Origin of the sequence: Streptomyces sp. NBC_00203 (assembly GCF_045206325.1) — a bacterium.
Lineage (GTDB): Bacteria > Actinomycetota > Actinomycetes > Streptomycetales > Streptomycetaceae > Streptomyces > Streptomyces lutosisoli.
In genome coordinates, this window is the sequence record NZ_CP108126.1 from 7,321,233 (window position 1) to 7,782,605 (window position 461,373).

A 461,373-nucleotide genomic window follows, 5' to 3' on the forward strand; every position below is an offset into this window, starting at 1 on the left:
GGGTGCGGGCGACGGTCGCGGGCGCCGGGGTGGTCGGCACCGTCTGCTGTCTGATCCTGGCGGTGGAGGCGCGGCGTACGGAAGGGGCTGAAGCCCCGGTCCCGCAGGGGTCCGCGACCGAAACGCGAGACGGGGCTGACCGCGATATGACCGGCCGGTAAGGTCTTTCGCGTGCCGAAGCCGCTCAGTCTTGCCTTCGATCCCATCGCCCGCGCCGACGAACACTGGAAGCAGCGCTGGGGATCCGTGCCGTCCATGGCCGCGATCACCTCGATCATGCGCGCGCACCAGATCCTGCTCGCCGAGGTGGACGCGGTCGTCAAGCCGTACGGACTGACCTTCGCGCGGTACGAGGCGCTGGTGCTGCTCACCTTCTCCAAGGCGGGCGAGCTGCCGATGTCCAAGATCGGGGAGCGGCTCATGGTGCACCCGACGTCCGTCACGAACACCGTCGACCGGCTGGTGACGTCCGGGCTCGTCGACAAGCGGCCCAACCCCAACGACGGGCGCGGCACGCTCGCCTCCATCACCGAGAAGGGCCGCGAGGTCTGCGACGCGGCCACCCGTGACCTGATGGCGATGGACTTCGGGCTCGGGGCGTACGACGCCGAGGAGTGCGCGGAGATCTTCGCGATGCTGCGGCCGCTGCGGGTCGCCGCGCGGGACTTCGAGGGCGAGTAGAGCCCCACTGACGGGACGAGCGGCGCCGCACTTCGAGGGCTTGTGGGGGCGGCCGAAGATCGTGCAAAAGGGGCCGTTACGCTCGTACGCATGAAGAAGAGCGTGCTGACCCGCTACCGCGTGATGGCCTACGTCACCGGTGTGCTGCTGGTCCTGCTGACCCTCGGCGTGATCGCCAAGTACCTGCTCGACATGGACGGTGCCGTGGACTTCACCCGCATCGTCGCCATCGCGCACGGCTGGCTGTACGTCGTGTACCTGATCTTCGCCTTCGACCTGGGCTCCAAGGCGAAGTGGCCGGTCGGCAAGCAGCTGTGGGTGCTGCTGGCCGGGACGATCCCCACGGCCGCCTTCTTCGTGGAGCGCAAGATCTCCCGCGAGCTGGAGTCCAAGGTCACGGACGGCTCTCCCGCGGTCGCCAAGGCGTAAACCTCACCGCCGTACGGCAACGTACGGCGGTTTGCCATCGACATTTACTAGGACGTCCTAGTAAATTCGAGGGTATGGACGCTGACGCCATCGAGGAGGGCCGCCGACGCTGGCAGGCCCGCTATGACGCTTCGCGCAAGCGCGAGGCCGACTTCACCACGCTCTCCGGTGACCCCGTGGAGCCCGTGTACGGGCCGCGGCCCGGGGACGAGTACGAGGGCTTCGAGCGGATCGGCTGGCCGGGCGAGTACCCCTTCACCCGCGGCCTCTATCCGACCGGCTACCGAGGGCGTACGTGGACCATCCGGCAGTTCGCCGGGTTCGGCAACGCCGAGCAGACCAACGAGCGCTACAAGATGATCCTCGCCAACGGCGGCGGCGGCCTCTCCGTGGCCTTCGACATGCCCACGCTCATGGGGCGCGACTCCGACGACCCGCGCTCGCTCGGCGAGGTCGGGCACTGCGGGGTCGCGATCGACTCGGCGGCCGACATGGAGGTCCTGTTCAAGGACATCCCGCTGGGTGACGTCACGACCTCGATGACCATCAGTGGTCCGGCCGTTCCCGTCTTCTGCATGTACCTGGTCGCGGCCGAGCGGCAGGGCGTCGACCCCGCCGTGCTGAACGGCACGCTCCAGACCGACATCTTCAAGGAGTACATCGCGCAGAAGGAGTGGCTCTTCCAGCCCGAGCCGCACCTTCGCCTCATCGGGGACCTGATGGAGCACTGCGCCGAGAAGATCCCCGCGTACAAGCCGCTGTCCGTCTCCGGGTACCACATCCGGGAGGCGGGCTCCACGGCCGCGCAGGAGCTGGCGTACACGCTGGCGGACGGTTTCGGGTACGTGGAGCTCGGGCTGTCGCGCGGACTCGACGTGGACGTCTTCGCGCCCGGTCTCTCCTTCTTCTTCGACGCGCACCTCGACTTCTTCGAGGAGATCGCCAAGTTCCGGGCGGCGCGGCGGATCTGGGCCCGCTGGATGCGGGACGTGTACGGCGCCCGGTCCGAGAAGGCGCAGTGGCTCCGCTTCCACACGCAGACGGCCGGTGTCTCACTGACCGCCCAGCAGCCGTACAACAACGTCGTCCGTACGGCGGTGGAGGCGCTCGCGGCGGTGCTGGGCGGCACGAACTCCCTCCACACCAACGCCCTGGACGAGACGCTCGCGCTGCCGTCCGAACAGGCCGCGGAGATCGCCCTGCGTACGCAGCAGGTGCTGATGGAGGAGACCGGCGTCGCCAACGTGGCCGACCCGCTGGGTGGTTCCTGGTACGTGGAGCAGCTCACCGACCGGATCGAGGCCGACGCGGAGAAGATCTTCGAGCAGATCAGGGAGCGGGGGCTGCGGGCGCATCCCGACGGACAGCACCCGATCGGGCCGGTCACCTCCGGGATTCTTCGGGGGATCGAGGACGGGTGGTTCACCGGGGAGATCGCGGAGTCGGCGTTCCAGTACCAGCGGGCGCTCGAGAAGGGCGACAAGCGGGTGGTGGGTGTCAATGTCCACCATGGGTCCGTGACCGGGGATCTGGAGATTCTTCGGGTCAGTCATGAGGTGGAGCGGGAGCAGGTGCGGGTGCTGGGGGGTCGTAAGGCGGGGCGGGACGAGGGGGATGTGCGGGGGGCTCTCGATGCGATGCTCGCTGCCGCGCGGGACGGGTCGAACATGATTGGGCCCATGCTGGACGCGGTGCGGGCCGAGGCGACGCTGGGTGAGATCTGTGACGTCCTGCGGGACGAGTGGGGCATCTACACGGAGCCGGCGGGCTTCTGAGCGCCTTTCCTCGCCCCCGCCGCCCCTACCCGTCCCATCCGTTCCTGGGGGCTGCGCCCCCAGACCCCCCTAAAAGATTGCGCAGTTCCCCGCGCCCCTGAAAAGACTGGGGTTGTTCGTCGGGTGCGGGGCTGTGGGGGTTGCTCGCGCAGTTCCCCGCGCCCCTAAAGACAAAAGACCCGGGGCGGGCGTGGGATCGCGGGGCGCAGCCCCGCGCCTTCAGGGGCGCGGGGAACTGCGCGACCAGCCCCCACCCACCCGCAGTCAAAGAACCGGCCTACGGGGTCTGGGGCGGAGCCCCAGGAACGGGATGGGACGGGTAGGGGCGGCGGGGGCGAAGAGACCCGGTCAGGGCTGGGCTGTTGCGCCCGTCAGGCCCAGGAGCAGTACTCGGGTGAGGCTGCGGACCCACTCCTCGTCCGCCGGCTCCGCGCTGACGAGGGTGCGATGGACCACGGCGCCGGCGACCATGTCGAAGATGAGGTCGGCGGTGCGGGCGGCGGTGGCCGGGTCGGACTCCGAGGGGAGTTCGCCGCGGGCGGTGGCGCGGGCGCGGCCCTCCACGACGAGGCGTTTCTGACGGTCGACGATCGACGTACGGATGCGTTCGCGGAGAGGTTCGTCGCGGGTGGACTCCGCCACCACCGCCATCAGCGCCGTCTTCGCCTCCGGACGGCCCAGAATCGCCGCGAACTGCAGCACCACGCCCTCGATGTCGGCGGCCAGACTGCCCCGGTCGGGGAGCTCCAGCTCGTCGAAGAGCACGGCCACCGCGTCGACCACGAGTTCGTTCTTGCCCGCCCAGCGGCGGTAGAGGGTCGTCTTGGCGACCCCGGCGCGGGTCGCCACGTCTCCCAACGTCAGCTTGGACCAGCCCAGTTCGACCAGTGCCGCGCGCGTCGCCTCCAGGATCGCGGCGTCCGCGGCGGCACTGCGCGGGCGCCCCGTACGGGGGGCTGAAGTGCGGCTCTGCATGTCAGTGACCATATCCGGCGACGGCGGGGGTCATGGGGAGGCCGTGGCGAGGCCGTTCAGAGGTCATTCGGCGGCCAGGGCGGCCAAGGTGTGACGATAACCGGCCTTTCTGTGAAGCCGTGAGGGAGATCACCGGGGAAGGGGCGTCAGCGGTGCCCGGAGACAGTTACGCTACAGGTCGTAGCGAAAGCTGGTGCACAGGAATGTGCGCCAGTCACAGTCGCAGCGACAACCACTGGCGCCAGGTGGGGACCCGGCGCCCAGCGAGACCGATCAAGACGTAACTGGCCTGGCTTTCACCACGCTTTTCACACGTGCGCGCGGAAGGGGGAGGATGTACTCATGCAGCCACGGAACATGTCCATGAGCGGAGTCGTCGACCTCGCCGCGGTGAAGGCGGCCCAGGAGGCCAAGGCGAAGGCGGAGCAGGCGCGCGCCGAAGCGGCCAGGCAGGGCGGCGGAGGCGGGGCCGTATCCCCCGCCAGCCTCGTCATCGACGTCGACGAGGCGGGTTTCGAGAACGAGGTCCTGCAGCGCTCCACCGAGGTCCCGGTAGTCATCGACTTCTGGGCCGAGTGGTGTGAGCCCTGCAAGCAGCTGAGCCCGGTGCTCGAGCGGCTGGCCGTCGAGTACAACGGACGCTTCGTCCTCGCCAAGATCGACGTCGACGCCAACCAGATGCTGATGCAGCAGTTCGGGGTCCAGGGGATTCCGGCGGTGTTCGCCGTCGTCGCCGGACAGGCGCTGCCGCTCTTCCAGGGAGCGGCCGGCGAGGCGCAGATCCGGGGGACCCTCGACCAGCTCGTGCAGGTCGCCGAACAGCGCTTCGGCCTCACCGGCCTGACCGTCGACCCCGATGCCGAGCCCGGCAGCGCCCCGGTGGCGCCCGAGATTCCGGCGGGACCGTACGACGCGCTCCTCGAAGCCGCCGTGCAGGCCCTGGACGCGGGTGACTTGGGCGGTGCCGTCCAGGCGTACAAGAACGTACTGAGCGACGACCCGGGCAACATGGAGGCCAAACTGGGCCTCGCCCAGGCCGAGTTGCTCCAGCGGGTGCAGAGCGCCGATCCGCAGCAGGTGCGCAAGGACGCCGCCGAGAAGCCCGGCGACGTACAGGCGCAGATCGCCGCGGCCGACCTGGACCTCGTGGGCGGGCATGTCGAAGACGCGTTCGGGCGGCTCATCGACGCGGTGGGGCGTACGGCGGGCGACGACCGTGATGCCGTACGACTGCGGCTGCTCGAACTGTTCGAGGTGGTCGGGGCCGATGATCCGCGGGTGACCGCGGCGCGCCGGGCGTTGGCCAGGGCGCTCTTCTGACCTGTTCTTAAACGTCGGGGCTTGTGATGCCCAGGTGAAAGATTGGCCGCCAGAGCGACATGTGGCCGCGCTTTACCAAATCTTGGTAAACGCGGCCGCTGTTACTTGGAGTAAGTCTGGGGCCTTGATCTGTCGGATTCCGTCCAGGGATCGGCCGTTTTGCCCCCCGGGGTCACGCCACCCTGCGTCGCCGACCGATACCGACGGGTCGTTGTTCGGTTATCCCCCCGTTACTAGCGAGTAACGAACCCCCTTGTGCGGGCGGCGAGAATGCACCACGATCGGCGACGCTCGGTCCATTACCCCTACTCCGACAGCCAATCGGGTCAAGGGGTTTTCTGGGTCCCCACCGAGTAGAGCCGATGGTTGTGTCGCCGGCTCTTGGGCAGGGGGGTCTTTGCCAAACGGCAGAGCCTGCCCAGCAGGTTGTGCGTGATGTGTGTCAGGCGCGACCAGTGGTTGTCGCTCGGGGGTGATCGCCAGTGAATCGGGTGTTGTTCGCACCTCCGAGGACAGGCGCTCTCCTTCCCGAGGACGTAGCACTTCTCCCATCCCTGCCCGGCTGAGCCGCCGACATGGGGCAGTCAGGGCCAGGAGATGTACGTCCGAGAAGGAGGAAATATGGAGTCCCAGGTGCGTGGCGGGACCAGATGGAAGCGGTTCGCGGTCGTGATGGTGCCCAGCGTGGCCGCCACGGCAGCGATAGGTGTCGCCCTCGCGCAGGGCGCTCTGGCCGCGTCGTTCAGCGTTTCGGGTCAGTCGTTCAAGGTGACGGCGGACAAGCTCGACGGTACGGGCTTCGTCCAGTACGGGGCCATTGACTCGGGTTACAACCTCGACGGCACCAAGACGGCTCACCCCGTCGCCGTCTCGGGTTTCAAGACCGCGTCGCTGACCAACATGTGCCAGTCGGTGGTCACCCCGAACATCCCGCTGCTCGGCTCTGTCAGCCTGACGCTGAAGGCGGGCGGCGACGGTACGCCGGTCGAGGCCGAGAACCTTTACGTCGACATCGAGGACCTGCAGGCCAACGCAGTGTTCCGCGGCATCGACATCGGTGTTGCGGCCAAGGACGCCAGCAAGGGTCCGGGCATTTCCAAGGGCGACACGGCCAACCCCTACGGGTTCGCCCAGCAGGCCGACTCGGCCACGCTGACCGATGTCAAGCAGACGGCGTGGGCGACCACTGCCGGCACGTTCAAGCTCAGCGGCCTGAAGATGTCGCTGTCCAAGGGCGTCAAGGAGTGCTACTAGGCACTCCAGGGGCGGGCGGGGGAGCCTAGGCTGCCTCGCCCGCCCCGCTCCTTCCCGCCGTACGCGTCCTTCTCCTACGCGTACTTCTCACAGCAAAGCCGTTCCAGGGAGCTGTTTTCCATGAGCGCCGAGACTCCTGCCGCGCCCGGCCAGAACGAGCACTACCTCACCGTGTTCCGGCGGAACTTCCGCGCCTGGAGGGGCAACCGTCCGTTCTGGGCCGGACTGTTCATCCTGCTCGGCGGTTTCCCCATCGCCTACTTTCCGTACGCGCACCTCCAGGTCGGCCATCTGACGCTGGCGATGGCCACCACAGCCGGCGCGGGCTCCCTGATCATCGGCGTGCTGCTGGGCGTGCTGGGCGTCAGTCTCTGGTTCCAGAAGCACGTACGGACCTTCGCGGGTGTCGCGGCGATCCTCCTCGCGCTGGTGTCCATTCCGGTGGCCAACCTCGGCGGCTTCCTGATGGGCTTCCTGCTCGCCATGATCGGCGGCGCGATGGCGGTTGCCTGGGTGCCGGGCGAGCCCGACACGGATCCGTCCGCGTCGGGATACAAGAACGCGGGCGCCGCCTCGAAGACGCTGGACGCCCCGAACACCCCGAACACCCCGAACACCCCGGACATCGCGAACACCCCGGACAGCCCGGCCGCCGAGGCCGCTCAGCCCGAGGCCGTGTACGGCGTGGACGAGCCGAACGACCTGTACGGAACGAGCCCGGCGAACGGGGCGAACGGGAGGCACAGTGCCGGCTGACGAGGCGATCCATGGGACTGATGTGGACGAGTCCCGTGTGAGAACCGGGCCGCGGCACGCGGCCCCGAGGAAGCCGCTGTTCACCAGGTTCCACATGCCGGCCGGCAAGGCGATCGCACTGGCCGCGATGCCCACCGCGGTCCTCATGGGGATGGGGCTCACCCCGACCCTCGCCAACGCCGAGGACCACCCGACGTCCAAGAGTCTGACGGCCGACGAGTACCAGGCGTGCGTCGAGGCCGTGGACGGCACGGACGCGTCGGACTCGGCGTCGCCCTCTGCCTCCGCCTCTGCTTCCGACTCCGCCTCGCCGAGCGCGAGCGAGTCCACCGACAAGGCCACGCCGACACCCTCGGCGTCCTCGGGCACGTCCTCTTCGTCGGATTCAGGTTCCGACGACACGGCCGAGCCCACACCGTCGGCGTCCTCGTCCTCCGCGAGTACGTCGAGCAAGTCGTCGGACAGCGGTACGTCCACGGCGACCCCCTCGGCGTCCGCGAGCAGCGGCAACGTGCTGGACACCATCGGCGACGCGATCACCGACGTCCTCACGGGCGGCGACGACTCCTCGACGAGCTCCAGCCCCACGCCGTCCGCCACGGCCAGCGCGAGTGCGAGCGCGAGCGAGGACACGTCCGACAGCACCTCCGACACCGTCAAGGACACGACCGACAAGGTCACCGAGACGGTCAAGGACACCGTGAAGGACACCACCGACACGGCGTCCAAGGCGGCCTCGGACACCACGGACACGGTGACGAAGGCGGCCGACGCGGCCACCGCGTCCCCGAGCCCCTCCGCGAGCTCCACGACGGACGCGTCGGACTGCCCGGTCGCGACCGACGACGAGGGCGGCGTCGACAACCCGGTCACCCTGCCCGACGACCCCTGGTACCTGAACGCCAGCTCCCTGCTGCTCAAGGGCGCCGACTACCAGGGCATAGTCAAGGTGAAGACGGCCAACGGATCGACCAAGAAGGTCCTGAAGTACGTCATCTCCGACGGCACGGACATCGGCGATCTGCACCAGACGGTGAACGACAAGCAGTCCGGCAAGACCTACCACGTGCAGGCGGCCAGCGGCTCGACGTCCACCATCCGTGACGGCGAAACGATCATGTACACGGAGAGCATCTCCGGCAACCTGTTCGGTCTGATCCCGATCACGTTCAGCCCGGACAACCCTCCGCCGCTGAACATCCCGCTGATCTACTTCACCAAGGTGAAGGTCGTCCAGGCCGGTCAGTTCGGCGGCACGCTGACCATCCCCGGGCTGCACTCCTACCAGGACTGAGCGCCCCCCAGACCCGTCCGGGAGCCGCAAATACACTGAGGGCGCCCCCTGTTCGCAGGGGGCGCCCTCAGTGGCGTACGGGGACCGGGGGTCAGGCGTGGTCGCTCTCGCCCAGGTGGTGCACCCGGACCATGTTGGTGGTGCCGGGGACGCCGGGGGGCGAACCCGCGGTCATCACGACGACATCGCCGTCGTTGAAGCGCTTGAGCTTCTGGAGCTCCTGGTCGACCAGGTCGACCATCTCGTCGGTGCTGTTCACGAACGGCACGACGTGGGACTCGACGCCCCAGCTGAGCGTCAGCTGGTTGCGGGTGCCCTCGTCCGTGGTGAAGGCCAGGATCGGCTGGAGCGCGCGATAGCGGGACAGCCGGCGGGCGGTGTCACCGGACTTGGTGAAGGCCACCAGACCCTTGCCGCCGAGGAAGTCGGCGATCTCGCAGGCGGCGCGGGCGACCGAACCGCCCTGCGTGCGCGGCTTCTTGCCCGGAACCAGCGGCTGCAGGCCCTTGGAGAGCAGCTCCTCCTCGGCCGCGACGACGATCTTCGACATCGTCTTCACGGTCTCGATCGGGTACGCGCCCACGCTCGACTCGGCCGACAGCATGACCGCGTCCGCGCCGTCCAGGATCGCGTTGGCGACGTCGGAGGCCTCGGCGCGCGTCGGACGGGAGTTGGTGATCATCGACTCCATCATCTGGGTCGCGACGATCACCGGCTTGGCGTTGCGGCGGCACAGCTCCACGAGGCGCTTCTGCACCATCGGGACCTTCTCCAGCGGGTACTCGACGGCCAGGTCGCCACGGGCCACCATCACCGCGTCGAACGCCGCGACGACGCCCTCCATGTGCTCGACCGCCTGCGGCTTCTCCACCTTGGCGATGACGGGGACCCGGCGGCCCTCCTCGTCCATCACCTTGTGGACGTCGTTCACGTCGTTGGCGTCGCGCACGAAGGACAGGGCGACCATGTCGCAGCCCATCCTCAGGGCGAAGCGCAGGTCCTCGACGTCCTTCTCCGACAGCGCGGGCACGTTCACGGCCGCGCCGGGCAGGTTGATGCCCTTGTGGTCGGAGATCACGCCGCCCTCGATGACGACCGTCTTGACCTGCGTACCGTCGACCTCGACGACCTTCAGCTCGACGTTGCCGTCGTTGATGAGGATCGGGTCGCCCTTGGAGACATCGCCGGGCAGACCCTTGTAGGTCGTGCCGCAGATGGTCTTGTCGCCGGGCACGTCCTCGACGGTGATGGTGAACTCGTCACCACGCTCCAGCTCGACGGGACCCTCGGCGAAGGTCTCCAGGCGGATCTTCGGGCCCTGGAGGTCGGCGAGCACACCGATGGCCTTGCCGGTCTCGGCCGAGGCGGCCCGGACGCGGTCGTACCGCCCCTGGTGCTCTTCGTGCGTGCCGTGGCTGAAGTTGAAGCGGGCCACATTCATGCCGGCTTCGATCAGCGCGACGAGCTTCTCGTGGGAGTCGACCGCGGGGCCGAGAGTACAGACGATTTTCGAACGGCGCATGGGGCGATCCTATCGGTTTGTTTCGCTACGGAATATTCCGTCTGGTGGAAGATACAAATGGGCGGGCAGGTGCTCAGGCGTTGCCCTTCCGGGCTCAGTCATCGCGTCCTCCGGGATCCGGCATTGCCCTCTCCGACCAGCGCATACGTCTGTGTGGCGATCTCCAGTTCCTCGTCCGTCGGCACCACGGCGACCGCGACGCGCGCGGACCGCGGCGAGATGAGCCGCGGCTCGTCGCTGCGTACGGCGTTCAGGTCGCTGTCGACCGTGAGACCCAGTTCCTCCAGGCCGGCGATCGCGGCCTCGCGCACCGGGGCGGCGTTCTCGCCCACTCCGGCGGTGAAGGCGATGGCGTCCACCCGGCCGAGGACCGCGTAGTAGGCGCCGATGTACTTCTTCAGGCGGTGGATGTAGATGTCGAAGGCGAGCCGCGCCCGCTCGTCACCCTCGTCGACACGACGGCGGATCTCCCGCATGTCGTTGTCGCCGCACAGACCGATCAGGCCGCTCTTCTTGTTGAGCAAAGTGTCGATCTCGTCTGTGGACATCCCGCCAACACGCATCAAATGGAAGATGACCGCGGGATCCATGTCACCGGAGCGGGTCCCCATCACGAGCCCCTCCAGCGGTGTGAGCCCCATGGAGGTGTCCACGCACCGGCCGCCGCGCACGGCCGACGCCGAAGCCCCGTTGCCCAGGTGCAGCACGATGACGTTCACGTCCTGTGGCGCCTTGCCCAGGAGCTCAGCCGTCGCCCGGGACACATAGGCGTGCGAGGTGCCGTGGAAGCCGTACCGGCGGATGCGGTGCTCGTCGGCGGTCTTCACGTCGATCGCGTAGCGCGCCGCCGACTCCGGCATCGTCGTGTGGAAGGCGGTGTCGAAGACGGCGACCTGGGGGAGGTCGGGGCGCAGCGCCATGGCGGTACGGATGCCCGTGAGGTTCGCCGGGTTGTGCAGCGGAGCCACCGGGATCAGCCGCTCGATCTCGGCGAGCACGGAGTCGTCGATGACGGTCGGGTCGGTGAAGGTCTTCCCGCCGTGCACGACCCGGTGGCCGATCGCCGCCAGCTCGGGGGAGTCCAGACCGAGCCCGTCCTTGGCCAGCTCCGCCGCGACGGCCTTGAGGGCGGCCTCGTGGTCGGCGATGGGGGCGATCTGCTCGCGGGACTCCCCGCCGGTCAGCGGGGTGTGCTTCAGCCGGGAGGTCTCCTCGCCGATCCGCTCGACGAGGCCCGCGGCCAGCCGGCTGCCGTCACGCATGTCGAGCAGCTGGTACTTCACCGACGACGAGCCGGAGTTGAGTACGAGGACGCGGGTGGCGCGGGTGGCGGTCACTGCTGGAAAGCCTTCTGGTCGGAGGTCTGGGCCTGGATCGCCGTGATGGCGACGGTGTTGACGATGTCCTGGACGAGCGCGCCCCGGGACAGGTCGTTGACGGGCTTGCGCAGACCCTGCAGAACCGGACCGACCGCGATCGCGCCGGCCGAGCGCTGCACGGCCTTGTAGGTGTTGTTGCCGGTGTTGAGGTCCGGGAAGATCAGCACGGACGCCTGCCCTGCGACCTCCGAGTCCGGCAGCTTGGTCGCCGCGACCGACGGCTCGACGGCCGCGTCGTACTGGATCGGCCCCTCGATCCGCCGATCGCCGCGGCGCAGCCGCACCAGCTCGGTCGCCTCGCGCACCTTGTCGACGTCGGCGCCGGAACCGGACGTACCCGTCGAGTACGACAGCATCGCGATCCGCGGTTCGACGCCGAACTGCTCGGCCGTGGTGGCCGACTGGATGGCGATGTCGCAGAGCTGCTCGGCGTTCGGGTCCGGGTTCACGGCGCAGTCGCCGTAGACGAGGACCTTGTCGGCGAGGCACATGAAGAAGACGGACGAGACGATCTTCGAGTCCGGCCGGGTCTTGATGATCTCGAAGGCGGGCCGGATGGTGGCGGCCGTGGAGTGCACCGAACCCGACACCATGCCGTCGGCGAGGCCCTCCTGCACCATCAGCGTGCCGAAGTAGTTCACGTCGGCGACGACGTCGTACGCCAGCTCCACGGTGACGCCCTTGTGGGCGCGCAGCTTGGAGTACTTCTCGGCGAAGGAATCCCGCAGCGGCGAGGTCTGCGGGTCGATGAGCTGGGTGGCGCCGAGGTCGATGCCCAGGTCGGCGGCCTTCTTGCGGATCTGGTCGACCGGGCCGAGCAGCGTCAGGTCGCAGACCCCCCGGCGCAGCAGCACCTCGGCGGCGTGCAGGACACGCTCCTCGGTGCCCTCGGGGAGGACGACACGGCGCTTGTCGGAGCGGGCCTGCTCCAGCAGCTTGTGCTCGAACATCATCGGCGTGACCCGGTCACTGCTCGGCGCGGACACCCGCTTCAGCAGGTCACTGGTGTCCACATACCGCTCGAACAGGCCGAGCGCCGTCTCCGCCTTGCGGGGCGTGGCCGCGTTCAGCTTCCCCTCCAGGCCGAAGAGTTCGGTCGCGGTCGGGAAGGAGTTACCGGCCACGGAGACGACGGGAGTGCCCGGCGCGAGGCGGGCCGCGAGGGTGAGGATCTCGTCGCTGGGCCGCTCGTTCAGGGTGAGCAGCACACCGGCGATCGGGGGAGTGCCGGCGCTGTGCGCGGCGAGCGAGCCGACGACGAGGTCGGCGCGGTCGCCCGGGGTGACCACGAGACACCCGGGGGTCAGCGCGTTCAGGAAGTTCGGCAGCATCGCGCCACCGAAGACGAAGTCCAGCGCGTCACGGGCCAGCCCCGCGTCGTCGCCGAGGAGCACCTTGCCGCCGAGGGCCTGGGTGATCTGCGAGACGGTGGGCGCGGACAGCGCGGGCTCGTCCGGGAGGACGTAACAGGGCACGGGAAGACGGCTGTCGAGCCGCTCAAGTATTACGGCGCGGTCGGCGGCGGCCACCCGGTTCACGATCATGGCGAGAACGTCGCAGCCGAGACCGTCGTAGGCGCGGTAGGCGTTGCGCGTCTCGGCGCGTACGGACTCGGCGGTCTGGCCCCGGCCGCCGACGACCGGGATGACCGAGGCGCCGAACTCGTTCGCCAGCCGTGCGTTGAGCGCCAGCTCGTCGGGGAACTGGGTGTCGGCGTAGTCGGTGCCGAGGACGAGGACGACGTCGTAGTCCCGCGCGACCGCGTGGAAGCGGTTCACCAGCGAGGAGACCAGCTCGTCCGCGCCCTGCTCGGCCTGGAGCGCGGACGCCTCGTGGTAGTCCATGCCGTACACCGTCGACGGGTCCTGCGCCAGCCGGTAGCGGGAGCGCAGCAGCTCGAAGAGGCGGTCCGGGCCGTCGTGCACGAGCGGACGGAACACCCCCACCCGGTCGACCTGGCGGGTCAGGAGCTCCATGACCCCCAGCTCGACGACCTGGCGGCCGTCGCCGCGGTCGATCCCGGTCACGTACACGCTGCGCGTCACGCGTGCTCCATCCGTTTCGTTTCGTCTCGTCTTTGTCTGCGTCGGTCTTCGTCGCGAGGTGGTGATTTGCGGCTCGGAAAAATGGCCCGCTGACGTGAGCAGAACCCTCTTGACAATACCTCTGCGGGTAGCTACGGCGCCCGCCAGGGAGAACGTCCTGGTGGAGTGGGTGGGAGCGGCGGTGCCCTGTGGGCCGTGAAACAATCGGATTGGCTCACCGGTACCAACAGCGAGCAGGAGACACAGCACGATGCGCATCGGAGTTCTCACCGCAGGCGGCGACTGCCCGGGCCTGAACGCAGTGATCCGATCGGTCGTGCACCGAGCGGTCACCAACTTCGGGGACGAGGTCGTCGGCTTCGAGGACGGCTACGCCGGCCTGCTCGAAGGCCACTACCGCACCCTCGACCTGGACGCGGTCAGCGGCATCCTCGCCCGTGGCGGCACCATTCTCGGCTCTTCCCGCCTCCAGCGCGACCGGCTCCGCGAGGCCTGCGAGAACGCGCAGGACATGGCCCGCGAATTCGGCATCGACGTGCTCATCCCGATCGGCGGCGAGGGCACGCTGACCGCCGCGCGCATGCTGTCGGACGCGGGCCTGCCGGTCGTCGGCGTCCCCAAGACGATCGACAACGACATCTCCTCGACGGACCGCACCTTCGGCTTCGACACGGCGGTGGGCGTGGCCACGGAGGCCATGGACCGCCTCAAGACGACGGCCGAATCCCACCAGCGCGTGATGGTCGTCGAGGTCATGGGCCGGCACGCCGGCTGGATCGCCCTGGAGTCCGGCATGGCCGCCGGCGCCCACGGCATCTGCCTGCCCGAGCGCGCCTTCGACCCGGCCGACCTGGTCAAGATGGTCGAGGAGCGCTTCGCCCGTGGCAAGAGGTTCGCGGTCGTCTGCGTCGCCGAGGGCGCCCACCCCGCCGAGGGCACCATGGACTACGGCCACGGCGAGATCGACCAGTTCGGCCACGAGCGCTTCCAGGGCATCGGCGCGGCCCTCGCGTACGAGCTGGAGCGCCGCCTCGGCAAGGAGGCCAAGCCGGTCATCCTCGGCCACATCCAGCGCGGCGGCACGCCGACCGCGTACGACCGCGTACTCGCCACCCGCTTCGGCTGGCACGCGGTCGAGGCCGCGCACCGGGGCGAGTTCGGCAAGATGACGGCGCTGCGGGGCACGGACGTCATGATGGTGCCGCTGCACGAGGCGGTCACTGAGCTGAAGACGGTGCCAAAGGATCGGATGGACGAGGCGGAGTCGGTTTTCTAGTAGGCGGCTACTAGTGCGTATCTAGCGCGTACTAGGGTCTGTTGCGAAAGTGGATCATGAGTCGTGGTCGGCTCGGGCGGCTGTCTGGTCTGACCAGCCCCGCGACAGGGGGAGACGGCCGGATCGGAGCGTGTCGCGCTGTTCGGTCACCCATTGCTCAACCTGATCTACGGATTCCGCGACAGGCTGGTCCGTAGTGTCGAGCAGGTGGGTGCACCATCGCTGATCGTCGGCGGTCCACCCGGTCCAGCGGTGCCAGGCCATACGGGGCCAGCTGTCGTCGATGATGGCGTCGGGTCGGTATCGGGGATCCTCAGCGTGCTTGCGATGCCAGGCGGCCCAGCCGAGGAAGGCGTCAACCGCCGGAGCGTCCCACCGGTCCGAGTCGCGCTTGGTGAGCCTGCCGCGCCGGAGCTCGTCGGACACGTCGACCAGACAGACCGCGATGCCATCTAGCAACGGGGCGGAGGGGCTGGCCAGGACCTCTCCCAGCGGGGACTGCCCGGTCAGCAGGAGGTCGACTCCACGGGCCTGGTACTCCAGCGCACGCCGCACCCACATCTCGGTCATGCGGTTTCGCCACTGGCGATCGGCGCCTTCCGGTACGCCGAGCTCGTCGAAGTCGTGCACGGCGAGCCGCCCCAGCCGCTCGCTCACGGGGTAAGCGAGCGTGGTCTTGCCCGAACAGCTGGAACCGGTCAGTTTGAGCAGCATCTCACCAGGGTGGCAGGTCAGTGGTGGTGTCCTCGAAAGGTTTTCCCAGGAACTTTCTGCCCCCGCTCCGGCTTGTCACAGCCACTCGTTGATGGCAGCGACCTGTACGGTCGCTTCGTAGCGGACGGCCAGCTTGTCGTATCTCGTCGCCACCGCACGGTGCCTCTTCAGCCGATTGATCCCGCACTCCACCGCGTGTCGCTCGCGATAGTCGACCTTGTCGAACTTCGGCGGTCGGCCGCCTCGGGAGCCGAGCTTCTTGCGATTGCGGACCTGGTCAGCTTTCTCCGGGATCGTGCAGCCGATGCCACGTCTGCGCAGGTAAGCGCGGTTCGCTCGGGAGCCGTAAGCCTTATCGGCCCGCACCTTGTCCGGCCGGGTGCGCGGCCGGCCCCGACCCATCCGGGGCACCCGTATGGCCTCCAGTACCGGCTGGAACTGCGGGCTGTCATGCCGATGCCCGGCGGTGACGATGAGTGAGAGGGGCTTTTGACCCTGCTCGACCGCCAGGTGCAACTTGGTGGTCAATCCGCCGCGCGAACGCCCGAGGCCGTGGTCGTCGGGCTCGGTGTCGACCCCGCCGGGAGACTCCTTCTGCGCTGCCCCTTTTTACGCGCCCCGGCGGCGTGCTGGTGCGCCCGGGCGATGGTGGAGTCCACGCTGACGTCCCATGTGATGAGGCCCTTCGCGTCGGCTTCGGCCTGGAGCTGCTCGAAGATCCGCTTCCAGGTGCCGTTGCGCTGCCAACGACGGAACAGGTCGTAGGCCCGGTCCCACGGCCCGTACCGGTCCGGAACGTCCCGCCACGGCGCACCGGTCCTGGTCCGCCAGCGTATGCCGTCAATCAACTGCCGACGCGTCCACGTCGGCGGCCGCCCCGGCTTCTTGCCCAGCGGCAGCAACGGCTCCAGCCGAGCCCACTGGCCATTCGTCAGATCTCCACGCCCCACGGCGCTTGATCATCCACGACCTTGATCCACTTTCGCAACAGACCCTAGTACGTGCTTCTTTGGACCATCGACCAAAAGTGATCGACGATCCGGTCGAGGAAGTCCCGGCCGGACTCGCTGGAGTCGGCGGCTGCCGAGCCGCCGCCCCAGCTCAGGGTGGCGACCATCTGCCCCTGGTAGTCCGTGTGCATCTCCTCCAGGACGTTCTCCAGGAGGTGCCGGTCCAGGGGCACCATCTTGGCGATCGGCCGCACGTACGCCTGCCAGCGCGTCGTCATCGCGCTGCGCAGCAGCTCCGCGAGCTTGTCGTCGCGCCCTGTCACCGTGATGAAGTCGGGCAGCGAGAGGTCGAGGACGTCGGCGAGCGTGGCCGACTGCCGTTCGTTGCCACGCCACTCGTCGGACTCTTCCATTCGCTGGTACGCGAGGAGTTCGAGGCCTACGGTGCGGGCGACGTCCTCCGGGGCGAGGCCGCGGGAGACGCGGTGCTCGCGCAGGGTGCGGGGGGCGCCGATGAGTTCGCCCGGGGAGCACCACAGGACGCCGGCGAGGGCCGTGAGTTCCGGGCCGCTCGGGGCGGTGATGCCGCGTTCCCAGGCGGCGACGAGGTCGGGTGTGACGTACGGCAGGCCGTATGAGGCTCTCATTCCGTACGCGACGTGCTCGGGCCCCATTCCGAGCGCCGCGCGCAGTTTGCGGGCGGCGGGGGCGTTGAAGGGCGGGGTGGGCTGATGGGCTTGCGGTCGCTGCACGCGCACAAAGTATGGGTCCGGGGCAGCGGTGACTACGGTCTGTTCGGCCACAATTACAGATTGTAGGAACATACGGTTCCGGCCGCGGGCCGGGTTCGGGCGTGGTTTTTCGCCCCCGCCGCCCCTACCCGTCCCATCCCCAGGGGCTCTGCCCCTTCGACCCCGTTGCGTTGTGTGTCGGGTGCGGGTGGGTGGGGGCTGGGCTAAAAGATCGCGCAGTTCCCCGCGCCCCTTAAGGGGCGGGGGGATCGCGGGGCGAAGCCCCGCGCCTTCAGGGGCGCGGGGAACTGCGCGAGCAACCCCCACCGCCCCGCAGCCGACGAACCACCCTTTTAAGGGGCGCGGGGAACCGCGCAATCTTTTAGGGGGGTCTGGGGGCGCAGCCCCCAGGTACGGATGGGACGGGTAGGGGCGGCGGGGGCGAGGAAACCGGGCGGGGTGTCAGCCGGTGTAGGTGGCCAGGGTTTTTGTGAAGGCGTACTTCGACTGGTTGATGCCGCTGCACTCGTCGGCCTCGCTGCCGGCGGCACACGACCGGTCGCGGTTCACGGACCAGAGGGACACGCGCGCGAGGTGGTGCTTCTTCGCGTACGTCACCATCGCCTTGAAGCCGGCGACCGTGACGGTTTCCCCGTCCGAGTCGGTCACACCGTTCATCGTGGAGAACCCGACCTCGCGATACGCGGCCCCCGAAGAGATCCCGTACGCATCGGCGACCACATCCTTCAGCCCCGTCACCGCGGACTTGGTCGCCGCCACCATGTCGGTCGCCCCCTGCTCGAAGTCGAACGGCATCACGGCCCAGCCATCGACCTGCAGCCCCTTGGCGGCAGCACGCCGAACCAGGTCCGTGCCGACCGTGCCCGGCCCCTCGGGCCCACTGCCGAAGGTGACGTACACCTTCAGATCGGGATTCTTCGCCTTGACGGTCTTGAGCGCGCCGACGACCCGCTTGCGCACGGAGGACTTCGTGAACTCGGTCCCCTCGATGTCGATGTCGATCGAGCCGAGGTCGTAGGCGTCGACGACCTTCTGATATGAGGCGGCGAGCGCGGCGGCCGACCCGCACTTCTCCCCGAGCTTGGCGCCGCCGGCCCCGCCGAACGACACGGTGACGTCGCCGCCGGCCTTCCGGATGGCCTTGATGGCGGCCGCGTCGGTCCCGCCCTTCAGTCCGCGCTCACCGTCCCACTTCGGCGTGCAGGTCCCGTCCGAGAGCATGAAGGCGAGGGTGAACTGGGTGATGCCGGTGGCCGACATGACCTTGGTGGGGGAGGGTGCGTCGCCCCAACCGAGGTACAGGTAGGGGCCGTTGAGCCCGTCGGCGAGGGTCGTGGATGTTGCCGCCTCGCCTTCCGGGGCCGTGGCGAACCAGAGGCAGCCGGCAGCGAGTGCGGTGGCCGCCAGGGTGGCGAGGGGTCTGTGGCTCATGCGGGTAAAAGCTAGTTAAGCGGCATGGTCACACCAAGGTGTGGATCATGAGTTCCTTCTCAGGCGGGTGAGAAGTGAATGAGCGGTGAGCGGCAGGGCGTCGAGAGGTAGGGCGTCGAGTGGCGCCGCGGTCAGAGCCCGCCGAGCGTCAAGGTCTCGGCCACGGGCGCCCGTCCAGGCGCTCCACATCCACGTTGAACCGCTTGAGATACGCGGCCAACGCGGCGACCTCCTCCGGCTCCCAGCCCGCCATCACCTTCTCCAGGCCGCCGACGTTCTCGGCCCGCGCCGCCGCGAGGCTGCGCTCGCCCTCACTCGTGACACGGAACCTGCGGGCGATGCCGCCGTCGGGGTCCGGAATGCGTTCGACCAGGCCGGAACGGAGCATGGCCGCGGTCTGGCGGTTGAGCGTGGACGTGTCCAGGCTGAAGGCCTCGCTGAGCTCGCCGATGGACATCGGGCCTTCCACGCTGAGCCGGCTGAGCAGGGTGTACGCGCTGCGGTCCAGCAGACCGCCGCCGCGCCGGGGCCGCGGGCCGGTCAGGCTGAGATGCCGCCCGAGCACCATCGTCTCGAACTCGATCAGGTGCGTGGGCTTGTCCATACAGGTCCCCCTTTTTTCGCAGTAGTCACCCCTTGACCGCGCCGCCCAGCGCGAATCCGCCCCCCAACCGCCGGGCGATCAGCACGTACAGCAGCAGTACCGGCGTCGAGTAGATGACCGAGAACGCCGCCAGTTGCCCGTACACCACCATTCCCCGATTCCCGAAGAACTCATTGATGCTCACGGACGCCGGCATCTGGTCCGGTGTCAGCAGCAGCATGAACGGGACGAAGAAGTTCCCCCACATCATCACGAACGAGAAGACCGTCACCACGGCCACGCCCGGCCCCATCAGCGGCAGCACGATCCGTACCAGTGACTGGAAGGACGACGCCCCGTCCGTCCAGGCCGCCTCCTCCAGTTCCTTCGGCACACCGTCCATGAAGTTCTTCATCAGCCAGATGGCGAAGGGAAGTTGAGAGGCCGCGAAGAAGAAGATCGTGCCCTGCATGGTGTCGATCAGATTGACCCGCACGAACAGCGCGTACACCGGCACCATGATCGCCGTGATCGGCAGGCTCGTCGCGAAGAGGATCGTCAGGAGGAAAGGGCGGTTCAGGCGCGAGCGGAATCGCGACAGGGGATACGCCGCCAGTGCCGCGCACACCACCGTCAGCAGTGTTCCGCCCCCGCACAGGATCAGGCTGTTGAGCATCGGGGTGAAGGTGATGTCCGGCTTCAGTACGGCGTCGAAGTTGGAGAGGGTGACACCGTCAGGCACCTTCACCGTCAGGTCGGCGTGCGCGTCCAGGGCCGACAGGATCACCCAGGCGAGGGGCAGCGCGAACGCGGCCGCCAGGACCAGGAGTCCGGCATCCGCCGCCAGGCGCCGCCCTGTACGGCGGGACGTGAATGTCGTGCCACGCGTCAACAGGGCCATCTCACACCTCCGTTCGCAGCAGTCGCATATAGACCACCGAGAACAGCGAGCCGACCACCAGGAGGAGCAGCGCCACCGCCGTTCCGTACCCGATCATGCTTTTCTGGAAGGCCTGTTCGTACATGAAGAGGGGGAGGGTCTGGCTGCGATTTCCCGGGCCGCCGCGCGTCATCACCCAGATCAGACCGAAGACGGACAGCGTCTGCAGCGTGTTGAGCATGAGATTCGTGCCGATGGAACGCCTGATCATCGGCAGCGTGATGTGCCACAGGCGCCGCCAGCCGCCCGCGCCGTCGACCTCCGCCGCCTCCGTGATCTCCTTCGGGATCTCGTTCAGGGCCGCCGAGTAGACCAGCATCGAGAACGCCGTGCCCCGCCAGACATTCGCGAACGACACCGCCAGGATCGGCAGCGTGAACATCCAGTTCTGGGAGGGGAGATGGAGCCAGTCCAGGATGGCGTTCAGTGTCCCCTCGCGGCGGAAGAAGGCGTACAGCAGGAAGCCCGCGACCACCTCCGGCAGGACCCACGCCGTGATCACGATCCCGCCGACCAGCGTGCGGACCGGCTTCGAAGCGCGCTGCATCAGCGAGGCCAGCGCCAGTCCCAGCGTGTTCTGGCCGACCAGCGATGACAACACCGTGAAGACGAGGGTCAGCCAGACGGCGTTGCGGAACGCGTCGTCCCTGAACGCCGTACGGAAGTTGTCGAGGCCGACGAAGGACGAGTGGGCCTGGCCCGTCAACTGGAGGTCGGTGAAGGCGATGTACGCGCAGTAGGCGATCGGGCCCGCGAGGAAGAGGAGCAGCAGGACGACGGCCGGGGCGAGCGGAAGCGTGCGGGTGAGGGAGCGCAGGAGGCCTCCCCGGCGGGGTGGGGCGATCTTCGTGCCCACCGGGCGGACCGGGGGAACCGGGGAGGACGCCGTCCGCGTGCCGACGCTCACTTCTTGATCACTTGGTTGTCGGTGGCCGTCTTCAGCTCCTCGTCGTAGCCGCTCGCCGCCTTGCCGACCGAGCTGTCGCCCGTCGTCACGCCCTCCATGGCCTCTTGGATGGCGGTCGAGACCTTCGGGTACGCCGGGTACGCGGGCCGGTAGTGCGTGCTCGCGACCAGATCCGTGAAGAACTTGATGCCGGGCTGCGCCTTCACATACGCGGGGTCGGCGGCGACGTCTTCGCGGACCGCGATGCCGGAGTTGGCGACGTACCACTTCTGGGCGTTGGCCTTGGTCTGCATCGTCTCGATGAACTTGAAGGCCAGGTCGGGGTTGTGGGCCTTGGCCGGGATCGACCAGGTCCAGCCGCCGGACATGCTCACCTTGCCGGGGGCCTGGCCGTGCTGGGTGGGCATGTAGGCGAGGCCCAGCTTCTGCGACCACTCGGGCCATTCATGCCCCGCGCCCTTCAGCCAGTCCTGCGGGAGCCAGCTGCCGTCGAGGTTGATTCCGAGCTTGCCCTTGGGCAGCAGCTCACCGCGGATCCTCGTCTGGATGTTGGGGTCGAGGGCGTCGGCGACGTCGAGGCCGAGCTTCTCCTTGTAGACGGTCTCCACGAAGGTGAGGGCGTCCTTGAAGCCCTGGCTCCCGGCGATCCACTTCTTGGTGGCGGTGTCGTACAGGGGGTCCGTGGTCCCGTCGCCCGTCCCGTACAGCAGCATCTCGAAGCCCTGCATGGTGGCGGCCTCGCCGGCGGGCTTGCCCGTGTAGACGTTCAGTGGAGTGACGCCTGGGACCTTCTCCTTGATGGTGCGGGCGGCGGCGAGGACGTCGTCCCACGTCTTCGGCTGCCAGTCACCGGGCAGGCCCGCCTTCTTGAAAATGTCCTTGTCGAACCAGAGCCCCCGGGTGTCCGTCCCGTCCGGGACGCCGTACGTCTTCCCGTCCTGGGCCTTGGCCGCCGCCTTGGCGGTGTCGATGAACCGGCCCCAGTCCTGCCACTTGTCGAGGTACGGGTCGAGGGGCTTCAAGTACCCGCTGGTGATGTCCGAGTTGATGAGGAACGTGTCCTCGTAGACCAGGTCGGGGGCCGTCTTGGGCGACCTCAGCATCTGCTGGAGTTTGACGTAGTACTCGGAATCCGGGGCCTTGATCGGCACCAGCTCGACCTTCTTGCCGGGGTTCGCCTTCTCGAACTGTTTCTTGATGTCGGCCAGGTAGGTGTCCATGACCTTGATCGAGTTGTCCGTCGACTGCTTGAAAGAGATCTTCACGGTGTCCGGATCACTTCCGGAACCCGATCCGCACGCGGTGAGCGCGGTGGCGGTGAGCAGCGTTGCGAGGAGAAGTGGGGCGGCGGTGGGGCGCACGGGCACGACCTCCTACTGGCCTACGTCGTTGTGGCCGAGTCGAGTTGTCTGCCCGGTGAACGTAAGAGGAGTGGTCTAGTCAGGTCAATGACCTTGCAGCGACCGGGAGTTGGCCGGGCTTGGTCGGTCCGGGGCGAAGGCGGCGCGCGCAACCATCGACCACTGCCGCGAGTCCATCTCATGCGGGTCGAGTAGTACGTCATCACGGTCGAGTGCATCACGGCAGGGGGCGGCGACATGACGTCGGACGACAAGGCACGTGGTTTTGCTGGGTTTGCTGAGCGTGTGCGCCGGTTCTTCTGGCTTCCGCGGGGGGCTTCGCGAGGCGTCGCGCCGATCATGCCGCTGGCGCGGGTCTGGGTTGCGTGTGTCGCCGTCGCGGCGGGGGCCGCCGCCGTCGGCTGGGGGGACATGGTGGTGGTGCTGATCTTTGTGGGCACGGTGTCGGCATTGACGGACGACGTGACCGACGGGGTGCGGTATCGGTGGCCGGCCTTCGTTGTGGGGCTGCTGGCCGGGTGGGGTACCGCGCGGCTCGTATGGGCCGGGACCCCCGCCCCGGCTGATCCGGACTGGGCCGACTATCCCGCTCTCGCCGTCGGGAGTCTGGTGGCGTTCGTGATCTTTGTGGGGATCACTCGCCTGCCGGTCGCACGCCGCGGGGGTTAGCCGCTCGCGTTAGGCGCGTGTGTCCCTCCGGGGCTACAGGAGGTGGTCGGCCCTTCCTGCCTTGATGTCGCGGATGAGGGTGCGGAGGGCTTCGCGGGTGTCGGTGAGGTAGTGGTCTTCCTGTCCGGCGAGGGCGATGTAGGCGTTGCCTTCGAGGTCGGTGCCTATGCGGAAGCAGTTGTTTCCTTCGCCGCAGAAGGGCTCTTCCCAGGTGATCTCGGCCATGGGGTGTCCTTACAGTTCGTGGGCGATGCCGTGGATGAGGTCGCGTGACTCCTGCGGTCCCAGTGTGTGGGCACGCCACCATTCCATGTGGGTCCGGTACTTGGCGAGCTGCGCCTCGGCGTGGGTGAACTCACCGCCATGCGCGGAGTCCAACTGCACGGTGTCCAGTTGGGGTACGGCGCCGTCGGCGTACAGGACCGCGTGTCCGGCGCCGGGGAACGCCCCGGCGTCGACGGTGAGGACGCGCACCTCGATGTTGTCGCGCTCGGACGACTCGCACAGGTGCAGGAGCTGCTCCCGGGTCGCGCGGCGTCCGCCGAACCGCATGTGCAGAGCCCACTCGTGGATGTACGCGATGTAGTCGACGGGGTTGTCACGGTCCAGGACCTGTTGCCGCTGCATCCGTTGTAGTACGCGTACCTCCACCTCCGACTGGGGTAGCGCGGGGAGCACGGCGCCGAAGACGGCGCGGGCGTACTCGCCGAGTTGAAGTAGTCCGGGGATGTGTACGGTCTGGTAACTGCGCAGTCGAGAGGCGAACCACTCCAACTCGGCTACATCCAGGAGACCTTGGGGGAGAACTCCCTTGAAGTGGGCCCACCAGCCCCGCTTGCGCAGATCGGCCATGGCGACCAGGGCCTCGATGTACGCCTCGTCCGCGCAGTCGTAGTTGCCGGCGAGTATCCGAATCCGTTCGGGAGTGGTTGCCCGGATGCCCGACTCCATGTTGGACACCTTCGTACGGTCCAGCCCGAGCAGTCCGGCGGCGTACTCCGTGGTCTGGCCGGCGGCGAGCCGCATCTTGCGCAGCTCTGCGCCCAGGCGCTTCTGACGCTCCGTCGGCGCTGGCCGTGTCGGCATTGACACCTTCCTCCCCGCTTGGTCGCGGCCAGTTTGCACCGTGAGTGACGTACCGGTCCAGTTCGTGGAGGCAATGCACGCAAGCATGTGGCACACGTGCTACTTCAAGCTCTACAGTCGGTGACGAGTCGCTTACGGTCCGACGTGGCCGGAAGTGCATCGCGCGAGCCTGCCCGCGTTCTCACCCAAGGGAGTTGCTCATGTCCACAACCGTTGCCGTATCGGCCTGCCCTCTCTCCGCCGACGTGCAGAAGACACCGCCGCCGTCCCCCGACACCCTCGCGTACAGCTTCACGCTCCCTGCCGGACCGGCGAGTTCCCGCGTCGCACGCGCGGCGACCCGTGTCGTCCTCCAGACGCACGGGCTGGACGACATGACGGATGCGGCCGTGCAGGTGGTGGCCGAACTGGCCGCGTGCGCCTGCCGGTTCACGCCTGACGTCGAGGTGTATATGTCGCTGCGGTACCGGGAGGGCGCGTTGCGCGTGATCCTTTACGACGGACACCCCCGGCACGTCCATCCCCGCCTCGTCGCCGCCTGCGATGCGCGGCGGCGGGCGGCGCTGCGGGTGCTGGGGTGTGTGGTGCGGGCGTGTGAGGGGGAGTGGGGGTTCGGGGAGGCTCGGGAGCCTGGGGGCGGGACGCGGATGTGGGCGGTGCTGCCGGGGTGGGGGGCTCGGGGATATGTGGGGGTGGGGTGAGGGCGGGGCTATTTCAGGCGCTCTGCCTGGGTGCCGGCGTGGGTGGCTCGGTCGGGGGCGTCGGCGCGGGTGTAGGCGTCGGCGGCCTGGAGCCAGTGGGTGCGGGCCTCGACAGCGTGGTGGGCGTCCTCGTGGGCGATGGCCAGGTTTTCGAGGACCTGGGCCTCGTTGTACCAGTCCTCAAACTCCTCGTAGGTCTCCAGGGCCTTGCCGTACGCCTCGATTGACTCCCCTGTCCGGCCCGCCTTCTCCAGGGCGTTGCCGAGGTTGTTCCACGCGCCGGCCTCGCGGTGGCGGTCCTCGGCGGCCTGGTACAGGTCGCGGGCGCGGGTGTGGGCCTCGATGGCCTCCTCCGTCCGGCCCACCTCCCACAGGGTGATGCCGAGGTTGTTCCACGCGCCGGCCTCGCGGTGGCGGTCCTCGGCGGCCTGGTACAGGTCGCGGGCGCGGGTGTGGGCCTCGATCGCCTCCTCCGTCCGGCCCACCTCCCGCAGGTCTAGGCCGAGACCGGTCCACGCGATGGCCTCCCGCTGGCGGTCCTCGACGGCCTGGGACAGGTCGCGGGCGCGGGTGTGGGCCTCGATGGCCTCCTCCGTCCGGCCCACCTCCCGCTGAGCGTTGCCGAGGCTGATCCACGCACCGGCCTCGCCGAGCCCGTCCCCGGCACGGTGAGCGGCCTGCTGGGCGACACCGGAGATCGTGATCTTGTCGTCGAAGTACCGCCGCCAGTTCAGGTACTCCGCCAGGCACGCGGACAGCCGCACCGTCACCTCCGCGTACCGCTCCTCCCGCGCCCACTGCGCCACCGCCACCAGCCCCGCCCGCTCCCCGTCCAGCCACGCCAATGCCTGCCCCCGGTCCCCGAACCGCTCCGGCTCCGGCATCCCCGGCAGCCACCGCAACCGGACATCGGCCGCCGCCGCCCACCGGTAGTAGTACTCCAGCACCCGCTCCCGCGCCGCCTCCCCTTCCCCCGTCAACTCCTCATCCCCCGCCACCACACCCGCCCCATACGCCCGCACCAGGTCATGCAACCGCCACCGCACAGCGGAATCCGGCCCCTCGCCACCGCATACCGGTGTGACCAAGTGGGTCGCCGCAAGATCCTCCAGCAGGGACCGGGCGGCCCGCACGTCGAGGTCGGCCAAGGCCGCGATGGCCTCCGTTCCCGTCTCTGTGCCGGGGGCCAGGGCAAGCAGCCGCAGCAACCGTGCCTGGTCCGGGGGCAGTCGGCGATACGAAGTCTCCAGTACAGGCCGCAGGACCAGTGAGCGGCCGTACAGGTCCGTGCCCGGGCTGCCGTTGTCGAGGACGGTCGTGGCGTCCCCGGTCTCCGCGATCTCGCTCACCAGCGAGGCGATGTCACGGTGGCGGCGGAGACGCAGCATCGAGGCGGCGATCTGGAGGGCGAGGGGCAAGTGGCCGCACAGGTCGGTCAGTTCGCGGAGGGCGGCCGGTTCACGGGACGGGCGGTCGTCGCGCTCGTCGGCGTCGTGCAGGGCACGGGTCACGAGAGCGGCGGACTCGTCCGGAGTGAGGGCTTCGAGGTCGATGAGGCGTACCGGGAGGGCGTACGGGCGGTCCCGGGAGGTGATCAGTACGCGGTGGTGGTCCGTGCCGGGCAGGAGGGGGAGGAACTGGGACGCCGCCGAGGCGTTGTCCAGGATCAGCAGCATCCGGTCCCGCCGCTCGGCGAGGAGGGCGCGGTAGGAGTCGTACTGTCGTGCCGTCGTCGGCGGGAGATCCGGACCCCGTACGCCGAGCGCGTCGAGGAGGGCCAGGACCGCCTGGTCCGCCGTGACCGGGTTGTCGTCGTAGCCACGCAGGTCCACGAACAGCGTCCCGCCGGGGAACCAGCCCTGTGTGCGAGCCTGGTGGCCCGCCTCGACCGCGAGTGCCGTCTTGCCGATGCCGCCCATGCCGGTGACGGCGAAGATGAGGACGGGGAGCGCGGTCTCCTCGATCCCGGCGGGTGCGAGATGGGGGAGCAGGCGGCCCAACTCGGCCGATCGGCCGGTGAATCCGAGAGGCCGGGGCGGGAGTGTGGACGTCGCGACCGGTACCGGGCCGTGGACGGTGCCCTTAGTCCCGAGGGTGGTCGTCCCGCCGTCTCCCGACCGACTTTCCGGTGACGGGCCCGTGGAAGGTGCCGCCGCTGAAGTCGATGTGGTCGCCGCCGTAGGTGGCCCCGCCGTTACCGCCTCGTAGGGGACCCTCCTGGGGGTCACGGGGCTCGGGGACGCCGGCGGAGTCGCGGCGCGGGAGGTGCTTGCGTAGCACGGCGACGGCCACCGCCGCGGCCTGCTTGGCGGCCAGTTCCTGCGAGCCGGAGACGTCGGCCGCGTGCTTGTCGGCGTTGGCGCGGTCGCTGATGCCCCGGATCACGAGGGTGTCCAACTGGCCCTTCAGGTAGGCGGCATGGGCCGCGCCGGAGCCCTCCATCTCGATGGCGCAGGCGTCGTTGTAGTGGTGCCGGATGTGCGCGGCGAGCGCCGACTTGTCGTCGGCCAGGACGACATCTCCCACCGCGATCGGCTTGCGGTGCGCTCGTACGTCAGGCATGTCCCGCAGCGCAGAACGGGCAGCCTGCACCAGCCGGTGCGAGCCGTGCCAGACCTCGGGCCGCGCCTGGAAGCCTTCCGGGGTCTGCTTGCCGCCGTGGATGGCGTACACCTTCGTACCGACCACGACGTCACCGATCTCGATGTCGTCCTTGAGCCCGCCCGCCACCCCGACGAAGAACAACGCCTCCGGGGCGAGCCAGCCCACGATCTGCGTCGTGAGCGCGGCGGTGTTCAGGGCCCCTTCGCCCAGCTCGGCGATCGCGACATTCCAGGACGTGCCGTCGAGCCTGCCCCGCTCCACCCGGGTTCCGTCGGGGTGGACGAGCTCCTCGGTATCCGTCAGGTGGGCGCGTACGGCGTCGTACTCCACCGGGAGCGCCGTGAGGATGACGGCGATGGCTGCGGTGGGCTGTGGCACGGTCACCTGTTTAAGGTACTGCCAAGTCACCGCCATAAGCGGGGTGTTGGGGACGGGGAGGCGGGACTCGCGTGCCGGAGCCGGAACAGGGCGTCACCGTCGGGCAGTTGTTGCTCGCCGAGTACCAGAGCGTCAAGGACGAGCAGAAGGCGCGGATCGGGTTTCGCGACAACCTGCTGTACGTCACGCTCGGGGTCGTGGCCGCCGTCATCGCCGCCGCTGCCCAGGCCGGGCAGGCGTCCATGCTGCTCGCTCTGCCGCCCGTGTGCGTGGTCCTCGGGTGGACCTACCTCGTCAACGACGAGAAGATCTCCGCGATCGGGGCGTATGTGCGTGGCGAGTTGGGGCCGAAGCTGGCCGCGCTGGCCGATCCCGGCGGTGGGTTCGCCGCCTTCGGCTGGGAGGCCACCCACCGTGGCGACGCGCGGCGCGGGTCCAGGAAGGTCATTCAGTGCCTTGTGGACCTGACAGCGTTCTGTGCCGTCCCGCTGGCCGCGCTGGTGGTGTTCTGGGTGAGCGGGGACGGCGGCGGGCTGCTCGTCGGGCTGTCGGTGGTGGAGGCGTTGGCGGTGGCGGGGCTCGGGGTGCAGGTCGTGGTGTACGCGAGGTAGGTCCGAACTCCCGGCTGACGCCGTACCGTTGACGCACTATCGGCCCCGAGCGGGTCGGCAGTGCGGACCGGTACGGGCGGTACGGGTGGGACGGGCGGGACGGGCGGGACGAGCACATGAACGTGGCGTTGCTGGCGGCCTTGGCCGAGGGCGCGGGCGGGGAGGCCGGGCGCCGGGCGGTCGAGGACCTGGCGGTGGCTGTGGCGCAGGGCGCGGGCGCGTCCGCGGAGGCGCTCGCCGCAGCGGTGGGCCATCCCTCGCGGCGGGACGCGGTGCGGGCCTGGGGCGACAAGGTGGCGGAGCTGCTCGCCGCCGATCCGACGGTGGCCCGTGCCGTCGTGGCGGCGATGGAGCGGCACACGCCGGGCAGCGGCACCTGGTACCGCGGCGATCACACCGACTTCCGGGGCGGGTTGTTCCTGCGTGAGGTGATCGGCTTACAGATCAATGTCCAGGTGACCGGTGCCGCCGCGCCCGAGGCCATGGCCTCCCTTCCACCCCGGCCCGGCGGCTTCACAGGCCGGGACGATGAGACGGCTGCGCTGCTGCGCGCACTGGACCCGGCCGTACCCCGGTCGCCGGACTGCACGACGGTCCTCGTCGCCGCCGTGTCCGGACTCGGCGGCATCGGGAAGACCGCGCTCGCCGTCCAAAGCGCGTACCTGGCTTGCGAGAGGGACTGGTTCCCGGGCGGGACGCTCTTCGTGGACCTGCACGGCTATGACGAGGACCCCGTCACCGCCGACCAAGCCCTCCAGTCCCTGCTCCGGGCCCTTGGGGTCCCGCCGGAACACATCCCCGCCATGATGGACGACCGTGTGGCTCTCTACCGCTCGGTACTCGCCGAGCGCGCGAGGAAGGACGGAGCGGTGCTGGTCCTGGCCGACAACGCTTCGTCGCCGGACCAGGTGCGCCCTCTGCTACCGGGTGACGCCCGGCACCGCGTCCTGGTCACGTCCCGCGACCGATTGCCCCAACTGGGCGCCCGGCTAGTCCCCTTGGACCAGCTCACGCCCAAGGCCGCGTATGAACTCCTCGACCTCGCCCTGCGGATCGCCGACCCCGACGACAGTCGTGTCACGGATGACGCCACAGCGGCCGAGCGACTCGCGGCCCTCTGCGGGCACTTGCCGTTGGCCTTGCAGATCGCGGCCGCGCTGCTGGCGGAGGACCCGGAGAAGCCGGTCACGGAACTCGTCGACGAACTCGCCGTGTCCCACGACCGTCTCGCCCACCTCGACGACGGCGACCGCAGCGTCCGCGCCGCCTTCGACCTCTCCTACCGCCGTCTGCCACCCGGCCGGGCCCGTCTGCTGCGCCTGCTCGCCCTCGCTCCGGGGCCGGAGGCCAGCGACGAGGTCGTCGCCGCGCTGATCGGGGCCGATGCCCCTCCGGCACGAGACCTGAAGGCACTGGCCCGGGCCCACCTCGTCGAGCGGGGGAGCGGGCGAGGACGGTGGCGGTTGCATGACCTGGTGCGGGCGTATGGGGCGGGTGTGGTGGCGGGGGATGTGAGGTTGAGTGGGGAGGGGGAGGCGGCGCGGGAGCGGGTGCTGGAGTACTACTTCCGGTGGGCGGTTGCGGCTGATGACCGGTTGCGGTGGCTGCCGGGGATGCCGGAGCCGGAGCGGTTCCACGATCGGGGGCGGGCGCTGGCGTGGCTTGACGGGGAGCGGGCGGGGCTGGTTGCGGCGGCGCAGTGGGCGCGGGAGGAGCGGCACGCGGAGGTGGCGGTGGGACTGTCCGCGTGCCTGGCGCAGTACCTGGACTGGCGGCGGTACTTCGACGACTTGATCACCATCTCCCGTATCGCCCAGCAGGCCACCCACCGCGCCGGGAACAGGCTCGGCGAGGCTGGCGCGTGGAGCTACCTCGGCAGCGCCCTGCGTGAGGTGGGCCGGGCGGGGGAGGCGATCGAGGCCCACACCCGCGCCCGTGACCTGTACCAGGCCGTCGAGGACCGCCGCCTGGAGGCCATGGCGTGGAACAACCTCGGCGGCGCCCTGCGGGGGGCGGGCCGCACGGGGGAGGCGATCGAGGCCCACACCCGCGCCCGCGACCTGCACCAGGCCGCCGAGGACCGCCACGGGGAGGCCAGTGCTTGGAACAACCTCGGCCTCGCCCTGCGGGAGGTGGGCCGGGTGGGGGAGGCGATCGAGGCCCACACCCACTCCCGCGCCCTCTACCAGGCCGCGGAGGACCGCCACCGGGAGGCCGTTGCTTGGATCAACCTCGGCAACGCCCTGTATGAGGTGGGCTGGACAGGGGAGGCAATCGAGGCGTTCGGCAAGGCCCGGGAGACCTTGGAGGATTTTGAGGACTGGTACAACGCGGGCCGGGTCCTCGTAAACCTGGCGCTCGCGCACGAGGACACCCGCCGCCCGGCCGAGGCCCGCGCCCACTGGCTCCGGGCCGCCGACGCCTTCACCCGCGCCGACGCCCCCGACCGAGCCACCGAAGCCCGCGCCCGGGCCGCCGAACTCAACGACCCCCCACCAGACACCCCCACGCCCACCTAACACCCGCGCTCAAACCCCCCGAACCCACCGATACTGCAACTCGGGCCTCCCTACCTGCCCATACTGCGGAGCCCGAGCCGCCCGCCCCGACTCCACCAGATGCTCCAGATACCGCCGCGCCGTGATCCGCGAGATGCCGACCGCCTCGGCGACCCCCGCCGCCGTGAGGCCCTCCGCACAGTCCCGCAGGGCGACGGTGACCCGTTCCAGGGTCGGCGCGCTCAGGCCCTTCGGCAGGGCGGCCGGTCCCGGAGCGCGCAAGGTCGCCAGCGCCCGATCCACCTCGTCCTGCCCGCTCGCCTCGCCCACCGAGGCGTGGAACTCGGCGTACCGCACCAGCCGGTCCCGCAACGTGGCGAAGGTGAACGGCTTCAGCACGTACTGGACGACCCCGAGCGAGACCCCCTCCCGTACGACCGCCAGGTCCCGCGCGGACGTCACCGCGATCACGTCCGCGTGATACCCGGCGGCGCGCAGGGAGCGGGCGAGCTGGAGCCCGTGCACGTCGGGCAGGTGCAGGTCGAGCAGCAGCAGGTCCACGGGCGTACGGTCCAGGGCGCGGCGCGCCTCCGCTCCCGTGTGGGCCTTGCCGACCGCCGTGAAGCCGGGCACCCGGCCGACGTACATGACGTGCGCGTCGGCGGCGACCGGGTCGTCCTCGACGACGAGTACGCGGATGGGATCGGTCATACGTCGCCTCCAGGCAAGGCGTGCTGGGCAGGCTTGGGCGGGGCCGGCTCGGTCGGGGTGGGCTCGGGCTCGGCGACAGCGTCCCCCGCCGCGCCCGACGCGGAGGTCGACGCGGAGGCCGGTGTCGTGGCCGGTGCCGAGGACACCGTAGGCAACGGCAGCCGTACCTCGAACTCCGCCCCGCCGCCGGTCGCCTCCCGTACGGTCAGCGTGCCCTCGTGGCGCCTCACCGCCTGCCGGGCGAGGGCGAGGCCCAGGCCGCGACCGCCGGGTCCCGCCGGTTTTGTGGACCAGCCGCGCTGGAAGACCTGCTCGGCGTGGGCCGGGTCCACCCCGGCGCCGGTGTCGGCGACCCGCAGTACCAGGACGGACTCGTCGGTGAACGCCGTCACCGTGACCCGCGCGCGCACCGTGCCCTGCGCCGCGTCCACCGCGTTGTCGATCAGGTTGCCGAGGACGGTGACCAGGTCGCGGGCCGGAAGGCTCTCGGGGAGGAGCCCGTCGTCGATGGCGCTGTCGTCGGACACCACCAGCTCCACGCCCCGCTCGTTCGCCTGCGCGGCCTTGCCGAGCAGCAGCGCCGCGAGGACCGGTTCGCTGACCGCCGAGATCACCTGGTCGGTGAGGGTCTGCGCCAGCTCCAGCTCCGCCGTGGCGAAGTCGACGGCTTCCTCGGCGCGGCCCAGCTCGATGAGGGACACCACCGTGTGCAGGCGGTTCGCGGCCTCGTGGGCCTGCGAGCGCAGCGCCTGGGTGAAGCCTCGTTCCGAGTCCAACTCGCCCATCAGGGACTGGAGTTCGGTGACGTCGCGCAGGGTCACCACCGTGCCTCTGCGTTCGCCGCCGGTCACCGGTGAGGTGTTGACGACCAGGACGCGCGACGCGGTGAGGTGCACCTCGTCGACCCGGGGCTCCGCCGACAGCAGCGCGCCCGTCAGCGGTGCGGGCAGCCCGAGTTCGGCCACCGAGCGGCCGACCACGTCGTCCGTCACGCCGAGCAGTTCCCGCCCGCCGTCGTTCATCAGCGCCACCCGGAACTGCCCGTCCAGCATCAGCAGCCCCTCGCGCACGGCGTGCAGCGCGGCCTGGTGGTAGTCGTGCATACGGCTGAGCTCGGCCGCGTTCAGGCCGTGCGTGGAGCGGCGCAGCCGGGCGTTGATGACGTAGGTGCCGATGCCGCCCAGCGCCAGGGCGCCCGCCGCGACCCCGACGAGGGCCGACACCTGCTCCTGGACGCGTTTGGTGATCGCCTCGACCTTGATGCCCGCGCTGACCAGGCCGACGATGTGGCCGTTGTCGTAGACCGGGGTGACGGCGCGTACGGACGCGCCGAGGGAGCCCGTGTACGTCTCCGTGAAGGTCTTGCCCTCCAGGGCCGGGCCGATGTGGCCGAGGAAGTGCTTGCCTATCAGCGTCTTGTCGGGGTGGGTCCAGCGGATGCCCTGCGGGTTCATGATCGTCACGAAGTCCACGCCGGTGTCCTTCTGCACCTGGAGGGCGTACGGCTGGAGGGTCTTCGTGGGCTTCGCGGTGCGGATCGCGTCGTGCACCGAGGGGGCGTCCGCGACCGAACGGGCGACGGCTGTGGCCTGCCGGCCCGCCGCGTCCTCGGCCTGGCCGCGGTCGCTGACGTAGGTGAAGAGCGCGTACCCGGCGACGAGCACCGCGATCAGCACGGCCTGCATGCCGAAGAGCTGGCCGGCCAGGCTGCGGGGTCGCGGGACGCGGGGAAGGCGCATGTCGTTCAGTCTGCCTCTCCATATAAGTGTGAACTAAATGAACGGAAGGGTGACCGCCCTCACAGGCCGGGAGATAGTCACCGCATCCCCCGGGAGTCCACGCCTCCCGGATCCCCCCGGACGTGAGCCGCACTCCGGGTTTCCGCCGGTCGTGAGCCGCACGCCGGATGATGCCGACGACGTCGTCAAGGAGGGCAGCCGTGGCCAGTACAACGGCACCTGCCGCGCCCGCTGTGAAGCGGGACCGCACCCACTACCTGTACATCGCCGTGATCGGCGCCGTGATCCTCGGCATCGCCGTGGGCCTGATCGCCCCCGACTTCGCGGTCGAGCTCAAGCCGCTCGGTACGGGCTTCGTGAACCTGATCAAGATGATGATCTCGCCGATCATCTTCTGCACGATCGTGCTGGGCATCGGCTCGGTACGGAAGGCCACCAAGGTCGGTGCAGTCGGCGGTCTGGCGCTCGGCTACTTCCTGGCGATGTCCCTGGTCGCGCTCACCATCGGTCTGGTGGTCGGCAACATCCTGCACCCGGGCGAGGGCCTCGCGCTGACGGACGCGATCAAGCAGACGGGCCACGACCAGGTGTCGCCCGAGGCGCTGCCGCCGGTCGACTTCGTGCTCTCGATCATCCCCACCACCTTCGTCTCCGCCTTCACCCAGGGCCAGGTCCTGCAGACCCTCCTCGTCGCCCTCCTCGCCGGATTCGCCCTTCAGGCGATGGGCTCGGCCGGCCAGCCGGTCCTGCGCGGTGTCGAGCACATCCAGCGGCTCGTCTTCCGCATCCTCGGCATGGTGATGTGGGCGGCCCCCATCGGTGCCTTCGGCGCCATCGCGGCCGTCACCGGCTCCGCGGGTCTGGACGCGCTCAAGAGCCTCGCCGTGCTGATGCTGGGCTTCTACGTCACCTGCTTCCTCTTCGTCTTCATCGTCCTCGGCACGCTGCTGCGCGTGGTCACGGGCCTGAACATCCTCACGTTCTTCAAGTACCTGGGCCGTGAGTTCCTGCTGATCCTGTCCACCTCCTCCTCCGAGTCCGCCCTTCCGCGGCTCATCGCGAAGATGGAGCACCTGGGCGTGAGCAAGCCGGTGGTCGGCATCACCGTCCCGACCGGCTACTCCTTCAACCTCGACGGCACCATGATCTACATGACCATGGCGTCGCTCTACATCGCCGACGCGATGGGCACCCCGATGTCGGTCGGGGAGCAGATCCCGCTCCTCCTCTTCCTCCTCCTCGCCTCGAAGGGCGCGGCGGGTGTCAGCGGCGCGGGTCTCGCGACCCTGGCCGGTGGCCTCCAGTCGCACAAGCCCGCCCTGGTGGACGGCGTCGGCCTCATCGTCGGCATCGACCGCTTCATGAGCGAGGCGCGCGCCCTGACGAACTTCGCGGGCAACGCGGTGGCGACGGTCCTGATCGGCACGTGGACGAAGGAGATCGACAAGGACCGGGTGAACCGGGTTCTCGCCGGTGAGCTGCCCTTCGACGAGAAGACGCTGCTGGACGACCATGACGAGGACGTCGTCGCGGAAGTTCCTGAGCAGGGTGGCGAGAAGGAACTCGCCAAGGCCTAAGCGCGTCGCCCTCCCTTCGAAGCCCCGCGCCCCTTACGGGGCACCCCCCCCTTGACCGGGCGCGCCTCCCTGAACGGGGCGCGCCCCCCAAGACGCCGAGCGGCCGGGTCACTCCCCCGTAGGCCTGGCCGCTCGGTGCATCACTGAAGAAGCAGCTGAAGAAGCGGCTGAAGAAGCAGCTCAAGAACTAGCTCAAGAACCAGCTGAGGAAGCTCAATCGCTCAGCTTCGCCACCAACTCGGTGGCACGAGAGGCGGGTACGCCCGCCGTGGTCAGCATGGTGACCGCGGCGGAGCGGCCCGCCTCTTCCGCTGCCAGCAGGCCGTCGTTCACCGCGTCCATGAGGGCGAACAGCGACTGCTCGTGTACGTACGCCAGGGCGCGCGGCGGCAGCGGGGACTCGAACACGCCCTGCTCCAGGCCGCGCCGGAGGATCTCCGCGCAGGCCTCGCGGACCGGCGCGAGGCGGTCGCGGATGCCCTGCATGGTGACACTGCGCTGCGCGAGCGCGACCAGCAGCCGGTAGCGGTCGGCGATCTCCCAGATGGCCAGGGTCGAGCGGGCGAGTGACTCCGCCGGGTCCTCGACGCCCTCGCGGCCCGCCGCGTGCGCCGCAGCCACCGTTTCGACCGCCTCGTCGGTCAGGGCGCCGACCAGGGCCTCGCGGTTCTGGAAGTGCCCGTACACCGTGCGCCGTACGACGCCCGCGGCCCGTGCGATCTGGTCCATGGACGCGTCGGGGTCGCGCAGCAGCTCGGCGAGTGCGACATCGAGGATGCGGCGGCGGTTCACATCCGCGCGGCTGGCGTTACCCGTGGTCATGGCTGCCATTCTGCCCGCCTTTCGCCGACGGACGGTCGACCGTCCACATGGCCTCCACCCTCTCCATTTGCACAGCACTGTGCAACGACGTACATTGCACAGGGTTGAGCAATTGCACGCCACTGTGCAAGTCCTTGTGTGGGCCGCCGACCGCCGTACACGTCGAATGAAGAAGGGCGACCGTAGCCATGCGTCTCGTCATGAACGAACCGGTCGAGAGGATGGACCGGCCCTATGCCCGGCGCTGGTGGGCGCTGCTGGTCCTCTGTCTGAGCCTGCTGATCATCGTGATGGCGAACACCGCCCTCACGGTCGCGGCCCCGGACATGACCCAGGACCTGGGCCTGTCCAGCGCCGACCTCCAGTGGGTCATCGACGGCTACACCGTCCCGTACGCCGCGCTGATGCTGCTGCTCGGCGCCATCGGCGACAAGTACAGCCGGCGCGGGGCGCTCATTCTGGGACTCGTGGTCTTCGGGGGAGGCGCCGTCGCGGGCTCGCTCGTCGGCAGTTCCACGGGGGTGATCGCGGCCCGTGCCGTCATGGGCGTCGGCGCCGCGCTGATCATGCCCGCCACGCTCTCCCTGCTCGCCGCGACCTTCCCGCGCGCGGAGCGGGCCAAGGCGATCGTGCTGTGGACCGCCACCGCCGGACTCGCCATCGCCGCCGGTCCGCTGGTCGCGGGCCTGCTCCTGGAGCACCACGGCTGGTCTTCCACGTTCCTGATCAACGTGCCCATCGCCGCGCTCGCGATCATCGGCGCCCTCGTGCTCGTACCGCCGTCCAAGGCCGGGCACCAGCACCGCATCGATTACGTGGGCGGTCTGCTGTCCGTGGTCTGGATCGGCTCGCTGGTCTACATGATCATCGAAGGGCCGCACTTCGGCTGGGGCGTCAAGGCCGTGACCGCCGCGGTCGTCGCGGGAGTCGGCCTCGCGCTCTTCGTGGTGTGGGAGCTGCGCCACCCCCGCCCGGTCATCGACGTACGCCGTTTCGCGAACCGCCGCTTCGCCGGCTCCAACCTCGCCGTCGCGCTGTTCTTCCTGGCTGTCTTCGGCGCCTTCTACTACCTCACCCAGCACCTCCAATTCGTCCTTGGATACGACGCGTTGGACACCGGAGTGCGCATGCTGCCGCTCGCCGGGGCCGTCTTCGTCGGCTCGGCGCTCACCGGCTACCTCACCCCGCGCATCGGCATGAAGATCACGGTCACCGCGGGCATGGTCGGCGGCACGGCGGCGCTCGCACTGCTCACCCAGGTGGACGCTTCATCGTCGTACGGCGATTTCGTCCTGCCCCTGGCCATCCTGGGCCTCGCGATCGGGCTCGCGCTGTCGCCCTGCACGGACGCCATCATGGGCGCGTTCCCCGAGTCCGAGCTGGGCGTCGGCGGCGCGGTGAACGACACCTCCCTGGAGCTCGGCGGCTCGCTCGGCATCGCCATCCTCGGTTCGGTGCTGGCGAGTTCGTACTCCTCGCACCTCTCGGACGCGACCGCGGGCAGCAAGCTTCCGGCGGGTGCCCTGTCCACGGCGCAGGACTCGGTGGGCGCGGGGTACGCGGTCGCCCAGGGCATCGGCGACAAGGCCCAGCAGCTCGCCGGGCAGGCCGCGCAGACGGGGGATGTGGAGAAGGCCGCGCAGTTGAAGGCGCAGGCCGACCAACTCGCCCACGGCGCCCACCAGATGGCCGACGCGGTCGGCTCGTCCTTCGCGGACGCGGTCGCGCACACCAGCCTCATCGGTGCGGTGATCCTCGGGGTGGGGACGGTGCTGGTGGCTGTGCTGCTGCCGCGGAACGGCCGTACGGCGGAGGCGGAGGCGGAGCCGGAAGCCGAAGCGGAGGCCGAGGCGGAGGTGCTGGTCGAGGTTGAGGCCGAGGTTGAGGTCAAGACCGTGCCCGAGGCCGACGCGCCGGACGCCCCGGTAGCCCCGGTAGCCGAAGAGTCCGAACCCGCGGGCAGCGCCACGCGCTGACCGACCCCGGAACCGCGACCCTCGGCCCACCGTCTCGTAGAACATGCACTACCGTGCCGTGCCGGACTGACCGGCACGGCACGGCACGTTCTGCGGAGGACACGGGAGCATGAAGATCGACTGGGACCGGCGCACGTGTGCGCGGCGCGGGCATGTGACGTACGCGCCGAACGAGTCGGAGCTGCGGGCGCGGCTGCGTGCCGGGACGAGCCTGGGCGAGGCGTGGCGCTGTCTGCGCTGCGGTGACTTCGTGCTGGGCGACCCGCATGGTTCCGGCCCGGCGGACGAGGCTCCGCTGGTGCCGCGCGGCAAGGTGCTGCGCGATCTGTTCATCCTGCGCTTCCTGGCGATCGAGCGGGCCGTGCGCGGCGTGTTCATCGTGCTGGTGGCGGCCGCCGTGTGGAAGTTCAGCAATAGCCAGGACTCGGTGCGCCGGCTCTTCGACGAGTATCTCGACGTCTTCCGCCCGGTCTTCAGGCACTTCCATTACGACCTCGACCACTCGCCCGTGGTCGGCACCATCCAGAAGACCTTCGGCTACAAGCACAACACCCTGATGCTGGTGGCCGTGCTGCTGCTGGCGTACGCCCTGATCGAACTCGTCGAGGCGGGCGGCCTCTGGTACGCCAAGCGCTGGGCGGAGTACCTCACGGTCGTCGCCACCGCCGCGTTCCTGCCCCTGGAGATCTACGAACTCACCGAGCACGTCAGCTACTTGAAGATCGCCACCCTGGTCCTCAACATCCTGGCCGTGCTCTACATCGCCCTCGCCAAGCGGCTGTTCGGCCTGCGCGGCGGACGCAAGGCGTTCGAGGAGGAGCGGCAGAGCGCGTCGCTGCTGGAGGTGGAGGAGTCGGCGGGGGTCGCGGCCCACGCGTAGGCCGACGGTCCGCCCACACGTTCGGGGACATCCGTCCCAAATACTTTGACCGGCCTACGTGTTCGGTCCCAGGCTGGGGAACCAGAGTGGTCGGCCGGACAGCGCGGAGGCGGGCATGGGCGAGACCGAGATCATCAGCAACGCGGAGTACAAGGCCCGGATCGCCGCCGAGGGGCAGGGCTCACCGCTGTCCCTTGAGGAGGTCGGCGAGTTGTTCAGCCAGTTCCTCGACGCGGTCGCGCGGCCCAAGCCCCAGGTCGCGGACGGCCGGAATCTCGCCGAGCGGATGCGCGCGCACCTGGGCACGGCGCCCGGGGACCAGCCGGTGGTCAAGGCCGCGTACCCCTCGTACGACCTGCCCAATGTGCATCTGGCGGTGGAGCGCTGGTTCGCGGCCGAGGGGCGTTCCCACGAACTGATCGGCATGCGCGGCTCCTCCCATCACGGGGACCTGACGCTGGGCGACATCCTCGAATCGGCCGACCGCTACAACCGGTTCGTGATCGGCGCGGTCGACTACGCGCATCTGCCGATCTCCCCCGACCAGGAACTCGCCTGTGTCTCCTTCGGGTTCTACCTCGGCCAGGAGGGCGACGAGCGGTTCGCGGTGCTGCTGCGCGGCCCGGCGGACGAGTACGGGCGCAACAAGGTGGAGATCGAAGTCCTCGCCCGGGAGAAGGAGTTCGCGGACCGGCTGCTGGCGGAGATCGACGCGCTGGTCCGCGCGCACAACATCTTCCGCGGCCAGGTCCTCTCCTTCGAGGGCTCCGACTTCGGCCACGGCCTGGGCCCGTTCCGCTTCCACCGCCGCCCCGGTCTCTCCCGCGAGGAGATCGTGCTGCCGGACGGTCTCCTGGAACGCGTGGAGCGCCAGGTGGTCGGAGTGGCGCGCCGCCGCGAACGCCTGCGCGCCGCGGGCCAGCACCTGCGCCGCGGCCTTCTCCTCTACGGCCCGCCCGGCACCGGCAAGACCCACACGATCCGCTATCTCCTCTCCCACCTCCCGGAGTTCACGGTCGTGGTGCTGGCCGGGACGAGCATCGACGCCATCGGCCCCGCCTGCGCCCTGGCACGTATGCTCCAGCCCGCCCTCGTCGTCCTGGAGGACTGCGATCTGATCGCCGAGGCCCGCGACTACGGCGGCGGCGAACAGCCCCTGCTCTTCCAGGTGCTCAACGAGATGGACGGCCTCGGCGACGACGCCGACGTCGCCTTCCTGCTCACCACCAACCGCGCGGACCTGCTGGAGCCCGCCCTCGTCCAACGCCCCGGCCGCGTCGACCTCGCCGTCGAGATCCCCGTCCCCGACGCCGAGGGCCGCGCCCGTCTCCTCGCCCTGTACGGCGCCTCCCTCGACCTCGGCAAGGACCTCACCGACGAGATCGTCGCCCGCACGACGGGCACGACGGCGTCCTTCACCAAGGAGCTCGTACGACGGGCCGTGCTGATCGCGGCCGAACGGGAGGCCGAGCGGACGGAGCCGGACGACCTCCGGGCCGCGGTGGATGAGCTGCTGTCCGACCGGGACCGGTTGACGCGCCGGCTGCTGGGCGTGCGGGACCCCGACGGGGACGCCGAGGACTCTCCCACCACACGGGACGGGGTCGACGACTAGACCCGGGGCCCGGCCCCCGCGTCCAGCCGTGCCAGCTCCTCCGCGTCCAGGACCAGGTCCGCGGCGCCCGCCGAGTCCCGGATGGTCTCCGGGCGGCTGGCGCCCGGGATCGGGATGACGTTCGGCGACCGGGCCAACAGCCAGGCCAGGCAGATCTGTTGGGGGCTGACGCCACGCTCGTGGGCCACCTCGTGGAAGGCGCCGAAGCGGTCGCCAGGCCGCACGCCCGACGGACCGTCCAGGGAGCTGCGGGAGATGCCGCCCAGCGGGCTCCACGGGAGGAAGGCGATGCCCAGTTCGGCGCAGAGCCGTAGCTCCGGCTCGCTGTCCCGTACCTCGGGGGAGTACTGGTTCTGGACGGAGACCAGACGGTCGCCGAGGATCGCGTGGGCCTGGCGGATCTGGTCGGTGGTGGTGTTGGAGATGCCGGCCAGGCGGATCTTGCCCGCGTCGAGGAGTTCGCGCAGGGCGCCGACCGAGTCCTCGAAGGGGACGGCGGGGTCGGGCTTGTGCAGCTGGTAGAGGCCGATCGCCTCCACGCCGAGCCGCTTCAAGGAAGCCTCCGCCGCCGACCTCAGATGGGCCGGGGTACCCGTCACCGTCCAGCTGCCGTCGGCAGGTCTGCCGCGCCCGCCCTTCGTGGCGACCAGCACCTCGCTGGTATCACCGCCGTACGTGGCCAGGGCGCGGGCCACGAGCTGTTCGTTGTGGCCGGGCTCGGCGCCGGGCAGGTGGTACGAGTCCGCCGTGTCCAGGAGGGTCACGCCCGCGTCGAGGGCGGCGTGCACCGTGGCCAGGGCACGCGCCTCGTCCGGGTGGCCCTCGATCGACAGCGGCATCGCGCCGAGGCCGATCGCGCCGACGCGGAGATCTCCAAGAAGCCTGTACCGCACGTCAGTTGTCCTTTCCGAGCGTCTCGGCCACGGCCTGGGGGAGCCATTGGCCGGCCTCGCCGAAAGCGAAACCGAGCTTGGTGGCCCGGGTGTTGTCCATCCCGTACGAACGGGCGAAGGAGAACGGCGAGGCCTCCCCGACCTCGACGCTCTGGAAGACCGTCTTGCCTTCCGGCACGTGCACGGCAACGGCCTCGCACAACGCCTCGGTGGTGAGCACCCCGTGGGAGGCGGCGTTCACCGGCCCGGTGAAGTCGGCACCCGCCGTCCAGGCGAGGAAGTCCGCGATCTCCTCGACATGGATGTACGTGGCCGGGTGGTTCACGGCGGGGACGGCGATCGGTTCGCCGGTGCGGATGCGGTCGGTGTAGTGGTCGAGGCGGCCGGTGAAGTCGTCGGCCCCGCCCAGGACGTGGGCGACGCGGACGGCCACGTACGGGAACGCGGGGTCGGCCGTGAAGACCGCCTCGGCCTGCCGCTTGCCCTCGCCGTAGTGCGCGTCGAGGAAGTCCGGGTCGTCCCAGGGGAGTTCGAGGTCGACGGCGACGGTACGGGGGTCCACGGCGTCCTCGCGCACGAGGGCCGCCGAGTCCTCGTACTCGTACACCTCGACGGTGGACGTCATGACGTACCGCCGTGTGCGTCCCGCGAATACCCGTCGCGCGATCTCCGCCTGCCTCGGCGTATAGCAGACCTGGTCGATGACCACATCGAAAGTCCGCGAACCCAGGGCCTTCTCCAGGGAATTCTCATCATTGCGGTCGGCGATGAGGTGAATTGCTCCCGCGGGCGGTGCCGACGAGCCGCGATTGATGACGGTGACCCGGTCTCCCGCGGCCATCAGCCGGTCTATCAGGCGTTTTCCGAAATACCGGCTTCCGCCGATGACAGCTACCTCAGGCATGGCGCCCTCCCCCGATCCCATTCAATGAGCTGCGGCCTTGTGGTCATAATTCTCCCGACGTACGCGGGAGTTCTGAAGGGGGAGTCATGGGAGATCCGGCCGAGGCACCGAAGGAACCACGGCATCTGCGCGCCGCCGCCAACGAAACGTCGGTGGCCTTCGACGCGCTGGACCGGCAGATCCTGGAGCAGCTGCAGAGCGACGGCCGGATCAAGCTCAGCGAGCTGGGCCGCCGCGTCCGGCTGAGCCCGGCGGCCGTCGCCGAACGCGTCCGCCGCCTGGAGTCCGCAGGCGCCATCACCGGCTACGGCGCCCACGTCTCCGCGCCCCGCCTCGGCTACGGCCTCCAGGCCTTCATCCGTGTCAACCCGCACGGCGGCTACACCCTGAAGCACCCCAGGACCCTGGAGCTGCTGGCCCGCCCCGAGATCATCGAGGTCCACCACGTCGTCGGCGAGGACTGCTGGATCCTCAAGGTCGCCGTCCAGGACACCATCCACCTGGAGGACGTCCTGGAGCAGACGTCCGCGCTGGGCCGTACGACGACCTCGATCGTCCTGTCGTCACCGGTGGAGCGGAAGCCGCTGCTGCCGCCGGCCTGACCGGAAAGGGACAGGCCTTGGTGGTCCGGCCCCCGGGCTTGCCTTGACGTCGGCGTCAAGGATTACCGTCAGGGCATGCGAATCGGCGAGCTGGCGGCGCAGGCGGGGACGACCACGCGGACTCTGCGCTACTACGAGTCGCGGGGGCTGCTTCCCGTGCGGCGGGGCGAGAACGGGTACCGGACGTACGACGAGGACGACCTGCGGCTGTTGCGGCAGATCAGGACGTTGCAGGACTTCGGGTTCGACCTGGAGGAGACGCGGCCCTTCGTGGAGTGTCTGCGGGCCGGGCACCCGGAGGGCGACTCGTGCCCCGCGTCGCTCGCGGTCTACCGCCGCAAGCTCGGCGAGCTCGACGCGCTGATCGACGAGTTGGTGTCGGTGCGCGCGATGGTCGGCGAGCAGCTGGCGCGGGCGGAGCGGGCGCGGGACGAGCTGGCGGCCGACGCGGAGGTTCCGGGCGGCCCGGAACCCGTATGCGAACTGGGAGGGCAGACGCGGTGATCAAGGCAGCAGGTGTGGCCGAGGTGACGGACGCGGACTTCGCGACGGAGGTGATCGGGGCGGATCTGCCCGTGCTGGTGGAGTTCACCGCCGACTGGTGCCCGCCGTGCCGGCAGATGGGGCCGGTGCTCAGCGCTCTGGCCGCCGAGGAGGGCGACCGGCTGAAGGTGGTCCAGCTGGACGTGGACACCAACCCGGAGACGACGAACGCGTACAAGGTGCTGTCGATGCCCACGTTCATGGTGTTCCAGGGCGGTGAGCCCGTGAAGGCGATGGTGGGGGCCCGGCCCAAGCGGCGGCTGCTGGAGGAGCTGTCCGACGTGCTCTGACCTCACCGATACCCAACCCATTGGTTCCATCGGTATACAAAAAATCCCCTGAGCGATTGCGCTCGGGGGATTTCTTTGCGTATATTCAATGGTTCGCGACTTCAAGGGGATTGAGTCGCAAAGAAGTTCACTGGCCACAGTATATCCGGGCGGGAGCGGAATTGTCAAACAGGGGCTCACACACAGAATTTCCCGACGATGAATTGCGCCATGAGCAGGAATTCATCGACGGGTTGTACGCGCGCGTGGACGCCCTGCGCGGTGTCACGGAGGCATCCGTCGGGAACGCGCTCGCGCAGGGCAGCACGCCCATGCAGGCACGCCTCGAACGGGACATCCTGGTCGCCGAGCGCTCGGGCCTGCTCGCCGCGCTGAACGCCGTGGACGGTTCGCTCTGCTTCGGCCGCATCGACCTCACCACAGGCGTCAAACACCACATCGGCCGGATCGGCATCCGCGCCGACGACACCGAGCACACCCCGATCCTCATCGACTGGCGGGCCCCGGTCGCCCGCCCCTTCTACCTGGCCACCGGCCACACCCCCATGGGCCTGCGCCGCCGCCGGCACATCACCACCGACGGCCGGCACGTCACCGATCTGCACGACGAGATCCTCGACCTCGGCGACCGCGAACGCACCGGTCACGAGGACCCGACCGGAGACGCCGTGCTGCTCGCCGCGCTCAACTCCGCGCGCACCGGCCGCATGAGCGACATCGTGCAGACCATCCAGGCCGAGCAGGACCGGATCATCCGCGCCCCGCACCGGGGTGTCATGGTGGTGGAGGGCGGCCCCGGCACCGGCAAGACGGCCGTCGCCCTGCACCGGGCCGCGTACCTCCTCTACGAGTACCGGGAACTGCTGGCCAAGCGCGCCGTCCTCATCGTCGGCCCCAACCCGGCCTTCCTCGGCTACATCGGCGAGGTGCTGCCCTCGCTCGGCGAGACGGGCGTCCTGCTCGCGACGGTCGGTGAGCTGTTCCCCGGTGTGAAGGCGACGGCGGCCGACACCCCCGAGGCAGCCGCCGTGAAGGGCCGCGCGGACATGGCCGAGGTACTGGCCTCGGTGGTCCGTGACCGCCAGGAGCTTCCCGACCCCGTGATCGCGATCGAGCACGACCGGGACATACTGATGCTCGACGCCGGGCTCGTCCAAGTCGCCCGCGAACGCACCCGCGAGGCCCAGCTGCCGCACAACGTGGCGCGCGAGTACTTCGAGGGTCACATCCTCAACACCCTCACCGACATGCTCGCCGAACGCATCGGCACCGACCCCTTCGACGGCTCCAACCTCCTCGACGCCAGCGACATCACACAGATGCGTGACGAGCTGGCCGAGAACCCCGAAGTCTGGGGCGCGATCGACCAGTTGTGGCCGAGGCTGACACCGCAGCGGCTGGTCGCCGACTTCCTGGCCGGCCCGGAGGGCTATGTCGCGGACCAGGACGCGGCGGCGATCCGCCGTCCGGTCACCGTCGAGTGGACCACCGCGGACGTGCCGCTCCTCGACGAGGCCGCCGAGCTGCTCGGCGAGGACGACCGGGTGGCCAGGGCGCTGGCGGACCAGGAGCGCCGCACCCAGGTCGCCTACGCACAGGGCGTCCTGGACGTCTCCTACGCCTCTCGTACCTACGAGTTCGAGGACAAGGACGAGGAGGACTCCGAGGTCCTCTCCGCACACAACATCATCGACGCCGAACGGATGGCCGAGCGGCACGAGGAGGACGACCACCGCAGCGCCGCCGAGCGTGCCGCCGCCGACCGGACCTGGGCCTTCGGCCACATCATCGTCGACGAGGCGCAGGAACTGTCGCCCATGGCCTGGCGGCTGCTGATGCGCCGGAGTCCCACGCGTTCCATGACCCTCGTGGGTGATCCCGCGCAGACCGCGGAGGCGGCGGGGGTGGGATCGTGGGAGGAGATCCTCTCCCCGTACGTGGAGGACCGCTGGGATCACACGCGTCTCGCCGTCAACTACCGGACTCCGTCCGAGATCATGGATGTCGCGGCGGGGGTGGTGCGGGCGGAGCGGCCAGGGTTTGAGCCGCCTCGGTCCGTGCGGTCTACGGGGGTACGGCCGTGGGTGCGGGCCGCGGGTGACGACTTGCCCGGCGCCGTCGCCAAGGCCGTCGCCGAACTGGCTCCCGCCGAGGGGCGGCTTGCGGTGATCGCGCCTCGTGCGCTGCACGCTGCGCTGGCCGTGCGGCTGGAGGGGGTTACGGCGGGATCGGAGCCCGATCTGACCCGCGCCGTCGTCCTTCTCGACCCTCGGCAGGCCAAGGGGCTGGAGTTCGACTCCGTGCTGGTGGTCGAGCCGGCGCTGTACGGGACGAGTGACCTGTATGTCGCTCTGACTCGGGCTACGCAGGCGCTTGGTGTGCTCTATACCGGTGAGCTGCCGGATTCGCTTCGGGAGTCCGGTCCGGCGTAGGAGTTTTCGCCCCCGCCGCCCCTACCCGTCCCATCCTCCAGGGGCTCCGCCCCTTCGACCCCGGGGGTTGTTCGTCGGCTGCGGGCCGGTGGGGGCTTGTCGCGCAGTTCCCCGCGCCCCTAAAAGACAAAAGCAACTCCCACCGCCCGCCCCCGACGAACCGGGGCGGGCGGGGGATCGGGGCGAAGCCCCGCGCCTTCAGGGGCGCGGGGACCTGCGCGCCCAGCCCCCACCCACCCGCACTCGACGCACAGCCCTCACCCCCACCCACCCCAGGGGCGCGGGGAACTGCGCGAGCAACCCCCACCCACCTGTACCCGACACACAACCCCGGGGTCGAAGGGGCGGAGCCCCTGGGGATGGGACGGGTAGGGGCGGCGGGGGCGAAGGACGATCAGGCGGGCCGCAGCCAGACGGTGGACAGCGGTGGCAAGGTCAGTTGGATGCTGGTGGGGCGGCCGTGGGTGGGGTGGGGTTCGGGTTTGACCGGGTCCTGGTTCAGGACGTTGCTGCCGCCGTAGCGGGCGGCGTCGGTGTTCAGGACTTCGTGCCAGGCGGGGATGTCCTCCGGGACGCCTAGGCGGTAGCCGTGGCGGACCGCGGGGGAGAAGTTGGACACCGCCAGGAGCGGGGTGCCGTCGGCGTCGTGGCGGAGGAAGGCGAAGACGTTGTCCTGGGCGGCGTCGCCGGCGATCCAGGTGAAGCCGGTGGGGTCGGTGTCACGTTGCCAGAGGGCGGGTTCGCGGGCGTAGAGGGTGTTGAGGTCGCGGACGAGGTCGCGTATGCCTCGGTGGTCCGGTTCTGCTGCGTAGGCGGGGTCGAGGAGCCACCAGTCGGGGCCGTGTGCTTCGGACCATTCGGCGCCCTGGGCGAATTCCTGTCCCATGAAGAGGAGTTGTTTGCCGGGGTGGGCCCACATGAAGCCCAGGTAGGCGCGGGTGTTGGCGCGTTGTTGCCACCAGTCGCCGGGCATCTTCGACACGAGTGAGCGTTTGCCGTGGACGACCTCGTCGTGGGAGATGGGCAGGACGTAGTTCTCGCTGTAGGCGTACACCATCGAGAACGTCATCTCGTTGTGGTGGTACTGGCGATGGATGGGGTCATGGGCCACGTAGTCCAGCGAGTCGTGCATCCACCCCATGTTCCATTTCAGCCCGAAGCCCAGACCCCCGAAGCCGCCCGGGCCGATGTGGTGCGTGGCCCGGGTGACGCCGTCCCAGGCCGTGGATTCCTCCGCGATCGTGACTACGCCGGGGTTGCGGCGGTACACGGTGGCGTTCATCTCCTGGAGGAAGGCGACCGCGTCGAGGTTCTCGCGGCCGCCGTGTTCGTTGGGCACCCATTGGCCCGGCTCGCGGGAGTAGTCGAGGTAGAGCATGGAGGCGACGGCGTCGACGCGCAGGCCGTCGATGTGGAACTCCTCGCACCAGTACACGGCGTTGGCGACGAGGAAGTTGCGGACCTCGCGGCGTCCGTAGTCGAACTCCAAGGTGCCCCAGTCGGGGTGCGCGGCCCGCAGCGGGTCCTCGTGCTCGTAGAGCGGTCGGCCGTCGAACTCGGCCAGCGCCCAGTCGTCGCGCGGGAAGTGGGCCGGAACCCAGTCCATCAGGACGCCGATGCCCGCCCGATGCAGCGCGTCCACCAGGTACTTGAAGTCGTCCGGGGTGCCCAGCCTCGCCGTCGGGGCGTAGAAGCCCGTCACCTGGTAGCCCCACGACCCGCCGAACGGATGCTCGGCCACCGGCATCAGCTCCACATGGGTGAAGCCCAAGTCACCTACGTACACCGGTAGTTGTTCCGCCAGTTGGCGATACGTCAGCCCGGGGCGCCAGGACGCCAGATGCACCTCGTAGACCGAGAACGGAGCCTCGTGCGCCGCCCGCACCCCCCTCCCGGTCATCCAGTCCTCGTCCCGCCACTCGTGGTGCGACGCGTGGACGATCGACGACGTCGCCGGAGGCACCTCGGTGCGCCGGGCCATTGGATCGGCCCGCAGCGTGTGCGTGCCGTCCGGGCGGGTGATGTCGAACTTGTAGAGCTCCCCCTCGCCGATCGCGGGCACGAACAGCTCCCACACCCCGGAGGAGCCCAGCGACCGCATCGGATATCCCGTGCCGTCCCAGAAGTTGAAGCTGCCGGCGAGGCGCACGCCGCGTGCGTTCGGGGCCCACACCGCGAAGCGGGTTCCGGGCACACCCTGGTGCACCATCGGCTCCGCGCCGAGCGCACGCCACAACTGCTCGTGGCGGCCCTCGCCGAGCAGATGCAGATCGAACTCGCCCAGCGCGGGCAGGAAACGGTACGCGTCCTCGGTCTCCTGCTCCGTGTCCTCGTACGCCACGACCAGCCGGTACGACTCCGGCACCGCGCGCAGCGGCAGCAGCCCCGAGAAGAAACCGTCCCCGTCGTCGTGCAACTCGGCGCGCAGGTCGTCCGTCACGACAGTCACCCCGAGCGCGTACGGGCGGAAGGCACGGAAGGCCACACCGCCCGGCACCGGATGGGCTCCCAGCACCCCGTGCGGATTGTGATGCGTGCCGTTGAGCAGCCGCTCCCGGTCACCGGGGTCGACACCGGCGAAAACAGGGGCCGGAACAGGAGCCAGAACAGGGGTTAGAACAGGGTTACTCGCCGTGGTCTTGCTCCCCGGAGCCTTCTTACCCACGGCCTTCTTCCCCGTGGCAGCCTTCTTCCCTGCGGCAGCCTTCTTCCCGGCAGCAGCCTTCTTGGCCGTCGTCTTCCCCTCGGCGGCCTTCTTCACCGCCGTCTTCTTCACTGCGGCCGACTTCTTCGCACCAGACTCACCAGGCTCACCAGTCGCACCGTTCTTCTTCGGACTGTCGTCGGACGGGGGGCGGGGCGTCACGGGCAGGGCCTCCTCGGCAGGGTGAGGTCGGGAACGGCAAGGGCGTTCAGGGGGACGCGGCGAGCCGGCGTACGGCCGCGAGCGGCACCGGCAGCCAGTCGGGGCGGTGCCGGGCCTCGTACAGGACTTCGTAGACCGCCTTGTCCGTCTCGTAGGCGTGCAGCAGTACGGGGTCGGTGCGCGGGTCGACGCCGGCGACCTCGGCGTACCCGGTGCAGAACGCGGCCCGGCACGCATCCGCCCAGTCGGGTACCGGGGGGCGCTGCGAGTGGGCCGCGTAGTCGAAGGAGCGGAGCATGCCCGCGATGTCCCGTGCCGGAGGCTGTGCCATGCGGCGTTCGGCGAGCGATTTCGAGGGCTCGCCCTCGAAATCGATGAGCGACCACTCCCCGGAGGGGGAGCGCAGGCACTGGCCGAGGTGCAGGTCGCCGTGGATGCGCTGTGCGGTCCAGGCGTGGCCCTCGGCGGCCAGGTCGGCCAGCGCCTCGAAGGCGGTGCGCAGGCCGGGAGCGTAGGGACGGAGCGCGGGCACCGCCTGTGCGGCCGCCTCCAGGCGCTCGGTCATGCCGTCGACGAGCTGCCCCATCTGCGCGCGGCCGAGCGTGGCCGTGGGCAGCGCACCGGCCAGCGCCGTGTGCACCTCGGCCGTGGCACGGCCCAGTTCCCGCGCCTCGCCGGTGAAGTCCTCACCCTTGGCCAGTTGGCGCAGCGCCAGCTCCCAGCCGTCCGACGCGCCCTGCACGAAGGGCTGGAGCACACCGAGTATGTACGTCTTCTCCTCGCCCAGGTCCGCGACCATCCAGGCCACCGGGGCGGGCACCCGTATACAGCCCTCCCGGGACAGCACCAGCGGAAGCTCCAGATCCGGATTGGTCCCCGGCACGATCCTGCGCAACAGCTTCAGGATGAACGTATCTCCGTAGACGATGGACGAGTTGGACTGCTCCGACGTCACCACCCGTGGCACCAGATCGCCCCGGATCTCCTGGATCTCCCGGTTCTCCCGGATCTCCTGGAGTTCCCCGGCCTCCCGGCGCCGCTCACGCTCGAAGCGCAGCTCGCCGACGCGGGCCCGGGTGCGCAGGGCTTCCAGGAGTACGCCGGCGGGGCGCGGGTCGTACAGCGCCTCGTACACCGTGCGGCCGGCCAGCGGTCCCTCCTCCAGATGCCCGATCAGCGCGGGTGCGAGCCGTGGCGGCAGCACCTCGCGTACGCCGATCAGCAGCTGGTAGCAGTCCCCGGGGTGCGGGGTGGCTCCCCGGGCGGGGGTGAGCGGCTGGTGTACGCGTACGAGCAGATGGAGCAGGCCCAACTTGGCTGTGGGCGGCAGTAGTTCCACCGCCGCCACCAGGGAGAATCCGGTCACCGGACGCCCTTTGCCCGCGAACCAGCGCTGTCGGGGCAGCCACTCCCGCAGCAGTGGATCGAGGGACGCGAGCAGTTCGGGGCGTGCGACGGGGGCCGTGGCAGAGGGGGTTGCGGCTTCCGACATGGCGTCGCGTCCTTTCCCCAGGGGCCCGGAGACCGGGCGAGTCGGGGTGTGAGTGATGCGTGCCCAGGGCGGGGCGGGAGAAACCGCCCCGCCGTCCGGGTTCTAGACGGCGTCCTTGCGGAGCCGGAACCAGTAGAAGCCGTGACCCGCGAGCGTGAGCAAGTACGGAAGCTCACCGATGGCCGGGAATCGCACCCCGCCGATCAGCTCCACCGGATGTCTTCCGCTGAACGCCCGCAGGTCCAGTTCGGTGGGCTGGGCGAAGCGGGAGAAGTTGTGGACGCACAGGACGAGGTCGTCCCCCTCGTCCTTTGTCGAGGGGGCTTCGCGCAGGAAGGCGATGACGGCCGGGTTGGAGGACTGGAGTTCCGTGTAGGAGCCGAGGCCGAAGGCCTTGTTCTGTTTGCGGATCTCGATCATGCGGCGGGTCCAGTGCAGGAGCGACGACGGTGACGACATCGACGCCTCGACGTTGGTGACCTGGTAGCCGTAGACGGGGTCCATGATCGTGGGGAGGAAGAGGCGGCCGGGGTCGCAGGAGGAGAACCCGGCGTTGCGGTCGGGGGTCCACTGCATGGGGGTGCGGACGGCGTCGCGGTCGCCGAGCCAGATGTTGTCGCCCATGCCGATCTCGTCGCCGTAGTAGAGGATCGGCGAGCCGGGCAGGGACAGCAGCAGGGCGGTGAAGAGTTCGATCTGGTTGCGGTCGTTGTCGAGGAGTGGGGCCAGGCGGCGGCGGATGCCGATGTTGGCGCGCATCCGCGGGTCCTTGGCGTATTCCGCGTACATGTAGTCGCGTTCCTCGTCGGTGACCATTTCCAGGGTCAGCTCGTCGTGGTTGCGCAGGAACACGCCCCACTGGCAGCCGGACGGGATCGCCGGGGTCTTCGCGAGGATTTCCGACACCGGGTAGCGCGACTCACGCCGCACGGCCATGAAGATGCGCGGCATGACCGGGAAGTGGAACGCCATGTGGCACTCGTCGCCGCCCGAGGGGAAGTCGCCGAAGTAGTCGACCACGTCCTCCGGCCACTGGTTCGCCTCCGCCAGCAGCACCGTGTCGGGGTAGTGCGTGTCGATCTCCTTGCGCACCCGCTTGAGGAACTCGTGCGTTGCCGGAAGGTTTTCGCAGTTGGTTCCCTCGACCTGGTAGAGGTACGGCACCGCGTCCAGGCGGAAGCCGTCGATGCCCAGGTCCAGCCAGAACCGCAGCGCGGAGATGATCTCCTCCTGCACGGAGGGGTTCTCGTAGTTGAGGTCGGGCTGGTGCGAGAAGAACCGGTGCCAGAAGTACTGCTTGCGGACCGGGTCGAAGGTCCAGTTGGAGGCCTCGGTGTCGACGAAGATGATGCGGGCGTCCTGGTACTGCTTGTCGTCGTCGGCCCAGACGTAGTAGTCGCCGTACGGGCCGTCGGGATTGGACCGGGACTCCTGGAACCACGGGTGCTGGTCGCTGGTGTGGTTCATCACGAAGTCGATGATCACCCGCATGCCGCGCTGATGGGCGGCGTCCACGAACTCGACGAAGTCCGCCAGGTCACCGAACTCGGGCAGCACCGCGGTGTAGTCGGAGACGTCGTACCCGCCGTCCCGCAGGGGCGATTTGAAGAAGGGGGGCAGCCACAGGCAGTCGATGCCCAGCCACTGCAGATAGTCCAGCTTCGCGGTGAGGCCCTTGAGGTCGCCGACACCGTCCCCGTTGCTGTCCTGGAAGGAGCGGACCAGGACCTCGTAGAAGACAGCGCGTTTGAACCATTCGGGATCGCGGTCCTTGGCCGGTGTGTCCTCGAACGTGTCCGGGACGGGCTCGTTGACGATCATGTTGTGGGTGACCCTCCGATCTGCGGTGAGGACGGTCGCAGGACGGTGAGGATGTGCGCGGGCCTATGCCCAGGCTCCAGACGCACATAGTTGGCCCTGCCCCAGTGGTAGGTCTCGCCGGAGAGCTCGTCGCGCACCGGCACGGACTCGTGCCAGTCCAGGCCGAGTTGCGGCATGTCCAACGAGACCGTGGCCTCCTGGGTGTGGTGGGGGTCGAGGTTGGCCACCACCACAACCGTGTTCGAACCGCGTGCGTTCCGATCAGACTTCGAGTAGGCGATCACCGCCTCCTTGTCCGTGTGATGGAAATGGAGGTCGCGCAACTGACGCAGCGCCGGGCTGCGCCGCCTGATCGCGTTGAGCGCGCCCACCAATGGCGCGATGCTACGTCCGTCACGCTCCGCCGACTCCCAGTCCCGCGGCCGCAGTTGGTACTTCTCGGAGTTCAGATACTCCTCGCTCCCGGCGCGCAGGGGGGCGTTCTCGCAGAGTTCATACCCGCTGTAGATCCCCCAGGTCGGCGACAGCGTCGCGGCCAGAATCGCCCGCAGTTCGAAGGCCGGCCGGCCACCCTGCTGGAGGAACTCATGAAGGATGTCAGGGGTGTTGACGAAGAAGTTCGGCCGCATGTACGCGGCCGTCTCACCCGACAGCTCTGTCAGGTAGTCGGTCAGCTCCTCCTTGGTGTTGCGCCAGGTGAAGTAGGTGTACGACTGCTGGAAGCCGACCGCCGCGAGCGTGCGCATCATCGCCGGGCGGGTGAACGCCTCCGCCAGGAAGATCACGTCCGGGTCGGTGCGGCTGATGTCCGCCAGCACCTGCTCCCAGAACACCACCGGCTTGGTGTGTGGATTGTCGACGCGGAAGATCCGTACGCCGTGATCCATCCAGTACCGCAGCACGCGCAGCGTCTCCCGGACCAGGCCCGGCATGTCCTTGTCGAAGGCGATCGGGTAGATGTCCTGGTACTTCTTCGGCGGGTTCTCGGCGTACGCGATCGTGCCGTCCGGGCGGTGGTGGAACCACTCGGGGTGCTTCTCCACCCAGGGGTGGTCGGGGGAGCACTGGAGCGCGAAGTCGAGGGCGACTTCCAGGCCTTCGCGCGCTGCCCGGCGTACGAACGCGTCGAAGTCGTCGATCGTGCCCAGGTCCGGGTGGACGGCGTCGTGCCCGCCCTCCGGGGAGCCGATCGCCCAGGGCACGCCGACGTCGTACGGGCCCGCGGACAGGGTGTTGTCGGGGCCCTTGCGGAAGGTCCTGCCGATGGGGTGGATCGGGGGCAGGTAGACGACGTCGAAGCCCATCTCCGCGATGGCGGGCAGGCGTTCGGCGGCCGTACGGAACGTGCCGTGCACCGGCGGGACCGGCCGCCCGCTCTCCGACAGCCCGTTCTCCGACAGCCCGCTCTCGGGCTGCCCGTTCTCCGAGCGCGGGAAGAACTCGTACCACGCGCCGTACAGCGCCCGCTCACGCTCCACCAGCAGCGTCAACGGCTCTGAGGACGTGACGAGTTCGCGCAGCGGATGGCGGGCGAGGATCTTGTCCACCTCGGGCGTGAGCGCGGCGGCGAGACGGGCCGCGGCGGGGCGGTCGAGGTCGCGCAGTGCGTCGGCGGCCTTGAGGATCGTGTCCCGGCGGCCCTTGCCCTTCGGCACCCCGGTGGCCGCCCGCTCGTGCAGCCGTGCGCCCTCCTCCAGGACCAGCTCCGTGTCGATGCCCGCCGGGATCTTGATCCCCGCGTGGTGCCGCCAGGTGGAGATCGGATCCCCCCACGCCTCCACCCGGTACGTCCAGCGGCCCTCCTTCCCCGCGGACACCGTGGCGCCCCAGCGGTCGGTGCCGGGGGCCAGTTCGCGCATCGGGGTCCAGGGGCCGGCGCGGCCGTCCGGATCGTGCAGGACGACGTTCGCGGCGACCGCGTCATGGCCCTCGCGGAAGACCGTGGCCGAAACCTCGAAGCACTCGCCGGCCACCGCCTTCGCGGGCCGTCGCCCGTGCTCGACGACCGGGCGGACGTCCAGGACGGGGATGCGCCCGATGGACGCCGTATACGCCGTGGACGCAGTGGATGACGCGTACGCCGTGGTGGACGACGTGGTTGCCGTGGTGGTGACGGTGGCGGTGGTGGTGACGGCCGTGCTGGTGGCGCCGGTCGCGGCGGAGGGTTTCTCCGGGGTGCGGGAACCGGCGTCGGCCCTGCGTATGGGGGGTGTGTCGGGGGTGGTCGTCGGGGGTGGCGACGTGGGGGACGAGTGGTGCGTTGCGGGCATGACCGCTCCTGTCCGCGTCAACGTGGGTGGGCGGATGAGGGTGTCGGGAGATGGGGCCGGCGGGGCGTACCGGAGGAGCCTTCCCACCCTATGCGGGTGGGCATTCCGGCACTTTGTTAACTACTCACGCGTATGTCTACACACAAGACCGGCCTCGTCCTGTGAGGTCGAGGCCGGTTGGTGTCCCCGGGACCCGCTAGGGGTTCTCGACGTGCAGGAGCTTGTTCGGCGAAAGGAGTCCCGCGCCTGAAATCCTGCCCGAAACCGCCTGTTTCACCAGTGCTTTGGCCACCTGGGCCGGTGTCGCCTTGGGGTGGTCGGCCAGATAGAGCGCGGCCGCGCCCGCGACGTGCGGGCTCGCCATCGACGTACCGGAATAGGTCGCCTTCCCCGTGTCACTCGCGTACGACGCCGAGGTGATCGCCACGCCGGGCGCGAACAGGTCGACCGAGGAACCGGTGTTCGAGAAGCTCGCCCGTGCGTCCGTCTTGTCGCTCGCGCCGACCGTGAGGGCCTGCGTGACCCGGGCCGGGGAGTACAGACCGGCGGGAAGTCCGTCGTTGCCCGCCGCCACCGCGTAGGTCACGCCGGAGGCGATGGAGTTGCGTACGGCGGTGTCCAGTTGTGTGTTCGCGTACCCGCCGAGGCTCATGTTCGCCACGGCCGGTTTCTTCGCGTGTTTGGTCACCCAGTCGATGCCTGCGATGACCTGCGCGGTGGTGCCGGAGCCGTCGTTGTCGAGGACGCGGACGGCGACGACCTTGGCCTTCTTGGCCACGCCGTACTTGGTGCCGACGATGGTTCCGGCGACGTGTGTGCCGTGTCCGTTGCCGTCCTTGGCCGTCTTGTCGTTGTCGACGAAGTCCCAGCCGTAACTCGCCCGGCCGCCGAAGTCCTTGTGCGTGATGCGGATACCGGTGTCGATGACGTACGTGGTCACGCCGGCGCCCGCCGATTCGGGCCAGGTGTAGCCCTTGTCGAGCGGCAGGTCGGGCTGGTCGATCCGGTCCAGGCCCCACGAGGGCGGGTTCTTCTCGAAGTGGTCGAGCGCCACCCGGGTGTCCTGCACGACCGAGGCCACGCGGGAGTCCGCCGCGAGCCGCCGGGCCTGCTTCTCGTTGACCTTCACGGCGAAGCCGTTGAGGGCCGTTCCGTAGGTGTGGCTGATTCTCGCCCCGTACTTCTCGGCGATGCTCTTTCCCGCCGACGACGGAGCCTGTGTCCCCCCTTTGAGCGTCACGATGTAACTCCCGCTGACGGAACCGGGATCGCCGGCCCCGAGTATCTGCCCCTCCGGGGCGGCGTGCGCGGGCAGGGTGATGGCCGAAAGCACCGCGGCCGTCGCGACCGCGGTGACGCCCCCCGCCCAGCGCAGACGCCTCTCTCTCGTCTGTGCCATGACTTGAGTTCCCCTCCTCGAGTCGGCGTACGGAGGCCGGAGCCGGCCGGTGTCGGCCTGGGCCCTGTCGTGCCGGCCGTACGCCACCCGGCGAGCCTCTCGTGTGGGGTGAAGCACCACAAGGCCGCCCAGGAGGGCGGAATCGGCCATATCGGCCGTGACGTGCAGGTGAAGGTTGCGGCGAATTCCCGCCGAAGTCACATAGTCGGCCCGATCGGCTGCCCGGGCCCAGGGAGCTTCCGATGCGCCGTGTTGCGAGGGCACCCGCGCCGCTACCGTCGTGGGTGACGCAGGGCGCACACGGACGTGCGTCCCTCTGCCGCGTACGTCCTCCGTGAAGGTGGAAGCCCGTGAAGGCCATCCGCAGATTCACCGTACGACCCGTACTCCCCGAAGCCCTTCACCCGCTCAGTGACCTGGCGCGCAACCTCCGCTGGTCCTGGCATGCCGAGACCCGTGACCTCTTCCAGTCCGTCGACCCGGAGCGCTGGGCCGCGTCGGACGGCGACCCCGTACGGCTGCTCGGCAGCGTGTCGACCGGGCGCCTCGCGGAGCTCGGCGAGGACGGCGGCTTCCTGCGCCGTCTCGCCCTGGTCGCCGACGATCTGCGCGACTATGTGACCGGCGACCGCTGGTACCAGTCCCAGACCTCCGAACTCCCCGCCGCCATCGCCTACTTCTCACCCGAGTTCGGCATCACGGCCGCGCTGCCGCAGTACTCCGGGGGCCTCGGCATCCTCGCGGGCGACCATCTGAAGGCCGCCAGCGACCTGGGCGTCCCGCTGATCGGCGTGGGGCTGCTCTACCGGCACGGCTACTTCCGCCAGTCCCTCTCCCGCGACGGCTGGCAGCAGGAGCACTATCCGGTCCTGGACCCGAACGAACTCCCGCTGGTTCCCCTGCGCGAGAGCGACGGCACCCTGGCCCAGGTCTCGCTGGCGCTCCCCGGCGGGCGGGCGCTGCGGGCCCGGATCTGGCTGGCCCAGGTCGGCCGGGTCCCGCTGCTCATGCTCGACTCCGACGTCGAGGAGAACGACCTCGGCGAACGCGGGGTGACCGACCGGCTGTACGGCGGCGGCAGCGAGCACCGCCTGTCGCAGGAGATGCTCCTCGGCATCGGAGGCGTGCGCGCGGTGCGGACGTACTGCCGTCTCACCGGCCACGCACAGCCCGAGGTGTTCCACACGAACGAAGGGCACGCGGGCTTCCTGGGCCTGGAGCGCATCGCCGAACTCGCCGACCAGGGGCTGGACTTCGAGGCCGCGCTGGAGGCGGTCAGGGCCGGCACGGTCTTCACCACGCACACCCCTGTCCCGGCCGGAATCGACCGCTTCGACCGGGAGCTGGTCGCCCGCCACTTCGGACCGGACGCCGAACTCCCGCGCATCGACGTGGAACGCATCCTGGGCCTCGGCATGGAGACCTACCCCGGCGGCGAGCCGAACCTCTTCAATATGGCAGTGATGGGGCTCCGGCTGGGCCAGCGGGCGAACGGGGTCTCGCTGCTGCACGGCCAGGTCAGCCGGGAGATGTTCTCGGGCCTGTGGCCGGGCTTCGACCCGGAAGAGGTCCCGATCACCTCGGTGACCAACGGTGTGCACGCACCGACCTGGGTCGCGCCGGAGGTGTTCCGCCTGGGCGCACGGCAGATCGGCGCGCCGCGCACCGAGGACGCGCTGACGGTCGGCGGCTCGGACCGCTGGGATGCGGTGGCCGCCATCGCGGACCAGGAGATCTGGGACCTGCGGCGCGTGCTGCGGGAGCAGCTGGTGGTGGAGGTACGGGAGAGGCTGACCGCGTCCTGGCGCCAGCGCGGCGCCGGCACGGCCGAACTCGGCTGGATCGACGGGGTGCTGGACCCCGACGTCCTGACCATCGGCTTCGCGCGCCGCGTCCCCTCGTACAAGCGGCTGACCCTGATGCTGCGCGACCGTGACCGCCTCATGGACCTCCTCCTGCACGCCGAACGCCCGGTCCAGATCGTGGTCGCGGGCAAGGCCCACCCCGCGGACGACGGCGGAAAGCGCCTGGTCCAGGAGCTGGTCCGGTTCGCGGACGACCCGCGGGTCCGCCACCGGATCGTGTTCCTGCCGGACTACGGGATGGCGATGGCGCAGAAGCTGTACCCCGGCTGCGACATCTGGCTCAACAACCCGCTGCGGCCCCTGGAGGCCTGCGGTACGTCCGGCATGAAGGCGGCGCTCAACGGCTGTCTGAATCTGTCGGTCCTGGACGGCTGGTGGGACGAATGGTTCCAGCCCGACTTCGGCTGGGCGATCCCGACGGCGGACGGCACGGCGACCGACGACGACCGCCGCGACGACCTGGAGGCCACGGCCCTCTACGAGCTCCTCGAACAGCGTGTGGCCCCCCGTTTCTACGAGCGGGGTCAGGGCGGTCTGCCCGACCGCTGGATCGAGATGGTCCGCCAGACGCTGACCCACCTCGGGCCGAAGGTGCTGGCGGGCCGGATGGTCCGCGAGTACGTGGAGCGGCTCTACGCCCCGGCGGCCCAGGCCCACCGCTCGCTCACCGCGGACACGGCCCGCGAACTCGCCTTCTGGAAGTCCCGGGTCCGCGCCGCCTGGCCCCAGGTCACCGTCGACCACGTCGAGGCCTCCTCCGCCACGACGTCCGCCGAACTCGGCACGACCCTGTCGCTGCACGTCCGCGTCGGCCTCGGTGACCTCGCCCCCGACGATGTCGAGGTCCAGGCCGTCGCAGGGCGCGTCGACGCGGACGACCGGATCGCGGACGCGATGTGCGTGGCGCTGAAACCGGCGGGCGGCCCTGACCTGGAGGGCCGCTGGGTCTACGAGGGCCCGCTCTCCCTGGACCGCACGGGCCCCTTCGGCTACACGGTCCGGATCCTGCCGACGCACCGTCTGCTGGCGTCCGGCGCGGAGCTGGGGCTGGTGGCGGTGCCGGCGGAGGAGAAGGGGGAGGAGGCGGGGGTTCTGATGCGGTGAGGGGGGCGAGGCTCTAGTCGTCCAGGCCCGCGCACAGCCGGCGCAGTACCTTCCCGCACCTCTGGGCGTAGGCGTGCTGGAGTCCTCGGGTCGCCGGTCCGGCCGCGCGGGAGTACCACTTCGCCGCGCGGCTGAAGGCGGTGATCGTCAGCCAGACGGTGCCGTCGCCGGTGCGGTCGACGACGAAGGCTTCCTCGCCGCACTCCGGATGGCCGGAAAGCGTCCCGTAGGCCCAGGCCGTGCGGCGGGGTTCCTCGGCCGTCCAGACCACGCGGCAGGGCGCCTTGATCGGACCGAGGCCGACCGTGACGTCGACGCCGGGGGCCGCCTTGTCCGCGTCGCAGGTGATGCCGACGCCCATGGCACGGTGCAGCTCCCAGGTCATCAGGGCGTCGGAGGCGCGCCGGAAGACGGCCTCGCCCTCGCCGATCCGGGCGCGCACATGCAGTCGATGGAAGCCCGGGGGGCAGCGGTCCTCGCGGGTCGCGCCCACGTCCTCGTACGTGTAGGGCATGGGGGCAAGGGTAAGGCGGTACCCGGAGCTGCCCTCTCTCCGGGTACCGCCTCGGGCCAATTGCGCGAGAACTAGCTCACGTTGACCGCGGTCCAGGCGGCCTTGACCGCCGCGTACTCCGTGCTGGTCGAGCCGTACAGCGACGACGCCGCGCTCAGGGTCGCCGTGCGGGCGCCCGAGTAGGTGGTCGTCGACGTCATGTACGTCGTCAGCGCCTTGTACCAGATCTGGATGGCCTTGGCGCGGCCGATGCCGGTGAGGGTGGAGCTGTTGTACGTCGGGGAGTTGTAGGTGACCCCGTTGATCGTCTTCGAACCGCTGCCCTCCGAGAGGAGGTAGAAGAAGTGGTTCGCGGGACCGGACGAGTAGTGGACGTCCAGGTTCTTGACCGTCGACGACCAGTAGTTGGCCGAGCCGCCGTCCTTGCTCGGCTGGTCCATGTAGCGCAGCGGGGAGCCGTCGCCGTTGATGTCGATCTTCTCGCCGATGAGGTAGTCGCCGACGTCGGAGGAGTTCGCGGCGTAGAACTCGACCGCGGTGCCCATGATGTCGGAGGTCGCCTCGTTCAGGCCGCCGGACTCACCGCTGTAGTCGAGGCCCGCGGTGTTGGAGGTGACGCCGTGCGTCATCTCGTGACCGGCCACGTCCAGCGAGGTGAGCGGCTTGACGTTGCCGTCGCCGTCGCCGTACGTCATGCAGAAGCAGCTGTCGTCCCAGAACGCGTTGACGTACGCGTTGCCGTAGTGGACGCGGGAGTAGGCGGCGACACCGTCGTTCTTGATGCCGCTGCGGCCGAAGGTGTTCTTGTAGAAGTCCCAGGTCTCCTGCGCGCCGTAGGCGGCGTCGACGGCCGCGGTCTGGTCGGTGGTGGAGCTGGAGGCCGCGCCGGTGCCCCACGTGTCGTCCGCGTCGGTGAACAGCGTGCCCGCGGACGAGGTGGTGGTGTGCTTCTTGTTGTACGTCTTGTGGCTGCCGCGCGAGGTGTCGGTCAGCTGGTAGGTCGAACCCGACAGCGTGGTGCCGAGGGTGACCGTGCCCGAGTACAGGCTCTTGCCGGTGCCGGTCTCGATGCCCTCGTACTCGTGCAGCTTCTTGCCGGTGGCGGCGTCGGTGATGACGTGCAGCTGGCTCGGGGTGCCGTCGTCCTGGAGACCGCCGACGACGGTCTCGTAGGCGAGGACCGGCTTGCCGTCCGCGGCCCAGATGACCTTGCGGGAGCTGTCCGCGGCGGTCTTCTCGGAGCCGGCGGCCTTGGCGGCCGTCAGAGCCTGCTTCTCCGCCTTGTTGGCGGCGATGGCGGGCTTCAGGGACGCGACCTTGATGGTGGCCTTCGTCGCCTTTGTGACACCGGCGGTCTTGCCGGCCTTGGTCTCGTGGACGACGAGGTCGCCGCCGAGGACCGGGAGGCCGTTGTACGTGCGCTCGTAACGCGTGTGGACCGTGCCGTCGGCGTCCTTGATGACGTCCTTGACGACCAGCTTCTCCTTGGCGCCGAGGCCTATCTCGCCGGCGGTGTCCGTGGCGGCGGCCTGGGCCTTCTGGATGAGGGTGGTGCGTGCGGCGGGGGACAGCAGCACCTGTGCGCCGGCGAGCGTGGTCTTGCCCTCCGGGGTTGCTTCGGTCTGGGCGGAAGCACCGGTGGTCATACCGGTGGCGAGCAGGGCTCCGGCCGCGACAGCGGTGGCGATGGCCAGAGAGGTGCGCTTGTGACGCGCGTAGAGGGGGGTCACGCAAGCTCCTTATGTGGGGGCGACCGGACGGCGTGGGGTAGCCGAACGGAAGGGTTGTGAAGTTGCGGTGCGGGTGAGCCGTGCGGTGTGAAGAGTGCCATCAGGGGCGCGTACATGTCAGGAGCCCATAAAGACCTTGGCTGAAAATCGACCATCGGGTGAACAGTGGGGGGCGCGCGAACGGAGTCGATCTTCGTCAAGGGGAAGTCAAAGCAAACCCCTGACCAGGCAAAGAGGGCGCCGCCCCGGGGAGTTGAACCTCCGGGACGGCGCCCTGTCTTCGTGCGACCTTCCGATGCGGTTTACGGGAAGGTCAGTTTCCAGCTGTTGATGTAGCCGGTGTCCTGCGCCGCCTTGTCCTGGACCCTCAACTTCCAGGCACCGTTGGCGACTTCGGAGGACGCGTTGACCGTGTAGGTCGTCTGGACATTGTCCGCCGAGTCGGAGGAGCTGAAGGCCTTCAGGTTGTACACCGAGCCGTCCGGGGCCACCAGATCGACGACGAGGTCACCGCGCCAGGTGTGGATGATGTCCACGGCGACCGCGAGGTTCGACGGCGCGTTGCCGGTGCGGCCGCTGACCGTGATCGACGACGTGACGGCCGCTCCGTTGTCCGGAATTGATACGTCGGTCGTGTTCTCGAACGACGTACCGCCACCGCCGCCGCCGGGGCGCGAACCGACGTTCACGGCGGCCCACGCGTTCTGCACGGCCGTGTACTCGGCGCTCGTGGTGCCGTACAGCTCACCCGCCGCCGCGAGCGTGCCGGTGCGGGCCGCCGCGTAGTTGGTGGTCGAGGTGAACTTGGTGGTGAGCGCCCGGTACCAGATCTGCAGCGCCTTGTCCCGGCCGATGCCGGTGACCGGAAGGCCGTCCGACGTCGGCGAGTTGTAGCTGACGCCGTTGATGACCTTGGCGCCGCTGCCCTCGCTCAGCAGGTAGAAGAAGTGGTTGGCGACACCCGACGAGTAGTGCACGTCGAGGTTGCCGACACCCGAGTACCAGGAGTCGGCGGAGCCGCCGTCCTTGCTGGGCTTGTCCATGTAGCGCAGCGGGGTGCCGTCGCCGTTGATGTCGATCTTCTCGCCGATGAGGTAGTCGCCCACGTCGGTCGAGTTGTTGGCGTAGAACTCGACGCCGGTGCCGAAGATGTCGGACGTCGCCTCGTTCAGACCGCCGGACTCACCCGAGTAGTTGAGGCCCGCGGTGTTCGCCGTGACACCGTGGCTCATCTCGTGGCCCGCGACGTCCAGCGAGGTCAGCGGGTCGGCGTTGCCGGACCCGTCGCCGTACGTCATGCAGAAGCAGGTGTCGTCCCAGAACGCGTTGACGTACGCGTTTCCGTAGTGGACGCGCGAGTACGCTCCCACGCCGTTGTTCTTGATGCCGCTGCGGCCGAAGGTGTTCTTGTAGAAGTCCCAGGTCTCGGCGGCGCCGTAGTGCGCGTCGGCGCCGGCGGTCGCGGCGTTCGACGTGGTGCTGTTGCCCCAGGTGTCGTTCGTCTGGGAGAACAGCGTGCCGGTGCCGGACGTCCCGTGGTTCAGGTTGTACGTCTTGTGGGCGCCGCGCGCGCTGTCGTTCAGCGTGAAGTTGGAGCCCGACTGGGTGGTCGTCAGGGTCACCTGGCCGCTGTACTGGGTGTTGCCGATACCGGTCTTGATGCCCTGCCACTCGAAGAGCTTCTTGCCGGTGGCCGCGTCGGTGATGACGTGCAGCTGGTTCGGGGTGCCGTCGTCCTGGAGACCGCCGACGACCGTCTCGTACGCCAGCACCGGCGTGCCGCTGCCCGCCCAGATCACCTTGCGGGGCGCGCGGTCCGCGTCGGTCTGCTTCGAACCGGCGGCCTTGGCGGCGGACAGGGCCTGCTTCTCCGCCTTGGCGGCGGCGATGGAAGGCTTGAGCGAGGTGACCTTGATGGTGGCCTTCGTCGCCTTGTAGACGTGCCCGGTCTTGCCGGACTTGGCGGTGTCGACCACCAAGTCGCCGCCGAGGACCGGGAGTCCGTCGTACGTCCGCTCGTAGCGGGTGTGGACGGTACCGTCGTGGTCCTTGATGACATCGCGGGCCACCAGGCTCTCCTTGGCCCCGAGGCCCAGGTCCTTGGCGGTGGTCGCCTTGGCGGCGTTGGCGTCGCGTATCAGCTCGGCGCGCTGCGAGGGCGTGAGCTTCAGGGCGACCGCGCCCGGGTTGACCTTGCCCGCCCGAGGTGCCTTCTCCGGGGCGGCGCTCGCGGCGCCCGACTGGACGGCCGCGGTCAACAGGGCGGCGACGCCGACGAGGGCGACGCCCGAGATACGGCGCTTGGTGATGTGGGAGGTGCGTCTGTGGGGAGAACTGCTACTCAACACTGACTCCTTCTGCGTGGCCGCGGGTCGCGCGGCCAGGGGAGACCGGACGATGGGTGACCCGTCCGGGCAGAACAGGCGGTACGCGGAACCAGGTGCATGGGGTCGTACGGCATGGCACAGCGGTAAGGCTGTGGGGTTGCTGTGAACTTGCCGTGGGAAGAGTGGCAGCAGATTGCGCTGTCTGTCAGGAGCGCATCAAGAAGTTGGCCGGAAACAGTCCGTTGTCCGGTTGGTCATGTTCGTTATACGAACTCTTCAACTACCGGCCAGAAAAAGGCCGTTGAGGGTGAGGGCAAATTTGCTCGGGCGACATGCCCCCGGAACCGACCCGCAATAGATCCGGCACGATCCTGCCGTGCACACCGGCGGTCCGCCGGACTGCCGCTCCCACGAGGGGAGTTGACGGCGCAGTGATCCCCTATCCCAACTGGCTGGATGCCGGCGACAACGCCTGGCAGCTCGTCGCGGCCACCCTGGTCGGCCTGATGAGCATCCCCGGTATCGCGATCCTCTACGGCGGTCTGGTCCAGCGCAAGTGGGTCGTGAACACCATGTTCATGGCCTTCACCGGCTTCTCGCTGGTGCTCGTCGGCTGGGTGCTCTGGGAGTTCAAGATGGGGTTCGGTGAACCCCTGAACTCCGACTGGCCCGGCATCCTCGGCGCGTTCGTGGGCCGCCCGGGCACCATCGTCGGCTCGGCGAGCGAACAGGCACAGGCGTACATCCCGCTCGTCAACGGCAATGACCTGATGCCGAGCTTCCACTTCCCGCAGTCCACGCTCGCCTACTTCCACTTTGCCTTCGCGGCCATCACACCGCTGCTCTTCATGGGCAGCGTGGTCGGCCGGATGAACATCCGCGCGTGGCTGCTCTTCGTCCCCCTCTGGTCGACCCTGGTCTACACGGTCAACGCCTTCCTCCTTTGGGGCGGCGGCTGGTGGGCGGCCACGGGCGCGCTCGACTACTCCGGCGGGTACGTCATCCATCTCGCCGCCGGCACCTCGGGGTTCGTGGCGGCCGCGGTCATCGGCCCCCGGCTGGCCCGCGACCGCGCGCACGGCGTCCCCAACAACCTCCCCATGGTCGCCGTCGGCGCGGGCATCCTGTGGCTCGGCTGGAACGGGTTCAACGGCGGCGACATGTACTTCGGCGGACACAACGCCGCGGCCGCCGTCCTCAACACCAACCTCTGTACCGCGGTCGCGCTGCTGACCTGGGTGGTGTGGGACATGTTCGCGGGCCCGCAGCGCAAGCCGACCTTCCTGGGCTCGATCAACGGCATGATCGTGGGCCTGGTGGCGATCACCCCGGCGGCCGGATTCGTCACCGGCATCGGCGCGATCTACATCGGCATCATCGCGTCGTCGCTTGTGTGGCTGGCCTGGAACTACCTGTCCAAGGTGCCGCCGTTCAACAAGGTCGACGACGCGCTCGGCGTCGTCTACACCCACGGCATCGCGGGCCTCGCGGGCGGCATGCTCGTCGGGATCTTCGCCGACCCGGCGATGGCGGTCTACCTCAACAAGGACGGCTCCACCGCCTGGTCCACCAGCGGCTGGCTGTACGGCAACCTCGACCAGCTGTGGAAGCAGGCCGGCGCCGCGGGCACGGTCATCGTCTACGACGCCGTGATGACCTTCCTCATCCTGCGCGCGATTGGCCTGTTCGTGAAGTTGCGCGCCCCCGACGATGTCCTGGAGAGCGGGGATCTCGCGGTGCACGACGAGGAGGCGTACCCGGCGGAGACAGCGGTGACGGGGCTGGCTCCGGAGCCGGTCGCCGCCGCGGCGGTGGCGCAGAAGGCCGCGGAGAAGGAACCGGCGGGCGATACGGACTCCGGCTGACGGACGGGGAGTTGAGGGCCCGTGAAGCTTGTCACCGCGGTCCTCCCTCCGCATCGGGTGCCTGACGTGATGCGGGCGCTCCAGTCCTTCGGGGTGCGCGGGGTGACCGTGACCGAAGTCCAGGGGTACACGCCGAAGAGGGTCCGCGTGGAGATCTATCGCGGCGCCGAGTACCGCGTGGACCTCAGCCCTCGGCTCCGGCTCGATGTCCTCACGCTGGACTTCGATGCCGCGGATCTTGTCCGTGTCATCCGTGCGGCGGGGGCCCGCGGTACGGGCGGAGGGGTTGTGTGGGTGACGCCGGTGGAGGAGGTGGTGCGCATCCGGACGCGGGAGCGGGGACCGGACGCGGTGTGAGGGGGAGCGGACGGTCACACGGTGATGACGACCTTCGCCCGGGTGTGCTCGTCCTCCATGTACCGGATGGCGTCGGGTATCTCGCTCAGTGAGCCGTACGTCCGGTCGATGACCGGGGCGAGTTTGCCGGACTCGGCGAGTTCCCGCAGGGCCGCCAGGTTCTCCCCGGTCGGCTGGGCGAAGAACGTGAGGACCCGTTGGTCGACGAAGCGGGACAGCGCCTGGCCCCTGAGGGTGAGGCTCATCGGGCCGAAGAGGCTGCCGCCCTCGGACACGCCGCCGCCGGACAGCACGAGCGTGCCCGTGGGCGTCAGCGCGCGGCGCAGGTCGCTCAGCGAGCGATTGGCCACCAGGTCGAACACGACGTCGTACCGCGGGCCTTCGCGCGTGAAGTCCTCCTCGGCGTAGTCGATGACCCGGTCCGCGCCGAGCGAGCGGACCAGCTCCGCGTTCCTCGCGCTGCACACCGCGGTCACCTCCGCGCCGTACGACTTCGCGATCTGCACGGTGAGGGTGCCGACTCCTCCGGACGCGCCGTTGACCAGGAGGCGCTGCCCCGACGCCAGCCGCCCCACGTCGCGCAGCCCGATCAGGGCCGTGTTCCCGGCCAGCGGCAGCGCGGCCGCCTGCTCGAACGTCAGGCCGGCCGGCTTCGCCGACACCGCCGTGTCGGGCGCGCACACGTACTCGGCGAACGCCCCGTCGGCCTCGCCGAACACCTCGTCCCCGGGCCGCAGTCGCCGCACGTCCGCGCCGACCGCTTCCACCCGCCCCGCGAAGTCCCGGCCCCGGATCCGCACCTTCGGCCGGACCGCGCCGAACGACAGACGCGCCAGATACGGATCGCCCCGCATGAGGTGCCAGTCGTACGCGTTGACCGACACCGCGTGCACCCGCACCAGCACCTCGCTGCCGACGGGCTCCGGCTTGTCGAACTCCCGCACCTCCAGCACGTCCGGAGAGCCGTACCGGTCCTGGGCGATCGCCTTCATCGGTCCTCCGTGACGCATGCCTTCGGGGCGGAAGCGGCGGGAGAGACCGACCGGTCCCAGCGGCGCCGCCACTGCTCACGACGGTAGCCGCGAGACCCGGCCACGGGAATCGGGGACAGACCCTAGGGGCACCGCACGGGACTCTCCCCACACCCCTAGGGGGCGCCGAAAGCGCTCAGCCCAGCCCCAGTTCGTGGCGCCAGCGCCACGCCAGCGTCAGACACGCCCGGCCCGCCGGCAGGGTTCCGGCGTGGTCGGCGTAACCGAGCACGTTGTCGGCGGTGAAGGGGATGCCCCGGTAGCCCTCCTGGGCCCGGGTGCCGACCACGAGGACGCCCTCCTCGTTGCGCTCGCCCATGCTCGCGAAGATCTCGTCGAAGGCCTGGGCGTCCCACACGCAGACCAGGCAGATCTCCGGTTTCCAGGTCAGCGGATCAAGGCCGAGCCCGAGGAACCGCACGCGGGCACGGCCCTCCCGTACCGCCCGTTGGAAGTCCGCGTAGGGCGCGTCGCGCGCGTAGTCGATGGTCACCCCGCCGCTTCCGGTGGCGTCGGCGGCGCCCAGGAACTCCTCGGCGTACTCGCGCATCGTGTTGTGCCACAGGTCGAGGTCGGACCGCCACACGGGCAGTACGTCGGCGTGCGGCTGGAACTCCCCGGCGGGAGCGACGTGTGTGGTGCCCATGGCCACGGCGACCTTGCCGGCCTCGCGCCGGTGCATGAAGAAGTACGCGTCGTCGTCCTCGGCCCGGACCGTCAGCGTGCTCACCCCCGGGAGCGCGGCTCTCCTGTCCAGCGCGAAAGGACTGCCGAGGCCCCGTCGGATCGGGCCCTGCAACGGCCTCGCCCCGCCCTTCAGCTGGCGCAGCGCCTCCTCGTAGGCAAGCGGCTCGGTGGTGTCCAGGCCGTCGAAGTAGCGGCCGAGCGCGAAGGTGAGACCGAGTCCGCCCTCGGGGTGGTCGGCCGGTGCGGACGCGACGTCGAGCAGGCGGTAGGACGGGCCGTTGAACCAGACCCCAGGCCGGTCGAAGGCCTCGATCGCGGCCGAGTAGGTCTCCGTGCGCCGTGCTCCGGGACCGTGCGGCCAGTACCGGCGCAAGTCCTCCCGGCAGCCGTCCAGTTGCTCATCGGGCCGGAGTTCGCGCAGCGTCATGCGGACAGCGTCCAGGGTGAGTGGGCGCGTCGGGATCCAGCCGGGCCGGGTCAGCAGCACCAGCTCGCCGTCGGCGCGATGCGCCCTCTGGCCCTCGGCGCACGCCGTGCTCAACTCTGCCCGGCTGCCCCGCAGATGGCTCCGCGTCCGGACGAACAGGGCGACGCTCCTTTCCCGGCTCGCCAGCCGCTGGGGCGCCCAGGCGAGCGCCGCCGCCGCGATCCCCACCAGTAACCCCGCCACGGCGATGGTCGTCTCAAGGCCCATGTCTCCCCTTCGTCGGACGGGCTGGCCATTCAACCAGGGAGGCGGCCGACGCGGTGCGGGTCAGCCGCCCGAAGGCCCGCGCTCCCCGTGCCACGAATGCCACAACGCCGCATAGGCCCCCTCCTCCGCCACCAGCTGCTCATGCGTGCCGAGTTCGGTCAGCCGGCCGTCCTCCATCACGGCCACCCGGTCGGCGTCGTGCGCGGTGTGCAGCCGGTGGGCGATGGCGATGACGGTGCGGCCTTCGAGTACGGCGGCCAGCGCGCGCTCCGTATGGCGGGCGGTCGTCGGATCCAGGAGTGCGGTGGCCTCGTCGAGGATCAGGGTGTGCGGGTCCGCCAGGACCACCCGGGCCAGGGCGAGTTGCTGGGCGCGGGAACCGTCCACGGGGAAGCCTTCGGGGCCCAGTCCGGTGTCCAGGCCGTCCGGCAGCTCCTCGGCCAGGTCGTCGGCGCCGACCGCCGCGAGCGCCGCCCACAACTGGGCGTCCGTGGCCGCCGGTTCGGCGATCAGCAGGTTGTCGCGGACCGTGCCCAGGAACACATGGTGCTCCTGGGTGACCAGGACGACCTGCCGGCGCAGCTGCTCGGGGTCGAGCGCGACGATCGGCACCCGCCCGACCGTCACCGAGCCGGCGCCCGGTGCGTCGACGCCCGCCAGCAGCCTGCTCAGGGTGGTCTTCCCGGCGCCGGACGGGCCGACCACGGCCAGCCGCTCCCCGGGCCGCACGGTCAGGTCGACCCCGCGCAGCACCTCGCCCCCGCGGTCGTAGGAGTAGCGCACACCGGTTACGTCGATGCGGTCGTCCACCGGGGTGGCGGAGCCGGACACAACCGCCTTCGGTGCCCGGCCGAGGCCCTCCACCCGGGCGAAGGAGGCGCTGCTGCTCTGGAGTTGCTCGACCTGGTTCAGGATCTGGTCGAGCGGCTCACCGAGCTGGCGCATATACAGGGCCGCGGAGACCTCGGCACCCAGACTCATCGCACCCCGGGCGTGCAGCGCGCCGCCCACCAGGAGCACGCCGACCACGGGAAGGACGTACGAGATCTCCACGGCCGGGAAGAACACACTGCGCAGGAACAGGGTCCACATCCGCTTCTGGCGGGAGGTCTCCAGGGCGTCCCGGCTCGCGGCGGTCCTCCGCTCCCGCAGCCCGAACGCCTCGATCGTGCGGGCGCCGGACGCGGTGGCCGCGAGGATCTCGGCGACCTCCGACGTGGCGGCGCCCTCGGCGAGATAGCCGGTGCGGGCCCGGCGCAGATACCAGCGCAGGGCGAACCGGATGCCGACCAGGCCGAGCACTCCGCAGCCGCCGAGCAGCGGGTCGATGACGAAGACCGCGCCGAGGATGAACAGCGCTTGGGCCGAGGAGATGAGCAGCTCGGGTCCCGCGTCGCGCAGGGTGTTGCCCACGACGGTGACGTCGGCGGTGCCGCGCGCGGTCAGATCGCCCGTGCCCGCCCGCTCCACGACCGAGGCCGGCAGCGTCAGCGCCCGCTCCACGAACTCCTCACGCACCCGCGCCAGCGTCCGCTCCCCGAAGCGGTGCCCCACATAACGGGCCCAGCGCGCCAGCAGCAGCTGCGCCAGCGAGCACACCAGGATGACCAGCGCCAGCCGGTCCACGACGTCCACACCACCCCCGGCCCGTACGTCGTCGATGATCCGCCCGAGCAGCCAGGGGCCGACCAGACCGGCCACGGCGGCCAGCGCGTTGAGGCCGAGCACGGCGGCGAAGGCCCGCCCGTCCGCCCGGATCAGCCGCACCGCCGCCCGGCGCACCTCGGCGGGCTCGGCGACCGGCAGCTGCGCGCTCATCGCACGACCTCCTCGGAGTCCACGTCGCGGGCCACCAGCGCCCGGTATCCCGGCTCCCCGTCGAGGAGTTCGCGATGGCTGCCGCTCGCCGCGACCTTGCCGTCGACGAGGAAGTACACGGTGTCCGCCCGGTCCAGGAGGAGCGGCGAGGTGCTGGTGACAAGGGTCGTGCGGCCGGAGCGCGCCGCGCGCAGCCGGGTCGCCACGGCGGCCTCGGTGTGTGCGTCGAGCGCCGAGGTGGGCTCGACCGCGAGCAGCACCTCGGGGTCGGCGAGGAGCGCCCGCACCAGCCGTACCCGCTGCCGCTGACCGCCGGAGAGACTGCGGCCCTGCGCGTCGACGGCCGAGTCGAGCCCGTCCGGCAGGCCGAGGACGATGTCGTCCGCCACGGCCGCGTGCACCGCCCGGGTGATGGCTTCGTCGTCGTGGTCCCGGCGTCCCGAGACCAGGTCGCGCAGGGAGCCCGCGAACAGGTCGGCCTCGTTGTCCGCGACCAGGATCCGCTCGCGCACCCGCGGCAGGGAGATCTCGTCGAGCCGTACGCCGCCCCAGGTCACCGCCGACTCCGCGTACCTGCCGAGGCGGTCGACCACGGCCTCGGACTCCGCGGGACGGCCACCGGCCAGCGCGGTCAGCCGCCCCGGCACCACCCGGACACCCGACTCCGGATCGTGCAGCACCGCCGGGGACGAGGGCGCGTCCAGCGCGTCGGCGCGATCGGCGGCGGGCTCCAGGGACAGGAACCGTGCGACACGCCGGGCGGAGACCACGCCCCGGTTGAGCTGGTAGCCGCATTCGATGAAGAAGGCCACCGGCAGCACGAGGGCCGCGACATACCCGTACACGGACACCAACTCGCCGACGGTGATGTCCCCCTGGGCGGCCAGCCGGGCCGCGAGCCAGGTCACGACGGCGAGGAACAGGCTCGGCAGCCCCATGCCCAGCGCCTGGACCCAGCTGGTCACCGCCCCGACCCGGTACCCCTGTTCCCGCAGCTCCTGCGAGTCGCGCCGGAAGCTGTCGGCGAACAGCCCCTTGCCGCCCAGCCCGTTGAGGACACGCAGGCCGCCCGCGAGGTCGGCGATCCGGGCCGTCAGCACTCCCTGCCGCTCGCGGTAACCCGTCTCGGTGCCCTGCAACCGCCCCATCAGGGGGCCGACCAGTACGGCGATCAGCGGCACTCCGAGCAGGATCACCACGGACAGCTGGAGCGAGACCGACAGCAGCAGCGCGGCCACCACGGCGTAGGTGAAGATCGCGGCGACGCCGGGGCCGACGGCGGTCAGCGACGTACTGATCGTCTGCACGTCACCGACCCCGATCGTGACGACCTCCCCGGCCCCGGCCTGCCGCGACAGCGCGGCACCCAGCCGGACCGACTGCTCGACCACGACCTTGACCGTACGGAAGTTGGCGTCCATCCGGAGCTTGGTCATGGTCCGGTGCCGCACCACGCCCAGCCAGGCGTTGAACACCCCGATGCCCAGCACGGCGGCGGTCCAGCCGGCCAGCGCGGCCTGGTCGCCCGGCTCCAGCCCGTCGTCGATCGCACGGGACAGCAGATACGGCGGCAGCGCCAGAAGCGCCATCCAGACACTGGCGATCAGCGCCCCGGCGACGGACCGGCCCGCCTGCCGGGTGACCAGCCACCACAGATACCGCCAGCCGCCACGACAGTCCGGCGTCCCCGGATCCTCGTACGCGTCGATCATCGATCTTCAGCCCCCCTCGCCCGTGTCCGCCGCTATACGAGGCTGTCGCGCCATGCCCGGTGCAGATCCGCGAACCTGCCGGTGCCCGCGACGAGTTCGTCGGGTGTGCCGTCCTCGACGATCCGGCCGTGCTCCATCACCAGCACCCGGTCGGCGATCTCCACCGTCGACAGCCGGTGCGCGATGACCACCGCCGTACGGCCGCGCAGAACCGTCGACATCGCCCGCTGGACGGCCCGTTCGCCGGGGATGTCCAGGGAACTGGTCGCCTCGTCGAGGATGAGGACCGCCGGGTCGGCGAGCAACGCCCGTGCGAACGCGACCAGTTGGCGCTGGCCCGCCGAGATACGGCCACCCCGTTTGCGTACGTCCGTGTCGTAGCCGTCGGGCAGGGCGCTGATGAAGTCATGGGCGCCGATCGCCTTCGCCGCCTGCTGGATCTCCTCGCGGGACGCGTCCGGGCGGCCGATCGCGATGTTCTCGGCGACCGTGCCGGAGAACAGGAACGCCTCCTGGGTCACCATCACCACACCGCGCCGCAGTTCCGGCACGGAGAGATCGCGCAGATTCACACCGTCGAGGAGGACACGGCCGTCCGAGGGGTCGTAGAAGCGGGCCAGCAGCTTGGCCAGCGTCGACTTGCCCGCGCCCGTCGAGCCGACGACGGCCACCGTCTGCCCGGCGGGGAGCGTGAGCGAGAAGGAGGGGAGGATCTCGCCGCCGGTGCGGTACGCGAAGCGGACGTCGTCGAAGACGACCTCGCGGCCGGGGTGCTCCGACGCGAGAGCGGGCAGCTGCTTCGGCGCGGACGGCTCCGGCACGGACGGCGTCTGGGCCAGCAGGCCCGCGATCTTCTCCAGCGAAGCCGCCGCGGACTGGTACGAGTTGAGGAACATGCCGAGCCGGTCGATCGGGTCGTACAGGCGGCGCAGATAGAGCACCGCGGCGGCAAGCACACCCAGCGCCAGCGACCCCGAGGCCACCCGGTACGCGCCCCACAGCACGATCCCCGCGACCGCCGTGTTGGCGACCAGACGGGAGCCGACGACATAGCGGGCCATCTCCAGCAGCGAGTCGCCGTTCGTCTTCTCGTGGCGCTGGTTGAGCACCCGGAAGTCCGCGTCGTTGGCGGCCTCGCGGCGGAACGCGCGCACCGGGCGGATGCCGTTCATCGTCTCCGCGAACTTCACGATCACGGCGGCGATCGCGGTCGACCGCCGGGCGAAGATACGGCCCGCGCGGTGCTGGTAGAGGCGGATGAGCAGATACAGCGGCACGAAGGACACCACCGCCACCGCACCGAGGCCCAGGTCCAGCCAGAGCAGCATCGCCGAGATGTAGACGAACGACAGGATGACCGTGACGAGCTCCTGCAGACCCTCGCTGAGCAGCTCGCGCAACGACTCGACATCCGTCGTGGAGCGGGAGATCAGCCGGCCCGAGGTGTACCGCTCATGGAAGTCGATGCTCAGCGCCTGCGCATGGCGGAAGATCCGGCCGCGCAGATCGAGCAGCACGTCCTGGTTGACGCGGGCCGAGGCGATGATGAAGGCGTACTGGAGTCCGCCGGAGGCCAGCGAACACAGCAGATACCCGACGCCCACCACGATGAGCGGGCCGTGGTCGTCGTGCCGGAACGCCGGTACGGCGCGGTCGAGGGCGTACGCCACGAGCAACGGGCCCGCCTGCACCGCGGCCTGCTGGAGCAGCAGCAGGACGGTGGTCACGACCACACGGGCCCTGAGCGGGGCGAGCAGGGAGCGCAGCAGCGCGGCGGTCGCGCCCGGGGGAGTGGGCAGCGTGTCGCGGTCGAAGGGGTCCGTGTACCGCTCGGGTTCCCGGCCCGTCCGGTCCTTGCCCGGTTCCTTGTCCGGTTCCTTGTTCGGCGCGGTGGTCGTGGGCGCCGCCGTCATCGGTCGTCCTCCTCTGCACCCGACATCAGATGGGCGTACTCGGCGTTCGTGCGCAGCAGTTCGTGGTGGGTGCCGACCGCGGCGATGCGGCCGCCGGAGAGCAGGGCCACGCGGTCGGCGAGCAGGACCGTGGACGGGCGGTGCGCCACGATCAGGGCGGACGTCTCCGCGAGCACCCGGCGCAGGGCGGCCTCGACCGCGGCCTCCGTGTGCACGTCCAGGGCCGACAACGGGTCGTCGAGCACGAGGAAGCGGGGGCGGCCGACCACCGCCCTCGCCAGGGCCAGACGCTGGCGCTGCCCGCCCGACAGGCTGAGGCCCTGCTCCCCGACCTGTGTCGCGGTGCCCTGCGGCAGCGCGTGCGCGAAGTCCGCCTGCGCGACGGCGAGGGCGCGGTCCAACTCGGGCTCGCCCGCGGTGTCTTCGGCGCCCATGAGGACGTTCTCGCCGACCGTCGCCGAGAAGAGGGTGGGCTCCTCGAAGGCCACGGCGACGAGTTCGCGCAGCGTGTCTCTGGACATCTGGGTGATGTCCTCGCCGTCCAGGGTGATGCGGCCGGATGTCACCTCGTGGAGGCGGGGGACGAGCGCGGTGAGAGTGGTCTTCCCGGTGCCGGTCGCACCGACCAGGGCCATCGATTCACCGGGGTGGATGTGGAGGTCTATGCGTTCCAGCACAGGGGTCGCGTCCGCGGGGGCGTCGGGGTAGCGGAACTGGACGGAGTGGAACTGGAGTCCGCCGGCCGCCCCGGCCGCGGGCAATCGTGCCGCTGGGGCGGCACCCGTCCCAAAGAGAGCGGCACCTCGAACCGCCGAGCTGCGGAACCTCCCCCCGGCCGACACCTCCGCCGGGTCACTGGAACCTGCCGGTTCCTCAGGAGCCGCGTCCATCACCTCGAAATACCGTTCCGTCGCCGTCCCCGCCTCCTGGCTCATCGCGAGAAGGAAGCCGATGGAGTCGACGGGCCAGCGCAGCGCGAGGGCCGTCGAGAGGAAGGCCACCAGCGTGCCGGCGGAGAGGTGGCCGTCGGCGACCTGGACCGTGCCGAGGACGAGGGCGGCGCCGATGGCGAGTTCGGGCAGGGTGACGATGACGGCCCAGATGGAGGCGAGGAGACGGGCCTTGACGAGTTCCGTGCCGCGCAGCTTCCCGGACAGCTCGCGGAAGGCGCGGGCCTGGCTGCGATGGCGGCCGAAGCCCTTGATGATGCGGATGCCGAGCACGCTCTCCTCGACGACCGTCGTCAGATCGCCGACCTGGTCCTGCGAGCGCCGGGCCACCTCCGAGTAGCGCCGCTCGAAGAGCCAGCAGACGATCACGACGGGGACGGCGGGAGCGAGCAGCACCAGCCCGAGCGTCCACTCCTGGGCCAGCATGATGGCCACGCCCACCAGGATCGTCACAGAGTTGACCAGCAGGAAGGTCAGCGGGAACGCCAGGAACATGCGCACCAGCATCAGGTCCGTGGTGCCCCGGGACAGCAGCTGACCGGAGGCCCAGCGGTCGTGGAAGGCGACCGGGAGGCGCTGCAGATGCCGGTACAGATCCGCCCGCATCGCCGCCTCGACCCCCGCCAGCGGCCGCGCCACCAGCCACCGCCGCAGCCCGAACAGCCCGGCCTCGGCCAGCCCGAGCAGTAGCAGATACAACGCCCCGAGCCAGACGCCCGCCGGATCGTGGCCGGCCACCGGACCGTCCACCATCCACTTCAGGACGAGCGGGAACACCAGGCCCGTACAGGAGGCGACCACCGCGACCAAGGCCGCGCCGAACAGCCGCACCCGCACCGGCCGCACATACGGCCACAGGCGCAACAGGCTGCGTACGGTCGAACGGCCCGCACGCTGGTGGCTGTCGGCTCGGTCCTCGGTTCCGGCTCGATCCTTGGTCACTGCATCTGTTGTGGGCATCATCGGCGAGCCTACGGTTCACCACTGACAGTGCCCACCGAGTTTTGGCCGGTCCTGAATCGTTCAACGATCCCATCACAGGTCGATCGGCAGGTCGTACCGCCGCATCAACCGATCGGCTGATGCCGCTTCGAGCGCGATGGCCGATGTGCCGCCCGCCGTCTCCCCGGGACCCTCGGAACATGTCAGTCATCGAAGTCAGCGGACTACGCAAGTCCTACGGCGGCCGGGCCGTCGTCGACGATGTCTCCTTCGCCGTCGAGGAGGGCGAGATTTTCGGGATCCTCGGCCCGAACGGCGCCGGCAAGACCACCATCGTCGAATGCGTCGAGGGCCTGCGCGTCCCCGACGCGGGCCGCGTCCGGGTCACCGGCCTCGACCCCGTCGCCGACCACGAGCAGGTCGCCCGCGTCCTCGGCGCCCAGCTCCAGGAGAGCGAGCTCCAGGCCAAACTCACCGTCCGCGAGGCTCTGGAGCTGTACGCCGCCTTCTATCCGAACCCCGCCGACTGGCAGCCCCTCGCCGAACGCCTCGGCCTGACCGCGGGGTTCACCACGCGCTTCGCGAAGCTCTCCGGCGGCCAGAAACAGCGCCTGTTCATCGCGCTCGCCCTCATCGGCAACCCCCGCGTCGTCGTCCTCGACGAACTGACCACCGGACTCGACCCGCGCTCCCGCCGCGACACCTGGCAGCTCATCGAGGACGTCCGGGCGAGCGGGGTCACCGTCCTGCTCGTCACGCACTTCATGGAGGAGGCGCAGCGCCTGTGCGACCGGATCGCCGTGATCGACCAGGGCCGGGTGGCCGCCCTGGACACCCCGTCAGGGCTGATCCGCCGTTCAGCGGGCTCCACCGTCATCAGCTTCACGCCATCCGCCCCGCTGGACGAGGGTGACCTGAACGCGCTGCCCGCACTCGCGGCGGTCGAGCACAAGGACGGCCGGATCACACTCTCCGGCACCGACGAGACCGTCAACGCGGTCATCACGCTGCTCGCCCGGGGCCACATCACGGCCCACCAACTCCGCGTGTCCGACGCCACGTTGGACGACGCGTTCCTGGACCTGACGGAGGTCACCGCATGAACACCGCCGTCCTGCGCACCGAAGTGCGCCTCTTCCGCCGTGAACCGGGCGCCCTCTTCTGGATCCTGCTGTTCCCCACCCTGCTGCTGGTGATCCTGGGATCGATCCCGTCCTTCCGCCACCACCAGGCCGATCTGGGCGGCCTGCGCACGATCGACGTGTACGTCCCGGTGGCCGTGCTGCTCGGCATGATCGTCGGCGGGCTGCAGTCGATGCCGCAGACCCTCACCGGCTACCGCGAGCGCGGCATCCTGCGCCGCATGTCCACCACTCCGGTACGCCCGTCCGCCCTGCTGTCCGCGCAGATGCTGGTCTACGGCGCGGCGGCCCTGGCCTCCGCCCTGTGCGCCCTCGCCGTGGGCCGCCTCGCCTTCGGCGTACGACTGCCCGAGCAGCCGTACGGCTATCTCCTCGCCCTGCTCCTGGCGATCCTGGCCGCGCTCGCGCTGGGCGCTGTGGTCTCCGCGCTGTCCCGTACGACGAAGATCGCGGGCGCGATCGGATCGGCGGTGTTCTTCCCGATGATGTTCTGCGCGGGCGTGTGGATCCCGGTGCAGGCCATGCCGGACCTGCTCGCCCGGATCGTCGGCTACACCCCGTTCGGCGCCGCCGCCGAGGCCCTGAACCGGGCGGCGGCGGGGGACTGGCCGGGCTGGGCGCACCTGGGCGTGCTGGTGGCCTGGACGGTGCTCCTGACGGCCGGCGCCTCGCGCTGGTTCCGCTGGGAGTAGGCGAGGCGCTGTGCAGACTGGGGGGATGGAGGGGCTGTGCAGACTGGAGACATGGACGCGGCGGATCGTCAGATCGAACGGCGGTGGGACCAGTTCCACACCTGGGGCCCCTACGGTCTGCTCGTCGTGGGCACCTTCCTCGCGCTCGCGACCAGTGACCTGCCGTCGGTTTCCGCCGCCGACTGGTCAGAGTTCGGGGCGCTGTTCATTGCCGCGGTGGTGCTCCAGCTGTGGCACGGGCCCCGCCGGGGCCGCGGTACCCCGTCCCGCCGCGGGACCGTCTACTACGCCCTGCGCTGGGCGATCGCCTTTGCCCTCACCTGGCTGAACCCGTTCTTCGCGTTCTACGCGGCCAGCGGCTACATGGACGCCGACGAACTGATCCCGGGCAAGTGGCGGCGGCTCGGGCTGTTCGCCAGCGCGATCCCCGTGGCCGGCGCGCAGTCCGGCGGGCTGCCGCCGAACAGCGGGCCCCAGTGGATCGCGTTCGCCGCGCTCCTGGTCGCCAACTCCGGCTTGCAGACGACGGTCGCCCACCTCACCGAGCAGGAGGAACGGCGCTACCGCGAGCGGGCCGAGACCATCTCGGAACTCGAACACGCCAACACGGCGCTCCAGCAGGCCCTCGACGAGAACGCCGCCCTCCACGCCCAACTCCTCGTCCAGGCACGGGAAGCAGGCGTGGCCGACGAACGCCGTCGCCTGGCCGCCGAGATCCACGACACGATCGCCCAGGGCCTGACCGGAATCATCGCCCAGCTCCAAGTCGTCGCCAACGCCCCCGACCTGACCATCGCCCGCACCCACCTCGAACGCGCCTCCGCCCTCGCCCGCCACAGCCTCGGCGAGGCCCGCCGCTCGGTGCACAACCTCGCCCCCGTCGCGCTGGCCGACGACGGTCTGCCGGAGGCGCTGAAGAAGACGGTCGCCGAATGGGCCGAACGGACCGGCATACGCGCCGAGTTCACCGTCACCGGCACCGCAGAACAGCTCCACGAGGAGCTCGCGGCGACCCTCCTCAGGATCGTCCAGGAGGCCCTGTCGAACGCCGCCCGGCACGCCCGGGCCACCCGCCTCGGTGTCACCCTCTCCTTCCTGGGCGACGAGGTCATCCTCGACATCCGCGACGACGGCCGAGGCTTCGACCCGGACGCCCTCCCCGAACGCACCCGCACCGGCGGCTTCGGCCTCGACGGCATGCGCGCCCGCGCCGAACGCATCGCCGGCACCCTCACGATCGAGGCCGAACCGGGGCACGGCACGGCGGTCTCGGCTCGCGTACCGTTGGTCCGCGATGACCGATGACGCGACCGCACGGAAGGCGATCACCCTGCTGATCGTCGACGACCACCCCGTCGTACGGGACGGCCTGCGCGGCATGTTCGAGTCCGCGCCCGGATTCCGGGTCCTGGGCGAGGCCTCCAACGGCGTCGAGGCCGTGGAACGGGCCGCCGCCCTCGACCCGGACGTGATCCTGATGGACCTGCGCATGCCCGGCGGCGGCGGGGTCGACGCCATCGCGCAGCTGACCCGCCGCTCGGCCCGCGCGAAGGTGCTGGTCCTGACGACGTACGACACCGACTCGGACACCCTCCCCGCGATCGAGGCAGGCGCGACCGGCTACCTCCTCAAGGACGCCCCGCGCGACGAACTCTTCACCGCCGTCCGCGCGGCGGCGGAAGGCCGTACGGTGCTGTCGCCCGCCGTCGCCTCCCGCCTCGTCTCCGCGGTCCGCAGTCCCCAGGCTCCCGGCAACGAGCCGCTCTCCGCGCGCGAGCGCGAAGTGCTGGCCCTGGTCGCCAAGGGGACGTCGAACCGCGAGATCGCCCGCGTCCTGTTCATCAGCGAGGCCACGGTGAAGACCCACCTCACGCACCTGTACGCCAAGTTGGGCGTGAGGGACCGCGCGGCGGCGGTGGCGGTGGCGTACGACCGGGGGATCCTCGGCTGACCGCGCGACCGGCCGGTTACGCGGCCGGGTAGGGCAGCAGCCCGCCCGCGGTCCTCTCCCAGGCCGCCTTCAGCTCGGCGAGCAACTCCGGCCGGTCCGGCGCGAGATCGGCCTGTTCACGGGCGTCGCGGGCGAGGTCGTAGAGATGGTCCTTGCCGTTCGCGTCCTGGTAGTACTTCCAGTCCCCGCGCCGCAGCGCCCGGTTGGCCCGCACCCGCCAGAACAGCTCCCGCTCCGGCAGCTCCTCGCCCCGCAGCAGATAGCCCGCGAGGCTGGTGCCGTCCAGCGGATACGCCGGGTCGGGCCGGGCGCCGCCCAGCTCCAGCAAGGTCGCGGTCCAGTCGGGCGAGAAGTTGGGCTCGTGACTGACCTGGTGACCGTCGATCCGCTCCGGCCAGCGCACGATGGCCGGCACCCGGATGCCGCCCTCCAGCAGCGAGGCCTTCTCGCCGCTGAGCGGCCACAGATAGGAGAAGCGCTCACCGCCGTTGTCGCTGGCGAAGAACACCACGGTGTTCTCCTCCTGCCCGGAGCGGCGCAGGGCGGTGAGCACCTCACCGACGGCGGCGTCCAGGCTCTCCACCATCTGCGTGTACTTCTCCACCGAGCCGCCGTCGTTGTGCAGGAGCGCGGCGGTGACCTCGGCCTGACTCCCGGCGGCCCGGATCTTCGCGGCGATCCCGGCACCGGTCTCGGCGTCCTCCTCGCTGAGCCAAGGCCAGTGCGGGGTGGTGAAGTTGAGGTTGAGCAGCCACGGCTTGTCGTGCTTCCGGCCGACGTACTCCACGGCACGCTCGGTCAGGACCTCGGTGTAGTAACGCAGGTCCTTGTAGGTCGCGTCCCCCTCGTAGAGGTCGTAGTCGCCGAGCTGGCCGAGCTTGGAGAAGTACTCCAGCACGCCCCCGTGGTTGCCGAAGAACTCGTCCCAACCCGACTTCGTGGGGCTGTAGTCCGGCAGCCAGCCGCAGTGCCACTTGCCGATCAGCGCGGTCGAGTAGCCCGCCTTCTTCAGCAGTGAGGCGAGCGTGGGGTGGTTCGGGTCCAGACCCTGGGTCTTGTTCGCGATGGGCTCGGCGAGCCCGCCCTTCGTACGGCCCGGATAGCGGCCGGTGTACAGGCTGAACCGGGTCGGCGAGCAGGTGGCGGACCCGGAGTACGCGTCGGTGAACCGCACCCCCTGGCGCGCCAGCCGGTCCAGGTTCGGCGTCCTGATGTGCGGTGCGCCGTACGAGGAGAGGTCGGCCCAGCCGAGGTCGTCACCCAGGATGACCAGGAGGTTGGGGCGCCGGGCGGATGTGGAAGAGGCGGTACGGGCCTGGAACGGGCGCTCGGTGGGGGCGGCTTCGGCGGTGGTGGCCTCGGCGGTGGTGGCCGTGCCGGCGACGGCGGTCACGGCACCGCCACCGACCAGTCCACCGAAAGCCCGACGGGATATTTCGGACATGGGGGATCCTCGGAGAAGGAAGAAGGAGTGAGAGGGGGCGCGAGGAGCCTGCGGGCTCGGTCAGCGACAGATGGCGCTGGACTGCCGGCACAGGTCGACGTGGCGCCGCTCCACGAGCGCGACGAGCGCGCGCGGGTGATCAGCGGAGGGCCTCATGACCATGGACGCTCCCAGCGAGAAGCCCCGCAGGTCAAGCCACCGTCCATGGTGTGGACGCCGGGTTCCTCGCCCCCGCCGCCCCTACCCGTCCCATCCGTACCTGGGGGCTCCGCCCCCAGACCCCCCTAAAAGACTGCGCAGTTCCCCGCGCCCCTTAAGAGAGTTCGGCTGCGGGCCGGTGGGGGCCGTTCGCGCAGTTCCCCGCGCCCCTTTTAGGGGCGCGGGGAACTGCGCAATCTTTTGGACCAGCCCCCACCCGCCCGCAGCCGGCTCACAACCCCCCGGGGTCGAAGGGGCGGAGCCCCTGGGGGATGGGACGGGTAGGGGCGGCGGGGGCGAGGAATCCCCTTACCCCACCACCCGGAGCAGCAGTACAGCCCGCGCCGGCACCGTAACCGCCGCCCCCGCCCGGTGCACCACCCCCGGAGCCTCCCCCTGCTCCTCCCGAGACGTATCGACAACCACCTCGTACCGCGCGGCCCAAGGCATCCCCGGAAGAAGGAAACTCACCGGCCGATCCCCGCCGTGCAGCACGGCGAGGAAGCTGTCGTCCACGACGGGCACTCCACGGGCGTCCCGCCCAGGGATGTCCCGCCCGGACAGATACATGCCCAGCGTCGCGGCGGGCGCGTACCAGTCCCGCTCCGTCATCTCCGTGCCCCGAGCGGTGAACCACGCCAAGTCCCGCAAACCGTCCGCCGAATGGGCCCGCCCGGAGAAGAAGGCACGGCGCCGCAGCACGGGATGCTCATGCCGCAGGGCGATCAGCCGGGACGTCAGCTCGAACAGCGCCCGCCACCCGGGATCGTCGAGATACGACCAGTCGACCCAGCTGATCTCGTTGTCCTGGCAGTACGCGTTGTTGTTGCCGCGCTGAGTCCGCCCGAACTCGTCCCCGGCCACCAGCATCGGCACCCCGGTGGAGAGCAGCAGCGTCGTCAGCAGATTCCTCAACTGCCGGCGCCGCAGCCCCCGTACGCGCTCGTCGCCCGTCTCCCCCTCCGCCCCGCAGTTCCACGCCCGGTTGTCGTCGGAACCGTCGCGATTCCCCTCCCCGTTCGCCTCGTTGTGCTTGCGCTCGTACGACACGAGATCCCGAAGCGTGAACCCGTCATGAGCGGTCACGAAATTCACCGAGGCGTACGGCCGGCGACCGCCCCAGGCGTAGAGGTCGCTCGACCCGGACAGCCGGTACCCCAGATCCCGAACGTCCGGCAGCGCGCCCCGCCAGAAATCCCGCACGGCGTTCCGGTACCGGTCGTTCCACTCCGTCCACAGCGGGGGGAAGGATCCCACCTGATATCCGCCGGATCCCACGTCCCAGGGCTCCGCGATCAGCTTCACCCGGCGCAGCACCGGATCCTGGGCGATGACGGCGAGGAACGGCGACAGCATGTCGACGTCGTGCATGGAGCGGGCGAGCGCCGCGGCGAGATCGAAGCGGAAACCGTCCACCCCCATCTCCGTCACCCAGTACCGCAGCGAGTCCGTGATCAGCCGCAGCACATGCGGCTGCACCACGTGCAAGGTGTTGCCGCACCCCGTGTAGTCCGCGTACCGGCGGGCATCGGACTGCAGCCGGTAGTAGCCCCGGTTGTCGATGCCGCGCAGCGACAGCATCGGTCCCAACTCGCCCGCCTCCGCGGTGTGGTTGTAGACCACGTCGAGGATGACCTCGATCCCCGCGGCGTGCAGCGCGCGCACCATCCGCTTGAACTCGCCGACCTGCTGGCCGGTCGTGCCGGAGGCGGCGTATCCGGCGTGCGGCGCGAAGTAGCCGATCGAGTTATAGCCCCAGTAGTTCTTCAGGCCCCGTCGCAGCAGATGGTCCTCGTGCGCGAACTGGTGCACCGGCAGCAGCTCCACGGCGGTCACGCCGAGCTTCACTAGGTGCTCGATCGCGGCCGGATGCGCCAGCCCGGCGTACGTACCCCGCAACTCCTCCGGAATGCCGGGATGCAGGCGCGTGAAACCACGCACGTGCAGCTCGTAGATCACCGAGTCCGCCCACGGGGTCTTCGGGCGGTGGTCGTCCGACCAGTCGTCGTCATCGTGGACGACGACACCCTTGGGGACGTACGGCGCCGAGTCCCGGTCGTCGCGCACGGTGTCGGCGACCTGCTGCTGGGGCCAGTCCCGGACGTGCCCGTACACCTCGGGCGGCAGGCTGAAGTCACCGTCGACGGCACGGGCGTACGGGTCGAGGAGCAGCTTCGCCGGGTTCCAGCGGGCGCCGGTCCACGGGTCCCAGCGGCCGTGCACGCGGTAGCCGTAGCGGCGGCCGGGCAGGACGTCGGGGACGAAGCCGTGCCAGATCTCATGGGTGAGTTCGGTGAGCGGTACGCGGGTCTCGTGGATCTCACCGTCCCGCTCGTCGAAGAGACACAGGTCCACGGCTTCCGCGCCGCCCGCCCAGAGGGCGAAGTTGGTGCCCGCGACGCCGTCGGGGCCGACGCGGAAGCGCGATCCGAGCGGGGTCGGGGCGCCCGGCCACACGGACACGGCGGGCGCTGCCGGCCGCCGGGCTCCGGTGTCGTCGTGCGGCGCCCGGGCGCCGTTCAGCGCGGGAGCGGCCGACTGCGCGGGCAGCCCGCCGCCCGCGGCACGCCCCTCCTGGACTGCCTCCTGCTCGGGTGCGCTAGACACCGGTTCAGCCTCCCGCGGCTCATGGAACGACCCGAAAAAGGGGCATGCGGCGTCCCGGCCGCGGCTCCCCATCGCGTCGTCCTCCCCACTGTTCTGCCCAGAGCGTGCCTCGCACTCACGTTTCCCCAGAGGGGCACAGTCGTTGGGCCCCACGTGAAGCACGTACAGACGCGCGCGCGGCGCGCAGGGGCCGCGCTGGCCGCCGTACTGACCTGGGCCGGCCTGCTGGCCGGAGCCTCCGGCTGCACCTCGAACCCGATCGACGAGGTGCTCGGTAAACCACAGTCGCCCGAGGACGTCATCCGCGTCTCGCCGGGCGACGCCAGCAAGGGCGTACGCCCCGACGAGCCGCTCAAGGTGCGGGTGCCCAATGGGCGGCTGGAATCCGTAAAGGTCGTCAAGTCCCAGGACGCGCAGGAGTCCCGGGTGCCCGGGCACATCACCGACGACGGCCTGACCTGGAAACCCGACGAACCGCGGCTCGCCCTGGCCGCCAAGTACACCGTCGACGTGGTGGCTCTCGACGAGCACGGGCGGCGCTCGGCACGGCACACGACGTTCACGACGGCCGTCCCCGGTGAGCGGTTCATCGGATATGTCACTCCGGAGAACCGGTCCACTGTCGGCACCGGAATGATCGTCTCGCTCGAATTCAACCGGGAGATCGAGAATCGGGCCGCCGTCGAACGCGCCATCCAGGTGACAGCGAAGCCCGCCGTCGAGATCCGCCCGCACTGGTTCGGCAACGACCGTCTCGACTTCCGCCCGCGGAAGTACTGGAAGCCGGGGACGAAGGTCACGGTCGCGCTGCGGCTGCGGGACGTCGAGGCGGCACCGGGGGTGTACGGACTCCAGTCCAAGACCTTCTCGTTCACCGTCGGACGCAGCCAGGTCTCGCTCGTCGACGCCGCCGCGCACACCATGGAGGTACGCCGCGACGGTGACCTCCTCGCCACGGTGCCGATCACGGCGGGCGCTGCCAAGAGGACGACGTACAACGGGAAAATGGTCGTCATGGAGATGCTGGAGATGACGCGGATGAACAGCCGCACGGTCGGCTTCGGCGGCGAGTACAACATCCCGGACGTCCCCCACGCGATGCGGCTCACCGACTCCGGGACCTTCCTGCACGGCAACTACTGGGCGCCGGACGCCTTCGGTAATACCAACGTCAGCCACGGCTGTGTGGGCCTGAGGGACGTGAAGGGCGGCAGTTCGGACACCCCGGCGGGCTGGTTCTTTGACCGCAGCCTCATCGGGGACGTCATCGAGGTCGTCAACAGCAAGGACAAAGAGGTCGCTCCCGACAACGGGCTCGGCGGGTGGAACATGCGCTGGAAGGAGTGGAAAGCGGGTGGCGCGGTGAAGTAGCCCGATATAGGGGTACGCGCACGACGCACTCCAGTGGCACCCCGTACGGCCGAAGTTGGGACTGAACAGTGACATTCCCGGGGAGCCATCGCTCCAGGTCGTGTGATTAATTAGCGCGATACGCGCGTGGGACGCGCTGGAGTGCGGGCCTGATCAGGCCGTGCGAGGGGAGAACCATTTTGAACGGGCGACCGATATCGGGGGCGTCGGTTGGCGCGCGGACACACAAGGGCAAGGGAATCCTGGCACTCCTGCTGGGCGTCCTGCTGCTCGCCGTGACCGCCTGCGGCGGGGGAGGGGACTCGGACACCGGGTCCGGGGACGGCAAGGGCAAGAGTGCCGGCAGTTCCAGTACGGCGGACACCAAGGCCTCGCAGGCCGTGGTGACCATCGCCCCCAAGGACGGCGCCGCCGATGTGAAGACCAGCGGCGCCCTCAAGGTGTCCGCCGCCAAGGGCAAGCTGACCGAGGTCAAGGTCGAGGACACCAAGGGCAACGCGGTCGAGGGCAAGATCACGGACGGGGGCGCCAGCTGGACGCCCTCGACCCACCTCGCCTCGGCCACCAAGTACAAGGTCCACGCGGTGGCCAAGGACTCCGGCGGCCGTGAGGCGGCCGAGGACTCCGCCTTCACCACGCTCACTCCGAAGAACACCTTCGTCGGCCTCTACACGCCTGACGACGGCTCCAAGGTCGGCGTAGGGATGCCCTTCTCAATCCACTTCACGCGGGGCATCACGCACCCCGACGCTGTCGAGAAGGCCATCAAGTTCAAGACCGAGCCCGCGGTCGACGTCCAGGGCCACTGGTTCGGCAACGACCGCCTCGACTTCCGTCCCGAGCAGTACTGGGCGGCCGGTACGAAGGTCACTGTCACCTTCAACCTCGACGGCGTCGAGGGCCGGCCCGGCGTCTACGGCAAGCAGGCCAAGACCGTGAGCTTCACGATCGGCCGCAGCCAGGTCACCACCGTCGACGCCAAGAAGCACACGATGGTCGTCAAGCGGGACGGCAAGGTCCTCAAGACCATCCCGATCACCACGGGCAAGCCGGGCTACGACACCTGGAACGGCCAGATGGTCATCAGCGAGCGCCTCAAGGTGACCCGCATGAACGGCGAGACGGTCGGCTACGGCGGCGAGTACGACATCAAGGACGTGCCGCACGCCCAGCGCCTGACCAACTCGGGCACCTTCATCCACGGCAACTACTGGGGCGGCGGCGCCTTCGGCAACTACAACGCCAGTCACGGCTGCATCGGCGTACGCGATGTGCGCGGCGGCTACGACAGCGATGTGCCGGCGGCCTGGTTCTACGACAACTCGATCATCGGTGACGTGGTGATCGTGAAGAACTCCAACGACAAGACGGTCGCCCCGGACAACGGCCTCAACGGCTGGAACATGTCCTGGGACAAGTGGATCGCTTAGATCCCCCGCTTGCCCGATAAGGATTCGGATTCGGATACGGATACGGGCCCGGTGTGCTGCTGTGACTGAGCACACCGGGCCCGTTCCCGTTAACGCGCACTAACCTGCTGTCATGACTGTGCATCTCGAAGTGGCCGAAGGCGTGGGCACCATCCGTCTGGACCGCCCGCCCATGAACGCGCTGGACGTCGCCACCCAGGACCGGCTCAAGGAGCTCGCCGAGGAGGCCACCGGCCGGGCGGACGTCCGCGCGGTGGTGCTGTACGGCGGGGAGAAGGTGTTCGCGGCGGGCGCGGACATCAAGGAGATGCAGGCGATGGACCACGCCGCGATGGTCGTACGGTCCCGGGCCCTGCAGGACTCCTTCACCGCCGTAGCCCGTATCCCCAAGCCGGTCGTCGCCGCCGTCACCGGCTACGCGCTCGGCGGAGGCTGCGAGTTGGCATTGTGCGCCGACTTCCGCATCGCCGCGGACAACGCCAAGCTGGGCCAGCCGGAGATCCTGCTCGGCGTGATCCCCGGCGCCGGCGGCACCCAGCGCCTGTCCCGTCTGATCGGCCCCTCCAAGGCCAAGGACCTCATCTTCACCGGCCGCATGGTCAAGGCCGACGAGGCCCTGTCGCTCGGCCTGGTGGACCGGGTCGTCCCGGCCGACGAGGTGTACACCGCCGCACACGCCTGGGCCGCGAAGCTCGCGCAGGGCCCGGCGATCGCGTTGCGCGCGGCGAAGGAGTCGATCGACGCGGGCCTGGAGACGGACCTCGAGACCGGACTCGCCATTGAACGCAACTGGTTCGCGGGCCTGTTCGCGACGGAGGACCGTGAGCGGGGGATGCGGAGCTTCGTGGAGGAGGGCCCGGGAAAGGCGAAGTTCCTCTGAGCCGCGAGCGGTTCCTCTGAGCTGAAAGTCACTCTCCAAGTTCCGCTGATCCACTTGTAGTTGACGCGATGTCTTACCCGGCGTCCCCCGAAGGGGCGGTTTATGGGAGCCTTAAGGCAACCTTAAGCCTGCCCTGTGGGGGACGTCCGGTGATTGCCGTCAACTGAGCAATACGGCCAGGTCAGATGGGCTGTCCAAGCCGCCGAACTGCCTTTGGCATATGTCAACTGGATGGTGCGGAATGGGGCGTTCCGGGGGGCGTATTCCTTCGGAACGGCCCCGCGGAGCGTTCTGGGCGGCCATGATGGGGGCATGGCGGGGCTGGAGGGTATCGAACAGCCGCGGCGGCACGGGAGTGCGACCGCGGCGCGCTGGACGCCTGCGGTCGAGGACGAACGGGCGCTCCAGGCGCTGGAGTTGTTCGGCAATCCGACAGAGGCGGAGGTGCCGTTGCCGTCCCGCCCGGAGTCCGCGGCCACCGCGCGGCGGCTCACGCAGGTCGTGGTCCTGCGTCACTGGGGTCTGTCGCCGAAGATGACGGAGGACGCGGTCTTACTCGTCTCGGAGCTCGTCGGCAACGCCGTACGCCACACCGGCGCGCGCGTCTTCGGACTCCGGATGCGCCGCCGCCGGGGCTGGATCCGTATCGAGGTCCGCGACCCCTCGCGGGGTCTCCCCTGTCTGATGCCGGTCCAGGAACTCGACCTGAGCGGCCGAGGCCTCTTCCTCGTGGACAAACTCTCCGACCGCTGGGGTGTGGATCTCCTGCCCCGAGGCAAGACCACCTGGTTCGAAATGAGAGTGGCCGACCGCTGACTTCGCCCTCTCCACCCCTCTCCATCCCCCCCCGTACACGCGGAAACCCCGGCCGCTGAGCAGCCGGGGCTCCTGGGGGCACCGTGGAACGAATTGGGGTGTGAACCACGGCACCGGCGACAACCATGGCCCGGGTCAATGGGTGGAGGTCGCACCGCTGACTATCGCAGACGCGGTTGATTGATCCAAAAGTGGCCCTCTGGGTGCGACCAGGATGTTCCTCGCCCCCGCCGCCCCTACCCGTCCCATCCCGTTCCTGGGGGCTGCGCCCCCAGACCCCCCTAAAAGATTGCGCAGTTCCCCGCGCCCCTGAAAGGACTGAGGTTGTTCGTCGTCTGCGGGGCGGTGGGGGCTGGTCGCGCAGTTCCCCGCGCCCCTAAAAACACGACCCCAGGAACCGTTCGACGCACGGCACCGCCCACCCCCAGCCGACACGCGCCCGCATCCGGCGACGCACAGGGGCCCCACCCACCCTCACCCGGTACGACGGCGCACCCGCAGTCGGCGACGCACCCAAGGGGCCGTGTCGGTACGTCCAACCCGTCGCATACGTGGTTATGGGCAAGTTCATGCTGTGGCAGCAGGCAGCAATGCCCACCGGCGACGGGCTGGACGTACCGGCACGGCCCCGACCCACAACGACGAACCGACCCACCCCCCGTTCGGCCCAATCGCCACTTTTAGGGTCAACTCGCCCTTAAATAGTGCGGGTGACCACGTCTGAAGAACGCGTCGCACGCCCGGCACCAGACCGCCGCGCGGCGCTGCGCTCGGGGATCGCGCTCGCCGCGGGGACGCTCGCCGCCGGCTGCTCCGCGGCAGGCGCCGTCGCGCACCCGGCACCCCCCAGCGCCCCCGCACCCCCCGCCACAGGCACCACGTCCACATCCACGCCCACGTCCCCCCGCACCACACCCCCCGCTCCCACCCCCCGCCGCTTCCCGGCCCAGCCCGCCGTGATCGCCCACGGCCCCCGCACCCGCCCCCAAGCAGCCCTCACCTTCCACGGCCAGGGCGACCCCGCCATCGCCAAGGCACTCCTCGGCGAGGCCGAGAAGAACGGTGCCCGAGTCACCGTGCTCGCCGTCGGCACCTGGCTCGACGAGCACCCCGACATCGCCCGCCGCATCCTCGACGGCGGCCACGACCTCGGCAACCACACCCTGCGCCACCTCGACATCAACGCGATGTCCGAGGCGGACGCGGTCGCGGAGATCCAGGGCTGCGCGGACCGCCTCAAGCGGCTCACCGGCTCGATCGGCACCTGGTTCCGGCCGTCCCGCACGCCCCGCGCCTCACCCCTGGTCGAACGGCTCGCCCGCGACGCGGGCTACCCGCACACGCTCTCCTACGACGTCGACTCGCTCGACTTCACCTCGCCGGGAGCCGCCGCCGTCACCCGCAACATCATGGGCGAAATCCGCGCCGGATCGATCGTGAGCCTGCACTTCGGGTACGCGGACACGGTCGCCGCACTGCCCGCCGTCCTGGAAGAACTCGACCGCCGCGGCCTGCGCGCGGTCACCACCACGGAGCTGCTGAGCTGATGCAGATGCACCACACCCCCCTCAGGCGCGCACTGATCGCCGGCGCCGCCCTCGCCGCCCTCGCCGCGCTCCCGGGCTGCGGCGGTGGGACCGAGGACCACGCGAACGAGGCCCTCGGCACCAAGCCCGCCGCCGTCCAGCCCGCCCCGCCGAAGACGAAGACGACGAGGAAGCCGGTCCAGGGCCTGCCCGGCATGCCCGCCGTGCTCGACCCGACGGACGTCTACGCCGCCGACCGCCCGAACAGGCTCTCCCCGGTGGTCAAGGACTTCCCCTCCCGCGTCTACGTCCCCAACACCAACTCCAACACCGTCTCGGTCATCGACCCGAAGACGTACGAGGTCATCGAGACGATCCCGGTCGGCGCCCAGCCCCAACACGTCGTCCCCTCCTGGGACATGAAGACGCTGTGGGTCAACAACGACAAGGGCAACACCCTCACCCCCATCGACCCGAAGACCGGCAGGGCGGGCCGAACGGTCGAGGTGCACGACCCGTACAACCTCTATTTCACGCCCAACGGCAAGTACGCCATCGTGATGGCCTCCCTCGACCGCGAACTGGTCTTCCGTGACGCGCACACGATGAAGCGCGTCAAGACGGAACCGGTCAGCTGCTACGGCGTCAACCACGCCGACTTCTCCCTCGACGGCCGCTACTTCATCGTCTCCTGCGAGTTCAGCGGCGAACTGCTGAAGGTCGACACCGAGAAGATGAAGGTGATCGGCCAGGAGAAGCTCCCCTTCGACGGCGCGATGCCGCAGGACGTGAAGATCTCCCCGGACGGCAAGAAGTTCTACATCGCCGACATGATGGCCAACGGCATGTGGGTCCTGGACGGCGACAAGTTCACCACGCCGACCCTGCTCCCCACCGGCAAGGGCTGCCACGGCCTGTACGTCAGCCGCGACTCGCGCGAGATGTACATCTCCAACCGCGGCGAAGGCACGATCTCCATCTTCGACTTCACCCAGAACAGGCTCACCAAGAAGTGGCATCTGCCCGACGGCGGCAGCCCCGACATGGGCGGCGTCTCCGCCGACGGCAAGGTGCTGTGGCTCTCCGGCCGCTACGACGCCGAGGTGTACGCCATCGACACCCGCACCGGCGTCGAGCTCGCCCGCATCCCGGTCGGCGACGGCCCGCACGGCCTCGCGGTGTACCCGCAGCCGGGCCGCTACTCGCTCGGCCACACGGGCATCTTCCGCTAGAAGCCCTGTCGGACAACCCCGGTTGACGGACACGCCGCCGTACGGGTGATGATCCACGACCCGCCGCCGCGGAACCGAGATTGTGCTCCCCATGATCACAACTCGCCTGCGGCGGCGGGCCGCTGCCGCCGTCATCTCCCTCGCGGCCGTCTTCGCGACGTCCGCCGCGACCCCCGCCTCTCCCGCCACGGGGACGGCCACCAAGGCCGTCAAGGGCATCAAGGCCGCCGCCGCGCCCGCCTGTCCCCAGTTCGCCGACCCGGTCCAGGCCGCCGCCGACCGCCGCGTGGACGTCGACCGCATCACCCCCGACCCGGTCTGGCGCAAGACCTGCGGCACGCTCTACCGCAGCGACAGCCGTGGCCCGGCGACCGTCTTCGAGCAGGGCTTCTACCCGAAGGACGTCGTCAACGGGCAGTACGACATCGAGCAGTACGTCCTGGTCAACCAGGCCTCGCCGTACGTGTCGACGACGTACGACCACGACCTGTACAAGACCTGGTACAAGTCCGGCTTCAACTACTACATCGACGCGCCCGGCGGCGTGGACGTCAACCAGACCATCGGCAACACCCACAAGTGGGCCGACCAGGTCGAGGTCGCCTTCCCCGGCGGCATCGCGCGCCAGTACATCATCGGCGTCTGCCCGGTCGACAAGAAGACCAAGACCGAGATCATGAGCGACTGCGAGAGCAACCCGAACTACGAGCCCTGGCACTGATCCCGGTCACCGGGCGATGAGCAGCGCCTCCGCTCCGACGGGACGGTAACCGGCCGCCTGGAACGCCCGCAGACTGCGGGCGTTCCCGGGCGCCACCTGCGCCCAGACGGGCTCGTCGGCCAGCTGCCGTGCCGCCGACGCGAGTGCCCGCCCCAGCCCCCGGTGCCGTACGCCTTCCTCCACCTCGACCGCGGCCTCCAGACGCCCCGCGATCCCGCGCCCCAGGACGAGGACCCCGCCGTCCGCGGCCCACACCCGTACGTCGTCGCGCCGCTTGCGGGAACTGGCTACCCGGGGATGGTCGGGGTCGCCGATCTCGCTCAGGGCCAACGGGGGTTCGCCCGGGAGCGGCGCGGCGACGCTCATCAGGTCGATGGTGTCGTTCGACCGCCCGGTGCGTTCCATGAGCGCGGCGAGGAACCGTGGGTTCATGGTCGCCGCGAGCGCGTCGCAGTCCATGGCGGCCAGCGTCTCGCGCACCCACCCCTCGTCCTCGTCGGTGAAGACGACGGAGTGCGCCGTGAAGGACAGGACACCGGCGTCGCGGGGGGAGTGCTGGCGTACGACGGTGGTGCGGCCGTCGGGCGGAGGAAAGACTCCACGGGCCGCCGCGTCCACAATGTCCCGCAGGGTGTCAGCCATGACCGTCACCGTTTCCCGCCGCTTGAGTCTCCACCCACTGGAAGGCCCAGACTCGCAGACATGATCGAAGACGGCACCGGACTTTTCACCATCGGCGAGCTGTCCCGCAGCACCGGCCTGTCCGTCCGTACCATCCGGTACTGGTCGGACGAGGGGGCCCTGCCCCCGGTGACCCGCTCCTCGGGCGGCTACCGCCTGTACGACGCCGCGTCCGTCGCCCGCCTGGAGCTGATCCGCACCCTGCGCGAACTGGGCCTGGGCCTGGACGACGTACGCAAGGTGCTGGCGGGCGAGACGACGGTCGCGGAGGTCGCGGCGACGCATGTGGCGGCGCTGGACGCGCAGATCCGCTCCTTGCAGGTGACCCGTGCGGTGCTGTCGACCGTGGCGCGACGCGGCTCGACCGCGGAGGAGATGACCCTGATGAACAAACTGGCGCGGCTGTCGGCGGCGGAGCGGAAGCAGATCGCCGACGACTTCATGGAGGAGACCTTCGCGGGACTCGGCACCGCGGACCCCGACATCCGCACCCGGCTGCGGTTCGGCCTCGCCGAGCTGCCCGAGGACCCCGCACCCCAGCAGGTGGACGCCTGGGTGGAGCTGGCGGAGCTCTTGCAGGACCGGGGCTTTCGCGCGCGGATGCGCAAGATGATCGAGTTCAACGCGGCCGACCGGGGGCCCGAGGTGCCGGCCGGTACCTCCCTGTGGTTCATGAGCCGTCTCGTGCAGCTCGCCGGCGAGGCGCTGGAGCGGGGCGTCGCCCCCGAGTCGCCCGAGGCCGAGGAGGTGCTGGCCGGAATCCTCGGCAACGCCGACCGGGCCGCCGTGCTGGAACGCATCGAGTCCGCGGCACACAGCGAAATGGCCCGCTTCCGGGAGCTGAACGCCCTGGTCCGCGGCGTGGAACCGCTGTCGGCGCACCGTGCGGAGTTCGCCTGGGTGGTCGCCGCACTGCGGGCGCGGTCGGCCAGTTAATCTGACCCCCGTACACAAGGCAGCAACGCACGCAGTGATGCACGACGAAGGGGCGGACCGGTGGCGGACATCGAGGAAGCACGTAAGCAGTTCGAGCGGATCGACACGGACGGTGACGGTTCGATCACCGCGGCCGAGTTCAAGACCGCCCTCGCCCAGGGTGGCGACTGGAACGTCACCGAGTCGGTGGCGGAGGCGATCATCGCCAGCCGTGACCTGAACGGCGACAAGGTCCTCTCGTTCGACGAGTTCTGGGCCCACCTGAACAAGTAGCACCTACGAAGGGGCGCCCACCGGTGATCCGGCGGGCGCCCCTTCGCATCTGCGGACACTAAGCCGCCTGCTTGCGGTACTGCCCCGGCGCCACCCCGTACTCCCGCTTGAACGCCTTGGCGAAGGCGAACTCCGAGGTGTAGCCGGTGCGTTGGGCGATCAGGCGGAGGGGGACGGAGTCCTCGCGCAGGAGCCGGCCCGCGGTGACCATGCGCCACCAGGTCAGATACGTCAGTGGGGGCTCGCCCACCAGGGTGGCGAAGCGGCGGGCGAAAGCCGCGCGGGAGAGGCCGCCGTGGACGCCGAGCTCCTCGACCGTCCACGGGTGCGCCGGATCGCCGTGGATGGCGCGCAGCGCGGCCCCGACGGCCGGGTCGGCGAGCGCCGCGGCCCAGCCCGTCGGGTGCCCGGAGCCATGGCGCTCGGTCTGCCACCAGGCGCGCAGGATGTAGAGCAGCAGGGTGTCGAGCAGGGACGTGACGATCGTGTCCGAGCCGGGCTGCCGCTCCTCCAGCTCCATGCCGAGCAGTTCGACCGCCGCCCGCAGCGAGCGGTGGGCGCCGATGCGCGAAGGCAGGTGCACGACCTCCGGCAGCTCCGAGAGCAGCGGGTGGGCGCGGCCCCGGTCCAGGTGGTACGCGCCGCACAGCATCACCGTGACCGGGCCCGACTCCCGTACCGGGGGCGGCAGTTCGGGCCACGAGCCGTCCGGCAGCTGTCGTATCTCCTCCAGGGGTACGTCGAGACCGCTGGCCAGCGCGTAGCCGCGGCCCCGGGACAGGAACGCCACATCACCGGGCCCCAGCGCCACCGGCTCGCCCTCCGCCGGGATCAGCAACGCCGAACCCTGCAACACCACATGGAACCCGGTGCTGTCCGAGTCCGGGAAGCTCATGCCCCAAGGCGCGTACTTGTCATGGCGCTTGGAGTGCGGCAGCCCGGTGCGCATCGCCGCGATGGCGTCGCTGAGTACGTCCATGCCCGTACGGTAGCCGCCGCTCGCCACCGCGAGACGTACGGACAGGAAATCGAGATCGGCAGACATGGATCGTCTCGCACGGCCCTCGTAGCGTCGACGGCATGTCAACCACCGCACGTACAGTGCTCTTTCACGAACTCGGCGGCCCCGACGTCCTGACGGTCGAGGAGGTCGAACTGCCCGCGCCGGGACCGGGCGAGGTGCTCGTCAAGGTCGCGGCGCTGGCGCTCAACCGCGCCGAGGCGCTCTTCCGCAAGGGCGCGTACTTCTACCAGCCGACGCTGCCGGGCTCCCGCAACGGCTACGAGGCGGCGGGCGAGGTCGAGGCGGTCGGCGCGGGCGTGACGGACTTCGCGCCGGGCGACCTCGTGATGTCGGCGGCCAACTTCAAGCTCAGCGAACACGGCGTGTACGGCGACCGGATCCTGCTGCCCGAGAGCGCCCTCGTCCCGCGGCCCGCCGGGGTCGACGCGGTCACCGCGGCCGCCGTCTGGCTCACGTACACGACGGCGTACGGCGCCCTGACCGTGACCGCGGGCATGGCTCCCGGGGACCAGGTGCTGATCACCGGGGCGTCCAGCGGTGTCGGCACCGCCGCGATCCAGGTCGCCCGCCGCAGTGGCGCCGTCCCGATCGTCACCACCCGCAGCGATGCCAAGCGGCAGCAGCTGCTCGACCTGGGGGCGGAGCACGTCATCGTCAGCGAGCACGAGGACGTGATCAAGGAGACCAGGCGGCTGACCGGCGGGCAGGGCGCCGACATCGTCTTCGACGCGATCGGCGGCCCCGGCTTCCGTGCCCTGGGCGAGGCCGCCGTCCCGAACGGAACCCTGGTCAGCTACGGCTGGCTGGACCCGCGCCCGATCGAACTGCCGATGAACTGGCCCCTCACCGTCCACGGTTACAGCGACTTCGAGGTCACCGGGCCCGCGGACGCCCGTCGCCGCGCCGCGCACTACGTCAACGCGGGCCTCGCCGACGGCACCCTGCGCCCCGTCGTCGCCGAGGTCTTCGACGGCCTCGACCGCATCGGGGACGCCCACCGCCTGATGGAGTCCAACACGCACACCGGCAAGATCGTGGTGAAACCTTGAGGCCTTGAGGCCTTGAGGCCTTGAGGCCCTGAAACCCTGAGGCCCCCACGGCGGTGCCCCGATTGCCGTACGCCTCGGAATAGCGAGCGCGGGCCCGGGGTTGGTGATCTCCATCAGGAGCATCAACCCTGGAAGGGCCTGTCCATCATGAAGATCGGCATCATCGGCGCGGGCAACATCGGCGGCAACCTCACCCGGCGGCTCACCGCCCTCGGGCACGACGTCTCCGTCGCCAACTCCCGCGGTCCCCACACGCTCACCGCGCTCGCCGAGGAGACCGGGGCGACAGCCGTCAAGGTCGAGGACGCGGCGCGCGGCGCCGAGGTCGTGGTCGTCACGATCCCCCTGAAGGCGGTCCCGGACCTGCCGGACGGGTTCCTGGACGGAGCCGCCGAGGGCGTCGCCGTCATCGACACCGGCAACTACTACCCCCAGCAGCGCGACGGCAGGATCGCCGGGATCGAGGACGGGGGCCTCACCGAGAGCCGCTGGACGGCCCAGCAGATCGGTCACACGGTCATCAAGGCCTTCAACGGCACGTACGCCCAGGACATCCTGGACCGCCACCGTCCGGCCGGTGCCCCCGACCGCATGGCCGTCCCGGTCGCCGGGGACGACGAGGCCGCCAAGCGCGTCGTCCGCGCCCTCATCGACGACCTCGGCTTCGACACCGTCGACGCCGGCGGCCTCGACGACTCCTGGCGCCAGCAGCCCGACAGCCCCGTGTACGGCCTCCAGGAAGGCCTCGACGCGGTGACGAAGGCCCTGGCCGAGGCCTCCCCGGAGCGCCCGGCGGGCTTCCGCGGCTGAGGATCTAGACGATCTCCAGGGGCTGGTGCGGCCCAGCGGGCAACTCGACCTTGACCGAGTCGCCGGGCCGCACCAGCCCGCCTTCGCGCACGACACTCATGACCCCGGACTTGTAGACGACGCCGCTCTCGCCCCTTCCCACCACCTGCTTGAGCAGCCCCTTCTGGAAGTCGTCGATCTGCGCGCACGGATTCCGCAACCCGGTGACCTCGACGACGGCCTGGTCCCCGATGTGCAGCAGCGCCCCGACCGGCAGCCCCAGCAGATCGACCCCACGGGTGGTGACGTTCTCCCCGAGCTCCCCGGGAGCGACGGCGAACCCGGACTCCCGGAGCTCGTCGAAGAGTTCCTCATGTATGAGATGCACCTGCCGCAGGTTCACCTGCGACGGATCCTTCTCCATCCGGAACCGGTGTTTGACCGTCGTCCCGGCGTGCACATCCCCCTCCACCCCGAGCCCGGCGAGCAGCGTGATGCTCTCCCGGTTCGGCTTGGTGAACGAGTACGTCCCGTTGCTGCTGACCGCCGTGACTGTCCCACCCATGTGCTGCTCCCCGCTCCGCTGATGGCGTCATCGCGCCAGTGACCAGCGAAATCGTAAGGCCCGCCCCGGAAAAGTCCCAGGGATCCTGACCTTCGCGACCGGGGAGCGGTCAGCCGTTGTCGGCCCACTCGACCAGCTTCGCCTTGCTCGTGAAGTCGGCGACGTCCTTGTCCAGCGGGTCGTCGGTGTACTGGTGGAAGCGCCACTTGGCCTTGATGCGCGGCTTGCCCGCCGTGACGTAGTCGGCGATCCACAGGCCGTCCCCGGCATACGAGGTGGTGTCGACGTTCAGCCAGTAGTTCCGGTTCGTGTAGAGGACGACCCGGTGGTCCGGCCGGAGTTCCTTCACCGTCCGGATGAAGTGGTCCTTCTCCGCGTTGCTCGCGTGGGTGCCGTCGCCGGTCGTCTCCCAGTCGACGGCGAGCAGGTCGCCCGCCTGTTCCGGGGTCTTGCCGAGGAAGTACTCGGCCTGCGCGGTGATGTTGCCGGGCCAGAGGAAGTGGTAGAAGCCGACGACGCATTCGGCGTCGCGGGCGGTCTTCACCTGGGCCGTGAGCTTGGGGTTCACATACGAACGCCCCTCCGTCGCCTTGATGAAGACGAAGGAGAGGCCGTCCGTGTCGTACGCCGACGACTGGTACGCGCTGACGTCGATGCCTCGCAACATGGGGGGCTCCCTGGTGTCGTGGGGGCAGGGGTACGCGGAGGTGCGATAGCTTCCGCTTTCCCTCGGCCGGACCGTCCCACCCTCGGGCGGGCGTTCGACACCGGACGCGCCCGCGACGAGGAGCGACAGCCGGGCCGGGCTGCGCGGCGGAGATGTTCCCGGCCGCGTACACGTCCCGCAGGTGATCCCCGTACTCCTCGTCCGTCCAGTACGTGTCGAGCGGGTTGGACTGCTCGACCGTGCCCCGCCTACGGCGTCAGCACTCGATGATGTTGACCGCCAGTCCGCCCCGGGCCGTCTCCTTGTACTTGACGCTCATGTCGGCGCCCGTCTCCTTCATGGTCTTGATGACCTTGTCGAGGGAGACCTTGTGGGAGCCGTCGCCGCGCATGGCCATCTTGGCCGCCGTGACGGCCTTGACCGCGGCCATGCCGTTGCGTTCGATGCAGGGGATCTGGACGAGGCCGCCGACCGGGTCGCAGGTCAGGCCGAGGTTGTGTTCCATGCCGATCTCGGCGGCGTTCTCGACCTGTTCGGGGCTGCCGCCGAGGACCTCGGCGAGGGCGCCGGCGGCCATCGAGCAGGCGGAGCCGACCTCGCCCTGGCAGCCGACCTCGGCGCCGGAGATGGAGGCGTTCTCCTTGAAGAGCATGCCGATCGCGCCCGCGGCGAGCAGGAAGCGGACCACGCCGTCCTCGTCGGCGCCCGGCACGAAGTTGATGTAGTAGTGCAGGACCGCCGGGATGATTCCGGCCGCGCCGTTCGTGGGGGCCGTCACCACACGGCCGCCCGCCGCGTTCTCCTCGTTCACCGCCATCGCGTAGAGCGTGATCCACTCCATCGCGTGGGCCAGCGGGTCGCCCTCGGCGCGCAGCTGGCGGGCGGAGACCGCGGCGCGGCGGCGGACCTTGAGGCCGCCGGGCAGGATGCCCTCGCGGGACATGCCGCGCGAGACGCACGCCTGCATCACGTGCCAGATCGCGAGGAGGCCCTCGCGGATCTCCTCCTCGGTGCGCCAGGCGCGCTCGTTCTCCAGCATCAGGGCGGAGATCGAGAGACCGGTCTCCTTCGTCAGCCGCAGCAGCTCGTCGCCCGAGCGGAAGGGGTACTTCAGGATCGTGTCGTCCAGCTTGATGCGGTCCTCGCCGACCGCGTCCTCGTCGACGACGAAGCCGCCGCCGACCGAGTAGTACGTCTTCTCCAGGAGCAGGGCGCCCTCGGCGTCGTACGCGAAGATCGTCATGCCGTTCGCGTGGTACGGGAGCGCCTTGCGGCGGTGCAGGACCAGGTCGTCGTCGAAGGAGAAGTCGATCTCGTGCTCGCCGAGCACCCTCAGGCGTCCTGACGACTTGATCTCCTCGACCCGGCCGTCGGCCCCTTCCACGTCCACCGTCCGCGGCGAGGCGCCCTCCAGGCCGAGCAGCACCGCCTTCGGGGTGCCGTGGCCGTGGCCGGTTGCGCCCAGGGAGCCGTACAGCTCGGCGCGTACCGAGGCCACCGGGGCCAGCAGCTCCTCGTTGCGCAGCCGCCGGGCGAACATACGTGCCGCACGCATCGGGCCCACCGTGTGGGAGCTGGACGGGCCTATACCGATCGAGAACAGGTCGAAGACCGAGATGGCCACGGGGACTCCTTGGGGGTTTCGGCGGACGCCGTTGTCTGCCGGGTGGTGCGGAGGGCGATGCATGTGGCGGGGCACCGCGCTCACCTCACCAGTGTGCGCGGTGCCCGGACGTTCGTGCGAAGTAATGATGCTCGCACGAAACGGTCGTACCTCAAAAAGCGTACGGAACTACTTCAGGCCGGGGTACAGCGGGTGCTTGTCGGCCAGAGCGGACACCCGGGCCTTGAGGGACTCCGCGTCGTAGGACGGCTTCAGCGTCTCGGCGATGACGTCCGCGACCTCGGTGAAGTCCTCGGCCGTGAAGCCGCGGGTGGCGAGGGCGGGCGTGCCGATGCGCAGGCCGGAGGTGACCATCGGCGGGCGCGGGTCGTTCGGGACGGCGTTGCGGTTGACCGTGATGCCGACCTCGTGGAGGCGGTCCTCGGCCTGCTGCCCGTCCAGCTCGGAGTTGCGCAGGTCGACCAGGACCAGGTGCACGTCGGTGCCACCGGACAGGACGTCCACGCCCACGGTCTTCACGTCGTCCTGGACCAGGCGCTCGGCCAGGATCCGCGCGCCGTCCAGCGTGCGCTGCTGGCGCTCCTTGAAGTCGTCCGAGGCGGCGACCTTGAAGGAGACGGCCTTGGCGGCGATCACGTGCTCCAGCGGACCACCCTGGAAGCCGGGGAAGACCGAGGAGTTCAGCTTCTTGGCGAACTCCTTCTTCGCCAGGATGATGCCGCCGCGCGGGCCGCCCAGCGTCTTGTGGGTGGTGGAGGTGACCACGTCCGCGTACTCCACCGGGTTCGGGTGGAGACCGGCCGCGACCAGGCCCGCGAAGTGCGCCATGTCGACCCACAGGAACGCGCCGACCTCGTCGGCGATCCTGCGGAACTCCGCGAAGTCGAGCTGCCGCGGGTACGCCGACCAGCCGGCGATGATCACCTTGGGCCGGTGCTCCTTGGCGAGCCGCTCGACCTCGGCCATGTCGACCAGGCCGGCCCCGTCCACGTGGTACGCGACCACGTTGAACTGCTTGCCGGAGAAGTTCAGCCGCATCCCGTGGGTCAGGTGGCCGCCGTGGGCCAGGTCCAGACCGAGGATGGTGTCGCCGGGCTGCGCCATCGCGAACAGCGCGGCCTGGTTGGCGGAGGCGCCCGAGTGCGGCTGCACGTTGGCGTACTCGGCGCCGAACAGGTCCTTGACCCGGTCGATCGCGATCTGCTCGGCGACGTCGACGTGCTCGCAGCCGCCGTAGTAGCGGCGGCCGGGGTAGCCCTCGGCGTACTTGTTGGTGAGGACCGAGCCCTGGGCCTCCATGACCGCGACCGGAGCGAAGTTCTCCGAGGCGATCATCTCCAGGGTGGACTGCTGGCGGTGCAGTTCGGCGTCGACGGCGGCGGCGACGTCCGGGTCCAGTTCATGAAGGGGCGTGTTCAGAAGCGACATGCGGTAACTCCTCAGCCGGCGGTGAAGGCGGTGTACTCGTCGGCGGACATCAGGTCTTCCGGCTCGTCCGCGATGCGTACCTTGAACAGCCAGCCGCCCTCGAAGGGCGCGGAGTTCACCAGCGACGGGTCGTCGACCACGTCCTGGTTGGCGTCGACGACCTCGCCGTTGACCGGGGAGTACAGGTCGCTGACCGACTTGGTCGACTCCAGCTCACCGCAGGACTCGCCCGCGGTCACCGTGGAGCCGACCTCCGGAAGCTGGGCATAGACGACATCGCCGAGCGCGTTGGCCGCGAACTCGGTGATGCCGACCGTCGAGACGCCGTCCTCGGCGACCGACAGCCACTCGTGCTCCTTGCTGAAGCGCAGCTGCTGGGGGTTGCTCATGGCCTGAATTCTCCTGTACGCGGGGGAGTGCTGATGAAGGGGGGAGGGTTGGTGAGCTGGGCGGACGCGCCCAGTGTCACTTCTGACGCTTGTAGAACGGCAGAGCCACGACCTCGTACGGCTCGTGGCTGCCTCGGATGTCCACACCGACGCCGGCCGTGCCGGGCGCGCTGTGCGCGGCGTCGACGTACGCCATCGCGATCGGCTTGCCCAGCGTCGGGGAGGGCGCGCCGGAGGTGACCTCGCCGATCACCGTGCCGCCGGCGACGACCTGGTACCCGGCGCGCGGGACGCGGCGGCCCTCGGCGATCAGGCCGACGAGCACCCGGGGAGGGTTCTCGGCAGCGCGCTCGGAGGCGGCCTCCAGGGCCGTACGCCCCACGAAGTCGCCGTCCTTCTCGAACTTCACGACCCGCCCGAGCCCCGCGTCGAAGGGGGTGAGCGAGGTGCTCAGCTCGTGCCCGTACAGCGGCATGCCCGCCTCGAGGCGCAGCGTGTCGCGGCAGGACAGACCGCAGGGGGCGAGCCCGACGGGGGCGCCCGCGTCGGTCAGCGCCTGCCACAGCTTCTCGGCGTCGGCGGGCGCGACGAACAGCTCGAAGCCGTCCTCGCCGGTGTAGCCGGTGCGCGCGATGAGGGCCGGGACGCCCGCGACGGTGCCGGGCAGGCCCGCGTAGTACTTCAGGCCGTCGAGGTCGGCGTCGGTGAGCGACTTCAGGATGCCGGGGGACTCGGGGCCCTGCACGGCGATCAGCGCGTACGCGTCACGGTCGTCGCGGACGAGGGCGTCGAAGCCCTCGGCTCGCTCGGTCAGCGCGTCCAGCACCACCTGGGCGTTGGAGGCGTTGGCGACGACCATGTACTCGTGCTCCTGGAGCCGGTACACGATCAGGTCGTCGAGGATGCCGCCGTCAGCCCGGCAGATCATGGTGTAGCGGGCGCGGCCCACCCCGACGGAGGCGATGTTGCCGACCAGCGCGTAGTTCAGGAGCGCGGCCGCCTCTGGGCCGGTGACGGTGATCTCGCCCATGTGCGAGAGGTCGAACAGACCGGCCTTCGTACGGACGGCGAGGTGCTCGTCGCGCTCGGAGCCGTAGCGCAGGGGCATGTCCCAGCCTGCGAAGTCGGTCATCGTCGCGCCGAGCGAACGATGCAAGGCATCGAGCGCGGTATGACGGGGTGCGTTGCTGCTCATCGGTGGGGCTCCCAAGGCATGACGGCGAGGTCGTTCCTCCCCATCTGTCATCGGAACCTGAGAGGTTCATCACGACCCCGCGAAACGGTGGTCCTGACTTGCACCTTGGGTGGAGCCACTGGTCAGCGGCCCGCTTTTCAGATGTGCCTCGCCCGCGCGGTAACGGTGCCTGAGAGATTCAAGGGAGGGACTTGCTCCTTCGGCGTCCCAGCAGGACGTACGCAGTACGTCACTGGGAACTCTCCCGCGCGGATTCAAGCGGCCGGTATGCAGTTGGCGGGCACATCATTGCACGCGCCGTCGGATCACGGCAGTCCGCATCTGTAACCGGCCTGTGGCAGTCCGATCACCGAAACAAGAAGCGCCGCGCATTACCTTCTCTTTACACTCGACGGGGATGGGACTCCAGACCCAAGGGGAGGACGATCACGGTGAACAGGACCACGGCGTACGCGACGACCTCGGGCATCGCGCTGCCCAAGCAGCCCGGTGCCCCGGCCCAGGAGGCCTGCGGGCCGCTTCCGACGGCCGTCGTCCGCGACCTCAGGGATCGCGCGGGACACAGCCCGCACGGACTGCGCTTCGGGGCGTCCGACCTCGTCGTGGTCACCGGGCTGCCCGGCAGCGGCAAGTCGACCCTGATGCGCCGGGCCGTCACGGGCGCACGGATCGACTCCCAGGACACCCGCGACCGCTGGGACGGCCGGATGGCGGCCTGGCTGCCGTACGCGGTCTACCGCCCCCTGGTCCGCCTCGCGCACTACGCGGGACTGCGCCGCGCCCTGCGCTCCGGCACCGGAGTCGTCGTACACGACTGCGGTACGCAGGCCTGGGTGCGCCGCTGGCTCGCCCGCGAGGCCCGGCGCCGGGGCGGCGCACTGCATCTGCTGCTGCTCGACGTCACCCCGGGCACGGCGCTGGACGGTCAGCGCGAGCGCGGCCGCGGCGTCTCGCGGTACGCGTTCGCACGCCACCGCGGCGCGGCCGTCCGGTTGCTGCGCTCCGTGGAGAAGGGTGACCTGCCCGACGGCTGCGGCTCGGCGGTCCTCATCGACCGGGAGGCGGCGGACGTGCTGCGCCGGATCGACTTCGGCGGCTGAGCGGGCGTACGAAGCCCACTAACCTTGCCAGCCGGAGCACAGGTTCACAGGTTCACAGCAGGCGGTAGACAACAGATGGACTTCCCCGAATTCCCCGACTTCCCGGCGCCGGAGCACCCGCACCCCCATCCGCACGGCGGATGGCCCGGCAACGAACTGGAGGAGGTGCTGTCGGCCTCCCTCGGCGTGCCCTCGGCAGGGGCCCGCATCGTCGAGGTCCTCGGCCGCAGCTTCGTCTGGGTGCCCCTGCCCAGCGGCGGCGGTCCCCAGAGCGGCCCGCTCGACCTGCCCACGCTGGAGATCGAGGGCCAGGCGTTCGTCCCTGTCTTCAGCTCCGAGGAGCAGTTCCGCCAGGTGACCGGCGGGCACATGTCGTACACGATCGCGCCCGCCGTGGAGTTCGCCCGCGGGCTGCCCCCGCAGGTCGGCATCGCGGTCAATCCGGACGGCGTCGTCGGCGTACCGCTGCCGCCGCTCGCCGTCGCCGAGCTGTGCCGGGGCGGGCGGACCCCGCTGGACGGGCCCGCGAGCGGCGGCCGGGTGCGGCTGTTCGAGCCCGACTGGCAGGAGGACCCGGTGGACTTCCTGTCCGCGGCCTCCGCCGAGTTCGCCGAGACCGGCGTCGTCCTGACCGCCCGCCGCTGCCTGGCCGCCATCGAGACCGCCGACCCGGTCATGTTCATCGGCGTCGAGTTGTCCCAGTGGGAGGGCGACCTCAGGACACTTCCCATGGAGGCGCTCGGCCGCGCGCTCGGCCGCGTCGCCGTGAAGTGGCCGGTGAACCTCGTCCTCCTGGACGTGGCCCAGGACCCGGTGGGCGAGTGGCTGAGGACGAACGTACGGCCCTTCTACCAACACGGCCACTAAGCGCCCCGACCAGGGGCGCGAGGAACGGCGCGAGCAACCACGACAGCCCGCAGCCGCCCAAGACACAACAAGCCCCGAGCTCTTAGGCATCTCCTGTCGGCGGAGCAACCTAAGCTGGTTTCATATCCGGGGCCAGGACTTTCGTGAAGGGGCGGTAAAAAGTGAGCGCTGGCACGGCGGCGGCCGGACAGGTCGAGCACATGCTGCGCCAAGTGACGCCCGGGCGTTACGACGCCTACGAGGCGCTCCTTCGCGCGCTCGCGACCCCGTCGTCCGGCCAGGTCTGGATGCTGCTCTGGCACGGCCAGGCCGGCTCCCCGGACGCGCAGTACGGGAACATGGAGGTCGACGGCTTCGGGTACGCGCCCTGTGTCACCTCCGCCCAGGAGCTCTCGGCCAGCGGCTGGAACCGTTCGTACGAGGTCGTCGACGGCCTCGACGTCGCCCGCACCCTCTACCCCGACCACTTCGGCCTCTGGCTCAACCCGCACGCCGCTGGCGGCGGCGTCGGCATCCCCTGGCTGGATCTGCGCCGCATCGCCACGGGCCTGGAGCGCCAGCCCGCGGGCCCGCTCCGGCTCTCCGAACCCGGCATCGAGATCCCGCAGTTCTACGCGCTGATCACGCAGAACGCGCACCGCACCCCCGCCGTGCGCTCGCTGCGCCGCGCCTGGGTGCAGCCCGCGCTCGGGGCGCCGTACCTGGCCATCGGCCTGGACGTGTACGACACTTCGCCGCCTGCCGTCGACTCGGTGCGCGCGATGATGCAGCAGTCCATCGGCGCGGTCCCGGACGGCCTGCCCGTCTCGACCGTCGCGATGTCCGACGAGTACGACCCGGTGGCGATCTGGCTGCGCGCCAACGCCCGGCCGTTCTACGACCGCGAAGCGCACGCGGCCCCGGCACAGGCACCGATGGCGGGCGGCTACGGTTACCCGCAGCCCCGCTCGTACTGATCCGGCGCGGCCCGGTCGACCGTCTGACCTGCGGGCGAGAAGACGTAAGGGCTTGTTGTCCCGTTTGAGGGCGACAAGGACGGAAAGGGTGCCTCATGGCCCCTTCCGACCCAACTGCCCCCCGTCCGTCTCGCGTTACCCACTGTTCGGATAACGGAATCCCCCTACAAGCATCACGGTTGCGCATACTTTCTCCATCAGGCCTGGCACGTGATCGTGGCGGCACTGAAGACTCGCCCATCAGACATGGGGTCATCGATCCTGTGAGCGAGTGCAAGTCGAACGATCAAGCCGGGTCACCAGGCCGCACCATCTGCGGCCACCTCCCGGCATGCAAGTGAACCAAGCCGCAGACAGCGGCAGGCGTAGGCCGGTCACCACCGGCGAGAGGGGTCGGGTCACTGTGACCGCACCGATCGAGACCACCGGGGCGGCATCGGAAGTACAGCCAGAGGCCGTGCTTGCCGGAGTCGACAAGGGGCAGATCGAGGGCCGTTCCCTGGGACAGATCGCCTGGACGCGCTTCAAGCGCGACAAGGTGGCGGTCGCCGGCGGTGTCATCGTCGTGCTGCTCGTCCTGCTGGCCGTGCTCGCCCGGCCCGTCCAGGCGATGTTCGGCCTTGACCCGAACGCCTTCCACCAGGATCTGATCGACCCCAACACCTCGCTGCCCAAGGGCAGCTTCGGCGGCATGAGCTGGGACCACCCGCTCGGTGTGGACCCGAAGTTCGGGCGTGACATCGCCACCCGCGTCCTCGAGGGCTCCTGGGTGTCCCTGGTGGTCGCCTTCGGGGCCACGATCCTGTCCAACGTGATCGGCGCGATCCTGGGCATCGTCGCGGGCTACTACGGCGGACGGGTCGACTCGATCATCAGCCGGCTGATGGACACCTTCCTCGCCTTCCCCCTCCTGCTCTTCGCGATCGCCATCTCCGCCACCCTGCAGGGCGGCGCGTTCGGCCTCGAAGGGCTTCCGCTCCACCTGAGCGTGCTGATCTTCGTCATCGGCTTCTTCAACTGGCCCTACCTGGGCCGGATCGTCCGAGGCCAGACCCTCGCCCTGCGCGAGCGGGAATTCGTGGACGCCTCCCGGGGCATGGGCGCCAAGGGCCCGTACATCATCTTCCGGGAACTGCTGCCCAACCTGGTCGGCCCGATCATCGTCTACTCGACGCTGCTCATCCCGACCAACATCCTCTTCGAGGCATCCCTCAGCTTCCTCGGGGTCGGTATCCAGCCCCCGCAGGCGTCGTGGGGCGGCATGCTCAGGGATGCGGTCACCTATTACGAGGTGGACCCCCAGTACATGATCGTGCCTGGTCTCGCCATCTTCGTGACCGTGCTGGCGTTCAATCTGCTCGGCGACGGTCTCCGCGACGCTCTCGACCCGCGCAGCCGCTGAGGCCGGCCGCATTCCGAGAGCCCATCAAGTTTCCGACAATGGAGGGGAACCCGCCCATCATGCGAAGGTCAGCGCTGGCCGCAGTTGCGGCCATCGGCTCCGCGAGCCTGCTTCTTGCAGGCTGCAGCAAGGCCGATGACAACACGAACAAGAATGACAACACCAAATCAGCTGGGGCCAACGCAGCGACCAAGGATGTCGTCAACGCCTCCACGAAGAAGGGCGGGACGGTCACCTACGAACTGTCCGACGTCCCGGACTCGTTCGACCCCGGCAACACGTACTACGCGTACATGTACAACCTCAGCCGGCTGTACGCCCGTCCGCTGATGACGTTCCAGCCGGGCGCCGGCGAGAAGGGCAACACCCTTGTCCCGGACCTCGCCGCGAGCAAGGGCGTCCCGAGCGACGGCGGCAAGACCTGGACGTACAAGCTGCGTTCGGGCCTGAAGTACCAGGACGGTTCGGCGATCACGTCGAAGGACGTCAAGTACGCGGTCGAGCGCTCCAACTTCGCGCGTGACGTGCTCTCCCTCGGCCCGAACTACTTCCAGCAGTTCATGGCGGGCGGCGACAAGTACAAGGGCCCCTACAAGGACAAGAGCGCCAAGGGCCTGTCGTCGATCGAGACCCCCGACGACACCACGGTCGTGTTCCACCTGAAGACGGCCTTCCAGGAGTTCGACTACCTGGTCGCGGCGCCGCAGACGGCTCCGGTGCCCCAGGCGAAGGACACGGGCGTCGACTACGTCAAGAACATCGTGTCCTCGGGCTCGTACAAGTTCCAGAGCTACTCCGAGGGCAAGCAGGCCGTCCTCGTGCGCAACGAGAACTGGGACGCGTCGACCGACCCGCTGCGCAAGCAGTACCCGAACAAGATCGTCGTCAACCTGAAGGTCAACCCCGACACGATCGACAAGGACGTCCAGGCGGGCGACGCGATCGACCTCGGTGGTACGGGTGTCCAGGCCGCGACGCAGGCTGAGGTGCTCACCTCCGCCGCGAAGAAGGCCAACACGGACAACACCTACGGTGGCCGTCTCGTCTACATGGCGATCAACACCAAGGTCGCGCCGTTCAACAAGGTCGAGTGCCGCAAGGCCGTGCAGTTCGCGATCGACAAGGTCTCGGTGCAGACCGCCGAGGGCGGCCCGATCCGTGGTGACGTCGCCTCCACCGTTCTCCCGCCGGACATCCCCGGTTACGCGAAGTCGGACGTCTACGCGTCCGCCGGCAACAAGGGTGACGCGGCCAAGGCCAAGGAGCAGCTGAAGGCCTGCGGCAAGTCGTCGATCAGCACGAACATCTCCGCGCGCAGCGACCGTCCGCAGGAGATCGCCGCCGCGACCGCGATCATCAACTCGCTGAAGAGCGCGGGCATCAACGCCAGCCTGAAGCAGTACCCGTCGGGCAAGTACTTCACCGACTACGCGGGCGTCCCGAAGTTCACCGAGAAGAACAACATCGGTCTGATCATGATGCAGTGGGGTGCCGACTGGCCGTCCGGCTACGGCTTCCTGCAGCAGATCCTGAACGGCAGCGCGATCGGCGACTCGGGTAACACCAACCTGTCGCAGTACGACAACAAGGATGTCAACGCCCTCCTGGAGAAGGCGATCGGCACCGAGGACACCGCCGCGCGCAACAGCCTGTACACCCAGATCGACAAGCAGACCATGGACGACGCCGTCCTCGTCCCGCTGACCTACTTCAAGGTGCTGCTGGCCCGTCCGACGACCTACACCAACCTGGTGTCGACGGCGGCCTTCAGCGGTCAGTACGACTACCTCAACATCGGCACCACGAAGAAGTAGCAGCCCCGGAAGGCAGGTGAAGGCATTGGTGCCCGCGGGCTTCGCGGCCCGCGGGCACCAGCGCCGATCCCCGTGATCTCGTACATCCTCCGTCGGACGGTAGCGGCAGTGATCCTGCTGCTGGTCGTCTCCGCGGTCACCTTCGCCATCTTCTTCCTGCTCCCACGGATGGCCGGCCAGACCGCCGACCAGTTGGCGCAGCAGTACATCGGTAAGAGCCCGACGAAGGCCGACATCCTCGCGGTCAAGCACAACCTCGGTCTGGACCAGCCCGTTTACGTCCAGTACTGGCACTTCATCAAGGGGATCGTGGTCGGCGCCACCTACGACCTCGGCCCGACCACGGTGCACTGTGACGCGCCGTGCTTCGGGTACTCCTTCAAGACCCACCAGGCGGTCTGGCCGGAGCTCACCGACCGTCTTCCGGTGACCGCTTCGCTGGCCGCCGGTGCCGCCGTACTGTGGCTGGTCTCGGGTGTGGCGGTCGGTGTCGTCTCCGCGCTGAAGCCGCGTTCGTTCTTCGACCGCACCTTCATGGGCGTCGCGCTCGCCGGTGTCTCGCTGCCCATGTTCTTCACGGGCAACCTGGCGATCCTGCTCTTCACCTACCAGTGGCCGATCTTCGGGCGCACCTACGTTCCGTTCACCGAGAACCCCGCGCAATGGGCCAACACGCTCTTCCCGGCGTGGTGTTCTCTCGCACTTCTGTACTCCGCCATCTACGCGCGGCTCACCCGCTCGGGCATGCTGGAGACGATGAACGAGGACTTCATCCGCACGGCCCGCGCCAAGGGCCTGCGCGAGCGCAACGTGGTGGTCCGGCACGGACTGCGCGCTGCCCTCACCCCGATCATCACCGTCTTCGGCATGGACCTCGGTCTGCTGCTCGGCGGTGCCGTGATCACCGAGACCGTGTTCTCACTGCACGGCGTCGGCGAGTACGCGGTGGCCGGCATCACCGACAACGACCTGCCCAAGATTCTCGGCGTGACCCTGCTGGCCGCCTTCTTCGTCGTGATCGCAAATCTTTTGGTGGACGTGCTGTACGCCGCCGCCGACCCGCGGGTGAGGCTCTCGTGACCGAACTGTCCAAGACTGGCGCCGCGGTCGGCGAGCCCGTTTCCTCGCCCTCGGACGCCCCGAGCGCCTTCCTCGAAGTGCGCGACCTCAAGGTGCACTTCCCGACCGACGACGGCCTGGTCAAGTCCGTCGACGGGCTCAGCTTCTCGCTGGAGAAGGGCAAGACCCTCTCCATCGTGGGTGAGTCGGGCTCCGGCAAGTCCGTCACCTCGCTGGCGATCATGGGCCTGCACCGGCTCGGCGCGCGCGGCAAGAACGTCCAGATGTCCGGCGAGATCTGGCTGGACGGCAAGGAACTGGTGGGCGCCGACCCGGACGAGGTGCGCAAGCTCCGCGGCCGCGAGATGGCGATGATCTTCCAGGACCCGCTCTCGGCGATGCACCCGTACTACACGATCGGCAACCAGATCGTGGAGGCGTACCGCGTCCACCACAAGGTCGACAAGAAGACCGCGCGCAAGCGGGCCATCGAGATGCTCGACCGGGTCGGCATCCCCGAACCGGCCAAGCGCGCCGACAGCTACCCGCACGAGTTCTCCGGCGGTATGCGCCAGCGCGCGATGATCGCCATGGCGCTCGTCAACAACCCCGAGCTGCTCATCGCGGACGAGCCGACGACCGCCCTCGACGTCACCGTCCAGGCGCAGATCCTCGACCTCATCCGGGATCTGCAGAAGGAGTTCGGCTCCGCCGTCGTCCTCATCACCCACGACCTGGGTGTGGTCGCCGAGATCGCCGACGAGGTCCTGGTGATGTACGGCGGCCGGTGCGTGGAGCGCGGCACCGTCGACGCGATCTTCGAGCAGCCGCAGCACCCGTACACCTGGGGTCTGCTCGGTTCGATGCCGCGTATCGACCGGGAGACCTCCGACCGGCTCATCCCGGTCAAGGGCCAGCCGCCGAGCCTCATCAACGTCCCCTCGGGCTGCGCCTTCCACCCGCGCTGCCCGTACGCGGACCTGCCCAAGGGCGATGTCACCCGTACCGTGCGCCCCGAACTGCAGCTGGTCGGCAGCGGGCACTACACTGCCTGCCACCTCTCGCAGGAGGACCGTACGCGGATCTGGACCGAAGAGATTGCGCCGAAGCTGTGAGTGAGACGAAGAAGACGGACGCCGCCGACGCGGTGATCCCGCAGCAGGCAGCGGCACCCGAGGACCGCGCGGACTCCGCGAAGGGCTCGGACGAGCGCGAGGTCCTGCTCAGGGTCCAGGGGCTGAAGAAGCACTTCCCCATCCGGAAGGGCATCCTTCAGCGCCAGGTCGCCGCCGTGAAGGCGGTCGACGGCATCGACTTCGAGGTCCGCAAGGGCGAGACGCTCGGCGTCGTCGGCGAGTCCGGCTGCGGCAAGTCGACCATGGGCCGGGTCATCACCCGGCTCCAGGACCCGACCGGCGGCACCATCGAGTTCGAGGGCAAGGACATCACCTCGCTCAGCGCGGGAGGGATGCGCCCGCTCCGCCGGGACATCCAGATGATCTTCCAGGACCCGTACGGTTCGCTGAACCCGCGGCACACCATCGGCTCGATCGTCTCGGCGCCGTTCCGGCTCCAGGGCGTGGAGCCCGAGGGCGGGGTGAAGAAGGAGGTCCAGCGGCTCCTGGAGCTGGTGGGCCTGAGCCCCGAGCACTACAACCGCTACCCGCACGAGTTCTCCGGCGGCCAGCGCCAGCGCATCGGCATCGCCCGCGCGCTCGCCCTGAAGCCGAAGCTGGTCGTGGCGGACGAGCCGGTCTCGGCCCTCGACGTCTCGATCCAGGCGCAGGTCGTGAACCTGATGGACGACCTCCAGTCCGAGCTGGGCCTGACGTACGTGATCATCGCGCACGACCTCTCCGTCGTACGCCATGTCTCGGACCGCATCGCGGTGATGTACCTCGGCAAGATCGTCGAACTCGCCGACCGCAACTCGCTGTACGAGGCGCCGATGCACCCGTACACCAAGGCCCTGATGTCGGCCGTGCCGGTGCCGGACCCCAAGCGCCGGGGCGCCAAGAGCGAGCGCATCCTGCTCCGCGGCGACGTGCCCTCGCCGATCTCGCCGCCGAGCGGCTGCCGCTTCCACACGCGCTGCTGGAAGGCCACGCAGATCTGCAAGACCACCGAGCCCCCGCTCATCGAGCTGAAGCCCGGTCAGCAGGTCGCCTGCCACCACCCCGAGAACTTCGAGGACCAGGCTCCGCAGGACACCGTGCTGCTGTCGGCGGCGAAGGAGGCGGTGGCGCTGGTGGCCGCCGTGGACGCCACCGAGGTGTCGGGGGAGGCTCCGGCCGAGGTCTCGCAGACGCCCGCCGAAGAGGAAGCCTCCACCGAGCCGGAAGCCGAGACGGCGGCCGAAGCAGAGGCGGAAGCCGAGCCCGAGACGGCGGCGGACGCCGAAGCGGAGCCCGAGGCGGATGCCGATCGTCAGGAGTCAACCGGCAAGTAGGCCATGACGACTTGGCAAAGTCATGAACATGCCCGAGCGGGAGAGTGCAGAGTCCTGCGTGTCCGTCTGATCGGAATTGTCTGATCGGAACTGATCGGAACACGCTCGAAAGGGACGCTCATGGCACTCTCCCGTTCGGCACGTTTAGGGGCCCTCGCGACCGCGGCGGCCTCTTTCCTCGTCATCGCCGCCTCCTCCGCCCCCACCCCGGGCGCCGACGGCGTCGCAGACCCGTACTTCCCGCAGCTCGGCAACGGCGGCTTCGACGCCCGCCACTACGACCTCGACGTGGCGTACAACCCGGACACCGACCGCCTCGACGGCCGTACGACGATCACGGCCCGCGCCACCCAGAACCTCTCCGCCTTCGACCTGGACCTCCAGAAGCTGGATGTCACGAAGGTCGAAGTGAACGGCAGACGCGCCGAGTTCACACGGGACGGCGACGAGATCCACATCACCCCGCGCGGCACGCTGTCGAAGGGCCGGACCTTCACGGTGACCGTCACCTACGGCGGTGTTCCCGAACCCCTCGGCGGCCCCATCATCTTCGGCTCCGACTACGGCTGGATGAAGACCCCCGACGGCGTCTTCGTCGCCTGCGAGCCCAACGCCGCCTCCACCTGGTTCCCGTCCAGCGACCACCCGTCCGACAAGGCCACGTACGACATCCGGATCAAGGCGCCGAAGGGCCTGACCGGCGTCTCCAACGGCCGCCTGATATCGACGTACGACAAGGACGGCCAGACCGTCGCGCACTGGCGCGAGAACAAGCCCATGGCGACCTATCTCGCGACCGCGACCATCGGCACGTTCGACGTGAAGACCGGGACGACGCCCGCCGGGACGCCCATCTATGTCGCCATCGACCCGGTGCTCGCGAACAGCAACAGCGTCGACGTGTACGCCGTCACGGCCGAGGCCACCGACTACTGGTCGCAGGTCTTCGGCCCGTACCCCTTCGAGGAGACCGGCGCGATCGTCGACGACATGCCGCAGGCCGGTTTCTCGCTGGAGGTCCAGTCGAAGCCCGCGTACTCCGCCGTGCGCTCGGAGTCGACCATCGTGCACGAACTGGCCCACCAGTGGTTCGGCGACTCCGTCTCCGTGGACCGCTGGAAGGACATCTGGCTCAACGAGGGCTTCGCGACCTACGCCCAGTGGCTCTGGTCCGAGCACAAGGGCATCCGCTCGGCGCACGACTCCTTCGTCGCCGGCTACAACGCGCGGCCCGCGGACGCCGCCTTCTGGCAGATCACCGTCGCCGACCCGCAGCGCGACACGATGTTCGCCTCGGCTGTCTACCAGCGCGGCGCGATGACGCTCCAGATGCTGCGCGAACGCATCGGCGACACCGCCTTCTTCAAGCTGCTGCCCGCCTGGACGAAGCTGCACAAGTACGGCAACGCCAACACGGCCGAGTTCATCGAACTCGCCGAGAAGATCTCCGGCCAGCAGCTCGACGACCTGTTCCAGACCTGGATCTACACGACCGGCAAGCCGACGCTGTAGCCCGCCCGGCAGTCCCGAAAGCCCACCGTGTAGGTCGTACCGCCTGCCGTAGGCCTTGCTTTGTAAGGCTCACGCCCGTCGGCGGGTGAGAATGTACGGGTGCTTCAGGAACTGTTCAGCCCCTCCGTCCAGCATGTGCTCGACCTCGTGGGGATCTTCGTCTTCGCGATCTCCGGCGCGCTGCTGGCCGTCCGCAAGAACTTCGACGTCTTCGGCATCGCCGTACTCGCCGAGGTCACGGCGCTGGGCGGAGGGCTGTTCCGGGACCTGATGATCGGCGCCGTGCCCCCGGCCGCCTTCACCGACCTCGGCTACTTCACCACCCCGCTGCTCGCCGCCCTGCTGGTCTTCTTCCTCCACCCCCACGTGGAGCGGATCCAGGCGGGCGTCAACGTCTTCGACGCGGCCGGGCTCGGCCTCTTCTCTGTCGCGGGCACCATGAAGGCGTACGAGTACGGGCTCGGCCTGCCCCAGTCGGCCGCCCTCGGTCTCGTCACGGCGGTCGGCGGAGGTGTGCTGCGCGACGTCCTCGCCAATGAGGTGCCCTCGCTGCTGCGCTGGGACCGTGATCTGTACGCGGTGCCCGCGATGGTGGGCGCCGCGATGGTCGTGCTGTGCATCCGCTACGACGCGCTGTCCCCGTTCACCAGCGGGCTCGCGGTCGTCACCGCTTTCGTCCTGAGGCTGCTCGCGATGCGGTACCACTGGCGAGCGCCGCGTGCGTGGAACCGCCGTTCGACGGTCACTGAGGAAGAGACCCCGTAGACCCCGTAGAACCCGCAGACCCCCTGGAACCCGCAGACCCCGTAGTGCGGGTGAATCCCGTAGTGCTCGTGGATTCCGTAGTGCTGGTGGATTCCGTGGATCCGGTGGAGCCCGCGGCTCCCTTGGTGGCGCTGCCGCCGATCTGCCGGGTCAGCCAGCGGAACACCTCCGGGATCTGCGGCCGCCACAGCCCCATGTCATGGCCGCCCGCGCTGCGCGGCAGCAGCAGCACGTCCACGGTCGTCGGCGGCCTGGCGATCTGCTGGAGCGCCGCGCCCGCCTGGTAGCCGTCGCCGGACTCGCCGGAGAGGTAGAGCGCGACGCGGGGCGGGGTGCGGTAGCCGCGCAGCAGCAGATAGGGGTTGTTCTGCCGGCGCAAGTCCGGGCTCCGCGCGGCGAGCGACTTCCGTTCGCCGATCGGGTCGTTGTAGCCGGACAGGCTCACCGCCGCCCGGTAGCGGTCGGGGTGCGCGACGGCGAGCTTCGTCGCGCAGTGCGCCCCCGCCGAGTAGCCGGCGGTCGCCCAGCCGTCCGGAGCGGCCTCGGCGCGGAAGTTGTCCGTCACCATCCTGGGCACGTCGACGCTGAGCCAGCTGTCGGCGTTCACCGTGCCCGGGACGTTCGCGCAGCCCGTGTCCACACGGGCCAGCAGCGTGGTGCGCGGCGCGACCAGGATGAACGGCGCGACCTCGCCGTCGCGCATCATCGGCAGCAGCTGTTCGTGCACCTTCAGCGAACCGAACCACGCCTTCGCCGAGCCGGGATAGCCCGGCAGCAGCTCCACGACGGGGAACTTCCGGTGGCGGTAGGCGGCTTCGTGGTACTGCGGCGGCAGCCAGACATAGACCTCCGCGTTCACCCCCGACACCCGGCCCTTGAGCTGGGTGACGCGCACCCCGCCCGCCTGGTGCATACCGGGACCGTCTGCCTGGGTGAACGTCTGCCGGACCTTCGGCAGCTGTTTGAGCGCGATCCCGCCGGTGCCGTCCTTGCCGAGGTCGGCGGCCCGCTGGACATGGTCGCCCGTGCCGAGGAGGTCCGCCCAGTTGTCGTACAGGCTGTTGGCGTTGTTGACGAGGACGAAGACGAGGGTGATCGCGGTGCCCTGGGCGAACAGCAGCATCAGCAGCCGGGCGGCACTGCGCACGGGCGCGGGCCCGCGGACTCGGGACCAGAGGGCCAGGGGCAGGACGAGGGCGAGGGCGAACACCGCGATCGCGGTGAAGAGGAACGGCGTCCCGGTGAGGCTCATGTCAGTTCAGAGGCGAGACGAGGGCGATTGGTCACGGGTCATAACGGACACTTACCAGGAAATTGCCGAGTCCTCACCTGGGCTACTGGGAGATGTCATCTGGCCGAAACAGTCAAAGCTACCGCTTAGTAATCTCCTGTTGTACCGTTCACGTATGCCAGAAGCAGCTTCGGTACAGGCCGTACGGGCCACGATCGGCGACAGCGAGTTCGACCGGGACACCGCGGTCACCCTGCGCGAACCCGGTGTCTATGACATCGACCTCTCAGCCGGGTGGACGATCATCAACGCCGTCAACGGCGGCTATCTGCTGGCCGTCCTGGGCCGCGCCCTCGCGGACGCCCTGCCGCACAGCGATCCGTTCACGATCTCCGCGCACTACCTGACCGCGTCCCAGCCGGGCCCGGCGGTCGTCCGCACGGACGTCGTCCGCACCGGCCGGACCCTGTCGACCGGCCAGGCCTCCCTCTTCCAGTACGACGCCGAGGGCCGCGAGGTCGAGCGGATCCGCGTCCTCGCCTCGTACGGCGATCTCGACACCCTGCCCGACGACGTCCGTACGACGGCGAAACCGCCGGCGATCCCGCCGATGGACCAGTGCTTCGGCCCGCAGGACGCTCCCGCTCCCGTTCCTGGCAGCTCAGCGATCGCCGACCGGCTGTTCCTCAAGCTCGACCCGGCGACGCTGGGCTGGGCGCTCGGCGCGCCGTCCGGGAAGGGCGAGATGCGGTCCTGGTTCGGACTCGCCGACGGCCGCGACGCCGACCCCCTCTCGCTGCTCCTCGCGGTCGACGCGCTGCCGCCGACCGCCTTCGAGATCGGCCTGTCCGGCTGGGTGCCGACCGTCGAACTGACGGTGCATGTGCGCTCCCGTCCGGCGCCCGGCCCGCTGCGGGTGTCGATCACCACCCGCAACCTCGCCGGCGGCTTCCTGGAGGAGGACGCCGAGGTGTGGGACAGCGAGGACCGGCTGGTCGCGCAGTCCCGGCAGCTCGCGCGCGCCCGCCTCGGCTGAGCGGCCGCCGGCCGAGGTAGGCCGCCAGCTGTCCGTAGGTGTCGGCTCCTTCGGGGGCCGGTACCACCGAGCCGAACGGCAGGTCCGCGTCGTCCTCGCGCTCCTCTTCGGGCAGTACGCGCTGGGCGATGGCGAGCGCGAATCCGGCGAGTTCCGGGTCGAGTTCGAGCGGCCGGCCGAGCGCCTCGGACAGGTCCCAGGTGTGGGTGACGTGCTCCATCACGCTGTATCCGATATGCGGCTACCGCCGCGTGGCGGCGAGAGCGTTGCGGCCGGGCGCCTCGCCCTACGGCACCTCACCGGTGCGTCCAGCCGGGTGTCGTCGTGCGCGGGTCAGGCTCGGCTGAGCGGCCGCCGGCCGAGGTAGGCCGCCAGCTGTCCGTAGGCGTCGGCTCCTTCGGGGGCCGGTACCACCGAGCCGAACGGCAGGTCCGCGTCGTCCTCGCGCTCCCCTTCGGGCAGTACGCGCTGGGCGATGGCGAGCGCGAATCCGGCGAGTTCCGGGTCGAGTTCGAGCGGCCGGCCGAGCGCCTCGGACAGGTCCCAGGTGTGGGTGACGTGCTCCATCACATACCCGGCGAGAGCGTTGCGGCCGGGCGCCTCGCCCCACGGCACCATCACCAGGGCGTCCAGCCGGGCGTCGTCCGCCCAGGCCTTCAGCACCCGGGTCCGGACGCCGTCGTACGCGGCCGGCCAGCCGTCGTCCCCGACGCCCTCCGCGAAGGGGTGCACGGCGAGTCCGTCGCCGCCCTCACCGGTCACGGCGATCCGCAGGGTGCCGCCGACCATGTGCGACAGCAGGGTCCGTACGTCGAACTCGGCGCAGGGAGTCGGGCCGGCGAGCTGCTCCGGCCGTACGGTCTCGACCAGCGCGGCGATCTGCTCGGTGGCGCGGGCGTACAGGGGGCGGGGGTCCATGGCGTTCATGGCTGACCTCTTCCGTGTGTCGGTGTGCCCCTAGATTCGCCGCATAACCTGACAGTTTCCGTCAACATTTGCGCGGGACTTCCGGCGGGCGCGATCCTGGGGTCGTGAAGTCCGACCGCCTGCTCTCGATCCTGCTGCTCCTGCAAACCCGTGGCCGCGTCCCCGCCCACGAACTCGCCGACCGCCTGGAGGTGTCGGTGCGCACCATCTACCGCGACGTCGAGGCCCTGTCCGCCTCCGGCGTCCCGGTCTACGCCGAGCGCGGGCGGCACGGCGGCATCGAGCTGCTCGCCGGATTCCGTACGGACGTCACGGGGCTGACGGCCGACGAGTCCCGCGCGCTGTTCATCCTGGCCGCACAGGGCGCGCACGCCGCGCTCGGCCTGGACGCGGCCCTCGGCTCGGCCCTGCGCAAGGTGATGGCCGCGCTGCCCGCGCCGCACCGGCCGGCCGCCGAGGTCACCAGCCGCCGCGTCCTGGTCGACGCGACGCGCTGGAAGGGCGGGCCACAACGTGCCGTCGACCTGGACGTGTTGCAGGACGCCGTCTTCACCGACCGCCGACTGCGTCTGCGCTACCGGCACAGCGGGGACGCCGAGCCGCGCACGTACACCGTCGACCCGTACGGGCTCGTCTCCAAGGCCGGTGTCTGGTACCTGGTCGCCGACCGGCGCGGCAAGCCACAGCTCTTCCGCGCCGACCGGGTGCGCACGGCCACCCTGCTGCCGGACCCGGTGCGGCGGCGTCCGGGCGTCGAACTCGGCGACGCCTGGGAGGTGTTGCGGCGCCAGGTGGAGGAGCGCCCGGGCGGCCTCGATGTCACAGTTCGGGTACAGCGCTCCCGCCTCGACATGTTCCTGCGCCTCAACGCCGCCGCCCTCTCGGAGTTGCCCGAGGACGACGGCACGAGCGAGTGGGTCGTCGCCCGGCTGTCGCTCGGCTCCATCCGCGAGGCCCGCACCCTGCTGGCCTTCGGGGACACGGTGGAGGTCCTCGCGCCGGCGGAGGTACGGGAGGAGCTGGCGGGGACGGCCGCCGCCATCAGCGCTTTGTACGGGGGCGGTTGAGGCCGGGCGGGGGCCGTTGATCCACAGCTAGCCACAGCTTCGGCACAGCGTGGCCCTACGTGGATCTGGTCCTCTGGCCCCCCGCTCATCCGGTCTTCATAAACCGGCTCCGTGACTTGACTGGGAGTTACCCTCATGAACCGTCGTGCACGACTTGTCCCCGTCGTCGCCCTGCTGGCGCTGTCGCCCCTGCTGGCGGCCTGCGGCTCGGACGACTCGTCGTCGTCCTCGAACAGCGGCAACTCCAGCCAGAACTGTCAGCAGCCGTCCGGAATGCCGAGCGGGGGCCCGTCCGGGCGCCCCAGCGGTGCGCCGTCCGGGATGCCGTCGCAGTCCGGCACCCCGTCGAACATGCCCACCGGGAAGGCCCCTTCCGGCAACCCCTCGGGCATGCCGAGCGGCGGTCCCGGCGGTGGCATGGGCGGCGGCCAGGGCGGCTGTGGCGGCGGCCCCGGCGGCGGCCAGCAGAGCGGTCAGCCGCAGCAGCAGGGCTGATCCAGGACGTCGTACGCGGACGTTGGTCGTGCGCGGACGATGGTCGTACGCGGGTGGGCGGCGCGCTCGGTGAACGGGCGCGCCGCCCACGTGTGTCATCCCGGCGGGTTGAGTCATCCCAGCCAGTTGAGCCATCCCAGCCAGGTGAGTCATCCCAGCCAGTTGTGGCGGCCGATGCTGATCAGCCGCATCTGGCGGCTCGCCACGCAGGCCACCCGCTCCCGCTCCTGATCGGACCCCTCCAGCGCTTCCAGGAACGCCGAGGCCGCCATCAGCATGTGGTCGACGTACAGACCCGCGAGCATCAGCAGATCGTCGTCGCTCCACCCCGCCGACTCGGGGTGTTGGGCCAGCGCGACCTTCACCTCCTCGGCGAACCGTGCCAGTTGCTCCCTGATCGCCGCCCGCACCGGCTGGACACCGCCGTGCCGCTCGCGCGCGATGAAGCGGACGTGCGCCGGGTACGTCGCGACATGGCGGGCGATCAGGTCGACGGCGCGCGCGATGCGTTCGTCGCTGTCCCCGGCCGCGGACACCGTGTCCTCGATCATCGGGTGCAGGCTGCCGAGCGCCTCCTCGACGAGCGCCACGCCGAGATCCGCCGTCGAGCGGAAGTGCCGGTAGAAGGCGGTCGGGGCGACACCGACGGCGCGGGTGACCTCGCGCAGACCCAGGCTGCTCAGGCTCTGCTCCTCCAGGAGTCCCAACGCCGCGTCCAGGAGCGCCTGTCGGGTCTTCTGCTTCTGGGCCTGTCGGATGCCGAGAGTGTGACTCATGCCATGCAGTTAACAACTGTTCTCTGTAATTGGAAAGCCGGGGGACGCGCTAGACTCAAGAGTCAGTGAACAACTGTTACTACAACCGTTCACTGAGTCGTCAAGTCCCCGAAACAATCGGGCCTCACTGTCGAGGTCATGGATCCCGGGGACGGGACTTCGAGACTTCTTCGAGAGGCATCTCATGCTGTTCCTCGTCGCCGCCCTCCTGCTGCTGGGTGTCGTCATGGGCTCCGTGGCCCACGCGCCGCTGCCCGTCACCCTCGTCGCCGCCGCCGTCATCGGCATCTGGCTCGCCGTCTTCGCGGTCCGCGAGCGCAACGCCCGCCGGCGCCACACCTCCGCCAACTGACCGCTCGTGCCCCACGTCCACCAACCGACCGTTGGGAGCTGACCCACCTCATGGAACTCACCGCCACCACCCCCGCCCCCGCCGCCCCCGCCGCCCCCGCCACCCCCGCTCGCCGGGCCGCCGTGCGGGACGCCGACGGCATGGCCGTCGCCGCCTTCATCCTCGGCCTCGTCGGCCTGCTCGTCCTCAACGTCTTCCTGGGCCCCATCGCCATCGCCCTGGCCTCCGTCGCCCTCTGGCGCGGCACCGCCCGCCGCGGCCGTGCCTTCCTGGGCCTCGGCCTGGGCATCGCCGACCTGCTGGTGCTGGTCGCTTTCATGCAGTTCGACTCGACGATGTCCTGGAACTTCTAGGACTTTCGGCAGCGTGATGTCCTGGAACGTACGGGGCTGAGGACCGGAACCAAGGCCGCGGAGCGGGGGCCCGTAGAATCGGGCCCACCATGGCTTACCTCGACCACGCCGCGACCACCCCCATGCTCCCCGAGGCGGTAGAGGCACTGACCGCCCAGCTGAGCATCACGGGCAACGCCTCCTCCCTCCACGCCGCCGGCCGCCGGGCCAGGCGGACGGTCGAGGAGGCCCGCGAAACCCTCGCGGACGCCCTCGGCGCACGCCCCAGCGAGGTGGTCTTCACCTCCGGCGGCACCGAGGCCGACAACCTCGCGGTGAAGGGCCTGTACTGGTCCCGCAGAGACGCCGACCCGGCCCGCACCCGCGTCCTCGCGAGCCCCGTCGAGCACCACGCCGTCCTCGACGCCGTGCACTGGCTCGGTGAACACGAGGGCGCCACCGTCGAGTACCTGCCCGTCGACTCCTGCGGCCGCGTCCACCCGGACGCCCTGCGCGAGGCCATCGCCCGCAACCCCGACGACGTCGCCCTCGCCACGGTCATGTGGGCCAACAACGAGATCGGCACACTCATGCCGGTCCGTGAACTGGCCGACGTCGCCGCCGAGTCCGGCATCCCGCTGCACGCCGACGCCGTCCAGGCCTTCGGCCAGGTCCCCGTCGACTTCGCCGCCTCGGGTCTCGCCGCGATGACCGTCTCGGGCCACAAGATCGGCGGCCCGTACGGCATCGGCGCGCTGTTGCTGGGCCGCGAGTACAGCCCCGTACCCGTCCTGCACGGCGGCGGCCAGGAGCGCCATGTCCGCTCCGGCACGCTCGACGTCCCGGCCATCGCCTCCTTCGCGGTCGCGGGTCGTCTCGCCGCCGAGCAGCGCGAGTGGTTCGCCCGTGAGATCGGCGCCCTGCGCGACGACCTGGTCGCGGCCGTGCGCAAGGCCGTGCCCGACGCGATCCTCGGCGGCGACCCGGCCGGCGCGGGCCGCCTGCCCGCCAACGCCCACTTCACGTTCCCGGGCTGCGAGGGCGACTCCCTGCTGCTCCTGCTGGACGCCCAGGGCATCGAGTGCTCCACGGGCTCCGCGTGCACGGCGGGCGTGGCCCAGCCCAGCCACGTCCTCCTCGCCACCGGCACCGACCCCGACCTCGCCCGCGGCACCCTCCGCTTCTCCCTCGGCCACACCTCCACGGAGGCGGACGTCGAGGCGGTGGCGAAGGCGATCGGCCCGGCGGTGGAGCGGGCGCGCACGGCGGGACTGACGTAGCGCCGCAGTCGGGGCTCTAGTGTCGACACTCTGCCCTTATCTAGGGGTCCCCTTTGAATAGGGAGGCCAACTGTCGACAGTGGATGTCCGTTGGTGCACACTGCGGGCTGTGCGGGAAATCCGTACAGCACCGTTCCTGCCGACGGAGGGCCGCCGCATGACCGTCGCGCCACCGCGCGAACGCCTGCTCACCCGGCGGAAGTTGTCCGAGCGGACCCCCAGCGTCATCGCGGCCGACCACCGGCGCCGCCCTCGACGCGGCTGCCGCCGGCACTTCCACTGCCGGCGGCAGCCGTCCCGTGAGGCCGGGCCGTCCGTCCGTGACCCTCTAGTCGTCCGCCACCAGCTAGCTGTCCGTCACCATGAGGGCGGCCATCATGCCCTCGTCCTCGTGCTGGAGCAGATGGCAGTGGAGCATGTACATGTACGTGTCGTCGGTGAAGTCGGTGAACTTCATCGCGATCTTGATGGAGCCGCCGCCGACCACCTCGAAGGTGTCGAACCAGCCGAGGTCGACGCCGGTGGGTTCCTCACCGTTGATCGCGATCAGCTGGAACGGCACGTCGTGCAGATGGAAGGAGTGTTCCAGCTGCGTGCTGTTGGTGATCGTCCAGACCTCCTCGGCGTCCAGCGTGGTGCTGATCATCGCCATCGAGGACATGCTGGTGCCCACGGAGCCGTTGATCGTCATGGCGCCGCCCGTGCCCTGGCCGAGGGTGATCGTCCGCGCGGTGAAGTCGCTCGTGTCGTACCGGGTGATGGTGTTGAGCGTGCTCGGCAGGTCGTCGGGTGTGTCGGAGGCCTCCGGGGTCACGGTCAGGAAGTCGTATGTGCCGCTTCCGCCGCGGATCCAGCCGGTGGTGACGACGGCCTGAAGCGTGACCGCGTCCTCGAGGTCGAGGACGAACTCGGCGCGGGCGCCCGCCACCAGCCGGATGGTGGTCACCTCGGTGGCCTCGGCGAGGTAGCCCTGGTCGGTGGCGATCTGGGTCAGCGTGCCGCCGTCGCCGCGCTGGACGGTCATGATGTCGGCCGGCGAGGCGTTGAGGACACGGAACCGGGTGCGGGTCTTGGTGGCGGTGAAACCGAGGGTGGTCGAGTCGACGTTGGTGCCGTTGCACAGCACCGGATAACTGAGGCCGGAGCTGAGATAGCCCGTGACGTCGTACTTGATGTCGCCGCTGCTGTCGGACGCCAGACACTGCAGGATGATCGGGATGTCGTCGATGCCGTACTCGCTCGGCAGCGCGGCCGAGGTGTCCGAGTCGTCCTCGACGATGATCATCCCGGCCAGTCCGTGCACGACCTGCTCGGCCGTGGTGCCCAGGGCGTGCGGGTGGTACCAGAGGGTCTTGGCCTCGTCCTTGACCTCGAAGGTGGGGGACCAGGTCACGCCGTCGGCGAAGGCGTTCTGCGGGCCGCCGTCCATCTCGGCCGGGATATGGGCGCCGTGGAAGTGGACGGTGGTGTCGTCGCCCAGGGAGTTGGTGATGTTCAGCAGGACCGTGTCGCCGCTGGTCCACTTCATGGTCGGGCCGAGGAACGACTGGTTGTAGCCGGCCGTCGTACTGGTGACGCCGCTGATCACCTCGCTCGTGCCGGTCTGCGCCGTGAGGGTGTAGGTGGTGGTGCTGTCGGACGTGGTGCCCTCCAGCAGGTCCGGGATGGTCAGGGTGCCGTCCGCGGCGGCGGCCTTGTTGCTGTTGCCGCCGGTCAGCAGGGAGAACGCCGCTCCCGCCGCGCCGACGGCCCCCAGTCCGACCCCGGCCATCCCGCCGAGGAACTTCCGCCGGTGCAGGCCTTTGCCGCCCCGGCCCTTGGTCCCCTTGGTGTGCTCGCCCTTGTCGCCCCGGCCGCTTCTCGCGTGGGGGCCCTTGCTCTGCTGTCCCGCGTCGGAAGCGGGATCTGTGGTGTGGGTCATGGCCGTGGAGCCTTGGCCTAAGGGCTATGTAAAGACTGAGGCGAAGTTAGGAGCGAGCCGGGGAGGCTATGGAGGGGCCATGGATGGCCTCAGCCGCCAACTCCCTTGAATAAAAGCCAAGTTGGCGTGCCGCAGGTCACGTGTGGGGTGAGGGGCGGATCGGGTGGGAGGTCCTCATCAATTGTTCACGATATTGAGAACATGTGATCTACGTCACAGGGTCTTTTGCTGACGCGATGGGCCCGACCTCGTCGTATCGCTAGGCGGAAGCGGTGCCCGCCTTCCGCACGAGCCGCATGTACCGGTCCCAGTCCCAGTACCGCCCGGGATCAGTGTGGTCCGTGCCCGGCACCTCCACGTGCCCGATGATGTGATCGCGGTCGACGGGGATGTCGTACCGCCCGCATATCCCGGCCGTCAGCCGCGCCGAGGCCTCGTACATCGCGTCCGTGAACGACGAGGCGCGCTCCACGAAGCCCTCGTGCTCGATGCCGACGCTCCGTTCGTTGTACTCCCGGTTCCCCGCGTGGAACGCCACGTCCAGCTCGCGGATCATCTGCGTGATGTGCCCGTCCTTGCGGACGACGTAGTGGGCGGCGGCGCCGTGCCCCGGGTCCTGGAAGACCTTCACCGCGCTCCTGAAGCTGCCCTGGGTGACATGGATGATCACTCGGTCTATGCCGTAGTCGTCGGGCCGGTCCGCGCGCCGCCAGTTCGCCGCGGACGCCGCCACCCACTGGGCGCCCCGGAAGTCGACCGCACCCGCCACCCGGGGCTTCTCCACGCCCGGCAGCCTCCACCACAGGTGGCCCAGCTTGTCCCGTGCCAGGGCGGCCGTGCCCAGGGCCGCCGCCGCACCGCCGATGAGCAGCGTCCGGCGCCCCACCCGCCGGTCCGCGTCCTTGGCGCCGGCCTTGCCCTTGCGGCTCTGCGGCTTCCCCTGCTTCCCCTTTTTCTCCCCCATGCGATCTTCAACGGATACTCGCGGGCTCCGGTTCCCGCCGCCCCGTACCCTGGAGGGGTTATGACTGACACCTCGCAGCGCCCCCTCCGCGTCCTTGCCGCCATGTCGGGCGGAGTCGACTCCGCCGTAGCCGCCGCCCGCGCGGCGGAAGCAGGCCACGACGTGACCGGCGTACACCTCGCCCTCTCGGCGAACCCGCAGTCGTTCCGGACCGGCGCGCGCGGCTGTTGCACCATCGAGGACTCGCGCGATGCCCGCCGCGCGGCGGACGTCATCGGCATCCCCTTCTACGTGTGGGACCTCGCCGAGCGCTTCCGCGAGGACGTGGTCGAGGACTTCATCGCCGAGTACGAGGCCGGGCGCACCCCGAATCCGTGCCTGCGCTGCAACGAGAAGATCAAGTTCGCGGCCCTGCTCGACAAGGCGCTCGCGCTCGGCTTCGACGCGGTCTGCACGGGCCACTACGCCAAGGTGATCGTGAACGACGCCGGCACGCGCGAACTGCACCGCGCGTCCGACATGGCCAAGGACCAGTCGTACGTCCTCGGGGTCCTCGACGACCGCCAGCTCGCCCACGCGCTGTTCCCGCTCGGCGACACGGTCACCACGAAGGACGAGATCCGCGCCGAGGCCGAGCGCCGGGGCCTGGCCGTCGCCAAGAAGCCCGACTCGCACGACATCTGCTTCATCGCGGACGGCGACACCCAGGGCTTCCTCGCGAACCGCCTCGGCAAGTCCGAGGGCGACATCGTCGACGAGTCCGGCGCGAAGCTGGGCACCCACGAGGGCGCGTTCGGCTTCACCATCGGCCAGCGCAAGGGTCTGCGCATCGGCACCCCGGCCGACGACGGCAAGCCGCGCTACGTCCTGGACATCTCGCCGGTGAACAACACGGTGACGGTGGGCCCGGCGGCGTCCCTCGACGTGAACGGACTGAGGGCCATCAAGCCCCGCTGGTGCGGCGCCGCCCCGACCGGTCCGGGCACGTACACCGCCCAGCTCCGCGCCCACGGCGGCGAGACGACGGTCACCGCCGAACTCGTCGACGGCGGGCTGGAGGTCGCGTTCACCGAGCCGGTCCGCGGGGTCGCGCCCGGCCAGGCGATCGTCCTGTACGACGGCACGCGCGTGGTGGGCTCGGCGACGATCGCGACGACCACGCGCGCGACGGCCACCGTCTGACCGGCCCCGCCGCCGGCCGGTCGGCAGGCGGAGACCGGCGCAGCTCCCTCTAGCCGCCCAGAGTGGTCCCCGAGAAGAACTCCGTCAGGAGAGGGGCCAGTACCTGGGGGTCCACCATGTGGGTCTGGCCGTCCAGCGTGCGATACGTCCCGTCGGGCGCCGTGTCCGCGACGGTCCGGGCAGCCTCACGCATCCACTCGGGGCTCGCCCCGCCGGCGACGGCCAGTACGGGCACGGTGAGCGAGGCCAGACGGTCGCGGGGCACCAGGCCGTCGCCCATCGCCGCGTTGTCGTACGCCAGCGTGGGCGCGATCGCCTCCATACCCGGCCACGCGGGGGACCGGCGGGCGCCCGCGATCATCTCCGGGGGAGTGCCGGCGAGCGCCATGAACAGCTCGACGGCGTCCCCGTGCCGGTCCTGGCCCAGGAGCTCGGTCAGCCGCTCCGTGTACTCCCGGCGCTCCTTGCCGCCGCCCTCGTACACGGCGAACGGCGTCTCGTAGACGGCGACCCTGCCGACCGGCAGCCCACTGGCCGCCGCCTCCAGGACCAGCGCGCCGCCCGACGAGATGCCGTAGAGCGCCGCGCTGCCCCCGGACGCCTCGATCAGGGCGGCGATGTCCTCGACCTCGCGGGCCACCGCGAAGGGCGCGGTGTCGCCGCTGCCGCCGCGGCCCCGGCGGTCGTACGTGAGGGCGCCGAAGCGGTCGGAGAGGGCCGACGCCAGGGGCGCCAGTGTGGCGCCCGTGCACATGGCGCCACCGACCAGGACGACCGCCGGGCCGTCACCGTAGCGTTCGTACGCGATGGGGGTGCCGTCGCGCGAGATGGTCTTCTTGTCCATGCCAGTGGAGACCGCCGGCGGACCCGGAACTCATCGGGTCACCCCACTTCTACTTCGTAGAAGCAGAGGTGGTCCTTGATCGGGGAGACGTCGGGTTTGGGGTCGGGGTACGACCAGACCAGGTCGGCCGCGTCCGGGAGCGACCAGTAGGACGCGGTGCCCTTGAAGGGGCAGTGGGTGTGGGTGTCGGAGGGCGTCAGCAGGTCCAGACGGACGTCCTCGGCCGGGAGGTAGTAGCGCACGGGACAGCCGGTCTCGCGCAGCACCAGGGGGCGGTCGCTCTCCGCCAGCACCTGGCCGCCGTGCACTACGCGTATGTGCTCAGTGCCCTGCTCGATGGTGATCGTGTGTCCTTCAGCCATACCTGAAAAAGCGCTCGCGGGGCCCTGGTTCTTCCCGCGTACGGTGGCGGCATGAATATCTGCGTCTTCCTCTCTGCCGCCGACCTCGACGACCGCTACACGCGCCCCGCGCGGGAGTTCGCGAAGCTGATCGGGAAGGGCGGCCACACGCTCGTATGGGGCGGTTCGGACGTCGGTCTGATGAAGGTGGTCGCCGATGGTGTGCAAGAGGCCGGCGGGCGTCTCCTGGGCGTCTCCGTGGACTTCCTGGCGGCCAAGGCCCGCGCGGGCGCCGACGAGATGGTGATCGCCCGGGACCTCGCCGAGCGCAAGGCGCTGCTCCTGGAGAAGGCCGACGCGGTGGTGGTCATGGTCGGTGGAACGGGGACGCTCGACGAGGCGACCGAGATCCTGGAGCTGAAGAAGCACGGGAAGACGGACAAGCCGGTGGTGCTGCTCAACACGGCAGGCTTCTACGACGGCCTGAAGGAGCAGTTCCGGCGTATGGAGGACGAGGGTTTCCTGCCGCGCCCGCTCGCCGACCTGGTGTTCTTCGCGGAGGAGCCGGTGGGCGCGCTGGCCTACCTGGAGGAGAGCCACGGCACCCGGTGATGCGAGCATGGCGGGCATGGCTACACATGTGATCACCGGGGCGGGCTCCGGCATCGGCGCGGCCGTCGCCCGCCGCCTCCACGCGCGCGGGGACGAACTCGTGCTGCACGCGCGCGACGCCGGCCGCGCCAAGGAACTGGCGGCCGAGTTCCCCGGAGCGAGGACCCTGGTCGGCGACCTGGCGGACCCCGACAAGCTCTCCTGGGCGTTCTCGCACCAGTCGCTGCCCGACCGGGTCGACTCCCTCCTGCACATCGCGGGCGTGGTCGACCTGGGCCCGGTCGGCGAGCTGACCCCCAAGGCCTGGCGCCACCAGCTCAACGTCAACCTGATCGCCCCCGCCGAGCTGACCCGCCACTTCCTGCCCCAACTCCGCCTCTCCCAGGGCCACGTGCTCTTCGTCAACTCCGGCGCCGGCCTCAACGCCCACGCCGACTGGTCCGCGTACGCGGCTTCCAAGCACGGCCTGAAGGCCCTCGCGGACTCCCTGCGCCACGAGGAACACACGAACGGCGTCCGCGTCACCTCCGTCTACCCCGGCCGCACCGCCAGCCCCATGCAGGCCAAGGTCCATCAGCAGGAGGGCAAGCAGTACGACGCCTCGAAGTGGATCGACCCGGAGTCGGTGGCGACCACGATCCTGATGGCCCTCGATCTGCCGCGTGACGCGGAGGTCAACGATCTGACGGTGCGACCGGGGCGCTGAGGTGCACCCCGGAGCGTTACGTACGCTTCCGGGGTGAGCGAAAACAGCGAGTTCAGGTTCGGTTCCGCCACCGGTGTCGGATCCATGCCCGGCGGTGACGCGCGGGAGGCCGCCAAGACGGTCGTGGGGTCCTGCGAGGACTTCCCGTTCCTCGCGGAGCTGCCCGCGCGGGGGCCCGGCGCCGACATGATCGGGCGGACCGCCGGGATGCTGGTCGAGCTGTACGCGCGCGTGGAGCCCAGCGGCTGGCGGCTCGGGGACCGGCCGGGGCGGGACACCAGGCGGGCCAGGTCGTGGCTCGGCGAAGACCTCGACGCGCTGGAGGAGTTCACGCAGGGGTACGAGGGTCCGCTCAAGGTGCAGGCCGTCGGTCCGTGGACCCTCGCCGCCGCGCTGGAGTTGAGGAACGGCGAGGTGGCCCTGGCCGACGCGGGCGCGTGCAGGGATCTCGCCGGATCGCTCGCAGAGGGACTGCGCCTGCATCTCGACGAGGTTCAGCGGCGCGTTCCCGGTGCGCAGGTCGTCCTCCAGCTCGACGAGCCCTCCCTCATCGCTGTGCTGCGCGGGCAGGTCAAGTCCGCCAGCGGCTACCGGACTCACCGCGCCGTGGACCGGCAGGTCGTCGAAGCCACGCTCCGCGAGGTCATCGGGGTTCACGACGGCGGCCCGGTCGTGGTCCACTCGTGCGCACCGGACGTACCGTTCGCCCTCCTGCGCCGGGCGGGCGCCGCGGCGATCTCGTTCGACTTCTCACTCCTCACCGAGCGTGACGACGACGCGATCGGGGAAGCCGTGGAAGGCGGTACGCGGCTCTTCGCCGGTGTCGTCCCCGGCGTGGACGGCCCGTTGTCAGACCCTGCCGGTAGCGTCATGGGTGTCAGGACGCTGTGGCGCAGGCTGGGGCTGCAACCGGGCCTTCTCGCGGAGGCCGTCACGGTCACTCCGTCGTGCGGACTCGCGGGGGCTTCCCCCGACTTCGCGCGCAAGGCACTCGCCCACTGCGTCCGGGCGGCGAGATCCCTCGCGGACAACCCTGAGTAACGGGAGGACAACACGGTGGCCGGCGAAAAGCACGCAGAGACCGCCTCAGCTTCGCAATCCGTACCCGCCGAGGCACGGGAGAAGCACGCGCAGCTCGCTGAGCAGATCGAGGAGCACCGCTTCCGGTACTACGTGAACGACGCTCCCGTCGTCAGCGACGCGGAGTTCGACAAGCTGCTGCGTTCCCTCGAAGCGCTCGAGGAGGAGCACCCCGAGCTGCGCACCCCCGACTCGCCGACCCAGAAGGTGGCGGGGGCGTACGAGACGGAGTTCACCTCCGTCCAGCACCGCGAGCGCATGCTCTCCCTCGACAACGCGTTCACCGACGAGCAGCTCGCCACCTGGGCCGAGCGCGTCGCCAAGGACGTGGGCACCTCCGACTACCACTTCCTGTGCGAGCTGAAGGTCGACGGCCTCGCGGTCAACCTCACCTACGAGCACGGCCGCCTCACCCGCGCGGCGACCCGCGGTGATGGCCGCACGGGTGAGGACATCACCCCCAATGTCCGTACGATCGCGGAGATTCCGGACCGCCTGAAGGGCGACCGTATCCCGGACCTCGTGGAGATCCGCGGCGAGGTCTACTTCCCGATGGAGAAGTTCGAGGAGCTCAACGCCCGCCTCGTGGCGGCCGGCGACAAGCCCTTCTCCAACCCGCGCAACGCGGCGGCGGGTTCGCTGCGCCAGAAGAACCCGCGCGTCACCGCGACCCGCCCGCTGCACATGGTCGTGCACGGCATCGGCGCCCGCGAGGGCTTCGACATCGACCGCCTCTCCCAGGCATACGACCTGCTGAGCGAGTGGGGCCTGCCGACCACGCAGTACGCCAAGGTGGTCGACGACCTCGACGGCGTACGGGAGTTCATCGCGTACTACGGGGAGAACCGGCACTCCGTGGAGCACGAGATCGACGGCGTGGTCGTCAAGCTCGACGAGATCCCTCTCCAGGGACGGCTCGGCTCCACCTCGCGCGCGCCGCGCTGGGCGATCGCCTGGAAGTACGCGCCCGAGGAGGTCAACACCAAGCTGATCAACATCCGCGTCGGCGTGGGACGCACGGGCCGCGTCACGCCGTACGCACAGGTCGAACCGGTCACGGTCGCCGGCTCGGAGGTCGAGTTCGCCACCCTGCACAACCAGGACGTGGTGAAGGCCAAGGGCGTCTTCATCGGTGACACGGTCGTGCTGCGCAAGGCTGGTGACGTCATCCCGGAGATCCTCGGCCCGGTCGTCGACCTGCGCGACGGCACCGAGCGGGAGTTCGTGATGCCCGCCGAGTGCCCCGAGTGCGGTACGGCGCTGCGGCCGATGAAGGAGGGCGACATCGACCTGCGCTGCCCGAACGCACGGACGTGCCCGGCCCAGTTGCGCGAGCGGCTCTTCTACCTCGCGGGCCGCAAGGCGCTGGACATCGACCACTTCGGGTACGTGGCGGCCGCGGCCCTCACCAAGCCGCTGGAGCCGGCCGAGCCACCGCTGGTGGACGAGGGTGATCTCTTCGACCTCACCATCGAGCGGCTGCTGCCCATCAAGGCGTACGTCCTCGATCAGGACAGCGGCCTGCCCAAGCGCGACCCGAAGACCGGCGAGGAGAAGATCGCCACGGTTTTCGCCAACCAGCAGGGCGAGCCGAAGAAGAACGCGCTTGCGATGCTGGACACCATCGCGGCCGCCAAGGACCGCCCGCTCGCCCGCATCCTGACGGGTCTGTCGATCCGTCATGTCGGGCCGGTCGCGGCGGAGGCGCTGGCGCGCGAGTTCCGCTCCATCGACCGGATCGAGCAGGCCACGGAGGAGGAGCTGACCGCGGTCGACGGTGTGGGCGGGATTGTCGCGAAAGCCCTGAAGGAATGGTTCGCCGAGGACTGGCACGGCGAGATCATCCGTAAGTGGCGGGCCGCCGGCGTTCGTATGCAGGACGAGGGCTCCGGCGAGGACGAGGGGCCGCGTCCGCTCGAAGGGCTCACGGTCGTCGTCACTGGCACGCTCGAACACCACACGCGGGATGGCGCGAAAGAGGCCCTGCAGAGCCGGGGAGCGAAAGTGACCGGTTCTGTTTCGAAGAAGACAGCTTTCGTTGTGGTGGGCGACAATCCTGGTTCGAAGTACGACAAGGCAATGCAGTTGAAGGTGCCGGTTCTGAACGAGGAGGGCTTCGCCGTCCTGCTCGAACAAGGGCCGGACGCGGCAGCGGAAGTCGCGCTTCCGATCGAGGAGTAGCGGTTGAAGGCCACCCGTTCGGCGCATATCAGATGCATACGGGTGGCCGGGTCGCATTCGGGCAACCGTCGACGACCGCTGCCCGTGGAAGCCTTCTGCGGCCTACTGTTGAGGTGTGCGCCTGCCGTGCCCAGCTGCGGCTGGGGCATCCCCTGCTCTTGAAGAGTCTGGGGAAAGGGTTTTCAGACGCGGCGCCGTTGGCAGTTGTCGCCGGCAACGGACCGCGTGGCGTGGGCACCGCCGGCTGTGAGAGGGACGGGAATGGAACCGACCGAGAGCGCCGCCCCTGACTCACGCCTGCGCCTGCGCCGGATGACCGGCACCTGGCTGGCCGGCCTGCGGACGGTGCGGACTTCGGAACACCCCGGCACGGGCGGACCGGGCTCCGCACCCCTCACGGCACCCACCGCTCCCGGCGTCGGCAGGCTCACCGCGGAGCGTGCCACCGGACCGACCGGCCACGACGCCGAACGGCACATGTCCTGGCCCGCGCTGCCCGCGGCGGTCGTCGCGGTCGCCGGGTTCGTCCTGGGCGCCGGCTTCTACCGGGCGTTCAGCGGCGACCACGCGCTCTTCCCGTCCGGCACCGTCGGCTGGTCGCTGGCCGTACTGACCGGCATCATCGTCGGCCACCTGGTCGCCCTCGGCCGGGCCCGCTGGTGGGGCGGCACCGGCTCCGGTGCGGCGCTCACCCTCTCGGTCCTGCTGCTGTACGGCTGGGTGCCCGCCGGCATGGTCAGCCTGACCGTCGTCGTCCTGGTCGGCATCGCGCGCCGCAACCGCTGGCGCCAAGGCCTGCTGCACGGCGCGGCCGACATCCTCGGCATCGGCGCCGGAGCGCTGGTCCTCGCCGTGTTCGGGCGGTTCCCCACCGTCGAGACGCCCTGGAACCCGGAGAGCTGGACGCTCTACGCCGCGCCCGAGGTGGCACTGGTCGCCGCCGCGTATCTCGCGGTCACCCGCGCCCTGCTCTGGTACCTGCACGCGCCACGCACCGGCGGCCTGCCCACCGTCGCCCGTACGGCGCTGGTCAGGCAGGGGCTCGTCGCGGTCGCACTGCTCGGTATCGCGCCACTGATCTGTGTGGTCGCCATCGCGCAGCCCATACTGCTGCCGCTGTTCTCCATCCCGCTGATCGCCCTCGACTCCACGCTGTGGATCGCCCGCGCACGGGCGGAGGAGCAGCTGCGCGATCCGCTGACCGGGCTGCCCAACCGGCAGTGGCTGCTGGAACGTACATGGACAGCTCTGGACGATGCCGAGCGCATCGGTGCGCGTTCTGCCCTGATATTGATAGATATGGACCGTTTCCGTTCCGTGAATGACACGTTGGGGCATCTCGCCGGGGACCGGCTGCTCCTTCAGATAGCCGACCGGCTGCGGCTGGCGCTGCCGCGCGGGGCGGAGGCCGCGCGGCTCGGCGGCGACGAGTTCGCCGTGTTACTGCCGGTCGCCGACTCCACGACGTCGGCCACGCGGGTCGCCCGCAATCTCGTCGCCGCGCTCGGCTCGCCGCTCGACCTCGACGGGCTCTCCCTCGTCCTGGAGGCCAGCGCCGGGCTCGCCGTCTTCCCCGACCACGCGCTGGACGCGGAGGGGCTGCTGCGGCGGGCGGACGTGGCGATGTACCAGGCGAAGCGGGACCGTACGGGGGTGGAGGTGTACGAGTCCAAGCGGGACTCCAACACCCCGGACCGGCTCGGTCTGCTCGGCGACCTGCGCCGGGCCCTCGACGCCGGCGACGTCGAACTGCACTACCAGCCGAAGGTCCGCTTCGACGGACAGGTGGCCGGACTCGAGGCACTGGTCCGCTGGGTGCATCCCGAGCGCGGGAAGGTACCGCCGGACGAGTTCATCGCCATCGCCGAGTCGTCCGGGCTGATGCCGCACCTCACCGAGTACGTGCTGGAGACGGCGCTCGGACAGGTCGCGCGCTGGCGGGCGCAGGGCCTGCACGTGCCGGTGGCCGTCAATGTCTCGCCGCGGGACGTCCACACGCCCGGGTTCGCCGGAGCGGTCGCGGCCCGTCTCGCCCGGCACGGGGTCCCTGCGGGGTCGTTGCAGCTGGAGATAACGGAACACGTACTCCTGGAGGACCCGCAGCGGGCCGCGGACACCCTGGCCGGGCTGACCGGGCACGGGGTGAAGATGTCGCTGGACGACTTCGGTACGGGGTACTCGTCGCTGGTGCACCTGCGCCGGTTGCCGGTGAGCGAGCTGAAGATCGACCGGTCGTTCGTCGCGCGGCTCGCCGTGGACAACGAGGACGCGGAGATCGTGCGCTGCACGGTCGATCTCGCGCACTCGCTGGGGCTGCTGGTCGTCGCGGAGGGTGTCGAGGACGACGAGACGTGGGAGCGGTTGCGGGACCTGGGGTGTGACGCTGTGCAGGGGTGGCTGGTGGCCGCCGCGATGCCGCCCGAGGAGGCCACGGCGTGGCTGCTGGCCCGTGGGTCCCGGGGGTGGCAGCGGCCGCGGGCCGCCTTGCCCGCCGCGGAGTAACTCTCGACGGTTCGCTGTCGGCCGCGGGTGCGTGGGGGTTCTGGCCTGTTCTCCCACCCGCGCACCGCCCATGACGGTCACCGGACAAGTCGAGCTCTCCCGCGGGGGTTCCTCACCGCGGGCGTCCGCACCTCGTTGGCTTCCTGCCCTCGTCAAGCGGTAGTGCCCCGTAGACGTTCGCGCCCGTGAGGGGCGGCGCCCCTTCAGGGGCGCGGGGAACTGCGCGGCCAGCCCCCACCGGCCCGCAGGTCCGGACGGTGGTGCAGACCCCCTGGGTTCGGAGGGTTCGGACGGTGGTGTGACCCCCTACGGAGAGCCGCCGACGGTGATGAACCCCCGCGGGAGACCCGCACCTTGGCAGCGAAGTGTCACGGGCGGTGCGCGGGTGGGAGACCCCCCGGATGAAACCCGGGCGCAGGCACCACCCCCGGCGCCATAGGATTGGGCCCAAACCACACACACTCACCCCAGAGGATCGCTGCATGCCTGGCATCACGCGCGAGGAGGTCGCCCACCTCGCACGGCTGGCGCGTCTGGAGCTGAAGGGCGAAGAGCTCGACCACTTCGCAGGCCAGCTCGACGACATCATCGGCGCGGTCGCCCGCGTCAGCGAGGTCGCCGACCAAGACGTACCGCCGACCTCTCATCCGCTGCCGCTGACGAACGTCATGCGCGCGGACGAGGTCCGTCCGTCGCTCACCCCCGAGCAGGCGCTCTCCGGCGCCCCGGCCCAGGAGCAGCAGCGTTTCAAGGTGCCGCAGATCCTGGGGGAGGACTAATCACCATGACGGACACCAACGTCAACATCATCAAGCTCACCGCGGCCGAGATCGCCGGCAAGATCGCCGCCGGCGAGCTCACCGCCGTCGAGGTCACCGAGGCCCACCTCGCCCGGATCGAGGCCGTCGACGAGAAGGTGCACGCCTTCCTGCACGTCGACCGTGAGGGCGCCCTCGCCCAGGCCCGCGCCGTCGACGCGAAGCGCGCCAAGGGCGAGAAGCTCGGCCCGCTCGCCGGTGTGCCTCTCGCGCTCAAGGACATCTTCACCACCGAGGGGATCCCGACCACCGTCGGTTCGAAGATCCTCGAAGGCTGGATCCCGCCGTACGACGCGACCCTCACCAAGAAGCTGAAGGCCGCCGACGTCGTCATCCTCGGCAAGACCAACATGGACGAGTTCGCCATGGGGTCCTCCACCGAGAACAGCGCGTACGGCCCGACCGGCAACCCCTGGGACCTGACGAAGATCCCCGGCGGCTCCGGTGGCGGATCGAGCGCGGCCCTCGCCTCCTTCCAGGCACCCCTCGCGATCGGCACCGACACGGGCGGCTCCATCCGCCAGCCCGCGTCCGTCACCGGCACGGTCGGCGTCAAGCCGACGTACGGCGCGGTCTCCCGTTTCGGCATGGTGGCGTTCTCGTCCTCCCTCGACCAGGGCGGCCCCTGCGCCCGTACGGTCCTGGACGCGGCCCTCCTGCACGAGGTCATCGCCGGGCACGACCCGCTCGACTCGACCTCCATCGACGCCCCGGTCCCGCCGGTCGTCGAGGCCGCCCGCAACGGCAGCGTGGCGGGCATGCGCGTCGGCGTCGTCAAGCAGTTCCGCGGCGAGGGCTACCAGGCCGGTGTGCTCCAGCGCTTCGACGAGTCGGTCGCGCTGCTCAAGGACCTCGGTGCCGAGATCGTCGAGCTGGACTGCCCGTCCTTCGACCTGGCGCTCTCCGCGTACTACCTGATCGCCCCGTCCGAGTGTTCGAGCAACCTCGCCCGCTTCGACGGCCTGCGCTACGGCCTGCGTACCGGCGACGACGGCACCCGCTCCGCCGAGGACGTCACCGCCCTCACCCGTGAGGAGGGCTTCGGCCCCGAGGTCAAGCGCCGCATCATGCTCGGCACGTACGCGCTCAGCTCCGGCTACTACGACGCGTACTACGGCTCGGCGCAGAAGGTCCGTACGCTCATCACGCGCGACTTCGAGAAGTCGTTCGAGAAGGTCGACGTCATCGTCTCGCCGACCACGCCGACCACCGCCTTCCCGATCGGCGAGCGCGCCGACGACCCGATGGCGATGTACCTCGCGGACCTGTGCACCATCCCCACCAACCTGGCCGGCAACTCCGCCATGTCGCTGCCCTGCGGTCTCGCGCCGGAGGACAACCTCCCGGTCGGTCTGCAGATCATCGCCCCGGCGCTGAAGGACGACCGGCTGTACAAGGTCGGCGCCGCCGTCGAGGCCGCCTTCGTGGAAAAGTGGGGGCACCCGCTGCTCGAGGAGGCTCCGTCGTTGTGAGTAAGGCACTGTCCAAGGCCAAGGGCTTCAAGAAGTCCAAGTCCGGTACGTACCTGTCCATCGCGACCACCGCGTTCGGGGCCGTCAGCGTCGCCAAGCAGGTCAAGAAGGCCCGCTTCGAACACGACACGCTGCGCCTCATCGACGCGGCCGTGTCCGCCGCCGCCATCGTCACCGGCCTCGCCATCCTCTACCGCGAGCTGAAGCGGTTGGGCGACGACGACGTCCTGCTGGGCTGAGAGGGAAGTTTTCACCGTGACCACCACGACCGACCTGGTGTCGTACGAGGACGCGCTGGCGTCGTACGACCCCGTCATGGGCCTCGAAGTCCACGTCGAACTCGGCACCAGGACCAAGATGTTCTGCGGGTGTTCGACCGAGCTGGGCGCCGAGCCCAACTCGCAGACCTGCCCGACCTGCCTCGGCATGCCCGGCGCACTCCCCGTCGTCAACGCGATCGGCATCGAGTCCGCCATCAAGATCGGTCTCGCGCTGCACTGCGAGATCGCCGAGTGGTGCCGCTTCGCCCGGAAGAACTACTTCTATCCGGACATGCCGAAGAACTTCCAGACCTCCCAGTACGACGAGCCGATCGCCTTCAACGGCTACCTCGACGTCCAGCTGGAGGACGGCGAGGTCTTCCGTGTGGAGATCGAGCGCGCCCACATGGAGGAGGACACCGGTAAGTCGCTGCACGTCGGCGGCGCCACCGGCCGTATCCACGGCGCGTCCCACTCGCTGCTCGACTACAACCGCGCGGGCATCCCGCTCATCGAGATCGTCACCAAGCCGATCGAGGGCGCGGGCGAGCGTGCTCCCGAGGTCGCCAAGGCGTACGTCGCCGAGCTGCGCGAGCTCATCAAGGCGCTCGGTGTCTCCGAGGCCCGCATGGAGCAGGGCCAGATGCGCTGCGACGTGAACCTGTCGCTGCGTCCGCACGGCCGCGAGAAGTTCGGCACGCGCTCCGAGACGAAGAACGTCAACTCGCTGCGTTCCGTGGAGCGTGCGGCCCGCTACGAGATCCAGCGCCACGCCGCGGTGCTGAACTCCGGCGGCACGATCATCCAGGAGACCCGCCACTTCCACGAGGACACCGGGTCCACGACCTCGGGCCGAGTGAAGGAGGAGGCCGAGGACTACCGGTACTTCCCGGAGCCCGACCTGGTCCCCGTCGCCCCGTCCCGTGAGTGGGTCGAGGAGCTGCGCGCCGGTCTGCCCGAGCAGCCGCTGGCCCGCCGCAACCGGCTGCGCGAGGAGTGGGGCGTCAATGCCCACGACATGCAGTCGATCCTCAACGCCGGTGCCATCGACCCGATCGTCGCCACGATCGAGGCCGGCGCGGACGCCGCGTCCGCCCGCAAGTGGTGGATGGGCGAACTGGCCCGTAGCGCCAACGAGTCGGGCAAGGCCCTGGAGGACCTGCCGATCACCGCGGCGCAGGTCGCCCGGGTCGCCGAGCTCGTCACCTCCGGCGATCTGAACGACAAGCTGGCCCGCCAGGTCATCGAAGGCGTTCTCGCGGGAGAAGGCACCCCGGACGAGGTCGTCGAGAAGCGCGGTCTGAAGGTCGTCTCGGACGAGGGCGCGCTGACCGCCGCCGTCGACGAGGCCATCGCCGGGAACCCGGGCATTGCCGACAAGATCCGCGGCGGCAAGGTCCAGGCCGTCGGCGCGCTCGTCGGTGCGGTCATGAAGGCCACCCGTGGCCAGGCCGACGCGGCCCGCGTCAAGGAGCTCATCCTGGAGAAGCTGGGCGTCAGCGAGGGCTGAGGTCACGGTTTTCCTACTCCCTAGGGGGATACATCGGTTGCGATGTATCCCCCTAGGTGCGTCAACAGCCGCACAGGAGTGCGCGATACGCTCCCGCGCCATGGGTGGAAGCACAGACTCCGAGACGCGCGACGCCGCAACGCAGGACTTTCAGACGCATGACGTGGAGGATCCGGCGCAGGAGGCGCGGCGGGCCCGCTGGACGGCGGTCGGGACGGGAGCGCTGCTGGCCGTCGTCGGCCTCGCGGCGTCGGCGCTGCGCTCCACCGGTTCCCTGACCGCGCTCATACCCGTCTCCTACGCCTCGGGGGCCGCCCTGTGCGCCGGAGCGTCGGTGCTCGGGTCCCGGGGGCGCACCAGGCGGGCCCTGTGGCTGATGGTCGCCGGAGTGATGGTCATGGCGATGGGCGACCAGTTCGACTGAGCGATACCGCGCGGGGCGACAGAGTTCACGGGAATGTCCTGTGAGTTGGGTCGCACGCATGTGAATAAGCCCATGAATGAGGCAAACGATCACTTCCGGCTGTAAGAGTGATGGCGCATAAGTCATGCGTTCTTTGCGGGCGGTTCCCGATAAAGATCCACAAAACACCCAGGGAGCTCGTCCGTGGCAGCCCTCGCACGTTGGTGTGTGCAGCACCGCCTGGTCGTCGTTCTGCTCTGGCTTCTCGCCCTCGGCGGTGTCACCTCCGCCGCTGCCGTCACGGGCTCCGCGTACTCGAACGACTACGAAGCCCCCGGCACCGAGTCGGGCCGCGCCACCCAACTCCTGCGGGACGGCTTCCCGGGCCTCGGCGGCGACAGCGACACCGTCGTCTGGCACACCAGCCCCGGCACCGTGCGCTCCTCGGACGTCGAACAGACCATGACCCGGGCCCTGGACAAGATCTCGACCCTGCCCGGCGTGGCCTCCGTCGTCAGCCCCTACGAGGGCCAGGGCTCGGGCCGGATCAGCGCCGACGGACGTACGGCCTACGCCACCATCACCTTCCACGACCAGGCCGAGAACATCGACAAGGGCGACGCGCAGGCCGTCGTGGACACCGCGAAGGCCGCCGAGACCAAAGGGCTCCAAGTGGAGCTGGGCGGCAGCGCGATAGGGCTCACCGGGCCGTCGGGCGGGCACCTCTCCGAGATCGTCGGCGTGGTCGTCGCCGCCGTCGTCCTCTTCCTCGCCTTCGGCTCGCTCGCCGCCTCCCTGCTGCCCATCGCCACCGCCCTGGTCGGCGTCGGCACGGCGTACGCCGGAATCGTGCTCCTCGGACACGCCATGACCGTCGCCGACTTCGCGCCCATGCTCGGCATGCTGATCGGACTCGGCGTCGGCATCGACTACGCGCTGTTCATCGTGACCCGGCACCGGCGCGGGCTGAAACGCGGTCTCCCGGTGGCCGAGGCCGCGCGGAACGCCGTCGCCACCACAGGGCGCGCGGTCGTCTTCGCGGGCGCCACCGTCTGCATCGCCCTGCTCGGCATGCTCATCCTGCGGCTCGGCTTCCTGAACGGCGTGGCGATCGCCGCCTCCTTGACCGTCGTCCTCACCGTCGCGGCCTCCGTGACCCTGCTGCCCGCGCTGCTCTCCTTCATCGGTCCCCGCGCGTTGAGCCGCCGCGAGCGGCGCAGACTCCACGAGCACGGACCCGAACCGGAGCTCCCGACCGGGTTCGCCGCCCGCTGGTCCGTCTTCGTGGAACGGCACCCCAAGCTGCTGGGCGCGGTCGCCGTCGTCGTCATGGCGCTGCTCGCGCTGCCCACGCTCTCGCTCCACCTCGGCACCTCCGACCAGGGCAACGACCCCAAGTCGGCGACCACGCGACAGGCGTACGACCTGATCGGGGACGGCTTCGGGCCGGGCGTGAACGGCCCCCTCACCCTCGTCACCAAGGTCGACGGCGCCGAGGACAAGCTCGCGCTCGACAACCTGGACGCCACGCTCCGGGCGACCAAGGGCGTCGCGTCGGTGACCCCGGTGACGTACAACACCGGCGGCGACACCGCATACCTCACTATCGTCCCGGAGTCCGCGCCGCAGTCCCAGAAGACCAGTGACCTCGTCAACAGGCTGCGTACCGACGTCCTGCCGCGTGCCGAGGCGGACACCGCGCTCGATGTGCACGTCGGCGGTGTGACGGCCAGCTACGACGACTTCGCGGACGTCATCGTCGGCAAACTCCCGCTCTTCGTGGGCGTCGTGATCGGCCTCGGCTGCATCCTGCTGCTGCTCGCCTTCCGTTCGATCGGCATCCCCCTGAAGGCCGCGGTGATGAACATCGCCGCCGTGGCCGCCGCCTTCGGAGTCGTCGTCGCGATCTTCCAGTGGGGCTGGGGCAGCGAACTGCTCGGCCTCGGCCGCGCGGGCCCGATCGAGCCCTTCCTGCCCGTCATCATGGTGTCGGTCCTCTTCGGGCTCTCCATGGATTACCAGGTCTTCCTGGTCAGCCGGATGTACGAGGAGTGGCTGGAAACCGGCGACAACCGGCGCGCCGTCCGGGTCGGCCTCGCCGAGACCAGCCGCGTGATCAACTCCGCCGCCGTCATCATGATCTCGGTCTTCCTCGCCTTCGTGCTCAGCGGCGACCGCGTCATCGCGATGTTCGGCATCGCCCTCGCCTCCGCCGTCGCCCTCGACGCCTTCGTCCTGCGTACGCTCCTGGTGCCCGCCCTCATGCACCTGCTGGGCGGCGCCAACTGGTGGCTGCCCCGCTGGCTCGACCAGCGGCTGCCGCGCATCAGCATCGAGCCGCCCGAATGCCGCGCCGCCCATGAGAGGCTGGCCGCGGTGACGGACTCCGAGATGGCGGACGTACTGGCGAGGGAGCGGCAGTGGGATGTACGCGATATCTCTGGGTGACGACGGAGCGGAACTGCGGCCCCTGGAGCCGTGGCACGCCGAGGAGTTCCTCGCGCACCTGGACCGGGGCAGGGAGTTCATCGGCCAGTTCATCCCCTTCGGGGCGAAGGCGACGGACGTCGCGTCCACGCGGGTCCTGCTCCAGAGGTACGCCGACATGCGCGCCGCCGACACCGGATCCCTGCACGGTCTGTGGCTGGACGGGAAGCTCGTGGGCGGGGTGCTCTTCCTGAACTTCGACGCGGAGCGCGGCAACTGCGAGGTCGGGTGCTGGCTGGAACCCGACGGCACCGGGCACGGGCTCGTCACCCGCGCGATGCGGGTGCTCCTCGACTGGGCCTTCGAGGAGCGCGGGATCCACCGGATCGAGTGGATCGCCGCCTCCGGGAACGAGCCGAGCCTGAACGTGGCCCGCCGGCTGGGCATGAGCCGCGACGGGGTGCGCCGGGAAAGCCACCCCTACCGGGGCGTACGGCACGATCTCGAGGTGTGGTCCCTCCTCGCCCCCGAATGGCGTGAGGCACGCGCGCGTGCCGCTCACAACGATCATTAAGGGACTTCTCAGAGAGCGTCCGTACCGTGCGGGGTATGGGAACCAAGACTGTTGACGAGGCCGGGGTCGAGACCGGCACCGAGGCGAAGAGCGACCAGGAGACGGTGGATGTCACCAAGACCGTTGTCACCAAGGCCGACGAGGCGACGGAGACCGAAGCGGACGCCTCGGCCGACGCTCCGGACGACGACGAGTACGACGACGAGGACGGGGACGACCAGCCCGAGGCGACCGCCGACAAGACCTCCGCGGGAGTCGGCCAGGGTGCCGCCGCGGTCGTCTCGGCCGCCCTGGGCCTGGTCTCGCTGACCGGCAGCTGGCTCGGCACCGTCGGGCAGGCCCGCGACTCGCTGTACGGGCAGCTGGAGACCGCGTCGACCGCCTCCGTCTCCACGCAGATCAAGCAGGTCTACGCCGACTCGTGGAACGTCAACGCGTTCGTCGCCGGCCTCTTCGCGCTGACGGCCCTGATCGTCGCTGTCGTCGTGCTGGCCCGGCCGGCGTTCGGGAACCCCGACCGCGTGCAGGCCCCGTGGATCAAGTCCGTCGCCTGGGCGGGTGTCTCGCTCGCGATCATCGGTCTGCTGCTGGCCGTCCTCAAGTACACCGACGTCCTTATGTCCATGCCGTCCACCTGAGCACCTGCCGCCCGGGTTTCTGAGGGGCCTTAGGGCCGGCGTAAGACACTTGCGCCGGACCTAAGGCCCTTCGCATGCGCAAGATGCGGAACTCTCCCGATGTGGCGCACCCCCCTGGGAGAAGAGAGTTGAGGCATCGCAAACGAGCGAGGCCGAAACCGACTCATCACGAGGGGCACGAGATGTTCGAGTACGAGCTTCACCAGATCCGATCCGCCGAGCTGATCCGCGAGGCCCAGAACCACCGACTGGCGCAGGAGGCCCTCCGCGGCCGCCGTGCCGCCCGCCGCGCCGCCGCGCGTGAGTCCGGGCAGAACGACACGGAGGGGCAGTCGCATAGCGGCCGTCCCCGCCGGCACCGGTTCGCCCGCGCCGCATGAGCGGCGGGGCACGGGAGGACAGCCGCGCCACCGGCGGCCGTCCTCCCGTGGCGGTGGAGCGCGGCCGTACGGGGGTCGGCCGCCTCCTGGAACACGAAGGCCGCCAGGCCGGAACAACGGCCGCCCTCCCGATAACCGGTGCCGCACTGTCGGACCCCTGTGCGATGCTCGGGCCTGTGGAGACCAGGTCCGTCAGCCCGGTGTTCGTCGGACGCACCGACGAATTGGGGGTGTTGAACGAAGCGCTCGCGCGCGCCGCCGGTGGGGGTACCCCGCCGGCGTCGAGCGCTGCGGGAGAGCCCCAGGCATTGCTGCTCGGCGGCGAGGCCGGGGTCGGAAAGACCCGCCTGCTGGAGGAGTTCGCCACCGCGGCCGCCCGCGAGGGCGCCGTCGTCGTGTCCGGCGGCTGCGTCGAGATCGGCGCCGACGGGCTCCCCTTCGCACCGTTCTCCACCGCCCTGCGCGCCCTGCGCCGCATCCTCCCCGACGAACTCGCCGCCGCGGCCGCCGGCCAGGAGGAGGAACTGGCCCGGCTGCTGCCCGAGCTGGGCGAAGCACCCCGGGGACAGCGGTACGACGAGGAGGGCATGGCCCGCCTCTTCGAACTCACCGCCCGTCTCCTGGAGCGCGTCGCCGCGGACCGCACGGTCGTCGTCGCCCTCGAAGACCTGCACTGGGCCGACGCCTCCACCCGCCACCTGCTCGCCTACCTCTTCCGCACGCTGCGCACCGGCCGCCTGGTCGTCGTCGCCAGTTACCGCGCCGACGACATCCACCGCCGCCACCCGCTGCGGCCCCTGCTCGCCGAGCTCGACCGCCTCCGCACGGTCCGCCGCATCGAACTCGGCCGCTTCAGCCGCGCCGAGGTCGGCCGCCAGATCGCCGGAATCCTCGCCCACGAACCCGACCCGGCCCAGGTCGACGAGATCTTCGCCCGCTCCGACGGCAACGCCTTCTTCGTCGAGGAACTCGCCGTCGCCGCCCACGAGGGCTGTCGTACGGGACTCACGGACACCCTGCGCGACCTGCTCCTCGTACGCGTCGAAGGCCTGCCCGAGAGCGCCCAGCGCGTCGCCCGGATCGTCGCCGAGGGCGGCTCCACCGTCGAGTACCGGCTGCTGGCCGCCGTGGCCCGGCTTGCCGAGGACGATCTGATCGAGGCGCTGCGGGCCGCCGTCGGCGCCAACATCCTGCTCGCCTCGCCCGGCGGCGACGGCTACCGCTTCCGCCACTCCCTGGTCCGCGAGGCCGTCAGCGACGATCTGCTGCCCGGCGAGCGCTCCCGCTTCAACCGCCGCTACGCCGAGGCCCTGGAGGCCGACCCGACGCTCGTACCGGCCGACGAGCGGACCACCCGCCTCGCCAGCTACTGGTACCACGCCCACGACGCCGCCAAGGCCCTCCCCGCCGTCCTCGACGCCTCCGTCGAGGCCCGCCGCCGTCACGCCCACTCCGAGCAACTGCGGCTCCTGGAGCGGGCGATGGAGCTGTGGGACATCGCCCCCGACGCCGTACGGGCCGAACTGCGCCCCATCGACTACGTGGAGGTCTATCCGCCCTGCGGCTGCGACCCCGCCACCACACCCCTGCGCTATGTCGACCTGATGGCCGAGGCCGCCGTCGCCGGCCGCCTGTGCGGGGAGCGCGAGCGCGCCCTGAAGATCACCAAGAAGGCGGGGCGCCTCCTGGAGGACGAGGGCGACCCGCTGCGCGCCGCCTGGTTCTGGCTCCAGCGTTCCCGGCTGACCCAGTCGCTGGTGCGCGGCGACGGCTGGAAGGAGCTCGCCACCGCCCAGGACCTGGTGCGCGGCCTCCCGCCGTCCGAGGTGCACGCCGAGGTGCTGTCCATGGTCGCCGCCTGGTGCATGCTGCATGAACCAGGCCCCGGCGCCCTCTCCGCCGCCGAGCGCGCCGTGGAGTACGCGCGCATGGTGGGCGCCCGCGACACCGAGCTGAACGCCCGGCTCACGCTCGGCGGCCTCATGGTCGACGCGGGGGACATCGAGACGGGACTCGCGGAGATGTACGAGGTCAAGGAGCAGGTGAACCGGTCCGGCGCCTCCTATGTCGTCGGCCGGCTGCACATCAACCTCCCGTCCAACCTGGAATCGGTCGGCCGCTCCCGCGAGGCCGTCACGGTCCTGCGGGAGGGCGTCGAACTCTCCCGCAGGAACGGCCTGCTGGACACCCAGGCCTGGGTCTGGGGCAACCTCTCCGAGTCGCTCTACACACTCGGCCAGTGGGACGAGGCCCTTGCGGCCGCACGGAACACGCTGGCCATCGGACTCAGCGGCAAGGCGTCCGGCCTCGGCGCCTCCCGGCTGGCGCGCCTCGCCCTCGCCCTCGGTGACCTCCCCGAGGCCGGACGCCAACTGGCCGCCGCCCGCGGCCACTTCGGCACCCACGACCCCATGCCCCAGCACTCCCTGCCGCTGATGTGCACAGCGATCGGCCTGGCCGCCGGCGAGGGCCGCCTCCTCGACGCCCGCGCCGAGCTGCGGCAGGCCCTGGACATGGGCTTCGCGCCCGGCACCCAGCGCTACGCCTGGCCCCTGCTGCGCGCCGCCGCCACCGCCGAGGCCGACGCCCGCGGGCTGCCCGTCGCCGAAGCGGCCCGCGCCGAGACCGTCGAACACATCCGCACCGCCGCCAAGTCACTGGCCACCGGCGCGCCCGTCTGGCTCGCGTACGAGCAGTGGGTGCGCGCCGAACTCCGGCGCGCCGAGGGCGTGACCACGCCGCACGACTGGTCCGAGGCGGTCACCGCGTTCGAACCTCTGGAGCGCCCCTACGACCTCGCCCGCGTCCGTCACCGTCTCGCCGAGGCTCTGCTGACCTCGGGCACGGACGACGACGACCGCGACCGCGCCACGGAACTCCTCCGACTGGCCCGGGCGACCGCCGACCACCTCGGCGCGCGCCCGCTCGCCGACGCCGTCGCCCTGCTCGCCCAGCGGGCCCGCCTGACCCTGACCCACACCCGCGAAGCGTCCACCCTCGCCCCCGTCGACCCGGCGGCGGCGCTCGGCCTCACCAGCCGCGAGCGCGATGTCCTCCGCCTGGTCGCCGCCGGCCGCAGCAACCGCCAGATCGCCGAGGAACTCTTCATCTCCCCGAAGACGGCCAGCGTCCACGTCTCGAACATTCTGGCCAAGCTGGACGTCTCAGGACGGGGGGAGGCGGCGGCACTGGCGCACCGGCTGCGGCTGTTCCCACCGGAGGCCCGCGCTGCCCAGGCGGCGGGCTGACGCCTACGCTGTAAGGGATCCGGGCCGAGGGAGGCGCCGTGTTCAACATGTTCGAGGAGCTCTTCGCACCAGGCCGCAAGCACACCAACGACGAACGCAAACGCCTGGAACTGACCCGAGTGGACCTGAACGACGGCGACCCGGGCCGCGGCCCCATAGACCTGTCCTCGGGCAAGGTGGTCGTACGAATGCCGAAGCCGGAGCCCGGGCAGGAGCGGGCTGGCACGGCCGAGGAACCCATGGCCGAGCGTGCGCCCGAGTCCGAGCGTGAGCCCAGGTCCGAGCGTGAACCGAAGCCCGCGCGTGAGCCCAAGTCCGAGCCCGACGCGTCCTGAGGCTCCGCGCGCCTACTTCACCTCTGCACCTACTTCACCTCCACCTCCAGAATCCTGTCGTCCCCCTTCCCGGGGCTCCCGCGGCCGTCCGTCTCGCTCGTCGTCAGCCAGAGCTTGTCTCCGCCCGCCGAGACGACCGTGCGCAGGCGGCCGTACTTGCCCTTCAAGAAGGCCTCGGGGGCGGCGGAGGCCTTCGTGCCGTTCAGGGGGATGCGCCACAGGCGTTCGCCCTTGAGGCCGGCCATCCATATGGAGCCCTCGGCGTAGGCGATGCCGCTGGGGGAGGCCTCGTCGGTGGGCCACTGGGCGATCGGGTTGTGGTACTTGGGGTTGTCGCTCTTGCCCTCGACCACCGGCCAGCCGTAGTTGTCACCCGGCTTGATCTGGTTGAGCTCGTCCCAGGTGTCCTGGCCGAACTCGGAGGCCCACAGGCGCTGTTTGTCGTCCCAGGCGAGGCCCTGGACATTGCGATGCCCGTACGAGTAGACCACCGAGTCGCCGAAGGGATTGCCCGGCGCCGGCTCGCCGTCCGGTGTCATCCGCAGGATCTTGCCGCCCAGCGCCTTCTTGTCCTGGGCCAGCTCACGGTCACCGGTCTCACCCGCACCCGCGTACAGCATCTTGTCCGGGCCGAACGCGATCCGGCCGCCGTTGTGGATCATCCCCTTGGGGATGCCCTTGAAGATCGTGTCCGGTGCGCCCAGCTGCTCTCCGGGCGGCTTCTTCTCGTCGTACAGCATGCGGACGATGCGGTTGTCCGAGGCCGTCGTGAAGTAGGCGTAGACCATGTGGTCCGAGGCGTAGTCCGGGGAGAGCGCGATGCCCAGGAGGCCTCCCTCTCCCGCGGGCGCCACCCCGGGCACCTCGCCCATCACTGTCTTCTTGCCGGTCTTCTCGTCGACCCGGGTGATCGTCCCCTTGTCCCGCGAGGACACCAGCAGTCCGCCCTCGGGGAGCGGCGCGAGGCCCCAAGGGGTGTCGAGGTCCTCGGTGACGGTGCGCAGGACCTTCACCGAGCCCTTGGCGGGCGGTGTCGCCTCCGCGGACTGCTGGGAGGAGGGCGACCCCGGCTCCGTACTCCCGGCGTTCGGGAACGCGCTCCCGCCGCCCGACGTTCCCCCGTCGCCGGAGGAACATCCGGCTGTCACCAGGAGCGCGGCCGTGGCCAACACGGCTGTCACTGCTCGACGTTGCACCATCAAGGTCCCTTCGACGCGGCGGTCCTACTGTTCATACACCGCTCGCGATCCGCGGGTTCCCGATCACGGACAAGCAATCCGCGAATCCCCCCGCAGCCCCGGGATTCTCCTCAACTTCAGGATTCTCCTCAGCCTCCGGAGCCTTCTCAGTCCCAGGATCCCCGTGCCCCCGGCAGCCCCGCCACCTCCGCGAGGTCCTCCGCCGTCAGCCGCAGGCCGGCCGCCCCCGCGTTCTCCGTGACCCAGCGCTCCCGCTTGGCCCCCGGCACCGGGACCACGTGCGGACCCTGCGCCAGGACCCATGCCAGCGCCACCTGCGCGGGCGTGACCGCGTTCTCGTGGTCCCCGTGCCGCCGGGCGATGCGCCGCAGCCCTACGACTATGGGCTGGTTCGCGGCCATCATCTCGGCCGTGAAGCGGGGGTGGCGGGCGCGTACGTCGTCGGGTTCGAAGCCCTCGCCGGGGGTCAGCGTGCCGGTCAGGAAGCCGTTGCCGAGCGGCATCGCGGCCAGGAAACCGACCCCGCGCGCCGCGCACCACGGCAGCAGCGCGTCCAGCGCCTCCGTCGACCACACCGACAGCTCCGCCTCCACGGCGCTCACCGGGAAGACCTGTTGCACCCGCTCCAGCTGCCGGATCGTTCCGTCGTGCAGCCGGGCCCCCGAACGGCGGGCGGACCGGGCGCCCACCGCGCACAGTCCGAGCGACCGCACTTTTCCGGCCGACACGAGGTCGGCCATCGCGCCCCAGGTCTCCTCGACCGGAACCTCCGGGTCCGCGCGGTGCAGCTGATAGAGGTCGATCACGTCCGTCTGGAGGCGCCGCAGCGACGCGTCGCACGCCCGCTTCACATAGCCGGGGCGCCCATTGGCCACGATGTGCTGCTCGCCCACCAGCAGGCCGACCTTGGTCGACACGAAGGCCTCGGAGCGCCGCTCCTTGAGCACCCGCCCCACCAGCAGCTCGTTGGTGAAGGGGCCGTACATGTCGGCCGTGTCGAGCAGCGTCGAACCCCGGTCCAGCGCCGTGTGCACCGCGCGCAGGGACTCCTCACCGCGCTGCCGTGAACCGGTGTACGCCCAGCTCATCGGCATGCATCCGAGCCCGACCGCCCCCACCTCGAGCGCCGCCGCCCCGATCGTCCTGCGCTCCACCTGGCCGCACCCTCCCTTTCCTGGCACCCCCAAACTAACCTCTGCGCGCGCGGGTGCTTCGCATAGCCTCCTGACCATGACTTCCGATGTGTGGCTTCCGTTTCACGCCGACGAGATCGACGGCCTCCCCGAGGGCCTCAACTACCTCTTCTGGGACGGCGACCAGCAGTTTCCCGCGAATCCGGCCGACTGCGCGTTCTACGTCGTGCCCTATATGAAGCCGCCCGCCGTCTCGCAGCGGCCGATGTCCGAAATGGCATCGGTACGGGCCGTGCAGACCCTGTCCGCCGGTGTCGACCACGTCCTGCCGAGCCTCAAGTTCCTGCGCCCGGGCGTGCAGTTGTGCAACGCCCGCGGGGTGCACGAGGCGAGCACCGCCGAGCTCACCCTCACCCTGATCCTCGCCTCGCTGCGGGGCATCCCCGGTTTCGTACGGGGCCAGGACAAGCAGGAGTGGCGCTCGGGCTTCTATCCGGCGCTGGCCGACAAGACCGTACTGATCGTCGGGTACGGGTCGATCGGGTCCGCGATCGAGGACCGGCTCGCGCCCTTCGAGCTCGCGCGGGTGGCGCGCGTCGCGCGCTCCGAGCGCACCACGGCGCGCGGTCCTGTGCATCCGCTCACGGAACTGCCTTCTCTGCTGCCCGAGGCCGACGTCGTGGTGCTGTCGACGCCCCTCACGGAGAGCACGCGTGGCCTGGTGAACGCCGATTTCCTGTCCCGGATGAAGGACGGCGCGCTCCTCGTGAACGTCGCCCGCGGCCCCGTCGTCGACACGAAGGCGCTCCTCGCCGAGCTGGAGAACGGGCGCATCACCGCGGCCCTCGACGTCACCGATCCCGAGCCGCTGCCCCAGGGACACCCCTTGTGGCACGCGCCCGGCGTGCTCATCAGCCCCCATGTCGGCGGGCCCACCTCGGCGTTCCTGCCGCGCGCCAAGCGGCTCCTGGTGGACCAGTTGAACCGTTTCGTGAACCGGGAGCCGCTGCGCAACGTGGTCCTCACTACCGGCGCTTGAGTCGCGTCCCGTCCGCGCCTCGTCCGCTCACCGTTCGCTTCGAGCACCCTCCGCAGTTCCCCGAATGCGGGCAGTACCGACATCCTCCCTGGTCGTCACGGAGCGTAGAGGAACTATGTCCCTGAGTGACGAGACTGGTGTATCGTCCCGACAGGGGCTGCGCCGCGCACCGTTCGGCGCCGGGGACGGACATTTCAGACTGCGAGGGGGGCGACGGGCGATGCACGGCCTATGGACCAACGATCCGACGCGGCGGGGCCGCCGACGACCCTGGCGCGCGGCCACGCGCAGACGCGGCCACAGCGGCCATGGTGGCCACGGTGGCCATCACCACCGCAGGCACAGCGGCCGCCGGAGGCATGCGCACCCAGCGCACGGGGACCAGCGGGACCCCGGGGTGCGGACAGGGTGGGCCCGGTGAGCTCCCCCGGGGCGCTGCTGACCCGTCGGCCGGCACTCGGCGGGACGGGCCTGTTCTCGCAACTCGTACTGGCCCTGGTGTGCGCGGGATACGCCGTCGGTTCCGCGCTCGGCTGGGGCTCCGCGAGCCTCGCGCTGATCATGGGTGACTTCGGGCTGAGCGCCGCCGCCGGAACCGCGGCGGTCTCCTGCTTCCGCTACGCCCGCAGTCGCCGCAGCTGCTTTCGACCCGCGTGGCTGCTGTTCGCCCTCTCCTCCGCCATGGCCTCGCTCGGCAACCTGGTGTGGGGGTGGTACGAGGTCGTCCTCGACCGCCCAGTGCCCAGCCCGAGCTATGCCGACCTGTTCTTCCTGTGCTTCGCGCCACCCGCCATCGTAGGACTGCTCGTGCTCGCCAAGAGGCCCGTCACCAAGGCGGGTTGGGTGTGCCTCGCGCTGGACGCCTGGCTGATCGGCGGCTCGCTGCTCACGCTGTCCTGGAGCCTCGCGCTCGCCCAGGCCGCGAAGTTCGACGGGCCGAGCGTCGCGCACACCGCGCTGTCGCTGGCGTACCCGCTGCTGGACATCGCGCTCGTCAGCATGGTGCTCGCGCTGCACTTCCGACGCTCGTCGGTGAACAGATCGGCGGTGAATACGGCGATCGGGGCACTCGCCCTGACCGTGATGTGCGACGCCCTGTTCACCTCGCCCCTCCTGCACAACAACTACCACTCCGGTCAGCTCCTCGACGCGGGATGGTTCGCCGGCTCGCTGCTCCTCGCGTACGCCCCCTGGGTCGGCACCCGGCATGGGCAGCCGGACGACGACGGGCACGCGCGCGTGGTGCACGAACACATCCCGGGGCAGCGCCAAGAGGGCCAGCACCAAGACAGACAGCACGGACAGCAAGGGCAGCTCGGACAGCAAGTGCAACGGCACGAAGGTCAGCAAGGGGGCCACGCGTACGTGCTCCCGCAGGGAGGAGGCCACAACCGGTACCCGGCCACGCGCCCGATCGCCGGATCACTGGCCGCGCTCACGCCCTATCTGGCCGCCGCCGTCTGCACGTTGGGGATCCTCTACAACGTCCTCAACGGGCGCAACGTGGACCGCGTGGTGCTCATCACCGCCGGCCTGGTCGTCCTCGCCCTCGTCGTGCGCCAGGGCATCATGCTGCTCGACAACATCACCCTCACCCAGGAGCTGGCCCAGAAGGAGAACCACTTCCGCTCCCTGGTGCAGGGCTCCAGCGATGTCATCATGATCGCCGCGCCCAACGGGATCCTGAGGTACGTCAGCCCGGCCGCCGCCGGGGTCTACGGACGCGACGCCGACGAACTCGTCGGCAATGAGCTCGCTTCGCTCATCCACCCCGAAGACCTTGGCTGTGTAGTTCACGAAGTACGACGTTTCTTGGCAGCCAGCCACGCCGAGGAACCCACCACCCGGATCGAGTGCCGTTTCAGGTCGGGCGACGGCGGCTGGCTCAATGTGGAGTCCACCGTCAACCGGCACCAGGGCGGCCTCATCTTCAACAGCCGTGACGTGACCGAACGGGTCCGCCTGCAGGCGCAGTTGCAGCACAACGCCGAGCACGACCCGCTCACCGACCTGCCCAACCGCGCGCTGTTCAGCCAGCGCGTCCAGCAGGCCCTGTCCGGCCGCCGCTCCACCGACCGCGGCACGGCCGTTCTCTTCATCGACCTCGACGGCTTCAAGGCCGTCAACGACACGATCGGGCACCAGGCCGGCGACGAGCTCCTCGTCCAGGCCGCCCGCAGACTCCAGGACTCGGTGCGGCACGGCGACACCGCCGCCCGCCTCGGCGGCGACGAGTTCGCGGCCCTGATCGTCGGCGACGGCACCCGCGACCGCACCGCGCGCGAACACCACATCCTGGAGCTCGCCGACCGGCTCAGGGTCAGGCTCTCGCAGCCGTACGCCATCGACGGCAACGATGTCCGTGTCGCCGCGTCCATCGGGGTGGCCTTCGCCGAACCGGGCCTCGGCGCGGGTGAGCTGCAGCGCAACGCCGACCTGGCCATGTACCGCGCCAAGGCGGCGGGCAAGGGACGCGTCGAGCTGTACGCGCCCCAGATGCAGCAGGACGTCGTACGGAAGGCGGAGCTGGCGACCAGACTGCGCTCCGCGCTCCAGGACGGCGAGTTCATGCTGCTGCACCAGCCCGTGGTATCGCTGGAAGACGGCCGGATCGTATCGGTCACCTCGCAGGCGCGCTGGCGCTCCTCCCAGGGCGTGCTGTTCACACCAGCCGAGTTCCTGCGCGTCGCCGAGGACAGCGACAAGACCGCCGAGCTGGGCCGCTGGATGCTCGAAGAAGCCGTGGAGCAGGCCGCCCAGCGCGCCGCCGCGGGCGTCACCGTGCCCGTCGCCGTCCGGATGAACGCCCGGCGGCTGCTGGACCGCTCGCTGCCCCTCGGCTCCGTGGAAGCCCTGCTGACCCGGCACGGGCTGCCCTCCGGTGCCCTGATCGTCGAGCTGTCCGACACCGACCCCCGGGTCCCCCTGGACGAGCTGGAGCGCAGGCTGAACGCGCTCAGGCGGCTCGGCGTCCGGGTCGCCCTGGACGGCTTCGGCAGCGGGTATGCCGCCATCACGGCCCTCAGGAGGCTCCCCGTCGACGTGCTCAAGCTCGACAGGAGTCTCGTCGAGGGGGTCGTCGAGTCCGCCCGGCTGCACAAGATCACCAGCGGGCTGCTGCGGATCGCCACCGACCTGGGGCTGCAGTCCGTGGCCGACGGGGTGGACCTTCCGGAGCAGGTCATCGCCCTGCGCGCGATGGGCTGCACGCACGGGCAGGGCATGGCCTTCTCCGGGCCGCTGGACGAGTACCGGCTGCGCCGGGCGCTGTCTTCCGGCCACTATCCGGTGCCGCACGGGCCGGTCGAGCCGGCGTTCGCGGGCGGCGGCTCAGGGGTGTATACGAGTGGTGTGCCCGCAGTTTTCGGGGGCGGTACGGCCCTCCGCTCACATAATGAGACTCCCGTCCCACCCACTTGACAGTCAGTGCGTGCCGGGGGGAGGGTCAATGCCATGCGCACCCGAATTCTCGTACTTGGAAAGCGCGTCGGCTGAAGCTGGTGACCACCGGACCGACCCGGAACACCCAGCGACCGCACCCGGCGCGCTCCCCTCGCTTGCCTCACGGCACGAGGGGTTTTTTGTTGCACAGGTGCCTGTCGAGCAACAACCGCACACCCGCACAAAACTCGCAAAAACCCTCAGCATCGAGAAGAGAATGCCGATGACCGAGCAGGCCACCGGGGCCCACCATCCGCAGCCGCGGCCCCGTTCCGGAGGACAGCAGTCCGCCCCCGAGCACGTCACGGGTGCGCAGTCCCTCATCCGCTCGCTTGAGGAGGTCGGGGCCGACACGGTATTCGGCATTCCCGGCGGTGCGATCCTCCCGGCCTACGACCCGCTGATGGACTCGAAGCGCGTGCGGCACGTGCTCGTCCGCCACGAGCAGGGCGCGGGTCACGCGGCCACCGGTTACGCGCAGGCCACCGGCAGAGTCGGCGTGTGCATGGCCACCAGCGGCCCGGGTGCCACCAACCTGGTCACTCCGATCGCCGACGCCCACATGGACTCCGTGCCCATGGTCGCGATCACCGGCCAGGTCGCCTCCAAGGCGATCGGCACGGACGCCTTCCAGGAGGCGGACATCGTCGGCATCACCATGCCGATCACCAAGCACAACTTCCTGGTGACCAAGGCCGAGGACATCCCGCGGACGATCGCGGAGGCCTTCCACATCGCCTCCACCGGCCGCCCGGGTCCCGTCCTCGTCGACATCGCCAAGGACGCCCTCCAGGCGCAGACCACCTTCCAGTGGCCGCCCACCCAGGACCTGCCCGGCTACCGCCCGGTGACCAAGCCGCACGCCAAGCAGATCCGCGAGGCCGCGAAGCTGATCACCCAGGCGAAGCGGCCCGTCCTCTACGTCGGCGGCGGCGTCCTCAAGGCGAAGGCCACCGCCGAGCTGAAGGTCCTCGCAGAACTCACCGGAGCGCCCGTCACCACCACCCTGATGGCGCTCGGCGCATTCCCCGACAGCCACCCGCTGCACGTGGGAATGCCGGGCATGCACGGTGCGGTCACCGCCGTCACCGCGCTGCAGAAGGCCGACCTGATCGTCGCCCTCGGAGCCCGCTTCGACGACCGTGTCACCGGCAAGCTGGACAGCTTCGCCCCGTTCGCCAAGATCGTGCACGCCGACATCGACCCGGCGGAGATCGGCAAGAACCGCGCCGCCGACGTGCCGATCGTCGGTGACGCCCGCGAGGTCATCGCCGACCTGGTCCAGGCCGTGCAGAAGGAGCACAGCGAGGGTCACGCCGGCGACTACACCGCCTGGTGGAAGGACCTGAACCGCTGGCGCGAGACGTACCCGCTCGGCTACGACCAGCCGGAGAACGGCTCGCTCTCGCCGCAGCAGGTCATCGAGCGCATCGGGCAGCTCGCGCCCCAGGGCACGATCTTCGCGGCGGGCGTCGGCCAGCACCAGATGTGGGCCGCGCACTACGTCCAGTACGAGCAGCCCGCGACCTGGCTGAACTCCGGCGGCGCCGGAACGATGGGCTACGCGGTCCCGGCCGCGATGGGCGCCAAGGCGGGCCAGCCGGACCGTACGGTCTGGGCGATCGACGGTGACGGCTGCTTCCAGATGACCAATCAGGAGCTCACCACCTGCGCCCTGAACAACATCCCGATCAAGGTCGCCATCATCAACAACGGCGCCCTCGGGATGGTCCGCCAGTGGCAGACCCTCTTCTACAACCAGCGCTACTCCAACACCGTGCTGCACTCCGGCCCCGACGCGACCGGCAAGGAGCCGAGCGCCGGCACCCGCGTCCCCGACTTCGTGAAGCTGTCGGAGGCCATGGGCTGCTACGCGATCCGCTGCGAGTCCGTGGACGACCTCGACAAGGTCATCGAAGAGGCGAACTCGATCAACGACCGCCCGGTCGTGATCGACTTCATCGTCCACGAGGACGCGATGGTGTGGCCGATGGTCGCCGCCGGCACCTCGAACGACGAGATCATGGCCGCCCGGGACGTCCGCCCCGACTTCGGCGACAACGAAGACGACTGAGAGCCGTAGGAAAAGGAACGAGACCCATGTCCAAGCACACGCTCTCCGTCCTGGTCGAGAACAAGCCCGGTGTCCTCGCCCGGATCACCGCCCTGTTCTCGCGCCGCGGCTTCAACATCGACTCGCTCGCGGTCGGTGTCACCGAGCACCCCGAGATCTCCCGCATCACCATCGTGGTGAACGTGATCGAGGCACTCCCGCTCGAACAGGTCACCAAGCAGCTCAACAAGCTCGTCAACGTTCTGAAGATCGTCGAGCTGGAGCCGTCCTCGGCGGTTCAGCGCGAACTCGTTCTGGTGAAGGTGCGCGCCGACAACGAGACGCGCTCCCAGATCGTCGAGATCGTCCAGCTGTTCCGCGCCAAGACCGTGGACGTCTCCCCGGAGGCCGTCACCATCGAGGCCACCGGCGGCAGCGACAAGCTGGAGGCCATGCTCAAGATGCTGGAGCCGTTCGGCATCAAGGAGCTCGTCCAGTCCGGCACGATCGCGATCGGACGCGGGGCGCGTTCGATCACGGACCGGTCGCTGCGCGCGCTGGACCGATCAGCCTGATCCTTGGTAGGGGCGGTCGGTGATCGCCGACCGCCCGCATACCGAGACCCGAAAACTTCCCTTCCCCCGCCCGCCGTACGGTGGGACGCAACACCGCACACCAAGGAGAACCCCAGTGGCCGAGCTGTTCTACGACGACGACGCCGACCTGTCCATCATCCAGGGCCGCAAGGTCGCGGTCATCGGCTACGGCAGCCAGGGCCACGCCCACGCGCTGTCGCTGCGCGACTCGGGTGTCGACGTCCGCGTCGGTCTGCACGAGGGCTCCAAGTCCAAGGCGAAGGCCGAGGAGCAGGGCCTGCGCGTGGTGACGCCGTCGGAGGCCGCCGCCGAGGCCGACGTCATCATGATCCTGGTGCCGGACCCGATCCAGGCGCAGGTCTACGAGGAGTCCATCAAGGACAACCTGAAGGACGGCGACGCGCTGTTCTTCGGCCACGGCCTGAACATCCGCTTCGGCTTCATCAAGCCCCCGGCCGGCATCGACGTCTGCATGGTCGCGCCGAAGGGCCCGGGTCACCTGGTCCGCCGCCAGTACGAGGAGGGCCGCGGCGTTCCGTGCATCGCGGCCGTGGAGCAGGACGCGACCGGTTCCGCGTTCCCGCTGGCTCTGTCGTACGCCAAGGGCATCGGCGGCACCCGTGCCGGCGTCATCAAGACGACGTTCACCGAGGAGACCGAGACCGACCTGTTCGGTGAGCAGGCCGTCCTGTGCGGTGGTACGGCGGCGCTGGTCAAGGCGGGCTTCGAGACGCTGACCGAGGCCGGCTACCAGCCGGAGATCGCGTACTTCGAGTGCCTCCACGAGCTGAAGCTCATCGTCGACCTCATGTACGAGGGCGGCCTGGAGAAGATGCGCTGGTCGGTCTCCGAGACCGCCGAGTGGGGCGACTACGTCACGGGCCCGCGGATCATCACGGACGCCACCAAGGCCGAGATGAAGAAGGTCCTCGCCGAGATCCAGGACGGGACGTTCGCCCGTGAGTGGATGGCCGAGTACCACGGCGGTCTGAAGAAGTACAACGAGTACAAGAGCCAGGACGAGAAGAGCCTCCTGGAGACCACCGGCAAGGAGCTCCGCAAGCTCATGTCGTGGGTGAACGACGAGGCGTAAGCCGTACGACGCGGGGGCCGGGGCAGGACGCCCCGGCCCCTTCGTCGAACCCCGGGTAACGCCGGTGAACACGGCGTTGTCCATCCCGTCCAGCCACGGACGGGTGATCCTTCCGCAGCGGCGTAAGACGACCACCGCGACGCCACTACACTGCTGCACAACATACGCGTCAGGCCCACAGCGTCGTGCGTCTTCCACGCGGCTCAAGCGACCCCGAGGGGCCGCGACAACCCTCCACCGCCTGCGGCCGTCGGGACGGCCGTCCGCATTGGACCTGTGAGGACTCACGTGAGCTCGAAACCTGTCGTACTCATCGCTGAAGAGCTGTCGCCCGCGACCGTCGACGCCCTGGGCCCGGACTTCGAGATCCGGCACTGCAACGGCGCGGACCGCGCCGAACTGCTGCCCGCGATCGCCGACGTCGACGCGATCCTGATCCGTTCGGCCACCAAGGTCGACGCCGAGGCCGTGGCCGCGGCCAAGAAGCTGAAGGTCGTCGCACGAGCCGGCGTCGGCCTGGACAACGTGGACGTCTCCGCCGCCACCAAGGCCGGCGTGATGGTCGTCAACGCCCCCACCTCGAACATCGTGACCGCGGCCGAGCTGGCCTGCGGTCTGCTGCTGGCCACCGCGCGCCACATCCCCCAGGCCAACACGGCGCTGAAGAACGGCGAGTGGAAGCGCTCGAAGTACACGGGCGTCGAGCTGGCCGAGAAGACCCTCGGTGTCGTCGGCCTCGGCCGCATCGGCGCCCTGGTCGCGCAGCGCATGTCGGCGTTCGGCATGAAGGTCGTCGCGTACGACCCCTACGTACAGCCCGCGCGCGCCGCGCAGATGGGCGTCAAGGTCCTCTCGCTCGACGAGCTGCTCGAGGTCTCCGACTTCATCACCGTGCACCTGCCGAAGACCCCCGAGACGGTCGGTCTCATCGGCGACGAGGCGCTGCACAAGGTCAAGCCGTCGGTGCGGATCGTCAACGCCGCGCGTGGCGGGATCGTCGACGAGGTGGCGCTGTACTCGGCGCTCAAGGAGGGCCGCGTCGCGGGCGCCGGCCTGGACGTGTACTCCAAGGAGCCCTGCACGGACTCCCCGCTCTTCGAGCTCGACGAGGTCGTCTGCACCCCGCACCTCGGCGCCTCCACGGACGAGGCGCAGGAGAAGGCCGGTATCTCCGTCGCCCGTTCGGTGCGCCTCGCCCTCGCCGGTGAGCTGGTCCCGGACGCGGTGAACGTCCAGGGCGGCGTCATCGCCGAGGACGTCAAGCCGGGCCTGCCGCTCGCCGAGAAGCTCGGCCGCATCTTCACCGCCCTCGCGGGCGAGGTCGCGGTCCGCCTCGACGTCGAGGTGTACGGCGAGATCACCCAGCACGACGTCAAGGTGCTCGAACTCTCCGCGCTCAAGGGCGTCTTCGAGGACGTCGTCGACGAGACGGTGTCGTACGTCAACGCCCCGCTGTTCGCGCAGGAGCGCGGCGTCGAGGTCCGTCTGACCACGTCGAGCGAGTCCCCGGACCACCGCAACGTCGTCACCGTGCGCGGCACGCTCAGCGACGGCCAGGAGGTCTCGGTCTCCGGCACGCTCGCCGGTCCCAAGCACCTCCAGAAGATCGTCGCGGTCGGTGACTACGACGTGGACCTGGCCCTGGCCGACCACATGGTCGTGCTGAGCTACGAGGACCGTCCCGGTGTCGTCGGTACCGTCGGCCGCATCTTCGGCGAGGCGGGCATCAACATCGCCGGCATGCAGGTCGCCCGCGCGGCCGCCGGCGGCGAGGCCCTCGCGGTCCTCACCGTCGACGACACGGTCCCGCAGGCCGTCCTGTCCGAGGTCGCCGAGGAGATCGGCGCCACGTCGGCGCGGTCGGTGAACCTCGTCTGAGGTTCGTTGTACGACGCCGTCCTGTACGACGGCTTCCTGTACGGCAGTTGAGGGCCGGGGCACCTTCGGGTGGCCCGGCCCTCGGTCGTACGGCACGTCACGTGGACGCCCGTACGACACGTCATGTGGACGCTGTCGCCCCCGGTTCGACCAGGCCCTCGCGATAGGCGATGGCCACGGCCTCCGTGCGGCTCGCGGCCCCCAGCTTGGCCAGGATGTTGGACACGTGTACGCTCGCCGTCTTGCCCGTGATGAACAGCTCCTCGCCGATCTGACGGTTGGTCCGCCCCCGGGCGAGCAGCCGCAGGACATCGCCCTCCCGGGCGGTCAGCAGGGGAATCCGCTCCGCAGCGGACGGCGCCCCGTCGAGCCGCCCGCGCCGGATGAGGGCGTCCAGGGCCTCGCGCAGCGGCACCGCGCCGAGGCGCACGGCGGTGTCGCGGGCCGCGCGGGCCCGCGCGGCCGCCTCCTCACGGCGGTCCGCGGCCAACAGCGCCTCGGCCAGCCGCCGCTCGCAGCGCGCGAGCTCGTACGGATCGCCGTACCCGAACGCGGCGACGGCCTTCTCCCAGGCCGCCACGTCCGGCCCCGACCGCGCGCGCAGCCACTCCGCCTCGGCGCGGGCCAGCCATGCCAGCCCCTCCGGGCCCTGCCGCGAGCCGTCCTCGCCCTTGGCCGCCGTGGCCCGGGCCACCTCCACCAGCTCGGTGGCGGTGCCGGCCCAGCGGCGCGCCCCCGCCTCGTCGCCGGTCAGCCGCAGCTCCGCGGCCGTGTCGGCGACCGCGGACAGGGCGAGCGCGGCGAGCCGCACACCGACGTCGGGCCGGTCGGTGGCTGTGTCGCCGGTGATCGTCGCGAGGGTGCCTCGCATCCACTCGACGGCGCCCTCGGCGTCCCCTCGTACGGCGGCGTCGTCGGTCAGCGCGATGCCCGCGACGACCGTGGCCATCCAGTCGAACGGCCCGTCGAGGAGGGCGCGGGCGCGGTCGGCGGCGTCCTCATCGCCGCGCGCCAGGGCGACATACAGAGCGGGCCCGGTCGCGAACCCGCCCGCGGCGGGCAGCCGTTCGGCGTCCGCGGCGGCCGCCCGGGCGCACTCGTCCCAGCGGCCCAGCGTGTAGAGCACCAGGGACTGGAGGTAGCGCAGCTCCAGGGCGTACGGCGAGGAGAGGAGACCGGCGCGGCGGGCGCGGTCCAGGCCGTCGGAGAGCGAGGTCAGGCACTCGTCGAGGTCACCGGATTCGTAGCACCCGACGGCCAGGTTGTAGAGCGCGCGCATCTCGACCGGGATGTTGCCGGCGCCCCGGGCCAGCTCGCGGGCCGCCCGCAGCCGGTCCCGGCCCTGCGGCGTACGCCGGTTGTGCGCGTCCAGGCCGACCAGGGAGATCATCAAGTCGGCCTGGGCGTCGGCCAGCCGGAGCTCCTCGGCGGTGCGCAGCGCCTGCCGGGCGACCCGCGCGGCGTCCTCGTCCTTCCCCACGTACCGCGCCGCCATGGCGTGGGTCGCCGCCGCCCACACCCAGGTGTACGACGGGGGGTCGGCGGGGATCATGGCGAGCGCCTCGCTGCTGTACGTGAACGCGGCCTCCAGGTTGTCGATGCGCAGCAGGTTGCCCGCGAGCGTGTAGCGGACACGGGCGGCGAGTTCGGAGTCCGCGTCCGAGCCGGCCCTGGCGAGGGCGGCGCGGGTGAGGTGGACCGCCCGGTGGGTCTCGCCGGCGCGCGCGGCGGCAGCGGAGGCGCGCAGGGTGAGGGTCACCGAGTCGCCGTCCTCGGGGCGGGCGGCAGAGTCCACCGAGGGCCACAGCTCAAGTGCAGTCTCCAGATGGCGCAGCTCCTCGGCGGGCGCGCCGACCCGCTGGGCGTGGTCGGCGGCTTCGAGTGAGGCCGTGAGCGCGTCGGCGAGGTCGTGACTCTCGCGCGAGTGGTGGGCCCGCTCCGCCGCGCGCTCCGCCGAACGGCCGTGCCCGGCAAGGAGTTTGGCGAACGCCCCGTGCAGTCTGACCCGCTCGCCGGGCAGCAGATCGGCGTACACCGCCTCGCGGGTGAGGGCGTGCCGGAACGAGTACGCGGCGTCTTCGTCGGGGACCAGCAGTTGCCGGCCGACGGCCTCGCGCAGCGCCGACTCCAGCTCGTCCTCCGGCAGTTGTACGGCGTCACGCAGCAGGCCGTGCTCGACGCGGCGCCCGGCGACGGCGGCCGTGCGCAGCACCTGCTGGGCGGTCTCGGAGAGCTGCTCGATGCGGATGAGGAGGACGTCGGCCAGGCCGCTCGGCATGGCGGGCGAGGCCGGGTCGAAGTCGCCGGGCAGGGCGGCGAGCAGTTCCTCCGCGTAGAAGGCGTTGCCCTCGGCGCGGTCGACGATACGGCGGACCGTGGCGTCCGGCAGTGGGTCCGTGCCCAACGCCCTTACGAGACGGGCCACTTCGGCGTCCGCCATCGGCCGCAGCTCCACCCGGTCGACGGCGGGCAGCCGGATCAGCTCGGCGAGGAGAGGACGCAGGGGGTGGCGGCGGTGCAGGTCGTCCGCGCGGTACGAGGCGAAGACCGCCAGGCGGCGGGCGGGGGCGCCGGGTCGCGGGCGCTGGAGGAGGCCGCGGCTGAGCAGGAAACGGAGGAGGTCCCGGGAGGACTGGTCCGCCCAGTGGAGGTCTTCGAGGACCAGCAGGAGCGGGGTGATGTCGGCGAGGTCGGCGAGGAGGCCGGCCATGCCCTCGAAGAGTTGCAGCCGGCTGCCGGGGTCCGGCGCGGTGCCGGTGCCGCTGCCGAGGAGGCGGTCCACGGCCGGGTGCGCCGCGAAGGCGGGGGCGAACCGGTCGTCGGCGGCCAGGACGCCGAGGATCTCCGTGAACGGCAGGTACGGCAGGCCCACGTCGCCCAGGTCCACGCAGTGGCCGGTGAGGACGGTCATGCCGGTGGCCGCGGCCTGGGTGGCGGCCTCCGCCAGCGTGCGGGTCTTGCCGACGCCGGCGTCGCCCCCGACCAGGACGGCGCGGGGGTCGCCGGCCCGGGCCCGCTCCAGCACGCCGGTGAGCCGGGCGAGTTCGTCCTCCCGGCCGATGAACGGCGTACCGAATGTCTGTGCCACGGGGGCCATCCTGGCATGCGGGGCTGACAGGGTGGGCTTGTCCGTTGGCTGCGGGCCGGTGGGGGCTGGTCGCGCAGTTCCCCGCGCCCCTAGAAGCGGGGCTGCGCCCCGCAACCCCCGGCCGCCCTGGTTCTTCGTCTGCGGGCCGGTGGGGGCCGTTCGCGCCCACGCGGCGGAGCCGCATATCGACACAGCCCCGCGCCCCTAAAAGGGGCGCGGGGAACTGCGCAATCTTTTGAGCGGGGGTCTGGGGGCGCAGCCCCCAGGGATGGGACGGGTAGGGGCGGCGGGGGCGAAAGAACGCGGCCCTCTCAGACGAGGGACTCCGCAGCTTCCGGAGCCTCGGTCTCGTGGACGTTCACCTTGCGGAGCGTCGCCGTGGCCAGGGCCGCCGCGCCCAGCAGCAGGATCACGCCAGCGATGGCCGCGGCCTGCATACCGCTGGTGAACGCCTCCCGTGCGGCCGTCGCCAGCGCCTGGCCCGCGTCGCCCGGCAGTTGGTGGGCGACGGCCAGGGCGCCGCCGAGGGTCTCGTGGGCCGCGGCCGGGGCGCCGGACGGGATGTCGTGGCGGTAGACCGCGGTGCCGATGGAGCCGAGGACGGCCATGCCCAGGGCGCCGCCGAACTCCGCGCCCGTCTCCAGCAGGGAGGAGGCGGCGCCCGCGTTGCCGACGGGGACGGTGCCCAGCGCCAGGTCCATCATCTGGGACATCACGGTGACGATTCCCGAGGCGAGGACGCCCGCGCCGGCCAGGACCAGCCATATCGAGTCGGTGCCGGCGAGCGCCAGCAGCCCGTACCCGCACGCGGCGGTGACGAAGCCGCCGGAGACGACGTGGGCGCGGTGCACACCCTTCTGCACGAGCTGCGCGGCGACCGGCGCGGCCACGCCGACCAGCACGGTGGGGAGCAGCGCCCACAGCGCGGCCTCCATGGAGCTCTTGCCGAGCACGGACTGGAGGTACTGGGTGGTGAAGTACGCCGAACCCAGCATCCCGAAGGAAGCGATGAGGTTGAGGACGACGGCGGGGGCGAAGCCGTGGCCGCGGAACAGGGCCGGGGAGATCAGCGGGGACTTCGCGGTGCGCTGGCGGTGGACGAAGAGGACGGCGAAGAGCAGGCCGACGGTGATCGAGACGACGTAGCGGACGTTCCAGCCCTCGGAGGGGATCTCCTTGACGCCGTAGATGACGGGCAGCACGGCGGCCATGGACAGCGGCACGCTCAGCAGGTCGAAGCGGCCGGGCTCCGGATTCTTGGACTCGGGCAGCAGGATCGGGCCGAGGACCAGCAGCAGCACCATCGCGGGCAGGTTGACCAGGAAGACCGAGCCCCACCAGAAGTACTCGACGAGGACACCGCTCATCACCGAACCGAGCGCGATACCACCGGTCATGACGCCGGACCACATACCGATCGCCTTCGCGCGCTGACCGGGATCCGTGAACATCGTCCGGATGATCGCCATCGTCGACGGCATCAGGGTCGCGCCGCCGATGCCGAGGAGAGCGCGGGCCGCGATCAGGGTCTCGGCGCTGTTGGCGTACGCCGCTATCACCGAGGCGGTGCCGAAGGCGGCGGCGCCGAAGAGGAGGAGCTTGCGGCGGCCGATGCGGTCGCCGAGCGAACCCATCGTCATCAGCAGACCGGCGAGCACGAACGCGTAGATGTCGAAGATCCAGAGCTGCTGGGTGCCGCTCGGCTCCAGGTCCGCGCTGATCGCGGGGATCGCGAAGTAGAGGACCGAGACGTCCATCGAGACCAGGAGCAGCGGAAGCATCAGGACGCCGAGGGCGGTCCATTCGCGGCGGCCGGCGAGGGCGCCGGGTGCGGGGGTGGAGCTCGTCGGGTTCGTCGAGTTCTTCGTCATGGCAGGGACTGTACGGGCGTCTTAAACGCTTGTCTAGTACGAGCGTGTAAGACAGTTGATTAGGACGTCGGTCTGGGACGGTTGTATGGATCGGGGGGTACGCTGGCTCGCATGGGACACCGTGAGGATCTGCTCGAAGGCGCCAAGCGCTGCCTGCTGGAAAAGGGGTTCGCGCGCACGACGGCGCGCGACATCGTGAAGGAGTCCGGGACGAACCTGGCGTCCATCGGCTACCACTACGGATCGAAGGACGCGCTGCTCGCGGCGGCGTACGTCGATCTGATCTCGAACGTCGGCGACACGTTCGAAGGCTTCGGCGGGGGCGCCGTGGCAGGGGAGCCGGGCTCCCTCGAACGCTTCCAGGAGGTCTGGGCGAACGTCACCAAGTCCTTCGTCGAGGCCCGCCCGATCTGGATGCTCACCTTTGAGGTCATCACCAACGCCGACCGGCTGCCCACGGTCCGCGAGCTCTTGGTGAAGGCCTCGGACGAGGGGCGCCGGGGAATCATCCCCTTGCTCATGGGCGGATCCGAGGCCGACGTCGACGACGAGACGCTGCGCTCGCTCGGCGGCTTCTATCAGACGCTGCTCAACGGGCTCTGCGTGCAGTGGCTTTTCGACGCGGGGTCGGCGACGACCGCGGAGCAGTTGACCGAGGGGCTGCGGCGGGTGATCGACGCGGCGGAGAAATCGGGCGGCTGAGGCGTCAGGCCGGTACGAGTCGGCCCTCGCGCGTCTCGATCGCGGGGTCCGCGAAGTGGCGTACGGCGGTCAATGATTCTCCCTCGGGCTGCCCGCCCGCCGGTCCCGGCAGGCCGGGATCAGTGCCACCAGCATCAGTACGGCCGTCGCGGCGAACGCCGACGGATAGCCCGTCCACCCGGCGACCGCGCCGAAGCCGACCGCGCCGGCGCCCATGCCGCCGTCGTACGCGAGGTTCCACAGGGCGGTGACGGTGCTGTATCCGGACGCCGGGACCCGTGCGTACATCAGGGTCAGCGTGGCGTTCTGGGCGATGCCGAAGCCGATGCCGAAGACGGTCACCCCGGCGAGGACGGCGACCGGGCTGGAGGTCAGCGCCGTGATCAGCATGCCGAGGGAGGAGAGGAGCAGGGCGGGCAGTACGAGGTGCGCGGAGCCGTGCCGGTCGGCGTGACGGCCCGCCGTCCAGCGGGCCGCGGTCGACGCGGCGGGCTGGACGAAGAGGGCCACGGCGACGACCCCCGTGTGCGCGGCGGGGACGGCGAGCGGCAGGAAGGTGACGATGATCCCGGTCGCGAGCGCGGTGGTCGCGAACACCACGGCAGGGCGGACCAGGCCCCCGGTGCGCAGGCCGGCCACCACGCCCACCGGCTTCCCCGACGTCAACTCCCGGTCCGGCAGGCCCGGTACGGAGGCGATCGCGGCCAGCGCGGCGACGCCCGCGGTCACGGCGACGGGCGTGTACCCCACGTGCGCGGCGAGCCACACGCCCAGCGGCAGGGCGATCAGCGACGGTACGCCGGAGACGAGGCCCACCAGTGCCAGACCCTCGCCGCGGCGCTCGGCAGGGATCAGCGACGCGGTGAGCGCGCCGCCCGCCACGAGAGTAAGCGCGAAACCCAGGCCGCGGACCAGGCAGACCGCCGTGACCCACACCAGGGAGTGGGAGACGGTCAGGACGAGCGCGGGCGCGCCGAGCAGGCAGAGCCCGGCGACCAGCGCGACGCGGTAGCCACGGCGGGCGACGAAGCGGGGAGCGGCCAGTTCACCGAGGACCGTGGAGAGCATCAGGGCGCCGGTGGCGAGGCCCGCGCCCGACGCCGTCGCGTAACGGGGGACGACCGACAGCAGCAGGAAGAAGCTCACCGAGGAGCCGATCAGGCTCACGAAACGGAGCATCAACGGGCGGGTGAGGAGGGGCGGCCGGTCGGCGGGCCCCGGCGCGGTCGGCGCGGTCGATGGGGGCGTCGGAGGTGTCGGGGGCGTCGGCGGAGTCGGCGGAGTCGTCATGGGAACGACGCTAGGCACCGGGCGGACCGCCGGTAAGCTCCAATTCCATGCCTCCGCAGTGGGCCGGTCTGTCGCCCGAACTGCTCCTGTCCGTCGACCGGGGCAGCTGTGAGCAGTTGCGCGCGCAGCTCGAACGGCAGCTGCGCGACGCGATCCGCACCGGTCGGCTGGGCGCCGGCGAACGTCTCCCGTCCTCCCGTGAACTCGCCCGCGAGCTCGGCCTGTCGAGGGGACTGGTCCAGGACTGCTACGCCCAACTCCAGGCGGAGGGCTACCTTGTGACGCGCGTCGGCTCCGCCACCCGGGTCGCGGCAGGCGCCCATGTGCCGCCCGCGCCCCCCTCCGCGCACCCGGCGGCCCCGCGCCTGATTGCCGACTTCCGGCACGGCGTACCGGACTTGGGCGGTTTCCCGCTCGCCGACTGGCTCTGGGCGCTGCGCGAGGCGGGCCGCGCCATGCCGACGACAGAGCTCGACTACGGCGATCCGCGCGGCAGTTCGGCCCTGCGCGAGGTCATCGCCGGCTATCTGCGCCGGGTGCGTGCCGCCGCGGCCGACCCCGAGCGGATCGTGGTCTGTTCCGGCTATGCGCAGGGCCTCGGGCTCGCGTTGCGCAGCCTGGCGCGGAGCGGTGTGCGGGTCGTGGCGTACGAGGACCCGGGCGGGCCAGCCACCGCGACGGCCGCCGCCGAGGCTGTCGGACTCACGGCGGTGCCCGTCCCGGTCGACGACGACGGCATCGACGTACGGGCGCTCGACGCGACCGGAGCACGGGCCGTGATCGTCACGCCCGCGCACCAATGGCCCACCGGAGTCGTCCTCGCCCCCGACCGCCGGCTCGCTCTCATCGAGTGGGCCATGCGACGGGACGCGTACGTCATCGAGGACGACTACGACGCCGAGTTCCGCTACGACCGCGAGCCCGTGGGCGCGCTCCAGGGGCTCGCCGCGGACCGGGTCATCTCCCTCGGCACCGTCAGCAAGTCCCTCGCCCCGGCGCTGCGCATCGGCTGGGTGCTCTGCCCGCCCGTGCTCACCGCCCCGCTCACGGAGGCCAAGCGCCTCACCGACCGCGGCTCCCCGGCCCTCGACCAGCTCGCCCTCGCGAAGCTGATCGAGTCCGGCCGCTACGACCGCCATCTGCGCCGCATGCGCACGCGCTACGCGACCCGGCGTACGGCTCTGGTCTCCGCCCTCGCCGCCCACGCCCCCGAGGTCCGGCTCACCGGCCTCGCCGCGGGGTTCCACGCCGTCGCCCACCTCGCGGCCTCCGCCGACGAACAGGCCGTCGTCATCGCGGCACGGGAACGGTCCGTCGGCCTCTACGGCATGAGCCCGTGCCGCTCCACGCACGCGACCACACCGGTCCAACTCGTGCTGGGCTTCGGCGACGTGGGGGAGCGGGCGATCGCCGAGGGCATCGCGGCGATCGGCGATCTGCTCGGCGGACCCGGAACTCCGGCGGTTCGCCACGCGTCGTGAGGACCGTGACGGTGATCGAGAGGGACGGCCTGTGGGCCGCGCGCCGCCACACCCGCGCCGACGCCGGCACGGCCTGCCCCACTTCTACGCCCCGGAGGATCAGAGCCGCGCCCCCTTCAACGCCATGTGCAGCAGCAGCCGGTCCTCCCCGTCGTCCAGGTCCAGGCCGGTGAGCTGTTCGACGCGGGAGAGACGGTAGTAGAGCGTCTGGCGGTGGATGCCCAACTCGGCTGCCGTGCGCCCCGCTTGGCCCGCGCGGTCGAGGAACACCTCGGCGGTGCGGGCGAGTTCGCGGTGGGCGGGGGTCAACAGGGTCCGTACGGCGGGGTCGTGGGCGGCCTCCGGGGGCAGGGACGTCAGGAGCCGGAAGGGCCCGATGGACGCCCACTCGGCGACCGGACCGAGGCGCGGCTCGGCCAGCACCGCTCGCGCCGCGGCGGACGCCTCCTGCCAGGCGGCGCCCAGCTCGGCCAGGCCGACACGGGCCTCGGCGACCCCGGCCGCCGGCTTCGTTCCCGCGCCGGCCCCCTCCGCCTCCCGTACGAACCGCGAAGCCGCCGTCAGCGCCGGAGTCAGTACGTCCGCCGAGCGGAGCCGTACGAGCAGCGCGAGGCTCTGCCCGGCTGCACCCCACGGCACCGTGCACAGCGCCGTCGCCCCCGGCACCGTACGGGCGGAAGGGGCGTCGTCCGGGTCGGCCGAGGGCCAGGGGGCGACGCAGACGACGGTGTGCAGGCCGTCGCCGCGCGGGCCGAGCGCCGTGCGCAGTTCGGCGACCGCCATGTCGCGCTGCCAGCCGCGCTCGGCGGTGAGGACGGCGCGCAGCTCGCGGGTGAGGTCCGCACCGGCCTGGGCCTCGTCCGCGAGCAGGGCGCCGATGCGGGAGGCGACCTCCATGGCGGCGGTCAGCTGGGTGTCGGTGGGGCCGGGGTCGTCGTCGAGCAGCCAGACGTAGCCGAGGACGACACCCCGATGGCGTACGGGGAGACAGATCCGTCCCCGGTACACCCCCGCCTCCGGGGTCGGCGGGATACGGACCGGGCCGGTGGCGCGGGTGATGCCGAAGCCCTCGAACCAGGTGCGGACCGCCGTGGTGGAGCGGCGGGTGAGGATCGAGCGGGTACGCACGGGGTCGAGGTCCGAGGGATCGAGCTCCCCCTCGCTGTCGTACGCGCCGAAGGCGATGAGCTCGAAGTCCCGGTTCTCCAGGGTCGCGGGAGCGCCGAGCAGCGCCGAGATCTCATCGACCAGCTCTTGGTAGTCGCCTCTGTATTCGCCGCTCACCCGGGCATTCTCCCTCATTTCCGCAAGGCCTTCATACATATGTCTGAGATCCAGGGCACGGATGCGTGACAGCTGTCGATGGCCGAGGATCGGAGGGATCCTTAGGTTTCACGGTGGTTCTCCGTGCCGTACCCGAATCGTCGGGATTCGGCCTCCTACTGGCTTTGTTGTGGAGGTGCCCCGTGCTGGGTCCCGTGATTCTCGCCGCGTCGCGCAGCGACAGGATGCGCCGCTTTGTGTCGGCGGCCCCCGGCACCAAGCAGGTGGTCGCCCGCTTCATCGCCGGCGAGACCGTCGACCAGGTCGTCCCGATCGTCCAGGACGCCGTCGACAAGGGCCTCGAAGTCACCCTCGACGTCGTCGGCGAGGACATCACCACTCGCGAGCAGGCCTTCGCCGCCCGGGACGCGTACCTGGAGCTCATCGAGCACCTCAAGGAGCTGGACCTCGGTACGAAGGCCGAGATGTCCGTCAAGCTGTCCATGTTCGGCCAGGCGCTGGAGGGCGGCCACGAGCTCGCCCTCGCCAATGTCCGCCCGGTCGTCGAGGCCGCCGCCGCCATCGGTACGACGGTCACGCTGGACGCCGAGGACCACACCACCCTCGACTCGATGTTCGCCATCCATGAGGAGCTGCGGAAGGACTTCCCGCAGACCGGCTGCGTCATCCAGGCCTACCTGTTCCGCACCGAGGCCGACGCCCGCCGCCTCGCCGACAGCGGCAGCCGCGTACGCCTGGTGAAGGGCGCCTACAAGGAGCCCGCCGAGGTCGCCTACCAGCAGAAGGCCGAGACCGACAAGGCGTACGTCCGCATCCTGAAGATCCTGATGGAGGGCGAGGGCTACCCGATGATCGGGTCCCACGACCCGCGCCTCATCTCCATCGCACAGGAGCTCGCCCGCAAGGCCGGGCGCAAGCTGGACGAGTACGAGTTCCAGATGCTCTACGGCATCCGCGGCGAGGAGCACCTGCGGCTCGCCGCCGAGGGCCACCGCATGCGCGTGTACACCGCGTACGGCACCGACTGGTACGGCTACTTCATGCGCCGCCTCGCGGAGAAGCCGGCCAACCTCCTCTTCTTCGCCCGTTCGATCCTCACCAAGGGCTGAGTCCGAACCACCCGCTCATAAAGGAGTACGGAACCCATGGACGCTGTGACCCAGGTCCCCACCCCCGTCAACGAGCCGGTGCACGGCTACGCCCCCGGCTCTCCCGAGCGCGCCCGTCTGGAGGCCAAGCTCAAGGAGCTGGCCGAGAACCCGATCGACCTGCCGATGACCATCGGCGGCGAGCGGCGGATGGGCGGCGGCGAGCGTGTCGACGTCGTGCAGCCGCACAACCACAAGGCCCGCATCGGCACCTACGCGAACGCCACGCAGGCCGACGCCCAGGCCGCCGTCGACGCCGCCCTGGCCGCCGCCCCGGCCTGGCGCGCGATGGCCTTCGACGACCGCGCCGCGATCATCCTGCGCGCCGCCGAGCTGCTGGCCGGACCCTGGCGCGAGACCCTCGCCGCGTCCACCATGCTCGGCCAGTCGAAGACCGCTCAGCAGGCCGAGATCGACACCCCGTGCGAGCTCGTCGACTTCTGGCGCTTCAACGTCAAGTACGCCCGTGACCTGCTCGCCGAGCAGCCCCCGGCGAACTCCCCGGGCGTCTGGAACCGCCTCGACCACCGTCCGCTGGAGGGCTTCGTCTACGCGATCACGCCCTTCAACTTCACGGCGATCGCGGGCAACCTGCCGACCGCGCCCGCGCTGATGGGCAACGTCGTCGTCTGGAAGCCGTCCCCGACGCAGACCCACGCCGCCGTGCTGCTGATGCAGCTCCTGGAGGAGGCGGGCCTGCCCAAGGGCGTCATCAACCTCGTCACCGGTGACGGCATCGAGGTGTCCAAGGTGGCCCTGGAGCACCGGGACCTCGCGGGCATCCACTTCACCGGTTCGACCAAGACCTTCCAGTACCTGTGGAAGACGGTCGGCACCAACATCGAGAAGTACCGCTCGTACCCGCGCCTGGTCGGCGAGACCGGCGGCAAGGACTTCCTGGTGGCCCACCCGTCGGCCGACCGCGCGGTCCTGAAGACGGCGCTCACCCGCGGTTCCTTCGAGTACCAGGGCCAGAAGTGCTCCGCGACCTCGCGCGCGTACATCCCGGCCTCCATCTGGAACTCCGGTTTCAAGGAGGAGTTCGCGGCCGAGGTCGACTACCTGACCATGGGTGACGTCACCGACCTGTCGAACTTCATCGGCGCGGTCATCGACGAGCGCGCGTTCGCCAAGAACAAGGCGGCCATCGACCGCGCCAAGGCGGACGAGACCTGCACGATCGTCGCGGGCGGCTCGTACGACGACTCCGTCGGCTACTTCGTGCGCCCGACCGTCGTCGAGTGCTCGGACCCGGAGAACGAGATCTTCAAGACCGAGTACTTCGGTCCGTTCCTCGCCGTGCACGTCTACGAGGACGACCAGTACGACGAGATGCTGACCCAGATGGAGTCGGCCTCGGACTACGCGCTGACGGGCGCGGTCATCTCGAACGACCGCGCGGCGGCGGCGTACACGATGGACAAGCTCCGCTACGCGGCCGGCAACTTCTACATCAACGACAAGTCGACCGGCGCCGTCGTCGGCCAGCAGCCCTTCGGCGGCGGCCGTGCCTCCGGCACCAACGACAAGGCGGGCGCCCCGCAGAACCTGATGCGCTGGACGCTGACCCGCGCCATCAAGGAGACGCTGGTCCCGCCGACCGACTACGGCTACCCGCACATGGGCTGACACGCCCCCGCACACCCGGGCCGGGAAGCCTGACCCCCCGAGCAGGCTTCCCGGCCCGTTTCCATGTCGACGTCACCGGTGGTACGGGGACGTGGCGTCACCCGGGGAACTCCGTGCGCTCCCACCACTCGTACACGAGCAGCCTGCCCGAGCGCGTGTCCGCGTGGCGTGGGGTCGCCTTGAAGTGTTCGTATCCGCCGCGGAACTCGATCTTCACATCTGTTCCGGAGGGCGGGATCGGGACGATCCGTTCGGGCAGATCATCCGGGCCGCCCTCGAGGAATGCCTGGGTCCTGTCGCTCATGACCTCCTCGTTCCCCCTGCCGGAGCCCGATGCCGCATACCGCGCGGATGATCAGTCGTGTGGGCGATCCGCCGCTCAGCCGTGGGCCGTCGTCAGGTGCCGGTCGAGGAAGTCCCGCATGAGCCGTGCGATCTGGTCGGCGTGTGTCTCCAGGGCGAAGTGGCCGGTGGGCAGGAGATGGATCTCCGCCCCCGGGAGGTCGCGCCGGAAGGCGAGCGCGCCCGCCGGGACGAAGATCTCGTCGTGGCCGCCCCAGACCGCCAGCAGCGGGACCTGGCTGGTGCGGAAGTACTCCTGGAAGGCCGGGTAGAGGGCGAAGTTGGAGCCGTAGTCGGAGATCAGGTCGAGCTGGATCTCGGGCTGGCCGGGGCGGGCCATCAGGGCCGCGTCGTGCTCGTACGCGTCGGGGCTGACGAGCGTCGGGTCCGCGACGCCGTGCAGGTACTGCCACTTGATGCCGTCGGGGCTGCTGATCTCGCGGACGGGTCCCTCGGTCTCGGGCGTGCGCTCGGCGATCAGCGCGAGGACCGGTGCCCAGGCCTCGGCGCCCAGCCCCTCCTCGTACGCGTTGCCGTTCTGTGTGATGACCGCAGTCACCCGCTCCGGGTGCGCGAGCGCGAGGCGCAGGCCGATCGGGGCGCCGTAGTCCTGGATGTAGAGCGCGTACTCCTTCAGGCCGAGCAGCTCGCTGAACTCGCCGGTGATCTCGGCCAGTTGGTCGAAGGTGTACGGGAACGCGGTGGCCGCCGGTGCCGCCGAGCGGCCGAATCCCAGGTGATCGGGGGCGATCAGGCGGTAGCGGTCGGAGAGCAGCGGGATCAGGTCGCGGAACATGTGCGAGCTGGTGGGGAAGCCGTGCAGCAGGAGCAGCACGGGGGCGTCCGCGGGGCCCGCCTCCCGGTAGTGGATCTCGTGGCCGCGGACGGTGGTGGTGCGGTGGTGGACCCCGTGGGTGGTCATGAGCGGCTCGCTCCCCTAACCTCTGAAAACTCATTTACTGGTTAGGTTCAGTTCAACATGCCTGCCTGTAACCGGTCAAGTGGTATTGAAGGGTTAGTGATGCCAGTTTGGGGCGAGGGCTGTTGCCGCCGCGAGCCGTGTGAATACTGGGCCGATGGCCATCCGACTGCGTACAGCCCACACGGCGGACCTCGCCCCCGCCGACCTTCGTGCCGTCCGCGACCTCCTGGACGACGCCTTCGACGGGGGCTTCAGTGACGAGGACTGGGACCACGGGCTCGGCGGCATCCATGTGCTCGTGCACGACGAGCGGGGTCTGGCGGCCCACGGTTCGGTGATCCAGCGGCGTGTCCTGCATCGCGGCCGCTCGCTGCGCGCCGGATACGTGGAGGCGGTCGGGGTACGGGCCGACGCGCGCCGTACGGGGCTCGGCGGGCGCGTGCTGGCCGAGCTGGAGCGGATCGTCGAGGGGGCGTACGCGCTCGGGGCGCTCTCCGCGAGCGAGGACGGGGCCGGCCTGTACGCGGCCCGGGGCTGGCAGGTCTGGCCGGGCCGGATCTGCGCGCTCGGCCCCGACGGCATCGTGCGGCTGGCGGAGGAGGAGGGCGCCACGTTCGTGCGTCCCGCCTCGGCCGGCCATCTCGACCCGGCGCACGAACTGGTCTTCGACTGGCGCGACGGCGACGTGCTCTGACGTCGGGGCGGCCGAGTCAAGTGACGTGGGCGCGGCCCGCGCTGACGTCGCGTCAAGTGACCTGCCCCGACGCCGGCTCGGGTGACTCCGCCCCTATGCCCGTGATTCCGCCCCGCCCTTGAGGAACGTTTCTCCTGTTCATGATCAACAGGCGGGGGGAGACGCGGAAAGGCGGCGGAGATGACCCGCTCCAGATGGACCAGTACGACGGACGGCCGGGCGGCCATCAGATGGGCGGGTGGCATGACGCTCGGTGCCGTCGTCCTGGGCGTCACCGGCTTCGCGCCGGCCGGCCTGGCCCCGGACGACGCGATGGCGCGGGCCCTGGCCGCCAGTGTGATCGCCCCGTCCGCGGAGTCCCGGTCCGCCGACGGCGCCGACCCGGGGGAGGAGCTGGGCGCCGAGGTGGTCCGCCAGCGGCACGCGCAGGTGCGGGACGCGGCGCTGGAGCGGATCTGCGGCCCCGCGGAGGCCGGCCGGGAGGCCCGCTTCCCGCTCTTCGACGACGTGGTGGTCGAGGCCGCCGAGGAGTCCCGCGAGACGATCGACGGCCGCCTCGTCTGGCACGGCGAGGTCAAGGGCACCAGCGACCAGGAGGTCATCGTCACGCTGGAGGGCGGCTGTGACGGAAAGCCGGGCAACGAATACCTGAGCGCCGAGTTCCTGCTGGGCGGCGCCCTCTACAGCATCGACCCGGACGGCGCGGGCCGGGTGACGGTCAGTGAGATCAGCCCGCTCACCGACGAGGACGACAGCCCGGTCCCGCCGCCCGGACCCGGCCGGGCGACCACCCGTCCGGTGGCGGGACCGCCCGCAAAGGCCGACCCGGCCGTCAAGGCCAAGTGCAAGGGCAGCGACAAGCTGGCCGTCATCGACACGCTCGTCGCGTACACCCCCAAGGCCCGGACGGAGGCGGGCGGCGAGAAGCAGATCAAGGCGCAGATCGCCAAGGCCGTCGCGCTCGCCAACGACGCCTTCGCCACCAGCGGCGTCAAGGTGCGCGTCCACCTCGTGCACACCGCCGCCGTCAAGGTGTCCGCGACGTACGACACCGTCTCCGGCGCCTCCATCGCCGCGTTCGCGACCCGGGCGACAAGGTCGCCGACGAACTGCCCACGCTGCGCGACACATACGGCGCCGACCAGGTGAGCATCATCGCGAGCGGCACCGCGTCGGGCGGCATCGGCTACACGCCCGAGAACCCAGGCCCGCAGTGGGCCGACTGGGCCTACACCGTGACCGCGCAGAGCGCCATCTCGCACTACTCCTTCGCGCACGAGCTGGGCCACAACCTCGGCGCCAACCACAACTGGACCACCGAGCCGGCCCAGCCGGACAACGGCGCCAGCGGCTACTTCCCGAAGAAGGGCGACTGGTCCTCCCTGATGGCGTACGAGTCGGGCTGCCGCAAGGCCACGAAGGGCGCCTGCGGCCGCATCAACCGTTTCTCCAACGCCCAGCAGACCTACCGCGGCGAGGTCCTCGGCGTCCCCACCACCAAGCCGGGCTCCGCCGACTCCTCCCTGGTCCTCAACAGGACCGGCACGGCCGTCGCCGCCTACCGCGCCGCCAAGACCGACAACTCCCTGTGCGGGGTCACCACTTCGGTGAGCCCGACCGGCGGCGGGTCGGTCACCCCGGAGCAGCAGGGCCCGTACACCCAGGGCTCGAAGATCTACTTCACGGCGAAGCCGAGCTCGGGATACGTCTTCGACCACTGGACCCTCGACGGCAAGAAGCAGACCTCCACGAGCACGAAGATCCAGCTCACCCTGTCGGCCGACCGCACCCTGAAGGCCACCTTCAAGAAGGCCACCACCCCCGCGTCCACGGTGACGACGTCGACCTCGGGCGGCGGCACGGTGTCCACCGCGAAGAAGTCCCGCGACGCGGGCGGCGACGCGCTGTACGAGGCGGTCCCCGCGCCCGGCTGGCACTTCGCGGAGTGGCGGCTGGACGGCTCGTACGCCGGTGACGACGACATCGCCCTCGACCCCGCACCGGGAACCGCGCAGCTCACCGCCGTCTTCGAGCGCTGCCGGCACACCCTTGACGGCCGCACCGAGGGCGGCAGGGGCAAGGTCGAGCTCTCCCAGCCCGGCCCGTACGCGGACGGCGACACCGTCGAGGCGACGGCGACCCCGGCCAAGGGCTATGTCTTCCAGGACTGGCTGCTCGACGGGCAGCCGTACGGCGGCGACGAGGAGAACGCGCACGGCGAGACAGCCGTCACCTTCCAGGAGCAGAGCCACACGCTGACGGCGATCTTCGTGCGCACCCGAGGGATGGCCGGTCGCCCCTGAGGGAAGGCCGGTCGGTCAGCCGAGGGACGCGTTCCTGACGATCATCTTGCCGGTGTTGCCGCCGCGCAGCATCGACAGGAACGCGTCCACGATCCGCTCGAATCCGTCGACGACCGTCTCGTCGAGCGCGAGCCGGCCACTGAGCAGATGCGGTACGACGAACGCGTCCAACTCCTCTTGTACGTCACGGTGGTCGCGCACCAGGAAGCCCTCGATCCGCAGGCTCTTCTCCACGACGTCGGCATGGTTGAAGAGGACCGGCGGCGCGTCCGGGGTGTTGTACTGGCCGACCGTGCCGACCCGCACCACCCGCCCGCGCTCACGCAACGCGCCGATGGCCGCGCCGAGTTGGCCGCCGCCGACATTGTCGACGAAGACGTCGATGCCGTCCGGGGCGGCCTTGGCCAGCAGGTCGGCCACGGGCCCCGAGTGATAGTCGAAGGCCTCGTCGTAACCGACGTGTTCCTTCAGATACGCCACCTTCGCCGGGCTGCCCGCGCTGCCGACCAGCCGTCCGGCACCCAGTAGCCGCGCGAACCGTCCGGTCGCCGTACCGACGCCGCCCGCGGCCCCCGAGACGAACAGGTCGTCCCCTTCCCGGAGTTGGGCGATCCGGGTGAGGCCGACGTACGCGGTCAGACCGGTGCCGCCGAGCACGCTCAGATACGCGGACAGTGGTACGCCGTCGTAGTGCGGGAGGCGTCTGGTCTCCGCCGGGCGTACGACGGAGTGGGTACGCCAGCCCGCGCGGTGGAAGACGATCTCCCCCTCGGGGAGCGCCGGGTCCCGGGACTCGATCACGCGGCCGAGGGTGCGGCCCTCCAGCGGGGCGTTCAACTCGAAGTCGCCGTCCATCATTTCGCGGTGGTAGGGGTCGACGGACCAGTACAGGTTCTCGACGAGAGCCGTGCCGGGGAGGGGCTCGGGCACGGGTGACTCGGCGAAACGGAAGTGGTCCGGGGCCGGGAAGCCGACCGGGCGGGCGGTCTGCTGGACGGTGAGCGCGATGGCGTTCGGGGAACTCATGGAACGGGACCGTAGGAAGGAATGCGGCGGCCGGGGAGAGGGTTGGGCTCATGGAACGGCCGCTTCCATGAGCCGTGTTCATAGCAGCAGGTGAGGAGCCCTGAATGACGACAGTCGGCCTTGCCCCGCGGGAGCCCCGATGACCGCGGTCGACCTCTCTCCGCGGAAGCCCCGATGACCACGGCCGACCTCTCCCCGCAGGAGCTGCGGACCCTGGTGGCCGTCGCCCGCGAGGGCGGCTTCTCCGCGGCGGCCGTCACGCTCGGCATGACGCAGTCCGCGGTTTCGCACGCGGTGCGCGGCATCGAACGCAAGGTGGGCGTCGTGCTGTTCGCACGCGGGCGGCAAGGGGCGCGCCCCACGGCCGCGGGGGAGCGGGCGGTGGCGCACGCACGGCGGGTGCTGCGGATGCTGGACGTGCTGGTCGCGGAGGCGCGCGGCGCGGGCGCGGCTCCCGAGGGCGGGGACACCGTCGCCGGACCGCTGCGCATCGCCGCCTTCCGTAGCGCGGCGCTGCATCTGCTGCCGCCCGCGCTGGAACGGCTGACGGCCCGGCACCCCGGGATCGAGCCGACCGTGCGCGTCGTACGGGAGGTTGGGCCCGGCACGGCGGGGGAGGTGGCCGAGGGCCGAGCGGACGTCGGGATCGCCACCCTCGGCACGAGCTCGCCGGTGCCGCCGGAACTGATCGGCGACGTACTCCTGGAGGAGCCGTACGCCCTGGTGCACCCGGCCGGCCACCCGGACCCGCGCTCGCTCCCGCTGGTCGACTGGACCGAGAACTGCTCGTCCTACACCCGCACTTGGTGGGCGGCGCAGGACTGGATCCCCTGTGCCACGGTCCGCGCCGAGGACGACGGAGCGGTGCTCTCGATGGTGAGCAGTGGTCTCGGAATGGCCATCATGCCCGCGCTGTCCCTCACGAGTGCACCGCTGACCACCGAGATCACCGATCTCGGCCCGGAGCGCCCGACCCGCTCCATCGGCTACGTGACCACGCCGGAACTCGCCACGACGGCCGCCGTCCGCGCGCTGATCAGGGAGTTGCGGGCGCTGCATCCGCGGGTGGGGTGAGCGGCGCTCAACCTTTAGGGTGCTGATGTTGGTCAGCTCATCGGATCAGGGGATCTGCGGAGCAGGGGATGCAGGGGGACGGGGACCGATGGACAACGCGACTGAGGTGTTCCAGCCGCTGCAGGCGGACGATCCGCCGGTCGTGGCCGGCTACCGCCTCGCCGCCCGGCTCGGCGCGGGAGGCATGGGCCGGGTCTATCTGTCGCACACGCAGGGTGGCAGACCGGTGGCCATCAAGGTGGTGCGGCCGGAGTTGGCCGACGACCCGGCCTTCCGGCGGCGGTTCAGCCGGGAGATCAAGGCGGCCCAGCGCGTCCGGGGCGCGTACACCGCCGAGTTGCTCGACGCCGACGCGGACGGCATACCGCCCTGGCTGGCCACGCTGTACGTGCCCGGGCCCTCCCTGGCGGAAGCCGTCGCCCGGCGCGGGCCGCTGCCGGTTCAGGCGGTGCTGTGGCTGATGGCTGGGGTGGCCGAGGCGCTCCAGGCCATCCATGGTGCGGGAATCGTGCACCGGGACCTGAAGCCGTCGAACGTGCTGCTCGCCGCCGACGGACCGCGGGTGATCGACTTCGGCATCTCGCTGGCCTCCGACCTCACCTCGAACACAGCCACGGGCGCCGCCGTCGGCACACCCCAGTTCATGGCTCCCGAGCAGGCGACCGCGGGTGAGGTCACGGCGGCGACCGACGTCTTCGCGTTCGGCCAGACCGCGGCGTTCGCGGCGCTGGGCGAACCGCTGTACGGGGACGGCCCCTCGCCCACCGTGCTGTACCGGATCGTGCACTCGACACCTGACCTGTCCGTTCTGCCCGCGCAGCTCCGTCCGCTGATCGCCCGCTGCCTCGCCGCCGATCCGGAGGAGCGGGCCACCCCGGCGGAGATCGTCGAGTGGTGCCGACAGCGGCTGGGCCGGGACGCCGACGCGGGCGCGGGGCCGGCCGTCTGGCGGGAGGTCACCGGGCCGGAGCTGAGGGTTCCGTCTCCGGTCCCCGATCCCACGCCGGTGCACACGCTGCCGTTGCTCGCGCCGCCGCAGCCGCCGACACGGCCGGACGAACCGCGGGCCCGCCGGCGACGTACCGCGCTGATCGCCACCGCCGCGGTGACGGCGGGTGCGCTGCTGCTGACGGGCATGGCATGGAGGTTCATGGACGCGGCGGACCGGCTCCGCCACCGGGACGCGGCCGGCTCCTCGACGCCCGGTCGGACAGGGGCCGCAGGGCCCTCGGCGTCCTCATCGGCCTCCGCGCCGGCCTCTGGGAGCGGTAGCCGGACATCGGCGAGCCCCTCCTCGACCGCGCCCTGGTCGCCGCGGCCCGTCGCGCACGCCGGACAGTGGCTGGACGCGAAGAACTCACTGTCCTTCGGGGAGCCGGCCCAGCGCGAGGACCGCAAGGGGGACATCCGCTTCGACTGCAAGGACGTCGGCTGCGCGCTGGACAGCGACACCAGCGTGTTCGTCCAGATCTTCGGCGATACGGGCACCACCCTCGATATGTGCCGCCTCCTCCTCCACAGCGCCAAGAGCCACCGCCTCCCGCTGGCCGCGGCGGCGGCCGGCACCGAGATCTGTGTCAAGCACTCCTCCGGCGACATCGCACTGCTCGTGATCCAGGTGAAGTCGACCGCGGTGCCGAAGCTCGCCTTCACGACCATGGACATGACGGTCTGGCCGACCGCCTAGCCAGCCACAGGACCGCCGCCCCAGCCCCTCTCACATGTGAGTGTCGCTCCCCCCGCCGACCCCCTCCGCCACCCGCTCCAGAGCCCCCCGCAGCCACCGATGCGCCGGATCCGTGTCCAGCCGTACGTGCCACGCCTGGCCCGACGCGACCGTCGGCAGGTCGAGCGGGATCTCCAGGACGGCGAGCGGCATCACGCGGGACGCCTCGGTCGCGACCTCCGACGGGACCAGGGCCAGCGCGTCCGTGCGGAGGGCGAAGAAGCAGGCGGCGGCGTAGGTCGGGGCGGTGGCCAGGATGTCGCGGTGCAGGCCGAGTTCGGCGAGACGTTCGTCGACCACGCTGTGCGTGCGGCCGCGCCGGGTCACCGTGATGTGCGGCAGCGCGGCGAACCGTGCCGCGGTCAGCGGCCCGCGCGCGAACTCGGCGTCGGCGCGCGCGACGGCCACATAACGGTGTTCGTGCAGCGCGCTGCTGCGTACGTCGTGCGGCAGCGGGTCCGGCAACTCGCCCACATCCAGGTCGACATGGGTGCGCAGGTCCGCCGGGTCCTCGTCGCCCTCCGGCAGCAGCCGCAGCCGTACCCCGGGAGCTTCCCGGGCCGCCAGCGCCAGCAGCGGGGCGCCGAGGGACAGGGCGACTCCGTCGTTGGTGCGGATCCTGAACTCCCGTCGCAGGGTGGCGAGTTCCACCTCACGCGGCGGCCGTAGCGCCGCCACCGCGGCCGCGAGTGCCGCCTGCACCCGGGGCTGCATCTCGTGCGCGCGCGGGGTGAGGGTCAGGCCCCGACCCGACGGTACGAGGAGGGGGTCGCCGACCACCCGGCGCAGCCGGCCCAGGGTGCGGCTCATCGCCGAGGGGGACACGTTCAGCTCCGCCGCCGCGCCCGCGACACCGCCCGCGCGGAGCAGGGCGTCGAGGGCGGGCAGGAGGTTCATGTCGGGGAGTGGGGGTGCCCCATCGGGCGACTGAGACGACTGCTGCATGAGACGCAATTCTCCATGAATCAATCGGACCTTGTGTGCAGCAATGATTCACCCCGAACCTGGACCCATGTTGGATTCGCGCCAGCGCGGTACCGCGCTCCTGGTCGCGGGCTGCTTCTTCATGGAGATGCTGGACGGCACGATCGTGTCCACCGCCGCTCCGCGGATAGCCGCAGACCTGCACACGACCCCCGCCTCCGTGGGCCTGATCATCACGGCCTATCTCGTCACCCTCGCCGTCCTCATCCCCCTCTCCGGCTGGCTCACCGCCCGCTTCGGCCCGCGCCGTGTCTTCCTGGCCGCGATCGCGGTCTTCACCCTCGCCTCCCTGGCCTGCGCCTTCGCGCCCAACCTCGGCGTGCTGGTCGCGATGCGTGTCGTCCAGGGCGCGGGCGGCGCGATGATGGTGCCGGTCGGCCGGCTCGTCGTCCTCGCCGGCACCGCCAAGCAGGATCTGCCGCGCGCGGTCGCGTACATCGTGTGGCCCGGGCTCGCCGCCCCGGTGCTCGCGCCGCTGCTCGGCGGTGTGATCACCACGTACGCCTCCTGGCACTGGATCTTCCTCCTGAACGTGCCCCTCGGCGCCCTCGCCCTCCTCGTCGCCCGCCGCCTGATCGCGCCGGGCGCGCCGGGGGAGACGCCGCCGCTCGACATCACCGGCGTCCTGCTCACCTGCACCGGCCTCGCGGCCCTGACCTGGACCGCGCACCTGGTCTCCGAGGCCCGGAGCACCCCGGTGGAGGCGGCGGTGACCGGGGTGATCGCCGTCGTCGTCCTCGCGGCGGCCGTACGGCATCTGCTGCGCACCGAGCACCCGCTGGTGAACCTCCGCACCCTGGACGTCCCGTCCTTCCGGGCCTCGGCGCTCGACGGCTCGCTCTACATGGCGGTCGTCAGCGCCATCCCCTTCCTCCTGCCTCTGCTCTTCCAGGAGGTCTTCGGGTGGAGCGCGGTGAAGTCGGGCGCGGTCGTGCTCTTCGTCTTCGTGGGCAACATCGGGATCAAGCCCGCGACGACCTATCTGATCAACCGGTTCGGTTTCCGGCCGCTGCTGATCGTCTCTACGCTGGGACTGGCCGTGGCGACCGCGGGCTGCGCGCTGTTCACCGCGTCGACGCCGGTCGCGGTGATCGCGGTCGTCGCGGCGCTCGGCGGTGTGGCCCGCTCGGTCGGCCTCACCGGTTACTCGACGATCGCGTTCAGCGAGACGCGGCCGGAGCGGCTGCGCGATGCCAACGCCCTCTTCGCGACCTCCCATCAACTGGCTGCGGGCCTGGGTGTCGCCATCGCCGCGGTCGCACTGCGCGGGGGCGCGGAGCTGACGGACGGCCCGCGCTCGGCGTACGCCGTCGCGTTTGTGGTGCTCGGCGCTCTCTGCCTGCTGCCGACGGTGGGCGCCCTGCGGCTGCATCCCGCGGCGGGTGACGCCGTACGAACTGTCGTCCCAGGTCAGAGGGGTGTGACCCAATCCACCGTCTCAGATAGTAGGAAGTCCGAGTAATTGTGGAGACAGATGCTCGCTCCTCCCTTAGCTTTGTAGGAGCCGAACGTCTCGCTCGACCAAGCGAATGGCGGTCGTGAGCCGGAGCCCCTTGGCAGGCAACCCCTGCGGCACCGCTCCCCGCCCCTTCCGGCGTCTCGTAAATCTCACCCCACTTCCGGCTGCCCTTCCCGGGCTTCTCCGGAGGCAAGGAGTCGATTCATCATGGCCGAGACGACCGTCCGCCGAGTCCGTCACATCTCCCGTTCGAGCGAGTCCGACCGCAAGAACGCCGCCGCCGCGCTCCAGCGCGCCCTCGACCGCAGGGACAACGGCGGCGCGACGGGCCACTGAGGCCCATGGGTCCGCTGACGGGCCCACCCCATACCGGGAGCCGCACCCGCACGGGGTGCGGCGCGAGGTTCCTGCCCCGCGCCGCACCTCGGAGTGCTCACGCTCCGCGCCGCACCTCGAAGTAGTCGATGCGCTTGCCGCTCTGCGCGAGCGCCGACACCTTGAGCCGCGGTGACGTGCCGGCCTCCGCCTCCACCGAGAGGAAGGAGAAGCCGGTGTATCGCACCCGCGACCACTCCACGGTGTCCTTGTTCTGCTGCTGCGACTTCGTCCAGTGGTAGGTGTCTACGGACTCGTGGCGGGTGACCTTCCCTTCGTAGCTGTCCTTGACCCCGGCGGGGAACCTGTACAGGCTCTTGCCCGCGCCGCCCGCCGTGACGTACACGATCCCGTCCCGCGTGGGATCGGTCGACGCGCCGACCGGCACCGGCTTGCCCACCGTGCCGCCCTTGATGGCGTCGGTCCGCTCGTACACGTGGTTGTGCCCGTTGATCACCAGGTCCACCTGGTGCTTGGCGAACAGCGGCAGCCAGGCGTCCCGTACACCCCCGTCGGAGGCGTGCGTCGACGTCGAGTAGGCGCAGTGGTGGAAGAACACCACGACGAAGTCGACCGTCTTGCGCAGTTCACCGAGCCGCTTGTCGAGCCAGGCCGTCTGCCTGCCGTCCGTGTAGCCCTTGTTGGCGGGGATCTCGTACGACACGTCGTTCGCGTCCAGCGCCACGATCCCGACATTGCCGTACGTGAACGAGTAGACGCCCGGCGCGTTGCGCGCGTCGAAGCCGTTGTCCGGGAGTGACCAGCGGGCCGACTGGCCGCCGTATCCGTTCGGCGAGTACCAGGCCTCCATGTCGTGGTTGCCGGTCGTCACCATCCACGGAACGGACTTCGCCACCGACTCGGTCTGCTTGAGGAACAGGTCCCAGGCGCCGGGGTCGTAGACGTCCGAGTCCTTGCCCAGGCCGACCACGTCCGCGTAGCAGATGTCGCCCGCGTGCAGATGGAAGGACGGCTGCCGGCCGAGGAGCACCTTGTCGTTGGCGAGCGCGTCGGGGGTGACGCCCTGGTCGCCGAAGGCGGTGAACACGAACTTCTCGGGGCTCGCGGGCGCCGTGCGGAAGGTGCCGACCGTGGAGTGCCGCTCCCGGGACGCGGGATCGAATCCCTCGTGGCCGACGCCGTAGTAGTACGTCGTCCCGGGGCGCAGACCGTCGAGCGCCGCGTGCAGGTAGTACTGGTCCAGCGCGAGCCGCTGCCCCGCCAGCCCCGGCGTGTGCAGATCGCGGACCTCGGCCTCGATCTTCCGGCTCAGCCCCCAGGGCTTCAACCCCACCCGTACGTACGGCTTCTTGACCGCGAACGGCACCTGCCAGGAGATCCGCATCTGCGTCTTCGGGTCCGCGCCGAAGGTGAGGTGACGGCCGAAGGGCGTGACGACGGAGCCGGGTACGCGGCTGGTGGCGGGGCTCGGCGTCGTGGCGGACGAGGGGGAGGGGCTCTTGGTGCCCGTGGCGCAGCCGGCCAGCAGGCCGCCGCCCGCGAACGCGCCCGCCGTGACCAGCGCGCGCCGCCGCGTGAGCTTCGTCCGCAGGTACTCGTACTGCTCCGGCATGCTCATCCGGCGCGCGAGCTGAGGCGGGATACCGACGTCGGGTGTGTCCATATTGGTGAACTTCCCAGTACGTCCCAACAGCCGCCATACGTACGGGTGAACGGACGTCGACGGGTAGGCGTGCTGCGGCACCGCCGTGTCCGTATGGCGGACATAGCGTGTCATCCCATGGGACAAGGAGTACGGTGCCGTCATGTCTCGCAGCATCAATCTCGCAGTGATCCCTGGTGACGGCATCGGCCAGGAGGTCGTGGCCCAGGGGCTCAAGGTCCTCTCCGCCGTCCTTCCGCAGGATGTGAAGCTGGAGACCAAGGAGTTCGACTTCGGCGCCAAGAGGTACCACGCCACCGGTGAGACCCTCACCGAGGCGGACCTGGACGCCCTGAAGCAGCACGACGCGATCCTGCTCGGCGCGATCGGCGACCCCTCGGTTCCGTCCGGCGTCCTGGAGCGCGGCTTCCTGCTGAAGCTCCGCTTCGCCTTCGACCACCACGTCAACCTGCGGCCGTCGAAGCTCCTCCCGGGTGTCGCCACCCCGCTGGCAGGACAGCCCGAGATCGACTTCGTCGTGGTCCGCGAGGGCACCGAGGGCCCGTACACCGGCAACGGCGGCACCATCCGCAAGGGCACCCCGCACGAGGTCGCCACCGAGGTCTCCGTCAACACGGCGTTCGGTGTCGAGCGTGTCGTCCGGGACGCCTTCGCCCGTGCCCAGGCCCGTCCGCGCAAGAAGCTGACGCTGGTCCACAAGAACAACGTGCTGACCTTCGCGGGCCACCTCTGGACGAACATCTTCAACCAGGTGGCCAAGGAGTTCCCCGAGGTCACCACGGACTACATCCACGTGGACGCCGCGACGATCTACCTCGTCACGGACCCCGCGCGCTTCGACGTGATCGTCACCGACAACCTCTTCGGCGACATCATCACCGACCTCGCCGCGGCCGTCTCCGGCGGCATCGGCGTCGCCGCCTCCGGCAACATCAACCCGAGCGGCGAGTTCCCGTCGATGTTCGAGCCGGTCCACGGCTCGGCGCCCGACATCGCGGGCCAGGGCAAGGCCGACCCCAGCGCCACCGTCCTGTCCGTCGCCCTCCTGCTGCGCCACCTCGGCTACGAGCCCGAGGCCGCCCGCATCGAGGACGCCGTCGCCGCCGACCTCGCCGAGCGCGTGGGGCAGCCCGCCCGCTCCACCCAGGAAATCGGCGACGCCCTGGCTGTACGAGTAGCCGGCTGACCCTCCCCCACTGCCTTAAGGGCGTGGGGGGACCCCCACTCCATACGTTCGCGTAGAAGCCGCCGGGTCGCTGCCGCACCCGGCGGCTTTTCCTATGCCCTCGCCGGGTGCCACCATCAACCCGTGGGCAATCCCATGGGCCGTAAACAGACCGTTTTCGTCCGCAGCCCCGTACGCGCGATAATCGAACACGGAGCCGCGGAATGAGGGAATGCTCGGACGTCCTAGCACTGGGCCTCCCTTGCAGTACCGAGTGCAGTACCGAGCAATGCGGCCCGTCACATACAACCGGTGAAGGACAACCACTCATGACGCAGCCCACGATCGAGCTCAAGCCCTCCGCCAGTCCGCTCTCCGACGCGGAGCGCGAGGCGATCCTGGCCAACCCCGGGTTCGGCCGCCACTTCACCGACCACATGGTGACGATCAAGTGGACGGAGGGCCGTGGCTGGCACGACGGCCAGCTCGTTCCGTACGGTCCGCTGTCCCTCGACCCGGCGAACATGACCCTGCACTACGCGCAGGAGATCTTCGAGGGCCTCAAGGCGTACCGCCAGGCCGACGGCTCCGTCGCCACCTTCCGCCCCGACAAGAACGCCAAGCGCTTCCAGGCCTCCGCCCGCCGCCTCGGCATGCCGGAGCTGCCGGTGGAGACGTTCATCGAGGCGTGCGACGTGCTCGTGCAGCAGGACCGCGACTGGGTTCCGGCCCATGGCGGCGAGGAGTCCCTGTACCTGCGCCCGTTCATGATCGCGACCGAGGTCGGCCTGGGCGTGAAGCCCGCCAACGAATACCTCTTCCTCGTCATCGCCTCGCCGGCCGGCGCCTACTTCCCGGGCGGCGTCAAGCCCGTCTCCATCTGGGTCTCCGAGGACCACGTCCGCGCCGTGCCCGGCGGCATGGGCGACGCCAAGACCGGCGGCAACTACGCCGCGTCGCTGCTCGCCCAGGCCGAGGCCGCCGCCGAGGGCTGCGCCCAGGTCTGCTACCTGGACGCCGTCGAGCGCAAGTGGGTCGAGGAACTCGGCGGTATGAACCTGTACTTCGTGTACGGCGACAAGATCGTCACCCCGACCCTCACCGGCTCCATCCTGGAGGGCGTCACCCGCGACTCCCTGCTCACCCTCGCCCGCGACCTCGGTTACGAGGCCGAGGAGGGGCGCGTCTCCATCGACCAGTGGCAGCGCGACGCGGAGAACGGCACGCTGGCGGAGGTCTTCGCCTGCGGCACCGCCGCCGTCATCACCCCCGTCGGCACCGTCAAGCGCACCGGCGCCGAGTGGCAGCAGGCCGGCGGGGAGCCCGGCAAGGTCACGCTGCGGCTGCGCGAGGCGCTGCTCGACATCCAGCGCGGTGTCAGCGAGGACAAGCACGGCTGGATGCACCCGCTGGCCTGACCTGGCCGGGTTTCTTCGCCCCGCCGCCCCTACCCGTCCCATCCGCCAGGGGCTCCGCCCCTTCGACCCCGTGGGTAGTTCGTCGGCTGCGGGCCGGTGGGGGCCGTTCGCGCAGTTCCCCGCGCCCCTAAAAGGGGCGCGGGGAACTGCGCAATTTTTTAGGGGGGTCTGGGGGCGCAGCCCCCAGGGATGGGACGGGTAGGGGCGGCGGGGGCGAGATTGGCCGGCCCGCGGCACCAGGGCTCCAACAGGCAGACGAGGGGCGGCAGTTCGTTCGACGCGTATCGCCTTCGTCGGGCGGGTATCCACTGAGTCCACGGGGGGAGCGTGTGCTGTCCCCTGCGCGGACACGGCCGGGGGAGGAGCACAGGTGGACGGACGGTCGCCGATATCGAGGATGCGCTGGCTGGCACGTACGTTACGCACGCCGCGCCGCCCCCAGAGCCTCACGGTGCTCGTCCTCCTGGCCGCCGTCGCGGCGCTGCTGCTGTGGCGCAGCAAGGGGATGGACAACTACGGCGAGAACCTCACGCTCAACCTCGGCACCGACATCGTCGGCGTCGTCGTCACCGTCTTCGTCATCGGCCCCCTCATCAGCCGCGCACAGGAGGGCCGGGTCCGCGAGCACACCCGCCTCGACTACGAGTGGTTCAGCGCCCAGGTCTTCCGCTCGACGTCGAACGTGAAGGTGCTCGACACCTTCTCCAACCTCTTCGGCCCGCAGTTCTCCGAACGGCTCTTCCGCGGCATCAAGTCCGCCACCGCACAGGGCGCCCGCGTGCAGATCCTGCTTCTGGACCCCGACTCCCTCGCGGTCATCCTGCGCGGCCGTGAACTCGGCGAGCAGAGCGCCGACATCCGCCGCGACATCATGCGCAACCTGCGGACCTTGGACCGGTTCGCCCGGCGGCTCGACGAGGGTGCCCGGCAGTTCCTCGAAGTGCGGCTGTGCTCCACCTCTCCCGGCGTGACGCTCTACCGCTGGGACGACCGCTCCCTGGTCTCCTTCCTCACCGTCGGCCGGCTCTCCGGCGAGGGCGTCCAGCTCGAAGTCGCCGTCCGCTCCCCGCTCGGCGCCTTCGTCGAACAGCGCTTCGACGAGCTGTGGCAGCAGAGCAAGTCGATGGAGCGGTTCACCCATCTGCCGGTGACCCTGGTCGACGCGACGGACGGGCGACGGGACTTCACCTGTCGCTTCGTCTACGTCGACGACTGCCTGTACGTCGCCGGACACGATCTCGTGTCGTACATGGCCCGCCACCGCCTCGACCAACTCTCCGCGTTCAGTGAGGATTTGGGCGCCCCGGGAGCGTACGAACTCGTCGTGATCGACGACGAGAGCGAGCTGCACACGCTGCTCATGCAGCACTTCGCGGAGAAGTACGATGCGTCGGCGACCGCCTTCGTCGAGTTGCGGCCGCCGGTCCTGGTCACGGAATAGAGGCCCTGGCACATATGAGTTCAGCGCTCCACCTCGCTTCACGCACGAGCCCCCGATTTCGCGCCTTCACGCCCCGTGACCTGGACGGCCTGCTGCAGCGCGTGTCCCTGCCCCCCGCCGAGCGGCTCGCCCTGCGGGCCGTGTCCGCGGTCCTGCCGTTCCGTACGAACGCCTATGTGGTCGACGAGTTGATCGACTGGTCGGCCGTGCCCGACGACCCGATCTTCCGGCTGACCTTCCCGCAGTCCGGGATGCTGCCCGCGCCCGATCTGCGGCGGATGGCGGACCTGCTCGCCCGGGACGCGCCGAAGGCCGACGTGCTGCGCGCGGCCCACGAGATCCGGATGAAACTCAACCCGCACCCCTCGGGCCAGCTCGACGCCAACGTCCCCGTGCACGAGGGCGAGCGCCTCACCGGCCTCCAGCACAAGTACCCCGAGACGGTGCTGATCTTCCCGCGCCAGGGCCAGACATGCCACGCGTACTGCACGTACTGCTTCCGCTGGCCCCAGTTCGTCGGCGAGTCGGAACTCCGCATCGCGACCGACGACATCGCCGCGACGACCGGTTATCTGCGCGCGCACCCGGAGGTCACCAGCGCCCTGATCACGGGCGGCGATCCGCTGGTGATGAGCACCGAGGTACTGAGCCGCTATGTCGAACCGCTGCTGGAGATCGACACGATCCGTTCGATCCGCATCGGCACCAAGTCGCTCGCCTTCTGGCCGTACCGCTTCGTGTCCGACCGGGACGCCGACGACCTGCTCAGACTCTTCGAGAAGGTCGTCGCGAGCGGCCGTCACCTCGCGCTGATGGCCCACTTCACGCATCCGCAGGAACTGCGGCCGCCGGTCGTGCGCGACGCGATGCGCCGGGTGCGCGACACGGGCGCCGTGATCCGCTGCCAGGGCCCGCTGGTGGCCGGCATCAACGACAGCGCGGACGCCTGGGCCGAGCTGTGGGACGAGACCACGACGCTCGGCGCGGTGCCGTACTACCAGTTCGTGGAGCGGGACACCGGCCCGCAGGGCTACTTCGGGGTGCCGCTGGCCCGCGGCCACCAGATCTTCCGCGACGCCTACGCCCGTGTCTCCGGCCTCGCCCGTACCGTGCGCGGCCCGGTCATGTCGGCGATGCCCGGCAAGGTCTGTGTGGACGGCGTCGCCGAGGTCGCCGGCGAGAAGGTCTTCGTACTGCACCTCATCCAGGCGCGCAATCCCGAGCTGGTGGACCGCCCGTTCTTCGCCGCCTACGACGAGGGCGCGACCTGGTTCACCGACCTCAAGCCCGCTTTTGGCGCGAGCGAGTTCCTGCCGGGGCTGGAGGTGGGCTGAATGTCAGCCGCACCGTCCCAACCGTCGTCCGCGGTGGCCGCTCTCTCCCTGGCCGTGGCAATCTTGCTGTCCCTCGTGATCGCGTTGACCGCCGTGATCATTCGGAGGAGTTCGGTGAGCCGGTTGACCGATATCTGGCCAACGGCCGCGACCGTCTTCGCCGCCAGCATGGGGATTGCCCTGGCCAGCCTCGCGAGCGTGGGGTTGCTGAGGTCTTAGAACCTGCTTTCGGCGCTGGCCGGTTCCTTCCCGGCCTTGAGGCGGGCTGAGGTCGGCCGGGGCGTCAGCGCCAGGTAGACCACCCCGCCCACCGCGCCCGACAGCAGGAAGCTGCAGTCCACGCCGCCGGTCAGTGACAGCAGCGGGCCCTCGTACGACGGCAGGGACACGGCCAGCAGTCCTACGGCGGCCCCCAGCACCCACGCCACGGTGGCGGGGATGTTCCAGCCCGCCCGATACCAGTAGACCCCGCCCCGGGAATGGCGGTTGAAGACCTGGAGGGCGTCGGCGTCGTACACCCCGCGGCAGCGGGCGAAGCCGATGAGGGTGATCACGGCCCAGGGGGTGCCGATCGCCGTGAGCAGCAGCACGAAGGACGTCATCGCGGACTGCGCGTCCCACGCGTAGTGGCCGACGAAGACGCAGACGGTGGCGACGACGGCGACGGTGCAAGTGGCCCGGGCACGCGAGGCGCGGGGCAGGATCGCGTCGAGGTCGAGGCCCATGGAGTAGAGCATGAGTCCCGCGTTGCCGACCGAGCCCGCGGAGGCGGCCAGCAGCAGCGGGATCAGGTACCAGGTGGGGGACGCGGCGACCAGCGGGCCCGCGTAGTCGAGGGCCGCGCGGGCCGCGTACGCCGTGAAGGTGCCGAAGAGCTGCGGGACCAGGAGACCGGCGATCAGGCCCAGCCATGTGGCGTGCAGGACCGTGCGGGAGGAGTGGCGCGACGGGGAGATGTAGCGGGTGTAGTCGCCGAGCAGGGTGATGAAGGCGATGGGGCCCGACAGGCCCGCCGCCACTGCCGCCAGCAGCCACGTCGGCCAGAAGGAGCCGAGCAGGTAGCCGCCGGTCTCCGGGAGCGCCGCGGTGGTGAAGTGCGGGGCGTACGCGATCACGCCGACGACGAGCAGGGCCGTCATGCCGATCGCCAGGACGCGGGACATGGCCAGCAGCACCCGGTAGCCGTACACCGCGCCCGCCACCGTCGCCGCCGCCAGCAGCCCGTAGACGACGGCGTACGACAGGCCGTTGTCCGGCAGCCCGAACAGCCGGCCGAGCACGCTCACCATCACATCGCCGCCGATCCAGACGGTCAGCGCGGTGTAGCCGAGCGCGAGGAGCAGGCCGACGACCGAGCCGACCAGCCGTCCCCGTACGCCGAACTGGGCGCCGGAGGAGGTGGAGAGGTTCGTCGCGGTACGGAGTGACACCAGGGCGAGCGGCGCCGTCAGTGCTGTGCCGATCACCGTGCCCGCCACGATCGAGCTCACCGACGACCACCAGTCGAGCCCGAAGGACGGCGGCAGCCAGCCGAAGATGATCACCCCCAGGCAGAGGTTGGAGCCCAGCAGGATCGACATCAGATCCCGCGGCCCGCTGGTGCGCTCCTCGTCCGGGATGGTGTCGACTCCGCGCTGTTCGATCGGCATGGCTGGTCTCCTTCGACGGCCGCCTGAGAGTTTGAGCGACGCTCTGAGAGTGAGAGCGATGCTCCGAGAGTTAGAGCGACGTTCAATGTGACGTCTTCGAAGGTCGTCCGTCAATGTTTCCGTTTCATGAATCCTCGGTTTAGAGTGATGCTCTAAAGCGAGGAAGGCAAGGAGGTGTCGGGACGTGAGACTGACCCCCACGGAACGTGACCGGCTGCTGCTGTTCTCGGCCGCCGAACTGGCCCGGGCCCGCAAGGCGCGCGGCCTCCGGCTCAATGTGCCGGAGGCGACCGCGCTCATCGCGGACACCGTGTGCGAGGCCGCCCGCGACGGGCGCCGGCTCGCCGAGGCCATCGAGGCGGCCCGCTCCGTGCTCGGCCCCGACGACGTCCTGCCGGGCGTCGCGGACGTCGTCACCGAGGTGCATGTCGAGGCCGTCTTCGACGACGGTTCGCGGCTCGCGGTGGTGAGCGATCCCATCGGCGGGGGCGGCCTGGGGGAGCGGGGCCCGGGTGCGCTGCTGCCGGGGCCGGTGCACACCGAGCCCGGGGCGGTCGTCCGCCTGACGGTGACGAACACCGCGACCGTGCCCGTCTCCGTGACCTCCCACTTCCACTTCTTCGAAGCCAATCCGCGCCTCGACTTCGTCCGGGAGATGGCTTACGGGAGGCGGCTCGCCGTGCCCGCCGGGTCGTCCGTGCGCTTCGGGCCGGGGGAGAGCGTCGAGGTCGGGCTCGTGCCGATCGGCGGCGAGCGGATCGCCATCGGGTTCGCCGGTCTGGTCGACGGGCCGCTGGACGCGCCCGGAGCGAAGGAAGAGGCCCTGCGCAGGGCCGCCGCCTGCGGATATCTGGGAGCCGAGCCTCAGGGAGCCGAGCCTCAGGGGGCGGATTCTTCCGGAGACGATTCTCAGGGAGCAGACCGATGAGCAGCGTCGAACCGATGACCGGCGGCGTCGATCCCTACGCCTACGCCGCCACCCACGGACCCCGCGCCGGTGACCGCGTCCGCCTCGGCGACTCGGGGCTGACCATCCGCGTCGAGTCCGACGCCCAGAAGTACGGCGACGAGTTCCTCGCCGGCTTCGGCAAGACCGCCCGTGACGGGCTGCACCTCAAGGCCGCCGCCGTCCGCGAGACGTGCGACGTCGTCATCAGCAATGTCGTGGTGATCGACGCGGTCCAGGGGATCCGCAAGGTCTCCATCGGCATTCGCGAGGGACGGATCTGCGCGATCGGGCGGGCCGGAAACCCCGACACCCTAGACGGGGTGGACGTGGTGGTCGGTACGGGGACCTCGATCGTCTCGGGCGAGGGGCTGATCGCCACCGCCGGAGCCGTCGACACCCACGTCCACCTGCTGTCGCCGCGCATCATGGAGGCCTCGCTCGCCTCCGGCGTGACCACGATCATCGGCCAGGAGTTCGGGCCGGTGTGGGGTGTCGGCGTCAACTCCCCCTGGGCGCTGCGTCACGCCTTCAGTGCGTTCGACGCCTGGCCGGTCAACATCGGCTTCCTGGGCCGGGGTTCTTCGTCCTCCGACGCGCCCTTGGTCGAGGCCCTCGCCGAGGGCGGCGCGAGCGGCTTCAAGGTCCACGAGGACATGGGCGCCCACACCCGCGCGCTCGACACCGCGTTGCGTGTCGCCGAGGAGCACGATGTCCAAGTTGCCCTGCACAGCGACGGGTTGAATGAATGTCTGTCGGTCGAGGACACCCTGAGGGTGCTCGACGGCCGGACCATCCACGCCTTCCACATCGAGGGCTGCGGCGGCGGACACGTGCCCAATGTCCTGAAAATGGCGGGAGTTGCGAACGTCATCGGCTCCTCCACCAACCCCACCCTGCCCTTCGGCCGCGACGCGGTCGCCGAGCACTACGGGATGATCGTCTCCGTCCACGACCTGAAGACCGACCTGCCCGGAGACGCGGCCATGGCCCGCGACCGGATCCGGGCCGGCACGATGGGCGCCGAGGACGTGCTGCACGACCTGGGCGCGATCGGCATCACCTCGTCGGACGCGCAGGGCATGGGCCGCGCGGGCGAGACCGTACGCCGTACCTTCGCGATGGCCGGAAAGATGAAGGCCGAGCTCGGCGCCCCCGAGGACCACGACAACGAACGCGTCCTGCGCTACATGGCCAAGCTCACCATCAACCCCGCCATCGCGCACGGCCTCGCCCACGAGGTCGGCTCCATCGAGGTCGGCAAGCTCGCCGACATCGTGCTCTGGCGGCCCGAGTACTTCGGCGCCAAGCCGCAGCTCGTGCTGAAGTCCGGCTTCCCGGCGTACGGAGTCGTCGGCGACCCCAATGCCGCTACCGACACCTGTGAACCCCTTGTCCTGGGACCGCAGTTCGGGGCACACGGCGCGACACCCGCCGAGATCTCGGTGGCCTTCGTCGCGCAGGCGGCGCTCGACCAGGGCAACGACCGCATGCCGACGCGCCGCCGACGGGTCGCCGTGCGCGGCACCCGCGGAATCGGCCCCGCCGACCTGCGGCTCAACTCCCGTACCGGAGCCGTCGATGTCGACCAGCGCACCGGACTGGTCACCCTCGACGGCGACCCGTTGCGCTCCGAGCCCGCCGACTCCGTATCCCTCAACCGCCTCTACTTCCTCTGATGTTCACCGCCCCTAAGGACCCCCCGATGTCTGCTGCCGCCGACGGCTTCCGCATGCCCGCCGAGTGGACCCCGCACGAGCGCACCTGGATGGCGTGGCCGGGCCCCAACCCCACCTTCGACAACCCGGACGACCTCGCGGAGTCGCGGGCGGCCTGGGCGGCGGTGGCCCGGACGATCCGCCGCTTCGAACCCGTCACGGTCGTGGTCGGGCCGGGGCAGTCGGCCGACGCGCGGGCGCTGCTCGGCCCGGACATCGACACCGTCGAACGCGAACTCGACGACGCCTGGATGCGTGACATCGGCCCCACCTTCCTCACCAACGGGAAGGGTGAACTCGCCGCCGTGGACTGGACGTTCAACGGCTGGGGCGCCCAGGACTGGGCCCGCTGGGAGTACGACTCCAAGATCGGTGCGCATGTCGCCGACCTCGCCGGAGCGCGTACGTACGCCTCGAAGCTGATCAACGAGGGCGGTGCGATCCACGTCGACGGCGAGGGCACCGTGCTGCTCACCGAGACCGTGCAGCTCGGCCCCGAGCGCAACCCCGACTGGACCCGCGAACAGGTCGAGGCGGAGATCCACGCCCAGCTCGGCACCCGCAAGGCGATCTGGCTGCCGCGCGGACTGACCGGCGACTATCCGCCGTACGGATTCGGCACGCTCGGCCATGTCGACATCGTGGCCGCCTTCGCGCGCCCCGGCGTGATCGTCGCGCACTCCCAGCAGGACCCGGCACACCCCGACCACGAGGTCAGCAAGGAGATCATCGGCCTGCTGAAGGCGCAGACCGACGCGCGTGGCCGCCGTCTGGAGGTCGTCGAGGTCCCGGCCCCGACCGTCCTGGAGGCCGACGGCCACTGGGCCGACTACTCCTACATCAACCACTACCTCTGCAACGGCGGCGTCGTGCTCTGCGGCTTCGACGACCCGCGCGACGAGATCGCGGCCGGGATCTTTCGCCGGCTGTTCCCGGAGCGGACGGTGACACTGGTGGACGCACGTACGATCTTCGCGGGCGGCGGAGGCATCCACTGCATCACCCAGCAGCAGCCGAAGATCTAGGGAGTCGGGCGATGGCCGGTGCGCGAAAGAACGCGCCCCCGCGGGAGGACGTGCTCGCCGCCGCCATGGACATGATCGCGGAGCGCGGTCTGGAGAAACTCACCATGGCGGCGCTCGGCCGCGAGGTCGGCATGAGCAGCGGCCATCTCCTCTACTACTTCCGCTCCAAGGACGAACTGCTGCTGCAGACCCTGGAGTGGAGCGAGGGCCGCCTCGGCGGGGAGCGCGGCCGACTGCTGGCCGCACGGGGAACCGCCCGCGAACGCCTCGACGCGTACGTCGACCTGTACGTCCCCGACGGCCACCGCGACCCGCACTGGACGCTCTGGCTGGAGGTCTGGAACCGCTCGCAGAACGCCGACGACGACGCCCGCGAGCGACAGGTCGCCATCGAGGGCGCCTGGCACCGCGACCTGGTGGCGCTGATCGCGGAGGGCGTCTCGCGCGGCGAGTTCCGGGCCGTCGACCCGGACCGTTTCGCCGCCCGGCTGCGCGCCCTGCTCGACGGCTTCTCCATCCATGTGGCGATCGGTCTGCGCGGCACCGACCGTGCCCAGATCCTGTCCCACGTAAGGGAGTTCCTGGACGAGTCGCTCGGCTGACGGCGTTGGCTTGCGGGGTTCGCGGACGGTCGATCAGTCGCCCGGGTTGTACGTAATCGAGCGCATTGACCCGGGGTGCGTGGTGCGGTTGCATCCGGATGAGCCCCCGGTGCGGGACCGGGGGTCGACAGGATTCCGGGGGAAATCATGTCCAGTGCTGCACGTGTGTCCTTAGGTGCCGCCATGGTGGTCGGGCTCGTCGGAGCCGCCGTCCCGACCACCACGGCGGCCCCGCACGCACCACGCGTCGAGCGGATCAGTACCGCCACCGGCGGACATGAGGGCGACGGCGCGTCCGCCGCGCCCGCGATCAGCGCCGACGGCCGCTATGTGGTGTTCACTTCGGCCGCCGGCAACCTCGTGCGCGGGGACACGAACGGTGTCGCGGACGTCTTCGTGCGCGACCTGCATACCGGCCGCACCCAGCGCGTCGCCGAGGGCCCGGCCGACCACCCCGCGATCAGTGCGGACGGCCGCTACGTCGTCTTCGCCACCACCGCCGCACTCGCGAAGGGCGACGACAACGGCCTCGACGACATCTACCTCCACGACCGCAGAACACACCGGACCCAGCGCATCAGCGCCGGCCACCCGGACGCACCGCCCCGCTACAGGCTCAACTACTCGCCCGTGATCAGCGCGAACGGCCGGTTCGTGTCGTACACCACCGCGACCCCGGACGCCGCGCCCGGCGACACCAACGGCCGGGACGACGCGGTCGTCCTCGACCGCAGGACCGGCCGCACCGAGCTGATCCAGTACCGCACCGACGGCACCCTCGGCGAAAGCGACTCCGGGGCGACCTCGTTCAGTGCGGACGGCCGGTTCGTCGTCTTCGACACGGCGGACCAGCTGGACCCCTCGCACGACTACACCCACGCCCTGAACGTGTATGTGCGCGACCGGGTGAAGGGCACGACGGAACAGGTGAGCCTGCCCACCCGCTTCGTCTACAAGCAGAGTTCGTGGGACGGATCCATCAGCGCGAACGGCCGGCTGGTGGCCTTCAACTCCAATGTGAGTTCGCTTGTGCCCGACGACAAGAACTTCTACACCGACGTGTTTCTCTTCGACCGCGACCGGCAGACCACCGTGCGCGTGAGCACCGCCACCGACGGCACCCCGCCCGACGGCCCGAGCCAGGGCGCGGTTCTGAGCGCGGACGGCCGCCGCGTCGCCTTCGTCTCCAGCGCCACCAACCTCGTCCCCGGCGACACGAACGGCGTCGCCGACGTCTTCGTCAAGGACCTGCGGACGGGCGCCGTCGAGCGCGTGAGCGTCGCCGCCGACGGCACCCAGGCGGACGGCGCCGCGGGCACGGTGTCGCTCAGCCGGAGCCGGGCCGCCTTCTCCTCCGCGGCCACGAACCTCGTCCCCGGCGACGGCAACGGGGTCGACGACATCTTCGTACGGGAACTGGAGGGGCGCCGATGAGACCGTCGTCGCTGTGGAGCGCCGCCGCCCTGGCCGCCGCGCTCACCCTGACCGTGACCCCCGCCCACGCCGCGCCGGCGGGAACCGAGCGGGTGAGCACCGGCACCGGCGGTGTCCAGCTCACGGCCGCGTCGTCCGGCGGCACGGTCAGCGCCGACGGCCGGTACGCCGTCTTCGTCTCGGCGGACCCCACGGGCGGCTACGACACCCGCGTGTATGTGAAGGACCTGCGCACCGGGACGCTGACCCAGGTGCCCGAGGACATGCTCTACACCACGCACGCGGTGCTCAGCGCGAACGGCCGCCGCGTCGCGTACTCCAACGGCAACCGCTACCCGAAGCCGTACGTCTACGACCGTGTGACCGGGGAGACACAGCAGCTGTGGCCGGCTCAGCTGCCCGACACGGCCTCCTACGAGCTGGGCGAGGCCACCGCGATCAGCGCCGACGGCCGGCAGGTGGCGTACACGATCGGCAATCGGGCCGGTGACCAGTACGCCCGCGTGCTGTACGTCCGCGACCTGGCCACCGGCGCCGACGAGCGGATCTCGCCGCTGCCGCCCGAGGGCATGATCATGGGCGCCTCGCTCAGCGCGGACGGCCGCACCGTCGCGTACGGCCTGCTCGTCCGCACGGGCCAGGGCGCCGTCGTCCAGCTCTACGTCAAGGACCGCGGCACGGGCGAGACGCGCCGGGTGGACACCGGGACCTCGGCCGGTCTCGTCCAGCTCTCCTCCGACGGCAGCCGGGTCCTCTTCAACTCCCTGGCGGAGGACGGGACTTCGGCTGCGTACGTACGCGACCTGCGCACCGACCTCGTCCAGCGGATCGCCGACGGGGTCGCCGACGCGGCCGACAGCACCTTGCGGCACGTCCTGCTGGCCGAGGACGACGGGCTGGTGCTGCTCGACCGGCGCACCGGCGAACGCCGCACCGTCGGCCCGGCGGGCGCGACCGCCCTTCCGGGCGCGGTCACCCGGCACGGCCGTGCCGTCGTCTTCGGCTCCACGGCCGACGACCTGGTGCCGGGGGACACCAACGGGGTCTCGGACGTGTTCCTCACCGTGCGCTGAACCCACGCGCTGTTCGCATCCTGAGACACCCCGTGAGCACGGGGGCGGTATGTGCCAGACTGCCCCCGTGCTCTCGTTCGCCATGATTATTGGCAGCAGGCGCGCCGGTCCGCAGTGACCGCCACGTACCACCACGTACGGGCGGACACCGTCGTCCTCGACCCGCGCGCAGACCTCTCGCACCCGCGAGAGGTTTTTCGTTTTCCTGGCCCACCTCAAGCCGGGAAGAGAGCGCGAGGGAGTATTGGGGGACGGTGGAGCCGGTCATTCCGGTACAGACCGAGATCCGACATCAGGAGCCGAACACCATGACCGAAACCAGCGAGCTCGACGATTCGTTCCACGTCTTCGACACGACCCTGCGCGACGGCGCGCAGCGTGAGGGCATCAACCTCACCGTGGCGGACAAGCTGGCCATCGCACGGCACCTGGACGACTTCGGGGTGGGCTTCATCGAGGGCGGCTGGCCCGGCGCCAACCCGCGCGACACCGAGTTCTTCGCCCGCGCCCAGCAGGAGATCGACTTCAAGCACGCCCAGCTGGTGGCGTTCGGCTCCACCCGCCGCGCGGGAGCCAAGGCGAGCGAGGACCCGCAGGTCAAGGGGCTGCTGGAGTCCGGCGCCCCGGTGATCACGCTGGTGGCGAAGTCCCACGACCGCCATGTGGAACTCGCCCTGCGGACCACCCTCGAAGAGAACCTGGAGATGGTCCGCGACACGGTGTCCTACCTCCGCTCCCACGGCCGCCGGGTCTTCGTCGACTGCGAGCACTTCTTCGACGGCTACCGCGCGAACCCGGAGTACGCGAAGGCCGTGGTCCGCGCGGCCTCGGAGGCGGGCGCCGACGTGGTGGTGCTCTGCGACACGAACGGCGGCATGCTCCCGGCCCAGGTCCAGGCGGTCGTCGCCACGGTCCTCGCGGACACCGGCGCCCGGCTCGGCATCCACGCCCAGGACGACACGGGCTGCGCGGTCGCGAACACCCTGGCCGCGGTGGACGCGGGCGCGACCCACGTGCAGTGCACGGCCAACGGCTACGGCGAGCGGGTCGGCAACTCGAACCTGTTCCCGGTGGTCGCGGCCCTGGAGCTGAAGTACGGCAAGAAGGTGCTCCCCGAAGGCGCCCTGCGCGAGATGACGAGGATCTCGCACGCGATCGCCGAGGTCGTCAACCTCACCCCCGCCACGCACCAGCCGTACGTGGGCGTCTCCGCCTTCGCCCACAAGGGGGGCCTGCACGCCTCCGCGATCAAGGTCGACCCGGCCCTGTACCAGCACATCGAGCCCGAGCAGGTCGGCAACACCATGCGGATGCTGGTCTCCGACATGGCGGGCCGCGCCTCCGTCGAGCTCAAGGGCAAAGAGCTCGGCATCGACATCAGCGACGACCGCGAGCTGGTGGGCCGGGTCGTGGAACGCGTGAAGGAGCGCGAGCTCCAGGGCTACACGTTCGAGGCGGCCGACGCGTCCTTCGAGCTCCTGCTCCGCGCGGAGGCCGAGGGCAAGGCCCGTAAGTACTTCGAGGTGGAGTCCTGGCGGGCGATCGTCGAGGACCGCCCCGACGGCACCCACGCCAACGAGGCCACGGTCAAGCTCTTCGCCAAGGGTGAGCGCATCGTCGCCACCGCCGAGGGCAACGGTCCGGTCAACGCCCTCGACCGTGCCCTCCGGGTCGCCCTGGAGAAGATCTACCCCCAGCTCGCCAAGCTGGAGCTCGTCGACTACAAGGTCCGCATCCTCGAGGGCAAGCACGGCACCCAGTCCACGACGCGCGTCCTGATCTCCACCTCGGACGGCACGGGCGAGTGGTCCACGGTGGGCGTCGCCGAGAACGTCATCGCCGCGTCCTGGCAGGCCCTGGAGGACGCGTACACGTACGGGCTGCTGCGGGCCGGGGTAGAGCCCGCGGCGTAACAGCCCCGGCGACGCGTCAGCACGAGTCCTCGGCGAGTCTCTCGAACTCGCCGAGGCTCATGGCACGGTCGTCGGCCCAGACCTGGCCGGGCTTGAGCCGGTTCAGGTCGGCGGGCCGGAAGGTGACCGTGCCGGTGTACTCGTAGTTGTACTCGGCCTTCCCGAAGGCGAGTTCGTACGTGTACGCCTTCACCAGCCGCTGCTCCCCGGCCGCGCGGCTGTGCCACTGCCGTGGCGGCGAGAAGAGCGGGAAGTCGGCGTCGGAGCCGTGCCGCTTGCCGGAGACCTTCCAGCCGGAGCGGTTGCGTACGGAATCGGAGCCGGAGTCCGCCGTGTCCGGCACGCCGGTGAGGCCGAGCCCCTGGACGAGGTCGTCGCCGCACGGCCGCAGCAGCGCCCGCGGGGCGCTGGACCCGTCCAGGTAGACCGCTGCCAAGGGGCGCAGCTCGGCTCCGCACCCGCTCAACAGCGCCAGGGCACCCACGACACTCGCCACTCCCGCCACGCGTCGCCGTATCCGGGTCGTCGGACCGGCCACCGCCGCCTCGCGTCGTCGTCTCCACGTCATCGCGCACCCCCTCAGCACTTGTCGTCGACAAGGTCCTCGAAGGCGTCCCGGCTCATCGCACGGCCGTCGGCCCAGACCTGGCCGGGCTTCAGCCGGTTCAGATCCTCGGTGGTGAAGTAGACCCAGACGTCGTACGGGGACCAGCCGGATCGGGGGCCGGTGACGTCGAGGCCGTAGCTGCGGCCGGGTCGCAGCCGTTGCGGGCCGGTCGCCTCCGTGTGCCAGGCGGCGGGCGGCGAGAAGAGCGGGAACGTCGCCGTGGAGACCTCGACCCGCTCGCCGATCTTCGGCCCCCAGCCGCTGTCCTGGGCGTCCGCTTCACTGGCGTCGGGGTGGTCGGTGGGCCAACTGTGCAGTTCCGCCCGGCTGCCGTGGTCGCCGTCGCACAGCCGCACCGTGGCGACCGGCGTGCCGTCCCCGTCCAGCCGGACGGCCGCGAGCGACAGCTGTGCCGGGCTGCACCCGCCCAGCAGCAGACACCCCGCGGCCGCACCCACCGCGGCCACCCCCGTACGCCTCATGCCCTCGCCCCTCCGCCGACGTGGCTACTGCAAGTGCCACTTCTGGTTGGCGGCCCCGCTGCACGACCAGATCTGTGCCCTTGCCCCGTTCGCCGACGAGTTGTCCGTCACGTCGAGGCACTTGCCGGCCGCCGTATTGACCACATCACCTGTCGACGAGTTGTACGACCACCGTTGTGCACCGGTCCCATTGCAGTCGTACAACTGCGTCTTCGCCCCGTCGGCGGTCGACGCGGATGTCACGTCCAGGCACTTGCCGAGCGTCTGGACCGAGCCGTCCGCCTGTACGGTCCACTGCTGCGCCGCGCTGCCGTTGCAGTCATAGAGCTGCACCGCCGTCCCGTTCGCGCTCGAACCCCCGGCCACATCAAGGCACTTGCCCGCGAGACCCACGAAGGCCCCCGACTGGCTGCCGCCCCCCGCCTGCGTCCCCGACCAGGTGAACGTCGCCGACGTCTTGCCCGGCAGCGAGTAAGTCGCGTGCTGTGAACCCCAGTTGATGGTCACGGTCTTCGCGGCCGACGCGTCGTTGTAGGCGATCAGCGCTTTGCTTCCGTCAGGATTCCGCCAGGCCACGTTCGGCACGGAGGAGCTGGCGGTGGACGCGATGCGCTGCGCCCCCGGCCGTACGAACTTCGTCAGATGCCCCATCGTGTAGTACTCGACGGTGTAGTCGACGGTCCCGCTCGCCCCGTCCCCGTTGTGCACGGTGATCAGCCCGGTACAGGTCCCGCAACCGCCGTTGTGCGGTCCCATGTTCTGGTCCACGGCCAGCGACCACTTCGTCACCGACTTCGCCCAGTTCCGGGTGTAGTCCACGATGTTGAGCATGTCCTCGCGCTGCTGGTTGGCGATCCAGGTGCCGCCGGAGTGCTCGGTGCCGAAGGCGTCGACCCCGGGGTACTGGTTGTGCACGCTCGTCTGCTTCGTGACGTCACCGCCGTACCCGTGCCAGGCGATCCCGCCGAAGTTCGGGTGCGAGCGGACCGCCGCGTCGTCGACGGTCGACGCCGCGTAGGAGTCGTACACGTCCCAGTTCCAGTCGTGGGCAAGGACCTTGGTGGACAGCCCCGCCGCCTGGAGCTTGGGCAGCAGCTCGCTCTTCGTGAAGTACGCGAGCCCCGAGGCGTTCCAGCTCATCGAGGGGTACCCCGAGCAGCACGTCGGCTCGTTCTGCGCGGTGACGTACGAGACGGGCACGCCCTGGTCCCGGTAGGCCTGGAGGTACTTCACGAAGTACGAGGCGTACGCACCGTAGTCCTCCGACTTGAGCCAGCCGCCGTTGAGTTGCCCGCTGTCCTTCATCCAGGCGGGCGCCGTCCACGGTGAGGCCATCACGGTCAGCGCGGGATTCAGCTGGAGCGCCTGCTTCGTCAGCGGCACCACGTCCGCCAGGTCGTGCGCGATCGAGAACTGTGTGAGGTTCGGATCCGTCTGCCCCGACGGCACGTCGTCGTACGTGTACCCGTACCGGGCGAGGTCCGACGCGCCCATCGGATTGCGCAGGAACGACAGCCCGATGCCGTCCGTCGGCGAGAACAGCTTCCGCATGGTCGCGTCCCGCGTGGCCTGACTCAGCGCGCCACTGCTGTTCATCAGCCAGGCGGCGGTGTCGGTGAAGGAGGCGCCACCGCCGGTGAAGGTCTGATAGCGGGTGTTCTCGTCGACGGTGATGTTCTCGCCGCTGCCACCGCTGCCGGACTGGAAGGCGAACGGGGTCTGGGCCTGGAGCCCGCGGACGACATGGCGCCCGCCGGTGTCGTCGGTGGTGGTGAGCCAGGCGGTCACCTGTTCACCGGCCGCGTGCGCGGGGGGTACGGCCGCGGTGAGGCCGGCCACGGAGAGCAGTCCGGCCAGCAACAGCCGGGCCGTGCGGGGGGTTCTCCTGGACATGAAAGCGTCGCCCTTCCTGACGAGACGTCTTGACGGGTCTGCGGGCCGTTAGTTAACTCACGGCGTGATCTAAGTCATGAGTGAACTGTGCGAACCAGAGTGAACCAGAGACCCGAGAGCCGAGGGAAGGTCCATGCCAAGAACCGCCCTGCTCGTCTCCACCGCCCTGTTGGCCGCGCTGCTGTCACCGGCCGTGTCCCAGGCGGCCGACGACCCCGCCCCTGTCCCAGTCGACCGTTTCGAAGGCGAGGTGCCCTTCGCGAGCCAGCCCGCCGAGGGCATCTTCACCTGGGGCAGCGACAACGACGACCCGCCCCAACTCGCCCTGACCGCACGGTCGGACGCCCCCGAGGGCGCCAACGTCCTCACCGGCACCTACGACATCAGCGGCTACGGCGGCTTCACCCACGACTTCGCCGCCGGCCAGCCCGCCCACGACTGGTCCGCGCACAAGGGCATCCGCTTCTGGTGGGACGGCCGGAACACCGGCAAGAAGACCGCGTTCGAGATCAAGGACGGCGGCGCCAACGGCGAGGCCTCCGAACTGTGGACGACGTCCTTCACCGACGACTTCACCGGCTGGAAGCAGATCGAGATCCCCTTCACCGACTTCACCTATCGCACGGACTACCAGCCCGTCGGCGGCATCGACCAAGTCCTCGGTCTCACCGGGATGTGGGGGTACGCGGTCACGCTCCCGGTCGGCGTCAAGGGCCAGTTCGCCATGGACGACGTCGAGTTGTACGGCAAGGCGGACCAGTCCCTGCGGGCGAGCGTCCGCACGGACTCCGCCGTCTACCCGGTGAAGGAGGGCGGCGCGGCCACGGTGCGGGTGTCCGTCGCCACCACCGGCTCCGCCCCGATCGACGAGCCCGTGACCGTCGCGTACGAGAGCGCGGGCGGCACCGCCGAGTCGGGCAAGGACTACACACCGGTCAAGGGCGAGATCACCTTCCCGGCGGGCACGGCGTCCGGCGCCTCGCGCACGGTCCAGGTGTCCACGCTGAAGGACAAGTCCGCCGAACCGGCCGAGACGATCCCCCTCAAGCTCACGGTCACCGGCGCGAAGGCCCCCGCCGAGACCCCGCAGGTCGTCATCGACGCCCACGGACTGCCGTACCTGGACGCGAAACTGCCGCTCAAGAAGCGGGTCGCCGACCTCGTGTCGCGGATGTCGCTGGAGGAGAAGGCCGGGCAGATGACCCAGGCCGAGCGCGGCGCGCTGACGGCGCAGGGTGACATCGCGACGTACGACCTCGGCTCGCTCCTCTCCGGCGGCGGTTCCACTCCCACCCCCAACACCCCCGCGGCCTGGGCGAAGATGATCGACGCCTTCCAACTCCGGGCGCAGGCAACACGGTTCCAGATCCCGCTGATCTACGGCGTGGACGCGGTGCACGGCCACAACAACCTCACCGGCGCGACGATCATGCCGCACAACATCGGCATCGGCGCGACCCGCGACCCCCAACTAGCCCAGCGGACAGGCGCGGTGACGGCATCGGAAGTCCGCGCCACCGGCATCCCGTGGGACTTCGCCCCCTGCCTCTGTGTGACCCGCGACGAACGGTGGGGCCGCTCGTACGAGTCCTTCGGTGAGGACCCGGCGCTCGTCAAGTCCATGGAGACGATCATCCAAGGCCTCCAAGGCGCCCGCAGTGGCAAGGACTTGAAGGACGACGACAAGGTGCTCGCCACCGCCAAACACTTCGCCGGCGACGGCGGCACGGAGTACGGCTCGTCCACGACGGGCTCGTACACCATCGACCAGGGCATCACGAAGGTCACCCGGGAGCAGCTGGAGGCGATCCACCTATCGCCCTACCAGACGGCGGTCGACCGCGGCATCGGCTCGGTCATGCCGTCCTACTCCTCACTCGACATCCTCGGCGACGGCCAGGGCCCGGTGAAGATGCACGCCCGCGCGGACATGATCAACGGCGTGCTCAAGGACCGCATGGGCTTCGACGGCTTCGTCATCAGCGACTGGGCGGCCATCGACCAGATCCCCGGCGACTACGCGTCCGACGTCCGTACGTCCGTCAACGCCGGCCTCGACATGATCATGGTCCCGTACGCGTACAAGGACTTCCGTACGACCCTGATCGACGAGGTGAAGGCGGGCAGGGTGAGCGAGAGCCGGGTGAACGACGCCGTCTCGCGCATCCTCACCCAGAAGTTCAAGCTGGGCCTCTTCGAGAAGCCGTACGCCGACACGAGTGGGGCGGCGGCAATCGGTTCACCCGCGCACCGGGCGGTGGCCCGCGAGGCGGCGGCCGAGTCCCAGGTCCTGCTGAAGAACGCGAGCGGCGTCCTGCCGCTGAAGAAGTCCCAGAAGGTGTACGTCGCCGGATCGAACGCCGACGACCTCGGCAACCAGACGGGCGGCTGGACGATCACGTGGCAGGGCGCATCCGGCCCGGTCACCCAGGGCACGACGATCCTGGAGGGCATGCGAAGCGCGGGCGGTGACGTCACGTACTCGAAGGACGCCTCGGCACCTACGTCCGGCTACGACGTGGGCGTGGTGGTCGTCGGCGAGACCCCGTACGCCGAGGGCGTGGGCGACGTGGGCAACGGCAACGACCTGGAACTGACCGCAGCCGACAAAGCGGCCGTCGACAAGGTGTGCGCGGCCATGAAGTGTGCGGTGCTGATCGTTTCGGGCCGCCCGCAACTGATCGGCGACCGTCTCGCCGGCATCGACGCGCTGGTCGCCTCCTGGCTGCCGGGAACGGAGGGCGACGGAGTGGCGGACGTGCTGTACGGCAAGCGGGCGTTCACCGGTCAGCTTCCGGTCACCTGGCCGAAGTCGGAGTCCCAGCTCCCGATCAACGTCGGTGACACGTCGTACGATCCGCAGTTCCCGTACGGCTGGGGCCTGACGACCCTCACCAAGGTGCCCGCGGGCGGCACGGCGACCCTCAAGACCCTCGCCAAGGCCGCCGAGGCCGCAGACCGCACCGGCTCCGCCGAAGCCGGCCGAGCCGCCGTGACCCAGGCCCGCCTCCTCGTCCAGCAGAAACTGGGCCAGACCCTCACCCCCACCACCACCAAACCCTTCGCCAACGCCGACCACCTCCTCCTGACCGGCCACTACGCCTCGGCGATAGCGAGCCTGACGGAGGCCTACAGGGCCGCCTAGAACGGTTCGTCGCCCCCGCCGCCCCTACCCGTCCCATCCTTCTGGGGCTCCGCCCCAGACCCCGTGGGTTGTGTGTCGGGTGCGGGCCGGTGGGGGCCGTTCGCGCAGTTCCCCGCGCCCCTAAAAGGGGCGCGGGGAACTGCGCAATCTTTTAAGCGGGGGTCTGGGGGCGCAGCCCCCAGGGATGGGACGGGTAGGGGCGGCGGGGGCGAAATACCGGCACCGATGTCCACATTTGCGCACCTTCGGGTAGCTTCGAAGACATGAAGGCCGTACTCGCCCGAGGACTCCCAGGCCTGCTGATTGCACTGCTGCTGGCAGCCCTGGCGGCGCTCGCAACCCCCGCCCCCACCGCCCACGCGTCCACCGACATCTCCACCATCGCGGCAGCCCTCAAAAAGAGCCCGGTCTACGTCGACCCCGCCGCCGCAGCCCAGCTCTCCACCACGGACGCGGACGCCCTGGCCAAGAAGATCGAGCACGCGAACAAGCCCATCCTCATCGCAGTCCTCCCCGCCGGCTTCCCCACCCAGAACCTCTTCCAGAACCTCCGCACCTCCACCGGCATCACAGGCCTGTACGCCATCAGACTCGGCACCCTCTTCGACGCCCGCGCCGACTCCGCCGTGATGCCCCGCACCGCCGTGCAGAACCTGGTCACCAGCGTCCAGGGCGAGAACGACACGAACACCCAGCTGAACGACTTCACGGACAGCGCGCTCAGCAACATCGGCGGCTCGGCCCCGGCGAGCTGGAGCGGAGGCGGCGACAAGGGAAGCGGCGTCTCCACGGGCGCCCTGATCCTGCTCGGTGCGGTGGTCGTCGCGGGCGGCGCGGGCGCGTACACCCTCGTACGCCGAGACCGCCGCCGTAAGGCGCGGGAACAACAGGAAGCACTGGACAAGCTCCGCGTCGTGGTCGACGAGGACATCACGGCCTTCGGTGAGGAACTCGACCGTCTCGACTTCCACCCGGCCGAAGCGGGCGCCGACGACGCGATGCGGGCGGACTACGAGCGCGGGCTGGACGCGTACGAGCAGGCGAAGGCGTATATGGCCGCGGCCACGCGCCCCGAGGACGTACGGGCGGTCACGCAGTCCCTGGAGGACGGCCGTTTCTCGCTCGCGGTGCTCGCCGCGCGCCGCGAGAGCCGCCCGGTCCCCGAGCGCCGCGCCCCCTGCTTCTTCGACCCGCGCCACGGCCCCTCCGTCACCGACGCGACCTGGACGCCCGTGGGCGGCGCGTCCCGGGAGGTCCCGGTCTGCGCGGCGGACCAGGCCCGCCTCGCCGACGGCTCCGACCCGGCGATCCGCGAGGTCGAGACGGACTACGGCCGCCGCCCGTACTGGGACGCGGGCCCGGCGTACGGCCCCTGGGCGGGCGGCTACTTCGGCGGCGGCGTGCTGCCCGGCCTCCTCGTCGGCACGATGCTGGGCAGCATGATGTCCAGCCCCTCGTACGCGGCCGACTACGGCTCCGGATACGGCGACTTCGGCGCCGGAGGCTACGACGGCGGCGACGTCTCGGGCTCCGACTTCGACCCCGGCGACTTCGGCGGCGGCTTCGGGGACGGCGGAGGCGGCGACTTCGGTGGGGGAGGGGACTTCGGCGGAGGTTTCTGAGGGGGCTCCGGTGCCGGCCCTTCAGGACCAGAGGAAGTCCCGTATTGGGGCGCGTAGTTCAATTACCGGGACTGGTAGCTGAGTTACGGGACCGGTGGTTCAGTTGCCGGGACCGGTAGTTCAGTTGCGGGACCGGTGGTTCAGTTGCCGGGACCGGTGGTTCGGTCGGCTTCGGACACCTCGGCGTCCGCGAGCCGGTCCATGAGCGCACCCGCGAGCCGCAGCACCTCGCGCTCGGTCTCGCTCAGCGTGCCGAGCGCCGCGGCCAGCCAGACGTCCCGCTCGGCCATGTCCCGCTCCACCGCGCGGCGGCCCTCCGCGGTGAGCGTGAGCACGGACTGGCGCCGGTCGGCGGTGCCGGGCTCCCGGGCGATCAGCCCGTCCGCCTCCAGCTCGGCGAAGACCCGGGTCAGCGACTGCGGCCGCTGCCGCTCGGCCGCCGCGACCTCGCCGGGTGTCGCGGGCCCGTGCCGCCGCAGATGCCCGAGCACCCCCAGCTGATTCGGGGTGAGCGCACCGTCGCCCCGCTCCTGCCGCAGCCGGCGGTTGAGCCGCATGATGCCGCGGCGGAGGTGGGCGGCGCGGGAGAGCTGGTCCATGGGGAGATCATACGCGACTACGTACTATTGTGCGCACTTGCGGCTATCTTGACCGCGCTGACCGGCGTAGCATCTGCGCAGTGACCGTCAAACTCATACGCAATGCTTACGAAGCTTCGCTGACCATGACGGCCGTGCTGCTCTGCTGGGCCGCCGCCCTGTGGCTGGAGGGCGCCGCCGGACTGCACGCCGACGTCCTCGTCCTCGCGGTCGCCCTGACCCTCCCCCTGGCGGGCGTCCAGCGGACCGCGGACACCCGCGGGCGGCTCATGTCCTTCGTGCTGCTGCCCGCCGTGGCCGGAGTCTCGATCCTGCTCGGCCACCTCGTGGCGGATCACTACGCGGCCGGCGCCGCCGTCTTCACCCTCGGTATCTCCCTGCCGATCTGGATCCGCCGCTTCGGCCCGGCCGCGACGAAGGCGGGCACCCTGATGACGCTGCCGCTGATCGCCCTGCTCGTGGTGCCGGGCCCCGCGCTGCCGCCCAAGGACCAGTCCGCGCTGGTGAGTTGGGGCTGGGCGGCGCTGATCGGGATGCTGGCGTGCGGCTGCGTCCGGCTGGTCCAGGCGTCGGCCGACCGCCTTGGCCCCTGGCGGCCCGAACCCGCACCGGACCGCCCCCGGCGCCCCTCCCGGCTGCGCCCCCGCCCGAGCACACGCATGGCCGTGCAGATGGCGGCTGCCGTCGCCGGGGCCTTCACCTTCGGACGGCTGCTCTTCGACCAGCACTGGCCGTGGATGGTCCTCACGGCGTATGTGGCGGCGAGCGGCAACCGAGGCCGAAACGACGTGGTACGCAAGGGAGTCGAACGCTTCGTAGGGGCCTGCGCAGGAACGGTACTGGCCACCGGAGTGGCCGTGGCCGGGATCACCGGCCGGACGTCCGTTGTCCTGATGTTCGCCGTCCTGGCCCTCGCCCTGTGGCTGCGCCCGCTCAACTACGCGTACTGGGCGGCGGGCATGACCACCGCCCTCTCCCTCCTCCTCGGCTACTACGGCCAGGACGCACAGAGCCTCCTCCTGACCCGCCTCGAAGCGATCGCACTGGGCGCGGCACTGGCGATGGCATCGGCATGGTGGCTCCTCCCGGTACCGGCACCAAGACGTCATGGCCCCGACGGGTCATCCCCACGCCTCCCGGTCATCGGCCACCGTCAAGGCTGATCGCGCGGAGCCAGGTGGCGGGCCAGCACCTCCAGCGCGTCGGCGACCTCCTTGCGCTGCTCGGGAGTGCGGTCACCCAGGGCCGCGTCGAGGGCGTCGTCGATGGTGGTGGCCCTGACCTCGGCGACGCGGGCGGAGACCTGCGGGGCCTGGCGGACGAGGAGGCGGCGGCGGTCGGCCGGGTCGGGTGCGGTGATGACGGCACCGGTGTCCTTGAGGCGGGCGACGGCGGTGGAGACCTGGCTCTGCGGCAGGCCCGTACGGGCGGCGATCTCGCCCACGGCGGTGTCGGGGTGGGTCGCCACGTCACTGGCCACGATGAGGACGGACCGCACGCTGCCGCCGTGGCGCCCGGCGCCGCCTTCGGGCTCCGGCATCGCGGCTTCGCCGATCTTCATCAGGGCGCGTCCGAGGAGGAACAGCTCGACTCCGTTCATGCCCCCAGATTACATCAAGATCGATGCATCGATCATGGATGCATCGAGACTAGATGCATCACTATTGATGCATCTAAAAAGATGGATTACTGTTCAGGCAGACACCCGGACACCGCCGGGCGGAGGGAAGGGGCACGACCATGCGGAAGTGGCGAGCGAACCCGTGGGCGGTTCTGGTGACGCTCTCGCTGGGGTTCTTCATGACCCTGCTGGATCTGACGATCGTGAACATCGCGATCCTGGACCTGATGAGCGACCTCGGCACCTCGCTCGACCGGACCCTGTGGGTGGTCAGCGGCTACGCCCTGGCGCTGTCGGTGCTGATCATCACGGCCGGCCGGCTCGGTGATCTGCGCGGGCCCCGGACGCTGTTCGCGGCGGGCCTGGTGGTCTTCACGCTCGCCAGCGTCGCCTGCGGTCTCGCCCCCACCGCGACGGCACTGATCGTCGCCCGGGTCGTGCAGGGTCTGGGTGCGGCGCTGCTCACCCCGCAGACCATGACCCTCATCGTCGCGGTCTTCCCGGCCGAGCGCCGCGGCACCGCCATGGGCATCTGGGGCATGGTCGCCGGGCTGGCCACCCTGTCCGGGCCCACCCTGGGCGGTGTGCTGGTCTCCGCCGTGAACTGGCGCTGGATCTTCCTGGTCAACGTGCCGATCGGGGTGGCCGCGTTCGTCCTGACGTTCCTGGTGGTTCCCGACATCCGGCCGGCGCGGGCCCACCGCTTCGACCTGACCGGCGTCCTGCTGTCCACGGCCGCCCTGTTCTGTCTGGCCTTCGGCCTCCAGGAAGGCGCGAACTACCAGTGGGGAGCGGGGATTTGGGCGCTGCTCAGCGCCGGGGCCGCACTGGGCGCCGGCTTCGTCCTGCACCAGCGGCGCCGCCAGGACCGCGAACCGCTCGTCCCGTTCGCGCTGTTCCGGGACCGCAACTTCACCGCGATGACCGCCCTGGTCGGCCTGGTCTCCGTCGCCATGCTCGGCATGGTCCTGCCGTTCAACCTCTATCTGCAGTCCGTGCTGCACCTCAGCCCCGTCAAGGCCGGTCTGGTGCTCGCCCCCTCGTCGCTGGTGTCGATGACCGTCGGCCCCTTCGCCGGCCGGCTGGCGGACCGTATCGGCGGCAAGTACGTCCTGCTCACCGGGCTCGTCTGCTACGGCGCCGGGATCCTCGCCATCACCCTGACCGCCGCGCCCACCACCGCCTGGTACGCCTTCGTCCCGGCCACCCTGGTCACCGGTCTTGGCGTCGGCTGCATCATCGCCCCCATGTCCACCGAGGCGATGCGGCACATTCCGCGCCACCTCGCCGGGGCCGCCTCCGGCGTCAACAACACCGTCCGCCAGATCGGTTCCGTGGCCGGTGCCGCCGCCGTCGGCGCCCTGGTGCAGAGCCGCCTCGCCGTCGAACTCGCCACCGGCAAGACCTACGCCGCCGCCTTCACCGCCACCCTGCACACCGCCGCCGTCCTGCCGCTGGCCGTGCTGGCCGCCGGAATCCTGGCCTGCCTGCTGCTGCGCCGTCACACCGCCGGGCTGTCGGCTGCCGAGAGCGTCCCGGCCGGCGGTCGGCCGCAGCCCGCAGGGTGCCGCTGATACGAGCACCGCACGTCACGCACGTCACGCACGTCCCGAACGTCCCGCACGTCCCGCAACACCGCGACGCCGAGCCCCAGATGTGCGGGGGCTCGGCGTCGTTTTCGGCGGCGTCCGTTGCAGACGGGAACGCGGGAAGGCGGGAAGGCAGGAACGGACGCCGCGTCGAGGGAGCGGGAGGCTACTTCCCGGCGCGCTTCTTGTGGCCCGTCACCTTGGCGATCCAGGTGAGGAAGTCGGCCGGGTCGATGTTCGACCCGTGACCCTCGTCCCAGTAGTAGAGGTGGTTGACGTCGTCGCCGAGGTTGTCGGCGGCGGCCGCGATGTTGGCGGAGACCGTCAGCGAGGTGTCGGAGTCCTTGGTGCCGAGGCGGATCCACCAGTGCTTCGAGCGGCCCGGGTTCTTCTTGGCGAAGTGGTACATCGGGTTCATCAGGTCGAGCTTCTCGGGGATGTCGCTCGCGACCCGCTTGGTGGTCAGGCCCGTGGTGTCGTTCTTCGCGCCGTACGCCGTGAAGTGGCGGGTCTCGGTCGTGCCCGCGCCGAACTCGTTGTTCTCGCCCGCGGACAGGTCGAAGGCGTCGAAGGCCGGCGTGGTCTTCTTGCGCGCGCCCACGTGGGTGAGGAAGTCGGCCCAGGTGAAGGTGGCCTTCTCGCCGTCCCAGTTGATGAACGTGTTGGCGGCGAGGTAGGTCGTGCGGTCCGCGTCCGACAGGTCCGCAAGGTACGTGGTGGCCGACGGCTCCAGGTACTGCTCGACCATGTACTCGTCGTAGTTGCGGGCGTTGAGCTGACCGAAGCCATTCAGGCCGCGCAGCTTGAGGGACGCCTGGTACTCGGCGAACTGCGACTGCAGGTCCTTCGAGACGGTCTGGTCGACGACCTTGCCGGTGCTCGCCGTGACGTTGGTGCCCCAGTTCCACTCGTAGGCGCCGTCGGCGTGCTCCAGGTCGGTGATCGGGCACCAGGCGCCGGTCGCGAAGATCGCGTCGGACGCGTCGGCGGCGCCGAGCTCCTTGAGGTAGGAGTCGTAGATCGGGCTGTCGCCCGACGCGCCGAGCAGGGAGGACAGCGCGCCACCGGCGCTGGTGCCCGTGGACACGATCCGGTCGGTGTCGCCGGGGATGACGCCCTGGTTGGCGCGGACGTAGCGGACGGCGGCCTTCAGGTCGACGATCGCGGCGGGCGCGGTGCCGTAGTAGATGCCGTCGCTGTCCTTGAGGGTACGACCGCGCGCACCCGGCTCCACGACGACGTAACCGGCCGCGAGGCCCAGCTTGCCGAGGTTGACCATGCCGCCCTGGGCGTTCACCATCGCGTTGCCGCCGGACTGGACCTCACCCGTGCCGCTGCCGGCGGATGCCGAGGCGCTGGGGGAGGCGCTGGTACCGGTGCCGCCCGTGGGGCCGCCGCTCATGCTCGCGCCGCCCACGCCGGTGGCGTCCGCGACGGACGACGGCATGTAGCCGCCCACCGAGTTGGCGAAGACGATGGGAGCGTTGGTGGCGTCGACCGCGGTGCCGTCGATCTTGACGGGGACGCTGACGTTCAGGCTCTGGTACGCCTCGTCGACCGGGTTGGTGACGTAGGTGATGGCCTTCCAGAAGTGGTAGACCACCTCGTGGTCGGTGCCGCCGGCGTCCGTGATGGTCGTCGTCAGCTCGGTGTAGGCGTCCTTGTCGAAGGCGAGGGCGTCCGAGGTCTTCGATCCGGACTTGCTCGATGCGTTCGCGCTCAAGGCGAAGCCGCCGGCTGCCACGACTCCGACGGTCGCGCCCATACCCATGACGACGGTCCTGCGCTTCACTGCCCTGTGCTTCACTGAGGTCTCTCCCCTTCGCGGCATGTCCGAACAGCCGTCGAGTCGAAGTGATACGCGCCGGACGCCCACGCAGTGGATGCAGGCCAGTGCAGTCAACGCGCTGACGGTCGGGGCCTTGGCCGGGACCGCAGCGCCGGTGCGGGTTCGTTGCCTACACGTGGCGCCCTACTCGATCTTGTGTTGCGAACGTAATTTGCCGCGCCAAACATTGTCAACAATTCTGTTAATTTCATTGTGAACACTCAAGATCCCATGGCGGGCTCACAAGATTCGCCAGGGTTTCTGAGAGCGCCTGAGAACGTCTGGGGATTCTTTAGGGCAGAAATTGACCTAGAGGGGCGTCCGGACATGCCGGAGCGCCCGCCCTCCTCGTACGGGGGAGTCGAAGGGCGGGCGCGCTCAGGGGTTGCCGGCGAATCAGGGCGTGCCGGCGAAAGGGAAGGCTCAGGCGGCGTTCTTGATCGCCGAGATGTCGAAGACCAGCTTGATCTTGTCCGAGACGAGGACGCCACCGGTCTCCAGCGCCGCGTTCCAGGTGAGGCCCCACTCGGAGCGCAGGATCTCGGACTTGCCCTCGAAACCGACGCGCTCGTTGCCGAACGGGTCCTTCGCGGCGCCGTTGAACTCCAGGTCGATGGAGAGCGGCTTGGTGGTGCCCATGATCGACAGCTCACCGGTGATCCGGTAGTCGTCGCCGCCCAGCGCCTCCGCCTTGGTGGAGCGGAACGTCATCGTCGGAAACTCGTCGGTCTTGAAGAAGTCGGAGCTCTTCAGGTGACCGTCACGGTCGGCGGAACCGGTCTCGACGCTCTCCATCTTGACGTCGAGTGAGGCGGTGGACTTGGACGGGTCCGAGCCGTCCAGGTGCAGCGTGCCGTCGAACTCCTGGAAGCCACCCTTGACGTTCGTCACCATCGCGTGACGCGCGACGAAGCCGATCGTCGAGTGCGAGGGGTCGATCGTGTAGTCGCCGCTCAGCGCGGCCAGGTCGGGGCTGACGGCTGCGGCCTCGGCGGTCGTGGCCGTGGCGTCGGCGGCGTCGCTCTTGCGGCTGAAGATACCCATGACGTTGCTCCTAAGGGACGGGTCGCGGATTCGTCCGGAAGCCGCGGCGTTGAGGATGTTGAATCTTCAACGAGGTCAACATGGAGCACCGTAGACCTATTCCATTCAAGTTTCAACATCATCCGCAGCGTGTTCACGACGTTACTTCGAGTTGCCTTCGTCCGCCCTCCGGCAGACGCGGGTACCCTCGCCGTGCACCGTGCGCGCACCCTCCGCGAGGACCGCACCGGCGCCTGGTCCGGGAGGCCGGCCGAGGGTCCGTATCACCCAGGGGATGGCATGCGCCACTCATCAATGTGAGGTGACTCTCAGCTGATTGCTTTGTGAGACCTCTACAACCCAGAGGCCCTCTGAGCAGTCAGATCGCCTGCATGCGGTCGTGGTTCTGTTCAGGGGTACCAGGAAAACGGGCCGGAGACTGTACGGAGTCGACGGCTCGCTTTCCTTGGTGGACTTCGTAAGGTCACTACATGACCGTTTTGGACGAGGCCGGATCCGCAAGCTCCACAAGTTCCGCTGGCGAACCCACGGACGCGCGCGGACGTGTGGCCGAACTGCACGCGATCCGTGCCGAGGCGCTGCGAGGCCCCAGCGAGAAGGCGACCGAGGCGCAGCACGCCAAGGGCAAGCTGACCGCCCGGGAGCGCATCGAGCTGCTGCTGGACGCGGGCTCGTTCCAGGAGGTCGAGCAGCTGCGCCGGCACCGGGCGACCGGATTCGGCCTGGAGGCCAAGAAGCCGTACACCGACGGTGTCATCACCGGCTGGGGCACGGTGGAGGGCCGTACGGTCTTCGTGTACGCGCACGACTTCCGCATCTTCGGCGGCGCCCTGGGCGAGGCCCACGCCACGAAGATCCACAAGATCATGGACATGGCCATCGCGGCCGGTGCGCCGCTGGTGTCCCTGAACGACGGCGCCGGCGCCCGTATCCAGGAGGGCGTCTCCGCCCTCGCCGGCTACGGCGGCATCTTCCAGCGCAACACCAAGGCGTCCGGCGTCATCCCGCAGATCTCGGTCATGCTCGGCCCGTGCGCCGGCGGCGCGGCCTACTCGCCCGCCCTCACGGACTTCGTGTTCATGGTCCGCGAGACCTCGCAGATGTTCATCACCGGGCCGGACGTGGTCAAGGCGGTGACGGGCGAGGAGATCACCCAGAACGGCCTGGGCGGCGCCGACGTCCACGCGGAGACGAGCGGCGTCTGCCACTTCGCGTACGACGACGAGGAGACCTGCATCGCCGAGGTGCGCTACCTCCTGTCGATGCTCCCGCAGAACAACCGCGAGAACCCGCCGCAGGTCGCGTCCGAGGACCCGGCGGACCGCCGCTCGGACATCCTGCTGGACCTGGTCCCCGCGGACGGCAACCGCCCGTACGACATGGCGAAGGTCATCGAGGAGCTCGTCGACGACGGCGACTACCTGGAGGTCCACGAGCGCTGGGCCCGCAACATCATCTGCGCGCTGGCCCGTCTGGACGGCCAGGTCGTCGGCATCGTCGCCAACCAGCCGCAGACGCTGGCCGGTGTCCTGGACATCGAAGCGAGTGAAAAAGCTGCGCGCTTTGTCCAGATGTGTGACGCTTTTAACATTCCGATCATCACCCTCCTGGATGTCCCCGGATTCCTCCCGGGCGTCGACCAGGAGCACGGCGGGATCATCCGTCACGGCGCGAAGCTCCTCTACGCCTACTGCAACGCGACCGTGCCGAGGATCTCGCTCATCCTGCGCAAGGCGTACGGAGGTGCCTACATCGTCATGGACAGCCAGTCCATCGGGGCCGACCTCACCTACGCCTGGCCGACGAACGAGATCGCCGTGATGGGCGCGGAAGGTGCCGCCAACGTCATCTTCCGCCGTCAGATCGCCGAGGCAGCCGATCCCGAGGCGATGCGGGTGCGCATGGTCAAGGAGTACAAGGCCGAGCTGATGCACCCGTACTACGCGGCGGAGCGTGGCCTGGTCGACGACGTCATCGACCCGGCGGAAACCCGCGAGGTCCTGATCAAGTCGCTCGCGATGCTGCACACCAAGCACGCGGACCTGCCCTCGCGCAAGCACGGCAACCCCCCGCAGTAACCCTGCGGATCCTCCGCGGCAGCCCCGCGGAAACCTCTCTCACGGAGACTGAACCTATGAGCACCCCTGACATCCGCGTCGAGAAGGGCCACGCCGAGCCCGAGGAAGTCGCCGCCATCACGGCGATCCTCCTGGCCCGTGCCGCCGCCGCCCCCACTGATGCTCCGGCCCACCACGGCCGCCACAAGGCCGGCTGGCGCCGGCTGGAGCGCGAGCCCGGGTTCCGGGCGCCGCACAGCTGGCACTGAGGGTTTTTGACGCCGACAGCCCCGTTCTCCTGGTGGAGGGCGGGGCTTTGGTGTTGGGGTCACTCGAAGGTGACGTCCACGCCGGAGAAGTCGAGGGCGTGGGGGTCGTCGGGCAGAAGGCAGTTGTGCAGAGAGAGCTGCTTTACCTTGGGGGGAAGAAACCCCGGTGTCCCCAGCCAGGCGGCGACGTCGATACCGTTGAGCACCAGGCTCACCCCGGGCAACGAGGCCACTGCGGGCAGGCCTTGAGGCAGGCAAACGTCCTTGGTGAACAGCACCACCTGCTTAAGGCCGGGGGAGTCGGCGAGGGTGGCCAGGTCGGTGGTTTCACTCACGCCCTGGATCGAGACGTAGAAAGCTTCCTGTGCCAAACACAGGCTTCCGTCGAGATGAGGCGTGCCGCCGAGGTCAAGGAACAGATACCTCAGATGTCGCAGCTCGCCGAGTGCTTCGATGTGCTTGAGGGGTATCTCGCCCATCAGGCCGAAAAAGGTCAGGTCGGCGTGGTGTCTGAGCACCGACAGGTCGGCCTCTCCGCGTGGTTCGAAAACGGCCAGGCTTGTCACTGGCGGCAACTCACACAGCGCTCCGAACTCCGCCAAGGGATAGGAGATTGACAAGCCACCGATGGGTCCCAGCCTGTGCAGGCTTCGCCACTGGGCGGAGTGCGTGAGCGCGAGATCTCGGAATGCCAGCGGCAGTCGCGACAGAACCTGCTCGGCGTAAGCCTCGGCGTCGAAGGACCCCCAGGCTCGGACGAGTTCACCGATCACGTCGTATCGCTCGTCCCCCACGTACCCGGCCAGCAGCCCCAACGCCTCCTCACCCCCGATCAACGCCACGGTCCGCACCGTCTGCACGGCGGCCTTCTCCGAAAGCTCGCCGAGCGATCGAGGCATCCTGCGCAGCAGGCTCGGCCCCACCGCCGCCAGTGCGGGCGGGTCCGTCTTCCGGCGGGCCGGAAGCAGCTGCGCCACCGCCTCCTCCAGACGCTCCCCGAGCTCCTCCGACACGGAGGGCAGCGTCTCCTGACAGGAAGCCGCCAGCAGCCGCAGCGTGCGCGCGTGCCGGGGCTCCTCCTCGGCCCGGTCGAGGATCCCGCCCAGCAGTTCCTCCCGCTGACGGGCGTTGGCATGGCCCGCCACCATGATGATCGTCTCCCGCCACAGATCCAGATGCGCCCGGCCGACCAGATTCCCGATCCGGTCCTCCTCCGCGGCCTCCTCGGCGGCGAGGTACTCCTGGAACGTCCGGTGTACGAAGTCCAGGCGCCCCTGGGCGGGGGAGCGGAGCATCCCGGAGCGGTCCCGCAGCTGCTCCAGCACCAGCTTGCCGTCCAGGGCGGCGTCCAGATGCCGCATCGCAGTGAGCTTCGCCCCGACGTGCACGGCGGCCTGCTCCATCGCGATCTCGCTGCGGTTGTTGTCCGACAGCCGCCACGCCAGATCCCGCAGCACCACCAGCTTGTCCCCGAGACTGAGCTTGCTCTCCACCGCGCTCGGCACGTTCCGGTCCGCGTCCCGGTCGTGGACCAGGGTGTGGAGCGCGTTGCGGTACAACTCCATCCGGTCACGGGGCAGTTGGCTGCCCCGGGTGAGGTGCATGGCGCACAACATCGCCGCCAGCAGGGGAGTGCCCGCCAGGGACTGGAGATGCGCCCGGTCCTTGAGGCTGGTGAGCAAGGACTGTTCGTACCGGGGGAGTTCGTCGGCCCCGCAGGGAAGCTCGTCCCCCAACTCCCGTACCGCCTGATGCCACTGCCGTACGAACGCCGCCAGGTCCGGAGGTGTCATCCGGTCGAGATTCAGGGTGGTGAAGTCCTCCCGGCGCAGCCAGTCCGCTCCGGCCGCCGCGGGACGTGAGGTGACGACCACGCGTACTTCGCCGTACGTACGCAGCAGCGTGCGCAGCCAGTCCCGTACCGCACGCCGCTCCCGGTCGAGCAGCTCGTCCACGCCGTCGATGAGCAGCAGTGCTCTGCCGCTGTCGAGCTGCCGCTCCACCCACCCCCTCGGCATGATGCCGGTGAGAGGAGCGGCGACCCCGTCGAGCATCGCCTCCGGCGTCGGCAGGGGGCGGTCGCTGTACTCGCGGAGCTTGACGAAGACCGGCGTGAGGCCGTTCCAGTCCGCAAGCTCTCCCGTGAAGGCCCCTCGGGCAGCCGTGACGGCCAGCCAGCGCAGCAGAGTCGTCTTCCCCGAGCCCGCCTCACCCCGCAGCAGGACCCGTGCGGCTCCGCCCAGCGCGGCCTCCACCCGCATGCCGGAGCCCTCGCCGCCCGCCTCCTCCCAGTCGCTCATGTCGGCCCGCAGCTGTGGCAGGGAGCGGGCGGTCCGGCGGCGGTGGGTGCCGTCGTCGCCCGTGGCCCGCAGGCTCACGTAGGCCACCGACAGCCGTACCTGCGCCGCCGCCCGGTCCGAGGCCCGGCGGAACAGCTCCACCTCGTCCAGGTCCTCGCTGACGAGTTCCAGGTACCGGCGGCGGAAGGCCGTGTCCTGGTCCATGCCGTCCGGTGCGAACAGCGAGCGGTCCGGGAGGCGTTCGAGGATCCGTGTCACCTCGCCACCCAAGGTGGCCGTCCGGGCCAGCAGTTCGGCCAGTGCCCGTTCCTCGAAGACCGGAAGGCTTCGCACGATGCGGACGTAGTACTCGACGCACTCGGCGAAGAGCCGTTCGTAGAGGCGGGTTTCCGGCTCGCTCAGACCGACCGGTGCCCGCACCGTTCCCGTGATCCGGCGGATCAGTTCAGCCGGCTGGGCGTCCGCGGCCAACAGCGCCTCGTCCGAACAGATCCGCCCGCGCGAAGGTGTCGCACACCGCGTCGATCACGGCCGTGCGGCCCGACTCGTCCAGTGCCCGGAACTCGTGCTCCAGGAATGGCTCCACGCGGTCGAACACCGCGTCGGCGATCTGCTCGAACTGCCGCTTCACACTCCGCTGGAACTTCACCCCGGGAACCCTCACCCGGGCCAGCTCCTCGATCGGCAGCCGGCGCTCCTGCTCCCGCCGTTTGCCCCCCAGCCACAGCTGCGCCGCCGTGTTCGCCACGGTCGTCCCCAGCCGTAACGCCGCCGTCTCCGCGAGCATGAGGTCCCCTCCCCAGGTGATGCGAGCCCACGCATTGTGGCCCACGGACAACGGCCCCCGCTTCTCCCTGGGGAGAAACGAGGGCCGCTGCCTCGGAAGTTCCGTGCCGCTAGCGCAGGCGCGCCATCAACGCGTGCTCGACCAGCGTGATCAGCGTCGACTTCGCGTCCGCGCGGTGGCGGGCGTCCGTCGTGATGATCGGGGCGTCCGGACCGATCTGGAGCGCCTCGCGGACCTCTTCGGGGTTGTACGGCTGGTTGCCGTCGAAGCCGTTGAGGGCGATGACGAACGGGAGGCCCGAGTTCTCGAAGTAGTCGACCGCCGGGAAGCAGTCGGCGAGACGGCGGGTGTCCACCAGGACGACGGCACCGATGGCGCCGCGGACCAGGTCGTCCCACATGAACCAGAAACGGTCCTGACCGGGGGTGCCGAACAGGTAGAGGATCAGGTCCTGGTCCAGGGTGATGCGGCCGAAGTCCATGGCGACGGTGGTCGTCGTCTTGTCTCCGGTGTGCGTGAGGTCGTCGATGCCCGCGGAAGCGGACGTCATGACGGCCTCGGTGCGCAGCGGGTTGATCTCCGAGACGGCGCCGACGAACGTGGTCTTGCCCACGCCGAAGCCGCCCGCCACCACGATCTTCGCGGACGTGGTGGAGCGGGAAGGCCCTCCGCTAGAGCTTGCGAAGTCCACTGAGCACCCTTTCGAGCAAAGTCACGGCTGGCTGGCCGCCGGCGCTCTCGTCGCCGCCCGGCTGATGAATGGCGACCAGGCCCGCCTCCGCCAAGTCGGCGACGAGGATCCTGGCCACGCCGAGGGGGATCGTGAGCAGCGCCGAGATTTCGGCGACCGACTTGATCTCTCGGCAGAGGTTGCAGATCCGCTGATGCTCGGGCAGCTGGCCCTGCATCTGGTGCGGCTGCGCGGTGGTGTGCACCAGCGCCTCGATGGCGAGCTGGTAGCGGGGCCTGGTGCGGCCGCCCGTCATGGCATACGGGCGCACCAGGGGGTTGTTCGACGATCCCGCGGGCGACGGCTCGGGTGAGCGTCGCTGCGGCTGCACAGGCTGGATGCGCGGTGCCGGGGGCTGGTCGTACGGCGACGGACCGGGGCCCTGGGGGCCCTGGGGCGCGTACGGCTGCTGCCGGTGGCTGGGCGCGGAGGGGAAGTTGTACCGGTTCGGGTTCTGCGAACCGTCACCCTGGCCGCCGTGCCCCTGGCCGGGGCCGTACGACCAGTTGCCCGAAGACGAACCGCCTGGGGGTGTTGCCACTTTCTCCTCCTCCGACTGTGCCGGGCACCCATCACTGAGGGACCGCGTCCCGAAACCTTACGGCCCCGGGACGCCAAAACGCACCGTGTGTCTGCTAGTTGAGAAGGCTCCCCTGGAGCTCTGCTCGAAGGTCCGGGGTCAGGACCGTACCCGCACGGTCCACCAGAAGTGCCATCTCGTACCCAACGAGGCCAATGTCCGCCTCCGGGTGTGCGAGGACGGCGAGTGACGAACCATCGGAAACGGACATGATGAAGAGGAATCCTCGCTCCATCTCCACAACCGTCTGGTTCACACTGCCTCCCTCGAAGATCCGGGAGGCCCCCGCGGTCAGCGAGGTCAGACCGGACGCGACGGCCGCCAACTGGTCGGCGCGGTCACGGGGAAAGCCTTCGGACATCGCCAGAAGGAGTCCGTCGGCGGAGACCACCACCGTGTGCGACACCCCAGGGGTGTTGTCCACGAAGTTGGTGATCAACCAGTTCAGGTTCTGCGCCGCCTGGCTCATCGGGCTCACACTAACGCTCCTGGTTGTAGGTGCTGTCAGGGCCGAAGCCCTGGCCGTTCGTGTCACTACCTGCATTGCGTCCCTGCTGCACACCGCGGCGCAGATTGCTCAGCCTGCCCCGGATGTCCTCAGGAGCGCGGGAGACCGAGGGGCCGCCCTGCGGGGTCTGCTCGGCGGTTCCCTCGACCAGGTTGGCCTTGGGCACCCGCCGCGGCAGACCGGACGAGGTGACCCCGCCCGCCTTGGGCTTCTTGAGCTGCTCGGCGCGCTGCCAGCGGTCGTCGTTGTTCGAACGCCAGTCGTCGGTGCCGTTGCTCGCGGTGGTCGCGGGCGGTGCCTGTACCCCCTGGCCACCCTGGATGAGGGGGCGCTGGCCGTTGCCGTTGGCGTTGGTGTTGCCGCCGGCGGTGGATCCGCGGCGGGGCAGCCCGGCGTCGGTCAGCGCGTGAGGGGCGGAGGCAGCCGGTCCCGGACGGGTGAAGCCTACGCGGTCCTGCTCACCCGCGTCAGCGGCCTGCGGGGATTCCGCTTCCGGAGCGTACCCGGACCGGTACCCGCCCTGATACGTGTCCTGCTTCGGCCAGTCGTCCTGGTGGGACGGCTCTTCGAAGGCCGAGAACGTCTCCGAGGCGGCGCCCCGGGCTCCCGTGTGCTCCTCCTGGGCCGGCTCCGCATAAGCGGGCTCCGGGTAGCCGCCGCTGGACGGGAAGTACGTCTCGTCATACGACTGCCGCTGCGGTTCGTCGTACGCCGTCTGCTGGTCGTACGACGCCTGCTGCTCCTGGTACGCACCCTGGCCGTTGTCGTACGCGGGGCCACCCTCGTAGGAGGGCCGGCCGTTGTCGTACGCGGGCTGCTGGGCGTCGAAGCCGTCCTGGTAGCCCTGGGGGCCCTCGATGGCCTCCTGGTCGTGCGTCTGGGCCTCCAGGGCCGCACGGCGCTCCTCACGCATCAGGGAGCGGCCCACGGGGTCCAGCTCGCGGATGTCGTCCGGGACGTCGTAGCGGCTGTCGTCGAAGCCGAGCTCCGCGGCGGTACGCAGCGGCTGCTGGCCCCCGAAGTTCTCGCCCTGGAACGACTGCTGCTGCTCCGGGATGATCTGCGAGACGGTGAACTCGTCGCGCTGCAGCTGCTGTTCGCCGCCGCCACCACCGTGGGTGATCGCGTCGGGAAGCATGACCAGGGACGTCGTACCGGCCTGCTCGCCCGAGGGGCGCAGCTGGACGCGGATGCCGTGCCGGTCGGACAGCCGGCCGACCACGAACAGGCCCATGCGCTGCGAGATCGCGGCGTCCACGGTCGGCGGGTTGGCCAGCTTGTGGTTGATGTCCGCGAAGTCCTCGGCGGTGAGGCCGATGCCCTTGTCGTGGATCTCGACCATGATGCGGCCGTCGGGCAGCCGGGTCGCGGTGACGCGGACCTTGGTCTGGGGCGACGAGAACGTCGTCGCGTTCTCCAGCAGCTCGGCCAGCAGGTGCACGAGGTCGGTGACCGCGCGGCCGTGGATCTCGGCCTCCGGGACGCCGGAGAGCTCGATGCGCTCGTACTGCTCCACCTCGGAGGAGGCGGCGCGCAGCACGTCGACCAGCGGGACCGGCTGGTCCCAGCGGCGGCCGGGCTCCTCGCCGGCGAGGACCAGGAGGTTCTCGCCGTTGCGGCGCATACGGGTCGCGAGGTGGTCCAGGCGGAAGAGGTTCTCCAGCTGGTCCGGGTCGGCCTCGTTGTTCTCCAGGTCGGTGATCAGGGTCAGCTGGCCCTCGATCAGCGACTGGTTGCGGCGCGAGAGGTTGGTGAAGATCGCGTTGATGTTGCCTCGCAGGAGGGCCTGCTCGGCGGCGAGTCGTACGGCTTCGCGGTGGACCTGGTCGAAGGCGCGGGCGACTTCGCCGATCTCGTCCGTGGTGGTGATCGGGATGGGCTGGACGCGGGTGTCCACGCGGCCCGGGTCGGTACGCGAGAGCTGGTCGACCAGCATCGGCAGACGCTGCTCGGCGACGTTGAAGGCCGCGTTGCGCAGCTGGCGCATCGAGCGGCTCATCTGGCGGGCCACCATGCCGGCCAGGATGAACGCGGCGAGCAGGGCGATCACGACGGCGGCACCGGTGATGAAGGCGTCGGTCTTGGCGCTGTCGGAGATGGACGCGGCCTCGGCCACGGCCTTGTCGGCGAGATCCGACTCGATCTGGCGGTAGGCGTTGTACTTGGCGGTGTTGACCGCCCACCAGTTCTGCGCGGTGGTGCCCTTCGCGGCGAGAGCGGCGCGTTCGGACGGGAGCGTGGACCGAAGCGTCGCGATGGCCGAGACCATCGCGGTGTCCCCCGTCGGCGGCGGCACATACGTCGGGTCGGCGGCGGCGGCCGCCTTGGCCTGCGCCGTCAGATCCGTCTTGATCTTCGTCTTGGCGGCGTCGAGCTTGTCGGAGTCGGCCTGGGTGCCACCACCGAGGTACTCCTCGATGGCGATGGCCTCAAGGTAGGCGTACGAGGAGAGGGCGACCCGCTGGCTGGCGAGGCTGCCGGCGCCCGGACCGGGCTTGACCAGCATGTGCATGCCGATGGACCGCTCCAGCGACAGCGAGCCCTTGGCGAGCGAGATCGCGTAGACCGTACGGCCGTAGCTGGTGATGTTTCCGGTGCCCAGACCGAGCTCGTTGGCGAACTCCATCAGCGGGTGCTGGATCTGGGTGTAGCCCTCTTCGGTCTGCACACCGGTGAGCCTGGCGGTGTACGCGATCTTGCGCAGGGAGTCCAGACCGGGCTCGACCTTGCGGAAGATGGCGAGGCGGCGCTCCAGACCCTCCGTCTTGGGCATGTTCTGGGCGGCCTCGTCGAAGGCGTCGGCCGCCGAGTCCGTGTCTTTGCGGGCCGCGGTGACGGTGGCCTTGTCCTTGGCGGTCTGCGCGCTTCCCTTCAGCAGGGGAGCGGCGGTGACGTCTCGCTCGACGTACAGCTTGTCGCCGTACGTGAGCGCGGCCTGCACCAGACGTGCCGTCTTCTCGGCGTCCTGGGCTTCCTGCCAGGTGTCGATCGAGCCCTTCACCTGGAAGCCGCCCATGATGAGGCCGACGACCACGGGTATGAGCAGGATCGCGTTCAGCCTGGTCGGCACGCGCCAGTTGCGCGGGGAAAAACGACCGCCGCTCGACGCGGGCGCCGCCGTGGCCTCCGGGCCGGTCACTTGTGCGGGCGCCGCTCCGCGCGGCGGCGGGGTGAAGTTGCCCCGTGCCGACGGCTCGGGACCGTTCTTGCTTCGCCTCACTCGACCAACAACCTCTCGGCGTCGGCACCTACGTTGTGCCGCGGTGTCTCCAGCGCCCTTGACTACTGGGCAGTTCAGCGCATTCCAGCACGTCAGGTGGCGCCCTTCCAAACACTCGGAACCGATGATTCCGAGTGAGGTAAGCCCCAGATAAAACGGTCATAAAGAGCGAGCCCCGCCAAAAGGCGGGGCTTTTGTGAGCGCAGCGGTACCGGGTGACCGCGATGCGTGGCGGTGGCAGCGAAATTCTCTGTCGAAACGTTATGAACACTGTGGCCGACCGTGTCAAACGACACAGCCGGCTCCAATGCGTCTACGACAACTGCCTTATGGAACTGTCGACTTGGCTGCTACCGCAGCCGTGCCATGAGCGCGTGCTCGACGAGCGTGATCAGCGCGCTCTTCGCATCCGCACGGTGCCGGGCGTCCGTCGTGATGATCGGGGCGTCCGGACCGATCTGCAGTGCCTCGCGGACCTCTTCGGGGTTGTACGGCTGGTGCCCGTCGAAGCCGTTGAGGGCGATGACGAACGGCAGACCGCTGTTCTCGAAGTAGTCGACCGCCGGGAAGCAGTCGGCGAGACGGCGGGTGTCCACCAGGACCACGGCGCCGATGGCACCGCGGACCAGGTCGTCCCACATGAACCAGAAACGGTCCTGACCCGGCGTACCGAAGAGGTACAGGATCAGGTCCTGGTCGAGGGTGATACGGCCGAAGTCCATGGCCACCGTGGTGGTGGTCTTGTCCCCGGTGTGGGTGAGGTCGTCGATGCCCGCGGAAGCGGACGTCATGACGGCCTCGGTGCGCAGCGGGTTGATCTCGGAGACGGCACCCACGAATGTGGTCTTGCCGACGCCGAAACCACCCGCCACGACGATCTTCGCGGAGGTGGTCGCCCGGCCTCCGTCAGAGCTTGCGAAGTCCACTGAGCACCCTTTCGAGCAAAGTCACGTCCGGCGCGCCGCCGTTGTTCTCATCGCCGCCAGGCTGGTGAATGGCGACGAGTCCGGCCTCCGCGAGGTCCGCGACGAGGATCCTGGCCACACCGAGCGGCATGGACAGGAGGGCCGACACCTCAGCCACCGACTTGACCTCACGGCAGAGGTGGCAGATCCGCTGGTGCTCGGGGAGCAGCCCCATCAGCTGCGCCGGGTCGGCCGTGGTGCTGATCAGTGCCTCTATGGCGAGCTGGTAGCGCGGCCGGGTCCGGCCGCCGGTCATCGCGTACGGACGTACCAGCGGCTGGTCGCCCTCATCCTCGTACGTATGTGCGTACGGATCATGAGAGGCGGTAGGCGGGGTCATGAATCCTCCGGGCGGGACAGCAAGTCGGTCAGTCGTGCCGTCTGTTGGGGCCGGTGGGGGGATTGTGACGGCCGGACGGTGGTTTCGTGCAGTCGGTGGAACCAGGGCCGTCAGTGGAGCAGACTGCCTTGGAGCTCGGCGCGCAGGTCCGGCGTGAGGACAGCGCCCGCACGGTCGACGAGCAGCGCCATCTCGTAGCCGACAAGGCCGATGTCGCACTCCGGGTGGGAGAGGACCGCCAGGGACGATCCGTCCGAGACGGACATCAGGAAGAGGAAGCCGCGCTCCATCTCGACGACGGTCTGGGCCACCGTGCCGCCCTCGAAGATCCGGGAGGCCCCGGCGGTCAGCGAGGTCAGCCCGGAGGCGACGGCCGCGAGCTGGTCGGCGCGGTCGCGCGGGAATCCTTCGGACATCGCCAGAAGGAGCCCGTCGGCGGACACGACGACGGTGTGGGACACCCCGGGGGTGTTGTCCACGAAGTTGGTGATCAACCAGTTGAGGTTCTGTGCCGCCTGGCTCATCGGGCTCAACTAACGCTCCTGCTGGTGAGTGGGGCTGGGGAAGCTGCCGGTCTGGCCGTTGCCGGCCTGTCGACCCTGCTGAATGCCCCTACGGAGATTGGTCAGCCGGCCGCGTACGTCATCAGGCGCACGCGAGACCTGCGGACCGGTTTGGTGCTGTTGCTGCTGTGCCGTGCCCGCGACGAGGTTGGCTCGCGGGACGCGGCGCGGCAGGCCTGAGGTGGTGACCCCGCCCGCCGACGGTTGACGGACGCGTTCTGCCTGTCGGACGAGGTCGTCGTTGGGCGTGCTGCGCCAGGAGGCAGGGGCCGGTGCGGCAGCCGGCCGCTGCTGCGGAGCCGAGGGAGCCTGCGGCTGCTGCTGCGCGGCCTGCGGGGCACCCTGGGAGCCGTTGTTCTGAGCGCCGCCCGCGGCGCCGTTCGCCTGACCGTGGAACCAGTTGGTCTCCAGCGTGTCGTACAGCGGCGTACGTCCGTCGCCGGGGCCCGCGGGCGGCAGCGCCTCGGGCTCCTGCGGACGTACCGGCCGTTGCTGCGGCGGCTGCGGGCGCTGCTGAGCGGGCTGGCGGGGAGCGCCGAAGTCGGCGTTGTCCCGCCCGGCGCCCGGCTGCGGCCGCTCGAACTGGCCGGTGGACGACGGGTCCTGGCGGTTGCCGTACCCGGGCGTCGCGAACTGGCCGGTGGTCGAGGGGTCCTGGCCGTAGCCCGGCCGGGCGAACTGGCCCGTGGACGAGGGGTCCTGGGAGGCGCCGTAGCCGGGGGTGGCGAACTGGCCCGTGGTGGACGGGCTCTGGCCGGCCGGAGCCGGGTTCCCAGGACCGAACACGTCCGGGCGGACGTACTGCCCGGTGTTCTGGCCGGTGTTCTGCGGCGCACCCGCACCCGCACCGGGGCGCGGGGCGTCGAAGTCGGGACGGGCGAACTCGGACGTCGCGCCCGGGCCCTGACGGTCGTCGATCCGCGGCATGCGCGAGGTGGCGTCCGGCTCCTCGTGGCCACGCGGGGTGTCGAGGGACGAGCGCGGCACGGGCGGGAGCGCGTTGTCGTCGCTCCAACTCGGCCTGCTCTGCTGCGGGTTGCCACCGGGCAGCTCGGCACGCGCACCACCACGGCCGGGCAGCTGCGGCCTGCGACGGCTGCCCTTGCCCTTGCCGCCGGACGGCGGCTGGGCGGGCGGCGCCGCCGGGGCGCTGTCACCGAAGCCGGCCTGGCCCTGACGCGCTGCGGGTCCGTCGCCGAACCCGCCCTGGCGTGCGCCGGGTCCGTCACCGAAGCCCTGCGGCGCACCGGTTCCGGCGGCCTGGAGGCCCTGCGGGGCACCCGGCGCGCTCTGCCCGAAGGCACCGGCACCGGCACCGGCCGGAGCCGGCCTGCCCTGCGGCGGATTGCCCGGACCCTGCGGCCCACGCGCGCCGCCCGGCGCACCCGGGCGACCGCCCTGGTTGCCGCCCGGCAGTCCGGGACCACCCGGGTTGCTTCCGGGCAGCGCTGCCCGAGGACCCTGGCCGGCGCCGACCTGGCCGCGCTGCGGCGGGGCGCTGATACGTCCGGCACCACCGGCGGGGGCACCGGCACCGAGCGAGGGACCGCCCTGCGCGCCGTTGCCACGGCGGGCGGCAGCGGCACCGGCGGAGGCCTGCGAGGCGGCCGGACCGCTGAGGCCCGGGGCACCCTGGCCCGGCTTGCCCGGAACCTTCTTGCCGCCCTGGGCGACATCGACGGGGAGCATGACGAGCGCGGTCGTACCACCGGAGTCGGACGGCCGGAGCTGAATGCGGATGCCGTGGCGCTGCGACAGACGACCGACCACGAAGAGGCCCATGCGGCGGGAGACGGAGACGTCCACGGTGGGCGGCGAGGCGAGCCGCTCGTTGATCGCCGCGAGGTCCTCGGGGGAGAGGCCGATACCCGTGTCGTGGATCTCGATCAGCACACGGCCGTCGGGCAGCGCATGACCGGTGACCTTGACCTTGGTCTGCGGGGAGGAGAACGAGGTGGCGTTCTCGAGCAGCTCGGCGAGCAGGTGCACGAGGTCGTTGACGACCCGGCCGGCGACCTCGGTGGTCGGGACCGAGGCCAGCTCGATGCGCTCGTACTGCTCCACCTCGGAGGCGGCGGCGCGGAGCACGTCGACGAGCGGGACCGGGCGGGTCCAGCGGCGGCCGGGCTCTTCACCGGCGAGAACCAGAAGGTTTTCACCGTTACGGCGCATGCGGGTCGCGAGGTGGTCGAGCTTGAACAGGGACGACAGCTGGTCCGGGTCGGCCTCGCGGGACTCCAGCTCGGAGATGAGCGAGAGCTGACGCTGGATAAGACCCTGGGAGCGGCGCGAGAGGTTGGTGAACATCGCGTTGACGTTGCCTCGCAGGAGGGCCTGCTCGGCGGCCAGTCGTACGGCCTCGCGGTGCACGTCGTCGAAGGCCGCGGCCACCTGGCCGATCTCGTCCCGGGAGTGCACACCGACCGACTCGACGGAGGTGTCCACGTCCTGCGGGTCCGACTCCGACAGCTGCTTGACCAGCTCGGGCAGCCGGTCCTGAGCGACCTTGGTCGCGGTGTCCTGGAGGCGGCGCAGCGAGCGGATCATGGAGCGGGCCACGACGAAGGCGCCGACGAGCGAGACACCGAGGACGAGGAGGATCAGCGCACCCGAGATGATCGCTTCGCTCTCGGACTCGTTGCGCAGCTGACGGGCCTTCTGCTCCATCTCGCCGAGCAGCGTGGTCTCGATGGTCCCCATCTTCTGGATCTTGGTGCTGTCGTCGTCGACCCAGTCCTTGTACGAGCGCTTGGTCTGCGTCTTGAGACCGTCCGAGTCGGCCAGTACGCGCCTGGCGTACTCGTCGGCCGACTTGATGGTCGGGCTGCTGCCCTTGTCGATGGGCTTCAGCAGCTCGGTGGCGGCGGCGGCGCCGTAAATGCTCTTGAAGCCGCTGATCTCCGACTCCTGGCTGTCCAGGGCGGAGAGCGCGTACTGCCGGTCGTTCTCCGACAGTGAGCCGAAGGTGTCCTTGGTCTCCGGCAGCGCGGCGGCGAGGACGGCCTGCTGGACGGAGGCGTACTCCTTGGCGGAGGAGAAGGCGGACAGCGCGCGGGTGCGCTGGATCATCTCCGGGTTGCTGGTGGCCTCGGCCATGTCCTGCGAGAGCGCGAGCAGGTTGGTGACGAGCCGGTGGTAGGCGTCGACCGTCTGCGTCGAGTTCTTGGGGTCGCTGTACGCGTCGCTGCGGATGGCGCCGAGCTTGTACAGGTCGGACGCGATGCCGACCAGGCTCTCGCGGACACCGGACAGCTGTCCGTTCGCGTTGGCGTCCTCGATCTCCTGGGTGCCCTTGAGGAAGTTCCTCTTGGCGGCGTCCGTCTGGTCGCGGACTCCCTTGACCGTGTAGTCGGTGGCCTTGGCGCCGTTCGCGAGCGGACCCGCCGACAGGTCGCGTTCCTTCTGGAGCGCGGCGGCGAGCTCGGTCGCCTGCTTGGTCATGTCGGTCAGCAGCTTCATGTTGTCGAGCTGCTGAATGCTGTCCATGTTGTCGTTGATGCGCAGCGCACCGAGCGAGGTCGCGGCGACCACGGGGAGCGCGAGCAGCGAGACCAGGCGCGTCGAAATGCGCCAGTTGCGCAGCGCTATTCGCGAGCCGGGGCCCGTGGGGCCGGTCGGCTTCGCGGCCGATGTGGCGGGAGCCTTGGCCTTCGCGCCGGAGCGTGCGGAGTGTTCACCGCTGCCGCCGACCTCTGCCGGTCCCGGGTTCTGGGCGTGCTGGGGCGAGGAGCCGGCTGCCATCGGGCCAGTCCCGCCGTGCGGCTCCGGCTCCGCCGAAGCGCTGCCATCCCTCTTGAAACGTCCCTGCACTAGCGTCGCAACCTCTGGACCAGGCGCCCCTCCGCGAAACGGATGGGACGGTGTCGGCGTCGTACAGGGGCGCAGATGCGCCCCCTGGTGGTCGTGAGTGACCGGCGCAGGCTTCCCCCTTCCCGCCGCCACTCGGCGCTGCGTTGCGCCCCTGCGCGCCGGTTTCGATCCCGCGGCGGTCCGTGGAATTCCAGCACAGTGCCGGATCTCCAACAAGGGCCGAGTACCAGGCTGTGACCTCCGTGACAGCTTGTGAGTGGTGCGTTACGAGACGTAGAAAGTGAACTCGTACATAACGGGCATATATGTACGAGGTGTTGGAGTGCACAGGGTGTCCCAGTCGACATGATCAGGAGCGGAATGTTGGCTTCAGTGGAGCAATGTCCGTTTGGTCGGGTGGAGTTGGGGGCCTGAATTGACCGGTTTGCCTGCTAGTAAGTGAGGAAACTCACATGGCGATCATGGCCTCTTCACGTCTTCGCCAGGGAATCGCATGTTTAGCCTGACGCTTTACAGGAATGGCGAATCCGACAACCCGCGCCGACGCGGGGGCCTTTGAGCCCGCCCGGCGCCGACGACGACAAGGTCGAGAACAACAGTGAAGACGACGATGATGTTCCGCAACATAGCCAACCCGCGACGCACCACGCTGGCGCACCTCGAGGACGCCGAGGCCCTGCAGACGCCGGAGCAGCCGGAGCACTCGCTCGACCTCCCCGCCCAGACCGCCAACCCCCGCCGGACCATCCTGATGGAAGCCCCGGTCGCCGCCTTCGTCGCCGAGTAGTACGCCGGGTAGTACGCAGACCGGCCGCCGCGCACTCACCGTGCCGGTCGATATAACGCGAGGCGCGCACCCCTTGCCGCGTTAGCCTGGAGCGTCAGACTCCAGCCAGCTCAGTGAGGGGCGCAAGGATCCCGTGCGCATCGCCAGGTTCTCCATCGACGGCAACGTCGCTTTCGGCGCGGTCGAGGGCGACAAGCCGGACGAGCTCGTCCTCGACATCATCAAGGGCATCCCGTTCGCGGACTTCGAGCTCTCCGGCACGAAAGTCCCCCTGAACAAGGTCCGGCTGCTGCCGCCGGTGCTCCCCAACAAGGTCGTGGCCTTCGGCCGCAACTACGCGGAGCACGCCAAGGAGCTCGGCAACGAGGTGCCCGACGCCCCGTTCGCCTTCTTCAAGCCGTCGACCTCCGTGATCGGCCCCGGCGACGAGATCCAGTACCCGTCCTTCTCGAACGAGCTGCACCACGAGGCCGAGCTCGCCGTGGTGATCGGCCGCATGTGCCGCGAGGTCCCGCGCGAGCGCGTCAAGGACGTCATCCTCGGCTACACCTGCGCCAACGACGTCACCGCGCGCGACGTCCAGAAGCGTGAGAAGCAGTGGGCCCGGGCCAAGGGCTTCGACAGCTCCTGCCCGCTCGGCCCCTGGGTGGAGACGGACCTCGACCCGAGCGACCTCACCATCCAGTGCACGGTCAACGGCCAGCAGCGCCAGCTCGGCCGCACCAGCGAGATGATCCACTCCATCGAGGATCTGATCGTCAACATCACCGAGGCCATGACGCTGCTCCCCGGCGACGTGATCCTCACCGGCACCCCGGCTGGGGTCGGCCCCCTGAATGTCGGCGACGAGGTCGCCGTCACCATCGAAGGCATCGGCACTCTCACCAACAAGGTGATCAAGCGTGGCTAACGCGAACGTCCGCGTACGTTTCTGTCCGTCCCCGACCGGCAACCCCCACGTGGGCCTGGTCCGCACGGCCCTGTTCAACTGGGCGTACGCCCGCCACACCGGCGGCACGTTCGTCTTCCGCATCGAGGACACCGACGCGGCCCGCGACTCCGAGGAGTCGTACGAGCAGCTCCTGGACTCGCTGCGCTGGCTGGGCTTCGACTGGGACGAGGGCCCCGAGATCGGCGGCCCGCACGCGCCGTACCGCCAGTCGCAGCGCATGGACCTCTACAAGGACGTCGCGCAGAAGCTCCAGGACGCCGGTCACGCGTACCACTGCTACTGCTCGACGGAGGAGCTGGACGCCCGCCGCGACGCCGCCCGCGCCGCCGGCAAGCCGTCCGGCTACGACGGCCACTGCCGCGAGCTGAGCGCCGAGCAGAAGACCGCGTACGAGGCCGAGGGCCGCGCGCCCATCGTCCGCTTCCGGATGCCCGACGAGACGATCACCTTCACGGACCTGGTCCGCGGCGAGATCACGTACCTCCCGGAGAACGTGCCGGACTACGGCATCGTCCGTGCGAACGGCGCACCGCTCTACACCCTGGTGAACCCGGTCGACGACGCGCTGATGGAGATCACCCACGTCCTGCGCGGCGAGGACCTGCTCTCCTCCACCCCGCGCCAGATCGCCCTCTACAAGGCGCTGACCGAGCTGGGCATCGCCAAGGAGACCCCGGCCTTCGGCCACCTCCCGTACGTCATGGGCGAGGGCAACAAGAAGCTCTCCAAGCGCGACCCGGAGTCCTCGCTCAACCTCTACAGGGAGCGCGGGTTCCTTCCCGAGGGCCTGCTCAACTACCTGTCCCTCCTCGGCTGGTCGCTGTCGGCGGACCGTGACATCTTCGCCGTCGACGAGATGGTCGCCGCCTTCGACGTCGCGGACGTGAACCCCAACCCGGCCCGCTTCGACCTCAAGAAGGCCGAGTCGATCAACGGCGACCACATCCGCCTGCTCGACGTGAAGGACTTCACCGAGCGCTGCGCCCCCTGGCTGCGGGCCCCGTTCGCCCCCTGGGCGCCGGAGGACTTCGACGAGACCAAGTGGCAGGCGATCGCCCCGCACGCGCAGTCCCGTATGAAGGTCCTCTCCGAGATCACGGACAACGTCGACTTCCTGTTCCTGCCGGATCCGGCCGTCGACGAGGCGTCCTGGACGAAGGCCATGAAGGAGGGCTCGGACGCCCTGCTCCGCACGGCCCGCGAGAAGCTGGACACGGCCGACTGGTCCTCGCCCGAGTCCCTCAAGGAGGCCGTCCTGGCCGCCGGCGAGGCGCACGGCCTCAAGCTCGGCAAGGCCCAGGCCCCGGTCCGCGTCGCCGTCACCGGCCGCACGGTCGGCCTGCCGCTCTTCGAGTCCCTGGAGATCCTGGGCAAGGAGAAGACGCTGGCCCGTATCGACGCGGCGCTGGCGAAGCTGAGCGCGTAACGCACGCACGCGTGAGGGGCGGCAGCCATGACGGCTGCCGCCCCTTCGGCGTTGTCCCGGCGTTGTCAGTGCCACGGGCTACGGTTCTGGACGACTGAAGATAGTTCCGGAAAGGCGCCCTCTCATGCCGATGACCGCTCGTGACCACACCTGGCTGTTCACGCCCGGAAGCACGTTCACGTACGAGTCAGGGGAGACCGGCGTGATCCACATCGCGGACGGCGGCGAGCTGTGGCTGCCCACCGGCCGCGTCGTGGCCTGCGACCCGTTCGTCTACCTGGGCCAGGGGGGTAACGAGCCCTTCACGGTCGCCGTCGAGCCCGGCCGGTACCGGGTCGAGGCGGCGGTGGCGACCCTCTCCCGGCCGGGCGCGACGCCGTCCGGCGATCCCCACCTGCGCGTGGCCGCCGCCCGTCTCGTCGTACGCGACGCGCCCACCGCCACCTGGGAGCTCGCCGTCCGGCCCGGCCAGGACCTCGCCGAGCTCGGCGACGACGAGTTCTACGGCTACGGAGTCGACGCCGGCACCGGCGCCTTCTACGACGCGGCGGCCGACGCCTCGTTCCCCGAGTGCGAGGGCGACGAAGGGCCGCTGTGGGACGCCTTCGAGAACAGCACGTGGGCGCCCGGCCCTCATCTCGTCACCGCCCCGGACACCGGGCACAACCTCGTCGCCTTCTCGTCGGGCTGGGGTGACGGGGTCTACCCGACCTGGATCGGCCGCACGGCGGCCGGCGAGGTCACCTGCTTCGTCACGGACTTCTTCGTCGCCCCGGATCCGGCCGCCGTCCCGGTGTGACAACCGCCAATCCGCCGACGCGCTCCCGGAGACCGCGTTACGGTCGGATCATGAGCATTCGCGCCGTGGTCTGGGATGTGGACGACACCCTCTTCGACTACACGGCCGCGGACCGGGCCGGAATGCGGGAACACCTGGCGGCCGAAGGCCTGCTCGACGGGTACGAGACCGTGGAGCAGGCCCTCACGCGCTGGCGGGAGGTGACCGACGCGCAGTGGGCGAGGTTCTCGGCGGGGGAGACGGACTGGCAGGGGCAACGCAGGGACCGCGTCAGGGCGTTCCTGGGAGAGCCGCTGAGCGACGCCGAGGCCGACGCGTGGTTCGACCGGTATGTCGCGCACTACGAAGCCGCCTGGTCCCTCTTCCCGGACGTAGTGCCCGCCCTGGACGCCCTCGTCGCCACCCACCGGCACGCGGTGCTGTCCAACTCCAGCCTCCTCGTCCAGGACCGCAAGCTGCGCGTCCTGGGCGTGCACGACCGCTTCGAGGCCGTCCTGTGCGCCGCCGAACTCGGCGTCTCCAAGCCCGCCGCGGAGGCCTTCCACGCGGCCTGCGAGGCCCTCGGCCTGCCCCCGCACCAGGTCGCGTACGTCGGCGATCATCCGGAGATCGACGGGCGCGGCGCCGCCGACGCGGGTCTGCTCTCCGTCTGGATCGACCGTGGCGGCGCTCACACCGTCACCGACGGTGGACCGGCCGGCCCGCGGCGGATCTCCTCACTGGCCGAACTCCCCGCGATCCTCGGCGCGGATACCCGTTTTGGAGCGCCGTCCACCTTCGGGTAATGTTCTTCCTGCGCCGCCGGAGAGCGGGCCGAAAGGTCCGGAAACCCGGAGGCGCAAGCTAAAACAAGATCCCCGCAAGGGATTGTGTTTCAGTGGCCTATGGTGTAATTGGCAGCACGACGGTTTCTGGTTCCGTTAGTCTAGGTTCGAGTCCTGGTAGGCCAGCTCGCAGAGCTTATCTGCATCGCAGAGAACCAACTCTGCAAGGCCCCCGTTGTGTAGCGGCCTAGCACGCCGCCCTCTCAAGGCGGTAGCGCCGGTTCGAATCCGGTCGGGGGTACAGATCCTTCCCAGGGGGACAGTCCGGGTCGCACCCGCTGACTCTCATGCAGGATCGCTAGGGCCCCCGTTGTGTAGCGGCCTAGCACGCCGCCCTCTCAAGGCGGTAGCGCCGGTTCGAATCCGGTCGGGGGTACTCGGTGGTCTAGACCATCATTGGGCTATGGTGTAATTGGCAACACGACGGTTTCTGGTTCCGTTGTTCTAGGTTCGAGTCCTGGTAGCCCAGCTGGATCATTCGTGATCCTTGCCCCCGTTGTGTAGCGGCCTAGCACGCCGCCCTCTCAAGGCGGTAGCGCCGGTTCGAATCCGGTCGGGGGTACGTACGGTGAAGGCCCTCCACCTCGGTGGGGGGCCTTCGTCATGCCCGGCGCCGGCTACTCCTCGAAGCCGTACCGCCGCGTCGTCTCCTCCTCCTGGGCCAGCCGGTGCATCGCCTGCAGCACCGGCTCGTTGAGGATCGCCCCCAGGATCGCGAACTCGATCCCCTCCGCCTCCGACGGATGCGTCTCCATGTTGTCCAGGTCGAGGACGGCCGTCCGGTGCATCAACTCGGCGTACGGCGCGAGCTGTTCGGCCCCCCATTCGTAGCCGAGCCGGCGGAACGCGGCCACGGCCACCACCAGCGAGCGGTACGCGGGGGAGATGGTCGTGAGCCGCTTGGCGTTCTCCCAGCCGAGCAGGTCCAGGAGCGCGGTTACCTCCTGGTGCGCGGCCTGGACGTACTCGTCCTCCTCGTCCGGCTCCGGTACCTGCGGCAGCGCCCACACTGCCGCGCCCAGGCGGATCGAGCGGCCCAGGGAGTCGTCGTCCACATGCCCGAGCACCTCGCGGACCGTCGCCACCGGCACCCGGCCGACCTGGATCATCGCGCGCACCAGCCGCAGCCGGCGCAGATGCTCCTCGTCGTACTCGGCCGTGGTCGCGTTCACCTGGCGGCCCGGCGCCAACAGCCCTTCGCGCAGGTAGTACTTGATCGTCGCGATGGACACACCGCTGCGCTCGCTCAACTCGGCCAGCCGCATCTCTCGCGCCTCTCTTCGGGGGTCTTGCGCCCCCACTTGGGAAGTGCCACTATCCAAGCATTGGCCAGAAGGATAGTGCCGCTATCCGATCGGAGATCCGGGGGATCGTCATGTTCGCGAAACCGATACGGGGCCGCACCACCGCCGCAGCCGAAGGTGACGCGGTCGTGCTGCTGATCGGTATGCGGGTCAACCACTTCTGGGCTGTGCACCACTGGCTGCCGGTGTTCGTCGCGATGCCGCGCATGCTGCGCGAACTGCAGAAGGACAAGAGCCGCGGACTGCTCGCCCATGTGCTGATGACGGCGTCCCCGCGGACGTACTACGTCGTCCAGTACTGGGAGTCCAAGGAGAAGCTCTACGCGTACGCGAGTTCACCCGACATGCTCCACCACAAGGCGTGGGCGATCATCAACCGCAAGGAGCGGGCCGGAAAAGCGCGCGGACACGTCGGGCTGTGGCACGAGAGCTACATCGTGCCGGAGGGGGCGTACGAGTCGATCTACGCCGACATGCCGGCCTTCGGGCTCGCCGCGGCGCACGGTCAGGTGCCGCTGGAGAAGCGGGGCCGACGGGCCAAGGACCGGTTCGCGTACCGGTCGGCGAAGGTGGCCGAAGAGGCGAAGTGACCGGGGGGATCGGGGGAACGAAGGGGCCTGCCGCGGCGTTGAGGCAGGCCCCTTCGTTGTGTCCCTGAACGGTCAGCCGGTGCGGCGCAGGGCCTCGGAGAGGCGGGCGGCGGCGTCGATGACCGCCTGGGCGTGCATCCGGCCCGGGTGGCGCGTCAGGCGCTCGATCGGCCCGGAGACGGAGACGGCGGCCACCACACGGTTCGAGGGGCCGCGTACGGGCGCGGAGACGGACGCGACGCCCGGCTCGCGCTCGCCGATCGACTGGGCCCAGCCCCGGCGCCGTACGCCCGAGAGCGCGGTCGCCGTGAAGCGGGCGCCCTGGAGGCCCCGGTGCAGCCGCTCGGGCTCCTCCCAGGCCATCAGGATCTGGGCCGAGGAGCCGGCCTTCATGGTGAGCGTGGAGCCGACCGGGACCGTGTCCCGCAGGCCCGACAGGCGCTCGGCCGCGGCGACGCAGATGCGCATGTCGCCCTGGCGCCGGTAGAGCTGCGCGCTCTCGCCCGTGATGTCACGCAGGTGTGTGAGCACCGGGCCCGCCGTCGCGAGGAGGCGGTCCTCGCCGGCGGCCGCGGCCAGCTCGGCGAGACGGGGACCGAGAATGAAACGGCCCTGCATGTCACGCGCCACCATGCGGTGGTGTTCAAGTGCCACGGCGAGGCGATGTGCCGTGGGTCGTGCCAGTCCAGTCGCCGCGACCAGTCCCGCGAGGGTGGCCGGACCGGACTCCAGAGCGCTCAGGACAAGGGCTGCCTTGTCCAGAACGCCGACGCCGCTACTGTTGTCCATGCAACGATACTCGCGTCTCACTCTGTGAAACGCAAGTTCAATTTTCCGTGAAACGCGCAACCCTTGGATGCATAGGGGCCCGCGGACCAACGGGCCCGGCGGACGACGTCCGGTACTAGGGGTAACGAACGTTTGCCGCACCGGAAATCTCTAGTTGGGCCGGCGCCACACAGGCCGGCCGGAGGGAAAGCGATGGGTAGGACACTCGCGGAGAAGGTCTGGGACGACCATGTCGTCCGGCGCGCCGAGGGCGAGCCCGACCTCCTCTTCATCGATCTGCACCTGCTGCACGAGGTGACCAGCCCGCAGGCCTTCGACGGTCTGCGTCAGGCGGGGCGCCCGGTGCGCCGCCTCGACCTCACCATCGCCACCGAGGATCACAACACCCCGACCCTCGACATCGACAAGCCCATCGCGGACCCGGTCTCCCGGGTCCAGCTGGAGACGCTGCGCAAGAACGCCGCCGAGTTCGGTGTGCGCCTGCACTCGCTGGGCGACGTCGAGCAGGGCGTCGTCCACGTGGTGGGACCGCAGCTGGGCCTGACCCAGCCGGGCACCACCGTGGTCTGCGGTGACTCCCACACCTCCACGCACGGTGCCTTCGGCGCGCTGGCGTTCGGCATCGGCACCTCGCAGGTCGAGCATGTGCTGGCCACCCAGACGCTGCCGCTGGCCCGCCCGAAGACCATGGCCATCACGGTCGACGGTGATCTGCCCGACGGCGTCACCGCCAAGGACCTGATCCTGGCGATCATCGCCAAGATCGGTACGGGTGGCGGCCAGGGCTACATCCTGGAATACCGCGGCTCCGCCATCGAGAACCTCTCGATGGAGGCCCGGATGACCATCTGCAACATGTCGATCGAGGCCGGCGCCCGCGCGGGCATGATCGCCCCCGACGAGACCACCTTCGCGTACCTGAAGGGCCGCGCCCACGCCCCCGAGGGTGAGGACTGGGATGCCGCCGTCGCGTACTGGAAGACGCTGAAGACGGACGAGGACGCGGAATTCGACGAGGAGGTCGTCATCGACGCCGCCTCCCTGTCGCCGTTCGTCACCTGGGGCACCAACCCCGGCCAGGGCGCGCCGCTTTCGGCGTCCGTCCCCGATCCCGCTTCGTACGAAGACGCTTCGGAGCGCTTCGCCGCCGAAAAGGCCCTGGAATACATGGGGTTGACCGCCGGAGAGCCGCTGCGCGACATCAAGGTCGACACCGTCTTCGTAGGTTCGTGCACCAACGGCCGTATCGAGGACCTGCGTGCCGCGGCCGCGATCGTCGAGGGCCGCAAAGTCGCCGACGGCGTACGGATGCTGGTGGTCCCCGGCTCCGCGCGGGTCGGTCTGCAGGCTGTCTCCGAGGGCCTGGACGTGGTCTTCAAGGAGGCCGGCGCAGAATGGCGGCACGCGGGCTGCTCGATGTGTCTGGGCATGAACCCCGATCAGCTGGCCCCCGGTGAGCGCTCCGCGTCCACCTCCAACCGCAACTTCGAGGGCAGGCAGGGCAAGGGCGGCCGTACGCACCTGGTCTCGCCGCAGGTCGCCGCCGCCACCGCCGTGCTGGGCCATCTGGCTTCGCCGGCCGACCTGTCCGACGCCGACGTCCGTACGCCCGCTGGAGTCTGATCAGCCATGGAAGCATTCACCACGCACACCGGCCGGGCCGTCCCGCTGCGCCGCAGCAACGTCGACACCGACCAGATCATCCCCGCCCACTGGCTCAAGAAGGTGACCAGGGACGGCTTCGAGGACGGGCTCTTCGAGGCCTGGCGCAAGGACGAGAACTTCATCCTCAACCAGCCTGAGCGCAAGGGCGCCACGGTTCTGGTCGCCGGTCCCGACTTCGGTACGGGCTCCTCGCGCGAGCACGCCGTCTGGGCGCTGCAGAACTACGGCTTCAAGGCCGTCATCTCCTCCCGCTTCGCGGACATCTTCCGGGGTAACTCGCTCAAGAACGGCCTGCTCACGGTGGTTCTGGAGCAGAAGATCGTGGACGCCCTCCAGGAGCTCACGGAGCAGGACCCCGAGGCCGAGATCACGGTCGACCTGGAGGCCCGCGAGGTGCGCGCCGAGGGCATCACCGCGGCCTTCGAGCTCGACGAGAACGCCCGCTGGCGGCTGCTGAACGGCCTGGACGACATCTCCATCACCCTCCAGAACGAGGGCGACATCGCGGCGTACGAGGCCAAGCGGCCGTCGCACAAGCCGAAGACGCTTCACGTCTGACGCAAGGCTGATTTCGGCCACGGCAACACCCCTCTGTACCCCCAATCGTGGACGGTTGGGGGTACAGCTGTGTCTGCCCTCGGACGGCTCCGGAACACCCCTTCGGAAGTCCCCAACTCACCTGCTGGCAAAGGCAGTTGCCCGGGTACGCGCATCGCGGTCCCGCGTCCTGCCGAGGTGCTCAGAACCCCCTCCAGGGACGGCAGTTAGACCCTGCGCAGGCGACAACTCGCCCCAGATGGCACAATCTGTGCATGGAACACGACGGCCAACTCGAGCTCTACGTGGCAGTCGCGGCCCAACTCAAGGAAGCGCACACAAGAGTGCGTGCACTGCAAGTCCCGGAGGGCGTACGGATGGCGCTGACCCGGAAGCTGCTGGTCATTACGGCCGTGGCCAAGCACGATCTCGCCGATGCGACAAGGCGTCTGGAGCGCTTCACCACCGACCTCGACGAGGGTCGATTCCTCGAAGAGGAACGCTGAGGAACTCCACGACAGTCCGAGTTCGTTGCGGCACAAGGGTGATTAGCCCGTTTCGTGTTTGATTTGCGGTATATATCTGCCTAACGTGCGAAAAAGCTTGAACGCATTCGTTCGGGCAATGTCTCCGAAGGGGAAGACGTGAACAAGGCGCAGCTCGTAGAAGCGATTGCCGACAAGGTCGGCGGGCGTCAGCAGGCCGCCGACGCGGTCGACGCCGTACTGGACGCCATCGTCCGTGCAGTTGTCAGCGGGGACCGGGTCTCGGTCACCGGCTTCGGTTCCTTCGAGAAGGTCGACCGTCCGGCTCGCTACGCCCGCAACCCGCAGACCGGTGAGCGCGTTCGGGTCAAGAAGACCTCTGTGCCGCGCTTCCGTGCCGGCCAGGGCTTCAAGGACCTGGTGAGCGGCTCGAAGAAGCTCCCGCGGGGTGGCGAGGTCGCCGTCAAGAAGGCGCCCAAGGGCAGCCTGACCGGTGGCGCCGCGGCGACGGTCAAGAAGGCCGCGGCCAAGAAGGCCACCACCGCCAAGAAGGCCGTGGCCAAGAAGACGGTCGCGAAGAAGACGGTCGCGAAGAAGACGACCGCCGCCGCGAAGAAGACGACGGCGACCGCCAAGAAGACGACCGCCAAGAAGACCACGGCGACCGCCAAGAAGGCCGCGGCGAAGAAGACCACCGCCAAGAAGGCGACCGCCAAGAAGGCCCCGGCGAAGAAGGCGACGGCCAAGAAGGCCCCCGCCAAGAAGTCGACGGCTCGCAAGACCACCGCCAAGAAGGCCACCGCCCGCAAGTAGCAGGGGCGCAGGGGCAACTCACGCGCCGGGCCGGGCTCCCACTGGGAGCCCGGCCCGCGGCGTGTTCGTGGCCTCCGGAGGGCCTTTCGTGGCCCCTAGAGGGTCTGCAGGGTGATCAAGGTGATCCGGAGCGCCTCGCCCTCACCCTCGGTCTCGATACGCACCCGCTGCCCGGGCCGCAGCAGCCGCAGCCCGCCGGCATCGAACGCCGCCCCGTCGAACGGCACCGGAGTGCCGTCGTCGAGCAGCACCTGTCCGCTGCGGGTCTCGGAGTCGTACGTGTACGAGGTCGCCTGCATAGGGCCACCCTACTTACCCCGGCTGGCTGCAGCGCCCCTGAAAGGGGCGCGGGGAACGGCGCGACCAGCCACAACGGACCCGCAGCCGGCAAACCGGCCTCCTACTGCCCAGGAATCAGCAACCGAGCCGCCGCAGCAGCCGTCCGAGGCCCCACCCCCAACGCCAGCGCCGCCCGCAGATCGTCCCCGGTGTCCACGTCCTGCCGTACGGAATCCACGGCGTCGAGCCGGAGTTCCACGGCACCCGAAGCGCGATGCCGCAACCTGGAATCCGTACCGAAAGAGGGCAGCAATTCCCGCCCAGCCCCCGCGGCCAGCAGCGTCGTACCGATTGCGGCGGCATCGGGAAGAAAAGCCCGCGGGAATTCACCGGCGGCATCAAGCACGCGGCCCAATTCCGCGGAGCGCAACGCGGGCAGATCGGCGTTCAGGGCGGCCACGGCGATTTCGGGAGTTCGGGAGCGTACGGCCCCCACTCCGTGCGCCAGCGCCGCGTTCAGGCCCCCTCCCGGCTCGTCCGCGACGATCCGCGCCCCCAGTGCGGCCAGCTCCCGGCCGGCCAGGGCGTCGGCCGTGACGACCGCCACATCCAGGACCGCGGCGCAGGCCAGCGCGGCCGCCACGGTGTCCTGCGCGAAGGCGAGGGCGAGCCCGGGGCGCAGTCCGTCGGCGGCCGTGTCCGCCAGCCTGCTCTTGGCGCGCGCCAGAGGTTTGAGGGGTATGACCAACGTCCACCGCACCAGCGTTCCGCCCTCCCTTGTCGCGCCCCATTGTGACCCGGCGGCCCTGGCGGTCCGGAAGCCGGGGCGTACGGTGTTCTCGACAGACAGGCGGCCTGGGGCGACACTTGTGCGGCCCCCCAGGCCCTAGAGGAAGGTGTCCGCGTGCCCCGCCGGAGAATCGGCTTCTGGTACCGCTTCGCAGCGGTCCTCTGCAAACCGCCACTGGTGGTTCTGATCAAGCGGGACTGGCGCGGAATGGAGAACATTCCGGTCGAGGGCGGATTTATCACCGCGGTGAACCACAATTCGCATGTGGACCCGTTCGCGTACGCGCACTATCAGTACAACACCGGGCGTGTTCCGCGATTCCTGGCGAAGGCGGGCCTTTTCCGGAAGGGATTCGTGGGGGCCGCGATGCGCGGCACCGGACAGATTCCCGTCTACCGTGAGAGCACCGACGCGCTGAGCGCCTTCCGGGCCGCGATCGACGCCGTGGAACGCGGCGAATGCGTCGCGTTCTACCCCGAAGGCACCCTCACCCGCGATCCCGACGGCTGGCCGATGACCGGCAAGACCGGTGCCGCCCGCGTCGCGCTGCAGACCAAGTGCCCGGTGATTCCGGTCGCCCAGTGGGGCGCCAACGAACTGCTGCCGCCGTACGCCAAGAAGCCCAACCTCCTTCCGCGCAAGACCCACCACGTGCTCGCGGGCCCGCCGGTGGACCTCTCGCGCTTCTACGACAAGGAGATGAGCCCGGACCTCCTGAAGGAGGCCACCGAGGTGATCATGGCCGCCATCACCGCGCAACTGGAGCAGATCCGCGGCGAGCGGGCGCCCGAGAAGCCGTACGACCCGCGCGAGGTGCGCATCGCGCAGCGCCGCAGGGCCGCGGCCAAGGAAAAAGCACAGGCACAGCAGGAAGAGGGGCAGGGCACGTGAGCAAGCCGGTCAAGGCGGCCGTCTTCGGGACCGGATCGTGGGGCACGGCGTTCGGCATGGTGCTCGCCGACGCGGGGTGCGACGTCACGCTGTGGGGGCGTCGCGCCGAACTCGCCGCGGCGGTCAACTCCACCCGGACGAACCCGGACTACCTGCCGGGCGTCGAACTCCCCGAGAACCTGCGGGCCACGACCGACCCCGCCGAGGCCGCCGCGGACGCCGACTTCACCGTCCTCGCGGTGCCGTCGCAGACGCTGCGCGGGAACCTCGCGGAATGGGTACCGCTGCTCGCTCCCGACACCGTCCTGGTCTCCCTCATGAAGGGCGTCGAACTCGGCTCCACCATGCGGATGAGCGAGGTCATCGAGGACGTCGCCAAGGTCGGCGCGGACCGGGTCGCCGTGGTCACCGGGCCCAACCTGGCGCGTGAGATCGCCGCGCGGATGCCGGCCGCCGCCGTGGTCGCCTGCCGCTCCGAAGCGGTCGCCCAGCGCCTCCAGTCCGCCTGCCACACGCCGTACTTCCGCCCGTACACCGTCACCGACGTGGTGGGCGCCGAACTCGGCGGCGCCGTCAAGAACGTGATCGGTCTCGCCGTCGGCATCGCGGACGGCATGGGCCTCGGCGACAACGCCAAGGGCTCGCTCATCACGCGCGGGCTCGCGGAGACCACCCGGCTCGGGCTCGCCATGGGTGCCGACCCGATGACGTTCTCCGGACTCGCGGGCCTCGGCGACCTGGTGGCCACCTGCTCCTCGCCGCTGTCGCGCAACCACACCTTCGGCACCAACCTCGGCAAGGGCATGACCCTCCAGGAGACCATCGCGGTCACCAAGCAGACCGCCGAGGGCGTCAAGTCCTGTGAGTCCGTGCTGGATCTGGCCCGCAGGCACGGCGTCGACATGCCCATCACGGAGACGGTCGTCGCCATCGTGCACGACGGCAAGCCTCCGGTGGTCGCCGTCAAGGAACTGATGTCGCGCAGCGCGAAGCCCGAGCGCCGCTGAGCACGGGCGTGGTGCGAAGGCTCGTACACCGCCCCGGAATCAACGCTGTGCGACCGCTCGTGCGACGCTGAGCAACGGCCCCGGTGGGGCGCTGACTCACCGCCGTACCACCGGGTACTCTCAACGCGATATGAGCACCGAGAACCTCCCCCAGAGCCCCGAGCAGCCGCCTCGCAAGCCGCGTGTGGCCCTCGTCTTCGGCGGCCGCAGCTCCGAACACGGGATCTCCGTGGTCACGGCCGGCGCCGTCCTGCGCGCCATCGACCGGACCAAGTACGACGTCCTGCCGATCGGTATCACCCAGGACGGCCGTTGGGCGCTCACCGCCGACGCGCCGGAACGGATGGCCATCATCGACCGGCGGCAGCCGAGCGTCGAGCAGCTCGCCGAGTCGAGCGAGGGCGGCGTGGTGCTTCCCGTCGACCCCGCCGACCGCGAAGTCGTCTACAGCGAACCGGGTTCCGTGCCCAAGGCCCTCGGCGAGGTGGACGTCGTCTTCCCCCTGCTGCACGGCCCGTACGGCGAGGACGGCACCCTCCAGGGCCTCCTGGAGCTCTCCGGAGTCCCCTACGTCGGCTCGGGCGTGCTCGCCTCGGCCGTCGGCCAGGACAAGGACTACATGAAGCGGGTGTTCACCTCGTTCGGCCTGAAGGTGGGCCCGTACGTGGTGATCCGGCCGCGCGAGTGGCAGCAGGACGAGTCCGCCGCCCGCAAGAAGATCATCGACTTCGCGGGCGAGCACGGCTGGCCGCTGTTCGTGAAGCCCGCGCGCGCGGGGTCCTCGTTCGGCATCACCAAGGTCGACGACCTCTCGGGCCTCGACGAGGCGATCGCGGAGGCCCAGCGCCACGACCCGAAGATCATCGTGGAGGCGCTGCTGCGCGGCCGCGAGATCGAGTGCGGGGTCCTGGAGTTCGAGGACGGCCCGCGCGCCTCCGTCCCCGCGGAGATCCCGCCCGTGCAGTCCCACGCCTTCTACGACTTCGAGGCCAAGTACATCGACTCGGCCGACGGGATCGTGCCCGCGCCGCTCACCCCGGAGCAGACCGCCGAGGTGCGGCGACTGGCCGTCGAAGCCTTCGAGGCGGCCTCGTGCGAGGGCCTCGTCCGCGCGGACTTCTTCCTCACCGAGGACGGCGAGTTCGTGATCAACGAGATCAACACGATGCCGGGCTTCACACCGATCTCCATGTACCCGCGGATGTGGCAGGAGACCGGCGTCAGCTACCCGGAGCTGGTGGACCGCCTGGTGCAGGCGGCGCTGCGGCGCTCGACGGGACTGCGCTGAGCACTTCGTACGACGGTCGTGTCAGTTGGCGATCCCCTTGGGGATCGCCTTCTTGATGGAGGCGGCCAGGTCGACGAGCACGCCGGAGTTGTCAGCGCTCTTCGGTACCGTGACCTGGACATACGCGCTGCGGTTCGCGGTGGTGAGGCGGGTCGACCCGTCGTCCTGCGTCTCCATCAGCCAGTCGACGCCGTTCACGTTGCCGCCGGCCGCCTTGGGGTCGTTGCCGAGGGCCACTTTGGGGTCAATCATCTTCGGGGGTCGTTCGACACCGCAGCGCAGTATGATCGCCGGGCTTCCCCAGCCCGCGGTCAGCGCGGACCGGGGCTCGGGATCCTCGCGGCTCAGACCGTCGACCTTCCGCGGCAGCACCTCGTCCAGGTTCTGGCACAGCTTGGTGACCTTCGCGTTCGGGCTCGGAACCGAGACCGAGGCGTTGTCGTCTGCTGAGGAGCAGCCCGCAATCGTGATCAGCAGTGCGACGGCGGGCAGCCCGAGCAGAACGGGGTGCCGGTGACGGAAGAAGTTCACCGGCCAAGGGTAGACGGGGGCTAGAGGTGCACGACCGGGCAGGTCAGGGTGCGGGTGATGCCGTCCACTTGCTGGACCTTCGCGACCACCATGCGGCCGAGTTCATCGACCGTGTCGGCCTGGGCACGCACGATCACGTCGTACGGTCCTGTCACGTCCTCGGCCTGGATCACCCCCGGGATCTTGCTGATCGTTTCGGCGACGGTCGACGCTTTGCCGACCTCCGTCTGGATCAGGATGTACGCCTGTACCACGGAACCTCCAGGGCGGCCACGAGGATCATGTGGGGAAAAGGAACGCCACGGTATCGCGTTGCCGCTCGCCGCGGGGAGACCCGCGGTGGCTGGGGCTTGCGCGCCGGGGTGCACGGACTGCACAAGTTGACGGTCAACTCGACCGTACCGAGTACGGAGACGGCTCGCGACCGGGCACGGGTAGCGACAGAGGGAGCACTACGATCATGAAGGGCACCGTGGGCGAGTTGGGGGAGTTCGGGCTCATCCGAGAGCTCACCTCACGTCTCACCACCACGCCGGCCGTCCGGGTCGGCCCCGGCGACGACGCCGCGGTGGTGGCCGCGCCGGACCGAAGGGTCGTGGCGAGCACCGACATCCTCCTGGAGGGACGGCACTTCCGCCGCGACTGGTCCACCGCGTACGACGTCGGGCGCAAGGCGGCCGCGCAGAACCTCGCGGACATCGCCGCCATGGGCGCCGTACCGACCGCGCTGCTGCTCGGCCTGGTCGTGCCGGCCGAACTCCCGGCCACCTGGCCGTCCGAGCTGATGGACGGGCTGCGTGACGAATGCCAGGTCGCGGGCGCGGCCGTGGTCGGCGGCGATGTCGTACGCGGCGACACCATCATGGTCTCGATCACCGCGCTCGGCGATCTGCGCAACCACGAGCCGGTCACCCGGGGTGGGGCCCAGCCCGGTGACGTCGTCGCCGTGACGGGCTGGCTGGGCTGGTCGGCGGCCGGGTACGCGGTGCTCTCGCGGGGCTTCCGTTCGCCGCGCGCCTTTGTCGAGGCCCACCGGCGGCCCGAACCGCCGTACCACGCGGGTCCGGCGGCCGCCGGGCTCGGCGCGACCTCGATGACGGACGTCAGCGACGGGCTGATCGCCGACCTCGGACACATCGCCGAGGCGAGCAAGGTGCGCATCGACGTCCGCTCCGGAAACATCGACATCCCCTCCCAGATGAACGACATCGGACAGGCCGTCGGCGTCGACCCCATCCAGTGGGTGCTCAGCGGCGGCGAGGACCACGCGATCGTGGCGACCTTCCCGCCGGACGTGAAGCTGCCCGCCCGCTGGAAGGTGATCGGCGAGGTGCTCAACCCGTCGGCGCTGCCCCAGGTCACGGTGGACGGGGCGCCCTGGACGAGCAAGGGCGGCTGGGACCACTTCGGGGACATCGAATCGTGAGTGCGCCGCCCACCGTCCTGACGGTCGCGGGCTCCGACTCCGGTGGCGGAGCCGGGATCCAGGCCGACCTGAAGACGATGCTCGCGCTCGGTGTGCACGGCATGAGCGTGATCACCGCCGTCACCGCGCAGAACTCGCTGGGCGTCCAAGGCGCTTGGGAACTGCCGGTGGACGCGGTGCGCGCCCAGTACCGCAGCGTCGTCGACGACATCGGCGTCCAGGCCGTGAAGACCGGCATGCTGGCCTCGGCAGAACTCGTCGAGGCGGTCGCCGAGTTGATCGGGGGTACGGACGCCCCGGCCGTCGTCGACCCGGTCGGCATCTCCAAGCACGGGGACGCCCTGCTCGCCGCGTCCGCGCTGGACTCCGTACGGACGAAACTGCTGCCGGTGGCGACCGTGGCGACACCCAACCTCGACGAGGTGGCCCAACTCACAGGTGTACGGGTCGATTCGGAGGGCGACCTCAGGCGGGCCGCGGCGGCCGTGCTGTCGTGCGGGCCGAAGTGGGTGCTGATCAAGGGCGGTCATCTGCCCGGCGACGCCGTCGACCTGCTCACGGACGGCTCCGAGGAGCACTGGCTGCGGGCCCCGCGCCACGACAACCGGCACACGCACGGCACGGGCTGCACCCTGGCGTCCGCGATCGCTTCCGGTCTGGCGAAGGGGCAGTCCGTGCCGGATGCGGTGGCAGCGGCCAAGGAGTACGTCACCGGGGCGATCGCGGCCGGGTTCGCGCTGGGGGGCGGGATCGGGCCGGTGGATCATGGCTGGCGGTTCAGGACGGGCGCGTAAGCGTGCGCGTTAACGCGTTAACGCGTAAACGCTTACGTAAGCGTTTACGTGAGCGCGTGAGGGCAGCAAAAAACCGGCCCACCGTGAGGTGGACCGGTTCAGTGCAAGCGAACCAGCAGTGGCCGCGCGCTAGCGGTTGTCAGCGCGTGACCTTGCCGGCCTTGATGCACGAGGTGCAAGCGTTCACGCGCTTCGGCGTCCCGCCCACCACGGTACGAACGCGCTGGATGTTGGGGTTCCAGCGACGGGGCGTACGGCGGTGCGAGTGCGAGATGTTGTTGCCGAAGCCCGGCCCCTTGCCGCAGACGTCGCAGTTGGCAGCCACGGGTCACTCCAAAGACTTCAGATGCTCTTACGGTTGATCCCGGCATGCCGGAATCGAGATCTAGGATCTGAGTGGCGGTGCCAGGGGGAAGACCCGATCGAATCGGGCAACTGGAGCAGCATACAACGACTGCGTCCGGAGAACGAAACTACCATGGCTGCCCCGGGCTCCGTCCCTGACCTCCTCAGGGCCCCCTACCGGCAGTAACCCATTCTGGGTCTACGCTGCGTCCCACGTCCAGCAGCTCAAGGAGGCGCAGGTGCCGCAGGTGCCGCAGACATTGGATGCTCTCGCGGTGCGCACCTGGTGCGGACTGGCGCTGGAGGCGCTGGGACGGGCGCGCGAAGAGATCGACGCGATCAATGTCTACCCGGTGGCCGACGGAGACACCGGGACGAATCTGTATCTGACGGTGGAGTCGGCCACCACGGCGGTCGAGGCCGTTTTCGCGGGCTACGAGACGGCCGCCACAGCGGGCTACGAGACCGCGGCCGCCGCCGGTCAGGGGAGCGCGGCGACCGCGGACCACCTGAGCACGGCCGTCGCGGCCGCTGGGGGGCGTGACAACGCGTCCACGGAGGCCGGCCGGCCCACCCTCGCCGACGCCGTGCGGGCGATGGCGCACGGGGCGCTGATCGGGGCCCGCGGCAACTCCGGGACCATCCTCGCGCAGCTGCTGCGCGGCATGGCGCAGGTGCTGGCCGACGACAGTGAGGCGGCTCACACCGATGGTCAGGGCCTGCGGCTCGCTCTGAGGCACGCCGCGGACTCCGCGCGCCAGGCCGTCGCCCACCCCGTCGAGGGCACGGTCCTCACGGTCGCCTCGGCCGCCGCCGACGCGGCCACCGGCGCCGAGGGCGACTGCGGCACGGTCGCGCGCGCTGCGTACGAGGGGGCACGAGCGGCCCTCGCGGCGACCCCTGGCCAGCTGGCCGTCCTGGAGCGCGCCGGTGTGGTCGACGCGGGCGGACGGGGACTGGTGGCCGTGCTGGCCGCGCTGGTGGAGACGTTCACGGGGGAGGCGCCCGGGGTGCTCTCGGCCCCCGTGGAGGTCCACGCGCGCGTGGAGAAGACCATGAGCATGAGCGACGTCATCGGCGCGGGCATCGGCGGAGTCCACGCCGATGTGTGCGTGGAAGGGCCGCCGGAGGAAGACGGCCCCGCCTTCGAGGTCATCTACCTCCTGGAGGCGGAGGACGCGGCCGTGGCCCGGTTGCGGCACCGGCTCGACAGCCTGGGGGACTCGCTCGTCGTGGTCGGCGGGGACGGGCTGTGGAACGTCCATGTGCACGTGGACGACGCGGGTGCCGCCGTGGAGGCGGGCGTCGAGGCCGGGAGGCCGTACCGGATCAGGATCACGCACTTCGGGCTCGGGGACGTACACACCGGCGGCGCGGCCGGGCGTCCGCCCCGGGAGCGGGCACAGCGCGCCGTCGTGGCCGTGGTGCCCGGCGAGGGCCTGGCCGGGCTGTACACGGAGGCCGGGGCGACCACCGTGCTCGCGCGGCCCGGGGAGCCGCCCGCCAGCGGGGAACTCGTCGAGGCCGTACGGCGGGCCCACGCGCGCGAGGTGGTGCTCCTGCCCAACGACGCCGAACTGCGCCACACCGCCGCCGCCGCTGCCGAGCAGGCCCGTACGGAGGGCGTCCGGGTCGCGCTGATCCCGACCCGGTCCGCCGTGCAGGGCATCGCCGCGCTCGCCGTCCACGAGCCGGAGCGCCGTTTCGACGAGGACGTCGTCGCCATGACGTCCGCGGCCGGCGCCACCCGCTACGCCGAGGTCGCCGTCGCCGAGCGGCAGTCCTGGACCATGGCCGGCATCTGCCAGGCCGGCGACGTCCTCGGCCTCATCGACGGCGATGTCGCCGTGATCGGCTCCGACATCACCCTCACCGCCGAAACCGTCCTCGACCGCATGCTCTCCGCCGGCGGCGAAATGGTCACCCTCGTCCTCGGCGACGAGGCCCCCGACGGCATCGCCGAACGCCTGGAAGCCCGGGTGCGGGAGTCCTGGCTCGCCGTCGACACCATGGTCTACCGGGGTGGCCGCCAGGGCGCGCTGCTGCTGATCGGCGTGGAGTAGCCGGCGCCTCAACTGGCCGACCGCAAGGCTCCTTGGATGAACTCTCCCTGAACAAGCCGGAGTTGCCGCAGTCATATCCCTGCAAATGGCTTGATCGCGACGCACCCCGCGTGAGAGTCTGCGTGGACACGTCATCTGCGGCGAAATGCGCTGATTCGGGTGAGTGGTGTGTAGCCGCCCTTGATTTCCTTCAGATCGGAGAATTTCCGAAATGACAGCAAAGTCCAGGAGTCGTCTCTCGGTTGTCGCCGCTGCCGCTGCGTGCTTGCTCCTGGGGACCGCCACGTCCGCCAGCGCAGGCACGGACTCGCCCGGTTCGGACGCGAGCAACGGTGACGGTTATGCGTACTTCGTGTCCAACGGCGACGATTTCCGCATCCATGACAGCCAGTGCGACGGCGGCACCGTCTGGGCCGAGCTGACCTGGTACAAGTCCGGAAGCGGATGGCATTTCCGGACCATTCACAACACGTCCGGATGCGGCACCACGGACACGAAGCACCCGTGGTCGGACATCCCCGAGGGCGCGACCGTGTGGGTGCAGGCCTGCGGCGGCATGGACAGCAACTATTCCAACAGCGGCGACGGCTACCTCGGCACCGGTCACGACTGCGGCTCCACCGAAATAGGCGTCGCCTGAGCCTGGCGTTTCCGGCCGAAAGCGGGGTCTGGGGGCGCAGCCCCCAGGGACGGGCACGGGAAGGGGCGGCGGGGGCGAAAACCGCACCCTGCCGCCCCACCCGCCTCACTCCTCCCGGAGCTCCAGCAACTGGTTCGCCTCGGCCCGCCGGGCCTGCACCGTCTCGTCCGGCCCGGCGGCCTCCTCGTAGCCCTCGTACGCCGCCAGAACCGCTCGGGCCCGCGCCGCCGCCGAGGCAGGACGCCCCAGGTCGGCCTCCAGCCACCCCGCCGCCAGCTCCGCACCGGTTCTGGAGTGCAGCGCCTCCGGCCCGAGGGAGGCGATCACGGAGACGGCCTCCGTGATGTGACCCAGGGCCTCCTCGAACGCGGCCCGGGCGGAAGCCCCCTCCGCGTCGTTGGGCACGGAACGGACCACGAGATCCCCGAACTGGCGGTAGGTGTGGCCGAGTTCGGCGACGAGGCGATGACGCGCGTCGGAGTCCTCCGGCGAGCCCGAGTCGAGGGACGCGCCCGCGATCGCCGACTCGCACTCCCGCACCGCCGCCCCCATCAACTCCCGCGCCCCGTCGAGCCCCCCGTCCGTACGAGCCGCCGCCCACGCCCGCGCCCGCAGCGCCCGAACCAGCCCATGGGCGTTGCCGAGGCCACGCCAGAGATCGCCGGCGCGGGCGTACGCCTGGTCGGCCTGGCCGGGCAGCCCGGCGTGCCCGAGGGCCTCGGCGGCGAGATGCGCGAGCATCGCGTGGTCGCGCTGCTCGGGCCAGTGCTGGGCGATGTCGGCGGCCCGCAGCCAGTGTTCGGCGGCCTCGCGGTGTTCACCGAGCTCGGTGAGGCAGTCGCCGAGCCACCACCGCGTCTGCACGATCGCACCGTCACCGTGCATGTCGGTGGTCAGATCGGGCAGTGCCGACTCCAGTACCTCGGCGGCCTCCGCCCACCGCCCCTGACGGAGCAGGAAACCGCCGAGCTGGTGCCGGGCCCAGGCGCCGAGCGTGCCGGCCTGGCCCGCCTCGTCGGCCCAGTGCGCGGCCTCCAGGGCGTGCTCCGAGGCGGGCCGCAACTGCCCACTGGTGCCGAGGATTTCGGCGAGCTGGAGGTGCAACTGGGCCTGGCCCATGGGTTCCAGGTACGCCCCTGCGTGGTCCAGCGCCGCGCGCGCCGCCCGTTCCGCCCTGTCCGTGTCACCGAGGCGCAGGGCGATCCCGGCGAGCCGGGAGTCGTACTCGACGGCGAACCACGGCAGCCCGGCCGCCACGAACGTCTCCACGGCCAGCGAGAGCCGTTCCGTGGCCTCCTCGGCGTCCCCGGAACGCGCCGCGAGCTCCCCGAGCATCGCCTGCGCCTCCGCCGCCCGCGAGGCCAACGGGACGTCCGCCACATGCGGCTCGGCAAGCGCCAGCAACTCCCGCGCGGCCTCCTCGGCGGCGGCCACGACATCGCCCCCGGCCTCCGCCGAGCCTGCCGCCTCGGGCTCGGCCCCGGCGCCGCCCTCCGCCTCATCCACCCGGTGCATCAAGATCCGCGCCCGCCCCACCAGCACGGACGCCGTCTGGGACACCCCCGTCCCGCCTTCCTCGAAGAGGGCGAGCACCTTCTCGTACAGCTCCGAGGCGGCCGTCAGGGCCTCCTCCGTCGCGCCGCTCAGCGCGTGGATGTACGCGGCGCGGGAGCGGGCCGCCAGCGCCTCGCCGGGGTCGCCCGCCTCGGCGTACAGCTCGGCCGCGCGGTGGAAGAGCTCGATGCCCTCCGGGCCGCGCTCCATCGCCGCGTGGTCGGCGATCTCCGCGCGGTCACGGAGATCCAGCTCGTGGCCCTCGGCGGCGCGCGAGACCGCGGCCCACGCTTCTACGGCCTCCGGACTGCGGAGGGCCGAGAGCCGCCGGGCATCGGTGAGCAGCGCGGACAGGTCGGGCTCGCTGGAGGCCACCGCGGCGGCTTCCTCAGCTGCTTCCGTGACGGCGCGCGGCAGAGGCGCGGGCGCCGTAGCGCGCAGCCCGGCGCGCGCCGAGCGTGTGGAGCGCACGCCCAGCGGGAGCCGGTCCACGAGCGCCGGCTGATCCATGCGCGCGCGGGCTCGCTCGCTGACGTACGACGTGCCGTTGCGCGCGTCGAAGCGCGCGGCCAGCGAAAGCGCCTCCCCGCGCGCGTGGACGGCGAGCTCCCCCGAGGTCCACACGCGCCCGGCGGGACCGGGCACCGCCTGGTCGCCGAGTCCGAGCCCGGTCAGCCGGTCCATGAGCAGCGCCGTGACGGCCATGAAGTCCAGCTTGCTGCGCGGGTCCCCGGAGTCCGTGAAGTAGGAGGGCCGCTCGGCGAGCAACTCCAGGGCGCGCGCCTCGTTGCCGGAGAGCGCGCAGAACTCCACATGGTCCGCGTACGCGCCGCGCATGCTCTCCATGGGGCGCACCAGCCGGAAGCCCCGCAGGTGATGGGCGCGCGCCTCGTCCACGCGCCCCAGGCGCAGCAGGGACACCAAGGAGGAGGCGAGGACGGTGTGCGGCTCGTGGGCGCAGGTGTACTCGCCCTCCAGGACCGGTCCCCACAGCTCCAGCGCCTCGGCGTCCGCGCCGCGCACCGCCCGCCACCAGCCCTGGCTGTGCAGCTCGCAGGCGTGGCAGTCGGCCATGGTGTCCCGGTCGGCGGCCAGCCAGGCGGTGTACGCCCGCTCGGCGCGCTCCAGGTCGCCCAGGTGGGCGGCGACGCTGAACTCGGCGCCGCGCACGGCCCGTTCGGAGTGCCCGGCCAGCCGGTAGCGGTGCTCCATCTCGCCGAGCCACTTCTCTATGGAAGCGAGCGGAATGTGCGGCTGGTCGAGCATGCCGGCGGACATCCACTTGAAGACCCAGTGCAGCGAATGGATCTCGTACTCGTCGAAGTCCTCGGGGCGCTCGTCCCACATGCGCAGCAGGCGCGCGAAGGGGACGAACATCTTGTCCTTCTCGGAGCTGTAGTTGTAGACCTTCAGCTGGTGTCCGAGCGCCTCGATGACGGCGAGCGGGATGTTCAGCTTCTCGGCCTCGACGAGCAGCTGCTCCGCGCGCGCGTTGCGGGCGGGCCCCTCCGGCTGCTCGTAGTTGTCCGCCATCGCCTGGCGCAGCGTGTCGAAGTCCATGGCCTGGCTCATCGGCGGTCGTCCTTCCCGGTGTCGGTGTGGGTGGCCCACTCCAGGAGGCCGATGAACGCGCGGTTGAGAAGCGCGGAGTCGGCCGGCCGCAGGGGGCGCTGCGCCATGAGGAGGGCTTGCCCGTAGAGGGACTCGGTGGCGGTGCCTATCAGCTCCGGGTCATTGAGTGAACTGATCCTTCGGATCAGCGGGTTGAGGTGGTTGAGGACCAGACGCGCGCGTGGAGCGCTGCCCCGCAGCGAGCCGAGAATGCCCGCCCACAGGTCGTCGGCCTGCTCCTCCGCCTCCGCGCGTGCCTGCTCGTGGCGGGCCGCCCGGTCGTCCAGGTGCAGTGCCGGGACCGACAGCGGGTGGAAGGCGCGCAGGACCACATCGCAGCCCAGGGGGTCGAGTTTGGCCCGCGCGGCTGCCAGGAAGGCCGACAGAGCCAGTTCCTCGGCCGGGTCGACCGCGTCCAGGTGCGCCGTCACGGTGTCGGCGTCCAGCTCCGACACGACCGTTCCCGGACGCACCGACGGCAGCGCCTCGATCAGCTCGCTGTCGTACGTGTAGCCGCCGTTGATCACCCCGACGCCCTGCGCGGAGGCGATCGGCGCGACCTGCCGGTACTCCTCCACGGTCCGCGTGAAGTGCACCACCGGGTGCCGCTGCGCGAACTCCTCCAGGGACAGCCGCCCGTCGGTCGTCTCGAAGGGCAGCCACGGCAGCATTGTGCGCAGCATTTCCCTGTCGTGCCGCGCCAGGGACTTCACGCCCAGGTAGTGGACGGAGAGGAAGGCCTCCAGGCGCTCCGGGTCACCCGCCGCGAGCCCGGTCAGCCAGGAGCGAATCCTTTCGCCCAGCGCTTCGCGTACGGCCGCGAGCGTCTCGTCCTCGTACAGCGACTCCCGTGACGCGGTGGGCCGCAGGCTGTCCGTGTCGAGGACGCAGCGCACGAAGAACGCCCAGTCGGGCAGCAGCTGTTCGGCCCGCTCGGTGAGCAGCATGCCCTTCAGGTGCACGCGGTGGCCCGCCCGCTGGGCCGGGCTGACCGCGGACGGCAGGACGTACGCCACGCCCCGGATCCCGGCGAGCGGCACGTCCAGGTCGATCGAGTCCAGCGGCGTGAAACCGAACAGGTCGTGGCAGTGCCGTGCCAGCGCCACCCTTCGGGTGGCAGGGCTCGGATAAGGACGGTCCCAGGGCGCCGGAAGGTCCGCGATCACCTCGTCGCCGACGCGCACGTCGTACGGCAGCAGCGACCCGAAGTCCCGAGCCAGCGACCGGACCCGCTCCTCGCTCAGCCACTCGCCGGCCCCGGCGCGCGCCACCAGGTGCACGGTGGTGCCCGGTTCGGTGCGCGCCTCGTGCGGCAGCGTGCGCACGGTGTACGAGCCGTCGTCGGCCGCCGTCCACTCCACGGGCGCCGCGTCGGGCGTCCGGGCGCTGCGGCTGACGACGCGGATGCGCTCGGCGACGACGAAACACGCCAGCAACCCGATGCCGAACTGCCCCAGGAAATCGGACCGGGCCGACTCCAGACCGTCGTTCCGCTTGGAGCTGCGCCCGATCGTCGCGAGGAGGTTGTGCACGTCGGACTCGGTGAGCCCCACACCGGAGTCCTCCACCCGCAGCGCGCCGCCCTCGGCGTACAGGCGCACGGTGGCCGGGGCATGGGGCTGCTCGGCGCGGCGCGCGGTGATCGCGTCCACGGCGTTCTGCAGCAGTTCGCGCAGATAGACCTTGGGACTGGAGTAGAGATGATGGGAGAGCAGGTCCACCAAACCGCGCAGGTCGACCTGGAACGTATGAGGTGACTGGGGTGCCTGTGATGGCTGTGAAGTCTGGGAGTCCATCGTCGCTGCGCCGGTCGGTGGGGGGACGGGCGACGGCGCGGGGTCGGGCGGTCCCGGCGGACGGTGACCGCGAAGAGGGCCGGAGCGGGTCATCCTAGGCCCGGAACGACCCGCCTGACCAGCGGATTTCCAGGACGTATACGGCATTGTCAGTGCGGTGGTGTGCAATGGATCTCGTGCCCGTGCTCGAAGAACCACTGAAGAAGGCGCTCGGTCCCGCCACCGCGAAGGTGATGGCCGAGCACCTCGGCCTGCACACCGTCGGCGATCTGCTGCACCACTATCCGCGCAGATACGAGGAGCGCGGGCAGCTCACCCACCTCGCCGACCTCCCCATGGACGAGCATGTGACGGTGGTCGCCCAGGTCGCCGACGCGCGCCTGCACACCTTCGCCTCGTCCAGGGCACCCCGAGGCAAGGGCCAGCGCCTCGAAGTCACCATCACGGACGGCAGCGGCCGCCTCCAGCTGGTCTTCTTCGGCAACGGCGTGCACAAGCCCCACAAGGACCTCCTGCCCGGCACGCGCGCGATGTTCTCCGGCAAGGTCTCCGTCTTCAACCACCGCCTCCAGCTGGCCCATCCGGCGTACGAGCTGCTGCGCGGCGACAGCGACGAAGCCGCCGAGAGCGTCGACTCCTGGGCGGGCGCCCTCATCCCGATCTACCCGGCCACCGCCAAGCTGGAGTCCTGGAAGATCGCCAAGTCCGTGCAGACGGTGCTGCCGAGCGCCCAGGAAGCCGTCGACCCCCTCCCGGACTCCCTCCGGGACGGCCGCGGCCTGGTCGCCCTCCCCGAAGCCCTCCTCAAGATCCACCGCCCGCACACCAAGGCCGACATCCACGACGCCCGCGCCCGCCTCAAGTGGGACGAGGCCTTCGTCCTCCAGGTCGCCCTGGCCCGCCGCCGCCACGCCGACGCCCAACTCCCGGCCGTGGCCCGCACCCCCAAGCCGGACGGCCTGCTCACCGCCTTCGACGCCAAGCTGCCCTTCACCCTCACCGAGGGCCAGCAGAAGGTCTCCAAGGAGATTTTCGACGACCTCGCCACCGAGCATCCGATGCACCGGCTCCTCCAGGGAGAGGTCGGATCGGGCAAGACGATGGTGGCCCTGCGCGCCATGCTCGCCGTCGTCGACGCGGGCGGGCAGGCCGCGATGCTCGCGCCCACCGAGGTGCTCGCCCAGCAGCACCACCGGTCGATCACCGAGATGATGGGGGAGCTGGCCGAGGGCGGCATGCTCGGCGGGGCCGAGCACTCCACCAAGGTCGTGCTGCTCACCGGGTCCATGGGCGCGGCGGCGCGGCGGCAGGCGCTGCTCGATCTGGTCACCGGTGAGTCCGGGATCGTCATCGGCACGCATGCGCTGATCGAGGACAAGGTGCAGTTCCACGACCTGGGCCTGGTCGTGGTCGACGAGCAGCACCGCTTCGGCGTCGAGCAGCGCGACGCCCTGCGAGGCAAGGGCAAGCAGCCCCCGCACCTCCTGGTCATGACCGCCACGCCCATTCCGCGCACCGTCGCCATGACGGTCTTCGGCGACCTGGAGACCTCGGTCCTCGACCAGCTCCCCGCCGGACGTTCGCCCATCGCCAGCCATGTCGTCCCGGCCGCCGACAAACCGCACTTCCTCACGCGCGCGTGGGAGCGCGTACGCGAGGAAGTGGAGAACGGCCATCAGGCCTACGTCGTCTGCCCCCGCATCGGAGACGAGGAGGACGACCCGAAGAAGACCAAGAAGAAGTCCCCCGAGGACGAGGCCGAGAAGCGCCCTCCGCTCGCCGTCCTCGACGTCGCCGACCAGCTCGCCAAGGGCCCCCTCCAAGGCCTCAAGGTCGAGGTCCTGCACGGCCGTATGCAACCCGACGACAAGGACGCCGTGATGCGCCGCTTCGCCGCGGGCGAGACGGACGTCCTGGTCGCGACGACCGTGATCGAGGTCGGGGTGAACGTGCCGAACGCCACGGCGATGGTGATCATGGACGCCGACCGGTTCGGCGTCTCCCAGCTCCACCAGCTGCGCGGCCGCGTCGGCCGAGGCTCCGCCGCCGGACTCTGCCTCCTGGTCAGCGAGATGGCGGAGGCGAGCCCGGCCCGCCAGCGCCTGACCGCGGTGGCGTCCACGCTCGACGGCTTCGAGCTCTCCCGCATCGACCTCGAACAGCGCCGCGAGGGCGACGTCCTCGGCCAGGCCCAGTCCGGCGTCCGCTCCTCACTGCGCATGCTCGCCGTCATCGAGGACGAGGAGATCATCGCGGAGGCCCGCGAGGAGGCCGCCGCAGTCGTCGCCGCCGACCCGGAGCTGGAGCGGCTCCCCGGCCTGCGCACCGCCCTGGACGCCCTTCTCGACGAGGAGAGGGAGCAGTACCTGGACAAGGGCTGAGAGGCAGGGAAGAGACGAGGACTGAGAGACTGGGCCCGACACACCCCCAGCGCAAAGGACCCTCATGACCCGCGTGATTGCCGGCCGGGCGGGCGGACGCCGCCTAGCCGTCCCGCCGGGCACCGGCACCCGGCCCACCTCCGACCGGGCGCGCGAGGGCCTCTTCTCCACCTGGCAGTCCCTGCTCGGCGGCCCGCTGCACGGGGAGCGCGTGCTCGACCTGTACGCCGGCTCCGGTGCCGTCGGCCTGGAGGCGCTCAGCCGCGGCGCCGGACACACGCTGCTCGTCGAGGCCGACGCCCGCGCGGCCAAGGTCATCCGCGAGAACGTCAAGTCGCTGGGTCTCCCCGGCGCCGAGGTCAGATCGGGCAAAGCGGAGCAGATCATCCAGACGCCGGCGCCGGCAGACCCGTACGACCTGGTCTTCCTCGACCCTCCGTACGCCGTCTCGGACGACGATCTTCGGGAGATTCTGCTCACACTCCGCTCGCAGGGCTGGCTCGCGGCCGAAGCCCTCGTCACCGTGGAGCGCAGCACCAGAGGCGGCGAATTCGGCTGGCCCGACGGCTTCGAAGCGATCAGGGCCCGTCGTTACGGCGAGGGGACGTTTTGGTACGGTCGCGCCGCCTCTACGTGCGAAGACGCACGATGACCGGACCGGAGAGCGAGGGACCACAGTTGCGCCGCGCCGTCTGTCCGGGGTCATTCGACCCCATCACCAATGGACACCTCGACATCATCGCCCGCGCTTCCAGGCTGTACGACGTCGTGCACGTCGTGGTGATGATCAATCAGTCGAAGCAGGGCCTGTTCACCGTCGACGAGCGGATCGAGCTGATCCGCGAGGTCACCGCCGAGTACGGCAATATCCAGGTCGAGGCCTACCACGGCCTGCTCGTCGACTTCTGCAAGCAGCGCGACATCCCCGCCATCGTCAAGGGTCTGCGCGCGGTCAGCGACTTCGACTACGAACTCCAGATGGCCCAGATGAACAACGGCCTCTCGGGCGTCGAAACGCTGTTCATCCCGACCAGCCCCACCTACAGCTTCCTCTCCTCCTCGCTGGTCAAGGAGGTCGCCCAGTGGGGCGGCGACATCTCCCACCTGGTGCCACCGGTGGTCCTCGACGCGCTGAAGGAACGACTCGGCAAGGGCTGAGCCCCTGACAGTCCGTCACCCGGTGTCGGGCGGGGCAGGAGTGGTCGTACAGTCGACCCGTCCGTCTCCATCACAGCTGTAGAGAGTGGCGAGCACACGGTGGACGTGCAGAAGAAGCTCGATGAGATCGTCGGGGCGGTCGGCAGCGCCCGCTCCATGCCCATGTCGGCCTCGTGCGTGGTCAACCGCGCCGAGCTGCTCTCGATGCTCGAAGAGGTGCGCCAGGCGCTGCCCGGCTCCCTCGCCCAGGCCCAGGAGCTGATCGGCGGCCGCGAGGAAATGGTCGAGCAGGCCCGTCAGGAGGCCGAGCGGATCATCCAGGCCGCGCACGCCGAGCGCGGCTCCCTGATCTCCGACACCGAGGTCGCCCGCCGCTCCCAGAACGAGGCCGACCGCATCCTCGCCGAGGCCCGCAAGGAGGCCGAGGAGGTCCGCGCGGAGGCCGACGACTACGTCGACTCCAAGCTCGCCAACTTCGAGGTCGTCCTCACCAAGACCCTCGGCTCCGTCGGCCGCGGCCGCGAGAAGCTCCTCGGCACCGGTCCCGGCATCGACGAGCAGGGATACGAGGACGAGGACGCCCCCGAGCGCAGCCACGACCCGGAGACCCTGCGCCGCAACGCCGACGAATACGTCGACGTGAAGCTCGGCGCCTTCGAGGCCGTGCTCGCCAAGACCCTGGAGGCCGTCGGCCGCGGCCGGCAGAAGCTGCACGGCCGGATCGCCAGCGACGACCTGGGCGACCTGAGCGCCTTCGGCGAGGACGGGACGCCCGGCCTGCACACCAGCGACTCCGACTACCTGGCCGGCCTCGCGGAGCTCTCGGACGCCCCCGAGCAGCCCGCCCAGACCCCCGAGGTGCCCGCCCAGCCGTCGTACGGGCAGCAGGACGCCTACGCGTACCAGCAGCAGGCCGATCCATACGGGTATCAGCAGCAGTACGCCCAGCAGGACGCGTACGGCTACCAGCAGGCCGACCCGTACGCCGCCTACCCGCAGCAGCAGGGGTACGACCAGCAGCCGGCGTACGACCAGAGCGGGCAGCAGGCCTACGCCCAGCCGCAGGCGCACGCCATGGATCAGCAGGCGCACGCCATGGATCAGCAGGCGCACAGCCTCGACGAGACCAGCCTCTTCGACACCAGCATGATCAGCGCGGAGCAGCTGCGGGCGTACGAGCAAGGGCGCGGCGGTCACTGATTCCGGTGGCCGCGGCCCCCGAGGCCGGGGCGCACGCCGGTGCGCGGGATGGGCAGCGCACACCGGATTGGGCCGAGAGCGAAAGGTCCAGTATCCTGGCTCTTCGGTCGCGCGTACGTCCGCGATCAACGCTGCCCACGGAACACCAAGGGGTGGCAACCCCTTGAGCTTCGAAGATCGAAAGCAGGAATGGCTCTGAACACCCGCCTCGACCACCGCAACCCTCTCGTGTTCGACACACACGAGCTGGGGCGGCGTCCTGGCGCGCTGCAGCGCTTGACCCGCACGATCGACGCCCCCAAGGATCTCGGGATCCAGGGAGTCATCGGAGTGCCGGAAGGCGCCCCGGTGGAGCTCGAACTCCGCCTTGAGTCGGTCATGGAAGGGGTGCTTGTCACAGGCACCGCCCGTGCGCAGGCCAAGGGGGAGTGCGTAAGGTGTCTGGAGCCGCTTGAGCAGGAGCTCGCAGCGGACTTCCAGGAGATGTTCTCGTACCCTGACGCCGACGACCGGGGCCGCGTGAAAGCGGAGCCGGTCGACGACGCCGAGGAAGACGAGGACAGGCTCTTCATCGAGGACGGTTTGTTCGACCTCGAATCCGTGCTGCGTGATGCGGTGGTGCTCGCACTGCCGATGCAGCCGGTGTGCCAGGACGACTGCCCCGGCCTGTGCTCCGAATGCGGAGTGCGGCTCGCGGACGACCCGGACCACCACCACGACGCCGTCGACATCCGTTGGGCGGCACTGCAGGGACTCGCTGGTTCATCCGGAGACGGCGAGAAGGACGAGTTGAGCGGCGGCGCGCTTCCATCAGCGCACGTCGACGAGAAGCAGGAGAAGTAGCCGTGGCTGTTCCGAAGCGGAAGATGTCGCGCAGCAACACGCGCCACCGCCGGTCGCAGTGGAAGGCTGCGGTCCCCACCCTGGTTGCGTGCGAGCGCTGCCACGAGCCCAAGCTGCAGCACATCGCGTGCCCCGCTTGCGGCACCTACAACAAGCGCCAGGTCCTCGAGGTCTGAGCGGCTGGTGAGAGGTCTGATGTCTGACGCCAAGGCGGACTCAAACGCCAAGAAAAAGGCGGACAACACAGCCTCGTCCCACACGCTTCTGGAAGGGCGGCTCGGGTACAAGCTCGAGTCCGCCCTTCTGGTGCGTGCGCTGACCCACCGTTCCTACGCGTACGAGAACGGCGGTCTGCCGACCAACGAGCGTCTGGAGTTCCTCGGGGACTCCGTGCTCGGCCTCGTGGTCACGGACACGCTGTACCGCACCCACCCCGACCTGCCCGAAGGCCAGCTGGCCAAGTTGCGGGCCGCGGTGGTCAATTCTCGTGCGCTGGCCGAGGTGGGCCGCGGGCTCGAACTCGGCTCCTTCATCCGGCTCGGCCGGGGCGAGGAAGGCACGGGAGGCCGGGACAAGGCGTCCATCCTCGCCGACACCCTTGAAGCGGTGATCGGCGCGGTCTATCTCGACCAGGGTCTGGACGCGGCGGGCGAGCTCGTCCACCGGCTCTTCGACCCGCTGATCGAGAAGTCCTCGAATCTGGGAGCGGGCCTGGACTGGAAGACCAGTCTCCAGGAGCTCACCGCGACCGAGGGGCTCGGCGTGCCCGAGTACCTGGTCTCGGAGACCGGCCCGGACCACGAGAAGACCTTTACTGCTGCCGCCCGCGTCGGAGGCGTCTCGTACGGCACCGGCACCGGCCGCAGCAAGAAGGAGGCGGAGCAGCAGGCCGCGGAGTCCGCGTGGCGTGCGATCCGTTCCGCCGCGGACGAACGCGCGAAGTCGGCCAAGGCCGCCGAGCAGGCGGCTCAGGCCGCCGAACAGGCGGCCGAGGCCACCGAGGGGACCGCCGACACCCCCTCGGCCCCGACGAGCGACACGGCCACGGCCTGATTCCTTCACCAACACACGAACCCCGTCGCAGCGCCCGCGCCGCGACGGGGTTCGTGTGTTGAGGGGCTCGTGCCGCACAGCGGACGCGGGCCGGCCGTGAACGACGGTCCGGTCCCCGCCACGCATACGGCCGACGCGTGCGGCAACCGGGGGAGCCGTACCGGAGGATGGGCGCCGAGGCCACGGCGGTACGCTGCGGGCAAAGCCCTGTACCCCCGCCCCTCCGGAGGAGTCCCGTGCCCGAGTTGCCCGAGGTCGAAGTCGTGCGGCGGGGCCTGGAGCGCTGGGTCAGCGGGCGGGTCGTGAAGACGGTCGAGGTACGGCATCCGCGGGCCGTGCGGCGGCATCTGGCGGGGCCCGAAGGCTTCGCGAAGGCCCTGGCCGGACAGCGCGTGGGAGAGGCCATGCGGCGCGGCAAGTATCTGTGGCTGCCGCTCGACGACTCCCCGTACTCCGTGCTCGCGCACCTCGGCATGAGCGGCCAGCTCCTGGTACAGCCGGAGGACGCCCCGGACGAGAAGCACCTGCGCATCCGCGTCCGCTTCGACGACGCCCTCGGCACCGAACTCCGCTTCGTCGACCAGCGCACCTTCGGCGGACTCTCCCTGCACGAGAACACCCCCGACGGACTCCCGGACGTCATTGCACACATCGCACGCGATCCGCTCGACCCCCGCTTCGACGACGCCGCGTTCCACACGGCCCTGCGCGCCCGCCGTACGACGATCAAGCGCGCCCTGCTCGACCAGTCACTGATCAGCGGGGTCGGCAACATCTACGCGGACGAGGCGCTCTGGCGCTCCAAGCTGCACTACGAACGCCCCACGGGCACCATGACCCGGCCGCGCACCACCGAACTCCTCGGCCACATCCGCGACGTCATGAACGACGCCCTCGCCGCCGGCGGCACGAGCTTCGACAGCCTGTACGTCAACGTCAACGGGGAGTCGGGCTACTTCGACCGCTCGCTCGACGCGTACGGGCGCGAGGGCGAGCCCTGCCGGCGGTGCGGGACGCCGATGCGCCGACGCGCCTGGATGAACCGGTCCAGCTACTTCTGCCCGAAGTGCCAGAGGGCGCCGCGCGTCACGCCGTAGTCCTGCCGTAGTCCGGAAGAGTCAGTCTTCAGTCCGGAAGGGTCAGTCTTCGCGCGTCTCGTCGTAGCGCTCGCGGGCCTCCAGGACGTTGTCCATGTGGCCCTCGACGAAGGTGATGAGCGTCAGCAGACGCTCGGAGACCTCGCGGCCGAGGGGCGTCAGCTGGTAGTCGACGCGCGGCGGGTTGGTGGGCTGCGCCTCGCGGTGCACCAGACCGTCGCGCTCCAGCGCGTGCAGCGTCTGGGAGAGCATCTTCTCGCTGACGCCGTCGACCCGGCGGCGCAGCTCGTTGAAGCGGAACGTGCCCTCGTGCAGCGCTCCGAGCGTCAGCGCGCCCCAGCGCCCGGTGACGTGCTCCAGCGTGCCCCGGGACGGGCAGCTGCGCGCGAACACGTTGTACGCGAGGTCCTGACACTCACCGCTCTCGGCGGTCTGCACGGTGGTCTCCATACAAGGAGCATACTCGGGCGCAGCGCTAACCGATAGGTTGCACTAACTAGAAGTTAGTGCTTTCCTTTGGTTTGTTGTCCCCACCTTGAGGAGTTCCCAGCGTGAGCACCCCCGTCATCTCCATCGCCTACCACTCCGGCTACGGCCACACCGCCGTCCTCGCCGAAGCCGTCCGCTCCGGTGCCGTCGAGGCCGGTGCCCAGGTCCACCTGGTCAACGTCGACGAGATCACCGACGCGCAGTGGGAGCTGCTCGACGCCTCGGACGCGATCGTCTTCGGCTCCCCGACCTACATGGGCACCGCTTCGGGCGCCTTCCACGTCTTCGCCGAGGCGTCCTCGAAGCGCTGGTTCGGGCAGGACTGGAAGGACAAGCTCGCCGCCGGGTTCACCAACTCCGGCTCCAAGAGCGGTGACAAGCTGCACACCCTGCAGTTCTTCCAGATCCTGGCCGCGCAGCACGGCATGAACTGGATCAACCTCGGTCTGCACCCCGGCTGGAACAGCAGCACCGCCTCCGAGCACGACCTCAACCGCCTCGGCGTTTTCGCCGGCGCTGCCGCCCAGACCAACGTCGACGAGGGCCCCGACGCCGTGCACAAGGCCGACATCGCCACCGCCGAGCACCTCGGCCGCCGGATCGCGGAGACGGCACGGGTGTTCGCGCTGGGGCGGGCGGCTGTGGCCGAGGTGGCCGCGTAAGCGTTTACGTAAACGTTTACGTAAACGTTTGCGTAAGCGTTTACGTGCTTGCGAATGAGCCGCGCTCGAAAAGGGCCGCTCACGAAAAGGCCGCGCTCACCCTTTCCGGGTGGGCGCGGCCTTCGCTTTTCGAGTCGTGTCGAGCCGTGTTGAGCTGTCCCGAGGTGCGCGGCCCTCGGCCTAGTAGCCGAAGTCCTGCGTCCACCAAGGGCCGCCCGAGCCGAAGTGGGCTCCGACGCCGAGGGTCTTGAAGTCGCAGTTCAGGATGTTGGCCTTGTGGCCGGGGCTGTTCATCCAGGCTTCCATCACCGCCGCGGCGGTGGCCTGGCCGCGGGCTATGTTCTCGCCGCCCAGGCTGGTGATCCCGGCCTTCGCCGCCCGGTCCCAGGGGCTGAGCCCGCTCGGGTCGGTGTGGTCGAAGAAGTCCCGCGCGTCCATGTCCTCGCTGAAGGCCTGGGCCAGGTCCGACAGGGCGCTGTTCGCCGATACGGCGCTGCAGCCCACCTTGGCCCGCTCCTCGTTGACGAGCTTGAGCACCTCGGCCTCGGCCGCGGTCTCGGCGGAGACCGTCACCGGGGCGGTGGTCTTCGGCGCCTTCGTGGCGGTCTTGGAGGGCTTCGGAGCCTTCGGGTCCTTGGTCTTGCTGGGCTTGGTGGTGGGCTCCTTCGTAGCCGTCGCCGACGGCGCGGCGGCCGACGTCGCGGGAGCGGCCGACCCCGAGGGCGAGGCGGAGCGGTCCGCGTCACGGCTCGTCGACGTGTCGTCGCGAGAGTCCGCGCTGCCGGACGTGCCGCCCTGCTGGGTTTCCAGGCTGGAGGGGGAGCTCGCGGCCTGCACGCTGTCGGAGTTGCTGCTGCCGCCGCCGAGCGAGTAGTTGTCGCTGCCGGGCAGCACGCCGGCCGCTACGGCGACCGTGCCCAGCGCCACCGCCGCGGAGACGCCGAGCAGGCCCGTGCGTACGGGGGTCGCGCCCTTCCGCTTGCGGTGCGAGCGGGCAGCGGCCGCGGACGGGAGGTCGGCGACTGCGGCGTAGCCGTAGAGGTTCTCCGGGCCGTAGCTGTCCGTGTCGGGCTCGTATGTATCTGTGACCCCGGTGGCGCGGCCTGTGGCGGCGCGGCCGGCGGCCGAGCGTCGGTGGCGTCCCATCTCCTGGGCCTTCCTCGATCTTGCGGTCAGCGATCCTCAGCCGAACCTCACCCGAAAGAGTGAGTTTCATATGAGACTCATTGGGTCGGGACGGTACCCCATGCCGCAAGGGGAGGAAGTGCTCAGAGAGACATTGTCCGGTTAGCGTGCACCCATGAACGAGGTTGCACGGCTGGTTGTCTGGGTCCGCGGAGGGGTGCAGGGCGTGGGTTTCCGCTGGTTCACGCGGGCCAAGGCGCTGGAGATCGGTGGGCTGAGTGGTTTTGCTCTCAATTTGGACGACGGACGGGTCCAGGTCGTCGCGGAGGGCTCTCGGGCCGAATGCCAGAGCCTGCTCGATTGGCTCCAGGGGGACGACACACCCGGGCGGGTAGACGGAGTCACTGAGATCTGGGACACGCCCCGGGGGATCTACGAAGGCTTCGCCATTCGCTGACGGCGACGGCGGCAATACCCCAGGCGGAAGCGGTATGGCATGCCACCGGCACCTGCCAGAAGCAGAAATGACCTGGTGGTTGCCAAGAACGGCTTGTCGTGGCAGGCTCCGCAGATAACGATGATCTCTACGCCCTGAGGGTTCCGCAGGAGTCGCAGCGCAGCCGTTCCAGAGCCGCGCGACAGCGGGTTGCCCGCCAATACAGGGCGTGATCGTGTTGACCGTCAAACTTTTTGGTGAGACGCTGAAAGCCCCGCGCACCTTAGCTGTTTGGCATGTGGAACGAGCACGACTCAGCAGCACGACATCAGCAGTGTCAAGCATCGCGGGTGCGATTCCCTCACGACCCACACCGCTTCGGTCGGTCACTCAGTGTGGAGGACCATCCATCATGGCAAAGGCGCTTCTCGGTTACGTCGGCGGTTCCGACCCGCGACTCATTGCCGAGATGCGACGGCTCCAGCAGCGCGTACAGGACCTCGAATCCGAGCTCGTACGGATTCAGGCCGAGAACGACGCGCTCGCGGCTGCCGCTTCTCACGACTCGCTTCTCGAGAGCATCGACGTACCCCAGGCGGAGCCTGCGCTCACCTGATCACTGCACCGCACAACGACAGCAGTGGTTGGGCTGCCCGTATCAACCGCTAAGTTGTCAGATTTGCAAGGGACGCCTCCTCGGCGTCCCTTCTTTCTTTCCCCCGCGCACTGTTCCACTCTCTTTAACGTCTGGTGTGCCCTGCACGTTCATGGGTGAAACCGCGCGTTCATGGAGTGAGACCGGCACGAAAGGTAGAGTCCGGCGGCGTGCACCTCAAGGCCCTGACCCTGCGCGGGTTCAAATCGTTCGCCTCGGCGACCACGCTGCGGTTCGAGCCGGGCATCACCTGTGTTGTGGGCCCCAATGGCTCGGGCAAGTCCAATGTCGTGGACGCCCTGAGCTGGGTCATGGGCGAGCAGGGGGCCAAGTCGCTGCGCGGCGGCAAGATGGAGGACGTCATCTTTGCCGGCACCACCGGGCGGCCGCCGCTCGGCCGGGCCGAGGTGTCGCTGACCATCGACAACTCCGACGGGGCGCTGCCCATCGAGTACGCCGAGGTCACCATCACGCGGATCATGTTCCGCAACGGCGGCAGCGAATACCAGATCAACGGTGACACCTGCCGCCTCCTCGACATCCAGGAGCTGCTGTCCGACTCGGGCATCGGCCGCGAGATGCACGTCATCGTCGGCCAGGGCCAGCTCGACTCCGTCCTGCACGCCGACCCGATGGGCCGCCGCGCGTTCATCGAGGAGGCCGCGGGCGTCCTCAAGCACCGCAAGCGCAAGGAGAAGGCGCTGCGGAAGCTGGACGCGATGCAGGCGAACCTGGCCCGCGTCCAGGACCTCACCGACGAATTGCGCCGCCAGCTCAAGCCGCTGGGCCGGCAGGCCGCCGTCGCCCGCCGCGCCGCCGTCATCCAGGCCGACCTGCGCGACGCGCGTCTGCGCCTGCTCGCCGACGATCTCGTACGGCTTCGGGGGGCGCTCCAGTCCGAGATCGCCGACGAGGCCGCGTTGAAGGAACGCAAGGAAGCCGCCGAGGCCGAGCTGAAGAAGGCGCTCCAGAGGGAGGCTCTCCTGGAGGACGAGGTGCGGCAGCTCACGCCGCGCCTCCAGCGCGCCCAGCAGACTTGGTACGAGCTCTCGCAGCTCGCCGAGCGGGTGCGCGGCACGATCTCGCTGGCCGACGCGCGCGTGAAGAGCGCCACCTCTGTGCCCGCCGAGGAACGGCGCGGACGTGAGCCCGAGGACATGGAGCGCGAGGCCGCGCGGATCCGGGAGCAGGAGGCCGAGCTCGAAGCGGCACTGGAGGCGGCCGAGCACGCCCTTGAGGACACCGTCGCGCACCGCGCCGAACTGGAGCGGGAGCTCGCTGTCGAGGAGCGCCGCCTCAAGGACGTGGCCCGCGCCATCGCGGACCGCCGCGAGGGCCTCGCCCGCCTCAACGGCCAGGTCAACGCCGCCCGTTCGCGCGCCGCCTCCGCGCAGGCCGAGATCGACCGGCTCGCCTCCGCCCGTGACGAGGCACAGGAGCGGGCGGTCGCGGCCCAGGAGGAGTACGAGCAGCTGAAGGCCGAGGTCGACGGCCTCGACGCGGGCGACGCGGAGCTGACCGAGCAGCACGAGGCGGCCAAGCGGGCGCTGTCCGACGCCGAGTCCGCCCTGACGGCGGCCCGCGAGGCGGCCACGGCGGCGGAACGCAGACGCGCCGCCACCCAGGCCCGCCACGAGGCCCTCGCCCTCGGGCTGCGCCGTAAGGACGGCACGGGAGCGCTGCTGGGCGCGAAGGACCGGCTGTCGGGGCTGTTGGGTCCCGCGGCCGAACTGCTCTCCGTCACCCCCGGCTTCGAGGTCGCCCTGGCCGCCGCCTTCGGTGCGGCTGCCGACGCCATCGCGGTCACCACCCCCGCCTCGGCGGCCGACGCCATCCGCCTGCTGCGCAAGCAGGACGCGGGACGGGCGGCGCTGTTGTTGGCGGGCGCGCCGGAGGAACGGGACCAGGAAGCGCGCCCTGGCAGGGCGGACGGCGCTGGAAGGGATGCGCACGCCCCCTCCAGCGACGTGCGTGCGGGCGCGGGCGCGGGCGCGGGCGCGGAAACGAACGCCCCCTCGGGGAACGCGCACGCGGGCCCGGGAGCGGACCCGTACGGCGCCCCCGGTGACGTACGCGCGGGCGTGGGTGAGGATGCGCACGCCCCCTCCAACGACGTACGCGCAGACGCAGACGTGGAAACGCAAGCTCCCACCGGCGACGCACGCCCGGGCGCACGCGGAGAGACGCACGCCCCCACCAGCGCCGTACCCCGTCAAGCCCGCCACGACGGTCCCCCGCACGCCGCCGACCTGGTTCGAGGCCCCGCCGAGCTCATGCCCGCCGTGCGGCGACTGCTGCGCGGCATCGTCGTCGTGGGCACCCTCGAAGACGCCGAGGATCTCGTCTACGCGCGGCCCGAACTCACCGCAGTCACCGCCGAGGGAGACCTGCTCGGCGCGCACTTCGCGCACGGTGGGTCGGCCGGGGCGCCCAGTCTGCTCGAAGTGCAGGCGTCCGTGGACGAGGCGGCGGCCGAGCTCGAAGAGCTCGCCGTACGGTGTGAGGAGTTGACCGAGGCCCAGCACCTCGCCACCGAACTGCGCGGGGAACGTGCCGCGCTCGTCGAGGAGTTGGGTGAGCGGCGGCGGGCCGCCGAGCGGGAGAAGTCGTCCGTGGCGCAGCAGCTCGGGCGGCTGGCCGGGCAGGCGCGGGGGGCTGCCGGGGAGGCCGAGCGGAGCACGGCCGCCGCCGCGCGGGCGCAGGAGGCGCTCGACCGGGCCGTCGAGGAGGCCGAGGAGCTGGCCGAGCGACTCGCCGTGGCCGAGGAGATGCCCGTCGAGGAGGAGCCCGACACCTCCGTGCGCGACCGGCTCGCCGCCGACGGCGCCAACGCTCGGCAGACCGAGATGGAGGCCCGGCTCCAGGTGCGTACGCACGAGGAGCGGGTCAAGGGACTCGCCGGGCGGGCCGACGGGCTCGACCGGGCCGCACGGGCGGAACGTGAGGCACGCGCGCGTGCCGAGCAACGGCGGGCCCGGCTGCGGCACGAAGCGGCGGTCGCCGAGGCCGTCGCCTCCGGCGCACGCCAGTTGCTCGCGCATGTCGAGGTCTCGCTGAGCCGGGCCGAGGAGGAGCGGGCCGCCGCCGACAGCGCCAAGGCCCGCAGGGAGCAGGACCTCGTCGCCGCCCGCAACGAAGGCCGCGACCTCAAGGCGGAGCTCGACAAGCTCACGGACTCGGTGCACCGCGGCGAGGTACTCGGTGCCGAGAAGCGGATGCGCATCGAGCAGCTGGAGTCGAAGGCGCTGGAGGAGCTCGGTGTCGAACCGGCGGGGCTCGTCGCGGACTACGGTCCCGACCAGCTCGTGCCGCCGTCGCTCCCCGCCGAGGGCGAGGAACTGCCCGAGGACCCGGAGCACCCGCGCAACCAGCCCCGGCCGTTCCACCGCGCCGAGCAGGAGAAGCGGCTCAAGTCAGCCGAACGGGCGTATCAGCAGCTCGGCAAGGTCAACCCGCTCGCGCTGGAGGAGTTCGCCGCGCTGGAGGAGCGCCACAAGTTCCTCAGCGAGCAGCTGGAGGACCTCAAGAAGACGCGCGCCGACCTGCTTCAGGTGGTGAAGGAGGTCGACGAGCGCGTCGAACAGGTCTTCACCGAGGCGTACCGGGACACGGCCCGGCAGTTCGAGGGGGTCTTCAGCCGGCTGTTCCCGGGCGGGGAGGGGCGGCTGATCCTGACCGATCCCGACAACATGCTCACCACGGGTGTGGACGTCGAGGCCCGGCCTCCGGGCAAGAAGGTCAAGCGCCTGTCCCTGCTCTCCGGCGGGGAGAGGTCCCTCACCGCCGTCGCGCTCCTTGTGTCCATCTTCAAGGCGCGGCCCAGCCCGTTCTATGTGATGGACGAGGTCGAGGCGGCGCTGGACGACACCAACCTGCAGCGGCTGATCCGGATCATGCAGGAGCTCCAGGAGGCCTCGCAGCTGATCGTGATCACGCACCAGAAGCGCACGATGGAGGTCGCCGACGCGTTGTACGGCGTCTCCATGCAGGGCGACGGTGTGTCGAAGGTCATCAGTCAGCGGCTCCGCTAGATACGTGTAGCCCACACCGGTCATGACCTGGGCTTCTCGTTGAGTTCAAGTAATGAACACATGACTGGCACCCCTGTGCCCAAAATTCATAGCAAGTGAACTGTTGACTTCGAAACTTGAAGGCATAGTCTCTGCAACGTTGCTTTTACCTTCAGGTGGTGGGCGGCGCGTTGGTGTGCGCCACTTGAACCAGTACTGAAGGGCTTGCCCCCCACACCCCCGGCAGCGAGGCCGGTGGCCCGAGGAGTTACACGTGACCAGCACCGCGCAGGCACCCCAGTCAGGAGCCAGGACGGCTCACCCCGAACATCTCGGGCATGTCATCTTCATCGCGGCGGCGGCCGCGATGGGCGGCTTCCTCTTCGGTTACGACAGTGCCGTGATCAATGGCGCCGTCGAAGCGATCCGCAGCCGTTACGACATCGGCTCGGCGGCGCTGGCGCAGGTCATCGCCATCGCGCTGATCGGCTGCGCCATCGGCGCCGCGACCGCGGGCCGCATAGCCGACCGCATCGGCCGCATCCGCTGCATGCAGATCTCCGCCGTCCTGTTCACGATCAGCGCCGTCGGTTCCGCGCTGCCCTTCGCGCTGTGGGACCTCGCCTTCTGGCGCATCGTCGGCGGTTTCGCCATCGGCATGGCCTCCGTCATCGGCCCCGCCTACATCGCCGAGGTCTCCCCGGCCGCCTACCGCGGTCGTCTCGGCTCCTTCCAGCAGGCCGCGATCGTCGTCGGCATCGCCATCTCGCAGCTGGTCAACTGGGGCATCCTGAACGCAGCCGGCGGCGACCAGCGCGGCGACGTCATGGGCCTCGAAGCCTGGCAGGTCATGCTCGGTGTCATGGTCGTCCCGGCCGTCCTCTACGGTCTGCTCTCCTTCGCGATCCCCGAGTCGCCGCGCTTCCTGATCTCCGTGGGCAAGGACGAGCGCGCCCGTGAGGTGCTCAAGGAGGTCGAGGGCGAGAAGATCGATCTGGACGCCCGCGTCGTCGAGATCGAGCACGCCATGAAGAGCGAGCACAAGTCGACCTTCAAGGACCTGCTCGGCGGCAGCTTCTTCTTCAAGCCGATCGTCTGGGTCGGTATCGGCCTCTCGGTCTTCCAGCAGTTCGTCGGCATCAATGTCGCGTTCTACTACTCCTCGACGCTGTGGCAGTCGGTCGGCGTCGACCCGACGGACTCGTTCCTGTACTCGTTCACCACGTCGATCATCAACATCATCGGCACCGTGATCGCCATGATCTTCGTGGACCGGATCGGCCGTAAGCCGCTCGCGCTCATCGGCTCCGTCGGCATGGTCATCGGTCTCGGCCTCGAGGCCTGGGCCTTCTCCTTCGACCTGGTGGACGGCAAGCTGCCGGCGACCCAGGGCTGGGTCGCCCTGATCGCCGCCCACGTGTTCGTCCTCTTCTTCGCCCTCTCCTGGGGCGTCGTGGTCTGGGTCTTCCTCGGCGAGATGTTCCCGAACCACATCCGCGCCGCCGCGCTGGGCGTCGCCGCCTCCGCGCAGTGGATCGCCAACTGGGCCATCACCGCGAGCTTCCCGTCGCTGGCCGACTGGAACCTCTCCGCGACCTACGTGATCTACACGATCTTCGCCGCGCTCTCCATCCCCTTCGTGATCAAGTTCGTGAAGGAGACCAAGGGCAAGGCCCTGGAGGAGATGGGCTAGTCCCGCTCCGGAGCCCGCAGACAAGGCTCCCCGAAACGCGGGGAGAAGGGCCAAGTCCCCGCTGCCCCTCTCCTCGTACTCGTAAGAGACGTACCGCCCCGGCTCAGCCTCCGAGATTCTCGGGGTCGTTGAGCCGGGGCAGTACGTTTTCGCAGAACAGGTGCAGGCTGCGCCAGCCCTCGTCGACCGGCATCCCGCCGGACAGCGGATGCAGCACGTAGTTGTCCAGGCCCTGCGCCACGCACGCGTCGGGCGTGAGGATCCGGTAGACGCCCTCGGCGCGCAGCTCCTCGACCGTCGTGGCCGCCGACTTCACCGCCGAGCGGATGTCACCCGACTGCCAGGAGGCGTACGTCCGTGCCTCGTGCAGGAAGTGCTTGCCGTACTCGGCCCACGCCCGGTCCGGGTCCTCGGCGATGTGCAGCAGCGGGGTGTCGGCGGCGGGCATCATGGTCCAGCCCTCGGTGCCGTACTCGATGAGCCGCTCCTTGTAGTACGCCTCCAGCTCCGGGAGGTGCGCGCTCGGAAAGAACGGCAGCCCGAGCCGGGCGGCGCGCCGGGCCGCGGCCTTGGACGAACCGCCGACCAGCAGCAGGGGGTGCGGGTCCGAGAACGGGCGCGGCGTGACCCGGACCGTACGGCCCCGGTAGGTGAACTCCTCGCCGGTCCACGCCTTCAGCACCGTCTCCAGAAGCTCGTCCTGGAGCCTGCCGCGCCGCTTCCAGTCGACGTCGAAGAGGGCGTACTCCTCGGGCCGGTAGCCGATTCCCGCCACCGTCACCAGCCGTCCGCCGCTGAGCAGATCGAGTACGGCGATGTCCTCGGCGAGACGCAGCGGATCGTGCAGCGGGCCGATGACCGCCGAGACGGTGACCGCGATGTGCCGGGTCGCCCCGAAGACCGCGCCCGCGAACGCGAACGGCGAGGGCAGCCAGTTGTTGGCGACGCCGTGGTGCTCCTCGGTCTGCACGGTGGTGAGGGAGCGGTCGTCGGCGTACGCGGCCATCTCAACGGCCGCCTTGTAGCGGGCACTCAGCGACGCGGGGGTGGCGTCGGGGTCAACGAGGTTGAAGCGTACGACGGTTACGGGCATGGGAAGCCCCCCTTCGTGTGTGGAGGGGGACGGTAGCTGACGGTACGTCAGACAGCCATAGCGGCGGACTCCTTGGCGCGCTCGGGCCGCTCGGGTGCGACCACCGCGGGCTTCGGCAGAACGGCGTACAGCAGGAAGAAGACCACGATCGTCGCCACCCGGCCGAGGCCGTACGGCACCGCGATCCACAGCGGCAGGATCTCGCCGAGAAGGAGACCGGGTCGGCGGCCGAGGCCAGGTCCGGCGTGGAGACCGCCATGACGGCGCCCATCAGGACCATGGGGAGTACGACGATGCCGGCGCCGCCGACGGAGTTGCGTACGATCGCCGCGGACGACGCCGTACGCGGGAGGTAGCGCGTGAAGTCCGGCGACGAGGGCACCCAGCTGATACCGAAGAGGGTGCTGAGGACGGTGAGCAGCGCGTAGGGGCCGGTCACCGCGTTGATCGTCGCCCAGCCCTTAGGAGACGGCCAGGGCCGCGCCCATGGTCAGCGGCACGTTGATGTTGGCGGCGAGGGCGTGTCGCGGTCCACGGTATGGGCCGTGACACGCCCTGGGTACGCTGCGCGCACCCGACGCGGCCCTTCGCATACTGGACGCGTTGTGACTCCGCCCCTTAGGGGCTTCCCGGCCGGCGCGAGGTCGGGCGGTGGGCCGGCCCGGCCCGTAGGACATGCGGCCATCCGCGGACAACGAACGGTCGAGCGGGAGGTCACGCCATACTGGGGTTGTTATGGAAACCGTCATCCTTGCTGTAGTCATCGCCGTGGTCGTGATCGGCGCGCTCGGCGGGCTCGTCGTCGGCAGTCGCAAGCGGAAGCAGCTGCCCCCGCCGCCCCCGGTCGCCCCCGACATCACCGCCCCTCCGGCCGAGCCGCACGTCGGCGACGAGGCCGAGACGCCGCGCGACGAACCGCGCCGCACGATCGAGGAGGTGGATCTCCCCGAGGGATCGGCGGCTGCGCCGGTCGCCGTCGAGGAACCCGAGCCTGTTGTCGAGGCTCCCGCGATCGAGATCCCGGAGCCGACCGCCGGGCGCCTCGTACGCCTGCGCGCCCGTCTCTCCCGCTCACAGAACGCGCTCGGCAAGGGGCTGCTCACGCTGCTCTCGCGCGAGCACCTCGACGAGGACACCTGGGAGGAGATCGAGGACACCCTCCTCACCGCCGACGTGGGCGTGCAGCCCACTCAGGAGCTGGTCGAGCGGCTGCGCGAGCGCGTGAAGGTGCTCGGCACGCGGACGCCCGACGAACTGCGCGGGCTGCTGCGCGAAGAGCTGCTCCAGCTCCTCGTCCCCGAGTTCGACCGCGCGGTCAACACCGACTCGCCCCTCGACACTCCCGGCATCGTGATGGTCGTCGGCGTCAACGGCACCGGCAAGACCACCACCACCGGCAAGCTCGCGCGCGTGCTCGTCGCCGACGGCAAGAACGTGGTGCTCGGTGCCGCCGACACCTTCCGCGCCGCCGCCGCCGACCAGCTGCAGACCTGGGGCGACCGCGTGGGCGCCCGCACCGTGCGCGGCCCCGAGGGCGGTGACCCCGCCTCGATCGCCTTCGACGCGGTCAAGGAGGGCATCGAGGAGGGCGCCGACGTCGTCCTCATCGACACCGCGGGCCGGCTCCACACCAAGACCGGCCTCATGGACGAGCTCGGCAAGGTCAAGCGCGTCGTCGAGAAGCACGCGCCGCTGGACGAGATCCTGCTCGTGCTCGACGCGACCACCGGCCAGAACGGCCTGGTCCAGGCGCGCGTCTTCGCCGAGGTCGTCGACATCACCGGCATCGTGCTGACCAAGCTCGACGGCACCGCCAAGGGCGGCATCGTCATCGCCGTGCAGCGCGAGCTGGGCGTGCCGGTCAAGCTGGTGGGTCTGGGCGAGGGCGCGGACGATCTGGCGCCGTTCGAGCCGGAGGCGTTCGTTGACGCCCTTATCGGCGAGTGAGCACCCACTAGAGACAGACAGTAGGTGCTCACCTGCGAAAATTCGTAGGTGGCCGAAGAAGCGCCCGCCCCCAAGGTGCAGTTGGGAGCGGGCGCTTCGTCATGCGGGCCCGTCGCGGTGCGGGTTACGCCCGTGACCGATGCGCCACGTACGCCAGCGTGCCCAGCAGCAGCCGTGCCTGCGGCGGCTTCGTCGCCGAGTCCAGCGCGGGGGAGCGCAGCCAGCGGACCGGGCCGAGGCCGCCCCGGTCGGAGGGCGGGGCCGTGACACACGTACCGGGGCCCAGGCCGTGCAGGTCGAGGGACGCGTCGTCCCAGCCCATGCGGTAGAGCAGCTCGGGGAGCTCGGCCGCGGAGCCGGGGGCGACGAAGAAGTGGGCGCGGCCGTCCGGTGTGGCCGTGACCGGTCCGAGGGGGAGCCCCATCCGTTCGAGGCGGACGAGCGCGCGGCGCCCGGCGGGCTCGGCGACCTCGATCACGTCGAAGGCGCGGCCGACCGGCAGCATCACGGCGGCGCCCGGGAACTCGGACCAGGCCTCGGTCACGTCGTCGAGCGTGGCGCCGGCCGGGATCGCCGGAGCGAACTCCAGCGGATGCGCGCCCGGAGTGGGGCAGCCGGCCTTGCCGCACGAGCACGCCCCGGCGGCGGCCCGGGCGCCCGGGACCACGTCCCAGCCCCACAGCCCGGTGAACTCGGCCACGGCAGTGCACTCCGAGGAGCGGCCGCGGCGCCGCGAGCCGGGCCGGATTTCGCGCATCCCCCGACTGCTGCCGATCGTGAAGCCCATGCCCCCTCCAACGGGTCCGATGCACCAGTGGTTACGTAAGGAAAGCGGAACGTGACCCTCTGTGTCCCCACTTCCCCGTGCCGCGCCGTCCAGACGGCGCTTTGTGGTGCCCCGGGTGGTGCGCTCGGCTGCGCGCGCCCCGGCGCACATCGCTCCGCCCACTCCCGGCCGACATGTGTCAAGTGAATCGCGCGCAGGCGACCCGGAGTTCATTCGAAGGGGTGGCGAATGGTGGCGTTTCCGCAATCGCCATGGCTGGACGGGTGATCGTAGGATTACTTTGAGTACACGAGTCCTGGGGACGTGTGCACTCGTGGGTATGCCAAGGGCAAGTCGGCTTCCCGTTCGAAGGGTGAGAACTGCCGGACGCGAGGCCGTATTTACCGGCATTCTGATAGGGCTTGGGCGCACGCAGCGTGCAAGTGGTCTCAGGGATGGGGGCGTTCCAGTGGGCGGCAACGGCGGAAGCGGGACGACCGCGACTAGCACGGACAAGCGCCCCAATGAGCTGCTCGGCTCGTGGTTCGTGCGCAGCGGCTGGTCGAAGGGCGAGCTCGCACGGCAAGTGAACCGCCGGGCCCGCCAGTTGGGGGCCAACCACATCTCCACGGACACCTCGCGGGTGCGCCGCTGGCTGGACGGGGAGAACCCGCGCGAGCCGATCCCGCGGATCCTGTCCGAGCTGTTCTCCGAGCGGTTCGGCTGTGTCGTCGCCGTCGAGGATCTCGGCCTGCGCGCCGCCCACCAGTCACCGTCCGTGTCCGGCGTCGACCTGCCCTGGACGGGCCCGCAGACCGTGGCGCTGATCAGCGAGTACTCGCGCAGCGACCTGATGCTGGCGCGCCGCGGCTTCCTCGGTACGTCTTTGGCCCTCTCCGCGGGCCCGTCCCTCATCGAGCCCATGCAGCGCTGGCTCGTGCCGTCGCCCCCGGCGCCCCATGAGGAGCCCGAGTCCCCGGCCGCCGCGCGCCGGCCCGGCCGGCTCTCCAAGCCCGAGCTGGACCTCCTGGAGTCCACCACGGTGATGTTCCGGCAGTGGGACGCCCAGTGCGGCGGCGGTCTGCGCCGCAAGGCGGTCGTCGGGCAACTGCACGAAGTGACGGACCTGCTCCAGGAGCCGCAGCCCGCCGCGACCAACAAACGCCTCTTCAAGGTCGCCGCCGAGCTGGCCGAGCTCGCGGGCTGGATGAGCTACGACGTGGGACTCCAGCCCACCGCGCAGAAGTACTTCGTGCTCGCCCTGCACGCCGCCAAGGAAGCGGGCGACAAGCCGCTCGGCTCGTACGTCCTGTCCAGCATGAGCCGCCAGATGATCCACCTCGGGCGCCCCGACGACGCCCTGGAACTCATCCACCTCGCGCAGTACGGAAGCCGCGACTGCGCGAGCCCGCGCACCCAGTCGATGCTGTATGCGATGGAGGCCCGCGCCTACGCCAACATGGGCCAGCCCGGAAAGTGCAAGCGAGCCGTCCGGATGGCCGAGGACACCTTCGCCGACGTACACGAGTGGGACGACCCGGACCCCGACTGGATCCGCTTCTTCTCGAGGGCCGAGCTGTACGGCGAGAACTCACACTCCTACCGCGACCTGGCCTATGTCGCCGGCCGGAGCCCCACATACGCCTCCATGGCCGAGCCCCTGATGCAGGAGGCCGTAGACCTCTTCGGCAAGGACACGGAACACCAGCGTTCGTACGCACTCAACCTCATCGGCATGGCCACCGTGCACCTCCTCCAGCGCGAGCCCGAGCGGAGTGCGGTCCTGGCCAAGGAGGCGATGACGATCGCCAAGAAGGTGCGCTCCGAGCGCGTGAACACTCGTATCCGAAAGACGGTCGACACGGCGGCCCGCGACTTCGGTGACCTCGCCGAGGTCATCGACCTCACCGACCAGCTCCTGGTCGACCTGCCCGAGACCGCCGAAGCGGTCTGACCCCGGCTGCTCAAGCGGCCCCCGCCCAGTACCCCGGCCACGGCCGGCCGTCCCGAACTGCCCGACTCGGCTCCCCCATGCCAGGTCATCGGACGACCGACCGTGGCCGGTTTCATTGCCTTCGAAGAAGGTTGCGCCACGATAACGATCGCCCGGCCCGGTATCAGGCAGTTCATGGACGCGTAACACGCAAGGCGCCTTCGTCACTGCGGCGAAACATCGAGGGGCTTCGACGGAAACCGCGCTGCGCCAATCTCATGGCGCATAACCGGCCCACCCCTCACGCCCACTCAGGCTTCGCCCGCACGGGGCCGTACCAACGACGAGGAGACGCCGATGGCACCAGCCATCACCCTTGCCGCAGAGGCACCCAAGCTGTCTGCCGCCAACACAGGGTTCATGCTCATCTGTTCCGCCCTGGTGCTCATCATGACGCCCGGTCTCGCCTTCTTCTACGGAGGCATGGTCCGCGTCAAGAGCACTCTCAACATGCTGATGATGAGCTTCATCAGCATGGGGATCATCACCATCCTGTGGGTGCTGTACGGCTTCTCCCTCGCCTTCGGCACCGACCACGGCTCGATCATCGGCTGGACGTCGGACTGGGTCGGCCTCAGCAACATCGGTCTGACCGAGCTGTGGCCCGGGTACACCATCCCGGTCTTCGTCTTCATGGTCTTCCAGCTGATGTTCGCCATCATCACGCCCGCACTGATAAGCGGCGCCCTCGCGGACCGCGTGAAGTTCACGGCGTGGTCGCTGTTCATCGCGCTGTGGGCCACGGTCGTCTACTTCCCGGTCGCCCACTGGGTCTGGGGCACCGGCGGCTGGGCCTTCGACCTCGGCGTGATCGACTTCGCGGGTGGTACGGCGGTCCACATCAACGCGGGTGCCGCGGCGCTCGGTGTGATCCTCGTCATCGGTAAGCGCGTCGGTTTCAAGAAGGACCCGATGCGCCCGCACAGCCTCCCGCTGGTCATGCTCGGCTGCGGTCTGCTGTGGTTCGGCTGGTTCGGCTTCAACGCCGGCTCGTGGCTCGGCAACGACGACGGTGTCGGCGCGCTGATGTTCGTCAACACGCAGATCGCCACCGCCGCTGCGATGCTCGCCTGGCTCGCCTACGAGAAGATCCGCCACGGCGCGTTCACCACCCTGGGCGCCGCCTCTGGCGCGGTCGCCGGTCTGGTCGCCATCACCCCGTCCGGTGGTGCGGTCTCCCCGCTCGGCGCGATCGCCGTCGGTGTCATCGCCGGTGTCGTGTGCGCCATGGCCGTCGGCCTGAAGTACAAGTTCGGCTACGACGACTCCCTCGACGTCGTCGGCGTCCACCTCGTCGGCGGTGTCATCGGCTCCCTGCTCATCGGCTTCTTCGCCAGCGGCAAGGGCCAGTCGACCGCGACGGGCGTCTTCTACGGCGACCACTCGTTCGACCAGCTGTGGAAGCAGTGCGCCGGTGTCTTCGCCGTCCTCGCCTACTCCCTCGTCGCCTCCGCGATCCTCGCCTTCCTGATCGACAAGACGATCGGTATGCGGGTCACCGAGGACGAGGAGATCGCGGGCATCGACCAGGCGGAGCACGCCGAGACCGCATACGACTTCAGCGGCGCCGGCGGCGGCGCGGCCCGCAGCGCCGGCCCGGCCCTCGCGGACGCTGAGACGAAGAAGGTGGACGCATGAAGCTCATCACCGCCGTCGTGAAGCCCCACCGGCTCGACGAGATCAAGGAGGCCCTGCAGGCCTTCGGGGTACACGGTCTGACGGTCACCGAGGCCAGCGGCTACGGTCGGCAGCGGGGACACACCGAGGTCTACCGTGGGGCTGAGTACACGGTCGACCTGGTCCCCAAGATCCGCATCGAGGTGCTGGCCGAGGACGACGACGCCGAACAGCTGATCGACGTCGTGGTGAAGGCGGCCCGCACCGGCAAGATCGGTGACGGCAAGGTGTGGTCCATCCCGGTCGAGACGGCTGTCCGGGTCCGGACCGGCGAGCGCGGCCCGGACGCGCTCTAACCGGACCCGCTCAAAAGAAGAAGAAAGACAGGAGTCGCTGGGTGACGAGTACGGACATGCGTACGGAAGCAGAGGACTCGGGACCCAGCGGCTACGCGGCGGCCCGGCTGCGCCTCCTCCAAGAGGGGGCGCGGTCCGGGCCGCCGCGCCGTGCTGCCCTCGCCGAACTGACCGACGACTGGCTGACCGGCCTGTTCACGGCCGGCTCCGAAGGGCTGCGCGGCGTCTCCCTCGTCGCCGTCGGCGGCTACGGCCGCGGTGAACTCTCCCCGCGCAGCGACCTCGACCTGCTGCTCCTGCACGACGGCAGCGACTCCGGCGCGGTCGCGGCCCTCGCCGACCGCATCTGGTACCCCGTCTGGGACCTTGGCCTGGCCCTCGACCACTCCGTCCGTACGCCCACCGAGGCCCGCAAGACCGCGGGCGAGGACCTCAAGGTGCAGCTCGGCCTGCTGGACGCCCGGCACCTCGCGGGCGACCTCGGCCTCACCGCCGGATTGCGTACGGCCGTCCTCGCCGACTGGCGCAACCAGGCGCCGAAACGTCTCCCCGAACTCCAGGAGCTGTGCGCCGAGCGCGCCGAGCGCCAGGGCGAGCTGCAGTACCTCCTCGAGCCGGACCTGAAGGAGGCGCGCGGCGGGTTGCGCGACGCCACCGCCCTGCGCGCCGTCGCCGCCTCCTGGCTCGCGGACGCGCCCCGCGAGGGCCTCGCCGACGCGCGGCGACGTCTTCTGGACGTCCGTGACGCGCTGCATCTCACCACCGGACGAGCCACCGACCGTCTCTCGCTCCAGGAGCAGGACCAGGTCTCCGCGGAACTGGGTCTGCTGGACGCCGACACGCTGCTGCGCCAGGTGTACGAGGCAGCACGCGTCGTCTCGTACGCCAGTGATGTGACGTGGCGCGAGGTGGGGCGCGTGTTGCGTTCGCGCGCCGTGCGTCCGCGCCTGCGCGCCATGCTGGGCGGCGGCGCCAAGCCCGCCGCGGAGCGCTCACCGCTCGCCGAGGGCGTGGTCGAGATGGACGGCGAGGTAGTGCTCGCACGCGCCGCGCGCCCCGAGCGCGATCACGTACTCCCCCTCCGTGCCGCAGCCGCAGCGGCACAGGCGGGGCTCCCGCTGTCCCTGCACGCCGTACGGCGCATGGCCGCGGCCGCGCGCCCCCTGCCCACGCCCTGGCCCGCCGAGGCGCGCGAGCAGCTCGTCACGCTCCTGGGCTCGGGCCGCCCGACCATCGAGGTCTGGGAGGCGCTGGAGGCCGAGGGCCTGATCACCCGGCTGCTTCCCGACTGGGAGCGGGTGCGCTGCCGCCCGCAGCGCAACGCCGTGCACATCTGGACCGTCGACCGCCACCTCATCGAGACGGCCGTCCGCGCCTCCGAACTGACCCGCCGTGTCGGCCGCCCCGACCTCCTCCTCATCGCCTCCCTGCTGCACGACATCGGCAAGGGCTGGCCCGGCGACCACTCCGTCGCCGGCGAGATCATCGCGCGGGACGTGGCCGCCCGGATCGGCTTCGACCGCGCGGACGTGGCGGTGCTCGCCACCCTCGTACGCCACCATCTGCTGCTCATCGACACGGCGACCCGGCGCGACCTGGAGGACCCGGCCACCGTCCGCTCGGTCGCCGAGGCCGTCGGCTCGCAGGGCACCCTCGAACTGCTGCACGCGCTGACCGAAGCGGACGCGCTGGCCACCGGGCCCGCCGCCTGGTCCTCCTGGCGCGGCTCCCTCGTCGCCGACCTGGTCAAACGGGTCTCGGCCGTGCTCGCCGGGGACGCCCCCGAAGAGCCCGAGGACGCGGCGCCCACGGCCGAGCAGGAGCGGCTCGCGATCGAGGCGTTCCGGACCGGCGGACCCGTACTGGCGCTGCGCGCCCAGACCGAATCGGTCGACGCCGACGCCGGCCCCACGTCGGACGACCCCGAGCCGCTGGGCGTCGAGCTCCTCATCGCCGTGCCCGACCAGCCCGGCGTGCTCCCCGCGGTCGCGGGCGTCCTCGCGATGCACCGGCTGACCGTCCGCACCGCCGAGCTGCGCGCGCTCGACCTGCCCGACGGCGTCGAAGGATCGGTGCTGCTGCTCAACTGGCGGGTCGCCGCCGAGTACGGTTCCCTGCCGCAGGCCGCCCGGCTGCGCGCCGACCTGGTCCGCGCCCTCGACGGCTCGCTCGACATCACGGCCCGTCTCGCCGAACGGGACGCCGCCTACCCGCGCCGCCGCGGGACGATCGCGCCGCCGCCGCGTGTGACGGTCGCCTCGGCCGCCTCCCGCCACGCCACGGTCATCGAGGTCCGCGCCCACGACGCCCCCGGCCTGCTGCACCGCATCGGGCGGGCCCTGGAGGACGCGAACGTCCGGGTGCGCAGCATGCACGTCTCCACGCTCGGCGCGAACGCCGTGGACGCCTTCTACGTGACGGGCACGAAGGGTGCGCCCCTGCCGGGGGAGGAGGCGGCCTCCGTGGCGCGTGCGCTGGAGGAGACGCTGAGGGCGTGAGCCCCCGGCGCGTACGGGATCGCGGGCGCCTCGCGTACGGGATCCAAAGCGCCCCGCGTACGGGATTCGGCGTGCGCCCCCAGCCTGTTGCCGGGGCTTCTCCCGGTCTCGTACGAACGCGGTGGAGACCCCACCGCACCCGGCCAGATACCCTGGAGGGCGATTCCCTTCGCCCCCGACCCCTGAGGACCGACGAGCGCCGTGTTCGATACTCTCTCCGATCGCCTCTCAGCCACGTTCAAGAACCTGCGGGGCAAGGGCCGGCTGTCCGAAGCTGACATCGACGCCACCGCACGCGAGATCCGTATCGCGCTCCTCGAAGCCGACGTGGCCCTGCCGGTCGTGCGGACCTTCATCAAGAACGTCAAGGAGCGCGCGCTCGGTTCGGACGTCTCCAAGGCGCTGAACCCGGCCCAGCAAGTCCTGAAGATCGTCAACGACGAGCTCGTCACGATCCTCGGCGGCGAGACCCGCCGCCTCAGGTTCGCCAAGAACCCGCCCACCGTGATCATGCTCGCGGGTCTCCAGGGTGCCGGTAAGACCACGCTCGCCGGAAAGCTCGGCAAGTGGCTCAAGGACCAGGGCCACTCGCCGCTGCTGGTCGCCGCGGACCTCCAGCGCCCGAACGCCGTGAACCAGCTCAGCGTCGTCGCCGAGCGCGCCGGCGTGGCCGTCTACGCCCCCGAGCCGGGCAACGGCGTCGGCGACCCGGTCAAGGTCGCCAAGGACTCCATGGAGTTCGCGAAGACCAAGGTCCACGACATCGTGATCGTGGACACCGCCGGCCGCCTGGGCATCGACCAGGAGATGATGCAGCAGGCCGCGGACATCCGCGACGTCATCTCCCCGGACGAGATCCTCTTCGTCGTCGACGCGATGATCGGCCAGGACGCGGTCAACACCGCCGAGGCCTTCCGCGACGGCGTCGGTTTCGACGGCGTGGTGCTCTCCAAGCTCGACGGTGACGCCCGTGGTGGTGCGGCCCTGTCGATCGCCTCGGTCACCGGCAAGCCGATCATGTTCGCGTCGAACGGTGAGAAGCTCGACGACTTCGACGCCTTCCACCCGGACCGGATGGCCTCCCGCATCCTCGACATGGGTGACCTGCTCACCCTGATCGAGCAGGCGGAGAAGACGTTCAGCCAAGAAGAGGCCGAGAAGATGGCCTCCAAGCTGGCGTCCAAGAAGGGCCAGGACTTCACCCTGGACGACTTCCTGGCCCAGATGGAGCAGGTCCGGAAGATGGGCAGCATCAGCAAGCTGCTCGGCATGCTCCCGGGCATGGGCCAGATCAAGGACCAGATCAACAACCTGGACGAGCGGGACGTCGACCGTACGGCCGCGATCATCAAGTCGATGACCCCGGCCGAGCGCCAGGACGCGACGATCATCAACGGTTCGCGCCGCGCCCGTATCGCCAAGGGCTCCGGCGTCGAGGTCAGCGCCGTCAAGGGCCTGGTCGAGCGCTTCTTCGAGGCCCGCAAGATGATGTCCCGCATGGCCCAGGGCGGCGGAATGCCGGGGATGCCCGGGATGCCGGGCATGGGCGGCGGCCCCGGCCGCACCAAGAAGAAGGTCAAGCAGGCCAAGGGCAAGCAGCGCTCCGGCAACCCGATGAAGCGCAAGCAGCAGGAGATCGAAGAGGCCCAGCGCCGCGAGGCCGGCGCCCAGGGCGGCAACGCCTTCGGCCTGCCGCAGCAGGGCGGCCAGGACTTCGAGCTGCCGGACGAGTTCAAGAAGTTCATGGGCTGACGGTTCTTCTCGTACAGGACCGCGTTCCCGTACGTCACTGATGGCGTCGTACGTCGTTGGGGGCGCCCCTCGCCGGAGGGGCGCCCCCAACGCGTTCTGTGCGGGTGCTGGTGTGCGTTTCATGTCGTAACGTCCGAATATGAGCAACCCTGCGCCGCCACGCAAGGACCCGGACCAGCCGTGGCGTACCGAGGGCACTCCGCCCGAGCCGACATCGCCGCCTTCCGGCAGGCGGAGGATGCCCGGCGGCTGGTGGAGTCTGGCTGTCGCCGCCCTGATCGTGTTCCTCATCGCGAACCTGGTGCTGTCCTTCTACAACGAGGGCAACGAGCCGACGATCTCCTACACGGAGTTCAGCAAGCAGGTCGACGCCGGCAACGTCACCAAGATCTACTCCAAGGGTGACGCCATCCAGGGCCAGCTCAAGAGCGCCCAGGAGAAACCGGATGGCGACGGGAAGTACACCAAGTTCAAGACCCAGCGTCCGTCCTTCGCGGACGACAAGCTCTGGGAGAACCTGGACAAGCACAACGTCACGGTGACTGCCTCACCCGTGGTCCAGCAGCGCAGCACCCTCTACAACGTGCTGCTCTCGCTCGCCCCGATGCTTCTGCTGGTCGTCCTGTGGGTCTTCATCGCCCGGCGGATGCGTACGGGGCTCGGCGGCGCGGGCGGCATGCTCGGCCGCAAGGCGCCGCCGAAGCCGGTCGAACTGGTGCCGGGCGGCAAGCGCACGACCTTCGCGGACGTGGCCGGGATCGACGAGGTCGCGGGCGAACTGAACGACGTCGTGGACTTCCTCAAGAACCCGGACGCCTACCGCAGGATGGGTGCGAAGATGCCGCGCGGCGTGCTCCTGTCGGGCCCGCCCGGCACGGGAAAGACGCTGCTCGCGCGGGCGGTCGCGGGCGAGGCGGGCGTGCCGTTCTTCTCGGCCTCCGCCTCCGAGTTCATCGAGATGATCGTGGGCGTCGGCGCGTCCCGGGTCCGTGAGCTCTTCGCCGAGGCCCGCAAGGTGGCCCCCTCCATCATCTTCATCGACGAGATCGACACGATCGGGCGGGCCAGGGGCGGCGGCGCCGGCATGGGCGGCCACGACGAGCGCGAGCAGACGCTGAACCAGATCCTGACCGAGATGGACGGCTTCTCGGGCTCGGAGGGCGTGATCGTCATCGCGGCGACCAACCGGGCCGACGTCCTGGACCCCGCACTCACCCGCCCCGGCCGCTTCGACCGTGTCGTCAGTGTCTCGCCGCCCGACCGAGGCGGCCGCGAGGCGATCCTGGAGATCCACACCCGCGAAATTCCGCTGTCCTCCGGAGTGGACCTCGCGCAGGTGGCCCGTACGACTCCCGGCATGACCGGTGCGGAACTCGCCAACCTCGCCAACGAGGCCGCCCTCCTCGCCGTCAAGCGCAAGCAGGAGCAGGTGACGCAGACGGACCTCTCCGAGGCGCTGGAAAAGGTGCAGCTGGGCGCCGAACGCTCCCTGGTCATGCCCGAGGACGAACGCCGCCGCACGGCCTACCACGAGAGCGGTCACGCCCTCCTCGGCATGCTGCAGCCGGGCGCCGACCCGGTCCGCAAGATCACCATCGTGCCGCGCGGGCGTGCCCTCGGCGTCACGCTCTCCACCCCGGACGCGGACCGGTACGCGTACACGGAGGAGTACCTTCGCGGGCGCATCATCGGCGCCCTGGGAGGCATGGCCGCCGAGCACGTCGTCTACGCGGTCGTCACGACCGGTTCCGAGAACGACCTTGAACAGGTCACCAACATCGTGCGCGGCATGGTCGCCCGCTGGGGCATGAGCGAACGCGTCGGCCGGCTTTCGGCTCTGCCCAGCGATGCGCAGCAGGCCTACGGGCTTTCCGCCGCTCCGGCGACGCTCGACTCGATCGACCACGAGATGCGGCGCATCGTCGACGAGTGCTACGAGGAGGCCTGCGAGAAGCTCCGCGAACATCGGGGGCAGCTGGACGCCCTGGCGGAGGCGCTGCTGGCGAACGAGACGCTGGACGAAGCGGACGCGTACCGGATCGCGGGCGTCAAACGGTCGCCGTAGAGAGGTTCCTCGCCCCCGCCGCCCCTACCCGTCCCATCCTTCTGGGGCTCCGCCCCAGACCCCGTGGGTTGTGTTTCGTCTGCGGGCCGGTGGGGGCTTGTCGCGCAGTTCCCCGCGCCCCTTTTAGGGGCGCGGGGAACTGCGCAATCTTTTAGGGGGGTCTGGGGGCGCAGCCCCCAGGGATGGGACGGGTAGGGGCGGCGGGGGCGAGAATCGCTCGGGGGTTCAGCGGGTGCGGGCGATCAGGTAGCGGAAGATGTTGGGCATCCACACGGTCCCGTCCCGCCGCAGATGGGGATGGAGCGCCTCCCGGAGTTCCTTGTCGACCTGGGCCTCATCCGTGGCGTCGACCGCCGGGTCGAAGAAACCCGTCGACAACAAGCCTCGCACCGCACTGTCGACATCGGCGTACCCGAACGGACAAGCGACCCGCCCCGACCCGTCAGGGCGGAGTCCGGCCCGGTGGGCGACCTCCTCCAGGTCGTCACGGCGGGCGGCCCGCCAACTCCCCGCCCCCCGCAGCGGATCCGCCAACTTGGTGGCGACCCGCAACACGGCGGACGTGGCGCAACGTTCGGGCGGCCCCCACCCGACCAGCACGACAGGCGCGCCCCGCTCGGCCAGCGGAGCAGCCGCGTCAAGGAGTTCCGCGAGCCGGTCCGAGTCCCGGGCCACACAGCCGATCGGCTCGAACGCGGTCACCAGGTTGTACGCCGGCGCCCCCGCGACGGCCACATCCGCGGGGGACCCGTCCACGAGCCGGGTGTCCGCACGCGCACGCGTGCCCCACGTGGCCGGCAGCAACCGTTCCCGCGCGAGGGCCAGCCGCTCGGGCGCGGAGGAGTCGACACCGGTGACCGCCGCACCACGTGCGGCCGCCATCAGGAGGGCGAGCCCCGACCCGCAGCCGAGGCCGAGCAGCCGCGTCCCGCCGCCCACTTCGAGTCGCTCGTAGACGGCCTCGTGGAGCGGTACCAGCATCCGCTCCTGGATCTCGGCCCAGTCACGCGCGCGTGCAGACTGATCCACCCGGGGCGCCGCCCCCGTGTGAGGTAGCTGCTGCCGCACGAGCGTAGGTGTCATCGAAAGCGCCCCAATCCGCCGAGAGTTGCCGCTGTGCCCCGTTTCCCTGGCCCCCGTGCAGTGCGTGCGCACTCCCCCCGTATGTCAGGAAACTCCGCGCTCGACGTGGCGTCCAGGGGTTGCGGCGCCCTGCTTGTGCGCTCCCTGTGCGCGCCGCGAAAATTCACATTCCGGCAACGTGGGCCCGTACGATCGCCGCATGGCAAAGGCACCCGTTCTCACGCCCCAGGCTGACGATTTCCCGCGCTGGTACCAGGACCTGATCAACAAGGCCGAGCTGGCCGACAACGGGCCGGTGCGCGGCACCATGGTCATCAGGCCGTACGGGTACGGGCTGTGGGAGCGGATGCAGCAGGAGATGGACGCCCGCATCAAGGAGGCAGGCGCCCAGAACGCGTACTTCCCGCTCTTCATCCCGCAGTCGTATCTGGCGAAGGAGGCCGAGCACGTCGAGGGCTTCGCCCCCGAGCTCGCGGTCGTCACGCACGGCGGCGGCAAGGAGCTGGAGGAGCCGGTCGTCGTCCGCCCCACCTCCGAGATGATCATCAACGCCTCCTTCTCCAAGTGGGTGCAGAGCTACCGCGATCTGCCGCTGCTGATCAACCAGTGGGCGAACGTGGTCCGTTGGGAGATGCGCCCGCGCGTGTTCCTCCGTACGACGGAATTCCTCTGGCAGGAGGGCCACACCGCCCACGCCACGTACGAGGACGCCCGGGACTACGCCGCGTACATCCACAAGGAGGTGTACGAGGACTTCATGGTGAACGTCCTCGGCATTGACGTGGTGCTCGGCCGCAAGACCCCGAGCGAGCGGTTCGCCGGCGCCATCAACACCCTCACGCTCGAAGGCATGATGGGCGACGGCAAGGCCCTCCAGATGGGCACCAGCCACGAGCTCGGGCAGAACTTCGCCAAGGCCTTCCACACCCAGTACCTGTCCAAGGACGGCAAGCAGGAGCTCGTCTGGCAGACCTCCTGGGGGACGTCGACCCGCATGGTGGGTGGCCTGATCATGTCGCACGGCGATGACAATGGGTTGCGGGTGCCACCCCGGCTCGCCCCCGTACAGGCCGTGGTCCTCGCGATCAAGGGCGACGATGCGGTTCTGGCCAAGGTCCGCGAAATCGGCGATCAACTGAAGGCGGCGGGTGTACGGGTCCAGGTGGACGACCGCACGGACACCCCCTTCGGGCGCCGCGCCGTCGACTGGGAGCTCAAGGGCGTACCCGTACGCATCGAGGTCGGCCCCCGTGACCTGGAGAACGGCACCGCGATGCTCGCCCGCCGCATCCCCGGGGGCAAGGAGCCCGTCGCCATCGACACTCTGGCCGGACTGCTTCCCACTGTCCTCGAAGAGGACCAGGCGCTGCTTCTGAAGCAGTCGCGCGAGCGCCGCGAGTCCCGTACGTCGGACGTGTCGACGATCGAGGAGGCCGTCGAGGCGGCCACCGCCGGCGGCTGGGCACGCCTTCCCTGGGCCGACCTCGGCGAAGAGGGCGAGGCCAAGCTGGCCGAGCACTCCGTGACCGTACGGTGTCTGGTCGCCGAGGACGGGTCGGTACCCGACGCCGACGACGCACCCGGTAACGTCGCCGTCGTCGCGCGCGCTTACTGAGTAGGCCTCAGCGCGGCCGAAACGCCTCTTGCGCATCTGATGACCACAGGTGCCCCGGCGTGCGGACATCGTCTACGCGCCGGGGCGTACGTGTCCCTACGTACCGCCTTGGTATGAGCTGTGAGGCTTCTCCGCAGATCAGCGCACCCGCCCTCGTCAGGACGCATCAGCGGCAACTGACGGGTACGTGCAAATTATTTGGGATGCCCCGGAATAGGAACACAGAGGCACCCCGGCTCGTTGTCATTACGTGAGCACGACACCACCTGTTCTCGCCGCAGAGCTGGCAGGGGCGTGGGCCGACATTCAGCGGCACCACCCCGAACTGCCCGATCTTGCCGCGCCAGAGTCCCTGATCGGAGAGTCGTCGTCCGCCTGCGGGCACGAACTCTCTTTCGAGCGACTGCTTCATGAAGCAGTCCACGGCATCGCCGCCGCCCGCGGAGTCCGCGACACCTCGCGCGCCGGCCGCTATCACAACCGCAGATTCCTCGCGATCGCCGAGGAGCTGGGCCTCGACCACCCCGAGGAGCCGCATCCCAGCAGTGGCTTCTCCCTGGTCACGCTCAACCCCGAGGCGAAGCGGCGCTATCGCCCGACCATCGAGCGGCTGCAGCGCGCGTTGAAGGCCCACTCGGCCGCCACCGCCGCCGACACCGCCCGCTCCTTCCGCGGTCCGGCCGCGCGCCACGGCTCCTCCGGAGGAGGCGTCCGCGTCAAGGCCGTCTGCGACTGCGGGCGCAATGTCCGCGTCGTGCCGTCGGTCCTGGCGCAGGCGCCGATCGTGTGTGGGGGGTGCGGAAAGCCGTTCCGAATCCCCGAGGTCGTCGGCGCGGGCGCGAGCTGAGAGTACGGCTGCTCGTGGCAGCCGTACTCAGCGGCACCTTGTGAGCGCCGGGCGGCGCGACGGACGCCCGGGGGCCGGCGCCGGGTGCTCATGAGGCATGGGCGGGCGCACTCTGCCGGGTGAAGGCGACCCGCCAGGATGTGGCACAATGGCTAGCTGTACTCGACAGCCGCATAGGACCCCTCTCTCCTCCGGCTGACGCGTCCATCGGGCACTCGGGTACCGCAACCCCACGCGGCCATCTCGCCGTGCCCAACCACGTCAAGACCAGGAGACACCACTTCCGTGGCAGTCAAGATCAAGCTGAAGCGTCTGGGCAAGATCCGTTCGCCTCACTACCGCATCGTCGTCGCCGACTCCCGTACCCGCCGTGACGGCCGGGCCATCGAGGAGATCGGCCTGTACCACCCGGTACAGAACCCCTCGCGCATCGAGGTCGACTCGGACCGCGCGCAGTACTGGCTGGGTGTCGGCGCGCAGCCGACCGAGCCCGTTCTCGCGATCCTGAAGCTGACCGGCGACTGGCAGAAGTTCAAGGGCCTGCCCGCCCCGGCTCCGCTGCTCGTGGCCGCGCCGAAGGCCGCGCGCCCGCTGTTCGACGCCCTTGGTGGCGACGACGAGGGCAAGGGTGAGGCCATCACCCAGAAGAAGAAGGCTGAGAAGAAGGACGAGGCTGCCGCCGAGTCCGAGTCGACCGAGGCCTGAGCATGCTCGAGGAGGCTCTCGAGCACCTCGTGAAGGGCATCGTCGACAACCCCGACGATGTGCAGGTCGCCTCGCGTGACCTGCGCCGCGGGCGCGTTCTCGAGGTCCGGGTTCACCCCGACGACCTCGGCAAGGTGATCGGCCGCAACGGCCGCACCGCGCGCGCTCTGCGCACCGTCGTGGGCGCCATCGGCGGCCGCGGTGTCCGCGTCGACCTCGTCGACGTGGACCACGTCCGCTGACGTAACAGGCAGCACCGGCTCGGGCCGGGGAGGGCTTACGAGCCGTCCCCGGCCCGTAGTCGTCTACGAAGGCCGTAGTCGTCCACTACAAAGGCCCATAGCCGTCCACGAAGCAAAGTCGTAGGCACACGACAGGAGATCAAGCACAGTGCAGCTGGTAGTCGCTCGCGTCGGCCGCGCCCACGGCATCAAGGGCGAGGTCACCGTCGAGGTACGCACCGACGAGCCGGAACTCAGGCTCGGGCCCGGCGCCGTCCTGGCCACCGACCCCGCCTCCACCGGTCCGCTGACCATCGAGACCGGCCGGGTGCACAGCGGCCGTCTGCTGCTGCGCTTCGAAGGCGTACGTGACCGCAACGCCGCCGAGGCCCTGCGCAACACCCTGCTGATCGCCGAGGTCGACCCGGACGAGAAGCCCGAGGACCCGGACGAGTACTACGACCACCAGCTGATGGACCTGGACGTCGTCACGGTCGACGGCACCGAGGTCGGGCGGATCACCGAGATCTCGCACCTGCCCTCGCAGGACCTCTTCGTGGTCGAGCGGCCGGACGGGACCGAGGTGCTGATCCCCTTCGTGGAGGAGATCGTCACCGAGATCGACCTGGAGGAGCAGCGGGCGGTCATCGATCCGCCGCCGGGGCTGATCGACGACCGGGCCGAGATCGACTCTTCCCGGGACGAGGACGAGGCGTAATGCGGCTCGACGTCGTCACGATCTTCCCCGAGTACCTGGAACCCCTGAACGTCTCGCTGGTCGGCAAGGCACGCGCGCGTGGACAGCTGAATGTGCACGTGCATGATCTTCGGGAGTGGACGTACGACCGCCACAACACGGTCGACGACACCCCGTACGGCGGCGGCCCCGGCATGGTCATGAAGACCGACCCCTGGGGCGACGCCCTGGACTCCCTCCTGGCCGACGGCTACGAGACGGGCTCCCACGGGCCCGTCCTGGTGGTCCCCACACCCAGTGGGCGCCCCTTCACCCAGGAACTCGCCGTCGAGCTCTCCGAGCGCCCCTGGCTGGTCTTCACGCCGGCGCGCTACGAGGGCATCGACCGCCGCGTCATCGACGAGTACGCCACCCGGATGCCGGTCTACGAGGTGTCCATCGGCGACTACGTACTCGCCGGCGGTGAGGCCGCCGTGCTCGTCGTCACGGAGGCCGTGGCGCGGCTGCTGCCGGGTGTCCTCGGCAACGCCGAGTCCCACAGGGACGACTCGTTCGCCCCCGGGGCCATGGCCAACCTCCTGGAGGGGCCCGTCTACACCAAGCCCCCGGCGTGGCGCGGCCGCGGGATCCCCGACGTACTGCTCAGCGGCCACCACGGGAAGATCGCCCGCTGGCGCCGCGACGAGGCCCTGCGCCGTACGACGGCGAACCGGCCCGACCTCATCGAGCGCTGCGAGCCCTCGGCCTTCGACAAGAAGGACCGCGAGATGCTCTCGATCCTGGGCTGGGCCCCGGATCCGGAGGGGGCGCCCCATGGTCGATTTTGGCGCAGGCCAGAGACCGTGGAAGAATAGACCGCTGTTGTACGTCGTCCGGCGCGCGCCCCTGCCACGGGGGGACACGACGCCCGCCCCGACACGACAGCACCCTCTTGGAAAACTATCTCCCGTTGATGACCTGTGGCATCAGCGAAGAAAGCAGACGAAATGTCTCACCTGCTCGACTCCGTCGACAACGCGTCGCTGCGCAGCGACATCCCGGCCTTCCGCCCGGGTGACACCGTCAACGTCCACGTCCGCGTCATCGAGGGCAACCGCTCCCGTGTGCAGCAGTTCAAGGGCGTAGTCATCCGTCGCCAGGGCGCCGGTGTCCGCGAGACCTTCACGGTCCGCAAGGTCTCCTTCTCGGTCGGCGTCGAGCGCACCTTCCCGGTGCACACCCCGATCGTCGAGAAGATCGAGCTCGTCACCCGCGGTGACGTGCGTCGCGCGAAGCTGTACTACCTCCGTGACCTGCGCGGCAAGGCCGCGAAGATCAAGGAGAAGCGCGACAACTGAGCTCGCGCGGTCGTTCAAAGCGGGGCCGGATAACATCTGGCCCCGATGGACACCGAAGCACAGCCCGTGGAGCGCGACCGCTCCTCCCGCCCTTCCGAATCCGAGGAGATCTCGGACACAGAGGGGCAGGAGGGTCGGTCGCGTTTTGCGTTGGTCGACAGAGCCGCTGACTGGCTCCCGGGCGGGCGGATCACCCTGACCGTGCTGGTATGCCTGGTTTTTCTGCTGCTCGTCAGCAGGTTCGTGATGCAGCCGTTCCAAATTCCCAGCGGCTCCATGGAGTCGGGATTGAGGATCGGGGACCGCGTTCTCGTAAATAAGTTGGCGTACCGTTTTGATGCTGAGCCGCGGCGGGGCGATGTCGTTGTGTTCGACGGCACTGGCTATTTCGGGAACGCCGACTACATCAAGCGCGTCGTCGGTGTAGGGGGAGATCACGTGGTCTGCTGCGACAAGGAGGGGAGGCTCGAAGTGAACGGCCGGTCGGTCGACGAGTCGACGTTTCTGTATCCGGGGGACAGCCCGTCCGAGGTGTCCTTCGACGTCGTCGTGCCCGACGGCACCCTCTTCGTCCTCGGTGACCACCGCGGCGACTCCAGCGACTCCCGCGACCACCTGGGCTCGCCCGGCGGCGGCATGATCCCCGTCTCCGACGTCATCGGCAGAGCCGACTGGATCGCCTGGCCCGCCGGCCACTGGACCCGGCTGACGCGTCCCGACGCCTACGCGCGCGTGCCCGCCGCGGACGGTGTCCATGGGTAACCGCGGCAAACCACGCGGGGTCTCCAGCAGCGCCGCCGACAACCTGCTGCCCACCGGCACCCGACGCGCCTCCGGGGGCGCGGCCCGGCCCAGCCGCGTCGAGCGGCGCAAGCTCGCCCGCAAAATCAAGCGGCGCAGGCGGCGCTCGACGGTCAAGGAGATACCGCTCCTCGTCGGCGTCGCCGTACTGATAGCCCTGGTCCTCAAGACCTTCCTCGTCCAGGCCTTCGTGATCCCGTCGGGCTCGATGGAGAACACGATCCAGATCGGCGACCGCGTCCTGGTCGACAAGCTCACGCCCTGGTTCGGCTCCAAGCCGCAGCGCGGTGACGTCGTCGTCTTCAAGGACCCCGGGGGCTGGCTCACCGCCGAGGAGACCAAGAAGAAGAGCGACCCCGTCGTCGTCAAGCAGGTCAAGGAAGGGCTGACCTTCATCGGCCTGCTGCCGTCCGACAACGAGAAGGACCTCATCAAGCGGGTCGTCGGCGTCGGCGGGGACACGGTCAAGTGCTGTGACACACAGGGCCGGGTGACCGTCAACGGCACGCCGCTGACCGAGCCCTACATCTACGCCGGTGACAAGCCGTCGGCCTTCGCCTTCGAGGTGAAGGTGCCCGAGGGCCGTCTGTTCGTGCTGGGTGACCACCGGGGCAACTCCGCCGACTCCCGCTACCACCGCACCGACAAGTTCAGCGGCACCGTCTCCGAGAAGTCCGTCGTCGGCCGGGCCATGGTCATCGCCTGGCCCGTCGGTCACTGGATCCGCCTGAAGGAACCGGGCACTTACGCGACCGTCGCCGACGCGCCCGCAGGGTCGACGTCCGCTCTCGGTGCGTCGCATAGGGTGGCCTCTGCGGATCCAGATGGATTGATCCCGCTCCCGACTCCTGCGGAACTCCCGCTCGTTATGGGAGTGGTGGGCCTGCGCCGAATACGGCGCGGGCGGCGGCACGGAGTGAGGAGTGGATGTGGGGGATGTGGCGGTCGGCGCACGGTCCGGACACGATGGTCCCGAAGGGCAGCCGGAGCGGCCCGACGATGCGGCTGCCCCGGCCGTAGAGGACGCCTCAGGCTCCGGGAGTGAGTCCGCGGACGGCAGCGCTACGACCGAGCGCACCGAGCAGGACCCGAAGAAGAAGCAGCGCTCCTTCTGGAAGGAGCTGCCGATCCTGATCGGCATCGCCCTGGTGCTCGCGCTGCTGATCAAGACCTTCCTGGTGCAGGCGTTCTCGATCCCCTCGGACTCGATGCAGAACACCCTCCAGCAGGGCGACCGTGTCCTGGTCGACAAGCTGACCCCGTGGTTCGGCTCCGAGCCGGAGCGCGGCGAGGTGGTCGTCTTCCACGACCCCGCCGGCTGGCTGAAGGGCGAGCCCACGGCCAACCCGAACGCCGTGCAGACGGTGCTCAGCTGGATCGGCCTGATGCCGTCCGCCGAGGAGAAGGACCTCATCAAGCGGGTCATCGGCGTCGGCGGCGACACCATCCAGTGCAAGGGCACCGGCCCGCTGACCGTCAACGGCAAGGCGTTGAACGAGCCGTACGTGTACCCGGGGAACACCCCGTGCAGCGTGGACGAAGACGGCGGCCAGTTCAAGGTCAAGGTGCCCAAGGGCATGATCTGGGTGATGGGCGACCACCGTCAGAACTCGCGGGACTCGCGCTACAACCAGACGGACAAGCACCACGGCATGGTCCCCGTGAGCGAGGTCGTCGGGCGCGCCATCGTGAAGGCCTGGCCCATCAACCGCTGGGGCACCCTCCCGGTCCCGGACACCTTCGGCCAGGACGGCCTGAGCGACCAGGCGGCGGCTGCGGTCACCTCGCCGGCGTCCGTGGCGCTCGTGGGCGCGGTGCCGCTGGTGCTGGTACGCCGGAAGCGGAAGGCGTCCAAGTAGCGCGCTGAAGCGTCCCCTTGGGGCCGGTCGGCTCGGATTCGTCCGGGCGGCCGGCCCCTCGGTCGTACGGGGTGTCCGCCGGCGTCGGCGGGCGCCGGTGGGCCGGGTGCGTTCCGGTGCCGGTGGCCGGCGGTGTCCGTGATCCAAACCAAGGGCTGACCGCGCACCGTACCCCCGGGTAAGGTGCGGACCCATGGGTGGCGAGAGCACTACACGTACGGCCCCGCGCAGCGGTGGCGCGAGCAAAAACCCGGCGGGCGGCCGGATCGGACAGAGGCTGTCCGGGCTGGCCGTCGCGCTGGGCATTGTGCTGTTCATCGGAGGGTTCGCCTGGGGGGCCGTGGTCTACCGGCCCTACACCGTGCCGACCAGTTCGATGGCGCCGACGATCGACGCGGGCGACCGGGTGCTGGCGCAGCGCATCGACGGCAGTGAGGTACGGCGCGGCGACGTCGTCGTCTTCCGCGACAAGACCTGGGTCACCAACGCGGCCGTGGTCAAGCGGGTGGTCGCCGTCGGCGGTGACACGGTGTCCTGCTGCACCAACGGCAAGCTGACCGTCAATGGCAAGCAGATCGACGAATCGTATCTGCCCAAGGGCAGCCTGGCCGAGATCACGAACATCCCGACCGTGAAGGTTCCCGAGGGACGTCTGTTCCTGCTCGGTGACGAACGCCAGGGCTCGCTGGACTCCAGCGCCCACCTCACGGACGCGGCCAGCGGCACGGTGTCGCGCAATGCGGTGAGCGCCAGGGTCGACGCCGTCGTCTGGCCCATGAACGGCATGCTCAAGCGGCCGTCCGGCTGGGAGACGCTGGGCAGCCTCTCCCAGCCCGGTCCGCTGCGCCTGATGGTCGCCGCGGTGATCGCCGGTGCGGTGCTCGTCCTGGGCGGCGCGGCGTACGGTCCCATCGCGGGGCTCGTGGGCCGGCGCGGCCGGTCCCGGACGGAGCCTGCCGGTGCCCGCTGAGGTGCCGTATGAGCAGGACGAGTACCGGGGAGGGCTGCGGAAGGTCGCCCGAGTGGTGCTGCTCGACCCCGAAGAACGCATTCTGCTGCTGCACGGGCACGAGCCGGACGATCCCGCCGACGACTGGTGGTTCACGCCCGGCGGAGGCCTGGAGGGCGACGAGACCCGGGAGCAGGCCGCGTTGCGGGAGCTCACCGAGGAGACCGGAATCACCGAGGTCGAGCTGGGCCCGGTGCTGTGGCGGCGCGTGTGTTCCTTCCCGTTCGCCGGCCGCCGCTGGGACCAGGACGAGTGGTACTACCTGGCCCGTACGACCCAGACGGCCACGGTGGCCGCGGGGCTGACGGACCTTGAACGGCGCAGTGTCGCCGGAGCGCGCTGGTGGACGTGCCAGGAACTGACCGAGGCACATGAGACGGTGTATCCGACCAGACTCGCCGAGCTGCTGCGCAGGGTGCTCGACGAAGGTCCCCCGGCCACACCCGAGATCCTCGACACGGAAATCGTCTAGGGGCTCGCGGGGCTGGCGCACAATAGGGGGACGCACGGCTGAAGGGGAACATGCCATGAGCGCCGAGGACCTCGAGAAGTACGAGACCGAGATGGAGCTGAAGCTCTATCGGGAGTACCGCGATGTCGTCGGTCTGTTCAAATATGTGATCGAGACCGAACGGCGCTTCTACCTCACCAATGACTACGAGATGCAGGTGCACTCGGTCCAGGGCGAGGTGTTTTTCGAGGTGTCCATGGCGGACGCCTGGGTGTGGGACATGTACCGGCCCGCTCGCTTCGTCAAGCAGGTACGGGTGCTCACGTTCAAGGACGTGAATATCGAGGAGCTGAACAAGAGCGATCTGGAGCTGCCGGGCGGCTGATGACGTGCAGCGATCGCTCGTGTGGGTGACGGAGTTTTCCACAATCACGCGCTTGTCCACCAAGATCCAATAGCAGGTCGAAGTGGCCTCAGTGTTGGCGCCGGAGGTGGTGCCGACATGAGTACATCCAAGGCACGCAGTGCACTCGGCAAGTACGGCGAGGATCTGGCCGCGCGGCGGCTGACCGAAACCGGGATGACGGTCCTGGCGCGTAACTGGCGCAGCGGCAGGACCGGCGAGATCGACATCGTGGCCCGCGACGGCGATGCGCTGGTCGTCTGCGAGGTCAAGACCCGCAAGGCGGGCGCCTTCGAGCACCCGATGGCGGCGGTCACGCCGGTCAAGGCCCAGCGGCTGCGAGGCCTGGCCGAACGCTGGGTCCAGGAACACGGCGGGGCACCACCCGGAGGCGTCCGCATCGACCTGATCGGCGTCCTCCTCCCCGACCGCGGCGCGCCCGTGGTCGAGCACGCGCGGGGGGTGGCCTGATGGGATTCGCGCGTACGTGTTCGGTGGCCCTGGTCGGCGTCGAGGGCGTGGTGGTCGAGGTCCAGGCCGACCTGGAGCCCGGCGTCGCGGCCTTCACCCTGGTCGGTCTCCCCGACAAGAGCCTGACGGAGAGCAAGGACCGGGTTCGGGCGGCGGTGGTGAACTCCGGCGCGACGTGGCCCCAGAAGAAGCTCACGGTGGGGCTGAGTCCGGCGTCGGTGCCGAAGGGCGGCAGCGGATTCGATCTTGCTGTTGCCTGCGCCGTGCTCGGTGCCTCGGAGCGGATCGATCCCCGGGTGCTCTCCGACATCGTGATGATCGGGGAGCTCGGACTCGACGGACGGGTACGGCCGGTGCGCGGCGTGCTGCCCGCGGTGCTGGCCGCGGCGGACGCGGGATACGAGCAGGTGGTGGTGCCCGAGTGCGCGGCGGCCGAGGCCTCGCTGGTGCCGGGGGTCTCTGTGCTGGGGGTCCGCAGTCTGCGCCAGCTGATCGCGGTGCTCACCGATGAGCCCGTGCCCGAGGAGGAACCGGACGAGCAGGGCCGCCCGGATCCGCTGATGGCGGGCCTGCGCATGCCCGGCACGGGCGCGGCCACCGGCATGCACGGCATGGGCGCCGCGCAGCACGACCAGGGTCATGACCTCGCCGACGTCGTCGGTCAGCACTCGGCGCGGACCGCCGTGGAGGTCGCCGCGGCGGGCGGGCACCACCTGTTCCTGGAAGGGCCGCCGGGAGCGGGCAAGACGATGCTCGCCGAGCGCCTGCCGGCCATCCTGCCGCGGCTCAGCAGGGGCGAATCCCTGGAGGTCACCGCCGTCCACTCGGTCGCGGGCCTGTTGCCGCCGGGAAAACCTCTGGTGGACACCGCTCCGTACTGCGCCCCGCATCACTCGGCGACCATGCAGGCGCTCGTCGGAGGCGGCCAGGGCATCGCGCGACCGGGCGCGGTGTCGCTCGCCCACCGGGGAGTGCTCTTTTTGGACGAGACACCGGAGTTCAGCAGCCAAGCCCTGGACGCGCTGCGCCAGCCCCTGGAAGCAGGGCATGTGGTGATCGCGCGCAGCGCGGGTGTCGTGCGGTTTCCGGCGAGGTTCCTGATGGTGCTCGCCGCGAACCCCTGCCCGTGCGGCCGCTTCTCGCTGAGGGACGATTTCTGTGAGTGCCCGCCATCTGTGATCCGCCGCTATCAGGCCCGGCTCTCCGGGCCGCTGCTCGACCGGGTCGACCTGAGGGTCGAAGTGGACCGGGTCACGCGCTCCCAGCTGACCGAGCGCGGCGCGCGAGGCGAGACCACCGAGACGGTCGCCGCCCGGGTGTGGGCCGCCAGAGAGCGGGCCACCGCCCGTCTGACCGGCACCCCTTGGCGGACGAACAGCGAAGTGCCGGGGCGGGAGCTGCGCAGCCGGTGGTACGCGTCGGCGGGCGCGATGGACGAGGCGGAGCGGAACCTGGAGCGAGGCGTCCTGACCGCCCGCGGCCTCGACCGCGTACTGCGTGTCGCCTGGACCGTCGCCGACCTCGTCGGGCACGACCGGCCGGATGCGACGGACGTCGCCCTCGCGCTGCAACTGCGCACCGGGGTCCCGCGCGGGGTGCCGATGGCGATCGGCGCGCTGTCGTGAGCCAGGACGACGAGCGGCTGCACCGGGCCTTTCTCACCCGCGTCGTCGAACCGGGAGACGAGGTCTGCGGGCGCTGGCTCCGCGAGGTCGGGGCCGCGGAGGCGGTCCGGGGGCTGCTCGGGGACGGTGAGCAACCGCGAGGGGTGACGGACAAGCGATGGGCGGGGTTACGGGCCCGGGCCGAGCGGGCCGACCCCGAGCGGGACCTCGCCAGGGCGCGGGACGCCGGGGTGCGCTTCATCTGCCCCGGTGAGCCGGAGTGGCCCGCGCAGCTCGACGATCTGGGGGACGCCCGGCCCACCGGGCTGTGGCTGCGGGGGCACCCCAGTCTGCGGATATGGGCGCTGCGGTCGGTCGCCGTCGTCGGGGCGAGGGCCTGCACCGAATACGGCGCCCACATGGCGGCCACCCTCGGCGCGGGGCTCGCGGAGCGGGGCTGGGTGGTGGTGTCAGGCGGTGCGTACGGCGTGGACGGTGCCGCGCACCGGGGCACCCTCGGCGCGGGCGGCGCCACTGTCGCCGTCCTGGCCTGCGGCGTCGACCGGCCCTACCCGCGCGGGCACACCCAGCTGATCACCAGGATCGCGAAACAGGGGCTGGTGGTGGGGGAGTTGCCACCCGGTGATCATCCGACGGCGAGCAGATTCATCCTCAGGAACAGAGTCATCGCGGCGCTCACCCGGGGGACCGTGGTCGTCGAGGCGGCCTATCGCAGTGGCGCACTGGTCACGGCTCGGGCGGCGGAGCGGCTCGGGCGGTTCACGATGGGGGTGCCGGGCCCCGCCACGAGTGGCCTGTCGGCGGGGGTGCACGAACTGCTGCGCGGGGAGGCGGTCCTGGTCTCCGACGCGGCGGACGTCGCCGAACTGGTGGGCGACATGGGCGAGCTCGCCCCCGACCGGCGCGGGCCTGTGCTGCCGCGCGACCTGCTGGACCCGGGTGCCGGGCGGGTGCTGGCCGCCCTGCCCGCACGCGGCCTGGCGGGGGCACAGGAGATCGCCCGGGGCGCGGGCACCACCGAGGACGACGCGGTCGGGAGACTGTACGAACTCCGAGCACTTGGTTTCGTCGAACGACACGGCGACGGCTGGAAGTTGACACGCCAGGCGATGATCTCCGTCCGCGATGATCGGGGACGGCGCTGACCGAGCGTGTTCGGCCGTCCGGGCGAACGCCGACACCCTTGGGAATTCCCGCAGTTGGCGTCGCTCGGCGGTCACACAGCGCGACCGCCGTGACGCGGAGGGACGCCGAGGGGAACGCCTCTGCGTGAGGGTGATCCCCCGTTCTTCGCGCACTGCGACTCTCCAGTCACGCTACGCTCACGAGGATTCCGACGCAGACCGGCAATCTCGACATCAGACCGACAGGTCACCCAGGTACCCCCAGTTCACGGCAGAACGGCACAAGGCGACGAATGCCCCAGCACACCTCCGGGTCCGACCGGGCGGCGATCCCGCCAGCCGCCCGCGACGGCGGCAGCGTGCGCCCGCCCGCTCCCTCGACGCTCGACGAACTGTGGCGGTCGTACAAGGCGACGGGTGACGAGCGGCTGCGGGAGCAGTTGATCCTGCACTATTCGCCGTTGGTGAAGTACGTCGCGGGACGGGTGAGCGTGGGTCTGCCGGCCAATGTCGAGCAGGCGGACTTCGTGTCGTCGGGGGTGTTCGGGCTGATCGACGCGATCGAGAAGTTCGACATCGAGCGGGAGATCAAGTTCGAGACGTACGCGATCACCCGGATCCGGGGCGCGATGATCGACGAACTGCGGGCGCTGGACTGGATCCCGCGGTCGGTGCGGCAGAAGGCGCGCAACGTGGAGCGGGCGTACGCGACGCTGGAGGCGCGGCTGCGACGGACCCCGTCGGAGGGCGAGGTGGCCTCCGAGATGGGCATCGGGGTGGAGGAACTCCACGCGGTGTTCAGTCAGTTGTCGCTGGCGAACGTGGTGGCTCTGGAGGAGTTGCTGCATGTCGGCGGCGAGGGCGGTGACCGGCTGAGTCTGATGGACACGCTGGAGGACACCGCGGCCGACAATCCGGTCGAGGTCGCCGAGGGCCGGGAGCTGCGGAGGTTCCTGGCGCGGGCGATCAACACGCTGCCCGACCGGGAGAAGACCGTGGTCACGCTCTACTACTACGAGGGGCTCACGCTCGCGGAGATCGGCAATGTGCTGGGGGTGACCGAGAGCCGGGTGAGTCAGATCCACACCAAGTCGGTGCTCCAGCTGCGCGCCAAACTGGCGAGTTTCGGCCGCTGAGCCCGGCGGTGGCGCGTCGCTGAATCGTCCCTGCCGAGCGGGTGTTCCGGCGCGACTTACCTCGGTCGCGTGGGTGGAGAGGCTGCCGTCCGGGGCGGTCCGTCCGTACAGTGGTTGACGTGCCAAGGATTCGAGCGGCCTCCGTGGCCGAGCACCGGTCGATGCAGCGAGCCGCCCTGCTGGACGCGGCGCGGTCCCTGCTGTCCGAGGGCGGGACGGAGGCGCTGACCTTCCCGGCTCTCGCCGAGCGCACGGGGCTCGCGCGGTCTTCCGTGTACGAGTACTTCCGGTCGCGGGCGGCTGTCGTCCAGGAGCTGTGCGAGGTCGACTTTCCCGTCTGGGCGGCGGAGGTCTCGGCGGCGATGGAGCGGGCCTCCTCTCCGGAGGACAAGGTCGAGGCCTATGTCCGGCAGCAGCTGACGCTGGTCGGGGACCGGCGGCACCGCGCCGTGGTCGCCATCTCGGCGAGCGAGCTGGACGCCGGGGCCCGGGAGAAGATCCGTGCCGCCCACGGCGGGCTCGTGGCGATGATCGTCGAGGCGCTGGGGGAGATGGGGCACGCCGAGCCGCGGCTGGCCGCGATGCTTCTCCAGGGCGTGGTGGATGCGGCCGTGCGGCGCATTGAGCTGGGGGCGGCCGAGAATCCTTCGGCGATCACCGAAGCGGCTGTTGCCATGGCTCTGCGAGGCGTTCGGGGCTGAGCCCGGGTTTGCTGGGCACCCGGTGTCTGGGCTGAGCTCGGGGTGGGTCGCGCGGCCCGGCGCTGCACGGGGTGCCGCTGTGCCCACCCGTGCCGCCCCAGCGGCACGATTGCCCACAGTTGTGCGGGCCAGGACGGCCGTGGCCGCAGCCAGAGCTACGGGCGCCCAGCCAGCCGCCCCTCGGTCACCGGCAGCAAGCGGGAAGGGCCCCTGCGCAGCAGCCACGGTGGGAGCAGGGACAGTGGGTCCAGGTAGGTTCTGCCTCTCAGCAGGCCCCAGTGCAGGCAGGACGTCGGGCAGTGGGAAGTGCCCGGTTCCACGGTGCCCAGGACCTCGCCCGTCAGTACCTCGTCGCCCTTCTTCACGGACGCCCGCACCGGTCCGTACGTCGTCCGCAGTAGTGGCGTCCCCGTGCTCGACAGTTCCACCGAGACGACCCCGCGGCCCGCGACCCGGCCGGCGAAGGACACGCGTCCCGGCGCGACCGCCCGTACCGCGGTGCCCGGGGCCGCCGCGAGGTCCACACCACGGTGGCCGCGGCCGTATGCCGTCGCCGGAGGCTCCCAGCCTCGTACGACCAAAGGGCGCAGACCCACCGGCCAGGTGCGGGCGACGGCCGGGACCGTCGGATCGGGACCCGGTGGTTCCGGGGTTCCCGGCGGGGCGGGTGCCGCCGCCGCGGTCGTGCGGGCCAGGGCCGACGGGGTCAGCGCCCCCAGGACGGTCACCGTCATTCCCAGCAGCAGCCCCAGCCACGTACGCACACATCGTTTCGCTCGCATGCGAGAACCGTCCCGCATCGGGCGGATCATGGCCGGGATCTGTGGAGTACCGGCTGGTTGTGGACAGCGGCGTCACCCTGCACCTCGCGGGTCCCGTACACTTCTCATGGCGATCCGGGTCACCGGGTCGACTTCGCACGCCCCGACATCCGGTCATCAAAAACCGGTGTCAGCGCCCCTCGGTCCCTCGTGGCAAGGCGCATCGCGGGCGTCAGGCGCGAGTGCCGTCCGGCACGCGCGGCACAACCGAGAACACCAAGGAGAACGGCCATGGCCGTCGTCACGATGCGGGAGCTGCTGGAAAGCGGCGTCCACTTCGGTCACCAGACCCGTCGCTGGAACCCGAAGATGAAGCGCTTCATCTTCACCGAGCGCAACGGCATCTACATCATCGACCTGCTCCAGTCGCTGTCGTACATCGACCGCGCCTACGAGTTCGTCAAGGAGACCGTCGCCCACGGCGGCACGGTCATGTTCGTCGGCACGAAGAAGCAGGCGCAGGAGGCCATCGCGGAGCAGGCCACCCGCGTCGGCATGCCCTACGTCAACCAGCGCTGGCTGGGCGGCATGCTCACCAACTTCTCCACCGTCTACAAGCGTCTGCAGCGCCTCAAGGAGCTCGAGCAGATCGACTTCGAGGACGTCGCCGCTTCGGGTCTCACCAAGAAGGAGCTTCTCGTGCTCTCGCGCGAGAAGGCCAAGCTGGAGAAGACCCTCGGTGGTATCCGCGAGATGCAGAAGGTGCCCAGCGCCGTCTGGATCGTGGACACCAAGAAGGAGCACATCGCGGTCGGCGAGGCCCGGAAGCTCAACATCCCGGTCGTCGCCATCCTCGACACCAACTGTGACCCCGACGAGGTCGACTACAAGATCCCGGGCAACGACGACGCGATCCGCTCCGTCACCCTGCTCACCCGCGTGATCGCCGACGCCGTCGCCGAGGGCCTCATCGCCCGCTCCGGCGCCGGCAAGGCCGAGGGTGACAAGGCTGCGGGCGAGCCGCTCGCCGCGTGGGAGCGCGACCTGCTCGAGGGCGAGAAGAAGGCCGACGAGGCCGAGGCCCCCGCCGCCGAGGCCGCCGCTGAGGCTCCGGCCGAGGCCGCCGCTGAGGCTCCGGCCGAGGCCGCTGTCGAGGCTCCGGCCGAGGCTGTCGTCGAGGCCCCCGTCGCCGAGGCTCCGGCCGCGGACGCCGAGCAGGCCTGACCCCTCACCCCTTCGGGTTACGGACGGCGGGGGCTCACAAAGCCCCCGCCGTTCGGCCCGTAGATCTTCAGACTTCGAGAGAGATTCCAGGAATCATGGCGAACTACACCGCCGCCGACGTCAAGAAGCTCCGTGAGCTCACCGGCGCCGGCATGATGGACTGCAAGAAGGCGCTGGACGAGGCCGACGGCAACGTCGACAAGGCCGTCGAGGCGCTGCGCATCAAGGGCCAGAAGGGCGTCGCCAAGCGCGAGGGCCGCTCCGCCGAGAACGGCGCTGTGGTTTCCATCATCGCTGACGACAACACCTCCGGTGTCCTGGTCGAGCTGAAGTGCGAGACGGACTTCGTCGCCAAGGGCGAGAAGTTCCAGGCCGTCGCCAACCAGATCGCGCAGCACGTCGCCGCGACCTCCCCGGCCGACCTGGACGCCCTGCTCGGCTCCGAGATCGAGGCCGGCAAGACGGTTCAGGCGTTCGTCGACGAGGCCAACGCCAACCTGGGCGAGAAGATCGTCCTGGACCGCTTCGCCCAGTTCTCCGGCGCGTACGTCACCTCGTACATGCACCGCACCATGCCCGACCTGCCCCCGCAGATCGGTGTTCTGGTCGAGCTGGACAAGGCCGACGCCGACCTCGCCAGGGGCATCGCGCAGCACATCGCCGCCTTCGCGCCGAAGTACCTCTCCCGTGAGGACGTTCCGGCCGACGTCGTCGAGTCCGAGCGTCGCGTCGCCGAGGAGACCACCCGCGCCGAGGGCAAGCCCGAGGCCGCCCTCCCGAAGATCGTCGAGGGTCGCGTCAACGGCTTCTTCAAGGAGGCCACCCTCCTGGGCCAGCCGTACGCGCTCGACAACAAGAAGTCCGTTCAGAAGGTCCTGGACGAGGCCGGTGTCACCCTGAAGCGCTTCACGCGCATCAAGGTCGGCATCTGAGTCCGTACCGCGATCGACGCGCGACCCCTATAGGGTCGACAGCAGTCGTCCGCGTACGCCGGCAGCACGCACGCGCGTGTGCCGGACGACAGCAGATCTGACGAGGAGGCCATTGCCGAGCATGGGAGCCAACACCCCACCGGCAATGGCCTTCTTCGTATGTGCACCATGAGGAGATCTCCATGACCACCACCCAGGCCGACAAGGGCGAGAAGACCGACGACGGCAAAGGCTCCGGACGCTTTCTGCTGAAGCTTTCCGGCGAGGCGTTCGCCGGAGGCGGCGGACTGGGCGTCGACCCCGACGTGGTGCACAAGATCGCCCGCGAGATCGCGGCCGTCGTGCGCGGCGGTGCCCAGATCGCGGTCGTCATCGGCGGCGGCAACTTCTTCCGCGGCGCCGAGCTCCAGCAGCGCGGCATGGACCGGGCCCGCTCCGACTACATGGGCATGCTCGGCACGGTCATGAACTGCCTCGCCCTCCAGGACTTCCTGGAGAAGGAGGGCATCGACAGCCGTGTCCAGACCGCCATCACCATGGGCCAGGTCGCCGAGCCGTACATCCCGCTGCGCGCCGTGCGCCACCTGGAGAAGGGCCGTGTGGTCATCTTCGGCGCCGGTATGGGCATGCCGTACTTCTCCACCGACACCACCGCCGCCCAGCGCGCCCTGGAGATCGACGCCGAGGCCCTGCTGATGGGAAAGAACGGCGTGGACGGCGTCTACGACTCCGACCCGAAGACCAACCCCGAGGCCGTCAAGTTCGACGGGCTCAGCTACGGCGAGGTCATCACCCGGGACCTCAAGGTCGCCGACATGACCGCCATCACGCTGTGCCGGGACAACAAGCTGCCGATCCTGGTCTTCGAGCTCCTGGCGGAGGGCAATATCGCACGGGCCGTCAAGGGTGAGAAGATCGGCACACTCGTGGGCGACCAGAGCGGCCGGGCCTGACGGGGACCGCCCGGAGCGGGGACGAACCCCCGCCGAGGACGGACCCTGACCGGGGGATGGACAATGTCCTGCCGGTCCGGAACCGTGCAGGAATAAGACGCGACGCAGCCGGCCGCCGACCCCGACGAGGAAACAGCTGCCGGGCCTACTCAAGACACGCAGGAGCAAGTGGTGATCGAAGAGACCCTCCTCGAGGCCGAGGAGAAGATGGAGAAGGCCGTCGTGGTCGCCAAGGAGGACTTCGCCGCGATCCGCACCGGCCGTGCGCACCCGGCGATGTTCAACAAGATCGTGGCTGACTACTACGGCGCGCTGACGCCGATCAACCAGCTGGCCTCGTTCTCGGTGCCGGAGCCGCGCATGGCCGTGGTGACCCCGTTCGACAAGAGCGCGATGCGCAATATCGAGCAGGCGATCCGCGACTCCGACCTGGGCGTCAACCCGAGCAACGACGGCAACATCATCCGGGTGGTGTTCCCCGAGCTGACCCAGGAGCGCCGCAAGGAGTTCATCAAGGTCGCCAAGACCAAGGGTGAGGACGCCAAGATCTCGATCCGCTCCGTCCGCCGCAAGGCGAAGGAGACCATCGACAAGCTGATCAAGGACGGCGAGGTCGGTGAGGACGAGGGCCGCCGTGCGGAGAAGGAACTCGACGACACCACGGCGAAGTACGCCGCCCAGGTGGACGAGCTCCTGAAGCACAAGGAAGCGGAGCTGCTCGAGGTCTGATGAACGACTCTTCCTGGGGGGCGCCGCCACAAGCCGGGTACTGGGGGCCGTCCGAGCAGGGGCCTGTCCAGGGGGCAGGCCCGGCGGGTCCCACGTACGATGCGCATGACGCGCAGCAGACTCGCCCCATGCCCATCGTGCCCGACGTACCCGCACACGGCGGAGACCAGGATGACGACCGGGGGGCCGCTCGGCTGAGCGGCCCCCTGTTCAGCGACAACACAGCACAGGCGGCGCCCTACGGGGATCCGTCGCACCCTCCGCAGAGCCCGCAGGAGCCCATGCCCAGCGCCACCCCCCAGCCCGCCCCCGCACCTCAGAAGAAGAGTGCGGGACGCGACCTGGGCGCGGCCATAGGAGTGGGCGTCGGGCTCGGTGCGGTGATCGTCGCGTCGTTGTTCATCGTCAAGGCCGTCTTCGTCGGAGTGATAGCGGTCGCCGTGGTGGTGGGGCTGTGGGAGCTCACTTCACGGCTTGAGGAGCGCAAGGGCATCAAGGCGCCTCTCGTGCCGCTGGCGCTCGGCGGGGCCGCCATGGTCGTCGCCGGATACGTCCGGGGTGCCGAGGGCGCGTGGGTCGCGATGGCGCTCACCGCGCTGGCCGTCCTGGTCTGGCGGATGACGGAACCGCCGGAGGGCTACCTCAAGGACGTCACGGCGGGGGTCTTCGCGGCCTTCTACGTGCCGTTCCTGGCCACCTTCGTCGCCATGATGCTCACGGCCGACGACGGGCCGCGCCGCGTCCTGACGTTCCTGCTCCTGACGGTCGTCAGCGACACGGGCGCGTACGCGATCGGCTGGCGCTTCGGCAAGCACAAGCTGGCGCCGCGCATCAGCCCCGGCAAGACCCGCGAGGGCCTGTTCGGAGCGGTCAGCTTCGCGATGGCGGCGGGTGCGCTGTGCATGCAGTTCCTGATCGAGGACGGCACCTGGTGGCAGGGCCTGATCCTCGGCCTCGCGGTCGCGGCCAGCGCCACGCTCGGCGACCTCGGCGAGTCCATGATCAAGCGGGACCTGGGCATCAAGGACATGGGCACGCTGCTGCCGGGGCATGGCGGCATCATGGACCGGCTGGACTCGCTGCTGCCCACGGCTCCGGTGGTGTGGCTGCTGCTGGTGATCTTCGTCGGCTCGGGTTGACGGACAGCAGGTACTCTGGAAGGGCTCGCGGCATCAGACTGCGGGCCCTTTCGTACGTCCCCGCCACCGCGGGGGTGGTCCAGTGAGGTCTCCTGGCTTGGGTATGGCCCTGCCGTTGTCCCCGCCCGCGCGGGGTGCCAGGCCTCTGTAGTCATGAGGAGATGCCCGATCGTGGCACGTCCAGTCCCCGGCGAGCTCACCTTCGTCGCACCCCGCGGAGCCAAGAAGCCGCCGCGGCATCTCGCCGACCTCACGCCGGCCGAGCGCAAAGAGGCCGTTGCCGAGATCGGTGAGAAGCCGTTTCGCGCCAAGCAGCTGTCCCAGCACTACTTCGCGCGGTTCGCGCACGACCCCGCGGAGTGGACGGACATCCCGGCCGCCTCGCGCGGCAAGCTCCAGGAGGCGCTGCTTCCGGAGCTGATGACGGTCGTACGGCATCTGTCGACCGACCAGGACACCACCCGCAAGACCCTGTGGCGGCTCTTCGACGGCACGCTCGTCGAGTCCGTGCTGATGCGGTACCCGGACCGGGTGACCATGTGCATCAGCTCGCAGGCCGGGTGTGGCATGAACTGCCCGTTCTGCGCGACCGGGCAGGCAGGCCTCGACCGGAACCTCTCCACGGGTGAGATCGTGCACCAGATCGTGGACGGGATGCGGGCCCTCAGGGACGGCGAGATCCCGGGTGGTCCGGCGCGGCTGAGCAACATCGTCTTCATGGGCATGGGCGAGCCGCTCGCCAACTACAAGCGGGTCGTGGGCTCCATTCGCGCGCTCACCGACCCCGAGCCCGACGGACTCGGGCTCTCGCAGCGCGGGATCACCGTGTCGACGGTCGGGCTGGTCCCCGCCATCCACCGGTTCTCCGACGAGGGCTTCAAGTGCCGTCTCGCCATCTCGCTGCACGCGCCGGACGACGAGCTGCGCGACACCCTCGTCCCCGTGAACACACGGTGGAAGGTGCGCGAGGTGCTCGACGCCGGCTGGGAGTACGCCGCGAAGTCGGGGCGCCGGCTCTCCATCGAGTACGCCCTCATCCGGGACATCAACGACCAGGCGTGGCGCGGTGACCGGCTCGGCCGACTGCTCAAGGGCAAGCCCGTGCACGTCAACCTCATCCCGCTGAACCCGACCCCGGGTTCGAAGTGGACCGCCTCGCGGCCCGAGGACGAGAAGGCGTTCGTCGAGGCGATCGCGGCCCACGGGGTGCCGGTGACCGTCCGGGACACCCGCGGCCAGGAGATCGACGGGGCGTGCGGGCAGCTCGCGGCCACCGAGCGGTAGTCTGACCCCCGTAGGTACATCTTCATATTCCGACAGGGGAGCGCCACAGCGCTGAGAGTGCGGCAGCCGGGTCACCGGTGGGCCGCAGACCCTCAGAACCTTGCCCAGGTCATTCTGGGTAGGAAGTTCGGTCATTACTCGAGCTGTTGCGCCCTGCCCGGGAACCGTCAGAGGTTCCCGGGCAGGGCCGCGTCTCTTCCTGGTCAGCCAGGAGGAATTCAGTGAGCACCACCAAGACGTTCACGGCCGTCGTCGTCGGCCTGGGCCTCGTCACGCTCTCCGCGTGCGGGTCGTCCGACAGCAGCGGTTCGGCGGACTCGAAGACCGTCACGCTTGTCAGCCACGACTCGTGGGCCGTCTCCAAGAGCGTCCTCAAGGACTTCGAGAAGCAGTCCGGCTACACGGTCAAGGTCCTCAAGGACGGCGACGCCGGGCAGGCCGTCAACAAGGCGATCCTCACCAAGGACAACCCGCAGGGCGACGTCTTCTTCGGCGTCGACAACACCCTGCTGTCGCGGGCGCTCGACAACGGGCTGTTCCAGTCGTACGAGGCCAAGGGCGCGGACCAGATCCTCCCGGAGTACCGGGTCGACCAGGACAAGCATCGCGTCACGCCCATCGACTCCGGCGACATCTGCGTCAACTACGACAAGGCCTACTTCAGTGAGCACAAGCTGACGCCGCCGCAGTCCTTCGACGACCTGATCAAGCCCGAGTACAAGAACCTGCTCGTCACCGAGAACGCGTCCACGTCCTCGCCCGGCCTCGGCTTCCTGCTCGGCACCGCCGCCAAGTACGGCGACGACGGATGGCAGGACTACTGGAAGAAGCTCAAGGCCAACGGTGTGAAGGTCGTCGACGGCTGGGAGCAGGCCTACAACGACGAGTTCTCCGGATCCGCCGGCGGCAAGAAGGCCAAGGCCGACCGGCCGCTCGTCGTCTCGTACGCCTCCTCGCCGCCCGCCGAGGTCATCTACGCCGACCCGAAGCCGACCACCGCGCCCACCGGTGTCGCGACCGGCACCTGCTTCCGCCAGGTCGAGTACGCGGGGCTGCTCAGCAACGCCAAGAACACCAAGGGCGGCAAGGCGTTCATCGACTTCCTGGCCACCAAGGAGTTCCAGGAGGACATGCCGCTGAACATGTTCGTGTACCCGGTGGTCAAGGGCGCCACGGTGCCCGCCGAGTTCACGGAGTTCGGCCCGCAGGCCAAGGACCCCGAGATCCTGGCCCCCGCCAAGATCGCCGCCAACCGTGACCAGTGGGTCAAGTCGTGGACCTCGCTCGTACTGAAGTAGCCAAGGCGGCGCCCAGGAAGCGCGGGAGCGCGACGCGGCTCGGCCTCATGGCCCTGCCCGTCGCGTTCTTCGCCGTCTTCTTCGCCTACCCCGTCGCCGCGATCGTCGCGCGCGGCCTCAAAGTCGACGGGGCCTGGCAGCTCGGGCGGATCGGTGACGTGCTCGCGCAGTCCGACATCCGGCACGTCCTGTGGTTCACCACCTGGCAGGCGCTCGCGTCGACGGTGCTCACGCTGCTGATCGCGCTCCCCGGCGCGTATGTCTTCGCGCGCTTCGATTTCAGGGGCAAGCACGTCCTGCGGGCCGTGGTGACGGTGCCCTTCGTGCTGCCGACGGTCGTCGTCGGTACGGCGTTCCTGGCGCTGGTCGGCCGGGGCGGGATGCTGGACCAGCTGTGGGGCGTACGGCTGGACACCACCGTGTGGGCGATCCTGATCGCGCATGTCTTCTTCAACTACGCGGTCGTCGTACGGACGGTCGGCGGGCTCTGGTCGCAGCTCGACCCACGCCAGGAGGAGGCGGCGCGGATGCTCGGCCTCTCCCGGTTCGCGGCCTGGCGCAAGGTGACGCTGCCGGCCCTGAGCCCGGCCGTGGCCGCCGCCGCGCTCATGGTCTTCCTCTTCACCTTCACCTCCTTCGGCGTGGTGCAGATCCTCGGCGGCCCCACCTTCTCCACCCTCGAAGTGGAGATCTACCGGCAGACCTCGGAGATCTTCGACCTCGCGACGGCGGCGGTGCTGACGATCATCCAGTTCGTGGCGGTGGGCGCGATCCTCGCCGTGCACGCCCGGACCGTACGGCGCCGGGAGACCGCCCTGCGCCTGGTCGCCCCCGAGACGACCGCCCGCCGGCCGCGCGGGCCCGGACAGTGGGCGCTGCTCGCCGGAGTCCTGGCGTCCATCGCCGTACTGCTCGTGCTGCCGCTCGGCGTGCTCGTCCAGCGCTCCTTCGACACCCCCGACGGCTATGGGTTCGCGTACTACAAGGCACTGACCTCCGAAGACGGCGGCATCTTCCTCGTCGCGCCGATCGAGGCGATCGGCAACTCGCTGGAGTACGCGCTCGCCGCCACCGCCATCGCCGTACTGATCGGCGGTCTGGCGGCCGCGGCGCTCACCCGCCGGAACACGGGCCGTCTCGTACGAGGCTTCGACGCGCTGCTGATGCTGCCGCTGGGCGTCTCCGCGGTGACCGTCGGCTTCGGATTCCTGATCGCGCTCGACGAGCCGCCACTGGATCTGCGGTCCTCCTGGATCCTGGTGCCGCTCGCCCAGGCGCTGGTGGGCGTCCCCTTCGTCGTACGGACGATGCTGCCCGTGCTGCGGGCGGTGGACGGGCGGCTGCGCGAGGCGGCCGCCGTGCTCGGGGCGTCGCCGTGGCGCGTGTGGCGCGAGGTCGATCTGCCCATGGTGCGGCGGGCGCTGCTGATCGCGGCCGGGTTCGCCTTCGCCGTGTCGCTCGGCGAGTTCGGGGCGACCGTCTTCATCGCGCGGCCCGACAACCCGACGCTGCCGGTCGCCGTGGCCCGGCTGCTCGGGCGCGCCGGTGACCTCAACTACGGCCAGGCGATGGCCCTTTCGACGATCTTGATGGCGGTGTGTGCGGTGGCGCTGCTGCTGTTGGAGCGCGCACGGACCGACCGGACCGGGGAGTTCTAGATGCTGCTGAGCCTCGAAGGCGCGACCGTACGCTTCGGCGGGCGGCCCGTGCTCGACGCCGTCGACCTCGATGTCGCCGAGCACGAGATCGTCTGTGTGCTCGGGCCCAGCGGCAGCGGCAAGTCCACGCTGCTGCGGACGGTGGCCGGATTGCAGCCGCTCGACGCGGGCCGCGTGGTACTGGACGGACGCGACCAGACGGGGGTGCCCGCGCACAAGCGGGGCGTCGGTCTGATGTTCCAGGACCACCAGCTCTTCCCGCAGCGGGACGTGGGCGGCAATGTGGCCTTCGGGTTGCGGACGCGCGGGGAGCCGAAGGCCCAACAGGCCGCGCGGGTACGGGAGTTGCTGGACCTCGTCGGGCTTCCGGGGGCTCATGGGCGCGCTGTCGCCTCCCTCTCCGGCGGCGAGCAGCAGCGCGTCGCGCTCGCCCGTGCCCTGGCGCCCCGCCCCCGCCTGCTGATGCTCGACGAACCGCTCGGCCAGCTGGACCGCTCGCTGCGCGAACGGCTGGTCGTCGAACTCCGGGAACTCTTCGGTGAGTTGGGCACGACCGTGCTTGCCGTCACGCACGACCAGGGCGAGGCCTTCGCGCTCGCCGACCGGGTCGTGGTGATGCGCGACGGACGGATCGCCCAGTCGGGTACGCCACTTGAGGTCTGGCAGCATCCCGTCGACGAGTTCGTGGCCCGCTTCCTCGGCTTCGACAACGTGGTCGACGCGACGGTGAGCGGGGAGGCCGCGGACACCCCGTGGGGGAAGGTCCCGATGCCGGAGGACGCCCCCCAGGGGCCGGTCACCCTCCTCGTGCGGCCCGCCGGCGTGCGGCTCGTGGACGCGTCGGACGGGCTGCGCTGCACCGTCGCCGCACGCACGTTCAGGGGCACCCATGTCGCCGTACATCTGCAACCGGAGGGCGCGCCCCGGCTCGAAGCGGCGTGCGCGCTGCGGGACGCGCCGGAGCCCGGTGACGTGGTCGGCGTGGAGTTCGACGCAGCCGAAATTGTCGTACTCGGGGAGCCCTCAGCCGCATAAGGTGCGGATCATGACGCTTCTCGGGCATGACCGCTACTGCGACGAGATCGAGCTTCAGGTGCGGCAGTTGAGGGATGTGGTGACCGGCGACGGCGCCGATCTGTCGGCCACCGTGCCGACCTGCCCCGACTGGTCGATGGAGCAGCTCGTGCGGCACACGGGCGGGGCGCTGCGCTGGGTGGAGTACCTCGTCCGAACGCGGGCGCAGGAGGTGGTTCCCGACGAGGGGGTTCACCTCGGCGAGGGGCCGGAGGGCGAGGGCGAACCGGCGGCCCTGGACGCCTGGCTCGCGGAGACCGGCGAGACGGTCGTTGCCGCGCTGCGGGAGGCGGGGCCCGACACGAAGGTGTGGGGGTGGGCCGGGGAGCTCACCTCCGGGTTCTGGGCGCGCCGGATGACGCACGAGCTGGCGATCCACCGCGCCGACGCGACGCTGGCCGCCGGGCTGCCGTACGAGGTCGGCCCCGAGGTGGCCGCGGACGCGATCGACGAGTGGCTGGGGATCGTGGAGTACGTGCAGCGGACGCAGCCGCACGACGCGGCGGCGGAGCTGCGCGGGCGGGGCCGCAGCATCCATCTGCACGCCACCGACACCGGCCCGGAGCTGAACGCCGAGTGGGTGGTCGAGCTCGCCGAGCAGGGCGTCACCTGGCGCCGCGGACACGAGAAGGCGACCGTCGCGCTGCGCGGCCCGCTCACGGACGTACTGCTGGGCTTCTATCGCCGACTGCCGCTGGACGGCGGGCGGTTGGAGGTACTGGGGGAGCGGGAGCTGCTGGACTTCTGGCTGGAGCGCGCGACCTTCGGGTAGGCGCGGCCGCACAGGCGTGTGGCCCGCCCCCACATCTCGGGGGCGGGCCACACGTTTCGTACGGGTGTGCGTCAGCTGGACTTCGACGCGCCACGGCGGCGCATGCCGAAGAACACCGCTCCGCCACCGACCACGACGAGCGCACCGGCGATACCGGCGATCATGCCGGTGTTGGAGCTCGCACCGGTCTCGGCGAGGTTGGAGTCACCGGCCGCCGGGGACGGGGAGTTCTCGCCCGTCGTCGCGGGAGCGGTGGTGCTCTCGGAGGCCGACGGGGTCGGCGTGTCCGAAGGCGTCTCCGAGGGGGAGGGGGTCTCCGACGGCTTCGGGGTCTCCGAAGGCTTCGGCGTTTCCGTGGACTTGCACGCCTCGGACGGCGCGGTCACGTTCGGCGAGACGTCCTCGTCGACTATGTTCCCGGCCTTGATGTGGACGCGGTACTGGGCGTTCGGGGCCCAGTCCTCCGAGAACGTGACGATGGCGCCCTTGGCGGTGCCGGTCACCGTCTGCTCGCCGATCTTCTTCGCGTCGGCGCCGTTGGACTCAAGGAAGATCGAGACGGTGGCCTCCTTGCCCGAGGCGTCCGTGTCGGTCACGGTGATGATGCCCTTCCCGTTGTCGTCGCAGGAGGCGACGGCCGAGAAGTCACGGATGTTGCAAGCAAGTGCGTTGCCGGCGACGCCGAGCGCGAGCGCGGCCGAGGCGGAGGCAACACCGAGGATTCGCACGGAACGTGCGGTGCGGCGAGATATGGACACGATTGCCCTTCACAGATTGCGCAACTGCGGGGGGTGAGTGGGGGCGCCCTGTCGTGGCATCCGCTGCGACAACAGCACCCCCAGGAGTCTCACAGGTTTATAAGCGCCGCCTAAGGGCTGTCAATGCATATGCCCTGCCGGGCCGTTGCCTTTGCCTCCTCATTAACCACCGAGGCGTTTGAGCGCTTCCGGAGCGTCCTCGATCCGGTCAACGAGGGCGATTCGGGACTCCATCGAGCGCTCCCGGGCCAACGACTGGAGAAGCGGCCAGGTGGGGTGTTTTTCGGTCCAATGCGCCCGGTTCACCAGGACCATGGGGGTGGGTTCGCCCCGGGACTCGTAGTAGTTCGGGGTCGCGTTGTCGAAGATCTCCTGTACGGTTCCGGCGGCGCCCGGCAGGAAGACGACGCCCGCGTTCGAGCGGGCCAGCAGACCGTCCTCGCGGGTCGCGTTGGCGAAGTACTTGGCGATGTGTTCGGCGAAGGCGTTCGGCGGCTCGTGGCCGTAGAACCAGGTGGGGATGCCGACCGAGGGGCCGCCGGCGGGCCAGCGCTCCCGAACCTCGAAGGCGGCGCTCGCCCAGTCCGTCACCGAGGGGGTGAACGACGGCGCCTTGGCGAGGAGTTGCAGGGCCTCGGTGAGCATCTCGTCGCCGAAGGGGGCCGCGTACGCGCCGAGGTTCGCCGCCTCCATCGCGCCCGGGCCGCCGCCGGTGGCCACCGTGAAACCGGCGCGCGCCAGCTCACGGCCGAGGCGCGCCGCGCCCGCGTACGCCTCGGTGGCGCGCGCCATCGCGTGGCCGCCCATCACGCCCACCACCCGTGCGTCGACGAGGAGTTCGTCGAGCGCGTCCGAGACGCAGTCGTCGTGGATCGCGCGCAGCATCGACGCGAAGACGTCCCCGTCGGCCTTGGTCTGCTGGAACCAGGCGTACGCGCGGGCGTCCGGCGTCGCCTCATAGCCGGCGTCGAGCGCGTCGAAGAGCTCGGCGGGCGAGTAGAGCAGGCCCCGGTACGGGTCGAAGGGCAGCCCGGGCACGGGCGGGAACACCAGCGCGCCCGCGGCCCTGACCTTCGCCGCCGCCTCGGGGTCCATCGCGCAGCCGAGGAAGACGGCGCCCGCGGTGTCCACCGACAGCAGCGCCGCCGTACGGTCCGTCAGATCGACTGCCTGAACACGGAATTGGGCGAGCGAGCCGCCCGCCGAGACCACCTCGTCGAACTCGGCGAGGGACTCGATCTCACGGTCACGCGAGGCGTGAAGGGGTGTCGGCTGCACCCGTTCATGCTAGGGGGCTTCTGATGGATCTCCGCGGCGTCGCGACGCCCAGCACGCCCTCTCGCCGCACCGGACGAAAGCCCTAGTAGCTCCGCTACGAGGACTTCCGCCCGGCACGCCGAGAGCACGCACCGAACGCCGCTCCTTCTCCCACGGATATCCATCAGAAGCCCCCTAGGCGCGCCGCCCCGAGGCCGGCGCGCGGACCCCTGTACCGCGCGCCTGGCTGCCTCGGCCGTTGTCACGCGGGGATCAGCCCTGGACCGCCGCCGGGTCCATCCACATGACCTCCCAGGTGTGGCCGTCCGGGTCGTCGAAGGCGCGGCCGTACATGAAGCCGTGGTCCTGCGTCTCGCCGGTCGCCGTGCCGCCCGCCGAGAGCGCGCCGTCGACCAGCTCGTCGACCTTCTCGCGGCTCTCCGCGCTCAGACACAGCAGCACCTCGCTGGTCTTCGTCGCGTCCGCGATCTGCTTCTTCGTGAAGTCCGCGTAGCGCTGCTTGCTCAGCATCATCGCGATGATCGTGTCGCTGATCACCACGCAGGCACAGTCGTCCGTCGTGAACTGCGGGTTGATCGTGTAGCCGAGCTCCGTGAAGAACTTCTTCGACGTGTCGACGTCGGCCACGGGCAGGTTCACGAAGATCATCTGCTGGTACATGTAAGGGTCTCCCGTCGGTGATGTGCCGTTCGGAGGGATAGACCGGGGGCCGGTGCCGAACTCATCGCTCGGCGCGGAACTTTTTCGTATCTCTCTCGTACGGGGTTCAGCGGATCGGTTCGTCCGGGGATCAGCGGCCCAGGGGGAGCGCGGCCAGCTCGGCGACCGCCCAGGTCAGCGGGGCGAACACGGCGAGCAGTGCGCCGACGCGCAGGGCCGCGGCGCTGCGGAGCAACGCGCTGGGCGCCCCCAGCCGCAGCAGCGCCGCCGTGGTGTCCGCGCGCGCCTGCTTCGCCTCGACGGCGGCCGTCGCCAGGGTCAGCAGCGTGCACCCGGCGACCAGCAGGGCGCCGAGGGTGGTCAGCGGGCCGAAGTCGGGGCGGGCGCCCGTGTACAGCGTCGCCATGGCGTACCCGCCCGACGCCACCGCGCACACCACACCCAGCGGCTGCCCGATACGCCGCGACTCCGTCTGCAGCACCCGCCCGGCGAGCAGCCGCCGCGCACCCGGCCGTACGGCCTGCAACAGCCGCCCGCACAGATACGTGATCGCCGGCCCCGCCAGCGCCAGGCCGACCGCCGTCAGCACCCAGCCGACCAGCACCCCGGCCGGACCGCCCACGAAACCGCCGGGCAGTTCGAGCCCGGGGGCCGCTGAGGCCGAACGGCTCGCGTACGTCTCCACGGCGAGGCCCGCGGCGAGCGCGGCCGCGCCCCAGGGGAGGCCGCCCGGGGTGGACTCGGGGGGCGGGAGCCGGCGGGGGTCCAGCTCGGGGGTGGGTTCGGGCATGGGTTCGCCGGCGTGAGCGGACCCGTTGAGCGACTCGGATCCGTCGTACGGGGCCGGGAGACCGGAGTGATCGTGTTCGACCACGTCCGCGCGGGCGCCGGAGTGCTCGCGCACGTCTCGGCGGGCGTCCTCGGAGGCGTACTCCTCCGCCGTCCAGTGGAAGTCGGGGCGGTCGGGGGCCGCCGTGTCCTCCTGGGCCACGGGGAGGTCGTGCCCGGTGGGGGAACCCGCGTCCGCGCTCCCCTCGGCCGCATCCGCTGTACCGGCCGCGGCGGCCGTGTCGACCACCGTGGATGTTCCACGACCGCGGTCCGCGTGCCGCCCGCCCCGCCGGGTCCCGCGCTCCGCCGCGTTGCCCAGCACGCTCTGCCGCGCCGCGATCCACGTACGGCCGTACGACCGTGTTCCCCCCTGTGGCTTTCCGCCGTGCGGGCGCAGGACGAGCGCCACCGCCATCGAGGCCGCGACCGGCGCCAGGGTCAGCAGGGTGAGGGCCGCGGGCAGCGGGAGGGGCTCGTCCGCGGCGAGGAACTCCGCCGCCGCGCCGTCGAACGGCATACCCGTCAGGTCGCCGCGCAGATGGAGGAAGAAGAGCAGGGCGAGCAGGGAGCCGAGGGTGGTGGACAGAGCCGTGGTGACGGCGGCGACGGCCATCAGGCGGCCCGGCCCGAGGCCGATGGCGGAGAGGCCGGGGCGGGGGCGGGTGCCGGGGTCGGTGCGGGCGACCGCGACCGCGAAGTACACCGTGGCGGCGAGCGGGACGACACACCAGGCAAGGCGCAGGACGCTGGCGGCCGAGGCGTCCGGATGCGCGATCGCGTACCCCAGCGTGCACAGCAGCAGGAACCCGGTGCCCGCCGAGGCGGCGGCGACCAGGAGCCGGCGGACCTGGACGAGGGGCTGGGCCCCGCGCGCTAGACGGAGAGCGAGCACGCGGCCCGGCCTTCCGCCTCGGCGACCGGGGGCAGGTGGACGGTGTTCACGCGCCGTCCGTCGAGCAGCGACACCGTGCGGTCGGCGAGCGCCGCGGTGTCCGCGTCGTGCGTGGCGAGGACGACCGTGATGCCGTGCGAGCGGGCCGCCGTGGTGAGCGTGCGCAGCACATGGGCGCGGTCGGCGCGGTGCAGCGGGGCGGTGGGCTCGTCGGCGAAGAGCACGGTGGGGGCGGGGACCAGCGCGCGGGCGATGGCGACGCGCTGCCGCTCGGCCTGGAGCAGGGCGTGCGGGCGCTTGCGGGCGCAGCCGCCGATGTCGAGGCGCTCCAGCCACTCCAGGGCGGTGGTCTTGGCGGCCCTGCGTCCGCAGCCGCGCAGCATCAGGGGCAGCGCCGCGTTCTCCCAGGCGTTCAGCTCGGGGACCAGCACCGGGGCCGGGTCGATCCAGCCGAAGCGGTTGCGGCGCAGCCGTTCGCGGGTGAGCGGGCCCATGGTGTGCACGGGCGCGCTGTTGAACCAGACCTCGCCCTGCTGGGGCAGCAGCTGGCCCGACAGGCATCGGAGCAGGGTCGTCTTGCCGCTGCCGCGCGGGCCGCCGACGGCCAGGATCTCGCCCTCGCGGATGCCGAGCGAGACACCGCTGAGCGCGGGCGAGCCGTTGTGCTTGACGTGCAGGGCGCGTGCCCAGAGCACGTCGTTGTCCGGCGGGGCCACCATCGCGTACACCTCGTTCAGATCTGATTCACCGAGCCAAGTCCCCCGGACGGGGGAACGAAGGCAGGGCCGATCGGTCACTGGGCACGCTAGGTATTCGGCGGCGGGAGGCCGGACAGCACGCGGCCCCGGGCCGCCGTTTCTCACTCGAACGGACGGCACCGGGGCCGATGTTGATCAGCTGATCAGTTGCGCGGCGTTTACAGCTTCGTCCACGCCTCCGTCAGCACCTGACGGATGATCCCCTCGATCTCGTCGAAGGTCGACTGGTCGGAGATCAGCGGCGGCGACAGCTGGATGACCGGGTCACCGCGGTCGTCGGCGCGGCAGTAGAGGCCGTACTCGAAGAGCTTCTTCGAGACGAAGCCGTAGAGCACGCGCTCCGACTCCTCGTCCGTGAAGGTCTCCTTGGTGGCCTTGTCCTTCACCAGCTCGATGCCGTAGAAGAAGCCGTTGCCGCGGACGTCGCCGACGATCGGCAGGTCGTGCAGCTTCTGCAGCGTCTGGAGGAAGTTCGCCTCGTTGTCCAGCACGTGCTGGTTGAGGCCCTCGCGCTCGAAGATGTCGAGGTTGGTGAGTGCCACGGCCGCGGAGACCGGGTGCCCGCCGAAGGTGTAGCCGTGCAGGAAGGTGTTGTCGCCCTTGTAGAACGGCTCGGCGATGCGGTCCGAGACGATGGTGGCACCGATCGGGGAGTAGCCCGAGGTCATGCCCTTGGCGCAGGTGATGATGTCCGGGATGTAGTCGAACTTGTCACAGGCGAACATCGTGCCGAGGCGGCCGAAGGCGCAGATGACCTCGTCGGAGACGAGCAGCACGTTGTACTGGTCGCAGATCTCGCGCACGCGCTGGAAGTAGCCGGGCGGCGGCGGGAAGCAGCCGCCGGCGTTCTGCACCGGCTCCAGGAAGACGGCCGCGACGGTCTCGGGGCCCTCGAAGAGGATCTCCTGCTCGATCTGGTCGGCGGCCCAGCGGCCGAAGGCCTCGGGGTCGTCGCCGTGGATCGGGGCGCGGTAGATGTTGGTGTTCGGGACCTTGTGCGCGCCCGGGACGAGCGGCTCGAAGGGGGCCTTCAGGGCCGGCAGGCCGGTGATGGACAGGGCGCCCTGCGGGGTGCCGTGGTAGGCGACCGCGCGCGAGATGACCTTGTACTTCGTGTGGTTGCCGGTGAGCTTGTGGTACTGCTTCGCCAGCTTCCACGCGGTCTCGACGGCCTCGCCGCCGCCCGTGGAGTAGAACACCTTGTTCAGGTCGCCCGGCGCGTAGTGCGCGAGTCGCTCGGCGAGCTCGACGGCCTTGGGGTGGGCGTAGGACCAGATCGGGAAGAAGGCCAGCTCCTGCGCCTGCTTGAAGGCGGTCTCGGCCAGCTCCACGCGGCCGTGGCCGGCCTGGACCACGAACAGGCCCGCGAGACCGTCGAGGTAGCGCTTGCCCTTGTCGTCGTAGATGTAGGTGCCCTCACCACGGACGATGGTGGGAACGGGCGCGTTCTCGTACGAGGACATGCGGGTGAAGTGCATCCACAGGTGGTCGTACGCGGTCTTGCTGAGGTCCTTGGTGCTCACGGCTATCGGGTTCCCCACATGTAGGTCTGCTTCTTGAGCTTCAGGTAGACGAAGCTCTCGGTGGAGCGCACGCCGGGCAGGGCCCGGATGCGTTTGTTGATGACGTCCAGCAGGTGGTCGTCGTCCTCGCAGACGACTTCTACGAGGAGGTCGAACGAGCCCGCGGTCATCACCACGTACTCGACTTCCGACATGGCAGTCAGTGCTTCGGCCACCGGGTCGAGGTCGCCCTCGACATTGATGCCCACCATCGCCTGCCTGCGGAATCCCACGGTGAGCGGGTCCGTGACGGCGACGATCTGCATCACGCCCTGATCGAGCAGCTTCTGGACGCGCTGGCGCACGGCCGCCTCGGAAAGGCCGACGGCCTTGCCTATAGCGGCGTACGGGCGGCGCCCGTCCTGCTGGAGCTGCTCGATGATGGCGAGGGAGACGGCGTCCAGCTGGGGACTGCCGTTCCTGGACTCGCGGGAGTCCCTGGGGTCTGCGCTTCGACTGGCCACGAGCTCACTGTGCACGACGTCTCGACAGTTCCGCAAGGCCGTAGCGATGAAATTCGTTGTTTACGGGTACGTGTCTTGCGGATTTCGCAGTTCTGGGGCGACCAGGGGTGTTGAAAACGTGGAGGCACGGATTAGGGTGGGACCCTCAGGCATCTCAGGTAGTGGACACCTGATTCGTTGGACATCCGACAGGAGGGCCGGGCAGTGAGCACCGAGCTGCGTCGTCTGCGCAATTACATCGGCGGAGAGTTCCGCGATGCCGCCGATGGACGGACCACGGAGGTGGTCAACCCCGCGACCGGCGAGGCGTACGCGACCGCGCCGCTCTCCGGCCAGGCGGACGTCGACGCCGCGATGGCGGCCGCCGCCGAGGCCTTCCCGGCCTGGCGCGACCAGACCCCGTCCGAGCGTCAGAAGGCCCTCCTGAAGATCGCGGACGCGTTCGAGGAGCGGGCCGAGGAGCTCATCGCGGCCGAGGTGGAGAACACCGGCAAGCCGATCGGGCTGACCCGGTCCGAGGAAATCCCGCCGATGGTGGACCAGATCCGCTTCTTCGCGGGCGCCGCCCGCATGCTCGAGGGCCGCTCGGCCGGCGAGTACATGGAGGGCATGACCTCGATCATCCGCCGCGAGCCGATCGGCGTCTGCGCCCAGGTCGCGCCGTGGAACTACCCGATGATGATGGCGGTGTGGAAGTTCGCCCCCGCGCTCGCGGCCGGCAACACGGTCGTCCTGAAGCCGTCGGACACCACCCCGGCCTCCACCGTCCTGATCGCCGACATCATCGGCGGCATCCTCCCCAAGGGCGTCTTCAACGTCATCACCGGCGACCGCGACACCGGCCGCCTGATGGTCGAGCACCCGACCCCGGCGATGGCCTCCATCACCGGCTCCGTGCGCGCGGGCATCTCGGTCGCCGAGTCGGCGTCCAAGGACGTCAAGCGCGTCCACCTGGAGCTGGGCGGCAAGGCCCCGGTCGTCGTCTTCGAGGACACCGACATCGCCAAGGCCGTCGAGGACATCTCAGTCGCGGGCTTCTTCAACGCCGGCCAGGACTGTACGGCCGCCACCCGCGTCCTCGTCCAGGCGTCCATCCACGACGAGTTCGTCGCCGCGCTGGCCAAGGCCGCCGCCGAGACGAAGACGGGCCAGCCGGACGACGAGGACGTCCTGTACGGGCCCCTCAACAACCCGAACCAGCTCAAGCAGGTCGCCGGCTTCATCGAGCGGCTGCCCGCCCACGCGAAGGTCGAGTCCGGAGGCCACCAGGTCGGCGAGAAGGGCTACTTCTACGCCCCGACCGTCGTCTCGGGCCTCAAGCAGGACGACGAGATCATCCAGAACGAGGTCTTCGGCCCGGTCATCACCGTCCAGTCCTTCTCGGACGAGGCCCAGGCCATCGAGTGGGCCAACGGCGTCGACTACGCCCTCGCCTCCTCGGTCTGGACGAAGGACCACGGCCGTGCGATGCGCCTGTCGAAGTACCTCGACTTCGGCTGCGTGTGGATCAACACCCACATCCCGCTGGTCGCCGAGATGCCGCACGGCGGCTTCAAGAAGTCCGGCTACGGCAAGGACCTGTCGGCGTACGGCTTCGACGACTACACCCGCATCAAGCACGTGATGACGTCGCTGGACAGCTGATCACCGCATGAACCGCGCGGCCCCGGACGGGAGTTGATCCCGTCCGGGGCCGCGGTGTTCCCCCTCCGCGGTGGTCAGGCGTTCTCGGGGACGCTGCTGAGCGAGGGGAGGTCCGGCTTGCCGGGGTGTCCGGGCTCGACGTGCCGGCGCAAGGCGGGCGGCTCCCCCTTGCCGGGGGTACTGGGCAGCGCGGGCAGACCGTCCGGCGCGTCGGGGAAGGTGATGCCGACCGCCTTCAGGATCGACTCGCACGCGTCCAGCGCGTCCTGGTAGCCGTCGGCCGTCGGGTCGAAGTCCTTCCCGGCGACGCGCACCCGCAGGGTCGCCCTCCCGTCCTTGTCCTTCGCGGCGTGGAAGCCGGGGAAGTACTTCTGGCCCTGCTCGCGCATGCAGGCGGCGAAGTTCTTGTTCGCCGTGTTCACATCGCCCGGGGCGTTCGCGGTCGGCTCGTACGCGATCGCCAGAGCCGCTCCCTTGGCCGGCTCGGCGGGCCGGGACGACGTGGGCGACGCGGTCGTCCTGGCAGGCGTGTCGGACGCCGAAGCCGTGGACGCGCTGACCGTGCCGAGCGTGGCGGCGGTGATCAGGGCGCAGGCCAGGGCGAGGCGTCGGGGCCGGGTGGCCAGAGTGGGCATGGGGTTCCTCCTGGTGGTGGGGCAGCCGTGCTGACGTACTCCACCCAAGCTCCGAGGCGGTTACGGCACGGGAACGGCGGCCCTTACCGCGGTGTAACCGCCGGCCCGCCACACTGACCGGCATGCGTGTGCTGGTGGTCGAGGACCACGAAGAGCTCGCCGAGACCGTGGCCGCCGGGCTGCGCCGGGAGGGCATGGCGGTCGACCTCGCCCTGGACGGGCCCACAGCTCTGGAGCGCGCGGAGATCAACGGTTACGACGTCGTCGTACTCGACCGCGACCTGCCCGGGATCCACGGCGACCAGGTGTGCCGGACGCTGGCCGGCGGCGGCAGTCGGGCCCGGGTACTGATGCTCACCGCGTCGGGGACGGTGGCCGACCGGGTCGCGGGGCTCGGGCTCGGCGCCGACGACTATCTCCCGAAGCCTTTCGCGTTCGCCGAACTCGTCGCACGGATACGGGCGTTGGCGCGGCGTGCGCAGCCCGCGCTGCCTCCTGTCCTGGTCCGGGGAGAGCTGCGCCTCGACCCGGCGCGACGGCAGGCGACCCGCAGCGGTTCGGGGCTCGCCCTCAGCCCGAAGGAGTTCGCCGTACTGGAACTCCTCCTCGGCGCACAGGGCGCCGTCGTCTCCACCGAGGAACTCCTGGAGCGGGCCTGGGACGAGGCGGCCGATCCCTTCAGCCAGACCGTGAAGGTGACGGTGAGCCGGCTGCGCCGCAAGCTGGGGGAGCCGCCGCTGATCGAGACGGTGGAGCGGGCGGGGTATCGGATCCGATGACACGGCAACGGCATGTCGGGCGTGGGCTGTTGGCGTCGCCGACGGTCAGGCGGCTGCTGTCGCCGCGCCGCCCGCGCAGCATCCGGTGGCGGCTGACGCTGCTCTACAGCGCGCTGTTCATGGTGGCCGGGGCGGCGCTGCTCGGTTTCACCTATTTCCTGGCGTCACGGTTCCAGCCGTCGTCGACCACCAGCTCGTACGAGGGGCCGGGACTGCCGGGAGACGGGGGCGCGGCGAGCCCCGATCCGCCGACGCTCACGATGTACGCCGAGGCACTGCGCGCCGACCAGCTGCACCAGCTGCTGGTCGAGGCGGGCATCGCGCTGGCCGTGATGACGGTTGCGTCGGTGGCCCTCGGCTGGCTGATGGCCGGACGGGTCCTCGCGCCGCTGCGCACGATGACCGCCGCCGCCCGGCGCATCTCCGCCGAGAATCTCGGGCAGCGCCTCGCGGTGCCCGGTCCCGACGACGAGCTCAAGGCGATGGCGGACACCTTCGACGACGTACTGGCGCGTCTGGAGGGTGCCTTCGAGGCGCAGAAGCGGTTCGTCGCCAATGCCTCGCACGAGCTGCGCACCCCGCTCACCCTCCAGCAGACGATCGTGGACGTCACGCTCGCCGACCCCGACGCCTCCGTGGCCACCCTGCGGGCCGCGTGTCTGCGGGTGCGGGCCGCGGGGCAGGAGCAGGAACGGCTCATCGACGCGCTGCTGACGCTGGCGCGCAGCCAACAAGGGCTTCAGCGGCGGGAGTTCATGGACCTGGCGGAGATCGTCCGGGAGCGGTTGCCGCAGGGCGACGGCGGACCGCGCGTGGACGCCGAGCTCAACTCCGCGTCCGTGCTCGGGGATCCGCAGCTGATCGAGCGGCTGGTGGTCAACCTCGCGGACAACGCCGTGCGACACAACCACCTTGGGGAGGAGGGTAGTTGGGTCAGCCTGTGGACCGGGACGGACCGCGGCCGGCCCGTCCTGCGGATCGCCAACAGCGGTCGCGTCATCCCGCCCGACCAGGTGGCCGGGCTCTTCCAGCCGTTCCGCCGCCTGGGCGCCGAACGCGTCCGGGGGCGGGGGCGCGACGGCCTGGGCCTGGGCCTGTCCATCGTCGCCGCGGTCGCCGCCGCGCACGGCGGTTCGGTCGCGGCCCGGCCACGCCCCGAAGGGGGACTGAGCGTGACGGTCACCCTGCCGGCGACAGGGACGCGGGCCGACCGGGACGCACCGGCCGCCATGGCGCCCCGTACGACCTGACCAGCCCTCTGACCAACTGATCGACAGGGTGTCGGGTCGTGGAGCCACCGCTCGACGCAGCGTCCATTGTCCGTCCAGGGCCGGGCGCGGGATGCTGCCCGCGTGCCAGTGAATCGGAAGACCTCGTCCATGTCCCGCCGGTCCCTGCTGCGCGCCCTCGGCGGTGGCGCCGCGCTCGGTGCCCTGGCGGGATGCGGGGTGCCCGCCGCGTATGTGTCCCCCGGCGACCGTGCCGGGGCCGACCTCTCCACCAGCGACAAGCGGCTGACCTGGGCGAACTGGCCGTTGTACATCGACACCGACGACAACGACCCCTCGAAGAGGCCCACGCTGGAGGGCTTCGAGAAGCGCACCGGGATCTCCGTCGACTACGTCGAGGAGATCAACGACAACGACGAGTTCTTCGGCAAGATCAGCCCGTCCCTGATGAACCACCAGCAGACGGGCCGCGATCTGATCGTCATCAGCGACTGGATGTGCGCACGCTTCGTGCGCCTCGGCTGGGTCCAGGAGATGGACCGCGCCAAGCAGCCGAACGTCACCAAGTACCTCGACCCGCTGCTCCGCTCACCCGCCTTCGACCCCGGCCGCAAGTCCAGCGTGCCGTGGCAGTCGGGGATCACCGGCATCGCGTACAACCGCCGCAAGGTCGGCCGCGAGATCAAACACGTCTCCGACCTGTGGGCCGACGACCTCAAGGGCCGGGTCACCCTGCTTTCCGGCCTGGACGAGGCGTTCGCGCTGCTCATGCAGGGCAACGGCGTCGACGTCACCAAGTGGACGGCGGACGACTTCCACAAGATCTGCGACCAGGTCGAGAGCCACGTGCACAGCGGCCAGATCCGGCGCTTCACGGGCAACGACTACATCAAGGACCTCTCCAGCGGCGACGTCCTGGCCTGTCAGGCGTACTCCGGTGACGTGATCCAGCTCCAGGCAGACAACCCCGACATCCACTTCGTCGTCCCCGAGGAGGGCGCCGAACTGTGGGCCGAGTCGCTGATGATCCCCAACCTGGCCCGCCACAAGGCCAACGCGGAGAAGCTCATCGACTACTACTACGAGCCCGAGGTCGCCGCCGAGCTCGCCGCCTGGGTCAACTACGTCTGCCCGGTCCCCGCCGCCCAGGACATCCTCGCCTCCTCCAAGGACAAGGACACCGCCGCCCTCGCCGAGGACCCGCTGATCTTCCCCGACGCCGGGATGCGCAAGCGGCTGGCGATCGCCCGTGACATCACGTCCGGGGAGCGTACGGAGTTCGCCAAGCGGTGGAACGCGATCGCTGGGCTTTAGGGGCAGGGGTAGGGGAAGGTGACGGCACGTGTGACCACGTAGGGGGCGTGGACACTCCTGTCCACGCCCCCTGTCCATGCCCCCTACGCAGGCCGGTTTACGGCGCGTCGACCACCGTGCCCGTCAGTGCCGGGTGGCCCGGAAGCGGCTCGGCGTCGTAGTCGGTCAGCGCGACGCGTACCGACTCGGCCGGCTCGGCCAGCTGGTCCTTCACCGTCGGCACGGTGAAGTCGGTGGTGGTGGACCCGGCCGGGATGCTCGTCCACACCCACAGGTTCGCCTGGGAGAGCGCGCGCTCCGGGTCGGGGCCGTCACCGGAGTAGTCCATCAGCCACTGCGGGTCCACGTCCTTGGTGGACAGCTCGGCGCCCTCGGTGACCGGAAGCACCTGGACCGGCTGGCTGATCTCCACGTCGGCGGGCTCGGAGAGGGAGATCCGCCACGTCAGCGTCCCTCCCTCGGTCACCCGGTCCGTGACCGGCGTCAGGGTGACCGCGGGTTCGGGGTCGTCGTTCACCGCGGTGACCCCGCCCTGGTAGGAGCCGATGACGGCGCCGTGCACGGCCTTCGCGAGGAGGTCGTGCTGCTGGTCGTAGCCGTAGCGCGTGTTGCCCTTCACCACGACCGGTACGTCGATGGCGTTGCTGCCGGGCCGTACGGTGACCAGCTTGTCCTTGGTCTGTCCCGTCTCCGGGTCGAGGACGGAGAAGCGGACCTTGCCGCTGCCGTGTCCGGAGACCTGGACCGGGATGTGGTAGGTGCGGGTGCCCGAGTCGCCCTCCTTGACGGTGAGCCGGCCGATGTCGACGCGCGGCAGCGCCGCCGCCGTGACCTTCGGGGTGCCGGCGGCCCAGCCCCAGGCGTCCATCAGCCAGGCCTTGCCGGACCTTGAACGCGGGGTCAGTTCAAGGGACTTGACGTGCTTCAGGTCGAGGCCGGCGCGGGTGGCCGCGGTCAGCGGGACGCGCAGTTCGCGCGCCCAGTAGGAGGCGGTGCGCTCGGTGCCCGGAAGCCCGTCGACCCGGATCCGGCCGAGCTTGGCCCGGCGTCCGGAGGTGTCGGTGACGGCCACGTCCAGCTTGGTGCCGGTCGTGTTCGGCGGCACGAACACGCGCAGCGCGAGGCTCTTGGCGCCGGAGAGGGAGAGCGGAGTGGCGGGGCGGATCTTTGTCGCCGTGCCCGGCGAAGACCACTTCAGCGCGACCGCGCTGCGGCCGGCCTCCTTCTCCGTCTGCCACCACGCGAAGTGCGGCGACGATCCCTTGGCGCCGGGGCTCAGGCAGGCCACGGCCGGGTCGGGGTCGATCGCCGAGCAGAGCCTGCCGCCGGTCACCTTCACCGGTCCGTCGTCGGGCACGAACCCGGCCGTACGGCGGGCGCCGACCGCGTGGGTCAGTACGCGGGCCGGGTCGGCCGACGGGGCCCGCCTGCCGGATCCGTCCAGCAGCGGACGTACCCGGTCGTCACCACCGACGAACAGCCGTGCCGCGGCGGCGATGTAGGTGGCGCCCGCCTGGTGCTGCTGGTCGGCGGTCAGCCGGGTGCGGGTGCCCGTGGAGCACACCGGGTCGGGCTGCTGTTCCGGGTCGTCCCAGAAGTCGTCGGAGGAGGGCGCCTCCGACTTGCCCGGCGTCCACTCGGTGTTGAAGAAGTTGTGGTTGGCGCCGACCACGTAGACGGCGCTGTGCAGGGCGGTGCCCCGGCTGATCCCGCGCGTCCCGTCGACGTACACCTCGCCCTGGAGGTCGGAGACGTCACCGTCGCAGCCGGGGAGGATCGTCGTGGACGGCACGTCGGCGACCGGATTCTGGCCGAAGATCGTCGGTCCGATGAGGACGGTCCCGCGGATCTTCCAGCGCACCGGGCCCCGGTAACCGTCCTGCGCGGCGGGCGGCGCGTAGAGGCTGTCCATGGCGGCCCGGTTGACGCCCTCGCCGCCACGCGAGTGGCCGACGAGCAGGACGCGGGACAGGTCGGCCTTCGCAGCGTCGGGCACGGCCGCCGGGGCGGTGCCCGGGTGGGCGGCCCAGCCGGCCCACTTGGCGAGGTGCTGCCGCACCAGCGAGGAGCGCGCCTGCGCACCGCCGTCCTCGGCGTCTCCGTCCTGGCCGTTGATGCCGTTCGCGGAGATCGACACCGTCACATAGCCCTGGGAGGCCAGCAGTTTCTGGTCCTTCAGGTAGCCCTTGTAGCTCGGGATCGACTTGGTGCCGGCCGGGCAGGGCCACTGCCCGGTCACGTCGTCCTCGGACCCGCCCGGCTTGAAGCAGGTGGCGTGGCGGCCGTGCAGGAACAGCGCGAGCGGCCGCTTGCCGGTGGCGCCGGTGGGCGCGACCACGACGGCCCGCATCTCGACCGGCTGGGCGAAGCCGGGCAGCTTCACCGGGTCGAGGGTGTACTCGCCGGTGGCCGTGCGGTACGAGCCCGGCTTGCCCGGGTCCACGGAGTTCGCCGGGAGTTGGGCCGGGGGCTGTGCGGCCGCCAGGGAGTTCTTCCCTCCCTTGCCGGTGTCGTTGTCGGCGGGCGCGTCCAACCGGCGCCCGCCCGCCAGGACTTGAAGGTCCTTGAGCGGGGTGGCTTCGTCGAGGGCGAGCCGGAATGTACGGCCGTCCTTGGATGCCTTCGGCGCGCCGAGCAGCCGGCCGTCCGCGTGGAACTCGACACGGGCGTCGCCCATGGGCACGGCCCTGTCCGACCGCCAGACCAGCTCACGCGCGACACCCTCCCCGGTGACGCGCCAGCCCGGCGGCAGCGCGCCGTCCGCGTTCGCCGTCAACGGCTTTGCCTGGGACGGCTGTTGGGCCTGGGCCAGTCCCGGTGAACCCGCCAGGGCCGCGAGCACGGCCACAGCGGTGACACCTATTCGCCGGGTACGGTTCAAGGGTCCCCCTCCTCACACTTCGAGCGCGGGCTCCCCGTCGGTACCGGGAGCCCCTCACGCCTCGAAGGAAGGGAAACGGGACCTGTGGGTTGCCTGTGCCGGGGGAGTTGGCCCGCGCAGGGCCGGAATCAGGTCACCGCCGACTGCCCGCGCGGGGCCCCTTTCTGCGCGCGAGACGTCGGCTTCCGGCGGCTTTGCCAGCTCTTTACAACCTGCTCCGCCGCTCCCTCGTCTCTCCGCTCGATCCGTAACCCAGCCCGCCGAGTCACCGGGCGGGCGGACCGACGAAAGAGAGCGATTCATGCGCCGAACTGTCCTCAGCGCCATGGCACTCGCGTGCACCGCCGCGCTGGCGAGCACGGTGCCCGCGTACGCCGACGGGGCGACCCCGAGTCCGGCCGCCACGAGCCGCCCGACCTCCACCACCGCCCCGTCTCCGGTCCCGAGCGCCACCACCGCGCCGTCCGCGGACCCGTCCGAGGCCCCGTCCGCGGTCCCGAGCGCCGCACCGACCCGAGCCCCGTCGAGCCAGGTCTCCGTCGTGCCGAGCGGAGCGCCCGACACCGGTGTGGCGTCGACGGGGACGCGGTCCGGAGCCGACGGCGGGCTGATCGGAGGGGGTGCCGCCGCGGCGTTCGCCGTCGGCGGTGCGGCGGTGTTTCTCGTACGTCGTCGTCGGGCGACCGGGGAATGACCTCGCCCTCCAGGCGTGCCTTCGCCGCCGCGGCGACGGCCGCGCTGGCCTCGTCGCTGGTGGGTTGCGGCGGCCACGCGGCCGGCCGGGCCGGTACCGCACCCTCCGGGAGCACGCCGGCGCCTTCGCGGTCCTCCGCCAAGGCGACGCATGCGCTGGGGCGTTCGGTCCCGGTCAGGCTGCGGATCCCGGCGATCGGGGTCGACACCCCGGTCATCCAGCTGGGGCTGGCCTCGGACGGCAGCGTGCAGGTTCCCCCGATCACGGCGCACGACCGTGCGGGCTGGTACCGGCACTCGCCGACGCCGGGGCAGACCGGCCCGTCGGTGATCCTCGCCCATGTCACGGTCGGCGCTTACGGGGACGGCGTCTTCCGTCACCTCGCGCGGCTGCGCAAGGGCGACCGGATCATGACGCGCCTGGAGAACGGCAAGACGGCGGAATTCGCCGTCAACTCCGTACGGACGGTCGCCAAGGCGGACTTCCCGGCGGACGAGGTCTACGGGAACGTGGACCGTCCGGAGCTGCGTCTCATCACCTGCGGCGGCCCCCGTACCGGTGACGGCTACCTCGACAACGTGATCGTCTTCGCCGCGCTCAGCTCCGCGAGCCCCTGACCGACCCTCAGGATCCCGGGGATCCCGGGCCGATGGAACGTACGCCGACGGCCCGGGATCTTTCCCCAACGAGTGCCCTCACGGCAGTGCCCTCACGGCACTGGCATCACGACGATGGAGAGTGTTGAAACGGTCCCGCGAGACGGCAGCGTCCGAGCTGTTCGCCGCCCTCTACCCGCGCCTGGCCGGCTGGTGCCGCCGGCTGGTCGACGACGACGAGACGGCGCATGAGATCGCCTCGGAGGCGTTCACCCGGCTCTGGGCCCGCTGGACATCCGTGGCGGAGCCCCGGGGGTTCCTCTACGTCACCGCCGCCAACCTCGTCCGGGACCACTGGCGCAAGCTCGAACGCGAACGCAGAGCCGTGCGCCGTGTCACCACCGAAGAAGCCGTCCGCCCGCCGACCGAGCAGGCCGACCCGTCGGTACGGCTGCTCGTGCAGTCGCTGCCGGAACGACTGCGCGTTCCGATCCTGCTGCACTACTACGCTGACATGCCGATCCGGGAGGTGTCCGCGCTGACCGGGCGCAAGGAAGGAACCATCAAGGCCGACCTCCACGCGGCCCGCGAACTGCTCCGCGCCCACCTGGGGAGAAGCCTTGATCACACACTCTGACGACGGTCCGGAGTTCGAACCCGACGACCCTCTCGCCGTCATCCTGCGACCCACCTCCGACTACCTCGGCCCACCCCACGGCCGATACGAAGCGATCCGCCGTGGCGCGGCCCGCCGCCGGCTGCTCCGCACCGCGGCCGGGGTCGGCCTGACCTGCGCCGTCGCCGCCCTCGTCGCGCTGCCACTCCGCCTGGCGACACCCGAGACACCCACGTCTCCTGCGGTCCCTCTCGCCCCGCCGCCCGCGAGCAGTCCTTCGGCCCCGCCCTCCCCGTCGGCGTCGGCGTCACCCGAGCCAGTCAGCAGCCGACCCGCCAGGGCGACCCAGGCCCCAGGCCCCACTGCGACCCCGACCAGGCCTCCAACCAGCGCCACCGTTCCCACCCGCGAGCCGTCGGCGACACCGAGCGCGCGATCCGTCGAGCCGTAGGACTCCGGACCGGCCCGGGGTGATGGGGGTTCATATACAACAATGCGAATAGAGGAGTAGTTTCCTACCCATCACGTTGGGCAAGTTGAGATGGGGAGGCGGTCGGACCGTGACGGTCAACGCATACCTTCGGTACGTCGCCCTGGGCGACAGCCAGACCGAAGGGCTGGGCGACGGCGATGACGTCCACGGTCTGCGGGGGTGTGCGGACCGGCTCGCCGAGCGGATCGCGCGGGACAGCCCGGACGTCCGGTACGCCAATCTCGCCATACGGGGGCGGCTCGCCGGACAGGTGCGTGCCGAACAGCTGGCTCCGGCTCTCGCACTGCGGCCGGACCTCGCCACGGTCGTCGCCGGGGTCAACGATCTGCTGCGGCCCCGTGTCGACCTGGACGAGGTGGCCGGCCATCTGGAGGCGATGTTCGCCGCGCTCACCGCACAGGGCGCCCTCGTGGTGACGCTCACCTTCCCGGACATGGGCCGGATCACCCCGCTGGCGCGACCGGTCGCCCACCGGGTCTTCGCGCTCAACGACCGCATCCGGGAAGCGGCCCGGCGCCACGGTGTGGTGGTGGTCGAAGCCTCCCAGCACCCCGTGATGACCGATCCCCGGCTGTGGAGCGCCGACCGGTTGCACGCCAGTCCGCTCGGTCATGCCCGCATCGCGGCCGCGGTCGCCGACGCGCTCGGCCTGCCGGGCAGCGACGACAGCTGGACGCTGCCCCTGCCTCCCGACCCGGAGGCGCGTCATGGCCTGCGGGCCGTCGGTGCCGAACTGCGCTGGGCCGGCTCGTTCCTGGGGCCCTGGCTCGCCCGCCGGGTGCGCGGCCGGTCGTCCGGCGACGGCCGACGGGCCAAGCGGCCCGCTCTGCTCCCGGTGGCCACGCTCGCCGACCACGGTGAGAGGCCGCCGAATGGTCGTCTCCTTGACTAATCAACCTGGTGTTAGGTTGGGAAAATGGCTCTGCGCAACGCGGTGATGGCCGCGCTTCTGGAGGGTGAGGCGTCCGGGTACGACCTCGCGAAGGGGTTCGAGGCCTCGGTCGCCAACTTCTGGATGGCCACGCCCCAGCAGATCTACCGGGAGCTGGAGCGCATGGAGAGCGACGGGCTCGTCTCCGCTCGCGTCGTGCAGCAGGAGCGCCGGCCCAACAAACGGCTCTTCTCGCTCACCGACGCCGGGCTCGACGCGATGCGTGCCTACACCGCCGAAGTCCCCAGCAGACCGACGGCGATCCGGGACGAGCTGATGGTCAAGGTGCAGTGCGTCGACATCGGCGACGTCGAGGCCGTCAGGGCCGGGGTCGCCGAGCGCGTGGAGCGGTCCACCGCCAAGCTGGCCCGCTACCGGCGCGCGCAGGAGCGCATGCTCGCCGGACGCACCGAGGAGGAGTACCTCTCCACCGTCGAGCGCATCGGTCCCTACCTCACCCTGCTCGGCGGCATGGCCCTGGAGCAGGCGAATATCAAGTGGGGCGAGACGGCCCTGAAGCGGCTCGCACAGCGTGCCGAGACCCTGGGCGCCTCGGCACACGGCTGAGCTCCCGACCGACCCCTACCGTCCTGGCATCCCTGGCGTTCCGGTAGCTCCCGGCAGACCCGCCAGCGCCCGCCCCACCGCGGTCGCCGCCTCGCGTTCGCGGCCCGCGCCCGAGGCCTCGGCAGCTGCTGGACGACCGGCAACCTCGTCCACGAGAAGGAGGCCGCCCGCGTCCTCGGCATCCCGTACGACACCGTGATGCAGGCGGCCTTCATCCCTGTCGCGTACACCCTCGGCACCGACTTCCGCCCGGCCCGCCGCATCTCCCGTGAGGAGGTGCTGCACTGGGACGCGTGGTGACCCGTAACCCCGTACGGAGGACTGACCGGATACGGTTTTGAACATGTTCAAGTCTGGGCGTACGCTCCGGGCATGAGCGAAAGAGCCGCCCTGCTGAAGGGCATTCGCGCGTGGCTGGTCCTGTTCGTCGTCTGCCTGGTGCTCAGCGGCGCCACGGCCTTTCCCCTGGTGCACGAACTGCGCTGGACCGAGGACCTGTTGCGGTCCCTGTCCGTGCCCGAGCACCTGCCCGCCCTGATGGGCTGGATCGAGCGTGTACGCCACGGGCTCGACGCCGCCGACGCCGATTACCCCTTCGTGCTGTACGGCACGGACTGGCTGGCGTTCGCGCATCTCGTGATCGCGGTCGCCTTCTACGGGCCGTACCGCGATCCGGTCCGCAACATCTGGGTCGTCGAGTTCGGCATGATCGCCTGCGCCGGCATCGTCCCGCTCGCGCTCATCTGCGGGCCGATCCGCGGGATTCCCTTCTGGTGGACCGTCGTCGACATGTCCTTCGGGATCTTCGGAGTGATCCCCCTGTACGTCGTACGGAAGAGGATCAAGCGTCTGGAGGCGCTCACTCCGTATCCCGGCCCCGCCCCGGTTCCCGCTACTTGAGAGCCGCCATCGCGATCCGCTGGGCGACCGGGTTCATCGACTCGCCCTTCGCGTCGGTGGAGTTGACCGAGTAGACGAGGGTGCGGGACAGGTCACGGGTGGCCGCGACGACCGCGCTGTAGCCGTACCGGGCGCCGGACTTGAGCCAGTAGACCTTCCCGCCGTACTCGAAGCGCTGGAGCCCGGCGCTCATGTCGGCGCCGTCGATGCCCGAGGGCACGGTGAACATCTCCTCCAGCTGCGGTCCGGGAACCAGATCGCCCCGGAAGAGATGGGTGATCAGCCGTTCCAGGTCCGCCGTCGTGGAGATCATGTCGCCCGCCGCCCAGCGGTCCGCCTGGTTCCAGTCGGTGACGTCGACGAACTTCGTCGTCCCGTCGGCCTGCTTCACCGCCTGGTAGCCGTGGTTGTGCGGTCCGTGGATGCGCGGGTCGGTGCCGGGGAAGTACGAGTCGCGCATCCCGGCAGGCCGGAAGATCCGGTGCTCCGCCTCCTGGGCGTACGTGTGCCCGGTCACCTTCTCGATCAGCATGCCGAGGATCGTGTAGTTGATGTTCAGGTAGTCCTGCTGCTCGCCCGGGCAGAACTCCGGCCCCTTCGCCACCGCAGAGGCGACGACCTCCTTCGGCGTGAGAGTGTCGAAGCGGTGGGCGTACGCGTCCTCGAAGGAGTCGCCGAAGCCGTCGCCCGCCTGGATCCCGCTGGTGTGGTTCAGCAACTGCCGTACGGTGATGGGCTTGAAGGTGGTCGGCAGCAGTCCGGGCAGGTAGTGCTGCACGGGCGTGCTCAGGCCGACCCTGCCCTCCGCCGCGAGCTGGAGCACAACAGCCGCGGTGACCACCTTGGTGGTGGAACCGGCACGGAAACGGGCGTTCGGGTCGGCCTTCGCGCCGCTCACCAGGTCGTGCACACCCGCGCTGCCCCGCCAGCTGCCGTCGGTGCCCCCGACCCGTACCAGCGCGGCGGTCGCGTCCGCGTCCGGGAGCCCGGCGAGCGCGGCGCGCAGGGCCTCGGCGTCGGGTCCGGCCGTCCGCGCGGCCACCGCGGCCTTCTGGGCGGACGGCGAGGCGAACGCCGGTGCGCTCAGCGCAGGCCCGGCGGCGAGACCGAGGGCGAGGGTGGCGACGAGGGCAACTGCGGGGCGGCGTACGGCCATTGAGCACTCCTGAGATCAGTTGATCGCTTGAGTCGAATGAATCGAGTGACCGGTGTGCCGATCGAAGTCGATGTTCATCCTCCGGCCGTACGAGATCCCCGGGATCGTCACTGGGGAGGGCGCCGTCCCCGGCATCGGCGCAAGGGTCGCCCCTAGGGGGCCGCGAAAAACTGTTATCGCCGAGGGGCCCCCGCCGTCTCCGAAGGTGAACCGTCCTGCGATACGGCCCCGTGCGCCACGGAGATGGCGGAGAAGGTACGTTCCGAGGGCGAAGCGACCATGGAGAGGACGTACGTGGACGGGCGGGAGTGGCGCTCCACCATCGCGGCCGCACAGGCCGGTGACCGGCGCGCGCTCGACGAACTGGTCGCGGGCTGGCTGCCCCTTGTCTACAACATCGTCGGCCGCGCCCTGAACGGCCACGCGGACGTCGACGACGTCGTGCAGGAGACCATGCTGCGCGCCGTCGACAACCTCGGCTCGCTGCGCGATCCGGACAGTTTCCGGTCCTGGCTGGTCGCCATCGCGATGCGGCAGATACGCGACCGGGCGCGCCGCCGGACCTCCGAGACGCTCGACGACGGCGCGGGCGAACAGGCCGCCGACTTCGCCGAACTGACCGTATTGCGGCTCCAGTTGGAGGGGCAGCGGCGCGAGGTCGCGGAGGCGGTGCGCTGGCTCGACGACGAGGACCGCCAACTGCTGTCGCTGTGGTGGCTGGAGGTCGCCGGCGAGCTCACCCGGCGCGAACTGGCGGCGGCCGTCGGCATCAGCCGGCAGCACGCCGCCGTCCGCGTCCAGCGCATGAAGGAACGCCTTGAGACCGCGCGCGGCATCGTCCGGGCGCTCGACTCGTCCTGCCCGGACCTGCCCGAGGTGACCGCCCGCTGGTCCGGGCGCCCCGACTCGGTGTGGCGCAAACGCCTGGCCCGCCACATCAGGGGCTGCGCCTCCTGCTCAGGGGCGCGCGAGGCGGTCGTACCCGCCGAACGGCTCCTCGTCGGGATCGCGCTCGTCCCGGTGCCGGTCGGCTTCACGCTCTCGCTGGCCCTGGGAGGCAAGACGGCGGCGGCCGCGACCGGCGTCGGATGGTCCGCCAAGGTGATCAGCGCCCTCACCAAGCCCGCCGTGGCGGTGACGGCCGGCGCGACGATCGTGGCCGGCGGCGCCTACGTCGTGACGCGGCCCCCGGACAAACCGCCCGCGCGGGCAGCCGTCGCGCCCACGGCGGCGAGTACGGCCCGTCCCCCTTCGCGTACCCCGGCAGCCACACCGTCCGCCTCGCCCTCGTCCTCGTCCTCGCCGTCGCCGACGAGGACCGACGTGTACGGCACGGTCGTCGATGCCGTCGACCGGGCTCCGGATCCGGACGCGCGGCCCGGTGCCCTGCCGCACCGGACCGAGTCCGGGATCACCAGCACCGGCGGCGCGAAGGCCGTGATGCAGCACCGCGGAGACGGTGTGACCCTCAGCGGCAGGGGATACGTCCTGGTGCGCTGGCAGATCTCGCCGAAGTCCCGGCCCGGGGCGCTGGTCATGCCGGCCTGGACCCGCCTTGAGGGGAAGCTCTTCCACGTGGCGTCGGGTGGTGGCCGCCGCATGGACGACGCCCTCGCGGGGAGCCCCGACGGCTACGCCACCGGCATGGGCGGGCCGGACATCGGATACGCCGTACTGCCGTCCGGCACCCAGCAGATGTGGCAGAACGAGTACTTCTACCTCGACGGCACCGTCACCCTCACCGTGAACGAACGGGGCGCCGACTACGGCCTGATCGTCTTCCCGTCGAGCTGGGACGAGGCGAACAAGGACGTCGAGACCGGCCCGGCCCAGGGCGCCATCCGCTACGGCCTGGTCCGCGACAACGGCGAGGACACGGCCCCGGTACCGCAGTACCTCACGCGCTCCACGCCCACCGACCCGGCGACGGTCGCTCAACGCTCCCGCGTGTAGCGCTCCTGCGCGGCCATGACCTCGTCGCCGTGTTCGAAGGCCCAGGCACCGAAGGCGCCGATGGGGTCGAGCAACGACCGCCCGAGCCCGGTGAGTTCGTACTCGACCCGAGGCGGCGAACCACCGTACGCGCGCCGCAGCACGAGCCCGTTGAACTCCAGCCGCCGCAGCGTCTCGGTCAGCACCTTCTGGCTGATCCCGCCGATCAGCTCGCGCAGCTCGCCGTGGCGCACCGGGCCGTGCCGCAGGGCCCACAGCACAACGGAGTTCCAGGTGTTGGCCAGCAGATCGAAGGCGAGCCGGGCCCGGCAGTCGGCGAGGAAGTCTTCGGTCGTCACGTACCGAATGGTGCCCGAGCGGATTCCTACTGTCGTCCTGGATTCGGCGACAGAACAGACAGAAGGGATACGAGGCTGATGAGGATCGGGATTCTCGGCACGGGGAGCATGGCGGACGCGCTCGGCACACAGTGGGCGCGCGCGGGTCACGAAGTCCGCGTGGGCGGGCGCGACGCGGAACGCGCGGCCGGGCTCGCCGGGCGGTTCGGCGGACGCGGTGGCGATCTGCGGGCGGCGGCCGAGTTCGGCGTGGACGCGGTGCTGATCGCGCTGCCCTACGCGGCCGTTGCCGAGGTCGTCGCGGGGCTCCGGGGCGCCCTGCGCGACCGGGTGCTGATCGACTGCGTCAATCCGGTGGGCCCGGGATTCGTCCTGGAAACGGCGGGAGGCAGGTCCGCGGCCGAACGGCTCGCGGCCGCCGCCCCCGACGCGCACGTGGTCAAGGCCTTCAACCTCTGCCATGAGGACGTCTGGCGGATGACCCCACCGGTCTTCGACGGCCGCCCGCTCGCGGTCCCGCTGTGCGGCGACGACGAGGACGCGCTCGACGTCGTACGGCGACTCGTGCGCGACCTGGGCTGCGAGCCCCTCAACGCGGGGGAGCTGGCGCGGGCGGGACTGCTGGAGGCGACGGCGGCGCTGCTGATCGGCCTGTGGGTGGGGGAGGGGGCGGATGCCCAGGCGATCGCCCCGCCGAGGGAGACCGCTTAGCGCTGACGCCCGCCAGTCAGCCCTTGCGCAGGGCGCACAGCGCGTCGATGCGATTCGTCGTGATCGAGTCGACTCCCATGTCCAGGAGGCGCCGCATGGAGCGGCGGGTGTCCGGGGTCCACACGGACAGCAGGTAGCCGTCGCGGTGGACGCGGGCGGCGAGCTCGCGGTCGACCAGCCCGAAGCGGTAGTTGAGCCACCGCGGCCGTACGGCTTCGAGCAGCGCCGGCCGCGGTGGCGCGACGCTCGTCCAGGTCAGCGCGATCTCCGCGGCGGGGTCGGCGGCTCGCACCGCCAGCATGGCCGGGGCGCCCGCGCAGTAGTACACGCGCTCTTCCGCCCCGCATTCGCGGATCACGTCGACGATCCGGCGCACGGCCCTACCGTCGGGCGCACCCGGCAGGTCCACCATGATCCGGCTGTCCTCGGTCTCCTTGAGGGCCTCGGCCAGCGTGGGCACCCCGCCGGCCGTGAGCCCGCGCACCTCGTCCGAGGAGAGCGAGCGCAGCGGCCGGTCCTGCTCCCAGAGCCGCTTCAGCGTCTCGTCGTGCAGGAGCACGGGCACGCCGTCGCGGGTCAGGCGTACGTCGATCTCGACCGCGTCCGCGCCGAGTCGGAGCGCGGAACGCAGCGAGTCGATCGTGTTCTCGCGGACGCGGTAGGGGGCGCCGCGATGGGCGACGGCGGTCACGGTGCGCATGGGCCCATTGTGGTGGCGGGTCAGGGCGCGAGCCAGGTCGAGGCGTACGTGTCGATCTCCCCGGCGAGCCTCGCCTTGCCGGCCTCGTCGAGGAACGAGGCCTCGACCGCGTTCTTGGCGAGCGCGGCGAGGCCCTGCTCGTCGAGGTCGAGGAGCCGGGCGGCGACCGCGTACTCGTTGTTGAGGTCGGTGCCGAACATCGGCGGGTCGTCGGAGTTGATGGTGACGGGCACCCCGGCCCGCACGAACTCCCTTATGGGGTGCTCGTCGAGGGTGCGGACCGCGCGGGTGGCGATGTTGGAGGTCGGGCAGACCTCCAGGGCGATGCGGTGCTCGGCGAGGTGGGCGAGCAGCTTCGGGTCCTGTGCGGAGCTCGTACCGTGCCCGATGCGCTCCGCGCGCAGGTCGTTCAGCGCGTCCCAGACCGTCTCCGGGCCGGTCGTCTCACCGGCGTGCGGCACCGACCGCAGTCCGGCCGCGATCGCCCGGTCGAAGTACGGCTTGAACTGCGGCCGCGGTACGCCGATTTCGGGCCCGCCCAGCCCGAAGGAGACCAGCCCCTCCGGCCGCAGCCGGTCCTCGGTCGCGAGCCGCACGGTCTCCTCGGCGGCTTCGAGCCCCGCCTCGCCGGGAATGTCGAAGCACCACCGCAGTACGACACCGAGCTCGGCCTCGGCCGCCTTGCGGGCGTCCTCGATCGCGTCCATGAAGGCGCGCTCGTCGATACCGCGACGGGTGGAGGACCACGGGGTGATGGTCAGCTCGGCGTAACGGACCTGCTGCCGGGCCATGTCCCGCGCGACCTCGTACGTCAGCAGCCGTACGTCCTCCGGCGTGCGGATGAGGTCGACGACGGACAGATACACCTGGATGAAGTGGGCGAAGTCCGTGAACGTGAAGTAGTCCGCGAGGGCCTCGGGGTCGGTCGGCACCGCGGAGTCGGGGTGCCGGGCGGCCAGGGCGGACACGATGCGCGGGGAGGCGGAGCCGACGTGGTGCACGTGCAGTTCGGCCTTGGGCAGTCCGGCGATGAAGGCGTGCAGATCGCGGGCGTCTTCGCGGGCGGTGTGCTGGTCGGTCAAGGTTCCTCCCCGGAACGGCGTCACGGGACCGTGGTCGGCGGGACGCGGGTGATCGGCTGATCGGTGACTCAGGGATCATCGTAGGCGGCGGTCCGCGCGGCGCGGGCAGGGCGTGTCCGACGGCCGCCCTGGACGCCGAGGAGATCGCTCCGGCACGCACCTACGGCCGTAGCATGACGGAACGTACGACAGAGGGGACCCTGCGCATGTCCGACGACGCCGGCACGCCGGAAGCGCCACGCGACGCCGCCACGTGGGCTCCGCCGGACCAGGGGGTTCCGGCCGCGCCGACCGACGAGGCGCCTGCGGGGAGCGCTGCGCCAGGTGTCGATTCGGGGGACGCCGTGTCCGCGGAGTCCGCAGACGATCACGCCCAGGACCTCCGCCCCGAGCAGCCCGTCCCCAAGGTCCCCCTGGACAAGCCCTCCACCGACCGGAGCCCCGAGCCGAACCCCTGGGCTCCCCCCACGGAAACGGCCCCCTCCGGCTGGGCCACCGCGCCCACGCCTCCCTACGCGCACGACCAGCCCACGGTCACCGCGGTCCCCGGCGCCGGCACCCCCGGCCCTCAGCCCTGGGACAACCCTTTCGCACCCCCTTCGTCCGACGCGCCCTTCGTACCGCCCTCGCCCGGCACCCCCGCCCCACAGCCGCATCCGCAGCCGCAGCCCTGGGGCAACCCCTTCGCGCCGCCCGAGGCCCGCGCCCCCTACCCTCAGCCCGCCTCCGGCGAACCCGTCCCCCCGCCGCCCATCGCCCCCGATGGCCCCGGAGCGCTCCCGTACGGCTACGGCTACCCGCAGTACGCCCCCGCCCCGGCGCAGGGGGCCTACCAAGGCGTCCCCGGCTACGGCTGGCCCGTGCTGCCGCCCGCGCCGAGCAATGGCATGGGCACCGCCGGCCTCGTGCTCGGCATCCTCGCGGCGGTCGTGTTCTGTTTGTGGCCGCTCGCGATCGTGCTGGGCATCCTCGGTGTGATCTTCGGCGTGATCGGCCGCCGCAAGGCACGCCGGGGCGAGGCGACGAACCCGGGGCAGGCGCTGGCCGGGATCATCTGCGGAGCGGTCGGTATCGCCCTGGGGATCGGGATGCTCGTCTTCCTCATCGTGGTCCCGGACGACAGTGGGAACGGCGATTCGAGCAACGGCGACGGCTTCTCCACGTCCCTCGTAGGGGAGCAGCGGTAACCGCTGCTCCCTTTCGCTCCTTCTTATTACTGCTGCTCCACTACGGGCCTAGCGGAGCCGCCCCCGCGCCTCCATCAGCGCGAACCCCAGCAGATTCGGCCCCCGCCACCGCTCGGGATCCGCCGCGCGCTCGTCGTCCGCCGCGAGCCCGATGCCCCAGACACGGTCCAGGGGACTGGCCTCGACCAGCACTCTCTCGCCCGTGCCCAGCAGGAAGTCCCGCAGATCGGCGTGCGCGGCGAACTTGTGGACGCTGCCCTCGACCACGATCCCGAACCGCTCGCGCTCCCATATGGCGTCGTCGAACCCGCGGACCAGCCGCCCGGCCTTCTTCGCGAGGGCGGGGTTGGACGCGTCGATGGCGTGCCGCTCCGCTTCCTTGTCGCCGAAGAGCCGTGCCTTCGACGCCATCATCCAGTGCTCCGCCGTCGCGTACTCGACTTCATCGACTACGAACGGTGACGGCCACCACTGGCTGAGACAGCTCGCGCTCACCTGACCGTCCGGCCGCGGACGGTGCCCCCAGAAGTGCAGGTATTTGACCCTCGCCCCCGAGTGGACCGCACTGACCAGCGCTTCCCAAGAATCGATCTTCCCCATGCATGCCACTCTGGCACGCACCACTGACATTCCGTCCCGCCTTTTCCGGGAGGACTCGACACCTGGTCGACAGATTCCGTCGCGTAACCAAAAGGCAACAACGGAATCACTTGTTGGAGTCCCTTTGCTCTGTCAGGATCGGCACTCAAATCGAGCTGGAGCTACGCCGACCCCTACAGCTACGGGGAGGGCGGCGGAGGAGAGCGACATGCACAATCCGGGCCATCGCTTCCAGGCGCAGGACCGTCTCGCGGACGGCGCGCAGTACATCGCGGGCCGGCTGACCAAGGGCACCTCGGGCCGCACACACGCGGTCGTGAACCCCGCCACCGGCGACGAGGTCTACACATACGAGCTCGCGAGCACCGCGGACGTCGACCTCGCCGTCGCGGCCGCACGCGCGGCCTTCCCCGGCTGGGCCGGCGCCACCCCCGGCGAGCGCTCCGACGCGCTGCACCGCTTCGCCGCCGTGCTCGCCGACCGCGCCGAGGAGTTCGCCCAGGCGGAGTCGCTCCAGTGCGGCAAGCCCCTCAAGCTGACGCGCGAGTTCGATGTGCCGGGCACCATCGACAACACCGCCTTCTTCGCGGGCGCGGCCCGGCATCTGCAGGGCCAGTCCGCGGGCGAGTACTCCGGCGACCACACCTCGTACGTACGCCGTGAGCCCATCGGCGTCGTCGGCTCCATCGCGCCCTGGAACTACCCCCTCCAGATGGCTGCCTGGAAGATCCTCCCGGCCATCGCCGCCGGCAACACGATCGTCCTGAAGCCCGCCGAGCTGACCCCGCTCACCTCGCTCCTGTTCGCCGAGGCGGCGACGGAGGCCGGGATCCCCGACGGGGTCATCAACATCGTCACGGGGCTGGGCAAGGAGGCCGGGGAGCACCTCGTCGGCCACCCCGACGTCGCCATGACCTCCTTCACCGGGTCCACCGCGGTGGGCAAGCGCGTCGCCGAGATCGCCACCTCGACCGTCAAGCGGCTCCACCTGGAGCTGGGCGGCAAGGCGCCTTTCCTCGTCTTCGACGACGCGGACCTGGACGCCGCCGTGAACGGCGCGGTCGCCGGTTCACTCATCAACACCGGGCAGGACTGCACGGCCGCCACGCGCGCGTACGTGCAGCGGCCTCTCTACGAAGCGTTCGTGTCGAAGACCGCCGCCCTGATGGCGAGCGTCCGCGTGGGTGATCCCTTCGCGCCGGACACCGACCTCGGCCCGCTGATCTCGCACGCCCAGCGCGACCGCGTCGCCGGATTCGTCGACCGGGCCCGCGGCTACGCGCGCGTGGTGACCGGCGGAGAAGCCCCACAGGGTGATCTCAAGAGCGGCGCGTACTATGCGCCCACGCTCGTCGCCGACGCCGGGCAGGACAGCGAAATCGTGCAGGCCGAGATCTTCGGCCCGGTGCTCGTCGTGCTCCCCTTCGACACCGACGACGAGGGCATCGCGCTCGCCAACGACACGCCGTACGGACTCGCCGCCTCCGCCTGGAGCCGTGACGTCTACCGGGCGAACCGCGCGACCCGCGAGATCAAGGCGGGCTGCGTCTGGGTCAACGATCACATCCCGATCATCAGCGAGATGCCGCACGGCGGCTACAAGGCGTCCGGCTTCGGCAAGGACATGTCCGCCTACTCATTCGAGGAGTACACGCAGGTCAAGCACGTCATGTTCGACAACACCGCGGTGGCCCGGAAGGACTGGCACCGCACGATCTTCGGGGACCGGCCCTAGCCGACGCTCGGCTACGGCCAAAGGCAGACCAGGCCGCGACCACGGCCGCGATCCTTCCGAAAGGGCACCAGAGCATGGAGCAGTACGAGCCCGAACGCCTGTCCCCGGCCACGCTGGCCGCCATGCAGCGCAGTTTCAGGAATGGCAGGGCCTCCCTCACGCGGCGTTCGCTGCTGCGCGCCTCCGCGGGCGGCGCGCTCGCCATCGGCGGTCTCGGGGCGCTCAGCGGCTGCGGGATACCCGCGGCCGGCAAGACCCAGGGCGGCGTCTCCGCCGAGGACCACTCGGCGAAGGAGAAGACGATCAACTTCTCCAACTGGACCGAGTACATGGACGTCGACGACAGCGGGAAGCACCACCCGACGCTCGACGCGTTCACCAAGCGGACCGGCATCTCGGTCAAGTACACCGAGGACATCAACGACAACAACGAGTTCTTCGGCAAGATAAAGCCGCAGCTCGCCGCGGGCCAGGACACCGGCCGCGACATCATCGTCCTCACCGACTGGCTGGCGGCCCGGCTGATCCGCCTGGGGTGGGCCCAGAAACTGGACCCGTCCAACCTGCCGCACGCCTTCGCCAACCTGTCGGACCAGTTCCGCAGCCCCGACTGGGACCCGGGCCGCGCCTACTCGTACCCGTGGCAGGGCATCTCGACCGTCATCGCGTACAACAAGAAGGCGCTCGACGGCATCGAGGTGAAGTCGGTCTCCGACCTGCTCGACAACCCCAAGCTCAAGGGCCGCGTCGGCTTCCTGTCGGAGATGCGCGACAGCATCGGCATGACGCTCCTCGACATGGGCAAGGACCCGACGAAGTTCACCGACGACGACTTCGACGCGGCGATCGCCCGGCTCCAGAAGGCCGTCGACAACGGCCAGATCCGCCGCTTCTCCGGCAACGACTACACGGCCGACATCACCAAGGGCGACTTCGCGGCCTGCATCGCCTGGGCCGGTGACGTCGTCCAGCTCAAGGCGGACAGCCCGGACGTCGACTTCATCATCCCGGACAGCGGCTACCTGACCTCGTCCGACAACATGCTGGTCCCCAACAAGGCACGTCACAAGACGAACGCCGAGCGGCTCATGGACTACTACTACGAGCCCGGTCCGGCCGCGGAGCTCGCCGCCTACATCAACTACGTCTGTCCCGTCGACGGAGTGAAGGAAGAGCTGGCGAAGATCGACAAGTCGGCGGCGGACAACCCGCTGATCATTCCCGACAAGGCCATGCAGGCCAAGTCCCATGCCTTCCGCTCGCTGAGCGAGAAGGAAGAGACGGCCTACGAATCGAAGTTCGCGAAGCTCACAGGGGCGTGACGAAGATGACCACAGACAGCAGCGGCGACGTCCGCCTCTCCGGAATCAGCAAGACGTACGGCTCGTTCACCGCCGTGCACCCGCTCGACCTGACCGTCCCGCAGGGCTCCTTCTTCGCCCTGCTCGGCGCCTCCGGCTGCGGCAAGACCACCACCCTGCGCATGATCGCGGGCCTGGAGGAACCCTCCGGCGGCACCGTCTTCCTCGGCGACCAGGAGGTCACGCACCTGCCGCCGTACAAGCGGCCGGTGAACACCGTCTTCCAGTCGTACGCCCTCTTCCCGCACCTCGACATCTTCGAGAACGTCGCCTTCGGTCTGCGCCGGCGCGGCATCAAGTCGGTGAAGAAGCAGGTCGAGGAGATGCTCGACCTCGTACAGCTCGGTGAGCAGGCCCGCAAGAAGCCGCACCAGCTCTCCGGTGGCCAGCAGCAGCGCGTCGCGGTCGCCCGTGCGCTGATCAACCACCCCAAGGTGCTGCTCCTCGACGAGCCGCTCGGCGCCCTCGACCTCAAGCTGCGCCGCCAGATGCAGCTGGAGCTCAAGCGCATCCAGACCGAGGTCGGCATCACGTTCATCCATGTCACGCACGACCAGGAGGAGGCCATGACCATGGCCGACACGGTCGCCGTGATGAACGCGGGCCGCGTCGAACAGCTCGGCTCGCCCGCCGACCTCTACGAGAACCCGAACACCACGTTCGTCGCCAACTTCCTCGGCACCTCCAACCTCATCGAGGCCGAGGTCGACGCGAAGAACGGCGACGAGATCGCCCTCAAGGCGGGCGGCGGCAAGCTTCTGCTGCCCCAGGCGCGATGTTCCGCGCCGACGACCACCGGCGGCAAGGTGCTGGTCGGCGTCCGCCCGGAGAAGATCTCCCTCACGCACGCGGACGACGCGGGCGAGATCCCGGCGGGCCGCAACCGCATCACCGGCAAGATCGCCGACTCCAGCTTCATCGGCGTCTCCACGCAGTACGTCATCGACAGCCCCGTCTGCCCCGAGTTCGAGGTCTACGCCCAGAACATCGACCGCGACTCGCGGCTGGTGCCCGGCGCCGACGTCGTTCTGCACTGGAACCCGGCCCACACCTTCGGCCTGGACGCCGCGCAGGACATCGACGCCGGTGTCGAGTCGGTCGAGGAAGAGGCCGCCTGATGTCGACGCTCACCGAGGCGCCCCCGCCTCTCGCCCCCGACGCGACGGAGACGAAGCCGCCGCGCAAGCGGGGCCGCTGGACGCCGTACTGGCTGCTCCTGCCCGGCCTCCTGTGGCTGGTCGTCTTCTTCGCGCTGCCGATGATCTACCAGGGCTCCACGTCGATCCAGACGGGCTCCCTGGAGGACGGCTACAAGGTCACCTGGCACTTCGCGACCTACTGGGACGCGCTGTCCGAGTACTGGCCGCAGTTCGTGCGCTCGGTGTTCTACGCGGCGGCCGCGACGATCCTGTGCCTGGTGCTGGGCTATCCGCTGGCGTATCTCATCGCCTTCCGCGCGGGCCGCTGGCGCAACCTGATCATGATCCTGGTGATCGCTCCGTTCTTCACCAGCTTCCTGATCCGCACCCTCGCCTGGAAGACGATCCTCGCGGACGGCGGCCCGGTCGTCGGCGCCCTCAACTCGCTGCACGTCCTGGACGTCACCAGCTGGCTCGGCTGGACCTCCGGCGACCGTGTCCTGGCCACACCGCTCGCGGTGGTCTGCGGTCTGACGTACAACTTCCTGCCGTTCATGATCCTGCCGCTCTACACCTCCCTTGAGCGCATCGACGGGCGGCTCCACGAGGCGGCGGGCGACCTGTACGCCAAGCCGTTCACGACCTTCCGGAAGGTCACCTTCCCGCTGTCGATGCCGGGTGTCGTCTCCGGCACGCTGCTCACCTTCATCCCGGCCGCCGGTGACTACGTGAACGCCGAACTGCTCGGCTCCACGGACACCCGCATGATCGGAAACGTCATCCAGACGCAGTTCCTGCGGGTGCTGGACTATCCGACGGCCGCGGCCCTCTCGTTCATCCTCATGGCCGCGATCCTCTTCATGGTCACCTTCTACATCCGCAAGTCCGGGACGGAGGATCTGGTTTAAATGGCCTTCGTCAACTGGTTCAAGCGTCATTTCGTCGTCATCGCGGGACTGCTGACCCTCGGATATCTGCTGCTGCCGAACGTCGTCGTCACGGTGTTCTCCTTCAACAAACCGAAGGGGCGCTTCAACTACGAATGGCAGCAGTTCTCCATAGACGCGTGGAAGGACCCGTGCGGCGTCGCCGACATGTGCGGCTCGCTGTCCATCAGCCTCCAGATCGCCTTCTGGGCGACGGTCGGCGCCACGGTGCTCGGCACGATGATCGCCTTCGCGCTGGTCCGCTACCGCTTCCGCGCACGCGGCGCGGTGAACTCGCTGATCTTCCTGCCGATGGCGATGCCCGAGGTCGTCATGGCGGCCTCGCTGCTCACCCTGTTCCTCAACATGGGTGCTCAGCTCGGATTCTGGACGATCCTGATCGCCCACATCATGTTCTGCCTCAGCTTCGTCGTCACCGCCGTCAAGGCGCGTGTGATGTCGATGGACCCGCGCCTGGAGCAGGCGGCCCAGGACCTGTACGCCGGTCCCGCGCAGACCTTCCTCAGGGTCACCCTGCCCATCGCGGCCCCCGGAATCGCCGCGGGCGCGCTGCTTTCCTTCGCGCTCTCCTTCGACGATTTCATCATCACCAATTTCAACGCGGGCTCGACCGTCACCTTCCCCATGTTCGTCTGGGGTTCGGCACAGCGCGGAACACCCGTTCAGATCAATGTCATCGGCACGGCCATGTTCCTCATCGCCGTACTCTTCGTCCTGACCTCCATGGTCATCAACAATCGCCGCAACAAGCAAAAGGCGTAACCGCAAGAACCCTGTAGGGAGTTGAAATCATGGCCCCGAGCGCCATGAGCAGTTGGACAAAGTCTCTTGCCGACGCCCAGCCGGTGTCCTACTGGCTGGACGACCCCGGCAAACCCCGTCCCGAGCCCGCGCTCACCGGTGCCGAGACATGCGACCTGCTGGTCGTCGGCGGCGGCTACAGCGGACTGTGGACCGCGCTGATCGCCAAGGAGCGCGACCCGGGGCGTGACGTGGTCCTCGTCGAAGGCCGTGAGGTGGGCTGGGCCGCCTCCGGCCGCAACGGCGGCTTCTGCGCCGCATCCCTCACCCACGGTCTGGCCAACGGTCTGACCCGCTGGCCGGACGAGATCAAGAAGCTGGAGGAGCTGGGCGCCCGCAACCTCGACGAGATCGAGGCGGCGGTCGCCCGCTACTCCCTCGACTGCGACTTCGAGCGCAGCGGCGAGATCGACGTGGCCACCGAGCCGCACCAGGCGGCCGAACTGCGCGAGTGGCACCAGGAGCTGGAGCGCGAGGGCCTCGCGGACGGCGTCGAGTTCCTGGACACCGACGCGGTACGGGAACAAGTCGACTCACCAACCTTCCTCGCCGGGCTGCACGACCGCCGCGGCGTCGCCATGCTGCACCCCGCCAAGCTCGCCTGGGGCCTGAAGCGGGCGTGCGTGGAGCTCGGGGTGCGGGTGTACGAGCACACGCCCGCGCTCCAGTTGAAGCCGTACGGCGCCGGCATGGCCGTACGCACTCCGTACGGCTCGATCCGGGCCCGCCGGGTCGCCCTCGGCACCAACATCTTCCCGAACCTGGTCAAGCGCGTGCGCTCGTACACCGTTCCGGTCTACGACTACGCGCTGATGACCGAGCCGCTCAGCGCCGACCAGCTGGCGTCCATCGGCTGGAAGAACCGCCAGGGCCTCGGGGACTCGGCGAACCAGTTCCACTACTTCCGGCTGTCCGCCGACAACCGGATCCTGTGGGGCGGCTACGACGCGATCTACCCGTACGGCGGCCGGATGCGCGCCGAGTACGACGACCGCCCGGAGACGTACGCCAAGCTCGCGGGGCACTTCTTCACCTGCTTCCCGCAGCTGGAGGGACTTCGCTTCAGCCACGCCTGGGGCGGCGCGATCGACACCTGCTCGCGCTTCTCGGCGTTCTTCGGCACCGCCCACCAGGGCAAGGTCGCGTACGCGGCGGGCTACACGGGTCTGGGCGTGGGCGCGACGCGCTTCGGTGCCGACGTGATGCTGGACCTGCTGGCAGGGGAGACCACGGAGCGCACGTCGCTCGAAATGGTCCGCAAGAAGCCGCTGCCGTTCCCGCCCGAGCCCTTCGCCTGGACCGGCATCGCGCTCACCAAGTGGTCGCTGGCGCGGGCGGACTCGCACGGCGGCCGGCGCAATCTGTGGCTGAAGGCGATGGACAAGCTGGGGCTCGGTTTCGACAGCTGAGCCGGCCCCACCGGGGCGTGCGTGCCGTTCCATGATCCACATGATCCAGAGGCGTGCGCCCCGCTCATTCAGTGTGACCTGGCTCACTACCAACAAGTAGCCGAACCCGCGTAATGCCCGGCCCGAACCTCCCTCTCCCCTGTGGCGCGACCAGCGTCGACACGAGAAAGGGAGGTTCCGCCATGACAGGGGCTAAGACGGCGGTCGAGTGGCTGGCATCCGTAGCCCCGGATCCCGAGGCCTGTCGGTGGGAGTGGGAGCGCAATCCCCTCGGGGTGGCGCTGCTGCCGGCGGGCAAGGCCTGGGACGTACTCATCCTGCCGGGCGAGCTCGGCTATCCGACGCTCGACGTGCTGACCCGGGTGATCGACCAACTCGGGCCCGTGCTCGTCGACTTCGGGGACGCCCGGATGGGTTTCTTCGTGCCCGCGGGCACCGCGGCCCGGTGGCTCGGTACGGGGGTGCGCACAGCGGGGCGCGGTACGTGGATCGTGGTGCCGTACCCGGGAAGGTCGACCGGTGAGGTCCGCTGGCTGATCCCGCCGGACGGCTCGGGCACGCTCACCGATCCGGCACTGCTCGAACTGGCCATGCATGAGGCGGCGGCGGGTCTCGCCGGGAACGAGGACCGATAGCCGTGGCGGGGCGGGACCCCGGCATCTGTCATCGGTCTCGTGCGTTCCAGAGGTCTCGTCACTGGCACAGGTCTTGACAACAGAATTGGTCTGGACCAAGTTGGGCGCGTTCCACCCTCCTGATTCCCCCATGCCCGGAGGCAGTTGTGGATCGCGTCAGACGCAACAGACCATTCGTCCGTCGAAGGCTTCTCGCCGTGTGCACGGCCACCGTCCTGGCCGTACCCGGCCTTGCCGCGCTCTCGTCGGCCGCCCGTGCGGCCGACGCGGACCTCGCCAAGAACGGCGGGTTCGAATCGGGCCTGGACAGCTGGACCTGCACGGCGGCCAGTACCGTCAATTCACCTGTACGGAGCGGCAGTTCCGCGCTGAAGGCGACCCCGGCCGGCAGCGACTACGCGCAGTGCTCCCAAACGGTGACCGTCAAACCCGACTCCCAGTACACCCTCTCCGGCTACGTCCGGGGCAGCTACGTCTACCTCGGCGCGAGCGGCACCGGCACGACCGACGTCTCCACCTGGACCCAGTCCGCGACCGACTGGCAGCAGCTCACCACCACCTTCCGCACCGGCGCGTCCACCTCCAAGGTCACGATCTACACGCACGGCTGGTACGGCACCGGCACCTACTACGCCGACGATGTCTCCCTGACCGGCCCCGGCGTCGACGCGGGCCAGCCCCCGGCCGCGCCCACCGGCCTGACGGCCGGCGCGGTCACCTCCTCCAGCGTCGCGCTCTCGTGGTCCGCGGTGACCGGCGCGACGGGCTACGCCATCTACCGTGACGGCGTCAAAGTCCAGACAGCCACCGGGACTTCGGCAACGGTGAGCGGACTCTCGCCCTCGACGGCGTACTCCTTCCAGGTCGCCGCGACGAACGACGCGGGCGAGTCCGCCAAGTCGGCGACGGTGACCGCGACGACGTCAGCGGGCTCGGGCGGCTCGACCGACCTCCCCACTCACGCCCTGGTCGGCTACCTCCATGCCAGCTTCGCGAACGGCGCCGGCTACACCCGCATGGCCGACGTGCCCGACAGCTGGGACGTCATCGACCTGGCCTTCGGCGAACCGACCTCCACCACCTCGGGCGACATCCGCTTCACCCGCTGCCCCGTCACCGAGTGCCCGACGGTCGAGAGCGACGCCGACTTCAAGGCGGCGATCAAGGCGAAGCAGGCGGCGGGCAAGAAGGTCCTGATCTCCATCGGCGGCCAGAACGGCCAGGTGCAGCTCACCACGACGGCCGCCCGCGACACCTTCGTCTCCTCGGTCTCGAAGATCATCGACACCTACGGCCTGGACGGCCTGGACATCGACTTCGAGGGCCACTCGCTCTCCCTGGACGCGAGCGACACCAACTTCAAGAGCCCGACCACACCGGTGATCGTCAACCTCATCTCGGCACTGAAGACCCTGAAGGCCAAGTACGGCTCGAAGTTCGTCCTGACCATGGCCCCGGAGACCTTCTTCGTCCAGCTCGGCTACCAGTACTACGGCACGGGCAAGTGGGGCGGCCAGGACCCGCGCGCGGGCGCGTACCTCCCGGTCATCTACGCCCTGCGCGACGACCTGACCCTCCTGCACGTCCAGGACTACAACTCCGGCTCGATCATGGGCCTCGACAACCAGTACCACTCCATGGGAGGCGCCGACTTCCACATCGCCATGACCGACATGCTCCTGACCGGCTTCCCGGTGGCGGGCGACGCGAACAACGTCTTCCCGCCACTGCGCCCCGACCAGATCGCCATCGGCATGCCGGCCTCGACGAACGCGGGCAACGGCTACGTATCACCGTCCGAGGTCGACAAGGCCCTGGACTGCCTGACCAAGAAGATCAACTGCGGCTCGTACGCGACCCATGGCACCTGGCCCGGTCTGCGCGGCCTGATGACGTGGTCGGTCAACTGGGACCGGTACTCGAACTGGGAGTTCCAGAAGAACTTCGACGGGTACTTCGGCTGAGGAAGAGCCACAGCGAGGACAGCAGCACCGCGCAGAGGCACCAACTGGCCACCACGTCCAGTGGCCAGTGGTAGCCGCGCCGGATCAGGCCGAAGGCGACGAGGGCGTTGAGGAGGAGGCAGATGATGACCAGCCCCCGGCGGGCGTGCCCCGTACGCAGCCAGGGGAGGAGGAGCAGGGTCGCGGCGCCGTACGCGATGGCGGCGGCCGCGGTGTGGCCCGAAGGGTAGAAGCCCGTGCCCGGGCCCATGACCGGGGGGCCGGGGCGGGCGACGAGTTCCTTGAGGGGCACGATCAGTGCCGGGACGGCCGCCATCAGGACCGCCGCGGCCGTGGACGGCAGCCACCAGCGGTCCGTGCCCGCCCGGTGGGCGCGGACGGCGGCGTACGCGAGGGCGACGGCGAGGACCGGGACGGCGACAGTGATGTTGCCGAGGTCGGCCAGGAGTTCGTAGAACCGGCTCGGATGGACCAGCGAGCGGCTGAGGTGTTCGTCCGCGCGGGCGAGGGGGCCGTGGGCCGCGACCTGCCAGGTGATCAGCGCGAAGAGGAGGGCCGGAAGGCCGAGGAGGAGGAAGGTCGGCCGCCCCGGAACAGGGGGGGTAGTTCCGAGACGGCCGTCCAGATCGGAATGCCGCGCGCCCCGGGGGGTTTGGGGCGGGCGACTGTCCGATCGGTGAGGAGATCCGGAGCCGGAAGCTCCGGGTGTGTGCGCGAGGGCACGACCAGGGCGAAGCTGGGGAGGCCTCGACCCGGTGTCACCCACAGTCCCCTGTGGGCGGGGTGTATCTCTCATCTGGGTAGAACCTACGGCAGGGTGTGGGGCTCCGACAGGCGGAATCGCGTCCCGTCATGCACCTCGCACACCTTCTTCACACGCTCTGACGACGGCCGCCCCACCACCGGAACCAAGCGGAATCCGCGTGAGCGGCGGGCCCGGTTCCGGTGCTGGGGCGGGTGGGACGTCAGATGCGGGCGAAGGCCTGCTCGATGATGTCGAGGCCCTCGTTCAGGAGGTCCTCGCCGATGACCAGCGGGGGCAGGAAGCGGAGGACGTTGCCATAGGTGCCACAGGTCAGGACCAGCAGGCCCTCCTGGTGGCAGGCCTTGGCGAGCGCGCCGGCGGCCTCGGCGTTCGGCTCCTTGGTGTCGCGGTCCTTGACCAGCTCGATCGCGATCATCGCGCCACGGCCGCGGACGTCGCCGATGATGTCGAACTTCTCGGCCATGGCACCGAGGCGGGCCTTCATGACCGTCTCGATGTTCTTCGCCTTGGCGTTGAGGTCGAGCTCCTTCATCGTCTCGATGGCGCCGAGCGCACCCGCGCAGGCCACCGGGTTGCCGCCGTACGTGCCGCCCAGGCCGCCCGCGTGCGCGGCGTCCATGATCTCGGCGCGGCCGGTGACGGCGGCGAGCGGCAGACCGCCCGCGATGCCCTTGGCGGTGGTGATCAGGTCCGGGACGATGCCCTCGTCCTCGCAGGCGAACCACTGGCCGGTGCGGCAGAAGCCGGACTGGATCTCGTCCGCGACGAAGACGATGCCGTTGTCCTTGGCGAACTTGCTGATGGCCGGAAGGAAGCCCTTCGCGGGCTCGATGAAGCCGCCCTCGCCGAGCAGCGGCTCGATGATGATCGCGGCGACGTTGTCCGCGCCGATCTGCTTGTTGATCATGTCGATGGCCTGGGCGGACGCCTCGGCACCGGCGTTCTCCGGACCGGTCAGCCAGCGGTAGCCGTACGCCACCGGCACCCGGTAGACCTCGGGCGCGAACGGGCCGAAGCCGTTCTTGTACGGCATGTTCTTGGAGGTCAGCGCCATCGTCAGGTTCGTACGGCCGTGGTAGCCGTGGTCGAAGACGACGACGGCCTGGCGCTTGGTGTACGCACGGGCGATCTTGACGGCGTTCTCGACGGCCTCGGCGCCCGAGTTGAACAGGGCCGACTTCTTGGCGTGGTCACCCGGCGTGAGCTCGGCCAGCGCCTCGGCGACGGCGACGTAACCCTCGTACGGCGTGACCATGAAACAGGTGTGGGTGAAGTCCTGGAGCTGGGCGCTCGCCCGGCGTACGACGGCCTCGGCGGAGGCGCCGACGGACGTCACCGCGATGCCGGAGCCGAAGTCGATCAGGCGGTTGCCGTCGACGTCCTCGATGATGCCGCCGCCGGCGCGCGTGGTGAAGACGGGGAGCACCGAGCCCACACCGGCCGCCACCACGGCGGTACGGCGGGCCTGCAGCTCCTGCGACTTCGGGCCGGGGATGGCGGTGACGACGCGGCGCTCCTGCGGAAGTGCGGTCATGAGGGGCTCCCTGATGATCTGATCCTGCGCCCCGGACGGCCCCGGCGGACGGGGTTCTCCGGGCGGGGGTGTTTTCGGACGCTTGCCTTCTTTCTTCGCAGGCTAGGGCCGGAGGCGGGGGGTCGGCATGCTCCATGTGGGAGTCGTCGCGGAATTCGCTTGTCCGCGGTGGACATAGAGCGGCGGGGAGCCCGGCGGCCGTGTATCGCCGCAGGCCTGGCCCGGTGAACGGTGAACTCGCCCTGCGGGGGGCACTAGATTGGCCCACGGACGACGCACGGAGCGGCTGGTCAGGGGGCAAGGGCGATGGACAGCGACGGGACGCAGGACGCGCGGGGTACGCATGCCAATCCTGTGCCGCGTCCGGCGGGGCCGCCGGACGTGCCGGGGCCGTCGGACAGGGCGGTGCCGCCGGGCGTGCCCACGGTGCCGGGCGCGCCGCCCCGGCCCGCGCGGGCACCTGGAATGCCGCCGCTTCCGGACGGGTCCGCCTTTCTGGCGTGGGTGCGTGCTTCGCGGCCCGAGGCGGCGCTCGGGGTGTGGCGGTTCGGGCACCGGCCGCGGCCGGAGGAGGAGCCCGAGCAGATTCCGGCCCGGCAGCTGCTGAGCGGGGCGGTCATCGCCTTCCTGGTGGGGTGGCTGATCTGGTCGCTGCTCTGGAACGGGTATCTGGGCGGCTGGTGGGTGCTGCCGCTGGAACTGTTCACGCCCGATTCCTGGCGCCACAGCGGCGACCAGGTCGGGAACGCGTTCCTCTGGTACGGCTACTACACGCTGATCGCCCTCGTCATCATGATCGGGGTCGGGCGGTTGGGCCGTTGGGGGGAAGTGTGGCGGCGTTATGGGCTGCCGGCCTGGCAGCGCGCCGCGCCCGTGAGTGAGCGCGCGCCCGCCCCCGAGGACGACCCCGCGCAGTGGAACGAGCTCCGCGCCGCCGGTGCGGGTGACGCCGCCGAACGGCTCGCCGTCGAGGCCCGCGCCGGGCTGATGCGCGATGTCGACCACGCCCGGATCGCGCGGGCCTGGCAGGGCGTACGGAGCGGGCGGCACAGTCTCGCCACATTCACCGGAGCCGTGCTGAAGGACGGGGCCGCCGCCTGTCTGCACCCCTCGGGGGACCGGGACCTGCCCGGTCGGCTCGCCCGGCACGACCTTGTCACCGGACAGGTGCGGCTCGGGACGACCGCAGACGATCCGCGCAATCCGTACGCCTACCGCGGCACCGGGCTCGCCCTCGGCCCCGATCTGCTGGGAACCTCGCTCCTCGCTGTCGGGCCTCCCGGCTCCGGCAAGACCGGTGGCGTCGTCTGGCCGCTCGCCGAGTCGCTGTGCCTGCACGCGCTGGCCGGGCGGGCCGCCGTCGTCGTGGTGGGTGCCGCGGGCGCCGGGCTCGGGCCCGTCGACGCGTACGACGTCGTCGTACGGATCGGGAATCCCGAATCCGTGTACGACCTCGACCTGTACGGCGGGACCACCGACCCCGACGAAGCCGCGGCCGTGCTCGCCGAGGCGCTCGTCGGGGACCTCGCCGATCCGCACCCCGGAGGCGACAGCCGCCGGTCGACCACCGTGCTCGCCCAGCTGCTGGGGCCTTTCAAGGCCGTCCACGGCCGCTTCCCGTCCGTGCCCGAGCTGCGGCAGCTCCTCGACGGCACACCCGGACCGCTCGGCGCGCTGCGCAAGGCCCTGGAGGACACCGGGCAGGAGTCGCTGCTACGGGAACTCGACGCGCGGGAGCGGCAGTTGGGGCACCCCGGGGATGTCGGCAGCGTGCTGGCCGACCGGGTCGCCCTGCTCGACCGGCCCGCGTTCGCCGGATTCTTCGACACCTCCGGGCAGTCGCGGCCCTTCTCGCTGCGCGCCCTCGACCATCCGGTGCGCGTACGGATCGACCTGCCCGCGCGCGGGCACGCCGACGCCTCACGGATCCTCGCCCGGCTGGTGCTCGCACAGTTCACGGCGAGTGTCGCCGTGCGGGAGGACCGGTCGCTGTTCGCCTGTCTGGTGCTCGACGACGCGACCGGGGTCGTCACACCCGAGGCCGTACGGGGGATTCAGCGGCTGCGCTCCGGGAACGCGGGGGCCGTGCTCACGCTCCGCACGCTCGACGACGCGCCCCGGCCGCTGCGCAGCCCGCTGCTCGGCTCCATCGGGTGCCGTATGGCGCTGTCCGGGCTCACCCCCTGGGACGGGCAGGACTTCGCCGAGGTCTGGGGCAAGGAGTGGACCGAGGCGCGGGACGTCACCGACCGGCAGATCATCGCGGAGACCCCGGCGGGCAAGGCGCTGCACGTGCTGCGACGGGTGATCACCGGCCGGGCGCCGACCGCCCGTGCCGTCACCGTGCGGCAGGTCGAGCGGGAGCGGTGGTCGGCGTCCGAGCTGGCGCACGGGGTGCCGCCGGGGCACGCGGTGCTGTCGCTGACCAATGTGAAGGGGGAGCACGCGCCGCCGTTGCTGGTGGATCTGCGGGGCTGAGCGGGACGTGACGTACGGGCCGGATGTACGGGGCTGAGCTGGACGTATGGGCATGAGGTCACCCGGTGACCGTACGGTGAGGCAGAATTGACACAGGTCGTTCATACGTCGCGGCCAAAAGATCACCAAGATCACACAGACATGAAGGCCTCATGCCCCCCACGCTCGCCTCGCTCGTCCACCACTCCGCGCTCAAGCTGACCGTGCGTGCGGGCGAGGACCGTCTGGACGTGCCCGTCCGCTGGGCGCACGTCAGCGAGCTCGCCGACCCCGTGCCCTACATGGAGGGCGGGGAACTGCTGCTGATCACCGCGCTCAAGCTGGACGCGGAGGATCCCGAGGTCATGCGCCGCTATGTGAAGCGGCTGGTGGGAGCGGGGGTGGTCGGGCTCGGCTTCGCTGTCGGGGTCAACTACGACGAGATCCCGAAGGCGCTCCTCGACGCGGCGGAGGAGGAAGGGCTGCCGCTGCTGGAAGTGCCGCGGCGCACCCCCTTCCTCGCCATCAGCAAGGCCGTCTCGGCCGCCATCGCCGCGGATCAGTACCGGGCCGTCACCGCGGGGTTCGCCGCGCAGCGCGAGCTCACCAAGAAGGCGCTGAACGACGGGCCCGAGGGGCTGCTCGCCTCGCTCGCCGGGCAGGTCGACGGGTGGGCGGCGCTGTACGACGCGTCCGGCGCCGTCGTCGCCACCGCGCCCGACTGGGCGGGGCGGCGGGCCGCGCGGCTCACGCCGGACGTGGAACGGCTGCGGGAGCGGCCCGCGCCGGCCAGCTCCGTCGTGGGCGGCGAAGACCGGGAAGACCGGGTGGAACTGCACTCCCTCGGCACCGGGCGCCGGCCGCGCGCCGCGCTCGCCGTGGGGACGGCGGCCGCCCTGGGGACCGCCGAGCGGTACGCCGTGCACTCGGCCATTGCCCTGCTGACGCTCACCACGGAGCGGTCGCGGTCGTTGCAGGCGGCCGAGCAGCGGATCGGTGCGGCTGTGCTGCGCATGCTGCTCGCCGGGGAGCCCGACCATGCCAGGACCGTCGCCGGGGAGCTGTACGGGGAGCTGCTGGACGCTCCGTTCCGGCTGATCCTCGCCGAGTCGGCGTCCGCGTCGGCCGCGCGGGCGCACGCCGACGGGCACGCGCGCGTGGCCGCGAAGGCACCCTCCGCTGCCGCCGTCGCCGTGCCCGACACCAACGGTGACCCGCTCGGCGGGCTCGCCGAGGTCGTCGAGTCCGCCGCCGCGCGCGCCGGTGAGTCCGTGCTGGTCGTGCCCGACGGGGAGCGGCTTGTCGTGCTCGCGGTGGACGGGGGTGCGGCGGTTTCCGCGTGCGGGGAGTACGCGGTGGCTCTGGAGGCCGCGCGGGCGGCCGTGCGGGAGCAGCCCGCCGGGGACGAGGACGAGCTGGTGGTGGGGCTGTCGGCGCCGGCCGGGCCGATCGCCGCGGCGGCCGCCTACAAGCAGGCCGAGCAGGCGTTGTCCGTGGCTCGGCGGCGGGGGCGGTTCCTTGTCGAGCATGAGGAGCTGGCCGCGGGGTCCGTGTTGCCGTTGCTGGCGGATGACGCTGTGCGGGCGTTCGCGGACGGGTTGCTGCGGGCGTTGCACGAGCATGACGCGACTGGGCGGGGGGATCTGGTGGCCTCGTTGCGGGCGTGGCTGTCCCGGCACGGTCAGTGGGACGCCGCCGCAGCCGATCTTGGTGTGCATCGGCACACGCTTCGGTATCGGATGCGGAGGGTCGAGGAGATCCTTGGGCGGTCGCTGGATGACCCGGATGTGCGCATGGAACTCTGGCTGGCGCTGAAGGCTACTTCCGCGGCGGGGGAGTAGGGGTTTCCTCGCCCCCGCCGCCCCTACCCGTCCCATCCCCAGGGGCTCCGCCCCTTCGACCCCGTGAGTTGTTGGCCGGCTGCGGGTGCGTGGGGGCTGGTCGCGCAGTTCCCCGCGCCCCTAAAAACACGCCGGTCCACCCCGGGTTCCTTTAAGGGGCGCGGGGAACTGCGCGACCAGCCCCCACCCACCCGCGGCCGACACACAACCCAGGGGGCTGGGGGCGGAGCCCCCGGGATGGCCAAAGCGGCGTACCCCCCGTACCGACTGCTACGACTCGGACAAACGCCCCACGGGCGCCGCGGCCCTACCGTTGAACAGGAAAACCACGAACAACACCCCCAACGCGGAAGGGCCGGACTCGCACATGACCTCCACCCACGCTTTCTGGCTCGCCGGCCGCCAGGCCACCGGTGAGACCACGTTCGACGTCACCTCGCCGTGGGACGGTCGCCTCGTCGGCCAGGTCAGCGTGCCGACCGACGCGCAGGTCGAGGAGGCCGTGGCCGCCGCGTACGCCGTACGGGACGAGTTCGCCGCCACCCCGGCCCACGTCCGCGCCGCCGCCCTCGACCACGTGAGCAAGCGCCTGGCCGAGCGCACCGAGGAGATCGCGCAGCTCATCTCCGCCGAGAACGGCAAGCCGATCAAGTGGGCCCGCGGCGAGGTCGGCCGTGCGGTGTCCGTGTTCCGGTTCGCCGCGGAGGAAGCCCGCCGGTTCAACGGCGGCGAGGCACAGCGCCTCGACACCGACCTCGGCGGCCAGGGGCGGCTCGCCCTCACCCGGCGGTTCCCGAAGGGTGTCGTCCTCGGCATTGCGCCGTTCAACTTCCCGCTGAACCTCTGCGCCCACAAGATCGCCCCGGCCATCGCCGCCGGCGCGCCGATCATCCTGAAGCCCGCGCCCGCGACCCCGCTGTCGGGCCTCATCATCGGCGACCTGCTCGCCGAGACCGAGCTGCCCGCCGGGTCGTGGAGCATCCTGCCCGTCGCCAACGAGCGGATGCCCGCCCTCGTGCAGGACGAGCGGCTGCCCGTCATCTCCTTCACCGGGTCCGAGAAGGTCGGTTACGCGATCATGGACTCGGTGCCGCGCAAGCACTGCACCCTGGAGCTGGGCGGCAACGGCGCGGCCGTCGTGCTGGCCGACTTCGCGAGCGACGAGGACCTGGACTGGGCCGCGACGCGCATCGCGACCTTCTCCAACTACCAGGGCGGCCAGTCCTGCATCTCCGTGCAGCGCGTGATCGCCGACGCCTCCGTCTACGAGCGCCTGCTGCCCCGTATCGTCGCCGCCGTCGAGGCCCAGGTCACCGGTGACCCGTCCGACGCCACGACGGACGTCGGCCCGCTGGTCAGCGAGGACGCCGCCAAGCGCGTCGAGTCGTGGGTCGACGAGGCCGTCCAGGCCGGTGCCGCGCTGCTCGCCGGTGGCAAGCGGGACGGTGCCTCCTACGCGCCGACCGTCCTCGCCGACGTACCGGCCGACGTCACCGTCTCCTGCGAGGAGGTCTTCGGGCCCGTCCTCACCGTGCAGAAGGTGGACGGCGAGGCCGAGGCCTTCGCAGCCGTCAACTCCTCCAAGTACGGCCTCCAGGCGGGCGTGTTCACCCACGACCTCCAGGTCGCCTTCCGCGCCCACCGCGCGCTCGAGGTCGGCGGCGTCGTGGTCGGCGACGTGCCCTCCTACCGCGCGGACCAGATGCCGTACGGCGGTGTGAAGCAGTCCGGCGTCGGCCGCGAGGGCGTGAAGTTCGCGATGGACGACTACACCTACGAGCGGGTGCTGGTGCTCACGGGCCTCGCCCTCTGACCCGACCCCACTCAAGCCGACGGCCGGAGCCCACTGTGCGGGGGCTCCGGCCGTCGGCGTATTCGAGTCTTCGAGCCTGTCCGAAAAGACGCTGTAGCTTGTGACAATCGTTTTCAGCTAAGGTCTCCTCGAAGGGGCCCGGCACCGATGCCTTCCGGTGCCGGACCCCTGTGCCGGCTTCTCCGGACCCTCAACCGGAGAAGCCGACGTGCGCGAGCCGCAGCGGGCCGCGCAGCCTGAGGTGTACGTCGTGCACGGCGGCGACGGAGGTGATCTCCGCGTCGAGCGTGGTGTAGTCGTACGGTCCCTTCGTCCCGTTCAGGGTCAGCTCCGTGATCAACGGGCCACCGTCCAGGGAAAGTTCCACGACTCCCTCGCCAGCCGCCTCGACGCTGATCCCCGTGACGCCGTCGCCGAACTCGCAGCCCCGGAAGACGAGTTCGCCCGTCTCGCCGTCCACCGGTGTCACCGCGTCGCCCGACACCTTCGTACGGTCGACGATGACGATGTTCCGCTGCTCGTCGAAGTCGGCCGCGTTCAGGCCGCGTTCGCGGACGGGGCGGGGCGCGCCGGGCTCGCCGTCGAGTTCGACCGTCGCGCGGAGCCGGACGTCCTCGCTGGACGCGCCGGCCAGCAGCTCGTACGCGCCCGGCTCCAGGCGTGGGCGGTCGAGTGCCACGTCCCAGAACTCGAAGGCGGAGAGCGGGAGCTCGAAGGTGAGTTCCGTCGAGGCGCCGGGGGCGAGGTGGACCCGGCGGTACGCCGCCAGTTCGCGGCGGGGGCGGGGCACGGACGGGTCGACGGCGCGGGTGTACAGCTGGGCCACCTCGTCGGCGGCCGTCCCGCCGGTGTTGGTGACGGTGAAGGAGACCGCCAGCGCGCCCGCGCGCTGCTGGATGTGAAGATCTGCGTATGCGAACGACGTGTACGACAAGCCGTGTCCGAACGGGAACAGCGGCGTGCCCTCGAAGTACAGATACGTCTGGCGGGCCCCGATGACGTCGTAGTCGAGGAGGTCGGGCAGGTCGTCGTCGGTGGCGTACCAGGTCTGCGGGAGGCGGCCCGCGGGGGAGACGTCGCCGGCGAGGGCGCGGGCCAGGGCGGTGCCCGCCGCCTGGCCGCCGTGTGCGGTCCAGAGCACGGCCGGGAGGTCGCCGGGATCCACCGCGTACGGGTACGCGGAGACCAGGACCAGTGCGGTGTTCGGGTTCGCGGCGCGGGCGGCGCGCAGCAGGCGCTCCTGGTGTGCGGGGAGCCGGAGCGTGGTGCGGTCCTCCGTCTCGCGGCCGTTGATGTGCGGGTCGTTGCCCGCGACGACGAGGACGACATCGGCGGAGGCGGCCGCGCGGGCGACCGCGTCCTCCCCGCGCTCGGCGAACTCCAGCTCGAAGATTTCCGCGTTCTCGGCGGCAACCTTTACGCCGTCGGCGGCGACAGAAACGTACCTGCCCGTCCCTGCGTGCTTGAGGAGGTGACCGTTCTCGTGGGATTCGGAGGGTTCCAGGTGGAACGTCTCCTGGACGACCCAGCCGCCGGGCTGATCGGCGGAGGCACGGACATAGCCGTCGTCGGCGACCGAGAGATAGCGGCCGTCGGGCGCGCGCAGCGTCAGTACACCCTCGCCCCAGTCGATCAGCGCCAGTTCGGTGCCGGCCGCGTCGGCGGTCAGCGGGGGCAGGTCCGTGCGCCCCGCGAGGAGCGCCGGGTCCAGCGCGCCCTCGGCGCCGCGCACCTCGTCGCCCGCCTCGCCGACGGCGGGCACCGACAGATACGTGCCGTAGGACGTCCTCAGGCGTACCCGGTCCACACCCTCCGCGAAGTCCACGCGCTCGGCGCCGAAGCGCTCGTACAGGCCCTCCAGGGGGGTCGAGCGGTGGATGAGCGTGCCGCTGTACCAGTCGAGCTTGCACTCGTCGGCGAGGAGGCCGACGACGGCGATACGGGCGCCTTCGGAGAGCGGCAGCAGGCCGTCGTTCTTGAGGAGCACGATCGCCTGCTCCGCCGCCTCCTGGGCGAGGGCGCGGTGGGCCGGGGTGTCGAAGTCCTTGGCGGCCGTGATGTCCGCGTAGGGGTCCAGCCGCGGGTCGAACTCGCCCAGCCGGAAGCGGATCGCCAGCTGGCGGCGGACCGCCTCGTCGATGTCGGCCTCGCTCAGCAGTCCCTGGACCAGGGCACCCTGGACGCGTTCGACGATCTTCGAGCTGTCCGTGCCGTGGTCGGTGAAGCTGTCGACGCCGGCGAGGATCGCGGCCGCGGTGGCCTCCTCGTGGGTGTCGAAGTAGTGCTCGGAGTCGACCAGGTTGGAGGGCGCGCCCGCGTCCGAGCAGACCAGCAGCTCCTGGTCGGTCCAGGCGCGCAGGTGCTCGCGCAGATAGGGCGAGACGTGGTTGGGGCGGCCGTTGACCAGGTTGTACGCGGGCATCACACCGGCCACCGCGCCCGCCTCGACCGTCTCGCGGAAGGCTCGCAGATCGTACTCGTGCAGCACACGCGGGCGGACCGAGGAGGACGAAGTGTCCCTGTCGGTCTCGTTGTTGTGCGCGAGCCAGTGCTTGAGGACCGGCGCCGTACGCCAGTACGCCGGGTGGTCGCCGCGCAGACCGCGCGTGTACGCGGTGGCGATGGCGGAGGTGAGCTTCGGGTCCTCCGAGTAGCCCTCCTCGTTGCGGCCCCAGAGCGGGTGGCGCAGCAGATTGACCGTGGGGGACCAGACGTTGAGGCCCACGCGGTCGTCGCGGGCGCGCATCGCGCGGGTCTCGGCCGAGACGGCCTCGCCGACACGGCGTACGAGGTCGTCGTTCCAGGTCGCGCCCAGGCCCACGGCCTGGGGGAAGACCGTTGCCGGGCCCATCCAGGCCACGCCGTGCAGCGCCTCCTGGCCGGTGCGGAAGGCGGCGACGCCGAGCCGCTCGACGGCGGGCGCGAACTGGTGCAGGAACGCGATGCGCTCGTCGAGCGTGAGCCGCGCCAGCAGGTCGTCGATGCGCTTCGCGAACGGCAGCCGCGCATCACGGAAAGGCGGCGTAGGCGGCGTTTGTGCGGTCACGTGGTGATCCCTTTGCGGTGGAGCGACGGGGCGCTTTCGAAGCGCTTCGATGCTCATTCGACCGAGGGGTGGGTGTCAAGACACCCCGGCGCAACAACTCCGTTTCCTCACCGTGATTTCAAGTGCCAGGCGGAGCCGCTCTGTTACGCGATACCTCCGAGGAATCTTGGAATCGACTCTTGTGCACCCCCGAGCGTTCACTTAACCTCGCAGCAACATCGAAGCGCTTCGACAGACGAACGGTCCTCCTCGGAGGGCGTAATCCTCCGACGACCGCTTCAGCTCAGCCAGTTCCACTCAAGACACCGCAGCCGACGGCTCCCCCGCCGGGTGTCCTGCTGTGCGCCATGAAGGGTTGACGCAATGACGCCGAACTCCGCCACCTCCGCTCCCAGCCGGAGAAGCTTCCTCGCCTCCACGGCGGTCGCCGCGGCCGCCGTGGCGGGCGGGATGCCGCTACTCGCCGCCTGCGGCGGTGGGAACGACGGCAACAAGGAGGGCACCACCTCCGGGAAGGCTGCCCAGAAGATCCTTCCGACGTTCGTGGCGTCGAGCGTCGTGACGCCCGACCTTCCGTCGAAGAACGGGTCGGCGGCGGGGTTCACCCAGGCGATCGACCTGAACGCGCTGAAGACGTCCGTGCCGAAGAAGCTGGGCGGCGGCGGCGACCTCAAGATCATGTCGCCGTTCTGGGGCAGCCCGCCGGCCAACGACAACGCGTACTACACCGCCATGAACGAGGCCATCGGCATCAAGACGACCTGGCAGAACCAGGACGGCAACACCTATGACGAGAAGCTGGGCGCGATCCTCGCCTCCAGCGACATCCCGGACGTGGTGGTCGTCCCGGGCTGGAACCTGAACGGCAAGATACCCAGCGCCATCAACGCCAAGTTCGCGGACCTCGGCCCCTACCTGTCCGGCGACAAGGTCAAGGACTACCCGAACCTCGCGGCCGTACCGACCGACGCCTGGCAGCGCTCCATCTTCGGCGGCCAGCTGCGCGCGATCCCGATGCCGGCGTCGTACGTCACGAACATCGCGCCCTTCTACCGCAAGGACATCTTCGCGAAGAAGGGCTACACCCTCCCCAAGACGCCCGACGAGTTCATCGCCTGGGCGAAGGAGGCCACCGACGCCAAGGCGAAGGTGTGGGCCTGCGACGACCTCAAGTGGACGGCCTTCAACATCTACGGCGTCCTCAACGGCAGCGACAAGGCGCTGTGGTGGGACCTGCGGGACGGCAAGCTGGTCAACCGCATCGAGACCGACGAGTACCTCGAAGCCCTGGAGTGGATGCGCAAGCTCTACGACGCCGACGTCGTCCACCCCGACGCCAAGGCCGTCAAGGGCGACGCGTCCAACCGCTTCACCGCCGGCCAGTCCCTCGTCTTCAACGGCGACCTGTCCTACTGGTACGGCTCGACGGCCGAACAGCGCACCCAGAAGGCCGACTTCGAGATGGGCGCGTTCGACATCTTCGGCCCCGACGGCGGCGACCCCACGCTCTGGGCGACCCAGCCCGCCGGCATCTTCACCTTCGTCAGCAAGAAGGCGTCGAAGCAGCAGATCAAGGACTTCCTCGCGCTCGCCAACTACTGCGCCTCGCCGTACGGCACCAAGGAGTACATGCTCACGGTCTACGGCGTCGAGGGCACCGACTACACGCTGAAGAACGGCCTGCCCACCAAGACCACCAAGGGCACCAACGAGGTCAACGGCGCCTACGACTACACCGGCGACCCGGCCGCCTACCTCGCCCACCCCGACCTGCCCGAGATCGCCAAGCTCCAGGTCGAATGGCAGCAGCGCATGGGTGCCTTCACCAAGAAGTCCTCCTTCTACGGGCTCACCATCACCGAGCCCAACCGGTGGACCAACCTCGCCAACGACTTCGAGCAGCTGGAGGACGACATCGTCCGCGGCCGCAAGAAGATCAGCGACATGCAGCAGGCGGTGTCCGACTGGAAGAAGAAGGGCGGCGACGACCTGCGCGCCTGGTACAAGAAGCTGCTCGACGACAACGGCTCCACGGCCAAGTGACCCAGGGCTGAGGCAAGGAGAAGGCCGTGTCCCACAGCACGGTGCCTCGGAGCAGGGCCGAGGCGAAGACGAGTAAGAAGAGGTCGGGCGAGGATTCGCCCGGCGGGGCCGCCGCGAAGGCCGCCGGCAAGCGGGCCGGGAAGCGGGCCGGAAAGCTGAGCTTCCGGCTCCGGTTCAGACGCGACCGCACCCTGATCCTGATGACGCTGCCGGCCATCGCGCTGATCCTCGTCTTCAATTACATACCGGTCCTCGGTAACGTCGTCGCCTTCCAGGACTACGACCCGTACCTGAGCGACAACGGTTTCGTCGCCATGTTCGAGAGTCCCTGGGTCGGCTTCGAGAACTTCCAGCGGATCTTCGAGGACTCGGCCTTCTGGCACGCGCTGCAGAACACCTTCGTGCTGTTCTCCCTCCAGCTGGTGCTCTACTTCCCGATCCCGATCCTGCTCGCGCTGCTCATCAACAGCGTGGTCAGGCCCCGGGTCCGGGCGGTCGCCCAGGCGATCATGTACCTCCCGCACTTCTTCTCGTGGGTCCTCGTCGTCACGGTCTTCCAGCAGATCTTCGGCGGCGCGGGCATCATCGCGCAGACCCTGCGCCAGCACGGGCACAAGGGCATCGACCTGATGACCGACCCCGGGATCTTCAAGTTCCTGGTGACGGCCGAGGGCGTCTGGAAGGACGCGGGCTGGGGCATCATCGTCTTCCTCGCGGCCCTGTCCTCCGTATCGAATGATCTGTACGAGGCCGCCGCCATGGACGGTGCCGGGCGCTGGCGGCGGATGTGGCACATCACGCTGCCCGCCCTGCGCCCGGTGATCGCCCTGCTGCTCGTCCTCCGTGTCGGCGACGCGCTGACGGTCGGCTTCGAGCAACTGCTGCTCCAGCGCGACTCGGTGGGCCCCGGCGCCTCCGACGTCCTGGACACCTACGTCTGGTGGAACGGCATCCGTAACCAGGACTTCGGCTACGCCGCTGCCGCCGGGCTCATCAAGGGCATCGTCGGCCTGGGGCTCGTGCTGACCGCCAACAAGGTCGCCCACCTCATGGGTGAGCAGGGGGTGTACAAGAAATGACCGCCGTCATCGACAAAGCCGCGAACACGCCCGCCAACAGGCCCGACGACAGGCCGAGCCGCTGGGCGGCACCGCCCCGCCCGCCCTGGGAGGAGGAGCCGTCGAAGCCGGGCCTCGCGGGCAAGGGCCTCGCCCTCACCCTGGCCGCCTTCGCGATCCTCTTCCCCCTGTGGATCGTCGTCGTCACCAGCCTCCAGTCGAGGAAGACCATCGACGCGGCCGGCGGCCTGGTGGTGATCCCCAAGGGCATCACCTTCGTCGCCTACAAGGAACTGCTCAGCGGCGGCCAGGTCCAGCGCGCCGCCATGGTCAGCCTCGGCGTGACCCTGATCGGCACGCTGTTCAGCATGGCGGTCTCGGTGCTGTGCGCGTACGGCCTCTCGCGGGTCGGATCGACCGGCCACCGCTGGTTCCTGATGCTGCTGCTCGCCACGATGTTCTTCGGCGCCGGTCTCATCCCGACCTATCTGCTGGTGCAGGCCCTGGGGCTGACCGACACCTATCTAGCGCTGATCCTTCCCAGCGCGGTGAGCGTCTTCAACATCCTGGTGCTGCGGTCGTTCTTCATGGGCATCTCGCCCGAACTCATCGACAGCGCCCGCATCGACGGCGCCGGCGACTGGCGCATCCTGTGGAAGATCGTGATGCCGCTCTCCCGCGCCGTGCTCGCGGTGATCTCCCTCTTCTACGCGGTCGGCTACTGGAGTGCCTGGTTCAACGCCTCCATCTACCTCACCGACCAGGACATGATGCCGCTGCAGAACGTCATGATCCAGCTGGTGCAGAAGCAGGAACGGCCGGTCGGTCTCGCCACGCAGATCAATACCGGGCAGCTGTCTCCGCTCGCCATCCAGATGGCCGTCATGGTGATGGCGCTGCTGCCGGTCGCGATCCTGTCGCCGTTCGTCCAGCGGCACTTCAAGAAGGGCATGCTCACCGGAGCCGTGAAGGGCTGACTGGCGTCAGCCGTCTATCCCTCCGGCCCGCTGCGGCCCCCCTCTGTTCCACCGCGGCCGACTTGCTCCTGATCAGCGGTCGGTCGCGGTGGGCTCAACGGTTCACTCCGCGGGGGTGAGCCTCAAAAACGCCGGTCGTCTGTGAGCTGCGGGTCCGTTGTGGCTGGTCGCGCCCACGCGGCGGAGCCGCAAATGTCACAGCCCCGCGCCCCTAAAAGGGGCGCTGTCCCCCGCCGCTCGTTATGGGGCGCCGCTCCCCTCCTCTCCCCTCCTAGAACGAGGTATGTCATGCGCACGCCCCGCCTGAGCAGACGAGCCGTCCTTGCCGGGAGTGCGGCCGTCGCCGCGGTCGCCGGTCTCCCCGCGCTGGGGTCCCAGGCGCAGGCCGCCGAAGCCGCCGCCACCCCCTCCTACCGCTGGCGCAACGCCGTCATCGGTGGCACGGGCTTCGTCACCGGTGTGCTGTTCCACCCGGCCGTACGCGGGCTCGTCTACGCCCGCACCGATATCGGCGGCGCCTTCCGCTGGGACAACGCGACCGCGCAGTGGACCCCGCTCATCGACCACCTGGGCTGGGACGACTGGAACCTCCTCGGCGTCGAGGCGCTCGCCGTCGACCCCGCGCACCCCGACCGGCTGTACCTCGCCGTCGGCACCTACGCCCAGTCGTGGGCGAGCAACGGCGCGGTCCTGCGCTCCGACGACCGCGGGGCCACCTGGACGCGTACCGACCTGTCGGTGAAGCTCGGCGCGAACGAGGACGGGCGTGGGGCCGGGGAGCGGCTCCTCGTCGACCCGCGCGACAGCGACACCCTGTGGCTGGGCACCCGGCACGACGGACTGCTCAAGTCGACCGACCGCGGTGCCACGTGGGCAGCCGTCAGCGGCTTCCCGGCGACCGCGAGCTCCTCCGGGCAGGGCGTCACCTTCCTGGTCGCGGCCGGGCGCACCGTCTACGCCGGCTGGGGCGACGGCGACGGCACCTCGGGCACGGCGAACCTGTACCGCACGGCCGACGGCACGACCTGGGAGGCCGTACCCGGGCAGCCGTCCGGCACCTCCGCCAAGGTCCCGCTCCGCGCCGCGTACGACACGCACACCCGCGAGCTGTACGTGACGTACGGCAACGCGCCCGGGCCCAACGGCCAGTCCGACGGCAGCGTGCACAAGCTGCGCACCGCCACCGGCAAGTGGACCGATGTGAGCCCCGTGAAGCCGGGCGGCACCACGTCCGACGGATCGGCGGACACCTTCGCCTACGGGGGCGTGGCGACCGACGCCTGCCGTGCGGGCACCGTCGTCGTCTCGACCAACAGCCGGTGGGCCGACGGCGACACCGTCTTCCGGTCCACCGACGGCGGCCGTACCTGGACGTCCCTCAAGGACGCGGCCGTGTTCGACGTATCCGAGACTCCTTTCCTCAACTGGGGTGGCGACAAGCCCAAGTTCGGCTGGTGGATCCAGGCGGTCGCCGTCGACCCGTACGACTCGAAGCACATCGTGTACGGGACCGGCGCGACCCTCTACGGCACCCGTGACCTCAAGAACTGGGCACCGCAGATCCGCGGCCTGGAGGAGACGGCCGTGCGCCAGCTGATCTCGCCCCCGGCCGGGGAGGCGCATCTGCTCAGCGGGCTCGGGGACATCGGCGTGATGTACCACGAGCGGCTCACGGCGTCTCCGTCGCGCGGCATGGCGGCGAACCCCGTGTTCGGGTCGGCGACGGGACTCGCGCAGGCCGCGGCCAAGCCGTCGTACGTCGTCCGGGCGGGCTGGGGCGACAACGGCAACGGCGCGTACTCCCACGACGGCGGGCAGACCTGGGCGCCCTTCGCGGGACAGCCCGACATCGCCAAGAGCGCACCGGGGCCGATCGCCACCAGTGCCGACGGCGGTACGCTGCTGTGGTCCTTCGTGCACTGGGACGGCACGAAGTACGCGGCTCACCGCTCGACGGACAACGGCGCGACCTGGTCCGAGGTCTCCTCCTTCCCGAAGGGCGCCACGCCGGTCGCCGACCCGGCCGACCCGACGCTCTTCTACGCATACGACACCGACACAGGAACGCTATACGCCAGCACTGACAGTGGCCTCTCCTTCACCAAGCGTGCGGAGGGGCTGCCGTCCGGCGACAGCCAGTTCAAGCTGGTCGCGGCGCCCGGGCGCTCCGGTGACCTGTGGCTCTCCGTCAAGTGGAACGGGCTCTACCGGTCCACCGACGGTGGCGCGAGCTTCGCCAAGGTCGCCAGCTGCTGGGCCTCGTACACCCTCGGGTTCGGCAAGGCGGCCGACGGCGCGGACTACCCGGCGATCTACCAGGTCGGCGCGACGGAGACCATCACCGCCGTCTACCGCTCCGACGACGCGGCCAAGACCTGGGTCCGCATCAACGACGACGCCCACCAGTGGGGCTGGATCGGCGAGGTCATCACCGGCGACCCGCGCGTGTACGGCCGGGTGTACCTCGGCACGAACGGGCGCGGCATCCAGTACGGGGAGTCCGTCTGATGCCCACGGACAAGGAATCCACGGCCACGGACAAGGGACTGACGTCCACCGACACGGGACCGAGCCTGAGCGACGCCACCCGCGGCCGCATTCTCTTCGGCGGCGACTACAACCCCGAGCAGTGGCCCGAGGAGACCTGGCATGAGGACGTACGCCTCATGAAGGAGGCGGGCGTCAACTCCGTCACCGTCGGCGTCTTCTCCTGGGCCAAGCTCGAACCCACCCCAGGGGCAAGGGAGTTCGGCTGGCTCGACCGGCTGATGGACCTGCTGCACGACAACGGCATCGGCGTCGTCCTGGCCACCCCCACCTCCTCGCCCCCGCCGTGGATGGGCCGGCTCCATCCGGAGACGTTGCCCCGCGACGAGGACGGCCGGATCGAGTGGTGGGGCGGCCGCCAGCACTTCGCCCACTCCAGCGCCGTCTACCGGCGTTACGCCGCCGCCATCACCGAGGACCTCGCCGCCCGCTATGGCGGCCACCCCGCCCTCACGATGTGGCACATCAACAACGAGTACTGCACCTTCGACTGGAGCGACACGGCCGCTGCCGCCTTCCGCCGCTGGCTCCAAAACAAGTACGAGACACTCGACGCCCTCAACACCGCCTGGGGCACGGCCTTCTGGAGCCAGGGCTACGACATCTGGGAGGGCGTCCTCCCGCCGCGCCACGCCCACTACATGAACAACCCCACCCAGGTGCTCGACTTCAAGCGCTTCACCTCCGACGCGCTCATGGAGTGCTTCGTCGCCGAGCGGGACATCGTCGCCCGGCACACCCCGCACATACCGGTGACCAGCAACTTCATGCCGTTCTGGCAGGGCCAGGACGCCTGGGAGTGGGCCGAGCGGGAGGATGTCGTATCGGTCGACATCTATCCGGACCCGCGCGATCCGTTCGGCGGCCAGTACTCCGCGCTGATCCACGACATGACCCGCTCCCAGGCCCGCGGCGGCCCCTGGATGATCATGGAACAGGCCGCGGGGCCGGTCAACTGGCGCGGCGTCAACCACCCCAAGCCGCACGGCCTCAACCGCCTCTGGTCCCTCCAGGCCGTGGCCCGCGGCGCCGACGCCGTCTGCTACTTCCAGTGGCGCCAGTCCCGGCAGGGCGCGGAGAAGTTCCACTCCGGCATGGTCAGCCACGCGGGGGAGCGAGGCCGCACCTTCCAGGAGGTCAAGCGGATCGGCGCCGAACTCGCCCTGCTGAGCCCCAAAGTGGCAGACAGTCAGGTGCGCGGAAGCGATGTCGCCGTACTGCTCGACTGGAACGCCTGGTGGGCGAGTCAGCAGGCCGGCCGGCTGTCCTCCGAGATCGACTACCCGGCCGTCGTACGCGCCTGGCACCGCGCCCTGTGGGAGGCGAACACCACCGCGTCCTTCGCCCACCCCGAGCACGACCTGTCCGCGTACAAGCTCGTCGTCGTACCGCAGTCGTATCTCCTGACCGACGCGGCGATCGACAACCTCGTGGCGTACGTACGCGACGGTGGCACCCTCGTCTCCGGCTTCCTCACCGGTGTCGCCGACGAGGACGACCGGGTGCGCCCCGGCGGCATGGACGAGCGGCTCCGTGAACTCTTCGGCATCCGGACGCTCCACGAGTGGTGGCCGCTCGACGCCGACGAGAAGGCCGACGCCGAGGGCTTCCGCGGCACCCTGTGGTCCGAGGAGATCGAGGCGGCGGACGACGTCGACTCCGTCGTCCCGTACAAGGGCGGCGAGCTCGACGGTCTGCCCGCGGTGCTGCGCAAGGGGCGGGCCTGGTACCTCTCCACCCTGCCCGAGCCCGACGCGCTGCGGACGCTGATCGCCTCGATCGCCGAGGGTGCGGGCGTCCGGCCGCCGCTCGACGGCCTTCCGGCGGGCGTGGAGGCCGTACGCCGCGGTGATCTGCTGTTCCTGCTCCATCATGGGCGGGACACGGTCACCGTGCCCGTGCCCGGCCGCCATCGCGACCTGCTGACCGGCGAGCACGTCACCGGAGACGTGGAGCTCGGGCGGTACGGGGTGGCCGTGCTGGAGGCGGCTCCATGAGCGAGCCCGTCCACGCGCCTGTTCAGGAGCCCACGCACGAGCCCACGTACGAGCCCGTCCCTGAGCCTGTTCACGGCACCTGGGAGTCGATGCCCGCCGCCCGCTGGGAGGACGCCTTCCTGAGCGGGAACGGCACGCACGGCGTCATGGTGTTCGGTGATCCGAACGACGACCGGGTTGTCGTCAACCATCACAGCCTGATCCGCCCGAACGGCAGCGCGGACGCCCGTCCGCCCGCGCTCGCCCACCGGCTGCCGGAGATACAGGACCGGTTGCTGGCCGGGGACGTCACGGCGGGGGAGGAGTTCACCGACGGGCGGCCGCTGCTGTGGGTGCAGCCCTTCCACCCGGCGTTCCAGGTGCGGCTGTGCCGCGCGGCCACGGAGTGGCGTGCGTACCGGCGGGAGGTCGACTTCTCCACCGGAGTCGTCGGCGCCGAGCACGGTGGGTGGCGCAGCGAGGTCTTCGTCTCACGTGCCGACGACGTCGTGGTCCAGTACGTCACCGAACCCGGCCTCACCGTCGACGTGACGCTCGACCACCGACTGCCGGGCGCACCCGGCGACTTGGCGGTGGGACACAGTGCCGTGCTCACCGCCGAGGGCGCCGTGCTGACCCTGCGTGCCCGCTACCCGGACAGCGACCTGGCGTACACCGGAGTCACCCTCGCCGTGGTCACCGGCGGCCGGACCCGTACCGCGCTCTCCGGAGTACGGGTCGAGGGCGCCCGCTCGTTGCTCCTGCTCACCCGCGTACGGCGGCACACGGGCGAACTGGACGCCCTCGCCGAGGCCCGTGAGCTGAGGGCCCTGCTGCCCGGCGCCCCTTCCGAGGCGGGCGCCTCCGCCGAGGCCGACGCCGCCGAGGCCGCGTACGCCCACCTCCTCGCCCGCCACACCGCCCTCCACCGCCCCGCCTACCTCCGAACCGCCCTCGATCTGCACGCCGACGGCACCGAACGGGCGCTCCCCGGCTCGGAGTTGGTCCGTCTGCCCAAGAGCCCGGCGCTCCTGGAGCGGCTCTTCGCGGCCGGCCGCTACCACCTGCTGTCCGCCGCAGGGACGCTGCCGCCGCGGCTCACCGGACTGTGGACCGGCGACTGGGACACCGCCTGGTCCGGGGCGTTCACCACGGACGCCAACCTCAATCTCCAGACCGCGTCGGCCGCCGCTGCGGCGCTCCCCGAAGTCACCGAGGCCCATGCCGCCCTGATCCACGGGCAGTTGCCCCACTGGCGCGACAACGCCCGCGCGATCTTCGGCACACGGGGAGTCGTCGCCCCCGCGCACACCGACGGCGAGTCCGGGCACATCTACCACCTCAGCCGCGAATACCCCCTGCACGCGTGGACCGCCGGCGCCGACTGGCTCCTGAAGCCGCTTGTGGACCACGACGAGACCCGCGGCGCACGCGACCCGCGGCTGGCCGCCGCGCTCGCCGAAGTGGCGTACTTCTACGAGGACTTCCTCACCCGGACCGACGACGCCGGACACCTCGTGATCGTGCCGTCGTACTCCCCGGAGAACCGTCCCGCCCACGCGAGCTGGATCACCCTCAACGCCGCCATGGACCTCTCCGCGGCCCGCCACGCCCTGCGCACGGCGGCCGACTACCACCCCGGACCCGACGCCGAGCGCTGGCGCGCGCTCGCCGACCGGCTGCCGACGCACCGCGTCAACGCCGAGGGCGCGCTGGCCGAGTGGGCCTGGCCCGGCCTCGACGACACCTACGACCACCGCCACCTCAGCCACCTCTACGGCGTCTGGCCGCTCGACGAGATCAATCCGTACGACACCCCGGAACTGGCCTCGGCCGCCCATCGCGCGCTCGAACTGCGCGGCGCCGAGAACGACTCCGCGCACGGCCACCTCCACCACGCCCTGGTGGCGGCCCGGCTGAGGGACGGAGAGCGGGTCGCGGGAGCCCTGGACAACGTCCTGGCCGGGGACTTCTTCCACGTCTCCCTGATGAGCGGGCACTACCCGAACCGGCACGTCTACAACGCGGACGCCGCCCACACGCTCCCGGCCGTGCTCATCGAGATGCTGATCCAGTCCACCCCGGACCGGCTCGTCCTCCTGCCCGCGGTCCCCGCCGCGTACCCGAGCGGCGAACTCCGCGGTATCCGCACGAGGTTCGGCGCCGAGGTCGACCTCACGTGGAACCCGGACGGTGCCACGGCCGTGGTCCGGCCGGGCCGCACCTGCCGCATCGAACTCATGACTTCCACCGGCGCGCGACCGCTCTCCCTGAGCGCCGGCGAAGACCGCGTCCTCACCCTGGGGCCGCGGTAACACCCCCCTGATCCCCCCCATCCATGGAAGGGACACCATGGCACGTCGCACTCTGAACAGGATCACCAAGGCCCTCATCGCCCCCGCGCTCGCGCTCGGTGCGACCATCGGCCTCGCCTCCGCCCCCGCCCAGGCAGCCGTCTGGAGCTCCTGCGACCAGTGGGGCAACACCACCCTCGACGGGTACACGCTCTACAACAACATCTGGGGCTCCGGCGCCGGCAGCCAGTGCATCTGGGCCAACTCCGGCACCAACTGGGGAGTTTGGGCCAACCACCCGGTCACGAGCGGCATCAAGTCGTACCCCAACTCCAAGAAGGTCGTCGGCAAGACGATCGCGTCGCTGTCGTCCCTCACCAGCACGTACAACGTGACCGTTCCGTCGTCCGGCGACTACAACACGTCGTACGACATCTGGGACACCGACTACGACTACGAGACCATGCTCTGGGTCAACTACAACGGGAACGTCGGCGCGCTCGGCACCTCCCAGGGCACCCTCACGCTCAACGGCAACACGTGGACCGTCTACAAGGGCAACAACGGCGCGAACGACGTCTTCTCGTTCCTGCGCTCCTCGGACTCCACGGCCGGCACCATCAACATCCTGCCGATCCTGAAGTGGATCGCGAACACCAAGGGCTGGATGTCGAGCAGCGAGACCATCGGTGACGTGCAGTTCGGCTTCGAGATCACCTCGTCCTCGGGCGGTCTCGACTTCGTCACCAACAACCTGACGGTCAGCAGCAGTTGACCGAACGGTAGCCGTGCAGCCGAACGGTAGCCGCGCATGAGAGTGCGGCCGGTCCCTCCCCCGGGACCGGCCGCACTTCCCTTTTCCGCGTGGCTACTCCGCTACGGGCAGCCGCGCCGCGTCCCGCAGGAACAGCGGGATGCGGTCCAGCGGGGCGTCGACGGTCACGGCCGCGCCCCCTTCGTACGTCTCACCGGTCCACGCGTCCGTCCAGTACGCGCCGGCCGGGAGGTACGCCGTACGGGCCGTCGCGCCCGCCGTCAGCACCGGCGCGACCAGCAGATCCGGGCCGAAGAGGTACGCGTCGTCCACCGACCAGGTGGCCTGGTCGTCCGGGAACTCCAGGAACAGCGGGCGCATCACCGGCAGCCCCTCCTCGTGGGCCTCCCGCATGACGTCCAGTACGTACGGCTTCAGGCGCTCGCGAAGCCGCAGGTACTTCTCCAGGATCGCGCCAGCCTTCTCGCCGTAGGACCAGACCTCGTTCGGGCCGCCGGTCATGTCGGGGCCGAGCGGCATGCCCGGGTCGCGGAAGCCGTGCAGACGCATCAGCGGGGACAGCGCGCCGAACTGGAACCAGCGGACCATGACCTCCTGGTACGCGGGGTCGGTCGGGTCGCCGCCGTGGAAGCCGCCGATGTCGGTGTTCCACCAGGGGATGCCGGACAGCGCGGTGTTGAGGCCGGCGGCTATCTGGCGGCGCAGGGTCGCGAAGTCCGTGCCGATGTCGCCGGACCACAGGGCGGCGCCGTAGCGCTGACTGCCCGCCCACGCCGAGCGGTTGAGGGTGACGACCTCGGTCTCACCGGCGGCCAGCATGCCCTCGTAGAAGGTGCGGGCGTTCTCGCGCGGGTACATGTTGCCGACTTCGAGGCCGGGGCCCGCGTGATAGCGCAGGTTCTCCTGGAAGCCGGGCTTCAGCTCCGGCTCGCAGGCGTCCAGCCAGAAGGCCGTGATGCCGTACGCGTCGAGGTAGTTGTCCTTCACCCGTGACCACAGGAAGTCGCGCGCCTCGGGGTTCGTCGCGTCGTAGAAGGCCACCTGGACGGTGGAGGCGACCCCCTTGTCGGGCCAGTCGGCGTGCGCCATCGGACCGTACTCGGTGCCGATGAAGTAGCCGCGCTGCTCCATGAGCTGGTGGTTCTCGGAGAGGGGCGAGACCGACGGCCACACGGACACGACCAGCTTGACGCCGAGTTCCGTGAGCTCCCGCTGCATGGCGGCCGGGTCGGGCCACTCCGTCGGGTCGAACTTCCACTCGCCCAGGTGGGTCCAGTGGAAGAAGTCGCAGACGATGACGGACAGCGGGAGGCCGCGGCGCTTGTACTCCCTTGCCACTTCGAGGAGTTCGTCCTGGGTGCGGTAGCGCAGCTTGCACTGCCAGAAGCCGGCCGCCCACTCGGGCAGCATGGGCGTACGGCCGGTGGCGGCGCTGTAGCGGCGCTGGGCGTCGGCGGGGTTGCCGGCCGTGATCCAGTAGTCGAGCTGGCGGGCCGAGTCGGCCACCCAGCGGGTGCCGTTGCCCGCGAGTTCGACGCGGCCGATGGCCGGGCTGTTCCACAGGAAGGTGTAGCCGCGGCTGGAGGTGAGCACCGGGACGGTGACCTCGGCGTTGCGCTGGACCAGGTCCAGGACCGCGCCCTTCTGGTCGAGGAGCCCGTGCTGGTGCTGCCCGAGGCCGTACAGCTTCTCGCCCTCGTACGCGGCGAACCGCTGCTCCAGGCGGTGGTGGCCGTTGCCGGCCGGGGTGTAGAGGCGCGAGCCGGGCCACCAGAAGTGGGCGCGCTCCTCGGCGAGCAGTTCACTCCCGTCGCTCGTCCTCAGGAAGCGGATGAGTCCCTCGGCGCTGACTTCGACGGTCAGCGCGCCGACCGTCAACTGGCCTTCGCCGTCGTGGAGTTTGACGGTGCTCTCGGTGGCCTCGGGCTCGTCGAGGAGCGCGCCGGGGAGGTCCTCGACGACCGGGCCCCCGAGCCGCGCGCGCACGCGGACCGCGTCCGGGCCCCACGGCTCGATACGGACGGTCTCCTGGCGGCCGCTCCACTCCAGCGCGCCGTCCCGCTCGCGGAACGTGCCGACGGTCGGGGAGGACTGCGCGAGGCTGACCGTGCTGTGACTGGTCTGGTTTTCGGCAGGCTGATTCACGTGGGGTGCTCCTGAAGGAAGGAGTGGCGACAGACCCGGCGCGGCTCTGAAAGTGCCGGGGCAGGTTGGGGTGCCGGGCGCCCTGATGGCGTACGGCGTCAGGAAGAAGAAGGGGAAGAGGAAGACGAAGGGGAAGTGACGGGCGAGCGGGTGGGAGTCAGGAAGCGGTCGGCGCCGGGCCCGTGCTCGCCCGTACCGTCAACTCGGGTGCGATGAGCACGACTTCGTCCTTGCCGTGCCCTTCGAGCTTGGCGATCAGGTGCTCCACGGCGTGCCGGCCCATCTCCTGCGCGGGGATGGCGACCGAGGTCAGCCGCACCGAGGCCTGCGTGGCGACCTGGTCCGGGCAGATCGCGATCACCGACACGTCCTCGGGGACGGCGCGGCCCTGCTGGCGCAGCAGCGCGAGCAGCGGTTCGACCGCGGACTCGTTCTGCACGACGAAGCCCGTGGTGCTCGGGCGCTCGTCGAACACCCGGGCCAGGGTCAGGGACATCGCGTCGAAGCCGCCCTCGCAGGGGCGGTGCAGCACGCGCAGGCCCAACTCCCTTGAGCGGGACCGCAGTCCGTCGAGGGTGCGCTCGGCGAAACCGGTGTGCCGTTCGTAGACCGCGGGCGCCTCGCCGATGACAGCGATGTCACGGTGGCCGAGGTGCGCCAGATGCTCGGCACACAGCGCGCCCGTCGCGCCGAAGTCGAGGTCGACGCAGGTCAGTCCGGAGGTGTCGGCGGGCAGGCCGATGAGCACGGACGGCTGGTCCGTTCCGCGCAGCAACGGCAGTCGCTCGTCGTCGAGTTCGACGTCCATCAGGATCATCGCGTCGGCGAGCCCGCTGCCGGTGACCCGGCGTACCGCGTCGGGACCCTCCTCGCCGGTGAGCAGCAGCACGTCGTACCCGTGGGTGCGGGCGTTGGTCGCCACCGCGATGGCGATCTCCATCATCACGGGGACGTACATGTCGGTACGGAGCGGAATCATCAGCGCGATGATGTTGGACCGGCTGCTCGCCAGGGCCCGGGCGCCCGCGTTCGGGTGGTAGCCGAGCTCCTGGATGCTCCGCTCGACCCGCTGCCGGGTGCCCGCGGAGATGGACCGCTTGCCGCTGAGGACATAGCTCACCGTGCTCGCCGAGACTCCGGCGTGCTGGGCGACCTCGGCGAGGGTGACCATCCAGCTCTCCAAGCTTTGTGAAGCGCTTCGACAGTGCGCGTATTGCGGATAGGGCGAGTGAGGGTGGCTTGACACTAGCTCGGTGGAGAATCCGTGTCCATAGGTTGTCGAAGCGCTTCGACAACTAAATTCTTGAGTGCGTCATGGCAACCTCTCGGGCCTGCGGTGACCACTGAGGGGCGTACACAGACCGTCCCCCGGAAGGACCCCCGATGCAACACCGTCGACCGCGTCTGTCCAAGAAGGCGAAGACGCTCCTCGCGAGCTCGGTGGCGCTCGCGGCCGCCGCGTCCGTCACGATCGCCCAGGCGGGCGAGGACAGCAAGAAGTGTGGCGCCTTCGACACCGTCACGATGGGCAAGTACTACGTCAACAACAACCTCTGGGGGCAGGACGACGGCACAGGTACCCAGTGCGTCTGGGACACCTCGCGGTCCGGTGACACCATCGGCTGGGGCACGAGCTACACCTGGTCCAGCAAGGCCGGCAAGGAGAACAACGTCAAGTCGTACGCCAGTACGGTCCTTGGCTGGCACTGGGGCTGGAAGGCCGACAAGGCGGCCACCGAGCTGCCCATCCGGGTCGGCGACCGCAAGCCGGTCAAGACCAGCTGGGACTTCTCGGTCAGCGCCAGTCCGGGCACCATGAACGTCGCGTACGACCTGTGGCTGCACGCCAAGAACAACGCGGACTGGCAGGACCAGCCCACCGACGAAATCATGGTCTGGCTGAACCGGCAGGGCGGCGCGGGCCCGCTCGGCACCAAGTACGGCAGCGTCAGCCTCGACGGCGCCATGTGGGACATCTACCAGGGCGACATCGGCTGGAAGGTGTACTCCTTCGTCCGCCGCACCAACACCACGAAGACCTCTCTCGACCTGAACGACTTCACCCAGGCGCTGGTCCGCCGCAAGCTGCTGAGCAACGACAAGTACCTCTCCGGCATCGAGTCGGGCAGCGAGGTCTTCCGCGGCTCCGGCCGGCTCGACACGAAGTCGTACTCGGTGGACATCGGCTGACCCCAGGGGGGTGCGCATTGGGCCGAACGCTGCGCGAGGACTGGTGGGGTCTTCCGGAATCAGGTAAATACGATCGAGTAGCACCGGTCAGTAACGATCGCTACGAAGAACGGTGTACGAGCCCAAGATCCCTATTCGCGGCGAGGTGAGCCTCATGTCCGCAACACCCCACCAGCCCACAGTCACCGAACGTGAGGCCCGACAGGTCGCCGAGGCCGCGCGCGAACAGGACTGGCGCAAGCCCAGCTTCGCCAAGGAGCTGTTCCTCGGCCGCTTCCGGCTCGACCTGATCCACCCGCACCCGCTCCCGCCCGACGAGGACGCGCAGCGCGGCGAGGAGTTCCTCGCCAAGCTGCGCGACTTCTGCGAGACGAAGATCGACTCGGCCCGTATCGAGCGCGAGGCCCTGATCCCCGACGAGGTCATCAACGGGCTCAAGGAGCTCGGCGCCTTCGGCATGAAGATCGACACCAAGTACGGTGGCCTCGGTCTGACGCAGGTGTACTACAACAAGGCGCTCGCCCTCGTCGGCTCCGCGAGCCCCGCGATCGGCGCACTCCTGTCCGCGCATCAGTCGATCGGCGTACCGCAGCCGCTGAAGCTCTTCGGCACCCAGGAGCAGAAGGACACCTTCCTGCCGCGCTGCGCCCGCACCGACATCTCCGCCTTCCTGCTGACCGAGCCGGACGTCGGCTCCGACCCGGCGCGGCTGGCCACGTCCGCCGTACCGGACGGCGACGACTACGTCCTCGATGGAGTGAAACTCTGGACGACCAACGGCGTCGTCGCAGACCTCCTCGTCGTCATGGCGCGCGTCCCGAAGTCCGAGGGCCACAAGGGCGGCATCACGGCGTTCGTGGTGGAGGCCGGCTCCGAGGGCGTCACCGTCGAGAACCGCAACGCCTTCATGGGCCTGCGCGGCCTGGAGAACGGCGTCACCCGCTTCCACCAGGTGCGCGTACCGGCCGCGAACCGTATCGGCGCCGAGGGCGCGGGCCTCAAGATCGCCCTGACCACCCTCAACACCGGCCGTCTCTCGCTGCCCGCCATGTGCGTGGGCGCGGGCAAGTGGTGTCTGAAGATCGCCCGCGAATGGTCGGCAGCGCGCGAGCAGTGGGGCAAGCCGGTCGCCTTCCACGAGGCGGTCGGCGCGAAGATCTCCTTCATCGCGGCCACGACCTTCGCCCTGGAGGCCGTCCTCGACCTGTCCTCCCAGATGGCCGACGAGAACCGCAACGACATCCGCATCGAGGCCGCCCTCGCCAAGCTGTACGGCTCCGAGATGGCCTGGCTGATGGCCGACGAACTGGTCCAGATCCGCGGCGGCCGAGGCTTCGAGACCGCCGAGTCGCTCGCGGCCCGCGGGGAGCGGGCGGTCCCCGCCGAGCAGATCCTGCGCGACCTGCGCATCAACCGCATCTTCGAGGGCTCGACGGAGATCATGCACCTGCTGATCGCCCGCGAGGCCGTCGACGCCCACCTGTCGGTCGCGGGCGACCTGATCGACCCGGACAAGTCCCTCTCGGACAAGGCGAAGGCGGGCGCGAACGCCGGTGTCTTCTACGCCAAGTGGCTGCCGAAGCTGGTGGCGGGCCCCGGCCAGCTCCCGCGCTCGTACGGCGAGTTCAACCAGCAGGTGGACCTGTCCCCGCATCTGCGGTACGTCGAACGCAGCGCCCGCAAGCTCGCCCGCTCCACCTTCTACGCCATGTCCCGCTGGCAGGGCCGCATGGAGACCAAGCAGGGCTTCCTCGGCCGTATCGTCGACATCGGCGCCGAACTCTTCGCGATGAGCGCGGCCTGCGTCCGCGCCGAACACCTGCGCACCACCGAGGAGTACGGCCGCGAGGCCTACCAACTCGCCGACGCCTTCTGCCGTCAGTCCCGCATCCGCGTCGACGAGCTCTTCAACCGCCTGTGGACCAACACCGACGGCGTTGACCGCAACGTGGTCAAGGGCGTCCTGTCGGGCACCTACGAATGGCTGGAGCAGGGCGTCATCGACCCCTCCGGCGAGGGACCCTGGATCGCCGACGCGACGCCGGGGCCGGCCAATAAGGAGAACGTCCACCGACCCATTCGCTGACCCTTTCCCCAGGAATTCACCGCAGTCCCGTTCGCCATTCTGCCGCTTGCCGCACGGAAGTTGTGCGTCAACAATGAACGGAATGGCGAACGGGGACAGCGGATGCGCCAAGGAGTCGGAGTTTCCGTACAGCTGACGCGCGCCCGCGGGGAGGCGTGGCGGCAGCTGAACGACTGCGCGTTGTCCCTTGTCGACGAGGTGCCCAGGCCGCCCGTGGCCTCCTTCGACGCCGCACGGATCCGGCGAATCAACAGAGCGTCCGGATTCTCCAGCGGGCCAATCGATGGATATCGGTTCTGGGGGAATTCCCATGGCAGGTAAAGGTCTGGACGCCCTCACCGGAAGGATCATGCGGGCCGGCGAGGGCAGGATGCTGCGCCGCCTGGAGCGCATCGCCGAACAGGTGGGCTCCCTGGGGGAAGAGTTCACGTCGCTGACCGACGAGGAACTCCACGCGCTCACCGCGGAGTTCAAGGAGCGGTACGCGGGCGGCGAGAGCCTGGACGACCTGTTGCCGGAGGCCTTCGCCGCGATGCGCGAGGCGGCCCGGCGCGTCCTCGGCATGCGCCACTTCGACGTACAGATCATGGGCGGCGCGGCGCTCCACTCCGGCAACATCGCCGAGATGCAGACGGGGGAGGGCAAGACCCTGGTCGGCACGCTGCCCGTGTATCTGAACGCCTTGACCGGCAAAGGAGTTCACCTCGTCACGGTCAACGACTATCTGGCCGAGCGGGACGCCGAGTGGATGGGGCGCGCGTACCGGTTCATGGGGCTGACCGTCGGCGTGATCAAGACCCAGTCGACCCCGGCCGAGCGGCGCGCGCAGTACGCCTGCGACATCACCTACGGCACCAACACCGAGTTCGGCTTCGACTATCTGCGCGACAACATGGCGTGGTCGCAGGACGAACTGGTCCAGCGGGGGCACCACTTCGCGATCGTCGACGAGGCCGACTCGATCCTCATCGACGAGGCCCGCACCCCACTGATCATCTCCGGTCCTGCCGATCAGCCCACGCACTGGTACGAGGCCTTCGCCGCGTTCGCGCTGCGGATGAAGGGCGTGCGCGTACTGGAGGAGCAGTTCACCACCCCGGCGGACAAGGACCGCCTCGCCCAGCTGCGCACCCAGTACGACTACGAGTACGACCCGAAGAAGCGCACGGTCGCGGTCCTGGACCCGGGAGTGGAGTACGTCCAGGACCAGCTCGGCATCGACAGCCTCTACGAGTCCGACCACACCCCGCTCATCGGCCACCTCAACAACGCCCTCAAGGCCAAGGAGCACTTCAAGAAGGACAAGGACTACGTCGTCGTGGACGGCGAGGTGCTGATCGTCGACGAGCACACCGGCCGCATCCTCGCGGGCCGCCGCTACAACGAGGGCCTGCACCAGGCGATCGAGGCCAAGGAAGGCGTGACGATCAAGGACGAGAACCAGACGCTCGCCACGATCACCCTGCAGAACTTCTTCCGCCTCTACGAGAAGCTGGCCGGCATGACCGGCACCGCCATGACCGAGGCGGCCGAGTTCCACCAGATCTACAAGCTGCACGTCGTCCCGATCCCCACGAACCGGCCGATGGTCCGCCGCGACGACCCCGACCAGATCTACCGCACCGAGGAGGCGAAATACGCCGCGATCCTCGCGGACATCGCCGAGAAGCACGAGCTGGGCCAGCCGGTCCTGGTGGGCACCACCTCCGTCGAGAAGTCCGAGGTGCTCTCCGCCCGCCTGCGCAAGCAGGGCATCCGGCACGAGGTGCTCAACGCCAAGAACCACCAGCGCGAGGCCCAGATCGTCGCGCAGGCCGGGCGCAGGGGAGCGGTCACCGTCGCCACCAACATGGCGGGCCGCGGCACCGACATCATGCTCGGCGGCAACCCGGACGCGATGGCACGGGCGGAGACCGGCGAGGACGCGGAGCCCGAGGAGCGGGAGCGGGTGCTCGACCGGATCACCTCGGCGGCCGCCACCGAGCACGACGAGGTCAAGGAACTCGGCGGCCTCTACGTCCTCGGCACCGAGCGGCACGAGTCACGGCGCATCGACAACCAGCTGCGCGGCCGCTCCGGCCGCCAGGGCGACCCCGGTGCCTCCCGCTTCTACCTCTCGCTCCAGGACGACCTGATGCGGCTGTTCCGCGCCAACGTGGTCGACCGGGTGATGGCCATGGCGAACGTCCCCGACGACGTACCCATCGAGAACAAGATGGTGACCCGCGCCATCGCGTCCGCCCAGGCCCAGCTGGAGCAGCAGCACTTCGAGTCCCGCAAGGACGTCCTGAAGTTCGACGAGGTCCTCAACCGCCAGCGCACCCTCATCTACGCCGAACGCCGCCGCGTCCTCGCGGGCGAGGACCTGAGCGAACAGATCGTCCACTTCATGGACGACACAGTGCGGGCGTACATCGAGCAGGAGACCGGCGAAGGCTTCCCCGAGGAATGGGACCTGGAACGGCTGTGGGGCGCGCTCAAGCAGCTGTACCCGATGGGGATCACCGTCGAGGACCTGGAGGAGGAGGCCGGAGACCGCGCGAACCTCACCGCCGACGGCCTGATCGAGGCGGTGACGGCCGACATTCACGCCGGGTACGAGCAGCGCGAGGCCGAACTCGGCGCCGAGGCCCTGCGCGACCTGGAACGCCTGGTCGTCCTCTCCGTCCTCGACCGCAAATGGCGGGAGCACCTCTACGAGATGGACTACCTGCGCGACGGCATCGGGCTGCGCTGGACCCTCGGCCGGGAGCCGATCGTCGAGTACGAGCGCGAGGGCTTCGACATGTACGGCGCGATGACCGACGCCATCAAGGAGGAGTCCGTCGGCTACGTCTTCAACCTCGACGCCACGGCCCCGGGCGCCGAGACCCTCGAACGCCCGGGCCGTACCGACGGCCTCCACTTCACCGCACCGACGCTGGACACCGCCGAGGGCGTGGTCGAGGGTGACTTCACCCTGGCCGACGCGCCGCCGGACCAGCCCGAACTCCTGCCGCCGCGGGACGCCCCCGTTCCGCCCCGCGCGCGCACCAAGGCCTGTAAGCAGCGTCGGCGCAGGCGTTAGCTGTACGTGTCGCTAGCAGTACTTGTCGCTGGGATCGTGCGTCGTCCACGAGCACGAGTCGACCTTGGAGCCGCTCGACTTGGTGAGGGTGGCGGTGTCGCTGGTGTTGTTCCAGACGTAGGCGCCGCGGTCCTGGTACTTGTTCGACGTGGTGTCGGTGCCCTTGCCGGTGTGCACCTTCATCGTCTTGCCCGCCCCGATCTTCACATTGGGGAAGGTGTACTTGTGGTTCGAGGCGTCCTTCAGGATCCAGCCCTTGATCGAGATCGCCGACGAACTGGTGTTCTTGATCTGCACCCACTCGCCGTTCAGGCTCGTGTTGGAGCGGTTGTCCGAGCCCGGGCTGTCGAACCAGACGTGGTAGATCGTCACACCGCCGGCGGCCTGCGCCGGAGTGCTGAGAAACGTGCCCGTGAGAACCACGGCGCCCGCGAGCGCGGGCAGGGCAGCGCGTATCCGCATGAAGAAACCCCCCAGGGTGTCGTTCCCCGGCCGGTCGTCCACCGGCCAGTGGTGAAGTGCTATCACATGATCTTCACGGGAGGTTCACGAAGGGGGGTTCTGGCCCACCGGGCACACCGAAGTGGTATTGCGGCAGGAAGTGGGGGCGCGCTGTCCTGCCGGGGACGCGTTGCGGCCACAATGGAGGGATGAGCGACAGTCCAGCCCCCCTCGCTGATCCGCATCTTGTCTTCGACCCCGTGGACGGAGTCCGGGATGTCGTGATCCTCGGCTCCACCGGCTCGATCGGCACCCAGGCCATCGACCTCGTGCTGCGCAACCCCGACCGGTTCCGGGTCACCGCGCTCTCCGCCGCCGGCGGCAGGGTCGGACTCCTCGCGGAGCAGGCCCACCGGCTGCGCGTACGGACCGTCGCCGTCGCCCGCGAGGACGTCGTACCGGCGCTGCGCGAGGCCCTCGCGGCGCAGTACGCCCCCGGCGAGACGCTTCCCGAGATACTGGCCGGAGCGGACGCCGCCACCCAGCTCGCCGCCTCCGACAGCCACACCGTGCTCAACGGCATCACCGGCTCCATCGGTCTCGCCCCGACCCTCGCCGCCCTGGAGGCGGGCCGCACCCTCGCGCTCGCCAACAAGGAGTCGCTCATCGTCGGCGGCCCGCTGGTGAAGGCGCTGGCCAAGCCGGGCCAGATCATCCCCGTGGACTCCGAGCACGCCGCCCTGTTCCAGGCGCTGGCCTCCGGCACCCGCGCCGATGTGCGCAAGCTGGTCGTGACCGCCTCCGGTGGCCCCTTCCGCGGTCGTACGAAGGCGGAGCTGGCGGACGTCACCCCCACCGACGCCCTCGCGCACCCCACCTGGGCCATGGGCCCGGTCATCACGATCAACTCCGCGACCCTGGTCAACAAGGGACTGGAAGTCATCGAGGCGCACCTCCTCTACGACATTCCCTTCGACCGCATTGAGGTGGTCGTGCATCCCCAGTCGTATGTCCACTCGATGGTGGAATTCACGGACGGATCGACGATCGCCCAGGCGACGCCCCCCGACATGGGCGGGCCGATCGCCATCGGGCTCGGCTGGCCCGAGCGCGTCCCGGACGCGGCCCCCGCGTTCGACTGGACCACGGCGTCGAGCTGGGAGTTCTTCCCGCTCGACAACGACGCGTTCCCGTCGGTCGGGCTCGCCCGGCACGTCGGGCAGCTCGCGGGTACGGCCCCGGCGGTGTTCAATGCCGCAAACGAGGAGTGCGTGGACGCGTTCCTGAACGGCACACTGCCGTTCAACGGGATCATGGAGACCGTCACACGGGTGGTCGAGGAACACGGCACACCGGATACGGGAACTTCCCTGACCGTCGCGAACGTCCTCGAAGCGGAGACCTGGGCGCGCGCCCGGGCCCGTGAACTGACGGTACGGACGACAACCGCGGAGGCTCGTGCATGACGACCCTGATGATGATCCTCGGCATAGTCGTCTTCGTGATCGGCCTGCTCATCTCGATCGCGTGGCACGAGCTGGGACATCTGTCGACGGCCAAGCTCTTCGGCATCCGTGTGCCGCAGTACATGGTCGGCTTCGGCCCGACCATCTGGTCACGCAAGAAGGGCGAGACCGAATACGGGGTGAAGGCGGTCCCGCTCGGCGGCTACATCCGCATGATCGGAATGTTCCCGCCCGGCCCGGACGGCCGTATCGAGGCCCGCTCGACCTCCCCCTTCCGGGGCATGATCGAGGACGCCAGATCGGCCGCGTTCGAGGAGCTCAAGCCCGGCGACGAGTCCCGCCTCTTCTACACGCGCAAGCCGTGGAAGCGCGTGATCGTGATGTTCGCCGGCCCCTTCATGAACCTCATCCTGGCCGTCGCGATCTTCCTCGGCGTGATGATGACGTTCGGCGTCCAGACCCAGACCACCACGGTCGGCGCGGTGTCGCCCTGCGTCATCCAGGCCAGCGAGAACCGCGACGAGTGCAAGAAGAGCGACCCGGTCGCACCCGCCGAGGCCGCCGGCCTCAAGAACGGCGACAAGATCATCGCGTTCAACGGCAAGACGGTCACCGACTGGTCGACCCTCCAGTCCGACATCCGCGCCAACCCCGGCAAGGCCGTCACCGTCACCGTGATGCGCAAGGGCGAGCAGGTCGACCTGACCGCCCACCTGGTCAAGAACCAGGTCAGCAAGACCGACGGCAACGGCGGATATGTCGACGGCGACTACGTCTACGCCGGCTGGTTCGGCTTCACACCCGCCACCGGCATCGTCGAGCAGTCCTTCTCGCAGTCCGTGAACCGCATGGGCGACATGATGCAGAACGGCGTCGAGTCGCTGGTCGCGCTCCCCGGCAAGGTCCCCGACCTCTGGAACGCGACCTTCGGGGACGCCCCCCGCAAGGCCGACTCCCCGATGGGCGTGGTCGGCGCGGCCCGCATCGGCGGTGACGTCTTCACGCTGGACATCCCCGCTTCCCAGCAGGTCGCGATGATGCTGCTCCTGGTGGCCGGCTTCAACCTGTCCCTCTTCCTCTTCAACATGCTCCCGCTGCTCCCGCTCGACGGAGGGCACATCGCCGGCGCCCTGTGGGAGTCGCTGCGGCGCAACACGGCGAAGGTCCTGAAGCGGCCCGACCCGGGCCCCTTCGACGTGGCGAAGCTGATGCCCATCGCGTATGTGGTGGCCGGAATCTTCGTCTGCTTCACGGTTCTGGTGCTCATCGCGGACGTGGTCAACCCGGTGAAAATCTCCTAGCAAGGCACTGTTCGCGGCGGCCGGGCACCCTGGGTGTCCGGCCGCCATCCATTGGGTGGGTTTAGAGGCGTGATGTGCTCGGGCGTTCGCCCGTGCCGTAATCTCGAAGCCTGGAGCCCACGATTCCGGGACCTTGATCCACAACTTGGGGTTGCACAGCAGATGACTGCGATTTCTCTCGGCATGCCGTCCGTTCCGACCAAGCTGGCCGAGCGCCGGAAGAGCCGGCAGATCCAGGTCGGAACCGTGGCCGTGGGTGGAGACGCACCGGTGTCGGTGCAGTCGATGACGACGACGCGTACGTCGGACATCGGCGCCACGCTCCAGCAGATCGCCGAGCTGACCGCGTCCGGCTGCCAGATCGTGCGGGTGGCGTGCCCCACGCAGGACGACGCGGACGCGCTCGCGACGATCGCCCGCAAGTCCCAGATCCCCGTCATCGCGGACATCCACTTCCAGCCGAAGTACGTCTTCGCGGCGATCAAGGCCGGCTGCGCCGCCGTCCGCGTCAACCCCGGCAACATCAAGCAGTTCGACGACCAGGTCAAGGAGATCGCGCGGGCCGCGAAGGACACCGGCACCCCGATCCGGATCGGCGTCAACGCCGGCTCGCTCGACCGGCGGCTGCTCCAGAAGTACGGCAAGGCGACCCCCGAGGCGCTCGTCGAGTCCGCCCTCTGGGAAGCCTCCCTCTTCGAGGAGCACGACTTCCGGGACATCAAGATCTCGGTCAAGCACAACGACCCGGTGGTCATGGTCAACGCCTACCGTCAGCTGGCGGCCGCGTGCGACTACCCGCTGCACCTCGGTGTGACGGAGGCGGGCCCCGCCTTCCAGGGCACGATCAAGTCGGCCGTCGCCTTCGGGGCGCTGCTCTCCGAGGGCATCGGCGACACGATCCGCGTCTCCCTGTCGGCACCTCCGGCCGAGGAGGTCAAGGTCGGCATGCAGATCCTGGAGTCGCTGAACCTCAAGCAGCGGCGCCTGGAGATCGTCTCCTGCCCGTCGTGCGGCCGTGCCCAGGTCGATGTGTACAAGCTGGCCGAAGAGGTCACCGCCGGGCTCGACGGCATGGAGGTCCCGCTCCGCGTCGCCGTCATGGGCTGTGTGGTGAACGGTCCCGGCGAGGCGCGCGAGGCCGACCTCGGCGTCGCCTCCGGCAACGGCAAGGGACAGATCTTCGTCAAGGGCGAGGTCATCAAGACCGTGCCCGAGTCGAAGATCGTCGAGACGCTGATCGAGGAAGCGATGAAGCTCGCCGAGCAGATGGAGGCTGACGGCATTGCCTCCGGCGAGCCTTCGGTGTCGGTCGCCGGCTGACCCGCCTTGTGGCGCAAGGGACCCGGGTGCCCCTCCGGAGGTGGCGCCCGGGTCCCTTGCGTGCGGTGCTGCTCGGCATCTCCGGTTAAAGTACGGAGATCAGCAGACCGTGTGACTCCGCCCCGAGGGGGCTTCTCGCAGTGATGCGACGGTCAAGCCCTGACCGGTGCTCGCGAACGAGCGCACGACGACGCTAACAGGGCGTGCGACGCGCTGTCGTTGCCCGCAAGGAGTGATGGAGCCGCCTCGTTGTTGACCCAGACCACCACCAGGGTCCTCGAACCGAGTGACCTGGACGCCGCGCTCGCCGTCCTCGACCGCGAGCCGGTCGCGAACGCGTTCGTCGCGTCCCGGGTGCAGATCGCGGGCCTCGACCCATGGCGGCTCGGCGGCGAGATGTGGGGCTGGTACGAGGACGGCATGCTCCAGTCCCTGTGCTACGCCGGCGCCAACCTGGTGCCGATCTGCGCCACCTCACGGGCGGTGCGCGGCTTCGCCGACCGGGCCAGAAGAGCCGGCCGCCGCTGCTCCTCGATCGTCGGCCCCGCCGACCCCACCACCCAGCTGTGGCGGCTGCTCGAACCGAGCTGGGGCCCCGCCCGCGAGGTCCGCGGCCACCAGCCACTGATGATCACCGACCGGCTGCCCGCCGACATCGCCCCGGATCCGTACGTCCGCCGCATCCGCAAGGACGAGATGGAGACGATCATGCCGGCCTGCGTGGCCATGTTCACCGAGGAGGTCGGCGTCTCGCCGCTCGCCGGTGACGGCGGGCTGCTCTACCAGGCACGCGTGGCCGAACTCGTCGGCTCCGGACGCTCGTTCGCCCGCCTCGACCAGAACGGCAAGGTCGTCTTCAAGGCGGAGATCGGCGCCGCGACCACCCGGGCCTGCCAGATCCAGGGCGTCTGGGTCGCGCCTGAATACCGGGGACAAGGCCTGGCCGCCCCCGGCATGGCCGCCGTACTGCGCTACGCCCTCGCCGACGTGGCCCCGGTCGTCAGCCTCTACGTCAACGACTTCAACACGGCGGCCAGGTCGACGTATCGCAGGGTCGGCTTCCAGGAGATCGGCGCCTTCATGAGCGTCCTGTTCTGATCCAACCCCTGTAGGGGGCGCGACCAGCCACAACGGACCCGCACCAGAACGACAACCCCCACCCTCCCTGTAGAGTCCCCGCATGCCGCGCTTCCCCGGTCAGGGCCACCGCAACCCCGGCGACGTGGTCATCGGCCCACTAGATCTCGCCGCCCGCGTCGACGAGGCGCTCGCCGTGCAGGCCATCGCCTTCGGGCTGGGGGCGGAAGAGATCGCCGTACGCCGGCAGATCGTTCTGCGTCACCTCACCTACCCGGGCGCCCGCTCCCTCGGCGCGACGACGGCCGACGGACGGCTCGTCGGGTTCGTCTACGGCATGCCCAACGACCGTACGCACTGGTGGTCCACCGTCGTCGAGCCGTACCTGCGCGGCCGGGGCCACGACGGCTGGCTCGACAACTCCTTCGTGATCACCGAACTGCATGTCCACCCGCGCCACCAGAACCGTGGCATCGGCCGCTCCCTGATCACCGGCATCACGGACAGCGCCGCCGAACCCCGCTCGATCCTCTCCGCGATCGACACGGACAGCCCGGCCCGCGGCCTCTACCACTCCCTCGGCTACGAGGACCTGGCCCGACAGGTCGTGTTCCCCAGCGCCCCCAAGCCGTACGCCGTGATGGGCGCCCCTTTGCCCCTGCGCCACCGTTAACCGATTTCCACCGTCCCGTACCGCCCGGCTAACCTCCTGCCATCACCCTTCAGCAGCAGGAGTAAAGAATCATGGCCCAGGTCCAGCGCATGTCCCGGTTGATGGTCAAGACACTGCGCGACGACCCGGCGGACGCCGAGGTACTCAGCCACAAGCTGCTGGTGCGCGCCGGCTATGTGCGCCGCACCGCCGCCGGCGTGTGGTCCTGGCTGCCGCTCGGCAAGAAGGTCCTGGCCAATGTCGAACGGATCGTCCGCGAGGAGATGGACGCCATGGGCGCCCAGGAGGTCTCGCTCCCCGCGCTGCTGCCGAAGGAGCCCTACGAGGCGACCGGCCGCTGGGAGGAGTACGGCCCCGAGCTGTTCCGCCTCAACGACCGCAAGGGCGGCGACTACCTCCTCGGCCCGACCCACGAGGAGATCTTCACCCTCCTGGTCAAGGACCAGTGCACGTCCTACAAGGACCTGCCCGTGATCCTCTACCAGATCCAGACCAAGTACCGCGACGAGGCCCGCCCCCGCGCCGGCATCCTGCGCGGCCGCGAGTTCCTGATGAAGGACTCGTACTCCTTCGACCTGGAGGACGAGGGTCTGGCGAAGTCGTACGCCCTGCACCGCGAGGCGTACCAGAAGATCTTCGCGCGCCTCGGCCTCGACTACCGCATCTGCGCGGCGACCGCGGGCGCCATGGGCGGCTCCAAGTCGGAGGAGTTCCTCGCCCCGGCCGCGGCCGGCGAGGACACCTTTGCCGACTGCCCCAACTGCGACTACGCCGCCAACACCGAGGCGATCACGTACGCGCTCCAGCCGGTGGACGGGTCGGCCGTCCCCGCCCTGGAAGAGATCCCCACCCCCGACACCCCCACCATCGAGACGCTCGCCGCGCACCTGGGCGTGCAGGCCTCCGAGACCCTCAAGAACCTCCTCATCAAGGTGGACGGCGAGATCGTCGCGATCGGCGTCCCCGGCGACCGCGAGGTCGACATGGGCAAGGTCGAGGCGCACTTCGCCCCGGCTCCCGTCGAACTCGTCACCGCCACGGACTTCGTGGGCCGCGACGACCTGGTCCGCGGTTACGTCGGCCCCCAGGGCCTGGAGAAGGTCCGCTACATCGCCGACCCGCGCATCGCCCCCGGCACCGCCTGGATCACCGGCGCCAACAAGGAGGGCCTGCACGCGAAGAACGTCGTCGCGGGCCGTGACTTCGAGGTCGACGAGTACGTCGACGCCGTGGTCGTCCAGGAAGGCGACCCGTGCCCCTCCTGCGGTACCGGCCTCAAGCTGGACCGCGCCATCGAGATCGGCCACATCTTCCAGCTCGGCCGCAAGTACGCCGACGCCCTCGGCCTCGACGTCCTCGGTCCGCAGGGCAAGCCGGTCCGCGTGACCATGGGCTCCTACGGCATCGGTGTCTCCCGCGCCGTCGCCGCCCTCGCCGAGCAGCACGCCGACGAGAAGGGCCTGGTCTGGAGCAAGGAGGTCGCCCCCGCCGACGTCCACGTGGTCGCCGCGGGCAAGGCCCTGCAGACCGAACTGGCCCTCGACGTCTCCGACAAGCTGGCCGCGGCCGGAGTCCGGGTCCTGGTCGACGACCGCGCCGGCGTCTCCCCGGGCGTGAAGTTCACCGACGCCGAGCTCATCGGCGTACCGCAGATCCTGGTGGCCGGCCGCCGTTCGGCCGAGGGTGTCCTGGAGCTCAAGGACCGCCGCACCGGCGAGCGCGAGGAACTGACCGTCGACGAGGCGATCGCCCGCCTGACGGCCCAGTAGTCGTAGATTCCCGTAGCCGAAGTGCTTGAAGTCTGCAATTAAAGACGTCTCTCAGAGACTTCTTCCGAGGCGTATGGGTGCCTCACAGACTTCTCTCAGGCTGCTCCCCGACCGTAGGACGTGACAGAGCGTCACTCGGGAGGGGAGCAGCCATGACAGGCAGCGAGCGGGGGGCCGCCGCGGCGGTCCGCAGAGGAGCACGGCGTACGGCGGCCGCGGCAGCGGCGGTGACACTGGCGGCGGCGGCTGGGGTGTTCGCCCTGGTGGGTTCGATGCAGGCGGCCGCGGACGCCGACACGACGGCGTCCGGCAGCACGGGTTCGTCGAGTTCGAGTTCGGGTTCGAGCACGGGTACGGGCTCTGGTTCGAGCGGCGACACGGACTCGTCGTCGTCTTCGTCCTCCTCGGAGAGCTCAGAGAGTTCAGGGGATTCTTCCTCGTCGAACTCCTCCTCGGGCCTCCAGGCGTCGTCCGACGGACTGACCTCCTCCGGCAGCAGCGGCTCGGCCGACTCCACTTCGGGGGCGTCGTGATGAGCACGGCTTTCCGTCCCACGGCCGCCGCCGACTGGCGTGCCCTCGGCACGAGCGTCCGGCTGGTCGTCACCGACCCGGCGCTGCTGGACTCCTGCAACCTGCTGCTCGCCCGGCAGCTGGCCGAGGTCGACGCCACGTGCAGCCGTTTCCGCCCGGACTCCGAGCTGGCGGCCCTCGACAGCTCCGAAGGGCGACCGGTCAAGGTCAGCCCGCTGCTGGCCGAGGCACTGGCCGTCGCGCTGCGCGCCGCCGAGGCGACGGACGGCGCCGTCGACCCGACCGTCGGCTCGGCGATGAACGCCCTCGGCTACGACCGTGACTTCCAGCTGCTTCAGGAGGACGGCCGCCCCGTACGGCTCACCGTGCGTCCGGTGCCCGGCTGGCGCCAGGTACGGCTGGACCGCGCGGCCGGCACGGTCACCGTCCCGGCCGGGGTCCGCCTCGATCTGGGCGCCACGGCCAAGGCGTGGGCCGCCGACAGGGCCGCCGCGATGCTCGCCCATGCGGCGGGGTGCGGCGTCCTGGTGAGCCTCGGCGGCGACACGGCCGTCGCGGGCGAACCACCGGCGGGCGGCTGGCGCATCCGCGTCCAGGACGCCACGGGCCCGGTCGACGAGACCCCGGCACCGGGCTCGTACGCCACGATCGGCGTCCGCAGCGGCGGCCTCGCGACCTCCGGCACCACGGCCCGCCGCTGGCGCCGCGGCACCCACGACCTCCACCACATCATCGACCCGCACACGGGCCTGCCCGCCGAGACGCCGTGGCGCACGGTCTCGGTCGCGGCGGCCACCTGCGCCGACGCCAACGCGGCGAGCACAGCGGCCCTGGTCAAGGGCAAGAACGCGACACGCTGGCTGACCAGGCTGGGCCTGCCGGCAAGGCTGGTGGCGCGAGACGGAACGGTCCTCACGACCCCGGGCTGGCCCCAGCCCGAGCCCAGCTGGCCCGCTTCGCGGCCGGCGCGGGGATTTTCAGCCCGTCCGGCGTTTGAGGACGAGGCCGTTCAGGCCGAACGGGGGTCTGGGGGCGCAACCCCCAGGGATGGGACGGGTAGGGGCGGCGGGGGCGAACAAGCGCCGAAGGCGCCGACCGTGAGCACCGCGCCGACCGCGCGGGCCGCGGCATGACGGACTCCTCCATCCTCTGGTACGCCAACAGAGCCACCGGCGCGGTCTCGCTCGTCCTGTTCACGGTCGTCGTCCTGCTCGGCACAGCGGTAAGACTTCGCGGCCGTCTCCCCGGCCTCCCCCGCTTCGGCACAGTGACCCTCCACCGCACCCTCTCCCTCTCCGCCACCGCCTTCCTCGCCCTGCACATCACCGCGGCGATCGCCGACGGCTACGTCAACATCACCACCCTCGACGCCGTCGTCCCCTTCGTCTCCGACTACCAGCCCCTCTGGCTGGGCCTCGGCACCGTCGCCCTGGACCTGCTGCTCGCGGTTCTGATCACCAGCCTGCTCCGCGCCCGCCTGGGCCACCGCACCTGGCGAGCGGTGCACTGGCTGGCGTACGCCTCCTGGCCGATCGCGCTGATCCACGGCATCGGTATCGGCACGGACGCCGGCACCACCTGGATGCTCTGGCTGACGGTCTCCTGCGTGGCCGCCGTCCTCACGGCGTTCGGCATCCGCGTCACCCAGGCGGCCCGCGCCTCCCGGCGCACCCCGTCCGCACTGCTTCGTACCGCCGAGGGAGCCCGCTCATGACCATGACCTTCACGGACATCTACATGCCGCCGCGGCTGCTCGCCCCCGGCGGCACCCCGGCCGGTTTCACCACCCACCAGCAGCGCTACGGCCCCCTGTCCCACGGCAACCCGGTCCACCTGCTGCGCACGCTCGCCGAATCGGGGCTCACCGGCCGCGGCGGCGCCGCGTTCCCCACGTACCGCAAGCTGGCCGCGGTCGCGGAGGCCGGGCGCCGCACGGGCCGCGCCCCGGTCGTCGTGGCGAACGGCGCGGAGGGTGAGCCCGCGAGCGCGAAGGACAGGACGCTGCTGCGGCTGTCTCCCCATCTCGTCCTGGACGGGCTGCAGTTGGCGGCCGAGGCGGTCGGCGCGGGGGAGGCGTACCTCGCGGTCGAGGACGGCGCGACGCCGCTCGAAACGGCACTCACCGAGCGCCGGGACCCCCTGCCGGTGCGCACGGTACGCGTTCCGAAGCGCTTCCTCTCCGGCCAGTCCTCGGCCCTCACCCAGTACATCTCCGGGCACGCCGCGCTGCCCCGGCACCAGCGCCCCCCGGTGCGCGAACAGGGTGTGCACCGGGCGCCGACCCTCGTCCAGAACGTGGAGACGCTCGCCCACTTCGCTCTGATAGCCCGCTACGGCGCCGACTGGTTCCGCTCCGCGGGCACGCCGGCCGAACCGGGCAGCGCACTGTGCACGGTGCATGTGCCGGGCCGCGAGGTACGGGTGGTGGAGGCGCCTTTCGGTATGCCGCTGCACCGGCTGCTGCCGCTGGACGGCATCGGCGCGGTCCTGATCGGCGGCTACCACGGCACGTGGATCCCGGCCGCCGAGGCCGCGACCCGTCCGCTCAGCATGGCCGGCCTCGGCGCGGGCGTACTGGCGGCCCTGCCCGCCGACCACTGCGGCCTCGCCGAAACCGCCCGCGTCCTGCGCTATCTGGCCCTCGAATCGGCGGGCCAGTGCGGCCCCTGCCTCAACGGCCTGCCCCGGATCGCCGCGGCCTTCCAGACCCTGGCGTCCCCGGGACCGCACGGCACCGCCCGCGAGGACGTCGCCCGCTGGGCCGGACTCGTGGAGGGCCGCGGCGCCTGCCACCACCCCGACGGCACGGTCCGCCTGGTCCGCAGCGCACTCACGACGTTCGCCGTCGAACTCGACGCCCATGCCCGCGGTCACTGCACGGCGACCGACCGCACCCCCCTGCTGCCCGTCCCCGGAAGCCGGAGCTGACATGAAAGCCGCCACCGTCACCGCCGCCGACACCGATCCGCGGCTCGACATCGACTGGACCGCCTGCCAGGGCCACGGCCTGTGCGCCGAACTCCTCCCCGAGCACATCGCGCTCGACGAGTGGGGCTACCCCGTGCTCGACCGGGGCCCTGTCCCTCGTACGGCCCTGAAGCGCGCGCGCAGAGCAGCGGCCGACTGCCCCGTGCTGGCCCTCAAACTCACCACGACACAGGGGAGTTGAGCCAGTAAGGAGGCGGGCGTCAGAGCCAGCCCGCGAACTCCAGCAGCAGCTCCGCGTCCTGCGGACGTCCGACCCGGCGCGCCCGGACCCCGGACTCGACCGCCCGGAACAGGGTCCAGCCCCGCAGCCGCTCCTGGTCCACCTCCAGGGACTCGGCGAGCCGCTTCACCCGCCGCCGGGTGATCGACGAACCCGAGGGCGAGGCGATCAGATCCTCCACCCGGTCGCGGACCAGCCGGGCCAGGTCGAAGGCACACTCACCGACCACCGGATCGGGGCCCACGGCCAGCCAGGGCATCCGCTCGGCGGCGAGCACCTTGCTCTGCCGGAAGGTGCCGTGCAGCAGCCGCTCCTCGGGCGGGTCGGCGAGCAGCGCGTCGCGGGCCGCGAGCGCCGCCTCCACCAGGGAGCCGACCTCGGCGTCGGCACCGGCGCTCGCCCGCATCGCCTCGGCCTGCCGGCCGGTCCGCTCGGCGACGGTCTCGAACACATGGGCGGCGGGTGGCTCGACCCACAGCCGCCGCAGCGTGCCCGCCGCCTCCAGCAGTGCCTTCGCCTCGGGCAGCGACCGCACGGACATGTCCGGGTGCAGCCGCTCCAGCAGCAGTACGCCGTGGGTGTCGCCGGGATTGAGGAGCCGGACCGCGCCCCGTCCGTCCCAGTGGGCGAGCGCGGCCCGTTCGCTCTCCGGACGGGCCCGCTCGGGAGCCAGCTTCAGCACGGCGGGCGTCCCGCCGACCAGCCGTACCAGCACGACCAGGCTGCTGCGCCCGCCGGGCGCCTGCACCCGCTCCACGGTCAACTCGCGTAGATCCACGGCCTGTTGGGCCAGCTCGGGCAGCTTGTCCAGCCAGTCACCGGCTCCGCCGCCTCCGTTGTGCTGCGTCTCGCCGAGTGCCCGCACGAGGCGCTGCGGCGGTTCGAAAGCCATGCGCGAGTTGTTTCCTTCCAGGTCGCGTTACGTCTGCGGGGGTGCCGACGCGGAGGGGGTGGCCGCCCGTTCGGCGAGCCCAGGGAAGGCTACGCTCTCGCCGCGCCAGCGCACCGCCCGCACCGCCGCCTCCCGCAGCGCCTCGGCGGCCGTGCGCCGCTGGTCGCCCGTGGAGGCGCGTACGAGGTCGGAGTACACCCCGGCCACACGTTCCTCCAGCTCTGCCGCGAACCGTACGGCCGTGCCGGAGTCCTTCACGGCGAACGGCAACGCGTACGCCGCCGCCGAGGCCTCGGGCTTGCCGTCCAGGTCCCGCACGGCGCGCTCCAGCTCGTCCCGGCGCGCCCGGTGGGCGTCGTACGCCGCCCGCGCCTCGTCCCGCCTGCCCGCGCCGATCTTGCCGCCGACGACGCCGTACCCGTAGACGACGGCGTGCTCGGCACCCAGCGCGGCCTGCAGGGCCTTGAGCTCGGCTTCCTTGGCCGCGGCGGCCTTCTGGGCCTGCTTGGTGCTCTGGGCGCTCTGGGTGCTCCTGGCGCCCTTGGTTTCCCTGGTCCCGCTCACTTGGCCCCCTCCGTCAGCAAAAACGCGTGTGCGGCCCCGGCCGCCGCAACGCTGGCCAGCAGCCTGGCCAGCTCTCCCGGGACCTCCAGCAAGGCCTTGGTGCGCTCGTCCGCGAGGGTGCGCTCGGCGGAGGCGAGGTCGCTGAGGGCGTCCTTCTCCCGAACCGGTACGGAGGGGGAGGCGCTCGGGTGCGCCGACGCGGCCGACGCGGACGCCGAATCCGAAGGGGAGGGCGATGCGGAGGGCGACGCGGGGGACGAGGCGGTCGCCGAAGGGGATGCCGACGGGCTGCTCCCCGTACCCCCGAACGCCTGCGCGTGCCGTACGACCTCCGCGTGCAGGGGGCTCAGCCGCTCCGCCAGTGCCGGGTGCACGGCGATCACGGCGGTGTAGCGGCCGGCCAGGGTCTCGCTGTCGCGGGCCGCGCGGGCGCGTGCCTGGTCCGCGGCCGAGGGGGTGCTGCCGGCCGTGGTGTCGGTGGACTGCTCAGGGGTGGAGCAGCCCGCGAGGACGAGGGTGCCCGCGGCCGATGCGAGCAGGGTCCTTCGGCGCGGGCCCGGGGGGGTGCGCGACGGCAGGGTGAACGGCACGGCAGACGTCCTCGGAGGGCTCGTACGAAAGGGAGGGCGATACGCCCGTGATCACGGTACCCGCGCCCCACCCGATCACTCGCCAGCGCCTCTCCCGGGACACGGTTTTCGCCCCCGCCGCCCCTACCCGTCCCATCCTTCTGGGGCTCCGCCCCAGACCCCGTGGGCCGGTTCTTTGGCTGCGGGTGGGTGGGGGCTGGGCCAAAAGATTGCGCAGTTCCCCGCGCCCCTGACGGCTCGGGGCTGCGCCCCGTCGCCTCCGGTGCTTTTAGGGGCGCGGGGAACTGCGCGACCAGCCCCCACCCACCCGCAGACGACTCTCTTCAGGGGCGCGGGGAACTGCGCAATCTTTTGGGGGTCTGGGGGCGGAGCCCCCAGGGATGGGACGGGTAGGGGCGGCGGGGGCGAGGAAAACGCGACGCACCCGCACCCCGTCACGGTGGACGGCAACACCCCCCGCGACCGGATACCCTTTGACCTGACACACGACCTACCCACAACAGCACACGCGGCCGAGGAGTCACCCGGATGAGCACCACCCAGAGCGAGAGGCTGCGAGAACTGCTGGAACCGCTCGTCAGCTCTCAGGGACTCGATCTCGAGGAGATCGAGGTGGACTCGGTCGGGCGCAAGCGCGTGCTGCGTGTCGTCGTCGACTCGGACGAGGGTGCCGACCTGGACGCGATCGCCGATGTGAGCCGCGCGCTCTCGGCGAAGCTCGACGAGACGGACGCGATGGGTGCGGGTGAGTACACCCTCGAGGTCGGAACCCCCGGTGCCGAGCGCGAGCTCAAGGAGCACCGTCACTACGTACGCGCCACGGACCGGCTGGTGAAGTTCCAGCTGGAGGACGATGGCGAACTGGTCGCGCGCATCCTGACGGTCGAGGACGACGGTATCGACGTCGAGGTGCCGGGCGTGAAGGGGCGCAAGCCCACCGCCAAGCGGCTCGCCTTCGCGGACATCGCCAAGGCGCGCGTCCAGGTCGAGTTCAACCGCAAGAACAAGAACGAAGAGAACGCAGAGGAGGCGTAGCCGTGGACATCGACATGAGTGCCCTGCGGGGCTTGGTGCGGGAGAAGGAGATCTCCTTCGACCTGCTGGTCGAGGCGATCGAGTCGGCCCTCCTCATCGCCTACCACCGCACCGAGGGAAGCCGCCGCCACGCGCGCGTGAAGCTCGACCGGGAGACCGGCCATGTGACCGTGTGGGCGAAGGAGGACCCCCAGGAGCTGGAGGAGGGGCAGGAGGCACGCGAGTTCGACGACACCCCGTCGGACTTCGGCCGGATCGCCGCCACCACCGCCAAGCAGGTCATCCTCCAGCGTCTGCGCGACGCGGAGGACGACGCGACGCTCGGTGAGTACGCCGGACGTGAGGGCGACATCGTCACCGGTGTGGTCCAGCAGGGGCGCGACCCCAAGAACGTGCTGGTCGACATCGGCAAGCTGGAGGCCATCCTGCCGGTGCAGGAGCAGGTCCCGGGTGAGAACTACGAGCACGGTCTGCGGCTGCGCTCGTACGTCGTTCGGGTGGCGAAGGGTGTCCGCGGTCCGTCCGTGACCCTCTCCCGTACGCACCCCAATCTGGTGAAGAAGCTCTTCGCGCTCGAGGTGCCGGAGATCGCCGACGGTTCCGTCGAGATCGCCGCCATCGCGCGCGAGGCCGGCCACCGTACGAAGATCGCCGTCCGGTCGACCCGCAGCGGCCTGAACGCCAAGGGTGCCTGCATCGGCCCCATGGGCGGGCGCGTGCGCCAGGTCATGGCCGAGCTGAACGGCGAGAAGATCGACATCGTCGACTGGTCGGACGACCCGGCCGAGATGGTCGCGAACGCGCTCTCCCCGGCCCGTGTCTCCAAGGTCGAGGTCGTGGACCTCGCGGCCCGCTCCGCGCGGGTGACGGTCCCCGACTACCAGCTGTCGCTGGCGATCGGCAAGGAAGGGCAGAACGCCCGCCTCGCCGCCCGCCTCACGGGCTGGCGGATCGACATCCGTCCGGACACCGAGCAGCCGTCCGAGGAGCCCTCGCGGCGGTCCGGGGAATAGCAGCGGGAATAGATCTGAGCCGCAGGTGGCTTAGATCACGACAACAACCGTTCGATTCTTGCCCCAAAGGGGTGAGGTCGGTACGGGGAGGTAGACTAAAGAGTGTCTGGCCGGACGCGAGCCCGCGCATGCCCTGAGCGCACCTGTGTGGGGTGCCGGGAGCGAGCGGCCAAGAAGGATCTGCTGCGCATCGTGGCGGTCGAGGGTGAATGTGTCCCCGATCATCGCGGTACGCTGCCCGGCCGGGGTGCCTATGTGCACCCCGCCCTGGTCTGTCTCGACCTGGCGGTCCGCCGCCGGGCGATCCCACGGGCGCTGCGTGCCCCGGGAGCGCTCGACACAGCGGCGTTGCGCCTCTACGTCGAGCAGGCAACACCGTAAGAAGCGTCGTACGGAACCCCCGTGCGGCCCTGGTACCCCCCGCGAGTTGGAAGTAGGTCGAGATTGCGATGAGCACTCGATGAGCACGCGATGAGTACGCCCATGAAGTAGCGACGGTCCGGACGCATCCCGGACCTAAAAGGAGCGAAGTGGCTAAGGTCCGGGTATACGAACTCGCCAAGGAGTTCGGGGTTGAGAGCAAGGTCGTCATGGCCAAGCTCCAAGAACTCGGTGAATTCGTCCGTTCGGCGTCCTCGACGATCGAGGCGCCCGTTGTACGCAAGCTGACTGACGCCCTCCAGCAGGGCAGCGGTGGCGGCAAGCCCGCCCCCGCGCGCAAGGCTGCCCCGGCCAAGCCGGGCGCCCCCTCTCCGGCGCAGGCGGCCCGTCCGGCTGCCCCGCGCCCGCCGGCCCCGAAGCCGGCCGTGGCCGAGGCGCCCGCCGCGGCGGCTCCGGTCACCCCGGTGACTCCGGCCGCTCCGGGCCCGCGTCCGGGTCCCAAGCCCGCCCCGAAGCCCGCTCCGGCGGCTCCGGCTCCGGTCGCGGCCGAGTTCACGGCGCCCCCGTCGGCTCCTGCGGCTCCCGCCGCGGGTCCCCGTCCGGGCTCCGCTCCGCGTCCCGGCGGCCAGGCTCCGCGTCCCGGTGCCCGTCCGGCCGGTCCCGGCCAGGGTGGCCAGGGCCGTGGTGACCGTCCCGAGCGCGGCGGCGACCGTCAGGGCGCTCCGCGTCCCGGCGGCCAGGCTCCGCGTCCCGGCGCTCGTCCGGCCGGCCCGCGTCCGGGCAACAACCCGTTCACCTCTGGTGGCTCCACCGGCATGGCGCGCCCGCAGGCGCCCCGTCCGGGCGGCGCCCCGCGTCCCGGTGGCGCCGGTGCCCCGGGCGGTCCGCGTCCGCAGGGCGCGGGTCAGGACCGTGGTGACCGTGCTCCCCGTCCCCAGGGCGGTCCCGGCGGCGCTCCGCGTCCGCAGGGCGGTCCGGGCGGTGCCCGTCCGACCCCCGGCGGCATGCCTCGTCCGCAGGCTCCGCGTCCCGGTGGGGCCCCCGGCCCCGGCGGTAACCGTCCGAACCCCGGCATGATGCCGCAGCGTCCCGCTGCGGGCAGCCCCCGTCCCGGTGGTGGCCCCGGTGGCCGCGGTCCCGGTGGCGGCGGCGGTCGTCCCGGTGGTCCCGGTGGTGGCGGCGGCGGTCGTCCCGGTGGCGGCGGCTTCGCCGGTCGTCCCGGTGGCGGCGGTGGCGGCTTCGCCGGTCGTCCGGCCGGTCCCGGTGGCGGCGGTGGCGGCTTCGCCGGTCGTCCCGGTGGTCCGGGCGGTGGCGGCGGTGGCCGTCCCGGCTTCGGTGGTCGTCCCGGTGGTCCGGGTGGCCGTGGTGGCACGCAGGGCGCCTTCGGTCGTCCCGGCGGTCCCGCGCGTCGTGGTCGCAAGTCGAAGCGGCAGAGGCGCCAGGAGTACGAGGCCATGCAGGCCCCGTCGGTCGGCGGCGTGATGCTGCCTCGTGGCAACGGACAGTCCGTCCGCCTGTCGCGCGGTGCGTCCCTCACCGACTTCGCCGAGAAGATCGGCGCCAACCCGGCGTCGCTCGTCGGCGTGATGATGAACCTCGGCGAGATGGTCACTGCCACGCAGTCCGTCTCCGACGAGACGCTGAAGCTCCTCGCGGACGAGATGAACTTCGTCCTCGAGATCGTCAGCCCCGAGGAGGAGGACCGCGAGCTGCTCGAGTCCTTCGACATCGAGTTCGGCGAGGACGAGGGTGGCGAGGAGTTCCTCGTCGCGCGTCCGCCGGTCGTGACTGTCATGGGTCACGTCGACCACGGTAAGACCCGACTGCTGGACACCATCCGCAAGACGAACGTCGTCGCGGGCGAGGCCGGCGGTATCACGCAGCACATCGGTGCGTACCAGGTCGCGACTCAGGTCAACGACGAAGAGCGCAAGATCACCTTCATCGACACCCCGGGTCACGAGGCGTTCACCGCCATGCGTGCCCGTGGTGCGAAGTCGACCGACATCGCGATCCTCGTGGTGGCGGCCAACGACGGTGTGATGCCCCAGACGATCGAGGCGCTGAACCACGCCAAGGCGGCCGGTGTGCCGATCGTGGTCGCGGTCAACAAGATCGACGTCGAGGGCGCGGACCCGGTCAAGGTGCGCGGTCAGCTGACCGAGTTCGGTCTGGTGGCCGAGGAGTACGGCGGCGACACCATGTTCGTCGACATCTCCGCCAAGCAGGGTCTGCACATCGACTCCCTGCTGGAGGCCGTGGTCCTCACCGCGGACGCCTCGCTCGACCTGCGGGCCAACCCGGAGCAGGACGCGCAGGGTATTGCGATCGAGTCCCACCTCGACCGTGGCCGCGGTGCCGTCTCGACGGTCCTGGTCCAGCGCGGCACGCTGCGCATCGGCGACACGATGGTTGTCGGCGACGCGTACGGCCGTGTCCGGGCGATGCTCGACGACAACGGCAACAACGTCGAGGAAGCGGGTCCGTCGACCCCCGTCCTGGTCCTGGGTCTCACCAACGTCCCGGGCGCCGGCGACAACTTCCTGGTTGTCGACGAGGACCGCACGGCGCGTCAGATCGCCGAGAAGCGCGCGGCGCGCGAGCGCAACGCCAACTTCGCCCGCCGGGGTGTCCGGTTCTCCCTGGAGAACCTGGACGAGGCCCTCAAGGCCGGTCTGGTGCAGGAACTCAACCTCATCATCAAGGGCGACGCGTCCGGTTCGGTGGAGGCTCTCGAGTCCTCGCTGCTCCAGCTCGACGTCGGCGAAGAGGTCGACATCCGCGTCCTGCACCGCGGCGTGGGTGCGGTCACCGAGTCGGACATCGACCTGGCGACCGGCTCCGACGCCATCGTCATCGGCTTCAACGTCCGCGCTGCGGGCCGCGCGGCCCAGATGGCGGAGCGCGAGGGCGTCGACGTCCGGTACTACTCGGTGATCTACCAGGCCATCGAGGAGATCGAGGCGGCCCTCAAGGGCATGCTCAAGCCGGAGTACGAGGAGGTCGAGCTCGGCACGGCGGAGATCCGCGAGGTCTTCAAGTCGTCCAAGCTGGGCAACATCGCCGGTGTCCTGGTCCGCTCGGGCGAGGTCAAGCGCAACACGAAGGCTCGACTCGTCCGCGACGGCAAGGTCATCGCGGAGAGCCTCACCATCTCCGGTCTGCGTCGCTTCAAGGACGACGTCACCGAGATCCGCGAAGGCTTCGAGGGTGGTATCAACCTCGGAAACTTCAACGACATCAAGGTCGACGACGTCATCGCGACGTACGAGATGCGCGAGAAGCCGCGCTCGTAAAGCGGTTGTGTGAGCTGGCCGGCGGTGACTTGTCACCGTCGGCCAGCTTGCCGTTTGAAAAGATTGCGCAGTTCCCCGCGCCCCTTAAGGGGCGCGGGGAACTGCGCGAACGGCCCCCACCGGCCCGCAGCCGAAAAACCCCGTCGAGCACCCCACCCGTTCGATGTACGGTTCTGATGTCCCTGCCAAGTGCATTGGCAGGCCATCTATCCCGTACCGGCGGGACATCCGGTTACACATGTATGTGGGGACACTGTCCTTCGATCTACTCCTCGGCGACGTTCACTCGCTCAAGGAGAAACGCTCCCTCGTCCGGCCGATAGTCGCTGAACTCCAGCGGAAGTACGCGGTGAGCGTGGCGGAGACGGGCAACCAGGACCTTCACCGCAGGGCCGAGATCGGCCTCGCGGTGGTCTCCGGAGACACCGAGCACCTCACCGACGTACTGGACCGGTGCGAACGGTTCGTCGCGGCGCGACCGGAGGTGGAGCTGCTGTCGGTACGGCGCAGGCTCCACAAAGACGAAGACTGACGAAACAAGCAAGGCGAAGAAGGAGACGGACCAGTGGCCGACAACGCGCGGGCGAAGAGGCTGGCGGACCTCATCCGAGAGGTGGTGGCCCAGAAGCTGCAGCGCGGGATCAAGGACCCGCGGCTCGGCACACACGTCACCATCACGGACACCCGGGTCACCGGGGACCTCCGGGAGGCGACCGTCTTCTACACGGTGTACGGGGACGACGAGGAGCGCGCGGCGGCCGCCGCGGGCCTGGAGAGCGCCAAGGGCGTGCTCCGCTCGGCGGTCGGCGCGGCGGCGGGCGTGAAGTTCACGCCGACGCTGACCTTCGTCGCGGACGCCCTGCCGGACACCGCCAAGACCATCGAGGACCTGCTCGACAAGGCGCGGGCCTCGGACGCGAAGGTGCGCGAGGTCTCGGCCGGCGCCTCCTTCGCGGGTGACGCGGACCCGTACAAGAAGCCGGAAGACGACGACGAGACGGACGGCGACGCCGCAGAATGACCCAGAAGCACCAGACGCCCGACGGGCTTGTCATTGTCGACAAGCCGTCGGGCTTCACTTCGCACGACGTGGTCGCCAAGATGCGCGGGATCGCCAGGACCCGCCGCGTCGGACACGCCGGCACCCTCGACCCCATGGCGACGGGCGTGCTCGTCCTCGGCGTCGAGAAGGCGACCAAGCTCCTCGGGCACCTCGCGCTCACCGAGAAGGAGTACCTGGGAACCATCCGGCTGGGGCAGAACACCCTGACGGACGACGCCGAGGGTGACATCACCTCGTCCACCGACGCCTCCGGCGTCAAGCGGGACGCCGTCGACGCCGGGATCGCCAAGCTGACCGGCCGCATCATGCAGGTGCCCTCCAAGGTCAGCGCCATCAAGATCGACGGCGTGCGCTCGTACAAGCGGGCGCGCGAGGGCGAGGAGTTCGAGATCCCGGCCCGCCCGGTGACCGTCTCGTCGTTCGCGGTGTACGACATCCGTGACGCCGTCGCCGAGGACGGCACGCCGGTGCTCGACCTGGTCGTCTCCGTCGTCTGCTCCTCCGGCACATACATCCGGGCGCTCGCCCGGGACCTGGGCGCGGACCTGGCCGTCGGCGGTCATCTCACCGCCCTGCGCCGCACCCGCGTCGGCCCCTACAAGCTCGACTCCGCGCGCACCCTCGACCAGCTCCAGGAGGAGCTGACCGTGATGCCGATCGCGGAGGCCGCCGCGGCCGCGTTCCCGCGCTGGGACGTGGACGCCAAGCGGGCGCGGCTGCTGCTCAACGGCGTACGCCTGGAGATGCCCGACGTGTACGCGGGCAAGGGTGCCGTGGCCGTGTTCGACCCCGAGGGACTGTTCCTGGCGCTGGTGGAGGAGCAGAAGGGGAAGGCGAAGAGCCTGGCCGTGTTCGGCTGACGTTCTTCGGCGTTCTTCGCGTTCTTCGTCCTCCCGCCGCGTCTCTCGCGTACGGCGGTGCGGTGGTCCTGCCGGGCCCCGCCCGTGGAGCGGCGATCACGGGGTTTCGTGCCCGCCGCTCCACGGTCCCCCCTCGGTTCCCCCACACAAGGGTGTATCCATCCGGCCTCGCCTATTCACCCCTTCGTGCAGGCGCTCGGAGTGAACCAAGGGAGCGGAAGGGGGCGCGTTCGCCGCGCGATCTTTCCCGCTGATCACCCCGCGCCTACCGTCGAAGCAGGAGCACGGCGGGGAGGTTCGAGCATGGCGGGACGGGGCCCGCGGACCGGGGGCCGACAGGCATCGGACGATACCCGGGACGCACGGGACGAGGCCCTGGTACGCGTCTGCGACCTGGCGGGGCGCCCGCGCGGCACGGGCTTCGTCGCCGACCACCACGGCACGGTGATCACCAGCCACGAGGCGGTCGACGGCCTGGCCTGTCTCGTCCTGCACGCCCCCGGCGACCGCACCTGCGTGGTGAGCGCCGATGCGGTCACGCCGCTGCCCGACGCCGACCTGGCTCTCGTACGCACCGAAGGTCTCGGCCTCGACCCGCTCCCCGTCACCGTGCGGGACCGAGTCGCGACCGGCACGTATGTACGGATCGCCGCGGGCGGCTGGCGCGAGGCGCGGGTGCTCGGCTCGTCCGCCGTCACGTACACGGCGACCGACCGCTTCCATCTCCTGGACGACGCCCTGGAGCTGGCGATCGGCACGGCGGGCGTGGACGCGCTCCGGCTGGGCGGCGGGGCGGCCGGGGGACCGGTCCTCGACGCCTCGACCGGAGCGGTGGTGGGGGTGCTCGGCACCGCGCTGCACACCGGGTACCGGGCGGCGGGGTTCGCCGTCCCCCTGCGGGGTGTCGAGGGGCCGCTCGTCGAGCTGCTGGACCGTAACGCGGCGACGGTGCCCGCCTACGGAGCCGATCTCAATCTGGCGGGGGTACTGGAGCTCACCGCGACCTCGGTCGGCTCGGACGGGCCGGGCGCTGCCACGTCGGTGGGGTCCGGCGGCGCGCCCTCCGGACCGGTCGAACGGGCCGACGTCGTCAGGGAGTTCACCGCTTTCGAGACCGGAACGGCCACCGTACTCGGGCTCGTCGGCCCACCCGGCAGCGGCCGTACGACGGAACTGGCGGCCCTCGCCGCCCGCCGCACCCGGGGCGCGGAACCGGCCCCCGTGCTGTGGCTGCGCGGCGCCGACCTCCTCGCCGACGACACCTCCGTCGCGGACGCGGCGACACGGGCGCTGGAGCGGGCGGGGCGGATCGTGGCGGCCTCGGGGCAGGCTTCGGGCGAGGCCTCCGGGGTGTCCGCGGAGGCGGATGTGCTGCCTCCCGGCAGGTACGACGGTGAACTGGGCGACATCGGTCCCGAGCGGTTGGCCCGGCTGGCGCGGAACGCGGGGCGGCCGCTCCTGCTCCTCCTCGACGGTCCCGAGGAAATGCCGCCCGCCCTCGCCCACCGGCTGCCCGAGTGGACCGAGGGGACGGCCGCCTGGCTGCGGGAGACCGGGGCGCGGCTCGTCGTCGGATGCCGGGCCGAGTACTGGGAGCAGGCGGGGGCGGAGTTCCCGGCGGAGTCGCTGCACCGGGCCGAGACCGGATCGGACCCGTTGATGCCGTCCTGCGTGCGGCTGGGAGATCTGACCGAGGGGGAGGCCCGGCGGGCCCGGTTCCGCGCCGGGATCCCCGAGGACGCGCTCGCGGAGGCCGACGCACGGCACCCGCTGACGCTGCGGCTGTTCTCCGAGGTGCGGGCCGCGCTGCCGGACGCCCCGGCCGAGCGGCTCGGCCGCGACGAGGTCTTCGCCGCGTACCTGGACCTGATGTGCCTGCGCATCGCGGTCCGGCTCGCCGCCGCCGGCGGGCTGCGCGGCACGGTCGTACGGCGGCTCGCCGCCCAGGTCTCCGGCCAGGTGCACGAGGCCGCGCGACGCTGTCTGGGCCCCGGGCAGGGTGAGCTCGACCGCGCGTCCTTCGAAGCCGTCTTCCCGTGGGGCCCCGCGCCGGGCCACTGCCTCACCGGTACCACCGGCTGGGCCTCCGCCGTCCTCACCGAGGGCCTCCTCGCGCCCGCCGGCAACGGCTACCGCTTCGCCCACGAGGAACTCGCCGACTGGATCCAGGGCTCCCATCTGGACCTGGACCCGGCCCTGCACGCCCTGGTCCACCGGGGGCGGCCGGCTCCGGGGCCGCAGGGAAGGGCCCGGCGCTCCCGGTCCGCCGCCACCTCCTCCCCGGCGCACCTCCTCCCCGTCCCCCGCCACCGCATCGGCTCCGTCGTCGAGACCCTGCTCGTCCTGGCCCGTCAACAGGGCACCGCCGAGCTGGCCCTCCGTCTGGAGGACCTGGTCCATGCCCTCGACGACCTGCTGCCCAAGGCACCGGGCCCGCTCGGTGACCCCGCCTGGTGGGCCACCCACCTCTGCGCGGACGTCCTGCTGCGCGTGCCCGACGCGACGCCGTACATCGGTGTGCTGCGGCTGCTCGCCGAGCGGATCGTGAGGTGGCGGGAGCGGGGCAGGGCCGTACCGGGGGAGTTCGGGCCGCGCTTCTGGGAAGCGCTGCCGCTGCCGGAGACGGAGCGGTTCGACCTGCTGAGGCGTCTGGTGGTCGCGGACGGGACACGGTACGCGGCGGACGCGGCAAGCGAGGCCGCCGACGCCGTCCCCCGCTACCTGGACGCCGTGGCCCGGCTCCTCGCCGCCCGCCCTGCCGCCGTACAACCCCATCTCACGCAGTGGTTCGACGACGAGCGGCCCCTTCCCGCGACCCCGCACGCGACCGTGGCGACTGCCGCGCAGGCCTTGCTGTACGCGCATCGGCGGCGGGCGCTGGACGACCTCGCGGAGGCGCTGGTGGCCAGTGCGCACCGGCGCGGCGACGAGTTGCTCGCCGTGCTCGCCGAGGAGGAGCCGTCGGCCGTGTGCCGGGCGGTGGACCGGTGGGCGCACGACGAGCGGCCGGCGCGGCGGGTGGCTGCGGTGGCCTACGGGTTGCGGGCCGCGCCGTTCGTGCGGACCGAGGCCGACCGGGAGCTGCTGCGTTACGCGGCGCTCGAGCTGCTGGCCCGCCCCGCCGACTGCACGCTGCACGGCGGAGCGCTCGGTCTCCTCGTACGGGATCCGCGAACCCGCGACCGGTATCTGCCGGGGGCCTTGGAGCGGTTCACGGCCGGTGACCCCCAGCTGCCCGCGAGCGCCCTGGTCGCCGCGCTCACCACCCACCCGGACCCGGTGTTCGCCGCCTTCCGCACCCGGCTGCGGCAGTCGGGCCCCGGCATGGGCGAGGTGTTGCGCACCCTCGCCGACGTCACCACGCCCGCCCTGGCCCGCAGCGTCGCCGCGATGGTGCGGGAGGCCGTCGAACTGCGCCCCGAGGCCGCCGCGCATGTGGCCGCCTATGTGGATCGGCGCCTGGAATACGGGCCCACCACACGCGCGGTGCTCTTTCCACTGGTCAGTGGCCTGCTGGAGGGCTGCCCCGCGTCGGTGCGGGCGGCGCTCGTGACGGTCCTCGCGGCGCCGGGCAGCCACGCGTCACGGCCGTTGCGGCGCGAGCTGCTGGATCTGCTGCTCGCGCACGAGCGGGACCCGGCCGTCCTCGACACCCTCCTCAAGGCCGCCGCGGCCGGCGCGGACCGCAGGGGTGAGGAGGCCACGCGCGAGCTGGTGCACCGCGCGGGCCTCCTCCTCGTCCGCACCCCGGCCGGAGCCACCGGCTTCGACCGCGGTCTCGTCGACCTGGCCCGCCAAGTCCCGGGTTTCGCCGCCCTGGTGGCCCGCTGGCTGACCGGCGCGCCCGAGGAGTGGGCCGCGGTGGTCGGCCCGAGCACCCGCCGCATGATCGAGAACCTGGCCGGGGTGCGGGTGCCCGCCTGACCTGCTCCTCGCCCCCGCGCGACACGTCATCGCCCGACGAGGCACTGCGCGATACGTCACACCACGATGCCGATGCAGGCCGAGCGCACGCGGCATGGCACCCTTAGAGCTGCGAATGAGGCAATCACGGACACGGGTTCGAGTTCGGATTCGGACAAGGAGCGGTCACAGTGCAGCGCTGGCGTGGCTTGGAGGACATCCCCGAGGACTGGGGGCGCAGCGTCGTCACCATCGGTTCCTACGACGGGGTGCACCGCGGACACCAGCTGATCATCAAGCATGCCGTGGACCGCGCCCGTGAACTGGGCGTGCCCTCCGTGGTCGTCACCTTCGACCCGCACCCGAGCGAGGTCGTGCGCCCCGGCAGCCACCCTCCGCTGCTCGCCCCGCACCACCGCCGCGCCGAGCTCTGTGCCGACCTGGGTGTGGACGCGCTGCTCATCCTCCCCTTCACCACCGAGTTCTCGAAGCTGTCGCCCGCCGACTTCGTCGTGAAGGTCCTGGTCGACAAGCTGCACGCCAAGGCCGTCGTCGAGGGCCCCAACTTCCGCTTCGGCCACAAGGCCGCGGGCAATGTCGCCTTCCTGCGTGAGCAGGGCGAGACCTACGACTTCGACGTCGAGGTCGTGGACCTGTACGTGTCGGGCGAGGCCGGCGGTGGCGAGCCCTTCTCCTCGACCCTCACCCGGCGGCTCGTCGCCGAGGGCGATGTCGAGGGAGCGCGCGAGATCCTCGGGCGTCCGCACCGTGTCGAGGGCATCGTCGTACGCGGCGCCCAGCGCGGCCGCGAGCTCGGCTTCCCGACGGCCAACGTCGAGACCCTCCCGCACACCGCCATCCCCGCGGACGGCGTCTACGCCGGCTGGCTGCACGTCGAGGGCGAGGCGATGCCCGCGGCGATCTCCGTCGGCACGAACCCGCAGTTCGACGGCACCGAGCGCACCGTCGAGGCGTACGCCATCGACCGCGTCGGCCTCGACCTGTACGGCCTGCACGTCGCCGTCGACTTCCTCGCCTACGTCCGCGGCATGGCCAAGTTCGACTCCATCGAGGCGCTGCTGGAGGCCATCGCCGACGACGTGAAGCGGTCGCGGGAGCTGATCGAGGCGTACGACGGGGAGTAGTTCTCCCGGTTACGTGGATGGGGGCGGCCGGTGCTGAAAGGCACCGGCCGCCCCCGTCGCCGTCATGGCCGAGTGGCCGTCGCCCGCGCCCAATGGCACGCCACCTGCGTCCCGCCGCCCCCGCCGAGCACCTCCAGGTCCTGGCCCCGGCACGCGTCCGCCACGCCCGCCCGCTCCGCCTCCCCGCTCGCGAGGATCTGACAGCGCGCGTGGAAGCGGCAGCCGGACGGGATGCGGGAGGGGTCCGGGGGTTCGCCGGAGAGCACGACAGGATCGCCCGGTGCCTCCGGGAGGACGGACAACAGGGCCTGGGTGTACGGGTGTTGAGGGGCTGTCAGGACCTGTTCGACCTCGCCGGTCTCCACGATCCGGCCGAGGTACATCACCGCGACCCGGTCCGCGATGTTCCAGGCCAGGCCCAGATCGTGGGTCACCACCAGGGCGGACAGGCCGAGTTCGGTGCGCAGCCGCAGGAGCAGCGCGAGGATCTCGCCGCGCACCGAGGCGTCGAGGGAGGCCACCGGCTCGTCGGCGACGATGAGTTCGGGCTCCAGGACGAGCGCGCCCGCGATGACGACACGCTGGCGCTGGCCGCCGGACAGTTCGTGCGGGTAGCGCAGGAAGAACCGCTCCGGAGGGCGCAGTCCGGCCCGGGAGAGGGCTTCGGCGACCGCCGCCCGCTCGTCGCCGCCGTACCGGTGGATGCGCAGTCCCTCGGCCACCGCGTCGTACACGGTGTGCCGGGGGTTGAGCGATCCGCTGGGGTCCTGGAGGACGAGCTGGACGCGCTTGCGGTAGGCCTTGAGAGCACGCGTGGAGTAGTCGAGCGGCCTGCCGTCGAAGGTGACGTGGCCGCCGGTCGGTGGGACGAGGCCGAGGAGGGAGCGGGCCAGCGTCGTCTTGCCGCAGCCCGACTCGCCGACCAGCGCCACGATCTCGCCGGGCCGGATGTCGAGGTCGACGCCGTCGACGGCCCGGGCCCTGGCCGCGCCGTGGCGTCCGGGAAAGGCGATGTGCAGGCCCTGCGCGCTGAGGAGGGGCGCGGTCGGCACGGGGGTTGTCGTCGTCATGGGGTGCTGCTCCTGGCTTCTTCCGCCGGGCTGCCGCCCGGATCGGGGACCGCGGCGCCGACGTGGACACAGGCCGCCCACCGCCCCGCGCCCGCCTCTCGCAGTGCCTGGTCCTGCGTCGCGCAGGCGTCCAGCGACACCGGACACCGGGGATGGAACGTACAGCCCGCCGGGAGCGCCGACGGATCCGGCGGATCGCCCGGCAGCCCGCGCGGCGCGAACCGCGACGCCGTGTCGCCGATGCGCGGGAAGGCGGCCGACAGGGCCTTGCCGTACGGGTGCATAGCGTTCTCGTACACCTGCTGGGCGGGCCCTTCCTCGACCACGCGCCCCGCGTACATCACCGCGAGCCGGTCGCAGGTGTCGGCCAGGACGGCCAGGTCGTGGCTGATCATGACGAGGCCCAACTCCTGCTCGCTGACGAGCTGTTCGATCAGGCGGAGGATCTGCGCCTGGATCATCACGTCGAGTGCGGTGGTCGGTTCGTCGGCGATGACGAGCTGGGGGTCGCACGCCAGCGCCATGGCGATCATGACGCGTTGGCGCTGGCCGCCGGAGAGTTCGTGCGGGTAGGCGTCCGCGCGGGCGGCGGGCAGGCCGACGTGTTCGAGCAGCTCGCCCGTCTTCTTCCTCGCGCCCGCCGGGGTCGCCTTCTTGTGCAGCAGGATCGGCTCGGCGATCTGGTCACCGATGCGGTGCACGGCGTTCAGGGAGTGCATCGCGCCCTGGAAGACGATCGAGGCGCCCGCCCAGCGGACCGCGCGCACCCGGCCCCACTTCATCTTCAGCACGTCTTCGCCGTCGAGCAGGATCTCCCCGCTCGTGCGCGTGCCCGCGGGCAGCAGTCGCAGCAGCGCGAGCGCCAGCGTGGACTTGCCGCAGCCGGACTCGCCCGCGATACCGAGCTTCTGGCCCGCGTCGAGCGAGAGGTCCACGCCGCGCACGGCGGCGGCCCCTCCGGCGTACGTCACTTCGAGGTTCCTGACTTCCAGGAGCCGTTGCCTGGCCGGAGGACTCGACGTCGGAGTGCTCAACGTGCCACCCCCAGCTTGGGGTTGAGTACCGACTCGACCGCGCGCCCGCACAGCGTGAAGGCCAGCGCCACCACCGCGATCGCGACACCCGGCGGCACCAGATACCACCACTTGCCCGCGCTGACCGCGCCCGCCTCCCGCGCGTCCTGGAGCAGTCCGCCCCACGACACGACTGTCGGATCGCCGAGCCCGAGGAACGCGAGCGTCGCCTCGGCGAGGATCGCGGAGGAGATGATCAGGGTCGTCTGCGCCAGCACCAGCGGCATCACATTGGGCAGCACATGCCGGGACATGATGTGCCAGTGCCCGCCGCCGAGCGCCTTCGCGCGTTCGATGTACGGCCGTGACTCCACGGCCAGGGTCTGCGCGCGCACCAGCCGGGCCGTCGTCGGCCAGGTCGTGACGCCGATCGCCAGGATGATCGTGCCGAGCGAACGGGTCATCACGGTCGCCAGCGCGATGGCGAGGACCAGTGTCGGCATGACCAGGAACCAGTCCGTGATCCGCATCATCACGGTGGCGTACCAGCCGCGGAAGTGTCCCGCGGTGATCCCGATGAGCGCCCCGATGGCGACCGACAGCACGGCCGCCAGCAGCCCGACGAGCAGGGAGACCCGCGCGCCCCACACGACCAGGCCGAGCAGATTGCGCCCGAACTGATCCGTCCCCAGCGGGAACTCGGCACTCGGGCTCTCCATCGGATCGCCCGGCGCGTTCGTCACACTCTGCACGTCGGAGCCGACGGTCAGCGGCGCGGTCAGCGCGATGAGCGCGAACAGGCCGAGGGCGGCGAGCCCGAAGACGCCCGCCCGGTGGGTGCGGTACTGCTTCCAGAAGCGGGCGGCGGAGTGGCGGCGACGCTGCCAGGCGAGTGTGCGCGGACTGGCCGTGGCCACCTGCGTGGTTGCTTCGGTTGTCATCGGCCCGTCCGACTCGGTCGTGGTCATCGGCCCACCCGTGGATCCAGCAGCGGATAGATCAGATCGGCCAGCGTGTTCATCACGATCACCGCCGCCGCGAAGACGAAGAACAGCCCCTGCACCAGCGGCAGATCGGGCACGCTCAGCGCCTGGTAGAAGAGCCCGCCGAGACCCGGCCAGGAGAAGACGGTCTCGACGAGGATCACCCCGGCGACCGTCCGGCCGAGGTTGATGAAGATCAGCGTGACGGTCGGCAGCAGCGCGTTGGGGACGGCATGGCGCCGCCGCACGAGATCGTCCCGCAGGCCCTTCGCCCGGGCGGTGGTCAGATAGTCGCTGCCCATCTCGTCGAGCAGCGCCGAACGCGTGACGAGCAGAGTCTGCCCGTACTCGACGGCGACCAGCGTCACCACCGGAAGGATCAGATGGTGGGCGACATCGATGACGTACGCGAAGCCCTCCTTGCCCCCCGACTCCATGCCGCCGGTCGGGAAGAGGCCCGGGATCGGGCCCATGCCGACCGAGAAGACGATGATGAGCAGCAGTCCCAGCCAGAAGGACGGGATGGAGTAAAGGGTCAGCGCCAGACCGGTGTTGAGCCGGTCGCTCAGCCCGCCGTTGCGCCACGCGGAGCGCGTGCCGATGAAGATGCCGAGCACGGTGTAGAGGACGAACGCCGTGCCGGTGAGCAGCAGGGTGTTCGGCAGCGCCTCGGTGATCTTGTCGATGACGGGGGCGCGGAACTGGTACGAGGTGCCGAGATCGCCGGTGAGCGCCTTGCCACAGTAGTCGGTGAACTGCTCCCACATCGGCAGGTCGAGCCCGAACTCCTTGCGGTAGTTGGCGAGTTGCTCGGCAGACACCTGGCGGCCGCCCGTCATGTACTTGACCGGGTCGCCGGGGATCAGACGGAAGAGGAAGAAACTGGTGACGAGGACGGCGAGCAGTGAGACGGCCGCGCCGCCCAACTTGCCCGCCACATAGCGCGGATACGCGGTCCGGCCGCGCGCCCGCGGCCCGCGGACCGACGGCCCGGCCTCGGCCGGACCGTCGGTCGCCTCGACCAGCGAGGGTGTTGCCTCAGCGGTCATGAACTACTCATTCGCTCGTACGTTCATGGGGTTCCCCTTGGCGGGAGCGTGGGCGTGCCCTACTCACGGTCCTCGGCCGTCGAGCGGCGGCGCATCGTGAAGAACACCCCGGCGCCCGCGAGGACGACGACGCCCGCGACGATGCCGATGATGACGCCCGTCGAGCTCGAACCGTCGGAGGACGCACCGGAGGACCCCGCCGGAACCGCCGACCACCAGCTCCAGTAACCGTCCTGGCCGTAGATGTTGCCCGCGGCCTTCGGCATCGTCTCGATCGACTTGATCTGGTCGGTGCGGTAGGCCTCGACCGCGTTCGGGTACGCCATGACGTTCATGTACCCGGTGTCGTACAGCCGCGACTCCATCTGCTGCACGATGTCCGCCCGCTTGGCGGTGTCGTACTCGGCGAGCTGCTGGTCGTACAGCTCGTCGTACTTCTTGTCGCAGACGAAGTTGTCGGTCGCGCCCGTGTCCTTGGGAGTGGCGGGCAGCGCCGCGCAGGTGTGGATGGACAGGACGAAGTCGGGGTCCGGGTTGACGGACCAGCCGTCGAACGCCAGGTCGTACGTGCCCGCCAGCCAGGGGTCGGTCACGTTGTCCAGACAGTTGAGGGTGACACCGATGCCGAGCTTGCCGAACCACTCTTTCAGGTACTGTCCGACCGCCTTGTCGTTCGGGTCGGTGGCGTGGCAGAGGATCCGGTAGTTGATCGGCTTGCCGTTCTTCTCGACGCGCTTGCCGTCACCGTTCTTCTTGTAGCCCGCCTGGTCGAGGAGTTGGGCCGCCTTCGCCGGGTCGTACGACAGCGTCTGGCTCGACGACGGCTTCCAGAAGTACGTGGAGAAGCGCGGCGGGATGTATCCCTCGCCCTCGACGGCGTGGCCCTGGAAGACCTTGTTGATCAGCGTCTCCCGGTCGATCGCCATGAACAGTGCCTGGCGCACCTTCTGGTTCAGCAGCGACTCGGCTCCGTCACCGAAGTGCTTGCCGTTCTTGGCCTGGGCGCCGGGGTTGGTGGCCAGGGCGTAGAAGCGGCGGCCGGGGGCGTCGTTGACCTTGATGTTGTTCTCGGTCTTGAGAGCGGCCGACTGGGCCGGCGTCAGACCGGAGACGAAGGACACCTCGCCCTTCTGCAGCGCCGCGACGGCCGCGTCGCCGTCCTTGTAGTACTTGAAGAGCAGCTCGTCGAACTTGGGGGCGCCGCGCCAGAAGCTCTTGTTGGGCTTGAGGCGGACGTAGCTGTCGGCCTTGTAGTCCGTCAGGATGAACGGCCCGTTGCCGACGATCGGGAAGCTCTTGTCGTTGTTGAACTTCGTGAAGTCCCCGACCTTCTCCCAGACATGCTTGGGCACGATCGGCACATCGAGCGCGGCCATCGTGGCCTGTGGCTTCTTCAGCTCGATGACGAGCTGGGTGGCGCTGGGAGCCGAGACCTTCTTGAAGTTGGCGACGAAGCTGCCGTTGGCCGTCGCCGCGCCCTCGTCGGTCATCATCTTGTTGAACGTCCACGCCGCGTCCTCGGCGGTGGCCTGCTGACCGTCCGACCACTTGGAGTTGGAGCGGATCGTGTAGGTCCAGGTCAGCTTGTCGGCGGAGGGCTCCCACTTGGTGGCGAGGCCCGGGATCGCGTGGTTGTCCGCCGGGTCGTAATTGGTCAGGTACTCGTACATGAGCCGGTGAATGCTCGTACTGACCAGCCGCGACGCCAGGAACGGACTCAGCGAGTCGACGCTCTGCGCGACAGCGACCGTGAGGACCTTCTTGCCCTCCTTGGCCTGAGCCTGCTGAGGCGCCGGGTTGAGGGGGGTCGCGAGACCGGCGGTGAGGGTGAGCGCGGCGGCGCCCGCGGCGGCGATGAGTCGGAAGAGACGGGGGCGCGGGCGCCCTCTGTGGTGGTGATCCTGTGTGTTCATGGGTCAGTGACCTCGCGTCATCGCTTGCACAGAGATGGCTGGTTGAACGACTTGATCGGGTGACGCCGGCGGGGTTGATGTGTGTGTCTATCAGCGGCGGTCTCCGCACGTCAACGGCGCATGCACCCCATGTGGCCTGCGGAAATAACGAGTTGACGGCCATTTTTCGCTCATTGGTCCATACCGGTGAAGCGCCCCTGGTGAAGGCCTGACGGCTCGAAACGCACCTGGACGCGCGAAGGCCCGCACCGTCTTGGGACGGTGCGGGCCTTGGCGGGAATCAGCCTCTTGGATTGGGCCGATCGGGTTACTGCTGAGGGGGTGCCGGCGGAGGAGGAGTCTGGCCCGGGTGGGGCTGATAGGGCTGCCCCGGCTGGAACGGCTGCCCGGGCTGCGCCTGCGGAGGCTGCGGCTGCTGGGGGTATGCCTGACCGGGCTGGGGGTATGCCTGACCCGGCTGCTGGGGGTAGGGCTGTCCCGGCTGGGCGTACGGCTGTCCGGGCTGCGGCTGCTGCGGCTGCTGCCGGACCTGGTCAGGAACGGGCTGCCCGGGAACCGGCTGACCCGGCATGTACTGCTGACCCGGCATCGGCGGGGCGGCCACCGGTGGTGGGTTGCCGTCGTTCGTCCACAGCCCGTGCGACTGCTGGTGCCGTGCGATGTCCTCGGCCACCATCGCGGAGAGGTTGAAGTACGCCTCCCGCACCTTGGGCCGCATCATGTCGAGGTCGACCTCGGCACCCGCGGCCAGGTGCTCGTCGAACGGCACGACCACGACACCGCGGCAACGGGTCTCGAAGTGGCTGACGATGTCCTCCACCTTGATCATCTTGCCGGTCTCGCGCACTCCGGAGATGACAGTGATGGACCGCGAGACCAGATCCGCGTACCCGTGCGCCGACAGCCAGTCCAGCGTCGTACTGGCGCTGCTCGCACCGTCGACCGACGGCGTCGAGATGATGATGAGCTGGTCGGCGAGGTCGAGCACACCGCGCATGGCGCTGTACAGCAGACCCGTACCGGAGTCGGTCAGGATGATCGGGTACTGCTTGCCCAGTACGTCGATCGCGCGCCGGTAGTCCTCGTCGTTGAAGGTCGTGGACACGGCAGGGTCGACGTCGTTGGCGATGATCTCCAGACCCGAGGGGGCCTGGGAGGTGAACCGCCGGATGTCCATGTACGAGTTGAGGTACGGGATCGCCTGGACGAGGTCACGGATGGTGGCGCCGGTCTCGCGGCGCACACGGCGGCCGAGCGTACCGGCGTCAGGGTTGGCGTCGATCGCGAGGATCTTGTCCTGCCGCTCGGTGGCGAGCGTCGCGCCGAGCGCGGTGGTGGTGGTCGTCTTGCCCACGCCGCCCTTGAGGCTGATCACGGCGATCCGGTAGCACGACAGCACAGGCGTCCGGATCAGGTCCAGCTTCCGCTGCCGCTCGGCCTCCTCCTTCTTCCCGCCGAGCTTGAACCGGCCACCGCCCGCCGCGGGCCGGCCGCTCTTCGCCTTCTGCTTCTTGTTGTTGAGCAGCCGGTCGGAGGACAGCTCCACGGCAGCGGTGTACCCGAGCGGGGCGGCACCGGGGTTGATGGGCTGACGCTGGTCGTGCTGCACGGGCTGCGGCCAGGCGGACCCGGTGCGGGGGTCGACGGGAGCCGCGGGCTGCTGCTGCACGGGCTGGGGGCCCGGCTGCGGCTGCGCTTGCGGCTGTGGCTGAGCCTGCTGCGGGTACGGCGGGGGCACCTGCGCGGGGGCCGGGGGCTGCTGGGGGAAGGCGTAACCCGACTGCGGTGCCGGGGCGTTGGGCGCCTGCGGCGGGAAACCGTATCCCTGCTGCGGGACGGGGGGCTGCGGCGCCGGGGGCGTCGCCGGCTGGGGGAAGCCGTAACCGGGCCCCGGAGCAGAGGGGTTGGGCGAAGGCTGCGCCTGGACGGGGGCCGGAGCCGGGGCGCTTTGCTGCTGGGGGAATCCGTAACCGGAGCCCTGTGCGGGTGGGGTGACCGGGGCAGGGGCAGGGGTCGGAGTCGGTGCAGGGGTGTTGGGCTGCGGGAATCCGTAGCTGCTCTGCGGGGTGGGGCTCGGAGCCGGGGTGCTGGGGTGCGGGAACCCATAGCTGCCCTGCGGTGCCGGTGCCGGTGCCGGAGCGTCGGTGTGCGGGGCGGGAGCGGGTGTTTCGGCGGCCGGAACGGGGGCCTGCGTCGGGGCCGGCTCGCTGGGCTGCGGGAATCCGTAGCCGTCCTGCGCGGTGGGGCTCGGCATCGGCGTGCCGGGCTGCGGGAACCCATAGCCGTCCTGCGCGGTGGGGCCCGGAGTCGGAGCACCAGGCTGCGGGAAGCCGTAACTCCCCTGCCGTGCCTGAGCCGGTGCCGGAGCGTCGGTGCGCGGGGCGGGAACCGGAGCCTCGGCCGCCGGGGCCGAAGGTGCCGCGTGCGGAGCCTGGGGCGAAGCCGGAACCGGGTTCTCGAACGCGGGCGGGGGCGATGACACGGGCCCCTGAGCCGGATCCGTCGAGACAGGCGCGCTGGGGGAGGAGGGCCACGCCGGAGGCGCGGGGGGCTGGAAGGGCTGGCCGGGCTGCGGCGCGGGGGGCTGGAAGGGCTGGCCGGGCTGCGGCACGGGCAGTTGGAAGGGCTGGCCCGGCTGCGGCGCGGGCGGCTGGAACGGCTGGCCCGGCGCCACCACCGGCGGCTGAGCCTGTGCCGGAATCTGCGCCTGGACGGGCTCGGCCGCCGCGGGCTCCGTGGAGGCGGGCCACTGAGCCGCGGGAGCGGGCGCCGCGGGCTGATACGCGGGCGGCAACGGCGGCAGACCACCCTGCGGCAGCGGCGGCGGAGCCCAGGCGGGGGGTGCGTCCTGCACGGCCTCGGGTTCGTCCGACCCGGCCTCGGGCACCGCGTCCTGAGGCTCGTCGCCCTGGGGCTCGGCATCCTCCGGCTCCGAGTCGTGTACCTCGGCCTGCGGCGGCACCGCATCGCTGACGTCGTCCTGCGGCTCGGCATCGCTGACCTCGGCGGACGCGTCGACATCGTCCGCGCGGCGCAGCTCCACGACGTCGGCGATGTGCTCCTCCTCGGAGGCATCGCTCAACTCGTCGGCGGAATCTGCGGCGGGGGAGGCCACTTCAGCCTCGGTCTCTTCCTGTTCCGCGGCTACGACGTCATCACCGTCGGAGGAGGCCTCCACCGACTGCGCCCCGGCCTCGACCACAGACTCGACCTCGACCTCGACCACAGACTCGGACTCGACCACGGCTTCGCCCTCAGGCTCAGCCGGCGCCTCCGTAACCTCCGAAACCCCCGAAGCCGCAGCCGCCCGTTCCGCGACCTCCCGCTTCAGGGCGACAGCGGAGATCCGCATGGTCGCGCCACTCTCCAGGTCACCGTTCCCGGACTCCGCCTCTTCGGAAGCGGCGACCGGCGCGACCGGCGCGACCGGAGGGGCCCACTGGGCCTGAAACCCACTCACGGGAAAGTTCGGCAGAGCCGTAGGACTGCCCGCATCGGCGACCGGCGCTACGACCGGCGCCACGGCCGGAGTCTCCGGCTCCGTCACGTCTGGTGTAGCCGCCACCGGTTCGAACCCGCTGCCCACCGGCAACTTGGGCACCGCGACGGGACTGCCGGCCGCAGGCGCGGGAGGCACCACGGGGCTGACCGGAACCGAAGCCTCCGGAGCGGCTGGCGTCTCCGAAGCTGAGGCAGCCGAGGCGGCCGGGCTCTCCGATGGAGCAGCCGCTTCCGAAGTCCCCGACGCCGCCCCGGATTCCGGGGACCCGACTTCCGAATCCGCCGAGTTCCCCGAATCCGCCGAGTTCCCCGAATCCCCTGAACTCCCCGACGCGTTCTGCGTGTACCAAGCAGGCGGCGCGTAGTCGATGGTGAACTCGCCCGTCGTCTCGACGGCGGACTCCGCGTCGGACTGGTCATCGCCGGGTGTGGCCCAGCCCCCGCGGATCCCGTCCCGATCGCTGTTCACAATTCCTCCTGATGTGGTCGAGCACCCTCAAGCCGTGCCGGGGCGACCGTTCTTCTGTCGTCCGTAGACGCCCGTAGTCGTCCGAAGTCGTTCGAGGTCGTCCGAATTGACCCGGATCCCCCTGGAACGCGGCCGACCCGTCCACGGGTTCTGGCGTCGCGCCCGGTCCCAGCCTAATCACCATGACTGTCACTGCGGCAGGCCTGTCCACCCCACCGCGACTGCCCGCTACGTCACACCCTGCCCAGAAGTGGCGTACGCACGCCCACTATTGACCACCAAAGCGGACAAACGAAGCGATCGAGACAGCCACGTTGCCCCCCGCATGTACACGATCAACGAGCGGGCATAGTAGGGGGCTCCCCCAAGACCGAACGGCCTTCACCGAGAGGACTTCCGCGCGTGAGCTTCGGCCCGCCCCCTTCTCCGTACACCCAATCCGCGTTGGCGGCGGACACCGACCGAAGACAGCGCCGCACAAGACTGTTCGGTGCCGTCGCCGCCGTACTCGTCGTGGTGCTGTGCGTGGGCGGATGGCTTCTGATGTACGGGACCGGCGACAACACCCCGGCGAACAGCAAGCCGACGGCTGCTCCGCAAGCCCCCGAAGAGATCAGGGAGACGGTCGAGAAGCTCCCGAGCACGCCCGAGGGCGAACTCCTCGTCGAGTACAGCGAGGACAAGCTGCCGAAGGACGAGACCCGGTACGCCCCCGGCACTTGGGCGACCGACAAGATCTTCGCCAAGGGCATCAGGAACCGCCTCATGGGCTTCAAGCTGGCCGACGGCGAGACGGCGTGGACCCTCAAGCTGGACGGCCACATCTGCGCGACCACCAAGCACGTCACCGCGGACGGCCGCACCGCCGTCGTCGTCCAGCCCGCCAAGCGCAAGGGCACCAAGGACGAGAGCATGTGCGACGAGGTGGTCTTCGTCGACCTCGACACCGGCAAGAAGCTGTGGACGGCGACGATGCCGGACGCGAAGACCGCGTATGTGACGAACACGAACCTGACCATGGCGCGCGGCACGGTCGCGGTGGCGTGGGGCAACGGTTCCGTGGCCTACGGCATGAGCGACGGCAAGCAACTGTGGAAGAGCACCACCGTCTCCACCTGCGAGGACACGGGCTTCGCGGGCGGCCGCAGCCTTCTTGTCCTGCTCCGCTGCGGCGAGGAGTCCGCGCACGCCTACCGGGTGCAGAAGCTCGATCCCGCCACCGGCAAGCCGCAATGGACGTACAAGCTCAAGGACGGGCTCACGGGCGTCTACATGCCCTCCTCGGACCCGCCGGTGCTCGCCGTCGGGGCCGGTGACTACGGCGTGACCGACCTGATCACCCTCGACGACCAGGGCCGGTACGCCACCACGATCTCCATGCAGGGCGGACGCTTCGACCCGATGTGCGGCAGCTCGTTCGACGGCACGGAGTACTTCGGGGTGATGGAGAACTGCTACGCGATGGTCGTCGGGGACGGCAAGATCTTCGTCGCGAGCAAGGCGGACGGCGACATCGGCCAGCCGGAGAACTGGATCGCCGGGTTCGACGCGAAGACGGGCAAGACCCTGCGGAAGTTCGACGGACGGTCCCTGCAGCCGCTCTGGCCCGTGAAGGTGAGCGGGGACAAGCTCCTGGCCTACCGGCCGAGCTCCGACAACGTCGGACCGGCCGCCATCGTGAGCATCGATCCCGCCACGGGCAAGCAGAAGCCGTTCCTCTTCTTCAACATGCCGGACGACGCCACCCGCCTGGAAACCCCCGAATGGTCCGACATCCTCGTCGAACACGGCACGGCGTTCTTCGCGCCCCGCCAGCTCTCGGCGCCCTCCGGGCACCCGGACGACCCGGTACTGGCCGCGGTGGCCATCGGAAGCTTCCACTGACACGACACACGCAATGAGGGCCGACGCGGAGAACTGTCCGCGTCGGCCCTTCACCGTTCCCGCTCAGCTGCCGTCTCTGCTGCGGTCTCCGCTGCCGTCTCTGCTGCCGTCGTGCCTACTCCGCCACGAGCCCGCCATTGTGCGGCGCGGGCTCCAGATCGAACTCCCCGTCCCGGGCCCCCAGCACGAAGGCCCGCCACTCGGCCTCCGTGTACCGCAGGACCGTGTCCGGGTCGAGGGACGAACGCATGGCCACCGCGCCCTCGGGCAGATACGCGATCTCGACCCGCTCCTCGTGCTCCTCCGTGCCCGGCGCGCTGTGCCATTCGACGCCCGAGATGTCGAGGGCGTAGAGCTCGTCCTTCTCCCGCTCCTTGCGCGCCTTGACGTCGTTGTCCGTTTCCTCGGCCATGTTCCGGCGGCCCCTTCCCCACGTACGAATGACCTGTGCGGTCACACTAGTGGCCAGGTCGGTGGCCTTCGGCAGGTTCGGAGACCCGGACAGACGCGTCCGTCCAGGCTGGTACGCTGTGTGACGGCCGTTTGTGTACGCACCCCTGGAGCTCACCGCTCTGGAGGCCGCGCCCAGCGGATCCCCGCCTCCCGAGTAACGGAAGCTCCCCTGAGATGTGGACCAGGGGCACTCGGTGGCTACTCAGAGACTACGAGGAGTACGCGTGTCGCTCGACGCCGCTACGAAGAAGCAGATCATCAGCGAGTTCGGTCAGAAGGAGGGCGACACCGGCTCCCCCGAGGTCCAGGTCGCCATGCTCTCGCGCCGCATCTCGGACCTGACCGAGCACCTCAAGACCCACAAGCACGACCACCACTCCCGTCGTGGTCTGCTGATCCTGGTCGGTCAGCGCCGCCGGCTGCTGCAGTACCTGGCCAAGAAGGACATCCAGCGCTTCCGTGCGCTGGTCGACCGCCTGGGCATCCGCCGCGGTGCGGCGGGCGCCAAGTAAGACGCCGTGAAGGGAGCGGTTCCCACTTCTTGGGAGCCGCTCCTTTTGCTGTACGTGCTGCTGTCGGTGCTCTGTACGTGCTCTGTACGTGCGGAGTGTCACTGACGCTTTGTACTGTGGTAGCACAACGCAATACGCAGGACGCAGCACGTACGACACAGCGTGACGACGCCGTACCCGCCGGGTAGGGCACCGCCACGACAACGAACGAGGAGACGCGCACCTCGCCGCCGCCGGTCCTCGGTAGTGGCCCCCGGGGGATTGCGAACCCGGGTGCTTCGATCGAAGACCGGCCCGCACCAGAAGGAGCGCCTCTCCGCCACCGTCCCCCTGCCACACGGGCAGGACGGGACGAAGACGAGGAGAAAACGCTAGTGGAGAACGAGACCCACTACGCCGAGGCCGTTATCGACAACGGTTCCTTCGGCACCCGCACCATCCGCTTCGAGACGGGCCGCCTGGCCAAGCAGGCCGCCGGTTCCGCCGTGGCGTACCTGGACGACGACACCATGGTGCTGTCGGCCACCACCGCTTCCAAGAAGCCCAAGGACCAGCTCGACTTCTTCCCCCTCACGGTGGACGTCGAGGAGCGGATGTACGCCGCCGGCAAGATCCCCGGCAGCTTCTTCCGCCGCGAGGGCCGTCCTTCCGAGGACGCCATCCTCACCTGTCGCCTCATCGACCGCCCGCTGCGCCCGTCCTTCAAGAAGGGCCTGCGCAACGAGATCCAGGTCGTCGCGACGATCATGGCGCTCAACCCCGACCACCTGTACGACGTCGTGGCGATCAACGCCGCGTCCGCGTCCACGCAGCTGGCCGGTCTGCCCTTCTCCGGCCCGGTCGGCGGCGTCCGCGTCGCGCTGATCAACGGCCAGTGGGTCGCGTTCCCGACGCACACCGAACTCGAGGACGCCGTCTTCGACATGGTCGTCGCGGGCCGCGCCCTGGAGGACGGCGACGTCGCGATCATGATGGTCGAGGCCGAGGCCACCGACAAAACCATCCAGCTGGTCGCGGGCGGCGCCGAGGCGCCGACCGAGGAGGTCGTCGCCGCCGGTCTGGACGCCGCGAAGCCCTTCATCAAGGTGCTCTGCAAGGCCCAGGCCGACCTCGCCGCCAAGGCCGCCAAGCCGACCGGCGAGTTCCCGGTCTTCCTCGACTACCAGGACGACGTCCTGGAGGCCCTGACCGCCGCGGTCAAGAGCGAGCTGTCCCAGGCGCTCACCATCGCCGGCAAGCAGGACCGCGAGGCCGAGCTGGACCGCGTCAAGGAGATCGCCGCCGAGAAGCTCCTCCCGGCCTTCGAGGGCCGCGAGAAGGAGATCTCCGCCGCCTACCGCGCGCTGACCAAGAAGCTCGTCCGCGAGCGCGTCATCAAGGACAAGGTCCGCATCGACGGCCGCGGCGTCACGGACATCCGTACGCTGGCCGCCGAGGTCGAGGCCATCCCGCGCGTGCACGGCTCGGCGCTGTTCGAGCGTGGCGAGACCCAGATCCTGGGCGTCACCACCCTCAACATGCTCCGTATGGAGCAGCAGCTGGACACCCTTTCCCCGGTGACCCGCAAGCGCTACATGCACAACTACAACTTCCCGCCGTACTCCGTCGGTGAGACCGGCCGCGTCGGCTCCCCGAAGCGCCGCGAGATCGGCCACGGCGCGCTCGCCGAGCGCGCGATCGTGCCGGTCCTGCCGACCCGCGAGGAGTTCCCCTACGCGATCCGTCAGGTGTCCGAGGCCCTCGGCTCGAACGGCTCGACGTCCATGGGCTCGGTCTGCGCCTCCACCATGTCGCTGCTGAACGCCGGTGTGCCGCTCAAGGCCCCCGTCGCCGGTATCGCCATGGGTCTGATCTCCCAGGAGATCGACGGCCAGACGCACTACGTCGCCCTCACCGACATCCTCGGTGCGGAGGACGCGTTCGGTGACATGGACTTCAAGGTCGCCGGCACCAAGGAGTTCGTGACCGCGCTCCAGCTCGACACCAAGCTGGACGGCATCCCGGCCTCCGTCCTGGCCGCGGCCCTCAAGCAGGCCCGCGACGCCCGCCTCCACATCCTCGACGTGATGATGGAAGCGATCGACACGCCGGACGAGATGTCCCCCAACGCCCCGCGGATCATCACGGTCAAGATCCCCGTGGACAAGATCGGTGAGGTCATCGGCCCCAAGGGCAAGATGATCAACCAGATCCAGGAGGACACCGGCGCCGACATCACGATCGAGGACGACGGCACCATCTACATCGGTGCCGCCCAGGGTTCGCAGGCCGAGGCCGCGCGCGCCACGATCAACTCGATCGCCAACCCGACCATGCCGGAGGTCGGCGAGCGCTACCTGGGCACCGTCGTGAAGACGACGACCTTCGGTGCGTTCGTGTCGCTGCTCCCGGGTAAGGACGGTCTGCTGCACATCTCGCAGATCCGCAAGCTCGCCGGCGGCAAGCGCGTGGAGAACGTCGAGGACGTACTCGGTGTGGGCGCCAAGGTCCAGGTCGAGATCGCCGAGATCGACTCCCGCGGCAAGCTCTCCCTGATCCCCGTGATCGAGGGCGAAGAGGACGACGACAAGAAGGACGACACCGACAAGTGACGTCTCGTAGCTCCACGGCGACGGCCCGCACCTCTTCGGAGGCGCGGGCCGTCGCCCGTACCCAAACCCTCGTCAAGGGCCAGAACGGCATCGGTACGGTCCGCAAGACCACCCTCCCAGGCGGCCTGCGCATCGTCACCGAGACCCTGCCCTCGGTCCGCTCCGCCACCTTCGGCATCTGGGCGCACGTGGGCTCCCGCGACGAGACGCCGACGTTGAACGGCGCGACGCACTACCTGGAGCACCTGCTCTTCAAGGGCACGCAGCGCAGGTCCGCCCTGGACATCTCCTCCGCCATCGACGCGGTCGGCGGCGAGATGAACGCGTTCACGGCGAAGGAGTACACGTGCTACTACGCGCGCGTGCTCGACAACGACCTGCCGCTCGCCATCGACGTCGTCTGCGACATGCTGACCGGCTCACTCATCGTCGAGGAGGACGTCAACGTCGAGCGCGGCGCGATCCTCGAAGAGATCGCGATGACCGAGGACGACCCGGGCGACTGTGTGCACGACCTGTTCGCGCACACCATGCTCGGCGACACCCCCCTCGGCCGCCCCGTCCTCGGCACGGTCGACACGGTCAACGGCCTCACCGCCGACCGCATCCGCCGCTTCTACAAGAAGCACTACGACCCGACACACCTGGTCGTGGCCTGCGCGGGCAACGTCGACCACAACAAGGTCGTACGCCAGGTCCGCGCCGCCTTCGAGAAGGCGGGCGCCTTCAAGGAGGCCGTCGCCGAGCCGATCGCCCCGCGCGACGGCAGCCGCGCGATCCGCACCGCGGGCCGCGTCGAACTGCTCGGCCGCAAGACCGAGCAGGCCCACATCGTCCTCGGCATGCCGGGCCTGGCCCGCACCGACGAGCGCCGCTGGGCCCTGGGCGTCCTGAACACCGCCCTCGGCGGCGGCATGTCCTCCCGCCTCTTCCAGGAGGTCCGCGAGAAGCGCGGCCTGGCCTACAGCGTGTACTCGTACACCTCGGGCTTCGCCGACTGCGGCCTCTTCGGCGTGTACGCCGGCTGCCGTCCCAGCCAGGTCCACGACGTGCTCAAGCTCTGCCGTGACGAGCTCGACCAGGTCGCCGAGCACGGACTGTCGGACGACGAGATCGGCCGCGCCATCGGCCAGCTCCAGGGATCCACGGTCCTCGGCCTGGAGGACACCGGTGCGCTGATGAACCGTATCGGCAAGAGCGAGCTGTGCTGGGGCGAGCAGATGTCCGTCGACGACATGCTGACCCGGATAGCTTCGGTCACCCCGGACGAGGTCCGCGAGGTCGCCCGCGACATCCTGGGACAGCGGCCCTCGTTGTCGGTGATCGGCCCGCTCAAGGACAAGCAGGCGGCGCGTCTGCACGACGCGGTCGCGTAAGTCCTCTCTCCGCAAGGTCTCTGCAAGGTCTCTGTAAGGAACGAAGCAATGAGCAAGCTGCGCGTGGCGGTCCTCGGTGCCAAGGGCCGCATCGGAGCCGAGGCGGTACGAGCCGTCGAGGCCGCCGAGGACATGGAGCTGGTGGCCGCACTCGGCCGGGGCGACAAACTGGAGACGCTGGTCGACGCGGGCGCCCAGGTCGTCGTCGAACTGACCACGCCGGCCTCCGTCATGGGCAACCTCGACTTCTGCGTGCGCCACGGCATCCACGCGGTGGTCGGTACGACGGGCTGGACCGACGAGCGTCTGGCGCAGCTCAACACCTCGCTGGCCGCCTCCCCGGAGACGGGCGTGCTCATCGCGCCCAACTTCTCCATCGGGGCCGTGCTGACCATGAAGTTCGCCGAGGTCGCCGCGCCGTACTTCGAGTCCGTCGAGGTCGTCGAACTGCACCACCCGAACAAGGTGGACGCCCCCAGCGGCACCGCCACGCGCACCGCTCAGCTCATCGCGGCGGCCCGGAAGCGAGCGGGCAGCGCCCCGCAGCCCGACGCCACGGTGACGGGCCTGGACGGCGCCCGTGGCGCGAACGTCGACGGGGTGCCGGTGCACGCGGTCCGCCTGCGCGGTCTGCTGGCCCACCAGGAGGTCCTGCTCGGTGGCGAGGGCGAGACCCTCACCATCCGCCACGACTCCCTCCACCACAGCAGCTTCATGCCGGGCATCCTGCTCGGCGTACGCCGCGTGGTGACCACGCCGGGCCTCACCTTCGGCCTGGAACACTTCCTGGACCTCGGCTGAGCCGAGGCACGGACACAGATAGCTGGCAGACATGCGCGCGAAGATCACCTACGCCGTCACGGCCGCCGTCCTGGTCGTCTATTTCGTCCTGGTCGGCAGCCGGGGCGTGCTGCTCATCCAGAACGGCACCCTGATCACCGTCACCTTCGGTGTCGCGGTGCTGATCCTGCCGGTCATCGGCATCTGGTTCCTCTGGAAGAACACCCAGTTCGTCCGGAAGGCCAACCGGCTCGCCGCCGAGCTGGACGCCGAAGGCGGCCTGCCCGTCGACGAGTTGAGGCGCACCACCGGCGGCCGCATCGACCGTGACTCCGCCGACGAGGTCTTCGCCAAGCGCAAGGCCGAGACCGAGGACGCCCCGGACGACTGGCGCAGCTGGTTCCGCCTCGCGATCGCCTATCACGATGCCCGCGACACCCCGCGCGCCCGCAAGGCGATGCAGCGGGCCATCGCCCTGCACGAGGGCAGGCCGCTGGAGGCCTGAGGGCCGAGCACACCTCCCCGGTGACACGAACCCGAAGGCCGCAGGCGCCCGGCGGTGACACGAAAGAGGCCGGTCCGCGTGGTGCGGACCGGCCCCTTTCCTGTGCGCGGGAGGCGCACGGGGCCTCAGCTCCGCCGGTACTCGTCCGCCCACACCTCGATGGCGTCCGCGGCCCGGTCGAAGGCCTCCATACGGGCCAGGAAGTCGGCGTTGTGCGTGGTCAGCAGCGGCGGCACGGCGTCGGGCGCACGATCCTTGCGTACGAGGACCAGCGCCTGCCCCTGAACGGTGCGCGGCAGCCCCAGCCAGCGGACCGGCTGCTGCACCGTCCGCACCGCGACGACCTGCTCCCACGGCGTCGTGCGGGTGAGGAAGAAGCCCACCCGGCGCAGCCCACGCGCGCTCACCCACACGCCCACGCGCAACAGCCGCAGAGCGCACAGTATGGCGGCCAGGGCCCCGGCCAGACAGGATGCCGCCCCGGTCACGGTCCCGGTGAGCGCGATGACCACCGCGGCGACGAGCACGTACGAGGCGAGCAGCAGGACGAGCGCTGCCGCGCCCACCCGCCACGGTCCGGGCCGGTAGGGACGCCGCCAGCGGTCGCGGTCGTCGAACGGCAGCGCGAGACCGTCCGCCGCCTCGTCAAAGGCGCGGTCCGCCGTCAGGAAGGGCAGGGGCACGACTGAACCTCACTCAATCCATGCATGGGCTGTGCCCGGTGAGGCTATCGAGACGTGTGCCTGCTCACCACCCTTGGGGGTCCGGAAGGGTCAGCGGCCGTCGGACGCCTCGGAATGCTGCGTCTTCGCAGGTGACTGATCCTGTGACAGGGCGGGCATGCCGAGGATCAAGGATCCGGCGAGCCCGGCGACCACGGTGAGCCCTATGAGCCACCGGCCGGCTATCTGTCCGGCAGACGCACGCTCGCGGGGCGGCGGTGCGACATTGCTGCGGAACTGGTCGGCTTCGGCGATGAAGGCGAACGGGACGGGCTCGCGCCGACGGAACATGGGGGCTGCTTCTCCTCTGGAGACTCGTAGCGATGGATCGATGGACCTGATGTCTGGTGACGGCGACTCGAACGAAATCACCGTCACCAATACAGACGAGCGAATGCCCCAAGAGGTGCCCAGAATCACCGAATTCGCAGAAGTTCGCCGACGAATGTCGCGGCAAGGTACCGAACGCCCCGTTGTCAGTGCCGGGCCGTAGAGTGGGCGCCGCCCGAGCCTGTGATGGGAAGGACCCTGCGCACCGTGACCGACACCCCCGCCGACGACCTCAAGCCCAGCTTCCGCAGCGATGTCACCGTCGAGCTGATCAAGCACACGGCGTCCGACGCCGATGTACTGTTCGCCGCCCGTGTCTCCACCGCCGGGGAGCAGTCCCTGGACGAGCTGAAGAAGGACCCGGAGCGGTCCAAGGGCCTGATCAACTACCTGATGCGGGACCGGCACGGCAGCCCCTTCGAGCACAACTCGATGACGTTCTTCATCAGTGCCCCGATCTTCGTCTTCCGCGAGTTCATGCGGCACCGCGTGGGCTGGTCGTACAACGAGGAATCGGGTCGGTACAGGGAGCTCGAGCCCGTCTTCTACGTCCCGGACGAGTCCCGCAAGCTGGTCCAGGAGGGCCGCCCCGGCAAGTACGTCTTCGTCGAGGGCACCCAGGCCCAGCAGGAGCTCACGGGCCGTGTGATGGAGGACTCATACCGACAGGCGTACGAGGCGTACCAGGAGATGCTCGCCGCCGGCGTAGCCCGCGAGGTCGCCCGTGCGGTCCTGCCGGTCGGGCTCTTCTCCTCGATGTACGCCACGTGCAACGCACGCTCGCTGATGCACTTCCTCGGCCTGCGCACCCAGCATGAGCTGGCCAAAGTCCCGTCCTTCCCGCAGCGCGAGATCGAGATGGTCGGGGAGAAGATGGAAGCGGAGTGGGCCAAGCTCATGCCGCTCACGTACGCGGCCTTCAACGGCAACGGGCGCGTGGCGCCGTAGCGCGCTTCCGCACGCCTTCCGGCACTGATGTACGGATCAGCCGAGCGAAGTGTCCGTATTGCGGCATTTCGAGAAGTTCATCTAGCCTGATCAAACGGACCCGGCACTGCTTGAACCCCCGAGCAGGCAGTGCCGGGCTCCTCATTTGTCGGGCTTTGTCGTGTCCCCCGAGGGCAGACCACGTGTTGAGCAGCGAGTAGCGTGTTACCCATGGCTCCGACCTCCACTCCGCAGACCCCCTTCGGGCGGGTCCTCACCGCCATGGTCACGCCCTTCACGGCGGACGGCGCACTCGACCTCGACGGCGCTCAGCGGCTCGCTACCCACCTGGTGGACGCAGGCAACGACGGCCTGATCATCAACGGCACCACCGGTGAGTCCCCGACCACCAGCGACGCGGAGAAATCGGATCTCGTACGAGCCGTACTGGAGGCGGTGGGCGACCGAGCCCACATCGTCGCCGGCGTCGGTACGAACGACACCCACCACAGCATCGAGCTGGCCCGCGCCGCCGAGAAGACCGGCGCGCACGGCCTGCTGACCGTGACGCCGTACTACAACAAGCCCCCGCAGGAGGGCCTCTACCGGCACTTCACGGCCATCGCCGACGCGACCGAACTTCCGGTGATGCTCTATGACATCCCCGGCCGCAGCGGCGTACCGATCAACACCGAAACGCTGGTGCGGCTCGCCGACCACCCGCGTATCGTCGCGAACAAGGACGCCAAGGGAGACCTCGGCCGGGCCAGCTGGGCCATCGCCCGCTCCGGCCTCGCCTGGTACTCCGGCGACGACATGCTGAACCTGCCGCTGCTCTCCGTGGGCGCGGTCGGCTTCGTCTCCGTCGTGGGCCATGTCGTCACCCCGGAGCTGCGTGCCATGCTCGACGCGTATGTCTCGGGTGACGTGCAGAAGGCGACCGAGATCCACCAGAAGCTGCTCCCCGTCTTCACCGGCATGTTCCGCACCCAGGGCGTCATGACGACCAAGGCCGCGCTCGCCCTCCAGGGCCTGCCCGCCGGACCGCTGCGCGCCCCGATGGTCGAGCTGTCGGCCGAGGAGACCGCCCAGCTCAAGATCGATCTTGCCGCAGGCGGGGTAGAGCTCTAACCACAGACTTCACAACTGAATACGTAAGACCCCGCAGGCCACCGGCCTGCACCCCAGACAGACAACTGCTACTGCACGAACGTCACGCGCGCCACGTGCCTTGCCAGGTACGTGGCGCGCGTGGTGAGGAGAGTCTTTTGAGTCATCCGCATCCTGAACTCGGCGCACCGCCGGTGCTTCCGAAGGGTGGCCTGCGGGTCACCCCGCTCGGCGGCCTCGGTGAAATCGGCCGAAACATGACCGTCTTCGAGTACGGCGGTCGCCTGTTGATCGTCGACTGCGGAGTGCTCTTCCCAGAGGAGGAGCAGCCCGGAATCGACCTGATCCTGCCGGACTTCACGTCCATCAGGGACCGCCTCGACGACATCGAGGGCATCGTCCTCACGCACGGCCACGAGGACCACATCGGCGGTGTCCCGTTCCTTCTCCGCGAGAAGCCGGACATCCCGCTGATCGGCTCCAAGCTGACCCTCGCCCTGATCGAGGCGAAGCTCCAGGAGCACCGCATCCGGCCGTACACGCTCGAGGTGGCCGAGGGTCATCGCGAGCGCATCGGCCCCTTCGACTGCGAGTTCGTCGCGGTCAACCACTCCATCCCGGACGCCCTCGCAGTCGCCATCCGCACGCCTGCGGGCATGGTGGTCCACACCGGCGACTTCAAGATGGACCAGCTCCCGCTGGACCGCCGCCTCACGGACCTGCACGCGTTCGCACGGCTGAGCGAGGAGGGCATCGACCTCCTTCTCTCGGACTCCACGAACGCAGAGGTTCCGGGCTTCGTCCCGCCCGAGCGCGACATCTCGAACGTGCTGCGCCAGGTTTTCGCCGGCGCACACAAGCGGATCATCGTGGCGAGCTTCGCCAGCCACGTCCACCGCATTCAGCAGATCCTCGACGCGGCTCATGAGTACGGCCGCCGGGTCGCCTTCGTCGGCCGCTCGATGGTCCGCAACATGGGCATCGCACGGGATCTCGGCTACCTCAAGGTCCCGCCGGGCCTGGTGGTCGACGTCAAGACGCTGGACGACCTCCCGGACCACCAGATCGTGCTCGTCTGCACGGGTTCCCAGGGCGAGCCGATGGCGGCCCTGTCGAGGATGGCCAACCGCGACCACCAGATCCGGATCGTCCAGGGCGACACGGTGATCCTGGCGTCGTCCCTGATCCCCGGCAACGAGAACGCGGTCTACCGCGTCATCAACGGCCTGACCCGCTGGGGCGCGAACGTCGTCCACAAGGGCAACGCCAAGGTGCACGTCTCCGGCCACGCCTCCGCGGGCGAGCTCCTGTACTTCTATAACATCTGCAAGCCGCGGAACCTGATGCCGGTCCACGGCGAATGGCGCCACCTGCGCGCCAACGCCGAGCTGGGCGCCCTCACCGGTGTCCCGCACGACCGCATCGTGATCGCCGAGGACGGCGTCGTCGTCGACCTCATCGAGGGCAAGGCCAAGATCTCCGGCAAGGTCCAGGCGGGATACGTGTACGTCGACGGCCTCTCGGTCGGCGACGTCGGCGAGCCCGCGCTCAAGGACCGCAAGATCCTCGGTGACGAGGGCATCATCTCGGTCTTCGTGGTGATGGACGCCAGCACCGGAAAGATCACCGCCGGCCCGCACGTCCAGGCCCGGGGTTCCGGCATCGACGACTCCGCCTTCGGGGACGTCATCCCGAAGGTCAGGGACGTCCTGGAGAAGTCGGCCCAGGACGGCGTCGTCGAGCCCCACCAGATGCAGCAGCTCATCCGCCGCACGCTGGGCAAGTGGGTCTCGGACAACTACCGCCGACGTCCGATGATCCTCCCGGTCGTCGTCGAGGTCTGACCCCTGGCACGCGCCAACTCCGGAGCGGGGAGCCTCGATTTGCATCGAGGCTCCCCGCTCCAGTACGTTTACGGCTCCACCTGAACGGGAACCCAGCACAACCGCGTGCCTGGAGCCACCCCGAGCGGGACGGAAATTCCGACTCAGAATCTCTGATAAAGTCGGAACCGCCGGAAAGGGAAACGCGAAAGCGGAAACCTGGAAAGCACCGAGGGAAATCGGACCGGAAACGATCTGATAGAGTCGGAAACGCAAGAACGAAACAAAAACAAAGCAAGACCGAAGGGAAGCGCCCGGAGGAAAGCCCGAGAGGGTGAGTACAAAGGAAGCGTCCGTTCCTTGAGAACTCAACAGCGTGCCAAAAATCAACGCCAGATATGTTGATACCCCGTCTCCGGCCGATCGGCTGGGACGAGGTTCCTTTGAAAAAGTCCTGCCGGACAATGTTCGGTAGGCGCACAGCGAGGACGCTGTGAACCGAGGGGATTATTCCTCCCCTTGGTTCCGCTCTCGTGGTGTCCACCCGATTACGGGTAAACATTCACGGAGAGTTTGATCCTGGCTCAGGACGAACGCTGGCGGCGTGCTTAACACATGCAAGTCGAACGATGAAGCCCTTCGGGGTGGATTAGTGGCGAACGGGTGAGTAACACGTGGGCAATCTGCCCTTCACTCTGGGACAAGCCCTGGAAACGGGGTCTAATACCGGATAATACTTCTGCCCGCATGGGTGGGGGTTAAAAGCTCCGGCGGTGAAGGATGAGCCCGCGGCCTATCAGCTTGTTGGTGAGGTAGTGGCTCACCAAGGCGACGACGGGTAGCCGGCCTGAGAGGGCGACCGGCCACACTGGGACTGAGACACGGCCCAGACTCCTACGGGAGGCAGCAGTGGGGAATATTGCACAATGGGCGAAAGCCTGATGCAGCGACGCCGCGTGAGGGATGACGGCCTTCGGGTTGTAAACCTCTTTCAGCAGGGAAGAAGCGAAAGTGACGGTACCTGCAGAAGAAGCGCCGGCTAACTACGTGCCAGCAGCCGCGGTAATACGTAGGGCGCAAGCGTTGTCCGGAATTATTGGGCGTAAAGAGCTCGTAGGCGGCTTGTCACGTCGGGTGTGAAAGCCCGGGGCTTAACCCCGGGTCTGCATTCGATACGGGCTAGCTAGAGTGTGGTAGGGGAGATCGGAATTCCTGGTGTAGCGGTGAAATGCGCAGATATCAGGAGGAACACCGGTGGCGAAGGCGGATCTCTGGGCCATTACTGACGCTGAGGAGCGAAAGCGTGGGGAGCGAACAGGATTAGATACCCTGGTAGTCCACGCCGTAAACGGTGGGAACTAGGTGTTGGCGACATTCCACGTCGTCGGTGCCGCAGCTAACGCATTAAGTTCCCCGCCTGGGGAGTACGGCCGCAAGGCTAAAACTCAAAGGAATTGACGGGGGCCCGCACAAGCAGCGGAGCATGTGGCTTAATTCGACGCAACGCGAAGAACCTTACCAAGGCTTGACATACACCGGAAACGGCCAGAGATGGTCGCCCCCTTGTGGTCGGTGTACAGGTGGTGCATGGCTGTCGTCAGCTCGTGTCGTGAGATGTTGGGTTAAGTCCCGCAACGAGCGCAACCCTTGTTCTGTGTTGCCAGCATGCCCTTCGGGGTGATGGGGACTCACAGGAGACTGCCGGGGTCAACTCGGAGGAAGGTGGGGACGACGTCAAGTCATCATGCCCCTTATGTCTTGGGCTGCACACGTGCTACAATGGCAGGTACAAAGAGCTGCGAAGCCGCGAGGCGGAGCGAATCTCAAAAAGCCTGTCTCAGTTCGGATTGGGGTCTGCAACTCGACCCCATGAAGTCGGAGTTGCTAGTAATCGCAGATCAGCATTGCTGCGGTGAATACGTTCCCGGGCCTTGTACACACCGCCCGTCACGTCACGAAAGTCGGTAACACCCGAAGCCGGTGGCCCAACCCCTTGTGGGAGGGAGCTGTCGAAGGTGGGACTGGCGATTGGGACGAAGTCGTAACAAGGTAGCCGTACCGGAAGGTGCGGCTGGATCACCTCCTTTCTAAGGAGCATCTAGGCCGCCGAGCTTTGCTTGGTGGTCCAGGGCCATTACGTCGGCACACGTTCGACGGTGGTTGCTCATGGGTGGAACGTTGATTATTCGGCACCGTCAGTCATCTCGGGCTGTGAGTACTGTCCTTCGGGGCGTGGAAAGCTGATCATGAGTGGCGAGGGTGTCGGGCACGCTGTTGGGTGTCTGAAGGTACGGCCGATTACGGCTGCCTTCAGTGCCGGCCCCAGTGAACTCCGGTGGTAACCGGGGGTGATGGGTGGTTGGTCGTTGTTTGAGAACTGCACAGTGGACGCGAGCATCTGTGGCCAAGTTTTTAAGGGCGCACGGTGGATGCCTTGGCACCAGGAACCGATGAAGGACGTGGGAGGCCACGATAGTCCCCGGGGAGCCGTCAACCAGGCTTTGATCCGGGGGTTTCCGAATGGGGAAACCCGGCAGTCGTCATGGGCTGTCACCCATACCTGAACACATAGGGTATGTGGAGGGAACGCGGGGAAGTGAAACATCTCAGTACCCGCAGGAAGAGAAAACAACCGTGATTCCGGGAGTAGTGGCGAGCGAAACTGGATGAGGCCAAACCATATGCGTGTGAGACCCGGCAGGGGTTGCGCATGTGGGGTTGTGGGATCTCTCTTTCACAGTCTGCCGGCTGTGAGGCGAGTCAGAAACCGTTGATGTAGGCGAAGGACATGCGAAAGGTCCGGCGTAGAGGGTAAGACCCCCGTAGTCGAAACATCAACGGCTCGTTTGAGAGACACCCAAGTAGCACGGGGCCCGAGAAATCCCGTGTGAATCTGGCGGGACCACCCGCTAAGCCTAAATATTCCCTGGTGACCGATAGCGGATAGTACCGTGAGGGAATGGTGAAAAGTACCGCGGGAGCGGAGTGAAATAGTACCTGAAACCGTGTGCCTACAAGCCGTGGGAGCGTCGGAGTGCATGCTTGCATGCACTCTCGTGACTGCGTGCCTTTTGAAGAATGAGCCTGCGAGTTTGCGGTGTGTTGCGAGGTTAACCCGTGTGGGGAAGCCGTAGCGAAAGCGAGTCCGAATAGGGCGATTCAGTAGCGCGCTCAAGACCCGAAGCGGAGTGATCTAGCCATGGGCAGGTTGAAGCGGCTGTAAGAGGTCGTGGAGGACCGAACCCACCAGGGTTGAAAACCTGGGGGATGACCTGTGGTTAGGGGTGAAAGGCCAATCAAACTCCGTGATAGCTGGTTCTCCCCGAAATGCATTTAGGTGCAGCGTCGTGTGTTTCTTGCCGGAGGTAGAGCACTGGATAGGCGATGGGCCCTACCGGGTTACTGACCTTAGCCAAACTCCGAATGCCGGTAAGTGAGAGCGCGGCAGTGAGACTGTGGGGGATAAGCTCCATGGTCGAGAGGGAAACAGCCCAGAGCATCGACTAAGGCCCCTAAGCGTACGCTAAGTGGGAAAGGATGTGGAGTCGCAGAGACAACCAGGAGGTTGGCTTAGAAGCAGCCACCCTTGAAAGAGTGCGTAATAGCTCACTGGTCTAGTGATTCCGCGCCGACAATGTAGCGGGGCTCAAGCGTACCGCCGAAGTCGTGTCATTGCAGCAATAGGGCCAACGCCCGCTGTGATGGGTAGGGGAGCGTCGTGTGCCGGGTGAAGCCGCGCCGGAAGGCAGTGGTGGACGGTTCACGAGTGAGAATGCAGGCATGAGTAGCGATACACACGTGAGAAACGTGTGCGCCGATTGACTAAGGGTTCCTGGGTCAAGCTGATCTGCCCAGGGTAAGTCGGGACCTAAGGCGAGGCCGACAGGCGTAGTCGATGGATAACCGGTTGATATTCCGGTACCCGCTGTGAAGCGTCAAACATTGAACCAGGCGATGCTAAGTCCGTGAAGCCGCCCCGGAGCCTTCGGGCAAAGGGGAGTGGTGGAGCCGACGGACCAGACCTGCAGTAGGTGAGTGATGGGGTGACGCAGGAAGGTAGTCCATCCCGGGCGGTGGTTGTCCCGGGGTAAGGGTGTAGGCCGTGCGATAGGCAAATCCGTCGCACATTAAGGCTGAGACCTGATGCCGAGCCGATTGTGGTGAAGTGGATGATCCTATGCTGTCGAGAAAAGCCTCTAGCGAGTTTCATGGCGGCCCGTACCCTAAACCGACTCAGGTGGTCAGGTAGAGAATACCGAGGCGTTCGGGTGAACTATGGTTAAGGAACTCGGCAAAATGCCCCCGTAACTTCGGGAGAAGGGGGGCCATCACCGGTGATTGAATTTACTTCATGAGCTGGGGGTGGCCGCAGAGACCAGCGAGAAGCGACTGTTTACTAAAAACACAGGTCCGTGCGAAGCCGTAAGGCGATGTATACGGACTGACGCCTGCCCGGTGCTGGAACGTTAAGGGGACCGGTTAGTCACTCTTCGGGGTGGCGAAGCTGAGAACTTAAGCGCCAGTAAACGGCGGTGGTAACTATAACCATCCTAAGGTAGCGAAATTCCTTGTCGGGTAAGTTCCGACCTGCACGAATGGCGTAACGACTTCTCGACTGTCTCAACCATAGGCCCGGTGAAATTGCACTACGAGTAAAGATGCTCGTTTCGCGCAGCAGGACGGAAAGACCCCGGGACCTTTACTACAGTTTGATATTGGTGTTCGGTTCGGCTTGTGTAGGATAGCTGGGAGACTTTGAAGCAGGCACGCCAGTGTTTGTGGAGTCGTCGTTGAAATACCAGTCTGGTCGTGCTGGATGTCTAACCTGGGTCCGTGATCCGGATCAGGGACAGTGTCTGATGGGTAGTTTAACTGGGGCGGTTGCCTCCTAAAGAGTAACGGAGGCGCCCAAAGGTTCCCTCAGCCTGGTTGGTAATCAGGTGTTGAGTGTAAGTGCACAAGGGAGCTTGACTGTGAGACCGACGGGTCGAGCAGGGACGAAAGTCGGGACTAGTGATCCGGCGGTGGCTTGTGGAAGCGCCGTCGCTCAACGGATAAAAGGTACCCCGGGGATAACAGGCTGATCTTCCCCAAGAGTCCATATCGACGGGATGGTTTGGCACCTCGATGTCGGCTCGTCGCATCCTGGGGCTGGAGTCGGTCCCAAGGGTTGGGCTGTTCGCCCATTAAAGCGGTACGCGAGCTGGGTTTAGAACGTCGTGAGACAGTTCGGTCCCTATCCGCTGTGCGCGTAGGAATATTGAGAAGGGCTGTCCCTAGTACGAGAGGACCGGGACGGACGAACCTCTGGTGTGCCAGTTGTCCTGCCAAGGGCATGGCTGGTTGGCTACGTTCGGGAGGGATAACCGCTGAAAGCATCTAAGCGGGAAGCCTGCTTCGAGATGAGTATTCCCACCTCCTTGAGAGGGTAAGGCTCCCAGTAGACGACTGGGTTGATAGGCCAGATCTGGAAGCCCGGTAACGGGTGGAGGTGACTGGTACTAATAGGCCGAGGGCTTGTCCTCAGTTGCTCGCGTCCACTGTGTTGGTTCTGAAACCACGAACAACCGTCGTAGCTATGCCACGGCTCCGGTTGACAGTTTCATAGTGTTTCGGTGGTCATAGCGTGAGGGAAACGCCCGGTTACATTCCGAACCCGGAAGCTAAGCCTCACAGCGCCGATGGTACTGCAGGGGGGACCCTGTGGGAGAGTAGGACGCCGCCGAACTATTATTAATAGAGCTGGTCCCTGAACTTCGGTTCAGGGACCAGCTCTTTTTTGTTTTGCGTCACTTGCAGTTCACGTTGCGCGGCAAACATCCGCAGCATGGGTACTGCTGCAATGCTCAGGGCCGCGGGTGTCGGAGCCGGTGACGAGGTCATCGTGCCGGCGTTCGGGAACGTCGAGGTCGCCGAGGCCGTGACGCAGGCCGGTGCGACGGTCGTCTTCGCCGACATAGACCCGGCGACCTACTGCCTGGACGCGAGGGCGGTCGAGTCCGCCGTAACTCCCCGGTCGGCGGCTCTGGTTGTCGTACACCGCTTCGGGCGGACGGCAGACATGGTGCGGCTGCGGGAGGTTGGGCAGCGGCTCGGCCTCCTGCTGCTGGAGCAGGGTGAGTCCGAGGCGCCGTACGACGAGATCGCGCAGCGCAGGGAGCGGGCCGCGTATCTGGACGGGCGGCTCAGCGGTGTGTGGACGCCGGACGGCGGTGATGGGCACACGTACCAGCAGTACGTCGTGCGGGTGCCGGGCAATGGGCGGCCGGACCGGGACGCCTTCGCACGGGCCGTACGGGCTCGGGGAGTTGAGTGCCGGGTGCCGGTGAAGACGCCGGTGCACCGCATGCCCGCGTTCCGTCGGGACGTGCATCTTCCGGAGACCGAGCGGGCCGCGGACGAGACCCTCGCGCTGCCCGTGGACGCGTCGTTGACGAAGCGGGAGATGCATCGGATCGTCTCCGCGTGCAACGCGCTGGGCGGATTGCTGCAGCCCGCCTTCTGATTCAGCCGGATTCAGCGGGACGGGTTGGGAGCACGCCTCTGTTCGGGGTATGATCTATTTCGTTGCCGCGAGGGAAACCTCGAGAAGGCGACTGGCCCCCCTAGCTCAGTCGGCAGAGCGTCTCCATGGTAAGGAGAAGGTCAACGGTTCGATTCCGTTGGGGGGCTCCAGCAAGAAAAGGCCTCCGCCCTTACAGGCGGGGGCCTTTCTCGTACCCCGGATGAAACCCGGCCTCAGTTCTTCTGAAGACCGGGAACGCGCATCGCCAGAATCGCCATGTCGTCGGACGGGGCGTCGGAGGCGAAGCGCTCGACCGCGCGCATGATGCGGGCGGCGACTGCGCCCGCCGTCAGGCCCGTGCAGGTGGTGAGGACGTCCGTGAGGCCGTCGTCGCCGAGCATGCGGGTGCCCTCGCGGCGTTCCGTGACGCCGTCCGTGACGCACAGCAGGACGTCGCCCGGGTCAAGGGTGATCGTCTGCTCGTACAGCTCCAGGTCTTCCATGACGCCGAGCAGCGGCTGCGGTTCTGCGGCCGGTTCGACCGTGCCGTCCTGGCGTAGGCGCAGCGGGAGCGGGTGGCCGGCGCAGACCACCTTCAGTACGGCGCTGCCGTCCTCCTGGGGCCACAACTCGCCGTACAGGAGCGTCAGGAAGCGGCTGCGGGCGCCCTCGTCGAGGATCGCGGAGTTCAGGCGCTCCAGGACGGCCGGGCCACCGTAGCCCTCGCGGGCCAGGAGCCTGAGCGCGTGCCGGGCCAGGCCCGTGACCGCGGCCGCCTCCGGGCCCGTACCGCAGACGTCGCCGATGGCGAAGCCGTACGCGCCGTCGCGGATCGGGAAGAGGTCGTAGAAGTCGCCGCCGACCTCGTTGCCCTCGCCGGCCGCGCGGTAGATGACCTCGACCTCGACGCCGTCGATGTGCGGGAGCTCCGGGGGCAGGAGGCTGCGCTGGAGGGACTGGCTGATGGCCATGCGCTCCGAGTACAGGCGGGCGTTGTCGAGTGCCAGGGCGGCCCTGCGGGAGAGGTCCTCGGCCAGTTCCAGGATTTCCTGCCGGAAGTGTTCGTCCGACGGCTTGCCGAGCGTCAGCATGCCGATGACGCGGTTGCGGGCCACGAGGGGGAGTACGACCGTCTCGCCGCCGACCGCCGAGGCCGTCGCCAGTGTCGTACCGATGCCGGAACTCACCGAAGTGGGCGCGCCGAGGCCCAGGCTGCGCATGGACGTGCGCAGGGCCGCCTGGTGGGCCGCTTCGGCGGGTGCCGACCAGACGCGGGCGCCCGGGGTGGGGACCGGGTCCGGCGGGGCGATCTTCGAGAGCAACGCCTTGAGGCCGTCGATGCGTTCCTCGTCCTCGTGCAGGACGTACGAGAGATACGGGTCCGAGGCCTGGTCGGCGATTGTGTAGACGGCGCACCAGGTGGCCAGGGTCGGGACCGTCATCTGGGCCATGAGGGCCAGGGTCTGGTCGCGGTCCAGGGTGCCGGCGAGGAGGTCGGAGGCCTCGACGAGGAAGGACAGGGAGCCGCGGCGCAGGCGTTCCAGCTCGCCCAGGCGGGCCGATTCCACCGCCAGGGCGATGCGGTCGGCGGCGAACTGGAGGCGCAGGGCCTCCTCGTTGGAGTATCTGCCGGGCGACTCGGCCGCGACGCCGAGCGAGCCGGTGAGGCGGCCCTCGACCTTCAGTGGGACCGTCACGACCGAGCGCATGCCGGTGCCGCTCAGCAGCGGGACGGCGCCGGGGACCACCATCAGGTCCTCGTGCACGGCGGGCATGCGGGCCGAGCCGTAGCGGCCGGGGCCCGCCTCGACGGGGACGCGGGCGAAGCGCTGGCGGGCGGAGGGGAGGCCCGTCGAGGCTCGTACCTCCAACTCCGTTTCGTCGTCGGTCGCCAGGAGCAGGAAGGCGGAGTCGCCGTCGAGCATGTCGCGGGCGCGCTCCACCGTGCGCTGGAGGAGGCCGTCCAGGTCGTCGGGGGCCGGAGAGCCGATGAAGACCTCGAAGGGGTCGGAGGCCTGGCCTTCGGAGCTGGTGGTCGTGTCGGTGGCCGAGACGCGCAACGGGGTCTGCAGGACGGCGCGTTCGTGGTCGCGTACGAGGAGGCAGACGGTGGAGGGTTCGCCGCCCGTGTCGCGTACCCGAAGGTGTGATGCGTATACGGGGGTGACGCGGCCGGTGGCGGCGCGGATGCCGTAAGTGCCCTCCCAGCGGGAGAGCTGGAGGGCCTCGACGATGCCGGTGCTGGTGCCGGGGGTGTGCGGCCAGGCCGCGAGGTCGGTGAGCGGCTTGCCGGTGACCTGCTCGGCGGCGTAACCGAAGAGTTCCTCCGCGTCCTCGTTCCAGGCGTTGATGGCGCCGACGCGGTCGATCTGGATGACCGCGACGCGGACGCGGCCGTCGGCGAGCGGGAGGAGGTCGGCGGGGAGGGAGGGGCCGGCGGTGCGGGTGCCCACCGGGCGCTCGGGGAGGTCGATCTGGAACCAGACCTGCTTGTGGGTGGGCGTGTACTCGACGCCCCAGCGGCCGGCCAGGGCTGCGCACAGCTGGAGGCCGCGGCCGCCCTCGCGGTCGGGGCTGCCCATGTTCACAGCCGTCGCCTGGAGTGGAATTTCACGTTCCGGGTAGCGGTCAGCCACCTCGATGCGTACGCCGTCGTCGCTGCGCAGACACAGGACGTCCGCGGAGGTGCCCGCATGCACGACAGCGTTGGTGACGAGTTCGCTGGTGAGGACCACGGCGTCGTCGACCACGTCGGCGAAGCCCCAGCCCTGGAGGGTGTCACGGACGAAGGAGCGGGCGGTCGCGACGGATCGCCCCAGGGGCTCGAAACTGGCGGCCGCGCGCGCGGTGATCACAGAACTCCTCGTCCGGTTGTCGGCGTGCAGCGCTCCGTGGCCGACTTGCTCCTGCCGGGGCAGAGCGTGGTTCCCCGTCGGCCGGGGATCCTGGGACGATCCCCCAGGATGCAGTCCGGTGGTCATGGTGCGGCGCCCCTCCGATGCCTGCCCGCTCGTGCTCGTGCCACCGCCCAGGCCGGACGGGACCGGCGCCGCTGGACAGCCGCATGCAAGGTTACTTACCTTCGCCGTCCATGCGGATGCCGGTCGCCTGTGTTTCCGCCCAGAGGTGTGCGGACGATGTGCGAAGCTGCCGAACTGTTATGGCCTGGTTCAGCCGGGGTGAAACACTGGGCAAGCTCCAGGAGAAGGTCCGGGCAGGCTGAACGCCTTCCAGCACGCAGAGCAGAAGTACCCGAGTACGCCGAGCATTAATGGTCGACCCTTGCGGGAGGGACACAGTGGAGTCTGGCGCAGCGACGCGGGGCAATAAGACGCGCGCGAAAGGCGGACAGTCCCTGAACAACGGGCGCACACCGCGCAATGGCACCACGGCGGTGGACACGGCTGCCCTGAACCGGCTGCTCGTGGCCCTGGTGTCGATGCGGGACGGCAACTTCCGCAAGCGGCTCACGGTTTCCGGCGACGGCGTGATGTCCGAGATTGCGGCGGTTTTCAATGAAGTGGCCGACCGTAATCTGCATCTGACGGGCGAGCTGTCGCGTGTACGGCGCATGGTCGGGCGTGAGGGAAAGCTCACGGAGCGGCTGGAGACGGGCGCCTGTGAAGGCTCGTGGGCGGCGGCGATCGACGCCTCCAACGCGCTCGTCGACGATCTCGTACGGCCTGTGTCCGAGGTCGGCCGGGTGCTGTCCGCGGTCGCGGAGGGCGACTTGTCGCCGCGTATGGAGCTGCGGGCGCAGGCGCCGGACGGCAACGGGCATCCGCTGCGCGGGGAGTTCCTCAAGGTCGGGCGGACGGTCAACAATCTGGTCGACCAGCTGTCGACGTTCACCGACGAGGTCACGCGGGTGGCCAGCGAGGTGGGTACCGAGGGCAAGCTGGGTGGGCAGGCCCGGGTGCGTGGGATGTCCGGTTCGTGGAAGGACCTCACGGATTCGGTCAACACCATGGCGTACCGGCTGACGGCCCAGGTGCGTGACATCGCTCTGGTGACGACGGCGGTCGCCAAGGGTGACTTGTCCCGGAAGGTCACGGTTCACGTGGCCGGCGAGATGCTGGAGCTCAAGAACACCGTCAACACGATGGTGGACCAGCTGTCCTCCTTCTCCTCCGAGGTGACGCGAGTCGCGCGCGAGGTGGGCACCGAGGGCGAGCTGGGCGGCCAGGCGCAGGTGCCCGGTGTGGCCGGTGTGTGGAAGGACCTCACCGATTCGGTGAACCTGATGGCCGGCAACCTCACGGCTCAGGTGCGCGGGATCGCTCAGGTGACGACGGCGGTCGCCAGCGGTGATCTGTCGCAGAAGGTGACGGTCAGCGCGCGCGGTGAAGTCGCGCAACTGGCCGAGACCATCAACCAGATGACCGAGACGCTGCGGACGTTCGCGGACGAGGTCACGCGTGTGGCCAACGAGGTCGGCGGCGAGGGGCGGCTCGGAGGGCAGGCGAACGTGCCGGGCGCGGCGGGGACGTGGAAGGACCTGACGGACTCCGTCAACACGGTCTTCCGGAACCTGACGATCCAGGTGCGCGACATCGCCGCGGTGACCACGGCCGTGGCCAACGGTGACCTTTCCCAGAAGGTCAGCGTCGAGGTCGCCGGCGAGATGCTGGAGCTGAAGAACACCGTCAACACGATGGTCGACCAGCTGTCGTCGTTCGGTGTCGAGGTCACGCGTGTGGCGCGCGAGGTCGGTGTCGAGGGTGAACTGGGCGGCCAGGCGCAGGTCCCGGGTGTGGCCGGTACCTGGAAGGACCTCACCGACTCCGTCAACACGGCGTTCCAGAACCTGACGGGCCAGGTGCGCAACATCGCGCAGGTGACGACGGCGGTCGCCAACGGTGACCTGTCGCAGAAGGTCACGGTCGATGTCTCCGGCGAGATGCTCCAGCTGAAGAACACCGTGAACACCATGGTGGATCAGCTGTCGTCGTTCGCCGACCAGGTGACGCGGATGGCCCGGGACGTGGGCACGGAGGGCCGCCTCGGCGGTCAGGCCCGCGTGGACGGTGTGAGCGGCACCTGGAAGGAACTCACCGACTCCGTCAACTTCATGGCGGGGAACCTGACTTCGCAGGTACGTCAGATCGCCCAGGTCACCACGGCGGTGGCCCGCGGTGATCTCTCGCAGAAGATCGATGTCGACGCGCGCGGCGAGATCCTGGAGCTGAAGAACACCATCAACACGATGGTCGACCAGCTTTCCGCCTTCGCGGACCAGGTGACCCGGGTGGCCCGCGAGGTGGGCACGGAAGGCCGTCTCGGCGGTCAGGCGCAGGTGCCCGGCGTTGCCGGTGTGTGGCGTGACCTGACGGACTCCGTGAACAGCATGGCGGGCAACCTGACCGCTCAGGTGCGCAACGTCGCGCAGGTCTCCACGGCGGTGGCCCGAGGCGACCTGTCGCAGAAGATCGATGTCGACGCGCGCGGCGAGATCCTTGAGCTGAAGAACACCATCAACACGATGGTGGACCAGCTGTCGAGCTTCGCGGACCAGGTGACGCGGGTGGCCCGCGAGGTGGGCACCGAGGGCATCCTCGGCGGTCAGGCCGAGGTGCAGGGTGTCTCCGGCACCTGGAAGGACCTCACGCAGTCCGTGAACTTCATGGCGAACAACCTGACCATCCAGGTGCGCAACATCTCCGAAGTGACCACCGCGGTCGCCAAGGGTGATCTGTCCAAGAAGATCACCGTCGACGCGAAGGGCGAGATCCTCGAACTCGTCACCACCGTCAACACGATGGTCGACCAGCTCTCGAACTTCGCCGAGCAGGTGAACCGGGTGGCCCGCGAGGTGGGCACCGACGGCAACCTGGGCGGTCAGGCGCGGGTGCCCGGGGTCACGGGCATCTGGAAGGACCTGACCGACAACGTCAACCTGATGGCTAACAACCTGACCAGTCAGGTGCGGAACATCTCCCAGGTCGCGACGGCGGTGGCCAACGGCGACCTCACCAAGAAGGTCACCGTCGAGGCGAGCGGCGAGGTCGCCCAGCTCGCAGACACCGTCAACACGATGGTGAAGACGCTGAGTTCGTTCGCGGACCAGGTGACCCGGGTGGCCCGCGAGGTGGGCACGGACGGCATCCTCGGCGGGCAGGCGCGCGTGCCGGGCGTGTCCGGTACGTGGAAGGACCTCACCGAGTCCGTGAACGGGATGGCGTCCAACCTGACCGGCCAGGTGCGCAACATCGCGATGGTCACGACGGCCATCGCCAAGGGTGACCTGACCAAGAAGATCGACATTGACGCGCGCGGCGAGATCCTGGAGCTCAAGACCACCATCAACACGATGGTCGACCAGCTCTCGTCCTTCGCGGAGGAGGTCACCCGAGTCGCCCGCGAGGTGGGCACCGAGGGGCAGCTGGGCGGCCAGGCACGCGTGCGTGACGTCGACGGCACCTGGCGCGACCTCACCGAGTCGGTGAACGAGATGGCCGGGAACCTGACCCGGCAGGTGCGTGCCATCGCGCGCGTGGCGACCGCGGTGACCCGCGGCGACCTGAACCTGAAGATCGACGTGGACGCCTCCGGCGAGATCCAGGAACTTCAGGACTACATCAACAAGATGATCGCCAACCTGCGCGACACCACCATCGCCAACAAGGAGCAGGACTGGCTCAAGGGCAACCTCGCCCGCATCTCCGCCCTGATGCAGGGGCGCCGCGACCTCGACGACGTGGCCTCGCTGATCATGAGCGAGCTGACACCTGTCGTCTCCGCCCAGCACGGCGCGTTCTTCCTCTCCATGCCGCTGGTCGACGGCAAGGAGGCGGTCGCCGAGGACGAGGACGCGTACGAGCTGCGCATGCTCGGGTCGTACGGCTACTCGATGGGCTCCATGCCGACGTCGTTCCGGCCTGGTGAGGCGCTGATCGGGACGGCCGCCCAGGAGAAGCGCACGATCCTGGTGGAGAACGCGCCGAGCGGCTATCTGAAGATCTCGTCGGGGCTCGGTGAGGCGCCCCCGGCGCAGGTGATCGTGCTTCCGGTGCTCTTCGAGGGGACTGTGCTCGGCGTGATCGAGCTGGCGTCGTTCACGCCGTTCACGCAGATCCAGAAGGACTTCCTGAATCAGATCGCCGAGATGATCGCGACCAGTGTGAACACGATCTCCGTCAACACCAAGACGGAGGTGCTGCTCAGGCAGTCGCAGGAGCTCACCGAGCAACTCCGCGAGCGGTCGGCCGAGTTGGAGAACCGGCAGAAGGCGCTCCAGGACTCCAACGCGGAGCTGGAGGAGAAGGCCGAGCTGCTGGCCCAGCAGAACCGGGACATCGAGGTCAAGAACACCGAGATCGAAGAGGCCCGGCAGGTCCTGGAGGAGCGCGCCGAACAGCTCGCGGTCTCCATGCGCTACAAGAGCGAGTTCCTGGCGAACATGTCGCACGAGCTGCGCACACCGCTCAACTCCCTGCTGATTCTCGCCAAGTTGCTCGCCGACAACGCGGACACGAACCTCACCCCGAAGCAGGTCGAGTTCGCCGAGACGATCCATGGCGCGGGCTCCGACCTGCTCCAGCTGATCAACGACATCCTCGATCTGTCGAAGGTCGAGGCGGGCAAGATGGACGTGTCGCCGACACGCATCGCGCTGGTCCAACTCGTCGACTACGTAGAGGCCACTTTCCGTCCGCTGACCGCGGAGAAGGGCCTCGATTTCTCCGTACGGGTCTCGCCGGAACTGCCCGCCACGCTGCACACCGACGAACAGCGCCTCCTCCAGGTGCTGCGCAACCTGCTCTCGAACGCGGTGAAGTTCACCGACTCCGGAGCGGTCGAATTGGTGATCCGGCCCGCCGGGGCGGACGTTCCGGTGGCTATCCGGGAACAGCTTCTGGAGGCCGGTTCACTGCGGGACGCGGACGCCGATCTGATCGCGTTCTCCGTGACGGACACCGGCATCGGCATCGCGGCCAGCAAGATGCGGGTCATTTTCGAGGCCTTCAAGCAGGCGGACGGCACGACAAGCAGGAAGTACGGCGGTACGGGTCTGGGGCTGTCCATCTCGCGGGAGATCGCGCGGCTGCTGGGCGGCGAGATCCACGCGCAGAGCGAGCCGGGACGCGGTTCCACGTTCACGCTGTATTTGCCGCTGCACCCCAGCGAACTGCCGCCCCAGGGCTACGGGCAGCTCGCGCCGGCGCTGGAGGCCGGGGAGTTGCTGGCCTCTGAGGCCGAGCTGTCCGGGGTCGGCATCGAGACCCCCGCCGAGGTGAAGTCGTACCAGGAGACCCAGAACGGGCCCGCCGCGCTCTTCAGGAGGCGACGCAGGGCGGTGTCCGCGGTCGACCAGCGAACCGCGCTGCCGGGCCAGCCGAACGGCGCCGGGGGCGCGGCTCAGGAGCCGTGGGCGGCTCCGGGCCAGCAGGACGCGGCGCCGCAGCCTCGCCGTGGCATCCGGTTCGAGGGCGACAAGGTGCTGATCGTCGACGACGACATCCGCAATGTGTTCGCGCTGACCAGCGTCCTTGAGCAGCACGGCCTTTCGGTGCTGTACGCCGAGAACGGCCGCGAGGGCATCGAAGTTCTGGAGCAGCACGACGATGTGACGGTCGTCCTGATGGACATCATGATGCCCGAGATGGACGGATACGCGACGACGACGGCGATTCGGCGTATGCCGCAGTTCGCCGGGCTGCCGATCATCGCGCTCACGGCGAAGGCCATGAAGGGCGACAGGGAGAAGGCAATTGAGTCAGGAGCTTCCGACTACGTGACGAAACCGGTCGATCCCGATCACCTGCTCTCTGTGATGGAGCAGTGGATGCGTGAAGGGTGACAGACTCTTGTCCGGCGAGTCCGGTAGCGACGCGATGTCGGTGACCGGAACGCCGGGCCGTGCACGCCGAACCGGCGGTGCGGCAGGCCGGACCGCGCATAACTGACTGTGGCCGAAGCCGTGTAGAAGTACGGGATTCGGGGAACCTTCTGGTCTCCCGCTACGTTTCTGCTACGTGCACAGTGACATCGCGGTGACAGGGTGTGGCGACAGGCGGGGTGCGGCTACCATGACCGGCACAAGGACGGGCGGCGCAAGGGAGTCGTCCCCTGGGGCGGCGCCCGGTGCTTCCCCAAGTCCTGCGGACAGGGGAGGCCCCATGCCGGGGCGAGGAGGGCGGGCCATGGTGCAGAAGGCCAAGATCCTCCTGGTCGATGACCGGCCGGAGAATCTGCTGGCGCTGGAGGCGATCCTCTCCGCGCTCGATCAGACACTGGTACGGGCATCGTCCGGGGAGGAAGCGCTCAAAGCGCTGCTCACGGACGACTTCGCGGTCATTCTGCTGGACGTCCAGATGCCAGGCATGGACGGTTTCGAAACCGCCGCGCACATCAAGCGGCGAGAGCGGACCCGGGACATCCCGATCATCTTCCTCACCGCCATCAACCACGGCCCGCACCACACCTTCCGGGGGTACGCGGCGGGTGCGGTGGACTACATCTCCAAGCCGTTCGACCCATGGGTGCTGCGCGCGAAGGTCTCCGTCTTCGTCGAGCTCTATATGAAGAACTGCCAACTCCGGGAGCAGGCGGCCCTGCTGCGGCTTCAGCTGGAGGGCGGCGGCAAGGCGGCACTCGGCGAGGCCAAGGAGCCCGCCGGACTCCTCGCCGAACTCTCCGCGCGGCTCGCGGCCGTTGAGGAACAGGCCGAGGCGCTGTCCAAGCAACTCGACGACGACTCGGCGGACGCGGCGGCGGTGGCGACCGCGGCCCATCTCGAACGCAAACTCACGGGGTTGCGCAGGGCACTGGACGCGTTGGAGCCGGGCACAGGGAGCGGGGCACCTTCGGTGCCGTCGCAGAACTGAGCGCCACCGAGCCGTGCGTTCTGAGTGAGCAGGCGTCAGTTTTGGTCCCAGGCAAGGGCGACACGAACGGGTGAAGCACTGGGCACACGTGTCCGCTGTCGTCTCCACCGGTAACCTCACACACATGGCCTCACGTCAGTCCGCAGCCAAGAAGCCGCCCGCGAAGAAGGCGGCCGCTCCGACGAAGGCTCCGGCGAAGAAGGCCCCCGCCAAGAAGACCGCGGCGAAGAAGCCCGCTCCCGCGCCGGCGCCCAACCCGACCGCGGGCGTGTACAAACTCGTACGCGCCGTGTGGCTGGGCATCGCGCACGCCGTCGGGGCGATGTTCCGCGGCATAGGGCGGGGCGCGAAGGGCCTCGACCCGGCGCACCGCAAGGACGGTGTCGCGCTCCTGCTGCTCGGCCTGTCCCTGATCGTCGCGGCGGGTACGTGGTCCAATCTGCGCGGCCCGGTGGGCGACCTCGTCGAGATGCTGGTGACCGGTGCCTTCGGCCGCCTCGACCTGCTCGTCCCGATACTGCTCGGCGTCATCGCGGCCCGGCTCATCCGGCACCCCGAGAAGCCCGACGCCAACGGCCGCATCGTGATCGGCCTGTCCGCGCTCGTGATCGGCGTCCTCGGTCAGGTCCACATCGCGTGCGGGGCGCCCGCGCGCAGCGACGGCATGCAGGCGATAAGGGACGCCGGCGGTCTGATCGGCTGGGGCGCGGCCACCCCGCTGACGTACACGATGGGCGACGTCCTCGCCGTACCGCTCCTTGTGCTGCTCACGATCTTCGGGCTGCTCGTCGTCACGGCGACCCCGGTCAACGCGATTCCGCAGCGGCTGCGGCTGCTCGGCCAGAAATTGGGCGTCGTCCACGCCGACGTCGACGAGGACGAACTGGGCGAGGACGACGAGCGCTACGACGACCAGTGGCGCGAGGCGCTCCCCGCGCGCTCCCGGAGGCGCTCGCGCGCCCCTGAGGAGTACGACCCCGACAGTGCCGAGCAGGAGGCGCTCACCAAGCGCCGGAGCCGCCCCAGACGCCCCGCGGTGCAGCAGCCCGACATGAACCGGCCGATGGACGCGGTGGACGTCGCCGCGGCCGCCGCAGCCGCGCTCGACGGAGCCGTGCTGCACGGGATGCCGCCCTCGCCGCTGGTCGCCGACCTGACGCAGGGCGTCACCGTGGAGCGCGACGGATACGAGGAGACGACACCCGTACCGGCCGCGCGTGCCAAGTTCCCCCCGGGCGCCAAGCGGCCCAAGCAGGAGGCCCTGCCGGTCGAGTCGGTCGTGCCCGACCTCACCAAGGCCGCGCCCGCCGAGCCGCGCGACCTGCCCCCGCGCGCGGAACAGCTCCAGCTCTCCGGCGACATCACCTACTCCCTGCCGTCGCTCGACCTCCTGGAGCGCGGCGGCCCCGGCAAGACGCGCAGCGCCGCCAACGACGCGGTCGTCGCCTCGCTGCAGAACGTCTTCATGGAGTTCAAGGTCGACGCCGCGGTCACCGGCTTCACACGCGGTCCGACGGTCACGCGCTACGAGGTCGAGCTCGGCCCCGCCGTGAAGGTCGAGCGGATCACCGCGCTCACCAAGAACATCGCGTACGCCGTCGCCAGCCCCGACGTGCGGATCATCAGCCCGATCCCCGGCAAGTCCGCGGTGGGCATCGAGATCCCGAACACCGACCGTGAGATGGTCAACCTGGGGGATGTGCTGCGGCTGGCCGATGCCGCCGAGGACGACCACCCGATGCTGGTCGCGCTCGGCAAGGACGTCGAGGGCGGCTATGTGATGGCCAACCTGGCGAAGATGCCGCACGTGCTGGTCGCCGGAGCCACCGGTTCCGGCAAATCGTCATGCATTAACTGCCTGATTACGTCCGTCATGGTCCGTGCGACCCCCGAGGACGTCCGCATGGTCCTCGTCGATCCCAAGCGGGTCGAACTGACCGCCTACGAGGGCATTCCGCACCTGATCACGCCGATCATCACCAACCCGAAGCGGGCCGCCGAGGCGCTGCAGTGGGTCGTACGGGAGATGGATCTGCGCTACGACGACCTCGCGGCGTTCGGCTACCGGCACATCGACGACTTCAACCAGGCCATCCGCGACGGCAAGCTCAAGACGCCGGAAGGCAGCGAGCGGGAGCTCAAGACCTACCCGTATCTGCTGGTGATCGTCGATGAGCTCGCCGACCTGATGATGGTCGCACCACGGGACGTCGAGGACTCGATCGTGCGCATCACGCAGCTCGCGCGCGCGGCCGGCATCCACCTGGTGCTCGCCACCCAGCGGCCGTCCGTCGACGTCGTCACCGGCCTGATCAAGGCGAACGTGCCCTCCAGGCTCGCGTTCGCCACCTCCTCGCTCGCCGACAGCCGGGTCATCCTCGACCAGCCGGGCGCCGAGAAGCTGATCGGCAAGGGCGACGGGCTGTTCCTGCCGATGGGCGCCAACAAGCCCACCCGTATGCAGGGCGCCTTCGTCACCGAGGACGAGGTCGCGGCGATCGTGCAGCACTGCAAGGACCAGATGGCGCCGGTCTTCCGGGACGACGTCACCGTGGGTACCAAGCAGAAGAAGGAGATCGACGAGGACATCGGCGACGACCTCGACCTGCTGTGCGCGGCCGCCGAGCTGGTCGTCACCTCGCAGTTCGGGTCCACCTCGATGCTCCAGCGCAAGCTGCGTGTGGGCTTCGCCAAGGCCGGGCGCCTGATGGACCTCATGGAGTCCCGGGGCATCGTCGGCCCCAGTGAGGGTTCCAAGGCGCGTGACGTTCTTGTGAAGGGTGATGAGCTGGATGGAGTGCTCGCCGTGATTCGCGGGGAAGCTGAAGCGTAGAGCCTTCGGCGGAGGAAACGGGACAGGTCGGGCACCGTGCGGATGGGTTCGCGGCGGCCGGTCATGGAGCGGGGCGTCCGACGGTGGTTCGTTGATATTCGAACGTGACTCACCCGTAAGGGAAGGGCGGGCAACCGTTTCCCTTCGGCGTACGTCAAGTTGAGCGAAGGGACACACACATGTCCCAGCATCAGGATGACCGGCCATTCTGATGGCGTACAAAGTCCCACCGCCCGGTTGCCCCACCCTTTCGTACCCCCCCTAGACTGAACCTCCAGCACAGGTGGCTACACGCTCGAAAGGCGCCCCCGTGTCCATCGGCAACTCCCCTGACGGCAACTCCCCCGAAGACGAGCGTCCGTTCGAAGACGACCGCGAGGCCGAGCAGTTCTCGATCGGCCGTGCCCTGCGGCAGGCACGCATCGAGGCCGGGCTGACTGTCGACGACGTCAGCAACGCCACCCGGGTCCGCATCGCCATCATCCACGCGATCGAGCAGGACGACTTCGCCCCCTGTGGCGGCGACGTCTACGCGCGCGGTCACATCCGGACCCTGGCACGCGCCGTCCGCCTCGATCCCGCCCCGCTGCTCGCCCGGTACGACGCCGACCACGGCGGGCGTCCCGCGCCGACGCCGGCCGCCCCGCTCTTCGAGGCGGAACGTATCCGCCCCGAGCGGCGCGGGCCGAACTGGACCGCCGCCATGGTCGCCGCGATCGTCGCGGTGATCGGCTTCGTCGGGTTCACCGTGGTCAAGGGCAGCGGCGGGGACGACACGAAGACGCAGGTCGCCGAGGGGTCCACACCGACCACCAGTACGTCGGCCTCGCCCAAGTCGGAGACCAGCAAGCCCGCCGATCCGAAGCCGGACCCCTCCGACAGCGCCATCGCGGCCGCCCCGCAGGACAAGGTGACCGTGCAGGTCAGCGCCGTGGACGGACGCAGCTGGATCTCGGCCAAGGACCACAACGGCCGGATGCTCTTCGACGGGCTGCTCAAGAAGGGTGACTCGAAGACCTTCCAGGACAGCGCGAAGATCAACCTCATCCTCGGTGACGCCGGCGCGATCCAGCTGTACGTGAACGGCAAGAAGATCGAGGACGACTTCCAGCCCGGCGCCGTCGAGCGCCTCACGTATACGAAGGGCGACCCCCAGGTCGGGTAACGGCCCAGGCCGGACAACGGCCCCAGGGCGAATAACGGTCCGAAGGGGTATGCCGGTACGGGGTTGGCCAAGATCGGCCAACCCCGTCGACGTGGGCTGTCAGCGGGACGAAGTAGTCTTGAGCCCATGCCTGAACGCCGTACCGTCGCACTCGTCACCCTTGGCTGCGCCCGTAACGAGGTGGACTCGGAGGAGCTCGCAGGCCGCTTGGAGGCGGACGGCTGGCAACTCGTGGAGGACGCCGAAGAAGCGGACGTCGCCGTCGTCAACACCTGTGGCTTCGTCGAGGCCGCCAAGAAGGACTCCGTCGACGCCCTTCTCGAAGCCAATGACCTCAAGGGGCATGGCAGAACCCAGGCCGTCGTGGCGGTGGGCTGCATGGCCGAGCGGTACGGCAAGGAGCTCGCCGAAGCGCTGCCCGAGGCCGACGGCGTGCTCGGCTTCGACGACTACGCCGACATCTCCGACCGCCTCCAGACCATCCTGAACGGCGGCATCCACGCCTCCCACACCCCGCGTGACCGGCGCAAACTGCTGCCGATCAGCCCGGCCGAGCGGCAGAGCGCCGGCGAGGAAGTGGCCCTTCCCGGCCACGGCGCCCCCACGGACCTCCCGGAGGGCGTGGCCCCGGAGTCAGGCCCCCGCGCGCCCCTGCGCCGCCGCCTGGACGGCTCCCCGGTCGCCTCGGTGAAGCTCGCCTCCGGCTGCGACCGGCGCTGCTCCTTCTGCGCCATCCCGTCCTTCCGCGGCTCCTTCATCTCGCGCCGCCCCAGCGACGTACTGAACGAGGCGCGCTGGCTCGCCGAGCAGGGCGTCAAGGAGGTCATGCTGGTCTCCGAGAACAACACCTCGTACGGCAAGGACCTCGGCGACATCCGCCTCCTGGAGACCCTGCTGCCCGAGCTGGCCGAGATCGACGGCATCGAGCGCGTGCGGGTCAGCTACCTGCAGCCCGCCGAGATGCGCCCCGGACTCATCGACGTCCTGACCTCCACGCCGGACATCGCGCCCTACTTCGACCTGTCCTTCCAGCACTCCGCACCCGACGTGCTGCGCTCGATGCGGCGCTTCGGCGACACCGACCGCTTCCTGGAACTGCTCGACACGATCCGCTCCAAGGCCCCGCAGGCCGGTGTGCGGTCCAACTTCATCGTGGGCTTCCCCGGCGAGACCGACGCCGACCTCGCCGAGCTGGAGCGGTTCCTCACGGGCGCGCGCCTCGACGCGATCGGCGTCTTCGGGTATTCCGACGAGGACGGCACCGAGGCGGCGACGTACGAGAACAAGCTCGACCAGGACGTGGTCGACGAGCGCCTCGCGCGTGTGTCCCGGCTCGCCGAGGAACTGGTCGCGCAGCGTGCCGAGGAGCGCGTCGGCGAGACCGTTCAGGTGCTCGTCGAGTCGATCGACGACGAGGAGGGCGCGATCGGCCGCGCCGCCCACCAGGCGCCCGAGACGGACGGCCAGGTGATCTTCACGAGCAGCGAGGGTCTCACCGTGGGCCGTATCGTCGAGGCCAAGGTGGTCGGCACGGAAGGTGTCGACCTGGTGGCCGAGCCGCTCCTGGGCGCGCTCCCGTGTACTGAGGAGGCGGGCAGATGACCGGAGTCCCGGCATCCGCGGCGGGCAGCTCCCCCAGCGCGAAAGGTGCGGCGGGCGCGCCCGGCGCATCCGGTGCTCCCGGGGGCTCGAAGCCGGCGCGGGCCGGGAAGCTGGGCGCTGCGGCCGTCAACCAGGCCAGCCTCTGGAACATCGCCAACATCCTGACCATGATCCGGCTCGTCCTCGTGCCGGGCTTCGTGGCGCTGATGCTGGCCGACGGCGGGTACGACCCCGCCATGCGCGCGTGGGCCTGGGCGGCCTTCGCCGTCGCCATGATCACCGACATCTTCGACGGCCATCTGGCGCGCACGTACAACCTGGTCACCGACTTCGGGAAGATCGCCGACCCCATCGCCGACAAGGCGATCATGGGCGCGGCGCTGATCTGTCTGTCCTCGCTCGGCGATCTGCCGTGGTGGGTGACGGGAGTGATCCTCGGGCGTGAGCTCGGGATCACCCTGCTGCGCTTCGTGGTGATCCGTTACGGGGTCATCCCGGCGAGCCGCGGCGGCAAGCTGAAGACGCTGGCCCAGGGCACGGCGGTCGGGATGTACATCCTGGCGCTGACGGGGGCGCTGGCCACCCTGAGGTTCTGGGTGATGGCCGTGGCGGTCGTCCTGACGGTCGTCACCGGGCTCGACTATGTGAGACAGGCCATTGTGCTGCGCAGGCGTGGAATCGCCGAGCGGCAGGCGGCGGCCGAGGAGGCGGAGCGGTGAGTTCCACGGCCGCCGAAGTGCTGCGACTACTCACGGTGAGGGGCGAGACGCTCGCCGTTGCCGAGTCGCTCACCGGTGGTCTGGTGGCGGCGGAGATCACCGCGACGCCGGGTGCCTCCAAGGCCTTCCGGGGTTCCGTGACCGCGTACGCCACCCAACTCAAGCACGAGCTGCTGGGTGTCGACGCCACTCTGCTGGCCGAGCGCGGCGCGGTGGATCCGCAGGTCGCGGCCCAGATGGCGGTGGGTGTGCGCAAGGCGCTCGGTGCCGACTGGGGGATCGCGACCACGGGTGTCGCCGGTCCCGAGCCCCAGGACGGACACCCGGTCGGCACGGTTTTCGTGGCCGTCGACGGCCCGTCCGAAGCATCTTTTCATGCCGCTGGTGGCGGGAAAGTGATACCGCTGCGGTTGAACGGCGATCGGGCGGAAATCCGTATGGAGAGTGTACGGAGCGTACTCGCACTGCTCCTGAAGGAGCTTGCGGGCGAACAGACCGGGAATGAGCGGGCACAGGATACGGAACAGAACGGGGGGTTTTGATGTTTGCAGCCCTGAGTGAACACGACATCGCTCCCCGCACGGCCGCGGCGCAAGGCGGTACGGTGGGGCGTGAAGGATGCGGCTACGCGGTCCGAGGAGGGAGCCACCGATGATTCTGCTCCGTCGCCTGCTGGGTGACGTGCTGCGTCGGCAGCGCCAGCGCCAGGGCCGTACTCTGCGCGAAGTCTCCTCGTCCGCCCGAGTTTCACTCGGCTATCTCTCCGAGGTGGAGCGGGGGCAGAAGGAGGCATCCTCCGAGCTGCTCTCCGCGATCTGCGACGCGCTGGACGTACGGATGTCCGAGCTCATGCGGGAAGTGAGCGACGAGCTCGCCCTCGCGGAGCTGGCACAGTCGGCTGCGGCCACCGAACCGGTGCCCGCACCGGTGCGTCGCCCGATGCTCAATTCCGTATCGGTGACCGGTGTGCCACCGGAACGGGTCACGATCAAGGCGCCTACCGAGGCGGTCGACGTCGTCGCCGCCTGACGTTCACGAGTTCGCGCTCATGAGCTGAGAATGCTCGTGTGAAGCCCCGGCCGGGGCTTCTCCAGGGAGACCTGGAGGAGTACGGCCGGGGTTTTTGCGTTGTACGGGTGTCCTCATATGGGTCCATTTGCCGGTATCCGGTGTGGCGGCCATGGTGGAGGGGTGCGGCGGGGGCCGGCCGGTGGACGGACGCCGGTTGTGCGCCTTGATCATCGTGATCGTTGCAGGCGTTGCAGGCGTTGCAGGCGTTGCAGGCGTTGCAGGCGTTGTGATCGATCGTCGTAGTTGTCGTCATCGGAGGATGCGGATGTATGTCGTGAAGAGCCCGTTGTCCGACGCGGACCTGAAGACCGTGGCCGAGGCGCTGCAGGGTGCCCTGGTGGACCTGCTGGACCTCTCCCTTGTGGCCAAGCAGGTCCACTGGAACGTGGTGGGACCGCGCTTCCGCTCTGTCCATCTCCAGCTCGACGAGGTCGTGGACACCGCGCGACTGCACTCCGACACCGTGGCGGAACGTGCCTCGACGCTGGGTGTCCCGCCGGACGGCCGGGCCGCGACCGTGGCCGTCAGCAGCGGCATCGGCGCGACGCCCGAGGGCTGGGTCAAGGACACCGACGCCGTGAAGACACTCGTGGACGCGCTGGGCGCGGTGATCACGCGGATGCGTGAGCGGGTGGCGGCGACCGGGGAGGCGGATCCGGTGACCCAGGACATCTTCATCGGGATCACGGCCGATCTGGAGAAGCACCACTGGATGTTCCAGGCGGAGAACGGGTGACCGCCCGCTGGTGCTGCCCAAGGTGCGCCCGTGTGCCGTTGGTGCGCCCTGCCGGGGAGTGAGAGCGGCGGTCTAGCGTCGGGCTGGAGGTGGGCACCATGGCGGGGCGAATAGTGCGCTGGGGGGCTGCACTGGCGCTCGGTGCGGTGTGGTGGTGGAGCGTGCTGCGGCTCGCGCTGGTACCCGATGCCGGGGTGCTGGAGGGGGCGGTCGCTGCCGGGGGATGGGGGCTGAGCCTGCTGCCGGTGCACTGCGTGCCGAAGGCCCGGGCGGTGGGCGCCGTGGGGTCGGATCGGTGGTGGGAGTCCTGGCAGGAGGCGCGGTCGCGGCGGCGGGGGACTGGTGGGGGGCGTGCGCGGGGCGTGCGGTAGGGAGTGGGGGCGCGCTTCAGAGGTGAGGGTGCGTGGCTAGGCGGGTGTGCGGGGGTGGAGCGCTGGAGGGTGGGGCGCTCGGGGAGGGGAAGGCGCCCCCTCGGGTGTGGCAGGGGGCGTGTCCGGGTGCCGGGTGCCGGGGGGTGTGCGGGGGCTTGAAGCGTGCAGGGGATGAAGTGGGGGCGCTTTGGTGTGTGCGTGCGCCGGCGTGTGCCGGTGGGAGCGGTAGTGCGTGGGTGAAGCGGGCTACCAGGGCATCGCGACGCCGCCGTTGGGGCGGAGGATCTGGCCCGTCGTGAACGCCGAGGCGTCCGAGGCGAGGTGCAGTACGGCGTGGGCGATGTCCTCCGGTTCGCCGACCCGGCCCAACGGTGACAGTCGCGCCATGAACGCCTCTGTCTGCGCCTGCGCCTCCCCGTGACGGTCGGTCATCGGGGTACGGATCCAGCCGGGCGCGACCGCGTTGACGCGGATGCCGTGCGGGCCGATCTCGGTCGCCAGGGTCTTCGTCAGCTGCACGACGGCCGCCTTCGCCGCGCCGTAGCAGAGCAGGCCGGGGCCGCCGGTGTCTATCGCACCCGACGCCATGGTGATGATGCTGCCGCGGACGCTCTTCGCGATCATGAGGCGGGCGGCCTCCTGGCAGGCGTACAGCACGCCCTTGAAGTTGATGCTCAGCACCCGGTCGAGGTCCTCGTCCCGGGTCTCCAGGACCGGGCTGCTGTGCATGATCCCGGCGACCGCCGCCATGACGTCGAGACGTTCGCAGGACGCGACGGCCTGCTGGAGCTGGGCGCGGTCGCTGACGTCGAGCGGGTGGGTGTGGGCGGTACCGCCCTGACTCTTGATCAGGGTCGCCGTCTCGTGCAGGCCCTGCGCGTCGCGGTCCGCGCAGTGGACGGCGGCTCCCGCCTCCGCAAGCAGGACGGCGGAGGCGCGGCCGATGCCGCTGGCGGCGCCGGTGACGAATGCGGTGCGTCCGGTGAGGTCGTACGCCGTGAGGGGCATGAAGGGACGGTACGAGGGTTTCTGACGGGTCGTCAATTGGTCGTACGTCGGGGACCCGTACGGGGTTGGGGTGCGCCCGGCGATGGCGTGGGCCCCGTCTGGCACGTCGGACACCAGTAGGTGGGGCGCTCACGGGCACCGTCGCCCTGGTCCGCCGAACGGATCGGGGTGCGGCAGCGCAGACAGGGGCGGGGTGTCCGGCCGTACACGAAGAGGTTCTGGTCGCGGCGGCCCGTGGTGCTGCGGGCGGGCCGGTCGCGGTTGACCTCGAGGAGCCTCTTGGCGAGGGCGGGCAGCTGGGCGGCGCGGTCAGTTGGCACATCGCCGATGGGGAGCCAGGGAGTGACCCCGAGGAGGAAGCACAGCTCGCTCTTGTAGACATTGCCGATGCCGGCGAGATTGCGCTGGTCGAGCAGGGCCTCGCCGAGCGGGCGGGCCGGGTCGCGCAGGAGGTTCTCCAGGGCCTTGTCCGGGTTCCAGTCCGGGCCCAGGAGGTCGGGACCGAGATGGCCGACCGCTCGGCCTTCGTCGGTGGTGCGGAGCAGTTCCAGTACGGGGAGGCGGTACCCGACGGCCGTGCGGTCCGCGGTGCCGAGGATCGCCCGGATCTGATGCGTGGGGCCGCCGCTCCAGCGCTGGCCGTTCGCGTACACCTTCCATGAGCCGTCCATCCGCAGATGCGAGTGCAGGGACACTCCGCCCTCGATCCGGGCGAGGAGGTGCTTGCCGCGCGGGGTGACATCCCGGACGGTGCGACCGGTGAGGTCGGCTGTGGCGTACCTGGGAACCCTCAGGTCGGAGCGGGTCAGCACCTTGCCCGCGAGGGCGATGTGCAGCCGCCTCGCGGCCTGCCAGACGGTGTCTCCTTCGGGCATGGGTCCAGGGTGGCATGGGTGGGAGGTGGCACGGATCGGGGCGTTTGTCGGGGGCGTCGAGGTGGGGTGTGCGGGGTGCGGGGTTGCAGGGTGCGCGGGGCTTCTTGTCG

General features: G+C 70.0%; 374 protein-coding genes, 6 tRNA genes, 3 rRNA genes, 6 pseudogenes and 2 riboswitches (1 of these 391 cut by a window edge). Of the genes and pseudogenes, 254 read left to right on the plus strand and 135 right to left on the minus strand.

Going from position 1 to position 461,373, the window contains the following annotated elements; all coding sequences use genetic code 11:
* The 4 genes from OG975_RS32830 to OG975_RS32845 form a co-directional block, all read left to right on the plus strand.
* On the plus strand, positions 1 to 161 hold the 3' end of the coding sequence (locus OG975_RS32830; RefSeq protein ID WP_406332919.1) for an MFS transporter. Its footprint begins 1,117 nt before the window's first position; the window shows 161 of its 1,278 coding nt (coding positions 1,118-1,278); its start codon lies beyond the left edge, outside the window; it ends in the stop codon at positions 159 to 161.
* 10 nt (positions 162 to 171) lie between these two features.
* Entirely contained in the window at positions 172 to 681 is a 510-nt protein-coding gene (locus OG975_RS32835; protein ID WP_406332920.1) for a MarR family winged helix-turn-helix transcriptional regulator, read from the plus strand.
* A 90-nt stretch (positions 682 to 771) separates the two neighbouring features.
* The gene (locus OG975_RS32840) at positions 772 to 1,110 is read left to right on the plus strand and encodes a DUF3817 domain-containing protein (RefSeq protein ID WP_406332921.1); all 339 of its coding nucleotides are present in this window, start codon (positions 772 to 774) and stop codon (positions 1,108 to 1,110) included.
* 74 nt (positions 1,111 to 1,184) lie between these two features.
* A complete protein-coding gene (locus tag OG975_RS32845) occupies positions 1,185 to 2,885 on the plus strand; it encodes a methylmalonyl-CoA mutase (protein ID WP_406332922.1) in 1,701 nt (566 codons plus the stop codon).
* A 348-nt stretch (positions 2,886 to 3,233) separates the two neighbouring features.
* Here OG975_RS32845 and OG975_RS32850 read toward each other — a convergent pair whose 3' ends face one another.
* Positions 3,234 to 3,860, minus strand: a complete 627-nt coding sequence (locus tag OG975_RS32850) for a TetR/AcrR family transcriptional regulator (RefSeq protein ID WP_406332923.1) — start codon at positions 3,858 to 3,860, stop codon at positions 3,234 to 3,236.
* A 342-nt stretch (positions 3,861 to 4,202) separates the two neighbouring features.
* Between OG975_RS32850 and OG975_RS32855 the strand changes: the two genes are divergently transcribed.
* From OG975_RS32855 to OG975_RS32870, 4 genes are all read left to right on the plus strand, one after another.
* A complete protein-coding gene (locus OG975_RS32855; RefSeq protein ID WP_406332924.1) occupies positions 4,203 to 5,180 on the plus strand; it encodes a tetratricopeptide repeat protein in 978 nt (325 codons plus the stop codon).
* Positions 5,181 to 5,801: 621 nt separating this feature from the next.
* Positions 5,802 to 6,434 carry a DUF6230 family protein gene (locus tag OG975_RS32860; protein WP_406332925.1) on the plus strand — a complete coding sequence of 211 codons (633 nt, stop codon included), beginning with the start codon at positions 5,802 to 5,804 and terminating at the stop codon, positions 6,432 to 6,434.
* A 120-nt stretch (positions 6,435 to 6,554) separates the two neighbouring features.
* Positions 6,555 to 7,190, plus strand: coding sequence for a DUF6114 domain-containing protein (locus OG975_RS32865; protein ID WP_406332926.1), 636 nt, complete (start codon positions 6,555 to 6,557; stop codon positions 7,188 to 7,190).
* Complete coding sequence (locus tag OG975_RS32870; RefSeq protein WP_406332927.1) at positions 7,180 to 8,484, plus strand: hypothetical protein; 1,305 nt, start codon at positions 7,180 to 7,182, stop codon at positions 8,482 to 8,484. Before OG975_RS32865 ends, OG975_RS32870 begins: the two co-directional genes overlap by 11 nt.
* A gap of 91 nt (positions 8,485 to 8,575) precedes the next feature.
* On the opposite strand, the gene pyk is transcribed toward OG975_RS32870, so the two are convergent.
* The 3 genes from pyk to pta form a co-directional block, all read right to left on the minus strand.
* Positions 8,576 to 10,006: a pyruvate kinase gene (pyk, locus tag OG975_RS32875; protein WP_406332928.1), complete on the minus strand. Its 1,431-nt coding sequence runs from the start codon at positions 10,004 to 10,006 to the stop codon at positions 8,576 to 8,578.
* Positions 10,007 to 10,104: 98 nt separating this feature from the next.
* Complete coding sequence (locus OG975_RS32880) at positions 10,105 to 11,343, minus strand: acetate kinase (RefSeq protein ID WP_406332929.1); 1,239 nt, start codon at positions 11,341 to 11,343, stop codon at positions 10,105 to 10,107.
* On the minus strand, positions 11,340 to 13,430 hold the full coding sequence (pta, locus tag OG975_RS32885) for a phosphate acetyltransferase (protein ID WP_406332930.1): 2,091 nt from the start codon (positions 13,428 to 13,430) through the stop codon (positions 11,340 to 11,342). Before pta ends, OG975_RS32880 begins: the two co-directional genes overlap by 4 nt.
* Before the next feature lie 250 nt (positions 13,431 to 13,680).
* On the opposite strand from pta, the gene OG975_RS32890 reads away from it, so the two are divergent.
* Entirely contained in the window at positions 13,681 to 14,706 is a 1,026-nt protein-coding gene (locus OG975_RS32890) for an ATP-dependent 6-phosphofructokinase (RefSeq protein ID WP_406332931.1), read from the plus strand.
* 54 nt (positions 14,707 to 14,760) lie between these two features.
* Here the strand turns inward: OG975_RS32890 and OG975_RS32895 are convergent, their stop codons facing one another.
* From OG975_RS32895 to OG975_RS32930, 8 genes are all read right to left on the minus strand, one after another.
* Complete coding sequence (locus OG975_RS32895) at positions 14,761 to 15,420, minus strand: hypothetical protein (RefSeq protein WP_406326905.1); 660 nt, start codon at positions 15,418 to 15,420, stop codon at positions 14,761 to 14,763.
* A gap of 75 nt (positions 15,421 to 15,495) precedes the next feature.
* A protein-coding gene (locus OG975_RS32900; RefSeq protein ID WP_406326904.1) for an IS5 family transposase occupies positions 15,496 to 16,370 on the minus strand; the annotation gives its coding sequence in 2 pieces (ribosomal slippage) (positions 15,496 to 16,023 and positions 16,026 to 16,370; 873 coding nt in all).
* 44 nt (positions 16,371 to 16,414) lie between these two features.
* Positions 16,415 to 17,044 (minus strand): XRE family transcriptional regulator, encoded by a 630-nt coding sequence (locus OG975_RS32905; protein ID WP_406336569.1) that lies wholly within the window; start codon positions 17,042 to 17,044, stop codon positions 16,415 to 16,417.
* A 519-nt stretch (positions 17,045 to 17,563) separates the two neighbouring features.
* On the minus strand, positions 17,564 to 18,553 hold the full coding sequence (locus OG975_RS32910) for a chitinase (protein WP_406332932.1): 990 nt from the start codon (positions 18,551 to 18,553) through the stop codon (positions 17,564 to 17,566).
* A 148-nt stretch (positions 18,554 to 18,701) separates the two neighbouring features.
* Positions 18,702 to 19,157, minus strand: a complete 456-nt coding sequence (locus OG975_RS32915) for a MarR family winged helix-turn-helix transcriptional regulator (protein WP_406332933.1) — start codon at positions 19,155 to 19,157, stop codon at positions 18,702 to 18,704.
* A 25-nt stretch (positions 19,158 to 19,182) separates the two neighbouring features.
* Positions 19,183 to 20,037 carry a carbohydrate ABC transporter permease gene (locus OG975_RS32920; protein ID WP_406332934.1) on the minus strand — a complete coding sequence of 285 codons (855 nt, stop codon included), beginning with the start codon at positions 20,035 to 20,037 and terminating at the stop codon, positions 19,183 to 19,185.
* Position 20,038: 1 nt separating this feature from the next.
* Positions 20,039 to 20,932 carry a carbohydrate ABC transporter permease gene (locus OG975_RS32925; RefSeq protein WP_406332935.1) on the minus strand — a complete coding sequence of 298 codons (894 nt, stop codon included), beginning with the start codon at positions 20,930 to 20,932 and terminating at the stop codon, positions 20,039 to 20,041.
* A 47-nt stretch (positions 20,933 to 20,979) separates the two neighbouring features.
* The gene (locus OG975_RS32930; RefSeq protein WP_406332936.1) at positions 20,980 to 22,350 is read right to left on the minus strand and encodes an extracellular solute-binding protein; all 1,371 of its coding nucleotides are present in this window, start codon (positions 22,348 to 22,350) and stop codon (positions 20,980 to 20,982) included.
* 231 nt (positions 22,351 to 22,581) lie between these two features.
* Between OG975_RS32930 and OG975_RS32935 the strand changes: the two genes are divergently transcribed.
* The gene (locus OG975_RS32935) at positions 22,582 to 23,013 is read left to right on the plus strand and encodes a hypothetical protein (RefSeq protein ID WP_406332937.1); all 432 of its coding nucleotides are present in this window, start codon (positions 22,582 to 22,584) and stop codon (positions 23,011 to 23,013) included.
* A gap of 33 nt (positions 23,014 to 23,046) precedes the next feature.
* Here OG975_RS32935 and OG975_RS32940 read toward each other — a convergent pair whose 3' ends face one another.
* The gene (locus OG975_RS32940; RefSeq protein ID WP_381263458.1) at positions 23,047 to 23,238 is read right to left on the minus strand and encodes a hypothetical protein; all 192 of its coding nucleotides are present in this window, start codon (positions 23,236 to 23,238) and stop codon (positions 23,047 to 23,049) included.
* Positions 23,239 to 23,247: 9 nt separating this feature from the next.
* Positions 23,248 to 24,099 (minus strand): helix-turn-helix domain-containing protein, encoded by an 852-nt coding sequence (locus OG975_RS32945; RefSeq protein ID WP_406332938.1) that lies wholly within the window; start codon positions 24,097 to 24,099, stop codon positions 23,248 to 23,250.
* Between the two features lie 200 nt (positions 24,100 to 24,299).
* Here OG975_RS32945 and OG975_RS32950 point away from each other — a divergent pair, with 200 nt between their 5' ends.
* The gene (locus tag OG975_RS32950) at positions 24,300 to 24,800 is read left to right on the plus strand and encodes an ATP-binding protein (RefSeq protein WP_406332939.1); all 501 of its coding nucleotides are present in this window, start codon (positions 24,300 to 24,302) and stop codon (positions 24,798 to 24,800) included.
* Between the two features lie 8 nt (positions 24,801 to 24,808).
* On the opposite strand, the gene OG975_RS32955 is transcribed toward OG975_RS32950, so the two are convergent.
* Both OG975_RS32955 and OG975_RS32960 read right to left on the minus strand, forming a co-directional pair.
* Complete coding sequence (locus OG975_RS32955) at positions 24,809 to 26,719, minus strand: tetratricopeptide repeat protein (protein WP_406336570.1); 1,911 nt, start codon at positions 26,717 to 26,719, stop codon at positions 24,809 to 24,811.
* Between the two features lie 163 nt (positions 26,720 to 26,882).
* A complete protein-coding gene (locus OG975_RS32960; protein ID WP_406332940.1) occupies positions 26,883 to 27,788 on the minus strand; it encodes a 5'-methylthioadenosine/S-adenosylhomocysteine nucleosidase in 906 nt (301 codons plus the stop codon).
* A gap of 65 nt (positions 27,789 to 27,853) precedes the next feature.
* Here OG975_RS32960 and OG975_RS32965 point away from each other — a divergent pair, with 65 nt between their 5' ends.
* Together OG975_RS32965 and OG975_RS32970 are read left to right on the plus strand one after the other, a co-directional pair.
* Positions 27,854 to 28,393: a hypothetical protein gene (locus tag OG975_RS32965; RefSeq protein ID WP_406332941.1), complete on the plus strand. Its 540-nt coding sequence runs from the start codon at positions 27,854 to 27,856 to the stop codon at positions 28,391 to 28,393.
* Positions 28,394 to 28,509: 116 nt separating this feature from the next.
* Positions 28,510 to 30,912, plus strand: coding sequence for a tetratricopeptide repeat protein (locus OG975_RS32970; protein WP_406332942.1), 2,403 nt, complete (start codon positions 28,510 to 28,512; stop codon positions 30,910 to 30,912).
* A 9-nt stretch (positions 30,913 to 30,921) separates the two neighbouring features.
* On the opposite strand, the gene OG975_RS32975 is transcribed toward OG975_RS32970, so the two are convergent.
* Both OG975_RS32975 and OG975_RS32980 read right to left on the minus strand, forming a co-directional pair.
* Entirely contained in the window at positions 30,922 to 31,602 is a 681-nt protein-coding gene (locus tag OG975_RS32975) for a response regulator (RefSeq protein WP_330307390.1), read from the minus strand.
* Positions 31,599 to 33,341 carry an ATP-binding protein gene (locus tag OG975_RS32980; protein WP_406332943.1) on the minus strand — a complete coding sequence of 581 codons (1,743 nt, stop codon included), beginning with the start codon at positions 33,339 to 33,341 and terminating at the stop codon, positions 31,599 to 31,601. Before OG975_RS32980 ends, OG975_RS32975 begins: the two co-directional genes overlap by 4 nt.
* 170 nt (positions 33,342 to 33,511) lie before the next feature.
* Here OG975_RS32980 and OG975_RS32985 point away from each other — a divergent pair, with 170 nt between their 5' ends.
* Complete coding sequence (locus tag OG975_RS32985) at positions 33,512 to 34,918, plus strand: cation:dicarboxylate symporter family transporter (RefSeq protein ID WP_406336572.1); 1,407 nt, start codon at positions 33,512 to 33,514, stop codon at positions 34,916 to 34,918.
* Positions 34,919 to 35,131: 213 nt separating this feature from the next.
* Here OG975_RS32985 and OG975_RS32990 read toward each other — a convergent pair whose 3' ends face one another.
* Positions 35,132 to 35,740: a TetR/AcrR family transcriptional regulator gene (locus OG975_RS32990; RefSeq protein ID WP_406332944.1), complete on the minus strand. Its 609-nt coding sequence runs from the start codon at positions 35,738 to 35,740 to the stop codon at positions 35,132 to 35,134.
* A gap of 188 nt (positions 35,741 to 35,928) precedes the next feature.
* Between OG975_RS32990 and OG975_RS32995 the strand changes: the two genes are divergently transcribed.
* The 3 genes from OG975_RS32995 (at position 35,929) to OG975_RS33005 (ending at position 40,211) form a co-directional block, all read left to right on the plus strand.
* Positions 35,929 to 37,716, plus strand: coding sequence for an MFS transporter (locus OG975_RS32995; protein WP_406332945.1), 1,788 nt, complete (start codon positions 35,929 to 35,931; stop codon positions 37,714 to 37,716).
* 109 nt (positions 37,717 to 37,825) lie between these two features.
* Complete coding sequence (locus OG975_RS33000; RefSeq protein WP_406332946.1) at positions 37,826 to 38,596, plus strand: DUF2127 domain-containing protein; 771 nt, start codon at positions 37,826 to 37,828, stop codon at positions 38,594 to 38,596.
* A gap of 115 nt (positions 38,597 to 38,711) precedes the next feature.
* The gene (locus tag OG975_RS33005) at positions 38,712 to 40,211 is read left to right on the plus strand and encodes an AAA family ATPase (protein WP_406332947.1); all 1,500 of its coding nucleotides are present in this window, start codon (positions 38,712 to 38,714) and stop codon (positions 40,209 to 40,211) included.
* Here OG975_RS33005 and OG975_RS33010 read toward each other — a convergent pair.
* Positions 40,208 to 41,104: an aldo/keto reductase gene (locus OG975_RS33010; protein ID WP_406332948.1), complete on the minus strand. Its 897-nt coding sequence runs from the start codon at positions 41,102 to 41,104 to the stop codon at positions 40,208 to 40,210. The genes OG975_RS33005 and OG975_RS33010 overlap by 4 nt on opposite strands.
* 1 nt (position 41,105) lies before the next feature.
* The gene (locus OG975_RS33015) at positions 41,106 to 42,008 is read right to left on the minus strand and encodes an NAD-dependent epimerase/dehydratase family protein (protein WP_406332949.1); all 903 of its coding nucleotides are present in this window, start codon (positions 42,006 to 42,008) and stop codon (positions 41,106 to 41,108) included.
* Between the two features lie 86 nt (positions 42,009 to 42,094).
* Here OG975_RS33015 and OG975_RS33020 point away from each other — a divergent pair, with 86 nt between their 5' ends.
* From OG975_RS33020 to OG975_RS33035, 4 genes are all read left to right on the plus strand, one after another.
* Positions 42,095 to 42,610 (plus strand): Lrp/AsnC family transcriptional regulator, encoded by a 516-nt coding sequence (locus tag OG975_RS33020; protein ID WP_406332950.1) that lies wholly within the window; start codon positions 42,095 to 42,097, stop codon positions 42,608 to 42,610.
* Positions 42,611 to 42,685: 75 nt separating this feature from the next.
* Positions 42,686 to 43,114, plus strand: coding sequence for a MerR family transcriptional regulator (locus OG975_RS33025; protein WP_406332951.1), 429 nt, complete (start codon positions 42,686 to 42,688; stop codon positions 43,112 to 43,114).
* 14 nt (positions 43,115 to 43,128) lie between these two features.
* Entirely contained in the window at positions 43,129 to 43,443 is a 315-nt protein-coding gene (locus tag OG975_RS33030) for a thioredoxin family protein (RefSeq protein ID WP_406336574.1), read from the plus strand.
* 143 nt (positions 43,444 to 43,586) lie between these two features.
* The gene (locus tag OG975_RS33035; RefSeq protein ID WP_406336576.1) at positions 43,587 to 45,875 is read left to right on the plus strand and encodes a HelD family protein; all 2,289 of its coding nucleotides are present in this window, start codon (positions 43,587 to 43,589) and stop codon (positions 45,873 to 45,875) included.
* Between the two features lie 394 nt (positions 45,876 to 46,269).
* Here the strand turns inward: OG975_RS33035 and glgB are convergent, their stop codons facing one another.
* The 5 genes from glgB to OG975_RS33060 all read right to left on the minus strand — a co-directional run bounded on the left by glgB (position 46,270) and on the right by OG975_RS33060 (position 55,723).
* Positions 46,270 to 48,741, minus strand: a complete 2,472-nt coding sequence (gene glgB / locus OG975_RS33040) for a 1,4-alpha-glucan branching enzyme (RefSeq protein ID WP_406332952.1) — start codon at positions 48,739 to 48,741, stop codon at positions 46,270 to 46,272.
* Positions 48,742 to 48,787: 46 nt separating this feature from the next.
* Positions 48,788 to 50,233, minus strand: a complete 1,446-nt coding sequence (locus OG975_RS33045) for a maltokinase N-terminal cap-like domain-containing protein (RefSeq protein WP_406332953.1) — start codon at positions 50,231 to 50,233, stop codon at positions 48,788 to 48,790.
* A gap of 102 nt (positions 50,234 to 50,335) precedes the next feature.
* The gene (gene treS / locus OG975_RS33050; protein ID WP_406332954.1) at positions 50,336 to 52,054 is read right to left on the minus strand and encodes a maltose alpha-D-glucosyltransferase; all 1,719 of its coding nucleotides are present in this window, start codon (positions 52,052 to 52,054) and stop codon (positions 50,336 to 50,338) included.
* A complete protein-coding gene (locus OG975_RS33055) occupies positions 52,051 to 54,324 on the minus strand; it encodes a maltotransferase domain-containing protein (RefSeq protein ID WP_406332955.1) in 2,274 nt (757 codons plus the stop codon). The genes treS and OG975_RS33055 overlap by 4 nt, the downstream gene beginning before the upstream one ends.
* Positions 54,325 to 54,520: 196 nt before the next feature.
* Positions 54,521 to 55,723 carry a S8 family peptidase gene (locus OG975_RS33060; protein WP_406332956.1) on the minus strand — a complete coding sequence of 401 codons (1,203 nt, stop codon included), beginning with the start codon at positions 55,721 to 55,723 and terminating at the stop codon, positions 54,521 to 54,523.
* A gap of 350 nt (positions 55,724 to 56,073) precedes the next feature.
* On the opposite strand from OG975_RS33060, the gene glgP reads away from it, so the two are divergent.
* On the plus strand, positions 56,074 to 58,692 hold the full coding sequence (gene glgP, locus OG975_RS33065) for an alpha-glucan family phosphorylase (protein ID WP_406332957.1): 2,619 nt from the start codon (positions 56,074 to 56,076) through the stop codon (positions 58,690 to 58,692).
* Between the two features lie 13 nt (positions 58,693 to 58,705).
* On the opposite strand, the gene OG975_RS33070 is transcribed toward glgP, so the two are convergent.
* The 3 genes from OG975_RS33070 to OG975_RS33080 all read right to left on the minus strand — a co-directional run bounded on the left by OG975_RS33070 (position 58,706) and on the right by OG975_RS33080 (position 63,281).
* Entirely contained in the window at positions 58,706 to 59,206 is a 501-nt protein-coding gene (locus OG975_RS33070; protein ID WP_369262338.1) for a DUF1990 family protein, read from the minus strand.
* A 71-nt stretch (positions 59,207 to 59,277) separates the two neighbouring features.
* Positions 59,278 to 60,936 carry a M4 family metallopeptidase gene (locus tag OG975_RS33075; RefSeq protein WP_406332958.1) on the minus strand — a complete coding sequence of 553 codons (1,659 nt, stop codon included), beginning with the start codon at positions 60,934 to 60,936 and terminating at the stop codon, positions 59,278 to 59,280.
* A 302-nt stretch (positions 60,937 to 61,238) separates the two neighbouring features.
* Positions 61,239 to 63,281: a M4 family metallopeptidase gene (locus OG975_RS33080; protein WP_406332959.1), complete on the minus strand. Its 2,043-nt coding sequence runs from the start codon at positions 63,279 to 63,281 to the stop codon at positions 61,239 to 61,241.
* A gap of 413 nt (positions 63,282 to 63,694) precedes the next feature.
* Between OG975_RS33080 and OG975_RS33085 the strand changes: the two genes are divergently transcribed.
* Positions 63,695 to 65,128 carry an ammonium transporter gene (locus OG975_RS33085; protein WP_406332960.1) on the plus strand — a complete coding sequence of 478 codons (1,434 nt, stop codon included), beginning with the start codon at positions 63,695 to 63,697 and terminating at the stop codon, positions 65,126 to 65,128.
* Between the two features lie 21 nt (positions 65,129 to 65,149).
* Positions 65,150 to 65,485 (plus strand): P-II family nitrogen regulator, encoded by a 336-nt coding sequence (locus OG975_RS33090; protein ID WP_327431852.1) that lies wholly within the window; start codon positions 65,150 to 65,152, stop codon positions 65,483 to 65,485.
* Positions 65,486 to 65,499: 14 nt separating this feature from the next.
* Here the strand turns inward: OG975_RS33090 and OG975_RS33095 are convergent, their stop codons facing one another.
* From OG975_RS33095 to OG975_RS33120, 6 genes are all read right to left on the minus strand, one after another.
* Complete coding sequence (locus OG975_RS33095; protein WP_406332961.1) at positions 65,500 to 66,477, minus strand: NAD(P)-dependent alcohol dehydrogenase; 978 nt, start codon at positions 66,475 to 66,477, stop codon at positions 65,500 to 65,502.
* Positions 66,478 to 66,652: 175 nt separating this feature from the next.
* Positions 66,653 to 67,897 (minus strand): hypothetical protein, encoded by a 1,245-nt coding sequence (locus OG975_RS33100; RefSeq protein WP_406332962.1) that lies wholly within the window; start codon positions 67,895 to 67,897, stop codon positions 66,653 to 66,655.
* Between the two features lie 60 nt (positions 67,898 to 67,957).
* On the minus strand, positions 67,958 to 69,715 hold the full coding sequence (locus OG975_RS33105; protein ID WP_406332963.1) for an ABC transporter ATP-binding protein: 1,758 nt from the start codon (positions 69,713 to 69,715) through the stop codon (positions 67,958 to 67,960).
* The gene (locus OG975_RS33110) at positions 69,712 to 71,427 is read right to left on the minus strand and encodes an ABC transporter transmembrane domain-containing protein (protein ID WP_406332964.1); all 1,716 of its coding nucleotides are present in this window, start codon (positions 71,425 to 71,427) and stop codon (positions 69,712 to 69,714) included. Before OG975_RS33110 ends, OG975_RS33105 begins: the two co-directional genes overlap by 4 nt.
* A gap of 32 nt (positions 71,428 to 71,459) precedes the next feature.
* The gene (locus tag OG975_RS33115) at positions 71,460 to 73,340 is read right to left on the minus strand and encodes an ABC transporter ATP-binding protein (RefSeq protein WP_406332965.1); all 1,881 of its coding nucleotides are present in this window, start codon (positions 73,338 to 73,340) and stop codon (positions 71,460 to 71,462) included.
* Complete coding sequence (locus OG975_RS33120) at positions 73,337 to 75,250, minus strand: ABC transporter ATP-binding protein (protein ID WP_406332966.1); 1,914 nt, start codon at positions 75,248 to 75,250, stop codon at positions 73,337 to 73,339. Before OG975_RS33120 ends, OG975_RS33115 begins: the two co-directional genes overlap by 4 nt.
* Positions 75,251 to 75,432: 182 nt before the next feature.
* Between OG975_RS33120 and OG975_RS33125 the strand changes: the two genes are divergently transcribed.
* From OG975_RS33125 to OG975_RS33140, 4 genes are read left to right on the plus strand one after another with little or no spacing between them, the layout of a single operon-like run.
* The gene (locus OG975_RS33125) at positions 75,433 to 76,335 is read left to right on the plus strand and encodes an ABC transporter ATP-binding protein (RefSeq protein ID WP_406332967.1); all 903 of its coding nucleotides are present in this window, start codon (positions 75,433 to 75,435) and stop codon (positions 76,333 to 76,335) included.
* Complete coding sequence (locus OG975_RS33130; protein WP_406332968.1) at positions 76,332 to 77,066, plus strand: ABC transporter permease; 735 nt, start codon at positions 76,332 to 76,334, stop codon at positions 77,064 to 77,066. Before OG975_RS33125 ends, OG975_RS33130 begins: the two co-directional genes overlap by 4 nt.
* A 51-nt stretch (positions 77,067 to 77,117) precedes the next feature.
* Positions 77,118 to 78,371, plus strand: coding sequence for a sensor histidine kinase (locus OG975_RS33135; protein WP_406336578.1), 1,254 nt, complete (start codon positions 77,118 to 77,120; stop codon positions 78,369 to 78,371).
* On the plus strand, positions 78,361 to 79,017 hold the full coding sequence (locus tag OG975_RS33140; protein ID WP_406332969.1) for a response regulator: 657 nt from the start codon (positions 78,361 to 78,363) through the stop codon (positions 79,015 to 79,017). Before OG975_RS33135 ends, OG975_RS33140 begins: the two co-directional genes overlap by 11 nt.
* Positions 79,018 to 79,033: 16 nt before the next feature.
* Here OG975_RS33140 and OG975_RS33145 read toward each other — a convergent pair whose 3' ends face one another.
* The 3 genes from OG975_RS33145 to glgX all read right to left on the minus strand — a co-directional run bounded on the left by OG975_RS33145 (position 79,034) and on the right by glgX (position 83,266).
* A complete protein-coding gene (locus OG975_RS33145) occupies positions 79,034 to 80,461 on the minus strand; it encodes a sulfatase (RefSeq protein ID WP_406332970.1) in 1,428 nt (475 codons plus the stop codon).
* Between the two features lie 60 nt (positions 80,462 to 80,521).
* Entirely contained in the window at positions 80,522 to 80,623 is a 102-nt protein-coding gene (locus OG975_RS33150) for a putative leader peptide (protein ID WP_406332971.1), read from the minus strand.
* 345 nt (positions 80,624 to 80,968) lie between these two features.
* Entirely contained in the window at positions 80,969 to 83,266 is a 2,298-nt protein-coding gene (glgX, locus tag OG975_RS33155; protein ID WP_406332972.1) for a glycogen debranching protein GlgX, read from the minus strand.
* 153 nt (positions 83,267 to 83,419) lie between these two features.
* On the opposite strand from glgX, the gene OG975_RS33160 reads away from it, so the two are divergent.
* The 7 genes from OG975_RS33160 to OG975_RS33190 all read left to right on the plus strand — a co-directional run bounded on the left by OG975_RS33160 (position 83,420) and on the right by OG975_RS33190 (position 91,242).
* Positions 83,420 to 84,637, plus strand: coding sequence for an Ig-like domain-containing protein (locus OG975_RS33160; RefSeq protein ID WP_406332973.1), 1,218 nt, complete (start codon positions 83,420 to 83,422; stop codon positions 84,635 to 84,637).
* Positions 84,638 to 84,816: 179 nt separating this feature from the next.
* On the plus strand, positions 84,817 to 86,067 hold the full coding sequence (locus OG975_RS33165; RefSeq protein WP_406332974.1) for an Ig-like domain-containing protein: 1,251 nt from the start codon (positions 84,817 to 84,819) through the stop codon (positions 86,065 to 86,067).
* 112 nt (positions 86,068 to 86,179) lie between these two features.
* Positions 86,180 to 86,947: an enoyl-CoA hydratase/isomerase family protein gene (locus tag OG975_RS33170; protein WP_381257352.1), complete on the plus strand. Its 768-nt coding sequence runs from the start codon at positions 86,180 to 86,182 to the stop codon at positions 86,945 to 86,947.
* A gap of 231 nt (positions 86,948 to 87,178) precedes the next feature.
* Positions 87,179 to 87,763 carry an ATP-binding protein gene (locus tag OG975_RS33175; RefSeq protein WP_406332975.1) on the plus strand — a complete coding sequence of 195 codons (585 nt, stop codon included), beginning with the start codon at positions 87,179 to 87,181 and terminating at the stop codon, positions 87,761 to 87,763.
* Between the two features lie 701 nt (positions 87,764 to 88,464).
* Positions 88,465 to 89,310: a polysaccharide deacetylase family protein gene (locus tag OG975_RS33180; protein ID WP_406336580.1), complete on the plus strand. Its 846-nt coding sequence runs from the start codon at positions 88,465 to 88,467 to the stop codon at positions 89,308 to 89,310.
* A gap of 5 nt (positions 89,311 to 89,315) precedes the next feature.
* Positions 89,316 to 90,521, plus strand: a complete 1,206-nt coding sequence (locus tag OG975_RS33185; RefSeq protein WP_406336582.1) for a YncE family protein — start codon at positions 89,316 to 89,318, stop codon at positions 90,519 to 90,521.
* A gap of 91 nt (positions 90,522 to 90,612) precedes the next feature.
* Positions 90,613 to 91,242 (plus strand): ADP-ribosyltransferase, encoded by a 630-nt coding sequence (locus OG975_RS33190; RefSeq protein WP_406332976.1) that lies wholly within the window; start codon positions 90,613 to 90,615, stop codon positions 91,240 to 91,242.
* Between the two features lie 6 nt (positions 91,243 to 91,248).
* Here the strand turns inward: OG975_RS33190 and OG975_RS33195 are convergent, their stop codons facing one another.
* Positions 91,249 to 91,884 (minus strand): GNAT family N-acetyltransferase, encoded by a 636-nt coding sequence (locus OG975_RS33195; RefSeq protein WP_406332977.1) that lies wholly within the window; start codon positions 91,882 to 91,884, stop codon positions 91,249 to 91,251.
* 60 nt (positions 91,885 to 91,944) lie between these two features.
* Here OG975_RS33195 and OG975_RS33200 point away from each other — a divergent pair, with 60 nt between their 5' ends.
* Positions 91,945 to 92,859: a MerR family transcriptional regulator gene (locus OG975_RS33200; RefSeq protein ID WP_406332978.1), complete on the plus strand. Its 915-nt coding sequence runs from the start codon at positions 91,945 to 91,947 to the stop codon at positions 92,857 to 92,859.
* Positions 92,860 to 92,919: 60 nt separating this feature from the next.
* Positions 92,920 to 93,132, plus strand: coding sequence for an EF-hand domain-containing protein (locus OG975_RS33205; RefSeq protein WP_327431872.1), 213 nt, complete (start codon positions 92,920 to 92,922; stop codon positions 93,130 to 93,132).
* A 58-nt stretch (positions 93,133 to 93,190) separates the two neighbouring features.
* Here OG975_RS33205 and OG975_RS33210 read toward each other — a convergent pair whose 3' ends face one another.
* On the minus strand, positions 93,191 to 94,111 hold the full coding sequence (locus OG975_RS33210; protein WP_406336584.1) for an AraC family transcriptional regulator: 921 nt from the start codon (positions 94,109 to 94,111) through the stop codon (positions 93,191 to 93,193).
* A 101-nt stretch (positions 94,112 to 94,212) separates the two neighbouring features.
* Here OG975_RS33210 and OG975_RS33215 point away from each other — a divergent pair, with 101 nt between their 5' ends.
* Positions 94,213 to 95,205, plus strand: coding sequence for a zinc-dependent alcohol dehydrogenase family protein (locus OG975_RS33215; RefSeq protein ID WP_406332979.1), 993 nt, complete (start codon positions 94,213 to 94,215; stop codon positions 95,203 to 95,205).
* A gap of 36 nt (positions 95,206 to 95,241) precedes the next feature.
* A complete protein-coding gene (locus OG975_RS33220) occupies positions 95,242 to 96,015 on the plus strand; it encodes an NADPH-dependent F420 reductase (protein ID WP_406336586.1) in 774 nt (257 codons plus the stop codon).
* A 4-nt stretch (positions 96,016 to 96,019) separates the two neighbouring features.
* Here OG975_RS33220 and OG975_RS33225 read toward each other — a convergent pair whose 3' ends face one another.
* The 6 genes from OG975_RS33225 to gcvT form a co-directional block, all read right to left on the minus strand.
* Entirely contained in the window at positions 96,020 to 96,559 is a 540-nt protein-coding gene (locus OG975_RS33225; RefSeq protein ID WP_406332980.1) for an MOSC domain-containing protein, read from the minus strand.
* A gap of 109 nt (positions 96,560 to 96,668) precedes the next feature.
* The gene (locus tag OG975_RS33230; protein WP_406332981.1) at positions 96,669 to 97,226 is read right to left on the minus strand and encodes a glycoside hydrolase family 25 protein; all 558 of its coding nucleotides are present in this window, start codon (positions 97,224 to 97,226) and stop codon (positions 96,669 to 96,671) included.
* A 256-nt stretch (positions 97,227 to 97,482) separates the two neighbouring features.
* Complete coding sequence (locus tag OG975_RS33235) at positions 97,483 to 98,850, minus strand: L-serine ammonia-lyase (RefSeq protein ID WP_406332982.1); 1,368 nt, start codon at positions 98,848 to 98,850, stop codon at positions 97,483 to 97,485.
* 168 nt (positions 98,851 to 99,018) lie between these two features.
* Positions 99,019 to 100,278, minus strand: a complete 1,260-nt coding sequence (gene glyA, locus OG975_RS33240; RefSeq protein ID WP_406332983.1) for a serine hydroxymethyltransferase — start codon at positions 100,276 to 100,278, stop codon at positions 99,019 to 99,021.
* 11 nt (positions 100,279 to 100,289) lie between these two features.
* Positions 100,290 to 100,667 (minus strand): glycine cleavage system protein GcvH, encoded by a 378-nt coding sequence (gene gcvH / locus OG975_RS33245; protein WP_406332984.1) that lies wholly within the window; start codon positions 100,665 to 100,667, stop codon positions 100,290 to 100,292.
* Positions 100,668 to 100,743: 76 nt separating this feature from the next.
* Positions 100,744 to 101,862 (minus strand): glycine cleavage system aminomethyltransferase GcvT, encoded by a 1,119-nt coding sequence (gene gcvT, locus OG975_RS33250; protein WP_406332985.1) that lies wholly within the window; start codon positions 101,860 to 101,862, stop codon positions 100,744 to 100,746.
* Between the two features lie 147 nt (positions 101,863 to 102,009).
* Positions 102,010 to 102,119, minus strand: a riboswitch (glycine riboswitch).
* Positions 102,120 to 102,287: 168 nt separating this feature from the next.
* On the opposite strand from gcvT, the gene OG975_RS33255 reads away from it, so the two are divergent.
* The 10 genes from OG975_RS33255 to OG975_RS33300 all read left to right on the plus strand — a co-directional run bounded on the left by OG975_RS33255 (position 102,288) and on the right by OG975_RS33300 (position 113,786).
* A complete protein-coding gene (locus tag OG975_RS33255) occupies positions 102,288 to 102,962 on the plus strand; it encodes an AAA family ATPase (RefSeq protein ID WP_406336588.1) in 675 nt (224 codons plus the stop codon).
* Positions 102,963 to 103,037: 75 nt separating this feature from the next.
* Positions 103,038 to 103,829, plus strand: coding sequence for an enhanced serine sensitivity protein SseB (locus OG975_RS33260; RefSeq protein WP_406332986.1), 792 nt, complete (start codon positions 103,038 to 103,040; stop codon positions 103,827 to 103,829).
* A 200-nt stretch (positions 103,830 to 104,029) separates the two neighbouring features.
* The gene (locus OG975_RS33265; protein ID WP_406336590.1) at positions 104,030 to 104,785 is read left to right on the plus strand and encodes an enhanced serine sensitivity protein SseB C-terminal domain-containing protein; all 756 of its coding nucleotides are present in this window, start codon (positions 104,030 to 104,032) and stop codon (positions 104,783 to 104,785) included.
* Positions 104,786 to 105,188: 403 nt separating this feature from the next.
* Entirely contained in the window at positions 105,189 to 106,187 is a 999-nt protein-coding gene (locus tag OG975_RS33270; protein ID WP_406332987.1) for an ABC transporter permease, read from the plus strand.
* 38 nt (positions 106,188 to 106,225) lie between these two features.
* Positions 106,226 to 108,001 (plus strand): ABC transporter substrate-binding protein, encoded by a 1,776-nt coding sequence (locus tag OG975_RS33275; RefSeq protein WP_406332988.1) that lies wholly within the window; start codon positions 106,226 to 106,228, stop codon positions 107,999 to 108,001.
* 72 nt (positions 108,002 to 108,073) lie between these two features.
* Positions 108,074 to 109,081, plus strand: coding sequence for an ABC transporter permease (locus OG975_RS33280; protein WP_406332989.1), 1,008 nt, complete (start codon positions 108,074 to 108,076; stop codon positions 109,079 to 109,081).
* The gene (locus OG975_RS33285) at positions 109,078 to 110,175 is read left to right on the plus strand and encodes an ABC transporter ATP-binding protein (RefSeq protein WP_406332990.1); all 1,098 of its coding nucleotides are present in this window, start codon (positions 109,078 to 109,080) and stop codon (positions 110,173 to 110,175) included. The genes OG975_RS33280 and OG975_RS33285 overlap by 4 nt, the downstream gene beginning before the upstream one ends.
* Entirely contained in the window at positions 110,172 to 111,509 is a 1,338-nt protein-coding gene (locus OG975_RS33290; protein WP_406332991.1) for an ABC transporter ATP-binding protein, read from the plus strand. The genes OG975_RS33285 and OG975_RS33290 overlap by 4 nt, the downstream gene beginning before the upstream one ends.
* A 120-nt stretch (positions 111,510 to 111,629) precedes the next feature.
* The gene (locus OG975_RS33295; RefSeq protein ID WP_406332992.1) at positions 111,630 to 113,021 is read left to right on the plus strand and encodes a M1 family metallopeptidase; all 1,392 of its coding nucleotides are present in this window, start codon (positions 111,630 to 111,632) and stop codon (positions 113,019 to 113,021) included.
* 99 nt (positions 113,022 to 113,120) lie between these two features.
* Positions 113,121 to 113,786 (plus strand): trimeric intracellular cation channel family protein, encoded by a 666-nt coding sequence (locus OG975_RS33300; RefSeq protein ID WP_406332993.1) that lies wholly within the window; start codon positions 113,121 to 113,123, stop codon positions 113,784 to 113,786.
* Here the strand turns inward: OG975_RS33300 and OG975_RS33305 are convergent.
* A complete protein-coding gene (locus OG975_RS33305) occupies positions 113,764 to 115,038 on the minus strand; it encodes an alpha/beta hydrolase (protein WP_406332994.1) in 1,275 nt (424 codons plus the stop codon). The genes OG975_RS33300 and OG975_RS33305 overlap by 23 nt on opposite strands.
* 154 nt (positions 115,039 to 115,192) lie before the next feature.
* Between OG975_RS33305 and OG975_RS33310 the strand changes: the two genes are divergently transcribed.
* Positions 115,193 to 116,053, plus strand: a complete 861-nt coding sequence (locus tag OG975_RS33310) for a thioesterase family protein (RefSeq protein ID WP_406332995.1) — start codon at positions 115,193 to 115,195, stop codon at positions 116,051 to 116,053.
* A gap of 333 nt (positions 116,054 to 116,386) precedes the next feature.
* Here OG975_RS33310 and OG975_RS33315 read toward each other — a convergent pair whose 3' ends face one another.
* Positions 116,387 to 116,980 (minus strand): TIGR03086 family metal-binding protein, encoded by a 594-nt coding sequence (locus OG975_RS33315; protein ID WP_406332996.1) that lies wholly within the window; start codon positions 116,978 to 116,980, stop codon positions 116,387 to 116,389.
* A 104-nt stretch (positions 116,981 to 117,084) separates the two neighbouring features.
* Between OG975_RS33315 and OG975_RS33320 the strand changes: the two genes are divergently transcribed.
* Both OG975_RS33320 and OG975_RS33325 read left to right on the plus strand, forming a co-directional pair.
* Complete coding sequence (locus tag OG975_RS33320; RefSeq protein WP_406332997.1) at positions 117,085 to 118,047, plus strand: helix-turn-helix transcriptional regulator; 963 nt, start codon at positions 117,085 to 117,087, stop codon at positions 118,045 to 118,047.
* A 135-nt stretch (positions 118,048 to 118,182) separates the two neighbouring features.
* Complete coding sequence (locus OG975_RS33325) at positions 118,183 to 118,542, plus strand: hypothetical protein (protein WP_327431895.1); 360 nt, start codon at positions 118,183 to 118,185, stop codon at positions 118,540 to 118,542.
* Positions 118,543 to 118,691: 149 nt separating this feature from the next.
* On the opposite strand, the gene OG975_RS33330 is transcribed toward OG975_RS33325, so the two are convergent.
* Entirely contained in the window at positions 118,692 to 119,318 is a 627-nt protein-coding gene (locus OG975_RS33330; protein ID WP_406332998.1) for a TetR family transcriptional regulator, read from the minus strand.
* 184 nt (positions 119,319 to 119,502) lie between these two features.
* Between OG975_RS33330 and OG975_RS33335 the strand changes: the two genes are divergently transcribed.
* The 3 genes from OG975_RS33335 to OG975_RS33345 all read left to right on the plus strand — a co-directional run bounded on the left by OG975_RS33335 (position 119,503) and on the right by OG975_RS33345 (position 121,282).
* The gene (locus tag OG975_RS33335) at positions 119,503 to 119,670 is read left to right on the plus strand and encodes a hypothetical protein (RefSeq protein ID WP_330307456.1); all 168 of its coding nucleotides are present in this window, start codon (positions 119,503 to 119,505) and stop codon (positions 119,668 to 119,670) included.
* 50 nt (positions 119,671 to 119,720) lie between these two features.
* Positions 119,721 to 120,023, plus strand: coding sequence for a DUF4190 domain-containing protein (locus tag OG975_RS33340; protein ID WP_406332999.1), 303 nt, complete (start codon positions 119,721 to 119,723; stop codon positions 120,021 to 120,023).
* Between the two features lie 89 nt (positions 120,024 to 120,112).
* Positions 120,113 to 121,282 (plus strand): cysteine desulfurase family protein, encoded by a 1,170-nt coding sequence (locus tag OG975_RS33345; RefSeq protein WP_406333000.1) that lies wholly within the window; start codon positions 120,113 to 120,115, stop codon positions 121,280 to 121,282.
* A gap of 346 nt (positions 121,283 to 121,628) precedes the next feature.
* Here OG975_RS33345 and OG975_RS33350 read toward each other — a convergent pair whose 3' ends face one another.
* Both OG975_RS33350 and OG975_RS33355 read right to left on the minus strand, forming a co-directional pair.
* Positions 121,629 to 123,203: a multicopper oxidase family protein gene (locus OG975_RS33350; protein ID WP_406333001.1), complete on the minus strand. Its 1,575-nt coding sequence runs from the start codon at positions 123,201 to 123,203 to the stop codon at positions 121,629 to 121,631.
* A 259-nt stretch (positions 123,204 to 123,462) separates the two neighbouring features.
* Positions 123,463 to 124,167: an N-acetylmuramoyl-L-alanine amidase gene (locus OG975_RS33355; RefSeq protein ID WP_406333002.1), complete on the minus strand. Its 705-nt coding sequence runs from the start codon at positions 124,165 to 124,167 to the stop codon at positions 123,463 to 123,465.
* A 60-nt stretch (positions 124,168 to 124,227) separates the two neighbouring features.
* On the opposite strand from OG975_RS33355, the gene mnmA reads away from it, so the two are divergent.
* A complete protein-coding gene (gene mnmA, locus OG975_RS33360; RefSeq protein ID WP_406333003.1) occupies positions 124,228 to 125,349 on the plus strand; it encodes a tRNA 2-thiouridine(34) synthase MnmA in 1,122 nt (373 codons plus the stop codon).
* Between the two features lie 49 nt (positions 125,350 to 125,398).
* Here the strand turns inward: mnmA and OG975_RS33365 are convergent, their stop codons facing one another.
* The gene (locus OG975_RS33365; RefSeq protein WP_406333004.1) at positions 125,399 to 126,193 is read right to left on the minus strand and encodes an alpha/beta fold hydrolase; all 795 of its coding nucleotides are present in this window, start codon (positions 126,191 to 126,193) and stop codon (positions 125,399 to 125,401) included.
* Between the two features lie 38 nt (positions 126,194 to 126,231).
* Complete coding sequence (locus OG975_RS33370) at positions 126,232 to 126,555, minus strand: DUF427 domain-containing protein (RefSeq protein ID WP_369262426.1); 324 nt, start codon at positions 126,553 to 126,555, stop codon at positions 126,232 to 126,234.
* 51 nt (positions 126,556 to 126,606) lie between these two features.
* Here OG975_RS33370 and OG975_RS33375 point away from each other — a divergent pair, with 51 nt between their 5' ends.
* The 16 genes from OG975_RS33375 to OG975_RS33450 all read left to right on the plus strand — a co-directional run bounded on the left by OG975_RS33375 (position 126,607) and on the right by OG975_RS33450 (position 145,680).
* Positions 126,607 to 127,146 carry a TIGR00730 family Rossman fold protein gene (locus OG975_RS33375; protein WP_406333005.1) on the plus strand — a complete coding sequence of 180 codons (540 nt, stop codon included), beginning with the start codon at positions 126,607 to 126,609 and terminating at the stop codon, positions 127,144 to 127,146.
* Between the two features lie 7 nt (positions 127,147 to 127,153).
* Positions 127,154 to 127,852 carry an SDR family oxidoreductase gene (locus OG975_RS33380; protein ID WP_406333006.1) on the plus strand — a complete coding sequence of 233 codons (699 nt, stop codon included), beginning with the start codon at positions 127,154 to 127,156 and terminating at the stop codon, positions 127,850 to 127,852.
* A gap of 33 nt (positions 127,853 to 127,885) precedes the next feature.
* Positions 127,886 to 128,893, plus strand: coding sequence for a methionine synthase (locus OG975_RS33385; protein ID WP_406333007.1), 1,008 nt, complete (start codon positions 127,886 to 127,888; stop codon positions 128,891 to 128,893).
* 15 nt (positions 128,894 to 128,908) lie between these two features.
* The gene (gene ligA, locus OG975_RS33390) at positions 128,909 to 131,113 is read left to right on the plus strand and encodes an NAD-dependent DNA ligase LigA (protein ID WP_406333008.1); all 2,205 of its coding nucleotides are present in this window, start codon (positions 128,909 to 128,911) and stop codon (positions 131,111 to 131,113) included.
* Between the two features lie 261 nt (positions 131,114 to 131,374).
* Positions 131,375 to 133,615, plus strand: a complete 2,241-nt coding sequence (locus tag OG975_RS33395) for a putative bifunctional diguanylate cyclase/phosphodiesterase (protein WP_406333009.1) — start codon at positions 131,375 to 131,377, stop codon at positions 133,613 to 133,615.
* Between the two features lie 482 nt (positions 133,616 to 134,097).
* Complete coding sequence (gene gatC, locus OG975_RS33400) at positions 134,098 to 134,394, plus strand: Asp-tRNA(Asn)/Glu-tRNA(Gln) amidotransferase subunit GatC (RefSeq protein WP_015036350.1); 297 nt, start codon at positions 134,098 to 134,100, stop codon at positions 134,392 to 134,394.
* A gap of 5 nt (positions 134,395 to 134,399) precedes the next feature.
* Complete coding sequence (gene gatA / locus OG975_RS33405; protein ID WP_406333010.1) at positions 134,400 to 135,905, plus strand: Asp-tRNA(Asn)/Glu-tRNA(Gln) amidotransferase subunit GatA; 1,506 nt, start codon at positions 134,400 to 134,402, stop codon at positions 135,903 to 135,905.
* The gene (locus tag OG975_RS33410) at positions 135,902 to 136,144 is read left to right on the plus strand and encodes a hypothetical protein (RefSeq protein ID WP_330307470.1); all 243 of its coding nucleotides are present in this window, start codon (positions 135,902 to 135,904) and stop codon (positions 136,142 to 136,144) included. The genes gatA and OG975_RS33410 overlap by 4 nt, the downstream gene beginning before the upstream one ends.
* A gap of 16 nt (positions 136,145 to 136,160) precedes the next feature.
* Positions 136,161 to 137,675: an Asp-tRNA(Asn)/Glu-tRNA(Gln) amidotransferase subunit GatB gene (gene gatB / locus OG975_RS33415; RefSeq protein WP_406333011.1), complete on the plus strand. Its 1,515-nt coding sequence runs from the start codon at positions 136,161 to 136,163 to the stop codon at positions 137,673 to 137,675.
* 100 nt (positions 137,676 to 137,775) lie between these two features.
* Positions 137,776 to 138,099 carry a hypothetical protein gene (locus tag OG975_RS33420; protein ID WP_406333012.1) on the plus strand — a complete coding sequence of 108 codons (324 nt, stop codon included), beginning with the start codon at positions 137,776 to 137,778 and terminating at the stop codon, positions 138,097 to 138,099.
* A 183-nt stretch (positions 138,100 to 138,282) separates the two neighbouring features.
* On the plus strand, positions 138,283 to 140,526 hold the full coding sequence (locus OG975_RS33425; protein ID WP_406333013.1) for an MMPL family transporter: 2,244 nt from the start codon (positions 138,283 to 138,285) through the stop codon (positions 140,524 to 140,526).
* Complete coding sequence (locus OG975_RS33430; protein ID WP_406333014.1) at positions 140,504 to 141,079, plus strand: GNAT family N-acetyltransferase; 576 nt, start codon at positions 140,504 to 140,506, stop codon at positions 141,077 to 141,079. The genes OG975_RS33425 and OG975_RS33430 overlap by 23 nt, the downstream gene beginning before the upstream one ends.
* A 35-nt stretch (positions 141,080 to 141,114) precedes the next feature.
* A complete protein-coding gene (locus OG975_RS33435) occupies positions 141,115 to 141,717 on the plus strand; it encodes a hypothetical protein (RefSeq protein WP_406333016.1) in 603 nt (200 codons plus the stop codon).
* 182 nt (positions 141,718 to 141,899) lie between these two features.
* On the plus strand, positions 141,900 to 142,097 hold the full coding sequence (locus tag OG975_RS33440) for a hypothetical protein (RefSeq protein ID WP_330307476.1): 198 nt from the start codon (positions 141,900 to 141,902) through the stop codon (positions 142,095 to 142,097).
* A gap of 164 nt (positions 142,098 to 142,261) precedes the next feature.
* A complete protein-coding gene (locus OG975_RS33445; RefSeq protein WP_406336592.1) occupies positions 142,262 to 145,345 on the plus strand; it encodes an AAA family ATPase in 3,084 nt (1,027 codons plus the stop codon).
* Between the two features lie 38 nt (positions 145,346 to 145,383).
* Positions 145,384 to 145,680 (plus strand): DUF6191 domain-containing protein, encoded by a 297-nt coding sequence (locus OG975_RS33450; RefSeq protein WP_406333018.1) that lies wholly within the window; start codon positions 145,384 to 145,386, stop codon positions 145,678 to 145,680.
* A 29-nt stretch (positions 145,681 to 145,709) separates the two neighbouring features.
* Here the strand turns inward: OG975_RS33450 and OG975_RS33455 are convergent, their stop codons facing one another.
* Both OG975_RS33455 and OG975_RS33460 read right to left on the minus strand, forming a co-directional pair.
* Positions 145,710 to 146,879 (minus strand): PQQ-dependent sugar dehydrogenase, encoded by a 1,170-nt coding sequence (locus OG975_RS33455; RefSeq protein WP_406333019.1) that lies wholly within the window; start codon positions 146,877 to 146,879, stop codon positions 145,710 to 145,712.
* 146 nt (positions 146,880 to 147,025) lie between these two features.
* Positions 147,026 to 148,033: an aldo/keto reductase gene (locus OG975_RS33460; RefSeq protein WP_406333020.1), complete on the minus strand. Its 1,008-nt coding sequence runs from the start codon at positions 148,031 to 148,033 to the stop codon at positions 147,026 to 147,028.
* A gap of 76 nt (positions 148,034 to 148,109) precedes the next feature.
* Between OG975_RS33460 and OG975_RS33465 the strand changes: the two genes are divergently transcribed.
* From OG975_RS33465 to serA, 6 genes are all read left to right on the plus strand, one after another.
* Positions 148,110 to 149,051 carry a 2-hydroxyacid dehydrogenase gene (locus OG975_RS33465; protein ID WP_406333021.1) on the plus strand — a complete coding sequence of 314 codons (942 nt, stop codon included), beginning with the start codon at positions 148,110 to 148,112 and terminating at the stop codon, positions 149,049 to 149,051.
* A gap of 417 nt (positions 149,052 to 149,468) precedes the next feature.
* Positions 149,469 to 152,471 (plus strand): putative bifunctional diguanylate cyclase/phosphodiesterase, encoded by a 3,003-nt coding sequence (locus OG975_RS33470; protein WP_406333022.1) that lies wholly within the window; start codon positions 149,469 to 149,471, stop codon positions 152,469 to 152,471.
* A gap of 238 nt (positions 152,472 to 152,709) precedes the next feature.
* Positions 152,710 to 154,566: an acetolactate synthase large subunit gene (locus OG975_RS33475; RefSeq protein ID WP_406333024.1), complete on the plus strand. Its 1,857-nt coding sequence runs from the start codon at positions 152,710 to 152,712 to the stop codon at positions 154,564 to 154,566.
* 26 nt (positions 154,567 to 154,592) lie between these two features.
* On the plus strand, positions 154,593 to 155,120 hold the full coding sequence (ilvN, locus tag OG975_RS33480; RefSeq protein ID WP_327431934.1) for an acetolactate synthase small subunit: 528 nt from the start codon (positions 154,593 to 154,595) through the stop codon (positions 155,118 to 155,120).
* A 115-nt stretch (positions 155,121 to 155,235) separates the two neighbouring features.
* Positions 155,236 to 156,234 (plus strand): ketol-acid reductoisomerase, encoded by a 999-nt coding sequence (ilvC, locus tag OG975_RS33485; protein WP_327431935.1) that lies wholly within the window; start codon positions 155,236 to 155,238, stop codon positions 156,232 to 156,234.
* 288 nt (positions 156,235 to 156,522) lie between these two features.
* Positions 156,523 to 158,112, plus strand: coding sequence for a phosphoglycerate dehydrogenase (gene serA / locus OG975_RS33490; protein ID WP_406333026.1), 1,590 nt, complete (start codon positions 156,523 to 156,525; stop codon positions 158,110 to 158,112).
* Positions 158,113 to 158,233: 121 nt separating this feature from the next.
* Here serA and OG975_RS33495 read toward each other — a convergent pair whose 3' ends face one another.
* Both OG975_RS33495 and OG975_RS33500 read right to left on the minus strand, forming a co-directional pair.
* The gene (locus OG975_RS33495; RefSeq protein WP_406333027.1) at positions 158,234 to 161,200 is read right to left on the minus strand and encodes an AAA family ATPase; all 2,967 of its coding nucleotides are present in this window, start codon (positions 161,198 to 161,200) and stop codon (positions 158,234 to 158,236) included.
* 311 nt (positions 161,201 to 161,511) lie between these two features.
* The gene (locus tag OG975_RS33500; protein ID WP_406333028.1) at positions 161,512 to 163,071 is read right to left on the minus strand and encodes an MFS transporter; all 1,560 of its coding nucleotides are present in this window, start codon (positions 163,069 to 163,071) and stop codon (positions 161,512 to 161,514) included.
* A gap of 111 nt (positions 163,072 to 163,182) precedes the next feature.
* Here OG975_RS33500 and OG975_RS33505 point away from each other — a divergent pair, with 111 nt between their 5' ends.
* The gene (locus tag OG975_RS33505) at positions 163,183 to 163,773 is read left to right on the plus strand and encodes a TetR/AcrR family transcriptional regulator (protein ID WP_406333029.1); all 591 of its coding nucleotides are present in this window, start codon (positions 163,183 to 163,185) and stop codon (positions 163,771 to 163,773) included.
* 69 nt (positions 163,774 to 163,842) lie between these two features.
* Here OG975_RS33505 and OG975_RS33510 read toward each other — a convergent pair whose 3' ends face one another.
* Positions 163,843 to 165,063, minus strand: a complete 1,221-nt coding sequence (locus OG975_RS33510) for an MFS transporter (protein ID WP_406333031.1) — start codon at positions 165,061 to 165,063, stop codon at positions 163,843 to 163,845.
* A 47-nt stretch (positions 165,064 to 165,110) separates the two neighbouring features.
* Between OG975_RS33510 and OG975_RS33515 the strand changes: the two genes are divergently transcribed.
* Positions 165,111 to 166,544 carry a PLP-dependent aminotransferase family protein gene (locus OG975_RS33515; protein ID WP_406333032.1) on the plus strand — a complete coding sequence of 478 codons (1,434 nt, stop codon included), beginning with the start codon at positions 165,111 to 165,113 and terminating at the stop codon, positions 166,542 to 166,544.
* Positions 166,545 to 166,643: 99 nt separating this feature from the next.
* Here the strand turns inward: OG975_RS33515 and OG975_RS33520 are convergent, their stop codons facing one another.
* Positions 166,644 to 167,846 (minus strand): PucR family transcriptional regulator, encoded by a 1,203-nt coding sequence (locus OG975_RS33520; protein WP_406333033.1) that lies wholly within the window; start codon positions 167,844 to 167,846, stop codon positions 166,644 to 166,646.
* A 164-nt stretch (positions 167,847 to 168,010) separates the two neighbouring features.
* On the opposite strand from OG975_RS33520, the gene OG975_RS33525 reads away from it, so the two are divergent.
* Together OG975_RS33525 and pruA are read left to right on the plus strand one after the other, a co-directional pair.
* Positions 168,011 to 168,937 carry a proline dehydrogenase family protein gene (locus tag OG975_RS33525; RefSeq protein WP_406333034.1) on the plus strand — a complete coding sequence of 309 codons (927 nt, stop codon included), beginning with the start codon at positions 168,011 to 168,013 and terminating at the stop codon, positions 168,935 to 168,937.
* 36 nt (positions 168,938 to 168,973) lie between these two features.
* Positions 168,974 to 170,605, plus strand: a complete 1,632-nt coding sequence (gene pruA / locus OG975_RS33530) for an L-glutamate gamma-semialdehyde dehydrogenase (protein ID WP_406333035.1) — start codon at positions 168,974 to 168,976, stop codon at positions 170,603 to 170,605.
* Positions 170,606 to 170,702: 97 nt separating this feature from the next.
* Here pruA and OG975_RS33535 read toward each other — a convergent pair whose 3' ends face one another.
* Complete coding sequence (locus OG975_RS33535) at positions 170,703 to 170,909, minus strand: DUF5988 family protein (RefSeq protein WP_406333036.1); 207 nt, start codon at positions 170,907 to 170,909, stop codon at positions 170,703 to 170,705.
* A gap of 75 nt (positions 170,910 to 170,984) precedes the next feature.
* On the minus strand, positions 170,985 to 171,869 hold the full coding sequence (locus OG975_RS33540; protein ID WP_406333037.1) for an alpha/beta fold hydrolase: 885 nt from the start codon (positions 171,867 to 171,869) through the stop codon (positions 170,985 to 170,987).
* A gap of 154 nt (positions 171,870 to 172,023) precedes the next feature.
* Here OG975_RS33540 and OG975_RS33545 point away from each other — a divergent pair, with 154 nt between their 5' ends.
* From OG975_RS33545 to OG975_RS33555, 3 genes are all read left to right on the plus strand, one after another.
* A complete protein-coding gene (locus tag OG975_RS33545) occupies positions 172,024 to 172,563 on the plus strand; it encodes a GNAT family N-acetyltransferase (protein ID WP_406333038.1) in 540 nt (179 codons plus the stop codon).
* A 180-nt stretch (positions 172,564 to 172,743) separates the two neighbouring features.
* Positions 172,744 to 173,712, plus strand: a complete 969-nt coding sequence (locus OG975_RS33550) for a hypothetical protein (protein WP_406333039.1) — start codon at positions 172,744 to 172,746, stop codon at positions 173,710 to 173,712.
* On the plus strand, positions 173,709 to 174,866 hold the full coding sequence (locus OG975_RS33555; protein WP_406333040.1) for an InlB B-repeat-containing protein: 1,158 nt from the start codon (positions 173,709 to 173,711) through the stop codon (positions 174,864 to 174,866). The genes OG975_RS33550 and OG975_RS33555 overlap by 4 nt, the downstream gene beginning before the upstream one ends.
* Before the next feature lie 15 nt (positions 174,867 to 174,881).
* On the opposite strand, the gene OG975_RS33560 is transcribed toward OG975_RS33555, so the two are convergent.
* On the minus strand, positions 174,882 to 175,892 hold the full coding sequence (locus OG975_RS33560; RefSeq protein ID WP_406333041.1) for an NADP-dependent oxidoreductase: 1,011 nt from the start codon (positions 175,890 to 175,892) through the stop codon (positions 174,882 to 174,884).
* A gap of 174 nt (positions 175,893 to 176,066) precedes the next feature.
* Between OG975_RS33560 and OG975_RS33565 the strand changes: the two genes are divergently transcribed.
* Positions 176,067 to 176,966: a LysR family transcriptional regulator gene (locus tag OG975_RS33565; RefSeq protein WP_406333043.1), complete on the plus strand. Its 900-nt coding sequence runs from the start codon at positions 176,067 to 176,069 to the stop codon at positions 176,964 to 176,966.
* Between the two features lie 88 nt (positions 176,967 to 177,054).
* The gene (locus tag OG975_RS33570; RefSeq protein ID WP_406333044.1) at positions 177,055 to 178,653 is read left to right on the plus strand and encodes a protein kinase domain-containing protein; all 1,599 of its coding nucleotides are present in this window, start codon (positions 177,055 to 177,057) and stop codon (positions 178,651 to 178,653) included.
* Between the two features lie 30 nt (positions 178,654 to 178,683).
* Here the strand turns inward: OG975_RS33570 and OG975_RS33575 are convergent, their stop codons facing one another.
* A complete protein-coding gene (locus OG975_RS33575; protein WP_406333046.1) occupies positions 178,684 to 179,589 on the minus strand; it encodes a LysR family transcriptional regulator in 906 nt (301 codons plus the stop codon).
* 115 nt (positions 179,590 to 179,704) lie between these two features.
* Between OG975_RS33575 and OG975_RS33580 the strand changes: the two genes are divergently transcribed.
* Both OG975_RS33580 and OG975_RS33585 read left to right on the plus strand, forming a co-directional pair.
* On the plus strand, positions 179,705 to 181,138 hold the full coding sequence (locus OG975_RS33580) for a DHA2 family efflux MFS transporter permease subunit (RefSeq protein WP_406333048.1): 1,434 nt from the start codon (positions 179,705 to 179,707) through the stop codon (positions 181,136 to 181,138).
* 204 nt (positions 181,139 to 181,342) lie between these two features.
* Positions 181,343 to 181,471, plus strand: coding sequence for a hypothetical protein (locus tag OG975_RS33585; RefSeq protein WP_268240522.1), 129 nt, complete (start codon positions 181,343 to 181,345; stop codon positions 181,469 to 181,471).
* 97 nt (positions 181,472 to 181,568) lie between these two features.
* Here OG975_RS33585 and OG975_RS33590 read toward each other — a convergent pair whose 3' ends face one another.
* The gene (locus OG975_RS33590; RefSeq protein ID WP_406336594.1) at positions 181,569 to 183,134 is read right to left on the minus strand and encodes a fibronectin type III domain-containing protein; all 1,566 of its coding nucleotides are present in this window, start codon (positions 183,132 to 183,134) and stop codon (positions 181,569 to 181,571) included.
* Positions 183,135 to 183,276: 142 nt separating this feature from the next.
* On the opposite strand from OG975_RS33590, the gene OG975_RS33595 reads away from it, so the two are divergent.
* The 4 genes from OG975_RS33595 (at position 183,277) to OG975_RS33610 (ending at position 188,492) form a co-directional block, all read left to right on the plus strand.
* Positions 183,277 to 184,320: a 3-isopropylmalate dehydrogenase gene (locus OG975_RS33595; RefSeq protein WP_327431956.1), complete on the plus strand. Its 1,044-nt coding sequence runs from the start codon at positions 183,277 to 183,279 to the stop codon at positions 184,318 to 184,320.
* Between the two features lie 308 nt (positions 184,321 to 184,628).
* A complete protein-coding gene (locus OG975_RS33600) occupies positions 184,629 to 185,717 on the plus strand; it encodes a branched-chain amino acid aminotransferase (RefSeq protein WP_406333049.1) in 1,089 nt (362 codons plus the stop codon).
* A 370-nt stretch (positions 185,718 to 186,087) separates the two neighbouring features.
* A complete protein-coding gene (locus tag OG975_RS33605) occupies positions 186,088 to 187,158 on the plus strand; it encodes a hypothetical protein (protein ID WP_406333050.1) in 1,071 nt (356 codons plus the stop codon).
* 101 nt (positions 187,159 to 187,259) lie between these two features.
* Entirely contained in the window at positions 187,260 to 188,492 is a 1,233-nt protein-coding gene (locus OG975_RS33610; protein ID WP_406333051.1) for a KamA family radical SAM protein, read from the plus strand.
* Between the two features lie 215 nt (positions 188,493 to 188,707).
* Here the strand turns inward: OG975_RS33610 and OG975_RS33615 are convergent, their stop codons facing one another.
* The gene (locus tag OG975_RS33615) at positions 188,708 to 190,141 is read right to left on the minus strand and encodes a cytosine permease (RefSeq protein WP_406333052.1); all 1,434 of its coding nucleotides are present in this window, start codon (positions 190,139 to 190,141) and stop codon (positions 188,708 to 188,710) included.
* Positions 190,142 to 190,325: 184 nt separating this feature from the next.
* On the opposite strand from OG975_RS33615, the gene ureA reads away from it, so the two are divergent.
* From ureA to cimA, 7 genes are all read left to right on the plus strand, one after another.
* Complete coding sequence (ureA, locus tag OG975_RS33620) at positions 190,326 to 191,069, plus strand: urease subunit gamma (protein WP_406333054.1); 744 nt, start codon at positions 190,326 to 190,328, stop codon at positions 191,067 to 191,069.
* A complete protein-coding gene (locus OG975_RS33625) occupies positions 191,066 to 192,766 on the plus strand; it encodes an urease subunit alpha (protein ID WP_406333055.1) in 1,701 nt (566 codons plus the stop codon). Before ureA ends, OG975_RS33625 begins: the two co-directional genes overlap by 4 nt.
* Positions 192,767 to 192,792: 26 nt before the next feature.
* The gene (locus OG975_RS33630) at positions 192,793 to 193,830 is read left to right on the plus strand and encodes an agmatine/peptidylarginine deiminase (protein ID WP_406333057.1); all 1,038 of its coding nucleotides are present in this window, start codon (positions 192,793 to 192,795) and stop codon (positions 193,828 to 193,830) included.
* Positions 193,831 to 193,841: 11 nt separating this feature from the next.
* The gene (locus OG975_RS33635; RefSeq protein WP_406333059.1) at positions 193,842 to 194,432 is read left to right on the plus strand and encodes a TetR/AcrR family transcriptional regulator; all 591 of its coding nucleotides are present in this window, start codon (positions 193,842 to 193,844) and stop codon (positions 194,430 to 194,432) included.
* 183 nt (positions 194,433 to 194,615) lie between these two features.
* The gene (locus OG975_RS33640) at positions 194,616 to 195,866 is read left to right on the plus strand and encodes a TolB family protein (RefSeq protein WP_406333060.1); all 1,251 of its coding nucleotides are present in this window, start codon (positions 194,616 to 194,618) and stop codon (positions 195,864 to 195,866) included.
* Entirely contained in the window at positions 195,863 to 196,939 is a 1,077-nt protein-coding gene (locus tag OG975_RS33645) for a TolB family protein (protein WP_406333062.1), read from the plus strand. Before OG975_RS33640 ends, OG975_RS33645 begins: the two co-directional genes overlap by 4 nt.
* 308 nt (positions 196,940 to 197,247) lie before the next feature.
* A complete protein-coding gene (gene cimA / locus OG975_RS33650) occupies positions 197,248 to 198,852 on the plus strand; it encodes a citramalate synthase (protein WP_406333064.1) in 1,605 nt (534 codons plus the stop codon).
* A 16-nt stretch (positions 198,853 to 198,868) separates the two neighbouring features.
* Here cimA and OG975_RS33655 read toward each other — a convergent pair whose 3' ends face one another.
* From OG975_RS33655 to OG975_RS33665, 3 genes are read right to left on the minus strand one after another with little or no spacing between them, the layout of a single operon-like run.
* On the minus strand, positions 198,869 to 199,420 hold the full coding sequence (locus OG975_RS33655; RefSeq protein ID WP_406333065.1) for a hypothetical protein: 552 nt from the start codon (positions 199,418 to 199,420) through the stop codon (positions 198,869 to 198,871).
* 11 nt (positions 199,421 to 199,431) lie between these two features.
* Positions 199,432 to 199,941 carry a hypothetical protein gene (locus tag OG975_RS33660; RefSeq protein ID WP_406333066.1) on the minus strand — a complete coding sequence of 170 codons (510 nt, stop codon included), beginning with the start codon at positions 199,939 to 199,941 and terminating at the stop codon, positions 199,432 to 199,434.
* A 24-nt stretch (positions 199,942 to 199,965) separates the two neighbouring features.
* Positions 199,966 to 201,834 (minus strand): ricin-type beta-trefoil lectin domain protein, encoded by a 1,869-nt coding sequence (locus OG975_RS33665; RefSeq protein WP_406333067.1) that lies wholly within the window; start codon positions 201,832 to 201,834, stop codon positions 199,966 to 199,968.
* 133 nt (positions 201,835 to 201,967) lie between these two features.
* On the opposite strand from OG975_RS33665, the gene OG975_RS33670 reads away from it, so the two are divergent.
* Together OG975_RS33670 and OG975_RS33675 are read left to right on the plus strand one after the other, a co-directional pair.
* On the plus strand, positions 201,968 to 204,979 hold the full coding sequence (locus OG975_RS33670) for a glycoside hydrolase family 3 protein (RefSeq protein WP_406333069.1): 3,012 nt from the start codon (positions 201,968 to 201,970) through the stop codon (positions 204,977 to 204,979).
* A gap of 263 nt (positions 204,980 to 205,242) precedes the next feature.
* A complete protein-coding gene (locus tag OG975_RS33675) occupies positions 205,243 to 206,601 on the plus strand; it encodes a hypothetical protein (protein WP_406333070.1) in 1,359 nt (452 codons plus the stop codon).
* A 140-nt stretch (positions 206,602 to 206,741) separates the two neighbouring features.
* On the opposite strand, the gene OG975_RS33680 is transcribed toward OG975_RS33675, so the two are convergent.
* On the minus strand, positions 206,742 to 207,200 hold the full coding sequence (locus OG975_RS33680) for a MarR family winged helix-turn-helix transcriptional regulator (RefSeq protein ID WP_406333071.1): 459 nt from the start codon (positions 207,198 to 207,200) through the stop codon (positions 206,742 to 206,744).
* 80 nt (positions 207,201 to 207,280) lie between these two features.
* Here OG975_RS33680 and OG975_RS33685 point away from each other — a divergent pair, with 80 nt between their 5' ends.
* Complete coding sequence (locus OG975_RS33685; protein WP_406333072.1) at positions 207,281 to 208,363, plus strand: FUSC family protein; 1,083 nt, start codon at positions 207,281 to 207,283, stop codon at positions 208,361 to 208,363.
* On the opposite strand, the gene OG975_RS33690 is transcribed toward OG975_RS33685, so the two are convergent.
* Positions 208,354 to 208,800 (minus strand): MarR family winged helix-turn-helix transcriptional regulator, encoded by a 447-nt coding sequence (locus OG975_RS33690; protein WP_406333073.1) that lies wholly within the window; start codon positions 208,798 to 208,800, stop codon positions 208,354 to 208,356. The two genes, OG975_RS33685 and OG975_RS33690, sit on opposite strands and share 10 nt — an antisense overlap.
* A 140-nt stretch (positions 208,801 to 208,940) precedes the next feature.
* On the opposite strand from OG975_RS33690, the gene OG975_RS33695 reads away from it, so the two are divergent.
* Entirely contained in the window at positions 208,941 to 210,395 is a 1,455-nt protein-coding gene (locus OG975_RS33695) for a DHA2 family efflux MFS transporter permease subunit (protein WP_406333074.1), read from the plus strand.
* 181 nt (positions 210,396 to 210,576) lie between these two features.
* Here the strand turns inward: OG975_RS33695 and OG975_RS33700 are convergent, their stop codons facing one another.
* Together OG975_RS33700 and OG975_RS33705 are read right to left on the minus strand one after the other, a co-directional pair.
* A complete protein-coding gene (locus tag OG975_RS33700; RefSeq protein WP_406336596.1) occupies positions 210,577 to 212,181 on the minus strand; it encodes a subtype B tannase in 1,605 nt (534 codons plus the stop codon).
* Between the two features lie 480 nt (positions 212,182 to 212,661).
* Positions 212,662 to 213,282 carry a YceI family protein gene (locus tag OG975_RS33705; RefSeq protein WP_406333075.1) on the minus strand — a complete coding sequence of 207 codons (621 nt, stop codon included), beginning with the start codon at positions 213,280 to 213,282 and terminating at the stop codon, positions 212,662 to 212,664.
* Between the two features lie 470 nt (positions 213,283 to 213,752).
* Here OG975_RS33705 and OG975_RS33710 point away from each other — a divergent pair, with 470 nt between their 5' ends.
* Entirely contained in the window at positions 213,753 to 215,360 is a 1,608-nt protein-coding gene (locus OG975_RS33710) for an acyl-CoA carboxylase subunit beta (protein ID WP_406333076.1), read from the plus strand.
* A gap of 56 nt (positions 215,361 to 215,416) precedes the next feature.
* Complete coding sequence (locus OG975_RS33715; RefSeq protein WP_327431976.1) at positions 215,417 to 215,608, plus strand: acyl-CoA carboxylase subunit epsilon; 192 nt, start codon at positions 215,417 to 215,419, stop codon at positions 215,606 to 215,608.
* A gap of 59 nt (positions 215,609 to 215,667) precedes the next feature.
* Here the strand turns inward: OG975_RS33715 and OG975_RS33720 are convergent.
* The 9 genes and pseudogenes from OG975_RS33720 to OG975_RS33760 form a co-directional block, all read right to left on the minus strand.
* Positions 215,668 to 218,695, minus strand: a pseudogene (locus tag OG975_RS33720) (NACHT domain-containing protein).
* 109 nt (positions 218,696 to 218,804) lie between these two features.
* A complete protein-coding gene (locus OG975_RS33725; RefSeq protein ID WP_099502672.1) occupies positions 218,805 to 219,386 on the minus strand; it encodes an ATP/GTP-binding protein in 582 nt (193 codons plus the stop codon).
* Complete coding sequence (locus OG975_RS33730) at positions 219,367 to 219,966, minus strand: DUF742 domain-containing protein (RefSeq protein ID WP_406333077.1); 600 nt, start codon at positions 219,964 to 219,966, stop codon at positions 219,367 to 219,369. The genes OG975_RS33725 and OG975_RS33730 overlap by 20 nt, the downstream gene beginning before the upstream one ends.
* Before the next feature lie 94 nt (positions 219,967 to 220,060).
* Positions 220,061 to 220,474 (minus strand): roadblock/LC7 domain-containing protein, encoded by a 414-nt coding sequence (locus tag OG975_RS33735; protein WP_283970195.1) that lies wholly within the window; start codon positions 220,472 to 220,474, stop codon positions 220,061 to 220,063.
* Positions 220,475 to 220,484: 10 nt separating this feature from the next.
* Positions 220,485 to 223,733: a nitrate- and nitrite sensing domain-containing protein gene (locus OG975_RS33740; protein WP_406333079.1), complete on the minus strand. Its 3,249-nt coding sequence runs from the start codon at positions 223,731 to 223,733 to the stop codon at positions 220,485 to 220,487.
* A 350-nt stretch (positions 223,734 to 224,083) separates the two neighbouring features.
* Complete coding sequence (locus OG975_RS33745) at positions 224,084 to 224,659, minus strand: ATP/GTP-binding protein (RefSeq protein ID WP_028802395.1); 576 nt, start codon at positions 224,657 to 224,659, stop codon at positions 224,084 to 224,086.
* Positions 224,640 to 225,038, minus strand: a complete 399-nt coding sequence (locus tag OG975_RS33750) for a DUF742 domain-containing protein (protein ID WP_327431980.1) — start codon at positions 225,036 to 225,038, stop codon at positions 224,640 to 224,642. Before OG975_RS33750 ends, OG975_RS33745 begins: the two co-directional genes overlap by 20 nt.
* 110 nt (positions 225,039 to 225,148) lie before the next feature.
* Positions 225,149 to 225,562, minus strand: a complete 414-nt coding sequence (locus tag OG975_RS33755; protein ID WP_010984127.1) for a roadblock/LC7 domain-containing protein — start codon at positions 225,560 to 225,562, stop codon at positions 225,149 to 225,151.
* A gap of 9 nt (positions 225,563 to 225,571) precedes the next feature.
* Entirely contained in the window at positions 225,572 to 229,411 is a 3,840-nt protein-coding gene (locus OG975_RS33760) for a nitrate- and nitrite sensing domain-containing protein (protein ID WP_406333080.1), read from the minus strand.
* A 598-nt stretch (positions 229,412 to 230,009) separates the two neighbouring features.
* On the opposite strand from OG975_RS33760, the gene OG975_RS33765 reads away from it, so the two are divergent.
* The 10 genes from OG975_RS33765 to OG975_RS33810 all read left to right on the plus strand — a co-directional run bounded on the left by OG975_RS33765 (position 230,010) and on the right by OG975_RS33810 (position 234,761).
* Positions 230,010 to 230,198: a hypothetical protein gene (locus OG975_RS33765; protein WP_327431982.1), complete on the plus strand. Its 189-nt coding sequence runs from the start codon at positions 230,010 to 230,012 to the stop codon at positions 230,196 to 230,198.
* Positions 230,199 to 230,331: 133 nt separating this feature from the next.
* The gene (locus tag OG975_RS33770) at positions 230,332 to 231,108 is read left to right on the plus strand and encodes a fumarylacetoacetate hydrolase family protein (RefSeq protein WP_327431983.1); all 777 of its coding nucleotides are present in this window, start codon (positions 230,332 to 230,334) and stop codon (positions 231,106 to 231,108) included.
* Positions 231,101 to 232,576 (plus strand): glutamate--tRNA ligase, encoded by a 1,476-nt coding sequence (gltX, locus tag OG975_RS33775; protein ID WP_406333082.1) that lies wholly within the window; start codon positions 231,101 to 231,103, stop codon positions 232,574 to 232,576. The genes OG975_RS33770 and gltX overlap by 8 nt, the downstream gene beginning before the upstream one ends.
* A 124-nt stretch (positions 232,577 to 232,700) precedes the next feature.
* Positions 232,701 to 233,375 carry a DUF4241 domain-containing protein gene (locus OG975_RS33780; protein ID WP_406333084.1) on the plus strand — a complete coding sequence of 225 codons (675 nt, stop codon included), beginning with the start codon at positions 232,701 to 232,703 and terminating at the stop codon, positions 233,373 to 233,375.
* Positions 233,376 to 233,425: 50 nt separating this feature from the next.
* A complete protein-coding gene (locus OG975_RS33785) occupies positions 233,426 to 234,160 on the plus strand; it encodes an HAD family hydrolase (protein WP_406333085.1) in 735 nt (244 codons plus the stop codon).
* A gap of 93 nt (positions 234,161 to 234,253) precedes the next feature.
* Positions 234,254 to 234,325 (plus strand) — tRNA-Gln (locus OG975_RS33790).
* A 42-nt stretch (positions 234,326 to 234,367) separates the two neighbouring features.
* A tRNA-Glu gene (locus OG975_RS33795) sits at positions 234,368 to 234,440 on the plus strand.
* Positions 234,441 to 234,502: 62 nt separating this feature from the next.
* Positions 234,503 to 234,575, plus strand: a tRNA-Glu gene (locus OG975_RS33800).
* 21 nt (positions 234,576 to 234,596) lie between these two features.
* Positions 234,597 to 234,668 (plus strand) — tRNA-Gln (locus tag OG975_RS33805).
* Positions 234,669 to 234,688: 20 nt separating this feature from the next.
* Positions 234,689 to 234,761: transfer RNA gene (locus OG975_RS33810), tRNA-Glu, on the plus strand.
* 55 nt (positions 234,762 to 234,816) lie between these two features.
* Here OG975_RS33810 and OG975_RS33815 read toward each other — a convergent pair.
* Positions 234,817 to 235,464, minus strand: a complete 648-nt coding sequence (locus OG975_RS33815) for a MerR family transcriptional regulator (protein WP_406333087.1) — start codon at positions 235,462 to 235,464, stop codon at positions 234,817 to 234,819.
* A 110-nt stretch (positions 235,465 to 235,574) separates the two neighbouring features.
* On the opposite strand from OG975_RS33815, the gene OG975_RS33820 reads away from it, so the two are divergent.
* On the plus strand, positions 235,575 to 236,093 hold the full coding sequence (locus OG975_RS33820; protein WP_406333088.1) for a DUF4188 domain-containing protein: 519 nt from the start codon (positions 235,575 to 235,577) through the stop codon (positions 236,091 to 236,093).
* A 72-nt stretch (positions 236,094 to 236,165) separates the two neighbouring features.
* Here OG975_RS33820 and ndgR read toward each other — a convergent pair whose 3' ends face one another.
* Positions 236,166 to 236,882, minus strand: a complete 717-nt coding sequence (gene ndgR, locus OG975_RS33825) for an IclR family transcriptional regulator NdgR (protein ID WP_007384919.1) — start codon at positions 236,880 to 236,882, stop codon at positions 236,166 to 236,168.
* A 192-nt stretch (positions 236,883 to 237,074) separates the two neighbouring features.
* Between ndgR and leuC the strand changes: the two genes are divergently transcribed.
* The 4 genes from leuC (at position 237,075) to OG975_RS33845 (ending at position 240,382) form a co-directional block, all read left to right on the plus strand.
* Positions 237,075 to 238,505 (plus strand): 3-isopropylmalate dehydratase large subunit, encoded by a 1,431-nt coding sequence (leuC, locus tag OG975_RS33830; RefSeq protein ID WP_406333089.1) that lies wholly within the window; start codon positions 237,075 to 237,077, stop codon positions 238,503 to 238,505.
* A 6-nt stretch (positions 238,506 to 238,511) separates the two neighbouring features.
* Positions 238,512 to 239,105, plus strand: a complete 594-nt coding sequence (leuD, locus tag OG975_RS33835) for a 3-isopropylmalate dehydratase small subunit (RefSeq protein ID WP_406333091.1) — start codon at positions 238,512 to 238,514, stop codon at positions 239,103 to 239,105.
* Positions 239,106 to 239,359: 254 nt separating this feature from the next.
* Positions 239,360 to 239,590, plus strand: coding sequence for a hypothetical protein (locus OG975_RS33840; RefSeq protein ID WP_327431991.1), 231 nt, complete (start codon positions 239,360 to 239,362; stop codon positions 239,588 to 239,590).
* A gap of 138 nt (positions 239,591 to 239,728) precedes the next feature.
* Complete coding sequence (locus tag OG975_RS33845) at positions 239,729 to 240,382, plus strand: HU family DNA-binding protein (RefSeq protein ID WP_406333092.1); 654 nt, start codon at positions 239,729 to 239,731, stop codon at positions 240,380 to 240,382.
* Between the two features lie 95 nt (positions 240,383 to 240,477).
* On the opposite strand, the gene OG975_RS33850 is transcribed toward OG975_RS33845, so the two are convergent.
* Together OG975_RS33850 and cofC are read right to left on the minus strand one after the other, a co-directional pair.
* Complete coding sequence (locus tag OG975_RS33850) at positions 240,478 to 240,681, minus strand: hypothetical protein (RefSeq protein WP_369262534.1); 204 nt, start codon at positions 240,679 to 240,681, stop codon at positions 240,478 to 240,480.
* Positions 240,682 to 240,782: 101 nt separating this feature from the next.
* A complete protein-coding gene (gene cofC / locus OG975_RS33855) occupies positions 240,783 to 241,421 on the minus strand; it encodes a 2-phospho-L-lactate guanylyltransferase (protein ID WP_406333093.1) in 639 nt (212 codons plus the stop codon).
* A gap of 144 nt (positions 241,422 to 241,565) precedes the next feature.
* Between cofC and OG975_RS33860 the strand changes: the two genes are divergently transcribed.
* From OG975_RS33860 to OG975_RS33870, 3 genes are all read left to right on the plus strand, one after another.
* Positions 241,566 to 242,342, plus strand: coding sequence for a lysophospholipid acyltransferase family protein (locus tag OG975_RS33860; protein WP_327431995.1), 777 nt, complete (start codon positions 241,566 to 241,568; stop codon positions 242,340 to 242,342).
* Complete coding sequence (locus OG975_RS33865; protein WP_330307537.1) at positions 242,339 to 243,349, plus strand: NAD(P)H-dependent glycerol-3-phosphate dehydrogenase; 1,011 nt, start codon at positions 242,339 to 242,341, stop codon at positions 243,347 to 243,349. The genes OG975_RS33860 and OG975_RS33865 overlap by 4 nt, the downstream gene beginning before the upstream one ends.
* A gap of 130 nt (positions 243,350 to 243,479) precedes the next feature.
* Positions 243,480 to 244,637 carry a D-alanine--D-alanine ligase family protein gene (locus OG975_RS33870; RefSeq protein ID WP_406333094.1) on the plus strand — a complete coding sequence of 386 codons (1,158 nt, stop codon included), beginning with the start codon at positions 243,480 to 243,482 and terminating at the stop codon, positions 244,635 to 244,637.
* 21 nt (positions 244,638 to 244,658) lie between these two features.
* Here the strand turns inward: OG975_RS33870 and OG975_RS33875 are convergent, their stop codons facing one another.
* Complete coding sequence (locus OG975_RS33875; protein WP_406333095.1) at positions 244,659 to 245,168, minus strand: DUF3515 domain-containing protein; 510 nt, start codon at positions 245,166 to 245,168, stop codon at positions 244,659 to 244,661.
* Positions 245,169 to 245,188: 20 nt separating this feature from the next.
* Positions 245,189 to 245,422, minus strand: a complete 234-nt coding sequence (locus OG975_RS33880; protein ID WP_028802415.1) for an Lrp/AsnC family transcriptional regulator — start codon at positions 245,420 to 245,422, stop codon at positions 245,189 to 245,191.
* A 206-nt stretch (positions 245,423 to 245,628) separates the two neighbouring features.
* Between OG975_RS33880 and OG975_RS33885 the strand changes: the two genes are divergently transcribed.
* Both OG975_RS33885 and thiD read left to right on the plus strand, forming a co-directional pair.
* Entirely contained in the window at positions 245,629 to 246,594 is a 966-nt protein-coding gene (locus OG975_RS33885; protein WP_406333096.1) for a thiamine-phosphate kinase, read from the plus strand.
* Positions 246,591 to 247,388 carry a bifunctional hydroxymethylpyrimidine kinase/phosphomethylpyrimidine kinase gene (thiD, locus tag OG975_RS33890; RefSeq protein WP_406333097.1) on the plus strand — a complete coding sequence of 266 codons (798 nt, stop codon included), beginning with the start codon at positions 246,591 to 246,593 and terminating at the stop codon, positions 247,386 to 247,388. Before OG975_RS33885 ends, thiD begins: the two co-directional genes overlap by 4 nt.
* Positions 247,389 to 247,527: 139 nt before the next feature.
* On the opposite strand, the gene rpmB is transcribed toward thiD, so the two are convergent.
* Positions 247,528 to 247,713, minus strand: a complete 186-nt coding sequence (rpmB, locus tag OG975_RS33895) for a 50S ribosomal protein L28 (protein WP_037625034.1) — start codon at positions 247,711 to 247,713, stop codon at positions 247,528 to 247,530.
* Positions 247,714 to 247,972: 259 nt separating this feature from the next.
* Between rpmB and OG975_RS33900 the strand changes: the two genes are divergently transcribed.
* Entirely contained in the window at positions 247,973 to 249,796 is a 1,824-nt protein-coding gene (locus OG975_RS33900) for a DAK2 domain-containing protein (protein ID WP_406333098.1), read from the plus strand.
* Between the two features lie 265 nt (positions 249,797 to 250,061).
* Positions 250,062 to 250,436 (plus strand): hypothetical protein, encoded by a 375-nt coding sequence (locus OG975_RS33905; RefSeq protein ID WP_406333100.1) that lies wholly within the window; start codon positions 250,062 to 250,064, stop codon positions 250,434 to 250,436.
* 105 nt (positions 250,437 to 250,541) lie between these two features.
* On the opposite strand, the gene OG975_RS33910 is transcribed toward OG975_RS33905, so the two are convergent.
* Complete coding sequence (locus OG975_RS33910) at positions 250,542 to 253,562, minus strand: tetratricopeptide repeat protein (RefSeq protein WP_406333102.1); 3,021 nt, start codon at positions 253,560 to 253,562, stop codon at positions 250,542 to 250,544.
* Positions 253,559 to 255,397 (minus strand): HSP90 family protein, encoded by a 1,839-nt coding sequence (locus OG975_RS33915; RefSeq protein ID WP_406333103.1) that lies wholly within the window; start codon positions 255,395 to 255,397, stop codon positions 253,559 to 253,561. Before OG975_RS33915 ends, OG975_RS33910 begins: the two co-directional genes overlap by 4 nt.
* A gap of 167 nt (positions 255,398 to 255,564) precedes the next feature.
* Between OG975_RS33915 and recG the strand changes: the two genes are divergently transcribed.
* The 8 genes and pseudogenes from recG to mutM all read left to right on the plus strand — a co-directional run bounded on the left by recG (position 255,565) and on the right by mutM (position 263,129).
* Positions 255,565 to 257,778, plus strand: coding sequence for an ATP-dependent DNA helicase RecG (gene recG / locus OG975_RS33920; RefSeq protein WP_406333104.1), 2,214 nt, complete (start codon positions 255,565 to 255,567; stop codon positions 257,776 to 257,778).
* Between the two features lie 61 nt (positions 257,779 to 257,839).
* Positions 257,840 to 258,430: pseudogene (gene rsmD, locus OG975_RS33925) on the plus strand (16S rRNA (guanine(966)-N(2))-methyltransferase RsmD); the annotation flags it as partial.
* Positions 258,427 to 258,936 carry a pantetheine-phosphate adenylyltransferase gene (coaD, locus tag OG975_RS33930; protein ID WP_330307547.1) on the plus strand — a complete coding sequence of 170 codons (510 nt, stop codon included), beginning with the start codon at positions 258,427 to 258,429 and terminating at the stop codon, positions 258,934 to 258,936. The pseudogene rsmD and the gene coaD, both read left to right, overlap by 4 nt.
* Before the next feature lie 99 nt (positions 258,937 to 259,035).
* Positions 259,036 to 260,136: a cell division initiation protein gene (locus OG975_RS33935; protein ID WP_406333105.1), complete on the plus strand. Its 1,101-nt coding sequence runs from the start codon at positions 259,036 to 259,038 to the stop codon at positions 260,134 to 260,136.
* A 189-nt stretch (positions 260,137 to 260,325) separates the two neighbouring features.
* Complete coding sequence (locus tag OG975_RS33940; RefSeq protein ID WP_406333106.1) at positions 260,326 to 260,979, plus strand: YceD family protein; 654 nt, start codon at positions 260,326 to 260,328, stop codon at positions 260,977 to 260,979.
* A 2-nt stretch (positions 260,980 to 260,981) separates the two neighbouring features.
* Complete coding sequence (gene rpmF / locus OG975_RS33945) at positions 260,982 to 261,155, plus strand: 50S ribosomal protein L32 (RefSeq protein WP_006139588.1); 174 nt, start codon at positions 260,982 to 260,984, stop codon at positions 261,153 to 261,155.
* Between the two features lie 19 nt (positions 261,156 to 261,174).
* Positions 261,175 to 262,032 carry a ribonuclease III gene (rnc, locus tag OG975_RS33950; RefSeq protein WP_330307550.1) on the plus strand — a complete coding sequence of 286 codons (858 nt, stop codon included), beginning with the start codon at positions 261,175 to 261,177 and terminating at the stop codon, positions 262,030 to 262,032.
* A gap of 236 nt (positions 262,033 to 262,268) precedes the next feature.
* A complete protein-coding gene (mutM, locus tag OG975_RS33955; RefSeq protein ID WP_406333107.1) occupies positions 262,269 to 263,129 on the plus strand; it encodes a bifunctional DNA-formamidopyrimidine glycosylase/DNA-(apurinic or apyrimidinic site) lyase in 861 nt (286 codons plus the stop codon).
* A gap of 42 nt (positions 263,130 to 263,171) precedes the next feature.
* Here mutM and OG975_RS33960 read toward each other — a convergent pair whose 3' ends face one another.
* Positions 263,172 to 263,579 (minus strand): winged helix-turn-helix transcriptional regulator, encoded by a 408-nt coding sequence (locus OG975_RS33960; protein ID WP_406333108.1) that lies wholly within the window; start codon positions 263,577 to 263,579, stop codon positions 263,172 to 263,174.
* 101 nt (positions 263,580 to 263,680) lie between these two features.
* Between OG975_RS33960 and OG975_RS33965 the strand changes: the two genes are divergently transcribed.
* On the plus strand, positions 263,681 to 264,280 hold the full coding sequence (locus OG975_RS33965; protein WP_406333110.1) for a flavodoxin family protein: 600 nt from the start codon (positions 263,681 to 263,683) through the stop codon (positions 264,278 to 264,280).
* A gap of 180 nt (positions 264,281 to 264,460) precedes the next feature.
* On the opposite strand, the gene OG975_RS33970 is transcribed toward OG975_RS33965, so the two are convergent.
* Positions 264,461 to 265,426 (minus strand): CAP domain-containing protein, encoded by a 966-nt coding sequence (locus OG975_RS33970; protein ID WP_406333111.1) that lies wholly within the window; start codon positions 265,424 to 265,426, stop codon positions 264,461 to 264,463.
* A 154-nt stretch (positions 265,427 to 265,580) separates the two neighbouring features.
* Between OG975_RS33970 and OG975_RS33975 the strand changes: the two genes are divergently transcribed.
* From OG975_RS33975 to OG975_RS33990, 4 genes are all read left to right on the plus strand, one after another.
* Positions 265,581 to 265,862, plus strand: a complete 282-nt coding sequence (locus OG975_RS33975) for an acylphosphatase (protein ID WP_327432014.1) — start codon at positions 265,581 to 265,583, stop codon at positions 265,860 to 265,862.
* Between the two features lie 391 nt (positions 265,863 to 266,253).
* Positions 266,254 to 266,457: a hypothetical protein gene (locus OG975_RS33980; protein WP_028802434.1), complete on the plus strand. Its 204-nt coding sequence runs from the start codon at positions 266,254 to 266,256 to the stop codon at positions 266,455 to 266,457.
* A gap of 209 nt (positions 266,458 to 266,666) precedes the next feature.
* Entirely contained in the window at positions 266,667 to 270,527 is a 3,861-nt protein-coding gene (locus OG975_RS33985) for an AAA family ATPase (RefSeq protein ID WP_406333113.1), read from the plus strand.
* Positions 270,528 to 270,780: 253 nt separating this feature from the next.
* A complete protein-coding gene (locus OG975_RS33990) occupies positions 270,781 to 272,199 on the plus strand; it encodes a sugar porter family MFS transporter (protein WP_406333115.1) in 1,419 nt (472 codons plus the stop codon).
* A 103-nt stretch (positions 272,200 to 272,302) separates the two neighbouring features.
* Here OG975_RS33990 and OG975_RS33995 read toward each other — a convergent pair whose 3' ends face one another.
* From OG975_RS33995 to OG975_RS34005, 3 genes and pseudogenes are all read right to left on the minus strand, one after another.
* A complete protein-coding gene (locus OG975_RS33995; protein WP_406333116.1) occupies positions 272,303 to 273,292 on the minus strand; it encodes an LLM class flavin-dependent oxidoreductase in 990 nt (329 codons plus the stop codon).
* A gap of 47 nt (positions 273,293 to 273,339) precedes the next feature.
* The gene (locus OG975_RS34000) at positions 273,340 to 273,471 is read right to left on the minus strand and encodes a hypothetical protein (RefSeq protein ID WP_406336798.1); all 132 of its coding nucleotides are present in this window, start codon (positions 273,469 to 273,471) and stop codon (positions 273,340 to 273,342) included.
* Positions 273,463 to 273,686: pseudogene (locus OG975_RS34005) on the minus strand (cytosine permease); the annotation flags it as partial. The pseudogene OG975_RS34005 and the gene OG975_RS34000, both read right to left, overlap by 9 nt.
* 341 nt (positions 273,687 to 274,027) lie before the next feature.
* Here OG975_RS34005 and ftsY point away from each other — a divergent pair.
* A complete protein-coding gene (ftsY, locus tag OG975_RS34010; RefSeq protein ID WP_406333118.1) occupies positions 274,028 to 275,239 on the plus strand; it encodes a signal recognition particle-docking protein FtsY in 1,212 nt (403 codons plus the stop codon).
* 124 nt (positions 275,240 to 275,363) lie between these two features.
* On the opposite strand, the gene OG975_RS34015 is transcribed toward ftsY, so the two are convergent.
* Positions 275,364 to 276,026, minus strand: a complete 663-nt coding sequence (locus tag OG975_RS34015) for a bifunctional DNA primase/polymerase (RefSeq protein WP_406333120.1) — start codon at positions 276,024 to 276,026, stop codon at positions 275,364 to 275,366.
* Between the two features lie 448 nt (positions 276,027 to 276,474).
* Between OG975_RS34015 and OG975_RS34020 the strand changes: the two genes are divergently transcribed.
* The 6 genes from OG975_RS34020 (at position 276,475) to ftsH (ending at position 286,286) form a co-directional block, all read left to right on the plus strand.
* A complete protein-coding gene (locus OG975_RS34020; protein WP_406333122.1) occupies positions 276,475 to 277,959 on the plus strand; it encodes a hypothetical protein in 1,485 nt (494 codons plus the stop codon).
* A gap of 336 nt (positions 277,960 to 278,295) precedes the next feature.
* Positions 278,296 to 279,636, plus strand: a complete 1,341-nt coding sequence (locus tag OG975_RS34025; protein ID WP_327432021.1) for an ammonium transporter — start codon at positions 278,296 to 278,298, stop codon at positions 279,634 to 279,636.
* Positions 279,633 to 279,971, plus strand: coding sequence for a P-II family nitrogen regulator (locus OG975_RS34030; protein ID WP_054235369.1), 339 nt, complete (start codon positions 279,633 to 279,635; stop codon positions 279,969 to 279,971). Before OG975_RS34025 ends, OG975_RS34030 begins: the two co-directional genes overlap by 4 nt.
* A 41-nt stretch (positions 279,972 to 280,012) precedes the next feature.
* The gene (locus OG975_RS34035) at positions 280,013 to 282,469 is read left to right on the plus strand and encodes a [protein-PII] uridylyltransferase (protein ID WP_406333124.1); all 2,457 of its coding nucleotides are present in this window, start codon (positions 280,013 to 280,015) and stop codon (positions 282,467 to 282,469) included.
* Between the two features lie 201 nt (positions 282,470 to 282,670).
* A complete protein-coding gene (gene ffh / locus OG975_RS34040) occupies positions 282,671 to 284,221 on the plus strand; it encodes a signal recognition particle protein (protein WP_406333125.1) in 1,551 nt (516 codons plus the stop codon).
* A 139-nt stretch (positions 284,222 to 284,360) separates the two neighbouring features.
* The gene (gene ftsH / locus OG975_RS34045) at positions 284,361 to 286,286 is read left to right on the plus strand and encodes an ATP-dependent zinc metalloprotease FtsH (RefSeq protein ID WP_406333126.1); all 1,926 of its coding nucleotides are present in this window, start codon (positions 284,361 to 284,363) and stop codon (positions 286,284 to 286,286) included.
* Between the two features lie 225 nt (positions 286,287 to 286,511).
* On the opposite strand, the gene OG975_RS34050 is transcribed toward ftsH, so the two are convergent.
* Positions 286,512 to 287,369, minus strand: coding sequence for an SAM-dependent methyltransferase (locus OG975_RS34050; protein WP_406333127.1), 858 nt, complete (start codon positions 287,367 to 287,369; stop codon positions 286,512 to 286,514).
* Positions 287,370 to 287,568: 199 nt separating this feature from the next.
* Here OG975_RS34050 and proS point away from each other — a divergent pair, with 199 nt between their 5' ends.
* The 18 genes from proS (at position 287,569) to OG975_RS34140 (ending at position 302,371) form a co-directional block, all read left to right on the plus strand.
* A complete protein-coding gene (gene proS, locus OG975_RS34055) occupies positions 287,569 to 288,984 on the plus strand; it encodes a proline--tRNA ligase (protein WP_406333128.1) in 1,416 nt (471 codons plus the stop codon).
* A 250-nt stretch (positions 288,985 to 289,234) separates the two neighbouring features.
* Complete coding sequence (locus tag OG975_RS34060) at positions 289,235 to 289,831, plus strand: hypothetical protein (protein WP_327432027.1); 597 nt, start codon at positions 289,235 to 289,237, stop codon at positions 289,829 to 289,831.
* Between the two features lie 285 nt (positions 289,832 to 290,116).
* Positions 290,117 to 290,536 (plus strand): 30S ribosomal protein S16, encoded by a 420-nt coding sequence (gene rpsP, locus OG975_RS34065; RefSeq protein ID WP_330307573.1) that lies wholly within the window; start codon positions 290,117 to 290,119, stop codon positions 290,534 to 290,536.
* A gap of 2 nt (positions 290,537 to 290,538) precedes the next feature.
* Positions 290,539 to 290,778, plus strand: coding sequence for an RNA-binding protein (locus OG975_RS34070; protein WP_005479813.1), 240 nt, complete (start codon positions 290,539 to 290,541; stop codon positions 290,776 to 290,778).
* A 148-nt stretch (positions 290,779 to 290,926) separates the two neighbouring features.
* On the plus strand, positions 290,927 to 291,475 hold the full coding sequence (gene rimM, locus OG975_RS34075) for a ribosome maturation factor RimM (protein WP_330307574.1): 549 nt from the start codon (positions 290,927 to 290,929) through the stop codon (positions 291,473 to 291,475).
* Positions 291,475 to 292,308, plus strand: a complete 834-nt coding sequence (gene trmD / locus OG975_RS34080) for a tRNA (guanosine(37)-N1)-methyltransferase TrmD (protein WP_406333131.1) — start codon at positions 291,475 to 291,477, stop codon at positions 292,306 to 292,308. The genes rimM and trmD overlap by 1 nt, the downstream gene beginning before the upstream one ends.
* A gap of 132 nt (positions 292,309 to 292,440) precedes the next feature.
* Positions 292,441 to 292,791 (plus strand): 50S ribosomal protein L19, encoded by a 351-nt coding sequence (rplS, locus tag OG975_RS34085; RefSeq protein ID WP_116509364.1) that lies wholly within the window; start codon positions 292,441 to 292,443, stop codon positions 292,789 to 292,791.
* A 45-nt stretch (positions 292,792 to 292,836) separates the two neighbouring features.
* Complete coding sequence (gene lepB, locus OG975_RS34090; RefSeq protein ID WP_406333133.1) at positions 292,837 to 293,553, plus strand: signal peptidase I; 717 nt, start codon at positions 292,837 to 292,839, stop codon at positions 293,551 to 293,553.
* Positions 293,546 to 294,637 carry a signal peptidase I gene (gene lepB, locus OG975_RS34095; protein ID WP_330307577.1) on the plus strand — a complete coding sequence of 364 codons (1,092 nt, stop codon included), beginning with the start codon at positions 293,546 to 293,548 and terminating at the stop codon, positions 294,635 to 294,637. The genes lepB (OG975_RS34090) and lepB (OG975_RS34095) overlap by 8 nt, the downstream gene beginning before the upstream one ends.
* Positions 294,522 to 295,451 carry a signal peptidase I gene (gene lepB / locus OG975_RS34100; RefSeq protein ID WP_406333134.1) on the plus strand — a complete coding sequence of 310 codons (930 nt, stop codon included), beginning with the start codon at positions 294,522 to 294,524 and terminating at the stop codon, positions 295,449 to 295,451. Before lepB (OG975_RS34095) ends, lepB (OG975_RS34100) begins: the two co-directional genes overlap by 116 nt.
* A gap of 193 nt (positions 295,452 to 295,644) precedes the next feature.
* Positions 295,645 to 296,421 (plus strand): signal peptidase I, encoded by a 777-nt coding sequence (lepB, locus tag OG975_RS34105; protein ID WP_406333136.1) that lies wholly within the window; start codon positions 295,645 to 295,647, stop codon positions 296,419 to 296,421.
* Complete coding sequence (locus tag OG975_RS34110) at positions 296,411 to 296,932, plus strand: NUDIX hydrolase (RefSeq protein WP_330307580.1); 522 nt, start codon at positions 296,411 to 296,413, stop codon at positions 296,930 to 296,932. Before lepB (OG975_RS34105) ends, OG975_RS34110 begins: the two co-directional genes overlap by 11 nt.
* 55 nt (positions 296,933 to 296,987) lie before the next feature.
* The gene (locus tag OG975_RS34115; RefSeq protein ID WP_003965949.1) at positions 296,988 to 297,296 is read left to right on the plus strand and encodes a DUF2469 domain-containing protein; all 309 of its coding nucleotides are present in this window, start codon (positions 296,988 to 296,990) and stop codon (positions 297,294 to 297,296) included.
* Between the two features lie 117 nt (positions 297,297 to 297,413).
* On the plus strand, positions 297,414 to 297,785 hold the full coding sequence (locus OG975_RS34120; RefSeq protein WP_327432036.1) for a YraN family protein: 372 nt from the start codon (positions 297,414 to 297,416) through the stop codon (positions 297,783 to 297,785).
* The gene (locus tag OG975_RS34125) at positions 297,785 to 299,410 is read left to right on the plus strand and encodes a YifB family Mg chelatase-like AAA ATPase (protein WP_406333138.1); all 1,626 of its coding nucleotides are present in this window, start codon (positions 297,785 to 297,787) and stop codon (positions 299,408 to 299,410) included. The genes OG975_RS34120 and OG975_RS34125 overlap by 1 nt, the downstream gene beginning before the upstream one ends.
* A complete protein-coding gene (dprA, locus tag OG975_RS34130) occupies positions 299,407 to 300,555 on the plus strand; it encodes a DNA-processing protein DprA (RefSeq protein ID WP_406333140.1) in 1,149 nt (382 codons plus the stop codon). The genes OG975_RS34125 and dprA overlap by 4 nt, the downstream gene beginning before the upstream one ends.
* Before the next feature lie 272 nt (positions 300,556 to 300,827).
* Positions 300,828 to 301,670 (plus strand): RNA polymerase sigma factor WhiG, encoded by an 843-nt coding sequence (gene whiG / locus OG975_RS34135; protein WP_406333142.1) that lies wholly within the window; start codon positions 300,828 to 300,830, stop codon positions 301,668 to 301,670.
* 143 nt (positions 301,671 to 301,813) lie between these two features.
* Positions 301,814 to 302,371 carry a TetR/AcrR family transcriptional regulator gene (locus tag OG975_RS34140; protein WP_406336598.1) on the plus strand — a complete coding sequence of 186 codons (558 nt, stop codon included), beginning with the start codon at positions 301,814 to 301,816 and terminating at the stop codon, positions 302,369 to 302,371.
* A 155-nt stretch (positions 302,372 to 302,526) separates the two neighbouring features.
* On the opposite strand, the gene OG975_RS34145 is transcribed toward OG975_RS34140, so the two are convergent.
* Positions 302,527 to 303,153 carry a murein hydrolase activator EnvC family protein gene (locus OG975_RS34145; protein WP_406333144.1) on the minus strand — a complete coding sequence of 209 codons (627 nt, stop codon included), beginning with the start codon at positions 303,151 to 303,153 and terminating at the stop codon, positions 302,527 to 302,529.
* A gap of 270 nt (positions 303,154 to 303,423) precedes the next feature.
* Here OG975_RS34145 and rpsB point away from each other — a divergent pair, with 270 nt between their 5' ends.
* From rpsB to OG975_RS34195, 10 genes are all read left to right on the plus strand, one after another.
* Entirely contained in the window at positions 303,424 to 304,356 is a 933-nt protein-coding gene (gene rpsB, locus OG975_RS34150) for a 30S ribosomal protein S2 (RefSeq protein ID WP_406333145.1), read from the plus strand.
* A gap of 95 nt (positions 304,357 to 304,451) precedes the next feature.
* A complete protein-coding gene (tsf, locus tag OG975_RS34155) occupies positions 304,452 to 305,288 on the plus strand; it encodes a translation elongation factor Ts (protein WP_406333147.1) in 837 nt (278 codons plus the stop codon).
* A gap of 182 nt (positions 305,289 to 305,470) precedes the next feature.
* Complete coding sequence (gene pyrH, locus OG975_RS34160) at positions 305,471 to 306,241, plus strand: UMP kinase (RefSeq protein WP_327432043.1); 771 nt, start codon at positions 305,471 to 305,473, stop codon at positions 306,239 to 306,241.
* Between the two features lie 171 nt (positions 306,242 to 306,412).
* Positions 306,413 to 306,970 carry a ribosome recycling factor gene (frr, locus tag OG975_RS34165; protein WP_327432044.1) on the plus strand — a complete coding sequence of 186 codons (558 nt, stop codon included), beginning with the start codon at positions 306,413 to 306,415 and terminating at the stop codon, positions 306,968 to 306,970.
* Positions 306,970 to 308,109 (plus strand): phosphatidate cytidylyltransferase, encoded by a 1,140-nt coding sequence (locus OG975_RS34170; protein ID WP_406333148.1) that lies wholly within the window; start codon positions 306,970 to 306,972, stop codon positions 308,107 to 308,109. Before frr ends, OG975_RS34170 begins: the two co-directional genes overlap by 1 nt.
* 153 nt (positions 308,110 to 308,262) lie before the next feature.
* Positions 308,263 to 309,393, plus strand: coding sequence for a 23S rRNA (adenine(2503)-C(2))-methyltransferase RlmN (gene rlmN / locus OG975_RS34175; RefSeq protein ID WP_406333149.1), 1,131 nt, complete (start codon positions 308,263 to 308,265; stop codon positions 309,391 to 309,393).
* Positions 309,394 to 309,417: 24 nt separating this feature from the next.
* Positions 309,418 to 309,536, plus strand: a riboswitch (TPP riboswitch).
* Positions 309,537 to 309,614: 78 nt separating this feature from the next.
* Positions 309,615 to 310,691: a thiamine ABC transporter substrate binding subunit gene (locus tag OG975_RS34180; RefSeq protein WP_406333151.1), complete on the plus strand. Its 1,077-nt coding sequence runs from the start codon at positions 309,615 to 309,617 to the stop codon at positions 310,689 to 310,691.
* Positions 310,667 to 312,349 (plus strand): ABC transporter permease, encoded by a 1,683-nt coding sequence (locus OG975_RS34185; RefSeq protein WP_406333153.1) that lies wholly within the window; start codon positions 310,667 to 310,669, stop codon positions 312,347 to 312,349. The genes OG975_RS34180 and OG975_RS34185 overlap by 25 nt, the downstream gene beginning before the upstream one ends.
* The gene (locus tag OG975_RS34190) at positions 312,350 to 313,384 is read left to right on the plus strand and encodes an ABC transporter ATP-binding protein (RefSeq protein ID WP_406333155.1); all 1,035 of its coding nucleotides are present in this window, start codon (positions 312,350 to 312,352) and stop codon (positions 313,382 to 313,384) included.
* Positions 313,385 to 313,394: 10 nt separating this feature from the next.
* A complete protein-coding gene (locus tag OG975_RS34195; RefSeq protein ID WP_406333156.1) occupies positions 313,395 to 314,195 on the plus strand; it encodes a maleylpyruvate isomerase family mycothiol-dependent enzyme in 801 nt (266 codons plus the stop codon).
* A gap of 71 nt (positions 314,196 to 314,266) precedes the next feature.
* Here OG975_RS34195 and OG975_RS34200 read toward each other — a convergent pair whose 3' ends face one another.
* From OG975_RS34200 to OG975_RS34230, 7 genes are all read right to left on the minus strand, one after another.
* The gene (locus OG975_RS34200; RefSeq protein WP_406333157.1) at positions 314,267 to 314,923 is read right to left on the minus strand and encodes an LAETG motif-containing sortase-dependent surface protein; all 657 of its coding nucleotides are present in this window, start codon (positions 314,921 to 314,923) and stop codon (positions 314,267 to 314,269) included.
* Positions 314,924 to 315,115: 192 nt separating this feature from the next.
* Positions 315,116 to 316,231 carry an LOG family protein gene (locus tag OG975_RS34205; protein ID WP_406333159.1) on the minus strand — a complete coding sequence of 372 codons (1,116 nt, stop codon included), beginning with the start codon at positions 316,229 to 316,231 and terminating at the stop codon, positions 315,116 to 315,118.
* 252 nt (positions 316,232 to 316,483) lie between these two features.
* Positions 316,484 to 316,891 (minus strand): VOC family protein, encoded by a 408-nt coding sequence (locus OG975_RS34210; RefSeq protein WP_406333161.1) that lies wholly within the window; start codon positions 316,889 to 316,891, stop codon positions 316,484 to 316,486.
* 130 nt (positions 316,892 to 317,021) lie between these two features.
* Entirely contained in the window at positions 317,022 to 318,614 is a 1,593-nt protein-coding gene (locus tag OG975_RS34215; RefSeq protein ID WP_406333163.1) for a hypothetical protein, read from the minus strand.
* Positions 318,596 to 319,333 carry an ABC transporter ATP-binding protein gene (locus OG975_RS34220; RefSeq protein ID WP_406333165.1) on the minus strand — a complete coding sequence of 246 codons (738 nt, stop codon included), beginning with the start codon at positions 319,331 to 319,333 and terminating at the stop codon, positions 318,596 to 318,598. The genes OG975_RS34215 and OG975_RS34220 overlap by 19 nt, the downstream gene beginning before the upstream one ends.
* Before the next feature lie 197 nt (positions 319,334 to 319,530).
* Complete coding sequence (locus tag OG975_RS34225; protein ID WP_327432056.1) at positions 319,531 to 320,913, minus strand: aspartate aminotransferase family protein; 1,383 nt, start codon at positions 320,911 to 320,913, stop codon at positions 319,531 to 319,533.
* A complete protein-coding gene (locus OG975_RS34230) occupies positions 320,898 to 321,413 on the minus strand; it encodes an Lrp/AsnC family transcriptional regulator (protein ID WP_327432057.1) in 516 nt (171 codons plus the stop codon). Before OG975_RS34230 ends, OG975_RS34225 begins: the two co-directional genes overlap by 16 nt.
* Positions 321,414 to 321,602: 189 nt before the next feature.
* Between OG975_RS34230 and OG975_RS34235 the strand changes: the two genes are divergently transcribed.
* Complete coding sequence (locus OG975_RS34235; protein WP_406333166.1) at positions 321,603 to 323,042, plus strand: gamma-aminobutyraldehyde dehydrogenase; 1,440 nt, start codon at positions 321,603 to 321,605, stop codon at positions 323,040 to 323,042.
* Between the two features lie 74 nt (positions 323,043 to 323,116).
* Here OG975_RS34235 and OG975_RS34240 read toward each other — a convergent pair whose 3' ends face one another.
* Positions 323,117 to 323,677: a hypothetical protein gene (locus tag OG975_RS34240; protein ID WP_406333168.1), complete on the minus strand. Its 561-nt coding sequence runs from the start codon at positions 323,675 to 323,677 to the stop codon at positions 323,117 to 323,119.
* A gap of 122 nt (positions 323,678 to 323,799) precedes the next feature.
* Between OG975_RS34240 and OG975_RS34245 the strand changes: the two genes are divergently transcribed.
* From OG975_RS34245 to OG975_RS34255, 3 genes are all read left to right on the plus strand, one after another.
* Positions 323,800 to 324,456, plus strand: coding sequence for a response regulator transcription factor (locus OG975_RS34245; RefSeq protein WP_406333169.1), 657 nt, complete (start codon positions 323,800 to 323,802; stop codon positions 324,454 to 324,456).
* The gene (locus OG975_RS34250; RefSeq protein WP_406333170.1) at positions 324,453 to 325,706 is read left to right on the plus strand and encodes a sensor histidine kinase; all 1,254 of its coding nucleotides are present in this window, start codon (positions 324,453 to 324,455) and stop codon (positions 325,704 to 325,706) included. The genes OG975_RS34245 and OG975_RS34250 overlap by 4 nt, the downstream gene beginning before the upstream one ends.
* Before the next feature lie 129 nt (positions 325,707 to 325,835).
* Positions 325,836 to 326,999: a spermidine/putrescine ABC transporter substrate-binding protein gene (locus OG975_RS34255; protein ID WP_406336600.1), complete on the plus strand. Its 1,164-nt coding sequence runs from the start codon at positions 325,836 to 325,838 to the stop codon at positions 326,997 to 326,999.
* 97 nt (positions 327,000 to 327,096) lie between these two features.
* On the opposite strand, the gene OG975_RS34260 is transcribed toward OG975_RS34255, so the two are convergent.
* Complete coding sequence (locus OG975_RS34260) at positions 327,097 to 329,880, minus strand: hypothetical protein (protein WP_406333172.1); 2,784 nt, start codon at positions 329,878 to 329,880, stop codon at positions 327,097 to 327,099.
* A 301-nt stretch (positions 329,881 to 330,181) separates the two neighbouring features.
* On the opposite strand from OG975_RS34260, the gene OG975_RS34265 reads away from it, so the two are divergent.
* The 7 genes and pseudogenes from OG975_RS34265 to OG975_RS34295 all read left to right on the plus strand — a co-directional run bounded on the left by OG975_RS34265 (position 330,182) and on the right by OG975_RS34295 (position 334,677).
* The gene (locus OG975_RS34265) at positions 330,182 to 330,574 is read left to right on the plus strand and encodes a sortase-dependent protein (protein ID WP_406333173.1); all 393 of its coding nucleotides are present in this window, start codon (positions 330,182 to 330,184) and stop codon (positions 330,572 to 330,574) included.
* Positions 330,571 to 331,191 (plus strand): class F sortase, encoded by a 621-nt coding sequence (locus OG975_RS34270; RefSeq protein ID WP_406333174.1) that lies wholly within the window; start codon positions 330,571 to 330,573, stop codon positions 331,189 to 331,191. Before OG975_RS34265 ends, OG975_RS34270 begins: the two co-directional genes overlap by 4 nt.
* Before the next feature lie 124 nt (positions 331,192 to 331,315).
* Positions 331,316 to 331,807, plus strand: coding sequence for an RNA polymerase sigma factor (locus tag OG975_RS34275; RefSeq protein ID WP_406333175.1), 492 nt, complete (start codon positions 331,316 to 331,318; stop codon positions 331,805 to 331,807).
* A 539-nt stretch (positions 331,808 to 332,346) separates the two neighbouring features.
* Positions 332,347 to 333,171 carry an SGNH/GDSL hydrolase family protein gene (locus OG975_RS34280; protein ID WP_406333176.1) on the plus strand — a complete coding sequence of 275 codons (825 nt, stop codon included), beginning with the start codon at positions 332,347 to 332,349 and terminating at the stop codon, positions 333,169 to 333,171.
* Between the two features lie 24 nt (positions 333,172 to 333,195).
* Positions 333,196 to 333,777, plus strand: a complete 582-nt coding sequence (locus OG975_RS34285; protein WP_406333177.1) for a PadR family transcriptional regulator — start codon at positions 333,196 to 333,198, stop codon at positions 333,775 to 333,777.
* A gap of 99 nt (positions 333,778 to 333,876) precedes the next feature.
* Positions 333,877 to 334,077, plus strand: a pseudogene (locus OG975_RS34290) (nitroreductase); the annotation flags it as partial.
* A gap of 72 nt (positions 334,078 to 334,149) precedes the next feature.
* Positions 334,150 to 334,677: a hypothetical protein gene (locus OG975_RS34295; RefSeq protein WP_406333178.1), complete on the plus strand. Its 528-nt coding sequence runs from the start codon at positions 334,150 to 334,152 to the stop codon at positions 334,675 to 334,677.
* Here OG975_RS34295 and OG975_RS34300 read toward each other — a convergent pair.
* Positions 334,670 to 335,833: a serine hydrolase domain-containing protein gene (locus tag OG975_RS34300; protein WP_406333179.1), complete on the minus strand. Its 1,164-nt coding sequence runs from the start codon at positions 335,831 to 335,833 to the stop codon at positions 334,670 to 334,672. The genes OG975_RS34295 and OG975_RS34300 overlap by 8 nt on opposite strands.
* Positions 335,834 to 336,076: 243 nt before the next feature.
* Between OG975_RS34300 and OG975_RS34305 the strand changes: the two genes are divergently transcribed.
* A complete protein-coding gene (locus OG975_RS34305; protein WP_406333181.1) occupies positions 336,077 to 337,786 on the plus strand; it encodes an RNA polymerase sigma factor in 1,710 nt (569 codons plus the stop codon).
* On the opposite strand, the gene OG975_RS34310 is transcribed toward OG975_RS34305, so the two are convergent.
* Positions 337,768 to 338,124: a helix-turn-helix domain-containing protein gene (locus tag OG975_RS34310; protein ID WP_330307626.1), complete on the minus strand. Its 357-nt coding sequence runs from the start codon at positions 338,122 to 338,124 to the stop codon at positions 337,768 to 337,770. The genes OG975_RS34305 and OG975_RS34310 overlap by 19 nt on opposite strands.
* Before the next feature lie 78 nt (positions 338,125 to 338,202).
* Here OG975_RS34310 and OG975_RS34315 point away from each other — a divergent pair, with 78 nt between their 5' ends.
* Positions 338,203 to 338,835, plus strand: a complete 633-nt coding sequence (locus OG975_RS34315; RefSeq protein WP_406333182.1) for an NADPH-dependent F420 reductase — start codon at positions 338,203 to 338,205, stop codon at positions 338,833 to 338,835.
* A gap of 16 nt (positions 338,836 to 338,851) precedes the next feature.
* Here OG975_RS34315 and OG975_RS34320 read toward each other — a convergent pair whose 3' ends face one another.
* A complete protein-coding gene (locus OG975_RS34320) occupies positions 338,852 to 339,535 on the minus strand; it encodes a glycerophosphodiester phosphodiesterase (RefSeq protein WP_406333184.1) in 684 nt (227 codons plus the stop codon).
* Positions 339,536 to 339,555: 20 nt separating this feature from the next.
* Positions 339,556 to 340,670 (minus strand): annotated as a pseudogene (locus OG975_RS34325) (adenosine deaminase).
* A 120-nt stretch (positions 340,671 to 340,790) separates the two neighbouring features.
* On the opposite strand from OG975_RS34325, the gene OG975_RS34330 reads away from it, so the two are divergent.
* Positions 340,791 to 341,804, plus strand: a complete 1,014-nt coding sequence (locus tag OG975_RS34330; RefSeq protein ID WP_406336602.1) for a DUF4190 domain-containing protein — start codon at positions 340,791 to 340,793, stop codon at positions 341,802 to 341,804.
* Positions 341,805 to 341,852: 48 nt separating this feature from the next.
* On the opposite strand, the gene OG975_RS34335 is transcribed toward OG975_RS34330, so the two are convergent.
* Entirely contained in the window at positions 341,853 to 342,434 is a 582-nt protein-coding gene (locus OG975_RS34335; RefSeq protein ID WP_406333186.1) for an NADAR family protein, read from the minus strand.
* Positions 342,435 to 342,612: 178 nt separating this feature from the next.
* On the opposite strand from OG975_RS34335, the gene OG975_RS34340 reads away from it, so the two are divergent.
* The 8 genes from OG975_RS34340 (at position 342,613) to OG975_RS34375 (ending at position 352,395) form a co-directional block, all read left to right on the plus strand.
* The gene (locus OG975_RS34340; RefSeq protein ID WP_369262655.1) at positions 342,613 to 344,139 is read left to right on the plus strand and encodes a gamma-aminobutyraldehyde dehydrogenase; all 1,527 of its coding nucleotides are present in this window, start codon (positions 342,613 to 342,615) and stop codon (positions 344,137 to 344,139) included.
* A gap of 74 nt (positions 344,140 to 344,213) precedes the next feature.
* The gene (locus OG975_RS34345; RefSeq protein WP_406333187.1) at positions 344,214 to 345,461 is read left to right on the plus strand and encodes a PotD/PotF family extracellular solute-binding protein; all 1,248 of its coding nucleotides are present in this window, start codon (positions 344,214 to 344,216) and stop codon (positions 345,459 to 345,461) included.
* Between the two features lie 5 nt (positions 345,462 to 345,466).
* The gene (locus tag OG975_RS34350; protein ID WP_406333188.1) at positions 345,467 to 346,618 is read left to right on the plus strand and encodes an ABC transporter ATP-binding protein; all 1,152 of its coding nucleotides are present in this window, start codon (positions 345,467 to 345,469) and stop codon (positions 346,616 to 346,618) included.
* Positions 346,618 to 347,547, plus strand: a complete 930-nt coding sequence (locus OG975_RS34355) for an ABC transporter permease (protein ID WP_406333190.1) — start codon at positions 346,618 to 346,620, stop codon at positions 347,545 to 347,547. Before OG975_RS34350 ends, OG975_RS34355 begins: the two co-directional genes overlap by 1 nt.
* On the plus strand, positions 347,548 to 348,348 hold the full coding sequence (locus OG975_RS34360; protein ID WP_330307635.1) for an ABC transporter permease: 801 nt from the start codon (positions 347,548 to 347,550) through the stop codon (positions 348,346 to 348,348).
* 29 nt (positions 348,349 to 348,377) lie between these two features.
* Positions 348,378 to 349,796, plus strand: coding sequence for an NAD(P)/FAD-dependent oxidoreductase (locus OG975_RS34365; RefSeq protein ID WP_406333191.1), 1,419 nt, complete (start codon positions 348,378 to 348,380; stop codon positions 349,794 to 349,796).
* A 182-nt stretch (positions 349,797 to 349,978) separates the two neighbouring features.
* Complete coding sequence (locus tag OG975_RS34370) at positions 349,979 to 350,431, plus strand: hypothetical protein (protein WP_406333193.1); 453 nt, start codon at positions 349,979 to 349,981, stop codon at positions 350,429 to 350,431.
* Positions 350,432 to 350,577: 146 nt separating this feature from the next.
* Positions 350,578 to 352,395 carry a chitinase gene (locus OG975_RS34375; protein WP_406333194.1) on the plus strand — a complete coding sequence of 606 codons (1,818 nt, stop codon included), beginning with the start codon at positions 350,578 to 350,580 and terminating at the stop codon, positions 352,393 to 352,395.
* Here the strand turns inward: OG975_RS34375 and OG975_RS34380 are convergent.
* Positions 352,334 to 353,161 (minus strand): phosphatase PAP2 family protein, encoded by an 828-nt coding sequence (locus OG975_RS34380; protein WP_406333196.1) that lies wholly within the window; start codon positions 353,159 to 353,161, stop codon positions 352,334 to 352,336. The two genes, OG975_RS34375 and OG975_RS34380, sit on opposite strands and share 62 nt — an antisense overlap.
* A gap of 199 nt (positions 353,162 to 353,360) precedes the next feature.
* Entirely contained in the window at positions 353,361 to 354,695 is a 1,335-nt protein-coding gene (gabT, locus tag OG975_RS34385) for a 4-aminobutyrate--2-oxoglutarate transaminase (RefSeq protein ID WP_330307640.1), read from the minus strand.
* A gap of 306 nt (positions 354,696 to 355,001) precedes the next feature.
* Here gabT and OG975_RS34390 point away from each other — a divergent pair, with 306 nt between their 5' ends.
* The 3 genes from OG975_RS34390 (at position 355,002) to OG975_RS34400 (ending at position 360,806) form a co-directional block, all read left to right on the plus strand.
* Positions 355,002 to 357,173, plus strand: a complete 2,172-nt coding sequence (locus OG975_RS34390; protein ID WP_406333197.1) for an ATP-binding protein — start codon at positions 355,002 to 355,004, stop codon at positions 357,171 to 357,173.
* Between the two features lie 152 nt (positions 357,174 to 357,325).
* Positions 357,326 to 358,993, plus strand: coding sequence for a PucR family transcriptional regulator (locus OG975_RS34395; protein WP_406333199.1), 1,668 nt, complete (start codon positions 357,326 to 357,328; stop codon positions 358,991 to 358,993).
* A gap of 367 nt (positions 358,994 to 359,360) precedes the next feature.
* Positions 359,361 to 360,806 carry an aldehyde dehydrogenase family protein gene (locus OG975_RS34400; RefSeq protein WP_327432102.1) on the plus strand — a complete coding sequence of 482 codons (1,446 nt, stop codon included), beginning with the start codon at positions 359,361 to 359,363 and terminating at the stop codon, positions 360,804 to 360,806.
* Between the two features lie 190 nt (positions 360,807 to 360,996).
* Here the strand turns inward: OG975_RS34400 and OG975_RS34405 are convergent, their stop codons facing one another.
* Positions 360,997 to 363,852: a glycoside hydrolase family 3 C-terminal domain-containing protein gene (locus tag OG975_RS34405; RefSeq protein WP_406333201.1), complete on the minus strand. Its 2,856-nt coding sequence runs from the start codon at positions 363,850 to 363,852 to the stop codon at positions 360,997 to 360,999.
* 363 nt (positions 363,853 to 364,215) lie between these two features.
* On the opposite strand from OG975_RS34405, the gene OG975_RS34410 reads away from it, so the two are divergent.
* The 7 genes from OG975_RS34410 (at position 364,216) to OG975_RS34440 (ending at position 375,522) form a co-directional block, all read left to right on the plus strand.
* The gene (locus tag OG975_RS34410; protein WP_406333202.1) at positions 364,216 to 365,895 is read left to right on the plus strand and encodes a Tat pathway signal sequence domain protein; all 1,680 of its coding nucleotides are present in this window, start codon (positions 364,216 to 364,218) and stop codon (positions 365,893 to 365,895) included.
* A 26-nt stretch (positions 365,896 to 365,921) separates the two neighbouring features.
* Positions 365,922 to 366,974, plus strand: coding sequence for an ABC transporter permease (locus OG975_RS34415; protein WP_406333204.1), 1,053 nt, complete (start codon positions 365,922 to 365,924; stop codon positions 366,972 to 366,974).
* On the plus strand, positions 366,971 to 367,930 hold the full coding sequence (locus OG975_RS34420; protein WP_406333205.1) for a carbohydrate ABC transporter permease: 960 nt from the start codon (positions 366,971 to 366,973) through the stop codon (positions 367,928 to 367,930). Before OG975_RS34415 ends, OG975_RS34420 begins: the two co-directional genes overlap by 4 nt.
* A 288-nt stretch (positions 367,931 to 368,218) precedes the next feature.
* Positions 368,219 to 370,438, plus strand: coding sequence for a 1,4-beta-glucanase (locus OG975_RS34425; protein ID WP_406333207.1), 2,220 nt, complete (start codon positions 368,219 to 368,221; stop codon positions 370,436 to 370,438).
* Entirely contained in the window at positions 370,438 to 372,474 is a 2,037-nt protein-coding gene (locus OG975_RS34430) for a beta-galactosidase (RefSeq protein WP_406333208.1), read from the plus strand. Before OG975_RS34425 ends, OG975_RS34430 begins: the two co-directional genes overlap by 1 nt.
* Positions 372,475 to 372,563: 89 nt before the next feature.
* The gene (locus tag OG975_RS34435; protein ID WP_406336604.1) at positions 372,564 to 374,768 is read left to right on the plus strand and encodes a glycosyl hydrolase family 95 catalytic domain-containing protein; all 2,205 of its coding nucleotides are present in this window, start codon (positions 372,564 to 372,566) and stop codon (positions 374,766 to 374,768) included.
* Positions 374,769 to 374,805: 37 nt separating this feature from the next.
* Positions 374,806 to 375,522: a glycoside hydrolase family 12 protein gene (locus tag OG975_RS34440; RefSeq protein ID WP_406333209.1), complete on the plus strand. Its 717-nt coding sequence runs from the start codon at positions 374,806 to 374,808 to the stop codon at positions 375,520 to 375,522.
* Positions 375,523 to 375,615: 93 nt separating this feature from the next.
* Here OG975_RS34440 and OG975_RS34445 read toward each other — a convergent pair whose 3' ends face one another.
* Together OG975_RS34445 and OG975_RS34450 are read right to left on the minus strand one after the other, a co-directional pair.
* A complete protein-coding gene (locus OG975_RS34445; protein WP_406333210.1) occupies positions 375,616 to 377,667 on the minus strand; it encodes a TIM-barrel domain-containing protein in 2,052 nt (683 codons plus the stop codon).
* Positions 377,668 to 377,824: 157 nt separating this feature from the next.
* On the minus strand, positions 377,825 to 378,838 hold the full coding sequence (locus OG975_RS34450) for a LacI family DNA-binding transcriptional regulator (RefSeq protein WP_406333211.1): 1,014 nt from the start codon (positions 378,836 to 378,838) through the stop codon (positions 377,825 to 377,827).
* Between the two features lie 212 nt (positions 378,839 to 379,050).
* On the opposite strand from OG975_RS34450, the gene OG975_RS34455 reads away from it, so the two are divergent.
* The 3 genes from OG975_RS34455 to secA all read left to right on the plus strand — a co-directional run bounded on the left by OG975_RS34455 (position 379,051) and on the right by secA (position 385,010).
* Positions 379,051 to 379,857 (plus strand): GH12 family glycosyl hydrolase domain-containing protein, encoded by an 807-nt coding sequence (locus OG975_RS34455; protein WP_406333212.1) that lies wholly within the window; start codon positions 379,051 to 379,053, stop codon positions 379,855 to 379,857.
* A 154-nt stretch (positions 379,858 to 380,011) separates the two neighbouring features.
* A complete protein-coding gene (locus OG975_RS34460) occupies positions 380,012 to 381,943 on the plus strand; it encodes an acyl-CoA dehydrogenase family protein (protein WP_406333213.1) in 1,932 nt (643 codons plus the stop codon).
* Positions 381,944 to 382,253: 310 nt separating this feature from the next.
* A complete protein-coding gene (gene secA / locus OG975_RS34465) occupies positions 382,254 to 385,010 on the plus strand; it encodes a preprotein translocase subunit SecA (RefSeq protein WP_406333214.1) in 2,757 nt (918 codons plus the stop codon).
* Positions 385,011 to 385,022: 12 nt separating this feature from the next.
* Here the strand turns inward: secA and OG975_RS34470 are convergent, their stop codons facing one another.
* Complete coding sequence (locus OG975_RS34470) at positions 385,023 to 385,472, minus strand: lamin tail domain-containing protein (protein WP_406333215.1); 450 nt, start codon at positions 385,470 to 385,472, stop codon at positions 385,023 to 385,025.
* Positions 385,473 to 385,660: 188 nt separating this feature from the next.
* On the opposite strand from OG975_RS34470, the gene dxr reads away from it, so the two are divergent.
* From dxr to OG975_RS34500, 6 genes are all read left to right on the plus strand, one after another.
* Positions 385,661 to 386,917 (plus strand): 1-deoxy-D-xylulose-5-phosphate reductoisomerase, encoded by a 1,257-nt coding sequence (gene dxr / locus OG975_RS34475; protein WP_406333216.1) that lies wholly within the window; start codon positions 385,661 to 385,663, stop codon positions 386,915 to 386,917.
* A complete protein-coding gene (locus OG975_RS34480; protein ID WP_406333217.1) occupies positions 386,914 to 388,218 on the plus strand; it encodes a M50 family metallopeptidase in 1,305 nt (434 codons plus the stop codon). The genes dxr and OG975_RS34480 overlap by 4 nt, the downstream gene beginning before the upstream one ends.
* Positions 388,219 to 388,380: 162 nt before the next feature.
* The gene (gene ispG / locus OG975_RS34485; protein ID WP_406333218.1) at positions 388,381 to 389,538 is read left to right on the plus strand and encodes a flavodoxin-dependent (E)-4-hydroxy-3-methylbut-2-enyl-diphosphate synthase; all 1,158 of its coding nucleotides are present in this window, start codon (positions 388,381 to 388,383) and stop codon (positions 389,536 to 389,538) included.
* A 249-nt stretch (positions 389,539 to 389,787) separates the two neighbouring features.
* On the plus strand, positions 389,788 to 390,636 hold the full coding sequence (locus OG975_RS34490) for a GNAT family N-acetyltransferase (RefSeq protein ID WP_406333219.1): 849 nt from the start codon (positions 389,788 to 389,790) through the stop codon (positions 390,634 to 390,636).
* Between the two features lie 82 nt (positions 390,637 to 390,718).
* Positions 390,719 to 391,288: a GNAT family N-acetyltransferase gene (locus OG975_RS34495; protein ID WP_406333221.1), complete on the plus strand. Its 570-nt coding sequence runs from the start codon at positions 390,719 to 390,721 to the stop codon at positions 391,286 to 391,288.
* A gap of 71 nt (positions 391,289 to 391,359) precedes the next feature.
* Positions 391,360 to 393,057 (plus strand): proline--tRNA ligase, encoded by a 1,698-nt coding sequence (locus OG975_RS34500; RefSeq protein ID WP_406333222.1) that lies wholly within the window; start codon positions 391,360 to 391,362, stop codon positions 393,055 to 393,057.
* Positions 393,058 to 393,139: 82 nt separating this feature from the next.
* Here the strand turns inward: OG975_RS34500 and OG975_RS34505 are convergent, their stop codons facing one another.
* On the minus strand, positions 393,140 to 393,574 hold the full coding sequence (locus tag OG975_RS34505; RefSeq protein WP_406333223.1) for a hypothetical protein: 435 nt from the start codon (positions 393,572 to 393,574) through the stop codon (positions 393,140 to 393,142).
* Positions 393,575 to 393,589: 15 nt separating this feature from the next.
* Between OG975_RS34505 and OG975_RS34510 the strand changes: the two genes are divergently transcribed.
* From OG975_RS34510 to OG975_RS34525, 4 genes are read left to right on the plus strand one after another with little or no spacing between them, the layout of a single operon-like run.
* Positions 393,590 to 394,723, plus strand: coding sequence for an FAD:protein FMN transferase (locus OG975_RS34510; protein WP_406333225.1), 1,134 nt, complete (start codon positions 393,590 to 393,592; stop codon positions 394,721 to 394,723).
* Positions 394,720 to 395,304 carry a ferric reductase-like transmembrane domain-containing protein gene (locus OG975_RS34515; RefSeq protein WP_406333226.1) on the plus strand — a complete coding sequence of 195 codons (585 nt, stop codon included), beginning with the start codon at positions 394,720 to 394,722 and terminating at the stop codon, positions 395,302 to 395,304. The genes OG975_RS34510 and OG975_RS34515 overlap by 4 nt, the downstream gene beginning before the upstream one ends.
* Positions 395,301 to 396,518 (plus strand): NADH-ubiquinone oxidoreductase-F iron-sulfur binding region domain-containing protein, encoded by a 1,218-nt coding sequence (locus tag OG975_RS34520; protein ID WP_406333227.1) that lies wholly within the window; start codon positions 395,301 to 395,303, stop codon positions 396,516 to 396,518. The genes OG975_RS34515 and OG975_RS34520 overlap by 4 nt, the downstream gene beginning before the upstream one ends.
* A 1-nt stretch (position 396,519) precedes the next feature.
* Positions 396,520 to 396,759, plus strand: coding sequence for a ferredoxin (locus tag OG975_RS34525; protein WP_406333229.1), 240 nt, complete (start codon positions 396,520 to 396,522; stop codon positions 396,757 to 396,759).
* Between the two features lie 19 nt (positions 396,760 to 396,778).
* Here OG975_RS34525 and OG975_RS34530 read toward each other — a convergent pair whose 3' ends face one another.
* From OG975_RS34530 to OG975_RS34540, 3 genes are all read right to left on the minus strand, one after another.
* Entirely contained in the window at positions 396,779 to 397,690 is a 912-nt protein-coding gene (locus OG975_RS34530; protein ID WP_406333230.1) for an aminoglycoside phosphotransferase family protein, read from the minus strand.
* A gap of 27 nt (positions 397,691 to 397,717) precedes the next feature.
* Positions 397,718 to 398,149, minus strand: a complete 432-nt coding sequence (locus OG975_RS34535; RefSeq protein ID WP_406336606.1) for a ferritin-like domain-containing protein — start codon at positions 398,147 to 398,149, stop codon at positions 397,718 to 397,720.
* A 101-nt stretch (positions 398,150 to 398,250) separates the two neighbouring features.
* A complete protein-coding gene (locus OG975_RS34540) occupies positions 398,251 to 398,844 on the minus strand; it encodes a hypothetical protein (RefSeq protein ID WP_406333231.1) in 594 nt (197 codons plus the stop codon).
* A gap of 528 nt (positions 398,845 to 399,372) precedes the next feature.
* Between OG975_RS34540 and rimP the strand changes: the two genes are divergently transcribed.
* From rimP to OG975_RS34585, 9 genes are all read left to right on the plus strand, one after another.
* A complete protein-coding gene (rimP, locus tag OG975_RS34545) occupies positions 399,373 to 399,879 on the plus strand; it encodes a ribosome maturation factor RimP (RefSeq protein ID WP_406333232.1) in 507 nt (168 codons plus the stop codon).
* A gap of 2 nt (positions 399,880 to 399,881) precedes the next feature.
* Positions 399,882 to 400,892, plus strand: a complete 1,011-nt coding sequence (gene nusA / locus OG975_RS34550; RefSeq protein WP_406333234.1) for a transcription termination factor NusA — start codon at positions 399,882 to 399,884, stop codon at positions 400,890 to 400,892.
* 102 nt (positions 400,893 to 400,994) lie between these two features.
* Positions 400,995 to 401,273: a YlxR family protein gene (locus OG975_RS34555; RefSeq protein WP_327432133.1), complete on the plus strand. Its 279-nt coding sequence runs from the start codon at positions 400,995 to 400,997 to the stop codon at positions 401,271 to 401,273.
* A 149-nt stretch (positions 401,274 to 401,422) separates the two neighbouring features.
* The gene (gene infB / locus OG975_RS34560; protein WP_406333235.1) at positions 401,423 to 404,569 is read left to right on the plus strand and encodes a translation initiation factor IF-2; all 3,147 of its coding nucleotides are present in this window, start codon (positions 401,423 to 401,425) and stop codon (positions 404,567 to 404,569) included.
* Positions 404,570 to 404,807: 238 nt separating this feature from the next.
* Entirely contained in the window at positions 404,808 to 405,101 is a 294-nt protein-coding gene (locus tag OG975_RS34565) for a DUF503 domain-containing protein (protein WP_406333236.1), read from the plus strand.
* A 33-nt stretch (positions 405,102 to 405,134) separates the two neighbouring features.
* Positions 405,135 to 405,590, plus strand: coding sequence for a 30S ribosome-binding factor RbfA (rbfA, locus tag OG975_RS34570; RefSeq protein WP_330307670.1), 456 nt, complete (start codon positions 405,135 to 405,137; stop codon positions 405,588 to 405,590).
* Entirely contained in the window at positions 405,587 to 406,492 is a 906-nt protein-coding gene (gene truB, locus OG975_RS34575) for a tRNA pseudouridine(55) synthase TruB (protein ID WP_406333237.1), read from the plus strand. The genes rbfA and truB overlap by 4 nt, the downstream gene beginning before the upstream one ends.
* 303 nt (positions 406,493 to 406,795) lie before the next feature.
* Positions 406,796 to 410,416 carry a trypsin-like peptidase domain-containing protein gene (locus tag OG975_RS34580; protein WP_406333239.1) on the plus strand — a complete coding sequence of 1,207 codons (3,621 nt, stop codon included), beginning with the start codon at positions 406,796 to 406,798 and terminating at the stop codon, positions 410,414 to 410,416.
* Between the two features lie 170 nt (positions 410,417 to 410,586).
* Positions 410,587 to 411,540: a bifunctional riboflavin kinase/FAD synthetase gene (locus OG975_RS34585; RefSeq protein ID WP_330307673.1), complete on the plus strand. Its 954-nt coding sequence runs from the start codon at positions 410,587 to 410,589 to the stop codon at positions 411,538 to 411,540.
* A 62-nt stretch (positions 411,541 to 411,602) separates the two neighbouring features.
* Here the strand turns inward: OG975_RS34585 and OG975_RS34590 are convergent, their stop codons facing one another.
* The 7 genes and pseudogenes from OG975_RS34590 to OG975_RS34620 form a co-directional block, all read right to left on the minus strand.
* Positions 411,603 to 412,610, minus strand: a complete 1,008-nt coding sequence (locus OG975_RS34590; RefSeq protein ID WP_406333240.1) for an ABC transporter ATP-binding protein — start codon at positions 412,608 to 412,610, stop codon at positions 411,603 to 411,605.
* Entirely contained in the window at positions 412,607 to 413,644 is a 1,038-nt protein-coding gene (locus tag OG975_RS34595; RefSeq protein ID WP_406333241.1) for an ABC transporter ATP-binding protein, read from the minus strand. The genes OG975_RS34590 and OG975_RS34595 overlap by 4 nt, the downstream gene beginning before the upstream one ends.
* The gene (locus OG975_RS34600; RefSeq protein WP_406336608.1) at positions 413,641 to 414,564 is read right to left on the minus strand and encodes an ABC transporter permease; all 924 of its coding nucleotides are present in this window, start codon (positions 414,562 to 414,564) and stop codon (positions 413,641 to 413,643) included. The genes OG975_RS34595 and OG975_RS34600 overlap by 4 nt, the downstream gene beginning before the upstream one ends.
* Positions 414,565 to 414,587: 23 nt before the next feature.
* The gene (locus OG975_RS34605; protein ID WP_406333242.1) at positions 414,588 to 415,655 is read right to left on the minus strand and encodes an ABC transporter permease; all 1,068 of its coding nucleotides are present in this window, start codon (positions 415,653 to 415,655) and stop codon (positions 414,588 to 414,590) included.
* 59 nt (positions 415,656 to 415,714) lie between these two features.
* Complete coding sequence (locus tag OG975_RS34610; protein ID WP_406333243.1) at positions 415,715 to 417,568, minus strand: ABC transporter substrate-binding protein; 1,854 nt, start codon at positions 417,566 to 417,568, stop codon at positions 415,715 to 415,717.
* 307 nt (positions 417,569 to 417,875) lie between these two features.
* The gene (locus OG975_RS34615) at positions 417,876 to 421,028 is read right to left on the minus strand and encodes an AAA family ATPase (protein ID WP_406336610.1); all 3,153 of its coding nucleotides are present in this window, start codon (positions 421,026 to 421,028) and stop codon (positions 417,876 to 417,878) included.
* Positions 421,029 to 421,409: 381 nt separating this feature from the next.
* Positions 421,410 to 421,538: pseudogene (locus OG975_RS34620) on the minus strand (SCO5717 family growth-regulating ATPase); the annotation flags it as partial.
* 402 nt (positions 421,539 to 421,940) lie between these two features.
* On the opposite strand from OG975_RS34620, the gene OG975_RS34625 reads away from it, so the two are divergent.
* On the plus strand, positions 421,941 to 423,422 hold the full coding sequence (locus OG975_RS34625) for a PQQ-binding-like beta-propeller repeat protein (RefSeq protein ID WP_406333244.1): 1,482 nt from the start codon (positions 421,941 to 421,943) through the stop codon (positions 423,420 to 423,422).
* Between the two features lie 115 nt (positions 423,423 to 423,537).
* On the opposite strand, the gene OG975_RS34630 is transcribed toward OG975_RS34625, so the two are convergent.
* Positions 423,538 to 423,834: a DUF397 domain-containing protein gene (locus OG975_RS34630; RefSeq protein WP_406333246.1), complete on the minus strand. Its 297-nt coding sequence runs from the start codon at positions 423,832 to 423,834 to the stop codon at positions 423,538 to 423,540.
* Between the two features lie 265 nt (positions 423,835 to 424,099).
* Between OG975_RS34630 and rpsO the strand changes: the two genes are divergently transcribed.
* The 5 genes from rpsO (at position 424,100) to OG975_RS34655 (ending at position 429,639) form a co-directional block, all read left to right on the plus strand.
* Positions 424,100 to 424,387: a 30S ribosomal protein S15 gene (rpsO, locus tag OG975_RS34635; protein WP_037741887.1), complete on the plus strand. Its 288-nt coding sequence runs from the start codon at positions 424,100 to 424,102 to the stop codon at positions 424,385 to 424,387.
* Between the two features lie 374 nt (positions 424,388 to 424,761).
* The gene (locus tag OG975_RS34640) at positions 424,762 to 426,978 is read left to right on the plus strand and encodes a polyribonucleotide nucleotidyltransferase (RefSeq protein ID WP_406333248.1); all 2,217 of its coding nucleotides are present in this window, start codon (positions 424,762 to 424,764) and stop codon (positions 426,976 to 426,978) included.
* Positions 426,975 to 428,354, plus strand: a complete 1,380-nt coding sequence (locus tag OG975_RS34645) for a pitrilysin family protein (RefSeq protein WP_330307682.1) — start codon at positions 426,975 to 426,977, stop codon at positions 428,352 to 428,354. Before OG975_RS34640 ends, OG975_RS34645 begins: the two co-directional genes overlap by 4 nt.
* Before the next feature lie 48 nt (positions 428,355 to 428,402).
* Positions 428,403 to 429,155 carry a 4-hydroxy-tetrahydrodipicolinate reductase gene (gene dapB, locus OG975_RS34650; RefSeq protein ID WP_406333249.1) on the plus strand — a complete coding sequence of 251 codons (753 nt, stop codon included), beginning with the start codon at positions 428,403 to 428,405 and terminating at the stop codon, positions 429,153 to 429,155.
* Between the two features lie 31 nt (positions 429,156 to 429,186).
* Positions 429,187 to 429,639 carry a hypothetical protein gene (locus OG975_RS34655; RefSeq protein ID WP_406333250.1) on the plus strand — a complete coding sequence of 151 codons (453 nt, stop codon included), beginning with the start codon at positions 429,187 to 429,189 and terminating at the stop codon, positions 429,637 to 429,639.
* 125 nt (positions 429,640 to 429,764) lie between these two features.
* Here the strand turns inward: OG975_RS34655 and OG975_RS34660 are convergent, their stop codons facing one another.
* Together OG975_RS34660 and OG975_RS34665 are read right to left on the minus strand one after the other, a co-directional pair.
* Positions 429,765 to 430,322 carry a hypothetical protein gene (locus OG975_RS34660; protein WP_406333251.1) on the minus strand — a complete coding sequence of 186 codons (558 nt, stop codon included), beginning with the start codon at positions 430,320 to 430,322 and terminating at the stop codon, positions 429,765 to 429,767.
* Positions 430,323 to 430,412: 90 nt separating this feature from the next.
* Entirely contained in the window at positions 430,413 to 430,652 is a 240-nt protein-coding gene (locus tag OG975_RS34665; protein ID WP_327432152.1) for a hypothetical protein, read from the minus strand.
* Positions 430,653 to 430,898: 246 nt separating this feature from the next.
* On the opposite strand from OG975_RS34665, the gene thyX reads away from it, so the two are divergent.
* The 8 genes from thyX (at position 430,899) to OG975_RS34705 (ending at position 441,226) form a co-directional block, all read left to right on the plus strand.
* Complete coding sequence (gene thyX, locus OG975_RS34670) at positions 430,899 to 431,639, plus strand: FAD-dependent thymidylate synthase (protein WP_327432153.1); 741 nt, start codon at positions 430,899 to 430,901, stop codon at positions 431,637 to 431,639.
* Between the two features lie 210 nt (positions 431,640 to 431,849).
* A complete protein-coding gene (gene dapA / locus OG975_RS34675; protein ID WP_330307687.1) occupies positions 431,850 to 432,749 on the plus strand; it encodes a 4-hydroxy-tetrahydrodipicolinate synthase in 900 nt (299 codons plus the stop codon).
* 137 nt (positions 432,750 to 432,886) lie between these two features.
* Positions 432,887 to 434,572 carry a ribonuclease J gene (locus OG975_RS34680; RefSeq protein ID WP_406333253.1) on the plus strand — a complete coding sequence of 562 codons (1,686 nt, stop codon included), beginning with the start codon at positions 432,887 to 432,889 and terminating at the stop codon, positions 434,570 to 434,572.
* A gap of 540 nt (positions 434,573 to 435,112) precedes the next feature.
* Positions 435,113 to 436,638: ribosomal RNA gene (locus OG975_RS34685) — 16S ribosomal RNA — on the plus strand.
* A 315-nt stretch (positions 436,639 to 436,953) separates the two neighbouring features.
* Positions 436,954 to 440,076: ribosomal RNA gene (locus tag OG975_RS34690) — 23S ribosomal RNA — on the plus strand.
* Between the two features lie 86 nt (positions 440,077 to 440,162).
* Positions 440,163 to 440,279, plus strand: a 5S ribosomal RNA gene (rrf, locus tag OG975_RS34695).
* The 16S, 23S and 5S rRNA genes sit together here, the layout of an rRNA operon.
* A 114-nt stretch (positions 440,280 to 440,393) precedes the next feature.
* Positions 440,394 to 441,056, plus strand: coding sequence for a DegT/DnrJ/EryC1/StrS family aminotransferase (locus OG975_RS34700; protein ID WP_330310309.1), 663 nt, complete (start codon positions 440,394 to 440,396; stop codon positions 441,054 to 441,056).
* 94 nt (positions 441,057 to 441,150) lie between these two features.
* Positions 441,151 to 441,226 (plus strand) — tRNA-Thr (locus OG975_RS34705).
* Between the two features lie 63 nt (positions 441,227 to 441,289).
* On the opposite strand, the gene OG975_RS34710 is transcribed toward OG975_RS34705, so the two are convergent.
* Positions 441,290 to 444,037, minus strand: a complete 2,748-nt coding sequence (locus tag OG975_RS34710; RefSeq protein ID WP_406333254.1) for a SpoIIE family protein phosphatase — start codon at positions 444,035 to 444,037, stop codon at positions 441,290 to 441,292.
* A gap of 317 nt (positions 444,038 to 444,354) precedes the next feature.
* Here OG975_RS34710 and OG975_RS34715 point away from each other — a divergent pair, with 317 nt between their 5' ends.
* The 10 genes from OG975_RS34715 to OG975_RS34760 all read left to right on the plus strand — a co-directional run bounded on the left by OG975_RS34715 (position 444,355) and on the right by OG975_RS34760 (position 459,380).
* Positions 444,355 to 449,856 carry a HAMP domain-containing protein gene (locus OG975_RS34715; RefSeq protein WP_406333256.1) on the plus strand — a complete coding sequence of 1,834 codons (5,502 nt, stop codon included), beginning with the start codon at positions 444,355 to 444,357 and terminating at the stop codon, positions 449,854 to 449,856.
* A gap of 343 nt (positions 449,857 to 450,199) precedes the next feature.
* Positions 450,200 to 450,883, plus strand: coding sequence for a two-component system response regulator (locus tag OG975_RS34720; RefSeq protein WP_028802361.1), 684 nt, complete (start codon positions 450,200 to 450,202; stop codon positions 450,881 to 450,883).
* A 124-nt stretch (positions 450,884 to 451,007) separates the two neighbouring features.
* Positions 451,008 to 453,716 carry a DNA translocase FtsK gene (locus tag OG975_RS34725; RefSeq protein ID WP_406333257.1) on the plus strand — a complete coding sequence of 903 codons (2,709 nt, stop codon included), beginning with the start codon at positions 451,008 to 451,010 and terminating at the stop codon, positions 453,714 to 453,716.
* 310 nt (positions 453,717 to 454,026) lie between these two features.
* Positions 454,027 to 454,881 carry a helix-turn-helix domain-containing protein gene (locus OG975_RS34730; protein WP_406333259.1) on the plus strand — a complete coding sequence of 285 codons (855 nt, stop codon included), beginning with the start codon at positions 454,027 to 454,029 and terminating at the stop codon, positions 454,879 to 454,881.
* 126 nt (positions 454,882 to 455,007) lie between these two features.
* Positions 455,008 to 456,483 (plus strand): 30S ribosomal protein S12 methylthiotransferase RimO, encoded by a 1,476-nt coding sequence (rimO, locus tag OG975_RS34735; RefSeq protein ID WP_406333261.1) that lies wholly within the window; start codon positions 455,008 to 455,010, stop codon positions 456,481 to 456,483.
* On the plus strand, positions 456,480 to 457,202 hold the full coding sequence (pgsA, locus tag OG975_RS34740; RefSeq protein ID WP_406333262.1) for a CDP-diacylglycerol--glycerol-3-phosphate 3-phosphatidyltransferase: 723 nt from the start codon (positions 456,480 to 456,482) through the stop codon (positions 457,200 to 457,202). Before rimO ends, pgsA begins: the two co-directional genes overlap by 4 nt.
* Positions 457,199 to 457,744 carry a CinA family protein gene (locus OG975_RS34745; RefSeq protein WP_406333263.1) on the plus strand — a complete coding sequence of 182 codons (546 nt, stop codon included), beginning with the start codon at positions 457,199 to 457,201 and terminating at the stop codon, positions 457,742 to 457,744. Before pgsA ends, OG975_RS34745 begins: the two co-directional genes overlap by 4 nt.
* 109 nt (positions 457,745 to 457,853) lie before the next feature.
* Positions 457,854 to 458,231, plus strand: coding sequence for a helix-turn-helix domain-containing protein (locus OG975_RS34750; protein ID WP_028802355.1), 378 nt, complete (start codon positions 457,854 to 457,856; stop codon positions 458,229 to 458,231).
* Between the two features lie 307 nt (positions 458,232 to 458,538).
* Complete coding sequence (locus tag OG975_RS34755) at positions 458,539 to 459,009, plus strand: Dps family protein (RefSeq protein ID WP_406333264.1); 471 nt, start codon at positions 458,539 to 458,541, stop codon at positions 459,007 to 459,009.
* A gap of 98 nt (positions 459,010 to 459,107) precedes the next feature.
* Positions 459,108 to 459,380, plus strand: a complete 273-nt coding sequence (locus OG975_RS34760; RefSeq protein WP_406333266.1) for a hypothetical protein — start codon at positions 459,108 to 459,110, stop codon at positions 459,378 to 459,380.
* 246 nt (positions 459,381 to 459,626) lie between these two features.
* Here OG975_RS34760 and OG975_RS34765 read toward each other — a convergent pair whose 3' ends face one another.
* Complete coding sequence (locus OG975_RS34765; RefSeq protein ID WP_406333267.1) at positions 459,627 to 460,388, minus strand: SDR family NAD(P)-dependent oxidoreductase; 762 nt, start codon at positions 460,386 to 460,388, stop codon at positions 459,627 to 459,629.
* A gap of 32 nt (positions 460,389 to 460,420) precedes the next feature.
* Positions 460,421 to 461,263 carry an Fpg/Nei family DNA glycosylase gene (locus OG975_RS34770; RefSeq protein ID WP_406333268.1) on the minus strand — a complete coding sequence of 281 codons (843 nt, stop codon included), beginning with the start codon at positions 461,261 to 461,263 and terminating at the stop codon, positions 460,421 to 460,423.
* Positions 461,264 to 461,373 lie beyond the last annotated feature (110 nt).

Bases quoted from the DNA above. Each gene is read 5' to 3' on its own strand.
- OG975_RS33630 (WP_406333057.1), top strand. From the start codon at position 192,793: ATGTCTGCTGCCGCCGACGGCTTCCGCATGCCCGCCGAGTGGACCCCG.
- OG975_RS33440 (WP_330307476.1), top strand. From the start codon at position 141,900: ATGTTCGAGTACGAGCTTCACCAGATCCGATCCGCCGAGCTGATCCGC.
- proS (WP_406333128.1), top strand. From the start codon at position 287,569: ATGGCAAAGGCACCCGTTCTCACGCCCCAGGCTGACGATTTCCCGCGC.
- lepB (WP_330307577.1), top strand. From the start codon at position 293,546: ATGGGTAACCGCGGCAAACCACGCGGGGTCTCCAGCAGCGCCGCCGAC.
- OG975_RS34365 (WP_406333191.1), top strand. From the start codon at position 348,378: ATGGCCCCGAGCGCCATGAGCAGTTGGACAAAGTCTCTTGCCGACGCC.
- OG975_RS33355 (WP_406333002.1), bottom strand. From the start codon at position 124,167: ATGGGGGAGAAAAAGGGGAAGCAGGGGAAGCCGCAGAGCCGCAAGGGC.
- OG975_RS33540 (WP_406333037.1), bottom strand. From the start codon at position 171,869: ATGACCACCCACGGGGTCCACCACCGCACCACCACCGTCCGCGGCCAC.
- OG975_RS34430 (WP_406333208.1), top strand. From the start codon at position 370,438: ATGCCCACGGACAAGGAATCCACGGCCACGGACAAGGGACTGACGTCC.
- OG975_RS34770 (WP_406333268.1), bottom strand. From the start codon at position 461,263: ATGCCCGAAGGAGACACCGTCTGGCAGGCCGCGAGGCGGCTGCACATC.
- OG975_RS33550 (WP_406333039.1), top strand. From the start codon at position 172,744: ATGACCCGCTCCAGATGGACCAGTACGACGGACGGCCGGGCGGCCATC.
- OG975_RS34115 (WP_003965949.1), top strand. From the start codon at position 296,988: ATGAGCGCCGAGGACCTCGAGAAGTACGAGACCGAGATGGAGCTGAAG.
- lepB (WP_406333133.1), top strand. From the start codon at position 292,837: ATGGACACCGAAGCACAGCCCGTGGAGCGCGACCGCTCCTCCCGCCCT.
- OG975_RS34710 (WP_406333254.1), bottom strand. From the start codon at position 444,037: ATGACCACCGGACTGCATCCTGGGGGATCGTCCCAGGATCCCCGGCCG.
- OG975_RS33840 (WP_327431991.1), top strand. From the start codon at position 239,360: ATGGAACACGACGGCCAACTCGAGCTCTACGTGGCAGTCGCGGCCCAA.
- OG975_RS34580 (WP_406333239.1), top strand. From the start codon at position 406,796: ATGGCGGGACGGGGCCCGCGGACCGGGGGCCGACAGGCATCGGACGAT.
- OG975_RS33350 (WP_406333001.1), bottom strand. From the start codon at position 123,203: ATGACCCACACCACAGATCCCGCTTCCGACGCGGGACAGCAGAGCAAG.
- OG975_RS33170 (WP_381257352.1), top strand. From the start codon at position 86,180: ATGACTGTGCATCTCGAAGTGGCCGAAGGCGTGGGCACCATCCGTCTG.
- OG975_RS33560 (WP_406333041.1), bottom strand. From the start codon at position 175,892: ATGAGTTCCCCGAACGCCATCGCGCTCACCGTCCAGCAGACCGCCCGC.
- rpsB (WP_406333145.1), top strand. From the start codon at position 303,424: ATGGCCGTCGTCACGATGCGGGAGCTGCTGGAAAGCGGCGTCCACTTC.
- OG975_RS34350 (WP_406333188.1), top strand. From the start codon at position 345,467: ATGACCACAGACAGCAGCGGCGACGTCCGCCTCTCCGGAATCAGCAAG.
- OG975_RS33580 (WP_406333048.1), top strand. From the start codon at position 179,705: ATGTTGGATTCGCGCCAGCGCGGTACCGCGCTCCTGGTCGCGGGCTGC.
- OG975_RS32995 (WP_406332945.1), top strand. From the start codon at position 35,929: ATGCGTCTCGTCATGAACGAACCGGTCGAGAGGATGGACCGGCCCTAT.
- OG975_RS33585 (WP_268240522.1), top strand. From the start codon at position 181,343: ATGGCCGAGACGACCGTCCGCCGAGTCCGTCACATCTCCCGTTCGAGC.
- OG975_RS34760 (WP_406333266.1), top strand. From the start codon at position 459,108: ATGGCGGGGCGAATAGTGCGCTGGGGGGCTGCACTGGCGCTCGGTGCG.
- OG975_RS33005 (WP_406332947.1), top strand. From the start codon at position 38,712: ATGGGCGAGACCGAGATCATCAGCAACGCGGAGTACAAGGCCCGGATC.
- OG975_RS33915 (WP_406333103.1), bottom strand. From the start codon at position 255,397: ATGGACTCCCAGACTTCACAGCCATCACAGGCACCCCAGTCACCTCAT.
- OG975_RS34145 (WP_406333144.1), bottom strand. From the start codon at position 303,153: ATGCGAGCGAAACGATGTGTGCGTACGTGGCTGGGGCTGCTGCTGGGA.
- OG975_RS34630 (WP_406333246.1), bottom strand. From the start codon at position 423,834: ATGGCCGAGGAAACGGACAACGACGTCAAGGCGCGCAAGGAGCGGGAG.
- OG975_RS33105 (WP_406332963.1), bottom strand. From the start codon at position 69,715: ATGAGCGCGCAGCTGCCGGTCGCCGAGCCCGCCGAGGTGCGCCGGGCG.
- OG975_RS33475 (WP_406333024.1), top strand. From the start codon at position 152,710: ATGCCGATGACCGAGCAGGCCACCGGGGCCCACCATCCGCAGCCGCGG.
- OG975_RS33260 (WP_406332986.1), top strand. From the start codon at position 103,038: ATGGACTTCCCCGAATTCCCCGACTTCCCGGCGCCGGAGCACCCGCAC.
- OG975_RS34480 (WP_406333217.1), top strand. From the start codon at position 386,914: ATGACGACCCTGATGATGATCCTCGGCATAGTCGTCTTCGTGATCGGC.
- OG975_RS33660 (WP_406333066.1), bottom strand. From the start codon at position 199,941: ATGAGGCGTACGGGGGTGGCCGCGGTGGGTGCGGCCGCGGGGTGTCTG.
- OG975_RS33310 (WP_406332995.1), top strand. From the start codon at position 115,193: ATGCCAGAAGCAGCTTCGGTACAGGCCGTACGGGCCACGATCGGCGAC.
- OG975_RS32860 (WP_406332925.1), top strand. From the start codon at position 5,802: ATGGAGTCCCAGGTGCGTGGCGGGACCAGATGGAAGCGGTTCGCGGTC.
- OG975_RS33305 (WP_406332994.1), bottom strand. From the start codon at position 115,038: ATGAGCCTCACCGGGACGCCGTTCCTCTTCACCGCGATCGCGGTGTTC.
- OG975_RS34520 (WP_406333227.1), top strand. From the start codon at position 395,301: ATGACCATGACCTTCACGGACATCTACATGCCGCCGCGGCTGCTCGCC.
- OG975_RS34765 (WP_406333267.1), bottom strand. From the start codon at position 460,388: ATGCCCCTCACGGCGTACGACCTCACCGGACGCACCGCATTCGTCACC.
- OG975_RS33595 (WP_327431956.1), top strand. From the start codon at position 183,277: ATGTCTCGCAGCATCAATCTCGCAGTGATCCCTGGTGACGGCATCGGC.
- rimP (WP_406333232.1), top strand. From the start codon at position 399,373: ATGAGCACCACCCAGAGCGAGAGGCTGCGAGAACTGCTGGAACCGCTC.
- lepB (WP_406333136.1), top strand. From the start codon at position 295,645: ATGGGTGGCGAGAGCACTACACGTACGGCCCCGCGCAGCGGTGGCGCG.
- OG975_RS33500 (WP_406333028.1), bottom strand. From the start codon at position 163,071: ATGACGAAGAACTCGACGAACCCGACGAGCTCCACCCCCGCACCCGGC.
- OG975_RS33645 (WP_406333062.1), top strand. From the start codon at position 195,863: ATGAGACCGTCGTCGCTGTGGAGCGCCGCCGCCCTGGCCGCCGCGCTC.
- OG975_RS34440 (WP_406333209.1), top strand. From the start codon at position 374,806: ATGGCACGTCGCACTCTGAACAGGATCACCAAGGCCCTCATCGCCCCC.
- glyA (WP_406332983.1), bottom strand. From the start codon at position 100,278: ATGTCGCTTCTGAACACGCCCCTTCATGAACTGGACCCGGACGTCGCC.
- OG975_RS34590 (WP_406333240.1), bottom strand. From the start codon at position 412,610: ATGACGACGACAACCCCCGTGCCGACCGCGCCCCTCCTCAGCGCGCAG.
- OG975_RS34195 (WP_406333156.1), top strand. From the start codon at position 313,395: ATGACGCTTCTCGGGCATGACCGCTACTGCGACGAGATCGAGCTTCAG.
- OG975_RS33690 (WP_406333073.1), bottom strand. From the start codon at position 208,800: ATGAACGGAGTCGAGCTGTTCCTCCTCGGACGCGCCCTGATGAAGATC.
- OG975_RS32940 (WP_381263458.1), bottom strand. From the start codon at position 23,238: ATGGCCGAGATCACCTGGGAAGAGCCCTTCTGCGGCGAAGGAAACAAC.
- OG975_RS33430 (WP_406333014.1), top strand. From the start codon at position 140,504: ATGTACGCGATATCTCTGGGTGACGACGGAGCGGAACTGCGGCCCCTG.
- OG975_RS34265 (WP_406333173.1), top strand. From the start codon at position 330,182: ATGCGCCGAACTGTCCTCAGCGCCATGGCACTCGCGTGCACCGCCGCG.
- OG975_RS33345 (WP_406333000.1), top strand. From the start codon at position 120,113: ATGGCTTACCTCGACCACGCCGCGACCACCCCCATGCTCCCCGAGGCG.
- OG975_RS32975 (WP_330307390.1), bottom strand. From the start codon at position 31,602: ATGACCGATCCCATCCGCGTACTCGTCGTCGAGGACGACCCGGTCGCC.
- OG975_RS33330 (WP_406332998.1), bottom strand. From the start codon at position 119,318: ATGAGTCACACTCTCGGCATCCGACAGGCCCAGAAGCAGAAGACCCGA.
- OG975_RS33785 (WP_406333085.1), top strand. From the start codon at position 233,426: ATGAGCATTCGCGCCGTGGTCTGGGATGTGGACGACACCCTCTTCGAC.
- OG975_RS34530 (WP_406333230.1), bottom strand. From the start codon at position 397,690: ATGGCTTTCGAACCGCCGCAGCGCCTCGTGCGGGCACTCGGCGAGACG.
- OG975_RS34395 (WP_406333199.1), top strand. From the start codon at position 357,326: ATGCCCCCCACGCTCGCCTCGCTCGTCCACCACTCCGCGCTCAAGCTG.
- OG975_RS34610 (WP_406333243.1), bottom strand. From the start codon at position 417,568: ATGAACACACAGGATCACCACCACAGAGGGCGCCCGCGCCCCCGTCTC.
- dapB (WP_406333249.1), top strand. From the start codon at position 428,403: ATGAGCAAGCTGCGCGTGGCGGTCCTCGGTGCCAAGGGCCGCATCGGA.
- OG975_RS34455 (WP_406333212.1), top strand. From the start codon at position 379,051: ATGCAACACCGTCGACCGCGTCTGTCCAAGAAGGCGAAGACGCTCCTC.
- OG975_RS34460 (WP_406333213.1), top strand. From the start codon at position 380,012: ATGTCCGCAACACCCCACCAGCCCACAGTCACCGAACGTGAGGCCCGA.
- coaD (WP_330307547.1), top strand. From the start codon at position 258,427: ATGACCGGACCGGAGAGCGAGGGACCACAGTTGCGCCGCGCCGTCTGT.
- OG975_RS34360 (WP_330307635.1), top strand. From the start codon at position 347,548: ATGGCCTTCGTCAACTGGTTCAAGCGTCATTTCGTCGTCATCGCGGGA.
- OG975_RS33750 (WP_327431980.1), bottom strand. From the start codon at position 225,038: ATGACCCCGCCTACCGCCTCTCATGATCCGTACGCACATACGTACGAG.
- OG975_RS33545 (WP_406333038.1), top strand. From the start codon at position 172,024: ATGGCCATCCGACTGCGTACAGCCCACACGGCGGACCTCGCCCCCGCC.
- OG975_RS33455 (WP_406333019.1), bottom strand. From the start codon at position 146,879: ATGGTGCAACGTCGAGCAGTGACAGCCGTGTTGGCCACGGCCGCGCTC.
- OG975_RS33125 (WP_406332967.1), top strand. From the start codon at position 75,433: ATGTCAGTCATCGAAGTCAGCGGACTACGCAAGTCCTACGGCGGCCGG.
- leuC (WP_406333089.1), top strand. From the start codon at position 237,075: ATGGGTAGGACACTCGCGGAGAAGGTCTGGGACGACCATGTCGTCCGG.
- gatA (WP_406333010.1), top strand. From the start codon at position 134,400: ATGACGGACACCAACGTCAACATCATCAAGCTCACCGCGGCCGAGATC.
- OG975_RS32985 (WP_406336572.1), top strand. From the start codon at position 33,512: ATGCCGACGACGTCGTCAAGGAGGGCAGCCGTGGCCAGTACAACGGCA.
- OG975_RS32840 (WP_406332921.1), top strand. From the start codon at position 772: ATGAAGAAGAGCGTGCTGACCCGCTACCGCGTGATGGCCTACGTCACC.
- OG975_RS34495 (WP_406333221.1), top strand. From the start codon at position 390,719: ATGCCGCGCTTCCCCGGTCAGGGCCACCGCAACCCCGGCGACGTGGTC.
- OG975_RS33975 (WP_327432014.1), top strand. From the start codon at position 265,581: ATGAACGAGGTTGCACGGCTGGTTGTCTGGGTCCGCGGAGGGGTGCAG.
- OG975_RS34605 (WP_406333242.1), bottom strand. From the start codon at position 415,655: ATGACCGCTGAGGCAACACCCTCGCTGGTCGAGGCGACCGACGGTCCG.
- OG975_RS33625 (WP_406333055.1), top strand. From the start codon at position 191,066: ATGAGCAGCGTCGAACCGATGACCGGCGGCGTCGATCCCTACGCCTAC.
- OG975_RS33640 (WP_406333060.1), top strand. From the start codon at position 194,616: ATGGTGGTCGGGCTCGTCGGAGCCGCCGTCCCGACCACCACGGCGGCC.
- OG975_RS33970 (WP_406333111.1), bottom strand. From the start codon at position 265,426: ATGGGACGCCACCGACGCTCGGCCGCCGGCCGCGCCGCCACAGGCCGC.
- OG975_RS32945 (WP_406332938.1), bottom strand. From the start codon at position 24,099: ATGCCGACACGGCCAGCGCCGACGGAGCGTCAGAAGCGCCTGGGCGCA.
- OG975_RS33375 (WP_406333005.1), top strand. From the start codon at position 126,607: ATGAATATCTGCGTCTTCCTCTCTGCCGCCGACCTCGACGACCGCTAC.
- OG975_RS33230 (WP_406332981.1), bottom strand. From the start codon at position 97,226: ATGTTGCGAGGCATCGACGTCAGCGCGTACCAGTCGTCGGCGTACGAC.
- OG975_RS33575 (WP_406333046.1), bottom strand. From the start codon at position 179,589: ATGAACCTCCTGCCCGCCCTCGACGCCCTGCTCCGCGCGGGCGGTGTC.
- dapA (WP_330307687.1), top strand. From the start codon at position 431,850: ATGGCTCCGACCTCCACTCCGCAGACCCCCTTCGGGCGGGTCCTCACC.
- OG975_RS33515 (WP_406333032.1), top strand. From the start codon at position 165,111: ATGCCTCCGCAGTGGGCCGGTCTGTCGCCCGAACTGCTCCTGTCCGTC.
- OG975_RS33275 (WP_406332988.1), top strand. From the start codon at position 106,226: ATGGAGGGGAACCCGCCCATCATGCGAAGGTCAGCGCTGGCCGCAGTT.
- OG975_RS33225 (WP_406332980.1), bottom strand. From the start codon at position 96,559: ATGGGTGGGACAGTCACGGCGGTCAGCAGCAACGGGACGTACTCGTTC.
- ndgR (WP_007384919.1), bottom strand. From the start codon at position 236,882: ATGGACAACAGTAGCGGCGTCGGCGTTCTGGACAAGGCAGCCCTTGTC.
- OG975_RS33015 (WP_406332949.1), bottom strand. From the start codon at position 42,008: ATGCCTGAGGTAGCTGTCATCGGCGGAAGCCGGTATTTCGGAAAACGC.
- OG975_RS32955 (WP_406336570.1), bottom strand. From the start codon at position 26,719: ATGGGCGGCATCGGCAAGACGGCACTCGCGGTCGAGGCGGGCCACCAG.
- secA (WP_406333214.1), top strand. From the start codon at position 382,254: ATGGCAGGTAAAGGTCTGGACGCCCTCACCGGAAGGATCATGCGGGCC.
- OG975_RS34300 (WP_406333179.1), bottom strand. From the start codon at position 335,833: ATGGCCGTACGCCGCCCCGCAGTTGCCCTCGTCGCCACCCTCGCCCTC.
- OG975_RS33115 (WP_406332965.1), bottom strand. From the start codon at position 73,340: ATGACGGCGGCGCCCACGACCACCGCGCCGAACAAGGAACCGGACAAG.
- OG975_RS32850 (WP_406332923.1), bottom strand. From the start codon at position 3,860: ATGCAGAGCCGCACTTCAGCCCCCCGTACGGGGCGCCCGCGCAGTGCC.
- OG975_RS33195 (WP_406332977.1), bottom strand. From the start codon at position 91,884: ATGGCTGACACCCTGCGGGACATTGTGGACGCGGCGGCCCGTGGAGTC.
- OG975_RS34755 (WP_406333264.1), top strand. From the start codon at position 458,539: ATGTATGTCGTGAAGAGCCCGTTGTCCGACGCGGACCTGAAGACCGTG.
- OG975_RS33135 (WP_406336578.1), top strand. From the start codon at position 77,118: ATGGACGCGGCGGATCGTCAGATCGAACGGCGGTGGGACCAGTTCCAC.
- OG975_RS34245 (WP_406333169.1), top strand. From the start codon at position 323,800: ATGCGTGTGCTGGTGGTCGAGGACCACGAAGAGCTCGCCGAGACCGTG.
- OG975_RS33715 (WP_327431976.1), top strand. From the start codon at position 215,417: ATGAGCACCCCTGACATCCGCGTCGAGAAGGGCCACGCCGAGCCCGAG.
- OG975_RS33190 (WP_406332976.1), top strand. From the start codon at position 90,613: ATGATCACAACTCGCCTGCGGCGGCGGGCCGCTGCCGCCGTCATCTCC.
- OG975_RS34515 (WP_406333226.1), top strand. From the start codon at position 394,720: ATGACGGACTCCTCCATCCTCTGGTACGCCAACAGAGCCACCGGCGCG.
- gcvH (WP_406332984.1), bottom strand. From the start codon at position 100,667: ATGAGCAACCCCCAGCAGCTGCGCTTCAGCAAGGAGCACGAGTGGCTG.
- OG975_RS33590 (WP_406336594.1), bottom strand. From the start codon at position 183,134: ATGGACACACCCGACGTCGGTATCCCGCCTCAGCTCGCGCGCCGGATG.
- pyk (WP_406332928.1), bottom strand. From the start codon at position 10,006: ATGCGCCGTTCGAAAATCGTCTGTACTCTCGGCCCCGCGGTCGACTCC.
- OG975_RS34320 (WP_406333184.1), bottom strand. From the start codon at position 339,535: ATGCGCACCGTGACCGCCGTCGCCCATCGCGGCGCCCCCTACCGCGTC.
- OG975_RS33665 (WP_406333067.1), bottom strand. From the start codon at position 201,834: ATGTCCAGGAGAACCCCCCGCACGGCCCGGCTGTTGCTGGCCGGACTG.
- OG975_RS32890 (WP_406332931.1), top strand. From the start codon at position 13,681: ATGCGCATCGGAGTTCTCACCGCAGGCGGCGACTGCCCGGGCCTGAAC.
- OG975_RS33565 (WP_406333043.1), top strand. From the start codon at position 176,067: ATGACCACGGCCGACCTCTCCCCGCAGGAGCTGCGGACCCTGGTGGCC.
- rplS (WP_116509364.1), top strand. From the start codon at position 292,441: ATGTCTCACCTGCTCGACTCCGTCGACAACGCGTCGCTGCGCAGCGAC.
- OG975_RS33365 (WP_406333004.1), bottom strand. From the start codon at position 126,193: ATGGACAAGAAGACCATCTCGCGCGACGGCACCCCCATCGCGTACGAA.
- dxr (WP_406333216.1), top strand. From the start codon at position 385,661: ATGAGCGACAGTCCAGCCCCCCTCGCTGATCCGCATCTTGTCTTCGAC.
- OG975_RS33570 (WP_406333044.1), top strand. From the start codon at position 177,055: ATGGACAACGCGACTGAGGTGTTCCAGCCGCTGCAGGCGGACGATCCG.
- OG975_RS33315 (WP_406332996.1), bottom strand. From the start codon at position 116,980: ATGAACGCCATGGACCCCCGCCCCCTGTACGCCCGCGCCACCGAGCAG.
- OG975_RS33095 (WP_406332961.1), bottom strand. From the start codon at position 66,477: ATGAAGGCGATCGCCCAGGACCGGTACGGCTCTCCGGACGTGCTGGAG.
- OG975_RS34190 (WP_406333155.1), top strand. From the start codon at position 312,350: ATGCTGCTGAGCCTCGAAGGCGCGACCGTACGCTTCGGCGGGCGGCCC.
- OG975_RS33055 (WP_406332955.1), bottom strand. From the start codon at position 54,324: ATGCCCGCAACGCACCACTCGTCCCCCACGTCGCCACCCCCGACGACC.
- tsf (WP_406333147.1), top strand. From the start codon at position 304,452: ATGGCGAACTACACCGCCGCCGACGTCAAGAAGCTCCGTGAGCTCACC.
- OG975_RS34025 (WP_327432021.1), top strand. From the start codon at position 278,296: ATGGCACCAGCCATCACCCTTGCCGCAGAGGCACCCAAGCTGTCTGCC.
- truB (WP_406333237.1), top strand. From the start codon at position 405,587: ATGACCCAGAAGCACCAGACGCCCGACGGGCTTGTCATTGTCGACAAG.
- rlmN (WP_406333149.1), top strand. From the start codon at position 308,263: ATGAGGAGATGCCCGATCGTGGCACGTCCAGTCCCCGGCGAGCTCACC.
- trmD (WP_406333131.1), top strand. From the start codon at position 291,475: ATGCGGCTCGACGTCGTCACGATCTTCCCCGAGTACCTGGAACCCCTG.
- OG975_RS33395 (WP_406333009.1), top strand. From the start codon at position 131,375: ATGGAACCGACCGAGAGCGCCGCCCCTGACTCACGCCTGCGCCTGCGC.
- OG975_RS34345 (WP_406333187.1), top strand. From the start codon at position 344,214: ATGGAGCAGTACGAGCCCGAACGCCTGTCCCCGGCCACGCTGGCCGCC.
- OG975_RS32895 (WP_406326905.1), bottom strand. From the start codon at position 15,420: ATGCTGCTCAAACTGACCGGTTCCAGCTGTTCGGGCAAGACCACGCTC.
- OG975_RS33510 (WP_406333031.1), bottom strand. From the start codon at position 165,063: ATGACGACTCCGCCGACTCCGCCGACGCCCCCGACACCTCCGACGCCC.
- OG975_RS33185 (WP_406336582.1), top strand. From the start codon at position 89,316: ATGCACCACACCCCCCTCAGGCGCGCACTGATCGCCGGCGCCGCCCTC.
- OG975_RS34700 (WP_330310309.1), top strand. From the start codon at position 440,394: ATGCTCAGGGCCGCGGGTGTCGGAGCCGGTGACGAGGTCATCGTGCCG.
- gabT (WP_330307640.1), bottom strand. From the start codon at position 354,695: ATGACCGCACTTCCGCAGGAGCGCCGCGTCGTCACCGCCATCCCCGGC.
- OG975_RS33325 (WP_327431895.1), top strand. From the start codon at position 118,183: ATGAACCGTCGTGCACGACTTGTCCCCGTCGTCGCCCTGCTGGCGCTG.
- OG975_RS32910 (WP_406332932.1), bottom strand. From the start codon at position 18,553: ATGAGCCACAGACCCCTCGCCACCCTGGCGGCCACCGCACTCGCTGCC.
- OG975_RS34450 (WP_406333211.1), bottom strand. From the start codon at position 378,838: ATGGTCACCCTCGCCGAGGTCGCCCAGCACGCCGGAGTCTCGGCGAGC.
- OG975_RS33655 (WP_406333065.1), bottom strand. From the start codon at position 199,420: ATGACGTGGAGACGACGACGCGAGGCGGCGGTGGCCGGTCCGACGACC.
- OG975_RS33335 (WP_330307456.1), top strand. From the start codon at position 119,503: ATGCTGTTCCTCGTCGCCGCCCTCCTGCTGCTGGGTGTCGTCATGGGC.
- OG975_RS33705 (WP_406333075.1), bottom strand. From the start codon at position 213,282: ATGGGTATCTTCAGCCGCAAGAGCGACGCCGCCGACGCCACGGCCACG.
- leuD (WP_406333091.1), top strand. From the start codon at position 238,512: ATGGAAGCATTCACCACGCACACCGGCCGGGCCGTCCCGCTGCGCCGC.
- OG975_RS33780 (WP_406333084.1), top strand. From the start codon at position 232,701: ATGCCGATGACCGCTCGTGACCACACCTGGCTGTTCACGCCCGGAAGC.
- OG975_RS34305 (WP_406333181.1), top strand. From the start codon at position 336,077: ATGGCGGAGAAGGTACGTTCCGAGGGCGAAGCGACCATGGAGAGGACG.
- OG975_RS33995 (WP_406333116.1), bottom strand. From the start codon at position 273,292: ATGCCCGTAACCGTCGTACGCTTCAACCTCGTTGACCCCGACGCCACC.
- OG975_RS34510 (WP_406333225.1), top strand. From the start codon at position 393,590: ATGAGCACGGCTTTCCGTCCCACGGCCGCCGCCGACTGGCGTGCCCTC.
- OG975_RS34295 (WP_406333178.1), top strand. From the start codon at position 334,150: ATGAGCGAAAGAGCCGCCCTGCTGAAGGGCATTCGCGCGTGGCTGGTC.
- treS (WP_406332954.1), bottom strand. From the start codon at position 52,054: ATGATCGTCAACGAGCCCGTCCCGGACACGTTCGAGGACACACCGGCC.
- OG975_RS34335 (WP_406333186.1), bottom strand. From the start codon at position 342,434: ATGTCAGTGGTGCGTGCCAGAGTGGCATGCATGGGGAAGATCGATTCT.
- OG975_RS34410 (WP_406333202.1), top strand. From the start codon at position 364,216: ATGACGCCGAACTCCGCCACCTCCGCTCCCAGCCGGAGAAGCTTCCTC.
- OG975_RS33210 (WP_406336584.1), bottom strand. From the start codon at position 94,111: ATGGACGTACTCAGCGACGCCATCGCGGCGATGCGCACCGGGCTGCCG.
- OG975_RS33445 (WP_406336592.1), top strand. From the start codon at position 142,262: ATGCTCGGGCCTGTGGAGACCAGGTCCGTCAGCCCGGTGTTCGTCGGA.
- recG (WP_406333104.1), top strand. From the start codon at position 255,565: ATGGATCTCGTGCCCGTGCTCGAAGAACCACTGAAGAAGGCGCTCGGT.
- OG975_RS33885 (WP_406333096.1), top strand. From the start codon at position 245,629: ATGAAGGGCACCGTGGGCGAGTTGGGGGAGTTCGGGCTCATCCGAGAG.
- OG975_RS34470 (WP_406333215.1), bottom strand. From the start codon at position 385,472: ATGCGGATACGCGCTGCCCTGCCCGCGCTCGCGGGCGCCGTGGTTCTC.
- OG975_RS34070 (WP_005479813.1), top strand. From the start codon at position 290,539: ATGCTCGAGGAGGCTCTCGAGCACCTCGTGAAGGGCATCGTCGACAAC.
- OG975_RS32855 (WP_406332924.1), top strand. From the start codon at position 4,203: ATGCAGCCACGGAACATGTCCATGAGCGGAGTCGTCGACCTCGCCGCG.
- rnc (WP_330307550.1), top strand. From the start codon at position 261,175: ATGTCTGACGCCAAGGCGGACTCAAACGCCAAGAAAAAGGCGGACAAC.
- OG975_RS34220 (WP_406333165.1), bottom strand. From the start codon at position 319,333: ATGGTGGCCCCGCCGGACAACGACGTGCTCTGGGCACGCGCCCTGCAC.
- OG975_RS34565 (WP_406333236.1), top strand. From the start codon at position 404,808: ATGTATGTGGGGACACTGTCCTTCGATCTACTCCTCGGCGACGTTCAC.
- OG975_RS34120 (WP_327432036.1), top strand. From the start codon at position 297,414: ATGAGTACATCCAAGGCACGCAGTGCACTCGGCAAGTACGGCGAGGAT.
- OG975_RS34015 (WP_406333120.1), bottom strand. From the start codon at position 276,026: ATGGGCTTCACGATCGGCAGCAGTCGGGGGATGCGCGAAATCCGGCCC.
- OG975_RS34665 (WP_327432152.1), bottom strand. From the start codon at position 430,652: ATGTTCCGTCGGCGCGAGCCCGTCCCGTTCGCCTTCATCGCCGAAGCC.
- OG975_RS32980 (WP_406332943.1), bottom strand. From the start codon at position 33,341: ATGCGCCTTCCCCGCGTCCCGCGACCCCGCAGCCTGGCCGGCCAGCTC.
- OG975_RS33420 (WP_406333012.1), top strand. From the start codon at position 137,776: ATGGGTGGAAGCACAGACTCCGAGACGCGCGACGCCGCAACGCAGGAC.
- OG975_RS32950 (WP_406332939.1), top strand. From the start codon at position 24,300: ATGTCCACAACCGTTGCCGTATCGGCCTGCCCTCTCTCCGCCGACGTG.
- OG975_RS33700 (WP_406336596.1), bottom strand. From the start codon at position 212,181: ATGGGTATGGGCGCGACCGTCGGAGTCGTGGCAGCCGGCGGCTTCGCC.
- OG975_RS32920 (WP_406332934.1), bottom strand. From the start codon at position 20,037: ATGGCCCTGTTGACGCGTGGCACGACATTCACGTCCCGCCGTACAGGG.
- OG975_RS34720 (WP_028802361.1), top strand. From the start codon at position 450,200: ATGGTGCAGAAGGCCAAGATCCTCCTGGTCGATGACCGGCCGGAGAAT.
- OG975_RS32990 (WP_406332944.1), bottom strand. From the start codon at position 35,740: ATGACCACGGGTAACGCCAGCCGCGCGGATGTGAACCGCCGCCGCATC.
- OG975_RS33615 (WP_406333052.1), bottom strand. From the start codon at position 190,141: ATGCCGATCGAACAGCGCGGAGTCGACACCATCCCGGACGAGGAGCGC.
- OG975_RS34255 (WP_406336600.1), top strand. From the start codon at position 325,836: ATGTCCCGCCGGTCCCTGCTGCGCGCCCTCGGCGGTGGCGCCGCGCTC.
- OG975_RS33910 (WP_406333102.1), bottom strand. From the start codon at position 253,562: ATGAGCCAGGCCATGGACTTCGACACGCTGCGCCAGGCGATGGCGGAC.
- OG975_RS34125 (WP_406333138.1), top strand. From the start codon at position 297,785: ATGGGATTCGCGCGTACGTGTTCGGTGGCCCTGGTCGGCGTCGAGGGC.
- OG975_RS33020 (WP_406332950.1), top strand. From the start codon at position 42,095: ATGGGAGATCCGGCCGAGGCACCGAAGGAACCACGGCATCTGCGCGCC.
- mnmA (WP_406333003.1), top strand. From the start codon at position 124,228: ATGACTGACACCTCGCAGCGCCCCCTCCGCGTCCTTGCCGCCATGTCG.
- OG975_RS34600 (WP_406336608.1), bottom strand. From the start codon at position 414,564: ATGACAACCGAAGCAACCACGCAGGTGGCCACGGCCAGTCCGCGCACA.
- OG975_RS32915 (WP_406332933.1), bottom strand. From the start codon at position 19,157: ATGGACAAGCCCACGCACCTGATCGAGTTCGAGACGATGGTGCTCGGG.
- OG975_RS33175 (WP_406332975.1), top strand. From the start codon at position 87,179: ATGGTGCGGAATGGGGCGTTCCGGGGGGCGTATTCCTTCGGAACGGCC.
- rimO (WP_406333261.1), top strand. From the start codon at position 455,008: ATGCCTGAACGCCGTACCGTCGCACTCGTCACCCTTGGCTGCGCCCGT.
- OG975_RS32845 (WP_406332922.1), top strand. From the start codon at position 1,185: ATGGACGCTGACGCCATCGAGGAGGGCCGCCGACGCTGGCAGGCCCGC.
- cimA (WP_406333064.1), top strand. From the start codon at position 197,248: ATGACCGAAACCAGCGAGCTCGACGATTCGTTCCACGTCTTCGACACG.
- OG975_RS34750 (WP_028802355.1), top strand. From the start codon at position 457,854: ATGATTCTGCTCCGTCGCCTGCTGGGTGACGTGCTGCGTCGGCAGCGC.
- OG975_RS32935 (WP_406332937.1), top strand. From the start codon at position 22,582: ATGACGTCGGACGACAAGGCACGTGGTTTTGCTGGGTTTGCTGAGCGT.
- OG975_RS34285 (WP_406333177.1), top strand. From the start codon at position 333,196: ATGGCTCTGCGCAACGCGGTGATGGCCGCGCTTCTGGAGGGTGAGGCG.
- OG975_RS33960 (WP_406333108.1), bottom strand. From the start codon at position 263,579: ATGGAGACCACCGTGCAGACCGCCGAGAGCGGTGAGTGTCAGGACCTC.
- OG975_RS32865 (WP_406332926.1), top strand. From the start codon at position 6,555: ATGAGCGCCGAGACTCCTGCCGCGCCCGGCCAGAACGAGCACTACCTC.
- OG975_RS34425 (WP_406333207.1), top strand. From the start codon at position 368,219: ATGCGCACGCCCCGCCTGAGCAGACGAGCCGTCCTTGCCGGGAGTGCG.
- OG975_RS34725 (WP_406333257.1), top strand. From the start codon at position 451,008: ATGGCCTCACGTCAGTCCGCAGCCAAGAAGCCGCCCGCGAAGAAGGCG.
- pruA (WP_406333035.1), top strand. From the start codon at position 168,974: ATGGACGCTGTGACCCAGGTCCCCACCCCCGTCAACGAGCCGGTGCAC.
- OG975_RS34655 (WP_406333250.1), top strand. From the start codon at position 429,187: ATGCGCGCGAAGATCACCTACGCCGTCACGGCCGCCGTCCTGGTCGTC.
- OG975_RS33060 (WP_406332956.1), bottom strand. From the start codon at position 55,723: ATGGCACAGACGAGAGAGAGGCGTCTGCGCTGGGCGGGGGGCGTCACC.
- OG975_RS34500 (WP_406333222.1), top strand. From the start codon at position 391,360: ATGGCCCAGGTCCAGCGCATGTCCCGGTTGATGGTCAAGACACTGCGC.
- OG975_RS33465 (WP_406333021.1), top strand. From the start codon at position 148,110: ATGACTTCCGATGTGTGGCTTCCGTTTCACGCCGACGAGATCGACGGC.
- OG975_RS33870 (WP_406333094.1), top strand. From the start codon at position 243,480: ATGAGCACCGAGAACCTCCCCCAGAGCCCCGAGCAGCCGCCTCGCAAG.
- OG975_RS33670 (WP_406333069.1), top strand. From the start codon at position 201,968: ATGCCAAGAACCGCCCTGCTCGTCTCCACCGCCCTGTTGGCCGCGCTG.
- OG975_RS33535 (WP_406333036.1), bottom strand. From the start codon at position 170,909: ATGAGCGACAGGACCCAGGCATTCCTCGAGGGCGGCCCGGATGATCTG.
- OG975_RS33000 (WP_406332946.1), top strand. From the start codon at position 37,826: ATGAAGATCGACTGGGACCGGCGCACGTGTGCGCGGCGCGGGCATGTG.
- OG975_RS33045 (WP_406332953.1), bottom strand. From the start codon at position 50,233: ATGTCGGAAGCCGCAACCCCCTCTGCCACGGCCCCCGTCGCACGCCCC.
- OG975_RS33695 (WP_406333074.1), top strand. From the start codon at position 208,941: ATGCGGAAGTGGCGAGCGAACCCGTGGGCGGTTCTGGTGACGCTCTCG.
- OG975_RS33120 (WP_406332966.1), bottom strand. From the start codon at position 75,250: ATGCCCACAACAGATGCAGTGACCAAGGATCGAGCCGGAACCGAGGAC.
- OG975_RS34340 (WP_369262655.1), top strand. From the start codon at position 342,613: ATGCACAATCCGGGCCATCGCTTCCAGGCGCAGGACCGTCTCGCGGAC.
- OG975_RS33675 (WP_406333070.1), top strand. From the start codon at position 205,243: ATGAAGGCCGTACTCGCCCGAGGACTCCCAGGCCTGCTGATTGCACTG.
- OG975_RS34370 (WP_406333193.1), top strand. From the start codon at position 349,979: ATGACAGGGGCTAAGACGGCGGTCGAGTGGCTGGCATCCGTAGCCCCG.
- pyrH (WP_327432043.1), top strand. From the start codon at position 305,471: ATGACCACCACCCAGGCCGACAAGGGCGAGAAGACCGACGACGGCAAA.
- whiG (WP_406333142.1), top strand. From the start codon at position 300,828: ATGCCCCAGCACACCTCCGGGTCCGACCGGGCGGCGATCCCGCCAGCC.
- OG975_RS33265 (WP_406336590.1), top strand. From the start codon at position 104,030: ATGCTGCGCCAAGTGACGCCCGGGCGTTACGACGCCTACGAGGCGCTC.
- OG975_RS33150 (WP_406332971.1), bottom strand. From the start codon at position 80,623: ATGGTCATGAGGCCCTCCGCTGATCACCCGCGCGCGCTCGTCGCGCTC.
- gatC (WP_015036350.1), top strand. From the start codon at position 134,098: ATGCCTGGCATCACGCGCGAGGAGGTCGCCCACCTCGCACGGCTGGCG.
- OG975_RS33145 (WP_406332970.1), bottom strand. From the start codon at position 80,461: ATGTCCGAAATATCCCGTCGGGCTTTCGGTGGACTGGTCGGTGGCGGT.
- OG975_RS34030 (WP_054235369.1), top strand. From the start codon at position 279,633: ATGAAGCTCATCACCGCCGTCGTGAAGCCCCACCGGCTCGACGAGATC.
- OG975_RS33735 (WP_283970195.1), bottom strand. From the start codon at position 220,474: ATGAGCCAGGCGGCGCAGAACCTGAACTGGTTGATCACCAACTTCGTG.
- OG975_RS33755 (WP_010984127.1), bottom strand. From the start codon at position 225,562: ATGAGCCAGGCGGCACAGAACCTCAACTGGTTGATCACCAACTTCGTG.
- OG975_RS34420 (WP_406333205.1), top strand. From the start codon at position 366,971: ATGACCGCCGTCATCGACAAAGCCGCGAACACGCCCGCCAACAGGCCC.
- OG975_RS33980 (WP_028802434.1), top strand. From the start codon at position 266,254: ATGGCAAAGGCGCTTCTCGGTTACGTCGGCGGTTCCGACCCGCGACTC.
- OG975_RS33100 (WP_406332962.1), bottom strand. From the start codon at position 67,897: ATGGGCCTTGAGACGACCATCGCCGTGGCGGGGTTACTGGTGGGGATC.
- OG975_RS33710 (WP_406333076.1), top strand. From the start codon at position 213,753: ATGACCGTTTTGGACGAGGCCGGATCCGCAAGCTCCACAAGTTCCGCT.
- OG975_RS33815 (WP_406333087.1), bottom strand. From the start codon at position 235,464: ATGCGGCTGGCCGAGTTGAGCGAGCGCAGCGGTGTGTCCATCGCGACG.
- OG975_RS34355 (WP_406333190.1), top strand. From the start codon at position 346,618: ATGTCGACGCTCACCGAGGCGCCCCCGCCTCTCGCCCCCGACGCGACG.
- OG975_RS33820 (WP_406333088.1), top strand. From the start codon at position 235,575: ATGTTCGCGAAACCGATACGGGGCCGCACCACCGCCGCAGCCGAAGGT.
- OG975_RS34435 (WP_406336604.1), top strand. From the start codon at position 372,564: ATGCCCGCCGCCCGCTGGGAGGACGCCTTCCTGAGCGGGAACGGCACG.
- OG975_RS33340 (WP_406332999.1), top strand. From the start codon at position 119,721: ATGGAACTCACCGCCACCACCCCCGCCCCCGCCGCCCCCGCCGCCCCC.
- OG975_RS34240 (WP_406333168.1), bottom strand. From the start codon at position 323,677: ATGCCCACTCTGGCCACCCGGCCCCGACGCCTCGCCCTGGCCTGCGCC.
- pgsA (WP_406333262.1), top strand. From the start codon at position 456,480: ATGACCGGAGTCCCGGCATCCGCGGCGGGCAGCTCCCCCAGCGCGAAA.
- OG975_RS33520 (WP_406333033.1), bottom strand. From the start codon at position 167,846: ATGAGGGAGAATGCCCGGGTGAGCGGCGAATACAGAGGCGACTACCAA.
- OG975_RS33110 (WP_406332964.1), bottom strand. From the start codon at position 71,427: ATGATCGACGCGTACGAGGATCCGGGGACGCCGGACTGTCGTGGCGGC.
- OG975_RS32970 (WP_406332942.1), top strand. From the start codon at position 28,510: ATGAACGTGGCGTTGCTGGCGGCCTTGGCCGAGGGCGCGGGCGGGGAG.
- OG975_RS33140 (WP_406332969.1), top strand. From the start codon at position 78,361: ATGACCGATGACGCGACCGCACGGAAGGCGATCACCCTGCTGATCGTC.
- OG975_RS33130 (WP_406332968.1), top strand. From the start codon at position 76,332: ATGAACACCGCCGTCCTGCGCACCGAAGTGCGCCTCTTCCGCCGTGAA.
- OG975_RS34170 (WP_406333148.1), top strand. From the start codon at position 306,970: ATGAACGACTCTTCCTGGGGGGCGCCGCCACAAGCCGGGTACTGGGGG.
- ispG (WP_406333218.1), top strand. From the start codon at position 388,381: ATGACTGCGATTTCTCTCGGCATGCCGTCCGTTCCGACCAAGCTGGCC.
- ftsH (WP_406333126.1), top strand. From the start codon at position 284,361: ATGAGCAACCCTGCGCCGCCACGCAAGGACCCGGACCAGCCGTGGCGT.
- ftsY (WP_406333118.1), top strand. From the start codon at position 274,028: ATGGAAACCGTCATCCTTGCTGTAGTCATCGCCGTGGTCGTGATCGGC.
- OG975_RS33850 (WP_369262534.1), bottom strand. From the start codon at position 240,681: ATGCAGGCGACCTCGTACACGTACGACTCCGAGACCCGCAGCGGACAG.
- OG975_RS33505 (WP_406333029.1), top strand. From the start codon at position 163,183: ATGGGACACCGTGAGGATCTGCTCGAAGGCGCCAAGCGCTGCCTGCTG.
- ilvN (WP_327431934.1), top strand. From the start codon at position 154,593: ATGTCCAAGCACACGCTCTCCGTCCTGGTCGAGAACAAGCCCGGTGTC.
- OG975_RS34390 (WP_406333197.1), top strand. From the start codon at position 355,002: ATGGACAGCGACGGGACGCAGGACGCGCGGGGTACGCATGCCAATCCT.
- OG975_RS34525 (WP_406333229.1), top strand. From the start codon at position 396,520: ATGAAAGCCGCCACCGTCACCGCCGCCGACACCGATCCGCGGCTCGAC.
- OG975_RS33435 (WP_406333016.1), top strand. From the start codon at position 141,115: ATGGGAACCAAGACTGTTGACGAGGCCGGGGTCGAGACCGGCACCGAG.
- OG975_RS33070 (WP_369262338.1), bottom strand. From the start codon at position 59,206: ATGCCCTACACGTACGAGGACGTGGGCGCGACCCGCGAGGACCGCTGC.
- OG975_RS33200 (WP_406332978.1), top strand. From the start codon at position 91,945: ATGATCGAAGACGGCACCGGACTTTTCACCATCGGCGAGCTGTCCCGC.
- gcvT (WP_406332985.1), bottom strand. From the start codon at position 101,862: ATGAGCAGCAACGCACCCCGTCATACCGCGCTCGATGCCTTGCATCGT.
- OG975_RS33635 (WP_406333059.1), top strand. From the start codon at position 193,842: ATGGCCGGTGCGCGAAAGAACGCGCCCCCGCGGGAGGACGTGCTCGCC.
- OG975_RS34330 (WP_406336602.1), top strand. From the start codon at position 340,791: ATGACGGAACGTACGACAGAGGGGACCCTGCGCATGTCCGACGACGCC.
- OG975_RS34210 (WP_406333161.1), bottom strand. From the start codon at position 316,891: ATGTACCAGCAGATGATCTTCGTGAACCTGCCCGTGGCCGACGTCGAC.
- OG975_RS34050 (WP_406333127.1), bottom strand. From the start codon at position 287,369: ATGACACCTACGCTCGTGCGGCAGCAGCTACCTCACACGGGGGCGGCG.
- OG975_RS33940 (WP_406333106.1), top strand. From the start codon at position 260,326: ATGGCTCTGAACACCCGCCTCGACCACCGCAACCCTCTCGTGTTCGAC.
- OG975_RS32905 (WP_406336569.1), bottom strand. From the start codon at position 17,044: ATGGGGCCCGAGCACGTCGCGTACGGAATGAGAGCCTCATACGGCCTG.
- OG975_RS33680 (WP_406333071.1), bottom strand. From the start codon at position 207,200: ATGGACCAGCTCTCCCGCGCCGCCCACCTCCGCCGCGGCATCATGCGG.
- OG975_RS34315 (WP_406333182.1), top strand. From the start codon at position 338,203: ATGAGGATCGGGATTCTCGGCACGGGGAGCATGGCGGACGCGCTCGGC.
- OG975_RS33215 (WP_406332979.1), top strand. From the start codon at position 94,213: ATGTCAACCACCGCACGTACAGTGCTCTTTCACGAACTCGGCGGCCCC.
- OG975_RS33295 (WP_406332992.1), top strand. From the start codon at position 111,630: ATGGCACTCTCCCGTTCGGCACGTTTAGGGGCCCTCGCGACCGCGGCG.
- OG975_RS33600 (WP_406333049.1), top strand. From the start codon at position 184,629: ATGACGCAGCCCACGATCGAGCTCAAGCCCTCCGCCAGTCCGCTCTCC.
- OG975_RS34270 (WP_406333174.1), top strand. From the start codon at position 330,571: ATGACCTCGCCCTCCAGGCGTGCCTTCGCCGCCGCGGCGACGGCCGCG.
- OG975_RS34250 (WP_406333170.1), top strand. From the start codon at position 324,453: ATGACACGGCAACGGCATGTCGGGCGTGGGCTGTTGGCGTCGCCGACG.
- OG975_RS34400 (WP_327432102.1), top strand. From the start codon at position 359,361: ATGACCTCCACCCACGCTTTCTGGCTCGCCGGCCGCCAGGCCACCGGT.
- OG975_RS33380 (WP_406333006.1), top strand. From the start codon at position 127,154: ATGGCGGGCATGGCTACACATGTGATCACCGGGGCGGGCTCCGGCATC.
- OG975_RS33370 (WP_369262426.1), bottom strand. From the start codon at position 126,555: ATGGCTGAAGGACACACGATCACCATCGAGCAGGGCACTGAGCACATA.
- OG975_RS33025 (WP_406332951.1), top strand. From the start codon at position 42,686: ATGCGAATCGGCGAGCTGGCGGCGCAGGCGGGGACGACCACGCGGACT.